Origin of the sequence: Fulvivirga maritima, assembly GCF_021389955.1 — a bacterium.
Lineage (GTDB): Bacteria > Bacteroidota > Bacteroidia > Cytophagales > Cyclobacteriaceae > Fulvivirga > Fulvivirga maritima.
The window spans coordinates 3,721,564-4,182,936 of sequence record NZ_CP089980.1; the positions used below are offsets into that span (position 1 = coordinate 3,721,564).

Sequence of the window (461,373 nt, forward strand, 5' to 3'; positions counted from 1 at the left end):
AACAGGGAGAGATAGAAGAACCAGCAACTATTATTTTAATGGAAACATAGATATTTCAGGAAACCTTATGCAGCTAGGGCAGTCGCTATTAAATTCATCTTCAGAAGAGCCTTATGAAGTATTAGGATATCCTTATTCTCAGTTTGCTCGTGCTGATATTGACTTTCGCTACTACCTGCGGCTCGACGAACAGAACAAAATAGCCACGCGGGTGATTGCCGGAATAGGCTATGCTTTCGGAAATTCCATTTCATTGCCTTACAGTAAATCGTTTGCTTCTGGAGGTAGTAGCAGTTTAAGAGCCTTCAGAGCCCGATCAGTGGGTCCGGGTACCTTTGAGCCTGACACCTCTCAGGTGTTTATTGATCAGATAGGGGATATAAAGCTGGAAGGAAATATTGAATACCGATTCGAAATAGTGGGAGCTTTTAAAGGAGCTGTGTTTTTAGATGCTGGTAACATCTGGACGATGAGAGAAGAGGAGGAGCGCCCCGGCGGTAAATTTAACTTCAGTGATTTTTACAAGCAATTGGCCATAGGTACTGGTTTTGGCTTTCGCTTCGATGCCGATTTCTTTGTGGTACGCCTAGATTTAGGGTATCCGCTGCGAGACCCAGCCATAGAAACGCCTGCTAATACACGTCAATCAGACAGAAATCCTTCTGAACTCAGCAAAATAGTATATAACATTGCCATAGGGTATCCTTTTTAATTAATTGTGGAATAAAGTCTACAATAAGAAAATCAATATCTTCGTTTTTGGTTAATTAACTTACATTAGTGAGAATGGTATTTTATTTGGTAAATAAAAGTAGAATTAAACAACTATGAATACTATGAAACCAGTTAGAAATAGAGCAATATCATTAGCCACAGCTATTGTTATTTTATCTACATTTATTTTATCATCCTATCTATTAACAGGTTGCCAGGCGAGTAATACTCATAAAGGTGGCGCAGTAGGAGCTGCAGCGGGAGGAGCCATAGGAGCTGCTATAGGTAGTGGATCTGATAATACAGCAGTAGGAGCCATCATAGGAGCAGCAGTAGGAGGTACAGCCGGAGCTTTGATAGGTCGTAGAATGGATAAGCAGGCTGAAGAGCTTAGAAGAGATTTAGAAGGAGCTAAGGTAGAACGTGTGGGTGAAGGTATTAAAATCACTTTTGATTCAGGTCTTTTGTTTGATACAGATTCTTATAGTTTGAAATCTACTATGAAGCAGAACCTTTCAGATTTAGCTACTACGCTTAATAAATATGAAGACACTAATATCTTAATAGAAGGACATACTGATAGCACTGGTTCTGACAGTTATAACCAGACCTTATCAGAGCAAAGAGCTAATTCAGTTTCTTCTTATTTAATGGCTCAGGGAGTTAGTACTTCCAGAGTTAAAACTCAGGGATATGGAGAAAGTCAACCCATAGCAGATAATAGCACTGCCAGTGGAAGACAACAGAACAGAAGAGTAGAAGTAGCCATTTATGCTAACAAGAAAATGAAAAAAATGGCCGAAAGAGGAGAATTATAATGAACATACTCAATTAAAATTTTCATATTAATCCCAATTGCGATATTTTCGGAATTGGGATTTTTATTCTTAATAAGAGATCGCTTTATATTTATTAATTGAAACCATTTATTTTCATTGGCCTATTTGTTATCACAGCTTTAAGCGGTTATGCACAAAAGCAAAAACCTGATAGCGGTATGGATAGCGTGGCCGTGAGAGGTAGGACGTTTCTTATTCTGGCAGATTCCTCTCTTTATATAGAAAGAGATACCATTCTGCTGCTGCCAGACTCCATAGCTATACAACTTCACAAAGATGAAACCCAGCGGTCAGATGCATTCTATCAAAAATTAAAAGATAAGTTTTATAAAAAAAGGTTTACTAAAGAGCTTTATGATCTGCTTTTTGTAGATGTTAACCGGCATAAAAAGAGCAAGCCTAAGGAGCCCACCATCTCTAATCAGGATTTTTACCAATTGTATGCAGGCCGAAGAATTAAAAGTGTAAATGTTAAAAAGCTGGAAGTATTTGGTACCAGCATTAATGACACAACCAAACATACCAATTCCTGGGCTATTGGAGTGGCTAATGATCTGCACGTTTATACTCGTAGTTATATCATAAAAAACAATATATTCTTTGAGATGGGAGACATGTTAGATCCTGACATGCTCAAAGATAGTGAGCGGGTACTCAGGGGGCTGCCCTTTATTAAAGATGCCCGAATATATGTAGTGCCAGATGAAGATACTGATTTTGTAAATATTCTTATTCTCGTCAAAGATGTATGGTCCATCACCGGTGAGCTCGATTTTGGTGGGGTAGAAAGCATGGATGTGGCAGTTATCGATCGTAACTTCTTAGGCTTGGGGCAGGAGTTTAGAAATGAGTTTTTATATGACTCTGATGAAAAGCCCATGATTGGCTATGACGGCACTTACACTGTTAATAATATTTATAAAACTTTCATCACCGGAGAGGTAAACTATGCTTACTCCGAACCTCGGGATAGAATAGGCGTCCGGTTATTCAAAAACTTCATAACCCCGGAAATTAAATATGCGGGTGGGGTAGAGCTGAGCCATAACGATGTTAGAGTAGACAGAGAATACCCCGATACTACCTATACGTTTTATACAAAATTTAATTATCAAGACTATTGGTTGGGTCGTTCATGGCTAATTTCATCAGATGAAGATAAAGGGCGTGTAAACATACAGGTGGCTGGAGGTTACAGCAAATACAAGTATATAGACAGGCCAGTAGTTACAGTAGATACCAACCAACTCTATTTTGATAGAAAATTATACTTATTTTTGCAGGTATATCCAGAAGAAATTATGAGAAAAGCTCACTGATTACAGGCTATGGTAGAACGGAGGATATACCCATGGGCTACTCCCTTGAATTAACTGCAGGTAGAGAGTTGAATGAATTTTATGATCGCAATTATATTGGCGGCAGGTTCACCGTTGGTCAGTATGTCAGAAGGGTGGGGTATCTTCGTCCATCATTACAGATTGGCGGCTTTTTACATAACGGCAGCATGGAGCAGGGGATAGTAAGAGCTCGGGTGCAGTACTTTAGCTTCTTGTATCGCTTTCATAGAATTAATTTCAGACAGTTTTTTAATATTGATTATACCCTGGGTATAGATCGCTTTGGTTATGAATACCTGAATATTAATGATAGAAATGGTATCCGTGGGCTTAGCAATACTTTTCTCAGAGGTAATAAAAAGATTACCTTAAGGGCAGAGACCATCGCCTTTACACCGTTTTATGTTATCGGTTTTCGTTTTGCGGTATTTGGCTTTGCTGATTTTGCTGTTATCAATAGAAACTCTCCAAAACTATTTAAGAATAAGCTTTACCAGGGTTATGGACTAGGGTTAAGGCTAAGAAATGAAAACCTGGCTATCAGTACCATTCAAATACGGCTGGCCTGGTATCCGCAGGTGCCAAGTGGAGAATCTAATTTCGGAGTGAGAGTTAGTGGCCAGACATCTAACCGCATACCCGATTTCAGAATAGAAAGACCCGCTGTAATAGAGTTTTAAGCCACATTCTGTGGAACTCAATCCACGCCCTTTCATACAAAAAAAGCATCTTATTCCCTCAGACCGCCTTATACTCGGTGGCATGAATTTTATACTTTATAGTGTAGATCATTTAACTATACAAGACATGAAAAAGCTATTAATAATATTATCGTTAGGCTTCATTATTGGAGCATGTGACAACCCTAAGCAAGCTACCGAAGATGACAAAGGAGCTGTAAAGGGAGATACGCTAAACCCTAGAGAAGGAAAAGGTGAAGGAGATGTAGGTGAAGGGGTATATGGGCAATAATATTTAATAGTTATGCCATGAGATAAACGAATTAAGTGAAAAAGAAAAAGTAAGCTAATTATGGAAACTGAAGAAAAGCAACTGCATTTAAACAATATTATCAAGGGTATGGAAGAGGTAATAGAACTAACCAGAGAGTTAGATTATCATCAATTTACCCAAGAAGAGCAAATCAAAGAGGAAGTGTACAGTAATCTGCAAATGATAGGTCAGGCTGCTTATCAGCTATCTATCAGCTCAGATGAGGCACAGGATCTCAACTTTGATACTGATATATTAAGCGGATTTAGAAATGCGAGATATAACGAAGAAGTAGAAATGGATCATCAAATGGTATGGGGAGTCATTCAAAATGACCTACCGTTACTGAGAGATGAGGCTATTGAAGCTTCAGCAGAATTAGGTACACCGGCGGAAAATGCTAACACCCTTCAATAAGAAATTCTGCTGAACAGAATTTTTAACCTAAAAGTAAAATAACCATGTTATACGATATTGAAAACTATAATAAAAGAAATGATTTAAACCCCGGATTTTGGGATCAGTTTACGAATAGAGATGTTTTTGAGGATTTTCCTTTTGAAAGAGGCCCGAAGAGATTACCAGCAGTAAATGTAATTGAAAATAATCAGGAATTCATCCTGGAATTAGCGTCTCCCGGCATGTGTAAGGATAACTATAAGCTGGAAGTTCAAAATAACATCTTGAATATTTCTGGAGACGTAAGGTCCAACGCAGAGAAGAGCAAGGAAAGCTATACCAGGAGAGAGTTTAATTATGCTTCTTTCACCCGATCGTTTATGCTGCCAGACTATGTGAAGCAAGAAGAAATAGCAGCAAGCTGTTCAGACGGAATTCTCACCGTTCACATTCCTAAAAGAGAGGAAGCAGAAGTAGAAACCAAAAGAGAGATTCTTATAGACTAAGAAATAAAGATACACCCCGAGAGAAAAGCTTCTTTCGGGGATTTTTTTGGTGTAAGGTTTTGGTTACACCTCCAAATTCATGCACTATGGGCAAAACCCATAGAATTTTTTTTAACAAGTTGATATTCAGAGCGATTAGCCTATTTTTTTACTGAAATGTACAATAAATTCCTTGTTTTTCAATCCTTTGCAAAATCGGCCTATTTTATTTATATGAATTCTAAATAAATCTGAAAAGGCCATTTTTGACGCAAAGGGGGCATTTTTTCACCTCTCTAACGGGAGCATGTCGATTTTTGTTGCATTAGGTGTCAAAAGCCACCATAAATATGTTTGAAATAAACTAAACCGATAGTAGATTTGTGCCGGGTTAAGACATGCAAGTTGTTGCATAGAGAGTTATAAATTAAGTTAACAATGGCGCAAAAAATATCGTTGAAAAGCGTTTTTCTAGCATTAGTATTATTAAGTTCGTTCTTATTTTCATATTCATCACAAGCACAGGAAGCTACGGAAGAAGCGGCTGCTGAAGCTCCTGCAGAGGGTGGTTCGGACGCTCCTTCAGAGGTGCCTACGGACGAGGCTAGAATTTCGGAGGGTAAGTCTTTGTTTGATTCAAACTGTAAGACTTGTCACAGAGTACATGAAAAACTAGTAGGACCCGCACTTAAAGACGTTTACAATAGAGCTCCTTCTATTGATTGGATTGTGAATTTTGTTCACAACTCATCTAAAGTAATCGCTAGCGGAGACGATTACGCTAATAAATTGTACAAAGAGTATAATCAAACTCAAATGACAGCCTTCCCTAGTTTTTCAAGGGATGAGATTTTGTCCATTATGGGTTACATAAAACAGCAGACCGATAAAGGTCCTGAAGTAGCGGTAGCGGCTCAGCCTGCTGCTGGTGCTGGCGAAGCAGCTCAATCAGGTAGTGCTATACCAGAAGGTTATCTGGATGCCATCATGATCGGGCTTATTGTTGTTTTAGTTCTAATTCTGGTAGTTCTGTTATTAATTACTACTGTACTTAGAAAATATTTAAATCAAAGAGCAGATCTTGATGAAAGCGATGCTGAATTAGTTAATGCTCAGTTTAGTCTTGGTAGCACGGTTAGAAGTAAACCATTTATTTTTATCGTTACCTTCTTGTTTACTGCAATTGCATTTAAAGTAGTAATAAGCAACTTATTTGCGGTTGGTATTCAACAAGGATATGCTCCTAAGCAACCTATTGCCTTCTCACATAAAATTCACGCTGGTCAGTACGAAATTGATTGTAACTACTGCCACACCGGTGTAAGAAAAAGTAGAAGTGCAAACATCCCTTCTCCAAACATTTGTATGAATTGTCATAGCGCCGTAAAAACAGAATCTCCTGAGATTCAGAAAATATACGCTGCTATTGAAAATGATAAACCAATTGAGTGGGTTAGAATTCATAACCTTCCAGATTTATCTTACTTCAACCACTCACAACACGTGAAAGTGGGAGGCATCGAATGTCAGACATGTCATGGTGAAATCCAGGAAATGGAAGTGGTTCACCAGGAAGCTCTCTTAACCATGGGCTGGTGTATAGACTGTCATAGAAAGACAGATGTTAACACCAAAGGCAATGAGTACTATGATAACTTAGTAGAGTTACATAACTCAGAGAGTAAAGACGCCTTAAAAGTTGAAGATATCGGTGGCCTTGAATGTGCTAAATGCCACTACTAAAAATTGATTTGATAAGATTCCATCTATAGATAGATTATGAGTGATAATAAAAAGACGTACTGGAAAGGTATTGAGCAATTATCTAATGATCCTGAGTTTATAAAAAACGCAGACAAAGAATTTCCTGAATTCCTTCCAACCGAACAAAATAGTGAAGAGGGTGGAGGCAGCAATCGACGCGACTTCCTTAAAATGATGGGCTTTGGTATTGCAGCTGTTTCTTTAGCAGCTTGTGAGGCCCCCATTAGAAAAGCTATTCCTTATGTGAATAAGCCTGTTGACGTTGATCCTGGTGTACCTAATTACTACGCTACTACCTATGTTAATGGAGGTGATGTTTGTAGCATAGTGGTGAAGACCAGAGAAGGTAGACCAATTAAGATAGAAGGAAATAAATCATCTAAAATCACTCAGGGAGCTACTAATGCACAGGTTCAGGCCAGTGTATTAACGCTTTATGATAATGAGAGATTAAGAGGTCCTAAAATAGCTCAAAAGAATGCTAAATGGGCTGATTTAGATAAAGAGGTTATTAATAAATTAAACAGTGTGGCTGCTAAGGGTGGCCAAATCAGAATTGTAAGCAATACAATTACCAGCCCTACCACATTGAAAGTAATAGAAGAGTTTAAGGCGAAGTACCCTACTACAGAGCTCGTTACTTATGACGCAGTTTCTAGTGATGGTATTCTAAAAGCAAACGAGGAATCATTCGGTCAAAGAGTGCTTCCTTCTTATGATTTTAGCAAAGCCGATGTTATTGTAAGCTTTGGTGCTGACTTCTTAGGTACATGGATTTCTCCTGTAGAGTACACTAAACAATACAGTAAAACAAGGAAATTAGGCCCTGACAAGAAAACTATGTCAAGGCATTATCAGTTTGAGAGTAATCTTTCTCTTACTGGTTCTAATGCTGATTACAGATACCCGGTAAAACCTTCTGAAGCAGGTAAACTGGTAGTAGAATTGTATAATGCATTAGGAAATAAAAAATCATCTAACGAAGGTATTAATAAAGCAGCCGCTGATCTTAAAAAGGCCAGAGGTAAAGCCTTAGTAGTTTCTGGTTCTAATGACCCTGCAGTACAGGTAATGGTTAACGCTATTAACAACTTGCTAGGTAATTATGGAAATACGCTAGATATCACTACTCCTTCTAACTATAGAAAAGGAGATGATTCTGCTATGAAGAGTTTCGTAGCTGATGCTAAAGGAGGTAGAGTAGGAGCCGTTATTTTCTATAACTGTAATCCTTTATATAACTATGCTGGTGCAGCTGAGTTAAAAGAAGCTTTATCTAAAGTTTCTCTTAAAGTAAGTACTGCAGACAGACCTGATGAAACAGCTATTGTTTCTGATTATGTTGCTCCTGATCATCACTTCTTAGAATCATGGAATGATGCTGAACCTAAAAAAGGAAGCTACACTTTAACTCAGCCTACTATAACTCCTATTTTCAAGACAAGACAAGCTCAGGAGAGTTTAATGACTTGGTCTGGAGTAGCAGAGCCTGATTATTACACTTATTTAGTTAATGCCTGGAAAGAGTTAGGTGTTAATGATATAGATGAAGTATTATACGAAGGTGTTTATGAAACTTCTAAATCAGTAACAGAGGTAGTAGAAGAAACGGTAAGTACTACTTCATTTAGTGGTAATGTATCTGCAGCTTCTCAAGCTATCTCTAAGAACTATAAAGGTTCAGGAGTAGAATTAGCACTTTATCAAAAAGTAAGTCTTGGAGATGGTTCTCAGGCGAACAACCCTTGGTTACAAGAGTTGCCAGATCCTATCAGTAAATCTACTTGGGATAACTACTTAACCGTTTCTAAAAAATGGGCTTCAGAAAATGACCTTTCTTCTTCTCAAGGAGAATGTAACAAGGCTAAGCTTACTGTAAATGGTAAGTCAGTAACAGTGCCTATCCTTATCCAACCAGGACAGGCAGAAGGAACTGTTGGTTTAGCTTTAGGTTATGGAAGAACAAGTGCTGGTAAAGTGGCTGATGGAAGAGGAGTTGATGCTTATCCTTTCGTAAATGTATTAAACGGAACTAGCTCATATGATGTATTCAGTGGAGTAACCATTGAAATACTACCAGAAAGATATCAGATTGCACAAACTCAGATGCACCAGACTTACATGGGTAGAGAAGGTGTTATTCAGGAATCTGTACTTTCAGAATATCAAAAAGATCCTTTTGCAGGAAGATATAGACCTCAAATAGCAGACTGGAGAGAAGAGAGTGGAAGTACTCCTGCCGGTGCATTAAGCTTATGGAAAGGTCACGAATATAATAACCACCACTGGGGAATGGCTATTGACCTTACATCATGTACAGGTTGTAGTGCTTGTGTGGTGTCTTGTCACTCTGAAAACAACGTGCCTGTAGTAGGTCGTGAAGAGGTGATTAATAAGAGAGACATGCACTGGATGCGTATCGATAGATACTACAGTAGTGATGCTGCTCCAGATGATCTTAAAGGACTAGAAGAAGCCGCAGCTAATCCTGAGGTGACCTTCCAACCTATGATGTGTCAGCATTGTAACAATGCTCCTTGTGAAACTGTTTGTCCGGTAGCTGCTACCAGCCACAGTTCAGAAGGTCTTAACCAAATGGTATATAACAGATGTATTGGTACTAGATATTGTGCTAACAACTGTCCTTATAAAGTAAGACGTTTCAACTGGTTCAAGTACCATGACAATGGTAACTTCGAGAACACTAATACAGCTATGAACTCTGACTTGGGTAAAATGGTATTGAACCCTGATGTTACTGTTCGTTCAAGAGGTGTTATGGAGAAATGTTCTCTATGTGTACAAAGAATTCAGTACGGAAAACTTGAAGCGAAGAAAGAAGGTAGAAGACCTAATGATGGAGACATCAACACTGCTTGTGCTAGTGCTTGTCCTTCAGATGCGATTGTTTTCGGTGATATGAAAGACGAAAACAGCAGAATCTATCAGTTGCTTAAAATTAAGGATACTGAAATTGATTATATTACTGAGACAGAAATCCACGAACCTAGAGCATACCATGTACTAGAGGAGATAGGTGTTAAACCTAATATTACTTATCTTACTAAGATTAGAAATAAGGATTTAAAAGATCATAAAGCTTAATTGTAAAAGTAAACTGGAGACAGGATACTAAATAGAAATTTTTAATAGAGAGAATATGCAAGTTACTTCATCCGTTCGAGAACCATTAGTAACCGGTGGTAAGACCGTTCACGATGTTACGGAAGATATATGCAGACAGGTAGAGGGTAAGCCTAGTAAATCATGGATGCTTGGAATAGCAGTATCACTGGTGGCTTTACTAATAGGTGCCTATGCTGTATTCATGTTAGTATGGGAAGGAATAGGTGTTTGGGGATTAAATAAAACCATCGGTTGGGCATGGGATATTACCAACTTCGTATGGTGGGTTGGTATAGGTCACGCAGGAACCTTGATCTCTGCCATTCTTCTACTGTTCAGACAGAAATGGAGAATGTCTATTAACAGAGCGGCGGAAGCGATGACGATTTTCGCAGTAATATGTGCAGCTTGTTTCCCAGGCTTGCACATGGGTAGACTTTGGTTAGGCTTTTATTGGGCGTTACCATTACCAAATACGTTCGGTTCACTTTGGGTTAACTTTAACTCACCACTTTTATGGGATGTGTTCGCGATTAGTACTTACTTCACAGTATCACTAGTATTCTGGTACATTGGTCTTATTCCTGATTTTGCTTCTATCAGAGACAGAGCTACCAATAAGATATCAAAAATGGTGTACGGAACTTTGAGTTTCGGATGGGATGGAGCCGCTAAAACTTGGGGTAGATATGAGTTCGTTGCTCTTATCCTTGCTGGTTTGGCTACACCACTTGTACTTTCAGTACACACTATCGTATCTTTTGACTTTGCTACATCAGTTATACCAGGATGGCACAGTACTATCTTCCCTCCATACTTCGTGGCTGGGGCGATCTTCTCTGGATTTGCCATGGTATTAACACTCTTGCTTATCGCTCGTAAGCTCTTAAAGCTTGAAGATTATATCACTCGTGAGCACGTTGAGTTGATGAACATCATTATCATCGTTACAGGTGGTGTGGTTGCCATTGCTTATGCTACAGAATTCTTCATAGGATGGTATACAGGAGTTGAATATGAAAATTATACTTATATGTCATATGGTGCTGCTACTGGTCCTTACGCATGGGCTTTCTGGGCACTGATTATATGTAACATCATTATACCTGGTACATTATGGTTTAAACAAATCAGAACTAACTTTATCACTTCATTCATCATCTCTATTGTTATTAACATAGGTATGTGGTTCGAAAGATTTGATATCATCGTTATGTGTTTGAGCCGTGATTATCTACCTTCTAGTTGGGCTATGTTCTATCCAACTATCTATGATGTGGGTGTATATGTGTTTACTCTGGGATTATTTTTTACACTATTCTTGTTGTTCTCTAAATTCTTCCCGGTAATAAACATGGCCGAAGTAAAAAGTATTATTAAGTCATCGTCTTCTAAAAAGAATTAAAATAAATGGAAAGTAATAAACACTTTGTTTTAGGCATCTATGATGATGAAGACGTTCTCTTAAGTGCTGTGAGAAAGGTAAAAGAGAGCGGCGTTAAAATTCATGAAGTCTACACTCCTTTTCCGGTTCACGGATTAGATGAGGAATTAGGATATAAAAGAACCAGATTACCAATAGTAGCTTTCTTGTTCGGATTATTAGGAACAACATTAGCACTTACTATGCAAATATGGATGCTGGGTTATGACTGGCCTATGATCATAGGTGGAAAGAACTTCGCTTCATTACCTCCATTTATTCCTGTTACTTTTGAGCTTACTGTGCTTTTATCTGCCTTAGGTATGGTGGGTACTTTTATGATTATCAGTAACCTTAAGCCCTATGGCAAGCCCAGATTAATGGATAAGAGATGTACTGATGACAAGCACGTAATGGCTATAGATCTAGCTAAGAATGACTTAAGTCAGGATGATATAAAATCTATAATAGGAGACTCTGGTGCTCAGGAAGTGAATTTAAAGGATTTTTAAATAGGAATAAGGAATATTTAGCACGATGAATATTTATAAAAATATAAAATTTGTTTTTGGAATAGCATTAGCTGCCTCACTGGCTTCATGTGCAGCAGGTGGTGAAGACCAAGGACTAGAATATGCTCCAAACATGTATCATTCAGTTCCTTATGAGCCTTTAACACAAATTACTGATAAATCAGCTGGTACAGCTACCGAATGGTTAGATGAAAATAGTGACGGACATGGTGAGTATTATAACTCTAATCCTCTCAATCCTCATGAAATGACCATGAGAACTCCACCAGCTAATACGGTAAAAAGAAATAAAAATGGCTTTTTGCCATATAGATTACCAAAAGATAGTTTGGAATTAGCTTCTAGAACTATGATAAATCCACTACCTAATATTGATGAGGTAATAGAGGATGGACATATGTTATATAATCGCTTTTGTGAGCATTGTCATGGTGGAGCTGGACAAGCAGATGGACTAGTATCAGAGAAATTTCCTGGTGTGGCTAACTTAACAGGTGCTGCATATAAGGATATCACTGAAGGACATATATTCCACGTGATTACATGGGGTAAAGGTCTTATGGGAGCTCACGGCTCACAGCTTAGTCCTGAAGAAAGATGGAAGATAGCTAAATTTGTTAAAACTCTACAAAAGTAATAATTTATAATGCCGCTGGCATAAAATAGATATTCAAATGACTGAAGAAAGATTTTCATTTACCGCAGGAGCAAAAAAGACCTTGGGTATAGTGGGTATAGTAGGTATTGTACTTTTTGTATTAGGTACAGTACTTAGTATGTCTGGTGGCCATGGGCATGAAGGGCACGGTGAGCATGAGGAAACAGCTTTGGAAGCTCATGAAAGTGCTTCATTACTAGCTAGTGCTGAAACACCCGAAGAAGGAAGTGCTCATGCTGAAGAACATGGTGAGGCTGAAGCTCATGAAGGTGGACACGGAGAGCACCACGAGTCTGCTTATTGGTTAAAAAGAATTTATAGTAATTTATGGGTAAACAACGTTTACTTCACAGGACTAGCCATTATCGGTTTGTTCTTTGTAGCAGTACAATATGTTGCTCAAGCAGGATGGTCAGTTGGCTTTTTGAGAGTTTCGCTGTCTTTAGCTAATTGGATACCCATAGCAGGTATTTTAATGTTTTTGTCTTGGTGGTTGATTCGTTATGATGTTTTCCACTGGACTCACGCTTCATTATATGGACCTGGAGGTGATGAAATTTTACAAGGAAAAGCTCCGCTTTGGTTTTGGCCAATGGAAAGTGGAAGTGCTCTTCCTTTATTTTATATTGCAAGAATGGTTCTTTTCTTTGTTTTATGGTATATGTTATTTGCTATGATCAAGAAAGAGATCTTTGCAGAAGACATTAATGGAGGTGTAGATCACTGGAAAAAAACTAGAAAATATTCTGTTATATTCTTAGTAATATTCGGATTCTCATCTTCCATAGGAGCTTGGGATTGGGTAATGTCTATTGACCCTCACTGGTTCAGTACATTATTCGGATGGTATGTATTCGCTAGCTGGTGGATTAACGGTCTTGCAGTAATTGCACTTATCACCGTGATATTAAAGCAAAACGGATACCTTAAAATTGTTAATGCAAACCACCTACATGATATAGGTAAATTCATATTCGGATTTAGTATTTTCTGGACTTACATTTGGTTTGCTCAGTTCTTATTACAGTATTATGCTAACATGCCGGAAGAGACTGTATATTTCTTACAGAGATTAGAAGTAGGAAACTATACTTGGGTATTCTTCCTTAATTTAATATTGAATTTCATATTACCTTTCTTATTATTAATGACAAGAGATGCAAAACGTCATATGTCTTTAATAAAATTAGTATGCCCTATAATAATTGCAGGACATTGGTTTGATTTCTATCTGATGATTACTCCAGGTGTTATGAAGCTTGAAGGTGGTTTCGGATTTATGGAAATCGGTATGTTTATGATATTCGGTGTAGCGTTCTTATTCGTAGCTCTTAGTAGCTTGGCTAAGTCTCCTTTATTTCCTAAGAACCATCCATTCTTAGAAGAGAGTTTGCATCATCATATTTAAATTATAGTTATAAATAAAGATTAATATATAGGGATATGTTCAAAGTTATTATTGCTATAGGTGTCGTTCTTCTCGTGATCATCCTGTTGACCTTGTTTAGGATTGGCACCTTGGTCAATGTGGTAAAGGGCACCAATAAGGAGAAGGTAGGCTCGAGTAATAAGATTAATGCGGGGTTGCTACTACTATTTATGTTTGTAGCATTTGGGTTATTCTTTTGGTATTCAATCGTCTATTTTGATGATTATACTTTGCCTCAGGCATCAGAGCACGCTTCATCGGTTGACTTTGCTTTTTGGCTAACCATGGGCTTGACAGGAGTGGTGTTTGTGGTAACAAATGTTTTACTGTTTATTTTCAGTTTTAAATATCAGCACAAAGAAGGTGGCAGAGGTAAATTTTACCCTGATAATACCAAGCTTGAGATTCTATGGACAGTAGTGCCTGCGATTACTCTTGCTGGTTTAGTGCTTACTGGTCTTAGTGCTTGGAATAATATTACCTCTAAAGCGTCTGATGATGCTGAAGTAGTTGAGGTAATGGGTTATCAGTTTGCATGGGGTGTAAGATACCCTGGTAACAAAGATGCAGAATTGGGTGCCTACGATTATCGCTTAATTGATGCTTCAAATCAATTTGGTATAGATCTTACAGATGAAAACTCTTATGATGACTTTATGCCTTTGGAATTACACTTACCAAAAGGTAAAGAGGTTTTAATGAAAATAAGAGCCAGAGACGTTATACACAGTGTATTCATGCCTCACTTTAGAGTGAAAATGGATGCTGTACCTGGTATGCCTACTCATTTTAAATTTACTCCTAATAAAACAACACAGGAGATGAGAGATGAACTTGGCGATCCTGAATTCGATTATTTTATTACTTGTACTGAGATTTGTGGAAGAGGTCACTTTTCAATGAAATTGAAAGTTGTAATAGAAGAACCTGAGGCTTATGAAGCTTGGAAAGCGGAGCAGCCTACTTGGTTAAAATTGAACGAGGACTACCTGGAAAAGGTACCTGCGGAAAAAAGAGAGTTAGCTAAAATTAAAGCTGGCATAGAAGATAATACTGAAACTGAAGCTTCATTATAAGGAAAAGATAATAAATTATGGCAACTGCTGATATACACATTACAGAAGGGGAACATGATCATGACCATGATCATCACGGTAACTTTTGGACGACATACGTCTTCAGTACTGACCATAAAATGATAGCCAAACAATACCTGATTACTGGTATTTTTTGGGCTCTTATTGGTGGTACTTTATCTGTTATTTTTAGATTACAGCTCGGTTTTCCTGATGCTGATATATCTTGGTTAAAACCTTTATTAGGTAAATGGATAACAGAACAAGGAAAATTAGACCCTGAGTTTTATTTGGCTCTGGTAACTATGCACGGTACTATAATGGTATTCTTTGTGCTTACCGCGGGGTTAAGTGGTACCTTTTCAAACTTTTTGATACCACTACAAATAGGAGCCAGAGATATGGCTTCTGGTTTTATGAACATGCTTTCTTACTGGGCATTCGCTTTGTCTAGTGTGGTTATGTTCGTTTCTTTATTTATTGAGACAGGACCTGCATCTGGTGGTTGGGTTATTTATCCGCCGTTAAGTGCTCTGCCGCAAGCAGTAAGTGGTTCTGGTTTGGGGATGACTTTATGGCTTGTAGCCATGGCATTATTCATTGTTTCTCAGTTATTAGGTGGGGTTAACTACATTGCCACTGTAATTAACATGAGAACTCATGGAATGTCTTTCTCAAAATTACCTTTAACTATCTGGGCATTTTTCTTAACTGCCGTTATCGGTTTATTATCATTCCCTGTTTTATTATCTGCTGCTTTACTTCTTATTTTTGACAGAAGCTTTGGTACCAGTTTTTATTTATCTGACATTTATATTGGGGGTGAGGCTCTTCCTAACCAAGGAGGTAGTCCTATTTTGTTCCAGCACTTGTTCTGGTTCTTAGGTCACCCTGAAGTATATATAGTTTTATTACCTGCATTAGGTATCACATCAGAGGTAGTAGCTACGAATTCCAGAAAGCCTATCTTCGGGTATAAGGCCATGATCGGATCTATGTTGTTCATTGCTATTTTATCATTTGTAGTTTGGGCGCACCATATGTTCGTATCTGGAATGAACCCTTTCTTAGGTTCAGTATTTATGCTGTTAACTTTAATTATTGCGGTTCCTTCTGCTGTTAAGGTATTTAACTACCTCACTACACTTTGGCGTGGTAATATAAGATTTACACCTGCCATGTTATTTGCTATTGGTTTGGTATCATTCTTTATCTCTGGCGGTTTAACAGGTATATTCTTAGGTAATTCAGCCATAGATATTCAATTACATGATACTTACTTTGTTGTTGCTCACTTCCACTTAGTAATGGGTAGTGCTTCTTTCTTCGGTATGTTATGTGGGGTTTACCACTGGTTCCCTAAAATGTTCGGTAGAATGATGGACAACAGGTTAGGATATATACACTTCTGGTTAACATTTGTGGGAGTATATATGGTATTCTTCCCTATGCATTATATTGGTATAGCAGGATACCCTAGAAGATACTATTCATTCACTAACTTCGATACACTTAACTCATTCAGTGATCTTAATATGTTTGTAAGTATTGCTGCCATATTTACTTTCACTGCACAGTTGGTGTTTCTTTTCAACTTCTTCCACAGTATTTGGAGAGGTAGAAAAGCAACTGCTAACCCTTGGGAATCTAACACTTTAGAATGGACTACGCCTGTAGTTCCCGGACATGGTAACTGGCCTGGTGAAATACCTAAAGTTTACAGATGGCCTTATGACTATAGTAAGCCTGGTTCTAAGGAAGATTTCATTCCACAGCACATACCTTTCTCTATGACTCCTGAGTCTAACTTACCTCATGAGAATGAGATGATAAAGTTAGAAAAGGAAGAAGACGTGAATGTGGTAGTTGTAGATGACAAAAAAGGACACTAATAAGAAAATGAGGCTGTTACATCGTTTCAGCCTCATTACACTTATCGCAATATATGTATTGATTCTGGTAGGTGGTATAGTACGAAGTACAGGCTCAGGAATGGGCTGTCCTGACTGGCCTAAATGTATGGGTCGATGGATTCCACCAACTGATGAATCTCAGCTCCCTGAAAATTATAAGGATTATTATTCAAGTAAGCGGGCTGAAAAAAATGTGAAATTTGCTAAGTATCTGAGAGCCTTTGGTTTTGAGGAATCAGCAAATAGGATTCTAAACGATGAATCCATTCTTTTTGAGAATGACTTTAATAAATATAAGACCTGGGTCGAGTATATAAATAGATTAACAGGAGTAGTAATTGGTTTTTGTATACTAATTACTTGTTTTTTCTCACTCAGGCTATTTAAAGAAAGTAAAACGATAGCTATTCTTGGAACACTTTCCTTAATTCTAACGGTGTTTCAGGCTTGGTTTGGTTCAATTGTAGTATCTACAAAGTTAGTTCCCTGGACTATTACGATACACATGTTTTTGGCCATATTAATAGTTGCCTTTCTGATTTATCTTTATTTTATATCAGGAAGAAACGTAGTGATTGGTTTACCAGGGAATAATAGAACGAAGATAAAAGCACTATTAATAGCTTGTATGGTAATAGGAGTGGTTCAAATATTTTTGGGCACTCAGGTTAGAGAAGCTATTGATGTGATTGCTGCCCAGATGGGAGCAGCTAATAGAGATAGTTGGATTGGAGCACTCGGAATGGAGTTCATTATACATAGAACTTTCAGCTGGCTGGTGTTAATATTACATGGGCTGCTATTGTTTAATATCATGAAGAATGATGTTAAATCAAAGTTAGGATATGGACTGATGAGTGTGGTATTGTTAAGTATTTTAACAGGTGTAGTAATGGCATATTTTGGCATACCAGCCTTTATACAACCGGTACATTTGCTGTTAGGTACTTTAATATTCGGGCTAGAGTTCTTATTGTTTTTACAGTTTTCTGTAAAAGATAAAGGAATAAGGGAGTATTAATATGTTTGTAAATAGTTCTACATATAAAATTAATTTGATAGCAGAGAAAGCTAAAAGCTTGTTTGAGCTTCTTAAGTTCAGACTATCGCTACTAGTGTCTTTCTCTTGTGGGTTTGGATATGTGTTGGGAGCACAGGGTACACTGAATTGGCAGCATTTGATAATTATATGCTTTGGCGGTTTTTTAGTTTCTGGAGCTTCAGTTACAATTAATCAAATTATAGAGAAAGATTTAGATAAGTTGATGTCTAGAACAATGACTAGACCTATCCCTACTGAAAGGGTATCTATATCTGAAGCTATAATGTTGAGTTTTTTCACGGCTGCTGCCGGACTTTGGATCTTAAGTATCTATACTAATGGTCTTACGGTTTGGTTATCTGTAGTTTCCATGATATTATATAGTTTCGTTTATACGCCTTTGAAAAGGGTTGGCCCTATAGCAGTGTTTGTAGGTGCAATTCCAGGTGCGTTGCCTCCTTTATTAGGATGGACAGCCGCTACTGGTCAATTATCATATGAAGCTATTATTATTTTTGGAATTCAATTTATCTGGCAGTTCCCACATTTTTGGGCTATTGCTTGGGTGGCTGATGAAGATTATAAGAAGGCAGGATTTAAGCTATTGCCTTCTGGTGGAAAAAAAGACTTAAATACAGCTATACAGATAATGATCTATACTTTGTTTTTAATACCACTGGGCTTATTGCCTGCTAAAATTGGTATTACAGGTATAGATTCAGCTATAGTGGTTACGGTATGTGGCGTGCTATTCTTAGCACAAACATTTTCACATATGCGTCATGGAAACAGAAAATCAGCATTAAGAATAATGTTTGGTTCGTTTTTATATTTACCAATAGTGCAAATAGCGTATTTGCTTGACAAAGTGTAATAGGAATGGAAATGACAAGCGATTTTAAAATAGTAGAAGAACCTAAGAAAACACTTTCAATGCATCCTCAAAAGTTTGCATTGTGGCTGTTTATGATTACGGTGGTGATGATTTTTGCCTCTCTTACCAGTGCTTACATTGTAAGACAGGCTGAGGGAAACTGGTTGGTATTTGATCTACCTCAAACATTTTGGTATTCTACGGCATTAATAGCAGTGAGTAGTGTTACTATGCACTGGGCATATTTGGCAGCTAAAAAAGATAACCTTGATATGGTTAAAGCTGCTATTATAATCACTACTATTTTGGGTGTATTATTCACCGCAGGGCAGTATTACGGTTGGAAGGTTCTGGCTGAAGAAGGATATCACTTTGTTGGTAACAATGTTTCTGTATCATTTCTACTAGTTTTAGTAGGACTGCACGTTGTTCACTTGGTAAGCGGTATGATTGTTTTGCTAGTTACGTTAGTATCAACTTTTAAGTACAAGGTACATTCTAAAAATCTTAACAGGCTACAAATGTGTGTAACCTATTGGCATTTTTTAGGTGGCCTATGGATTTATTTATTTATATTTTTATTATTGAATCATAATTAGAGATTTAAAGTATCATTATGTCAACTACCACACAGACAATTGATGGCCCAAAGAGGAGTATTTGGGATGGCGGGCAGTCACCGTTTAAGGCAAGTTATGGAAAACTCATGATGTGGTTTTTCTTGCTTTCAGACGCATTTACCTTTTCTGCTTTGCTTATAACCTACGGAATGGTAAGGTCAGCACACAAGGCATACCCTGGAGATATGGCGGACTTTACTTTTTCTAATGAATACTGGCCAGTACCTGAAAAAGTTTTTAATGCAGTTCCATTTTTACATGGTTATGATCTGCCTCTAGTATTTGTAGGTATTATGACCTTTATCCTGATTATGAGTAGTGTTACTATGGTATTAGGTGTAGAGGCTGGCCATAGAATGGATAGAAAAGCAGTAGAGAAATGGATGCTTTGGACCATAATAGGTGGTTTAGTATTCTTAGGCTGTCAGGCTTGGGAATGGACCCACTATATAGTAGGTACTGAGGGCGGAACTGCAATGAAATTCTTGGTTAATGGTTCTTGGGTAGAGAAAACTATTTTTGGAGCTAACCTAAGTGTTAATCAATATGGACCAACTGATTTTGCAGACTTTTTCTTCTTCATTACTGGTTTCCACGGTACTCACGTATTTAGTGGAGTGGTTCTTAACTTTTTGATATACTATAACACTATTAAAGGAGTATACGATAAAAGAGGAAGTTATGAAATGGTAGAGAAAGTAGGTCTTTACTGGCACTTTGTAGACCTTGTATGGGTTTTTGTATTTACTTTCTTTTATCTGGTTTAAGCTTTAAAAATATTTAAATATGCACGCTGAAGAGACATCACACGTACAGGTACAACCTGCGGATAAGGATAAAATCCAGAAGATCTGGATAACGGCTGGTATACTTGCCGGGATAACTGTATTAGAATTTATTATAGCCTTTACCATTCCTTTGGAAATGGCTACTTTGAGAATAGCTATATTCGTAGCTATGACCATTGTTAAGGCTTTCTATATTGTATCAGAATTTATGCACCTTAAATATGAGACCAAGTCATTAATTTGGTCTATCATAATTCCACTTATTTTTGTGGTATGGATGCTAATTGCTTTCTTGTACGAAGGAATGGCCATTTTCGATGGTAGGTACTTAAACTAGAAGCAAACGAAATATATTAAATAATAAGGCTAGTGGTATTTTACCCTAGCCTTATTTTATATTAGAGGGATATGAACAAATTTGTTAAAATTGCTTTTCTAATCATCACGCTGGCTATTCCGGTTGTGATATTTTTGTTTTTAAAAATGTTTGGTACTAATAAATTTGATATCCCTGTCTATTATCAGGATGAGGGAAGTATTAGTGCTTGTCAGACAGCTAAGGCACCTTTTTATTTACCGGATTCATTGTTTGTAGGTGATAAAGGCCAATTAGCCTTTTTGTTTGAAGAGGGCATGAGCGATGAAACTCAATTAACTAATCAAATAAACAGGTTGAAGGATAGTTTTAGCGGACAAATGCCGAACTTTGTGGTGTATGCTAATTCGCCGGTAAAGCTTGAAGGGGTTAAAACTCAGGTTATGACCAATAGTTATTCCGAGTTATTGCATTGTGGTTACTTAGCAGAAAAATCTAATCAATATGTTTTAGTAGATAACCAGAAAAGAATAAGAGGTTATTATGGAACTGATTTAGATGAGCAAGACAGACTTATAGTAGAATTAAAAATTTTAAATGAAAACGGAGACAATTAATAAAGAGGTAAAGTATAAAAAGTTAATTGTAGCTTTATCTATTGTTATACCTGTAGCAGTAGCTGTTTTATTTAAGGTAAGAATTGAAGGCTATGACTTTTCATTTTTACCTCCTATTTATGCTGGTATTAATGGCCTTACTGCCATTGGTCTTATAGCTGGTTTAGTAGCTATAAAGCAAAAAAACATGAAACTACATGAGACCTTGATGAAAGTTTGCATAGGACTCTCAGCAGCTTTTTTGGTCATGTATGTGGCTTATCATATGACTAGTGATTCTACTGCTTTTGGAGGAGAAGGAGCCATTAAGTACATATATTATTTTATATTGATTACTCATATATTGCTTTCTATAGCTGTTATACCTTTAGTGCTGTTCACTTTTGTGAGAGCTTTGTCTGAACGTTTTGATGCTCATAGAAAATTGGCTAAGATTACTTTTCCTATATGGCTATATGTAGCCATTACCGGAGTAGTGGTGTATGTAATGATTAGTCCTTATTACACATAAACTAATTTTAATCTGTATCTGTTATGATTTCAATGAACAAGCTTATTAAATATTTAGTCCTTCCATCTCTGATGATCTTGGTTAATATTATTCCTTCATCTGCTCAATGTGCAATGTGTAGGGCTACGGTAGAAAATAATGTGAGTAATGGTGAAATAGGTATTGGTGCTGGGTTAAACTTCGGCATATTGTATCTATTTGTTATGCCTTATATCCTGGTTTCTGTAGTGGGATATTTTTGGTATAAAAGAAGCAAAGCTAATGCGAAGGCTGAAGCAAGTAAAAGACATATCGCTTATTAAATAATATTACATTTGGAAAAGGAGAAGGTTTATTCAAAGCCTTCTCTTTTTGTTTTATGGGCAATTTATTAACTATGCCTTCATCTTAATACGCTAATTGATAGTAAATGCGTTATATTTAAGAGGTAATGGAGAATTCATAATCATTTGTTAGTAAGGTTAAAATACCCCCTTTTAGTTTCTGCTTTATGCTGTTTTTGTATAAGTGCAGTGCTATATTTCTTTTTTGGCAGGTCTGAGGCTGATCTTAACGATCACATAGATCGAATTGAAGAGAACTTACAATCTGAAGTATTAGATTTACAACGTGAGGTTGTACCTATTCTGGCCACCCTTGAGCAGGATAATGAGCTTCTGTTTACAGAAATGCCTGAGCCTAAACATGCTTTCTATGTGTTTCATGAAGGGCGCATGGTGTATTGGTCTAATTATCGGTATGTGCCTGAATACAGACAGTTAAGAGGAGATTATACTTATAAGCTCATTAAGACTTTACGTAAGGAATACCTTTCCAGAAAATGGCAAATTCAGAATACAGATTATGATATCTATGGCATTATTATGCTACATAGTTCTTATAAAATCGATAATAACTACGTGCATTCTGGCTTTAATACTGATATCTTTTCTAGTCAGCAATTGAGTATTGTAGACGAAGGAGAACAGAAGGGTGAAGCGGTATGCTTAGGTGATAATGAATGTTTGTTTAAAGTAGAGCTTAGCGAGGAATATTCAGCACCTCAAACTACATTAAATTATATTATTACCATAGCGTTTTCCCTGGGTTGTGTATTATTTATCTTGTTTGCTATATCCTATTGTTGGAGTATCAAACAGTACGGTAAGGTGTATAAATCACTGTTAATATTGGCAGTGATGCTCGTTTCACTAAGGAGCTTGATGCTGTTCATCAACTTTCCACAGGGTATGGTTAATCTGGAGCTTTTTGACTCAAGAAACTTTGCCTCTTCCAGCATGAATGCCTCTTTTGGCGATTTATTACTGAACCTTATTTTTCTATTTATTATATCTCTTTATTACTATTTCAGCTTTTATGAATTAGATATTATTGATAGGATAAGGTCGTTAAGCCACCGCATTAGGATAATGTCTATGGTGTTGCTTTCAGGATTAGTATTACTGGTTTTCCACTTTCAATATCTGGTTTTTCAGACTATATATCATAATTCTCAAATAAGTTTTGATATTAACCAAGGAGTTAATTTTGATACCCAGAGGATTACCGTTTTCTTCATTTTCGTAGTAGGAGCGTCCATTACTTTCTTATTATATCATATTGGGTATAAATATATTCTCGCCTTAAGTAAAAGCATAAAAGAAGTATTGATATGGTTTGCCGTAGGAGCCGTTTTATTCGCCTTCGTAAATATGCTTTTAGGGCAGTTTTTTGTCTATAGTTTATCCGTTGCTATTATTTTATTTATCGTTCTGTTGTTTACGGACTTACCTTCTTTTGCAGTAAAGCTGAGCTATAATACTTTTCTCTATTTTTTCACTTTTCTCATCGCTTCAGCTATAATCGGAGCCTTGGCTATTAATAATTTCGAAAATGAACAAGAAACAGAGCGGAAGCTGAAATTTGCTAATCAGTTTTTGATAGAGAATGATAACCTGGCTGAATACCTGCTTTCAGAAGTAAACTTTAGTGTAAAGGAAGACATGTTCATTCAAGGCCGTATGTCTAGTCCATTCCTTTCTAAAGAGGTGATAAAATCTAAGATTCGTCAGGTGTATCTGGGCAGTTATTTCGATAAGTATGATGTGCAGATCTATTTGTATAATGCCAATGGCAAGCCCTTTGAATCTTATGAAGCGCCGCTTGATCCTGAAGAGGTAGAAAGATTGAATGTAGAGGAGTATAAGACTGGCTATGAAGGAATATATTTTATTAACAGACTGGGTTTAAATGCTTCTAAAAGGTACGTTGATTTTATTGAAGTGAAGAAGAGAGGGGTGGTAGTGGGCTACGTTGTTATGAATCTTAACCTGAAAAGAATAATCCCGGATAACGTATATCCGGAATTATTGGTTGACAACAGGTTTCTTTCTCCTTATCAAAATTCTAATTATAGCTATGCTGTCTTTTCACAGAATGACATCACTTATCATTCTGGCGATTTTAATTACATAACAGATTTTAAAACGGAGTTTTTAAAGAACCGCGAGCTCTTCAATGGAGATTTTACCTATGCAGGGTACCGCCATTTGGCCATAAATGATAATCAAGGAAGAGTTATTGTAATCAGTTCCAATAATCATCCTTCATCCGATATTTTTAGTAATTTCTCATTTCTGTTTCTGCTACAGGTGTTTACGTTGATAATGGTGATGGCATGTATTGCTATTTATATCAGTTTTCAGAAAATTACGCTTAATTACTCTGCAAGAATACAGTTATACCTTAATGCAGCATTTTTCCTTCCTCTCATTGCTGTGAGTATAACTACCTTAAGCGTTATTAATTCATCTTTTAAGAAGGAAGTGAATGAAGAGTACTACAGAAAGGCGGAGAGTATAAGTAATAACCTTAGTGATGAACTCAATGCTTATATTCAAAGTATTACTTCTGATAAAGAGGACTTGAGGGGTAAGCTATCGGAAGTATCTAAATATGCAGGGGTAGATGTTAATCTTTTTAATACTCGAGGTAAGCTTCTGGGAAGTAGCCAGCCTTTAATCTATGAAAATGATTTGCTATCGCAGTATATTAATCCTAAAGCTATTGCGAAAATTAAGGAGCAGGGCGAAAATGCCTACGTCACTCGTGAGTCTGTAGGTAAGCTTAATTTTAACAGTACTTTTTATGCTGTTAAGTCTTTTGAAAGTGGCCAGCTGATAGGTATTTTAAGTATTCCGTTTTTTCAATCTGAGTATACCATTCAGCAAAATCAGGTAGAAGTGCTTACCAATATCATGAATATATTCTCGGTTATATTTATCATATTCTTATTAGTATCATACCTGGCAGCCAAATGGCTTACCTTTCCTCTGGTTCTTATTACTCAAAAGCTGAAGAAAACTACTCTGACAGGCTTCAATGAGCCCCTTACCTGGAAGTCTGATGATGAGATTGGCCTTATGGTTAGTGAATATAACCGTATGCTGGTGAATTTGGAAGAGAGTAAAAAGGCGTTGGCAAGAACAGAAAAAGAATCTGCATGGAGAGAGATAGCGCAGCAAGTAGCTCATGAGATTAAAAATCCGTTAACTCCTATGAAGCTTACCTTGCAGCACTTAAGTCGCAGGCTGGAAGGTACTGCTCAGCAAGATGCCTTTGAGAAACCTCTTAAAAGTTTATTGGTACAGGTAGACACCCTTAATGACATTGCCTCTTCGTTTAGCTCATTTGCAAAAATGCCTATACCAGAAAATGAGATTTATGAATTTGGAAGAGTAGTTAAAAACACGGTTAACCTATTAGAAAACACCGAAAATACCACACTTAGTTTAGAAATGCCGAGCCATGAAGTATTCACGAGGGGCGATGAGCAGCTCATGGGGCGGATTATTTCTAATATTATTATCAATGCTATTCAGGCTCGCGAAGATGACCACATAACCATACAAATTCATCTTACAATTTTGAATAGGCAAAAAGCTTTATTGGAAATTAAAGACGATGGGCCTGGAATAGACGAGGAGATACATAATAAAATTTTCATACCTAACTTCAGTACCAAAGAAACAGGATCAGGAATAGGACTAGCCATTGCCAAGCATGGTGTAGAGCATGCAGGAGGTAAGATTTGGTTTGAAACTGAACAAAATAAAGGAACTTCTTTTTTTATTGAATTGCCAATAGTTAATGCTTCTTAATGAAGCTATTATGACTTTTTAGGCTTACATAACCACAATTTTTAGTATTTATTATTATATACACTAGATTTGATTAGTATTCTTTTGTGTAAAAAATATTATATTCTATTAGAATAATTTTTTGGTTATGAATGTCGTAAAATGAAGGGGTTGAAGTTTGCATTTATTGTGATCAACCTATTTTCAGCAAGTTGGCTTTTTGCTCAGGATATAAATCAAAGGTGTAAGTGGGTGAAAAATTTTAATGAACCTTTCACCATAGATTCACTTACTTTAACACCTAATTCCATAATTCTTAGCGAGGTTGATACTAGTAAAGTGAAGGTGTACTACAATTATAGTACAGGAAAAGCTACGGTTTCTACAGAGCAGAGCTTAGATTCTGTACAGGTTTGTTATTCGGTATTGCCGTTCAACCTCAATAAAAGGTACTATCACCGTAGTTTGGATGTCTATGACTCTAATGCCATTTTCAAGGACCCTGTTAAGGAAGATGTACTCATGCAAAGGGAGCAGCTGTTTGCTTCAGAGGGTATTAATAAAAGCGGAAGTATAAGCCGTGGCGTATCTTTTGGAAGCAATCAGGATGTATTTGTTAATTCCACTTTAAATCTCAATCTGGAAGGCAAGCTAACGGAAGATTTAAACATCAGGGCAGCCATAACAGATCAGAATGTGCCTTTTCAGCCAGAAGGTAACACTCAGCAGTTACAGGATTTTGATAATGTATTTATACAGGTTTATAATGATCAATTTTCTGTAACAGGCGGCGATGTGGTATTGAAAAATCGGCCTTCTTATTTTTTGAAATATTATAAAAACGTGCAGGGAGGTTTGGCTGAGGTTAATTATAAGTTAGGGGAGACTCAGATATCTAATTCTTTAGGGATTTCTGTGGCAAAAGGGAAATTCAATTCGGTACAAATTACGCCATTGGAGGGAGTACAGGGTCCATATAGAGTGCCAGGCCCTTCAGGGCAGAGTTTTATTATAATTTTAGCTAATTCTGAAAAAGTTTTTCTTGATGGTAAGCAACTTACCCGTGGTTATAATAATGACTATGTGATCGATTATAATAGTGCAGAGATCACTTTCACTAACAGCGTGCTCATTACTCAGTTTTCTAGAATCCGTGTAGATTACGAGTATTCTGATCAGAATTATGGTAGAACTATAGTTACGGCGAGCCACTATCAGAAGAGTAATAAATTGGACTTCTTTGTTAACTATTACAGCGAAAAGGATAATAAGAATAGGCCATTATTGGTAGACCTGACCACCGAAGATCAACAGCTGCTCAGTGAGGTTGGGGATAGGGTAGATGAGGCGGTCATTTCTGGGGTGGATAGTATCGGTTTTAGTAATGACAGAGTGCTATATCAGCAAAAAGATACCGTAGATAGTGATGGCGTAAGGCAGCAGATTTACCAATATAGTACAAATGCGGATGAAGCCTACTATCAGGTGATTTTTAGTGATTTGGGGCTGGGAAATGGTAATTATGTCTATGAAAGAAGCACTGCGAATGGCAGGGTTTATATGTGGGTTTCGCCACAGAATGGAATCCCACAAGGTCAGTATGAGCCTGTGCAACAGATAGCACCGCCTAATAAGAAACAGATGGCCAATGTAGGAGCAGGCTATGCTATTTCTAAGCATGAATCAGTGTATGTGGAAATGGCTTTTTCTGATCAGGATTTAAATTTGTATTCGGAGGTTGATAACGATGATAACACAGGCTTTGCTATAAAAACAGGCGTTAAAAGTGAAAAAAGGAAGGTGAGTTTTCTGAAGGAATATCTCTTTAATAGCCAGGTAGAGTTTGAGTTTGATGATCAGAATTTTGTGCCTATCGATCGTTTCAGGTATATAGAATATGACAGAGACTGGGGTTATGACCCTAACGTGCAAACCACCGATTATGATGACTTAATAACTAATGCCTCCATCGGGTTGAGAAAGGATTCTGATAACGGTTTGGATTACACTATAACTCACCGAAGACGTGGCTTGCAAGTAGATGGTCTACAACAGAAAGCTACATTGGATAAGTCTGTCGGTAATTTTCAATTAAGGAGTAATTTATTCTTGCTTAATAGTGAGCAAGATTCCATAAACATCTCATGGAAGCGACTGGATGGAGATTTATCCTATAATACCAAGTGGATTATTCCTGGCTATAAATATAGTATCGATCAAAATTTGAATGGGCTTAATGAGAAAGATTCGCTTTTGAGTACGGCCATGTATTTTAATTCGCATTCTTTCTATTTAAAGAATATCCCCGATGCCAAATTGGAGTTCCTACTTCAGCATGATTATAGGGAGGATAAGAACATAATTGAAGGTGACCTCACTGATTACACTACCTCTAATACCAGCAGAATGTCTTTAGCCAGAGATTTTAAAAATCATAGGGTAGGCCTGTTATTTACTTATAGAAAACTAGAATATGACCAGACGGATGAGTTGGAAGAGACCGTAGCCGGTCGACTGGATCTACAGAATAATTTCTTTAAGCGGCATATTGTTTCTAACCTTACTTATGCCATAGCCAATAGTCAGGAACCTAGAAAGGAATATGTGTATGTAAAAGTGCCAACTGGAGAAGGAACATATGCCTGGCGTGACCTGAATGATGATGGTGTGCAGGATCTGGATGAGTTTTTTGAAGCCATAAATCCTGATGAGAGAAATTATGTGAGAATTTTTACGCTGACCAATGATTTTATTACGGCTTTTCACAATACACTTACTTATCGGGTGAGCTTGCAAATGCCTCGTAATTGGAAAAAGGAGCATGGCTGGAAAGAGTTTTTGAGCAGGTTTTCTAATAACACATCATGGGCCGCAGATGTGAAAACAACAGATCGTTCTATAGATAGCCGACTGCTGGGGTTTGTAAAATCTATAGATGAAAATGAAGTGATCACCGAGAAAAATGTATTGAGAACTACTTTTTTCTATAACCGCGCCAATGTTAAGTATGGTGGGGATTTTAGTTTTTATAGAGCTAATCAAAAGCAATTGCTCACAGGTGGTTTTGAGGCCAGAGATGTAGATGAATATACTGTAAATGGTAGAGTGAATTTTTCACGGCAGTATAACCTGAAGGTTAGCCTTAAGCAAGGAGAGAAAAATGTAAATTCAGACTTTCTTGATGGCAGAAACTACCTGATAGTGAGTCATGCCGTATCTCCGGAATTGGCATGGCAGCCTAAGGGTAATTTTAGACTGTCAGTAGAGCTGAATTATGTGGAGAAGAATAACACCTTGGCAACGGAAGCTATTGAAAATGCCTTTATTCATGAAGCGGGGCTCAACCTTAAACTCAATAAAGCAGCCAGCAGCTCGTTTAGTGCCCAGTTTAAAACGGTAAATATTGATTTTAATGGAGAAGAAAATAGCCCTGTTGGGTATGATATGCTCAATGCACTTAGGCCAGGGCAAAACTTTACCTGGACAGTAAACTGGCAGCAGAAAGTGGCTTCCGGCTTACAACTGAACCTGAGCTACAACGGACGTAAATCAGAAGATAGTGATGTGATACATATAGGAAGAGTACAGGTTAGTGCACTATTTTAGAATTAGGAATAGGGTTAACCATTGCGGCAGGTTAACCTTTTTTCAACTTCCGCATTACCTTATTAGCAAAAACAAAATCATCGAATTCTTTCACGTTAGATTCCATAATGTTGTTTTTGTTGCCTTCCCAGAGTTTTTCTCCTTTATATAGAAACATGATTTTTTCTCCTATACCCATTACAGAGTTCATGTCGTGCGTTACTACCACAGTGGTAATGTTAGACTCTTCTGTAAGCTCCAGTATTAGGTCATCTATTAGTATAGAAGTCTGAGGATCTAAGCCTGAGTTAGGTTCGTCACAAAAGAGATAGTTAGAGTCGTTAACTATTGCTCTGGCTATGCCTACTCGCTTTTGCATACCACCACTTATTTCTGAAGGCATTTTTTTGTTTTGTCCTTCCAGGCCTACTCTTTCCAGTGCATTATTTACTCTGTCTAGCTTTTCGCCCTTAGGCATTTTGGTGAGTACATCTAAAGGGAACATCACATTTTGCTCCACCGTTTTAGAGTCAAACAAAGCCCCGCCCTGAAATAGCATACCTATTTGGCGTCTGATTTCTGTTTTGGTATCGCGGTTAGCATTGGTTAATTCATGCTCATCATAATGGATATGACCTTCATCAGGTGCAATTAGCCCGACTATGCATTTTAATAAAACACTCTTTCCTGTTCCACTGGAGCCAATGATCAAATTAGGCTTTCCCCTTTCAAAAACTCCACTTATCCCTTTCAGTATTTCCTTATCCCGAAAGACTTTTTTATATTCTCTATCTTGATCATATTACAATAATAATTGGGCTAACAGATAATCAGCCAAAAGAATAGCTATAACACTTTGGGTTACAGCAGCTGTGCTGGCTTGCCCCACTTCTACAGCTCCACCTGTGGTAAAATAACCTTTAAATGAAGAGATAGAAGATACTAAAAAAGCAAAAGCAAATGATTTAATAAGTGCGAAGGTTACCGTGTATTCATTAAAATCATAACGAATTCCTTGAATATATTCGGTAGGAGTAATCACATTAGTAAGCACGCCTGCCAGATAACCTCCTACCATAGCTAATAAACCAGCTATGATTACCAGCATCGGGTACATCAATACAGCGGCCACTATCTTAGGTAGTACTAAATAAGATGATGAGTTAATTCCCATTACTTCAAGAGCGTCTATCTGCTCTGATATCCTCATAGTACCCAATCCACTGGCCATACTTGATCCCACCTTTCCGGCAAATATTACCCCTATAATAGTAGGAGCCAGTTCCAAAATGGTCATGTCTCGTACTACCAAGGCTATAACATAATTAGGGATAAGTGGGCTTACCAAATTATAGGCCGTTTGTATGGTAGTAACAGCCCCAATGAAGAAAGCAACCAAAGCAACTAAAAACACAGAATTGATACCTATAGAGATACACTCCTCCATGGTGAGTTTAAAGTACGTCTTGAATGATTCTCTATTAACCAAGAGTGAACCTAAAAAAATAAAATACCTACCTATTGTTTCCATTAAATCTGATAAATTCTCGCTGTCAAGGAGTTAAATTTTATACCTTTATCCCGCTAAAGCTGAAAAGATACTAATATTATCATTAATGACGTGGCTTTAAAAATGTTTTGACAAAAATAAGTAAAGATTTATAAGTGATATGAGCAGAACGGCAATAATAACCGGAGGAACTAAAGGAATAGGAAAATCTTTAGTTAGACTTTTTGCCTCAAAAGGCTTTAATATAGGCGTTTGTTCCAGAAATTTAGAGGAGCTGCATGTGCTGAAAGACGAAATAACTAAGGAGTTTGATGTGGAAATGTATGTAATGCGAGCGGATCTTTCTGACAGAGCTGAGGTAGAATATTTCGTTAAGTATATTAAGGAACATACCAAAGAAGTAGATGTGCTCATTAATAATGCTGGCTTATATATTCCGGGTCAGGTTCATAATGAAAAAGATGGAGCGCTGGAAAGTATGATAGAAACCAACCTGTATAGTGCTTATCATCTTACTCGTGGTTTTATTGGAGCTATGAAAAAACGGAAAGTAGGCCATATCTTTAATATGTGTTCTACTGCTTCTATCATGCCTTATGTTAATGGTGGCTCTTACGGTATTTCTAAATTCGCTTTGCTGGGCATGACCAAAGTGCTGAGAGAAGAAATGAAAGAATTTGGTGTGCGTGTAACAGCGGTAATGCCTGGTGCTACCCTTACTGCCAGCTGGGAAGGAACGGATCTGCCAGAATCCAGGTTTATGGACCCTGATGATGTGGCTGACACTATTTGGAACGCCTATGAAATGTCTGATAGAACGGTCATAGAAGAGATTTTAATGCGACCTCAGCTGGGAGATATTTAATCAGAATTAAGAAAGGTCTTTTTAATGATTCATTAATGGTAACTAATGGGCAAAATCCATAGTAACAGTTACCTTTGTGTGTAGAATTTTGAGCATTATGGTGGATTCAGAAATTATAAAAACTAAGAAATATTGTAACAGCCTGGTTTCTTACTCTCGCAGGCTTTCCAGAGAGGTGTTTATAGGTGATGTGCCGTTAGGAGCACATAACCCTATCCGTGTTCAGTCTATGACCACGGTAGATACTATGGACACCATGGGCAGTGTAGAGCAGGTGCTGAGAATGGTAGAAGCAGGGTGTGAATATGTGAGGATTACCGCTCCAAGTATAAAAGAAGCTCAAAATCTAGAGAATATTAAGAAAGAATTACGTGCCAGAGGCTGTAATGTGCCTTTAGTGGCTGATATTCATTTCACACCTAATGCCGCTGAACTAGCCGCTCGCATAGTAGAGAAGGTGAGGATAAACCCTGGTAACTATGCTGATAAGAAGAAATTTCAACAAATAGAATATACTGATGATTCCTATCATGCTGAGCTGGATAGGATAAGAGAGAAGTTTACTCCATTAGTAAATATCTGTAAAGAGTATGGTACCGCCATGCGAATAGGTACTAACCATGGCTCACTTTCTGATAGAATTATGAGCCGCTACGGAGATACTCCACTGGGTATGGTTGAGTCTGCATTGGAGTTTTTAAGAATCTGTGATGATCTTAATTTTCATAACATAGTTCTTTCTATGAAGGCGAGTAATACCCAGGTAATGGTAGAAGCATACCGCTTGCTGGTGAACAAGCTTAATGAAGAAGGTCTGCAACCTTACCCGCTTCACTTGGGAGTAACAGAAGCTGGTGAAGGCGAAGATGGTAGAATAAAAAGTGCAGTAGGCATAGGCCTGTTGTTAGAAGATGGCCTTGGTGATACTGTTAGGGTGTCGCTTACTGAAGAGCCTGAAGCAGAGGCACCGGTAGCTCAGGTGATGGTAGATCGGTATGAAGACCGTCAGCCACACAATGCAATAGCGGCGATTAATGAAAATCCTATTGATCCTTTTCAGTATGCCCGCAGAGAAACCGCTGAAGTAGTAAATATTGGTGGTCAGAATGTGCCACGTGTGATCGCTGACTTTAGCCAGGTGGAAGTGCAGGATTATAAAGATTTAAGAAGTATTGGGCATTTTTATCTTCCAGAACCGGATAAGTGGAGAATGAATGACTTGGGTGCTGATTATATTTATTCTGGCAGTAAGCCAATAGATTTTATGCTTCCTAATGGGCTGAAAGAAATTATTGATTTTGAAGCTTGGGAGCCACTTAAAGAAGATCAGAACAAGGTGCCTTTATTTAAGGTGAAGGAATATTTAGATACTGATCTAAAGCATCAGGAATTGAATTTCGTGCAGCTCTCGTTAGCTGATCTTAATGCTACTGTCATTCATGAGCTTCAGCATGATGCCACCGTGGTGCTGGTAATAGAAACGATTAATAAACATGGCTTAGCAGAGCAAAGAAGGGCTGTTTTTGAGCTCATCAATAAAGAGCTGGCAACGCCAGTCATTTTTAAACGCACTTATGGTGACTTATCAGAAGATCAGCTTCAGATCTATTCAGCCACAGACCTTGGCGGCTTGTTAGTAGACGGCCTTGGTGATGGGGTGATGTTGGGTCTGGATAAGCAAATTGAGACATTAAGCCAGGAGGAAGTGTTGCCGCAAATAGAGAAGTTGAATAATATCGCCTTTGGTATATTACAAGCAGCTCGTACCCGAATGACTAAGACGGAGTACATTTCTTGCCCTTCATGTGGTAGAACGCTGTTTGATCTACAAGAAACCACCGCTATGATTCGAAAGAGAACCGATCATTTGAAAGGGGTGAAAATCGGAATTATGGGATGTATTGTAAATGGTCCGGGCGAAATGGCTGATGCTGATTATGGTTATGTCGGTTCAGGAAAAGGGAAAATCACTTTATACAAAGGGCAGGAGGTAATGAAGCGAGGTGTACCTTCAGAAAATGCTGTAGATGAACTGATAGAAATTATCAGAGAAGACGGGAACTGGATTGAAAAGGAATAAGGTTAATAGCTAAAACGAAATCTATGTCAGAAGACAATAACAATAAGCGAAATACATTGAAAGAATACTTTCAGGTAGGTGAGGTTTTTGGTTATTTTTTTAGAGGTAAAGATAAATCCAGACCTGCTAATTTTAGTTTGAAGATGATGCATGGAGTGAATAAAATATCCATTATCATTTTCTTAATTGCTCTAATCATATTAATCACAAGGCATATTTTTTAATACTTTATATTAATGAATATCGAGTGGTTTCGAGAATATTGCCTTTCTAAGAAGGGAGTAACTGAGGAATTTCCTTTTGGAGAAGAAACGCTTGTATTTAAAGTAATGGGTAAAGTATTTGCACTTACAGATGTTGATCTGTTTACAGGCATTAACTTAAAGTGTGATCCTGAAAGGGCGGTTTTGCTTCGAGAGGAGTATGAATCCATTAAGCCAGGGTTCCACATGAGTAAGAAGCATTGGAACACTGTGGAAATGGATGGGACCGTGCCAGATAGCCTTACTAAAGAGTTAATTGACCATTCCTATGACCTTGTAGTCAACGGATTAACCAAAAAAGCCAAAGAAGATCTGGGCAAAATAGCTTAAATAGTTGTTATAACTTAGTATTTTTGCATTTTGCTTTAAGTTGTAACTTTTTAAAACTACCTTAGACATTGGGTAAGACATATGCGAAGTGAGCTAAAATAGCGCTAACTGACCGGGTCACTTTATTGTTTGCATGATAAAAATTTATCACCTTATAATAGGTATATTTCTCTTCTGTTGTATTCAGGCATGTACGCAGCGATCTATCTGTCCTGCTTACCAAAGCGCCTTTATACATGATGAAGAAGCACTTCGAAGGCACTTTAGTTACTTTGCTGAGGATTCTACGCCTAAAGTTTTAGAGGCGAATAAGGACAGGTTCTTAATAATTGAACCTATGTCTTACAAAAAGAAAATCCGTAGCATGCAGACAGTGGCTATGGAAGATGTATATCCGCAAGAAGAAGATTCACTGGAATTTGATGATGAATTTTACCTCGCAGAGAGAGAAGGATATGACTCTACTGCGGTCATTTCTGTAGATACCCTGGCTCTTTCCCCACTGGATAGCGCCTACAAAATTTCAATTAAGGAGGAAACTTTCAATACAGAGCAAGAGCTTTACTTATGGTATCTGAAAGATTATCTCGTATATCCTGATACCCGCTTACAGATGGAATCTGACGCTGAAGCGAATGGTGAGGGCAAAAAGAAGGAAGGCTTCTTTAAAAGACTTTTTGGTAAGAAGAAAAATAAATCTGACTCTACTCAGTTTGATGTAGAAACATCAGCCACTGAGCTTGATGGTAAGAAGAAGAAAAAAGGTTTCTTAGGAGGATTATTTAAGAAGAAGAAAAAGGGTGAGGCTACAGAAGAAGATCTTCTAAAAGAGGAGGAAGAAGAACCGGATCTGGAACCTGATCTTGATATTAACCAGGACGATTTTTAGACTTATTGATGAAGGGAAAATTTCAATTTCCTACGCCATATACTGTACTCATCATAGTGATAGTACTTTGTGCAGGAGCTACCTGGCTCTTGCCTTCCGGCAGTTACGATAAACTCACCTACAGTAGCGAAAGTGATGAGTTTGTTATTCATTCGCAAAACACTACCCAAGCTGTACCGGCTAATCAAAATGTACTTATTTCATTAGGTATACCTATTCAAATAGAGAAATTTAGAAATGGTAGTATTAAGAAGCCAGTATCCATTCCTAATAGCTATAAAGAAGTAGAAAGCACGCCGCAAGGATTTAAAGAGGTGTTGTTCGCTCCTATTAGAGGTATTTACGAAGTGGTGGATATCATGCTCTTCGTATTAGTGCTTGGAGGCTTTATTGGTGTTTTTAATCAATCCGGAGCTTTTGATAAGGGAATTGCCTTACTAGCACAGCGCCTGAAAGGGAGAGAAGGTATTCTTATTATTGTAGTCACTTCTTTGGTGGCAGTAGGAGGTACTACTTTTGGTATGGCAGAGGAAACATTCGCTTTTTATCCATTTTTGATTCCTGTGTTCATTGCTGCGGGCTATGATTTATTAGTGCCGGTGGCAGTTATCTTTATAGGCTCTTCCATAGGCAATATGGGCGCTGTTATCAATCCTTTTTCTACTATAATTGCTTCAGATGCAGCCGGCGTTAGCTGGACTGTCGGTTTCTTTAGTCGGCTGGCCATGCTTTTAATCGGGACGGCCATTTGCGTGGCCTATGTATGGAGGTATGCTAATAAAGTGAAGCGGAATCCTGCAGCTTCTTTAGTGGCTGTTCAAACTGCTCCGGTAGAGACTAACTCAGTTAGTGGTAATGAAGAAACCACTGTAGAGGGATTAAAGCCTTCTACTAAATTCCTCTTTGTATTGTTTGCCTTAAGCTTTGCAGTCATGATATACGGTGTTGCTCGCTTAGGCTGGTGGTTTGAGGAGATGACCGCTCTATTTTTGGTGGCCTCTATATTAATTGGGTTGATCCAAAGAATTAATGAAAGAGCCTTTGTAGACGTATTTATTACCGGAGCGAAAGAATTGTTAGGAGTATCTTTTATAGTGGGGATCGCTCGCGGCGTAACATTCATTTTAAACGATGGGCATATAAGTGATACCATCCTTTTCTATGCTACTAAGGTGGTGGATGGTATGCCGGCCATGGTGTTTATGCCTGCACTTATGGCTGTGTTTTTTGTGCTTACTTTGTTTATCAGCTCTACCTCAGGATTAGCTGTGGTAAGCATGCCAATATTAAGTGCTTTGGGGCCAGTTGTAGGTGTGCCTCAGGAAGAAATAGTTAATGCATACCTTTTTGGTTGTGGATTGATGACTTTTATTACTCCTACGGGTTTGGCGTTGCCGTCATTAGCTATGGTAAATGTTAACTACAATACTTGGCTTAAATTTATATGGCCTCTTTTAGTAATATTAGCGGTAGTAGGCATCATTATATTATGGCTGGGGGTTATATTCTAACCCTCCAACCAATCATTGTGTTGCTCTTCTACTCTTATGAAAGTTGTTCTTTTGGTGAGCTCTTTTAGTTGCTTGGCTCCTACATAAGTACAAGTAGAACGTATACCACCTAATATATCAGTTACCGTATCTTTTACCGCACCTTTATAAGGCATTTGCACTGTTTTTCCTTCAGAAGCACGGTATTCCGCCACACCACCTACGTGCTTGGTCATGGCAGTTTCAGAACTCATGCCGTAGAATAGTTTGTACTTTTCTCCATTTTGCTCTATCAGCTCGCCGCCGCTTTCTTCATGTCCTGCCAGCATGCCTCCGAGCATAACAAAGTCAGCACCTGCGCCAAAGGCTTTAGCTACATCGCCAGGAGCTTTGCAGCCTCCGTCAGAAATTACCTGACCACCTAAGCCGTGAGCAGCATCTGCGCACTCAATAATGGCCGAAAGCTGAGGGTAACCCACGCCAGTTTTTATTCTTGTGGTGCAAACAGAGCCTGGCCCAATACCTACTTTTACAATATCAGCACCTGAAAGCAATAGCTCTTCTACCATTTCTCCGGTTACCACATTGCCGGCCATAATAATCTTATCAGGAAATTGATCTCGTACTTGTTTTACGAAGTCTACAAAGTGCTCTGAGTAGCCATTGGCCACGTCTATGCATATAAACCTTAGCTCAGGAAAGGACGAAATGATGTTTTTTAGCTTTTGAGAATCTTCTGCTCCTGTGCCCGTACTTATGGCTATTCTATCGTATATTTTAGAATCATTTTGCTGAGATAAAAATGCCTTCCATTCCTCAGGGGTGTAGTGCTTGTGTATGGCTGTAACCAAGTCATGTTCAGCTAGTGCAGTGGCCATTTCAAACGTGCCTACCGTGTCCATGTTGGCAGCTATAATAGGAACCCCTTCCCATTCTCCAGCTCCATGTAAAAATTTATATTTTCTTAAAAGTGATACTTCAGATCTGGATTTCAAAGTGGATCTTTTAGGTCTGATCATTACATCTTTGAAACCTAATTTCACATCCCATTCTATTCGCATAACTTATTGTTTTGTTTCTGTATTGAAAACTATGCAAAATAGGGGATACCTTCAGCTTATTCTATTAAATAACTTTAAAATGAAAGCCATTTTATTTTCTTTCCATTACTTCAGATAGAGAAATATGACCATCCTTCACCACTGTTTCTTTATAATTACTTTTATCTACCAGTACAGGATCTAGTAATATGGCATTTACCGAAATGCTTTCGTAGGTGTAGGTTTCTACATTTTTGGCTTTATAGCTTTTGTCTTCAGCTAAATGCATGGCCAGCTCAGCGGCTTTCTCTGCTAATGCTTGAATAGGCTTATAAATAGTCATGCTTTGAGTCTCACTTATAATCGCCTTTATGCCTTCAAGCTCCGCATCCTGTCCTGTAATCACTAACTTGTCAGTCTTGGCATCAGGCATGGCTTGCATTACCCCGCGGGCTATGGCATCATTAGCAGCTATAATGGCATTGGGTTTTTCTGACATGGTGGCGAATAGCTCATCCATTTTTATGAGAGCTTCCAGCTCACTCCAGTTTTGTAAGATGATATCATCCATAATGCTAATCTCTCCTTTGTCTACATAAGGTTGTAAAACTGATAGCTGCCCTTTTCTAAATTGCACGGCATTGTTATCAGAAACAGGGCCATTAATCAATAAATAATTTTTGCCTTTGGTGTGTTTTAAGGCATACTGAGCCTGCATTTTGCCTACCTTAATGTTATTGTAGGAAATATAATAGTCTATGTTAGAGTTTAATATTAATCGATCATAAGAGATTACAGGAATTCCAGCATTTTTAGCATAGCCGACTATCTCAATAGCCTTTTTTGCATCAGTAGGTATTATTACCAGTACATCAACATCTTCATCAATGAGTTTTTTACCTAATTTCACTTGCTGATCAGGGTCTCCATATGGCACTTCTACCACGCACGTTCCGCCCAGTGCTTCAATCTTCTTTTCAAATAGCTGCTGGTCTATATACCATCGATCTATCACATAACTGTCCATCAGTAAGCCAATTTTTTGAGATACACCATCAACAGAAAACCCGGTGATCATAACTAATAATGCCAGAAGAAATTTGTATAGATGTGTCATTTTTCAAACGTTTTAGATTCTAGAGGATAATGTATTAATATACTTAATTGTGGCAAGAATGTGAAATTTCGGCAGTCCATTGTTTCTTCTTAAGAAGGGTTAATTATTTTATTCTTTAATGGAATCTTTTCAGGCTGATTAAAAGTTTTCTCTATATTTGCATGAGTTTAGGCCATGCAAAAGAAACTAATACTCGATACCCACCTTTTACACATTACTGTTGACAGGTTATGTCAACAGCTAATTGAAGCTCATGGAGATTTTAGCGAAACTGCAATTTTAGGGATGCAGCCCAGAGGAATACATCTGGCAGATATGATCCATCAAAAATTGGAGGAAGACCTGAAGACTAAAATTGATCTTGGATATTTGGATACTACCTTTTACAGAGATGATTTTAGAAGACGGGATACGCCAGTGAAAGCTAATGCTACTAAGGTTCCATTTATTATAGAGAACAGAAATGTAGTGCTTATAGATGATGTCCTGTTTACGGGCAGGTCTGTAAGGGCAGCACTGGATGCGATGATCGCCTTTGGTAGGCCTAAAAAGGTGGAGCTACTGGTTTTAGTAAACAGAAAATACTCCAGACACCTGCCTATAGAACCTGATTTTATAGGTAAAGATGTGACTACATTAGAGTCGCAGCGCGTATTGGTGGAGCTGGAAGGCGGAAAACATAACAAAATTTGGTTGATAAATAAGGAAGAAAAATAGATGTCACAATTAAGTCAAAAACACCTGCTTGGCATAAAAAATATTACAGAGAAAGACATTGAACTTATTTATGAAACTGCTAAGACCTTTAAGGATGTTATTAATCGTCCTATAAAAAAGGTTCCTTCCCTGAGAGACATCACTATTGCTAATGTGTTTTTTGAAAACTCTACCAGAACAAGGCTTTCCTTTGAGCTGGCAGAGAAAAGGCTCTCTGCCGATGTGGTGAACTTTTCATCGTCTAACAGTTCTGTGAAAAAGGGAGAGACTTTGCTGGATACGGTGAATAACATTCTGGCAATGAAAGTGGATATGGTGGTAATGAGGCATAGTAGCCCCGGAGCCCCCCATTTCTTGTCTAAGCATATAGATGCAAACATTGTTAACGCCGGTGATGGTACTCATGAGCACCCAACTCAGGCTTTGCTCGATACCTTCTCTATTCTTGAAAAACATGGTACATTGCAAGGGGTGAAAGTGGCTATCATTGGTGATATACTTCATTCCAGAGTGGCTATATCTAATATTTTTGCTCTGAAGAAAATGGGAGCCGAAGTAATGGTGTGTGGTCCTAATACGCTTTTACCAAAATACATCAGCTCCCTTGGCGTGAAAGTAGAACTGGATGTGATGAAAGCTCTGCAGTGGTGTGATGTGGCCAACGTGTTGCGTATTCAGCTGGAAAGACAACAAATTAAGTATTTCCCTTCTTTGAGAGAATATTCCTTGTATTATGGTATTAACAGAAGGATGCTCGATCAATTGGATAAGAAAATAACCATTATGCACCCAGGACCTATTAATAGGGGCGTAGAGCTTAATAGCGATGTAGCTGACTCTGAACATGCCATTATATTAGACCAGGTAGAAAATGGAGTAGCAGTGAGAATGGCCGTCTTATACCTTTTGGCAGGAGTACATAATTAATATTTCTCGAGCGGTTTGGCTACCCTGATGGCTAAACAATTCCTTTTCTGAGCTGTTCATTGTTCGAACATTACAATGAACTAAACAGAAAAGCTATGAGTAAATTGAAAACTGCTGTGGTTTATTACAGCTCTACAGGATGTAATTATAAATTGGCGAATATAGCTAAAGCGGGTGCTGAAAAAGCAGGTGCTGAAGCTAAGATTTTCAAAGTTCCAGAACTAGCCCCGGATAGCGTAATTAGTCAAAACCCCGCCTGGGAAAAGCATGTGGAGGAAACGAAAGATGTGCCTGAAGTTACTTTAGATAATTTAGAATGGGCAGATGTCATTGTGTTTAGTGCTCCTACTCGTTTTGGAAATGTCCCATCACAACTGAAGCAATTTTTAGATAGTACCGGCCCGCTTTGGCAAAAAGGTAAGCTTATAAATAAAGTGGTTACTGGTATGACTAGCGCTATGAATACGCATGGTGGGCAAGAGGCTACTCTATTATCTTTATATACTACCATGTATCATTGGGGGGCTATTGTAGCTGCTCCTGGATATACAGATGAAGTTTTATATGCAGCCGGTGGTAATCCTTACGGTACCAGTGTTTCAGTGGATATGGAAGGAAACATGACTGGAGATGAAGAAAGTATTAAAAAGGCTGTGGAGCATCAGGTGAAGAGAGCAGTCTCTATAGCTGATGCTTTAGCTAAATAATATAAAGAAGCTCTCAAGGCGTTTAACCCTGAGAGCTTTTGGTTTTTATCTCTTTAATATTTTATCAATCGCCCTAAATAAACATTATTTTTAGCATCATAGGCTTTAATGATGTACTGTCCTTCATGCCATCCGGCCAGATCGATAGAAGTGAAATCTTCATCATTAGGAATGTACTGTTTTACTAGATTTCCTTGCAAACTATACACATCTATCTGAGTGAGTCCTGTATAGTCATCATATTTATAGAATTCTATGTCCAGGGTAAAATGTGCCTCATCTGTGGCTGGGTTAGGGTATATCAGTAATTGATAAGTATCCCCTTTGCTTTCATATTTTATAGTATTAAAAACCGAATTGGTAGTGATTGGGTCCTCATAATCAAAGGCGATTGTAGCTTTCTCAATGATTTGCTCACCACCCGTTAAATCAGCTTTAGGCTTAATTTTGAATTTAAAGAATCCATGACTATCCATTTCATTAGTAGTGCTGTCAGGCAAGTGAATGTTAGGGAAGTCTATTCTTAAAACTCCTCTTTGATCTATACTGTATTGGTAATCATGGCTCACATTTACTATTTCAATAGAAGAGAAATCCAGATAACTAGATAGCGGGCAGCTTATGGATACGCGAGAGGCATAATAAGTACCTACATTTTGAAATCTTATCTTATATGTCAGTACTTCATCTTTACTTACAAAGTGATCGGATCCCTGGCCCCGAGGCGATACTGCTATATCATTCGGGTCAATAGCCCCGACGATAGTATTGAGCTCTGTGGCTATATTGTTTTCTAAATTGAGATCTGTTCCATCTGCCGCTATAGTAGTAGTTACAGTGAATTCTTGACCTACTGTAGCATCAAGTGTTACTGAATCGGTTACTATTATGCTTTTGGTCTCTCCCGGTTTCACTGTTCCTATAAAGAAGGTATATTCGTTATCAGTATCTTGTGTGTACGGAACACTGGCCTGATTAATTTTTACTTCAGCAGGATACTGAACCACTAAATAGGAATTGGAGGCATTTACAGTGCCTAGGTTACTATAGCTAATAACTGATTCTGAAGTGAAACCTCTTCTCCATGCTGTGGTGCTATAATCTACTGTAAGGTCATAACCTGAGGTGGAGGTGTGTAATGGAATATTAATGTTGTTGTTGCCAGTAGCTACAGTAAATTCAGAGGAACAAGCCATATTCCAATAGCTGTTTTCAGCCAAAGAGAAATTATAGGTTCCTTCCTGAATATGAAAATTAAGTGCTCCGTTTTTGTCAGAAGATACTTGCCGTTGTTGCTCGTTAATGATTAGAGCAATGTCACTTAGGGTAGGTTCTTCAGTATCTTTAATACAGTTGCCATTAAGGTCATGAAACACCAAGCCTTGCACCGAATTAGCACTTTCTTCAACTATTGTCATGAAGCGATTGGTGTTCTGACTAGTTAAGATTTGCTTAATACCTGAAGGCCAATTGACTTCAATACTATCAATTACGGAGGCATCATTTAATCCCAAATGAGCTCTAATGCTGTTTTGGCTGCCAAACCCGCTCATAGGGTTGATTTCTCGATATTGCCATTTGCCATTAGCTTTTACTTTTATCTGGGCTCCTATACCGTTTTGATTACTAACCACGCCTTCCAGCTTAATATTTATCCAATTGTTTCCATTGGTTTTGTTGCAATAAAGCCTGTCTTTCTGGTTGCTATGAAAAGATATCATTACATCTAAAAAGCCATCTTTATTGTAGTCAGCCCATGCTTGTCCGTAGTTTAAGCCTATATCTGTGGCTATTTCTTCATCTTCTGCTTTGATGAAGTTGCCAGCTCCATCGTTTAAGTAAAGAAAGTTAGGGCCATTGTCATTAGTGACGAAGAGGTCAAGATCAGCATCGTTATCGATGTCAATCCAGTTGGCACCATGACTATGGCCCTTATCATTGGAAACAATAGATGCATTAATTTGAGAGAAAGTACCGTTTCCATTATTCTTATATAATTCATTATTTTGATTCGAAGAATTGGCTATGAATAGATCTAAAAAGCCATCTCCATCATAGTCTCCCCAAGCGCCGCCTACAGCATTTTTACTGGCTGAAGTGATGGCCGTTGATGTAATTTTGGTAAATCTGAAGTTGCCCAGATTTTTGAAAAATGAATTAGCCTGATTGTTTCCATTAGGAATGAAAATGTCTACTAAACCATCGTTATCATAATCAGCCAAGAGAGGAGAAGTAGAGCGATTGCTTTCTGCAGTTACCGGTGTGTTAGTGATTTTTGTAAAGGTATTGTTGCCATTGTTCTTGTAAAGATGATGGAATCTTGTCTGGAAAAAATTAGTCAATATTAGATCTACATAACCATCATTATCAAAATCGGCCCAAGCGGCTCCGTGGAAATATTGAGGGTGAGCATCTACTCCGCTATTAGGCAGGCTGGTAAAGGTCTCATTACCATTGTTAAGGTAAATCATACTAGCGCTACCCGTGGCATTTACTACGCAGACATCCATATCTCCATCATTGTCAATATCTGCCCAGGCTGAGGACGCAGATTTATTGAAACTGCTTAATAGCTGTCCTCCAGTTATTTTTGAAAATGAGGAAGAATTGTTCTCGTATAAATAATTGCTGCTCGCATCATGTTTATTCGTAATGAACAAATCCTCCCAATTATCATTGTTGTAGTCCACCCAGGCATTGTTCCAGCTATCGGTGAAGGTTTGTACTAAGTTGCCATTTCCACATTTATCCATGTAGACATTGTTGGTGCTACAATCAACTGTTTTTAGCATGGCAAAGTCAGACAGTACAAAAGAACCAGTAGCCTCACCTACGAGACAGTCGTATTGACCGGCATCTTCAAGGGCTACTGGGCTTATAGCGTAGGTGAATTGTGTGGCGCCGTCTATTTCAGCTCCATTTTTACGCCATTGATAGTTTAATGCGCCTGCATTTGTGCTTTCTGCAATTACAGAAAGATTAACAGTTTCTCCGGTACATGAAGTCTGACTTAAAGGCTGAGTTAAAATTACAGGAGGTGAAACATTTGAGTCATCGCTGCCACTGTAGCCGCAATAGGAAAGAACGGAATCTGTTTGTGGATCTACAAACTCTAGTGTAAAACTAGCCGCAGGAGGTAAATTGGATACGTAAAAGCAATATTTCACAATAGTAGTATTGCCGGAAATCTCAGGAACCGAGGCTGGACCTGCAATAACTTCTGAGAGTACGTTGCCAATCCATATTCTTTTTATTGCAGGAGGAGAGGTAATGGGAGCATCATATACGAAGGTAATGTCCCCGGTTTTAGCCATGTTGGAAGGAGCAATAGCATAACTGGTTCCTACAAAATTGGAAGCTACAGGTGTGCCATCTATACCTGCGCAGCGGTTGGCTTGGCCGTTTCCATTATTCCGTTTATCTATGGTCGGACAAGATTGTGGGAATACGGTATATGAGGTGATTAAAAATAGAAATGTACAAATTGACTTCATAAGCACCGGAGTTTAATTTCCGTTCTAAAATCAATTTGTTGGCCATTTGATAAGTGTCTGTAAATCAAATGTATGAGAATGGAATAATTTCCTGTATACGGAAATTATTCCATTTCATAATTATATTGCTGGCTCTTGTTGGCTGAGGCAATGGAATGAACCTAGCCCCCAAATAATGTCCAGAGAGCTAATTCCAATCACCTTTCTTTCAGGAAAACACTGACTTATAATGTCCAATGCCTTGTCATCATTTTTATCCTGAAAAGTAGGTACTATCACATGATTATTGCTGATGTAAAAATTAGCATAAGAAGCAGGCAGTCTCATGTCTTCATAAATAATTTCTCTTGGCATGGGTAGCTCTACAATATTGATTTGCTTACCATTTAATAATCTTAGCGTTTTTAAATGCTCAAGGTTTTCTTGTAAAGGGCCGTAGTTATTGTCGCTTTTGTTATGCTCTACCACAGTTACTACTGTGTCTTCGTTTACAAACCTGGTGAGGTCATCAATGTGTCCGTCAGTATCATCACCTTCTATGCCGTCTCCTAACCAAAGTATCTGGTCTACACCATAATAATCAGTGAGGTATTGCTCTATTTTTTCCTGGTTGAGTTCAGGGTTACGGTTAGGGTTTAGTAAGCATGATTTTGTGGTTAGCAAAGTGCCTTTTCCATTAAATTCCACAGAACCACCTTCCATCACTATACCAGGGTGAAGCACTGGCAGATTAAAATGCTGAGCTATTTTAGTAGGAATAACATCATCCAGATCATAAGGAGGATATTTGTCGCCCCAGGCATTATATCCCCAATCAATTATGATTTTTTTCTGAGCGGCCTCAGGGTTTACTAGAAAAGCCGGCCCATGATCGCGGCACCAGGCATCATTAGTAGGGTGTATGAAAAACTCTACTTGCGATAGATCAGTGCCATTTTGTTCTAAATAACTAATGGTGCTGGCTTTCATATTTTCATCTGCCACATTTACCCTTACCTTCTCGCCAGAGGTGAGTACTTTTATAAACTCTGCGTAAGGTTCGTATATAGTCTTAATTTTTCCCGGCCATGATTCTTCCTTATGAGGCCAGCTTAGCCAGGTGGCCTCATGTTTTGCGAATTCTGCCGGAAAGTAATAACCTAGTTCTTTGGGAGTTTTGCCTTCAAAAAGCAAAGAAGAGCCGTTATTCTTCATCTATAAATCTCTTGGTTATAGGTTGGTATGAATCTATTCTTCTGTCTCTCATAAATGGCCAATGCGTACGGTATTGATCAGATTTACTAAGATCTAGCTCCTGTACATGTATTTCTTCCTGATCATGAGATGCTTTGTATAGTAATTTACCAAAGGCATTAGTGATAAATGAGCCACCCCAGAATGTCATGTCTGCTTCATGCCCCACACGGTTTACTGACACTACAGGCACTCCGTTAGCCACTGAGTGAGATCTCTGTATGGTCTGCCAAGCCTGGTATTGCTCATCATTAGTATCGATATCCTGATCTTTGTGCCAGCCAATGGCAGTAGGATAAAATAAGATTTCCGCACCTTTTAATGCTGTAATTCTGGCTCCTTCCGGGTACCACTGATCCCAGCAGATTAATACACCTATGGTGGCGAATTTGGTTTTGAATACTTTATATCCTAAATCTCCGGGAGTGAAGTAAAATTTCTCATAATAACCAGGATCATCAGGAATGTGCATTTTTCTGTATTTTCCCAGATATGCTCCGTCAGCATCTAGCACTGCAGTAGTGTTGTGGTAGATACCTTGTGCTCTTTTTTCAAATAAAGAAGCAATCACTACCACCCCAAGTTCCTTGGCTACCGCTGATATGGCATCAGTAGATGGCCCGGGTATACTTTCGGCAAGGTTAAAATTGTCATAATCTTCTACATCACAGAAGTATAATGATTTGAATAGCTCTTGTAAGCATACTATTTGTGCTCCCTGAGCTGCAGCCTCTTTTATTTTTTCGATGGCCTTACTTAAGTTCTCTTCAGGGTTTGAAGAGCAAGTCATTTGTACTGTTCCTATTTTTACTTTTCTGTCACTCACAGCTTAAAATTTAGTGTGTAAATATATAGATATTGCAATCATAAATCATACAATTTATACTAATAGATAGTTTTTAAAAGGCGAAATAATCTGTGATAAATTTTCACCTAATTTAGGTGCAGGAAGTGATGTTACACTTGCTTGAAATGGATAGCATATGACTAAGCTGATGTTACTTTTTCGTTTCTCTAAACGTAATTTTTAGACGTTAATTTTACCTTTAAATTAATTATGGTCATTTTGACTATAAATATTAAAAATTGTTCGGTATTCTGAATCTTATACTGTAATATTGGGAAGGTGATGGGGAGGAATTTTGCCTTTTGAGGCTAGAAAACGATCCCAAAATCATAAAAAACACAATAATTTCCCTCATGAGTAAATATTTAATCGGTTTTGATATTGGAAGTTCGTCTATCAAGGCGGCTTTAGTAAATGCAGAAACCCGCGAAACAGTAGGTATGGCTCAGTACCCAGAAACTGAAATGGAAATTCAGGCTGTAAAAACAGGCTGGGCAGAGCAAGATCCGGAGCAGTGGTGGGAGTATATAGGTAAGGTGTGTCAGAAGCTGCTAACTAAAACTAATGTTAATGGTCAGGATGTAGAGTCAATAGGCCTTTCTTATCAGATGCATGGTTTAGTGCTGGTAGATAAAGATCAAAAAGTGCTTAGGCCATCTATTATATGGTGTGATAGCCGTAGCGTAGATATTGGTAATGAAGCCTTTAAAAATATAGGTGAAGAGAAATGTCTTTCTCATTTACTTAATTCGCCTGGTAACTTCACGGCTTCTAAGCTTAAGTGGGTGCAGGATAACGAGCCTGAGATATATAATAAGGTGCATAAGTTCATGCTGCCGGGTGATTTTATAGGTATGAAAATGACTGGTAAAATCGTTACTACCAAGTCAGGCCTTTCAGAGGGCATTCTTTGGGATTTTCAGAATAACGATGTTGCCCAGTTTGTATTAGATCATTATAATATAGATAGAGCTTTAGTGCCGGAAATAGCTGATACTTTTTCTGTTCAAGGAGAAGTAACGGAAGCGGCCGCCGAGTTTTTGGGTATAAAAGCAGGTACTCCGGTAACCTATCGTGCCGGTGATCAGCCTAATAATGCTCTTTCTTTACAAGTGACCAAGCCGGGAGAAATAGCCGCTACAGGTGGTACTTCAGGTGTGGTTTATGCTGTGGTTGACCAGCCTTTATATGATAAGGCCTCTCGTGTTAATGGCTTTGCCCACGTAAATCACCAGGCAGAGGCACAAAGAATAGGAGTATTGCTTTGCATTAATGGTGCAGGCTCTCAATACCGATGGATAAAACAGCAGGTGGCGGGTGATAACATCACTTATGATCAAATGGAAGAGATGATTAACACCGTGCCCGTGGGAGCTGATGACCTGCGTGTAGTTCCTTTTGGAAATGGGGCTGAAAGAATGCTGGAAAATCAGTTTATAGGAGCTCAAATCAATAACATTCAGTTTAACATTCATGGTAAAGCTCACATGTACAGAGCAGCACTAGAAGGTGTCGCATTTGCGTTTGTATATGGTGTAGAAATATTGAAAGAGATGGGTATTGAGACTCATGTTATTAAAGTGGGTAATGATAACCTCTTCCGCTCTAAAGTATTTTCCACTACAGTGGCCACCTTAACGGGTTGTACCATAGAAGTGATTGAAACTACAGGAGCAGTAGGCGCTGCCCGTGGCTCAGGACTCGCTACCGGTAGGTATACCGCTTTAGATGATATTTATGGAAAAGCGGAGAAAGTAAACACTTACCAGATGAGTGATGATGTAGCTGCTTATCAGCAGGCCTATAATACCTGGAAAAAAGATTTAGAAATTTTATTAAAGAACAAATAAACCTGATGAATAATGAGTAATAAAGATGTTTTAATGGGAGACAAGGAATATTTCAAAGGAATAGGAAAGATTGCTTTCGAAGGTCCTGAATCGGACAACCCTTTGGCTTTTAGATACTATGATGAAAATAAAGTAGTAGGTGGTAAAACACTTAAAGAACACTTCAAGTTTGCAGTAGCTTACTGGCATACATTCTGTGCTACTGGTGGAGATCCTTTTGGTCCTGGTACTAAACAGTTCCCTTGGCAAGTAGCTACTGATCCTGATCAGCAAGCAAAAGATAAAATGGATGCGGCTTTTGAATTCATCACTAAGCTGGGAGCTCCATATTACTGTTTTCATGATTTCGATTTAACTTCAGAAGGTGCTGATTTCAAAACTTCTGAAAAAAGATTACAGCTTATTTCAGATTATGCACTCGAAAAACAAAAGGCTTCAGGTGTAAAATTATTATGGGGTACAGCTAACCTGTTTGGCAACCCAAGATATATGAATGGAGCAGCCACTAATCCAGATTTTAGTGTGTTGGCTTATGCCGGCGGTCAGGTTAAAAATGCACTTGATACTACTATTAAGTTAGGTGGTGAAAACTATGTATTCTGGGGTGGACGTGAAGGCTATATGTCTTTATTGAACACTAATATGAAAAAGGAACAAGAGCATTTGGCCAGATTCCTTCACATGGCTAAAGATTATGCCAGAAAACAAGGCTTTAAAGGTCAGTTTTTCATTGAGCCTAAGCCAGCTGAGCCTACTAAGCACCAGTATGATTTTGATGCAGCCACAGTAATCGGCTTTTTAAGAGCTTATGACTTGATGGATGATTTCAAACTTAACCTGGAAGTAAACCATGCTACCTTAGCGCAACATACTTTTACTCATGAGTTACAAACCGCTGTAGATGCTGGTCTTTTAGGAAGTATAGATGCTAACCGAGGTGATTACCAAAACGGATGGGATACAGATCAATTCCCTGTTGATCTTTATGAGATAACAGAAGCTATGCTTATCATCTTAGAAGGTGGTGGTTTCAAAGGTGGAGGTGTTAACTTCGATGCTAAAACCAGAAGAAACTCTACAGATCTTGATGATATCTTCCACGCACACATCGGAGGAATGGATGTTTTCGCCAGAGCGTTGATTACTGCAGATAAAATTTTGGAAAACAGCCAATATAAGAAATTGAGAGCAGACAGATATGCTACTTTCGCTTCAGGGAAAGGTCAGGAATTTGAACAAGGTAAGTTGCAATTAGAAGATCTTTATGACATAGCTGCCATCGCAGGAGAGCCTAAATTGATAAGTGGTAAGCAGGAAATGTTTGAAAACATTATTAATCGCTATATTTGAGCAGAACATTAAAAATCTAGTAAATACTTATGGCTAATATAAAACTTGATAAGTTATCAGCAGATAATATAAGGCTATTATCAGTAGCCATGGTTGAAAAAGCCAAGTCAGGTCACCCTGGTGGACCCATGGGTGGAGCGGACTTTATGCATATTCTTTACAGTGAATTTTTGAAATTCGACCCAGATGATATGCAATGGCGATGGAGAGACAGATTCTTCTTGGATCCTGGTCACCTTTCAGCTATGCTTTATTCGCAGCTTTACCTTTTAGGTAACTATTCTAAAGAAGATGTTTCTAACTTCCGTCAGTGGGGTTCTGTAACTCCTGGTCACCCGGAAGTAGACCATAAAAGAGGTGTAGAAAACACTTCAGGACCTCTTGGTCAGGGACATGCAATGGGTATAGGAGCTGCTTTAGCAGGTAAATTCTTAGAAGAAAGGTTTGGAGCCTGGACCGATCACACTGTATATGCTTACATATCTGATGGTGGTATTCAGGAAGAAATAAGTCAGGGTGCTGGCCGTATAGCTGGTTATCTTGGTCTTAGCAACCTTGTTATGTTCTTTGATAGTAACGATGTACAGCTAAGTACCTATACTGATGAAGTGACTTCTGAAGATACTGCTAAGAAATATGAAGCTTGGGGCTGGAAAGTAGTAACCATTGATGGCCATGATCATGATGCTATCAGAGGTGCTCTTAAAGAAGCTGAAGCTGAAAAAGAAAAGCCTTTCCTTATTATTGGTAAAACCATAATGGGTAAAGGAGCTGTAGATGCTGAAGGCAAGCCTTATGAAGGATATAGTGAATTACATGGTAAGCCAGTAGGCGGTACAGGTGCTTCTTATGAGAAGACTGTGGAAGCCTTAGGTGGAAGTGTAGAAGATCCTTTCGCTATTTTCTCTGACGTAGAGTCTTATTATAAAGAAATTCTCGATAAGAAAAGAGAAGAAGTAAAAGCAAAAAGAGCTGAAGAAGCAGAGTGGAAAAGCAAAAATGCTGAATTGGCAGAAAAGCTTGAGCTGTTCTTTAGTGGAGATATTCCTGAGATTGACTTCTCTCAAATACCACAAAAGGCTAATATAGCCTCTCGTGATGCATCATCAGCAGTACTTGCTTATTTGGCTGATAAAGTAGAAAACCTTGTGGTAGCTTCTGCTGACTTGGCTAATAGTGATAAAACTGATGGTTTCCTTAAGAAATCTAAGGCCTTTGGTCCTCATGAGTACAGCGGAAACTTTATGCATGCAGGTGTTTCTGAGTTTACTATGGCTGCTATGGCTAACGGTATGGCTCTACACGGAGGTATAATTCCTGTAGTGGGTACTTTCTTCATTTTCTCTGATTACCAAAAGCCTGCTTACAGACTTTCTGCTCTTATGGAGCTACCGGTAATCTACTTATGGACGCATGATGCCTTTAGAGTAGGAGAGGATGGACCAACTCACCAGCCAATAGAGCAAGAAGCTCAGTTGAGACTGTTGGAAAAACTACGTAACCATAAAGGGGAGAGAAGTTTATTAGCGCTTAGACCTGCTGATGCAGCAGAAACTACAGTAGCTTGGGAGATGGCTTTGAAAAACAAGAAAACTCCTACCGGCTTAATATTTTCAAGACAAGGTATAAAAGACCTTATTGCTAAAGACGGAGATCGTTATGCAGAAGCTGAGCAAGCTAGAAAAGGAGCTTACACAGTACAATCTGTTGAGGGAGCCGATGTTACTTTAGTAGCCAATGGTTCTGAAGTAGCCACTTTATTTGAAGCAGCAGAGCTGTTGAAAAAAGACGGTATAAAATCAAACATTGTATCTGTTCCTTCTGAAGGTTTATTCAGAGATCAGTCAGCTGAATATCAGGCTGAAGTGCTTAACGAACAAGCGCCTATCTTTGCTTTAACTGCGGGCTTACCAGTAACTATGGAAGGTCTTATCGGTAAAAAAGGTAAAGTATTTGGACTTGAACACTTCGGATACTCAGCTCCTGCTGGTACGCTAGATGAGAAATTTGGCTTTACAGGAGAGAATATCTACAATCAAGTGAAATCTTTCTTGAGCAGCTTGTAAGCTAATATATTATAAATTAAACAATCAATGGGAAGTGCGAATTTTGAAGAGAATGCATTATGGAGAATAGTAACTTTTCTGATAAAGTAATAGAAGCACTTTCCATTGATACTGTAATATTTGGTTTTGAGAAGTCTAAGCTGTTTGTTCTTCTGGTAAAACATGGAGAGGGCAAATATGCCGGACAGTGGGCATTGCCTGGCGGTTTCATTAAATACAATGAGAGCGTAGATGATGCTGCCTACCGAATATTAACAGACCAAACTGCGGTAAGAGATATTTTTCTGGAAGAACTGAAAACTTTCGGAGAAGTGAACCGCTACCCTGAGCGCCGCGTAATCACCGTGGCCTACTATGCGCTGGTAAACAAACAAAATTTCGAACTAAATGCAGGTGCTTCGGTATCTGATGTGCGCTGGTTCAACATCCATGAGGTGCCCAGCCTCTTGTTTGATCATAATGACATCCTGGATTATGGTTTCAATCACCTCAAGCACAAAATTCAACACGAACCCATTGGGTTTAATCTTTTACCCAGAAAATTCACTCTCCTACAGATAAAGGAGCTTTATGAAGCTATTTTAGAAACGGAGCTTGATAAATCTAACTTTAGAAGGAAGTTTATAAACATGAATTTGTTAGTAGCCTGTAATGAAAAACAAAAGGATGTAGCCCACCGTGCTGCCCGACTTTACAGGTTTGATGAATCAGTGTATAATAACCTTTTGAAAAAGGGATTTGTTTTTGAAGTGTAAAACGCTAAATTAGGTAAGTAACTACTATCTAGGTGCTTACTTTTTACCTGTTACGCGTATATATTACTGCTATTAATTGGCTTTATAGGAGATGGTTAACAGATATTTATTACAACAAGGATACCTTAGTTGTAATTTAGAAGAATTGGAGAGAGTGAAGAATAAGGTTAAAATAATGCCTGCAATTTGCCTGGTGCTTACCGCAACAGGTATTATACTTCAACAGCCACTAATTAACGTATTGGTTTTTTTGATAGGTTTTCTAGGGTTTGTAATGAAGAAATATCACCCTTTAGATTATCTGGTAAGTAAAATAGCCCATTTATTAGGTAAGCCATTTGAGCGACTATCAAACCCACTTCCTCGCCGACTAGCATGTGTTTCAGGAGCTTTTTTCAACTTATTAATAGCTATTAGCTTATTCAATAACCTTACTTATCTGGCTATTGCCTTTGGTGCTATACTTGGTGTGTTGCAGTTGATTGTGATTTTTACTCATTTTTGTGCAGCTAGTTGGTTGTATGAAGAGATGTATAAGTACCTGGATTTTGGAGAACACATAAGTGTACAAGAAGCTCGTAAACTGCATAGAGAAGGAGCACTATTAGTAGATGTAAGATCGCCTAAAGAATACCAAAGACAGGTCATATCAGGAGCTATTAACATACCATTCCAGATGTTAGAGCAGCACACTGCTTTTCATAATAAAAAAATCATTTTATACTGCGATAGTGGTCTAAGGTCTCAAGAAGCAGCTCAAATTATTAATACTAGGGGCTGGGCTACTGCCTATAACCTGGGAAATATTAAGAATGCCATTAGCTTATAGTCTTTTAGAACTTCAAAATAAACTCTTGCAGGTTAGTTGATCTTTCTAGTTCTAGCTTTTTCCTAAGTCGATAACGGCATATTTCTACACCTCTTACTGATATATTTAGAAGCTGAGCTACCTCTTTGGTAGAAAGGTTCAGTCTCAAATAAGCACTAAGCTTCATTTCTTGTGGACTCAGGTTAGGATATGACTGTTTTAATCGGTTAGTGAAGTCTCCATGAACCTGATCAAAGTGAAAAGAGAAATGCTCCCAGTCTGCATCCTGAGAAATATTCTTATCAATATTGGTGATGATTTTTCTTAGCTCTTTTTTTACCTCCTGGTTTTTGCTCCGCTTTGATATTCCGGAAAGATTACTTTTAATATTAGAAATGAAGCCATTTTTGTTGATGAGGTGCATAGTGGAGGTGGCTAATTCCTTATTTTTATTTTCTATTTCTTTTTGAAGGTTCTCATTTTTCAACCGCTGTATTTCATCGGCAGTTTCTTTGGTAATGGTTTCTATTTCAGAGTCTTTTCTGTGAAGTTCCTTCTCTTGGGTAAGTGACATAGCCATTTTCTCGCGCTTATGCTTTTTATCAAACAGGTAAAAGGAGCTGAATAATGACATGATGATGATAACACTATAACCTAAGTAGGCCCAGGTAGTTCTGTACCATGGCGGCAGTACCACAAAGGTATAATGGGCAATTTCACTTTCTTTTCCATAAATATTGGTAGCTTGTACATGAAAAGTATAAGTGCCCTCATGCAGGTTAGTATATTCTTTTTCCGTCTTAGTAGTCCATTCGCTCCAGTTTTTGTCAGCATTTTCCAGCCAGAATTTATATTTTGTTCCTTCAAGACCATCTATATAAGCTGCGCTGTAAGAAAGCTGAATAGAGTTATTATTAAAATCTAGTTTAGGAATCATGCTTTTAGGCTGGTGATTAGTAATGGTACCGTTTTGAGTAAAAAAACCACTAAAGAGAAGGGTCGTGGAGTCGCCGGTAAGCTTCACACTTCTTATTAACGTATGAAAACTGTGGTCAGGGATATTTTTTTTGTTGGCATCATATAAAATAAAACCTTCCTTAGCTGCATATAAGACCTGATTAGCACTGAGTATATTTACATTTTGCAGGTCATCATTCAGCATGTCCTGTAGCTTGTTGAAAATATTCTTTTTTAGAGCAAAGCCGCCAGTAGGCTTACTCTCTAGCATACCGATTTCATCAGGGGAGAGGAAGTAAATGTTTTGAAAGGTATCTTCAGCCAGCGCTGTAATGACTTCATTTTTGAAATAAGGTGAAAAGAAATTATCTAATACAAACCGGTCATTTTGTTCGTCATATCTATAGATCTGATTAGTGGTAGTGAAGATCAGTCGATTGTTAATGTTAAAGACATTGATCATTAAATTAGAAGGAAGCCCATTTTCCTCACCATAAAATTTCACTGTTTTTACTGAATCCAGCTTTTCATTAAGGGTTAACCTATAAATTCCCTTATAGCCATGTGTCATCCAGATATCGCCATTTTTGTCTTGTTGCATCACTCTTGATGACTCATTGAACCCTTTTATTTTATGCTGAAAGGTAAGTAGCCCATTTTCCTCCTTATAAAGATTGAGGCCTTTGTAATACCCTTCTAATACATAATCAGGATGATGTTTTAAAGGCAGGAAGGTCCAGGAGCCAGGTATCGAGGAAATGCTTTTGGCTTGGAGGTCATTTATAGTCAGGGCTCCTTTATGATGCCCTATCATGAGGTGTTGCTTTATTTTATCAATAGAATAGACTTGTCCTTCAGTATTAGGAATGAACTTATATTTTTCTTCTGTAGCCTGGGTCTGAATGTTTTTATAAAAAAGGCCATTGTTAGTGCCAAGGTAGAGGTTGTCGTCATCTAAAAAGCCGACATAGCCGGAGCCGGGGAGTCCCACTTGTTCATTGATATAAGAAAAGGGCATGCCCAGTTCTACATAGGTTATTCCATTATTATGACCTAGCCACAGGTTATTTTGTAAGTCTTCATAGAGGCAGAGTACTGTCCTATTATTGAGTCCCTGTCCCTTATTCAGGTGTAGTATTAATTCACCCTGAGGAGAAAGGATAAACAGGCCCTTGTTTTGTGTTCCTATAGCAAAATTTCCATTTCGTAATCGCTGAGCGCATTTTATAGAGGCCTCCTTAAATATAGGAAGGCTGCCTTCCCACGGAGTTATAGTGTTATTGTTAGTAGTAAAAATACCATCGTTTTCAGTGGCTATCCAGAGGTTATCACCCGTGAGGGAGAGTACACTGGTAATTTTTATGTCTTTGAGTTTATTGCCGAAGGGAAGTGGTGTGATCTGATGGTTATGTAGTGAAGAAAGCCCTATTTCTAATTGGTTGACATATAGCTGATGATTAACGAAGAAAATATTTTCGGGTGGATATTCAGGTTCAATAATGTCAATTTTTCCATCCTCAGTATAAATAAAGATATGCTTGAAAGTGCCAAAAATTACTCTTTCATTATCAATAAACACTTTCCAGGTCTCATCAAAGTCTCTATATTCTTTTGGTAGACTGTCTGCTAATGATGTATAGGAAAGTTGGCCTGTTTTTGCGGGACATAAATAGCCAAAATCGCCCTGGCTGGCTACATAAATTTTGCCTTCATCATTTATAGCTATGTGCCTGGCCTTAGTCCCCTGTTTGTTTCCATAAATGGTCCACTTGGTGCCGTCGTATTCAAGTATGCCGAAATTATTGGCGATATAGATCAATCCATATTTGTTTTGGGTAATAGACCAGTTTTGTATTCCGCCATGATATTCGTTAGTGGCATAATAACGAATGAAAGGAAGACCCAGGTTGTAGTTTTGAGAAATACATATTTTACTGGTTAAGACAACAAAAAGGAGAAAAAAGGCAATTTTTTTCATAATTACATATCGCAATAATCTATTTAAGGTAGTAATATACTTGATGTATTTTGTAGTATTAAATGAGAAGATGTATAAATTCCATAAAATGTGTTTAAAGAGGAATTAGGTGTATTTTTATTCTTTATGATGAATTTTTTTTCATTGGTTTTGGATGGTTGATGTATTTATGATGTAGTATTTTTTTTGTGATATCAGGTTAAATCTAGTTGTTTGCAGCATGAATCGCAAACGATTGCAAAAATCATTTCTCTAAATAACCTTATGAATATGAAAAAAATCCTACTATTTAGTTTTCTCATGCTTCTTGGCTGGGCCGGGTATAGCCAGACTCAGGTCTCAGGTACCGTCTCCGATGAAAATGGGGAGCCATTGCCAGGGGTAAGTATTTTGGTGAAGGGTACGACACAAGGTACTGTTACCGGAATGGATGGTGGCTATGTTATCAATATATCTAATGATAACGCAGTCTTAGTTTTTAGTTTCATTGGCTATGTTACCCGTGAGGTACCTCTCAATAGCCGAAATAAAATAGATGTAGAACTTTCAGAAGACATCACTTCATTGGAGGAGGTAGTGGTAATTGGTTATGGTACTCAGAAGAGGAGTTCTATTACCGGCTCCATTGCTTCAATCGATTCAGATGAAATTACGCAAGCGCCTGTTAGCCGTATAGAGCAATCTCTACAAGGTAAGGTAGCTGGTGTGCAGGTAACTAGTCAATCCGGTCAGCCAGGAGATAAGCCTACTATAAGAATTAGGGGAGCAGGTACTAACGGTAGTGCTGAGCCTATTTATATTGTGGATGGCTTTCAGGTGTCAGGAATTGATTATCTAAACCCTGGTGATATCGCTAAAATGGATATTTTAAAAGATGCCGCTTCTGCTGCTATCTATGGAGCCAGAGGTGCTAATGGTGTTGTGCTTATCACTACTAAATCAGGAAATGGTAAGCCTCTCATCCAATACAGTGGCTATTATGGTGTACAGAACGCCTGGAAAAAGCTAGATGTACTTAATGCACAAGAATATGCGGTAATGATGAACGAGGGAGCTGCCAATGCCGGACTTTCTCCTGTTTTTGCTAATACTGATCTTGGTGCTGGTACTGACTGGCAAGAAGAGGTGTATAATAAAAACGCCCCTATCACTAATCATCAGATTACTTTATCAGGATCTAATGATGTTTCTAAATATACCACAGCGCTTTCTTATTATTCTCAAGAAGGTATTGTAGGAGGGGAGAAATCTAAGTTTGATCGTTATTCTGCCAGAATTAATTCAGATCATAAAGTGGGAGATCACTTTACTTTCGGAGAAAATATATCTTACTCTTATATAACCAGAAATGCCATCTCTGCCAACCAGGAGTTTGGAGGAATAATGGGTAATGCCATTAACCTTGATCCTGTAACTCCGGTTTACGAAGATAACCCTGACGCTGAATACTTCAATAATGATGCTGTTATGAATGGCGACCGCTACTATGCCATTTCAAATTACATTGCTCAGGAAGTAGTAAACCCGCTGGCCAGGCTGGCAGTAACTCATGGAGATACCAGAGTAGATAAGTTTGTAGGTAATGTATATGGCGAATATGAAATCATTCCTAACCTGAAATTTAGAAGTAGTTTTGGTCTGGATCTCGGTTATGTGGTTACTGAAGGATATTCACCAGCATCTTACTTAAATTCAGCTACTATTGTTCAAAATGCCTCTGTGAATAAAGAAATGCAGAGAACTTTTAACTGGCAGAATGAAAATACGCTTCAATACCAGAAGGACATAGAAGATCATTCTTTCACCTTCTTAATTGGTAACACCGTGAGAGAAGAAAAATACGAGCAGTTTGGTGGAGGTAAGCAAGGTCTTGTAGTTACTGATCCTGATCGCGTAAACCTGGCTTTTGCTACTGATCCGGAATCGGCTACCATAGGAGGTTATGAAGTGGAGAATGCCTTGGTATCTTTCTTTGGAAGGGTGATTTATAACTATCAGGAAAAATATTTGGTAACGGCCATTGTACGTAGAGATGGAAGTACCCGTTTTGGACCGGATAACCGTTATGGTACCTTCCCTTCAGTATCATTAGGTTGGGTAGCCAGTAGAGAAGAATTCTTCCCAGATCAGGAGATACTTACCTTTGCTAAGCTTAGAGCTTCTTGGGGACAAAATGGTAGTGATGCCATAGGTGATTACCGATACGTTTCTTCTATTGCTACAGGAAGGGGATATACTTTTTATGATCCTTCAACCGGAGAAGCTTATGTAGACGGTGCGTCTCCAAGCTTTATAGCCAACCCGGGCTTAAAGTGGGAAGCCTCAGAGCAGACTGATATTGGTTTAGATTTAGGCTTTTTTAATGAGAAGCTTTCTTTAAACTTTGATTATTACCGTAAGGAAACCAAAGACTTACTATTAGTGCCACCTGTACCGGGGATTGCCGGTAATGCGGCCGGAGCTTCTAACGTAGGAGGTGTGCTTAATGAAGGTATAGAGTTAGCCTTAAGTTATAATGGAAGTGTAGGTGATTTTTCTTACTCTATAGGTGGTAATTTAGCCACATTAAATAATGAAGTACTTACAGTAGATGGAAGCAATGGAATACTTACCGGAGCATCTATTAGTACTTATGGAACAGTTTCCAGAATGGAAGCAGGCTATCCTATTGGCTATTTCTATGGATATAAAACCAATGGCCTTTTCCAAAATCAGGGAGAGGTAGATAGCTATACAAATACTGATGGAGAGCTGTTACAACCTAATGCGGTAGCAGGAGATGTTCGCTTTGTAGATTATAATAATGATGGCGTAATTGACGATCAGGACAGAACTATGATTGGTAGCCCGCATCCTGATATAACTTATGGTTTTAATGGTTCAGCAAACTATAAAAACTTTTCATTAAGCTTCCTTTTCAATGGAGTTCATGGCAACGAAATTTTCAATGGAATAAGACGTCATGACTTACCACAATCTAATATGCCGGCCTATTTTATGGATAGATGGACTGGCGAAGGTACTTCTAATGAGATTCCACGCTTTACCCTTAATGATACTAACGAAAACTACAGTAGAATAAGTGATTTGTACGTAGAGAGTGGTTCATTCCTCCGTTTGAGAAACGTCACTTTTGGCTACACACTGCCAGAAAATGTAAGAGGACCTTTTAAATCAGTAAGAATTTATGGTGCGGTAGATAACTTATTTACCATTACTAATTACAGAGGTCTGGATCCTGAAGTGGGCTCAAGATTAAATAACAATGGTTCTTCTAACGTGCTGGATACCGGTATAGACCGTGGTATTTACCCTCAGCCCAGGACATTCAGAGTAGGAGTAGACTTATCACTTTAAAAAATGACAGATTATATCATGAAAAAATATATAAATAAATATTGGTTGCTGGCATTTCTTCTGGTGACCTTAATCAGCTGCGAGGGCCTTTTAGATGATAAAGAGCCACTCGACAGCAGAAATGAAGAAGTATTTTATCAAACAGAAGGCGATGCTTTAGAAGCGCTGATTTCTGTTTACGATGTGCTTCAGTTAAATACAGTAATAGGTTATCACCCCTATCAAATGCTGCTGGATATTGCTTCTGATGATGCCTATGCCGGAGGAGCCAGCAGAAGTGATGCTCCTAATATTGTAGAGATAGATGAATTTGATATTTCTACCACTAACGGAGAAATATATGGTATGTACAAAAAGTATTATACTGGTATTTATAGAGCAAACAAGCTTTTAGCTGAAATTGATGGTATAGAGGATGGAGATCCTGCTAACCTGGCTAAGATGAAAGCTGAGGCTAAGTTTTTACGAGCATACTTTTACTTTGACTTGGTAAGGTTTTTTGAAAATGTGCCATTGGTATTACAACCTCTTAGCCCATCTGAGTACAACCAGCCACAGGCTGATCCTGCTGATATTTATAATCAGATAGCTACAGACTTAGTAGAAGCCATACCGGATCTACCATCAGAGATACAAACAGATGGAAGGATTAGTGCCTGGGCAGCAAAATCATTATTGCCTAGAGTGTATTTGTTTTATCACGGTTTTTACGGAGGTGATCTTAATGCTGCTGGCGAAACTTATAATGGTGCATCAGCCATGAATATGATTGATGACGTAATAGATAACAGTGGTCATGACTTAGTATCTAACTATGCGAGTTTATTTACGCTCGCTGGCGAATTAAGTATAGAATCTGTATTTGAGATTCAATATTCTAACCTGGTAATCAGCTGTGATTTCAGTTATATACAAGGATGTGAAGGTAATATAGGGGTACAAATGCAAGGCCCCAGGGTGCAAGATCCTGCAAGTGAAAACTATGTTGCCGGCTGGAGTTTCTGTACAGTTACTCAAGATTTATATGATGCATATGAAACCGGAGACCCAAGAAGAGATGCTACCATTCTTAGCATGAATGAGTTTAATGGAGATTTAACCATCGGTTATCAGCACACTGGTATGTTTACTCAGAAATATACTACTAAGAAGGAGTTTCAGGCTGATCAGGGAGACCCTGTGCTGAACTGGGGTAATAACTACCATGCTATCCGATTTGCAGATGTTCTGCTAATGGGAGCAGAGTTGCATGCTACTAATGGTGGTGGAAGGGCTCAAGAGTATTTAGACAGGGTGAGAGACAGAGTGGGTATGCCAAGTGTTACGGCTAATCTTCCTAATATTTATCATGAAAGAAGAGTAGAGCTGGCGCTGGAAGGTCATAGATATTGGGATGTGCTTAGACGCGGACCTGCTGTGGCAGCTAGTGAGCTAACCTTAACTAATCAGTCAGGTCCAGGCTTTCAAAATAGTGATCCTGAAGATTATGAGATACAGTTTAATGCCCAAACCCAAGGTTTCTTTCCTATTCCTCAGGAAGAAAGAGACTTGCTGGGAGGAAGCTTGAGTCAAAATGAAGGATATTAATAGATAAGAGATGAAAAATTATATATACATATTTTTAAGTTTTGCATGGCTTGCGGTGGTCTCTTGTGATCCGCAGGAAGATGATGATTTCGGTCTGGGTACAGCTCCTACTACTGCTGATGTCCAGTTTTCTGTGGCACCTTCGGCTGAAAATGAGAATATTTTAGTGTTTACTAACCAATCACCAGGCTTTAAGGCCATTTGGGATTTTGGCAATGGCACCGGATCAGAAGGAGATGTAGTGCGGGGTACCTATCCTGTAGAAGGAACATATACCGTTACGTTAACCATATATACCTCAGGAGGTAGTGCTTCAAATACGCAGACTGTAGAGATAGCGGCCACAGATCCATCATTGCTAGATATTCCTATTTATAACATGCTTACCGGCGGCCCGGATAACTTAGAAGGTAAAACCTGGGTGGTAGATGCTAATAATGCAGGTCATTTCGGTGTAGGACCAGTAGATGGAGATAGCCCAAGTTATTACGCCGCTCCAGCTAATGATAAGGCAGGCTCTGGACTTTATAATGATGAATTTACTTTTACGCTAGACGGTTTTGGTTATGTTCAAGATACCAAAGGCGATGTTTTTATAAATACCCAGCAGGCCGGTAATTTCCCTGGAGCTTACGAAAATGCTGGTGATTTTACGGCACCTTATGATGCTAATGAAGGGCTTACCTGGACTATTTCTGAAGGAGCAGATGGTATTCAAACAATGAGAATAAGTAATAATGGATTTATTGGGTACTATACCGGCGTGTCTACCTACCAGATCCTTAGCCTGGAAGAAGAAAGAATGGTGCTTAAGTTTGAAGATGCAGCTGATCCCTCACTTGCTTGGTTTGAAACACTTATTCCATTAGATGTGGCCAATGCTACTCCTCCGGCTCCGGCTTTTTCTTATACTATTAACGGTTTGCAAATCAGCTTTACCAATAATACGGAAGAAGCCGATAGTTATACCTGGGATTTTGGAGACAATAATACTTCCACTGAAGAGAGCCCTGTTCATACTTACGCTTCAGAAGGTATGTATACAATAACTTTATCTGCCACTAATGCTAATGGTACTTCTACTACAGAAAGAACTATAATTTTGGCTACCACTAATACAGTTACTTTAAATCAGCTAGCAGGAGATGATTCTAAAACCTGGAAGCTGCTTCCTGCAGCCGGTTCTTTTGGAGTAGGTCCATCAAAGGGAAGTACAGAGTGGTTTGGTAGTGCTGATATTTCTGGCGACAGACCTTGTTTATTTAATGATGAATTCATTTTCAGAACAGATAATAAGTATGTTTATAATGCTAGAGGCGATGTTTTCGCAGAAGAATACATGGGCGTAGGTGATGGGTGTATTGATGAATCAACTTTAGTAGGTACTAATGCTGAGCCTTGGATGTCTGGTACTCATGATTTTGTTTTAAATAATTCTGGAGGACCTTCAGTTATTACTTTGCAGGGCGTAGGGGCTTTTATTGCTCTACCAAAAGCCTATAATGGAGGTGAATACGCAGGCGCTCCGCCTACAGAAAGTTCAGTAAGTTATGAGGTGATGTTCTATGTAAATGATGGTGAAAATGAGTTGCTCGGGATTACAATTGATATATCAGGTGTAGGAGGCTCTTTCTGGAGTTTTATTTTAAAAGCTGAAAATTAATAATAGAGAATGAAGAAGAATTTTTTAATAACGTGCTTGTGCCTTCTGTTCGTAGGGGCATGTGGGGAGGATAATGATGACCCAGAAGCAATGGCTCCCTCCGGACTAGAGCTTAATTATACGCTTTCAGGAGATGATAATGTGACTTTTACGGCTACTGCTGAAAATGCTAATTACTTCACTTTTCAATTTGGTGATGCTGAAAATGAGCCTGTCACCAGAGCGAATAATGGCATTGTATCACACACGTATACTGCATCAGGTGAATATGTAGTTACGGCTAGAGCCCATGCTTCCAGTTCGGTATACTCAGAAACTAGTGTTACTGTAGAAATAACATTGCCTAGAGATGACGACGATGATGATGATAGCGATGATGACTTTCAAATACCTACTACAGGTTATACCACGCCAGAGAGTTATGATGGAATGGTTTTAGTTTGGAGCGATGAATTTGATGGTGATGAACTCAATACAGCAGACTGGACTTATGAAATTGGCAACGGAGTTGATGGTTGGGGTAACCAAGAGCTGGAGTATTATCAGGAAGATAACACAACGGTACAAGACGGAATGCTTATAATAGAAGCCAGAGAAGAAGCTCAAGGAGGTTATAATTATACTTCTTCAAGAATTATAACCAAAGATAAGCAGAGCTTTAGATATGGTAGAGTAGATATTCGTGCGGCACTTCCTCAAGGTCAAGGTATATGGCCCGCCTTATGGATGCTAGGGAGTAATATAGATGATGTAAGCTGGCCTAGATGTGGTGAAATAGATATCATGGAAATGGTGGGTGGATCTGTGGAAAATAGAGATGCCACCGTTCATAGTACCTTACACTGGTATGCGCAGAGTCAGGATATCAAGGCAGATTATGGTGGTTCTACAACACTCTCTTCCGGCATATTTGCTGATGAATTTCATGTGTTTTCTATGGTCTGGGATGCTCAGTCTATGGTTTTCTTTGTAGATGATCAGCAGTTTTTTGTTATAGATATCCAGCCTGAAGATCTCAATGAGTTTCATGAAAACTTCTTTTTCATCTTCAATGTGGCAGTAGGTGGTTTATGGCCGGGTAGTCCTGACGCTACAACCGTCTTTCCCCAGCGCATGGTAGTGGATTATGTAAGAGTATTTCAACCAGAAGATTAGTTTAGGTTAATAATTAGTAATAATGCCAGAGGCCGTACAGAGATGTATGGCCTCTTTTCATTAATATGATCATGGATTAATGGTATTATTTTTTTTAACTTGTCCCGAAAATATAAAACCAATGAAAAAACTAATTACATTATGCCTGTTGGCCACTATAATCTGGTCTTGTAATCCTAAATCTGAGCAAAATGCAGAGACAGAGGCTGATTCTACTGCCACGGCTTCAGTAGAAGAAGCTGAAGAAACTGAGGAAGAAGTTCAACTTACAGGTAATTTCGGAGAAGAAATTTCTGATGAGGGAGCTATACAAGCGGATGAATTATATGCTAAAATGGAATCAACGGATTCTGTGGCCGTGAAAGTAGAAGGTGAAATATTAGCTACTTGTAAAATGAAAGGTTGCTGGATGACTCTTGATATTCCTGAAAAGGAAGCATTGCGCGTAACCTTTAAAGACTATGGCTTCTTTGTGCCCAAAAGTGGTGTGGAAGGTAAAAAGGCCATAATAGATGGATATGCGAAAAAAGTAACTACTGATGTAGAAACTCAAAAGCACTATGCAAAAGATGCTGGTAAGTCTCAAGAAGAGATTGATGCCATTACAGAACCAAAAACAGAAATTGCTTTCGTAGCTACTGGCGTAATCATTAAAGATTCCAAATAATTACTGATAGTATATGTTGGAGCGCTTTTTTCTAAACAGGTTTCTGAAAAATGATCCTGATAAAGTGGAGAGCGCGCCCACTAGTCCGCCTATGGTGGCAGTAATAAATATTAGCTTATAGTTATTAGAGTAAAATAAAGGAGCCACCTTATCTGTAAGGTGAGAACTGGTTTCATAATCTATCCAAAAGGCTTGTATTCCCCATAGTAAAAAGATAGCTATGAAGCCAGAAAAGAAGGATACCCAGCCATTAAGATTAAACAAAAAGCCAATGACAAAAGCCAGTATGGCCAATGACCAAAACGGGTAAAAGAGCCCTGCAATATAACCAGCGACTATTAATGCTACAATTTGTAATAATTTCATAAATCAGGGGTTAAGTTGTTGGCTATAAATCATTTGATCTGACTTTCTTCCTCTAAATGAGGTAAATACTACGGGGAGATATTCCCGATCTCTCCAGTTATTAATCATATTATCATAAAGAACGCTGCCAGGATTTCCAGATTGTCCTCCGGGGTAAATAACGTAAGCCTGTGGGGGTGAGGTCATTTCTACAATAAAACGCTGAGACGGGCCATGATTTCTTTTCGTACTGTTAATAGCGTCGGCCACACCATCTACTTGAATATTATACCTGCTAAAGCCAGCCAGGCTGCCTCCTAAATCGGCCAGGTGTTTAATATAAGTGCCTTTGTAATTGCCCCAATTAGCATCAAGCCCTGTAGATTCTTGCCATTCACCCAAATCATCTTGTGATTTTTTAAAAGCATAATTAATTAGATCGGTCAATGATTCCTTTTTATCAGTTGAATCTACATCAATAAATTTATAATCAGGAAAATGCTTTATAATATAGGTAGTAGTAAATTCATCAGGAGTGGTTAGTGCAACCTCCTTGGTGCTAAACTCATCCCATAAACAATTCATAAACAGCTTCCACCATGCTTGGAAGTAGGTCGGGGCATGGCTCTCTGCTTTATAATTATAGTCCCATTCTTGCAGCTGCTGCAAAGCTTTAATTTCATTTTTACTTAATTCTTCTAGTCGAATAGAGTCAAGAAACATCGGTAGAGTTTCTTCTGGTAAAAGACTATAACTATTGAGCTGCAGCTTCTTCATGTCTTCAACAGTAACCTGACTCATTTTATTGAGTTCGCGATTGATCATGCGGTTCCTGTAGTGCTCTTGAGAAGAATTATACACCCAATAAGGATATAAAGAATCCACTGAGAGTTGGTTAGCAGAACTAACAAAATTCCTTTCAGGGTTATATTGATAAGGATTTTGAGTTTTAGGAATTTCATGCTGCCATTCGTGCAGCGGATTATTACCATCCATAAGAAATTTGCCCTGTCCAGGCCATTTGGCTACATATTGCCCTTGTACTCTCAGTGCTATATCTCCGGAAGTAGAAGCAAAAACGATATTTTGAGGAGGCGCATCCCAGTTCTCAATTGCCTTCAGGTAGTCATCGTAATTTTTTCCTTTATTAAGATCAAGCAATGCCTTCTGTACCAAAGAAGGATCATGGCCAATCCAGCGGAGGGCATAATTTTTCTTAGCATCATTATCTCCAAAGCTTTTGTCATACACTACTGGTCCCTGGCGAGTGTACACTACAGTATCATAGTAGGTTTCTGCCCCTCGTATTTTAATGGCTTCTATTCTTTTTTCAGTAGGTATCCACTGATCATCATACTTGTATTTGTTGGCGGAACTGTTTTGGAAGTTAATTTTATACCAATCCTTATTATCACGAGGAGCATTCGTAAATCCCCACGCAATAGAGTCATTAAAGCCTATGGTTACACCAGCAGCACCGGTAAATGTAAAGCCATAGACATTTACTTCAGGAGAGGATAATTGAATCATAAACCATAACGAAGGTAGATTAAGCCCTAAGTGAGTGTCATTACAAAGTATCGGTTTGCCGCTGGCTGTTTTATTGCCAGAAACAGCCCAATTATTACTGCCGTTATCAGGATCAGGCTTGGGTAAAATGTTCTTTATTAAGTCTGTTGGTAAGTCCGTAGCAGGAGGAGTGGCATTCACTTTTTGAAAGTCCCAAGGATTGTCATTCCCTGACGGGATTACGGGCACCATTCCTGGTAGTTTTTCAGGAAAGAGAAAATTGAAGGTCTCTAACCCAAATAAATTCAAAGCATTTGAGTTTTCAAAGTCGTCATCATGTCCTGTAAGCGCATCTATCATGTATTCCAAAATCAAGGCCGATTTCATAGGAGTCCATTCTTCAGGTTCATAACCCAATAGTTTGTATTCGATAGGCAGTTGCTGATAAGATAAGGATTGAATGTAAGCATTAACACCATTAGCGTAAGCTTCAAGACAACTATTGACTAATGGATCTTTTTTCATAGCTTCATAAGTAATCTCAGCGCCATAAGTCATGCCTTTTCTTCTTTGCATTCGGTCAAATTCCAGTCCTCCTTCACCAATGATTTCAGAAACCCTGCCTGCCGCTGCATGTGTCTGAAACTCCATCTGCCATAATCTATGTTGTGCTATAATAAATCCTTGAGCCATGTATAGGTCATGATTATTTTGAGCATAGATATGAGGAACACCATTTTTATCATAGGTTACAGATACAGAATCTGTTAGCCCTTCAATATTGATTGATTTGGTATATTCTAATGAGTCTTTTTCACTATTTCGCCAAAAACCTTGAGCAGGATCCAGGAATTTACCTAGTGGAGGGATAGGAGTATTTTGTATTACTAATCTTGTGTTTAATGAATAAACCAGCAAAATGGTAATAGAAAATATTAACAAAAACTTAAACAATTTCATATAATAGAAGCTTGACTGATATCAATTAAGGTCTCATAATGGAAAATACGATTTAATCTAATTATAAAAGCTCTAATTATTAAAGGTAACAAAAAATAATCCTGTTATATTTGGTCGATTTTATAAATGAATGGAAATTATTTTGAAAAAATATACTCAATCTCAGATTGAGAAGGCGAAAAATATAAAGGCTTTTATTTTTGATGTGGATGGTGTACTTACTGATGGAGGTATTGTATACAGTAATTCAGGTGATGAAACTAAGGTTTTCAATGTAAAAGACGGAGCAATTATAAAGCACCTCAGGAATTCTGGCCTTATTGTAGGGGCGATCACCGGAAGGGAATCGGCATTGGTCGAAAGAAGATGCAAAGAATTAAAGTTAGATTTTTTTTACCAGGGGATTAAAGATAAATTTGAGGTATATAAAAATATCCTGTCTGAATATAATCTGTCAGATGAGCAGGTAGCTTACATAGGGGATGATATCATAGATCTTAAGGTGATAATTAATGCAGGATTAGGCATTGCACCTGCAGACGGAGTTGAATATATAAAGGCTCAGGCTGACCTTATCACAGAGAAAGGTGGCGGCAGTGGAGTGGTTAGAGAAGCGGCAGATTTTATATTGTCAGCTCAAGGATTTTTAGAGAATATTATAAATCAATATAAAGCGTGAGTTTAGAGAAGTCGAAGGAAAAGATGCACATTACTGATAAGGTAATATTAGGAGGGGAGCGAATGGTTCTTTTTGCCGGTCCATGTGCAGCTGAGAGTTATGATATATGTATGGAAACCGGAGAAAAGGTTAAATCCGTATGTAAGGAGTTAGATATCGATTATGTTTTTAAGGCTTCATTTGATAAAGCTAATAGAACATCTGCAGGATCATATAGAGGTAAGGGTATTGAAGGAGGATTGCAGATTTTAGAACGAGTAAAGAAAGATCTTGGAGTACCGGTAGTGACCGATATTCATGAATCATATCAGGCTGAGGAAGTAGCATCTGTAGTTGATGTACTCCAAATACCTGCATTTCTTTGTCGCCAAACTGATCTTTTGCTTGCAGCGGCCAATACAGGCAAAGCTGTAAAAGTAAAGAGAGGACAATTTATGGCTCCTGAAGATATGAAATACGCCATTGATAAAGTGAGAGGAGCAGGGAACAATAATGTGTGTTTAACGGAGCGTGGAGCTAGCTTTGGTTACCATAATTTAGTGGTAGATATGCGAGGATTGCCAGTGATGAGGCAATATTCTCCTGTTGTATTCGATGTTACTCATAGCGTACAGCAACCAGGAGGAGCAGGAGGAACATCAGGCGGACAAAGAGAATTTGCGCCGTTTTTAGCTAGAGCAGCTGCCGCAGCAGGTGTAGATGGATTCTTTATTGAAACTCACCCTAATCCTTCAGAAGCATTAAGTGATGGGCCAAATATGATTCCTCTGCATGAAATTGATGATTTTTTGAAAATGCTAAAAGAAATTTGGGCCGTAGGTAATAAATATACTCAACTTTAATTTTTTGAATAGCAATAAGTAAGAATAACTTTTTATGAAAGTAATTGTAACCGGCGGGGCCGGATTTATTGGATCTAATTTAGTAGAAGCATTATTAAATGATTCTAGAGTAACCTCTGTTAGAGTGATTGATAACCTATCTAACGGTTATTATTCTAATATTGAAGAGTTTATTGATAACCCCAAGTTCTCATTTTTTCAGGAAGATATCCGTGATTATGAGAAGATGGTAGAACTAACTGAAGGTTTTGATGCAATATCTCATCAGGCTGCGTTAGGATCAGTACCTAGGTCTATCGAAAACCCGATGCTTTCAACAGAAGTGAATGTATTGGGAACCGTTAACGTATTGCATGCGGCCGTTCAAAATAAAGTAGATAGAGTAGTATTAGCTTGTTCTTCAAGTACTTACGGAGATAGTAAAGCATTACCTAAGGTAGAAGACAATATAGGAAATCCGCTTAGTCCTTATGCTATCACCAAGTATGCTGTGGAGCTTTATGCAGACGTATTTAAGAAAACATATGGCCTTAATTATGTAGGGTTTAGGTATTTCAATGTATTTGGACCAAAACAAAATCCTAAAAATCCATATGCTGCAGTAATACCATTATTTTGTCAGGCTTTTATTGAAGGCAATGAGCCCACAATTAATGGAGATGGACATACATCCAGAGATTTTACTTTTGTAGATAATGCTGTTCAGGCAAATGTTAAAGCTATCTTCACAGAAAATGATGATGCACTTAATCAGGTATATAATGTAGCTTGCGGTGAGCAAACCAGTCTGAATGAGATGATTGAGATGCTTAAAGATATTTCAGAGAAAGATATTAAAGCCAACTATGGCCCTGAAAGAAAAGGAGATGTAAAACACTCTAAAGCAGATATAACCAAAATAACCACCGCCTTAGAATATGCTCCAAAAGTTAAATTTAAAGAGGGCTTGGCCTCTGTTTATAGTTGGTACGAAGATTTTTTAAAGAACAATTAACTGACCCTAACCACTGAAGATGAAGAGACTTCTATTCTATCTCTCGATAGCCTTACTAATCACCTCATGTGTTCCTAATAAAAAACTGGTTTACCTTCAAGAAAAAGATGAGCTCAAGCATTTAGATGAGATCCCCAAAGATTCAGTATTAAGAACGCATCAAATGGATGTTCAAGAATACAGAATACAGCCTTTGGATGTATTATACATCAATTTTGAGAGTATAACCGATGAAGAATATGATTTTTTCTCAAAAGTCAATCCTAATAATAGCAACCTTGGTGGAGGTGGTGGGAATAATATGAGTTTGAGAGGTGTGATGGTTGATGTTAATGGTAATATTGAATACCCAGTCGTCGGAAAGGTAGAAGTAGCAGGGTTGACTGTTTTTGAAGCTCAAGATAAAATGCAGAAGATAGTCAATAAATACCTTTCAGATGCGGTTGTGAGAATAAGGCTTCTAAATTTCAGGTTTACTGTATTGGGTGAAATTAATGGGGAAAAGGTGGTTAATTCTCAAAATACCAGAGTGACCATGATGGAGGCTATAGGGCTTTCAGGAGGATTTACAGAGTTGGCAGATAGGAGTAATGTGAAAGTTATTAGACAAAGAGGAAATCGCTCCGAAATATTTTATGTGAATTTGCTTGAGGAAGAATACATCGAGTCAGAGTACTACTATGTACAGCAAAATGATGTGATTATAGTTCCTCCTTTGAAGCAACGTGCATTCAAAAGATATTTTTCACAAAATTTAGGCGTAATTACCTCTACTGTTTCCGCTGTAGTTTTAGTTATAACCCTTTTAACTAGGTAATTGAGCTATGAGTACTCCTGATTTCAATGAGTTCGATGATACAGTGAAGCCTGTAAGTAGTGGGGCTGGTATCCAAATCAATTATTTAAGGGTTCTTACAAGTGCAGCAAAGCATTGGTATGTTTTTGTTCTGACACTTTTGATATCGCTTTCTTGTGCTTATTTGTACAATAGGTATAGTACTGATATTTATCCTGTAAAAGCATCAATAATTATTAAGGAAAGTGATGAAAATGCGGGAGCCAAGTTTCTTTACAATAATGCTTTGGTAAATCCTTACCGAAATTTTTATAATGAATTATATATTTTAAAATCATATCCGTTACTACAGGGAGTTATTGAAGAGCTAGGTTTTACTGTTAGTTTCTATAGAGAAGGTAATATTAAAACGGTTGAACATTATGATTCTGATTTCCCTATTAAAATTGAACCTATAGCAGATAAGAATGAACCTTGGGGTAAATCTTTAGGTTTTACCATTTTGGCTAATAATAAAGTTAGATTAGAGAAGATTAATGAGGATAACAGTGCAAACATAATACTTAACGAAGGTGTTCATTATCGCGATACTGTAAATATTGATGGTTATAAATTAATTTTCCATAAGGTTGGTAACATGCATAAGTCTTTAATAGATAAGCTATTTATTATAAAATTTAATGATCCTTTAACCCAGGCAAAAAAATATGCAAATAAGCTAGATGCAAATTGGGCTCAACAAGGAGCATCTGTTGTTAACCTGTCTATAAATGGATCTGTCCCATCAAAGGAAATTGCTTTTATCAGTAAATTCATTGAAAAATATCAGCAATATGATGTGGATAAAAAGAATTCGGTAGCCACAAAGTCAATAGCCTTCTTAGATGCACAGATAAAAGATATTAAGGATTCCTTACAATATTTTGAAGATGCTATTTTAAGATTTAAACAAGATAATTTACCAGTGAGTGTTGACGAGGAAACCACTAGGTTGTATGAAAGATTAGAGACATTAGAATCAAACAAGGTAAATTGGTTGTTGCAAAATAGTTATTTTGATTACATTACTGATTATCTGAAGTCTGGACAGAATTATGATAAAATAGTGACACCTACTAGTGTAGGTATAACTGACGCGGTGCTTGTGGGCTTAATTAATGAATTAATTGAGGTGGAGGGGCAAATTACCGAGTTTAAGAATAGAGGTTTATATGATCAAAATCCCTTATTCAAGCAGAAATCTGAAAGAGTTTCACAACTAAGGAAAGCTATCCTTGAAGGGATAAAGAACTACAGGTCTACCCAAAGGATTAATCTTAATTTCGTTAATAATCAAATTGAATTATTAGAAAAGGAGATGAGGACTCTGCCTAGATTGGAGCAACAGCTCCTGACTATTCAGAGGAATTATTCTCTACAGGAAAATTTATATACTTTTTTATTGCAAAAGAGAGCAGAGGCAGGAATATCGAAAGCATCTACTACATCTGATATTATTGTTGTTAATCCTCCTATGATATCTGGGGGTAAATTAAGTCCAAAGCCATTACAAATATTTGGTATTGCTGTTGCGATAGGTCTGATAGTTCCACTTTTGGTGTTTTTTATTATTGAGTTATTGAATAATAAAGTTCAATCAAAGGATGACATAGAGAATATAACTACTATCCCTTTCATAGGCGGAATTGGGCACAACGGACTAAAGACTAACTTGGTAGTATATGAGAAACCGAAGTCTTCAGTAGCAGAAGCTTTTCGGGCCTTAAGGTCCAACTTAAACTATTTTACTCAGGGAATGGAGAAAAAAGTGTTTATGGTAAATAGTTCTATAAGTGGTGAAGGAAAAACTTTCACAACCATCAATCTAGGAACTGTGCTATCTATTTCAGGTAAACGTACCTTGATAATTGGAGCAGACTTAAGAAAGCCAAGGTTATATGATGATCTTAAACTGACCAATCATATAGGTTTAAGTAACTACCTTTCAGGTATGAATACTTTTGAAGAAGTAGTTCAAAGTACTATTATCGATAACCTAGATTTATTAAGTGGAGGACCTATACCTCCAAATCCTAGTGAATTAATAATGAGTGAAAAGATGGACGCCCTAATGGCTTTGGCTATGGATAAATATGACTTTGTTATTTTAGATACACCACCTATTGCTTTGGTTACGGATGCTTTTATTTTGTCCAAATATGTAGATCATACCATATTTTTAGTACGTCAAAATTATACACCTAAGCCTGTTGTTAAAACGGCTCAGGAATTATATGAGCAAGGAAAGATACAAAAAATAAGTATACTATTTAATGATATTAAAAAGAGTGGACCAGGTTATGGTTACGGCTATGGTTATGGCTATGGCTATGGTTATGGTTATGGCTATGGTCAAAAGGCAGATGGACAAGGTTATTATCATGATTAAATAGTTAATATGAAGTCTCAACTAAGAAAACATCTAAAATTTGGAATATGGAATTTCCTTAGATTCTTTTGGCAAAAAGGAAGGCTAGGTGGGTTGGGAAAACGTGTACATTTTGATAAAGATGTGAGGTTGATGAGATATCCTAGCAATATTTTTATTTCAGATAATGTGGTTTTAAAAGAAGGAGTCAGAATTTGCTCTTGCAATAATAGAGCGAGTATAAAAATAGGGAAAAGAACCACCATAGGTTATCACTGTTTCATTTTTTCATCTGAATCCATAACGATAGGAGATGATTGTCTCATAGCTCCATTTACATATTTTGTAGACTCCAATCATATGATAGATAAAAAGGAGCTTATAAATCGACAACCAAATGTTACATCTCCCATCACTGTAGGTAATGATGTTTGGATTGGTAGCAATGTGACAATATTGAAAGGAGTAAATATAGGTGATGGAGCGGTTATTGCCGCGAACTCGGTAGTTAATACTAATGTGCAGGAATACGAAATTTATGGAGGTACTCCCGCAAAGAAAATAGGAGATAGGAAATGAATAAAGTAGGAGCAGTTGTTCTTTCAAGGTTCAATTCAAGTCGCTTGCCGGGAAAGGCACTGATGTCGATCAAAGAAAAACCTATTCTTTTATATATTTATGAAAGGCTGAGGCAGGTACTGCCTCCAGAGCAGATTATAATTGCCACTTCCGCCGAAGCTTCTGATGATCCTATTGCAGAGTTTTGCTTGTCTAATAATATTCAATGCTATAGAGGGGCACTTCATAATGTGGCTGAAAGATTTTATGAAGCAGGGGAAAGATTAAAATGTGATTACTTCATCAGAATCAATGGAGATAATATATTCCTGGATATAAAGTTATTGGCTAAAATTTACAAGTTATCAGAGGAGGCTAAGCATGATTTCATTTCTAATGTGAAAGGTAGAACTTTTCCTAAGGGGATGAGTATAGAAGTGGTAAAGAGAGATTATTATCGTGGTATTCTCCCTGAAATCAATAAGGATGATACTTACAAAGAGCATGTTACTTTACTTCTTTATGAAAAAAAAGATGATGATCATTTTTTCATTTATAATGAGAGTAATACAGAAATGGCTGGTATTCAGCTTGCTTTAGATACAGTAGAAGATTTTAAGAGAACGGAAAAAATAATCTACCAATTTTCTAAAGATCATAGAGAGTATGGTATGGAAGAAATTAATGAAATACTGAAGGAGATAGAATAATGAACACATTTTTAGGTAAGCATGGCCCATTATTAATAGCTGAAATTGGAGGAAATCATGAAGGCGATTTTGAGTATGCTAAAAAGCTGACTCAATTAGCGATTGAATCAGATGCTGACTACATAAAATTTCAAATATATTCTGGAGATAGCCTTGTTTCAAGTAAAGAGAGCCCTGATAGAAACAAGCACTTTAAGAAATTTGAACTCACGCAATCACAACATCAGGAATTAGCCCAAATGGTTATTGATGCCGGAAAGCTGTATACTTCTTCTGTATGGGATGCAGATTCGCTGGATTGGATAGATAACTATATGTCTCTGTATAAGATCGGGAGTGGAGATTTAACTGCTTATCCGCTTCTAAAAAATATTGCTAAAAGAGGTAAGCCCATTATAATTTCTACGGGATTATCTACAGAAAAGGAGGTGCTTGAAACTGTGGATTATGTTCAAAGTGTTAACTCAATCTATAGTGATCCAAGCAAATTAGCTGTTTTACAATGTACAAGCATGTATCCCATAGAATCTTCAGATGCTCATTTGAATGTGATGCAGGTATTCAAAGAAAAAACGGATCTCACTGTGGGATACTCTGATCATACGGAGGGAATCACGGCATTAAAATATGCGGTTTGCTTGGGGGCAGAGATTCTTGAGTTCCATTTCACTGATGACAGAACTAATAAGAATTTTAGAGACCATAAGGTTTCTCTTACAAAAGAAGAGGTTCATGAGCTAATTGCAGAAATTAAATTAATTCAGTCATTGCAAGGAGATGCAACTAAGAGACCATTATCTATTGAAATGGATAATGGTCACGATGTTTCTTTTAGAAGAGCGGTGTATCCAAGTCGTGATATTTTGGCAGGAGAAGTACTATCAGAAGATAATCTCACGATATTGAGACCTAATCATGGAATCGATGCTAGAGAGTATTATAACCTTGTAGGAAAAAAAGCTAAAATGAAGATAGAAAAGCATCAAAAATTAACTTGGGACTTATTTGAATGATAGCATTGACTCAGTATTATATTACTCAATTTCGGCCTAAAATCCGCGCTTTATTAACTCGTATTCTTTATGCAGGACGAGTAAAAATAGGTTCTGGCTTTAGGGCTGATAACGTGCCTAGAATTTTAGTTGATGAAGGGTGTACTTTGAGCATAGGAAATAATGTTGAATTTAGAAGAAATGTGGAGATCCGAGTTCACGGTACTGCCTCGGTAATTATAGGGGATAATGTTAGAATTGATAGAGGCGTGAGAATTTTAGCAGCGAATAATTCACGAATTGAAATTTCCGATGGTGTTAGAATCGGTTTATATTCTGTCTTAAATGGAGGTGATAGCATATCGATTGGTCGTAAAAGTCTAGTATCTGGCTTTGTTTACCTTCAAACTAGTATGCATGGTTATGCCAAGCAAACTGAATCTATTCAAGAACAAGGATATGATCATGCCCCTGTAATCTTGGAAGAAGATACATGGCTAGGAACTCATGTGACCATCTTACCTGGAACTCATATCTTTAAAGGAGGGATAGTAGGAAGTAATGCTGTTGTGAATAAAAATGTTGAACCGTATCAAGTGGTTGGGGGTGTTCCGGCTAAACCATTAAAAAACAGAGAATAAATGACAATGCCACTTGTAACTATATATATTACAAACTATAACTACGCTAGTTATATAGAGGAATCTATTGAAAGTGTGTTGAATCAAAGTTGTCAGGATTTTGAGTTACTCATAATCGATGATGGTTCTACGGACAATAGCAAGGAAATAATTGAGCGATACAGGGATAACCCGAAGGTGTCCATTATTTATCAGAAGAATAAAGGGCTCAATATTACGAACAATGTTGCAATGAGAACTTCCAATGGAAAATACATCATGAGGCTTGATGCCGATGATTTTCTGGAACCTCATGCAATATTAGAAATGAGTAGTGTACTCGAGGGAAATGATGAATTAGGACTTGTTTTCCCTGATTATTATTATGTTAATGCTCAAGGGGTAAGGACCGGTGTGGAAAAACGCCATAACTTCGAGAAGGAGGTTTCATTATATGATCAGCCGGCACATGGCGCCTGTACAATGATTAGGCTCGAGTTTTTGAAGAACCTTGGTGGGTATAATGAAAGTTTTACGTGCCAAGATGGGTATGATTTATGGATCAAGTTTATCCTAAATCATAAGGTTACAAATATCACGAGCCCATTATTTTCATACAGAAGGCATGGTAACAATTTAACTACCAATGAAGAACGTATTCTTGATACAAGAAAAAAGATTAAAGAATATTACGTAGAAAGACATTTAGATAGCAAGTCTACACTGGCAGTAATACCAGTGAGAAATTCATTTATTGGAAAGGTTAACTTACCCTTGTTTCAAGTGGATGAAGAAAGTGTAATAGAGAAAAAAATTAAGGTTTGCATCGATGCCAAAAAAATCGATTATGTCATCGTATCTACTTCGGATAGTGAGATATTTAATTTTTTACAACAAAAATATGCCAACAGTGATCGGGTGAGTATTATTCGACGTCCCGCAGCATTTTCTGATCCAAATGAAACCTTATTTAGAACTATAGAGCATGCCTTGGATTATGTCAAAGAAAATGTAAATATGGAATTTGAGGCAATAATGACTGTTTCTCCTGAATACCCTTTCTTAAAATCTGACACGGTTGATGATGCCATTTATACTTTATCCTTATTTCAGTCAGATACTGTTTTAAGTGTTAGGCCAGACAATAGAACTTATTATCAGCACACGGGGCACACATTAAAGCCTATCTTGGACCAAGATAAATTTACTAAGTTAGAGAGAGAGGCTCTTTATAAAGGTGCTGGAGGAGTGGTTGTGTCAACCATTGAAAATTTTAAAAAGAACAAGAAATTGGTGTCAGGAAGTATTAGTCATGTTGTTGTAGATGAGCAAACCGCATTTGGTATTTTTAATAGTTTTCATTTCTCTGTCTATCGTACTCTAATGTCAGCAAAAGATCAATCTTCTGTTTTGCTTTCCTAAATCATTAGTGAAAATTTAAGCTCATTATTAGTTCTCTTATAACGACCCTTCCAATCAAATATGTCCAAAGCTAAGAGTGTTTATAACGGCGTTTTATGGAGTTTTTTGCAGCTATTTATAGATAGAGGCCTATCCTTTATCGTTAAAATCGTATTAGCCAAACTATTATTCCCAGAAGATTTTGGACTCATAGGTATGGCCGCTGTATTTATAGCATTTTTGCAGCCATTATCTGAAGTTGGTATGGCCTCTTATTTGATAAATAAAAAGGATCCGACCGAAACGGATTTATCAACTACCTTCTGGACAGGAATAGTTTGGGCAATAGTTTTATACACCTTTGTCAATACAGTTGTAGCCAATTTTGCGGCATCATTTTATAATGAGCCGATTATAAAAACAATATTTCCGGTTTTATCTATCGGCGTTTTAACGAACTCTTTGAATATGATCAAAAGAGTTAAGTTAGTCAAGAATTTGGACTTTAAAAGAATTGCGTTAGTTGAAAATATTTCAAATCTTATTTCGGCTGTTATAGCGCTTACCTTGGCTTTCTTAGACTTTGGGTTATGGGCCTTGGTAGCATACAATTCAGTAGCATTCTTAATAAGGTTAGTGATGTTTCATTCTTTAGTTCAATGGCGCCCCAAGTTTATCTGGTCCAATGAGTCTTTCAAGAATATGTTTTCTTTCGGTCTATTTACATTGGGTACTGCCATGCTATCCAAAGTGGTGTCGCAGTTTGATTTTATGATAGTTGGAAAATTGCTTAATGCGACTCTTTTAGGGTATTATTCTTTCGCATTTCTAATTACAAGTACTTTACGAACACAAATTTCTTTTGCACTTACAAAGGTCATGTACCCGGTGTTTAGTCAGAATAAGTCGGATACCGCTAAGATGCACCAAATTTATGGCAAGCTAGTATTCTATAATTATCTAATCCTTTTCCCAGTTCTGCTGGGATTATTTCTGTTTAGTGATGTATTGATAAATACTTTTTTTAGTAAGTGGGAGCCTACTATTGACATCATTAGAATATTATCAGTGGGTGTCATGTTAGCCCTGTTCAATTCAGGGTCAGGAGTGTTTATAAGAGGATTTGGAAAGCCGAAAATTGAGTTTAGACTTTCCATAGCCAACTCTATATTATTCGTTATTATTATTTTCCTGGGAGTATACTTCTATGGCTTAATAGGACTTAGTGTTTCGTTTGTCATCTTTAATTTAGTAAGTGTAATAATTATCCAATTGGTATTGAAAATTTTCTTTGGATTAAGCTTTGTAACTTTGTTTAAGGCGATACAAAGGGTATTACTAATTGGGCTAATAAATTTATCAGTATACTATGTTTTGCAATTCCTGGGAGGGGGGCGTTTAATCCTATTGGGAGTCTATTTGCTAATAAATATTAGTCTATATTTGCTTTGGTACAGGAAAGAATTCATGTTTTTAATAAAAAAAATAAGACCATAATTAATTGGTTAAAATAGTCTATGTCACTTAAAACAAGAGTTGTCAGAACTTTTAAATATATCTCCAACCCTAGCTTTTACAAATTCTTTTTCCCTAATCTAAAAACATATTTACGATTTGACGGAATGCCAATTGTAATGTGCGGATGTCCACGTTCGGGAACCACTCTCTTAATGTCAATATTAGATTCTCATCCTGAAATTCAGGTTATTCCTTTTGAAACGTCACTGTTGAGAAGTAGGCCAGCTGAAAAGAGAATAGTTAGGAACATTAGGCTCAATAGAAAAGTGGTTAAATTTCAAATATTGATGATGTTATTCTCTTCTAAAGTCAAACCATCGGCCAAAAGATGGGCGGAAAAGACTCCTTTAAATATTATGAATGTAGAGGAGATAGATAAGATGTACAAGGGTAAAGTCCGATTTATCAATATTATTCGAGATGGTAGAGCTACTGTAAGTTCATACCATAGAGAATTGGGGTACATGGTGAATCCCAGATTGTGGTATAAATGTACCACTGAGGGATTGAGGTTTAATGATAAAGAGAATTTTCTGACTTTGAAGTATGAAGATTTATTAAGAGATAAAGAGACCAGCTTTGAAATAATATCGAAATTTCTACACTTAAAGGAGCCTTTTCCTACTAATTGGTTTGATAAAACTAATATTAAAGGAAATGTTAAAAAAATGCTTTCAAAAAATATTGAGGGTTCTACTGTAGAAAGTGATATAGTAAAGGATAAAAAAAATACATGGCAAGAATCAGAAAGCCCGCATTTGAAAGATTTTATCGATGATCCGAAATGTATGGAATTGAATAGAGAAATGGGATATCATTAATGAGTAAACTAGATAAGAAAGTTATAACCATTGTTATTGGTTCTTTCAAAATTGGAGGGGCTGAAAGAATGGCTATCAATATAGGAGAAGAATTGCTTCAGAGAGGGTATGATGTTCATTTTGCGCTTTTAAGGCCAATATTCGAAATACCTAATCAAATCCCGGATGATAGAATTCATCTGTTGAGTAAAAGAAAGGGACGTTCTAGTAAGATGCAACATGTGTCCAATTTGTTTAACTTATTTAAGTTAAACCTGACCTTAAAGTCTGATTTTGTAGTAGGCTTTACCTATTTCAGTAGTTTCGTTGCTTGTTTTTCTTTATGCAATAAAGTAATAGCAACATTTGATGTCTTTCCTTATCAATTTGCTAAAAAGAGAGCTAGAGTAGCGAATTTTGTGATAAAATGGCCATATGTCAAAAAGATAGTGTGTCCTTCGCAGGGGCTTTTGGATCAAGTCGTAGATTATAAGCCTTCTTTTGCTAAAAAAGGCACATATATTTACAATACATTGGACTATGAAGGTATATGGTCCAAAAGCAATGCTGAACTGGACATTACACCTAATTTGCCTCAAAAGTATATTGTAGCAATGGGAAGGTTCTCTAAGCAGAAGAATTTCGGTTTGTTACTTGAAGCTTATGCGAAAAGTAAGATAAGAGAGCAGTTCAAATTAGTTTTGATTGGTGATGGTCCTTTAAAATCAGATATCCACGAAATTATAGATAAGTATAGTTTGAATAAGGATGTGTATTTAACTGGCTTTTTGCCTAATCCTTTTCAAGTTATTAAGAATGCTAAGTTATTCATCAATACTTCAGACTATGAAAGTTTTTGTATGGTAATATTAGAGTCTCTCAGTTTAAATGTGCCAGTTATTGCTGCAGATTGTAAGTCTGGCCCTTCAGAAATGGTACAAAGCGGTTTGAATGGGATGTTATTTCCTGTTGGAAAGGTTGACCACTTAATAAGCATTCTGAACCAAATAACAGATGCTCCGGAAATTGTTGATATGTGGAGAAATAACATTTCAGAGTCAATTAAGAAATTTCGTATAGAGGCTATTGTGGATAAGTGGGAAGCTGAAATCTTTAATTAAGATATTATACTCAATATATAGGTTATTATTTTTTAACATGGACAGCGAAAATAAATTGAATAAAAGAATTTTTATTTATGAATTTGTATGGTCAGAAGATTTAATAAGACATATAATTCAACTTTGTGATAAAAAGGGCATTGAAATATGTGGTTGGGCAATTAGGAGAAAGGATTTTGAAATTCTTTTGAAGGTATGGCCGGAAGCTCCCGTTTTTGAAGCTCCTCTTCCTAAAAAATTGGAAGTAATAGACTATAATACTGATCTGACTAATGGATTTAGCTTTGGAGAAGAAGAAAATATACGGTTCTTGCTTGATAGAGAAGGAAGTTATCAAAATAATATGCACTCGAGTCAGGTGCGGTATCAGATACAATCATGGGCCGAAGGGTTACTAAAACTAACTCAGCCGGATTGGCTGCTATTTCCAGACGTTCCTCATAATATATTTACATATCTACTTCATTTGTGTGGTGAGAGAAGAGGTGTTAATAGTTTGATGGTTCGCAGAGATCTTGCTCCTCATTTTTTTAATTTAAGCAAAACTGTAAAGAGAGAAGCTGTATCTATACCTAATGATTTAGATATTAAGAATTTGTCTCCTCAAACCTCTGAATATTTAGATTCTTTAAGGTCAGATGATGATACTTCTCCTACCTACATGCGTAAGCAGAAACAAAATTCTAAACTTTTTCAAATCATTAAAAGAGCCTTAGGGAAGGGCTTGAATTTGTTTACTAAGAAGTCTATCGGGGCGGTGGGCACATATAGGAATAGAGGAAAACTGAAAAAAACATACGAAAGCTACAGTGAAATTAAGGTGAATTCAAAACATACGAAGCCTTATATTGTCGTTTTTTTGATGCTTCAACCGGAAAGATCTAGTATACCAGAAGGTGGCATCTTTGCACAGCAGTGGTTAATGATACAGATGCTGTCTAAATTCTGTACCTCGTTAGGATGGAACCTTTACGTCAAAGAGCACCCTTCTACCTTTATGATCGGTCCTAAACTTTATCGGGGTAAATGGTTTTATGACGGTTTAAAGGCGATGCCGAATGTCTCCATAGTTTCAGTAGGAGTGAGTTCAGCCAAAATATTGAAGGATGCAAAAGCAATCGCCACAATTACCGGTACAGTGGGGATAGAAGCGGTAGCCAAGGGTGTGCCAGCTTTGCTTTTTGGAGAATCCCCTTATACTGGTTGTGCAGGCACATTTAAAATAAAAGATGAGTCAGATTTAGACGCTGCCATGTCATCAATTAAAGATGGTGTACACATCAATTTTGATGATGTTAAAAGATTTTTTGGTGCCTGTGAAAAGGATAAATATTGCCTTAATACGGGTCTTTCTAGAAAAGAAGATCATGTGGCCCCATGGATGAAAGGTATTCCTCAATCTAAAATGTTTACTAAGATTGTTGAATTTATTGAAGATGATCAACTATCCTAATATCTAATTAAGAATAAATTTTCTAAAAATGGATTTTGCCGATTTCCTTTACAGACTAATATATTGTCAAATCCATAGCCAATTATAAAATGATAACATTACGCTAAATGAACAATATTAATTTATATAAGAGCATTATTGAAAATCAACAAAATCTGCTTTATAACTGTCTAAGTAAATTATTAAGTAAAGATATGAAAGTGGCGCTGTTAGACTTTCCAAATCATAATAACGTAGGCGATAATGCTATTTGGTTAGGAGAGAAGGCTGCTTTAAAGAAAATAGGGGTTGAAGTGGTTTACCAGTGCGATATATATGGTTTTTCAGAGCGAGCTATGAGGAAGCATCTGGCAGATAAGGGAATAGTATTACTTCATGGCGGCGGAAATTTGGGAAGTGTGTGGCCTGAACATCAGAGATTTAGAGAACGTATTATTCAGTCATTGCCTGATATGACGATAATACAGTTGCCACAAAGTGTATTTTTTGATAATGATGTTGAGTTAAAATCGTTTGGAAATATAGCTAGAGAACATCAAAAACTTCACATTCTGGTACGGGATAAGGTAAGCTTTAGAATGCTGCATGAGTTAAAGTTAAACGTGGAGCTTTGCCCTGATATGGCTTTTGCTATAGGAGCAATTCCTCAGGTAGGTAGCCCGAAGGTTGATGTAGTTTGGTTATCAAGATCAGACCATGAGTCCGCAGGTTATAATATTGATGATACTAACTTTAAAATAGAAAAACTAGATTGGCTTCAAGGTGAGCCCGGTAGATACTATTCTAAATTCAGTCCGAAAATAACAGTTAGAATTAGAAGAATGGTACAGCGCATTTTTCGTAAGTCCTCGTTTGTTCGTAATCGTTGTTGGAAATTAAATACTACCTTTTTTGATGCTTTGGCACAAAGAAGGTTGAATCGAGGTGTACGTATTCTTAGTAGAGGGAAGATTGTAGTTACAGATAGGCTGCACGGTCATATAATTTCTACTTTGTTAGGCAAGCCTCAAATTTTATTTGATAATCACTATAAAAAAATTGGTAATTATAGAGATTGTTTTGAGCCTGAACATGAAGCAATATTCTATGATTTAGATGACAAATCAAACGTTGAGACAAATATATCCAAGGCTATAAGCTTTTCTTGAATTTATGATAAAAACTAAAATATCAATTCCTCTTTTTGTTCCTAGTTTTAGTCGTTTAAAGGCTGATGCTGTTTGGGTAACAATAGCCAATTGGGCAGAAGGGCTTGAAGATAGATATGGGGATGCTGAAGTAATAGCGGGTGAGTCTTCTTATTCTTCTGAAGAAATTAGAAATAGGTGTTTTGTTTTAAGTAACAGTAATAAGAAAACGATTAGCCCCCTACGTAAGACTTATATAGCCAAACTACTTGAAATTCTAGTAAAAGATATTAGGTGGTTTAGGGAGGATAGGAAGGTCTTAAGTGTGACTGTTGATAAATTTAAAAACGTCCCATTTGTATGGCAACATCATGATTTATTTCAAACACAAGGTTTACGAATTGCTAAAAAACTAGGAGTTCCTTCAGTTTTATTTGTGGATGCTCCTTATGTATGGGAATCAAAGAAGTGGGGAGTCCATCGCTTTGGATGGGAATGGTTCTCAAAACGCTGGGGAGATGCTAATCCATGTAAACAGGCAGATCTGGTTCTGGCAGTTAGTGAAGAGGTAAAGCAGGCTGTTTTAGCTTTAGGTGTGGATGAAAAAAAAGTTATAGTAACGCCATGTACAGTTTCCGCTAAAAGATTTGATAATGTCGATGGAAATGAAGTTCGTCATTCTTTAGGTCTAAAAGATGACTTTGTGATAGGGTGGGTAGGCAGTTTTCGAAAATTTCATTCTCTTGATCTCTTAATTGAGTCATTCAAAGGTGTTGCAACTCAGTTGCCACAAGCAAAACTCCTGTTGGTTGGTGATGGTCCCGAGCGAGCTGCAATTCAAGAAATGGTGAAACAAATGGGGTTGCATGATAAGGTGATTTTTACTGGTAATATTCCTCATAAGGATGTCAATTCTTATATAAAAGCTTTTGATATATCAATTTTACCCTCTAAGTCTACTGAAGGTTTTCATTATTCTCCATTAAAATTGAGAGAATTCTTTGCGGCAGGTGTACCTGTTATTGCATCTGCTGTAGGAGATGTGAAGAAAGTGATTATGGAAAGTGAAGGTGGATGGCTTGTTTCACCGGGCTCTAAAGATTCTATTTCAGAAATGATCTTAAAAATGGAATCAAATAGAGAGGCGGTTAAGGTTGCAAGTTCAAACGCTAGAAATTATTCCATTAATGAGATGGGTATTTTAAAGCAAATTGATATGATCGAGTCTTATTTTGCTAAATATTGATCATATTAAAACTGATTCTATACTTGAGATATATGTTTTAACTAAGCGACTTAGCCATTGAAAATCCTTCAAATCATACAGAAACCTCAACTCAGAGGAGCAGAAATATTTGCTTCCCAATTATCAGTAGAACTTGAAAAGTTAGGTCATAAAGTAGATGTCTTATATCTTTTTGATATGCCAGAAATTGCTCTAAAATATCCACTGAATTACTTTGGACTGAATGGCAATATCAAAAAACGATTCACTGATTTTAAAGCGTACAAAAAATTAGCGTTAATTATTAAAGATGGCGGGTATGATATTGTGCAAGCTAATGCTGGCGATACACTTAAGTATGCGGCCTTATCAAGGCTGATTTTTGGTTGGAAGAACACATTGGTATTTAGGAATGCCAATAAAATGGGGGCGTTTATAAAATCTTCTATTCATAAGAAGTTAAATCAATTTTTTTTGAGACAAGTGGATCATTTTATATCTGTTTCAGAAAACTGTCGGCAGGATCTTATTCAGTTATATAAGCATGCTGAGAAATGTTCAACAACTATTACCATAGGGACCTATTTATTTGATGAAATAAAGCCCATTCCAAAGTATGCAGAAAAAGTATGGATTAATGTTGGAAGTTTTGTGCCTGAAAAGAATCATTCTTTTCTGATTGAGGTCTTTGCCAAGTATGTTGAGGAAAATGAAAATGCACAACTGTGGTTGGTTGGAGATGGTAAATTAAGAAAAAAACTAGAGACAAAGGTAAGTGAGTTAGATTTGACTCATTCAATAAAGTTTTTAGGCTTTCGTAATGATGTTATATCACTTATAAAAGCAGCAGACATAATGGTTATGCCCTCAAAGATAGAGGGACTTCCTGGGGTTATTCTTGAAGCCATGTCATGTAAAGTTCCTGTTGTTGCGTCAAATGTCGGAGGTATTCCAGAAGTAATTATTGATGGTAAAACTGGCTACGTATTAAGAGAATTTAAAGCAATTAATTATTTAAATATAATCAATATACTAGATCAGTCAGATGTGTATCAGAAAGTACAATCAAACCAACGAAGAATGATTCAGAAAACATTTTTGATGGATAAGATTTCTAATGAATTTGAATCTCTTTATTTTAAAATATTTAGATAAAACCTATTTCTCGAATAACTTCTGATGTTTGCAGAAAATCGAGCCCTAAAAATAGCCTTATGCTCTTTAACTCACTGGATTTTGCCATATTTCTTCCTATAGTATTTGTGTTATATTGGTTTGTTGTCAATCATAACCTGAAATTACAAAACATGCTAATCCTAATAGCTAGTTACGTTTTCTATGGATGGTGGGACTGGCACTTTTTGTCATTGATTTTTTTTAGCACAATTGTGGATTATTATGTTGGAATCTTCTTAAATGATCAAAGTAGTATCATTAAAAGGAGGATGTTACTTTTGATTAGTGTTGTTGTAAATTTAGGATTTCTTGGATATTTTAAGTATTGTAATTTTTTCTTAGATAGTTTTACGTCAGCTTTTACATTTTTTGGAGGATCTTTACACGTAGATACTTTAAAGATAATTCTTCCAGTTGGCATAAGTTTTTATACTTTTCAAACATTGAGTTATTCTATTGATGTTTATAGAGGAGAATTACGACCAACCAAAGATTTTATCGCATTTGGTGCATTTGTTAGCTTCTTTCCCCAATTGGTCGCTGGACCCATTGAAAGAGCTTCACACTTACTTCCTCAGTTTTATAGAAAGAGAAGGTTTGATTATGAAAAGGCAATTGACGGTTTACGTCAAATTTTGTGGGGGTTAGTTAAGAAAATAGTGATTGCTGATAATTGTGCTGAATTTGCTAATCAAATATTTGACAAATATGATCGTCTAAGTGGAAGTACCCTAGTCTTGGGGGCTGTATTTTTTACATTTCAAATCACTAGTGTCCGAGAAAAAAGATAGGGGCCTCTGAATAATTTCAAGAGTGCCCCATAATGTGTATTTTCGGTTTACCACAACAAAAAATCACACATGAGTAAAAATACATATTTCTACGGACAGCCAATCTTTTCTCAACTATTATCGCTGATAGATAAATCGGTGTTAAATCAAATAATATCAAAATACCAATCTGACAGATATTACAAGAAATTGAATACTTGGCATCACCTAGTAAGCATGTTATACTGCTGTTTCAGTGGGGCAAGTGCTCTCAGAGAGCTTACTACGGGGCTTTTGGCCTGCCAAAACAAGCTGATCCATTTAGGTATTCAATTTATACCCAGACGTTCCACTTTATCAGATAGCAACAAAAAACGCAGTAGTATAGTCTTTGCAGACATTTACATGAAATTGTTTAAAAAGTATCGGCACCTTTTGCCGGACAGCCGCTTGAGAATGGAAGTTCTCAATAAACTTTATATTGTTGATTCAACGATTATTAGTCTGTTTAAAGATATTCTCAAGGTAGCAGGACGCCCTAGAAAAGATGGCAAAAGCAAGGGAGGCATTAAAGCTCATGTAATGATTCATGCGGCAGAATTAATGCCATGTTTAGTACGGTTGACCAAGGGAAGTCAGCATGATCATACATTTTTAAAGCAATTACAACTCCCAGAAGGATCCTATGTGGTGATGGATAAAGGGTATATCGATTATAGACAATACGCACAATGGAGTCATCAAGGGATATTTTACATTACTAGAATGAAGGAAAATGCCAGATATCAATCAATAGATGAGCTAGAACTGCCTGAAGATAAAGACTTTTGTGTACTTAAGGATGAAAAAGTTGTTATCAGTTTCAAGACTGATGGACAAGTGCAAGAGCTTCAAAATAGAAGAATAGCCTATTATGATGACCTCAATAATAAATTATTAGTGTTTATGACCAATAATATGGAGTTGGAAGCAGCCACAATAGCGGCCATTTATAAATACCGATGGCAGATAGAGCTTTTATTTAAAAAGCTGAAGCAGAACTTTCCTCTCAAATATTTTCTGGGGGACAACCAAAATGCTATTGAGATCCAAATTTGGAGTGCCCTGATCTGTCTATTATTGATGGAAGTAGTCCGAAAACAGATCAAAAAAAGATGGGCCTTCTCTAATATGGTCTCATTGGTAAGGTTTCACTTGATGGCCTATGTTCACCTTACCCGCTTTCTAAACAATCCAGACCTAGAACTTCAAAAAACAATATATAAAACCAATCAATACCCTTTATTTAGTCCATAGAGGGCTCACTTTTCCAGATTAGAAGAAAACCACTTTATTTTTGCTTAGAATCGCTAAAATTTCTTAGACCAGAGTTTAGTCGGACACTAGTGATTTCAAATTTATGGTGATTTTTCAGGATATTCAGATATGGCGATAGGCATATCTAGGTTGTTTGGATTCAACCTAATGCAAAACTTTAATTATCCTTATTTTTCAAGGGACGTGGCTGAGTTTTGGAGAAGGTGGCATATTTCATTATCTACCTGGTTTAGAGATTATCTGTATATACCGTTAGGGGGAAGTAGGGGAGGTAGATGGATGCAAATTCGAAATACATTTATAATCTTTTTAGTTAGTGGCCTTTGGCATGGTGCTAATTGGACTTTTATTATATGGGGTTTTTTAAATGCTTGCTATTTTTTACCTCTTTTATTAACCAAAAAAAACAGATTGAATCTTGGGGTAATTTCGGAAGGACGAATTTTGCCTTCTTATAAAGATATTGTTTCTATAACATTTACCTTTTCTATGACTGTATTTGCTTGGATTTTTTTTAGATCTGAAGACTTATATCAAGCACTAAATTATATTTCAAGAATGTTTTCTTCTACTCTATTTTCTTTTCCAAAATTTACAGATATGGGGCATGCTTTTGAGACATTAGTATTAATAATTGTTTTTTTGATGATTGAATGGAATGGTAGAAATGAGAGATATGCTATTGCTAAATTAGGCTTCAAGTGGCGGAGAACTACGCGTTTGGCGATTTATTATGCTTTGGTCATAGCAATATTTTGGTATTGGGGAAATGGGCAAGAGTTTATTTATTTTCAGTTTTAAATATGAAAAAATTTATTAGAAAGTTTAGTTTTTTTTGTTTCTCATTAGCAATTTATTTTTCAACTAACTGTATTGTTAATATTATTCTGATCAAAAGAAGTGTTCCTAAATTGACATATACTAATATTTTAATAGTAGGTGATTCGCATACACAAAAGAGCCTGAATCCCAAATTATTAGGTAGTGCTCAAAATATCTCTCAACCTGCAGAACCATACGTGTTAACATTTTGGAAACTAAAACAAATTTTTAAATCATATAAGCCAGATACTTTAATTTTAGGATTTGCACACCATAACATTTCATTGTTTTATGATTTGAAATTTTCAGATAGGAATTGGGCGCCGGAAATGTTTAGAAGAAGTTATACAATGCAACGTTACAATGATATTGATTGCTGCGTGAAAATTGATTATAATTTATACTACCAAACGTTGTTTCATCAAATAGGTTTTTACCCTAAAACCGATCATGTTCAATATATAGGTAAATATTCTAATTCAAATAAGAATAAAGTGAATGATTGGAAAATTGCTGCAAATCGGCATTTTTATTATGAAAATGGGAGCAGTTATGAAACTTCTACAATAATGTTAAACTACCTCGATTCAATAGTTAATTTTACTTTGGAGAATAATGTGAAATTGATCATGGTAAGTAATCCCTTAGATACTAACTATAGGAATCAAATACCACATGATATTGATAAGGTTTATGAGCAGTTGAAGTTTTATTATGGAAAAAAAGCAATAATTTACGATAAAAGTAACGATTCATATCCAGACACATATTTTTTGAATGCCGATCATTTAAATTCAAGAGGAGCTGAAATGTTTACCAAAGGTCTAATTGAGTATTTAAAAAAATAGTGAGAACAATATTTGAGGCTTAGCCATTAGCTTTTATTATCTTCGAACCATGAAAATCAAGGTGCTGCATGTTATTAAGTCTTTAGGTAGAGGCGGAGCTGAAATGCTTTTACCAGAGACTTTGGCTTTACATAATAAAAATCAATTCGAATTTCATTATATATATTTTCTTCCTTGGAAAGATCAAATGGTGGAGAGCATTGAGCGAGAAGGTGGAGCGATTACATGCTTTAATGCCAGCAATAATATTAAGCTTATAGCAAAAAGGAGCGAATTGGTTCAATATGTAAAACAGAATGGAATTCAGCTTATCCATGCTCATTTGCCTTGGGCTGGTTTTCTTTCTAGGCTAGTAAATAAGCTTAATGGAATACCTGTTATTTATACTGAGCATAATAAGCAGGAGAGATATCACAAAATTACTTTTGCATTAAATAAAATCACCTTTCCTTGGCAAAATAAAGTTTTGGCGGTTTCTGGTGATGTGCATGAATCTATACTTAAAAATATAGGAGAGAGAACTAAAATAGAGACTCTACTTAATGGAGTAAATACTGATAAATTCAAGCGCTTACCAATAGAAGTACAAAAGTCTTTTAGGCAAGAGCACGGGATCCCGGAATCAGCATTAGTAGTAGGAACAGTGGCTGTTTTTAGATTTCAAAAACGTTTGAAAGAATGGATGGAAGTTTTTAGTGAGGCGGCAAAGTCCAATCCTAATTTATACGGAGTTATAGTGGGAGATGGCCCTTTAAAAGATGAGCTTCTAGAGGAAAGAAAGAGATTGGGGTTGGAAGATAGAATCCTAATGCCAGGGCTTCAGATTAATACTCGTGATTGGTTTTCGATTATGGATATTTTTATGATGACATCTGTTTTTGAGGGGTTACCAATTGCATTGTTAGAAGCAATGAGTATGGAATGTGCAGTATTGACTACTGATGCAGGTGGCATAAAAGAAGTAATTGAAGCCGATGAATCAGGTGTGATGGTAAGCGTTGATAATTGGAGCCAATTATCAAATTCATTAAAAGACATTAATACGTCGCAAATTGAAAAGTTAGGTAAAAATGCCAGGCAAAGAGTTATTGATCATTTCAGCCTGAATAATATGGTAAGTCGGTTGGAGCAAATTTATAAAGAAGAGTCTAATGGAAATTAGGAAGGCTATTAAAGAAGATATTGAAGAGGTTGTCAGTTTATTGAAATTAAGCCTAGGAGAGTCTTTAATGCCGAAGTCAGTGGAGTATTGGACATGGAAGCATATAAATAATCCGTTTGGTAAGTCCCCAGTATTGCTTGCAATAGAAGATGGAAAAATTATTGGTGTAAGAGCATTTATGAATTGGCAGTGGAAAAATGGCGAAAAGATTTATAAAGCAATTAGAGCGGTAGATACAGCCACTCATCCAGAACATCAAGGAAAAGGAATATTTAAAAAGTTAACTTTAGGCTTGCTAGATGATTGTAAGCAACAGGGAGTAGATTTTGTTTTCAATACTCCGAATAGCAAGAGCAAGCCGGGGTACTTGAAAATGGGCTGGAAAGAGGTGGGTAAATTGCCCGTGAGACTAGGCTTTAAAAGGCCCATTAACATAGTCAAAAATAAATTGTTTGGAGGAGCAGTGACCGATTTTATCCCCGTTAAAGATAAAAAGTTTGATATAGCAAAGTCGATTGATCAATATGAGTTATCAGTTTCTAAATCTTCTAAAGGCTGGAAAAGTAATTATTCGAAAGCATATTTACATTGGAGATATGTGGATATCCCATTAATTAAATATGGAGGCTTAGGCAGTGAAGAAGCATTAGTGATATTTCGGCTTAAACAAGGAGGTTTTGGAATTGAATTACGTATTTGTGAAGCTTTTGGCTCTTCTAAAGAGGTTGAAAGTATAATTCAGACGATATATAAAAATTGTAATTTTGATTACATATCAATAGATGCATTTAGTTCTTATAAATTGCCTTCTCTAATTAATAAGGTGTTAGGTAATGGTCCAGATGTTACCGTTAGACCTTTAAATGGAGAAGTGACTGATTTTGAACAATATAAGCTATGGAGCCCGGTGTTAGGTGACTTAGAAGTATTTTAGGGAAATAGGTAGAAGATTGCTTTACGGTATACTAATTATATTCATTTCATATTTTTTATCTCAACTGATAATCAATAAGGTGTATCCTCCCGTTAGAGGAAATGAAAGAGATCGATTGATTTTAAATCGTTTATTCTTCTATCACCTTTTTTTGTCTTTTGTTTACTATTTATATGCAGTTCTCAATCCCTCAGATTCCAACTATTATTATCAGAAGGTAATAACTTATTTTAGAGGCCCAAATTGGTCAGATTTCTATGGTACAAGTACTACTTTTATAGAATGGACAGGTTATCCATTCATAAACTATTTGGGCTTTAGCTATGAAGCTATTATGGCTTTATTTGCTTTCTTTGGCTGGATAGGCTTTATTTATTTTTATAAATTTTTCAGAGAGCAGATTTCATTTCGAAATGAAATTTTCGGGTATGATTTGCTTGTATTAGTGTTTTTGTTGCCTAATCTTCATTTTTGGTCAGGATCATTTGGGAAAGGTTCATTTATTTTTTTAGGTATAGGACTTATGTTTTATGGCTTAGGAAATATAAAAAGTAGAATGCTATATATTGTATTAGGAGGAGCACTTACTTACCATATTAGACCCCATATTATGTTGGTGGTTCTTATCTCAGCCATTATAGGCTTTACTTTTAGTAATAAAGGGGTTGGTTTAGGTTTGAAAATATTAATGATTGCCATAGCAGTGGCAGCTTTTGCTTTTATTTATCAGGATGTTCTAAGTATGGTAGGGATAGAGCAAGGAGAAGAGTTAACGCAAGGTCTTGATCTGACACATAGAGCTACTGAGCTTCAAAAAGCTACTTCAGGAGTTGATATAACCAATTACAGTCTACCGCTACAGGTGTTTACTTTTCTTTTCAGACCATTGTTTTTTGATGCTCCTGGTATGTTGGGGTTAATTGTTTCGTTTGAGAATGTCTTTTTGCTATATATTGCTGTAATATTTCTTACTCAAGGAGGCTTGACCTTTTTAATAAAAGGAGATTTTCTTGTGAAAACAGCTTTTCTCAGTTTTATAACTGTATCCATAGCGCTGGCCCAAATCTCAGGTAATCTGGGCATAGCAATCAGGCAGAAAAGCCAGGTAATGATGCTTTTTCTTTTTGTGATCATTAAGCTGATGGATGAAAAGAAAATGAAGGATTATAAAAGAAGATATGCTAATTGGAAAAGAAAACAACTGATAACTCAACAACAGGAGGCGCTGCAACAATGAAGGGTGGAACTTTAGTAATTTCTTTGGATTTTGAATTGCACTGGGGAGGTTCTGAAAAATGGACCTTAAATGATTCTAAAAAACAATATTTTGAGAATACAAGGAAATGCATTCCAACTCTACTCACCCTTTTTGAAAGTTCAGGAATAAGTGTAACCTGGGCCACAGTAGGTTTTCTCTTTTTTAAGGAGAAAAAGGAATTGTTAGCGAATCTGCCTGAAGTGGAACCAACTTATAATGATAGTTCTATCTCAGCGTATAATTACCTGAAAAATAATTGGGTAGGTGATACAGAAGAAGAAGATCCATTTCATTTTGCTCACTCTCTTTTAGACTTGGTTAAAGCCTCTAGAGGTCAAGAGATAAGTACCCATTCATTTTCTCATTATTATTGTAATGAAGATGGACAAACAGCCGAGCAGTTTTATTCAGATCTAAAAGCAGCAGATGGGGCGGCTCAAAAATTTGATGTTATACCTAAGTCTTTAGTGTTTCCTCGAAACCAATATAATGCAGAGTATCTAAAAGCTTGCAAAAGAGCTGGAATTGAGATAGTTAGAGTAAACCCTTTGGATTGGTGGTGGCAAATTGATAGTACTCAATCGGAATCCAAGTGGAAAAGGTTAAATAGAGGAGCAGATGCTTATTTTTCAATAGGAGGTAAAACTTCATTTTCACTGAGTCAAATTAAAAAAGAGGAGGGGGTATGGTTATTACCCGCAAGTCGTTTATTGAGACCTTATAACCCTAAGGAGCTCTTTTTGAATGATTTAAAAATAAAGAAAATCAAAAAGGAGATGACCTTGGCAGCTAAAAATAATGAGGTCTATCATTTATGGTGGCACCCCCATAATTTTGGAAACTATACTCAAGAAAATATCAATGGACTAGTTGAAATTGTTAATCACTATCAGTTTTTGCATAAGGAGTATGGTATGAATAGCAAAAGTATGGGAGAAATGGCTACAATTTTGAATAATCAACATGGCTAACAAGTTACTTAGAATTACTACCGTTCCTATTTCTCTTAACATTCTTCTTAAAGGTCAACTCAAGTTTATGAGAGAAAATGGCTTTGAAGTAATAACTACTAGTGCGGATGGAGTGGAGGTAGCAGAAGTGAAGGAAAGGGAGGGTGTAAGTCATATCATAATTCCGTTTACACGTGCAATTACGCCATTTCAAGACTTGAAATGTCTTCGTATGCTGGTTAAGGTTATTAAAGAAGAGGCTCCGGATATTGTACATAGTCATACTCCTAAGGCAGGGTTGTTAGGCATGATGGCAGCAAAAATCGCAGGAATCAAGCACCGATTACATACTGTTGCAGGTTTGCCGTTAATGGAAGCAACTGGGGGTAAAAGAAGTATTTTGAAATTCACTGAAGCAATTACTTATGCATGTGCTTCGAAGGTTTATCCTAATTCATATAAGCTTCAGGAATATATTTTGAATAACTTGTCTATAAATAAGGATAAGTTGAAAGTAATAGGGAAGGGAAGTACCAATGGAATTGATTTAAACGTCTTTAATAAGTCTTTAGAAATTATCGATAAAGGAGAACGGTGGAAGAGTGAACTAAATATTCCAAATGAAGCCTTTGTTTATTTATTTATAGGAAGAATTGTTGGAGATAAAGGGATAAATGAATTGGTTAAGGCATTTATACAATTAAATGATGAATCATCTTATCTTGTGTTGGTGGGGCCTTTAGAAGAGCTGGATCCGCTATCGAAAGAAACCATGGATGCTATTGCCAACAATAAAAATATTATTGCTCCCGGTTTTCAATCAGACGTAAGACCATTTTTAGCATTTACAGATGTTTTTGTTTTTCCTAGTTATAGGGAAGGATTCCCTAATGTGGTTTTGCAAGCCTCTGCTATGGGAGTGCCAACAATCGCTTCTGATATTAATGGGTGTAATGAGATAATAAATCATGAAGAATCAGGATTACTCATACCTACAAAGCAAGTGCCGCCATTATACAAGGCAATGCAATTACTTAGAGATGATGAAAGGAAAAGAACTGAAATGGCGGGAGTTGCCTTAAAAAATGTTCATGAAAATTATGATCAGCAATTTGTTTGGAGCTGTTTAATTAAAGAGTATAAAGAACTACTTCATGTATAAGCAATTCCTAAAACCATTAGCTGATCGGCTCGTAGCTTTAATAGCATTTATTTGTTTGTTTCCTGTCTTCGCGATAGTGACGCTGCTTTTAATTGTGGCAAATAAAGGAGACGCTTTTTTTACGCAAGCAAGACCAGGTTATAAAAATCGGATTTTTAAAGTCATTAAGTTCAAAACTATGACTGATGAGCGAGATACAGATGGTAACTTGCTGCCAGATAAAGATCGTCTTACGGCTGTGGGCAGTTTTGTAAGGAAAACCTCATTAGATGAAATTCCTCAGCTTATCAATGTAATTAAAGGCGATATGTCATTTGTCGGTCCTCGTCCATTATTGGTGGAGTATCTTGAGTTATATGATGAGGCTCAAATCAGACGACATGATGTAAAACCGGGTATTACTGGTTGGGCACAGGTCAACGGGCGCAATGCCATAAGTTGGCAACAGAAATTTGCTTATGATGTATGGTATGTAGAGCATCAATCGTTTTGGTTAGATATAAAAGTCTTATTTTTGACTGTCTTCAAGGTCTTTAAAGCAGAGGGTATTTCTGCTGAAGGGCAAGTGACAATCGAAAAATTTAAAGGTAATAATTGATGTTTTTATTTGGTGCCAGTGGCCATGCTAAGGTAATTACTGAAATGATTCAGCTTAATGGGGGTAATGTGTCTGGTTTTTATGATGATGACCCGCAAAAAACTTCCCTTATGGATATTCCTGTTTTAGGGAATACTGAGGCGTATAAATCTGGCAATGAAAAGTCTTTGATAAGTATTGGTAATAACCGAATAAGGAAGAAGGTTACTGAACAAATAGAAGCTACATATGGACAAGTAATTCACCCCAAAGCTGTTGTTTCTGAAACCGTTGAAATAGGAGAAGGAACCGTGGTTATGGCCGGGGCAGTAATTAATCCATATACCAAAATTGGGAAACATGTTATTATTAATACTGCAGCATCTGTAGATCATGATTGCCATGTGAGTGATTTCGTTCACATAGCTCCTAAATCCACTTTATGTGGAGGTATATCTATTGGCGAAGGTACCTTGGTAGGTAGTGGTTCCGTAATTATACCAAATACCAAGGTAGGAAAATGGGTGACCATTGGAGCTGGAAGTGTTGTTATTGAAGATGTGCCAGACTACGCTGTAGTGGTGGGAAACCCCGCTAGAATTATAAAGTATAACTCTGAGCGATGAAAAAAATAGCTATATATGGAGCTGGTGGGTTAGGAAGAGAAGTGCTTACCATCATAAATGCCATTAATTCTGAAAAAGCAACTTGGGATTTTATTGGTTTTTTTGATGATAGCGCACCCAATGTTTTAGGAGGAATTAATGAACTTAATAGTTGGAGGGAGCCTCTTTCTCTTATTATTGCTATAGGTAATCCTTCTGTTAAGAAAGGTTTGGAAACTCATATTGAGAATGATTTCATTGATTATGCCACCCTCATACACCCCAGAGCTATTTTAGCGGATGATAACATTGAAGTGGGCAAAGGTTCTGTAGTTGGTGCTGGGGCTATACTTACTACCAATATTGAAATAGGAGATCATGTTTTGTTGAATTTAAATGTAACTATTGGGCATGATTGCCAAATAGGTTCTTTCTGTTCTATCATGCCAGGAGCTAATATCTCCGGTCAGGTTACATTAGATGAGGCTGTTTTGGTAGGATCCGGAGCTAATATACTCAATGGTATAATGGTTGGGCGAAAAGCTAAAGTAGGATCAGGTGCAACAGTAACTAAAAACGTACCTTCGAAAATTACAGTGGTAGGGGTTCCTGCTAAACCCATTCAAAAATGAATATCTCTGAGTTTAAGCCAGCTATACTATTTATAGTAAAGTTTCTAGTGTTATATCTGGGGCTAAACTTATTATACGGTTTTTATATTGATACCTACTCACCCTCACCAGACCCAATTACAGTAATTGTTACCAATCAGGTGTCTGGCGTAATGTCTGTTTTTGACAATGGTGTGGAAGCATCAGATAATCAGGAGAAGCCTTCTGTGTTTTTGAGTTTAAATGGCTATAACATACTTTCAGTTTATGAAGGGTGCAATGGACTCAATGTAATGATAGTATTTCTTGTATTTCTATTATCATATGGTAAACCAATAAGAAAGCTTTTATGGTTTATACCATTAGGTTTGGTTAGTATTCACTTATTTAACCTTATACGTATAATATTACTTTTTTGGGTAGCACAAGACTTCCCCGAAATGATGTATTTTGCTCATAAATATTTATTTACGGCATTTCTTTACATTATAGTGTTCTTAATGTGGTTCTGGTGGGTTGTGAAATTATATAAAATACCAAGTGAAGAATCTTAACTTCAGACCATCTCAATACATAGTCTTAGTATTGGCTTCTACGGGATTACTTTTAGTTTATCTATTTCAAAAGAATCTTGATCAAATTATAGGCGCTTACATAGAGGATCATTATTGGTCATTTGTATTGACTAAATCTATTAGGTTTATATTAAATGACTTATTAATGATAGCCATAATATACGCTCTTTTTTTAAAGAGGAAATATGTGGTTTTTGCATTTTATGTACAGTTAGTAGGAGTTATTTTTATACTATCGCCATATCTTATTATAAAGTCTCAAACTTCTTATAATGGTCCCCTAGTTTCGTACCTTCACAGGCTGGTAGTTAACCCGCTATTAATGCTATTATTAATACCTGCAATTTTTTATCAGGAGAATATTACAAAACAGAAATCTTAATCTATTTATACTTCGTAAATCATGGAAAGAGTTTATTTATCATCGCCGCATATGGGTGGAACAGAATTAAAATATATTCAAGAAGCGTTTGATGCCAACTGGATATCTCCGGTCGGGCCTAATATTGCGGCCTTTGAAAATGATTTAGCTTCTTACACCGGTAGAGAGCATGCCGCTGCCCTTAGTTCTGGTACAGCTGCTATACATGTGGCATTAATATTACTTGGAGTTAAAGCTGGTGATGAAGTGATGTGTAGTTCATTTACCTTTGCAGGTACTTGTAACCCAATAGTTTATCAAGGGGCACATCCTGTATTTGTAGATTCTGAAGAAGATACATGGAATATGGATCCTGAGTTGCTAAAAGAAGGTATTGAAGATAGGATAAAGTCAGGAAAAAAGCCGAAGGCAATTATTGTAGTCCATTTATATGGTATGCCAGCTAAAATGGATTTGATTATGAAGGTGGCGAGGGAGTTTGATATTCCTGTCATAGAGGATGCTGCCGAAGGGCTAGGAGCCTCTTATGATGGGAAAAAGTTGGGCTCCTTTGGAGACTTGAGTATTTTGTCTTTTAATGGAAACAAAATCATTACCACTTCAGGGGGAGGAGCACTGCTTTCTAATAATAAGGAATATATTGATAAAGCTAAGTTTTTAGCTACTCAGGCTCGAGATAATGCTCCTCATTATGAACATAGCTCTATAGGATATAATTACAGACTTAGTAATATCAGTGCAGGTATAGGACGAGGGCAAATGGAGGTATTAGAGCAGCGTGTTAACAGGAAACGAGAAATATTTGAATATTACAAAAATGAGTTATCTGATATTGATAATATTCAATTTTTAGAAGAGTTTGATAAATGCTTTTCAAATAGATGGTTGACCACTATTTTGGTTGATGGCACTAATGGTGCAAAGGTGAAAGATGATGTAAGAATATTGCTTGAAAAAAATAATATTGAGTCAAGACCACTGTGGAAACCAATGCACATGCAGCCTGTTTTTGAAGGATCACGTGCCTATTTGAACGGCGTTTCGGAGAAATTATTTGAAATTGGTCTTTGTTTGCCATCAGGAACTAACACTACAGATGCTGATTTATCACGTACTATTGAGTTAATAAAAGAATGTTTTTAGGTTACTTCAGTTAGCCTATAGGTATCTATATCAATGTTATTATAATTATATTTGTTGCGAGATATTGGTTGTAAGGTTTTAACAAATTACTCATGAGGTTATTTTTACTATTAGTTTTATATATAAGCGTCAATTTTGGGCTAAGTGCTCAGACTATTCAATCTGCACAAAGTGGGAATTGGAATGACCCAAGTACTTGGGTTGGAGGAGTTGTGCCTACTGCAGCAAATTCATCTGGTATAATTATTAATAATGGCCATTCTGTAGCTGCCAATTCTAACGTGTCAGCAGATCAGATGATTATTAATGATGGAGGTGAATTAATAATAAATTCTGGCATTACTTTTACTGTTGGAGCGGGTACGGGTGATGATCTGACGGTTAATAGTGGTGGAATTCTTGAAATCAGTTCAGGTGCAATTTTAAATATTCAACGTATTGTTAGTCCACCTCCTCCAAGAGTTGCTTTTATACGAGTATATGGGATAGTAAATAATTCAGGTACGATTAATAATGCTTCATCAACTAGTATGATCTTTGAAGCAGGTTCGATATATAATCATGAATTTACAACAACTAGTGGTGTTATCCCTTCAGCTAGCTGGAATGTTCAATCGACTTGTGTCATTTCAGGGTATACTACTAATACAGCAGCTCCTACGGGCTTAAGTCAGGCTTTTGGTAACTTTACGTGGGATACGCCAAATTTAACTGAATACATTGACCTTCAAGGAGCTTTGACGGATGTAAATGGAGACTTATTATTTCAAAATCTTACGGGAAATTATGTTTACCTGACCTCGCTCAACGATTATACATTAAATGTTGGAGGTGATTTTATTATTGATAATTCTAATTTTGGTATTAACTCTTCAGCCATTGTATCTTTAAATGTAACAGGCGACGTAAGCTTTATAAATAATGTTGACTTAACTTTTGTTTATGATGGAACATCAAGTTTAAATATTGGAGGAAATTTAACTGTTTCTGGTGGATCTGTCAATTTGACCTATGAAGGACCTGGATCTATAAGCATTGATTTAGACGGAGATTTTTCACTAATATCATCTCCATTTATTAGTAATGGAGGATCGGGACTATATGAGTTTGCTTTCAGTGGTGTAGAGCAAATTTTTACAGGTGAACAAGGTTTTCCAGGTTTCAATTATACCATTTCTAGTAGCAGTTTAGAAATCCCTGTTAATAGTTATCTTAGAGGTAATGATTTTTTATTGGAAACAGGAAGTGAGCTGAGGGTTGGTTCTACCGCTGCTAACGGAGCTATTCAAACAGGAACATCAGCAGGAAATATAAGGGTTAGCGGAGTAAGAGCATTTCAATCTGGCTCTACCATTGCTTATAATGGAACGTCTGCTCAATTTATAGGAGCTGGTCATCCTACTTCTTCAGGGGTTAACCTTACAATAAACAATAGTAGTGGGGTTACTATGGTTTCAAACCTTACTGTAGGTAATGCTTTAAATCTTCAATCAGGTAATTTATCTGTGGGGAATAATACATTGACATTAGATGATGGTATATCAGGAGCAGGGCGTATAGCCGTTTCGTTAAACTCCAACATAGTGTTGAATGGTAATAATGCAGATGATACCTTCCCTTTTGAAGGTGCCGCCAATTTCAACAATTTCACGCTAAATAGATCTGGAGGATCTGTTACATTTGATAGAGAAGTAACGATTAATGGTGCATTAACTTTATCAAATGGTGATCTGATATTTGATAATCAGATTTTACATTTAAATGGAACGTTAAGCAATGTAAGTGGTTTGCTTTATTCAAACAGTGCTAGCGAATTAGATATAACTGGTTCGGATGCGTTTGGATCACTTGCTTTCAATACTAGTGGTAATAATTTACGTAAGTTAACGATTAATAGGGTAGAGGGAGAGGTGGATCTGGTAGGCACTCTTAATGTTGTTGATTCTTTACTTTTAAATCAGGGTACTTTTAATAATACAAATGGGACACTTGCTTTTAGTAATGGTACTGATTTAATTAAGAATGCAACAGGTGCGTTAATTGGAAATTCTCCTGAGGTTGTTTCACCAAGTACCTACAATGTTGTTTACGAAGGAGCTTCGCAAACTACAGGTGCAGAATTGCCAAGCTCTCTTAATGTAGATGATTTAGGTGATTTAACGATCTTAGCCGCTGAGACTGTTACCCTTTCTCAAAGCCTTCAGGTTAACGGAACTACCACACTTGGCTCAGGAGTTTTCAATATCGGAGCCAATACTTTAAATATTCAGGGAAATTGGGTGCGAAATAATGGTTCATTAGCTAATTATTCTGGTACAGTTTTGTTTGGTGGTAATACTACCATTACGGCTAATTCAACTCCTACTTTTAGAAATATTACTGTTTCTGAAAATGGAATATTATCTATGCCTAATACTAATGTCAATTTTGCGGCTAATATATTGGTAGAGCCAGGGGGTACACTTAATGCTAACTCTGGCACAATAGTTATGACCGGAACAAATGGTCAAACGGCTTCATTTGCTAATTCCACTTTGAATAACTTAACTATTGATAAAAGTTCTGGCACGGTGAGTTTAACTAGTGCACTAAATGTAAGAGGAAGAGTAAATTTCACCAATACCAGTGTAGCTACACTGGCATCTGGTGGTAACTTAACTTTATTGTCTACAGCCGACAATGGATCAGGAGATGCGTGGGTAAGTGAGATACCTTCAGGTTCATTAGTTTCTGGGAATGTTACCGTTCAAAGGTTTATTAGCTCAAATGCAAGTGGAGATATATATAGGTATATTGGATCTTCTGTAGCTGGAGCTACAGTTGCTGATTTAAGTGCTGATATTAGAGTAGTTAATGGTTCATTGTTCTACTATGATGAGACGGTGAGTGGTGAATCTGCTAACGGGTGGGTAAGAAAAACTTCTGGGACATTAGATGTAGGAAGAGGATATTCGGCTTATATTTTTAGTAGTAATACATCAAAAACAATAAGCTTAACCGGTGTTTTGAATCAAGGAGCTATAAATTTACCTGTTTCCTATACTGTAAGTTCTCCTGAAAATGATGCAGATGGATGGAACTTAGTGGCTAATCCATACCCTTCACCTATCTTTTGGGGGAGCACTGAAGGTTGGACTAAAACAAATATTGATGGGAGCATTTATCTGACAGATAATGAAGATGAGATTTACAGATATTGGAATGGTACAGAAGGGAATATAATCTCAGGTCGAATTGCTAAAGGACAATCTTTTTGGGTACAAGCCTCAGGTGCATCTCCTCAGTTATCCATTAATGAAAAGGCAAAATCGAATAGTACAGCGGCATTTTACCGTGAAGCCGAAAAAGATGCTATTGAATCATTAGAAATTGTTCTAATAGATGTAGAAGGCAAGCAAGACTATGCTTACTTCGGTTTTAAAGAAGGAGCTACTAATGTATTCGATAATGCGTATGATGCCATAAAAATGAATAATCAGATATTTGATTTGTCAACCGTAGATGGAGATGGTAGACAGATGGCAATTAATATATTTTCTGCGTTAAGCTGTTCTGATTCATTGAAAATAAACATTAAGGATGCTCCTCAGGGAACTTATAATATTAGGTTTAATGATTTGGGAGTATTCTTTGATAATTATAGTTTTCAGCTCTATGATAGCTATTTAAATCATATGGAAGAAGTTGCAGATCAAAGTGTGTATTCATTTAGTATTGATGAAAATAGTAAATCTACAGGTAATAGGTTTTTCCTTTTGCCAAAAGCGGAGCCTCCGGTAATTTCTTTATCAGAAGGAAATTTGGAGTCTAGTCAGGAAGGTGGTAATAAATGGTATTTTAATGGTCAATTGATATCCGAAGACGATTTCATTTATCCGGAGCAAGCAGGTATATATACATTAGACGTTTGTAATGGAAGTACTACCTATGAATATATCATTACAGGAATTGATGATTATGTAAATCAAGGTATTAGAATTTATCCTAATCCATTAATTGATAGTGAAGAGTTAAATGTACATATAGATGAGGGAATAATCGACTATTCTAACGCTAAACTCCAATTAATTGATTCCAAAGGGCGTGTTGTTGATGCGAAGGAAATTACTAACAATTTCGTTAAATTGAATGTTAATTCATTACCTAGTGGTGTATATTTGTTAAATATATCCGATAATAGTACAAGTACAATACAAAGGATAATTAAACTTTAAACTTAAGTACTGTGAATCAATTTTTTAAAATAGGCGTATTGTTTCTGCTGATTGCCATATATCCTTGTGTGGTATTTGCACAGGGAGGTGGAGTGCCACCACCCAATCCACCTGCACCTGTTCCCATAGGAGGAATAGAGTTATTATTAATGGCTGGTGGAGCGTTAGGGCTTAAGAAGATTATCTCTTCTCGAAAAAAGAAATAATGTGATAACTAGATTTTTTATACAATTAAGAATCCTTCCAAGATGGATAATCATTCTCTTGGATGTGGTTATAGTTGGATTTTCTACATTTCTTGGCTATTTACTAAGGTTTAATTTTGAGTTTAGTGAACTGAGTGAATTTAATTTCGCTTTGGGTATACTCATTAATATGCTGGCTTGTCTTATTGCGTTGCTAACAACTAAAAGTTATGCTGGTATTGTAAGATATACTGGTATGCATGATGGGTTTAGAGTGCTTGTAACACTTGTTGCTACTCATGTTATCAGTTCCTTGGTGAACGTTGGTTATTTCATGTCTATTGGGAGTAACCTATTTCCATATTCGGTTATTCTTATTTCATTTTTGGCATCCTTTGTATTCTTATTACAATACAGACTGCTCATAAAAAATATATTCTCATACTATAGAAGTCCTCGTAAAGCTGATAAAATGCGTGTAGCAATCTTCGGAGCGGGTCAGCTAGGTATGATTACTAAGCAGGTGTTAGATAACAGTGTTGAGCCAAATTATCGTGTGGTAGCTTTTATTGAGGATGATTTAACCAAAGTGGGAAAGGTTATCAATGGAACTCAGATATATGACGGAGCAACTGATCTCTCATCTATTATTAAATCCCTAGATATAAAAGAATTAATCATTGCAGCTACTAATTTATCTCTTGATAGGAAAAATGAGGTGGTAGATGTCTGTTTAGCCTTGAATGTGAGGGTCAGAACTATTCCGGAGGTAGATGATTGGGTGAAGGGTGAGCTTAGCTTAAATCAGATAAAACAAGTTAATATAGAGGATCTCTTGGGCAGAGAGTCTATTGAACTGAATAATAGACAAGTATTGGATCAATTGAAAGGGAAGAGAGTTTGCATTACAGGTGCTGCAGGTTCTATTGGTAGTGAGCTTGTAAGGCAAGTCGCACATTTTGATCCTGAATTACTAGTGCTAATTGATCAGGCGGAGTCTGCGTTATATGAAGTAGAACGAGAGATGACCAGCTCTGAGCGGGATGCCAGGTTTAAGTTTTATGTAGCAGACGTTACCAATCATAAGCGGATAAGTGAAATTTTTGAAGAAAACAAACCTGAAATAATATTTCATGCCGCAGCTTATAAGCATGTGCCTATGATGGAGCGCAATCCGTCTGAAGCAGTCCTTTGTAATATTATAGGAACCAGAAACATAGCCAATTTAGCAGTTGAGTTTGGAGTTGAGAAATTTGTGATGGTTTCTACTGACAAAGCAGTAAATCCAACTAATGTGATGGGATGCTCAAAGAGGATTGCTGAAATCTATGTGCGAGCTTTAAATAAGAAGCTGAGGCAGACAGGGTCTAATAAAACTTCTTTTGTAACTACCAGATTTGGTAATGTGCTTGGGTCTAACGGCTCTGTGATTCCATTTTTTCAAAAGCAAATTAGTGATGGGGGACCTGTAACGGTAACACACCCTGAGATTACAAGGTACTTTATGACCATAACAGAGGCCTGTCAGCTAGTGCTGGAAGCCGGTGCAATGGGTAATGGTGGTGAGATCTTTATTTTTGATATGGGACAGTCTGTAAAGATTGTAGACCTTGCTAAGAAGATGATCCGCTTATCTGGCCTGGAGTTAGATAAGGATATCGAAATTGTATTTACTGGTCTAAGGCAAGGAGAGAAACTGTATGAAGAGCTATTAGCTAGTAAGGAGAATACTGTGCCTACTCATCATGAAAAGATCATGATTGCAAAGGTGTTAGAATATGATTTTGATAGAATAAATAATAGTCTTGACCAACTTAAGCAATTATCGGTTGCCTCTGCGGATAGATACAAGATTGTAGGCCTAATGAAGGAAATTGTTCCTGAATATAAGAGTATGAGCTCTGAATATCAAATATTGGATAAACAGCTAGCTCAGAAAGTGGGATAAGGGATAACTCTTGAAATTAAAAAATATATCATTAAAAGCCTTTTCGAAATTAACGAAAGGGCTTTTTTATGAGCGGATGTAATGGATTGTACTGCTTGTATTGAATGTGTTATGTAATCTTAGGAAAATAGTATTGGCCTTCCCGTAAGGGCTAGTTCTTTGAGATTAGAATTGCGGCTATTTTCTTTTGAAGAAAGGCTACATACGGTTAAATGACAGATTTAGACTTAAGAGGAAGTGTAACTATATTAGGCCTCCCTTGATAATTACATAAATCAAAACAAGATATAAAAGCTGGACTGATTAAGTCCAGCTTTTTTTGTTATAAATCTGAACACCTTCCGCTTTAGCGTCTTCGAAAAGTGCAAAATCGTGAGTGGTTTTATTAATAAATCTGAAGGAATATCGATTTAGAATAGTATAGACACACCGATCCCTAAGGCTTTTCTGATTTAGGTTTAGGCGGCCTGAAGTAGTGGTATGTTTTCTGATTTCTTTTTGCTCATCTTAACAGCATTGGCCATCATAACGGCAAAGAATACATGTATCATTTCTCGTTTTTCTCCCTTAACCTTGATTTTATTCAGGCCGTAAGCCGTTTTATGGGTACCAAAACTTCCCTCCATCACGGTTGCTCTCTGGTTAGAGATGAGGCTTCTGAGTTTGCTTTCCTCAGGTTTGTTTATCTTGGGGCCTTTCTTTGGAAAGCAAGTGAACACTTTCCTTACTGTTAAATACTTTCTGTTGGCATTAGTGGCATAAATGCGATCTGCCCCCAGCTGATGAAGGGAGCCAAATATCGATCTATGTTTTAAACTACTTATTTTTAGTCTGGTACTTTCATTGAATGCCCTGAACTCCATGGCATCAATAAAGCAGATGTCGTCAACCTGAAGCATGTGGGCTTTCATTCCAAACTCAACCCTTTTAGTTTCTTTGCCTCTTACGATAGGCCTGACATAAGGTCTGGGAAGCGATACTATCCTGTTTTTCAATTCTTTAGCTGGATGATGCTGCAAGAATTGCTGTTGCCCAAGTACCTTCTGTATTGTTTTTAGGTATGCTCGCTCTTGAAAGTGAAGCTGTATTTGTGGGTTTTCATTGAGTAAGTACTGCAGCTGTCCAAGCCCTTTGGACAGTAGATATATCAATGCCTTTTTACGCTTGCGTCCAGCTTTGTATGTCTTTTTTCGACTACGATCGTAAGACATCTGCTTGCGTTTTTGATCTATATATTTGGAGCGAGGCCGTTTTACACCTAATATTTTACTCCATCTGTAAAGCTGTTTTTCAAACACCCATTGACAGCTTTCCCAAAGTAGTTTTACATCGGTAGGAAAACGAATATAACTTTCATAGCAAGTGGCATCCATTAAGAGAACATGCGTATTATTCATATCTCTTTTCCAATGATGAATGAGTACTTCCTGAAGTTGTTGCCAATCAGTATTATCAGCCATATACGTCCTGATTCTACTTAAAATGGCCTTATCCTTAATTCTTTGGTTATCATCCAACAATTTATTGCAAAAAAGCTGAAGGCTCCAGTCAGTATTAAATCGTTCTATTAACTTCTCGTCACTCAGGTTTAAATAAGATTTTAGAAACATTAGACCAAACATGCCTTGGGCCGAAAACCAGCGGGGTGCGCCTGGGCCTCTATTTTCCTTTGGCAAACATTCTGAAAGTTGACTCCAAGGAATAGTATTATAAACTTTCCTCAAGGTGCTATTCTTGAATAAGTACCATTTTGGAGTTAAGTAATCTTGCGGTTGGAAAAGCTCTTGATCTCTCATATATTGCAGTGTTAATTGTGATTAGGCACTACAATTTAACAAATCAAAAACCCCGAAAAAAGCTTTATATAGCTAATTTCGGGGTTTTATTTTATGCTTTAATACTGATAAGTAACTGTATTTCAGTGTTTTTTATTTAAAAGGGAGGCCCTATATTACAGGCAAGAGTTATTAAGTTATGTAACTTAGAGTAAGCCTGCATAGAAATATACTTTTTTAATTAATAGTAGACATTTAGAGACGATTTAACCCTGGAAGCATATCAATAAAAAGCCAACCTGAGTGAATCTAAGATTGGCCTTATACTAATGTTTTTCTGATACTGTTTATCTCCGTTTGGCTCTTTTATATCGGCCTTTACCTCTTTTATTTTTATGTGAACTCAAGAAGGTAGGAGGAAGGTAATATTCTAGTTTTATACTCAGCATGAAATAACCATCATTGTCATCAGGGTTTCCTCTTATGTGATTCTCTTCTAGGCCTAGAGGGGATTGAGGAGGATCTAGTTCATGCCTTCTATCTGCCATTGCTTGAGCAAGATAATCGTCACCAAATGAATTATGATCTCTATATACTGTGCTTACATCATCTAGGTAGTCTGTGAAGGTAAGTCTATAACCTCCTTCAATACCTAAGTTGAGAAATGGATTGAGTTTATATTTGAAACCAGCTCCAAATGGAACTACTATAGCTATTCTGCTGTAATTTTCACCTTCTGTGTTCAGAGGTTGTAAGGCTACATATTTCCCTGCATCAGGTAAAGGATTGCCATTCCAATCTGTAACAGGAACCTGTCCTTTAGGATTAAAATATAATGCTCCTATACCTACAAAAGCGTAAGGATTAATGGTGGGCCTTTGGTAGAATTTAATTCCTTGAGGGAAAGCATGTATTACTGCTGCTACATTAAATTCTATATTGTCCGATCTGAAAGATAGGTTTCTTCGATTTTTTCCTTCAAAGTCAGAATCTTGGTCATCACCACTGATTCTGAAGTAGCTTAGCTCTGCACGGCCAGATATATTTGGGTGAAAGAAATATTGAAGGCCTAAGTTAATGTTCAATTTAGGGTCAATATAGTCACCATTATCCTTTAAATCTCCAAAGTAAGTGGTGGTTCCAGTACCAAAAGAGGCAATGATATCTCTCTGATTTCTAAATCTATAGAAGCTTTGTGCTACCAAGCTTTCTGAGAATGCCAAAAATAGAAGTAGTAAAACTATTCGCATAAGTTGTATTGTAGTGGTACTTTTAGAACCTGAATTTAGTAATAATGTTTATTTTTAAAAAATTGTTGGACTAAAAACAGTAATTAAAAAAATAGCTTCACTCTATAAAGTGAAGCTAGTGCGCCCGGAAGGATTCGAACCCTCAACCCCCAGAGCCGAAATCTGGTATTCTATCCAGTTGAACTACGGACGCCAGTTTTATTTAAGATAAAACCTCTTTAACTTTTGATGCAGCATCTTTAAGTAATATTGCAGACGCTACTTTTAAGCCTGATTCTTCAATTATTTTAGCTCCCTCTTCAGCATTAGTACCTTGAAGTCTTACAATAATTGGAATGTCGATATTGCCAATTTTCTTATAAGCCTCTACAACACCATTAGCTACACGGTCACATCTTACAATACCACCAAAGATATTGATCAGAATAGCCTTTACATTAGGGTCTTTTAAGATAATTCTAAAACCTGCTTCTACAGTTTCAGCGTTAGCACCACCACCTACATCTAGGAAGTTAGCAGGCTCACCACCTGAAAGCTTAATGATATCCATAGTGGCCATGGCTAAACCAGCACCGTTTACCATACAGCCAACGTTACCGTCTAGTTTTACATAGCTTAAACCAGATTTACCAGCTTCTACTTCAGCAGGATCTTCTTCGCTAAGGTCTCTAAGCTCTAACAGATCTTTGTGTCTGTAAAGGGCGTTGTCATCTAGATTTACTTTAGCATCAACAGCTAAAATTTTGTCATCAGATGTTTTTAACACAGGATTAATCTCAAACATTGAAGAGTCAGAACCTTCATATGCTTTATATAGAGAAAAGATGAACTTAACCATTTCTTTGAAGGCATTACCTTCAAGGCCAAGAGCGAAGGCAATTTTTCTGGCTTGGAATCCTTGAAGTCCAACAGCAGGGTCAATCCATTCTTTTACAATCTTTTCAGGAGTGTTTGCTGCCACGTCTTCGATGTCCATACCACCTTCTGTAGAGGCCATAATTACGTTACAGCTCTTTGATCTGTCTAAAAGGATACTTAGATAGTATTCCTTAGGTTCAGATGCTCCAGGATAGTATACATCTTCAGCAATAAGTACTTTGCTTACTTTTTTACCTTCTTCTCCAGTTTGGTGAGTAACTAAAGTTCCTCCTAATATATTTTTAGCTTTCTCAGGTACTTCGTCCAATGATTTTGCCAAAACCACACCATTTGAACCCGTCTCTTGTATCTTTCCTTTACCTCTTCCGCCTGCGTGTATCTGAGCTTTAACTACAAACCATTCCGTTCCGGTTTCGGCATTAAGTTGTTTTGCCGCCTCTTGTGCTTTTGAAGGATCGTCCACTACAACTCCGGTTTGTACCCTTACGCTGTAGCTTTTCAATATTTCTTTCGCTTGATATTCGTGGATATTCATGCTCTAAAATTTTTGCACGAAAGTAGGAGATTTGGCTTTATATTTCAAGTAATCGATATTTTAATATCTGTAATCGTTAACATCTATTTAAATTTATTATGTTTGAGCCAAAAATAAATCTATATAACATGCTAAAAGCGACAGGCATAAGGAAAACTTACGGTGAGTTATTTGTATTGAAAGGGATTGATTTGCATGTTAGAAAAAAGGAAGTCATTTCTATAGTAGGTGCTTCTGGTGCGGGAAAAAGTACCTTACTTCATATCTTGGGAACGCTGGATAAACCTGATGCTGGTAGCCTTGAGATAGGGGATAAGCCAGTGAATAGATTGAACAGTAAAGAAAAGGCTGCTTTTAGAAATAAAAACATTGGATTTATCTTTCAATTTCATAATCTGTTACCTGAATTTACCGCGTTGGAAAATGTATGCCTCCCAGCGTATATTGGTAAAAGAAAACAATCAGATATTTCGGCGAAAGCCAAGTATTTGTTTGATATTTTAGGTATTGCCAGCCGTAAAGATCATAAACCTTCTGAGCTATCAGGAGGGGAGCAGCAACGTGTGGCCGTAGCTCGAGCCCTGATAAATGATCCTGCTATTATTTTTGCCGATGAACCTAGTGGTAATTTAGATTCAAAAAATGCTATGGAGTTACACAATCTGTTCTTTAAACTCAGAGATGAATTGGAACAGACTTTCGTTATCGTAACTCATAACGAACAGCTGGCTGAAATGGCAGACAGAAAGCTGGAAATAAAAGATGGTATAATTTACTGAGTTAGTGAGCGAGAACTTCCTGATCTATCTCTTCCACCTCAGCGTAGCCATCAGCATTAATTGAGGTGATTTTAACCCTTTTCAATTCATTTACTAATACAGGATCATACTTTACAGCTACTCTCACATAGTTATTAGTAAAACCGTGCATTTTGCCATCCTCAATATCTTCTTCAAAAAGTACAGTGTCTATACGGCCAATGTTTTGCTCGTAGAAATGCCTTTTTTTCTTCTCAGATAGTGAGCGTAGCATTTTAGATCTTTTGTTTCTTACTTTCATTGGTACCACTTCATTCATTTCGGTGGCCAAAGTATTGGCTCTCTCAGAATAGGTAAAAACATGAAGGTAAGAAATGTCTAACTCATTAAGGAACTGATAGGTTTCCAGAAAGTCTTCATCTGTTTCTCCAGGGAAACCAACTATCACATCCACACCTATACAGCAATGAGGCATAAGCTCTTTTATTTTGGCTACTCTGTCCTTATAAAGCTGGCTGAGGTATCTTCTTCTCATTAGTTTGAGAATTTTATCTGAGCCAGATTGTAAGGGAATATGAAAATGAGGAACGAACTTATCAGATTGAGCGACAAACTCAATGATTTCGTTATGGAGTAGGTTGGGTTCTATAGATGATATTCTTACTCTTTCCAAGTCTTCAACCTGATCAAGAGCTATAACAAGATCTAGAAAGCGATCTTCTCTTTTACCATTTCTAATACCGAAGTCACCAGTGTTAACTCCGGTGAGCACTATTTCTTTTACTCCTGAAGCTACTATTTCATTGGCAGAAGCCATGATATTTTCAATAGTGTTACTTCTGCTTTTTCCGCGCGCCATAGGTATGGTGCAGAAGGTGCATCCATAATCACAGCCATCCTGTACTTTTAGGAAAGTACGGGTTCTGTCATTAATTGAGAAGGCATTATTGAAAGAAGTAGCGGTTTCTATTTCAGAAGCAAGCACCTTAGGCTGTTCCGGTCTTACAAAATCATCTAGTAAATCTATAAGACGGAATTTTTCTGCAGCGCCTAATACAGCATCTACTCCCGGTATCTCTGAAATTTCTTTGGGTTTTAACTGAGCATAGCAACCGATGATGGTTACATAAGCATTAGGAGAGATTTTACGTGCTTCCCTCACTATTTTCTTACACTTTTTATCTGCATTTTCAGTTACAGAACAAGTGTTGATTATAAAAATATCAGGAGTATCTGTGAACTCCACTTTTTTATATCCTTTTTCTTCAAACATCCTTGATATAGAGGACGTTTCAGAAAAATTTAATTTGCAGCCCAGTGTGTAAAACGCAACTTTTCTCATTGGGCTGCAAATATAGGTAGTTTAGTCCATCTAAACTACCATATAGTTATAATACTGTTTCTGAGAGCTTATAAGCTCATTAAATCAGATTCTATACTTTCTATCTGACTGTTAAGCTCAGCTTCTGTTTTTTCGAAATCAGCTTTGCTAGCCAAAGGCTTGTTTACGCTGATATAAAACTTGATCTTAGGTTCTGTTCCTGATGGTCTGGCACTGATTTTAGACCCATCTTCAGTGAAGAATTGTAGCACATTGGATTTTTCATAATCAATGCTGGTTTTCTTAAGCGCTACTAAGTCAGTATCTGTGCTGTTTTGGTAATCTACCACTCTCACTACTTTAGAGCCACCAAAAGATTCAGGTGGTGTTTCTCTGAAGTTGAGCATCATTTGTTGAATTTCTTCAGCACCTTGTTTTCCTTTTTTAGTAATTGAGATAAGCTTTTCTTTATAAAAACCACACTCTTCATAAATTTCTATAAGAAGTTCATATACCGTTTTGCCTTCAGAAGCTGCATAAGCACACATTTCAGCAATCATAGCACAGCTGGCTACAGCGTCTTTATCTCTTACAAATTCTCCTACCAGGTAGCCGTAGCTCTCTTCTCCACCAGCTATGAAAGTTCTCTTGCCTTCGTTTTCTCTGATAATAGAAGCGATGTATTTGAAACCAGTAAGTGTATCGTAAGAATCTACATTGAATCGCTCAGCTATTTTCTTGATGAGCTCAGTAGTAACAATGGTTTTTACAATATACTCACCTCCTTTGTAGCGGCTTAGCTCAGTCCATCTTTTTAGGATGTAATAGATAAGTAAACTACCAGTTTGGTTTCCGTTTAATAATTGGAATTCACCTTTAAGGTTTTTAACAGCTATACCTACTCTATCTGCGTCAGGGTCAGTAGCCATTACCAAATCGGCATCTACCTCGCGAGCTTTGCTTAAAGCTATTTTCAGGGCTTCTGCTTCTTCAGGGTTAGGGTAAACTACAGTAGGAAAGTTACCATTAGGTTCAGATTGCTCTTCTACCACGTACACATTTTCAAAACCATATTGTTTTAAACACTGTGGTACTACCGTAACTCCGGTCCCGTGGATAGGAGAGTATACTATTTTTAAGTTTTTCTGACTTTGAACAATTTCAGGAGACAAAGAAAGGTCTTTGATTTCACCTAGGTATAATTGATCTATTTCCGCGCCAATGCTATGGATAAGCTCTTCTTTAGCCTCAAACTTCACTTCATCAGCAGAGTGAATTTTGTTTACTTCAGCTATCACATTTTTATCATGAGGAGCTACCATTTGAGCACCATCATTCCAGTATGCCTTGTAACCGTTATATTCTTTAGGGTTGTGAGAAGCCGTAAGAACCACACCAGTGTGACAGTTAAGGTGTCTGATAGCAAAAGATAGTTCAGGAGTAGGTCTAAGTTCTTCAAACAAGAAAACTTCTATACCATTAGCAGAAAATACTGCGGCAGTAGTTTCAGCGAAGAAACGACTGTTATTTCTACTGTCATGAGCAATAGCGGCTTTGATTTGTTCATTTGGGTAAGTTTGGATCAAATAGTTGGCTAATCCCTGCGTGGCCATACCCACTGTGTATTTATTCATACGGTTAGATCCCATTCCCATAATACCTCTTAAACCGCCGGTTCCAAATTCCAGGTCTTTGTAGAAGGCTTCAGTAAGGGCCTCTTCATCGTTTAATAAATCCTGAATTTGTTTTTTAGATTCTTCATCTATTTTGCTGTCAAGCCATCTTTGGGCTTTTTCTTTTACTTCGCTCATGGATGTAAGTATGTTAGTTAATGTGTTTATGTTCGATAATTCAACGCTTGCCGAATTAAATAAATCTTATTCGATTAAATATTAATCAGCGGCTAATTATATGTCTTATTAAAACCGCAGGTCAAAATAAATGTTTTATAAGTTTCCGCGCAACTCTTGTTCTCTTTCAATGGCTTCGAAAAGTGCTTTAAAGTTACCTTTGCCAAATGATTTTGCTCCTTTTCGCTGTATTATTTCATAAAACACTGTAGGCCGATCTTGTACTGGCTTAGTAAATATCTGTAAAAGATAGCCTTCCTCGTCTCTATCTACTAAAATGTTTAAATCTTTTAGTTGTTTAATGTCTTCATCAATTTCGCCTACTCTTTCGGTGAGTTCATTGTAATAATTATCCGGGACTATCAGGAATTCCACTCCTCTGGAGCGTAGTTCGGAAACGGTGTGAATGATGTCATCTGTAGCTATGGCGATGTGTTGTACACCGGCTCCATGATAAAAATCTATGTACTCTTCTATTTGAGATTTCTTCTTGCCCTTAGCAGGTTCATTAATAGGGAATTTAATATAACCATTGCCATTAGAAACCACTTTAGACATTAAAGCACTGTATTCAGTAGATATATCTTTGTCATCAAAAGTGATGAGTAGCTTAAAGCCCATTACTTCTTCATAAAATTGCACCCACTTATTCATTTCGCCCCAGCCTACATTACCTACGCAGTGGTCTACATACTTTAAGCCTATGGGCTTAATTTTGATTAAGCTGCTTTTTTCAATAAAGCCTGGGAGAAAAGGACCTGTATAATTCTTTCTTTCTATAAAGGTATGTATTGTTTCTCCATAAGTTTGGATCGATGAATAAATCATGGTGCCGAATTCATCAGAGATAGAAGTGGGAGGGTGCACAGGCGAGGCTCCGCGTTTAGTAGTTTCTTCGAAAGAAGCAGTGGCATCATCTACCCAAAGAGCCAGCACTTTAACGCCATCACCATGTTTATTTACGTGTTCTGAAATAGGCGTGTCCGGCTTTAAGGAGGAAGTGAGTACTAGTTTTATTTTACCTTGTTGCAGTACATAACTGGTTCTGTCCTTAAGGCCGGTTTCTAGTCCTGCATAGGCAATGAGCTGATAGCCAAAGGCCGTTTGATAATACATGGCGGATTGTTTGGCGTTGCCTACATAAAATTCAATGTAATCGGTGCCCAGAATGGGTAAGAAATCTTGTTCCATAGTAGTAGCATTTTTATTTGGTCTCTTAGTAAATTTACAGGATACGATAGTCTTTAAAAATTATTTTAGGCTTCGCTGTTAGATTTCAAATGATATTTTTGGAACTTATAATCAGTCTCTGGAGCTTTGTGCTCCTTTAAAAAAATCAATGCAAATGGACATTAGCAAATTAGATAAAGACCTTGTAGCACTAATAGAAAAGAAAATAGAACTTAGTAAGCTGGATTATAGTAGTGAGCACTACGATGATCTGGAAGAGGAGCTACATGACCTGGAAGATGACTTTCTGGAAAACTATGGTGATTATTTAGAAGATGCGCTGCATGAAGTGCATGATGAGTTTTGTCCGGATAGCGATGTTTTATTGCCAATTGCTTATTTACCGAAAGAAATCAAAAAGACCGCTGATGGGTACGATATTGATTTTAAGCAGGGTGTATATGTGGAAGTGGATGATTATGCTGGCAAGGAAACCAAGCTTGTATTACTACCGAAGCCTACAAGAATAATATTGCAAATAGATGCTAATAGCAGAGACATAGTCTGGACTGCTAAGTAAAAAAGTGATAAAAAAAGGCGTTGATTCTGAATCAACGCCTTTTTTTATGTTTAAAAACCTAGTTTTTCTCTCACTCTAGCCAATACTTTGATGGCTATTTCCCTGGCCTTCTCTTCGCCTTTTTTTAGCTTGGCGTCTAGCTCTTCCGGGTTTTCCATGTAGTAGTTAAATATTTTTCTTGGTTCTTCATATTTAGCTACCAGTAGCTCATATAGCTCTTGTTTGGCATGGCCATAGCCAAAATTACCACCCAAATATTTTTGGCGTAGTGCCTCTGTTTGTTCAGGAGTAGCCACTAGCTTGTAGATAGCAAAAACATTACAGGTATCCGGATCTTTAGGCTCTTCGAGTGGAGTACTATCAGTTACGATAGCCATTACTCGTTTTCTTAATGGCTTGTCAGCCAAAAAGATATCAATAGTATTGCCGTAAGACTTGCTCATCTTTTGCCCGTCAGTACCGGGTATGGTCATTACGTTTTCATCTATTCTAGGCTCAGGCAGTACAAAAGTTTCGCCATACTGATTATTAAATGAGCTGGCTATATCTCTTGACATTTCTAAGTGCTGCTTCTGGTCTTTACCTACTGGCACCTGCTCTGCGTCATAAAGTAAAATATCAGCAGCCATAAGCACCGGGTAAGTAAATAAACCTGAATTTACATCAGAAAGCTTGTCAGATTTTTCTTTAAATGAATGAGCATTAGCCAGCATAGGGTAAGGAGTGTGGCAGTTAAGGTACCACGTTAACTCGCATACTTCAGGTATTTTAGACTGGCGATAGAATATATTTTTATCAGTATCGAAACCAAAAGCAAGCCATGCTGCCGCAATAGCGTTTACATTTTCAATTCTCAACTTAGCATCTTTAATGGTAGTGAGGGAATGAAAATCAGCAATGAAAAACAATGATTCGTTACTTTCTATTTTTGATAGTTCAATGGCCGGCTTTATGGCTCCCAATATATTTCCCAAGTGGGGCCTTCCGCTACTCTGGATGCCGGTTAAAATTCTTGCCATAATATGTTTATGAATATTTTTTGGCAAATAAACGCAATCCTTTTTAAAAATGCCGAATTTGTAATGGCTTAGATTCAGATAACCCGTTTAGCAATAGGTTACATGCACTCTTAAATTGTTATCAACATGTTAAAGAATGACGTTTATTTATAACTCATTTGCATTTTTATTACCTTTACAGAAAATAAATCTTCGTTTATGATGAAATCCAGAATACTTTTATTGGTTCTATTGAGTTGGGTATCCGTACATGTTTTTGCTCAGCAGGAAGAAGAAATAGTTTTTAGTGAGAAAACCTTTGATTTCGGAACCATAAAGGAAGAGGATGGCGCGGCTATTCATCAGTTTAGTTTTATTAACAAAGGGCTTCAACCGATCAAAATCAGTTCGGTAAAAGCCTCTTGCGGCTGCACCACCCCAGACTGGACTAAAGAAGAGGTGAAGCCAGGAGAAACCGGATTTATTCAGGCGAAATATAATACTCATAATAGACCAGGGTCATTTAATAAGAGTCTTACGGTTATGCTAGATGGTCAAGCTTCTCCGGTGAGATTATACATAAGAGGAAATGTTACTCCTACGCCTCAGTCTATGGATGAAGACCTTCCTACTGCTATGGGTAAATTGAGAGTGAAGTACCGATCTTTTAACATGGGCAAGGTGCTTACTTCAGAAGAGCCCACTACTAAGAAATTTGATGTTTACAATTCAGGAAGTGAGCCTATTGTTTTTGAAAAGGAATTTGTTGCACCTGAGTTTATAAAGTTGAAATTTAGCCCTCAAATATTATTGCCTAAAGAAAGTGGTGAGATAGAAGTAATTTATGATGGTAAGGCCAACAATAATTTAGGTTTTAACTCTGATAACGTTACTTTCTATACTGATGAGGAAGGTGATGATGCTACTAAATCAATATCGGTTTACGCTACTGTAATGGAGTATTTCCCTCCTTTATCTCAAGAGGATTTGGCTAAAGCGCCAAGACTGAAAATCTCTTCTCCTGTGCATGACTTCGGCAAAATAAAGCAAGGCGAAAAAGTGACTACCAGCTTTCAGTTATATAACGCAGGTAAAACTGAATTAAAAATAAGAGAAGCGAAATCTAACTGCTCTTGTGCTGATGCTTCAGTGAAAAAGGGAACTTTAAAACCTGGTGAAAGTACAGAAGTAAAAATTACTTTCAATTCCAATGGAAGACGCGGAAATCAGCAAAAGTCAGTAACAATATTTAGTAATGACCCTACTGCTTCTGCTCAGAGAGTAACCGTAAAGGCTTATGTAGAAGCCGAAGGAGAGTTTAAATAATCGGCAGTAGCTACTAAATCCTAATCATTTTTTAAGTTTTAAATTGATTCATGTACACACGTGAACAAGTGGCCAGGTTGAAGGAGGAGTTCTGGACTACATTTGGTCAATATATAGCCCCTCATTTATCAGCTGAAGGTCTTAAAGTTAACTGGGTAAATTATAAGACCGGACTGAAAGATGTGTATTTCCGAATGGAAGCCGATAAGAAAAAGGCTTACATAGGTATAGAAATTACACATGCCGATGAGGGAATCCGGCAGTTGTTTTATGAGCAATTACAGGAGCTACACCTTATGCTGGCTGCTGCCATGAATGAAAACTGGGAGTGGGAAGAGGAGTATCACAATGAATACGGGCAGCAAATTAGCAGGGTATACATTGAGAAAAGTGGGGTGAATGTTTTTAATAAAGACACTTGGCCTGATATCATTTCCTTTCTTAAACCCAGAATAATAGCACTAGATGAATTTTGGAGTGATGGAAAATATGCTTTTGAAGCCCTAAGGTAGCTCCAAAAGCATATGAGTTTTTTACTTGGCGAAATAGGCTTTTATTTCACTTTTAATATTATCCCACTGGCTGTCATCACCTTCTAATGCTAAAATGGCTTCTTTAGCTTTTGATTTGGTAAATCCATACGCCTGCTCCAGTGTAATCTTAGGAGGCAGGGTAAGTGCACCAGAAGAAACTATGGCATCAATTACGAAAGGTTTAGGAGACTCAATCGCCTTTTTGATAGCAATAGGAATGTCTTCTGCTTTTTCTACTTTCATACCATCAGCTCCGCAGGCTTTAGCATAAGCCACAAAATCAGGGTTTTCTAATTTTAATGATTCATTGGCCATAGGGAAGCCCGCTTCTTCCATTTCCATTTTCACAAAGCTCAACTCACTGTTATTGAAAACTATCATTTTAACAGGATAGTTGTACCTAACAGCGGTGATCAGGTCATGCATAGACATGCCGAAGGCGCCATCTCCAACCAGTCCCCAAACTTGTCTGCCAGGGAATGCTGCTTGTGCACCCAGGCAAGCGGGTAAGCCAACAGCCATAGAACCGTGATTGAAACTACCTATTATTCTACGATCGTTATTAAATGTGATGTAGCGTACGCCCCAAACTACAGATTCACCTGTGTCCATAGCGAAAACTGCATCTGTGGCTGCTTGCCTGTTGATCTCAGCGGCAAATAGGCTGGGCAATAGTGGCGTTTTATCATTTTCAAGATCGCTTTCCTTTTGCATTTTCTCTAACCATTTTCGGTGAGATTTCTTGTGGCTATCCATGAATGAGGCATTTTCATTCGGAGAGATTTTGGCAGTAATCCTGCTAACCGTATCTGCAGCATCTCCTACTATTCCATGGGTGATGTGTGTTCTGTTACCCAAATTCTCTGGCCTGATGTCAATTTGAATAACTTCCTTATCATGAGGTAAAAAGTTGCTATAAGGGAAGTCTGTGCCAATCATCAATAATACATCACAATTAAGCACTGCGCTATAACCAGGGTGGTTTCCTATGAGTCCGGTGAGTCCTACTACATTTTCCAAAGATGAATCAAATACATCTGACGCCTTTAGTGTGTGTACAATAGGTGCTTTTAGTTTGTTGGAAAGGGCAATTACTTCATCTTTCGCTTTTCTGGCTCCACAGCCAGCTAAAATGGCTACTTTGCTCTTGCTGTTTAATATTTCAGTTGCTTTATCAATATCCTCATCGCTACAGATTAGTTTAGATTTAGAGCGAATGATCGGATGGTCAAAATAATCAGCATCCAGCTTTTGGGTAGTCAGGTCATGTGGTATTTCTATGCGTACTACAGTTTGCTCCCACAGTGCTATTTGAATGGCCTTATTTAATAGACGAGGCGTTTGATCTGCCGTTCTTATAATTCCCTGGAAGGCACATATATCATCAAAGATTTTGGTGAGGTCCGTTTCCTGAAAGTAGTCGGTGCCAATGTTAGCGGTGGGTACTTGTCCTGTTATGGCAAGCACGGGCACACGAGCTTTTTTAGCATTATAAAGCCCGTTAATAAGGTGCAATGCTCCGGGGCCTACTGTACCTGCACATACAGCCAGGTCTTCCGTAAGCTGTGCTGATCCGTAGCAGGCAAAAGCTGCATTTTCTTCATGACGAACGGAGATCCACTCCAGCTCATCGTCTTTTTGCACCGCATCAGCGAATGAGTTAAGGGCATCTCCAGTTACGGCCCAGATGCGTTTAACTCCTATTTCTTTTAACTTCTTGAGTATATATTCGGTTACTGTCTCTTTCATGTGCTTCATGGTTTGATTTACAAAAAAGAAACAAGCAGCAAAACGATATGTTAACGGTTTGCTGCCCTATTTTATGTTAAAACATGTGAAAATCAGCTAAATGCAGGTATGCCTGTAATATCAGCACCTAGTATAAGCAGGTGTATGTCATGAGTACCTTCATAAGTGATTACTGATTCCAGATTCATCATGTGGCGCATAATGGGGTATTCTCCGGTGATACCCATACCGCCATGTATTTGGCGTGCTTCTCTGGCAATGGTCAGTGCGGTGTGTACAGAGTTTCTTTTGGCCATGGAGATTTGGGCTGTAGAAGCCTTGCCTTCATCCATCATTTTACCAAGCTTCCAGTTGAGCAGCTGAGCCTTGGTTATTTCTGTGAGCATCTCAGATAATTTCTTTTGCGTAAGCTGAAAAGAAGCGATGGGTTTATTAAACTGAATCCTTTCTGCTGCATATCGGCGGGCAGAGTCATAGCAATCCATAGCGGCTCCTATAGCTCCCCAGGCAATACCATAACGAGCAGAGTCAAGGCACATAAGGGGAGCGCCGAGTCCACTTTTCCGGGTAGGAGGTTCTCTTTAGGAACTTTCACATTGTCAAACACTAGTTCTCCGGTGCAGCTGGCACGCAGGCTCCATTTGCCATGAGTTTCAGGCGTGCTAAAGCCTTCCATACCCCGCTCTACTATCAATCCATGTATTCGGCCTTCTTCATTTTTAGCCCACACCACGGCTACATCAGCCTTAGGGGAGTTAGAAATCCACATTTTAGCGCCGTTAAGCAGGTAATGATCACCCATATCTTTGAAGTTAGTAAGCATGCCGCTGGGGTTAGAGCCATGGTCAGGCTCTGTAAGGCCAAAGCAACCTAACCATTCGCCTGACGCCAGCTTGGGTAGATATTTTTTCTTTTGCTCTTCAGAACCGAACTTGTAAATAGGGTACATGACCAATGAACCTTGTACTGAGGCAGTAGAACGCATGCCGGAGTCTCCTCTCTCTATTTCCTGCATAATGAGGCCATAAGAAATGTAATCCAATCCGCCTCCTCCATATTGCTCGGGGATAGTGGGGCCAAAAGCACCGATATCTCCAAATTTCTTCACAATATCATAAGGGAAATAAGCTTCCTGACACCATTGCTCTATAAATGGAGTAATTTCCTTCTTTACAAAATCACGAATAGAAGCTCTTATTAACAAGTGCTCTTCGGTGAGTAAATCATCTACTAAATAGAAGTCCGGAGATTCAAAGAAATCGTTTGCAGCCTTTTTTCCGGCAAAATGATTATGAGATTTGTCAGACATATAAAGGGAGATTTGGGTTATTCAGTTTTAAGTATCAAATTTACACAACAATAGCCACAAATCTCAATATCAAAAATGCAGAAGTCGGAAATAGATCCGAAAATCCTGGAGCAAGTCAGGAAGTTGGAAGAGAAGTACGAAGCCATGGGCCAGGACCTCGCATCTTATCTGGACGGGCTTTTGTATTCTGACTACACTACCTATTGGGATTATATTCATCTAGACACACTGCTTAGCCTGCAAACCCCAAAGACAGGTCTTGAAGATGAAATGGTTTTTATTATCTATCATCAGCATTCTGAGCTGTTCTTTAAGCTTATACTATGGGAGCTAGAGCAAATTGGTAGAAATGAAGACCTTACTGAGGCATTTTTTATTCAGAAAATAGAGCGTGTAAACAGGATTTTTAAACAGCTGGCAGATTCTTTTTCTATTATGATTGAAGGGCTGGATAAAGAGCAATTTCTTAAATTTCGCACCGCACTTCTTCCTGCTAGCGGCTTTCAATCGGCTCAATATCGCCTTATTGAAATGACTTCTACCTCGCTCAATAATCTGATAGATGCAGAAGAAAGACCTTCTTTTAAAGATGAAGAAGACCTAGAAGAGCTTCTTAAGCATATTTACTGGAAACGTGCAGCTTTAGAGCTTTCTTCAGGTAAAAAGACGCTTACACTGCAGCAGTTTGAAGAAAAATATACTGAATTTTTTATATCAAGAGCTAAAGCCTACAAGCATAAAAATATAGAGGCGATTTTTAACGATAAATTCTCCAAAGAAAACCATCAACTTGTAGATTTGTTGAAAGAGTTCGATTACCTGGCAAATGTCTACTGGCCTTTAACTCATTATAAGTCAGCGGTAAAGCATTTGCATAAAGATGAATCTGACATAGCAGCTACAGGCGGTACTAATTGGCAAAAATACCTTCCGCCAAGGTTTCAAAAAGTCATATTTTTCCCGGAGTTATGGTCTGAGGCTGAGAAAAAAGAATGGGGAAAGTCATGGGTGCTTAAGGAGGCATTAGGTAAAAAGGATTAGGGGTGCACTTAAAAGATGTGGTTTTGAGAGAAAACGGAATTTTCATACTGTTTATTTTATTTTCTTTGCTGATGCATAATGCCGTGCAGGCTCAGTATGTGCAGTATACTTATCATGATGATGATAAAGAGCAGATAAAGGAGATCTTTCATGTAAAAGATACGATCTCTAACACGCTGGAAGGTAAATATCAGTCTTATTATATCAACGGTAATTTAGAATCTCTGGGCAGCTTTGCCAATAATGAGACAGTTGGCGTTTGGGAGTTTTTTTATGAAGATGGAAAGCTCAAAATGCGAGGAGATCTGGAGCCAGGCTCTAGTGATGGCTATTGGGAATACTTTTTTGAAAGCGGAATCAAGAATATGGAAGGCCGCATTAAAGACCGAAAGCGCGTAGGTGAATGGAGTATTTACTACGAAAGTGGCGAGTTAAAAGAAAAGGGAATTTTCAGAGAAGGCAGAAGAGAAGGCCTCTGGGAGTTTTATTATGAAGATGGTCGTAAAAAAGGAAGCATAGATTATGCTGGCGGAAAAGGGTTGTTTACGGAGTTTTATCCTACAGGAGAATCAAAAGCAGAAGGCCCGCGGGTAGGTAGTGTTAATAATGGTCTATGGAAATATTACTATAAAGATGGTTCACTACAGGCAGAAGGAAACTACAATGGCGACGAAAAATCAGGAATTTGGAAATATTATCATAGGAATGGCCAGGTTTCTGCAACGGGCGAGTTTGATAACAATAAGCCTTCTGGTGAATGGCAATATTATTTTGAAAATGGAAAGTTAAGCTCTACAGGTAATTTTAGTAAGGGTAAGAAGGATGGCCTTTGGAGTTTATATTATCCTGATGGTACCCTGAAAGGGGAGAGCGTATTTGATAAAGGAAGTGGTACATATAAGGAATTTTATGAAACCGGTGAGCTTAAAATAGAAGGCAAGATTGAAGATGGTCTTTACACCGGTTTATGGAAATATTACTATGAAGATGGTGTGCTTGAAGGTGAGTGTGAGTTTGAAGATGGCATAGGAGAATATACCGGTTATTTTCATGACGGCACTACCGTACAAACCATAGGCACTATAGAAAATGGTAAAAAAATAGGCAAGTGGAAGCTATTTGGAGAAGATGGTGAACTTTCTGGTTACTACCACCCTGTGTATGGCAAAGGCACTATTAAACGTGATGAGCTTAGAGAAAAGGAAAGGGCTAATTACGGAATAGCTGATTATAAATTTAAAGGTAAAAAGCGCTCTTATTTTGAGCCTAAAAGGAATGAATACAGGGGGTTTATAGTAAGCCTGAGCCCATTATCTATGTTTGTGAATAGACTGCCCTGTGGCATGGAATTGTACATGGAAGAGAGAATGGGTTTTGAGTTTGAGTTTGAAGGGGTGAGGGATCCGTTTTTTGAAGATGATAACGATGTGCCGCTTTATGATAACTATAAGCGGGGCTATCGCTTAGCCTTAAAACAAAAGTTTTATAACCCCTTTAATGAATATGGGATGTGGTACTTTGGTCATGTTGTTCGGTTTTCTAACCTAAATCATTATGCCAACGTAATCTCACAACCAGAAAATGTAATCAGGGTACACGCCAAAGAGCATAGGGTAGAATATTCCTTAATGTTAGGATATAGGCTCATCCAGTCTACTTCAGAAGGTGGCTTTACGGCTGATGCCTTTATAAGTGGAGGAGGTGGCTATAGAAGCTATTCGGAAGATGATTATGCCGGCAGAGCATTCGATAGTCTGGACAAAGGCAGTGTTTCTTTTGCTTATAATTTTGGACTTAATATCGGTTATTCATTTTCTGTAGGCCATAGGCGTAGAAGATAATATTTAAGGATAAAAACCTTACAAATTGAAGAAAATAGAATTAAAACTCCGTCCTGAGGAGGCTTTTGATGAAGAGGTTTTTCATCAGTTAGCGCAGAAGAAAGTAGGTAAGGGAGCTGCTTACCGAATTGTGAAAAGATCAGTTGATGCCCGCCAGAATCAAGTGTGGGTACGTGTACATTTAGAGCGCTTCCCCAATGAAGCAGCTAAACCACCGCTGATTAGTTATAGAAAAGATTACCCTAATGTGGCCTCTCAAAAGGAGGTGATTATTGTAGGGGCCGGGCCTGCGGGGCTTTTTGCCGCCCTCAGGCTGATAGAGCATAATATAAAGCCCATAGTAATAGAAAGAGGCAAGGACGTAAAAGCCAGAAGGCGAGATCTTGCAGCTATAAATAAAGATCATGTAGTAAACCCTGATTCTAATTATTGCTTTGGCGAAGGCGGCGCTGGCACTTATTCGGACGGTAAGCTTTATACCCGTTCCAAGAAAAGAGGAGATGTGCAGCGCATACTGGAAATATTTGTGGCTCACGGTGCCCGTGAAGAAATATTATACGATGCCCACCCTCATATTGGCACTAACAAACTGCCTAAGATAGTCACAGAGCTACGAGAAAGTATATTGGCAGCAGGAGGTGAAGTTCATTTTGATAGCAAGGTTACTGATTTTGTGGTCGAAAATGGAGAGTTGAAAGGCGTGGAAGTCAATAATGAATCCACCATTAAAGGTGATGCGGTGATCCTGGCAACAGGCCATTCTGCCCGTGATATTTTTGCACTTCTCGATAGCAAAGGAATAACTATTGAAGAAAAGCCTTTTGCTCTGGGCGTTCGTATAGAGCACCCTCAAAATCTGATCGATAGAATTCAATACCATTGTGAAACGGATCGAGGCCCTTATTTACCTGCGTCTTCTTATGCTTTGGTTAATCAGGTAGAAGCTGAAAATGGAAAGAACAGAGGTGTTTTCTCTTTCTGTATGTGTCCCGGAGGCTTTATAGTACCGGCAGCTACGGCTCCTGGTGAGTTGGTGGTAAATGGCATGAGCCCTTCCAGAAGAGATTCTAAATTTGCTAATTCAGGTATGGTTGTATCAGTAGAATTAGATGACTTGAAGGCCTACAATAAATATGGCAGGCTGGCAGCTATGCAGTTTCAAAAAGAGGTGGAACAAAAGGCTTGTAATATTACTGGTGGTGGGCAAACAGCACCAGCTCAGCGTATGGTAGATTTTGTGGAAGGTAAAGTTTCTTCTTCTTTAAATGATACCTCTTATCAGCCTGGCCTTTCGTCTCTGGATATGACAGAGGTGCTACCCGATTTTATTGCTAAGAGCTTGAGAAAGAGCTTCAAAGCTTTTGGTAAAAAAATGAAAGGGTATTACACTAATGAAGCTCAAATCATAGGAGTGGAGAGTCGTACTTCTTCGCCAGTAAGAATACCCAGAAACAAAGAAACGCTGGAGCATGTTTCTTTAAGTAGATTGTATCCGTGTGGTGAAGGTGCTGGCTATGCAGGTGGCATAGTTTCGGCAGCCATGGACGGAGAGCGCTGTGCGGAAGCAGTGCTTATGAAATACTTGAATAAACAGATATTATGAAGAAAACAGCAATAATTGGAGCTACAACTAATACTTCTCGCTATGCCTATGCAGCAGCGGAGAGGCTTACTTCTCACGGTCATGAAATAGTGCCTATTGGTATAAAAAAAGGTGCAGTACTTGGTGAAGAGATTTTGAATTTGCGTGAAAAGCCAGAAGTAGAAGGTGTAGATACTGTAACCATGTATATAGGCCCTCAAAACCAGCCTGAATGGTATGATTATATTTTAAGTTTGTCGCCGAAGCGTATCATTTTTAACCCGGGAACGGAAAACCTGGAATTTGAAAAGCTAGCTCATGAAAAAGGAGTGCAAACAGAGCGAGCTTGTACTTTAGTAATGTTAAGTGTAGGCAATTATTAGTTGCCCACACTTTTAGCTTTTAGTTAGCCGCTACTCTCCAGATAGTGCCGCTGTCATCATCAGCTACCAATAAGGCTCCGTCTGGAGTTACAGTTACACAAACTGGTCTGCCATATACCTTGTAGTCATTTTGATCTGCGATAAAGCCGGTAAGGAAATCTTCTGGTTCACCGGCAGGCTTGGCATTTTCAAAAGGAATGAATAACACCCGATAGCCGTTAAGCGTAGAGCGGTTCCATGAACCATGTTGGCCTACAAAGGCTCCTCCCTGATACTTCTCAGGAAACTTATTTTTATTATAAAAGGCCAGGCCTAACGATGAGGTGTGAGCTCCCACAGCCATGTCTGGTTTTATAGATTTTTCTACCATTTCTGGTGCTTTATCGGCCATGCGTGGGTCTTTGTTATGCCCAAAATAAGCATAAGGCCATCCATAAAAACCACCTTCTTTTACACTGGTAACATAATCAGGCACCAGGTTATCACCTAGTTCATCTCTTTCATTTACTGCAGCCCATAATGTATTGGTGCCTGGGTAAAAGGCTATACCAACTGGGTTTCTTAACCCTGAAGCATATACTTGCTCATTACTTCCGTCCGGATTCATAACTAATACATTGGCTCTTCTTTTCTCTTTTTCCATACCGTGCTCACCTACGTTGCTCGATGATCCTACAGAGACAAATATTTTGCTGCTATCTGGGCTCAGTATAATGTTGCGCGTCCAGTGGTGGTTATAGCCACCAGCAGGTAAGTCTGCAACCTTTTCCGCTTCAGCATCTATGGCATCTTGACCTAGCTCATAGGGAAATCGTACTATTCCGTCTACATTAGCTACATAGAAATAATTATTGAGAATGAGCATGCCGAAAGGCTGATTCAAGCCTTCCAAAAAGGTTTTTTTGGTCTCAGGAATGCCATCCTGATCACTGTCTCTGAATAATATAATCCGATTAGCACTCTTCTTAGCATCATCAGATTCTACCACAAAAATATCGTTATTAGGGCCTATATAAATCCAACGCGGATGTTCTAATTCACCTGCAAACTTAGTCACCGTAAAGCCATCAGGTGCTTTTGGTTTAACGGCTTCAGGCCAGCCTATGGCTTTGCCTTCGTTATCTACTTTGCTTGATTGTGGCTCAGGGAGTTTAGTAGTGTCAATATTTACGCCATAACCTGCCAGAGAATCCTGAAGACTGCTGGAGGCATCAGCCTGTTCCGTACTCTGCTCCTTAGTGCTGGAGCAGGAGCTTATGATTAATATTAGAAATAAATAGATGATCAGTTTTTTCATAGTTCACTTTTTTGTTACACAACAGTGAAAAAACATAAATGTTAAATTGTGCAATATTCCTGTTTTGATGATTTAGTTGTCTTTGGTGATATTATTTTGATGGAGAATGAGACTATATTGACTGGTTTCGATTTCGGTTTGAATTAATTGTTAAATTTTAATTAATTACTAATTAATCCAGCCTGAGAATACGAAGAAATGACTTAACTAATACAATAACAATTCATGCTTAAACCAAACCTATTTTTAAATTCTTTACTACAAAAAATACAAAAGGAAAGCTGTCAGCAATCCTTTAGAAAGCTGTTTGATCTTTATCACGCACAGCTACTGCAGTATGCGGGTTTCCTTACGGGAAATAAGCAAATAGCAGAAGAAGTGGTGTCTGAGGTCTTTGTCTATTTGTGGAAGAATAGGTTGTCTATAGATGGAATACGGAAAATTAACAGTTTTCTATATCTAAAAACCAAGCACCTTTCTATTGATCACATTCGCAAAGTGAAAGATCTTTCGTGTGTTTCTATAGATCATGCTTCTGCCTTACAGCTTAAAGATGCCTCTAATCCTGAAGGCACACTTATTCACAAGGAGTGGCTTTTAGAATTAGAAAGAACTATCAATGCGCTGCCAGAAAGATGCCAGCTGATTTATCGGCTTATAAAAGAAGAAGGAATGAAATATGATGAGGCGGCTTCATTTCTTGATGTTTCCAAAAAAACAGTTGAGAATCAAATGGCCATTGCCACAAAACGCTTAAGGGAAGTGATGAAATCCTACATGGCTTATGAGGACAAAAAGCAACTGCGGAAGTTCTCTTATTTCTTCTTTTAGAAAAAAAGTTTTAAAAATATTCAATATCGTTTGGGGGTATTTTCTGTCACTTCCGTCCTATAGGTAGTTCAGCAGAAAGTTCATGCACCAGAATCACGACGATATTGATATTTTAATAAGCAAGTATTTTGCAGGGGAAGCGAGTATTCATGAAATCAGGCAGTTGATTGCCTGGATAAATGAGTCTGAAGAAAATAAGAAGCTTTATCATCAACTAAAATACCTTTGGGAAGAAACCGAAATCACTTCTACCTCGGAGGCAGGCGATAAGCTTTTTAGCAAAATAACGGAAAAGATAGGGGAGAGTGAACCTGCTAAGGTTATTCCTATTTCCAGGCCGGTAAAAAGGACTAATACCAGAAAATGGTATGTAGCCGCTGCTGCTGTAGTACTGATTGGGATTTCTCTATTTTGGGTGCTAAAAGTAGAAAAAGTCAGCCTCAAAGAGGATTGTTATGAGAAATATACCACTAAAAGAGGACAGAAAAGCAAAATTCAACTTCCTGATGGGTCAGTAGTATGGCTTAACTCTGATTCTGAACTTGAATATGTAAAGGATTTCCAAAAAAACAGAGAGGTCATACTTTCCGGAGAGGCATTCTTTGAAGTCACTAAAGATAAGAAGCACCCTTTCAGAGTTAAAACCAGCGCCCTTACCACTGAGGTGTTAGGCACTTCTTTTAACATCAAATCATTTCCGAAAGATGCAGCCGTAGAGGTAGCTCTGGTTACAGGCAAAGTGAAAATCATTGAAGCTACGGAGCAAAAGGATTATGTACTTACCCCGGGTTTTCAACTCACCTTAAATAAAACAGATAAGGCCATTTTAAAAACCAGTTTTGATAAGGCTCAGATTATGAGTTGGAAAAATGGTGTCATTTATTTTAAAGACGATGATTTGGCTGCTGTGATCAGGATCCTTGAAAGGTGGTACGGCGTCAGCATACGAGTGAGTGGCCCTATACCTGATGATTTTAAGGTTTCCGGCCATTATGATGGTAATGACTACCTCAGCAATATTCTCAATTCAATTAAATACGGAAAAGACTTTGAATATACAATTGATGAAAAAAATGTAGATATAACCTTTAACCCCTGAACTATGAAATACCCTAGGAATAAACCATAAAAACCTGCGACTCCATAGTCACAGGTTTAAATGCAGGTTAAAATAAAGCACCGCCAAGTAACCTATTTTAACTCGCCAGTTTTTAACGCTTGTAATCATTAAAAACCAACTCAAATATATGAAAATTAGACATTTAGTAAATGTTAATGGTTTTACTAAATACTTTTTCATAGGATGTCTGCTCTCATGCTTCACCACTGTTTTCTGCTTTGCTTATGGTAAAAATATTCAGCAGGTAAAGAGTGTAAAAGAAGTGTCAGTAGAGCTGTCATTTGATGATAACACTTTAGTGGAAGTATTTAATAAACTAGAACGAGCTACTACTTTCAAATTCTCTTACTTTTCTGATATAGATGTAGAATCTCGCTTCACTATGAAGAAGAAGAGGGTGACAGTAGCTGATATCCTTTTGAAAATCGCACTACGTAACCATGTCTCTTTCAGGCAGGTAAACAATAATATTACAGTTTATAAAAGTGAGCCCTCCAAAGGTAATGTGGAGGTTATTATAGCTGACAGAACTATTAAGGGCATCATTACCGATGATAATGGAGATCCTCTTCCCGGTGTTTCCATTCAAATAAAAGGTACCACCAGAGGTACTATCAGTGATGTAGATGGGAGTTACACCATTACGGTGCCTGATAATCAGACCGTACTGGTATTTAGCTTCATAGGTATGCACACGCAGGAGATGGCCGTGGGCAATAGAAATGTAATAGACATCTCTTTGAAATCAGCCACACAGTCTTTAGATGAGCTGGTGATAGTAGGTTATGGTAGCCAAAAGAAGGAAACGCTAACCGGTTCTGTGGCCAGCATACAAACCCGTGAACTGGTGCAGTCTCCGGTTTCTAATATTAGTAACTCACTTGTAGGTAGAATGCCAGGGCTTATCGCCATGCAGTCGAGCGGTGAGCCGGGCTATGATCAGTCTACTTTAAAAATACGCGGTATTAGCACCTTAAATGGTGGTTCAGAATCAGATCCTTTGATTTTGGTTGATGGGGTTCCCAGAAATTTCAATCAGATAGATCCTAATGAAATAGAGACGGTGACCATACTTAAAGATGCTTCGGCTACAGCCGTATTCGGGGTGAGAGGAGCCAATGGTGTGGTAATGATCACTACTAAAACCGGGGTAGCCGGTAAGCCGCAGATTAGCTATACCTCCAACTTTGGTTTTCAAACGCCTACTCAGCTACCAGAAATGCTCAACAGTTATGAATATGCTAAGCTGCATAACGAAGCCAGCGAAAATATGGGGCAGACTCCTTATTTCTCTCAACAGGACCTGGACCTTTATCAGAGTGGAGAAGATCCTTATTTCCACCCTAGTATTGATTGGTTCGACTTTGTTCTTAAGGATTTTTCTTTCCAGCAAAGCCATAATTTCAATGTGAGAGGCGGTACTGATAAAACCAAGTACTTTATCAGTCTGGGCTATTTTGATCAAAACGGAGCCTATGATGTAGAGGATATTCAAGATTCATTTTCTGCTAACCCTCGCTATAAACGCTATAATCTAAGATCTAATTTCGATATTGATTTTAATGATAATTTCAGCGGATCAGTAAAGTTAGGCGGGCAGTTTACAGATTCTAATTACCCAGGTTATGGAGCGGGAGAGATATTTTTTAGAATACTGAATTCTAACCCTATTATGAATCCTGGTATTATAGATGGTAAGCTTATTTCAGGTGTGGAAGGCTTGCCTTCTAGTTCAGGTAATCCTGTGAGTGCCATAGTAAATAATGGTTATCAAAATAATTTCACCAGCACCCTTACTGCTAACGTAAGCTTAGAGCATAAGCTTAATTTTATTACTCAAGGCTTAAAGGTGAGAGGAATGGTGGCCTATGATAATTATTACACCCATAATGTTAGGCGAAACAAGGCCATGGATACTTACCGAATCATTAAAGATCCGGACGAGCCTACTACACCTATATTTATATTTGAAGGTAATGAAGCCCCATTCTCTTTCAGCGAAAGCTATGGCAGAAATCGTAGGGTGTATTCAGAATATGCTATTGAGTATAATCGTGTATTTGGAGATCATACGGTTAGTGGCCTGGCGCTTTATATGCAAGAAAAGTATACTGCTCCTGGTCAGGAATATAATGTGCCCAGAGGTTATCAGGGACTCGTAGGTCGTGTTACTTATAACTATAAGTCAAAGTACCTCACTGAGGTGAATATGGGCTATAATGGTTCTGAAAACTTTCCTGAAGGTTCTCGCTTTGGCTTTTTCCCTTCTTTTTCTGTGGGCTGGGTGCTTACTGAGGAGGGTTTTATGCCTGATTCTGATTTATTGTCATTCCTCAAAATCAGAGCTTCTTACGGAGAGGTGGGTAATGATAAAATCGGTGGTGCACGTTTCTTATACCTGCCATCAGTGTATTATACTAATTCAGGAGGCTATCATTTTGGAGATCAGGAAGGAGGATCTTATCAGTATTACAATGGAGCACAAGAAGGCAGGCTGGGTAATTCTAATGTTACCTGGGAGCGGGCTAAGAAAACTGATATAGGTCTGGAATCTAGCTTTTTTGGTGATAAGCTGGTGATTAATGCCGATTACTTTATGGAGCGCAGAGATAACATTCTGGCTTATCTGGGTACTGTTCCGCTTATTGTTCAGGCAGATTTACCTCCTTATAACATTGGTAAAGTAGAAAATAAAGGCTTTGAAGTAGAAGTCAATTATAATAATCACATCGGCCTTTTTAAATATTGGGTCAAGAGTAACTACTCCTTCGCTAAGAATGAAATCAAGTATATGGATGAGCCTGATAGAGCCTATGAATGGCTTCGCAGAACAGGTAAGTCTGTAGGTCAGTACTGGGGTTTAGAGAGCGATGGCATTTATAATACTGAAGAGGAGCTGGAAAATGCACCTACTTCTTCTTACACCTCAGAGCTTCAGCCCGGAGACATCAGGTATGTAGATCAAAATGGAGATGGAGTAATAGATGATTATGATGCCGTGCCGATAGGATACTCCAGATTACCGCAGATTGTATACGGTTTCTCATGTGGTTTTGAATTTAAAGGTTGGGATTTCTCAATTCTATTTCAGGGAGCAGAAAGAACATCTACTTATATAGATCAGATGGCCGCCTGGGCTTTTGATACTGACTGGAGAAATGCTACTACCAAACACCTGGAGCGCTGGACTCCCGAGCGTTATGCTGCTGGTGAAAAAATCACTTATCCAAGAGTGCAGCTTTCACCTACTCCGGGAGATCATAATTACAGAGCTTCTGACTATTGGCTTAAAGATGCCAGCTACCTGAGACTTAAAAATGCTGAGATAGCCTATAGTTTTAAACCGGCTTCTTTTGCTAAGCTGGGTATTGAGAGGGTGAGGGTTTTCGCTAACGGTAATAACCTGATCACCTGGTCTGAAATGGATACTTATGATCCTGAAGCACCTGAAGGTAGAGGAGAGTTCTATCCGCAGATGAAGGTTTATAATGTAGGGGTAAACGTACAATTCTAATCGCTCAATAGTCTTATTATGAATAAATTATATACACATAGAATAGTATGGTTATTTAGTGTGCTCATGCTCTTATTGCATGGGGCGTGTAATGATGACTTTTTGGAAAAACCAGAAAGTAATGATGTTACCAGAGATGAGATATTTTCTGAAAGGATCAAGGCGCTACCATTTTTATGGGAGACTTACAGAACCTGTGTGCCCTTAGGCTTTCCATATCAGTGGGATAGGCATAACGGCATGTATGCTTCTATGATGGTGGGAGCTTGTGATGAAGGTGATGTAACCGCCTCATGGACAGGATCTAATAATCATAATGTAGGTAATGTTACTCCTGGTTATAATGGAGAAGATGAATTTAATCAACATTTTAAAGGCATTAGAAACGCTAATATTTTCATAGAAAATGTAGATCAGGTTCCTGATATCCCTGACGGGGAAAAACAAGAGCTGAAAGCAGAAGCGCGTGTATTGAGAGCGTTGCAAGTGTTTGATCTTATGATCCGCTATGGTGGAGTGCCTATAGTTACCACTGTGCTTAGTGGAGATGGAGACATGTATTTGCCCAGAGACTCTTATGCGGACTGTGTTCAATTTATAGTTGATGAATGTGATGCTGCCAGTGCCATCCTGCCCAATGACTACCCTTCTAACTATACAGGTAGAGTAACTAAAGGAGTGGCGCTTGCTTTAAAGGCACGAACACTTTTATATGCTGCAAGTCCGCTGTATAATACAGCTACCCCTTATTTATCTGAGAACAGAGCGCTTACTGGCTATGAGTCTTATGATGAAGGTAGATGGAAACTGGCGGCTGATGCCAATGAAGCCGTGCTCAACTGGGCTGATCAGCAGGGCTATCACCTGATAGAGGAGTATGATGATCCGGCTGAGAATTATAAAGAAGCCATTGAAACTCCTCAAAATGCAGAGATCATTTTTGCTAATCAAATGAATGGCTGGTGGTCTACCGGTTATCTGTTTTTTCAGGCTGTAATGCCTACAGGCATTTATACCGGCTGGTATGGACATGGCATTACGTTAGAGCATGCTTCTAAATATTATACTACCGATGGCGAGGATCAATCCTGGCCTGATAGTGGACCGCAATCAGAGTTTCTAGAGAAAATGCATGCTATGGAGCCGCGCTTTCAGTACTCGGTGATGTATTCTGGCAGTGCTTTTAATGATAACATCGGAGTAGTAAACTTTTACCGTCGTAATGACGGCTCATGGTCTACCAATGCTCCTGTGAACGGAGTGGGTTATATGAAGAAATTCATTACTAAAGCCAGCTCCTCCGGTGGTCAGTTTAACTGGACAGTTTTTCGCTTGGCTGAGTTTTATCTCAACTATGCTGAGGCTTTGAATGAGTCATCGCCAATGGATTCTCGTGTGTTTGATGCCGTAAATGCTATAAGAAGAAGAGCAGGTATACCGGAAATATCATCGGCAGATCCTCGCTATAATAGCCAGGATAAATTAAGGGAAGCCATCAGAAGGGAAAGAGCCATAGAGCTGGCTTTTGAAGAACATCGGTTTTTTGATGTAAGAAGGTGGATGATTGCCGATCAGGAAGGAGTGATGCGGGGCGATTTTCATGGTCTTAACCTGTATGAGCAGGAAGACGGCAGCTTTATCTATAGAAAAGAGGCCTTTGAAGAGCGGGTTTGGCAAAATAAGTTGTACCTCTATCCCTTCCCTCAAACAGAAATAGATAAAGGTTACATAGTACAAAATCCAGGCTGGTAATAGCTTCACTAAAACTTGAAATCTAATGAAAATCACTATAAAAAATATATTAAAATTCATGGGTTGTGTGGCTTTGTGTTCTATGGGCATGGTTGCCTATGCTCAGGATGCTCCACCAGATACTGTGGATATAGTTAAAGAAGAAAAGATAGGCTCGCAGCTGGTGCCCGTGGCTTATGGGGTGAAAGAAAGGAGAGCGATCAACGGCGCTGTATCATATCTTGATGGTACTGAAATGACTAAAACGCTCACGCCAACCCTTAGTAATACCCTTTATGGTCGTGTTCCTGGCCTTACGGTAATGCAGGGCAGCGGTGAGCCAGGTTATGATTCGCCCTCTATGCTTATAAGGGGCTTGGGAACCTATAATGACAATGGCTTTTTGGTCTTGGTAGATGGCTTTGAAGCCTCTTTTGACCAGCTTTCCGTAGAGGAAATAGAAAGTGTAGTAGTGCTTAAGGATGCTGCTTCTTTGGCATTATATGGCATAAGAGGAGCTAATGGAGCCTTATTGGTTACAACGAAAAGAGGTCAGCAGCAAAAGGCTAAAATCACCTTTAATGCACGCTATGGATGGCAGCAGCCAACTCGCCTGCCAGAGTTTTTAGGATCATATGACTATGCCAGGCTTTATAATGAAGCCGCTATCAATGATGGTCTTGAAGCTCCTTATTCTGAAGAGGACTTGGCCGCTTATCAAAATGGTACAGACCCTTACTTGCATCCTGATGTTAACTGGTATGATGAAGTACTGAAAGATTCGGCTCCCATAAGTGAATACAATGTGTCTTTTAATGGAGGTAATGATAATATGAAATATTTCGTACTTCTAGGACACATGCGAAATGAAGGCTTATATGCCAATACCGATGAAGATAGGAAGATTAATTCTAATGCTGATTTCCGAAGGTACAACTTCAGAACTAATATAGATGTAAAGCTTTCTGATGCTGTAAGAGGCTCACTTGATTTAGGTGGAAGGATAGAAGATCGATCATTTCCTAATTTCAATGGCCCTTCTTTATGGCAGAATATGGCGCGCTATCCGGCCAATGCTTATCCTGTAATTAATCCGGATGGTACTTGGGGAGGTAACTCTGTATATCCTGATAATCCGGTGGCTTCCATAATTGATAGAGGATACACTTCTAGTCATGATAGAAATCTCATGGCTACACTAAGAATGTCAGAGAAGCTGGACTTTATTACCGAAGGTCTCACTTTTCATCAGGCGTTGTCTGATAATAACTGGCATAGAGGTAACTACAATAAAACTAAGACCTATACTTATTCGGAGCTTACTATTGGGCAAACCAATGATGGTAGAGACTCTCTGATATATGTAACTCACGGTACAGAAACTGATTTTTCTGTGGGTGATGGTAGTTCAGATTCTTACAACTATAACGATCAGTATAACCGCATGAATGTTCAGCTGGCGCTGGATTATAACCACCGTTGGGATAACAGCGGTATTTATGCTTTGCTTATGTACCATCAGGATGTATACACCATTAGTGGTAATAATGTGCCTGCGGCGCAGCAAAGTATTATGGGGCGTATCAGCTATGATTACAAGGAAAAATACTACGCCGAACTGGCCTATTCATATAGCGGATCAGAGAATTTTCCGAAAGGAGATAGGTTCGGCATTTTTCCTGCCCTGTCACTGGGATGGATAGTGTCAGAAGAAGATTTTCTGAAAGATAAAACAGCCTTGAGTTACCTTAAGCTAAGAGCATCAGCCGGTTTAGTAGGTAATGATAGGCTTATTGGTAACCGATTTGCATACTCGCATGACTTCTATTACTCAGGTAGTTATTATTACTTTGGGCCAAACGTAACAGGCAATAACTCAGTAACAGAAGGCACTATAGGTAATCCTGACATTACCTGGGAGAAGTCCATGCAGTTTAACTTCGGTATAGATGGTCAGTTTTTTGATAATACGCTGGGCATCAATTTAGATGCTTTTTACGAAAAAAGGCATGATGTGCTGGCCAGTGCTAACGCCACCGTGCCCGACTATCTGGGGGTTGATGCTCCTTACGAAAATGTAGGTAAGGTCAATAACCGAGGCATAGAGTTAGATATTAACTATCAAAATTCCATTGGAGATTTTAATTACTATGTAGGCCTTACAGGCTTTTATACCAAAAACAAAATCATAGAGATGAATGAGGTAGTAAGACCTGAGGATTATCTCTATCGTACTGGCCACCCAATCAATGCTTACTTCGGTCTGGAGTCTGATGGTTTTTATCAGCAAGCTGATTTCGATGCACAAGGGGAGCTTGTAGATGGCTTGCCGGTTTCTACTTTTGCTCCAGTGCAGCCCGGAGACATTAAGTACAAAGACCTTAATGATGATGGCCTCATAGATCAAAACGATGAGACTTTTATAGGTGATCCTAATGCGCCGGCTTTAACCTACAGCTTGCAGTTAGGTGCTGAATATAAAGGCTTTTATGCTCAGGTATTTTTTCATGGTATAGGTGAGCGATCAGTATACCTTAATGGGCCATATTTCTGGGCTTTGGTAGATGAAAATAACATCGGAACCAATGCGCTTGGCCGTTGGACACCAGAGAATGCAAATAATGCTACTTACCCACGATTAACTACGCAGCCTAATGAAAATAACTATCGCCTTTCTGACTTTTGGCTTAAGTCAGGTAAAGTGCTAAGGCTCCGTAATGTGGAGGTAGGTTATACGCTTCCGGCTCATTGGCTGGATGGCGTTAAAATTAACAGTGCTCGCATTTATGCCAGCGGTGTCAACTTGTTTACCTGGGATGATGTGGATCGTCTTGACCCGGAAAATCTGGGAGGGTATCCTGTCTTAAAATCATTTAGTCTGGGTGCCAGACTGGAATTTTAATCATTAAAAATACCATCTGATGAGAATATTCATATCCATTTTAACACTATTGGTCACTATGCTGGCCATAATGTCTTGTGAAGATAATTTTCTGGATCGTAAAATAGATACCAATTATACTGAAGAGCAGGTTTTTGCTAACTACAGCACTATGCGTGATTTTGGTATTGGCGTTTATACCTACCTGCCGGGGGGCTTTAACAGAATCAATGGAGCCATGCTGGCGGCAGCTACTGATGATGCCGTCCATTCAGGCACAGGTACAGATATTCAAAGCCTTACTAATGGCAGTTGGGGGCCTTTTAATAATCCTGATGACCATTGGGCGCATTTCTATGCAGGTATCAGAAAGGCCAATATGTTTCTGGAAAATACAGTGGAATATCAAACTACGTTGTATAGAGATACTATTACCGATGAAGGTAGGAATGATTACCGAAACCAAACCAATGATATCGGTTGGTTAAGAGCCGAAACGCGTTTGCTTAGGGCTTACTTTTATTTTGAGCTTACGAAAAGATATGGTGGTGTGCCTTTAATCGCCGAAACCTTGGAAGTAGACGGTGACTATAATATGTCGCGCAGCTCGGTTGAGGACTGTATGTCTTACATCATCACTGAGATTGATGCTTTGGAGGAGGATTTACGCCTTACTTGGGTAGGTTTTGAAGATGATAATAGTATTGGCAGGGCTAATTGGGGCGTTGCACTGGCTTTGAAGGCTCGGGCATTGCTGTATTATGCCAGCCCGTTGCATAACGAAAGTAATGATGTGGCCCGGTGGGAAGCCGCCGCTGCCGCTGCCCATGACCTAATAGCGCTCAATCAATATAATTTGGCCGCTGATTATGAAGGGCTATTCAGAGCCATCACTAATAATGAAATCATCTTTGCTCGCCGGTATCCTGGGAGTAACGGCCTGGAAAGAGCTAACTACCCTGTAGGATTTGAAGGAGCAGTAGGAGGTACCAATCCCACTCAGGATTTGGTAAATGCCTATCAGACTATAAATGGCTTACCAATAGAGGAGGATCCTGCTTATGATCCGCAAAATCCCTATGAAGACCGGGACCCGAGGCTCAACATGACCATAATTGTGAACGGTTCTGATTATAAAAACAGGGCTGTAGAAGCCTTCGAAGGAGGTAAGGATGGTCCTGATAAGCCCAGAGGAACACGCACAGGCTATTACCTGAAAAAGTATTCCGCTGAAGGATTAGATCTGTTACAGAATACTACTTCTGCACATACCTGGATCTACTTTCGTTATGCCGAAGTGCTTTTGAATTATGCTGAGGCTATGAATGAAGCCTATGGCCCTGATGACAATGCAGGCTTTTCTATGACTGCTCGTGAAGCGCTCAACATGGTGAGGCATCGGGCTGATGTGAACATGCCGGATGTGCTGGTTGCCGGTCAGGCTGCTTTTAGAGAGGCAGTGAGAAACGAACGTCGTGTAGAACTGGCCTTTGAAGAGCATAGGTTCTGGGATGTAAGAAGATGGGAAATAGCCGAAGAGACTATAGGCAGGCCAGTGCATGGTGTGGATATCGAGTCGCTGGGCAATGGAGAATTCTTATATCAATACCCTGAAGCTCCGGTAGAAGATCGGGTGTTTGAACCGCAAATGTACTTGTATCCTTTGCCTCAAAATGAAATTATAAAAACCTCAGGATCATTGGATCAGACTGATGGTTGGTGATTTGTTACATCAGAAATCAAGATTATAATGAAAAATATTATTAATGGAATTTGTATCATGTTACTGTCACTAATGGCAGTAGCTTGTGACGATGAGGAGGTCTCGCTGCCTGAAGTAGAAACCACTGCAGTAGATGTAGGTATTCGTTTTGGCGGTACTCAGCTAAATATTCCCGAGCAAAGAAATTTCTCTGTAAATGCTGCACAGACCATGTTTACCATTCCTTTGGGAATCACGCTTTCTACCGTATCCATGGAGCCTTTTGAGGCTGAAGTTTCCGTGAATGATGACATGGTAAACCAGCTCATTGCCAGTGGAGAGCTGGGAGATGCTGTTTTACTGCCTGCCTCCAGGTATACCATTCCTGATCATGTGTCTGTTCAGGCTAACACCATTTCGGCTCCGCTACCTTTGGTGCTTGATTTTGATTTACTTACCGAATATGAAGATCAGAATCTGGCTGTGGCCGTACAGGTAGATCAGATTAGTAAGCATACTTTGGTAAGCGAAAAAAGCACTGTGATCATATTGATTGATGCTGATCAGGCTTTTTCGCAAAGTCAGTTGGGAGATGTTACAGAGCAGTTTTTAACCAATACAGGCTATCCGTTTATTTCTACTGACAGGGTGTATGACGGTGCCCGCTGGGGTAACCTGGATGGGTGGTTGGCTAATGATGCAGCTCTGAGTCATGATGGGTATGGTGGTTTTAACTCAGACGCCGGAGGCACCTTTGGGCTGGAAGCTGGTTGGGGCTCGCCCACTATTCCTAACGGTAAAGTGTATCAGGTTACAACACTGCCTGAGGGTAATTATGTGCTGGAAGTAACAGAGTGGGAGTGGGATGGTATTAAAGATGATCCTGCCTATTTTGTAGTGAATATTGGGAATAATCTGCCTGATATCGATAACCTGGAGGGAGAAGCACTGAACTACGAACCTCTATCAAATGGAAGTATAGAATTTACGCTTTATGAGGAAACGGAAGTGGCTTTAGGCGTAGTGGTTAATTTTGTGCAGGATGTAGGGCAAGGTTTTAAAATCAAAAGGCTCACCCTTACCAGATCGTTATAAATATGACTTTATTTTTAAGAGGCAGGGTGCTGTCTTTGTTGTTAGTGGTGTTGGCTTGTATTGCTTTAGCTTGCAAAAATAATAAACCGGATAAACCGAAATCTCAAAATGGATATAGACTGGTTTGGAGTGATGAGTTTAATGAAAATGGCAGTCCTGACTCTGCTAATTGGTCATATGAATATGGTTTTGTGAGAAATGAAGAGCTGCAATGGTATCAGCCACAAAATGCTTTTTGTGATAAAGGTGATCTGATTATCACCGCAAGGAAGGAAACTGTAGCCAATGAAAATTATGATTCAACCTCTAACAACTGGAAATTGAACAGGAAGCAGGCGGAGTACACCTCTGCTTGCCTCCATTCCAGAGAGAAAGTGACCTTTAAATACGGTATACTGGAGGTCAAGGCCAAAATAGATACCACGCAGGGGCTCTGGCCAGCTATCTGGACACTGGGAGAAGAAAAGCCATGGCCTTCTAATGGAGAAGTAGATCTGATGGAGTTTTATCGTTCTGAGCAACAACCGGTAATTATGGCTAATGCAGCCTGGGGAGATCATTGGCGTAATGTAATATGGGATAGTGAAAAGCTTAACCTGAATCACTTTACCGGTAAAAAAGACAACTGGGCTGATGATTACCATATCTGGAAAATGGAATGGACAAATGAGTCTATCAAGCTCTTTCTTGATGATGAACTGTTGAACGAAATAGACATAAGTAAAACCTTAAATTCTGATGGTTTTAATCCCTTTCATCAGCCACATTATATTTTGTTAAATATGGCGGTGGGTTCTAACGGTGGCAAGCCTCAGGAGTGGAGTGAGCCTAAAACTTATCTGGTAGACTATGTTCGCGTCTATGCTAAAATCTAATCATCGCGACCTTTTATTAAACTATATATATTGAAAACATGCTGAAGAAATTTTTTAATCATAAAGCCTATACTTATGTGATCTTAATGATGACATTCGTTTTATCTTATGAAGGCTTTAGCCAAACCAAGTACAAGGCTTTTCATCCAGGCGAACTTTGGTTAGATGACCAGGGAGATCATATAAATGCTCATGGTGGAGGTATTTTATATCATAAAGGTACCTATTATTGGTTTGGAGAAAATAAGGGGAAAGATAGTAACAATGCTTTTGTAGGCATTATGTGCTACTCATCTAAAGACTTGTATAACTGGAAGAGGGAAGCCGTGGCACTTCCTGTAAGTACAGATCCTGATTCAGAAATTACCGCAGGCAGTATTATGGAGCGCCCGAAAGTGATTTATAATAAGAAGACTAAAAAATTCGTGATGTGGTTTCACCTGGAGCTGAAAGGACAAGGATATGCTGCTGCCCGTACTGGCGTGGCTGTGAGTGATAAGCCCGGTGGTCCCTATGAGTACAAAAAATCATACAGGCCTAATGCCGGTCAATGGCCTGAGAATTTTCAAGAAGAGTGGAAGGATAGACCTGCCACTACTGAGGCAGACTGGTGGACAGAGCCCTGGAGAAAAGAAGTGAAAGAAGGCTTATTTGTTCGTCGGGATTTTGAAAAGGGTCAGATGTCTCGTGACATGACGCTTTTTGTAGATGATGACGGCAAGGCTTACCATATCCATTCGGCTGAAGAAAATCTGACGCTGCATATCTCAGAGTTATCTGATGATTATTTGTCATTTACAGGCAGGTATATTACCCTGGCGCCGGGCGGACACAATGAGGCTCCAGCCATTTTTAAACAAGACGGTGTGTATTATCTGATCACTTCAGGCTGTACGGGGTGGGATCCTAATGCTGCCCGTTCTTTCAAATCAAATTCAATGTGGGGGCCATGGGAATACCTGGGTAACCCTGCACAAGGCGAACATGCTAACCTTACGTTCTATTCTCAGAGTACCTATATTTTGCCCGTTCACGGTAAGAAGAATGCTTACATTTATATGGGAGATAGATGGAGGCCTAAAGACCCGATTGACGGCAGGTATATCTGGTTGCCAGTATTTTTAGAACATGACAAGCCAGTAATCAAATGGTTTGATGAATGGGATCTTAGCATATTCGATCAGCAGATGCATTAAGAAAAACAATAAGGGAAAGTTAACAGCTTAATTTCTCTAAGTCCCTCTTCTGATTTTTCAGGGGAGGGACTTCTCTTTTTTCGCCCGCAGGAAAAAAGGATAAATGTAGTAATTAATTTAAATCGGCAGGAAAGTGTGCAGGTAGATAGGCTTTTATGTACTCCAGTTTATAGCTCAATTGAAAACAGGTAAATAGGATGTGTAATATGTGTCTGATTATCAGTGAATAATGTTCTTGTTTTTGCGGCCTTATTTGCCTAAATTCCAACTTTTATTTCAATGAATAGTGATTTATTGGCGCCCAAAATGGCTCATGAATTTTCATTTTTTAAGCTTTAGATCAGGCTGTTAATTAAACCTATAAAAGCCTAAAAAAAATGATATAAAATTGTAGTTTTGAGGGAGATTCGGGGAAGTCTTTTGTGTGATTTACACGGAAGGTATTCTTTTGGAAAAAAATTGAAGGTTTTCATTATATTGGAGCTGATTTTTTTAAGGAATTTATTTTACAAATGAGCGATAACAAAGAACAAAAGAAAGAGTATTCAGCTGGTAATATTCAGGTGCTTGAGGGGCTTGAGGCTGTAAGGAAAAGACCCGCCATGTATATCGGAGATGTGGGTGTGAAAGGTTTGCACCACCTGATCTGGGAGGTAGTAGATAACTCTATTGATGAGGCACTTGCTGGCTATTGCGATGAAATATTTGTTACCATAAATGAAGATAATAGTATTACCGTAGAGGATAACGGTAGGGGTATTCCTACTGATTTCCATGAGAAAGAGCAGAAATCTGCACTTGAGGTAGTAATGACCGTTCTACACGCTGGTGGTAAGTTTGATAAGGATACTTATAAAGTGTCTGGTGGTCTTCATGGTGTGGGTGTTTCTTGTGTGAATGCCCTTTCTACTGATCTAAAAGCTACTGTGCATAGAAACGGTACCATTTATGAGCAGTCATATAAAATTGGTGTACCTCAGGAGCCTGTAAAGGAAATAGGTAAAACTGATAAGAATGGTACTATCATTCAGTTTAAGCCTGATGATAGCATCTTCACCGCTACAGTATATAATTTTGATACAGTATCATCAAGACTTAGAGAGCTTGCATACCTTAATGCAGGTATAAAAATTAATCTTGAAGACCGTAGAGAGCAAGAAGAAGATGGCTCCAACAAGAAAAGTGTATTCCACTCTGAAGGCGGACTACAGGAGTTTGTTGCCTTTTTAGATAGTAGCCGTGAGGCGCTTATTCCTGAGCCTATCTTTATGGATAGCGAAAAAGGAGAGACTCCGGTACAGGTAGCTATGAGCTATAACACTTCATTTAGTGAAAATGTGGTTTCTTACGTAAATAACATTAACACCATAGAAGGAGGTACTCACGTAGCTGGTTTCCGTAGAGCGCTTACCAGAACCTTAAAATCATATGCTGATAAATCGGGCTTGCTAGATAAAGTAAAGGTAGATATCAGTGGTGATGACTTTAGAGAAGGGCTTACTGCAGTAATATCAGTAAAAGTAGCGGAGCCTCAGTTTGAAGGGCAGACCAAAACCAAGCTGGGTAACTCAGATGTGAGTGGAGCGGTAGATACCGTAGTGGGCGAGATGCTTAATAACTTCCTTGAGGAGAACCCTAAAGAGGCTAAGCAAATCGTTCAGAAAGTAGTGCTTGCGGCACAAGCCAGACATGCGGCTCGTAAGGCCCGTGAAATGGTTCAGCGTAAAAACGTGCTTAGTGGCACAGGGCTACCAGGTAAGCTGGCTGACTGCTCTGATAAAGATCCTAATGTTTGTGAATTATACTTAGTGGAGGGTGACTCTGCGGGAGGTTCTGCCAAGCAGGGTCGTGACAGAAACTTTCAGGCTATCTTGCCATTGAGAGGTAAAATTCTTAACGTAGAGAAGGCTCAAGAGCATAGAATTTACGAAAACGAAGAGATAAAAAATATATTAACAGCCTTAGGTGTTTCTATCGGTACGGAGGAAGATGATAAGGCGTTGAATATGGAGAAATTGAGGTATCATAAGATCATAATCATGACCGATGCCGATATTGACGGAAGTCACATCAGAACCTTGATTTTGACTTTATTTTTCCGTTATATGCATGAACTTATTGAAAGCGGATATGTGTATATTGCGTTACCTCCTTTATATTTATTGAAGAAAGGTAAAGATGAGCGTTACTGCTGGACAGAGGAAGAGAGAATGCAATTAGTGTCAGCTATGGCAAAGGATGGTAAAGAAGAATCAGTGGGAGTACAACGTTACAAAGGTTTGGGAGAGATGAACCCTGAGCAGTTGTGGACTACCACTATGGATCCTGAGCATAGAAGTTTGAAGAAAGTAACTATAGAATCAGCTGCAGAGGCTGACCATCTGTTTTCTATGCTAATGGGGGATGAAGTAGCTCCTAGAAGAGAATTTATTGAGCGAAATGCAAAATACGCTAACGTAGACGTATAAATTCGAAAACAATATCAAATCAAAAGGGGTTCAAGATATTGGAGCCCTTTTGTGTTTTATAGACTATGGTAATATCAGAGAAAATAAAAAAGCAGATAGATCAAAGTGATTATATCAGCCGTGATTTGAGCTGGATAAACTTTAATTACAGGGTGCTTGATCAGGCCAAAAGTACTGATAAGAGCATCATTGAACGTCTGAAATTTTTAGCTATCACCGCTTCTAACCTGGATGAGTTTTTCACCATCAGGGTGGGGAGTTTGTATAACTACCTGGATTACCATAAGCATAGAATAGATTATTCAGGTTTAAGAGAGCTGCCTTTCCGCAAGGTATTGCTTACCAGAGCTAAACAGCTGGCTGAGCAGCAGCAAGATCTTTATCTCAACCAACTCATGCCTGAGTTTGAGAAGCATGGCTTTTCTATACTCATGTATAAGCACCTTAACGCACAGGAGAAAGCGCGTGTGATGGACTTTTTTGAAAGTACCATTTATCCTATGCTTACCCCTATGGTGTATGATAGCTACCATACTTTCCCCATTTTAGGAGCCCTTCGTTTTGTGTTAGGGGTTGTAACCAAAAGTGTAGAGGATGGAGTGGATAATAAGAAGCTCAGCTTCATTCAGGTGCCTGTTAACCTGCCTCGTTTTTATGAAATAGAGAAGGAAGACAAGATCTATTTTGTGCCTATTGAAGATATTATCAGAAACAATGCTGACTACCTTTTCAGGAATGTGAAAATTCAATCTATCAACCTCTTCAGGATAACCAGAAATGGTGATTTTACGCTGGAAGAGAGTGATGATATAGAAGCTAACTTTCTGGAAGAGCTCAAGCAAAAGCTTAAAACACGCCGTACAGGCCGGGTAGTGCGTCTCGAGGTATTTGGGCGACCAGATTCATGGATGCTGAAGGTGCTTAAAGAGCGTTGGGATATTGATGATGATAATATTTTCAGAACTAAGAAAAAAGGTCTTATAGATTTTACAGGCTTATGGCAGATAGTAGGCCATAGGCACTTTAAAGATATGCTTACCGAAATGCCTAATATGGTTCCTCCTGTAAGCTATCCTGAGATCAGCAATGATAATATTTTTGAAGTGCTGAAACATCGTGATGTGCTCCTCCATCATCCTTATAATGGCATGGAGCCCGTGCTTAACTTGTTGGAGCATGCAGCGGAAGATCCCGGTGTATTGGCTATTAAAATTACTATTTACAGGCTGGCTAAAGATAGCCGTGTTACAGCGGCACTGTTAAAAGCAGCAGAGAACAGTAAGCACGTTTCTGTTCTTTTTGAGGTAAAGGCAAGGTTTGATGAAGAGAACAACCTCAGAGAAGCACAGCGTTTGCAAAAAGCAGGCTGTTTTGTGATTTATGGTTTCAGTAGCTATAAAACACATACAAAGTTACTTTTAATAGTGCGTAAGGAAGGCGAGAGAGTAACGCGCTATGTGCACCTTTCTAGTGGGAACTATAATGAATCTACTTCTAAGTTGTATACTGATTTAGGCTTGCTTACTACCAATGATGTGCTGGCTCATGATGTGTCCGAATTCTTTAACGTAATCACCGGACATAGTATGCCTGATAAATATCAAAACTTAATTACTGCACCTCGCGAGATGAAGCCGCAGTTGATAAAAATGATACGAGCTGAGGCTGAAAATGCCAGAAATGGATTGCCGTCAGGTATAGTTATAAAAATCAACTCCCTGCAAGATAATGATGCTATAGAAGAGCTTTATCTGGCTTCGCAAGCAGGTGTGCCTATTAAGCTCATTGTACGCGGTATGTGCTGCTTAAGGCCAGGAAGACCCGGACTCAGTGAAAATATTCAGGTGTTATCTATTGTAGGTCAATACCTTGAGCATAGTCGCATTTATTACTTTCATAATAAAGGTGAATCTCAAGTGTATGTAGGCAGTGCTGATATGATGGTTCGCAGCTTTGAGAGAAGGCTGGAATCTCTGTTTATGATTACCGATAACCTTTTGAAAAGGCAGGTGATTAATATTCTTCAATATAATCTGAGAGATAATGTTAATAGCTACCTCATGCGTGAAGATGGTTCTTATGTGAGAAAAATAGCAGGTAATGAGCCACCATTTAACATACATAAGGAGCTTTACAACGTGCATAAAGAAAACCTTCAGGATCTTGATTTAACTTTTGAAACCGAACCTGAAGTAGAGCATGAACCTGTAGTAACGGAAAATGGTCAGATGCATGATCAGGAGGAGGTGAAGAGTGACCTTAACTAAACTTGATCTTCTCTTTTACGGTATTGCGCTCGTATAAATACTGCATAATCCCGTCTTTAAGACCAACAGCAGGAACTATGATATTGTGGGCTCCGGCCCACTCCATTACTGCTATGTAAATGTCAGAAGCAGGTATGATCACATCTGCCCGGTCCGGGTTAAGTTGTAGATCATTGATCCTTTCTTCCATAGTCATATCACGGATGTATTTCTGAACTTCTTTCACCTTAGCCAGAGACATTTTATCTCCCTCTGCTTTTTCCGCCAGGTCAAATATTTTATTGATGTTTCCACCAGTACCTACAGCTGTAACTGGAGTTTTGCTCTCGGCAACTTTCTCTTTCACCCACTTGCTCATATTTTTCCATATAACCGGTGAGTCATTATGTTCTAATCGCCTTACAGAGCCAATTTTAAATGAACGAGAAGCGATTTTTTTGCCTCCCTTGAGTAAGTTAAGTTCCGTGCTTCCACCTCCCACGTCTATATGTATGTAGCTTTTCTTTTTATCCAGAAAAGAGCTGATGGCATTATTAATTAAAAGGGCTTCTTTTACACCATCTATAATCTTAATCTTTAAATCCAGCTCTTCCTGCACTTCTTTGATAATGTCTGCTCCATTTTTTGCTTCACGCATGGCACTGGTAGCGCAAGCCATATAATCATTCACCTCATATAAATCCAACAGGATTTTAAAGGCTCGCATGAGCTTTTTGAACTTAGATTTTTTTGCTGCACTAATGGTTCCGCTATTAAACACATCCTGTCCTAAACGGAGAGGGAAACGTACATATTCCAGCTTTTTAAAATGAAGCTGGCCCTTACTTGTAATGGTGGTAGTTACCTGTAATCTAATGGCATTGGAGCCAATGTCTATAGCGGCTAGTTTCAATATGTTTTAAAGTTTAAATTAAAGATTATAGAATTTAAAATTATAACTTTGAATAATCAATACGGTCTTAAAGTTATTAAAAGTAAAGTTTGCACCATGGATATAACAAAATTATTAGCTAAAAAGATACTGATTCTGGATGGAGCTATGGGTACCATGATACAAAAACATACCCTTACAGAAGAAGATTTTCGTGGTGATTATCTGAAGGATCATGAGTTTGATCTTAAGGGTAATAATGACCTTTTGTCTATAACCAGGCCAGATATTATCAAAGATATCCATAAGCAATATTTTGCTGCCGGAGCTGATATAGCAGAAACCAATACCTTTAGTGGTACTACCATCGCTCAGGCCGACTATCATTTGGGTGAGGAGGTAGTATATCAGATTAACTACCAATCTGCCTTACTGGCTCGTGAAGCGGCAGATGAGTTTACTGAGGCCGAGCCCAATAAGCCCCGTTTTGTAGCAGGCTCTATTGGCCCGACTAACAGAACGGCATCCATATCCCCTGATGTGAATAATCCGGGATACAGGGCCATAACCTTCGAGGAGCTGGCCTCAGCCTATAAATTTCAGGCTAAAGCCCTTTTAGATGGAGGGGTAGATATGTTTTTAGTGGAAACCGTTTTTGATACTTTAAATGCAAAAGCTGCTTTATTTGGTATAGCTGAGCTGTTTAATGAAATAGGTAGAGAATTACCAGTGATGGTATCAGGCACTATTACTGATGCCAGTGGTAGAACGCTTTCCGGACAGACCACCCATGCTTTCCTGATTTCTATAGAGCATATGCCATTATTGAGCGTAGGGCTCAACTGTGCGCTTGGAGCTAAAGATCTGAGGCCGTACTTACAGGTACTGAATAAAGAAGCTCCTTTCTTTGTAAGTGCCCACCCTAATGCTGGTTTGCCTAATGAATTCGGACAGTATGATCAGTCGCCAGAAGATATGGCCGATCAGATAGAGGAGTTTTTACAAGAAGGCCTTATCAATATTATTGGCGGATGCTGCGGTACCACTCCAGAGCATATAAACGCTATCGCCAACGTGGCTGCTAAGTATGCACCCAGAAAGCTTAAGCAAGAACTGGAAGCTGCGGAGTGAGTTGATTTAAAAGAGATGTTTTCTTTAAAAAATGATGTCATCCCGGCCGCAACAAAGTGGAGAGCCGGGATCTCACCGTTCAGGCAGCAGTATCAGATCAGCGAGATTCCTGATATCCTTCCGCTACGCTTCATGATTCAGGAATGACGGTTTTTATGTTGCTTTTTTGATAGATTGCAAAAAAGTATGGGGCTTAAGGAGTAAAATGTAGACTGTAGATTCTCTTGTCAAGAGGCTTTTGCAAAACTTCAATTAAATGAATACATAGATGTCTCCTTTCGTCGACATGACCCTAGATTTTTTGAGTTGGTTTATGTTATGATAAATGAAAAAAGGTATTTATTGTTCAATAAGAGATTAGTCATAACTCCATAACGTCATCCCGGCCGCAACGAAGTGGAGAGCCGGGATCTCACCGTTCAGTTAGCAGTATCAGATCTGCGAGATTCCTGATATCCTTCCGTTGCGCTCCATGATTCAGGAATGACGGTTTTTTGTTAAATTTAGTAATGGTAGCTAAAGGAGGATACATATACATTGTCAGTAACAAAATCCGATCGGTATTATATGTTGGTGTTACAGCTAATCTTTCTGCTCGTTCTTGGGAACATAAAAACGGAGAAGGCTCCTTCTTTACCAAAAAGTATAAATGCACAGATATTATATATTATGAATTTTTCCCAGATATTGAATCTGCTATTACTAGGGAAAAACAGCTTAAAAAATGGAAACGGGATTGGAAACTAGAGTTGATTCGAAAATTTAATCCTACACTTAAAGATCTATATGAAGAGGTTGAAGACATGAAATAGTCAATCAAAACTAGGCGTCATCCCGGCCGCAACGAAGTGGAGAGCCGGGATCTTACCGCTCAGTTAGCACTATCAGATCAGCGAGATTCCTGATATCCTTCCGCTGCGCTTCATGATTCAGGAATGACGGTTTTTATGTTCCTTTTTTGATCGATTGCAAAAAAGTATGGGGCTTAATCAATTAAATGTAGACTCTAGATGAGTTTGGTCAGAGGCTTTTTGCAAAGCTTCAATTAAATGAATACATAGATGTCTCTTTTCGTCGACATGACCCCGGATTTTTTGAATTGGTTTATGATAAAAGAAAAAAGGTGTTTATTGCTCAATAAGGGATTATTTATAACTCCATAACGTCATCCCGGCCGCAACGAAGTGGAGAGCCGGGATCTCACCGCTCAGGTAGCAGTGTCAGATCAGCGAGATTCCTGATATCCTTCCGCTACGCTCCATGATTCAGGAATTATGGTTTTTTTGTTACTTTTTTGATCGATTGCAAAAAAAATAAAGGTACTAAAGCAATAAAATGTAGATTCTCTTATCAAGAGGCTTTTGCAAAACTTCAATTAAATGAATACATAGATGTCTCCTTTCGTCGACATGACCCCGGATTTTTAATTCATATCAATAGAAAGTTTCTGAGAAGATACCATTGACGAAGTAGTAATTCATAACCCATTTTGGTAGTTTGGCGTTCTTATTAATTCATAATAAATATTACGCATTCGGAAGAAATGAAGCAGTTGATAGATTATATTTTGCAGTATGGGCACCTAAATGAAGAGCAAATTGATTTTGTTTTACAAAGATCAAAGGTGATAAGTCTGCGAAAAGATGAATGCTTTTCTCAACCAGGTAAAATACCCAGACAAGTTGGTTTTGTGCTCGAAGGCGTTTTTCGAGGGCATTATTATACAAATGATGGCGAGGATGTAACCCGTTGTTTTATAGGTGAAAATAGTCTTATGGTAGATTATGTCAACTTTGAAGCCCAGACCGTAGCCACTGAATATTTACAAGCCTGTACAGACGCCCAGCTTATAGTTTTTTCTAAGCAAAGCTGGGAGGAGCTTTCTGAGAAAATTGAAAGCTGGGATAATATTAAAAACAAAATGGTACAACTATGCATGTATCAAAAATCAAGAACAGGGCCGGTAGTATCACAAGATGCCACTACCCGATATTTGGAGTTTATTAACAACTACCCTACACTGATCAATCGTGTTCCTTTAACATACATAGCCTCATACCTTGGGGTTACACAGCAATCTCTAAGCAGAATAAGAAAAAATATTCGTTAGTGCTTTTTACCATATGGTAAAACAGCTGTTCTATAATTGGCTAATCTTTGCTTCATAAATATAAAAATAGAAGCAATTATGAAAAAAGTATTTGTAACAGGAGCTAACAAAGGAATAGGTTTTGGCACGGCAAAACTCTTATTACAAAACGGGTTTTATGTTTATATTGGTAGCCGAAATCTAAAAAATGGTGAAGCAGCGGCAGATCAGTTAAAAGCGGAAGGATTAAAATATGTTGAAGCGGTGCAGATAGATGTAACTGATGACGTATCTGTAAAAGCAGTTTTTGAAGAAATCAAGAAAAAGACAGGGGTTTTAGATGTCCTAATTAATAATGCAGGTATAAACGGAGGTAAAGATCCTTACACTGCACGTGCTGCAGAGCCGGAAGAATTTAAAGCTGCATTTGATACTAATGTAGTCGGTACGGCCAGGGTAACTAACTTATTTATTGAATTACTGCGAAAGTCTAGTTCGCCAAGAATTGTAAATCTGAGCACGAGCGTAGGGTCGCTAACCTTGCAGAGTGATCCTGAGTGGCCCGCGTACAGCTATGCTAAATATGCAGTATATGCTTCGTCTAAAGCCGCATTAAATATGTACACAGTTCACTTAGCTTATGAACTTCGTGATACCAATTTTAAGGTGAATGCCGTTTGTCCTGGCCTGACAGCTACTGATTTTACCGGTGGTAATGGGGGTGATGTGGAAACAGCAGCGGGCAGAATTGTTAAATATGCCATGATTGGCGAAGATGGTCCTACAGGTAAGTTTTTTAGTGAAGAGACTAACCCGGAAACAGGTGAAGTGCCTTGGTAATATTATCTAACAAACTTGAATATAGGCCATTCCAAATAAAAATTGGGATGGCCTTATTTTTTTATGGCAATGTATGAAGGAAAACAAGTGATGCAAGTGCTTAATAATAAATATTAAAATAACTATATTGAATATTCTTTTTATTGATCTTGGGTTGGAGTATCAAGGAAGAGATTATTGATTATCACTTAAAACATAATGAATATCTTCAGGATTTTTAGAAATAGAAAAATGAACCCTAAAGAGCTTTGTTTGCAGTTAGGGAAAAGACTTTATCATACTCATTCAGTAGAATTTCAAGATTATTATGAGGAGTATCTTGAAGACTTAGGGGAGTTTAAGGATATGTATTTTGACGTATATGAAGAATTTGACTTTAAAAGATTAGGCCCTTTTGAGGTGTTGTATGCATATGGAGCACACTATGAGCATGCGTATTATATAGATTGGAGGGGAGAGGAAAACGAAAAGGAAGTAGAATCTTATGTAGAGCAGACCTTTCCAAAGGTGAAATTTAGTTGGTCGGCTACTGAGACATTGCGAAGTGAATATTCAGCATCAAATCTTAGAGATGGTAATTTTATAATTAAGCTTTTTAAGGCGGTAGATGAGGACATAAGAAGGCAGGGCTATGCGCTTCTGTTTTTCACTATAGATGCTGATGGTTATTGTTTCATTCCTACTGATATAGATACTTATGAGCTAGCCATTGGAGGCCTGAAAAGAAAATTTAATGGGGCTGCTGACATTAAAGGTTAAGCACTAGCATTTTATTATTCACTAAATGAGAAGCATCAATTAACAATGGAAAATTGGGTTGTACTGGGCCAATATTTAGATAAGGACGTCTTAATGATGACGGAGGCGATCTTAAATGGTCATAAGATTTCATTTAGAGTGAAATCACCGGAAAGTCATTTGAATTCTGCCCTTGGACAGGCTACCTCGCAGGGCTTTGTGGTAGAGGTGGCGGCTGATCAGTATGACCTGGCAAAGCAACTAACAGAGTCAGAAGGTGATGTAGCGTCTGATGCTGAGGTGCCTATGGAAGAATACACTACTGAAGAGCTAAAAGAGATTATTCTTAACCCTGAAGACTGGCATGAACAATTGCTCTTTAATGCTAAAAATGAACTTAACCGCAGAGGGGCGGTGGTGCAGGAAGAAGAAATAGAAAGTTCGAGAGAAGAAAAAATCAGGCAGTTGCAAAAGGGGGCAGAGCCATCAGGAATTATTTATTATTTTATGTGGGCCTTTGCGTTACTGGGAGGATACATTGGTATTATAGCGGGCTATTTTTATTGGAGAGGGAAAATCAAGGGTTTTGATGGTAAAAGATATTATATGTATTCGAGAAGGTATCGTAATCAAGGTTATTATATGTTCATGCTAGGGGTGGTTTCCGCCATATTGCAGACTTACATATATATTATCAATAGGTGATGTTTTACCCATTTTGAAAAGCAAATATCGATTTAGCGCGCGTAGCGAAGCAAATTACCGCAGCAATTTTATTTTTTGAAAATGAAGTAAACCGCCAAAATGAGAAAAATGAAGCCTATTAAATGGTTGATTTTGAAGGTTTCATTCTTGAAGAAAACAATGGTAAACAAGGTGAAGATAGTGAGCGTAATCACTTCCTGAATTACCTTTAGTTGCCATAAATTAAAAGGACCGCCGTTTTCATTAAAGCCGATTTTGTTAGCAGGTACCTGAAAGATATATTCAAAGAGCGCTATCCCCCAGCTGATAAGAATAACCGATACCAGCCCCAAATGGGCAAACCAGCTCATCTCTTTAAATTTTAAATGACCATACCAGGCGAAGGTCATAAAAGTGTTGGAAACCACCAATAGCACTATAGTAAGGAGTCCTTTGTTCATTAATGTATTAGAATAGTGACGAGTATAAAATCTGCAGTAAATGTACTACTCTTATCATTTTGAATAATTAGTTAGGGGAGAAGAAATTCTTTAGGATCTTCAGTTTAAGATGTGCCAATCATGATGTTGTGAGTAGACGAAGTATGTCACTACTAGAGATTATTGCCTTTTGTCATTTTATCTCACCTTATGTCCATTAGTACATCCGGTTTTTAGCCGAGAGCGATTAAAAGCTTTTGATAATAATTTCTGTTTTAGACTTAAATTTTTATTGGAATTATTAAATTAAAGTATAGAAAGTTAATCGATTATAAAGGCTTATAAGTATTTAAAATGGATATACTTCTGATAATTAATGATTTAATTAAATTTTACGAAGTATTGTGTGGTCAGTGTATTGCACATATTCGGATATTACCAGCAAGGCAAAAAAAAATTGTGCATATAATTAAAATACGAACAAAATAATATGTCAAACCCATTCATTGAAAACTCAGAAAGATGGTTAGCTATTGCCAACACAGATTATTTGACTCTTTTTGTAAAGGCATGGATTCCATTTAATGCTTGGTATAGGAATAGTTATCCCTCGATTAAAACGGATAGAGAAACTATTAATATCATAAAGTCTTCACCTAATCTATTCCGTGATAAAATGCTTTCTTTATTAAAGGGTAGAGATTTTAAAAGTACAACATTTAAAGATAAAATTGGATTATTGTATCATATTTTAGAAGAAAATTATATCCCGAATGCGGATAGTAGAATTTCATTTGAAGAAATAACTGTTGAAAGAAATCCTGACACTTTAAAAATAAACCAAAAGCAAGGATGGAATTATAAAGTTGAATTGGTTTATACCAATCCTCCTCATAATAATTTAAACATAAACATTCTAGTAACAGGAAGAAACCGAGCTACAAAGTACACTCATTCTCAAAACAAATACGATGTGAATGATTTGAAAGACAATATTGAAAACTCTTCCTCATTAAGTGAAAATCAAATTTTAACATTGATTGAAACTTATGAATTTATCAACCCAAAGAAAGCAATAAATTTGATTACTGAAAAAAAGAATGGAATTGAGGCTGCAGATATAAGATTAGTGAATGATGTGGATAAAGTTGCCAAAGGAATTATTGAAATATTATATAGGCTTAGGTGTATTCTTTTCCATGGAGAATTGAATCCCAGTAAAGAAAATCAAAAAGCATATGAACCAGCTTTTTATATTTTAAAAACATTAATAACAAGTTTAAAATAAAGCTATGTCAAATTCAGCAGCAAATAAGATAGATGCAGACGATAGAAGTCTTAGAGATATACTACAATCAAAAAAATATTCAATCGATTTTTTTCAAAGAGAATATAAATGGCAAAGAAGACATATAGAGCAACTCATTATAGATATTGAAGAAGCTTTTACGGATAGTTATAAACTTGGAGATAAAATACAGGATGTTTCTAGTTATAATTCATATTATATGGGGCCTGTTATATTTTATGATAAGTCAGGTACACTTTCAATTATTGATGGTCAACAAAGATTAACCTCAATTACATTAATTTTAATCTACATTCATAATCTTCAAAAGGATAATGAAAATGCAGAACCAATCACTGATTTGATTTATTCTAGAAAACATGGGAGAACTTCTTTTAATCTTGAAGTACCTGAGCGATATGATATATTAAACGCCTTGTATAATGGAAATGAAGATGATTATGATATTGCTAATGAAAAAAATCTTTCAATAATAAATACATTTGAAAGATACCAAGATATTAAAGAGTTGTTTCCAGAACATTTAATTGGGGATAAATTGCCCCTTTTTATTGATTGGTTAAAAGAAAAACTAACATTTGTAGAAATCATTGCTTATTCAGACAAAAATGCTTACACAATTTTTGAAACAATGAATGACAGGGGATATAATTTAACCCCAAGTGAAATGTTAAAAGGATTTCTACTTTCAAAAATTGAAAATGAGGATTATCTTATTGAATTAAATGAGATTTGGAGAGAAAAAATATCTGAATTTCATTATTATTCCGTAGATGAAGATTTAGAGTTTTTTAGGGCGTGGCTAAGAGGTCAATATGCTGAAACCATGAAAAAATCCACTGCCGCAGGCACTGCGAGAGAAGATTTTGAGAAAATCGGTACTAGTTTTCATCGTTGGGTAAAAGAAAATTCTAGTAAATTAAAACTTAAATCGGAAGAGAGTTATTTTTATTTTGTTAAAGGTGATTTTGTTTTTTTCGCTGACTTATATTTGAGAATTAAAGAACTTGAGAGGTATCCTATCGAGGAAATAGAATTAGTTAATTATATCTCAAATTACTCAATAGCAACTTCATTGTCATATCCCCTTTATATTTCCCCAATTAAAAAATTAGATTCAGAAGAGATAATTGAATCTAAACTAAAAATCATTGCAAGTTACATTGAAAGGTTCGTAGTGTATCGTTCAATAAAAAGTTTACCTATTTCTCAAACTTCTATTAGATATTCTTTTTTTAATAATGTAATAAAAGGTTCAAGAGATTTAGATAATACTGAATTAATTAATTTTCTCAATTCAACAATAGAATATGAAGAAGCATTTGAACAAATTAATTATGTTCAGACATTTAATTTAAATCGTAAATTTTTTAGATACTTTATTGCAAGAATTACTTATCATATTAATTCTGTTTGTGATTTAAATATTGACTTTTATGATCTAATGTCTGCAAGACGCAAGACTGGCAGTCTCTTAGAACCTGTCTTTGATTATGATCTTATAAGCAATGAGGGCGAGATTGAGGAAGAAAAAGATATTGATAAGTTTTATTTTAGTCTCTGTAATTATGTACTTAAAAGAAAGGATATTGAAGATGATGTAGACAGTGAATATCATAATTTATATTACCGCCTTATGGTATCTGGTGAATTGTCAGACGCTGAAAAATCTGAATTATCAATAAGATATACTTTGCCAACGACATATAGTTTTTCTTCTGAGTGGCTTGAAGAAAGAAAAAAAATAATGATAGAAATTTGTAATGATATATGGAAACCAATTGAATAAGCCCAGCTGGTAACACTTTATATACAAAATGGGCGAGATTGTAGTAAATCAAGTACTGTAGCCCGCTTCAAAATTGTCTCGGTTTGATAGGTTTGGAGCCCGCAATCCTCGTTCCCGCTATGCTCAGCATGGTGGTTTGCTATCTGATCAGGTAAATGCTATTTTTATTCAGTGATTAGTAACTATGAATTCCATAATCCTCAAGGAAGCATGGAAAATATTACTTTCATCACTTTTATAGCAGCACCTGAATCCTATGACACCGTTTACTGATTAATCTGAAAAATGACTCGTGAACTAACAGAAATAGAATTTAAAAAAACATTTGGGAATAGCATGGCTGACATTACCCCCACTGGTCGTAGGTTAAGCGCAGTGGTCCTATGACCTATTATGAGCAAGAGCATATGCTCTGAATAAGATAAGCGGATATCTGAAGCTACAATGCTTAGGTCAGTATTTCATGAATATGAATTTGTACATTAAGAAAGGAATTTGAGCGGACGCTCAAGCAATATATGGATCGTAGCGGACGCTACGACCAGATGAGAGCATTTGAAAAAGCCGTAGGTTCATTAAAAAGAATTACAACTAACAAATTATGGAAAGATGGAAACCATCCTGTAGAATGTATAGTGCAGAACTTGCAGCGCAACGTGTTGACTAGATCCATAATATTCCTGTAGAGTCAGAGATAGTAGATGAGGCTGAAAATTATTGTTATAGCTCCGCACGAGATTATGTTGGAGGAAAAGGGTTATTATAAGTAGAATTATTGTGATGGTAACGCGTGTTGCTTAGCTACGCGCGCAAAAATGGAATATTTTGTATCTCATTAAATATTACTATTTCTATATATATTAGTCTTAATATATTAAATTGAGCTTTGAGCAAAATTAAGCTTTCACGAAAAATAGACACTAAGATTATGAAAAAGAACTTCTATTACGAATATAGAAGCTGGACTTTCTTTTGGGGGCTCTTCCTTGACCAAAAAAAAGAAATAAGAAAAGCTATTGACAAATATAACGCAGAAGGTTGGACAGTTGCACAATTTCAAATGCATTCAACTAAAGTGACTGTATTTATGTGGATTATAATTTTTCTTATTTCTGCTTTAACACTTGGTTTTATTAGTTATTGGGTAGGTTTTTCAATTATTTTTGAAAGAGATGAATCAGAAATTTATAAGAAGCCGAAAAGTACTTTGACTAATGAAGAAAAGGCTAGACTATTCGATGAATCTATGAATAAATAGCTCATAACATCAACTAAAAGGTTATAGCTATGTTTTTGGCATCCCTTCGTTCTCGCATGCTTAGCATGGTGGTTTGCTATCTGATCAGGTAAATGCCATTTTTATTCAATGGTTAGTAACTATGAATTCCATAATCCTGTAGGAAGCGTGGAAAATATTACTTTCATCACTTTTATAGCAGTGCCTGAATCCTATGACACCGTTTACTGATTAATCTGAAAAATGAATCGTGAACTAACAGAAATAGAATTTAAAAAACATTTGGGAATAGCATGGCTGACATTACTCAAATGGAAATTGAAGATCCCATTGAAATTTGGGATTATGTAGAGGTCTTGACAAAGGCTAAGGTTGTTGACCAAATTGTCTTTGACAAAGAACTGGTAGAAATGGTTTACAGAAATGACACAAACACTTTTGACCATATTTTACTTCCTACTAAAGACGAAAATGTATTTACCGTTATTGTGGTTGACTTAAAGAACAAAGCAATCCTTGGGCATCGAGTTTTGGATTTGAATTAATAATATGGGTTGAAATAAAAAACATCGCTGTTCATAATCTATTCCAAAGAATCACCTAATAATCACTGATGTATCAGATGTGGAAGATCGAATCTTCATCTTTTTGGTGATCAATGAACTGACCCAAAAAGGCAATTGATAGGGCACAGAATTGGCGCACTTCGAAAAAAGGCAAGCCAACGTTTAGGTGCAGGCACTATTCGGCTAAGTCGTACCTGAGCAGTGAGATCCCGGCTCTTCACTTCGTTTCGGCCGGGATGACGCTAATGATAATTATACTGGTTATTCCGAACATAACGAAGTGTAGAGAAGCCATCTCTAGCTTGCTTCTGCAGCTCGGTGCTGCTTGCATTCCATAGTTTAGAGATTACTTCGTCATGCCTTCCTCCTAATTACTAGGTAGGGGGAAGGGCATCATTTATTTTAAATCAGTGAGGCAAACTGGAGGAGGGCCGCCTTTGGCATACATAACCATGTAAAGGCCTAATCAAACGCTCTTTTTCGCTATGAGTTTTGCAGTGAAATGGTTAGATTGACCATGTAAAACGATTAATGAGATATTTGCTTTATTATGTTTTGTTGACTGTAACTCTTCTGTTTGAAAATGAATAAAATAAGACAAACATCATCTGATAAGGTTAACGGTAAATTGGTTAGATACCGAGAAGGTGATTGCATTTCCATTAATGTCAACAACAGGTACTTAGGAGCAATCATGACAGGTAAGTTTAACAAGTATTACAACCTAACCCTCATGGAATTCGAACTACCAGATAGACCTAAACTATCCGACTTTTTAAACAGCCGATTCTTTGGAACAAGGTTTGGATCGTGGGAGGATCTTACTTATGCTGTAGATCAACAAATGGTAACTTGTAAATATGTTGATAACGATGATAATTTTGAGAAGATAGGTTCTATTCAGTTAATACAGAACGTAATGCCTGCTGGCTATTCCTATCTAACTGACAGAACTGACATATTTGATTACTTTAGCACTCAACTTCCTATTCGAATAGAGAAAAGTAATAACGCAGCTAAATTTCCAGCAATTGCTTTTGTTGGCAAACACCTAATTGAAACTGAGAAAATAATAATATAGAATATTACGTATATCTGCAATGAATGGAAGTGAGGATATTTTCATGAGGATTGGAAAGTCAGGTACATGTGATGAATTTAAAATCGTTTCTATTTTGTAGAAGTTGGGTTAGTGTTTTCTAACCCTGTTCATCATAGTAAGTCGTTGCTTACGAATAGAAATACCTAAATGGCTAAAAGAGAGATCAGAATTTCGTCAGAGTTTAAGGCTCAAACTACCAAAGCAATACTTTCCATTGTATTATTCATTTTTGCGTATGTGTTAATGTTGGCTTTGGCTGTGGGCCTAACTGCTTTATGTGTTTATGGAGGCATAATGCTGATTATAGCCCGACCCATGTTTTTTACAATAGCATTTGGAAGTGGGTTGGCGAGCTTAGGTGTGCTGGTGCTTATATTTTTGCTCAAATTCATATTTAAGTCACACAAAGTGGACCGCTCTCATCTTTTTGAAATTAGTAAGGCGGACGAACCTGAACTTTTCAATCTAATTAGCGACATAGTAAAACAGGTAGGGACCTCCTTTCCGAAAAAGGTTTACTTATCAAGTGATGTGAATGCTTCTGTTTTCTATAACTCCAATTTTTGGAGTATGTTTTTGCCTACTAAAAAGAACCTTCAAATAGGATTGGGGCTTGTAAATACGGTTTCTAAAGCAGAGTTTACAGCAATTTTGAGTCATGAATTTGGCCACTTTTCTCAAAAAACAATGAAAGTAGGAAGCTATTTTTATAACGTTAATCAAGTAATTTATAATCTGCTATATGATAATGAATCCTATGATAACCTTATCCAGAGGTGGGGTAGTATCAGTGGCTATTTTACAATTTTTGTAGTGCTTGCTGTTAAGATTAATGAAGGGGTACAGTGGGTTTTAAGAGCAGTTTATGGAGTGGTTAACAAGAGTAATATGGGACTCTCAAGAGAAATGGAATTTCATGCAGATGAAATTGCCGCCAGCGTAACGGGGTTTGAACCCTTGAAAACTTCATTACTTAGAATGTCTATTGCAGACTATTCTTTTAACTATGTTCTGTCCTTTTACGATGCAAGAATAGCTTCAAATCAAAAAAGCGAGAATATTTACAAAGAGCATTTATATGTGATGAATTTTCTTGCTGAAAACAATAACATGAAAATTGAAAATGGTCTGCCTCAAATTACTGTTGAGGAATTGGGCAAATTCAATAAATCAAAATTGGTTATTAAAGATCAATGGGCCTCACACCCTAGCACAGAAGATAGAATAGAGATGTTGGAAAAAACAGGTGTACTGACACAACAGACCGAATCTATGCCCGCAAATAGCATTTTCACGGACATTATCGAAACTCAGAAGGCCCTTACTGATAAGATATTTAAAGGGGTTCATTATGAAGGGAAAGCTGCACCTATTCCATTTGAGGAGTTCCAAAAAGAATACAGAAAGGAATATAGAGATAACACATTTTCTAAGATTTACAATGGTTATTATGACGATAAAAACCCTAGTTGCTTTGATGTATCCGCTTCAGAATCAAGTGATAAGGAAGCTGCAATAGATGAATTATTCTCTAGCGAAATGGTGGATACAGTCTATACCGCTATAGCTTTACGAAATGATATTGAAACGTTGAGGCAAATTGCCGAAAAGGCTGTACCAATAAAAACATTTGATTATGATGGTAAAAAGTACAAAAAGAAAGATTGTAAGGAGCTAATAGATAAGCTGGGGAAAGAATTAAGTCTAACAGATGATCAAATCACACAAAATGACATCAGAATATATCATTTTTTTCGTCAGTGTGAAGTGAAAAGCGACGCTATACCGATATTGGAATATGATTATAAGAAATTTTTCAATTATGATAAAGAATTTGACTCTAAATTCGAACCCTATACTAAGCTTACTAACGCATTGCAATTTGTAAACCAGACTACTCCTTTTGATGGGATTCAAGCTAATTTCCGTAGAATTGAACCTATTGAAGCAGAGTTGAAAAATGGCATTAAAGAATTGTTGGCAGACAGTATATATGAAACTGAATTGACAAAAGAAATCAAAGACAATTTTGAGCTGTATAATTCAAAAAAATGGCAGTATTTCGGTAATGAAAAATACTTTGATGACAACCTGAACGTCCTATTTACCGCTTTGAATAATTACGCATTTCTGCTATCAAAGGGGTATTTTTTATTAAAAAAGGAATTGCTCGATTATCAGGTAAAGCTATTAAAAGCCACAGACAAGGTGTATAGCCAATAGTCTGCTGAGGGTATGGTTTGATGGTTTATAGTTTTGATCTCATAGTAAGCAGTAACGATGAAAGGTGAGGATGGCCTTGTAATCCACTCACCCTGGCTGTGAGTCTTCGAAATGCTCTTTTATAATCCGCTCCTTTAAATCTAAAGTCATTTCGAGATCTAGGATTTGTTTCAACCGCACCAAGAAGAATGACATATCATTGGATTGAAAGGATGCATAAATCTATACTTTTAAGTTAGACATTTCAAATACCAGCCTACTTGTATTATCTAGTATTTATGTTCCATAGCTTAGGTTCCTTACTTTTTTGCAGTCGATCAAAAAAGTAACAAAAAACTCTTTCTTGCTGTGAGGTCTTCCGCTCACTGAAACATTTCATAGTAATGAACTGCCACTAAGGACTTGAGAAAGGCCTATTTTTCAAACCTCTTTCACCTCACGACGGTACAGCAAGATGAAACCACAGCCGAGTCACACTGAGCCACGTCGAAGTGTAGACGATCGGTACTGATCATGATTTAATTAGATCTCCATTGTTTTGATCTTTTCATATTACGTACTATTTGCTTATACTGCCATTGGTGCGAAAGGAGACATCTATTTATTAGTTTAAGATTGACTTTTCAAACACCTGTGTCTTTTTAAGAACCAAGGGCACTATTGCATAGGGTAATCATGTAGCGTAATGAATCTTACTATTCGGCTAAGTCGTACCTGAGCAGTGAGATCCCGGCTCTTCACTTCGTTTCGGCCGGGATGACGGTACTTATAATTATACTGGTTATTGTGCGAACGTAACGAAGTGTAGTGAAGCCATCTCGAGCTTGCTTCTGCAGCCCAGCGCAGCCTGCTTTCCATAGTTTAGAGATTACTTCGTCCTGTCTTCCTCGTAATTATCATGGAGGGGAAGGACATCATTTCTATCAAGTATGTGCGTGAAAGGGAAGGAGGTCGGAACTGATTTGTATTTTATATAGATGTTAAGCTTTCTCGAGCGTTTAAAATACCTACTGTCAGATTATATTTTCATCCAACGACCATTGGTAATTAGTCTGTTCCGGAATAAGATAATGAAGCCGCCAGCAGAGGTGTGGTGTCAGGCAGATTGATCTATTTTGCTATATTTATGGAATATTGGGAATATCCGGTTTTTTGGTAAAGTACAAGCTAACTGTCTATTGCTTAAAAAATTACAAGTGGAGTAGATAGAAGAGCGTTAGAGGTATTCCTGGTTTGGGGAAATCAAAAAGATACTGCATGAACAAGACTATTAGAATTTTTAAAAAGGCCATTTTATATACTTTTTTCACCCTCTTACTCCTTTCTGTAACCGGGTATATTTATTTCTATGTGCTCCCTAAAGGGCCTGAACTCACCCCGACTAATGACATAGGTACCGGAATAGATTCTTTTGTTATCTACGCTTATAAAGATAGTGAGAGGAAATCGATTAAGGTATGGACTTACAAGCCAGAAAGTTGGAAAGACAAAGACAAAATGATTTTTGTAATGCACGGCGGCGGACGAAATGCAGATGACTATTTAAAAGCATGGGTTGAATTAGCTAATGAGAATAACCTGCTAATAATAGCGCCTGAATTTGAGAATAAGTTTTCAAAATATACTACAAACGATTATCAGGAAGGAAATTTATTCACCTTTTTCGGTACTGAAAACCCGAAAAGTGAATGGGCTTATACGGTAGTTGAAAACATATTTGACCACATTAAATCGGCAAATAATATCACCAACGAGCAGTATGACATTTTTGGTCATTCTGCGGGTGGGCAATTTGTGCATAGAATGGTCATGCTGATGCCTGAAGCGAGAATAGGCACAGCTATAGCCGCAAACGCTGGGTTTTACAGTTTGCCAAATGAGGACTTGGAATTTCCTTACGGAATAAAAAATACAAACACAGATTTGCAAAAGGCTTACAAAAAGAAATTGGTTATTCTCTTGGGAGAATTAGATAATGACCCAAGTTTAGGGACTTTTAGAACAACAGATTTGGCAATGCAACAAGGGACGCATAGGCTGGAGCGTGGAAGCACCTTTTTTAAGATGAATAAGGAATTGACTAACAAAAATAATTGGTCATTTAACTGGGAAATAGATACCGTTAAAAATGTAGGTCACAACTATAAAAAGATGTCTGAAAGTGCAGTAGAGTTAATCAAAGACTGATTCTGGTCATGTGTTGAATGGGTACTGTTGATTGATGTTCATTGATTTATGGCATACCTTCGAATTTATTAAGTGGCAATAGTGTCGACCTTAGAGAAAGGCTTTATTTAATAACAAGTGGAGTTTGTATAGCCCTTTGGTAAGGCTTAATAGCGGGCTGACAAACCAATCTTTTCTGCTAATTTCTATAGCTTTACCATAGCACTTAATTGGTAACACTATTCTGAAATGCGGTGGTGCCTGGGCAGCTCTAACAATCAAAATTTAACATAATAAAGACTATATGAAGGGTCCTGATAAAGACTTAAAATTTCCTATTGAAAATTATGACAAGCTTTGTTTTTTGAAGAATATCATTAAAAATCCCAATATTATTGTTGGTGATTATACGTATTACGATGATTTTGAGAACGTAGAAAATTTTGAGAAGAACGTAAAATACCATTTTGACTTTATAGGCGACAAACTCATTATAGGTAAGTTTTGCATGATTGCATCTGATGTGAAGTTTATAATGAATGGTGCCAATCATTTAACAAATTCTCTAACCTCTTATCCTTTTGCGATTTTTGGCAATGGTTGGGAAAATGCGATGGATGGTAAATCCTATCCCACTAAAGGTGATATAAATATTGGTAATGATGTTTGGATAGGCTACAATGCCACTATAATGGGGGGAGTAAATATTGGTGACGGAGCAATAATCGCTACTAATTCTACCGTTACGAAAGATGTGGAGCCCTACACCATAGTTGGCGGAAATCCTGCTATAGAAATCAAAAAGAGATTTCCTGAAGATGTAATTACTAAGCTTTTGGAATTACAATGGTGGAACTGGGATATCGAAAAAATTACGAAGAACATACAGAACCTAACAGATAGTAATGTTGAAAAGTTGATTGGATAAAACTCTCATAAAACCGTCTTTTAATCACTATGAGTTTTATGAGCTATACAACTCCGAATCTTTGAATCAACTCCGAATAGCATACATCAAGGAACACCCTACTGAATTCACACAGAAATAGAGTAAAGCTGATAATAAAAGGTTTACAATACCTTCAGTGCAATAATGACCAAGAAACTAAAGCATAGCATTGAAAACCTTTACAAGGATTTTGAGAAATATAAGGCGACCGATATGACGGGGAACCCTTTATATGAAGATTTGTCGGAATGGAATCAAGACTTGCTATCAAAACCATTACGAGAACTTAATGAAGATAATTTGTCTCGATTCACCGGAAAGGTTTTGACGAGTTGGGGAAGTGTAAACGACTATAAACATTTTCTACCCCGAATATTCGAATTAACAGCTTATTTAAGAACGCCTTATGAGGTATGGATTGTCTTACAGAAACTTATTTTGGCCGAGTTTCAAAATTGGGCGGATGAGGAAAAAAATGGAATTTACGGATTTATGGTTGCTCTATGGGAATGTATTGTAAATCACTAGTGTCCGAGAAAAAAGATAGGGGCCTCTGAATAATTTCAAGAGTGCCCCATAATGTGTATTTTCGGTTTACCACAACAAAAAATCACACATGAGTAAAAATACATATTTCTACGGACAGCCAATCTTTTCTCAACTATTATCGCTGATAGATAAATCGGTGTTAAATCAAATAATATCAAAATACCAATCTGACAGATATTACAAGAAATTGAATACTTGGCATCACCTAGTAAGCATGTTATACTGCTGTTTCAGTGGGGCAAGTGCTCTCAGAGAGCTTACTACGGGGCTTTTGGCCTGCCAAAACAAGCTGATCCATTTAGGTATTCAATTTATACCCAGACGTTCCACTTTATCAGATAGCAACAAAAAACGCAGTAGTATAGTCTTTGCAGACATTTACATGAAATTGTTTAAAAAGTATCGGCACCTTTTGCCGGACAGCCGCTTGAGAATGGAAGTTCTCAATAAACTTTATATTGTTGATTCAACGATTATTAGTCTGTTTAAAGATATTCTCAAGGTAGCAGGACGCCCTAGAAAAGATGGCAAAAGCAAGGGAGGCATTAAAGCTCATGTAATGATTCATGCGGCAGAATTAATGCCATGTTTAGTACGGTTGACCAAGGGAAGTCAGCATGATCATACATTTTTAAAGCAATTACAACTCCCAGAAGGATCCTATGTGGTGATGGATAAAGGGTATATCGATTATAGACAATACGCACAATGGAGTCATCAAGGGATATTTTACATTACTAGAATGAAGGAAAATGCCAGATATCAATCAATAGATGAGCTAGAACTGCCTGAAGATAAAGACTTTTGTGTACTTAAGGATGAAAAAGTTGTTATCAGTTTCAAGACTGATGGACAAGTGCAAGAGCTTCAAAATAGAAGAATAGCCTATTATGATGACCTCAATAATAAATTATTAGTGTTTATGACCAATAATATGGAGTTGGAAGCAGCCACAATAGCGGCCATTTATAAATACCGATGGCAGATAGAGCTTTTATTTAAAAAGCTGAAGCAGAACTTTCCTCTCAAATATTTTCTGGGGGACAACCAAAATGCTATTGAGATCCAAATTTGGAGTGCCCTGATCTGTCTATTATTGATGGAAGTAGTCCGAAAACAGATCAAAAAAAGATGGGCCTTCTCTAATATGGTCTCATTGGTAAGGTTTCACTTGATGGCCTATGTTCACCTTACCCGCTTTCTAAACAATCCAGACCTAGAACTTCAAAAAACAATATATAAAACCAATCAATACCCTTTATTTAGTCCATAGAGGGCTCACTTTTCCAGATTAGAAGAAAACCACTTTATTTTTGCTTAGAATCGCTAAAATTTCTTAGACCAGAGTTTAGTCGGACACTAGTGATTGTAAATGATAATAGCCCAAAAGCTGAATTTGAATTCAAAGATTACTTTTCTGCTATTTCTCATTTCTATCCAAATTTCACTGAATTATTGGATATTTGGAGTAAGTCAGAGTCAAAAGCTGGGATAAAGCATATAGCGGGCCTTATAATTGACGAACAAACCAATCTTTTTGAAGGTAAAAAAATCAGTGGATTTCGTGACCAAAAAGACAATGCAAAAGAATTTATAGAGTGGATTCTTTCCGATAAGATGTTAGACAAACACCAACAGAAATATTTTGAATTTGAAACGGAAAGCTTTGCCGAGAAAATTTCTTGGGCTGAACAACTTATAAATACACAACGAAAAAGTAAAGCATATGATAATGTGTAGCTACTCATGACCGCCTTCAACAGTGAACTGACCATTGTGTTTAAGTTATAAAAGGAGTAGAATGCCAATTACCAGAAGATAAAACGATCTAGCGCGCGTAGCGAAGCAATACGCGTGCTCATTACAGTCTGTGATTAATAGCGGCTTTCAATTGTACTGGAGGTTGAGGCAATGTTGGCTGTAAGCCTAATGATATAAAGCAGTGCCACCATGCATAGCATGGCAGTAACGGGGGTACTATCAGACGTGTCTGCTACTCTTCCTCTAATAGTATAAGATTGAGCGTAGACAGCTCTGCTAGCTGTTATACAGATAATCAATAACAGAAATGTTACCTTACGCATCATAACAAGTGTATTAATTATGTCTAATTAGAGGCTGAAGCGAGTTCCTTCTTCTTCTTTTTAAGCCATTTCTTATCGATGATAAAAGGTCTTACTATTTCTTTAGAGGAAACTTCTACCCCTTCTGTGGGTATTTTTATGGTTGGCACATCAGCCTTAATATCTATCTCTTTTACTTCATAAAAAATACTTCTACCGGTAAATGATAACTCTAATATCAAACCTGGCAGCCCAAAGTATCTTTCTGGGCCAGCCTGAAACGGGATTTCGGTAGTAAACCAGGCAACAGCTTCTTTATAATCCAAATCAGAGCCTTTTTCGGCCATCTCATATGCAGGTGCTGCCGCCTTTTGAACAGTATACCCCATTATTTTTTTACTTTCTCCGGTCATTTTCCAATTCAAATTATTATTCCATTGGGCTATAAGCATCATTTCCTTGTCTTTCATTAAGCGTTGCTCTGTTACGTTTTTAGATAACAAGTCATAATACGTTTCGTAATGTCTGAAATAGTGAAAGAACTCTGCAGTATTTACTCCCTGTATGGTGGTGTCTTCCTTATGAAAAATAAATTGAGAAATACCATCTTTAATCAGCAAGGTCATATCACGTTTATATCCTCCATATGAATGGTAAGTGTAAGTTACTTTTGCCTGCGTCTGGCCTGCGGATTCGAAAACAATAACTGTTAATAATAATTGTATAGACAGTAATACTATTAGCTTTTTCATTATAGTTAGGTTAGGTATTAGTTACCGTAACAGCAAAAACTGTAACGGTAATAAAATTATTAAATAGCGTGCTCCTTCCGCCAACTTTTTACAGTTACAAATAACACGGCTTGCGATAAGATCTCATTATAACATTAGTTACTGGCTCGATAATGCACGAGTTGATATCACAATATAATTGTATTAATTTATTTAAATATAATAATAAGGTGCTTATTTTATTAAAAAATATAATTTATTTATAAATGATTAATTATTTTGAGTGTGATGGTTGATTATCTAAATGGCGAAATAGCTGCTACAGGCCTTATTCAGGTATTTATTTCCTCCTTCCCGCCATGCTTTGCATGGTGGGTTGCTACCTGATTAGATAAATGCTATTTTTATCCAATGGGCCGGAACTATAAATTTTTATAATCCTGAAGGATGGTATTTTGTTTGATCTAGAAAACTTGGGTTATTTGCCTGAACTAGCGTGTGTAAAGAAGTCATGCTAGTGCATACTACAGTCTGATTAATAACTACTACTTTCAACTATGCAGGAAGTAAGGGGACGTTGACTGTAAGCCTAATGATATAAAGAATAGCCACCATGCAGAGCATGGCGGGGACGGTGAAAATAATTGATTTAATTCTGAGTGAGCTTGAATATTTAGTGCTTTTTAATCTATAAAGATAAAATGATCTCGAATATATTGAATATAGGGCTTGACCGAAAGTTAAAATCTGTTGAGGTGATAGAGGTACTAGGTAGATTATTTCCAGACATCACATTTTTAGATATTGAAGATTTAATTAAAAGTGAGACTAATCGAGAAAAGGAGGTAGGGTCTTTTCAGTTATTTACTGATTTAGAATACGAAAAATTTAATTTTAAAATAGATATTTTCTTACCGAAAAAAACTGCCGTAGATAACGGCATAGAAGTTAAAATTGCTAAAGAGATATCTGAAAAATACAGATGCCGAGCCGTTGTGGCAGGTGACTTCTATGATAGGGTTCATTTTCCTTACACTTGGATAATAATTGATAATGGAAAGTACTTTGAAGCCTCAGAAACTGTATCAGAAATAGAGGGATTAGAACGTTTTGAGATTATTAGAGAAATTAAAATAAATACCAATGGTAATAATTAAATCATGTTTCTCATTATTAAACAATGGATTAATCAAAGGAGGTGATACCTATCCAAAGCACATTACTTGAAAAAGCTCACCAAACCTAACAACATTTTCCTTCTTTACGTAAGTTATTTTCATTTCCTTAGGTAATAAAGTCATATATAATTGTTCTTCCATAATTAAAGCGCTAGCTTTGCAACTGGAACGTAATTAACGGTCATTCTACATACTTAGCCTTTTCATATCATATCCAGGGCATTTCAAGTATTTGATTTTATTCATTCCAGGTTGTCGGAGACTCCGATAATCAATTTTTCAATTAAAATCATACCTATGGGCAGATCGCAAAATAGTTTTATCAAGAAGCAAAAAGAGAAGAAAAAGAGATGAAGAAAAAGGCAAAAATGGAAAAAAAGAAAGAACGTCAGGAAAACAACCTGAAAGGAGCGGAGCTTTCTGAAATGATTGCCTATGTAGACGAGGAAGGTAATATCGTAGACACACCACCTGAAGATTAGTAGAGAAAACATTAGGGGAAGATCTGTTGTAACGTGTTCACCTTGGCTGGCATTGTAATCGCCAAGGTGTGCGGATCTTTCCTAAAAATTTACTTCCTTCAATATCTCACTTCTATTCACCTTACCGGTTTTTGTTTCTGCAAATGAAGCTATGTAATAGATCTGTTTAGGAATTTCATATTTATTCACTGCAAGTTTTAGTTTATCTATAATCGCTGTTTCGGGTAATGAAGCATTAGACTCTACTACCATAATCACTTTTTGGCCTAAAGTGCTATCAGGCACGCCTGCAATGAAAAAACGATGGGTTATCCTTAACCCGCTGAATATTTTTTCAATGGCCCTTTCTACTTTTTCACTTTGAACTTTTACACCACCACTGTTGATCACATTATCTATTCTCCCCAGCCATTCAAAGGTATGAGGAGTCTTTAGGTCTACGCGGTCATTGGTAATAATAGTCTCACCATCGGTTACTGCTGATTGTATAGTAAGGCAACCTCTTTCATCTAGCGCCAGCTGTACTTCATCAAAGGCGATATAAGTATCATCTTTTTCAGAACCATTAAGTCGTTTTAGTGCAATATGTGAAACGGTTTCTGTCATGCCATAAGTGGCATAGGCAGGTACTTGTAATTTTTCTATTTGCTGAGCTAAATGATTGCTAACCGGAGCTCCGCCTATGATTACTGCCTGCATGCGGTTAAGCATGTTTTTGCTCTCTTCATCGGCCAGAATGGTTTCTACTTGTAGAGGTACCAGTGCAGCGAAGTCAGGCTGTGTATTCAGGCCTTTCAGTGGGTTAGAACCGGGCGTTACGGCTATGATGTTCATTTGGTGGAGGAGTGCACGAACCAGCATCATTTTACCAGCTATATAAGCGGTGTCCAGACAAACCAGGGCATTACCCTGAGTTATTCCTAGTGCTTGCATGGTTTGCCGTGCACTGGCTTCCATTTGGCTTCTTTTAATTTTTATCTTCTTAGGAGTGCCGGTAGATCCTGAAGTCTGTAGCTCGAAGCTGCTTTGGCCACTGAGCCAATCTTTAATAAAAGAAACAGTTGTGTTTTCAAAAGGGTTAGAAATAGCAAAGGACCCAATGTTAGTCAGGTCCATGCTTTTATTATTAATGATTATGTCGGGAATGTTATTGTCTTTCAAAACTTCTTTAAATCGCTCTCGAATCGGTCCAGTATAAATTCATCTATCTCTGTGTTACCACAGGCTTGGGCTACTTTTCGAAGTACGGTTACGGCTGTAGTTTTGAGCTCCGGTGTAAGTTGCTCTTTGTATAACTTCAGTCCGTGTAGTGCTTCGTTATAGGCATGATCTATAGTAGGATGAATTTTCTCATCCAGAATTTCAAACCTGCTCTCTGCAGCCCACGCCTCAAATTTAAGCTCTTCTTTTATAATTTGCATAAAAGCAGCCTTTTCTTCTGGCTGTAAGCCGTTGGTAGCTTTAGCTATTACATAGGCTAATTCGCCAATAGCACGATAAATTTCCCTTTTTTCGAACATATATCACCCTTTAGGATTGAGAATTAAGTCTATTCTGGCCAGAAGGTCCTGCACATGATATGAGGACATTCTATCGCTTATATTACTTTTTTGAAGTTTTCTCTTTAAATCTACTAATTTTCCTCTTGCTAATGAACGAATATCTGATTGATCTACTTCCACTTCAGTGCCAGCGGAGTAGTATCTCCCTCTCGATGATTGCTCTTTAGTCATTAAATACCCTAATCTTTCTACATATGCTTTTTGTAAGTCTCTGCGGTAAGCATCTACTTTTTGATTTCGTGTTATCTCCAAGAATATGCCATTTTGCAGGTCGTCCATCATGTTCAGCGCGGTATAGGTTTTTGATCCCATAAAGGCTTCTGCTTCTGATAATCTTTGTAATACCTCAAAGCTAAGAATAGTATTGAGGTGCCTGGCTTGTAAAGATCTTACTCTTTCCAGGGCACCTGAATGTTCTATGCGTCTAAGGATATCTTCATTAATTAACCAGTCAGGTGTGCTAAAGGCTTCATTGATCATAAAGTTCATGGCACTTTTTTGCTGTTCCTTACTTACTGGCTGGTACACTAAACCTGCTTGATCGGCTGTTTTTAATGTTTCTGTAACTCCACCGATGTTTTTGGCTACATGGCCTATATATCGGCTCCAAACGCCGGTGAGCTCACCATACAGTTCTTGCAGGTCTTCATAATTTTCACCTTCCTCAGTAGTCCAGTCAATTAGATTTTTGCTTACAATTTTAAGGTTGCTCAGCCCGTAGCTGCTGGCTTTTACAGCATCATCTCCTATACATTCTGTCTGTGAGGTGGGGTCGAAGCCGCCGTATCCGTTTCCGAAAAGGTATTTAGGGTCACCTTCTTTTTCTTTTATCCAGCTGTCTAAAGTGGATTCCTCTGCTGTGGGGCTGTCGGCCTCGGGTATAACTCTGTACCCCCAGTTGATGGCGTAGTGATCATAAGGCCCTATTTGTCTAATAAACCTGATGTTTTCATCTCCTGGCTGTGCTACGTAGTTATAGCGAGCATAATCCATAATGGTGGTGGCTATGCCGTATTTTTGAGTGAAAGCGCCTGATCTGAGAGAATCAGTAGGGTAGGCGCTGCTGGCTTTCATATTATGCGGTAAGCCCAGTGCATGTCCTACTTCATGAGCTATGACCATGCGCATCATTTCGCCGATTTGCTCTTCGGGGGTGTCTAGCGAGCGAGCTTCAGGGTTAGCAGCTCCAGTTTCCAGCATAAATCGGTTTCTGTAAGATCTTAAATGGTTATGATACCAGATGATATCACTTTCTATGATCTCGCCTGAACGAGGATCAGAGGTGCTTGGGCCAATGGCATTACGCGTAGTGCTAGCCACATAGCGCACAATAGAGTAACGCACATCTTCAGGGCTAAAGTCTGGATCTTCCTCTTCTGTAGGTGGATCTTTAGCAATAATGGCATTTTTAAAACCTGCACTTTCAAAGCATTCTTGCCAGCTTTCAATACCTTGTTTGAAATACTTTCGCCATTTCATAGGTGTGGCAGGGTCCAGATAATAAACAATGGGCTTAACGGGCTCTACCAATTCACCTCTGGCATAAGCTTCCGGGTCTTTAGGCTCCAGTCTCCATCGTCTGATGTAGGTCTTACGATCCGCCTTAAGTGCCTCAGAGCTATAATCTACCTGGCTTACAGTAAACCAGCCTACTCTTTCGTCATGCAGACGAGGTTGCATAGGCTCTTTGGGTAGTAAAACCATAGATTGGCTCATAACCATGCTGATGGTTCCGGAGCTTTGATTTGATGGCGGCTCATCGGCCACATAAGTCATTTCATGTTTCACTTCTATATTCTCCGGGTAGCTCTTGGCTGATTGGATAAAGCTGCGGTCAGAGTCCAGCCTTTTTACTTTGTACTCTTTCCTCATTTCATTAGAAAGTCCGCTGATAGAGGGTACATCTTTAGTGAAGAAATCTGTTACTTCTACTACTAATGCTGAAGAATCCGGGGAATAGGCTTCTATTTTAAAGCTGTAAAGCGAAGGAGCGTAGTTGTTTGACTCTACTGATTTATAAATGGGCAGTGAGTCGCTGGCTACTGCATTGTAAGAAATGGATCTTAATAATATTTTATTCTGGTGCTTTTGCCACTGTACTACCTGCTCTTCTCTTTTGGTGCCGGCGTTGATGTATCCACCGCCAAAGCGAGGGGAGATTTTGGATATTCGGCTAATCAACAGCATGTCAGTGTTAAGCAAGCTGTCAGGTATTTCGTAATAAACTTTCTCTCCGTTAATATGAATTTTGAAAAGCCCTTCATCAGTCTGAGTGTTTTTAGACACTATTTTTTCATAAGGCTTTTTCTCTTTTTTTCTGAGTCTGATTTAGATGAAGTATTGGTTGCTTTTTTAGTGGTTTGGCAGCCGAATACAGCAATCAGTATTAAAAATATCGATGCGGTTTGTTTCATACTTTGAATATAGGGATTCAAAGGGCGGCATAATAATCAATTTGATTTGAAAGGTTGAATATTCTTTTCAGGGGTGAGGAAGGAGATAAGCTGCCTCTGCCAATGTTAGGTTAAATTGCTGCTGAAGTGATTGTTGTGAGAGGGCAGAGGCAGCTTAAACTGTGGTTAGTATTGCTTGGTAGATCGCTCGTAGGTGAAGCCTCCACCAGGATTTTGGTCTCCGCTACCCCACTTTGTGAAGGTAAGGGTGAAGAAGATGTTTTCTTCAACTAGCCATACGCCCAGTTTTTTTCCTTCCAGATCAGGTAGGCTGGTGCCTGTTAATTGTTGATCCGTATCGGTTGTAATGGTAAAGTTGTCTAACACTTCGGTGATTTTGCTTCCATTTTCAAGATACCTCACAAATGAGCCTATGTTATGAAAACTGTAAAAATGAGTGGTGTCTCCAAGTGTTCCATATAAAGGAAAATCCGGATCCCAGTTTTCACTTCCTCCAGTATTATCAAGTAAAGCCCACTTTACGCCTTTAGTGCCACCGGTAGGAGTGAAATCAAAATTTGCAGGAGTGTCGTTCCAAAATTCAGCGTTTAAAGCCTGATCATCTGCATCTTGAGAGAAGGTATCCTGCCACCATTGGTAGTTGTATAGCTGTCTTCTGTGCTGACGAGTGAAAGTGACCTTTTCAGTTATTTTATCCTGATACTGAGGGTCAGTCCAGTCAGCGCTGTCTGGTTTGTTAAAGGTAAGGTTGGGGCCGGTCCATATAATGATGCTTTCTACGGTGCCATCGCAGTTACTGTCAATGCCATCAAAATCATCTTCTTCTGCTCCTGGGTTGATGTCAGCATTACTGTCGTCACAGTCGGTATTATCCATCACATAGCCTTCTGGTTGAACGCAATCCTCTAGCATATCAGAGGCATCTCCAAAGCCATCACCGTCAGCGTCTCTGTACCATGTTGTAGGGGTACAAGCGTCATCATCATCACCACAAGAAATTAAGAATGAACCAGCTAAGAGTACTGGTAAAAACAATAAAAGTCTCTTCATAATCATTAAATGTTTTAAAAATTCCCACAATGAAAATATTTAAATTCATATAAAAAAGGTACATGAAGATATTTTGATGAAATTCCCTTGAGCTCTATTTATGTTGTTAAAATAGTTATATAATCATATGAAAAAAATGAATGATTATATTAAAAGTTAATTTTACGTTTATTAATGGTTTTGGAACTTACATTTAGGGAGATGAAATGGAGCCAATAAAGCTATTGAAGGTTTACTTTTGTTAATGAGCAAAAGCACTCACAGATAATTGGAAAGTCTATCCTTCGAGAGCCTACCAATGACGTAATACACTAAATAGGTATTTGTTCAAGCTCATAACCTAATTCTTTAGCTGTTTTTACTAGCCATCTTTCCCTATGGAGCTGCATTTTTTCTTCATATGCTTTGATGCCCCGTTCTGTGTAATCAAGCCCTTTTACCATAAGCCGCCAGTAGAGTACGGCCAGTTTTCGGGCGGTAGCTTTAGTGGCTATGCCTGGACCTCTTTTGCTTTTCAATCTACGCCCAAAAGCTCCCAGTGCTATCTTTTTGCTTTCTATTAAACTTTGGGCTATTTGTCTGAATATTTGTCCTGCCTTTGGCCTGTACTTTCTGTTTCTGGTTTTATTTTTCTTGCCAGACTGGTGTTGACCTGGAGATAATCCTAGCCATGAAGTGAAATGTTTCTCACTGGGCCACTTACAAAGTTCCATGCCTATTTCAGAATACAATTGTAGCCAGGTATAATCGGTAATACCCGGCAAACACGTAGCATCTTTGCCTGAAAAGATTTTCAGCAGGTGTCCTCCTAAGTGGTCTATATCAGGTTTATTATGTCTAACAGGTTTTCGATCTTTAACAGAATCTATTTCATTTTTGCTTTCCATATCTGAATCGTAGTTATTGAACCGCTTCATGACTTCATCCAGTTTTTGGTCACATGCCAGTATTTGTTGTTTATAAAATTTGTAACCACCGTATGCCTGTCCCAAAGCAAATAACCCTGACTCGGTATAATAGCCTGAAAGTGCCTTGATGACTTGAGAGGCTTTCTTTTCTCTAATACTGCTATGGCACAGGGATAAGAGCTTTTGGGCATCACGTTCCCCTGCCAGGATGGCTTCTATGATCGCCAGACCACTGGCGCCATGTATCTGACTGAGCACTTCTTTGAGCCGGATGTTCATCTCTATTAGCGCCTTTTGCATGTGGTTTACATGCATAGAGGCTGTTCTGAGATGATCTTCTCGCAACCGCTGGTAAGCACGAACTTCCTTCACTTGAGCATCGGGAACAAAACAGCGATTCAATAAGCCATGACTATGAAGTTGCTGAATCCATTGACAGTCCTTTACATCAGTCTTTCGACCTGGTACTTGTCTTGTCTGGCGCCCATCTACTAACCAGACATCTAAACCTGCTGATTCTAGGATCTCATAAAGGATGATCCAGTAAACGCCGGTGGCTTCCATGGCCACTGTCTCGATCCCCTCTGATAATAAATAACACGATGCCTCTTTAAAACTTTCAGTGAAAGTCTCAAAAACACGAACATCCTTGTTTTCCACGGATACGAAAATGTGCTTGGCTCCTATATCTATGCCTGCAGCATTTGCTCTCATCTTTTTCATGACTAATTTTCTAAAAGTTAAACAAAGACCTGTAGGATGAAATATTGTACACGACAGACTACCAATCGGACATTCCTATAAAAACAAGGAAGTACCATACTTTGTGACTCCTTTCTATCCAACCATGCTCAGGGACAGGCAAATTGCACTATGCCAGGTTCGGCTATATTGTACAGGCCACTTCTATTCTTAACGTCATTTCTTTTTGTGCGGTTGAAACAAATGTTAGGTCTCAGGATGACTTTGGTTCTGTTGGTGGTACACATCTTAAGGTCAAGCTGAGGCACTCGAAGCTTAGACCGGTATTATGGAATACCATCTTTTTTGTTTTCAACTTTACTTTTGTTAATCAGTAATGGAAATTTGGGATTGTAGAAAGTCTATCCTTCGAGAGCCTCAGGCTGACTTTGGTTCTGTTATAGTACACACCTTGAGGTCAAGCTGAGGCATTTGAAGCTTCGGCCGGTATTATGGAATACCATCTTTTTTGTTTTCAACTTTACTTTTGTTAATCAGTAATGGAAATTTGGGATTGTAGAAAGTCTATCCTTCGAGAGCCTCAGGCTGACTTTGTTTCTGTTATAGTACACGTCCAGAGGTCAAGCTGAGGCACTCGAAGCTTCGGCCGGTATTATGGAATATAATCATTTATGTTTTCAAATTAACTTTTGTTAATCCGCAATGGAAATAATGGGTTGGAAGAAAGTCTATCCTTCGAGAGCCTTAGGCTGACTTTGGTTGTGTTGGTAGTACACATCCTGAGGTCAAGCTGAGGCACTCGAAGCTTAGGTCGGTTTAATGGAATACCATCTTTTATGTTTTCAAGTATACTTTTTTAATCCGCAATTGAAATTATGGGATTGTAGAAAGTCCATCCTTCGAGAGTCTCAGGATTACTTTGGCTCTGTTATAGTACATATCCTGAGGTCAAGCTGAGGCTCTCGAAGCTTCGGCCGGTTTAATGGAATCCTATCTTTTATGTTTTCAACTTTACTTTTGTTAATCAGTAATGGAAATTATGAGATTGTAGAAAGTCTATCCTTCGAGTGCCTCAGACTGACTTTGGTTTTGTTGATAGTACACACCCTGAGGTCAAGCTGAGGCACTCGAAGCTTAGGCCGGTATTATGGAATCCCATCTTTAATGTTTTTAAATTTACTTTTGTTAATCAGCAAAAGCACTCACAGGTAATTAGAAAGTCTATCCTTCGAGAGCCTACCAATGACGTAATAACTAAATAGGTATTTGTTCAAGCTCATAGCCTAATTCTTTAGCTGTTTTTACTAGCCATCTTTCTCTATGGAGCTGCATTTTTTCTTCATATGCTTTGATGCCCCGTTCTGTGTAATCAAGTCCTTTTACCATAAGCCGCCAGTAGAGTACGGCCAGTTTTCGGGCGGTAGCTTTAGTGGCTATGCCTGGACCTCTTTTGCTTTTCAATCTACGCCCAAAAGCTCCCAGTGCTATCTTTTTGCTTTCTATTAAACTTTGGGCTATTTGTCTGAATATTTGTCCTGCCTTTGGCCTGTACTTTCTGTTTCTGGTTTTATTTTTCTTGCCAGACTGGTGTTGACCTGGAGATAATCCTAGCCATGAAGTGAAGTGTTTCTCGCTGGGCCACTTACAAAGTTCCATGCCTATTTCAGAATACAATTGTAGCCAGGTATAATCGGTAATACCCGGTAAATACGTAGCATCTTTGCCTGAAAAGATTTTGAGCAGGTGTCCTCCTAAGTGGTCTATATCAGGTTTATTATGTCTAACAGGTTTTCGATCTTTAACAGAATCTATTTCATTTTTGCTTTCCATATCTGAATCGTAGTTATTGAACCGCTTCATGACTTCTTCCAGTTTTTGGTCACATGCCAGTATTTGTTGTTTATAAAATTTGTAACCACTGTATGCCTGTCCCAAAGCAAATAACCCTGACTCGGTATAATAGCCTGAAAGTGCCTTGATGACTTGAGAGGCTTTCTTTTCTCTAATACTGCTATGGCACAGGGATAAGAGCTTTTGGGCATCACGTTCCCCTGCCAGGATGGCTTCTATGATCGCCAGACCACTGGCGCCATGTATCTGACTGAGCACTTCTTTGAGTCGAATGTTCATCTCTATTAGTGACTTTTGCATATGATTTACATGCATAGAGGCTGTTCTCAGATGATCTTCTCTCAAGCGCTGGTAAGCACGAACTTCCTTCACTTGTGCATCGGGAACAAAACAGCGATTCAATAAACCATGACTATGGAGTTGCTGAATCCATTGACAGTCCTTTACATCAGTCTTTCGACCTGGTACTTGTCTTGTCTGGCGCCCATCTACTAACCAGACATCCAAACCTGCTGATTCAAGAATCTCATAAAGAATAATCCAGTAAACACCCGTAGCTTCCATAGCCACTGTCTGGATCCCCTCTGATAATAAATAGCACGATGCCTCTCGAAAACTTTCAGTGAAAGTCTCAAAAACACGAACATCCTTGTTTTCTACGGATACGAAAATGTGCTTGGCTCCTATATCTATGCCTGCAGCATTTGCTCTCATCTTTTTCATGACTAATTTTCTAAAAGTTAAACAAAGACCTGTAGGATGAAATATTGTACACGACAGACTACCAATCGGACATTCCTATAAAACAAGGAAGTACCATACTTTGTGACTCCTTTCTATCCAACCATGCTCAGGGACAGGCAAATTGCACTATGCCAGGTTCGGCTATATTGTACAGGCCACTTCTATTCTTAACGTCATTTCTTTTTGTGCGGTTGAAACAAATGTTAGGTCTCAGGCTGACTTTGGTTCTGTTGGTGGTACACACCCTGAGGTCAAGCTGAGGCACTCGAAGCTTCGAGTGCTAAAAGTTAATTAAATTGAATAATCAAACTTAATACCCATAATCGCGCAGGTCTTGTATGTACTCTTTGGCTTGTTTTTGCCAGTCATCTTCTACGGTTTCCCAGGTGCTGTAAGATTGGTTGCCTTTAAAGTCTAATGGATTCTCTTCAGTGTAAAAGCCCGAAAGTGCCAGGTAGCTGTTTTCGTAATCCTCATATTTACAAGAGAATACATATACCGTGCTATTGTCAATGTTTATGGTGCCAAGTATCTTTATTTCGTCAGGGATTTCACCTTCGTAGCTTAGGTATTCATATAGGCAAGTTCTGGCGAATGTATCAGCTTTTTTGTATTTCTTCGGAATTTTGGATTCCTGACCACTCTTTTTAAAGCTTTGCATTACGGCATATCGGGTATTCATAGATTCCATGAGGTTATCTACTTCCTTTTTGTCATAAGGCAGATGATTATAAATTCTGGCGGTGATGGAATTGGTGCGCATCCAGCCCTCTTTCTGGTGTTTTAGAAGCTTTGTAGTAATATCATCAGTGAGCTGTGGTGCACTTACCTTATTTAGTAAAAGCAAATACTGATTTACGGTACCATCATAGGCATAAAAGTTCTCAGAAGTATCCGCTTCCATGCGGCTTATATAGTCATTTAAATCATCAAAGGCATATTTAAGAAGTGCTGGTGTTTGGCTGGTGATAAAATCTTTGTACACGCTATCATTCACCATAGTAAGGGCTGTAGATAATAGCTCGTAACGATAATCTTCGTAATCAAGAAGGGGCAAAATTTCAGCAAAATAATGCTTTGTAAGTGCCAGCGAGTCAGTAAGAGGGTTTAGTATCTTCCATGAATCGTTATCAAGTGTATGGGGTGGATTTTCGGTTAATAAGGTTAGATATTCTTCTGTGCTGTAATTATCAAAATTTTGTAATTGAGATAAAATATTGGTTTTTATGACATCAGTAGCACTTTCGTTTTTATAATAAGTGAGTAAAAATTCTATGGAAGAAGAATCTGCCAGTATGCCTATTTCCTGAATAAGACTTGATTTAATTTCATCTGAAATAGAGTCTGGTGCATATGTTTTTTCTATTGCCTGATAAATGGCAGGTAAATCTTCAGTAGTAAATTCATAATAATTTAAAGCTCCCAACGCTTTTTTATAGGTGACACTATCTGTGGAAGCAAGGCTTTCAAGTATAGCATGGGTTTTAGAGCTATACATATCAAAGTCATGATTTCGGTTAGGGTTTGAGTAGGATTCAAAAAACTGATTGTTAGTAGGGCTGAACATCTGATCATCAGAGGTGAAGGAGACCGCAAAAAAGAGATGATTTTCATCTAACCATATCCTTTCTCTTTTTTTAATGCCTGTGTTTTTATCTAAAACCACAATTTCTGTGCCTGGGAGGCCATCAATAGTGATGCTTTTCTGTTGTACCAGTGAATCATTCCAGCTAAGCAGGTTATCAGCTAATCGAGTGTAAAAAGTATCCACATGGTTGATTTTGAAATACTCAGAAAGCTCATTGTATTCCATATAATATGCGCCACCTGTGTTGGGTGATTTAAGGAAGTAGGTGTCTGTAGTTTTGGAGTAAGTGTTATAGTCTATGGTAGAATCTTTATCAGCTTTCCATTCAGGAAAGAATTGGAATGAGAATGATTCGCCCTCCGGACTAAAATGGATAAGTGAATCTTCTTTTAAAGGAGTGAAGCTGAAGCTTGATAAAAAATCATTCTCAGTTAAGTTGTTTTCCCCCGCATTTAAGTTTTGTTGTATAACTTTATAAACGCGATTACCACGTATGTATATCCGGGCTATTATGTAGTACTTGTTATCATAAGAAACTCTGTACTGCATACCTTTATAGTTTTGTAGAGAGATGCTGTCTGGTTTACTCAGCAAGGTGCCCATTTGTTTATATTCCTCTTCAAAGTTTTTGAACAATTCATGCGGGTCTTCCAGGAAATAACCTAATGGATAATCGTTATAAGCGATGAGGTAGTTAGACATATTGCGGGTGTCTGAAGCTAAATACATTTTCACTACTCCATTGTTGTCTTCATATACTTTTTCTGATTCTCTGGGTTCGAAAGGCATCTTGGTTTCAAAGCCCGCAGTTTCATTGCTAAAGGTGATCCAATCGGCGTTAGCTCTTTCTTTTGGAGGAAAAAATCTAAACGATTTAAAGAATCTTTCTGATAATTCTTTAGGGATGTTGTGAAGACCATCTGTGGAAATGAACTGACAGAAAACAATGTTGTTTTGTACGATGATACGCATGAGCATATTGCCACTCTTAGCAGATCCTTCAAGTTCATAAGCGGTTACACCGTTAATATTGAGGCGTTTTTTACTCTTAACATCGAAGCTGTTTTTGGTTTTGAATCCTTCAATAAACGAATCAGTAATGTCACCTGCTTCTATTGTTTTGCTGGTTCCGCTCATATCGATAGTCATTAGGAAGAATACATTGCCTGAAATCAGGTCAGGATACATCATCATGTTGAGTCCTGGGAATATGTCTGCGGGAATAGGGCTTCCGGGCATCTGCATGGAGTAGCCCAGGTAATCATCGCTGTAAGTTTGCCATTGTATTCGTGTGGGATCTATTTTGAAATTATCAGCTACTCCTGTAAATGAGGCACGTACTGGGGATACTTTATATCCTTTATCCCGAAGCATTTGGATGAGGCCGGCTTGCCCGGGCAAGTGAGCGCAGCCTACAGCCGCAAAAGTCGGAGTCTTAGACATGAGCTTAACCATGCTGTTGGTCATTACTATATTTCTGCTGATGAAGATAGAATCAATATGTGATTCCACCATTTTTTCTATAGATCTTAAGTCTCCCGTACTGTATATGTTGATCATAGACTCCAGATTTTTAGCATAGCTCTCTGTGTCATAGTTAAGAATATCTACTATCTCTTTTTTCTGCTCTTCTGGGGGAGCGTCATAAAAGATTTTGGTTTGGTCTTCTACTTGTTCCAGACCATGAATGTTTTTATTGAGTGTTTTGGCTATGCCATATAAATAAGCATCTACAAAGGTGCTTTTATCATCTTGCTTATCCTCTTTAGGGGTAAGTAGTGATTTGAGGATAATCGGGTTTTTAACATTCAATTGATCTAACCCGTAGCCTTTTTCTTCCTGCAATTTCTTGTCGATGGCTTCATATTCATCGTTATCAAACAACTTTTGGAAGTTCTTGTCATCTTCAAAATATTTATTGAAAATGCCATTCATCATGCTGTCTGGGTGCAGCTCAAGGGCAAACGACTGGCTGCGTTGAATAGCGAGCATTACGGAATCGCTAAAGTTAAAAGCTCGGGCATCTTTAACATGCATGGTGCCAAATAAATAGGAAGGCTCTGTGAGTTCATTTCCTTCTATTCGCCACAGTAAGCTATAATTGTCATTAGACTGGGCTAGTAGGGTAGAAGGTAGGGCAATAAGAATTGCAAAAAGTAGGGAAAACCAACAACGACTCATAAATCTTAATTTTAGTCGAAAAAAATATTATTTGAGCTAAAATTATTGTGAAATTATTTATAAAACAATATTTAATTTCACGAATTTATGAATGGTTGTTGGCTTAATGATTTTACACTAAATCAAGGGAATTTAGGGAATTGCTTAAAGTCAGGATCTCTCTTTTCTAAGAAAGCCTTTTTGCCTTCCTGAGCTTCTTCCATCAGGTAGAACATCATAGTGGCATCACCAGCAAACTCCATTAAACCTCTTTGTCCGTCTAACTCAGCATTAAGGCCTCTTTTTAGCATTCTGATAGCCATAGGGCTACGTTGCATAATGGTTTGTCCCCATTCTACGCCTTCATCTTCCAGGCTTTCTAAAGGAACTACTTTGTTTACCATGCCCATTTGCTCTGCCTCAGCAGCAGTGTATTGCTTACATAAGAACCATATCTCTCTGGCTTTCTTTTGGCCTACGTGGCGAGCCAGGTAAGAAGAGCCGAATCCGGCATCGAAACTACCTACTTTAGGGCCTGTTTGTCCGAAACGAGCATTTTCTGAAGCGATAGTAAGGTCACACACTACGTGCAATACGTGGCCTCCGCCAATGGCATAACCGTTTACTAAGGCAATAACCGGCTTAGGCAACTCTCTTATGCGTTTATGCAGATCTAGAACGTTTAATCGAGGTACGCCATCTTCACCTACATAGCCACCTACGCCTTTTACATTTTGGTCTCCTCCAGAACAGAAAGCTTTGTCTCCTTCTCCGGTAAGTAGTACTACGCCTATATCTTGTCTTTCTCGTACAATATCCATCGCTTCAATCATTTGCATGTTGGTTTCCGGACGGAAGGCATTGTAAACCTGAGGTCTGTTGATAGTTATTTTGGCTATACCATCGAATAACTCAAATCTGATATCCGAATATTCTTTGATGGTTTCCCATTTTCTTTGTTCTCCCATATCTAAATTATTTTAAGTCTTTATAAGTCTGTTTAAAGGTTTTTAGAATTTCAGTATTTGTAGCGCTATTGGTTTCTATCTCCATGATTTTGGGTATACCATCATCTTCAAGAAATGATTTCAGATAGTTCTTGAATTTAGTCTTTTTATCACAATTAAGATATTCAAAACCGTACTCTTGTGCTAATAATTTGGCATTGAGTTGCTGTTTGGTTTCAAAAAATTCTTCTAGCTCAGGGAGTTTAGAAGGGCCGTTAATAATGCGAAAAATACCCCCAGCATGGTTGTTAAGTAAAAGAATACGTAAGTTAGGCATTTTGTAGTTATGCCAGAAAGCATTACGATCATAGAAAAAGGCCAAGTCACCGGTAATGAGAATATTCAGGTGATCAGAGCTTAAGCAATGACCTACGGTGGTGCTATTGCTGCCATCTATGCCGCTGGTCCCTCGGTTAGCAAATACCTCAACATCAGGCTTTTCTAAGCCTGCATAGTTAGCATATCTTACCGCCATACTATTGGCCAAATGCAGGTGAGAACCAGCGGGTAGCTGCTGTATAGTTTCTTTTATACATTCAAACTCACCCCAGCTTTCGTAAGGGAAGAAAGTATTAGTTTGTCTTTGAGCTTTTCTCTCTTCTATTTGCCATATATAAAAGAAGTTTTCCTGCTTCTGATTGCCAAAGCTCTCCTGATGCTCTCGCTCAGCTATTTTTTTGAAAAAGGTAACTGGGTTTACCGGAATCACTTTGCTTAAGGATTGGTAAGTATCAGCCACATAACCAGAAGGCTGTATGTGCCAATGCTCCAGTGGTTTGTATTTTCTTAATAGAAGCTTTAGGTTCTTAGAAATAGTTGATTTGCCAAAAGTAACTAGTAGCTCAGGTTGCATGCTTTCATGCAGGCCGGGCTTGTCTTGGCCAAGAAAAAGGTCAGAACGTTTTATTACATCCTCAATACCATGCAAGTTGGATATAATATCACCTACTACGGGTATTTTTTGGTCTTTTATAATCTTAGAAAGTGGAGCTTTGAGTGCCTCGTTAGCATAATCTTGTCCACCTACTATGAGTATTCGCTTAAATTTTTTCCACTCTTCTGATATTCTAACCCACTCAATGTGCGGTAAATCAGTAATGCTTTTTACATGATTCGTCACTTTGATGTTAGTATCATACTCCGCTTCTTCTCCCGGCGCAGGGTAGAAGGGCTCTCTGAATGGAATGTTCAGGTGTACAGGGCCAAAGGGAAGCTGATTGGCTAGGTTTACAGCTTCTGATACTGTTCGGTAAGCATGCCATTCTGAATTTTCATTTTCCAGATCTACCGGCAGTTGATAGCTTTTTTTAATGTGCTGTCCATAGATATTCTGCTGTCTGATGGTCTGCCCGTCGAGCTGATCGATCCATTCTGGCGGGCGATCGGCGGTAATGACTATCAATGGTATCTGTTGAAAATAGGCTTCAGCAATAGCCGGAGCGTAGTTGTAGGCTGCAGACCCTGAGGTGCAGACTAACACGGTAGGCCTTTTTGTTTTTTGGGCTATACCCATGCCTATAAAAGCGGCTGAGCGCTCATCGGTAATGGTACGGCACCTAATGTCTTTATGGCGTGCAAAAGCCACTGTGAGTGGAGCACAACGAGAGCCGGGTGATAAGATAGCTTCGGTAACTCCTAATTGAGCGCATATTTCAGCGATATTATAAACAGGCTTGAGGTCCACTTATCCTATAATATTTAGAATTGTATTCATTTTGATTTCTGTTTCCTCCCATTCATCTTCCGGGATGGAGTCTTCCGTTACTCCTGCTCCTGCGTATAAAGTGGCTTTGTCAGCATCTATAGACATGCACCTTAAGTTTACAAAAAGAGAAGAGCCATTTTCTGAGTTCACAGGGCCAATGTAGCCACTGTAATAACTTCTGTCATAATATTCATTCTCTTTGATAAACTCTTGAGCAGGTGCCAGCGGCATGCCACAAATAGCAGAGGTAGGGTGTAGTAGCTTGAGCATAGTGTCTCCCAGACCGGGGAAGCCAGTGGCCTCCATGTCTACAATAAACTCGGTTTTTAAATGGAGTAAGTTGCCTGCTATTACGGTTTTTGGCCCTATGTCAGTATAATCTCTAAGGCGAATTTTTTTAAAACAGTTGATGATATATCTAGCTACTAACGCCTGTTCTTCTATCTCTTTTTGTCTCCACGCTACATGTGCTAGCGGAAGTTCAGGGTCGTACTTTTGAGTGCCGGCAAGTGCTACAGTTCTGAAGGTGTTATCTTTTTCGTTAATAAGTAGCTCAGGGGTGGCGCCCATCCAAATGCCTGTTTTGGGAGTAAAAATTAAAGAGGCGAATGCAGTAGGGTAGGCCTTAGATAGCTTTATAAAGTTAAGTCCTAAATCAAAGCCTTCAGGTAATAGAATTTCCTTTTTACGGGAGGGAACTACCTTTAAGAACTGACCATTTTTGATGGCTGCTATGGCCGCATTAGATAGGTTGATGAATTTGCTCCTTTCTTCATCAGAGGCTATCACCTTTATTTTTTCACTGTTGTTGCTGGTAGCTTTTTGAGGTTTAGAAATATGCTGTAGCAGCTCATCAGCCTTATTGCTTATTTCCAACCCTGGTTGTTTTCTTATGCTGAAATCTTCCCATTTAATATGGAGATTAGCCTTGATCAGGTATGCTGGAGCCTTTTTGTCGAATGGGCTCAGCAGAAATCCCTCTACATTTTGTTCTAGCGGATTGTCAACAGGCTGAATGTCACTTGAAAAATCTACCATCAGCTCTATGCTACTCTCCTCCGGGTGTTTCCAAATAGCTATGGAATATCCCTCTCTTCTACAATAATCAAGTGCAGAACTGATTACTTGCTCTGCAGACTGTTGTTTAATATTATCCGAAACTATCAAATCATTAATTTTTCTTTTCCAGAATGGCCATGGTTATTCTACTAATGCATACGAGCTCATTCTGTTCATTTGTAATTTTAATTTCCCATACCTGGGTAGACCTGCCTATGTGCATCGGGGTGGTGATACCATAAACATAGCCGCTTTTTACACCTCTGATGTGATTGGCATTAATATCTAATCCTACACAAGCATATTTGGAGCTATCTACCGAACACTGAGCAGCTACACTGCCTAAGGTCTCCGCCAGTACTACGCTGGCACCCCCGTGTAATAACCCAAAAGGCTGATGATGCCTGTGGTCTACCGGCATTTTGGCTTTAATAAAATCCTTTCCTATCTCGGTGAACTCTATTTCGAGATGCTCCATCATAGTGTTTTTACTCATTTTGTTGAGTGATTCTACGGTTATCTCTGTATTCATCATGGTTATTGATAAAAAAGGTTATTTTTGCCGCCAAAAATACGGACAAATTGAAAAGCAAAAAAATATATTTAGTAAGACACGGTCAAACAGATTATAACCTGAGAGGAGTAGTGCAGGGTAGTGGGATTGATGCACCTCTCAATGAAACTGGTAGAACGCAGGCTGAAGGCTTTTTTCAGACTTATAAAGATGTTCCGTTTGATAAAGTTTATACTTCTACCTTACAAAGAACCGTACAGTCAGTTCAAAAATTTTTAGATCTGGGCTTGCCTCACGAACAACTTTCTGGGTTAAATGAGATTAACTGGGGAACCAGAGAGGGAATGAAGATTACTCCTGAAGAAGATGCATACTATCATAGTGTGATCAGAGAGTGGCAAAATGGTAATACTACTTTAAGAATAGAAGGTGGTGAAAGCCCGCAAGATGTGTTTGATAGGCAAAAGGTGGCTTTAGAACATATCCTTTCTAAGGAAGATGAAGAGCTGATTCTTATTTGTATGCATGGTAGAGCTATGCGCGTGTTCTTGTGCCAAATGCTAAATTACCCTTTGCATTGCATGGATCTGTTTGAGCATTCTAACTTGTGTCTGTACAAGTTATCTTATACCGGCTCCATGTTTTCAATTGAGAACTTTAATGATATCTGCCACCTTCAGGCATAAAGGTTAGTCTTCTAATTCGTTAAGACTGGCCTTCGCTTTATTGGTAATACTGGTTTTGTATTCGTAGTTATTATACTCTAATACCTTTTCGAAGTATTTTTTAGCTTCAGCTTCATTGTTTTTGATGATATAAATATACCCTAACTGCAGACAAGAGTTAGGAGCATAATACCAGGGTTGGCTGCCTGCCATGGTTATCGTTTCTTTATAGAGATCAATGGCCTTTTTTAAATCTCCTGTTTTGTGGTATAATCTCGCTTTTCGGTAGGTATATTCGGTTTTTTCTTCATCAGTACTAAGCTCTGCTTTTTGGTTGAGTAACTGTTTGGCTCTTTCATAAAATCCTCCATCCGTGCTAAGCCGTATTTTCATGATGGTCTGGTTAGGATAGTTGTCTTTTTTTAGACTTTTGTCAGCGTGCTTATCTGCTTCAGCTACAGTAGAGCCTGTGTTTTTGGCTTTGTCAAATGCCTCTTTGGCCGAGGAACTGTCTCCGCTGAGCCAGTAAGAAAGAAATAATTTGTACCAAGAATCCTTAAGTAAGTTTTTGCCGGTGTTATGCTCAATAAAGGTTTTGAGCTCTTGCTGCGCCTTTTTATAATTTCCTTTTTGCAGGTATACCTCGCCCGCGCTGTAGTGAAGAATGTTTAAAGTATAGTAACCATCGGATAGGTTTGTAAGCTTGTGATAAAGGTTCAATGCTTGTTGCCCATGAGAGGCTTTCATAAGCAATGACATATATAGATACCCAAATAGTAGATTATCTGATGAGGAGGCGTATACTTTCTTAAATTCTTCAATGGCCTCTTTTTGTTCATTGAGAAGGTATGACTTTAATAAACATCTGATGGCTTCAGCTTCCTTTTGAAAGGTATTGCCAGACTGGGCTAGTTTGTTAATTTCTTCTATGCCTTCTTCTACAGTGCCGTTCATGCCCAGAAGGTGTAGAATCCATTGATATTTGGAAGGTACTGAGCCTAGCATGATGTGTAACATGCCCAGTGATTTGTAATTGGGGAGGAAGTCAGGGTGTTCGTCCTGATTTTCTTCTATGAGTTTATACGCTTTTCTGAAATCCCAGGCCGCATCCCACTCGGCACCCATTTTCAGGTGGACAAAAGCACTGTGAAGCCTCAGTTCGGCCAGGTAAAACTTTTTATAAGCAGAGGAGGTGGAGAGGTCATCAATATATTCATACCTATCTTCAAAATCATCTTTAAAGTCATTAAAGAGATCGGAATCTTCTGAGAAAATGATTTTAAGGCTTTCTTTTAAATTTTCAAGATAGACTACCCCGGCAGTTTTTTTGGTGAGATAGGGAGTGGCCGCATCAAAACGGAGAGAAAGAATATGATGATATGCTTTAGCCTCTTGCGAGGAAAAGGAGAGGTCTGAACCCCAAGAATTAAAACTGATGAACAATAAAAAAAGGTAAGTCAACCAACTTACCTTTTTCTTCAAAAGAATTCTGTTTCTTAAAGCCAAAATTATGCTTTTTTCTTTCTTCTAGTTGTTCTCTTAGGTTTCTCCTCTTCTAATGATTCCATATCTACATCAGCAAGGATACGACCTGAGTGCTCATCTATTACGATTTTTTTCTTTTCTCTGATCTCAGCAATTTTTTGCGGAGGAATAACGATGTTACATCCTTCAGCAGCTCCTCTTTTCACAGTAACTACAGCTAAACCGTTAGATAAGTTGGCTCTTAGCTTTTCATAATATTTGAATAGCTTAGGCTCAATTTTCTTTCCGGCTTTCTCTCTGTCAGTCAGTAACTTTTCTTCTTCGTCTTTGCTGTCTTCGAGAATCTCTTTAAGCTCTTGCTGCTTGTTTTCCAAATCAGCACTTCGCTCAGAAATCACTTCGTTAATGTTTTCGATTTCGCCTTTCTTCCTTTCAATGGCCTCGTGAGCTTCTTTAGTTTTCTTTTCCAGAATCTGGATTTCTAACTGCTGTAGCTCTACCTCTTTGGTAATGGCATCGTACTCTCGGTTATTACGAACATTGTTCTGCTGCTCGCTATATTTAGCAATCAGTTTCTCTGCGTCCTTAATTCCGTTTTTGTTGTCTTTTATGGATTGCTCTAACTCTTCCAGTTCTGTGTTGAACCTTCCAAGTCTGGTTTTATAACCTTCTATTTCGTCTTCAAGATCCTGAACTTCATCAGGTAAATCGCCCCTTAATTTCTTTATTTCATCAAGCTTTGAATCAATGGATTGTAATTTTACGAGAGCCTCGAGTTTTTGTGCAACACTTGTGTTTTCCATGTAATCTATAAGTAGCTAATTGGATTTGTTACAGTTTCCGATAAATTGAGTGCAAATTTAGTAAATTTTTTACTTAATATCTCACATATCAAATTTTTTGTGTATACTTCACTTTCATAATGACCAATATCAGCTATCGTAATTCGGTCTTCAGCATCAAAAAATTCATGATATTTAAAGTCCGCAGTGATGTATAAATCAGCTCCGGATCGGATGGCGTGAGGTAGTAAAAAGCTCCCTGAGCCACCGCAAACTGCAATTTTGAATATTTTATCTTTTACAGGTTTAGTATGTCTTATGCATGTAAGTCCCATCCTATCCTTTAAATATTTTAAACACTCAAAAGGTTCCATTTTTTCTGAAAGTTCTCCGATCATTCCTGATCCTACCTCTTGGTTTTTGTTTTTTACACTGCTCAGATAGTAGGCCACTTCTTCATACGGGTGTGCTTGCTGTAAGGCACTTATGATCTTGCCTTCTAAGTAAGAGGGTAAAATAATCTCTACACGGTCTTCAGCTACGTACTCTTTGGTATGGCTGCTGCCTATGTGAGGCTGAGCGGCTTCATTAGGAGTGAAGGTGCCAGTGCCTTCTACTTTAAAACTGCAGTTATCATAATTGCCAATATTACCACCGCCGGCAGCATGTATGGCATCAAGCACGGCGTCTGTGTTTTCTTTAGGAATAAAAGTAACGAGCTTACTCAGTGTGTCATGTTTAGGAACTAACACCTGTGTATTTAGTAAGCCTAATTTCTCGCATATTTTCTTATTTACGCCTTGAGATACATTATCAAGGTTAGTGTGAATGGCATAAATAGCTATGTCATTTTTCAGGGCTTTGATCACTGTGCGTTCCACATAATTACTGCCGGTAAGTGATTTTAAGCCTTTAAATATAATGGGGTGATGAGAAACAATCAGGTTGCAATTTTTATCAATAGCCTCCGCTACTACTTCTTCTGTGGTGTCTAACGTAATGAGCACATTACTCACCTCATCTTCTGCATTTCCGGTGATAAGTCTCGAATTATCATAGCTTTCCTGATAGGCTGAAGGAGCTACTGTTTCTAAATATTGAATGATGTCTTTTATTTTCGTCATAAATGGCCAAATTTGCGGTAATTTCGGACGGTTATATTAATCGTTCAAAGTTATGGAATTTCATAATCACATCACTGGCGCATGAGTTTTTTAACGGTACTGCTGTATCCTTTTGCTGTTTTGTATGATGCTATTACCCGTGTGCGTAACTATATGTACAACACAGGTTATAAAGTGTCATTCTTATTTGAGGCTAATGTTATCTCTGTGGGCAACCTATCAGTAGGAGGCACCGGAAAGACTCCTATGGTGGAGTACCTGATCAGATTACTGAGCCAGAAAAATCTGGTTACCTTAAGTAGGGGCTATGGCCGAAAAACCAAAGGCTTTTTAGTGGCAGGAAAAGATGATTCTGCAGCTACGGTTGGAGATGAGCCTTTTCAAATCTATAGTAAGTTTAAAGATATGCACGTAACAGTAGGTGAGGAAAGAGCGCTGGCCATACCTTTTATATTGGCCGAATTTCCAGACACTGAGGTGATTCTTCTGGATGATGCTTTTCAGCACAGGCCGGTAAAGCCTTCTTTGAGCATTCTGCTTACAGATTATAATAGGCCTTTTTATAATGATTATCTGTTGCCTGCCGGTAGGTTAAGAGAAAGCAGAAAAGGAGCAGATAGAGCAGATATTATAGTAGTAACTAAATGTCCTGAGGAAATTGCTTATCAGGAGTACGAAGATAATATCAGAAAATATAATAGTCAGGCCCTCATTGCTTTTAGTACAGTGACATATGCCCAGCCGCTCAGGTGGAATGGGGCAGATGAAAAGGCCGAAGGAGAGGTGCTGTTACTTAGTGGCATAGCTAATCCTACTGGGTTAAGAAAATATGTATCAGAAAAATATCGTTTGGCTGATGAAATCATTTACCAAGACCATTATAAATACAGAGCATCAGATCTTGATAAGGTTATAGATACTTTTAATCAGCTAAATGCTGAAAAGAAGTTTATTCTTACTACAGAAAAGGACTTTGTAAAGCTGAAACCCTTATTGGATACTAAAGGAATTGATATTCCGCTATTTTATTTACCAATAGAGACTACCTTTGTAAAAGGTGGCAAGGCATTTGATGAAACCGTGTTGAATTCAATAATCTCTTATTCTAATTAGTACTTATTAGTTAATTTTAAGCGTGCAGTTAAGATCAATATTTATTATACTTCTTCTATTTACCCTTTCTATCAAAGGATTTAGTCAGATAGAAATACCAGAAGAAGAAAGACAGGAAAGGATAGGCTCTGAAATTTTAGATGATTCCACCAAGCAAATCTATGGGCCTACCACTACCCGGTATACTTTTGAAGAAAATATTAAGTTCAATATGCCTCATTATTGGACTATAGATACCTCTGTGTATGACATGCACAAGTTTCAGTATACCGTAAAGGAAAATAATTTGTATCAGGATTTAGGAAATATAGGAACGGCAGTCCAGCCTATTTATCCTTTACTTCCTACTCAGATAGGAGCCACTTCAGGTTTTAATGTGTATGACCTTTATTATCGAGGGCCTGATCAGATTCGTTATTATGATACTAAGTCACCTTACTCTAACCTTGGAGTAACCTGGGGTGGACAGGGAAGAGCGATTACAGAAGTGACCTATGCCCGTAATATTGATGAGCGTGCTGGCATTGGTTTCGACTTCAGAGGACTTTATATAGATAAGCAGATTCTCCGGGTACGTAGGGGAGATAGAAATGTGGAAGGAACTTATTATACAGGTTATGGCCACTATAAAACGAAAGATGGAAAATACCGCTTGCTAGCCAATTTTGTGAGAAACAGGCATAATGTAGATGAATATGGAGGTATATTCAGAGATGATGTAACAGAAAATGGAGTGCTCAACCAAGGGCCAGAGGGGTATATCTATTTTGATGAAGACAGAAGGCAAACGGTATTAGCCGGTGCAGAAACTGATGAGCTGAGGACTAATTACCATTTATATCATCAGTATCAGCTCAGTGATTATTTACAGATCTACCATCAGTATGATAGGTATAAGCAGCAAAATGACTTTATTGATGATGAGTCTCAGGAAGATAGAGACCTGCGTCCGTTTGATAATTATATTGATGTAGGCGATACAGTAAATGTAAAAGACAGATCTAAATTAGTGTACAGGCAGCATGAGCTGGGGGTTAAAGGAGATATTGGCAAAGGCTTTTATACCTTATACTATAAGGCCAGAGATGTAGACTTTGAGTATAAATACATTAATGAAGGCGAGCTTAATTTTGATACTGATTACCTGGAGAATTATGCCGGATTTAATCTACGCTTCGGTAATGATTCTGTGAGTTATGTAAAGGCTTTTGGTGAGTATAAGCTGGGAGGTGAATATAAAGTAGGTGGAGAAATAAGAAATAGCTGGTTCTTTGCTGAAGGGTACAGTACTAAATACTTACCAGGCTATGTGCAAAGAGCTTATTTGGGCCGTCATGATGAATGGATAGAGAGCTTCGATTCACCAATATCATCTCGTGTATCTTCAGGGTTAAATTTGAAAGTAGGCCCTTTACGAGTGAAGCCTTCAGCAGAGTATAATTTGCTAACTAATTACATTTATTTCAATCAGAATACTGATGTAGAGGAGGGCGAACAAACCGTGCTGCCGGAACAGGCTTCTGGTGATATTAGCGTAGTGAAGGCTAAGCTGGAGTTTGACTATAACTTTGGAAAAGGATTTAATATTAATGGATTAGGTATTTATAGTAATGTAAGTGGAGGCTCTGCCGGCGCTATTAATGTGCCTGAGTTATTTGGTAATGCGCAAATCTCTTATCATGACATTTCTTTTGAAGGTAATTTAGAGTGGCAAGTCGGATTTGATGTTCACTGGCACTCCAGCTATTATGCTAATGGCTATGATCCTGCTATTATGCAATATTATACGCAGTCTAGTTTTAAAGTACCTGATTTCCCTGTGATTGATTTCTTTATCAATGCTAAGATTAATCGTGGCCGCTTCTTCCTAAAATATAATAACCTATTAGAGCTTGTAAGAGACCGGGGTTATTTTGCCACTCCTTATTATATAGGGCAAACCAGTATTTTTGACTTTGGATTTAAATGGGCTTTTTATGATTGATGAAGCAGCAAAACAAGTACTAGGACTTGAGCTACCCACAGACCCTCGTTGGGTTAATATTGCAGAGAAAAATATTGAAGAAATATTAATAGATCATGCTTTTTGTGAGCAGAAAGCGGCTAGTTCATGTATTTCTTTAATAGTGATGTATCCTGAAAAAGAGGAGTTAGTAGATATGCTCACTCCTGTGGTGGCAGAGGAATGGAGCCATTTTGAGCGTGTACTCGACGAGATGAAGAAGCGCGGTTACAAACTGGGACCACAAAGGAAGGATGAATACGTAGCTAAGTTGGCGAAAATTGAAAAAAAAGGCGGTAGTAGAGAGCAGCAGTTGGTAGAAAAACTACTGATCAATGCGCTGATAGAAGCCCGCAGCTGTGAACGCTTCAGGCTTTTGTGGAAATATATTCCTGATGAAGAGCTGCAGAAATTCTACTATGAGCTCATGGTGTCAGAAGCAGGACATTATAAGAACTTTTTAAATTTAGCTAAGACCTATTTGCCCGAAGAAGTGGTGATTAAAAGATGGAAGGAGATTCTGGAAGGCGAAGCTGAAATAATTAAAAACCTTGAAGTAAGAGGTGACAGGATGCATTAATCATGAACTGAATAATGCATCTCATCAACTGTTTTTATATCAGGTCTTTTGTTTCTTCTTTTTAGCGGCAGGGAATAATATATTGTTTAGTATCAGTCTGTAACCTGGTGAGTTAGGGTGCAGGTTCAGGTCAGTAGGCTCCTCATTAACCAGGTGCTGATAGTCTTCAGGATCATGACCTCCGTAAAAAGTCCAGAAGCCTTTTCCGTATACGCCGTGCATATATTTTACTTCGCTAATACTTTTGTTCTCTCCCATAATTACCACATCACTCTTTACTAGTTTCTTTTTATAAGCAGTAGTCTGTCCGTAAAATCCTTTGATTACTCGGGTATGATTTTGCGTAAGCATAGTAGGGATAGGGTCCCACTTGGCAGAAAATTCGAAGAGATTAAAGTAGTCATTTTCTTCTCTCAGGCCTCTTTCTGTAGGCTGATTGTCTATAGTTGAAAACTCATACTCATATGGATTGTTAGAGATTTTGAAGTTTTCAAAGGCAAAAGTTTTAGAAAAGTCCAGCTTGCTCTGGGCGGAAGGATCAGCGGCGTCACCGTCAAACATGCGGTCTACAATATCTAAACCATCAGCCGCCAAGGCTATGTCATAAGTATCAGTGGCAGAGCACATGGCAAACAGGAAGCCTCCGCCACTCACAAAATCTTTTATTTTTTTGGCTACAGCCAGCTTAAGATGAGTCACTTTACTAAAGCCATGCTTACGGGCAGACTCTTCAAACTCACGCTGTTGCTCTATATACCAGGGCATATTTTTAAAAGAGCGGTAAAATTTACCGTATTGTCCTGTAAAATCTTCATGGTGCAAGTGTAGCCAGTCATAAGTGGGGAGCTTGTCGGCCAGCACTTCATCATCAAAAACCACATCATACGGTATCTCGGCATAGGTGAGAACCAGAGTTACGGCATCATCCCAAGGCTGCTTGCTCTTGGGGCTATATACGGCTATCTTAGGGAATTTCTCCAGCTTCATCACATCAGTGTTAGAAGATGGGCTGGCTATCTCTTCAATAATTTGATTAGATTGCGCATCACTGATCACCTCGTAACTTACCCCTCGTATGATCAGCTCGTTCTCAAACTTTTGGTAGTACTTGCACATGAAACTGCCGCCTTTATAATTAAGCAACCAGTCTACTTCTATCTTATTTTCCAGTATCCAGTAGGCTATTCCATAGGCTTTTAGGTGGTTCGTCTGCTTAGAGTCCATAGGTATGAACAGGTAGCTGGCATATGCCTGCGAACAAATAAGTATGATAATAACCGTGGTAAGTATCTTCTTCATATTGCTGTTTTCTGAATCAGAGATTTTGCTAAAGTGAGTGTTTAATTGCTCAACATCAATATTTCAGCGGTTTATTTAACCGATAAAAAGCTTTTTAGACTAATCAGGTAATTTATAAATGTATCAACGAAAGATTTATTTACTTTAGTTTCACAAAAATAGATTTTAATGGACCTACTGGAAAATATAAAAGAAGGCTTAAGATCCGTAAATGCAAATTTGCTCCGTACTATCCTTACAGCGCTTATAGTGGCTATTGGTATTACCAGTTTGGTAGGGATATTAACGGCGGTAGACGGTATCCAGGCTTCAGTAAAGGATAGCCTGTCAGAGCTGGGCGTAAATACTTTTGATATTTATTCTAAAAGAAACCGAGAGGGCAGAAGTGCGGGTAAACTGGAGAAATCGGCTCCACCGCTTAAGCTTAAGGAGGTGATCAGGTTTATTGATAATTATAAATATCCGGCCAGTGTAAGTGTATCAACCTATGTTACCAGCGTGGCGGAGTTAAAATATGGTTCTAAAAAGAGTAATCCGAACGTAGGTGTTTTAGGAGCTAATGATGAATATATTGCTCTTGAAGGTTTAAATATTGAAAAGGGGAGAAATTTTTCATCTATAGAAATTCAGTATGGAACCAATGTAGCCATTATTGGTCAGGATGTGGTTTCAGCGGTTTTTGAAGATAATCAAGACCCTGTTAATAGCGAGATATCCTTTTTAGGAAGTAAATACAGAGTAATAGGTGTGCTGGAAGAAAAAGGACAGATCGGTGGAGGTAATGGACCTGATAACTCAGTAATTGTACCCTTAATCAATGCCAGTAGGTTAGGTTCAGACCGAGATTTACGATATACTCTTACCGTAGGCATCAATAATCCTAATGAGATGGAGCTGGCCATGGGTGAAGCCACAGGGCTAATGAGAAAAATACGTCAAGATCAACTGGGTAGCCCTAATTCCTTTGAAATAGATAAGAGTGAATCTTTAGCCGAAACCATGGGAGAAATTACTGGCATACTTAGGTTGGCTGGTTTTGTGATTGGTTTTATTACGCTGTTAGGAGCATGTATTGCTCTAATGAATATTATGATGGTGTCTGTGACCGAACGAACACGTGAGGTAGGAGTGAGAAAAGCATTAGGCGCAACTCCCTTACGGATCAGGCAGCAGTTTATTATTGAGGCCATTGTAGTTTGCCTTTTAGGTGGTGTTGGTGGTGTAATATTAGGAGTGGGAATAGGCAATCTGTTTGCTCAGATCTTAGGAATAGATGGTTTTGTAATGCCTTGGCTTTGGACTGGCGTGGGTTTAGGAGTTTGTATAGTGGTAGGCCTTATTTCTGGTTACTATCCGGCAAACAAAGCTTCTCGCTTAGATCCTATTGAATCTTTGAGGTTCGAATAATATTAGGCTTCGGTTAATGAATCAATAATGCTTTTTATGGAATTAGCACCTCTGGGTGTGTATCCATCAAAAATATTGACATCATATTTATCAAACCTGGCAAGTTCCTCAGCACTTTTTTTGCTAACAAGCAATTTATGTTTTGCGATTTTTTTGCGTCCAACCCCAGGGGCTTTCATTAGGTCTAGTAGCTTCATTTTCACCCATTGGTCATTTACATGATGTTGAAATATGATTACGCTATCAAAATGAATCAGGTGATGGATGTGCAGATTTTGCTGGGTTTGAATATCACCTTCGCAAGTAGGAGTGAGCAACTCATATCCTTCGGCAAAAAGTTTAGCTTTTAAAGGAGCCACTTCATCAGCATCTAGTTTATCATGAATGAGATAAATGCTATTTTTTGTATTGCTAATGTTTTTGGCGTTGGTATTCTTTTTTTCTACAGAAGCAGACTTTGTGAATTCCTCTCTAATGATACCTTTAAAATCTTCTAGCGGAATCTCTAAGATTTCAGCATCAGCTGCAGTAAGGTCTCTTTTAATATTTTGAACAAAGGCCTTATGCTTATCCTCTGCCTCGCTCTGGTTGGGAGATATCCAAATTAGTCTTGAAAAGAGGTTTTTATCTTTTAATTTAATACTTTTCTCGGCTGCAATCTGGTTTTGTAAATCTATAATAGACCGATCACTTCCTTGTGGGATCTCTCCATAGCTTTCTCCTACCAGATGTATTGATACAGAGCAACCCACCATCTGATCATGTACGGTGTTTTTTAAGGTGTCAACTTCTTTAGGTAACGCAAATTCAGGATATACCTTATAGCCACTTTTGAGGAGCTCTCTTTTAATAATGTTCCTTTGAATAGTAAGTTCTTTATTGGTTTCAGCTAAATAAATGGCTTTACCTGATGAATGTGCAGAGATAGAGGTAGACGTATCACTTTCTGATATGCTAAGACTTTCAGAAATTTCATACGCAAGATCGGTTAGCTTAAGCCAAGTGGCATCTTGCTGTTCTATAAATTGAAATCCCTGCCAGTTTGTGTCGCCAGTGGTGGTTGTTTCATCATATAAAGGAAAAGAAGGGTAAGGTTTAAGAAAATCAGGTATTGAATCTAAATTGACCGGCGATTTAATGACCTTGAAAAGTTTCATATAACTTTTGCTTTGCTCTAGGTCATGAAATCTTTGAAGTGTCTCTATGTTTTTATCATTTTGAAGAAAAGGGTCTGATAAGATAGAGATCAAAACTTCGGCAGATGCCAAATCATCCAAAGTGATATGACTTACTTCTATTTTCTGAATTGTAAGGCTTTTTCCTAATAATTTAACAATAACCTTTTCCAGCACAGACTGAAAGTCTTCTACCCAACCTTTGCCACTTTTCATACTGACGTTGTCAGCTTCACTATATAGCAGAAGAATATCAATTTTATTCAACATTCCGAAAAATTAATCCCTTTGATTTAAATATCCTATAGCGCCAACTGAGATACGATTGAAAAAACAGGAAAATTAGGCATAATTTAATATTAATTGGAATTAATCAGTAAAAAACACTTGTTGAAATTCCAGATTAAGTATTTATTAAACTATTACGCTTACCAACATAGCCTCAGCAGTAATTAAGGGTACAAATTGATAGAAATAGTTATTTTTGTCCTGAAAGAATTGTAATTTATATAGACATTTCAAATTTGAAGTTTGCAAGTATGAGTAAAGTATTAGTGCAGTTTAAGCTTTTCATGTTCTTTTTAGTATGTGCTTCCGTTTCAGTAATGGCTCAAAGTACAGATAAGAAGGTAGCTGATGCTGATCGGTATTTTAAAATTAGGAACTATGAAGCGGCCTTGCCATTATATATTGAGGCCATAGAAAGTGGAGTAAATGACCCCATTGTTTATTATAGAACAGCGGTTAGTTATGAAAACGCTAACAATATAAATGAGCAGATAAAAAGTATTCCTTATTTTGAGAAGGCTCTGGCTGCGGGAAGCGATCAGCTGCCTACAGAAGTTTATTTTGACCTTGCAGATGCCTATATGAAGGATGAAAAGGTAGAAAAAGCCATAGAAACGTATGGTAAATATAAGGAGAAGGTTAGAGGTAATTCTTCAGATTTAAAAAAGGCGGAAAGGGCGCTAGAGATTGCCGATAATGCCCTGGCCATGATGTCTAGTCCTAAAGATATTCAGATATACAATTTTGGTTCTGTGGTAAACTCAGAATACACAGAATATAATCCGGTAGTATCTGCCGATGAGAGCGTAATGGCTTTTACAGCCCTACGTCCTAATACTGGTAAAACCCGTTCTAGCGATAAGTTTATAGAGCAGATTTATATTTCTTATAACACATCTGGCGTTTGGTCTCAGCCGAAGCCCGTGAGTGTTTCTAGTGACTATAACGTAGGTACAGCAGGTCTCTCTGCTGATGGGCAGCGCATGCTGATTTTTATTGGTGGCTCTGCTGATCCTGGAAATATTTACTCAATTGATAAATCAGGAGATAGTTGGTCTAACCCGGTTACAATGGGTAGAAATATCAATAGCCGTTCATTGGAAACTACGGCAAGTATTACACCAGATGGAAAAACAATTTATTTCGCTAGTGACAGGCCTGGTGGCTATGGTGGGCTTGATATCTATAAGGCCACTCTAGGAGATGATGGCGAATGGGGAACCCCTGTAAACCTTGGACCTAAGGTGAATAGTAAATACAATGAAGATGCTCCATTTATCCACCCTGATCAATGGACTTTGTTTTTTACTTCTGATGGGCACAATACCATGGGTGGACGAGATATTTTTGTTACACGTCTATTTAACGAGGAGTGGACGGCACCTGAAAACATGGGCTATCCTATCAACACTACCGCTAACGATAACTATTTTACGCTGACCGCTGATGGTAGAAAGGGTTATTTTTCTTCTGACAGAAAAGGAGGTGCTGGCGGTCAGGATATTTATTCTATTGATATGCCAGAAGAGGAGGCCAATATTCCTTTAACTATGGTGAAAGGTAAAATTGTGAATGGGGAAACTGGCGAGGCCATGCCTACCAAAATTTATATTATTGATGTTGAGTCTGGTAAAAAGCTGGATTTTGTGTACCAACCAGATCCTAAAACAGGTAATTATCTGATCATATTGCCTCCGGCCAAAAACTATGATATGATTATCGAGTCAGAAGGGTTTTTGCCATATACACTCAATATAAATGTGCCTGGTCAGACTTATTTCTATGAGTTGTATCAGAAAATATTATTGAATACCATTAAGCAGTTCGATGTAGTGGTAGGACAGCAAGTGGAAGTGAAAAATGCCTTTTATGATACTCATGAGGCAGCAGTAACTGATGTTAGAAAAACACACGAAGCGGCGTTGGTTAAAAATGATAGTATTGATATTTATGATTTAATGAATGATCTGATTGCTGCCGATGATCAGGCTGGAATAGATTATTTGGTGAGTCTTATTAACATGAAAAATCCTGTGGATGATGTGAGTTTTGATGAAGGTAGTATTACTGAAGCAGCATCAAGGGTGTATTATTACGATGAAAGTGATGAAAGTAAGTTCGAACAGAAGAAAGTAGATGGAAAAACAATCTTCTCACTACCTACTTTTTATGTTACAGAAGAGGCCAAAAAGCAGAAGAATATGAATAAGGACAGGGCCACGACTTATGATCAGGCGCTGTTAAATAAGAAGATTAAAATTTACTTTGACGTAGCTAAAAGTGAGTTGAAGAATTCTTACTATGAAGAATTAAATGGTGTCCTTAAGACTTTGGAAAAACATCCTGAGTTGGGAATTCAGATATCAGGATATGCTTCTGCAGAAGGAGATAAGGAGTTTAATAGACAACTGTCTAATGAGCGTGCTATTGCAGTCTTAGATTATATCAATAGAAAAGGTATAGTGAGAAGAAGAATTATAGCTCGAGGGCAAGGAGTTACAAAGGATGAAAATGGCTCTAAAGAAGAAAGCAGAAGGGTGGAAGTGCAATTTGTAGACCTTAATGAGCACGGAAGAGTAGTGTCTCAATAAGGAAGGTATAAAATTATATAGAAAAGGAGCTACTGTGAAGTAAGCTCCTTTTTTTATGCTTTAAAATGACTTGGGAATGAGCAGGGAGGAGTCTCCGTAACTTAAGAATCTATAATCATTATCCAGTGCCTGCTGGTATACGTCACGCCAATTTGGGCCAATAAAGGCAGCTACTAACAGCACTAAGGTAGATCCTGGCAGGTGATAATTGGTGATCAGGCCTTTAACTACTTTAAAAGTGTAGCCTGGGAAAATAAATATTTCTGTATGGCCCGTAATTTCTTCTACTCCATCTTCTTCCATTTTTTGTTTTATAGCCTTGAGAGACTCTTCAGTAGTGGGAAGTTCTTCTTGGTTGTACTTATAAGGGAATAGTTTAGCAATAGTGAAATCGCTCTCTTTTTCCTTAATAAGTTTTACGCCATACCAGTAGAGGCTTTCCAGTGTACGCATAGAAGTAGTGCCCACAGCTATCACTTTAGGATTGGCAAGTAGAGATTCAATATTTTCCATATGCACAATGACTTGCTCAGAATGCATCGGGTGATTCAATACATTTTCTTCCTTTATAGGCTGAAAAGTACCAGCACTAACGTGCAGCGTGAGGTAGTTTAAATTAATGCCTTTGGCTGTTAGCTTATCTATTACGGTATCACTAAAATGCAGACCTGCAGTGGGTGCGGCTACGGCTCCTTCGGCGTGAGAGTATATGGTTTGGTAGCGCTCTTTATCTTCCTGACTCACATCTCTGTCAATATATGGAGGCAATGGAATCTTGCCTGCCGCTTCTACTATTTCTACAAAATGATTTGCCGTAGACCATTTGAGCCTGATAATCTGTTTTTCTCTATTCGCTATTTCTGCAGTAAGCGTAACTGGTTTGTCATTAATGAGCAGCTGTAATTGCAAGGATTGGTGGTCTTTCCATTTTTTGAAATTTCCTACCATACAGCACCACTCACATTCATTTTCTACTAACATGGCTTTAGCTATGTCATTAGTAGGAGCGTGTGGTTCCAGTAAGAACACTTCTATGCTGGCTCCCGTTTCCTTTTTGAAATGAAGACGAGCAGGAATTACTCGAGTGTCATTAAAAAAGAGATTGGCATCATCAGGTAAATAGTCATTTAAATGAAAAAATTGCGTATGGTTGATAGCTCCCTGGTTGTATACCAATAGTTTAGAATTCATGCGCTCTGCTAATGGATGCTTGGCAATCTTTTCCTTTGGGAGTTCATAATTATAATCACTTAATCGAACCTGTTGCTCTACCTTGTTGCTCATTCGGCAAATATACTGGGCATCTGTTGATTAAATAGGATAAAACTTCCAAATTGTGCCCGAAATAAGAGATTTAGATATGAGCGTGAAGACTTCTTACCAGAAATATACCCTTGATTTTAAATTTGATGCAGGAACTTCAAGAGGAGTTTTAAAGACAAAGGATACTTTTTTTATAAAAATATGGGACAGCAGTTCTCCTGAAAAATTTGGTTTAGGAGAGTGTGGGCCGTTAAAAGGACTAAGTGTAGATGATCGTAGTGATTTAGATGAACACATAGAGAAGGTGCTCAATGCGGTTAGTGAACAAAAATCTCTGCCACAAAACAAAGAAGAAGCTTACCTTTTAGCCAATGAGTTAGTGGGGGCTGATTTCCCTTCCATAAGATTCGGGTTAGAAACGGCTCTTTTAGATTTATTAAATGGAGGAGAAAGGAAGCTTTTTAATAATGATTTTGTTTTGAAGCAACAACCGCTTCCTATTAATGGCTTGATATGGATGGGCGAAATGGATTTTATGAAATCTCAGGTAGACCGAAAAATTGAAGAGGGCTACACCTGTATAAAGATGAAAATAGGTGCCATTGATTTTGAAAAGGAATTTGAGCTATTATCTTATATCAGAAGTAAAGATACTGAGTGTGTTTTGAGGGTAGATGCTAATGGAGGCTTTTCAACTCAGGAAGCTCAGCAGAAGTTAGAAAGGTTGGCAGAATTAAATCTACATTCTATAGAGCAGCCTATAAAACAGCACCAGTGGACTGAAATGAGTAGGTTGTGTGAGACATCACCAGTACCCATTGCATTAGATGAGGAATTGATAGGTGTTTATGCTAAAGCGGATAAAATAAAGCTGCTAGAGGAACTGAAACCTCAGTACATTATTTTGAAGCCTACTTTACTGGGAGGATTTCAATCATGCCTGGAGTGGCTTTCTCTGGCTGAAGCGAGAGGTATTGGCTGGTGGCTTACTTCTGCCTTGGAGTCTAACATAGGCTTAAATGCCATATGTCAGTTTGCCGCAGAGCTACAAGCACCAGGCCATCAAGGGTTGGGTACAGGTAAGTTGTACCATAATAATATTGCCTCTCCATTAGAAGTGGTCGGTGATTTTATTCGTTATAATTCAACTCACGACTGGGATTTAAGTCAGCTTAAATTATGAGCGGAAAAGTACTCGAAAAGAAACTTCATGACTCTGGCAGGTTCTGGGTCTTTAACAAAGAATATATCTCTGAGTTTGTTTATGGAGGTATAGATGGTGCCATTACTACGTTTGCGGTGGTGGCCGGAGCCGCAGGTGCTGGAGCTGAAATCTACTGGGTACTTATTTTTGGTTTTGCTAATCTTATAGCTGATGGTTTTTCTATGTCTGTAGGTAATTTTTTATCGGTACAGGCCGAGCGTGATAATTATGAAAAACATAAGGCCATTGAATATTGGGAGATAGACAACCTAAGAGAAAAAGAGGTGCAGGAGATAAGAGAAATATATGAAGCTAAGGGCTTTAAGGGTGATTTATTAGAGCAGGTAGTAGAGGTAATTACCGCTGATAAAGATGTGTGGGTAGATACTATGATGAAGGAGGAGCTGGAGATGGCTAAAGACGACAAAACGGCATTCAGTACTGCAGTGGCTACTTTTATTTCATTTAACGTGGTAGGGATAATTCCCTTGCTATCTTATGTGTTGGCAGGGGCTTTTGATATTAATGAAAGTTACTTGTTTTCAATATCTTGTGGGGCTACGGCTGTAGCGCTGATGGTGGTAGGATACCTTAAAAGTATAGTTACTCAAAAGAAGTGGCTTCGGGGTGTAATAGAAACATTACTTTTGGGTGGATTTGCTGCATTTCTGGCCTATTTTGTAGGGGAATGGTTGGCTAAATACTTTTTATAAAATTCCGTTTTATTGGCCTATTAAGATAAATGAAGCCCAAAAGTAGGGCTGCGAGTATTCTTCAGTATTGATTAATTCTAGTTTGGCCTGTTTTAAGGCTCTTCCGTAGTTCTGAGATGGAATGTTTTTATAGGCTTCTGACATTAGAAGTGAGGTGGAATTATCGGCCACATTCCATAGAGAAACCATAATATTCTTGGCGCCAGCGTAGGTTAAGGCTCGTGATAAACCTATAATGCCTTCTCCTTTTGATAACTTTCCTAAGCCGGTTTCGCAAGCTGAAAGCGTTACCAGGCTGGCATTCATTTTAAGGTTATAGATTTCTCCTGAATAGAGGTTGCCATCATTGTGAGCATCTGTTTGTAATAGAATTTGAGAGAGGGCAGGCTTGTCGGCATTAGTAAGACCATGCGTAGCAAGGTGGATAATGTCAAAGCTGGCAAGAGAGTCATTTTTAAGGTATTGTTCAGAGGCTTTTCCTTTTACTAACAATGTGGTATTCCAATCTTTCGCAGACAACAGACTATCTATTTTTTCTACCTCCCGTTGTGTGCCTGGTAAAGAAGGAAATTTCTCAAAATTAACAGGAGCACACAGCAGTATTTTGTGATTTAGGGGAGGTGCAGCGGCTTTCTGCTGTAGAAAAAGGATGGAAGACGCCTGATAACTTATGTTATAATCCTTAAGTAAATACGGTGCAGTTCGGTAATCTATAGGTAGTGATTTGATCTTTTCTGTAGAGAGTGCTTCAAAAGGTATAGTAGCCAGTTTGCCGGTGGGTATAATGATCAGGTTGGAGATCTCTTTTTCTATTTTAAAAGGGAATAGGGTTTTATGAAGCGAATATGCGGTGGCTTGATAGGTGGCATCATCCTTATAATAAATGCTATTTCTAAATGCGGCTAGTTGTTTATCAAAGGAATCACCAATGGCATTGTCAGATATTTCAAACTTATTTTTACTGATGTAAAAGGTGTATATTCTATTGAACCTTTGGCCAATAAAATAGGCAATTATAGCAGACTCTTCACTTAAATCCGTTTGTAGTTTCTCGATTGACGGAATGGGCACATTATATTTGAGATTGTAATAATTAGGATATTGCTGCTCTAGCTGTTCAATGAATTTCTGATAAGCACTTTTCAACTCAAATAGCTTATTTTGGTCTTCTGAGCTAGATGCTCTTGCTGATGCCACAATTTGTTCATAATAAGCGATATCCGTTTTGAAGTTTTTTTCTACCTCCAAAAGTGATGCAGGAATGTGAGCATAGCTTTTAGCGGCAGCATCTGATATGGCTTGTAGTAAGACGGCAGCTTTGTTCTTTTCAGAAAAGTAAAATGCCATTTCCTGAAGCTCCTTTTTTTTAAGTGACATTTCAGCCATGTTATAGCAAAGCCGTACACCACTTTCGTAGACTTGAACTGATAATTCGCTGAGCTCCAGTTTGTCTTGCTCGTTCATTTGTAGGTGCCGCATGTTATCAATCAAGGAGCCACATACTTGCAGAGCAGAAAGACTAAGATGTAGATCTCGAGGCTTTCGGCTAAAAGCATAATGATAGTCTTCTAAGGCCTGGGATTTAAAAAACAGGGAGCTTAATAAGGTGCCGGGGTTGAGGTAGTCAGAGGCAGCGGGGTTATCTTCAGACTCGCTACTATTGAAATGAATGGTATTGGCTATTAATGCTTTTTGATAACTTTCAAGTGCCATTTGAAATTCGCCCTGAGCATAATATAAGTTGCCAATTAAATTGTAGCTGTAGGCTATGTCAGGATGTTTGTGGCTGTAATGTTGCTCATATTCAGCAAGTGCCATGTTATAATACCTAAGCGCCTCATCGTTCTTATTCATCAGTCGATAAGTCTGGCCAAGGTTTAACATTACAAAGGCCAGGTTAGGGTGTCCGTTAGGGTAAAGGTTTTTCCATAGTTCAAGGGTGGCTTTGAAATGATCTTCAGCGTCTCCGAGGAAATTTTTATCTCTATAAATAATGCCAATGTTGGTAAGAATCTGAGCTACTTTTTCTTCTTGAAGTGGTAGCTCATCGTATAGCTCTAAGGCTTTTTTGTAATAGGAGAGAGCCTCATCTGGGTTATCAGAAACCAGGCCCAGATCATTATAAGAAGCGGCAATGCTTTCTTTGCTTTTTGGTGATAAATGGAGTCTGATGTTAAGCGCCTGGCTGATGTAATCAGCGGCCATGAAATGATCACCATTATTCCAGTAGGTCAGTCCCAGGCCATTAAGGGCTTTAGCCTTTTCTTTAGAGTCATGCTGAGACTCATCGGTAAGCAATAGTTTGAAATATTTTTCGGCCAGGTCATTGCGCCCTTTTCTTAGGTAAAACTCAGCCAATGGATATAGACAGTTGTTTTTTTGAACATCAGTAAGGCTCTTTATGATGTTTTCGGCTTCTTGTAATTTTGAATCAGCTACCAGTTTGCCTATTTCTATACAATCGACCTGTGCTAATATGGTCTGGGTAGAAATTAGAATGAGCAGAAATGGAAATAAGATTTTAAAACTTAATCTCATATGCCAATGATATTACATTATGTCTGGTAAGTCCATCGGGGTTTACATCTCTGTCTGTAATTTTATGGCCATACATTCCGTTGATACTATTAAAAGCATTAAAATGGTAGGCTACGTTAAACAAGCCACTTAATGCCAGGCCAGTGGTGTGGTCTACTTTGAAGTATTCACCAGTGTCAGTGCTTTTAAGTTGGTCTTTGCTCACCCGGTAGATGGGAAGAAGCCCAAGCCGGATATCAAGGTTAGAAAAATGGATGGCGCGTTCTATTCTGATCATTACATCAGTACCTCTTTTTAAGTCAGTGGCCAGTGGATATTTGTGTATGTAAGGCTGCTTGGGGAAGTTGCTCCAGTCCTCATAATTATAGCTGTTATGGTTACTGTTGGCAATAGGAGCTTGCACGCCAAAAGCAAACATACATTTTTTATTTATTAAGGAAGCCCCAGCTACCAGATCCCATGTGCCCAGGCTGGTCTGGTAATACATAGGCAGAACCTCTTCTTGGGTGTTTGTGGTAAACTCGGCCTTGCTGCCATCTTTAAGATCAGCATTGTTAGTTGGGATTTTGCCTCCTAGAGTAGCATTGATATTGAATTTGTCAGAAGAATAGACATTATGTGTGAAACTGTATGAAATATCTCCAAAGTCTGAAGTGGAGCCCAATTTTCCGTTAACCCATTGGTAGGGTAGCTTTATTTGGAATGATGTTTTTTCATTAATGCCAAAATTAAAATCAAGTATACTGGCATTTACTACAGGGCTGAGGGTGGTTTTTCCTCTATATTGGCTTATTTCTAATGATTTGAGCTTGAAGTTTACCTTTCTGGTATATACCTGGGAGGGGCGCATGGCACCCATGGTGCAGAAGCCGGCATCACTACAACCTTGACCAGAAACATTAAAAAACACCATCAGCAGAGTGATGGAAGTTATTAAATTTTTCATAAAAAAGTATTATTAATAACTTTCAAATATAATTTGAATTTATAAAAAAGCTAATTAATAATACTTTAATTTATGTTTCTTGCTTAAAGACAGTCTATTCTTTTAATCGTTTAAAATAGTCATTGGAGGCCTTTTTTACTCTTGGAGATAATAACAATGCTCCGATCATAGTAGGTATGGCCATAAGTGCAAAAGCGGAATCTATTATATTAATGATAGTAGCTAAAGATGAAATAGAGCCGAAGATAATGGTCGACACATAGAAATAATTATAATAATGTTGCCTTTCCGCTCCAATAAGGTAGCCTAAGCATTTAGACCCATAGTATGAATAAGAGAAAAGAGAGGTGATTGAAAATATGAGGATGCAAATCATCAAGATATAGTGTCCTACTCCCGGTATTGCGGCTTCAAAAGCTTTAGCGGTGAGCGATACACCGTTGTTATCAGTGGTTTGCCATACACCAGTTATTAGTATAGCCAGTGCTGTTAACGTGCAAACTACTATAGTATCAATAAATGGCCCTAACATAGCTACTAACCCTTCTCTTACAGGTTCTTTGGTTTTGGCTGCGCCATGAGCCATGGGGGCCGTACCAATTCCGGCTTCATTAGAAAAGGCAGCTCTACGTGCCGCCAGTATGATTAATCCGCCCAGCATACCTCCGAAAATAGGATCTCCATTAAAGTTGTCGGCAGTGAAATTGTAGTTTTCTGCTGTGAAGGCATTAGAAAATATCATGCCCAGGTATTGAGGTATTTCAGTGACATTGATCAGTAAAATTCCAATTACCGAGATAAAATATACTACCACCATAAGGGGTACCATTTTTCCGGCTACTTTTCCTATTCGCTTTATTCCTCCAAAGATTACCAGAGAAACAAAAACCAAAATGGCAATACCAATATATAGGTCGGTAGTATTAAAGTGAAGAATCCCGTATTGTACCTGGGTGCCCTTTATGCCGTTAGGAATGAACAAAATATCCTGTAAAGCCTGGGTTAACTGATTGGCCTGGAAAATAGGTAAACAACCAATAAGGCCGAAAATTGAAAACATAATGGCCAGCGGTTTCCAGCCCTTGCCTAATCCTTCGGTTATGAAATACATTGGTCCACCTTGTATTTCTCCTGCAGAGTCTTTGCCTCTGTAAAGAATAGCCAGTGTACAAGTAAAAAACTTGGTAGCCATACCTACAAAAGCACTAACCCACATCCAGAAAATAGCTCCAGGGCCACCAATGGTTATGGCCACAGCTACTCCACTGATATTTCCCATACCTACTGTGGCTGCCAGTGCTGTGGAAAGGGCTTCATAGTGATTTATTTGGCCGGGATCATTAGGATCGTCATACTTGCCTCTTAATACATTTACAGCGTGTAAAAAGTATTTGAAGGGCAAAAATCTTGAATAAATTAGAAAATACAGGCCACCTCCCATAAGAAGGATGAGTAAGGGAGTTCCCCAGATCCAATTAGCAAATTGAACAGAATAAGTTTCTATGTATTTCAAAGATATAGTATTTCGTAAATCACTAATATAGACAATTTTCAGCCTTTTCTAAGTTAATCTATCAAATGTAGCCTTCCCATAGATGCTCCCATTAAGCTCCCAAGCTGGTAAAGCAGCCTGGCACCTACGTTGGCATCCCATTCATCTTCGCCGGGAGATACTTCGTTCAGATCGAAGCCTATGATGGCTCTGCCTGACCTCACTATTTCCTTGATGAGATAAATGACCTGATTGTATTCCAGCCCGCCGGGCACTGGTGTGCCGGTGTTAGGGCAGAGCTTAGGATCCAGCCCATCAATATCAAAGCTTATATATACTAGTTCAGGTAGCTGGCTAATAATCTCCTTGCATATGGTGCTCCAGGTTACTCCTTCAAAAACGGCCCTTTTTATATCTTCATCAAAGTAGGTGAGTACTCTGCCGTTAGAATTATTAATAAAGGCCGATTCTTCTTCACATAAATCTCTTATTCCCACCTGTACCAGCCTGCTGATATTCGGGTTTTTAAGCACATTATACATGATTGAGGCATGCGAATAGTTGAAGTCTTCATAGGAAGCTCTCAAATCTGCATGAGCATCAAATTGAAGTATGGCGAATGATCCAAACTTCTCAGTAAGTGCATTGATATAACCTAAAGGGGTACTATGATCACCTCCTAAAAGGGCTACCATTTTTCCCGAGTTCAGGTAAGCAGAGGCTTGTGACTTAATGAAAATATTAAGTTTTTCACAGATTTCATTAATGGCATTAGGGATAACTTTTAGATTATCGGTAATCCACTCTTCCTCATTGCTTTCCAGCCACTGTATATATTTTATGGCCAAGTCCCTGAATTTCCTGTTTTCCTCTTCAAAGCCTTCTGCTACAGGCAGTAAGTGCATGCCCATCTTCCAGGCGTCTGGTATGTCTCTCAAAAAGAGATCCACTTGAGTAGATGCCTCTAAAATAGCTTTAGGAGCATCTGCGGTACCCGCTTTATATGATACTGTAACCTCCCAGGGTACAGGTATAATTATTAACTCAGAGTGTTCCATACCAAAAGGCAGTCCGAATAGATTGCCGGGAACGCTAGGACCATTAGGGTCGAACTTGGCTATTATTTCTTCTTTGCTAACCATAAGGGTGCAAAAAAAAATAATATTAATGACTTTGCCCCGCCTCTGGCAGATTAAAAGTTCAGAAGATCAGGGTATTGGTAAGAAATTAGCTCTCCTGTATCTTCTGAAACCAAAGACCAATCATCGAAGTCAAATTCAATTCTTACCACCCCGCAGGTAGTCATATTGCCTATCTCATCTTTGGTGATATACTCCGCCAGGTAGCTGATAGACGGATTGTGGCCTACTAGTATAACATTAGACCATTCATTTTTAAATTGATTAATCACCTGAAGTAAAGTACGGGTAGAAGCCTCGTAAATTTCAGGATTATGATGTATCTTACTTGTATCATATTTTATTTGCTCTGCAATGAGAGATGCCGTGGTATGCGCTCGCAGTGCCGGGCTGGATATGATAATATCAGGACGTACATTTTGATGTTCCATGTTCATGCCCATGCGGGTAGCGTTTTGTAAACCAACAGAATCGAGCTCGCGCTCACTGTCTGATTGGTTATTTTGCCTGTCCATAGCTTTGGCATGACGGATAAGAAATAAAGTCTTACTCATAACTTTTGTAAAAATAGAGTTGTTAATTTGCCACTCATAATCGAATCTAGCAAATGTCAGCTCGATTATTTAATTACCACAAAAATTTTATCTTTATAAAAAATATAGATATTTGAATTAGGCAACGAGTATTAGCGAAGTTATATGGCGAAGAATTTAGTAATAGTAGAGTCACCAGCAAAAGCGAAAACAATAGAAGGCTATTTAGGTAAAGATTATAAGGTCACCTCCAGTTACGGACACGTGCGAGATCTGCCTAAAGGCGATAAGGCTATTGATAAGGAAAACGGTTTTAAACCTACTTATGAGATTACGGCCGATAAGAAGTCCGTTATTAAGGATTTAAAGAAATTAGCTAAGGATTCAGAGACAATCTTCCTGGCGAGTGATGATGACCGCGAAGGAGAAGCCATTTCTTGGCATTTAAAAGAGGCTCTTAATCTTGATGATGCCAGAACCAGAAGGATTGTTTTTAGAGAGATTACTAAAAATGCCATAGAAAACGCTATTAAGACGCCTAGAGGTATTGATATAGATTTGGTAAATGCTCAGCAGGCTCGTAGGGTGCTGGATAGACTGGTGGGGTTTGAGCTTTCGCCGATATTATGGAAAAAGATTAAAACAGGGCTTTCTGCCGGTAGAGTACAGTCAGTAGCTGTAAGGCTGGTAGTAGAAAGGGAGCGTGAAATAGACAAGTTTGAGCCTAAATCAAGCTTTAGAATTACTGCCATTTTTGATCTGGGAAATAAGAAAGAGCTACATGCTGATCTTGCCCATAGATTTGATACAGAAGAAGAAGCTACTGCATTTTTAGAAGCCTGCAAAGATGCTGAGTTCTCTATTACTGATCTGCAGAAAAAGCCTTCTAAGAAATCTCCTGCGCCGCCATTTACGACTTCTACATTACAGCAGGAAGCCAGTAGAAAGCTGGGCTTTTCTGTTTCTCAAACCATGACCATAGCTCAGAAACTATATGAGTCTGGTATGATATCTTATATGAGAACGGACTCAGTAAACTTATCAGACGAGGCCGTAAACGGGGCTGTGGCTGAAATAAAAGCTGACTTTGGAGAGAAATACGTTAAAGTAAGAAAATATAAAACCAAATCATCATCTGCACAAGAGGCTCACGAAGCTATAAGACCTACTAACTTTGCAGTTTTAAAACCATCTGTAGATAGAAATGGCCTTCGTTTATATGAGTTGATTTGGAAAAGAGCCATCGCCTCTCAAATGGCCGATGCTGAAATAGAAAAAACAACCGCCACTATCGGTATTTCTACCGTTCCGCAGCATCTTACTGCTACTGGCGAGGTGGTGAAATTTGATGGATTTCTTTCTGTATACCTAGAATCTACTGATGATGAGGACGATGCAGAAGACCAAAAAGGAATGTTGCCTCCGTTAGAGATAGGTCAGCAGCTGACATTGGATGAAATGAAAGCCAGACAAGGCTTTAGCAGACCTCCTGCCAGATATACTGAAGCCAGCCTGGTGAAAAAATTAGAAGAAATGGGCATTGGTAGACCATCTACTTATGCACCTACCATTTCTACTGTTCAGAAGAGAAACTATGTAGTTAAAGAATTTAGAGAAGGAAAAGAGAGAGAGTATTCGGTAGTGAGGCTTAAAAATAAAGAGATTAAGTCTACTAAGCTTACAGAGATAACTGGTACAGAAAAGAATAAGCTTTTCCCTACTAATATGGCTATGGTAGTTACTGATTTTCTGGTAGATCATTTTCCTAATGTTACTAACTATAGCTTTACGGCAGAAGTAGAAAAGCTTTTTGATGAGATAGCTCAAGGCAAGAAGGAATGGGATAAAATGATCGAAGATTTTTATTCTGAGTTCCATTCTAAGGTGGAAAATACTGAGAATATAGAGCGTTCATCAGTGCCGACATCCAGAGAACTGGGGGTAGATCCTAAAACAGGTAAAAAAGTAATTGCTCGATTAGGAAGGTTTGGTCCTTTGGCTCAATTAGGGGATGATGAAGAAGAAAAACCACAATATGCCAGCCTCCGAAGTGGGCAGTTTATAGAAAGCATCACTCTTGAAGAAGCTTTAGAACTGTTCAAACTACCAAGAGATTTAGGTGAGTTTGAGGAGAAACCCGTACAGGCTAACATTGGTAGATTTGGCCCGTATGTAAGGCATGATAATAAATTTGTCTCTATACCTAAAGACGAAGATCCTTACACGATAGAACTAGACAGAGCTATAGAGCTCATTAAAGCCAAAAGAGAGGCAGATGCTAACAAATTCATTAAATCATTTGAAGAGAATGAAGATGTACAGGTGCTAAACGGAAGGTTTGGTCCTTATATTAAAATCGGCCGTAAAAATGTTAAAATCCCTAAAGACAAAGATCCTAAGGAGCTTACGCTGGAAGAATGCCTGGAGTTAGCAGAGAAGGCACCAGCCAAAAAAGGGAGGGCTAAGAAAAAGTCAAAATAAAATATGTCTTCCAAGCCAAAGGTAGTAGTACTGACCGGTGCCGGCATTAGTGCTGAGAGTGGCATTCCTACTTTTAGGGATGCCGATGGATTATGGGAGGGGCATGATGTTATGGAAGTGGCCTCTCCTCAGGGATGGAAAAAGAACCGAGAGCTGGTATTGGATTTTTACAACCAAAGGCGAAAGGCAGCACTTCATGTTCAGCCCAATGAGGGGCATGCTGCTCTGGTGCGCATGGAAGAACATTTTGATGTAACCGTTATTACCCAAAATATTGATAACCTTCACGAAAAAGCTGGCTCTTCTAAAGTCATTCATTTGCATGGTCAGCTTTTTCAATCACGCAGTACATTAGATGAAAACCTTGTTTATGATATGGATCACTGGGAGCTTAAAATCGGTGATAAATGTGAAAGAGGTTCCCAGCTAAGGCCTAACGTAGTTTGGTTTGGCGAAATGGTGCCTATGATGGAGGTTGCAGCCAAAGAAACTTATGAGGCAGATTTTTTTATTGTAGTAGGCACTTCCCTATATGTTTACCCCGCTGCGGGCCTATTAGATCTGGTTGATGATGATATCCCCAAGTTTATAGTTGATCGTAAGATTCCAACAGTACAACAAAAACCTAATTTATTTCTATTTGAAGAATTGGCCAGCTCTGGAGTGGAGCGAGTGCGCAAACAGCTTATTTCTCAATACCTTTAGTTTATTTTATAGTAAGTTTTTTTTTATTAATATTGGAGTTTTTCTTGATTAATAGGAAAAAATCTAGTAATATCATTAAACCAACTAACCAACCTACTCAACCTAAACTAACATTAATAAGCTGTTAAATTTACTTTCAAGTTTTTATGAGAAAGTTTCCCAAGTTTATAGAAACTACGGACAGAGAAATATTGGATATAGACCAATATCGTAAGGGCAGATTTAAGATTCTTACAAATAATGGATTAATCATTTATGATATCCATGATGGGCAATTTTACAAACGCGTAACTTCCGAAGAAGAAAAGAAGGATGTGGAGGTGGCTTTAGAGATCAAACCCCGGTTTCCTGATTTATACAGAGACTGGCTTGCGAGCTACCGGCATAGATATCCGCATGAAGATAACTAATTGGCAAGTTTGTTAAGAAAACGTCTGTACTTCTTAGTGTCATAATTTCTCATTCCTACTTCTTTAGCCACCAATTCACCTTCTGGTGAAATGATTAATGTGGTAGGGATGGAACTAGGCCTATATATTTCAGGTATATGTCCGCCCATAGGGGTGTATGCAGGAAAGGTGTATCCAAAATGTTTTAGGTAGCTTTTTACTCTGTTTTCAGAGTCTAAGGCTAGCATTACAAAGGCTACATCAGTGCTGTCAGTAAAATCTTTATATAAGCTTTCTATTCCTGGCATCTCTGCTTTGCATGGCGGGCACCACGTAGCCCACATATTGATGAAAATGACTTTTCCTTTTAGCTCAGAAAGGTGCAGGGTATCGCCTTGCGTAGATTTTAAGGTAAGGTTATAATCAATTTTTTCTTTGGTCACATATTCGGTGTCAGCATCAAAAGCGCCGGTAAGCAAGAGGCCTTTTTGGAGAAATACAGCTACATCTTTATACCATCCGGTGAAATATAGTACACCGATAATAATTATCATCAAAAGCCATTCGCTGAGCTGTTTTTTCATATTATATAAACGTAAATTTGAACCAAAGTTACAGTGGTAAAGGCTAATCTATAACCTTAACATCTTTTTAACTAAAAGAATTTATATATAAAACATCTTGCTGACAAACGTAAATGCATGATGTGTATAACTTTTGACTGACAGGTCCTTCAGGTACACCAATATTTTATAAATTTGTCGGCTTCAAAATCGAATAACCTATAAACATTAACAATGGATAAGAATATCTCAATCATCGCTCAAGAGCTAGGAGTGAGTGAAAAGCAGGTGGTTTCAGTAGTTGATCTTCTTGATGAAGGGGCTACCGTACCTTTTATTTCCAGGTATAGAAAAGAAATGACCGGCAGCTTAGATGAAGTAGCTATTACTTCCATCAGAGACCGCGCAGAGCAGCTCAGAGATCTTGATAAAAGAAGAGAGGCTATCTTAAAATCTATAGAGAAACAAGAGAAGCTTACACCTGAGCTAGAGAAAGCCATTAATATGGCAGAAACTATGGCTGAGTTGGAAGATATCTATTTGCCATACAAGCCTAAAAGAAAAACCAGAGCTACTAAGGCTAAGGAAAAAGGATTGGAGCCGCTGGCAGAGCGTATTTTTAAACAGGAAGATTTTGATCTGGAGGCATTTGCTGCAGAATATGTGAGTGAAGAAAAAGAAGTGGCCAGCCCGGAAGAAGCCCTTCAAGGAGCCAGAGATATTATCGCAGAGTGGATCAACGAAGATCAGGAAGTGCGTAAGAGCATGCGTCAGTTATTTGAAAATGATGCTGTTATAGTTTCCAGAGTAATTAAAGGCAAAGAGCAAGAAGGACAGAAATATAAAGATTATTTCGAGTGGGATGAGCCTATTTCTAAAACGCCTAGTCATAGACTTTTGGCTATGAGAAGAGGAGAGAAGGAAATGATTCTTACCCTTGATATAGCTCCTGAGGATGATTCTGCACATCAGATCCTGAAAAAGAACTTTGTAGAAGGAAATAACGAGGCAAGTAAGCAGGTAGAGATGGCTGCTGAAGACTGTTATAAGAGGTTGCTGAAGCCTTCTATGGAAACAGAGATTCGCATTAACTCAAAAAATAAGGCTGATGAAGAGGCTATAAGAGTATTTTCAGATAACCTTCGTCAATTATTATTAGCGGCTCCTTTAGGTCAGAAGAATGTATTGGCTTTAGACCCTGGTTTTAGAACAGGGTGTAAAGTAGTGGTGATGAATAAGCAAGGTAAATTGCTTCATAACGACGCTATATTCCCTAACGAGCCTCAAAAAAGAGTGGCCGAGTCTGGTGCTTTAGTTAAATACTTGTGTGAGAAATATGATGTAGAAGCTATAGCCATTGGTAACGGTACTGCTAGTAGAGAAACTGAGAGCTTTGTGAAAGGCTTAGGTTTGCCAAAAAGCATTATGGTGATTATGGTAAATGAGAGTGGAGCTTCTGTGTATTCTGCTTCAGAAGTAGCAAGAGATGAGTTTCCTGATCATGATGTTACTGTAAGAGGAGCTGTATCTATTGGTAGAAGGTTAATGGATCCTCTGGCAGAGCTAGTAAAGATAGATCCAAAATCTATAGGAGTAGGACAGTATCAGCACGATGTAGATCAAAATGCGTTGAAGCATGGTCTTGATGATGTGGTAATGAGCTGTGTGAACTCAGTAGGAGTAGAGTTAAATACTGCAAGTAAAGAGCTTTTGAGCTATGTTTCTGGTTTAGGACCACAATTGGCAAAGTCTATTGTAGAGTTTAGGAATCAAAACGGTCCTTTCAAGAATAGAAAATCTTTGATTGATGTACCTCGTTTGGGAGCTAAGGCTTTTGAGCAGGCTGCTGGTTTCTTGAGAATTAGAGAAGCAGAAAATCCTCTTGATAGCTCTGCTGTTCACCCGGAGAGTTATCATATTGTAGAGAAGATGGCCAAAGATCTTGGTTGTGATGTTAAGGATTTGGTAAGTGATGTTACCCTGAGAAATAAAATAAACCTTAAGAGTTATGTTACCGAGCAGGTAGGACTTCCTACTTTAAATGATATCATGGGCGAGCTTACCAAACCTGGTAGAGATCCGCGTGATACTTTTGAGGTGTTTAACTTCCAGGAAGGCGTTAATAGTGTAGGAGACCTTAGAATAGGTATGGAGCTGCCGGGAATAGTAACTAACATTACCAATTTCGGGGCTTTTGTTGATATCGGTGTTCATCAGGATGGGTTGGTGCACGTGAGTCACTTATCAGACTCTTTTGTGAAAAACCCTGCTGAAGTGGTAACGGTGCAGCAGCAAGTAAAGGTTACGGTTATAGAGCTGGATCTTAATAGAAAAAGAATCGCATTATCTATGAAGAGTGATCCTTTTGGTAAGCAGCCTGCTAAGCCTAAGAGAAAAAGGCAGGAGAATATTCCTGATGGAGATTTTCAGGATAAGCTCAGTCAGCTGAAAGGCCTCTTTAAATAGGCGGATAGAAATATTAATACTATATTGGGATAAGTTTAATTGGTCAAAATATGAAAAAATCAATTTACTTATCCCTTTTTCTTTTATGCACCTTTTTTGAAACCCAAGCTCAAAAGGTGAAATATGATGATCTGTATGCTTTACTTAGCACTAAAAGGTATGAGGAGGCAGAGCCATTTCTGCGTACTTTTTTAGCTGACGATAAGAATTCAGATCATGCCAATGCTCATTTTCAAATGGCCATGTTATATGAGTATATTTCAGCCCAAAAAGATGTGCTCACAGAAACCGAAGGCCGACTAAATCTGCTTGATTCTGCCCTTTTATTTTACCAAAAAACTTTAAGCTTCCTTGATGATAAAGAGGTTCGCAAGCATGATGATTATTATCAGGCCTATGAGCGAAGAGATGTTCGTACGGGTAAAATTGGTATTAAGCTGGCGGATGTTCAATATGATATAGAAAAGAAAATAGAAGCAGTAAAAGAGCGGAAAGAGCATATTAATACTCTCTTGCAGTATTATAAGACTATGGAACGCCATTATCTTAATGCTCAAAAGGTCTATTCACGCCTAAGAAATGAGTATCCGGAAACTAAGTCACTGCTGTTACAGCAGCATGATAGCGTTTTGGTAAGTCTGAAGGAAATCAAGAAAAGCTTTGATGAGAGTGTTAAATATTTTGATTTATATAAAATTACATTGGGCAAGATAGGAGGTGTGCAATATGATCAATCATTAGTGCGGGTTCCTATTGATGATTATAAGAAGGATGGCACATCGGCAGCAGATTTTAAGGAAGAGAATATAAAAGTATGGGATTATACACAATGGACGGCTGATGTTAGTAAGGTCATTAAAGATGAAGTTATTCCATTAAAAGCTGAAATAATGAGTTTCAGTGAGCGCTTGGCTGCCTTAAATAAGAAGGTGACTGTAGACTCTGTTTCAGTGTCTGATCTGGTTATAACAATCAGTACGGAGTCACTTCAGAACAGACTGAATTCTATAGATAAGAAGGCGCTGCCAGTTGCTGTTTTTAATTATCAATTGACTGAGTTGCGATATTACTCGCAGTTACTAGATACGCGGGCTTATAGGGATTCTTTGAATGTCGCTTATCAATTGAAGGTAGTGGAACAAAGGAAAGATTTAACGGATAGCCTTGCTGTGTTAATTTCCTCTATAAATGATTTAAATATTGAAGAAGAAGCTGTTAATTATTATGATTGGGCAGTTAAAACTTATGAAAGTGTAAGTGTCCTAATTGATTATGTGGCTGCTCGTGCGGTATTTGCTAAATTGGAATATGAGAAGCAAAGCCGTCTATATGATAGCTTACTCTCTCGCTCAAAATGGCTTATTAGTGCTAATGATTCCATTCCATTATTCCTGTGGGAGGATTCACTGCAGCACGCTTATCACCCTAGAGTGGTAGCAGAAAATGTTACCGCAGGCCTTCATTTAAAAAAGGATAGGCTCGCGGGCTATTATGCTTTTATAGGTCAGGAAATGCAGGCTGATAATAAAGTGGTCATTGATCTGTCTGAAGCCTTTAAAACGGATTCTTTAAAGACTATAAAAGTGCTTAATGTAGCCGATGAAAGTGGTCAGGTCAACTTCGTTTTGTTTTACCAGCCGGAAGGTGATGCCTATATAGGTCAGGTAAGTAAAATGTATAAGGTAGATGGTCTTTCCTGGACCAAGAGTATTCGTCTGGAGGTAGAACCTCATCAACTGCTTTATAGTAATTCGGGTAATTTAGAAATTCTGAGTCAGAGTGAAGACGGTTCAGAGTTAATTACAACTCTGGATAAGAAGGGTAGTGAGGTAGAGTGATAAAATGAAGGCACCATTGGTGCCTTATTGTTTTAGTGTTTCAGGAGTTTATCCTATAAGTTTTTTCCAATCTTGGAATCTTACGTCTATTCTGTTTTTGATAGCTTCGTAATTGTCCCATGAATCGTTTACGTGATAAATAGAAGGTAATTTTTTTACAAGTACTTCATCGTAATCATTTTTAAAAAGGCCACCACCATAGTAATAGTAGGTAAACATATTTCCTGATTTGTTGAATAACTCATAACCTAAGTACCCATCCCATATTTCACTTAAGATAGTACAAGATATCTCTCTTCTCTTGAATCGGAAAATTTGCATTTCAGCTTCTTCTTCGAAGTATTCTGAATACAATTCATTTTCTATAACCCAACCCAGGTACATTCCAATATGTACATAAGCTTGTTCTATAGGCAGTGAGTCTGGGAAATTACCCAAAAAATGACTCTTAGCATTGTCATAAATGTTCTTTTGAATGTTCGCCTTCTTGTCGTTCGTCATATGAAATACTTATTTAAGTTTGTTCTTGTTTGAAATATAGCTAAATGGAATCGCCATGAAAAAATAGATATCCAAAAAGAATAGCTGAAATGATTCCGGCAAAGTCGGCAATTAAGCCTGCTGTAACGGCATACCTGGTTTTTTTTATGTTCACTGATCCAAAATAAACTGCTATAATGAAAAAAGTAGTTTCGGTTGCACCTCTTAATACGCTTGCGAGCTTTCCGGTAAACGAGTCTACCCCATAAGTTTCAATAGTTTCTAACATCATACCCCTGGCAGCACTGCCGCTTAAGGGCTTCATAAGTGCTGTGGGTAAAGCTTTTACAAAGTCTGTGTTCATGCCTGTAAGGCCAAATAAATATTCTAAACCAGCTAATAAATAATTCATAGCTCCACTGGCTCTGAATACTCCTATGGCTACCAAGATGGCTACCAGATATGGAATTATTTTAATTGATATCTGAAAACCCTCTTTTGCTCCATCTATAAAGGTCTCATAGATGTTGATCTTTTTCCTTATTCCGAGTACTATAAAGCCAATAATAATTGTAAATATAATAAAATTACTAGCTACTATGGAGATAGTGCTAACTTGTTCTTGAGGAATACTGGTAAAATAATAAATTAATGCTACTATAAATGCTGTGAAGCCTAATAAATAGGCCATAATTACTTTGTCCCAAAGATTAATTTTCTGATAAATAGCTACGGTGATTAGTCCTACCAGCGTACTGCAGAAGGTGGCTAATAAAATAGGAAGAAAAACATCAGTAGGGTTGGCAGCGCCCTGCACTGATCTATCGGCCAAAATGGTAAGAGGGATAATGGATAGCCCGCTTGTATTGAGTACCAGAAACATGATTTGGGCATTAGAGGCTACTTCTTTGTTAGGGTTTAACTCCTGAATTTCTTGCATTGCCTTTAGGCCAATAGGCATGGCGGCATTATCTAGCCCAAGCATGTTGGCAGAGAAGTTCATGATTATGGCACCTGTAGCAGGATGGTCTTTTGGTATGTCAGGGAAAAGTCTGCTGAAAAAAGGGCCTATTAGCTTAGATAGGATTTTAACCATTCCGCCTTTTTCTCCAATTTTCATGAGACCCAGCCATAAAGACATCACTCCTGTGAGGAAGATGGAGATTTCAAATCCCGTTTTAGCCATCTCAAAAGTAGAGTTTACAATTGATGGAAAGATCTCTGTGTCCTGAAAAAAGATAAGTCTAAAAAGTGCAATAACAAATGCAATAAGAAAAAAGGCAATCCAGAGGTAATTAAGAACCATAAAATATTATTTGAGCTAACGAAATTATCAACTTGGCTGAATAATACAACTTAATTTTTAATATCCCTTGAATAGTAAAGGGTAATAATTCCTTTTTCTGTCTATAAGTGCATGCAAAATGGTTACATAAATGTGTAATAATGAATTAATTAATGTTTAAAAATGATTTATATATTACATGATGTGCTTTCAGGTTTAAAGTCTTCTTTAATGTTATTTTAGTTGGTAATAGTACTGTTTCTGTAATGAGTTTTAGTCATGAAGAGGTTGGTTTTTTTGCTTCTAGTAGTGTTGCTAGGGGGTGAAGTGTGTGCTCAGGGCGTTCCATGAGGGGTTGAGGGTTCATATTTGCAAATGTGGTATGATGCTTCGGTTTTATCATACTCAAATAATTCGATCGTTGATTCTTGGGATGATAGGTCTGTAAATGCAAATAATATTACACAGGTAATATATGATTCAAGACCTTTATTTAAATCAAACTTAGATCCTAATTATTCATTTAATTCAGTTCGGTTTGATGGCGTAGATGACTATCTCAATATTGATGGTAGCGCCATTGAAAATACTAATTACACTGTAATAGCTGTAGCTGCCAGGCGGGCTAGTGGCAGAAATGTAATTATGGCCGGAAGCACCTCCGGATCTAATCAAAATTTCCATCCTTATTTTAATGGGAGCAGCTTGCATTTTCATCAATTGGGAAATGACTTTAATGCTGCTTATACCGGAGGAGCAGGTTCTGCTATAGATGCCACCTCTCCAGATTTCGGTGTTTTTGCGTTTCGTTTGTCATCATCTCAAAGAGATATACATCAAAATGGAGCGCAGATTGGAGCTAATGTTTCTGTTTCTAAGCTCACTTCATTTGCAGGTGCTGCCTTGGGGCGTTTTGAGGCTGAGAATGAATTTAGCCAGCTAGACTTAGCGGAACTCATAATTTATTCTGATGACCTTTCAGATTTGGAATTGATAATAGTTGAAAACTATTTGAGTTCGAAGTACGGGATCAATATGGATCAGAATGATTATTATATTGGTGGTTTAGCAGCCAATGGAAGCCACAGGATAGACGTGGCGGGTGTCGGAGTAAGGGCATCTGATGTGGTTGCTTCTAGTTCTTCTGCAGATATTACAGTTTCTATAGAGGGTAGTACTTCTAATTTTGAATTGTTATTTGGACATAATGATTTGACTAATCTTGTTTCTACCACTGATCTAGGAACTGGAGTAGATGAAAGGTGGAGCAGGACCTGGTTTCTTGATAAAACCGGAACAGGGGATATTACTATCAGTTTTGATTTTGAAGATGGCTTTTCTAATTATCCCAGTGGTAATTATGATAATTATGAGCTACTAAAATGGTCAGGAACCAGCTATGAAGTGGTTAATTTATCTGCCTCCTCAAAAAGGATTGTAGGTAGTGAAATGATATTTGAGCTGTCTGATTCAGATTTAACAGATGGCATTTATACTCTCGGAACGACCAATAGTGTGGAAAGTCCGGTGAGTGGTGCTTCTAACAGAACCTGGTATAGTTATGCTTCAGGTAATTGGAATGATCCTACTACATGGACCTTGGATGGGGCTGTAGTGCCGGACCAGGTGCCTGCTGCCGGAGGAGTGCCTTCTGCTTCAGATAACGTGGTCATTACATCGGGCAGAATGGTTACTATGGATGCAGACGCTGCAGCGGCCGGTAGTTTAGAGGTGACCGGAGAGCTTGATATTGACAATACCAGTGGGCATGAGTTTAAAACTATTGCAGGTCAAGGCACAGTTCATATTAGAGGGTATAATGAAGGTGGTAATATCGTTGATAATTTTCCTAACGGAGATGTAACGCTGTTTGCTGATAGTCTTTCAGGAGGTACTGTTAGGATTTATGGAGCAGGTGTAGAGCTGAATAATGACCGTGTGTTCAATGATGTAATAATTGACCTTAATTCAAGTTCTGATCATGCTGTATTAACTTCAGACTATAAAATCAATGGTGATTTATTAATTCAAAACGGTGATTTTCAGGTTAATAATGATTCTTCGCCTATTGCGCGTAGGGTGGAAGTATACCATAATCTTGAAGTCAGAAATTCAGGAGGCATTTCTGTGGGGCAAGGAAATACTATAGGATCATTTTCCATACCCGGAGACATGCCCGCTTTGGGAGAATATCATAATATATTTCACCAATTAGTCTTATATGGCGATTTTACAAATGAAGGATCAGCCCGATTTACCAACCTATCTGCTCCTTTGTATAATCAGTTTGCAACTAACGGTGCGGTTACGGTCACCTTTAAAGGGAGTCATGATAATGATACGTACCTCGCCGGAGTTACTGATTTCTATAACTTAATTGTAGATAAAGGGACGGATAAAACTTATGAATTAGAAATTAATGCTACTCAAGCATCTAATTTTCAACTGTATGGTCCTAATAATGTTGGAGGCCGTGTAGGAGGTGAGTTTACTCATGATAATCCTGAAATTAGAAAAGCTCTATTCATTAAAAATGGTACTTTAAAACTAGCTGGTAAGGTAAATATACCTACGCTTACAGAAGGGGCTGAAGCAGGAGGCAGTGGTGATTATTTTATAGGAAGTAAAGGTGCTTTATGGATTGCGGGAGAAGATGTTTCTGTCTATTCTACGGCTAGTAATGTTTCGCAAGTACCATCTGGAGCCGTTGGGCTTTCCACAGGATCAGGTAATCAAGCCATGTCTGTTTATGGACAATTAAGAATTTCATATGGCTTTTTAGGAACCAGAAATAGTGCAGGTATTGTGTTTTGGAATGCACAAAGTGGAGAAGTGCAAATAGATGGAGGCACGGTAAATGTTTCTCAGATAAGATCTACTGACGGTGGCTCAGGCAATAGCTCATATATCCAAAACGGAGGAGAAGTGTATGTGAGAGGTAATTCTACTGAGCCTGGTGAAGTAAGCGCAGATTATGGATTATTCAGTATTCATTTACCAGAAAGTGTGTTTAAAATGACTGGTGGGCATTTGTATGTATCAGGAGCAAGAGCGCTGGCAGATCATACAGGTGATGCTTCAGGCCAGTATCATGGTGGTGGCTTATTTATTAATTCAGCAGAAGGGCGTTATGAAGTGTCTGGTGGTACCGTGCACCTCGTTAATAACACTAATAATAATTTTGTGATATCCTGTAGTATACCGCTTTGGAATGTAGAGATGAGCAAGCAAGGAGGATCTGCAACACAGGTAGACTTGCAGGAGGCTACTTCTGGTAGTGCGGTGGCTGGTCAATATACAACTATCAATAATCCCGTGTTACGAGTGCTCAATGATCTGACTATCAGAAGTGGAGTAGAGTTTGATCATAATGGTTATAATGTAGAGGTGGGCAGTGATTTAATGATTGAAAATGGAGCTTCCTATATATATAATGAGAGCAAAAGGAATACCTTAACTATTAATGGAACGGATAATTCTCTTATTTTTTTGTTAAATATTGATGGTGGAGGAGCAGCTTCAGATCAGCAGCTTTTTTATAACCTGATTATAGATAAGCCTCATGGTAAGGTGGTGAGCTTAGCTTCGGGTAAAACGGGCAGTGAATATAACGGCTATAATAATAATCTTTTCAGAGTTAATGGTGAAGCCTTTAAAGTGCTAAGTGGCACTTTAGATCAAGGTAGACATAGTATTCTGGTGAATTGTGATACGCTGGTTAATTATGATGTGCTTACCGTTTATAATAGAGAAAATGCTACGCCTGATTCTCAATTTAATGGTAATAATGATCAGTTAAAAATGGCTGCTAATCAGGGTACTCCTACTGATATAGTGGTGCTTACTGCTGACACTGCCATGATAGGGAATTTGAAATTTTACATGGTGGATAATATAGTTACGCTTAATAGTGACTTGTATATTCAATATTTAGAATATTCTAATGGTCGCCTAAATATTGAGGATAATAACCTTAAGATTGATTATCTGGATGAGTCAAAGTCTTTTACCCGAGGTGGATCTTCAGTAAGAGATATGATAGTTGCCAATGGAGCGGATTCTGATGGCGGAATATCAATGTATATCCATAGAAATGGCACTTTTAAATATCATTTTGGTCAGGGCTTAACCAATAGTGAACCCGGTTCTCGTTACGTGCCTGCAGAGGTAAGTATTAGTAATTTCAATGATGATGGGTACATCACCATTCGTCCGGTAGATAAAATTTTAAGTACTACACAAAATCAGGGAGACGTCTTGTCTTATTATTGGAAGGTAGATTATTTTGGGTTTAGTACACTGCCTACAGTAAGTTATACTTTTAAATATTATGATCAGGATCTTGATGGCTCTGCTAACGAGGCTTTTTTTGTAGCAGGAAAAGTATTAGATGACACTCCTTTTACCAGAAATTATGAAGATGACAATATTCCTGAAAATGAAGGGGTTAATACTTCAAATAATCGTATAGTGTTTAACGGGCCTTTAGATAATGGTTTTACACTTGAGAATGCCAGTTATACTGCAGGTGAAAATACCCGCTTTGTTGGAGCACCGGAAGTGTTTTATAATACTAATGTGGGGGTAAGAAACTGGAATGATGGCACTAAGTGGACTACTAATGCCAATGGCTCAGATGATGGAGTGAATGATTATCCTCAGGCAGGAGATATTGCTATTATTCAAAATTACGGTCAGAGTAATGATCGAGGCTGGGTGAATGCTAACATTGATATTCAGGTAGCTAAGTTGATATTTGATCGATCAAACGGCGGTTTTGGCCCTCGATTGCGCATGACTAATAGAACGGCTACCCATGATTTAGGTATCGTTTCAGGAGGAGGTACACTTTATTTTGCAGTTCGTGCTTCGCAAGTGCCTACTATCACATCCAATACTGATTTAGGGTTGTTTAATCAAAATGAGTATGCATATTTCCTTTTTGATATTGATGCTGATAACCAGGTAGTTGATATGCTGGCCGATATAGAGGAATATCCTAATGTGCGAATTGAAAGTGGAAATGGAAATAATGATGATGACAATCGAATTTTAATAACTTCTCAGCCTATTGTAATTAATGGCTTTTTACGAATGGACAGGTCTTGCCGCTTCAGAGCTAATCATGATGTTACAATAAAGAAAGACCTACGTATAACCTGGCAAGAAAACCGCTGTACTTTTGAAATAGGAGATGTGAGAGAGGTTACTGTTACCATAGAGGGAGATTTAAGACTGGAAGATGGTAATGGGAATGATAACTCTCGACTGCTTGTGAAAAATGACAGCCAGCAGGGCTTTGAGCATATCATTCGAGTAGGTGGAAATGTGGAAATAGAATCAGTCAATTCAAGTTCATCAGCGTTTGATTTATACAATGGTGATGCTCCTAATAACAATGCCATCTTAGAGTTTTTTAATGAGGGAAGTGTTTCCTTTTCAAATGCCTCTTCAATTACTCCAGAGTTGTATCGGGTAAAGGTGAATAAAGCCAGTGTGCAGGATTCTGTTACTATGGAGGCTAACTTTGTTTTGAATGGACCTACTAGTGGTGCAGGTGTAAAAAACGCATTGGAGCTTACACAAGGTACTTTTGTGGTTGATCATCCTGATATTGAACTGGATTTAAACACTGGTGATGACAATTTTGAGATCCCTGCAGTAGCTACTTTACAAATCAATAATGGGCTAGCGCAAGTGAGCGGAGATGATACCGGCATATTGCTAGATGGTGGCCTTGTAATAAATGGAGGTGCCTTGAATATGGATACGGGGCTAGGTAATGGCAATAATTATATTGAATATTCCGCATCAGGTAATGCTATTATCAAAGTTGTGAGTGGTAGCATGATAGTGGGTGGTCAGGTTCGTAGATCATTAATAGCTACTACAGGAGTTTTGAAATATGAGCAAAGTGGTGGTGATGTATTACTGGGTACTCGTAACCCTGTTAATGGAACAAGAGGGGTGCTGGAAGTGCTGAATACAGGAAGTAGATTTGAGTATACCGGAGGTTCTCTCACGCTAGTCAGACAAAATTCATCATCGCCAGCTGTGGCTGCTTTAAATTTACAGCCTACTAATTTTTCAGTGAGTCAAACCCTTTTTGTTGGAAATGCAAATACACCGGCAAATCAAAATGACTTTGGTATTAACCCTGATTATGCATTAGAAAACTAAAAGTTTAGAAAATCCTTCGATAATTGTGTAAAAAGATCGATTTTGATGAGGTATAAAAATCACCAGAATGGTTACTCAAAATATAGGGTCTTTACCCATTGAATATTCCTCCAAGCCAGTGACACCCTTTGGAGGGATGAGTTTAATGAAACGATTTATCGATCAGGTAGGGATACGAGAAAAATTAGCCGAACTGGCACTTCCATCTCCTGGTTCTAACCGAGGGTATGACCCCAAGCAAATCGTAGAGAGTTTTTGGCTGAGTATCTGGACAGGGGCTAGTAGATACATCCATTGTGACTGGTTGAGATATGATACTGTTTTACAGTCAATTTTTGGATGGGATGGTATGCCTAGCCAAAGTACCTACAGTCGTTTTTTTGGAAAATTCTCTCAATCCCTAAACAACGAAGTATTTCCAGAGCTTCAACAATGGTTCTTTGACCAGCTCCGTTTAGGAGCACTCACCATTGATTTTGATAGTACTGTGATCACTCGATATGGAGATCAACAAGGGAGTAGTAAAGGTTATAACCCCAACAAAAGAGGGAGAAATTCACATCACCCCTTGATGGCCTTTGTGAGTCAAACCAGAATGGTGGCCAATGCATGGCTCAGGCCAGGCAACACAGCGGCCAGTAGTAGTTGCAGGGAGTTCATGGAAGAAACCTTTAAGCACGCCTTGGCAGGACAAAAAGTAGGTCTGGTAAGGGCCGATAGTGGTTTTTACAACGAAGAAATCATGTCATATCTAGATGAAGAACTCCTCAATTACATTATGGCTGTACGCATGTACCCCAATGTAAAAAGCGAAGTTTGGGGGCTTAAAGATTGGGTCAAACTGGCAAAGGGAATAGAGCTGAACGAGATGGTTTTCAGTCATGAAAACGGTAAGCCAAGACGATACATTATTGTAAAAAAGCAAGTTGACATCAGGCCACATGCAGGAGGCAAGGAACTTTTTGAAGATCAGCCTGGCTATCGATATAGTTGCTATGTGACCAATATGGATTTACCTCTGGATCAGATTTGGAACATGTACAACACCCGCGCCGATTGTGAGAACAGAATTAAGGAATTGAAACAAGATTTTGGGCTTGAAAATTTTTGTTTACAAGATTTTTGGGCAACAGAAGCCTCCTTTCGCTTTATCATGGTGGCTTACAATTTGATGAGTTTATTCAGGCATTTTGCGTTGAACCATCATCGAAAAGCAACCCTATCAACCCTCAGATCCTATTGCTTTGCATTAGGAGCCTGGACAGCAAACCATGCTAATAAAAAGGTTCTAAAAATCTCATTACCCTCCAAAAGAAGACCCTGGATGGAGGGAATATTCTTGAACATATCGTCTACTAGTCCTCCTTTTGATTATTCTAATGAATAATCCGGGATTAATGCTAATATTCCATTGGCAGGATTGCGTATTAGTGGCAATAATGCCCCTGTAGCTTATATCAGAGTCAATCCTTTAGTGTTATCAGGAGACTTGTTTATTGAAAATGGAGCTTCACTTAATGCTAATGGTATAGATTTAACCTTGCAAGCTGATTTTGTTAATAACGGAACTTATATACCGGCCGCTAATACTACCATTTTCAGATCATCACAAGCGCAAAGTTTAAGTGGTACTGGCTTATTTAACTTTTTTGATTTTACTAAGCAAGGAACGGGTGCTCTTACCATTGAAGAAGATATTGCCATCAATAATCTGTTTAGGTTAGAAGAAGGAATATTACAAGATTCAGGTAACAATATCTCTCTCTATGGAGATGCTATCATAGATGCTACTCACCAAAGTGGTGATGGTAATGGACTTGTATTTCTTGGCGGCGATCAACAAAGGTTACAGCGGACTATGGCTGGCACCAGTGATTTAGGAGTGGTTACGATAAACAATGCGCAAGGGGTAATTATTCCTGAGGGTAATGGTTATAATTTTAATGTTAATAACCAGTTGAGAATGCAGTCAGGTGTATTCAATATCGGTAGTTCATTAATTACTGTAGGTCAAAATGCTGATATTGCTCCTGTTACTCCATTTTCAGTGACTAATATGATAAGAACCAATAGTTCTTTTGCTGATAATGGAGTTAGGAAAGTTTTTCCGGCAGGTTATAATTCTACCTTTATTTATCCGATAGGTGAATCTAAATATACGCCGGTTACTCTTGATTTTTCAGGATCAGGCTATAATAGTGGCAACTCACTAGGTAGTATAACGGCGAAACCAGCCAATGAATATCACCCGGCAATAGACGAGGGTATTGATTATTTCGCTTCAGGAGATATCAATAATGTACTTCAATATTATTGGACGCTAAGAGCTGACAATCTTAATAATTTTAAGGGAGTAGCTTTATTTCAATATGATGAAGCGGATGTTGCCGTAGCTGAAGCAGGTTACTCTGAAGAAGACTATTTGGCAGCTCAAATATTATATGATAACAATCCGAATAATAATATTAATAAGTTCACTACCTCAGAGGTGAACCATGTTTCTAACATAATCACTTTTGCTCTTGATGGCGGAGGTGCAGGAATTACTAATTCAGGTATTTCTGGTGATTACTTTGCAGGAATTGATAATGCTATTCCTGATAATATTGCCACTTATATTTCGCAGACAGATGGCGATGTAAATCAGGAAATTTATGACCAATTAGTACCAGGAGGAGGTGCGCCTCAAGGAGCTATTCTAATAGTAGATATTAATGATAAGGTAGTCTTTAATCTGGATAATATCAATTTATATAAAACCGAAATTAGAGAAGGCGCTACTCTTACAATAGATGAAACGCTGGGGCATAGACTGGGCATAATAACGGGCACAGGTACGTTGAAATTAGTCAGTAATGGTAATAGTGTTTCGTTGCCAGCAGGTGATTATAGTGAGTTTTTCTCTTGTAGTGGAGGGGAGTTAGAGTATGCCGGAAGTGGTAATTATTATATCTTGGGAGGTATAAACAACGTCAGAAAATTGTCATTAACCGGCGGTGGACAAAGGAGATTTCCTAATAATGATATCACTGTTTGCGAAGATTTTTTGGTGGATGGCCCACAAGTAAACTACGTAAATGGAAGAACGTTTACTGTGAATAATGAAATGCTGATTACAGCCGGTACTGTACGTGCTCCAAGCGGGAACTCAGGTAGGTTTACGGTATTGGGTAATACCATAATCTCTGGCGGAGGCTTCCGTGGTGCTAGCAGTGGCCGATCTAGTTTTGTGGGTAATCTCACTATTGATGGTGGTGATTTTAACGTGGGCTCCACTAATTATAGAGTGCTTTTATACAGAAACTTATCGTACTCTTCAGGTAGTTTTAATGCAGGTATTGGTAGTGCACAGTTAGTACTGAGTTCTAGCTCAGTATATAACTACACTAATCATATTTATGGAGACTTTACAGGCTTAAGAAGCTTCTATAACCTTAGTGTAGATAAAGACAATAGAGGCGGCGGCGTAGCGCTTCATAATGATATTCAAATAAGTAATACGCTCACTTTGACTGATGGAGTGGTAGAGACGAATGGTCATTCGGTTTCATTTAATGCAGAAACCACCGTGACGCCAGCAGCAGGAAATGAGAATTCTTATATAGATGGGAAGGTGATCAAGCCGATCTCTTCTGCAGGGCAGGGGTTTACTTTTCCATTAGGTAATAGTGGTGAATGGAGACCTGCCAGGGTGCTCAACGTTTCTGAGGGCGGAAGAAGCTGGGGAGCTGAATATTTCTCAAGAAATCCTCTGTGGGATTCCCGAATTACAAATTTAGAACCTACAAATTCTGAAATTAAAATAGTGAGTAATGCAGAATATTGGGTCATATCAGATGGAACGGTTGCTTCTACAGGGGTGACTGCAAGTGTAGGACTCAGTTGGGGACTTCTAAGCGATGTTTCTTTTTCATCTTCAGAAAGGGAGGAGTTAGAAGTGTTAATGTGGAATGAGAATATAGAATCATGGGATAACTATGGAGGAGGTTCTTTCAGTAGTGGCCATACTCAGTCTTTTGGAACTTTTGTATCTACATCTCCAATGTCTTTCTCTGAGCATGTATTTACTTTGGGCTCAGGAGATGAGGCCAATCCATTACCTATTTCTTTAGAGTCGTTCACAGGAGAAAATGATGATTTAGTGAATCATTTATATTGGACTACGCTATCAGAAACTAATAATGATTATTTTGAAATACAAAGATCTGTTGATGGTGTCAACTTTGAAACGATCACTATTATTTCAGGAGCCGGTACCTCTGCAGAATCTATTTCTTATAATTATACAGATGCCACGCCTGGTTTTGGTGTAAATTATTACAGGCTAAAACAGGTTGATTTTGATGGTACCAGCACTATTGCTCCGCAGATAGTAAGATTGGAGCTGCATAATAGAGCAAGTGAAATTAATGTAGTGGTTTACCCTAACCCTGCTAAGTCAGAAAACCTTAATTTACGGATTATTACAGGTTTTGAAGCGCCTGCTTATGTTAAAATGTATGACCTTTTTGGAAGAGTGTGTTATGAGCGGGTTTTTCAGTATTACGAACTGAATGAAGATATTAGACTTGGTATAACCGAGTCAATCAGCTCCGGAATTTATGTGATTACTATAGAGCAAGGAGGGGTAAGAATAGACAAAAAAGTGATGATCTCAGATAAGTAGAGATCATCACCAATTGATTAAATTCAGGGTATGGCAAGCTGTAAGTCCTGCGGTTTCTGTTCTTAAAGTACTAGGCCCTAAGCTGACCATTTTAAAATTGTTTTCAAGGGCAGTTTGTAGCTCTTCTTTGCTGAAGTCGCCTTCAGGGCCTATAAGTGCACAATAGCTAGTGTTTTTAGAGGCTGATGCGTGTAATATAGATTCATTGCTCTTATCCACATAGGCTATGAATTTCTCTTCCTGCAGTGGTTGAGAGATGAATTCCTCAAAAGGAATAAGCTCATTGATTTTTGGTAAGTATAATTGGCCAGACTGCTTAATAGCACTTACAGCCTTTTTTAATAACCTGTCAACCTTCAGCACCCTTCGTTCAGAGTTTTGGCTAAGGATAAAGCTCACCTCTTGAACGCCTATTTCTACTACTTTTTCAATAAACCACTCCATGCGATCCATATTTTTAGTAGGGGAGATGGCTATATGAATATAATGAGCAGGAGGCGCTTCATTTAAAGTTTCCTTAATGCTAAACTCACATTTTTTATGATTAGCATTAGTGATAACTGCCGTGTACTTATTGCCGGCACCATCAATAATTTCAATTTGATCACCATTGGAGTGTCTTAACACCTTTATGCAGTGCCTGGATTCTTCTTCATCAAGGAAGTGATCTCCTTTGGCTATGTCAGGTTGATAAAATAGGGGCATTTAAGCGTATTTAGTTTGTAATTCTTTTACCAGCTCTATATAAGATTTTTCAGCTTCTTCAGAAGACATGCCTTTTAGCTCTGCCCATGCATCATGCTTGGCTATGGCTTTGAAATCAAAGCCTCCTGGGCGCTCGCCGGTATTATCTCCTTCTGAGGCCTGTTTGTAAAGAGCGTACAGTTTAAGTAGTTCTTCGTTAGAAGGTCTTTTGGTTAGTTCTTTAGATGCTTTTACGGCATTTTGAAAGTCGGTATTCATGAGGTATAGATTTTGGTTTAAACGAAAAAAGAGGCTTTGTTACAAGCCCCTTTTTAAATATTATTTGTCTTACGTTGGCTTATCTTTTATCTGCTTCAACGTAAGGTCTGAGGTTTTCACCTACATATATCTGTCTTGGTCGACCGATAGGCTCTCCGTTTTCTCTCATTTCTTTCCACTGAGCGATCCATCCTGGTAAACGTCCAAGAGCAAACATTACTGTAAACATATTTTCAGGTATGCCTAATGCTCTGTATATAATACCAGAATAGAAGTCTACGTTAGGGTAAAGCTTTCTCTCTACGAAGTAATCATCATTAAGAGCTACCTCTTCAAGACCTTTAGCAATTTCTAATACAGGATCGTTAACTCCCAGTTTACTCAATACATCATCAGCGGCCTTTTTGATTATCTTAGCTCTAGGATCAAAGTTTTTATATACCCTGTGGCCGAATCCGAATAGTCTGAATGGATCATCTTTATCCTTCGCTTTAGCCATCCATTTTTTGGTATCTCCGCCATCTTCTTTAATGTTCTCTAACATTTTGATAACAGCTGCATTAGCTCCACCATGAAGAGGTCCCCAAAGCGCATTAATACCAGCAGCGATAGATGAATACAGGCTGGCATGTGAGCTACCTACAATTCTTACAGTACTTGTAGAGCAGTTTTGCTCATGATCAGCATGCAGAATAAGTAACTTGTCTAAAGCATTTGCTATTACAGGATCTTCTTCATATCTCTCATGAGGTAGTCTAAACATCATTTGTAAGAAGTTAGAGCAATACCCGAATTTATTGTCAGGATAATTTACAGGGTGGCTCATTTGGTGTTTATAAGCCCATGCTGCGAAGGTTGGCAATTTAGCCAATAGCCTGATAATATTTAAGTCAATGGCTTCTTCTGATCTGTTAGGATTTAACGACTCAGGGTAGAAAGCTGTAAGAGAGGTTACTAAAGAAGATAAAACGCCCATTGGATGCGCGCTTGCCGGGAAGCCTTCAAGTATTTTGTTAGTGCTTTCAGGTACCAGCGTGTGATGTTTAATTTCGTTTTGGAATGTTGCAAGTTCTTCCTGAGATGGAAGCTCACCATATATTAGAAGATAAGCTACTTCAATAAAACTCGATTTTTCCGCCAAATCTTCAATAGAGTAACCTCTATATCTTAAAATTCCTTTTTCGCCATCGAGAAAGGTAATAGCGCTTTTTGTAGAACCTGTGTTTTTGAAACCTCTATCTAAGGTTATGATTCCACTTTCGCTTCTTAACTTTCCAATGTCAATTCCCTGTTCACCTTCTGTACCTTCGGTAAGAGGCAACTGAAAGGAATCGTTTCCAATTTTTAATTCAGCCGTCTTTGACATATTTATCTTCTGTTTATAGTCTTTTTTTTGAAAAATAGACCGTGAAATTAATTAAAAAAAGATTTAAATAAAAACTCCAAAATTTATCTATTTGTTGCTTTAAATCGACTTTAAATCAGCTTATAGCCTAATTTTATGTTGTAATTAGGTTTTTATGAGCTATGCAATCGATAGTTCAAATCATATGTACTTGATTTTCAGTCTCTCAAGTATTAAACTCTTGTGGCTGCCTTTTGTTACACAAAAAAGGAGTTTTATCAGTATATGAACTGTTTTTTAACATAGCTTAACAAAATTTATTTGTCTTAAAAAGACAAAATGCTAGTTGTCATATAAATCACAGTTCGTTATCTCATCATCTGGCAGCATTTTGTAGCCTAATTCACTTGCTTTCTTCCAACTTTCACAAGCCTTTTCTTTATAGCCAAGGTGCTTCAGACATTCTCCCTTCTTAGCATAGTAGTTGCCTGCTTTAGCATTTATTTCTATAGCATGCTCATAGTCAGTTATAGCCATGTCATACTTTGCCAGCTGTTGATATGTTTTGCCTCGTTTGAAATATATGCTATCATCTTCAGCCTTTTTCATAGCGGCAATGTTGTACATAAATATGGCTTCATCATACCTCTTCAAAGCAAAAAGCTCATCACCTTTATATATGTAATACATAAAAAAGGAGGGACGTAATTTGATAAGTTCGTTAATGGCCGCTAATGCTTGTTCCTGGTGATCTGTGGCGTCCAGTTTTAAATATCTATAGTATTGGAACTTTTCATGTAGTGATTGTAGTTCTATACTCATGTCTGGAAGAGACTGTAGTTTGAAATGGCCGGTTTCATGAGGAGCCGTTCCAGTGAGCACATAGAAATACGCAGCAGTATCCTGAGGATGCTGTGAGATATAACGATAAAAAAAAGTTTTAGCACTGTCCAGTTTTCCGGTTCCCTGGAAGGCAAAAGCAGTATATATATAGGAGTTGTTTATAGAGGCTGATCTATTCGCATGTTGTAAGTCATGGAGAGCATTTTCATATTCTCCTTGCTTCAGGTATGCTATGCCTCTCTGGTAAAAAGCTTCAGAAAAATTTGAGTCGAGTTGGATACTGCGTGAAAAAGCTTCGATAGCCATTTCAGAATTATTTGAAAGAAATTGATGGCCTTTTGATAAAAAATGCTGTGCATTTATATCATTTTGCGCATTTAGTGTGTTATATAAGGTGAGGAGAAATGTGAGGGCAATAATATGCCATTTACAAGCTGAATACTTAAGCATTGTAAAGATCTGTTTAGGTGTGAGAGCTGTTATAAAATGTTAAAATAGCATTTAATTAAAATATTTCTAAGCTGTTTAACAAAAAATTCGTATTATGCGAAGTTTCCCGTAAGAAGGGGGTTTTTGAATGCAAAAATATAAAATTATTTTGGTATTCTGCTACCCTAAATTTAAATAATAATTAGAATATGGGAACGAAATGACAATTTATTTGTTATTAATGGTTGTATATAAAAAAGGACGTAAATATATTAGGATTAAGGAGAATGAGACAACTTAAGATTACACAGTCTATTACCAACAGGGATAGCAGAACCCTGGAAAAGTACTTTAATGAAATATCTAAGGATGAGTTACTCACACCTGAAGAAGAGGTAGATTTAGCGCAGAGGATTAGAGAAGGTGATGAGGCTGCTTTAGAAAAGCTGGTGAAGGCCAACTTAAGGTTTGTGGTTTCAGTTGCAAAGCAATATCATTACTCTAATAAAATACCTTTGAATGATCTTATTAACGAAGGTAACTTAGGTTTGGTAAAGGCTGCTAAGAGATTTGATGAAAAGAGGGGATTTAAGTTTATTTCTTATGCTGTATGGTGGATCAGACAATCAATTATTCAGGCATTGGCTGAGCACTCAAGAATTGTAAGAATACCTTCTAATAAAATAGGTGCTCTTTCTAAAATAGATCAGGCTTCTTCTTTATTGGAGCAACAATTTGAGCGTGAACCAACCGATGAAGAATTAGCAGAATTGCTAGATATGTCTATCGATGAGGTGAGAACAACTGTTCGCTCTCAAACAAAACAAGTTTCTATTGATAAGCCGTTTTCAGAAGATGAAGGTAGTTCTTTATTAGATGTAATGGAAGATGAAGATAGTAACGAAGTTGATAACATCGTTTATAGTGATTCTTTAAGAAGAGAGGTTACAAGACTGTTATCTACACTTACTGAAAGAGAGAGAATAGTGATTAGCCAATATTTTGGGCTAAGCGAAAACACAAGCCTTTCTCTTGAAGATATTGGTGAGAACTTAGGACTTACTCGTGAAAGAGTTAGACAAATAAAAGAAAAGGCACTTAGAAAATTATCTAAGAATCCTAAAAACGAATTATTAAAGCCTTACCTGGCTAACTAATTTGTCTTTTTAAAAAATTATAGAAAGCTGATTCGGATTCCGGATCAGCTTTTTTTTTATCCTATCAGTGCGAAGTACTTGTGTCTGTTTTCAATAATTACCCAAGCTTCTATAATTACTAACACTAATGTAATGGGTAAAGCCGAAGTATCAGTAACGGTATTGAATAGCAGAATGCCGCTTAATACAGGCAAAATAACTAGTGCTCCAAGAGCTCTTAATTTAGGAATAATAAAAAGTATTCCGCCGATTATTTCTGCAATGGCAATTAATGGCATTAACCAACTGATTTGCATCATCGCGGTCATGGTGCTTACCACTGCTTCAGGCATATCTTCGGGCATGGGCATGTAATTGAAAAACTTATTAAGGCCGGCGTTAATAAACATAAGGCCAAATAGTAGAGATACTACAAAGAGTATTTTTGCTTTCATTACTTATAAGGTTTAGTCTTAATTAAGATAATGAAAGTGCAATTATATAGCTATAGGGAGCTGTTGATTTATTTTTGGAATTAATTATAAGTACCCTGAAACTAACTGCATATAGCAGAGGTTCCAGGGTGTTTCGGATAATTTAGAGAACGACACCGAAACTAAAAGCATTGAGTTGAGGCCCCTTGTTATCTGCAAACAGTTCATTAAGGTCATAATTAAAGAATAAATCTATACCTCGGAATCCTGCTTGCACACGCACACCATATCTGAAATTGTTCAAGTAAAAGGAGTCATGATCTTTATCCTTATCCTTGTCACCATCTTCTTTGGTTACTACTTTTGTATAGCTGCCAATTTTGTACCCCGCATACATACCGGCACCTATTCTGAATCCTTGGTTTTCGTCCCAAATTTTCCAGTGGCAGTTTTGAGATGGTTTGCTATCGCCAAAGGCTAGCATAGGCACCACGCTGGCGTTTACATAAGCAGCGGTTAGTTTACTTTTTTTGCTATTCACATCACTTTCCTCCATAAAAAATATACCATCATCACCTTTGAGCATTCTAGCATCTTCATTATCAAATTTAAAGTTATACCAGCTGATGTCTCCGCCCCAAAGTAAATAGAAGGAACCATTGATATGAGTGTGGTTGATACTTTTTAAGGCTATGTACCAACTACCAAAAGGTTTTACAGTATAGAGGGCGTTGTCGTCAGAAGGGGCACTGCCATTTTCCTGGTAGTTATTGATGCCTAAATCAATACCGAAGTCATTTATGGTAGCTTTTCTTTCTTTTTTCTCTTCATTATTATCTTGAGCCCAAGCTGTGCCTGATATGATGGCGAATAATAATATAGCCGTGATTTTTAAAATTTGAGTTTTCATCGTTGTTGTTATTTTGAGTTTGATATAGTTTTCCTGTTTCGCTTAGTAAGCGATTAATTTTAATGAGTTTATATGTATTTATTGGTTAAAAAATAATGCCGAAGCTTATCGCATTGAGTTCTGGTCCTCTGTTTTCAGAAAACAGATTGTTTAGATCATAATTAATGAATAAGTCGGTGTCTCTATAGCCGAGCTGAAATCTCAAGCCATAGCGGAAATTGTTCAGGTGAAAGTCTTCATGATTTCTTTTTTTGTCTTTATCACCATCTTCTTCAAATACTATTTTGCTGTAGCTATCAATGCGGTATCCTACATAACCTCCGGCACCTATCCTGAAGTTCTCTTTGTTCTTGCTATCATGTAAGGTTAGCCATCTGTTTTTATGGTTTGCATCGCTATGACCAAAATGGAGAGTAGGGACCATAGAAAAGTTAATATAAGCTACTGTTAACTTACTTTTTTTAAAACTGGCATCTGGGTATTCGCTATCTTCAATGAATGTCACGCTTTCATCCTGATCATAGATGCGCATAGCATCATTTTGGAATTTGAAGTTGTACCAGCTTACGCCCGGGCCCCACTCCAGATACAAGGGCCCAGTGATGTATGTGCTATTCACCGAGTTAATGGCTACATACCAAGATCCCCAAGGGCGAACGGTATAGGGTTCGTCTGTAGCATCAGGAAATTTGCCCTTTTTTAAATAATTATTGGTTCCTAATTCAATATTAAAATAGTGAATTGATCTCTTTGTCTTTTCGCTCTCTTCGTGCTTATCTTCCTCTTCCCATTCGTTATTCTCGTCGCTTTCAATTTGCTCAGTAGTGGTTTTTATAACAACAATAGTGGTATCTGTAATCACAGTTTTAGCTCCATTTTCTTCTTTTACCAATGTTTGTTGTTGAGAAGAGTCCGTTTCTAGCTTCATGCTGAGCTCATTCAATATGGCGTTTAAGTCATAGTTTTGAATGGTATTAAGGTCTTGTTTGTCTTTGATCAGAAATATGATTTTACTTTCACCTACATTTATGATCAATGAATCTGTTCTTTCTTGTGCCAGGCCCGAGAATACCAAAAGCATTCCCAGGCTTAGCATGACCGCTTTGAGTGTTGTTGTTATTTTATTTTGAGTAGTCATTTTTTTTAGAATTGATCAACAAAAGTTCATTTTTTGCCTTTCTTAGCTCGCCTAGTCCGTCACTTTCTTTTAGGTCTTTGGCAAACTGAAGCACCTTTTTAAAAGCAGACTTATCTTCATCACGGTTATTTTCTTCTGACGCCGTGGCTATGCTTTCTTCTTTCTTCTTCTGGAAATCTTCTATGTTGAAAGTATAGGTCTGTCCTTTTTCTTCTATTTGTTTAGTAGATGCTATTTCTGATTCGGTGGTTGCATCAGGAATAGAAATTTTTTTCTTCTTTGATAGTAATAGGTTTATTGGCTTCAGAAAGAGCAATAGTTTCTTTTAATGCAGGCTGAGGTTTAGCTATAGCTTCTTTTTGTGTTTTTTCGGCACTTGGTTTAACCTCTTTTGTTGATTCTGTTTTTTTTGAGTTAACTGCTTCAGTATGATTTTGCTTGCTGAAGTCATCTTCTTCTATGGTATTAATGGAGACCTCACTGGCAGTGTCTTTAGGTTTAGCAGTTGGCTCATCAGGGGCTTGCATGGCGCTATCTTTAGGCTGGTGATTGTTATTGGCTAATCTGCCAGAAGTAGGGAATAAGCGTTCATCTTTCAATATCAAAATAGATACTGATATTAAAAGTAAGATGGAGGCAGCTATTCTTATATAAAACCAGGCTCCTCTGCTCTTTTTTTGCTGAATTTTAGAATTAAGCTTATTCCAAGCGTCAGAAGAGGGTTCTTTTTTAATGTCCTCTAGTTTGCTTTTGAATAATTTATCTAGCTGTTGATCACTCATAGCTTAATTAAATTTATTTTTCATGTTCTGCTCAGTGGCTAATAATTGCTTTTGCAATAAAGCCCGGGCTCGGCTCAATTGTGATTTAGAAGTGTTTTCACTTATGCCCAGTTGCTCTGCTATCTCCCGATGCGAAAACCCTTCTACAGCGTACAGGTTAAATACCGTTCGGTAACCTGTTGGCAGTTGTTGAATCATAGTGAGCAAATCTTCTGCTTCTAATTGATTATCCAGCGAAGAATAATCAGGCTCCAGATCTGCCTTTTCTATGTCTACCTCCAGGTACATGCTCTTATTTTGCCTGAGGTAGGTTAGCGAATCATTAACCATAATGCGTCTGATCCAACCTTCGAAACTGCCATCTCCTTTAAACTGATCGATCTTTTCAAATACTTTAACAAAGCCATTGATCATTACATCTTCGGCTTGACCGGGCTCTTTAATATAACGAACACAGATACCCAGCATAGTAGAGGCATATTTTTCATACACTTCTTTCTGTGCCTGGTTATCCTGCTTTTTACATTGCCGGATTAAAGTATCTTCTTCTGACCGATGTATTTTCAGTTTCATTTTGCGTTCTCAGCAGGAAGATGCGAATATTTCGCCAAAGGTTGCATGGAACGAAAATAAAATTCAGTTTTTTATCGCAGAGTTGTTTAATTGCTTCTTTTTGAAAGGAATTTTGATTGTTTTGTTAGCGATCATTAAGCCTATGAGAATAATTAATGCACCAATTATGCTCTCTGATGAGATGCTTTCTTTAAGAAAAATAACGCCAAGTGCTATTCCATAAATAGGAATTAGGTAGGTGACATAAGAGAGGTAAGATGCACTTGCACTTTCTATTATTTTAAAAAAGATTACATAGGCCACGGCGGTTCCAAGCAAGGCAAGTGCGAGTATTGAGGAAATAGAGGAGCCTGAAAGCTCGCTGAAATGAGGTAAGCCAACCGTAGAAATACACAAGGGTAGCATGTAAGCTGAAGCGACTAATAGCTGAGCCGCCGGTGCGTGTAACGGAGGTACGTTTCTAAGCTTCATTCTGGAATAAACCATACCTATACCATAGCTAACGGCTGCCAATACTACGGCTATTATCCCCAGGAAAGAACTGCTCATATGGCTAGAAAAATGAGGTGAAATAAGGGTGAAAAGCCCAACAAAGCCTAAGAGTGTTCCTATTAGTTTATGTTTGGTCATTTTATCATCTGCTATTAAGAAATTAGCCATGATAATGGTAAATAATGGGGTAAGACCATTGAGAATAGAAGCTAAGGCGCTGTCAATATGTGTTTCGGCCCATGATATGAGCATAAAAGGTAAAGACAAAGAGAATATGCCTGAAATGGTAATATCTCGCCAAAACTTTAGGCTCTTTTTAAAAGGTGTACCCGCTATTTGCAGAAATAAGTTCAACGCTATGGCAGCAATAAAAATTCTGAAAGTAGCTACATGAACAGGGCTCATTTCCTTAACGGCTATTTTAATAAAAAGGAAAGAAGGGCCCCAAAGTGAGGCCAATATAAACAGTAAGATTAAGTTTTTTGATGATGCTTTCATTTGTTGAATAGGGCTAGTGCAATATTGTAACTTTTTATGTTTTTCAGATAATCATATAGATCAAATGAATTAGGAGATTTCTTCTTTTTGTTATTTGAAATCACGTTTACTTTAGGAGTGGGTGCTGATATGGTTTGCATAATTTTGAGTTTTGATATGGGCAATTTAACGAGGTAGGTAAGAGGACGTTCTATGAATACGATGAATAAAATTCTATCTTTATATGAAAATCATTAATACATATGGAGGTTCGTCATTTACGCCTGATCAAAGAGGTAGCAGAAAAGGGAAGTCTCACCAAGGCTAAAGAAGGCTTGTTTCTTTCTCAGTCAGCACTGAGCCATCAGCTGAAAGAGGTGGAGACTAAGCTTGGAGCACCATTGTTTCATAGAGTAAATAAGAAATTGGTGCTTACTGGCGCCGGGAAAATATTGTTGGAATCGGCTGAGCGTATCCTTAATGAGTTGGAGCAGGCCGAATTGGCGGTTAAAAAATATGTAGGTGGCGATAAAGGCACGTTGAGAGTAGGTACAGAATGTTATACCACCTATCATTGGCTGCCAGGCTTAATGGTAGATTTTCAGAAGGAATTTCCTAATGTAGATATAGAAATATCGCCAGACCCGAACGGTGAGCGTACGGAGCAGTTGCTTAACGGAAAGCTTGATTTGGCCATAGTGAGTGGAGAAGTGAATAATCCTAATTTAAAATTAACAGAGCTTTTTATGGATGAGCTATTAGCTTTAATGCCTAAAACTCATCCTTTTGCTAAGAAAAAGTATGTAGAGCCTCATGATTTTGAAAATGAAAAGCTGATTATACATTCTTTACCTTTAGAATCAGTAACACTGTTTAGCAGAGTGCTTATACCAGAAGATGTTCAGCCCAAAGGAGTAATTCCTATTCAGGTTACGGAGGCTGCTATAGAAATGGTTAAGGCGGGTATGGGAATAAAAGTAGCTGCCAAATGGATTTTAGATCCTTATCTGCGAGATGAAAAACTTGTGGCTGTGCCCGTAACTAAAAAGGGCCTATTTAGAACCTGGTATGCTGCTACTTTAAAGCAAACAGAGCAGCCTCAGTATATAGAGAATTTTATTGGGCACTTGAGGTGCCACTTAGTAGGTCTGTGTAACTAGGCTTTTAGCTTTTTATTTTATTAGTAATCTCCTCTATAATCTTTTCAGTAGAGTTGGTGCCATCTACAGTATAACCATTTTCTGGTGGCTCCAATATGGCAAATTGAGAGGCCACTAAGCTTTTATTCATAAAATGATTTTTTCTGGCTTCTATTCTTTCTTGTATAATTTCTTGTGGCACTTTTAGGTAAATCCATTGGATAGGAAGCTCAGATTTAGACTGTAGCTTTTGTCGATAGGTTTTTTTAAGAGCACTGCAAGCCAGTATTGCTCCTTCATTTTGCTGCCATTTTGCAATTTCTACTGATAAACTCTCTAACCATTCTTTTCGGTCTTCATCAGTTAAAGGTATGCCATCTGACATTTTAAGGATATTAGCTTCAGAGTGGTACTGGTCCGCATCATAGTAGGGTATGTTTGTTTTTTCACTTAGGGCTTTTGCTATAGTTGTCTTGCCGCTTGCCGTTACACCCATAATTATGATTACCATACTCGAATTTTTATTTAACAATTAGTGCCCTTAAAGATAGGTAGTTAAATGTTTTTTGAAGCCATTCTTTTGGGTTGATGTGCTGCTTTGTTTAAATCTCCCTTTCTTTTATTCTATTTTAAAGATTTAAAAATAAATATGATAAGTCATACAACGATTTTCGTGAGATGCTCCACTTTATATTAAACAGCTTATAATTTAAATGTCTGACAAAAAGAAAACAGAAGAAGAGATCATCAGGATGTGCCGGAAAAACAACCGGTCTGGCCAAAAGCTACTGTTTGATAAATATGCTAAGGCCATGTTTAATGTGGCTTATAGAATTTCTAATGACTACGAGCTGGCTAATGATATACTTCAGGAAGGATTTATGGAAGTGTTTAAAAACATCAAAAGTTTTCGGGCGGAGTCAGCGCTGGGAGCCTGGATAAAAACCATAATAGTGCGCACTACATTACGGAAGGTAAAAAAGGAAGGCTTTTTTGAAAGCTTCGAATTAGAAAAACATGATCAGGTTATAGAGTGGAGTGATCATTTTACTGTACAGGACTTAGAAAAGGCCATACAGTCGTTGCCAGACGGATATAGAGCTGTCTTTCTTTTGTCAGAAAAGGAGGGTTATAAGCACCGGGAAATAGCGGAAATGCTGGAGATATCGGAAGGAACGTCGAAATCTCAGCTATGGAACGCTAAGAAAATTTTACAGAAAAAATTAAAGGAGTATCAGTATGACCGAATATAATAATAACAAGCTATTGAGGTCTTTAGAGAATTTGCCGGAGAAAGATCCTCCTGCTAATTCATGGGAAAAACTAAGGGGAACTCTGGATTTTGAAGATGCGGTGGGTGAAAGCTTATTAGAGTGGGAAGATCATCATGAATTTAAAGAGGATGTTTGGAAGTCATTAGAAATGCACTTGCAGGCAGATAATCCTAATAAAGGAGAGGGTAAGCGCAGGATATTAATGTATGCTATTGCTGTAGCGGCTACACTGCTTTTCAGCCTTTTTGTTTACTGGGGTTATTTCGCGGAAGTGAAATATGAAGTCACCTATGCTGAAGTGGTAGTTGAAGAACAGGAAATGGATAATATGGCTTCAGATGTTGAAGCGGAAAAATTCATAAAGCAGGTCTGTGCATTGCAAACAGAGGTCTGTAATAATCCTGAATATAAGGCCTTGAAGTCTCAATTATCAGACCTCGATCAGGAAATGGAGCAATTAGATCATATGCTCGAGGCAAATGAAAAAAATCCATATCTGCTTAAGGCAAAAGGAAGAGTTCAGCTTTTAAAGGCTGATGTAACCAGAAAAATTATTTCAATAATCACATCATGATGTCAAGAATACTAGGAATACTAATGCTAATTCTGCTTTCATGTACAATGCTCTTCTCACAGCAGAAGCTGGTGCATGTAGTAACTAAAACTATAGAGCGGGAGCTCAAGCAGGATGAAGTAAAGAAAATGAAGATTAATTCTGAAAAGGCAGATATTAATGTGGTGGGTTGGTCTGGGAATAGTGTGAAATTGACCATTAAGCTAGTGGCTAAAAATAAGTCAAAAGAAGATGCCGAATCAGATCTGCAGTTTATAAAGTATCAAATAACTAAAAAGGAAGATGCTTATATAGTTAGCAATGTTTTTTATTCAAAGGATAACCGCACGGCTATATCCAGTGATCTTTCTGTAGTGTATGAATTAAAGGTGCCTAAAACCATGGGCATTTATATTACCAATATGTATGGAGGAGTCAGTGTTGCTCACTTATCCGGCTATTTAGATGTGCAGCTAAAATTTGGACAAATAGAGTTGGGGGATCTTTCTGGTGAACTGAAAATAAACACTTATTACGGAGACTTGATGGCTAGAAATCTGAAAGTGAAAATGAGATGTGTTTCCGAAAAATCTAATGTAGAGTTATCAGGAATAGAAGGAGCTTATTATCTGGAAGCTAATTTCGGAACATTGAGTTTTCAGGGGAAGGAAGGGTTAACCTTTTTGCAGGTGGAGGCAAAGAATAGCGAAGTGAGCCTCAATTTAGATTCTTTTGAAGAATATAGATACGATCTCTCCACCCTTTATGGGAATATTAAAATACCTGAAAGATATCAAGAAGAGGTAAAAAAATCCATCTCTCAGAAAAGGAGCTTTAATCAGACCTTTCGTTCAGACAGAGATATTTTGATCCATACTACCTTCAATGACATTAAAATTAGTTCAATCAAGACCATTTCAAGCTCAAAATAGATGAAGAAAGTTATATTATTAGTAGCCAGTGTTTTTGTGGGTTTCACGTATTTGCATGCTCAGTCTGATAGCACTGCTGTTGACTACAGTATGGAACTAGTAAGTGCCAAAAGCCTTAAAGAAGGAAAGAAGTATAAATATATAGACAGGCAGTTTATACCTGAAAAGCATATGTTTAGGGTAGGCTTTATGAATGGAGATTATTGGGTGACAACAGGCATGTTTGCAGAGTATGAAAGGAAAATAGGAATCAAAAGTGCTGTTTATGGAGGTTTTACCTCATGGCGAACTGAATACTATGCTTTACATGGTGGTTATAAATTCTTTTATAATCAAAAGCGAAAGGTGAAAAATAATGAACAGGCTAATAATTTAGTAGGTTCTTTTGTGTCAGCTCAGGTTTCTCATCAGCTCACCAGTACGCCACGTACATATCCTGATAATGATAATACTAAACTGACCACTTACAGTCTGTACTGGGGGCTTCAGAAAAGGTTGGGGAGATATGGGTATTTAGAGTTAAGGGTAGGGCCTTCCTATACTCCAGGTTCCAGAGCAATGAGTTTTGGAGCATCTCAATCGATAACACCTAGTAGGTGGGATTTTGATGCGCAAGTAAAGTTAGGGCTTGCTATTGGTAATAAAGTACGTGAGGAGGAACTGATTGAGCGTTATAGTAAAGACTTCGCTAATCAGAAATTTATTGAGCAAAAGGAAGAAAAGACGATGTTTAAAGTAGGCTTAAATTATATTTCTTTAAATGATATTGAATATAGCATGTCCAATAATGTTGCCGTTGAGCAGAAAATACTTCCTCCACTTTCTGTGCTGGCGGCAGCTAATATAACGCATAGAGTTAATTTGAATGGGAATGATTATTGGCGTGGGAGAAAAGTATCTATATCTTATGATTTGGGCATTCGCTATTATTACAATCTAATGAAGAAAATGAAGCAGGGTCGTAATGGGAATAATTTTTCAGGCGCTTATGTTGGATTGGCGGCTAGAGAACTATTTGATACTGGAGGAAGCTATTTTGGTGATCCGGAACCTTATTTAGGGGTTCATTGGGGAATGCAAAGAACACTAGGAAAGATGGGTTATATAGATTTTAATTTTGAGATAAGTGTGCAAGATGGGAATATTGATATAGATGATAATTTAACCATCGGATTAAAGCTATAATATATTAGCGGCTCACGTAGTGCTATAATAAAAGCCGCTACATGAGCCGTATGAAATTATTCGGGTTGTGCAAGTATGGCTCTGTTTGTTCCCGGCCTTCTGTCAATAGAAGAAACGGGCAGTTTTTCATAGGAAAATGTTTTTGCTCTATGAGCCACTCTGCCATTTGGGTTGGAGCCCGTGATTAATTCAATAGCTCTTCTCAGTAATATTTCATGAATGTCTCCCAGTTCTGTAAGAGGGCTATCAAATTCATTAATATAATTATCTCCAAGAGGAGTGAAGCCATTTTCAAAATCAGAGTAACCCTGGCTGTTTTGTAACCTAGCAATGATAGGTAGTAAGCCATAATTGTTGTCTGGGTTTTCATCATCTTGAATAGATGTGGAGGCTACATTTTTACCAACAGTGGTTTCTCCAATAATAGTTATATCCATGTAAGGATCTAATCCGTTGATGATCAGTTCACTAGCGGAAGCTGTATGGCCACTTACTAAAATGTATAAATGATTAATTTGGTTCCCAATGTTATTAGCCTTATCAAGGAACCTTGTGTTTAGTTCTTCATCAGGGTTGGGCTGACTTTCAAAGTAATTTTGGTAAAGATCATTATAGATGCTGCTAAAGAATATTTTTGATGAATTAACATCACTTCCTATTAAGCTACCCATGTTGATGGCTGAGTTAACACTGCCGCCACCGTTATATCTAAGGTCAAGTACCAGTTCGTTGATGCCTTCTGTTTGGAAAGAAGCAATGATGTCATCCATTTGATTATCATAAGCGCCATTGCTTCCTTGGGCAAAGAAGTTATAAACGTAATAGCCTATTTTGCTGTTATTTATGGTGTAAACAGTGTCCATATAATTAGGATTTTCTTCTATCACTTCTACAGCTAAATTCACAGAACCTTTGCTTTCATATAGCTCAGATGATGTATTATAACTGGAATATGTGGCCGAGAAATCTTCATAAATAAGAGGTACAACGGATTCATAATTTTCAGTAGTAATGCCATTACCATTAATTTCGGTAATTATATCACCTCTTTTAAGGCCTGCATCGTCAGCAGGTGAACCTGGTTTTACATATAAAAGTACCATCACTACTTCATTGCTACCCTGAGCTAAAAGTAAAAGCTGAAATTCGAAACCTGCTTCATAAGTTACACCATTAAGCTGATTGAGAAGCTCTTCATAATCAGGGTAAATAACTGAAAATCGATCACCACTATAAAGTAGGCTTTCGAAAAAATCAGAGGGGTCAGCATTGGTGTTAACATTGTCTTGCGAAGGCATGGAAGTGGTCCAGAGGTATACCTGGTCCATTACATTGTAAATCCAGCTATTGATTTCTTCATTTTTATTGTTCGAATCGTCATCATCATCATTGCATGATGTGAGGGTGAAAGCCAATAAAGATAGGATTACAAAGAATTTAGTAAGTGGTAAATTATGTTTCATGCCTTTTGTGTTTAGGGATTTCTGGTTGTCTCATTATATGAAGCGCTATACAATATCGGGATTTTGTTATAATAAAAACAAGGCGATTTTTAATAAACAGCCATGTAGTTGATATTAATAGTCACCTCAGTTACTTGCCCTGGTTTTACTTCTACGGGTTGGATGTGGCCTTCGCCATCCATACTATTGGCAAATAAACCTTTATCTTCTTTAGTGAAAATGGAGTACTTACCTGCCGGTAGAGATATAACGAAATTACCCTCAGCATCGGATTTTACTTTAGCCGCTAGCTCAGTGCTTATGTTTTTATAAAAGGTGCCTTCATGTTCGGCTTGGTTCCTTTTAGTGGCTTCGTAAATGTAAATTTCTCTCTCTACAGGGCGGCTGGTGCCACTCTTTTTGTCTGGACCAGGCATTAAATTACCTTCTGACCAGGTAACGGTTCCTTGTATTCCTTGTTCCACATTTTGACTTTTAGTGCCTTCGCAACTGCAAATAATGAAGGGGAGGCAAAGTAATAATAACTTAATGTTTTTCATAGCTCAAATATAAAACAAGAAATCCGGACTGAAGTTCAGCCCGGATTCCGGAGATAATTTATGAGAATTAGTTTGTTGGTTTACTCATTTATAACTTCAGGATTGCCTTTATATTTTATATCACTGGCAAAATTTTCTTCTTTTCTTAATTCTTTTGTTACATATACTCTGGCAGAGGAGGCTCCATGTGCTTCAATATCAGCTATTTCTGTTTCGAAATTCATGGCGTCAAGTTGTGATGCTCCCTGCATTTCTACTGATAAATTTTGTCCTTTACCATCTATATCTAATTCAGAAGCACCAGATAAGTCTACGGTTAATTTTCCAATATTTACATCAGAAAGTTTGGCAAATGAAGCACCAGATAAATCAATATCCATATTTTGCTCTCTAAAATCAGATAAATATATTCTGCCTGCTGTTTCTGATTTGATAGATTGTAATGAAGGAGTGTAAACAGTTATGCTTATATCATCTCTAAGGAAATCATTAATTTTAAGCTTTGAACCTTTATTGTAATCTATATACAATTTTTCTCCTTTCACATATATATCAACATTATCCCTGTATTTTCTATTGGCATTTATACCTACCTGAAAGCTGTCGGCTTTTACTATATGTACCACAAATGAATTAGAAACTTCCAGCGCGTTAAAAGATTGAAAAGTATATAGCTGGTCGAATTTACCATTGGCGTTTTCATGGCGGCTTGCAGAGATTTCTTCATCATCATTTTCTTCGCCATTAACCTCTTCTTCTTTTTCTACTATAGGGCACTGAGCGCATTCCAGGGTGCCATCTTCCTTAAATTCAAGCTCAAACTTGTCATTATTATACAGACTGTAACCTTCTACATAAGGAGTACTTCTTAGTATGTGGCGCATATCATCATCTAAGATGAATTTATGGTTATAAGGCACAAATAAGGTCATTGATAGCTCCTGAGCGTGAAATATACTATTTTTATTGAATTGAATATTAGAGTCGAAGTATAACACAGAGTCTTCCTGTTTTACATTATAGGTCACATCTTTAGAGTTTTCTATGGCTTCTTGTCTGGATCGGCCACGGGCACTAAAATATTGATTGAGTTTATACGTGTCTCCATCATAACCCTTTATAGTTAGCTGAGTGATGTCATAATCATCAAGACCTACTTCATTTAGTTTGAGCACAGCAGTTTTACCTTGTATGTCAAAATGTTTTACTACCTCTCTATCTCCATCTTCTTTAAATTCAAAAGCTATTTCAGTGATATTGATCGAAACCAAAATACTGCTGACTATGAATAGCGCTAATAATGACCATCCTGTAGGAGCCGAGAAAATGATCTTTTTCGCAATAATAGATGCTCCTAATAATATCAGTAATATGGATGGAATAGCTAAAGCGAAAAATCCAAGTAGCGAGGTGAATGGAGGAACTAACTTTAAGAAAGCCTCCAAAGGAAAGTCTATCCAAACCCCCCAGGTGTAAAAGCCAAGACTAACTCCTAATAAAATTATGAAGCTAATAGCAAACGAGGCTCCTGTGAGTATAAGTATTGCTCCTAGTATTATTCTGATAAAATCGACCAGGAACATCAGTATAGGACCTAATATTCTACCTAGTCCGTTGAGTACTGCTGCTATTAATCTAAAAGGGAAAAGTAATACCTTAATAAATATATTTTCCTCATTTTCATCTACGTTAAGGCTTTTTTTTATGCTGGATTCTATATTGCTTAAGGTTACAGGGTCACCTTCCATCTGTACTTTATCAGTGATGGTTTTAGCCTCTGGAAGTACAATCCAGAGGATAAGATAAACTAAAACTCCTGAGCCAAACACAAAGGTGAAGATGATGAAGAGTAGTCTTATAACCGCTACGTCTACACCAAAGTAAGTAGCTACACCGGATGATACTCCACTAATGACTTTGCCATTAGGATTACGGAACATCTTCTTTATCTTTTGATCTTCATCTAAGTCCTTGTTTTCAGGAAGCACTATCCATAATATGATATATGCTATAAGGAAGGTGCCATAACTTCCTATAGATAGTATGATGAGGAGTAACCTTACCCAAAGTGGGTCTAAATGAAAGTAATGCCCCAGGCCAGCGCACACCCCGGCAATTATTCTTCTCTTGCCATCTCTGTATAGCTTTTTTGAGCCAATTTCAGACCAGCTGCTATGGCTTTCTTCTGATCGCGTTTGTTGGTAATTATTGCTTTCGTTATCAGTTTCAGCATCTTCTACAGCCTGAAAATCTTTAATACTACCCATGGTAGCTATTAGAGAAGATACATCTTCTGCGGTTATGATTTGCTTTTCTTCATTGAGCTTTGCCAAGAAGATTTCTGCTATTCTGCTTTCTATATCGGCGATGATTTCCTGGCTGCCATCAAAAGAAGAGAAATACCTGTTAATGGAATCAAGATAATCACGCAATTGCTCATAAGCGTCTTCCTCTATGTGAAATATAATACCGCTTATATTTATGCTAATGTTCTTTTTCATGGGTTTGAGTTTTAATCTTGAGAAGTGCTGTTGTTGTTATTGTCGTCTTTATCTTTTCTTGAAGTGATTAATTTCGTTGATTTCATCAATTCATGCCAAGTAGTATCTAAACTTTCAAGAAAAGATTGACCTTGTTCAGTGAGTGTGTAATATTTACGAGGAGGACCAGAGTTTGATTCTACCCACTTATATTCTACCAGTCCTGCTTTCCTCAGGCGAGTAAGCAGGGGGTACAGCGTACCTTCTACAACCATGATCTTCGCAGTGGTGAGTTCATCTAGCATGTCTGATGCGTAGACCTCACCTCTGGAGATAATGTGCAGGATGCAGTATTCCAAAATACCTTTCCGCATCTGCACTTGTGTGTTTTCCAGATTCATAAATTTATTATTTTGAGTTTTGACCTATACAATTATACGGCAAAGTACTATGCATGGCCAAGTACTAAGTAAAAAATATTAGCTTGTTATGTCAATTAATTAAAATATTTATCTGCTTTATTGGTTATGTTATATAAAATCGCTTTTTTGAGGCCAGAAATTACCAGATAAATGAGGGCAAACGCTAGTAGATTTAGGGTAGTATTTATAATTTTAGGTCTTGTTCTATAGATAAATGAATAGGTTAGGGATTTGATCATGAGGCTTTTTATCTCCTTTATTTTTATTTTTTTATGTGGCGAAATACATGAATTGTTCGCTCAAAGTACTCCTAAGTATAGTAATGAGTTTTTGTCTATTGGTGTGGGTGCCAGAGGGTTGGCTATGTCTAATGCTCAAACGGCAGTAGTTAATGATGTTACTTCAGGCTACTGGAACCCCGCAGGGCTGTTAGATATTAAAGACCAGTATGAAGTTTCGCTGATGCATGCGGAATATTTTGCAGGCATAGCGAAGTATGATTATGCGGCTTTTGCAACGCCAATAGATTCAGTTAGTCATTTGGGTATTTCCATTATTAGGTTTGCCGTAGATGATATTCCGGATACCCGCTTTTTATATGATGCTAATGGAGCCATTAACTATGATAATATTCAATTTTTCTCAGCGGCAGATTATGCGTTTCTTTTCTCTTACGCTAGAAAACTCTCTATAATCAAAGGATTAAAAACAGGGGCTAACTTTAAGGTGATCCATCGTATTGCTGGTGAATTTGCTACAGCCTGGGGATTTGGTTTAGATGCCGGGGCACAGTTGGAACGCAAAAATTGGAAGTTCGGATTAATGCTGAGAGATATTACTGGCACCTTTAATTCATGGTCGCATAATACTGAGCTGGTGGTAGATGTGTATACTCAGACAGGGAATGTTATACCAGAAAATTCTACAGAGGTAACAGTACCAAGAGCTATACTAGGCGTTGGGAGGTATTTTCCTGTTTTTCAGGATTTTGGCGTGCTAGCCACGTTTGATCTTATTAGCACTTTTGATGGTGAAAGAAACACAGTTATAAGCTCAGATCTCGTTTCTGTAGATCCGGCTTTGGCTATGGAGATAGATTATAAAAAAGTAGCTTATCTTAGGTTAGGTATGGGGAACATTCAGGAGTTAACTGATTTTGATGGCTCTAACTATACCACCATGCAGGCTAACTTTGGTATAGGCGTTAAAATTAAAGAAATATCCATTGATTATGCGCTTACAGATATCGGAGATCAATCTGAATCATTGTATTCGCACGTATTTTCACTAAAGGCCAGTTTAAATAAGAAATGAGAAGTAGAGTTGTAATTATAGCACTAGTGGGGATGATGGCTGTATTCAATAGCCAGGCTCAGGACTATGGTAATGAGTGGATAGATTATAACAAGCAGTACTATAAAATCCCAGTAGGGCGGGAGGGGATGTATAGAATTACCTATGCTGATTTGCAGAGTGCAGGCTTTCCTGTCAATGCGGTTGACCCTAGGCGGTTACAGATTTTTCATAGGGGGAGTGGAGCAGGCTATTTACGTTCCAGGTCAGGGTGATGGAAATTTCCAGCCGGGTGAGTACTTAGAGTTTTATGGCCAAAGAAATGATGGCACGCAGGATAGAAAATTATACCAGCCAGAATCGGCACAGCCCCATAGATATTATAATATTTACTCAGATACCACCGCTTATTTTCTTACTTATAACCTTACGACGGTGGCAGGTAAGAGAATGGACTATTTCTTTGAAAACAATATTAATGGACTAGCTCCGCAGGCGGCACATAATGAAACTGTTCTATCATTAAAAACCAACCAATACTCAGCGGGCCGTAGTTTTAACACCGGTGACTATACTGCCTACTCTTATTTTGATTATGGTGAAGGCTGGACCGGCAATATGATTCAGGAAGGCCAGCAGCTAGATTACATCATTAGCGGCATTAGTAATACAGTAACTTCAGCGGGTAATCCTCAGCTGGAAGTTCTTTTGATGGGCCGCGATAATGTGAATCATTTGGTGGAAATATTGGTAGGTCAAAGCACAGCTAGTCTGCGATCATTAGGTACCGTAACCTGGTCAGATTATACTGCAGAGACTTTTCAATCAGCCATTAATTGGTCTGATATCAGTAGCTCAGGCAGCCTAACAGTACGAATTAGAGATCTTGGAGTAAGTGGAGGTAATGACCGTATTAGTACTTCATATCTCAGACTGGTCTATTCCCAAAACTTTAATTTAGGAGGTGCCAATTCTAAAAAACTGAATTTAAAAACGGTTTCCGGAAACAGGTCATATATAGAGATGACGAATGTGCCGGCTACGCCTCAGATTTATGATATTACCGACTCAGATAATGTAAGGCGAATTGGTTTTAATGCCTCTGGTAGTTCGCTGAATACTATGGTGAATAACACGGCTTTAGATCGCCAATTATGGGTGAATGGCAATGACTATATTACTCCGGTACTAAGCAAGGTAGACTTTACGAATATTAATGCTTCGGTATTTGACTATATCATTATTTCTAACAGGCATTTGAGGCAGCCTGTAGATGGAACCCTTGATCCGGTACAAGCTTACGCTAATTATCGGGCTTCTATGGAAGGAGGGAGTTTCAACCCTTTGGTGGTAAATATGGAGCAGCTCTATAACCAGTTTAATTACGGAGAAAAAAGCTCACTTAGTATATATCAATTCATGCGTTTTATGGTGCAGAATGGTTCTCCCCGATACCTTTTTCTAATAGGTAAAGGCTTAGATCCTTCTGTTAATTTCTTTAGAAATACTAATGGATTTATAAATGTAACAAGGCTTGGAGTTACTTATCAAGTGAGAGATTTAGTACCTTCTGCAGGAAACCCCGGCTCTGATATTTTATTTACAGCCGGTCTCAATGGTACTACTTATGAGCCGGCAGTTCCCGTAGGTAGGCTGCCTGCAGTTAATGCACAACAGGTTTTGAACTATCTTAACAAAGTGCAGGAAACAGAAGATTTACCATTTGACGCTTTGTGGCGCAAGCGACTTTTACACCTCAGTGGTGGGGCAAGTGCCTCGCAATTAACCATTTTTAGGAGATATACTGATGGTTTTGCCGCTGTAGCGGAAGAAGATTATTTAGGCGGAGATGTTCAAACCATTTCTAAAGAAAGAAGCAGTACCGTAGAGCTGATTAATGTGGCTGAGGAGGTGAATGAAGGATTGAATTTAATCACTTTTTTCGGGCATTCGGCACCCTCTGTTACTGATATAGATATCGGTTTTGCTACAGATCCCGTTTTAGGATATGATAATCCGGGCAAGTACCCTATGTTTCTAATTAATGGCTGTAATGCCGGTCAGTTTTTTAATGCCAATGTTCTTTTTGGTGAGGACTGGATTTTAGCTGCAGATAGAGGAGCCATTGGTTTTACGGCTAGCAGCTCATACGGCTTTTCTGATAGGCTCAGAAGGTATTCAGACACTTTTTATCAGACAGCTTATGGTGATTCATTGTTTATTCATAAGCCTATAGGTGATGTTATGAAGGAAGTAGTAGTCAGGTATATGAATGGAGCTGCGGTTAATCCTACTAATATCACACAGGTGCAACAAATGGTGTATCTCGGTGATCCGTACCTGACATTATTCGGGGCTGATAATCCTGACTTTGAAACCAATGATGATAATGTTTATGTAGAATCATTTACTGATGAGCCGGTGTCAGCCCAAATTGATTCTTTTGCGCTCAATACAATTGTAAGGAATTTCGGTGTAACCGTTAATGATTCTATACGGGTTCACATCACTCGTACTTTTAGCGATAATAGCATAGCCGAATATGATTCAATATTTGCCAGTGTCCATTTTCAGGATACTTTGGTGATGGTTATTGATAATGAAGTAAGCAATGCGGCTGGTAATAATCAATTTCAAATAGATATCGATTATTTTAATGAAATTGATGAGTTGGACGAAACCAATAATTCGGCCATTCTGAACTTATTCATTCCTTTATTCGGCACCAAGAATTTATATCCTATCAATTATGCTATTGTCAATTCCCAGCCTGTAGAGTTGCTGGTGCAGGCCAGTGACCTCTTGTCAGGGGAGCGTGATTATATTATTGAAATAGATACGGCCAGCACTTTTGATAGCCCTTTTAGAAAGCAGCAAACCGTACAGGCTAAGCTTTTGGCCAGTTGGCAGACCGAATTATTGCCTAACACACCAGCTAATGACAGTGTGGTCTATTATTGGAGATCGAGGTTTGCTATGCAAGAAGAAGGTGAAAGTACAGAATGGGTTAATAGCAGTTTTACGTACATCAATAACGGACCTAATGGCTGGTCACAAAGAGAATATCCACAGTACGAGAATAACCTCTTAAGCGGGTTAGAGCTTAATGAAGGAGGACGAAGAATCGATTTTGAAACCAATACATTAGATGTTTTTGTAAGGACATTTGGAGCTAGTAATGGTAGCGGTATTGCAGATGTTTCCGTGATACTAAATGGAATCGAATATATTATTAATAATGGCTACTACTGTAGGAATAATACGGTCAGTTTAGTGGCTTTTGATAGGAATACAACGCTTCCATATCTCGGCGTTACCACAAACAGAGGTTGCGGCAGGCAGCCACAGGTGATCAATAACTTCACTTTTAATGAACTGGATATTGGTAATGATGATTTGATGGAGTACATAGATAATGTAAGTGAAGGCGACTCCGTAGTGATGTTTTCTATTGGTAATCCAAGATTTGAGTCCTGGCCGGCCAATGTTAGAGCCAAGCTGGAGGATATTGGTGCCTCGGCGGCAAGTTTGGCTACATTGCAAAATGGGGAGCCACTTATTTTATTAGGTAGAAAGGGGAGTCCCGCAGGTAGTGCTACTATGCTCAGGGCTTCTACCACTCCCAGAAATGAGGCACAGCTATTTACAAACCTTACCGTTACGGGCATTTTCTCTTCTGGTAATATGACCAGTACCACCATTGGCCCTGCCACTGATTGGCAAACACTGGTGGCCTATGTGCAGTCAGATGAAACACCTGTTACAGATAATAACTATTTGGAAGTATGGGGAGTGACCTCAAGTGGAGATGAAGTGATGCTTAAAAATAACCTTTCCATGGGGAATACAGACCTTTCTGATATTAATGCGGGTCAGTATCCGCAACTGAAGGTGAAGTTGTATACTGAAGATAATGATAACCTTACAGCGGCTCAGCTGGTGAAATGGGAAGTGTATTTCACAGGAGTGCCAGAAGGTATTCTTTTACTACCCGATGAAGCAGCTAACAACAAAGATTTGTCAGAGGGAGAAGTGTTTGAGGCTGATTATGGCTTTAAAAATATATCTCCATATACTTTCCCTGATTCTATTTCTGTAGCCTATACCTTGTTTAATAATACTACCAGAACGTCTGTGAGATATAATAAAAACATACTTGCTCCTGAGCCGGGAGATACCTCGCGCTTTTCCATTTCTATGCCTACATTGGGTAGAGCGGGAGAGAATGATTATAACCTTTTCGTGAATCCTTATGAAGTGCCGGAGCAGTATTATGATAATAACATTTTTGATAAGTCTAACTACTTGCAAATCAATGCTGATAATATCAATCCGCTGATTGATGTGGCTTTTGATGGACAGTATATTCTGGATGGCGATATTGTAGCCCCAAGCCCGTTGATTTCAATACGGCTAAAAGATGAAAATGAATTCATTTTTAAAACGGATACTACCAATGTCAATGTATTTTTACGTAGCCCTTGTGAAACTTGTGTGTTTAACAGAATTCCTTTCTCTTCAGAGGAAGTTCAGTGGTTTCCGGCAGATGAGTCTAATGAATTTAGAATAGAATACAGGCCAGAAAGCCTGGAAGACGGCGTGTATACCTTGCGGGTAGATGCCGAAGACGCCAGTGGTAATAGTTCGGGTACAGAACCTTATCAGGTCAATTTTGAGGTAGTTAATGAGTCTGCCATTACTAATTTTTATCCATACCCTAATCCTTTTTCTTCAAGCACGCGCTTTGTGTTTACCCTTACGGGAAGCGAAATTCCTGATCAGATTAAAATACAGATTATGACTGTTTCCGGTAAAGTGGTAAGAGAGATCTTTCAGGATGAACTAGGACCTATTCATATAGGGAATAACATTTCTGATTTTGCCTGGGATGGTCGTGATGAGTTTGGGGATCAGCTGGCCAATGGTGTTTATCTCTACAGGGTTATCGTTAGGCAAAATGGACAGGGAATGGATCACCGTGAAACCTCAGCCGACAAGGCTTTTAAACATGGCTTTGGTAAACTCTATATTTTGAGGTAAAAGTAATTTGCAATTCCTTATTGATCTAAAATCTGCCTGAGAAAATGGATGGTTGCATCAGGCAGATTCCCGTAGTCTGACAATGGAATTTTTTGACTGATTTTAAGGAATTCCACTTCAGTTGAAAGAATCTCCTGCAAATTAACCTGTTCCACAGCGTTAGCTGATTCAAGGCTGTGATCCCATTCATCTCCCAGAGTTTGAATAAAAAGCGGATAAGCTGATTGAATAGTGGTATCTGGCAGGCTCTTTAATGCTGAACCTTTTACATGCAACGTGTTGCTAAAGAAATTTCCCCACCAAAACATAGTCCTATAAGCAAAAATAGAGGTAGAGGAGAACATTCTGGGGTAATCTAAAATGAGATAAGGGAGGCCTTTAAAATTCTCTCCTTTAGATATTTTGCCTGCTTTTAAAAAGGCGTTGTCGGGGAAGTCAAAGTCTGAAGAGTGTATCTCTTTTTTGAGCTCACTCTCCAGATTTGATAAATATTGAATAATCTTTTCAGTGATCTGCCTTTTCGTCAGCAGAAAGTCCTGATCAGATATGTAATTAAATTCTTTGTCAGAAAACAAAAATTAAAATTTGTCAGGTGTTTGAATCACTTTTACCACTATCTCGTGCGGATCACCGTCAGTATCATTGATTTTGAATTTCAAAATAGGGTTATCAGCTTCAAGGCTGTTTTCTACTTCAATAATTCTGCTACCAGGAAGGTTGCTTTCAAGAACTGAGGCTACATTTTCGAGCGCTTTAGCAAATTGAACTTCAAGTTCGCTGGGGTTGTATACTTTTGTTTTCATTGTTGTCTTTATAATCGGTTTAAATACACCGATACGTATTTCATTCTAAATAGTTACCATTGAATTAATGCTGAGGCCCAGGTGAAGCCACTTCCGAAGGCTGCCATGCATAAAATATCGTTTTCTTTTATCTTGCCTTCTGCCCATGCTTCACTCATGGCTATGGGTATAGAACCTGCAGTAGTGTTACCATACCTCATAATGTTATTATAAACCTTTTCGTCTGGCAATCCAAGTTTTTCTTGTATGTAGTTGCTTATTCGCAAGTTAGCTTGGTGAGGGATGAGTAGATCAATATCATCTTTTTGTAATTGGTTGGCCTCAAGGGCTTCCATAATTACTTCGTGAAATTTAACTACGGCATGTTTAAAAACCATATTCCCATTCATATGCACTTTAAATGAAGAAGTATCCATGATTTGGTCTGGTTGGCGTTCTTCATGCGGCCGACTGCTGCCTGGGTCTTTAATGTAAAGCTCCTCGGCATAGTTACCGTCAGAGTGCAGGTGCGTAGAAAGTACTCCTGGTTTTTTCTGACCTTTGCACCACGGCTGCTCCGGCGCCGTCACCAAAGATAACGGCAGTGCCTCGGCCTCTGGTGGTAAGGTCCAGAGCGGTAGATTGTATTTCAGCTCCTACTACCAGCACGTTTTTGTACATGCCGGTTTTTATAAACTGATCAGCTGTAGATAAGGCATAGATAAAGCCCGAACAGGCATTTCTAATATCTAAAGCCGGAATAGAGCCCAGGCCAAGTTCGCGCTGTAAAAGTACACCTGATCCAGGGAAAAAATAGTCTGGAGTTATGGTGGCAAACACAATAAAATCAATCTCTTCAGCTTTGAGGTGAGCTCTTTCTAAAGCCATTTTACTGGCCTTGGCCGCCATATTGGCTACAGTATCCGTTTTAGGATCTATGAATCTCCTCTCCTTGATGCCTGTTCTCTCTATGATCCATTCATTATTGGTGTCCATGAGTTTAGACAGATCATCATTTGTAACTACTCTTTCAGGAACATAATGCCCTAGTCCTGTAATTTTCGAATAATGCATTTGTACTTTTTTGGTAAAGGAAGCAAATATAAGAAAATTAACTAATGTTAGTTAGCTAAATCTTAGAAGAGCAAAATCTGCAATTATATGCTCTTACTGGCAGCTTTAAGAATTAACTGCCTACTTTTTATTTCAGCTCTACATTTTGAGTTAATATTGCTTATTAATTTGTTATCCAATGCATACCATCAGAAAAGCTGTAAAAGAAGATTTAGAGGCTATTTTGCAAATTCTCAATTATGAGATACTACATGCCACTGCTATTTATGATTATGAAGAGAAAAGCCTGGCCGATTTACAGCAATGGTATGCAGATAAAGTGAAGAAGGAAATTCCCTTAATAGTGGCGGAGGAGGCCGGAGAAATTTTAGGGTATGCTACTTATGACCGGTTTAGACCTAAGGAGGCATACCGTAAGTCTGTAGAACATTCTGTATATTTATCACAAAAGGCCAGAGGTAGAGGGCTTGGGTCAATACTGTTGAAAGAGATAATACAAAGAGCCAGGGAGCAGGGCCATCATAGTATGATTGCCGGGATAGATGCCGATAACCACGTTAGTATACATTTGCACTCCAAAACAGGTTTTAAAGAAGTAGGAAGAATGAAGGAGGTAGGTTATAAATTTGACCGTTGGCTAGACTTAGTGTTCATGCAATTGATCCTTTAATACTGTTTTAAAAAAGAATATAGCTCAAGTTTTTTTAACCTTTTTCTATGATGAGTGTTTTTTTGTCTATATTATGAGAATAGCGGCTTTTTTCAGCATTCATTAAATCAAATTTCAGGAGCGTTCCTGCTATTCATTTTTAATTGATCATTTATACATGGAATTTAAAAAAACAGAAGTATTAAGTAATAAGGTGTTTGATGTGCTAATGCAGTCACCCTCCTTTACGGCTGTTTTATCAGGCCCTAACCATGTTGTAGAAATGGCCAATGATTTATATATGTTACTGGTAGGGCCAGAAAGAAAAATTATTGGTAAACCAGCGAAAGATGCCTTCCCTGAGATAGAAAGTCAGGGGTTTATAGAGTTGCTAGATGAGGTTTATAAAACAGGAAAGCCTTTTATAGGTAATGAAATAGGGGTAGATCTGGCCCGGGGAAAAAGAGGAAGTACTGATAAAGTTTTTATTAACTTCATTTATTACCCTCAGCGAGATGATCAGGACGCTATCATAGGTATAGTGGTTCATGGCGTAGATATTACAGATCACGTAATAGCTCGTAAAAAATTGGAGGATAACAGACAGACTCTACAAAACCTCATTACCAATATACCCGGTGGTGTTTATCGATATAATTATTCAGATCCCTGGAATTTTATTTTCTCCAGCCATGGTATGAAAAGCATCTGTGAGTACGAAGCAATAGAGCTGGAAGGACATGATGTGATATGGAGAGAGCTTATTCATGAAGATGATAGGCTAAATGTGCTTTCGGCACTGGAAGAGTCTCTAGGCTCGTCTAATGGCTATAATGTTACTTATCGTGTAAAAAGTAAAAGTGGTCAATATAGGTGGGTTACAGATCGTGGTCAGATTATTTATGATCAATATTCACATTTGGTAGCAGAGGGTATTATTACTGATGTTACAGATAGAAAACTGGCTGAAGAACTAGAGCGAAAAAATCAGCTGTTATTTAAAACTTATGCTGAAGCCATGCCTCAAATGGCCTTTGTGGCTAACGCAGATGGAGATATTATTTATTTCAATAAGCGCTGGTATGATTATGTAGAAGGTGTAGATGGTACCGAAGGATGGGGTTGGAAAGATAAGTCGATACATCATCCGGATGATTTGGGCAGAACTATTGAAAGATGGAGAGCCTCGTTGGAGAGTGGAGATCCTTATGAAATAGAATACCGACTTAGGCGCTATGATGGAGAGTATCGCTGGCATTTAGGCAGGGCTGAGCCTGTGAGAAATGAAGCGGGTGAGATAGAGCTTTGGTTAGGAAGCAATACTGATATTCATAATCAAAAGAAAGTAGAAGAAGAGTTAAGACTAACCCAGGAAAGGTTTGATCTGATGACTCATGCTACTAATGATATTGTTTATGATTATGATGTTAAAACAAGACATTTCTGGTGGAACGATTCCCTGGTGTCTTTTTTTGGTTATACTTCTGATGAAATAGGAAGAGGTGTAGACTGGTGGATGAGCAGAGTACATCCTGATGACATGCCTGGTATCCGATCATTAATTGAACAATTAATAAGAGGTAATAAGGCTTCATGGAATTCTGAATATAGATTTTTACGAGCCGACAATACCTATGCAGATGTGCTCAATAGAGGCTACTTGTGGAAAGAAGATGGGGAGCCAGTGAGAATCATAGGTACTATGATAGATATCACCTCGCGGAAAAATATAGAGAAAGCGCTACAAGAAAGTGAAGGTAGGTTTCGGACACTGGCAGATAATATCTCTCAGCTCGCCTGGATGGCTGATGCCAATGGTGATATAAATTGGTATAATAAACGTTGGTATGATTATACCGGCACCAATCTGGAAGAGATGAAAGGGTGGGGCTGGAAAAAGGTGCATCATCCTGATTACGTCAATGCTGTGGTAGACAAGATAAGCAGATGCTACAGAAACGGGGAGGTCTGGGAAGATACCTTTCCTCTGCGCAGTAGAAATGGAAATTACAGGTGGTTTTTATCGAGGGCGGTGCCTATTAGAGATGATCAAGGGGCTATTACCCAGTGGTTTGGCACCAATACGGATATTACCGAACAGCAAGATACAGAAGAGGCGCTAAGACAGAGCGAAGAATTTAACAGGCTGATATTAGAAAGTACTCCTGATGGAATTAAGACACTTGACTTAGAAGGCCGACTTATTTCTATAAATAAGCAAGGGCTTAAAATGCTGGAAGTAGATAGCTTTAATCAGTTAAAGGGCTGCGAGTGGTTTGATCTGTGGTCTGGTGAGGATAAAGAAGAAGCAATCAAATGCTTCAATAAGGCTAAAAATGGTGAGGTGGGACATTTTGAAGGTCGAAAAGCTACCTTAAGAGGAAATGAAAAGTGGTGGGATGTATTAGTAGCCCCTATCTTTGATGGTCAGGGTAACGTAGAGCGAATAATGGCGGCCTCCAGAGAAATTACTGAACTAAAAGAGGTTGAAAGGCAGAAGGATGAATTCTTAAGTATAGCATCACATGAGCTCAAAACACCTGTAACCAGTATTAAAGGGTCTATTCAAATAATGGAACGCTTAATTGAGGATCAAAACTATGAGCTTATAGGTAAGTTTATGAACAAAGCTGAGCTTCATGTAGATAAATTGCTTAGCCTTATTCATGACCTTTTAGATGTTTCTAAAATACAATCCGGTAAGCTTGAATTTAACATATCTGAGTTTATAGTAAATGATATTATAGAAGATTGTGTTGAGCATATGTCTCATCATAGTCAAAAGCACATTATAACTGTGAAAGGGGTGTTATCTCAGAAAGTAAGAGGAGATAGGGTGCGCCTGGAACAGGTGGTTTGTAACCTACTCACTAATGCAATAAAATATTCACCTGATAACGATAAGATAGAAGTGGAGGTAACAGACCTAGGTGATGAGCTTAAAATAGCGGTGATAGATAAAGGAATTGGTATACCTGAAGAGAAGCTTGCGCAAATTTTCGATAAATTTTTCAGGGTAGAAGATGCCTTTCATCAATTTCAAGGGGTAGGTTTAGGTCTTTATATTAGTTCTGAAATCATCTCAAGGCATGGAGGCGAGCTGCAAGTGATTAGTAAAGAAGGACAAGGATCATCTTTCTTTTTTACCCTTCCTAAGGCATAACAGTATAAATGTTTATAGAATCCGAATAACCTTTCTCACTATGTTTTGTTAGCCATAGGAATAACATTACTTTTATACTTATGGCCGCGAAGATTTTGGTTTATGATGACGACGAGGATATACTCGAAATATGTAAGTATATTCTGGAGAGTAGAGGATATGAAGTATTTACCAGGCAAACTTGCGGTCAGGTCTTAAGTGACCTCAAAGAAGTAAGGCCAGATGCTGTAATTATGGATAACTGGATTCCTACCATTGGCGGGGTAAGAGCTACTCAGCTTATAAAGCAAGACGAAGAGTTTTTTAAAACGCCGGTACTGTTGTTCACAGCTAGTAAAAATGCTCAATCACTGGCCATTGAAGGTGGTGCAGATGATTATATAGAAAAGCCCTTTAGCCTTAAGGATATGGAAGAAGCCGTGAAGAAGTTATTAAGTGCAGCTAACTAAAAAGAAGCTTGAAATAAAACATCGGGCTTAACAAATGCTTTTTCACACTTACATTAGCCAGAGACTCCACTAAAAACTGATGTATCTCCTTATTACGGTTGGCTTTTTTGATAACCAAGTTAAACAACGTAGGGTAGTTACATAAACGCAATAAAGCATAGCTAATTCTCAGTTCGTTCCAAATTTTGCTATATAAATACTGGTCATACTCTTTATTAAATTCAGCAGAATAATCAGCCTTATCTATACATTTTAAACTTTGCTCTGCCGCTATACGGCCACTTCTTATAGCATTGGCTATTCCCTCACCACTAAAAGGATCTATTAAGCCTGCTGCATCTCCGGTTAGTAAAAAGTGATCACCAGAAATACGCCTTTTTTTAGAGCCTAATGGTAAGCCGAATCCTTTTACAGTTTCTAGTGGCCTTGCATTTTCAAACCTATTTTTTAATGCTGGGTGCTGTTTAATGAGTTGGTCAAGCTCTTGCCTAAGATTAATCTTTTTTGCCGAAATAACGGACGAGAGCAGACCTATACCTACATTAGCTTTGCCGTTCGGGAGAGGGAATATCCATAAATAGCCAGGTAAGATATTTTTAAAGAAATGGAGCTCTATCTTATTGTCTTCAGTGAAGCCTTTTACATTTTCGTAATAGACCCTTAACCCTGCGCTATGATGCTTTTTGTCTGGCTGTTGTAGAGCTGCCTTTCTGGCCACGATAGATTGAGCACCATCAGCGCCTATCACTAATGGTGTTTTTATAATGCCTGCTGCAGTTTCAATGTGATAATATCCATTCTTTAAATCTAAGGCATTTACTTTTTCATTTTCGAAAATGGTAACTCCGGGATATTTGCTAACATGCTGAAACAAGAGGTTATCAAATTCATACCTGGGGCAGATGTATCCGCATTTAGGTTGGCCAGCATGAATGAACGGAATTTCTACAGACTTCAAATTGGGAGCAAATATTTTCACTCCATAGGAGGCTGTTTTAGTTTTAAACTGAGTGAAGTCAGAAGCTAATGCAGGGGATAATTTATGAAGTTGGTTAACTACATCTACGCTAAGGGCATCTCCGCATGTTTTATCTCTGGGGAAATGCGCTTTATCAATAAGCGCTATTTGTTTACCTGCTTTGCCAAGTTCTATTGCCGCCGCACACCCTGCTGGCCCGGCTCCTATAATAACTACATCATAGGTGTGTATATTGGCCTCGGTCACAGTGTTAGAAACATTTTTTAAATGCCTTTTTATCAATATCCTGCTCTTTCATACCTAGGGACATGGCTTGGCTCAGGTCTTCGCATGCCTCTTTCTTCTTGCCTAAGCGCTGATAAGTAAGTGCTCTGAAGTAGTAACCCAGATAATAGTTTTTCAAACCATTGAGACCATAATTAAGATCTTCTAATGCTTTTTCAGGATTATCAATTAAGTAATAACTATAACCTCTGTTAATGTATGTATAGGCTTCTTCAGGGTTATGTTTTAAAGCCTGATCAAAGCTTAAAATAGCCGAATCATAATTGTTGAGCTGGAAATAGCTGAGTCCCTGATTTCGCCATGCATCAGCATTATCAGGATCTAAGGCTAATACAACGTGCCAGTCATTAATGGCTTGTCTCCAATTTCTAAGTTCACTATGTATTACTGCTCTTCTAAATAGAACTTCTTCATTGGTGCTGTCTATGGCTAAAAATCGATCATAGTTATATAAGGCGCTATCATATTTTTCTTTTCTGGTAAATAAAATGCCGCTGTAGAGGTACGGCCATTTTAATTCAGGATCATATTTAATGGCTTTTCTGTAATTAGCCAAAGCACTATCTGGCTCTTGGAGTTTATTATAAACATTTCCCAGGTTAAAATAGCCTCTGGCTTGGTGCGGCTCTGCAGCTATTACATTTCTCAATAGCTTAATGGCATCTCTTTGAAAGCCTATTTCCAGATAAGCCAGCGCCAGGTCAATAGTTACTTCGGTGGAAGGTTTGAGTTCTAATGCTTTGCGATATTCCTCTATCGCATCATTTCTTTGATATTGTCTTACCCTGATATTGCCTTTCAGGTGGTGCATCTCAGCACGGTCAGAGATATAATGCGCAATCTTTTCATTCTCAATAGTTGTGGTATCCGGTGCTTTTGCCATTCTTTCCTCTGCTTCTGCCTGATAGTTATCGGTAATGTCCATGGCTATATTGCAGTATTGTACGGCCTTATGGTAGTCGCCGAGTACGAAATAGGTCTCAGCTAACCTTTTGGCAGCGGTGAAGCTTTGCGGATATTTAGTGAGTATGAATTGAAACTGTTTTAGGCCGGCAGTGGTGTCTCCTTTACTTATGGTAGATTCAGCTACTTTTAATAATTCAGCTTTGTCTTGAGTAAAAGAGATTAAAGGACAACATACAAGTATAAAAAGGATGAGTTTTTTCATTAAATAAAAGGCGAATTTTTAATCGAACAGAGAGTAGTTGCCAAACTGATCAGCAGGGGCCATGGGCTCTATTAGAGCAGGTTCATTTACAGATGTATCTGATATTTTAGGAGAGACAGAATAGGTTTTCATTTTATCAGCAGGGTAGGGCTTCAGTGTTTCCAGTAGCTCTTCTTCTGTTGATTCATTGTTGAGCCAGACATTCTCTTCTTTTTCAGTCATGATTACCGGCATTCTGGTGCTCATGGGGAGTATACTACTATTGGCAGGAGAAGTGATGAGCTTAAAAGTATGCACGATGTTTTCATTATCATCTTCAAACTCTTCCCACAGCCCGGCAAAAGAAACAATATTCTTATTTTCAAAGATCACTCTATAAGGAATTTTTCCTTTTTTACTCACCTGTTTCCAACCATAAAAGCCATCAGCAGGTACTATGCAACGTCTGCTGAGCAGTGCCTTTTGCGTAATGGCTTTTTCAGACAGGGTTTCCATATCAGCAAAGAGTAGCTTGTTACTTATGGCCTTGTTTTTTGACCAGCCGGGAATCTGCCCCCAGTAGAAAAAGGAAAGGCCTTTACTACCTTGAGTTATGAGTGGCAATATCTGTGTGGGAGCCGCATTGTAGTTAGGGGCATAGGCTTCAGGTATATCAACATTAAACCTGCTGGCCAGTGCTTCACTACTGCTTGTTATTGTATATCGATCTCCCATATTGCTAATTTAATAAAAAAACCGCTGTACGGTAGTATTCAATTAATTCTTATTAATAAAACTCAAAGCACGTTTTTCTGACCAGTATCTTTTTTGAGAATTGAATTCTGTAAAGCCCACATGACCACCTCTTTCCGGCATTTCGAAAGTAACTTGTGGGTGGTTGGCTAGCTCTTCTACGGGATAGCACTTCTCTGAAAGGAAAGGATCATTTTTAGCATTCACAATTAGTGTAGGAATGGCTATGGACTTTAAGAAATGCAGTGAGCTACACTGGTTGTAATAATCAGCGGCATTAGTAAAGCCATGCAGTGGCGCGGTAAACATATCATCGAAATCACGGATGGTTTTTACCGTATCTAGCTGCGATACCGAGATTTGATTAGGCATCAGCTCAGCCTTTCTCCTGATTTTTTCTTTAAGGTTTTTTAAAAAACGACTAGAATAGATGAAGTTAGATGATTGCGCAATAGTATCGCAACTGGAACCCAGATCTAACGGAACAGAAAAAGCAATTGCCTTTTTCACTGCCGGGTTAATGTTTTTACCCTGTTCGCCTACATATTTGAGCGTAAGGTTGCCTCCAAGACTAAAACCTATGAGGTAAAGACTGGTGTACCCCTGCTGTAAGGCGTGGTGCACTACGTGATCTAAATCTTCAGTGGCACCGCTATGGTAAAATCTCAATTGCTTGTTTATTTCTTCACTGCAGCCTCTGAAATTCCAGGCTAATACATCAAAGCCCTCTTCAGAAAAAACCTTAGCCATTCCTTTTATATAAGGACGGGTGGAGCTACCTTCCAGGCCATGAGAAATTATTACAAGCGATTTATTTCCTTTTTTTACCCAGTCCAGATCCAGAAAATCATCATCAGGAGTGGATATGCGCTCCCTTTCATAGGGTACATCTTTCACCTTTCTGAGTATGGATGGAAATATGGTTTCTAAGTGAGGTGAGAAGTAAAACCTGGGTGCTTTATAGTTTATTTTATCTTTCAAATTATTATTAATATTATTTAATAATTATAATTTTTGTGCCTCTATTTTACAATGGGTCTTTTTAATATTTTTTCAACTAACATGGAAACCTTCAGTTTGCCCTGTCGTCTCTAGCTAAAGGTATCCAATCAAAAACCAAAACTATCAACACTATTTACAATGACAAGAATTCTAATCTTTATTCTTTCAATACTTTTCTCATTTACGGTCAGGGGCCAGAGTAAGCATACGATCAATGGTTACATTACTGACGCGCAAAATGGAGAAGAATTGATAGGTGTAACTGTATATGTTAATTCGCTAAAAACAGGTACAATTACTAATGTTTATGGCTTTTATTCGTTAAGTATTCCTGAAGGGTCTTACGAGATCACTTTTAGCTCGGTAGGTTATCAACCCCAAGTAAGACAGGTAAACCTTACTAAAGACACAGAACTTAACGTGGAGCTCACAGAAGAGGTAACTACTATAGATGAAGTAGTAATTACTGATAAGGCCTTAGATGCCAATGTTTCTGATGTGAACATGAGCCGCAATGAAGTCGATATTAAGCAAGTGAAAAAGCTACCAGCACTTTTTGGTGAGCCGGATATTATCAAGGCTATACAAATGATGCCTGGTGTGGTAAGCGCCGGCGAGGGAACTTCCAGCTTTTTTGTGCGCGGAGGTAGTGCAGATCAGAACCTGATTCTTATAGATGAAGCGCCTGTTTATGATCCATCACACTTATTTGGCCTTTTTTCAGTGTTTAATGCTGATGTTATTAAGGACTCGGAGCTCTATAAAGGCGGTATTCCTGCTCGTTTTGGCGGCCGACTATCTTCTATTTTAGAGGTGAGAACCAAAGATGGTAACAGCAAAGAATTTGCAGGATCAGCAGGTATAGGTACCCTGGCTAGTAAAGTAATGCTGGAAGGGCCTATTAAAAAAGATAAGGGTTCATTTATTGTTTCTGGAAGAAGGTCTTATGTCGATGTTTTTTTAAAAGCTGCCGATGAAGATAACCTGGTTCATTTTTATGATGTAAATGCCAAGCTCAACTGGAAGCAGAATAATAAGAACCGTTATTTCGCAGCCTTTTATCTAGGTAGAGATGCCTTTTCATTTGGTGATGATTTCGGCTTTAGCTGGGGAAATGCTACCGGTACTTTCCGTTGGAATCACCTGTTTAACGACCGATTATTCTCTAATACTTCTTTAATAGCAAGTAGCTTTGACTATGGTTTAGAAATTACAGATCCTACTTCTGGTCTCGATTGGGATTCTAATTTGCAGGAATTTAGCTTAAAGGAGGATTTGAATTACTTTATTAATCCTAGAAATCAGCTGGATTTTGGCTATCAGGTCACTTATAGACGCTTTTCACCAGGTAAGATCAAGCCTAATTCTGATAAATCTATCTTTAGTAGTTTAAGTTTAGATGAAGAGTACGCACTAGATCATGCCCTATATTTAGAAAATCAGCAAAAATTAACGGATAGGTTCACTATGGTTTATGGTGTGCGTCTTTCTATATTTCAAAGTATAGGAGATGATACTGTATATGAGTATGAAGATCCTCAGGACAATATTAATCCTACCCGCATAGATTCTACCAGTTACGATCATTTTGAAACCATAGAGTCTTATGTATATCTGGAGCCTCGTTTTTCTGCGCGATACATGCTTAACCCCTCTAGCTCTTTGAAAATATCTTATAATAGAATGGTACAAAATACGCATTTGGTGGCTGCAGGTACCGTGCCTATACCGTTCAATACCTGGAGCCCGAGTAATAGATACTTAAAACCTCAAATAGCAGATCAGTTTGCCGCAGGTTATTTTAAAAATTTCTCTAATAACAAGTATGAAGTTTCGGTAGAATCTTATTACAAAGACATTCAAAATGTGACTGACTTTGCTGATAATGCACAACTTTTCTTTAATGAAGATTTATCTACAGAATTCAGACAAGGGAAGTCATGGTCTTACGGGGCAGAGTTTATGTTACGTAAAAATGAAGGTCAACTCACTGGCTTTTTGAGCTATACATGGTCAAAAACCGAGAGGAAAGTGCCTGGTGTGAATCAGGATAAATCTTTTCTGGCTAATTATGATAGAAGACATGTGTTTAACATGGCTGCTACTTATGACTTGAATGAAAAATGGTCTTTTGGAGCTAATTTCACCTATAGTACCGGTAGACCTATTACGCTGCCAGCAGGTAGGTATGAGTATCAGGATTATCAGGTAGACTTGATAACTGAGCGTAATGGATATAAGCTTCCTAATTTTCATAGAATGGATTTATCGGCTACGCTCACTCCTCGAAAAAACAAAGACCGAAAGTGGAAGAGCAACTGGGTGTTTTCAATCTACAATGTGTATAGCAGAAAGAATCCTTTCACGGTATACACCAGAGTGGAAAGTGATGATGATGGCAACGTGATAGATCCTAATAAAAAGGAAGCCAGGTTGATCTCTCTGTTCCCAATATTACCTTCAGTAACTTATAATATTAATTTTTAAAGGATCATGACAAGGCAATTATATACATATATTTTATTGATAATAGGAGGTATGAGCCTGTTAGGCTGTAATGAGCCCTATCATATCGATGAGCAAACTACAGAGCCACAAGTAGTAATAGAAGGACTGATTACTGATGAAAGTATGAATCATTATGTGAGAGTTACTAAAACAGTTGATTTTTATTCTGAAGAGGGCTCAGTACCCGTTGATGATGCTTCCGTAATAGTTACCGATAACCAGGGTAATACCTATAATTATAGCTATCAGCCCGAAGCGGAAAGAGGAGGCTATTATTATTCTGACATCGCTTTTGCGGGTGAGAGAGGGGTAGCCTATACACTAACCGTAACTATGGAAGGAGAGGAGTACAGTGCTCTGGATTCATTGAGGAGAGTTACTACTATAGATAGTTTAGGAGTGGAGTTAAATGAAGATGAATTTGAAGACCCGGAAGATGAAGGGCGTTATTATGAAGTGCTTCTTTATACCCGTGAGCCACAAGATACGGAAGATTACTATTTGTTTAAGTACTATCGTAATGGATTGCCATTTAAAGATGATGATTCTGATGTGTATGTTTCTGATGATTCATATTTGGGCGAAAATATAGATGGACTGGCCACTCCTGGGTGGTTTGCTCTGGGTGACAGTATTACCGTGGAAATGTATAGCCTTACAGTAGATGGTTTTAAATACTATTCTGATCTCAGTAACCTGCTCAATAACGATGGTGGTTTTTTTGGATCTCCCCCAGTAAATCCTCAAAGCAATATTTCTAATGGAGCTATGGGATATTTTCAGGTCAGCGCTGTGGTAAGAAAATCGGTGATAATAGAAGATTAATGCGTTTTTCTTGTAGGTGATTAAACTTTTAAGATTCTTTGATGTCTTTAAAAGAACTGTTACCTACATTATATGCACTATCGGATTTTTTTTCTCGCTCTGTTTATGAGCCTGCAGGGCTTTGCTTTGTTAGCACAGAGCAAAGTGACCATCAGTGGTTATGTTAAAGATATTGAAAACGGAGAGGCTCTGATAGGAGCTACCGTGTATGTAAAAGAAGTAGGAGCCGGCACAGCTACTAACGTGTACGGCTTCTACTCTCTCACTGTGCCCACAGGGAGTTACCAGGTAGATTTTGGCTACGTAGGCTATGACACCAAATCCCAGACTATTAATCTCGATGCTGATAAACGGGTAGATGTGGAGCTTAGCGCTACTACCACTGAATTGCAAGAAGTGGTGATCACCGGAGAATCAACTGATGCTAATGTCTCTAGTGTAGAAATGAGCACAGAGAAAGTAGATATCAAAACCATAAAAAAGATACCTGCTTTTATGGGAGAAACTGATGTTTTGAGAAGCATTCAGTTATTGCCTGGCGTAAGTTCGGTAGGTGAAGGTTCATCTGGCTTTAATGTAAGAGGCGGTAATGTAGGGCAAAACCTGGTTCTTCTAGATGACGCACCCGTCTATAATTCTTCTCACCTTTTTGGTTTTTTCTCAGTATTCAATCCGGATGCCGTAAAAGATGTTACGCTCATAAAAGGAGCTATGCCAGCTAACTATGGAGGTAGATTAGCCTCTATTTTGGATGTGAGAATGAACGAAGGGGAACTCTAAAAAATATGAAGTAGAAGGAGGAGTTGGTACGGTATTTAGCCGCTTAGCGGTGCAAGGGCCTATAAAAAAAAACAAGGCTTCATTTCTGGTAGCTGGCCGCAGATCATATGTAGATATTTTTGCCAAGCCTTTTATAGATGATGCTACTCTTTATTTTTATGATCTTACAGCTAAGGTCAATTATAACTTAAATGACCATAATAAGCTGTTTCTATCAGGCTATTTTGGTAGAGATGTCTTTAAGTTTGATGAAGAACAAGGCTTTGACTGGGGAAGTATAACCGGTACCCTTCGTTGGAATCATATTTTCAATAACAGACTGTTTTCTAACTTTTCATTTTTTGTGAGTACTTATGACTATGGCCTTGCTTTTGGAGAAAATGACAGGGATAAGTTTGAGTGGGATAGCAGGGTATTAACCTATACATTCAAACCTGCTTTTAACTATTTCCTAAATGCTAATAACGAGGTGCTGTTTGGAGGTGAAGCCACTTACTATAATTTTAACCCAGCAGAAGCTACGGTGGTTTCTGATGGAGATATCACAGATATTAGCCTTACTGACAGACGTGCTTTGGAAAGTGCTCTGTACATAGATAATACGCAGACTGTAAATGACAAGCTGAGTATAAAATACGGACTGCGCTTCTCTTCTTACCAGTATTTAGGTCCGGGGGAAGTATATGAATATGAGGAAACTGTGCCTGGTGAAAGAAAAACACTGGTCAGTAGCAGGACTGCAGATGATGGAGAAGTTATAGAAAGTTATTATAACTGGGAGCCAAGAGCTTCTGTCAAATATCAAATAGGAAAGGGCTCAGTAAAAGGGAGCTTCACCAGAACATCTCAATACATCCATTTGGTGTCAAATACAGCGGCTTCTACCCCAATTGATATCTGGACACCAAGTACCAACAATATAAAACCTCAAATAGGCCTTCAGTATGCTTTAGGTTATTTTAGGAATTTTGGAAGAGGAAATGATTATGAAGCCTCAGTAGAAGCTTACTATAGAGATACTGATAATCAGGTGGAATATGTAAAAGGTGCCGATTTGTTTATTAATGAGTATCAGGAAGGAGATTTAATAAGTGGTATTGGCCGTGCTTATGGCGTAGAGTTTAATTTTAAGAAAAATGTGGGTAAACTTAATGGTTGGATAAGTTATACCCTTGGCCGCACCGAGCTCAAAGTAAACGGAATCAATAGAAATGATTGGTACCCTACTCGTTTTGATCAAACCCATAACCTGAAAGTATTCGGAAACTATGATATCAGTAAACGAGTTTCCGCTTCCGCCAATTTCACCTTTATTTCAGGTACGCCATTTAGTGCACCTACCAGCAGGTTCGTTATTCAGAACATGGTTATTCCTTATGATTATTATGAGTCTCGGAATGGTCTTAGAGTGCCGGCTTCGCACAGACTAGATTTGTCTGTTACCTTGCAGATGAAGAGAGAGAAAAAAGGCAAGAAAAGGAAGAATAAAGACGAACTGGTGTTCTCTGTTTATAATGTTTATGGAAGGAGAAACCCGTTCTCTATTTTCTTTGCCCAGCAAGATGGCTACATCACGCCAGGCGACAACGTCAGTACTATGGCCTATCGTTTTTCTATAGTAGGAGCGCCCGTACCTGCCATATCATACAATTTTAAGTTTTAGGATCATGAGAAAATCACATTACATATATTTAGCTATTCTGTCCGTATTTTTTGCTTGTGAAGATGAAGTGGATATAGCCCTGAATGATGCTCCGGCGGTACTGGTGGTAGACGCCTGGGTTAATGATATGCCTCAGCTACAAGAAATCAATTTAATGATGTCACAGCCTTATTTTGACTCCAGTCAGCCGCCAGAGGTAAGTGGAGCTGAAGTGGTAATAACAGATGATCAGGGGCAAACTTTTGAATTTACAGAGGCAGAGGCGGGGAGCTATCAATGGGATCCTGCTGCTCATTCAGCCTCTTTTGAAATAGGCCGATCATATCATTTATCTGTGACCTATAATGGAAATACATTTGAGGCCGATTCCGAATTAAAAAGAGTGCCGGCCCTGGATTCTATCGTTTATACTTATTATGAAGAGCGCAACGCTTTTCAACCAGAAGGTTATTATGCTCAGTTTTATGCCAGAGACCCTGAGGGAACGGGTGATTCTTATTGGATTAAAACCTATAAAAACGGGTTATACCTCAGTAGACCTTCTGATCTTAATATAGCTTATGATGCGGCCTTTAGCTCTACTGCGCCGGTAGATGGTGTTATATTCATAGAGCCTATTCAAAATGGAGCTACTCCGCTCAATGATGATGAAGATGCCTATGAACCCTATGTTTTTGGTGATTCGGTGTATATCGAGATTTATTCTATTACTAATGAGGCTTTTAGGTTTTTAGATGCTGTATCTACTCAGATAGAGAGAGATGGTGGTTTTGCGGAAATTTTTGCTGAACCACTAGAAAATGTTCCCTGTAATATTTCATGCACCAGCTCTGAAGAAGAACAGGTCGTAGGCTTTTTTAATGCATCTGCAGTGGCTTATAGAGGTGAAAGGTTAGAAGAATAGGATTCCCTCAAAGGATTTTATTAATTTCACAGTCAGATCAGTTAATTGATCTGATAAACCTATATTTTAAAAATTAAAACACTGAAAATATGAGCCTAAGAATATCAAAACTGCTACTAGTAGCTTTGGTCGGTTTATTATTTACCCAATGTGGTGGATCAGGAGATAAATCTGCTGAGCAAGAGCAGGCTTCAGTTGAGCCTCAAATGGATTCTACTTACCAAACCTTGTTAGATAAGTACACCAATGTGAAGCTCACTACAGATGTGAGCAGTCTTTCTGATAATCAGAAGAAAATGCTGCCTTTACTCATTCAGGTAGGGCAAATTATGGATAGCTTGTTCTGGTATGAAGCTTATGGTCATCGAGATTCACTTTTTGCAGCCCTTGATAATGGCAAAGCAAAAAAATATGCCACTATTAATTATGGCCCCTGGGATAGACTAAATAATAATGAGCCATTTATTGATGGTGTAGGAGCCAAGCCTGCCGGTGCTAATTTCTATCCTGCTGATATGACAAAAGAGGAGTTTGAAAGTGCTCAGTTAGCGAATGGCAAGTCTCAGTATACTTTTATTAGAAGAGATGAAAACGGGGAGCTATTAGCCATCCCTTACCATGAAATGTTTGAAGAGCAGATTACGCGTGCAGCTAAGTTGCTGAAGGAGGCTGCTGAGCTAGCTGAGAATGAGCAGCTTAAAAACTATCTAAACCTGAGAGCGGGAGCTTTACTTACAGATGAATATTACGAAAGTGATATCGCTTGGATGGATATGACTACCAATCAGATAGACATCATTACAGGGCCAATTGAGAACTATGAAGATCAGCTATTTGGGTACAAAACCTCACATGAAACATATGTTTTAGTGAAGGATATGGAGTGGAGCGAGAGATTATCCAAATATGCAGAGATACTGCCCGAGCTACAAAAAAGCTTGCCGGTGGCACAGGCTTACAAAACTGAAAAACCCGGTACAGACTCGCAGTTAGCGGCTTTTGATGTAGTCTTTTATGCAGGAGACTGTAATGCAGGAAGTAAAACCATAGCGGTGAACCTTCCTAACGACGAAAAAGTACAGCTTGAAAAGGGAACTCGTAGATCGCAACTAAAAAATGCAATGAAAGCTAAATTCGATAAGATTTTAGTGCCTATTGCTGATGAACTTATAGATGAAAGCCAACGCAACCATGTAAAGTTTGATGCCTTTTTTGCTAATACCATGTTTCATGAAGTGGCACATGGTTTAGGAATTAAAAATACCATTAATGGTAAGGGAACGGTGAGAGAAGCTCTGAAAGAAAATGCGTCTGCTCTGGAAGAAGGAAAAGCTGATATATTAGGATTATATATGATTACCTGGCTTTATGAGAGAGATCAGATAGATGGCGAGTTAATGGATTATTATACTACTTTCTTAGCCAGTATTTTCAGATCAGTAAGGTTTGGAGCTTCCAGTGCTCATGGAAAAGCCAACATGATTCGTTTTAATTATTTTAAAAAGCAAGGCGCTTTTTCCAGAAATCCTGAGACAGGTAAGTATAAAGTTGATTTTACCAAAATGCAGGCAGCCATGAATTCCCTTTCAGATAAAATACTGACCTTACAGGGTAATGGTGACTATGAAGGTGTGAACCAGCTGGTAACAGAAATGGCATTGGTTCCTCAGCAGTTGCAAGATGATTTGGATCTCTTAACAGAGAAAAGCATACCTGTAGATATTGTGTTTGAACAAGGGGTAGAGGTGCTCGGACTATAGCATTTGTCCACCTTAAAGGTTCAGGCCTTTCTAATTCACTAAACGCTTTTACTGAATTAGAAAGGCCTTTTTTGTAGTGTGGAATTTTTCTACGTAGGCAGCTTTCTCATGTGGGGTATAACTTCCACTGTTGTAACATTGGAAAACGTCAAAAAAACGTTTGCAAAATAGGTTTTGAGTTTTGGCACGCTTTAAGCACAAGGTAAGAGTGAACAACCGAACCGTGATATAATGCCATACGTAGATAACGCAATATTAGATTTATCGGCTTTAAATCAAAACTCACCTGCTTCTCGTGAAAACGTTTTGCAGGTAACAAAACCGGTAAATGAAAAAACAAGTGAAAATACTCTTGAGTTTAACCACTTGGTACATGACCTTAAGAGCCCTGTTAATTCCTTAAAAGGAATAGTAGAGCTAGCCAATATAAATTTAAAAGGTGATGATGCACAGGAATATCTTAGTATGATTAAAAACTGTGTTAATTCTCTTGAAAATAGAATCACCTCTACATTAGATATGTATGAAAGAGGAACTTTGAGTAGTGATGGTGAGCTTATAGATTTCAATCAACTCATTAATAATATTATGTCTTCTATGGAGCATATAGAAGGTTTTGATGATGTTGATTTTGAGGTGAATATAGATTTGCATAGACCATTTTATGCCAGCCGTGCTACGTTGGAATCCGTATTACAAAACCTTTTCGAAAATGCTATTAAGTACCGTTGTGGAGATACAAGGCATTGTAAAGTAAAGGTGCAAGTAATTAATAATGAAGAGGGAGTAGAAATACGCTTTTCAGATAATGGAATTGGTATTTCTGACGATAAATTACCGCATATATTTGATGCGCATTTTAAATCAGATCAGCATAAAAGTAGTAATGGTTTAGGACTGTTCATTGTAAAAAAAGCAGTGGAAAAGCTTCGTGGAGACCTGAAAGTGCATAGTAAAGAAGGAAGAGGGACTACTTTTTTAATTAATCTACCTGATTTGAATAACTAGAATAAGAACCTATTATATTGAACCAATAGATCGTGAAAAAATGGCCAGCTTATAAAGCTGGCCATTACTGTTTATAAAAGCTCCTGTATTATTTTTGAAGTAATACAGTCGCAACCTCAATTGTTTTTACACCAGCATTTTCTGCTGTATCAGTAGTGATTTCTAACTTTTCTACCTCTGATAAGCTGAAAGCTTTTTCGCCTTTAGCCTGGAACCATAGCGGATGAAAACCCGGGTATGGCCTTGGAAGGAGCAAATGTTCCTTAGCTTTTAGCTGGTTAAGATCTATTTTAATTTCTTGCATCTGATCAGTCAGTGTAGCTGTGGTGCTATATGAAAAGGCATCTTTGGTTATGAAAGTAATATTCACTTTCAATGATTTTTGCCCAGCCGTATTACCTTTTATTACTACAGATTTAAACGCATCCAGTTCAGCATTTCTTTCTTTTACTTTATCGCCTACAAATAATTGAAATCCCATGGTTTTAGATTCCTGGGTATCACCGGTAAGCTGTAAGCTGAGTTCTCCTGCTGTAGCTGTGGTTTTAATAGACTTTTCTTCAGGTTTCCATAGGTTAGGGTAAATCATAAGCTCATGATCAACCGCTGCATTGAATAATACCAAAGGAGTGTTTGCAGTAGCTACCTGGGTCGTCCAGCTGTCATCATGATAATAATCCCATGCCCAAGGATCTCCTTCATAACCCCCAGGGTAGGTGTAAATTTGATCTTTGTTACTTACTTTAATACGATACTCAATTACACCAGGTACATTCACTTCAGCAGGCACCTCAACTTCGTATTGGTAAGGAGATACTTTCTGCATATCTAATGTTTTATAAACTCCAGACCAGGTACGTAGTAAAACAGATAAGTAAGCTGATGAATCTAAACCTACAGTCGTGGCTGAAATAATGAATGGTTCATTTGGGCTAACCACGTTTTTAGGTTGGTGCTTCACATAAGGTGAATCAAAATTGGCCTTTGGCGCCACAAACTCTGCTAATTGTAAGTTGCCAGTCTGCTTTTTACTGTCCCATTTTTCTACCTTTTTACTCTTCTTAGGTGAGAATAACAAATAGGTGCCCGGCTCTATCATAAAGCGGCCGTTTTTAGTATTTTGGCTTTTGTTATTACCTACATTTAAAGCCTTAATATTTAAGTCAGAACCTAATTCAGCAAGGTGAATCCTCATTTCATTTGGCTGCCATTGAATGCGGGTTACTTCTTTTTTTAATGAAGCTTTGGCAAAAGGATCTTTAATATGAATAGCATCAGGCATTATCTCTAGTCTCCAAATACCGTTGTCAAGCTTATCAAGAAAATAAGCGCCGGTACCAGCATATTTAACTATTGGAGACGATCCAACACCTGCTATATGCTTTAGCTTTTTCTCAGATAATGGAGTAGAATTGGTGTTGTTTGAATAATAAAACTCCTCATTAGAGTTCATTTCGCTTAAGTCCTGCTTATAGCTTACTCTGAAGCTTTCAAAAGTACTGTCTAATGGATATTGGCCGCATGTTTTCATTAAAGGCACTTCATGAAATGCCTTTCCGGCTATCAACAAGCTGATCGCTTTTTTTGGCGTGTAAGCCAGGTTTATATAGTGAGTTTGATATTCTGTATTAGCATATGCAGTGCCCATAGGGTCATAAGCAAACTGAGTGGCCCACTGGAAACCAGCTCCTCTAAAACTTCTTGCCATTGCAGGATACATGTATGAGCTTAAAACATCGCCAGCATCAAATTCATAAATCATTTTGGCTTTGTTTTTATATTCAGGAATGGTATCGAAAGGGATATCATAAACATCTACATTAGGTAGATAGTTACCTTTTAAAGTATGGTTGGCCACTAATCCGGTAGGGTACCACTGAAAGCTAAAGCCTTCCAAATCAGCTTTGGCTATGGCATCAGCATAGTAATAGGACTCGCTGATGTTGTAAAAAACGGGCTTATTCCAGCCTGTACTTCTTATAGCAGCGGCCATTCTGTTAATATATTCTGTAGCTCTGGCTTTAGGCCCTGAATGTCTGGGCTCGTTGTTAATTTCTGCAGCTATGATGTCCTCATCTTCCTGAAAGGAGAGACCGGTATATTTATTCTTATGCTGAAAAAATTGTTTTAAAAAATTCTCCTGTGCTATAAAGGCTTTTTCCTTTGTTACTGCTTGCCCCTTGTCATATATGTCTGAGAAGCCATAGGTTCTTTCATCTTTTTCAGGATATCCATTTCCCCAAAAAGCTATTGGAGTGACTACTACTTTTATGTTTCTTTCTTTAAGCTTAGCAATAAGGTAATCATATAGTTCCAAATGTTCATTTTGCTTCAAATTACCTAAAGAATCGGTGATCTCAGTGTCCCACACATGTACTCTGAAAGCATCAAAGCCCAGACGAGCGATATGATATACGTCTGCATCAATTGAGCTCTTTATATCTAAACCCAGCTGCTGGTGCGATCTGTATCCGTAAGCAAAAGGCAGCGTGTAGTTCACTCCGAAAAATGAGGCCTCTTTTTTACTGTCAGACCAGCGCATAATGCCTTGATCATCTACATATACAGGGTTTTTTCCTTGCTGTGCATTAACAGAGAGGGCAGAGGTGAGTAATAAAAAAAGTGTAGGTATAGAGTATATTAATAGTTTAAATGGACTATTAGTGTGCATGTTGCTTGGAGTAAGTATTAAAAAAAAGGCTGCTATGATTCATCTAAGAAATATGATTCATAGCAGCCTGTCAATTATTTGTAACTAAATATTTTAGTTATAGTCAGCTTCCATATAAGTAATGCCTTGATTTACATTACCATCAAAACCGAAGAAAGTAGCATTTTCCCATGAAGAACCTGTTCCCCATAAGTCTTTCATATCAGAACTGATCCATGCTGGTTCCCAGTAAATAATACCTATTCCTCCACCGTCTTTCATCTCCTGAGTTAGTTTAACCATTAAGTCATACTGTCCTTGTTCTGTGAATGGATAACCTGCTAATGGAGTTCCTCCTAATTGGTTATCATAATTATCATTATACTTATCAGTCCAAGGATAGGCGGTTTCTAACATGATAAGCTCTTTGTTAAACTTTGACTTAGCCGCACTTACTACTTCGCTAATGCCGTTAGGGGCAATTTCTGAATGCCATAACGGATAGTAAGAAAAACCTATAATCTCGAAGTCAGTGACTTTCGATTTATTAATTATATTTTCTGCGAAATAATCAATGTTTATCGGGTTAGCTACATGAAGAGCTATACTAGGCGTATTAGTAGGTAAAGCCTCTCTGACTCCTTTAATGGCCGAATTTAGTATGATTCCCAGATTAATCCATTCATCATCACAACTGCGAGCCGTAGGGAATTCATCAGATTCTACACCATAGAGCATTCCACAGTTAATTTCATTGCCTACCTGTACCATTTCTGGAGCTAAACCTCTTTCTGATAAGTAGTTAAGTGCGTTTAATGTATAATTGTAAACTGAATCTGCTAAAACATTAATATCAGTGATATCTGCCCATGCTGCAGGAACTTCTTGTGCGCCTGGATCAGCCCAAGTGTCTGAATAATGGAAATCTAAAAGCACTTGCATATTATTTTGCTTAGCTTCTTCAATAGAACGAGCTACATCGGCTATATCGTTATACATTTGCTCACCATCAGGGCCATAAGCTTCTTGAGTCCAACTTGGTGTATGCCACAACCTTAGTCTAACAATATCAGTACCATGGTTAGCAAAAATGGCGAAGGGACTCTGAACTGCACCTTCATCCATATAAACGCCATTATGATCCTGAATTTGATTAGCATATGACAAATCAGCCCCAAAGTAGAAATCGTTTATAAATGAAGAACTATCATTAGGGATACTATCATTAGGGATACTATCATTAGGAGTGTCAAAATCAGGAGGTGTAAGGCCATCATCATCACAGCTTACTACTGCTATGAAACATAGCAGTAGTAATAATTGTATAAATTTATTTTTTCTGTTCTGCATCACTATCTATCAGTTTATAAAAATATATTGACCAGTTAAGTCGTTGAAAACTACTAGGTAAGACCCTCCATTTAACCATATATTTGGTTTATCTTTTCCTACGGTACCATATAGAGCACTTGGATCACTCACGGTTCCCCACCACTCAGAATCAGTTCTAAATTGAATATCTGAATATTCATCATAGTCATAATTGAGTGTCCAAATGTGGGGATTGAATGATGAATTAGTCATAGGTACAATGTCATTCCAATCACTAAAAAGTGATCCAGATAAACCAGCACTGGAGTATACAGGAGAAGAGCTCACATCATAGCTTTCTATAGTATAGGTCATGGTTTGGATATTAACTGAAATGGTTTGATATCCAGCTGACATTGTAATACCTGGAGGTTCTGAATCATTACTGGTTTCCTGTAAAGCTAGTTGTCCCGATCCTCCGGATCCCATGGATGATCCCCATTGTGGCTGCCAGTTTCCTCTCTCTCCTAATAGCTTAAGTTCACCTTCATTAAAATTGCCAGTGAAAGTATAAATAAAGCTATTTTCAGGATCTCTGAACATAGGAATAGCATCACTGGCTGATCCCCAACCAATTTCAGTAGCAGGTCCTATCATATACAGGTCAGCGTAAGCTGACACCTCAGATGATTGATAAGGAGTTACTGAAAGTTCAATAATGTTTGAATACACAAATACATCTTCAGAAACTGAAGCCTTTAACCTGACATATAAAGTGTTTACTTCATTAGGAGTCAGTCCTAATTGTACACTTCTACTGTTAAAAGTAGCTACAGAGTATGAAATTTCCATAGAAGTGTCAAATTCTATCGGTGTCATATTAGAAGAAAAATTAGATACCGTATCGAATTGAATTTCATAGCTTTCAGCACCATCAAAGCCAAAGTCTGTTGAAGTGCGTGTGAAAATAATAGCTTCTTCTTCAGCTTGTTCTTCAAGAAGTACGATGGTACTGTCTGATATCATAAGCTCAGGAGGAACAGGAGAATGAGCTACCACTAAATCATCATCCTTATCGCAGGCTATTAGTCCTATAAAAAATAGAGCGATTATATATAAATATTTTGTTTTCATCTTATATAAATTTATTTGATAAATGATCTACTAATACCCATCATGTTGCTTAAGATTAGGGTTTGCTAAAATTGCTGCTGTCGGTATTGGGAATAAATCAAAACGTGAATCTACTGGCCTACCTTCTTGAACTCCTCCCTTCCAAGGCCATACGTAATCACTATTAGAGAATTTACCAAATCTAATGAGGTCAGTTCTTCTATGCATTTCATAACAAAGTTCACGCGCTCTTTCATCAAGGATGAAATCTAATGTAAGATCTTCTGCTGAAATGTTGCCAGATTCGTCTCCATAAGCTCTTTCTCTTAGTGCATTAATATACTCAAGGGCAGTAGCAGTACTACCTCCAGTACCACCTCTCAGAACTGCTTCGGCGTACATGAGGTAAACATCGGCTAGTCTGAACATTGGAAAGTCTGTATCTGGGAAGCTGTTTGCCATATTTGACCCAGGCTCTCCTGTAGAAGTTATGTTTTTAAATTTTGTGACAGGATAACCTTGAGTAGGTTGAGTAAAATCATTTATTTCAAGGGTCTGTCCATCAGCATGAAACATAGCTCTTGAATCTGTAGCTCCAGTGATATCATCAAATAGATTTACAATATTTTTGGTTGTTCTCAACCCTGGCCATCTCTCTGACATACCATAGTCTGCCTGGTTCATGCTACCTATAATAGAACCTAAAATAAGGTATTTCGTTCCTCCATTGGTTTGAGTATTTGTACCATCATAATTAATAGAGAAAATAATGCCTTCAGCACTGTTATTATCAGCTAAAAACAAGTGATCATAGTTGGGATCAAGGGTATAGCCTGCATCAATCACATGAGAGGCATAAGTGATGGCTTCAGAGTTTCTTTCTACTCCGGTATACACCTGTGCATTAAGGTATAATTTGGTGAGTAAAGTCCATGCTGCAGCTTTATCAGCTCTACCATATTCATTTTGTCTAGCATCTATTAATTCATTCTGGATAGCTAGCAACTCTGATTCAATATATTCAAATAGAGTAATACGTTCTACTCGTTCTGGGAAGTAGCTACCTACACCGTCTTCTTCTTTAACAAGAGCAATATCACCAAACATATCTAGTGCATGCCAGTAACTCAAAGCTCTTATAAAACGAGCCTCTGCTCTGAAAATACGAGCTTCAGTTTTTTGAGCTTCTGTTAATCCTCTACTGTCTAAATTTTCATCAGACATTTCTCTAATAAATTCATTAGCTAATGCTACTTGAAAATAGATACGACTAAACATCGCGCCAATAAATTCGTTGTTAGCAATCCATTCAACAGTTACTATATCCGGTAAAGAGCCATCATTCCAACTTATTACAGCTTCATCTGTTGATAACTCTTGTAAATTGTAATATAGTCTTAAGTAGTCAGAGAAGCCTTCATCAAGCCCTATGATGTCAGGATCTCCTCCTTGATTACCTTGCTGCCCTGTTAAGGCATAACCTCCATACAATTTGGCTAAAACATTTTTATAGTTACCAAAATCGTCATATACTACATCGGAGGTGATTTGATTTTCTGGTTTAAGATCTAGATCACCGCAGGATAGTGCTAGTAATGACAAAATGCCAACCAGAAATAATCTATTAATATTTAATTTTTTCATCTTTTTAATTTTTAGTTTGAGAAATCAGGAATGCTCCATCAAATTCAAATCATTAAAAGTCCACATTTACACTGAGAGAGTAAATTCTTGGTCTTGGATAAATATTGTTATCTATACCACCTGATATTTCAGGATCAAGACCGCTATAATCAGTGATGAGGAATAAATTTTGAGCATTAGCACCCAGCCTCAAACCAATTTTTTCATTCCACAATCTGCCCACATCATAAGACAGGCTCATGTTTGACATTCTTAAGAAAGAAGCATTTTCTACGTAATAATCAGATAGCCTCCTATTGGTTTCATTTATGCTTCTGAAGTTAGTTTCTTTAATGTTATCTGTGAGATTGGTTATATAATTTGCATAATTGAGGTTTCTATATGTAGCGTTACCGGAATTTATGTTATTATAAACATAGTTTCCAACGCTTCCACTGAGAAGAAAACTCAATGTCCATTTATCATATGATAGTGTACTGTTAAATCCAAAGTAGAACTTGGGAGCAGGTGACTTATATCGATACAGGTCATCACTATTTATGACGTTATCATTATTCCTATCTACATAAACATCTTCCATTGGTTTCCCATTTTCATCATATACCTGTTGGTATACATAGAATGCGAAAGGTTGGCTGCCTACAGTATGTATTTGTACCGTATTACCATTACTGAAGTTTCCTACAGGTATTCCTTCAGAGTTTTCGTCACTTGTTTTACTCAGATTAACGATTTCTGTTGTGTTGTAAGTAGCATTAATGCCTAAATCCCATTCAAATTTATTGGTTGTAATAGCATTGTAGTTCAATGCTAATTCAACTCCTTTATTTTCGATGCTTCCAACATTGGTAAATAGCCTGTTAGTAAGGTTAGAGCCCGCAGCCACCGTAATTATCGCTAATAGGTCATCTGTTTTCTTGTAATAGAAATCTAAACTACCGGATAATTTGTCATTCCAGAATCCATAATCAATACCTGCATTGTAGGTAGTAGTTTCTTCCCATTTGATATTATTATCATAAGCTTCTGGCCTAAGAGTAGTGTAGAATTGACCTCCAAATTCGTACTGCGCACTTTCGTTACTATAAGTATATCTTGGTAAGTAAGGGAAATAGTCTCCAAAATCTTGCTGACCTGTGATACCATAACCTACACGCAATTTCATATCAGAAATCACTTTAGAATCTTTAAGGAAAGATTCGCTCTTCAATTTCCAGGCAAAGGCTAATGAAGGGAATATACCCCATCTGTTGTCCTCACTAAAGCGGGAAGAACCATCCGCTCTTACAGTAGCGGTAAGCAGGTACTTATCCATGAAACCATAGTTCAATCTTCCAAAGTATGATTTAAGTCTATATTTGGGATTCATAGGAATGCCTGCTGGTGAAACTACATCTCCTTCAGCGTTTATCTCATCATAAGTATAGTTATCTATTTTAAAATCCTGATATGAATAACCTGCAGTGAAATCGATGTTACTATTGATAGACTCTAATTCCCTTTTATAATTCAGGTAGAAATCGGCCAAATAGTTTGATTTATCTTGACCATACCTTGAATAACTGCCACCTTGGTTGTAAACAAATGCGGCTTCTGCCGGGATAGTATTAGAGCCTTCACTAGTAGATATATCATAACCTAAATTCAGATTAGCACTTAAGCCATCTAGAAAAGGAAGTGAATAATCAAATTGAATATTACCTATACTTCTTTTGGCTTCACCTACATTATCACTTTGAGCCAATAAACTTATAGGATTATATGACGTTTGCGTAATAGGTGAGCCATTGTCGTTTGCCCATTGAAAATAATTGCCAAACTCATTAGGAGCGAAAACTGGCTGAGTAGGGTCATAAGATATCGCACTGCTAATAGCTCCTTGATCTGCAAATCTGTTTTTAGAATAAATTCCCTTTACATTAAAAGTGATTTTTAACGCATCATCTAACAAGTAAGGAGTAAGGGTAATAGCAGCTGTAGTTCTTTCCAGATTAGACGTTTTTACTACACCGTCCTGATTTAAGTAACCTACAGAAACACGGTAAGGAAGATCTTTTAAAGATCCTGATACACTTAAGTTATTATCTGAACTGATTGCATCTTTAAAGATTTCATCTTGCCAGTCAGTATTAGCATTTCCTAAAAGGCCTAATTGATCTGGAGCATATTCAGCTACTACTTCTCTAAATTCATCAGCAGAAAGTACATCTACTTTTCTAGGAACGGTAGATACTGAGGTAAGTGTACTGAAGTTTACTCTGAAGTCCTGGCCAGATTTACCTTTTTTAGTATTGATAATCAAAACACCATTAGAAGCTCTTGAACCATAAATAGCAGTTGCAGAAGCATCTTTAAGTACGTTTACTGATTCAATATCATTTGGGTTAATAAAGCTTAAAGGATTTGATGACCCTGCTACATCATTATTATCCAAAGGCACACCGTCTATTACAATAAGAGGATCATTACTAGCATTTAGTGAAGAACCTCCTCTAATTCTGATAGTACTACCTGCACCAGGAGCTCCACCGTTAGAAGTGATCTGTACCCCAGCTACTTTTCCTGAGATCAATTGATCTGGTGTGGTAACTTGTCCTGGGTTGAAATCCTTTTCGGAAATACTGGCAACAGAACCTGTTACATCGCTTTTCTCTTGAGTTCCATAACCAATTACTACCACTTCAGTAAGTGACGTAACATCAGGCATAAGCATTATATTAAGGTTAGTCTGATTTTGAACAGTTACTTCTTCCTTTATATAGCCAATGAAAGAGAAGATTAGAACACTGTTCTCATCAGGAACCTGTATAGAGAAGTTACCTTCAAAATCAGTAATTGTACCTTGTGTAGTACCTTTAATAAGGATGTTTACACCGGGTAGTGGGCTACCTTCTTCGTCTGTAACTCTACCTGTAACGGTTTGTGCTGCCATTACTTCTTCTACAAGAGGAATATTAGGCACCATAGATTTAGCTACATCTATTTGGTTGTTAACACGACGAAAATTTAAAGAGGCTGATTGGCCTACTTTTTTCAGGATTGCAGCAATCGTTTGTTGATCGCCATCAAAATTAAACTTGATATCAGTGGGTAAATCGCTCGACTCGTAGGCGAATTTGAATCCCGATTGATTCTCAATTTGGCTAAAAACTTCTTTAATAAGAGCGTCTTTTAGCTTAATTGATACCTTGATTTCATCAATGCTTAACTGTTGTGAATTACTTTCAGCAGAAGCGAATGAAAAAAACAATGTATGCATTACAAAAATGTATAAACACCACCTTGATAGCATAATAATTTTCTTAAGTACTTTATATTTCATACTTTAATGAGGTTTATTGATATATTTTATAAAACAGTAATAAGTCTGTGGATAGGAAACTGGACCTTTCCTATTCCAGGCTTATTGCAACTAAGAGGAATTTGCTTTCATTTTTCTGATATCTATTCAAATTTTAGTTCCACATGATTTTTATTGATTTTGAAAGTGAAGCGTTCAGTAAATGCCATTCTTTCAAGTACTTTTTCCAGGCTTTGATTATTAAACTCACCTGTATATGATATTTTTCTATTCAGGTTTTTAACCTGGATATTTACCCCATACCACCTTTCCAATGTATTTTTAATGGTCTCAAAGTTGTCTTGAGAGAAAGAAATGATTCCTTCTTTCCATAATAGGGAAGTAGCAAGGTCAAATTTTGATTTCTTTATGCTGCGTTTTGATTTGTTGTAGGTGATTTGTTCACCAGGGGTAATGTAGAGCGCAGAGTCTGTTGCGCTGGAAGTAGAGTGGTTTTTAACCTCTACTTTACCTGTTACCAGTTTTACCTCTACATTAGCATTCTCTTTAAATGCATTGATATTAAAACTGGTGCCCACAGCTGTGGTGATGATTCCTCCAGAATTAACTCTAAATGGTTTCTTCGTGTCTTTTCTCACTTCAAAAAAGGCTTCTCCTTCAAGATCTACCAATCTTTCTCTCCCAAATTCTGATGGATACTCAATTTTACTGTCACTATTGAGCCATACTTTAGTCCCATCAGGAAGAGTTATTTTTGACTTCTGTCCTGCAGGGTTACTCTTTATTACTTGGGATATTACATTTGTAACCTTTTTTTCTTTTACTTTCTTTTTTGGGAAGAGGAAGATTACAGCTGAAATGGCTAAGATGATAGAAGCCGCGATACCAAAAGGCCAGTAATTTTTTCTTTTAACAGGGGAGTTTTGGTGTCTAAGAATAGCTGACAGAACCTCATCTTTTTCTTCTTCAGAAATGGTTTCTGCTTCTTTATGCTGAGAGGAAAGTAGAATCTGACGCGCTTTGTGAATGTTAGATAGCTCTTCAGGGTGAGTTTCTATCCATTTTTTCCAAAATATCTGATTGTTAGGGTCTGGATTAAGTACCCATTTTTTAAACTCTCGATTAAGTAAATAGTTCTCTATACTTTTTTTCTCCCCTTGCATATTTTCGGCTTTCTACCCGTAAGAGTAGCAAGAGGTGAAAACACCATCACTTATTTCAAAAAAAAATCAGAAAAATTTTCTAAGCGTGGTAATGGCTCTGTAAAGCAGGTTTCTGGTAGCTTCTATACTTTTGAAACCCATTATATCCTTAATTTCTAAGTATGTAAGGTTGTTATAATAATAGTAATAAATGGCCTCTTTTTGTCTTAATGAAAGTTGATTGATCGATTCTTCCATTTTTCGGATCTGACTTTCCTGAATTTGTTTTTCTATCAGAATATGTTCTGCTGACGCCTGAAGGTCAAAATCAAGCGGGGCGTCTTCATGAGAGGTGTTTTTCTTATTCTTCTTTAACTCTCTGAGAAGATTATACCTAAAAGACTTAAGTAAATAAGCCTGAACCGATAGAACCGCAGGAAGCTTGCGCCTGGAGGTGCGTATAGTGATAAAAGTGTTTTGGATACAATCTTTTATTAGCTCTTTATCTCCACTAAGTTGTCTTCCATAATTATAAAGAATTTGAAAAAACTTATTGTAAATAGCTATAAAAGCAGATTCACTTCCTTTCCTGAACTCATCCCATACGAGCTCATCGGGAAATGTGTTCTCTTGATGTCTGGGAGTTTCTTCAGTATTGAAACTGCGAAGCCGTTCCTTTTTTTGTATGTATCCAACCATTGTAAGGCGAAATTTAGTAAAATTTAATTAAAGAAGTGTTAAAATGACATTTATTATCTTTCATTTTTAATTAATTCTTTATTGATGTCATTAAGGGGAATTTTCCCCTTTTTAATTGTATTTGAATGGTATTGTCACGATTCTATATATAATTGAATATGGCTTAAATGTTAATTCAATCATGAAGAGATTAATATCGCTTTTCTACCCAATGTCTTTTTTGGGAATAGTGCTGATCATGGGGCTGGCAGTCATTATAGATAATGATAGGTCTGAACGAAGAATTTCTGATTCTCAGTGTGAAAAAGTGAGGCTGCTGTGCAAGGAAGTAGATGAAATGGTATGTAGATAGCGTTAGTGATAAATCATAAATTCATAAAGCCTTAGTATTAATTAAATTCTAAAATAGATGGAGTAGCGAGGTGCAACACTTGGAGCAAAATATTATTCTGGAGGTCATTATTATAGTATTGGTCATAACAATAATAGTGAGCGTGTTTTATTTTATTTTTCTAAAACAAAATCATAAGTATCTGATGGAGAAGCGAGAAGCTGAGAGGCTGTTTGAGGAAGAGGTGGTGAAAACACATGTGGAGATTAAGGAGCAGGCACTTAAGAATTTCGGTTGGGAGCTGCATGACAATGTAGGTCAGATATTGTCAACTGCTAGAATGCAGTTGAATTTATTAAGTTTAAAGGTGCCAGCAGATTTGCAAGGATCTTTAGATGAAGTCGGAGAGCTGATAGGAGCTAGTTTAAGTCAAATTAGACTATTATCTAAAACACTAAACCCTGAAACCATTAAAAGGCTGGGGCTGGTGGAAGCTATAAGGTTAGAGATGGATCGATTTAACCGGTTACAATTTTTGGAGGCTACGTTTACCATTCAGGGAGAGGAAGAAGAGTTAGGCGAGCGGGAGACGGTAATTTTGTTTAGAATTATGCAAGAATATTTCTCTAATGTGATTAGACATGCTAAAGCCACCCAATTAAATGTATCTTTAAAATATTCGAAAGGTACCCTTACCATTAGTGCTTCAGATAATGGAATTGGATTTGGTGCTGATAGCTTAAATAATGGCACAGGTTTATTAAATATGAGAAGCAGGGCTAAGCTGATAGGGGCTGAGTATTCTATGAAATCGCAAAAAAAAGAAGGAGCTCAGATGATGTTGAAGTATAAAATATGATCTACATATTTAAAGAGAGGTGTTTTATGCTTATATTTAATTAAGAGTATGATCAATGAAATATAAGGTAGTAGTTGTAGATGACCATATCCTGTTTGCTCAAGCACTTGAGAATTTGGTGAATAATTTTGAGGAATTTCACGTGCTTTATCATGCTAAAAATGGTCAGGAGTTTCTTCAAAACCTGGAGCAGTCAGAGCATCCGCATATTGCACTAATGGATATTAATATGCCTGTGCTTAACGGTATAGAAACCATGAAAGTGCTTAATAAAGATTATCCGGATATTAAGGTTTTGGCTTTATCTATGGATAATGATGAACATACCATTATAAAAATGCTCAAAGCAGGAGCTAAAGGCTACTTGCTTAAAGATATTCATCCTACTGCTTTTCACAGTGCATTAAAAACAGTTATAAAGAAAGGGTTCTACTACTCTGATGAAGTGGCCAATACCGTGATGACTTCTATGCACAAACCAGAAAATGATGAAATTCAATTAAAGGAAAGAGAGATTGAATTTCTTAAACTGGTATGCACCGAGAAGACATATAAGGAAATTGCTTCAGAAATGTGTCTTAGCCCTAAGACCATTGATGGCTACAGAGAGGCTTTATTTGAAAAATTACATGTAAAAAGTAGAATAGGGCTTGTACTTTATGCTATAAAACACCATCTTTATAAGATATAGTATTGTCTATGGGTGTTTTTCCCCTGTAGATTGGTGCTTTTCCCTCTAGATATTCAGCTACTCAGGCTATACTTTGTGAAGTATTAAGTTTGTCTATATATGGCACGACCTAAAACTTATATGGCATGAGTACGAAATTTACATTAAAACAGATACTGAAGTATCTTACCAGTTTAGACACTGTTCTTAAACTGCTCCTCATTGTGTGCATTTTAATCACTGTTTTTTCCTTGTTTAACTCATCGGCTTACATTACTACTAATAATGAAAGGATGGGGAAATCTGCCCGGTTGCGTGTGAATCTGGATTCAGTGTCAACTATAATCTATCCAGAAATACTTTTCACTTCTTTGCCTTATCATACGGGAGAGCAGATGTCATTAGACTCAGTTTTGAGAGCTAATCTTTGAATTGATCGTGTATGTTTTAGGAGGTATTTGGTCTTTTTTCTTTCCCTTTTATAGTAAAAATTCTCTTTTTGGGAGTTCATATTACTCGTTTCTTACATCTAAGCTTTGTAAGTGTTTGATTTACAGTCTAATTGCGATATTGGCATTGTTCATGTTATAATGTATTCAAATATTAAAAGTTTACAATTATGAATGGTAAGAGTGGAAAAAGGACAGTGCCGGTATCAGGTTTAAATTCATTATCGGAAAATGATAAACTAGATTTTTTAGTTTGTATTGATAATACGCTAGAAAGAATCAGATATAGAGAGATTTCTATCAACGAAGGATTTATTGAATTGCACCAGAAGCTAAATAGCTTGAACTAAAGTTGATCTTTATTATTTTATAAACATTACTTTAATCAGGCAGTTTTATATACAAAAAATGTATATAAATGCCTGATCAAGAAAATGCATCTGTAAAAAAGAGTAAACTACCTCTTATAATATCCATTGGCCTCGTAGTGGCAATGGTATTAAGTTATTTTCTCATACCGGATGTGAAACAATTCTGTCAGGAGGCCTGGGATGTCCTCCTGAGCGAGGATGAAGAAAGAACCAGCGAGTGGGTTAGCCAGTTTGGAGCCTTTGGGCCAGTGGTTATTATACTTGCCATGATCATTCAGATGTTCTTAATAGTAATCCCTTCAGCATTGCTCATGGTGGTGTCTGTATTGGCTTATGGCCCTTGGTGGGGTAGCCTTATTATTTTGGCTGCTGTTTTTTGTGCTTCTAGCGTGGGTTACGCTATTGGTGCTTATCTAGGGCCACCAGTGGTGCAGAAAATTTTAGGAAAAAAGTCTGAGAAGAAAGTAGAGTCTTTTCTTGATCAATATGGTTTTTGGGCCGTAATAGTCACTCGGCTTAGCCCATTTTTGTCAAACGATGCCATCAGTTTCGTAGGTGGTATGCTCAGAGTTGGTTATTGGAAATTTATAGGAGCTACGCTCATCGGCATAACTCCTCTCACTATATTTATTGCCTATCTTGGTAAAAATACTGATCGTTTAAAAAGCGGAATGATCTGGGCTTCTGTGGTAAGCCTAGTGCTATTTGTACTCTATGTATGGTGGGATAAAAAAAGGAAGAAAAAGTAGAAAGGCCTTCTTATAGTTAGAAGACCTTTTGTGTTCTTAGACTGAATTTTCTATTATAATCCTACTTTAGGGCCTCCCTTTTAAATAAAAAACACTGAAATACAGTTACTTATCAGTATTAAAGCATAAAATAAAACCCCGAAATTAGCTATATAAAGCTTTTTTCGGGGTTTTTGATTTGTTAAATTGTAGTGCCTAATCACAATTAACACTGCAATATATGAGAGATCAAGAGCTTTTCCAACCGCAAGATTACTTAACTCCAAAATGGTACTTATTCAAGAATAGCAAATTAGGTAAGGTTTATAATACTATTCCTTGGAGTCAACTTTCAGAATGTTTGCCAAAGGAAAATAGAGGCCCAGGCGCACCCCGCTGGTTTTCGGCCCAAGGCATGTTTGGTCTAATGTTTCTAAAATCTTATTTAAACCTGAGTGACGAGAAGTTAATAGAACGATTTAATACTGACTGGAGCCTTCAGCTTTTTTGCAATAAATTGTTGGATGATAACCAAAGAATTAAGGATAAGGCCATTTTAAGTAGAATAAGGACGTATATGGCTGATAATACTGATTGGCAACAACTTCAGGAAGTACTCATTCATCATTGGAAAAGAGATATGAATAATACGCATGTTCTCTTAATGGATGCCACTTGCTATGAAAGTTATATTCGTTTTCCTACCGACGTTAAGCTAATCTGGGAAAGTTGTCAATGGGTGTTTGAAAAACAGCTTTACAGATGGTGTAAAATATTAGGTGTAAAGAGGCCTCGCTCCAAATATATAGATCAAAAACGCAAGCAGATGTCTTACGATCGTAGTCGAAAAAAGACATACAAAGCTGGACGCAAGCGTAAAAAGGCATTGATATATCTACTGTCCAAAGGGCTTGGACAGCTGCAGTACTTACTCAATGAAAACCCACAAATACAGCTTCACTTTCAAGAGCGATCATACCTAAAAACAATAAAGAAGGTACTTGAGCAACAGCAATTCTTGCAGCATCATCCAGCTAAAGAATTGAAAAACAGGATAGTATCGCTTCCCAGACCTTATGTCAGGCCTATCGTACGAGGCAAAGAAACTAAAAGGGTTGAGTTTGGAATGAAAGCCCACATGCTTCAGGTTGACGGCATCTGCTTTATTGATGCCATGGAGTTCAGGGCATTCAATGAAAGTACCAGACTAAAAATAAGTAGTTTAAAACATAGATCGATATTTGGCTCCCTTCATCAGCTGGGGGCGGATCGTATTTATGCCACTAACGCCAACAGAAAGTATTTAACAGTAAGGAAAGTGTTCACTTGCTTTCCAAAGAAAGGCCCCAAGGTAAACAAACCTCAGGAAAGCAAACTCAGAAGCCTCATCTCTAACCAGAGAGCAACCGTGATGGAAGGAAGCTTTGGTACCCATAAAACGGCTTACGGCCTGAATAAAATCAAGGTTAAGGGAGAAAAACGAGAAATGATACATGTATTCTTTGCCGTTATGATGGCCAATGCTGTTAAGATGAGCAAAAAGAAATCAGAAGACATACCACTACTTCAGGCCGCCTAAACCTAAATCAGAAAAGCCCCAGGGATCGGTGTGTCTATACTATTCTAAATCGATATTCCTTCAGATTTATTAATAAAACCACTCACGATTTTGCACTTTTCGAAGACGCTAAAGCGGAAGGTGTTCAGATTTATAACAAAAAAAGCTGGACTTAATCAGTCCAGCTTTTATATCTTGTTTTGATTTATGCAATTATCAAGGGAGGCCTACTTTAACGCCTAAGGCTAAGGTAAATATGTCTGTAACCGAAAGGTAGTCCATATTTTGTAAATAGCTAATAGCTTCCAGGTCATAAGTGCCTAACTCATAGTATAAGGCTATCCTCTTAACATCTCCAGGTAAATCTTTGCTTACTCTACCTCCTATGTAAGCACCAAACCTAAGTGAAGTAGCCCACCAGTAGTAGCCTTTAGGGTATTCATTAGGTAGAAGAGTGTCGAACTGACTTCCGAATGAATAACTTAAATAGGGACCTATTGAAAAGGGTACTATAGAATAATCAGAATTTGTTTTGATCCTCCAGGGAGAATAAGTGGTTTTTAAGGTGATGGAAATGATATGATCTCCTCCAATGCTTTTTGGTAAATAACCAGCTAGTATATCTGTCTCCAATTTCTCATGTCCGTGAAGGTAGCCTGCTCCAGCAGAGAAAAATCCAATGTTACCTGCAAACTGTAACTTATAGTGGTCAGGAACATACCATGGCCTTTCTGAGGTTTGCCCAAATGCGAAAGCAGGGGCTACTAAAAAGATTATGTAAAGAATGTATTTCATAATATTAAAATTCCATTTGTTGGATGTCCAATCCATTGGTCCAAAGTTTAATTAGAGAGAAACCTCTGTGAAGCATAGCTGTGGTTACAAAATACCTTACTCCATCGTTATAGTATTCCCTATCCAAAAAGGAGTGCGTATGCGCATGTAGTGATAGTACTACTTTGGGGTGGCTCGCTAATAGGTCAGCGTAATCATGTTCTAATTCAGGATCGAAATCACCATCAAAAGGAGGGACATGTGAAATGACTATGACATTCAAGTCATTAGGGTTGTCTTCAATTTCAGTTTGTAACCAGTTAAGGTCAGGAATTTGGCCGTTAAAATCGTACTCTCTGGAATTAGTATTAATCATTATGAACTTATAGTCTCCGTATTCGAAGCTATAATTACTTGCTCCATACATTTCTCGGTAAACCTTGCGTCCGTTGGCTAACAGGTCATGATTACCAACTACGGTAAGGTACGGAACATAAAGTTCAGACATAATATCATTTACCCACTTGAATTCTTGTGATAATCCAAAGTCAGAAATATCACCACCATGAATTACAAATGAGAGGCCTTCTACAGAATTGGCTTTGTTAACAAAGTCTTCTGATTGGTCATAAAAGCGCTGTGTGTCGCCCATAAAGATGAATCGTATGGTATCATCTGGAGCTTCTTGTGATTGAATCTTCTGAAGATTCTTAACTGTCAGATCTTTTTCATCACTATCAAGGATGATTTGATTGGGGTTGTACTCAAAACAGGCCGATACTAAAAGTACCAGGCCTGCCATCAAAAAAACTTTTCTTTTCACTTAATTACGTTCACTTTAAAATTTATATCTAATACCCACGTTAAGGCCTATTCCACTGGCATTAACAAATTGGGTAGGTAAGGTTCTGGCTTCGTCTATATTAATGTCTTCTGGGTCTGCAGGTATAGTGAATTCATCAGAAAAGTTGAATTTTTTCTGATAAGTAGGCAAGTCTTCAAGTTGCTGACCAGGAACAGGGCTACCATTTATAGTAGTACGATAAGATTTTATTTCTGCTTCATCACTTTTTAAAGATACACTTTTGAATTCTATCTCAGTGAATATGTCAAAACCAGAATTCACAGGAAATAATACACCTATGGCACCATGATAACCTACACTAAACTGAGGTTGTACTTCGGATTCTGCTCTAGTCATTGCGGTTTCTCCGTTTGGTCCGGCATTCATTCTGTCTACACTTGTTTCTATAGTTAGATCACCGGCAACAGGAATTAATAAGCCAACACGAGCATAAGGGTTGATACCTTCAAAACCTGGGGTTACTACAAAAGCTGGCGCCACATCTACTCCTCTTATATAAGCATTAGCAATAGAATGAGATTGAGGGGTAGTGGTTTCTCCTATGGTTTGCTCAGAACCATGGAAATAATAAACACCTAATTCAGCTCCAACGTATTCGTTAAACATATAACCTGCTACCGCTCCCAACTTATATCCTTCTCCTAATGTACCTTTTAGGGATTCTACTGTAGTACCATCTTGAGTAACGTTAATTCTTGTAGAAGGTTCTATTCCGGTGATTTCATTCGGGTCAGAATTGTTATACTGTGAGCTAGATGCTTTTATGGAATAGCCACCACCTGCTCTAAGATAGAAGCCCTGTCCGAAAGAGGTTGTAGAGATGAATAATGCCAGTGTTAAGACTCCTAAAAATGCAGTAAATTTCATGGGGTTTAATTTTTGGTTGTTCATGAGTATTAATTTAGTTAGCGTTATGATCATTAAGATCAGTTAGTTTTAAAGGTCAAACTTACCTCCAAAATATTAGTCAACAGTATTTTTATCAGTTAATTATGTTTAGACACTAAATGTATGGTGATCTATCTTTCCGAAATTTATTCCGTGGTATGTGTTAATTTCTACATTGTGTAGTAGTAAATGCCCATTCTACAACACACTCTATTGTTAAATCTTTGTTTTTTAGATTAAATGACTGCTCATTTTTCGGTATAATTTTTTTATGGGTTAGGTTATGAAAAACGCTACTGATCAACTAACCCTGATCCCGCAAATCCCTCGTTTGCAGCTTAATGAGTACAGCCAGGAAGTAATGCTCGCCAAGCGTGGTGAAGAGAACTGGGTATGCTACTCAACCCAAGAGGTAGTTGATATAATAAATATGCTCAGTGCAGGGATTTTGGCCTTGGAGATTGAGAAGGAAGACAAAATAGCTATTATCTCGGCTAACCGTCCTGAATGGAATTTTATTGATTATGCCGCGCAGCAGATTGGAGCTGTTACGGTGCCAGTCTATACTAAAATGAGTCCTGAGGAGATAGAATATATTTTAAATGATGCCGAAGTAAAACTTGTGTTTACTGATAGTGAAGAGGTGCTAAAGAAAATCTCTAAAGTAAAGGCAAGGCTAGTCAAAGTGAAAGGTGTTTATATTTTCGATGAAAGTCATAAGCAATCCTACTCCACTTTGCAGAAAAAATATACTAAGGATGTGGAAGAGCAGGTAGCTGGGAGGTTAGAAAGCATGCATGAAGATGATACTGCAACACTTGTATATACTTCGGGTACCACAGGCAAGCCAAAAGGAGTGATGCTTACTCATAAAAATATCCTTTCTAATGTAAAAGCCTGCCTGGCACTTATGCCAGTAACTCATGAGCAGAGAACCCTAAGCTTTTTGCCTTTAAACCACGTATTTGAGCGTATGCTCAATTATCTCTATATGGCGGCTGGTCTATCTATTTACTATGCAGAAAATGTAGATACAATTGCTCGTGATATTAAAGATGTAAAGCCTCATATTTTCACCACGGTACCAAGATTACTGGAGAAGGTCTATGAAAAAATAGTAGAAAAGGGTAAGGAGTTAAAAGGTGTAAAAAAGGCTATTTTCTTTTGGGCATTGCAGTTGGCACAGCATTATGATTTTAGAGGCAAGAGCTGGTGGTATACTCAACAGTTGAACCTGGCTAATAAGCTGGTTTTTAGACAGTGGAGAGAGGCTTTGGGCGGTGAAATTATAGCTATTATTTCTGGTGGAGCCGCTTTAAATGAGAAAGTTAACCGTGTGTTTAATGCTGCCGGTATACCCGTAATGGAAGGCTATGGTCTTACGGAAACCTCTCCGGTAATAGCAGTAAATAGGTTTGAGATAGAGCAAAGAAAAATTGGGACTGTAGGGCCTCCATTACCCAATGTGGAGGTGAAGTTAGCTGATGATGGGGAGATCCTCTGTAAGGGGCCAAGTGTTATGAAAGGCTATTACAAGCAACAAGAAAAGACGAATGAGGTGATTAAGGAGGGCTGGTTTCATACTGAAGATATCGGCGAACTCAAAGATGGTTTTCTCAAGATTACTGACCGGAAGAAATCTATGTTTAAGACTTCTGGTGGTAAGTATGTAGCCCCACAAACCATTGAAAAAGTGATGAAGGAATCACATTTGATAGGGCAAATGATGGTGGTAGGTGAGGGTAAAAAGATGGTTACTGCCTTAATAGTGCCTGATTTTGATAATCTTAAGAAGTGGTGCACCACTAATAATATCAATTTTGACTCAAAAGAAAAGGTTATTAAAAATGATAAAGTGATAGCCCGGTTTTCAGAGTTGATAGAGAAAAAGAACCCAAAACTTAATCACACAGAGCAAATAAAAGACTTTCGATTAGTGACTGATGAATGGTCAGAAAGTAGTGGTGAGCTCACGCCTACTTTAAAAGTAAAAAGGCCTGTAGTAGAGAAGAAGTATCAGGAGCTGATAGAGTCGATGTATGATGGCGATAGTAAAAAACAAAAGTCAGAAACTAGAAAAAACGAAGTAGAGGAGGCTGTGTAGAAGGAAATAGCAAATATGAAACTAACCTAAAATAAAATATCCATGATTCAAATAATCACAGACAAATATGAAGATACCGTGGCTATAAAGATGTCCGGTAAGCTCAGTCAGGAAGATTACCAAGTGGTAGTGCCCCTGTTAGAAAATAAGATAGAGCTATATGGCAAGATCAATATTTATTGTGAAGTAATAGAAGTGTCCAGTATGAAGCCCGGCGCCATTTGGGAGGATTTGAAATTTGATGCCAAGCATTTCAAAAACTTCAATCGTGTAGCCATAGTAGGAGAGAGGGGCTGGCTTGATTGGCTTTCCACCTTCGCTAAGCCTTTCACCACCGCTGAAATAAAGTATTATAGTAATAATGAAAAAGCAAAAGCAATGGATTGGGTAGTAAGAGGAAAGGAGGAGTATGAAGCGCAACATTAAAAATGTCGCTGTTTTAGGTTCAGGTACTATGGGGTCTCAGATAGCCTGTCATTTTGCGAATATTGGAGTAAGGGTGCTGTTGCTAGATATTGCTCCGAAAGAGCTGAATGATGAGGAGAAGAAAAAAGGCCTTAAGCTTGAAGACAAGGAGGTCAAAAACAGGATTGTGAATGGAAGCTTGCAAAAAGTGGCTAAGATGAAGCCTGCCCCTCTTTATAAAAAGGAGTATATCAATCGTATAAAGACCGGTAACTTTGATGATAATTTAGAAGAAATAGCCGATGCCGACTGGGTAATAGAGGCTGTAGTGGAGAAGAAAGATATTAAGGCTTCTTTATATGAAAAGGTAGAAAAGCACAGAAAGGATAATACCATTGTTTCTACCAATACTTCGGGTATTCCTATTCATGATTTAGTAGAAGGAAGAAGCGAGAGTTTCAAAAAGCATTTTCTGGGTACACACTTTTTTAATCCACCCAGGTACTTGGAGCTGTTAGAGCTTATACCATCACCGGAAACTGATCGTGAACTGGTAAGCTTCATTAGTGAATATGGAGACAAATATTTAGGAAAAACAACTGTAGTTTGTCATGATACTCCGGCATTTATAGGCAACCGAATAGGTACTTATTGTACCATGCTTACCCTTGAGCTGATGCAAAAATTGGAGCTCTATGTAGAAGAGGTGGATGTTCTTACAGGTAAGTTTGTAGGTAGACCCAAAAGCGCCACTTTTAGAACAGCCGATTTAGTAGGACTTGATATTCTTGCTGATGTTGCAGAAGGCATTTATAATAATTGCCCTCAGGATGAAGAAAGAGAAATATTCAAACTTCCTGATTTCATCAAGACTATGCTCGAGAATGGTTGGTTGGGAGAGAAAAAAGGACAGGGGTTCTATAAAAAAGAGAAGGATAAAGAGGGAAATACCACTATTCTGGCTCTTGATCTTAAAGATTTGTCTTATCATGAAAAGGATAAGCCACGTTTCGCCATAATAGATGAGGTAAAGAAAAAGGACAGTACTGAAGACAAGCTGGAAGCTTTCGAGGCTGGCAGCACGTCTACCGTAGGCACTTTTAAGAAGATGTATCTCAATATATTCGGTAGTGATAATGACAAAGCAATTGCCTTTTTCAGAGAGTTCTACTACAGGTTATTTGCCTACTGCTCTCATAGAATCCCCGAGATAACCGGAGATCTGTATAAAGTAGACGAAGCCATTAAGGCTGGCTATAATTGGGAATATGGTCCTTTTGAAATTTGGGATATTCTGGGCTTTGAAGAAACCTATAAGCACATGGAAAAAGCCGATTGCCTACCAGCTGATTGGGTGCATTCCATGCAAATGAAGGGTTATAAATCATTTTATAAGGTGGAAGATGGTTATAGGAAATACTATGATCAGCAAGCCGGAACTTATAAAATAGTACCGGGTACTGATGAGGTTATCTATCTGGATAATTATCGCGATAAGCATACTATTTTCCAAAATGAAGAAAGTAATGTGCTGGATATTGGCGATGACATTTTGCTGGTGGAGTTTACTTCTAAGAGTAATTCTATTGGCTTAGGAGTAATGGAAGGTATTAATAAGGCCATTGACTTAGCAGAAGATGAATCTATGGATTATAAGGGAGTGCTGATAGGTAATGAAGGGGAGAATTTCTCTGTGGGTGCTAATCTGGGAATGATAGCCATCAATGCTTTCAAAGGTAAAACAGATGTGGTAGAAAAGGCGGTAGACTCATTTCAGGAGATGTCTATGAGAATCAGGTATTCTTCTGTTCCGGTGGTGAGTGCTGTACATGGCAGGGTGCTGGGAGGCGGAGCTGAAATAGCTATGCATTCTGATGCAGTACAAGCCGCAGCGGAGAGTTATATTGGTTTGGTAGAAGTAGGTGCCGGCCTTATTCCAGGAGGTGGAGGTACTAAGGAATTTACGAAAAGGGCCGCTGACTCTTTTGCAGAAGCAGACCCCAATACAGAACATGTGCAGCACAGGCTCATGACTATAGCGCAGGCTAACACGGGTATGTCAGCTCATCAGTCCTTTGATTTGGGCTATTTAGAGGCCTCGCGTGATAGTATTACCATGAATAAAAGGAGGGTAATTACTGATGCTAAGATGCGGCTATTACAAATTTTAGATAAAGGCTATGCGCCGCCAGATAGAACTAAAGTGAAGGTTTTAGGTAGAAGCGCTTTGTCGTTTTTCTATACTGCCATTGTAGGGATGAAATATGGCCATTACATCACTGAATATGAAGAGGAAATAGCTCGTAAGCTGGCTTATGTGATGACGGGTGGTGATGTAACAGGGGAAATAGAAGTTTCAGAGAAATACCTGCTCAATCTGGAGAAGCAAGCTTTCATGGAGCTGGTTCAGAATAAAAAGACCCTGAAGCGGATAGAAAGTTTATTAAAGAAAGGCAAACCATTGAGAAATTAGAAATCAGCAATTTTTAGGGAAGGGTAGCAGTACTATTCCTAATTACATTTCTCAACACTTAACTAAGAAAATAATGGACGCATATATTGTAAAAGCATATAGAACAGCAGTAGGAAAGGCTGATAAGGGAGGCTTCAGGCATACACGTGCTGATGACCTTGCTGTATCAGTAATCAAACATATTATGGCGCAGGTGCCAGATCTTGACCCCGAACAAGTAGATGATGTGATCGTGGGTAACGCGGTGCCGGAGGCAGAGCAAGGCCTACAGATGGGGCGCTGGATTGCTCTGATGGCTTTAGGCAAAGAAGTGCCGGGAGTAATCGTAAATAGATACTGCGCTTCCGGGTTGGAAACTATGGCTATGGCTACGGCCAAAATACAATCGGGCATGGCCAGTTGCATTATAGCTGGCGGTGCCGAATCAATGTCGCAGGTGCCGACCAGAGGCTGGAAAACGTCGCCTAATTATAAAACCTCTACAGATCATGCAGATTACTTTATTGGCATGGGGCTTACTGGAGAAGAAGTGGCTTCTAAGTATAAAATCACACGTGAAGATCAGGATCAGTTTGCCTATAAAAGTCATATCAATGCTATAAATGCCATAGAAAACGGCCTTTTTAAAAATGAGATAGTGCCGGTAGAAGTAGAGGAGGTTTGGGAAGAAAATGATGAGAGGGTTTCTAAGAAATTTATTGTGGATACAGATGAAGGCCCCAGAAAGGATACTTCTCTTGAAGTGCTAGGTAAGCTAAAACCTGTTTTCCGCCAGGGAGGTACTGTAACCGCAGGTAACTCATCACAACGGTCTGATGGTGCGGCCTTTACTTTAATAATGTCTGAGAAGATGGTTAAGGAACTAGGTGTGGAACCAATTGCACGCATTAAGGCCTGTGCTTCCGCAGGTGTGGATCCGCGAATAATGGGAATAGGGCCCGTAGAGGCCGTTCCTAAGGTGTTGAAGCAGGCTGGCATGAAACTTTCAGAAATACAGATGGTAGAGCTTAATGAGGCTTTTGCTGCTCAGTCAGTAGCAGTAATAAGAGAACTGGATCTTGACCCTGACATAGTTAATGTGAATGGCGGGGCCATAGCACTAGGGCACCCGTTAGGCTGTACGGGCTGTAAACTGTCAGTACAAATGATACACGAGCTAAAAAGAAGAAAGCAGAAGTATGGAGTAGTGACTGCTTGTGTAGGCGGAGGACAGGGGATAGCCGGTATTATTGAAGTGCTTTAACATTAAAAAATTATGGAAGAGTTAGTATTAACAGAACCCAAAGAAGAAACAATAGTAGAAGAGCAAGCACCCAAAAAAGTCAATGTGGACTTGGGCATACCAAGGACAGAGCGCAAGCGGCTGGTGATAATAGGCGGTGGGTTTGCAGGGCTTCATTTGGTGAAGAAGTTAGATAAATCTGACTACCAAATAGTTTTAATAGATAAACATAATCATCATAATTTTCAGCCGCTACTTTATCAGGTAGCTACTTCAGGATTAGAAGCTGATTCTATTGCTTACCCTCTTAGAAAGGTGCTGGCAGATCATGATGATTATCATTTTAGAATGGGTGAGGCTCAGGAAATAAGGCCTTATGAAAATGTGCTAGTTACTGATAAAGGTAATATTGCCTATGACTATCTGGTAATAGCTACCGGAGCAAAAACTAATTATTTTGGAATGGAGAACGTAGCTAAACATGCGTACCCTATGAAGAGTGTAGCTCAGGCTATGAAGTTGAGAAACACCATTCTTGAAAATTATGAAAAGGCCTTATTAACCAATAATCTGGATGAAAGGGAAGAACTAATGAACATAGTCATAGCCGGCGGCGGACCTACAGGAGTGGAGATGGCTGGTGCTTTGGCTGAGTTTAAAAGGTATATCATGCCTCATGACTATCCTGATTTAAATATTGAGAGATCAAAAATATATTTAGTAGAGTTAATGCCAGAGTTGCTTCCTCCCATGTCTAATGTAGCTTCAGAAAAGTCTAAAGAATATCTGCAAAAGATGGGGGTGATTGTTAAAACAGAAACGAAGATAGAAGACTATAATGGCCAAGTGGTAAAAACTGATAAGGGAGATATTCCTTCTCGTATGCTTATCTGGACGGGAGGTGTATCTGCAGCCAGCATACCAGGTCTTCCAGATGAGGTGATGGCTAAAGGTGGTAGAATAAAATGTAATGCTTTTGGTCAGGTAGAAGGGTTTGAGAGTATTTATGCCCTGGGAGATGTGGCTAAGTTTGATTCCGAAGATTTTCCGAAAGGTCACCCTCAGCTGGCAGCTGTGGCGGTAGATCAAGGTAAGTTCTTAGGCGAACATTTTAGCAGATTGTACAAAGGAGATGATTTGAAGCCTTATAAATACAATGACAAAGGTAGCATGGCAACAGTAGGCCGTACCAAAGCAGTGGTAGATTTGCCTAAATGGAAATTTCAAGGTGCTTTTGCCTGGTTTGTATGGTTGGGAGTGCATTTGTTTTCTCTCATAGGCTTTAGAAATAAGATAGTGACCTTTACTAATTGGGTGTCTAACTATTTTAGTAGAGATAGACATAGTAGGGTAATTATAAAAGATTGATTATTTTATAAATAAGACAGTATAAGTTGAAAGATTGATGCGGCCTTTTTCGGGTAAAACCGGAAAAGGCTTCATTGTTTTTGGTTAATTTATAAGTTTGAGCTCATCTAATTTTTTCTGTATAGAAAGCTTTTCAGCAGGGATTTGTGCTACACTTAGTGCTTCCAAATAGTAGTCAACTACTTTTTGTGTTTGCTGAAAATGCCTGTAAAGCATGGCCTTGGTGCATAAATAGGCCAAGTTAGACTCTAAACCTTTTATCGTATCTATTTGCTGTAAAGCTTTTTCTGAATCTCCTTGGTAATGTAAGGCTATGCAATAATTAAGGCGCACAAACGGAGAAGGAGATAAAGCTTTGAGTTGCTCATAAAGCCTGAGAATCGCTGTCCAGTTGGTGTTTTCAAAGTTTTTAGCCAGACAATGAATGGACGCGATACCTGCTTCCAGATGATATCTCGATCGTACTTCGGTGAGCTGATTAGCCTGATTTAAATGACTGATGCCCTTCATAATGAGCTCATAATCCCAAAGGCTTCTATCCTGGTCTTTTAACTCCATCAATTCTCCATCCGGAGATATTCTGCTGCTAAAGCGAGCTACATTAAATATCATTAAAGAAAAAAGTGCATGAGTATCGGGCGTGTTAAGCTGAGGACTATCTAATAAAAGCCTGGTGAGGCGCATGGCTTGCAGGCAGAGGTCTTTTCTTATTAACTGATTGCCTGCAGAGGCTTTATAGCCTTCGTTAAAAATCAGATATAATACCTGATGTACTATATTAAGGCGGGCTTTAGACTGCAGTCTAAAAGGTACTTTCAGCAGAAGGTTTTTAGTTCTAATTTCAGATCGGGTACGGCTTAGTACTTTTTTTACGGCTTCCCTTGTCATTCCTAAGCCTAATGCTATTTCATGCTCTTTAAAGGAGGCTACCGTTTTAAGAGTAAGTATGATTTGTGCTTTAGTAGAAAAATCAGGATGGCAAGTAGCGAAAAGGAGCCTCAGTTGATTGTCTCTCAGCTCATCAGGAAGCCAGATTTCAGGGAATGCCTGGGGCTGATCTGAGAGACCATCGAGTGAGAGCAATTTTTTATTTAATTCATTGATGCATTTGTTTTTACATACCTTAAATAGCCATGCTTTTGGGTTGTCAGGCAGGCCATTAACCTCCCAATTTTTTATTGCAGAAATAAAGGTTTCCTGCACTATATCTTCTGCTGCCTGTAGTTGGTTTAATTTAAAATAAACCACCAGAGAAGAGATTAATACTCCAGCGTACTCCCGGTACAGGTTATCTACTTCTCTGGTAATATTCATCTTAGTATTTCATTACAGGTCTAACCTCCAGGGCTCCGCCATTGCTTTTAAAGATAGGGCAGGTTTTACTCAGTTCTACAGCTTCATCCAGGTTAGCTGCTTTAATTAGAATGAAGCCGGTAACTACTTCCTTAGATTCTATAAATGGTCCGTCACTAGATACCTGCTCTTTGGTCATGTATTTTCCTCTGGCCTCAAGCGGCTCTCCGGAAATAAAATGATCAGAAGCGGCAAGGCCTTCTACCCATTGAGTATAAGCTTCTACTTCCAATTGCATTTCTGCGTCAGACATTTTGCTTACCTCGGCTATGTCTTCTCTGATTAGGATTAGAAAATTGTCCATCGTTTTGTATTCAATTTAGTAATTAATTTAATCTATAGACAGGTGAGATTGGGAGATGGGGACAAAAAATATTAAATTATTATAGATGATTTTGTAAGGTTAAAATTATACAACCACCCAAATAATGGAGAAGAGTGATATTGTTCTTGTTAAAAACAGTTACCAGAACTGGGCAGACAACCCTAACCTGATTCTTACTTTTTATGATCAATTACTTAGTGCTGCTCCTGAGCTGGCTCCCATGTTTACTCATACTGATATGGAAAAGCATAATGAGCTCTTGAGGCGGGTAGTAAGCACTCTTATAGCTCATGTTGAAGGTAATGATGAAGCTACAAACTGGTTAAATAGTTTAAAAAACATGCATGCTAAGGATTTAAAGATTGATCCAGCGTACTTTAAAGACTGGAAAAATTCAATGCTTTTCGCTATTGCTGCTCATGATGAGGAGTGGAACCGTGATGTAAACCTTGCATGGGAGCAGCTATTTATATTGGCCGAAAAGTTCATGACTCAATAATCTGATGTTATAAGATGATAAATATCATGATTTAAATATTAGAGAAAGGGCGTCAAATTATAGGTAATCTGGTTAAATTGGCAAACTCGGAATAAACTATATATGGATATTATATTAGATAAGGATATTGTAAAGAAAGTTAAAGATAGCTATGGTAGGTGTCTTAAAGATGGTAATCTGGTAGAAACATTTTATAATTTGTTTTTACAAAGTAGTGATGAGGTGAAAGCCAAATTTGCTAATACAGATTTTGATCAGCAGTTTAAGCTTTTAAGGCATGGATTAAACCTAATGATCCTTTATGCTAGCGGAAATGTGGTGGGTAAATCCGGGCTCTCCAGAATTCAGGAAACCCACAACCGATATCAGATGAACATAGAACCCAGATTTTATGCTTTATGGAAAGATAATCTTCTAAAAGCTGTTGAAAAACATGATAAGGAATTTGATCAGGAGGTGAAAGCAGCCTGGGATAAATTGCTAAGCTCTGGTATAGACTACATCATAGCGGGTTACTGATACCTGCAACTCTTCATTAATTATAAATTCGTTTTTTTAAGAATTTTTCTAATCACATCATCCATGTCATGAGCAGACTGGATCATATGATCTAATAATTGAGCTAAGTTTTCAGGATTGTTTTTTTCCATTTTAATGAGATTGACCAGCCCCATTATTCTTGCTAATGGGGCTCTGGTGCGGTGAGATTGTATCCAGGCAATGGATTTAAGAGCATTGTTCTGTTTTTTGATCTCACTGAGGTATTTTCGGCTTTCAGTAACATCTAATATAGCGCCTACCGATCTTATAGGGTTGCCCTGCTCGTCTCTTATAATGAAGCCTCTGTCTACAACATAGGTCACTTCCTTTTTAAGGGTAAGTATGCGATATTCCTGCTGCCAGTATGTTTGGTTTTCGTCTTGCATGGCCTGGTTTATGGAGTTCCATACTTCATCTTTGTCTTCTCTGTGTATAATGGCATACCAGGAGTTTTCCATAGATTGCATAGCCTCTTCAAGCTGATAGCCAAGAATTTTTGCGTAAGTTGGGCTCCTTTGTATGTGGCCGGTCTTATGATCCCAATCCCATATAATTTCGTTTGTGGCTCGCATAGCCAGTTCAAAGCGCTCTTTACTTATTCTAAGATCTTCCTCATACTCTTTTTGCTTGGTTATGTCTTGCACTGTACCTTCAACAAGGTATGGCTTGCCGTCTTTGTCCTTTTTTACATTGATATGCTGGTGCACCCACTTCACTTTATTATCACGAGTAATAATGCGGTTTTGAAAATCATAATCAGCATCAGGTACTTTTTCTAGTAAATGGCGGTCAGCAGGATGAAAAGTGGCGGTGATATTTTCTCTGGAGGGAACAAATTCACCTGGGTGAAAACCATAAATTTGATAGGTCTCTTTGGTCCATTCTGCAATGTTTTCGTCTAATTTTCTACTCCAGTAACCCAGCTGAGCTATTTCTTGAGCCTTTTTAATCTTTTCATTGGCTTGGCGTAAATTAATTTCTACCTCTTTTTGAGCTGTAATGTCTTTTCCTACATTAAAAATTACACGTTCTTCTTTTTTTACCTGTGAGGTGCTGTGAAACCAGAGTACTTTTTTGTCTTTGCTCAGTACTCTTATTTCACGTTGATAATCAGTGTTTTTTTCTATGGAGGCTTCTAACATCTCTTGGAAGGTATGCAGATCTTCAGGGTGAATGATGTCTTTTACTCGTGTATTAATTAACTCATCTTCTTTATAGCCTAATAGTTTATAGAAAGTGCTGTTTACTTTTTTAAACCGACCATCATAACCAATTATACTGAGTAAATCTGATGAAATATGAAAGAAGTTATTGAATATATCTTCAGTGATTTTATGCTTGAGCACGGCTCCGATTTGTGAACCCACATTAGACAAAAGATTTTCTAGCTGCTGTATTTCATTATTGCTTTTAGATAGCAGAAGGAAGGCACCTAAAAACTGATCATTATAAATAATGGGTACACCCAGGGCGGTAGTTAAGCCAGTCATGGCTGCCGATGTTTTTCTAATAAATTTGGCGTTTTCATGAATGTTTCGCCATAGCTTAGTTTTCTTGATTTCCCATACATGGCCGGGAAGTCCTTCTCCGTATTTAAAAGAGGAGATATTATTAGAATTCTGATAAAATCGTATGTTTTTTTCTTCCTTAATGGCATAGCTCACCATATTAATCTGGCTATTATCAATGGAGGTGATCCAGGCTTCACAGGCTTCAATTTCTGGTAACTGGAGCAATATTTCCAGAGCGGCATAAAGCCTGATTTCCAAAGAGCCAGGGTGACCTATGCAGCTGGAAAGAGAAAGTATGAGCTGCTCTTCTTCTTTTTCTCTTATTTCTTCACTAATGTCTCTTACAGCACCAATGAGTCTGACAGCTATTCCTTTTTCATTTCGTACTATATAGCCAGAGTCCATTACATAGGCATAGGTGCCGTCTCCACGTTTTAGGCGGTATTGCTGAAAACATTTTTTGGACTTTTTGTCGTTCAGCTTATTTTGCAAATCTTCATAACAGTGCTCTACTTCATCAGGGTGCAGGTGCGCTTTCCAAAAGTCGCTGTCTATTTTTGCATCTTTAGGATAGCCAAATATTTTAGAAAGAGACTCTCCAGTTCGCATTACTTCTCCTGTTTTTAAGTTCCAGTCATAGATATGATCTTGGGTGGCCAGAGAAGCCAGGCGGTATCTTTCATTGGCCATTTTAAGTTCTTCAGCATGCATTATGTCTTTGGTAACATCATGTGAAGTGGTAAGAATGCCGCCCACAGCAGGGTCATTAAGCAGGTTCGTGAGCTTGGTCTCCAGCCATCTCCAGTTACCTTTAGCATCTTTAAAGCGGTAGGGAGAAACCGTTACTGTCTTTTTATGAATACACTCTGACAGTGAATTCTTGATCATTTTTAAATCTTCAGGGTGTATATAGTCAAACACATTCTGACTATAAAACTGTTCTGGCTCGTAGCCTAATCCTGAAATGGAAGTGGGCGTTACATAGAGGTAATTACCATCTGTATCTATCACTGCAATAAGGTCCAGGCCTTCCTGCACTAATGACTTGAATTTATTCTCTTGATGTTGAAGTTCTTTGAAAGTGTTTTTTATTTCTATAATGCGGCTTATAGACTCTACAAATGTATCTAGAAAATTAAGGTCGCTATCTTTCCATGATCTTTCTATACCGCAGTCATCAATACACACTATTCCATAAAATTTGCTTTTTAAAAATACAGGCAGTATTAGTATAGATTTTATACCCTCTGATTCCAGAAATTTTTTAATGTCAGAATCAATCAGTTCAGAAACAGTTGTCACTATTTTTTTTCCTTTATGAAGGGTATTGGCAAAGCGAGGCACCTGGTAATACTGTATTTTTTCCAGAGAGATAGAAGGGATTAATTTGTATCTCCATTCTACGGTTTTAGAAGCACTCCAATTGCTTATTTGGTCAAAAGGCTGGTTTTCAAGAAAATAGACACGGTCAACCTGTAAGGTATGACCTATAATGTCAAAGCTTTGCTCTAGAGCTGATTCCAGATCTGTGTTATTAATGAGTACCGAATTAATGTCAGAAATGGCAGTTAGTATCTTTTCATGTGTTCTTATTTCTGCCTTTTGTTTTATCTCCTCGCTTATATCTCTTATTAATAGTGCAACCAGTTCTATATCTTCTTCATAAAATACTTCGCCTACTAATTTAGCATAGAAGTACTGGCCATTCTTTCTGGTATGATTCCAAATAGCCTCTTTGGAAGGGGAGTTGTCATTAAGCCAGTGTATGTATTTAAACTTATCAAGAGGAGTAAAGAGGTCCGTTATTTTTAGCGAAGTAAACTCTTCTGTAGTGTATCCATATTTTTGAGCTGCGATAGGGTTGGCTCTGATAATGTTATGAGATTCTGTTTCGAACACTAACATAGGGAATGGTGATAAATTGAATATAGCTCTACTTTCAGAGTTATATCCATTCCTTTCCGTTACGCTGGTCTTACTCATATCAGGAATTTAGGTATAATGGTGAGTATGTTAATTTAATGAAAATTATATACATATTATAGTTGATGGCTTGATTAAAAGGAATATAAAGGGAAGGAAAACTGAAAGTGGAAAAGGAATAAGGTGCAGGATGATAGCATGAAAAAAGCCCTTTAACAAATAATCCAGGTTTGTTAAAGGGCTAGTGTAGAGTTAGTTATAGGAGTGTTGCTTTACTTGGCGCTCCAGGTGTTATTGTCTCTGTTTACATCTGGCAGCTGCTTTTCAGCATCTAATTCTACTTTTATGATGTTTTTGCCATACTCCTCTTTGAATACGTAGGTATCTCCCTGCATCCATACCTCTACAGGTAAGTGGTAGTTCTTTACTTCACCACCAGCCAATGTTACCTTTAATAAAACAGGCATAGGCATTTTTTCATTGTTTTTGATGGTAATCTCCTTTTGCTCTTTAGAGTTATCTACTTTTATCAGCTCTTGATCTAACTTCCAGTTTTCTATGAACCAGCCTTTCCAGAGCCAGTTGAGTTCTTCGCCAGTATAGCTGTTCATTATTCTAAAGAAGTCCTCAGGAGAGGGGTGCTTGTAAGCCCATTCATGAGTATACTTTTGGAAGGCGTAATCGAACTGATCATGCGTAAGGATCACCTCTCTCAGGAGTACCAGCCCATAAGCAGATTTGAAGTATTCTAAAGGGTGTACATCGGCTCTAGTGAGTGCATCTGCCTTGCTCATTACAGGTTGAGCTCCTTCTTTAGTGATGATTGGTATAATTTCATCAGTAGGGTTGCCGCCGCCGGGTGCATATTCTCCATCTCTTTTAGGAGAGAATTCACCATTGTTATAGTCTTCATGCGCATAGATATCTATAAAAGTGTTAAACCCTTCATCCATCCAGGCATCTCTTCTTTCGTTAGTGCCCACTATCATAGGGAACCAGTTGTGGCCTATTTCATGAGATACAAGTAAGAAGAGAGTGTATTCGGTGGCTTTATAGCTATCAAAGGTTATTCCGGGGTATTCCATTCCACCTACAGGGCCACCCACATTAATGGCGGCAGGGTAGGGGTACACAAACCATTTTTCAGAGAAGATTTCTAATGATCTTTTCAGAAATTCTGATGCTCTGCCCCAGGCTTTATCACCAGCGCTCTCTACTGGGTAGTAGCTCATGGCTAAAGAAGTTTGTCCATCAGGCAGGTTGGCTCGAACGGCATCCCACATAAAAGCTTTAGAAGCAGCCCAGGCCACATCGCGTGTATTTTTCATGGTGTAATGCCAGGTTACCCAGCCGTCTTTACCTTTTTGAGTAGCCGATTTTTTCAGGTCTTTCTCAGATCTGATCATTACAGTCTCGTCAGAGGTTTTGGCTTTTTCATATTGCTTAAGTTCAGACTTGGTAAGCGTTTCTTCTGGGTTCATAAGCTCGCCTGAGCCAGCCATTAAGTAACCTTCTGGCAATGCCACGGTATAGTCAATATCTCCATAGTCCAGGTAAAACTCGCCACTACCAAGGAACGGTAAGGTGTTCCAACCTCTGAGGTCATCATACACACACATTCTAGGATACCAGTAGGCTACTTCGAATATCTGACCATTTTCTGAATCCATATAACCGGATCTGCCTCTTTCGGCCAGTAAAAAATCATAATCAATTCTTATTTTAATATTACCACCCTGAGCTTTGGTTGCATCTTTTAGCCTGATGTGCATGCGTGTTCCTATTACTCGGAAGTCTGCTTCTTCCCAGCTGGTGCCTTGTTGAATCTCTACTTTTTTGATAGTGAAGCCATTGCTGCCGTCATCCTCTGCAAAAGAACCTCGCATGGCGGCACCCCGGCTATCCTTTTTATTGCCATTATGTACCAGCTGCAGCCAAAGCTGATCTAGTGAATTAGGACTTTCATTAGTATAGTCTATAGTTACTATTCCACTTAGCCTTTGCGTGGCAGGATCAAATTTGGCATCTATATTATAATCAGCACTGTTTTGCCAGTATTCAGCTCCGGGTCGGCCATCGGCACTCCTGAAGAGGTTACCTCCTGTAGTATAAAAGGAAGGTGAGAAGGCTTCGTGGTAATCATACGTTGACTTTTCTTGTGCAAAAGCTAGCATATTGAAGCAAAAAAGAGCTATCAATAAGTAAATTTTCTTCATAATTAGAGTTTTCGTTAATTAGAAAATGAATAGTAATAAAGTAGTGCGTAGTTACAGGGGTAAACAAAAATGCTTATAATAAAGCTGCGGAACAAAAGTCAGATTATAAGTTATATAAGCGGTGTGGTTGAGGTATGAATATAATTTTGGTTCTGAATAAGGAGTTTAAATAAAAAAGGCCGCTTAAAAGAGTGGGTTAAAACTCCTTTAAGCGGCCTGCTAGAAAATGCTTTCTTTAATTTTTATTTCAGTAAAATAGCCTCTACCTGCTTATCTTTAGCTTTAATGGCTTTTGGCATTATTACATTACCTTCTTCATCCAGAATAACGTATCTGGGAATCCAGTCTAAATTAATGTAATTAGTCAGTTCGTTTTTCCAACCTTGGTTTAACCAATAATGATCACCCACTAACTCGTATTTATCAAGAGCGGCTAGCCATTTATCTTCTTCTCGGTCAAGAGAAAGGAATACATATTCTACATTATCATCTGTTTTGCCCATCAGCTCTTTAAGGTCAGGCATGCCAGCTAAACAATCTTTACACCAGCTGGCCCAGAAGTCTAAAAATACTTTCTTGCCTTCGTGCTTCTTTATTATCTCTTCAAAAGTGATTTTAGCTCCTGCAGTGGTTGTGAGCTGCATTTGACGCACGCTGTCAGGAAATTGCTGCTGAGTAACATAATCAGGCACTGGCTGATTTTGGGCATTACAAAACCCTGCTATAAAAAATAACAGGGTGAGGGTAAATAAGCTTTTTTTCATCTAGAGTTAGTTACTTCTAATATCGTCTAATTTATTTCGCTCTGTCTGAAGGTCTCTGCGCAGTTTCATTTGTTTTTCCAGCGCATTTCGTTTGTATTCTTCAAACTCTTCGTGGAGTCTGTCATAGTCTCCAGTTTTCTTTTTGGCCACCTTATTATTGTCTTTATACTTGTAAATAATAATGCCAAGAGCTACTAATAACGCAATTATAATTGTGTAGGTTATGATTTTAAAGCTTTCTTTTTCTATGTCTATGCCTAGCGCTTCTATATGTGTGGCTAAATAATCTTTAGCACCAATGGCTTCATCCTTTTCCGTAATGGTGGTTTTTAGTTTCGAGATTTCGCTCTGCTGGTTAGTGATTTGAGTATTCGCTTCTGATAATTTTTGCTTAGATTGACTCACAGAATCCTGGACTACTTTCCAAAAATCGGCTAATTCCGTTTGTTCTATTACTTTATAACTTTTGTATGTTCCAGAGTTTTCTTTTAGGTTCGCAAACTGATCATCAAGGGTTTGAGCTGATACACTGTAACCAACCATGCAAAAAATTATGAATACTAGTTTTATTTTCATTCCTCTATATTTATACTGTAGTTTAAATTGCAAATTGTGTCGCTAAACTAACCAACAAATCTTATAAAAAATAAACTCACTTGAGGCAATAAAAATATTTATCGTTTAAACACTTTTTTTTCCGATAAGTGAGCTAAAGATTATTATTGTAATAATTTAACCCATTTAGACTAAACAATCAAAAATACATTACGTTAGAATCTTAAATTTTAAAAAATGGCAAATATGTCCGATAGTATTAAACCTTACATGTCTCATCCATGGCATGGTATCTCTGCTGGTACGCAGGCCCCAGAAGTCTTAAACGCTTTTATAGAAATGACTCCTGCTGATTCTGTTAAATATGAAATAGATAAAGCATCTGGCTTTTTAAAAGTAGACAGACCTCAAAAATTCTCAAACATTGTTCCTGCGTTATACGGTTTTGTGCCTCAAACGTATTGTGCAGAGCAGGTAGCTTCTTTATGTATGGGAGCCACTAATAAAGAAAATATTATCGGTGATGGTGACCCATTAGATATTTGTGTGCTTACAGAAAGAAATATAATTCAAGGAAATATTCTTGTGCCTGCTATACCTATCGGTGGTTTCCGTATGATAGACGGAGGAGAGGCTGATGATAAAATCATTGCTATCCTTAAAGGAGATGAGGTATTCCAAGATTGGCATTCTTTAGAAGATTGTCCTGATTCTTTGATCAATAGACTGAAACATTACTTCCTTACTTATAAGCAAATGCCAGGTGAAGAAGATCACCAAACTGAAATTGCTGAAATTTATGGCAAAGAAAAAGCCTATGAAGTAATAAAAGCTAGCCAGATGGACTATGATTTGCACTATAAAGGTGAGAAATTAGTCACTAAATAAAATCTGTTATGAATAATCTTAATGTTCAACACGATATTATCAATCACTTATTCTACATAAAAGTAAAGGGCGGTACTGCTGTGCTTAACTATGATCAGATAGATGAAAAACATCTTGATTATATATCTACGCACGTTCCTGAGGCATCTCAGGGGTTAGGTGTGGGCAAGCATTTGGTAGAGGCGGCCTTGGATTATGCTAAGGAAAGAGATATGATAGTAAAGCCTACATGTCCTTTTGTAAAGCACGTGATTGAACATTCTGATGCCTACGAACAAATAGTAGATTAACGTAGAAGTTTCTCTACTATATGTGAAATTACATACCAGATAATTTAAATTGTTTAACCAACCAAACTAGCTATGAAAATTACAAAATATGCATTTGCAATTCTTTTAGGATCTGCTGTTTTTGTATCATGCGGGCCTTCCAAAAGTGGAGAAGAGGCTAACGATGATGACTCTACTGATGTAGCAGAAGAAAGCACATCAACCTCGGCACCAGAAAAGGTAATGATGCAAGCTAAAGCAGTAATAAACCCTGCCAGCGATAGTAAATTGAATGGTGAAGCCACCTTTACTGATCTGGGTGAAGGCCTTGTAACTTTCAAACTTACGGTTAACCATGCAGTACCCGGAGAGCATGCAGTACATTTACACGAGAAGGGAGACTGTAGTGCGGCAGATGCTAAATCAGCTGGTGGCCACTGGAACCCTACTGATGTAAAGCATGGAAATAGACCAGTAGATATGCAGTTTCATGCTGGTGATATAGATAATATGGAAGTAGGAGAGGATAGTACAGGAGTACTTACTATGACTATTACCGGCTGGACTATTGGCGGTGCTGACAGTACCAACATAGTAGGCAAAGCACTTATCATACATGGTGGAGCTGATGATTTCGAATCTCAGCCTTCAGGAGCTGCTGGTAAAAGGGTAGCATGCGGAGTTATCGAAAAAGTGATGTAGCAAAAAAATATATAAAACCTTATATTAATGGAGCAGGCTGAAAACAATTTTTCAGCCTGTTTGCTTTTATAGTAGTAATGAATCTAAACTACTATAAATTATGGACCAACCTCTTAGCGCAGCGCAGAAGCTGATAAAATCCCACCTTTTGAGCGGTGAAATGACTCCCGGTCAGGAAATAGGCTTAAGAATAGATCACGTACTTCAGCAGGATGCAACTGGCACCCTGGTTATGCTGGAGCTGGAGGCCATAGGCTTAGGAGATACTCAGGCCGAAGTGGCCGTGCAGTATGTAGATCATAACCTGTTACAAACTGACTTTAAAAATGCCGATGACCACCTCTTTCTTCAATCGGCAGCTAAAAAATTTGGCTATTGGTACAGCAGGCCTGGCAATGGAATAAGCCATGCAGTGCATATGGAGCGCTTTGGCGTGCCTGGCAAGAGCCTTCTGGGTTCTGATAGCCATACTTGCGCCGGTGGAGGCCTGGGAATGCTGGCCATAGGTACTGGTGGGTTAGACGTAGCCCTGGCAGCAGCAGGCAAACCCTATTATGTGAAGATGCCAAAGATCATGGGCATAAAGCTTACGGGTAGCTTACCTGAATGGGTAAGTGCTAAAGATGTGGTGCTGGAAATGCTCAGGCGTTATGATGTAAAAGGAGGACGAAATTTTATACTTGAATATTATGGACCAGGCGTGAAAGAACTCAGTGCCTGGGATAGGCATGTGATAGCCAACATGGGTACTGAGCTGGGAGCCACTGCCACGGTATTTCCTTCAGACGAAAGAACTAAATTCTTTATGGAATCAGAGGGTAGAGGCGATGAATGGCAAGAACTCAAGGCGGATGAAGGTGCTACTTATGATGCTGATGAAGAAATTAACCTTTCAGAATTAGTGCCTTTAATAGCTTGCCCAAGTAGCCCTGGTAAAGTAGTGCCAGTGAGTGAAGTGGCTGGTAAGCCAGTATCTCAGGTAGTAATAGGTAGCTCAGCTAATCCTGGCCTGCGTGATTTTTGGGTAGTGAGTGAAATTATTAAAGATAAAGAAGTTAACCCTGAGCTTTCTTTAGATATCAATCCATCTACCAGACAAGTGATTCAAAACCTGACAGCCAAAGGCTCATTGGCTAACCTGGTGCAGTCAGGAGCAAGATTTCACCAGACCGGTTGTATGGGCTGTATAGGTATGGGGCAGGCGCCTGCATCGGGTAAAATCAGCTTGCGGACTATGCCTAGAAATTTCCCCCGGCCGTTCCGGTACTGATGATGATCAGGTGTACCTTTGTAGTCCTGAAACAGCCGCCGCCGCCGCACTTACTGGCAAGATAACTGACCCGCGTGATTTGGCGCAGGAGTATTCTATGAAGTACCCTAAATACCAGGAGCCGAAAGAGGTTATAGTGAATACCCAAATGCTTATATCTCCTGCTAAAGAAGGAGAAGAAGTGGAACTGACTAAAGGCCCTAATATAAAATCAATTCCAGAGTTTCCTGGCTTGGAAGGAGAAGTACGTGTGCCTGTAATTCTTAAAATGGGTGATAATATTTCTACTGATGAGATATTAAAAGCAGGTATTGAAGTATTACCTCTCAGAAGTAATATTCCAGAGATTAGTAAATATGCCTATCATGTAGTGGATAAGCAGTTTCATGAAAAGTCTATTAAGGCTAAAGAAGAATTTGAAGGACATATTGTGATAGGTGGAGAAAATTATGCTCAGGGCTCTAGCAGAGAACATGCGGCTCTTGCTCCCAGGTTTTTAGGGCAGAAGGCGGTTATAGCTAAAAGCTATGCTAGAATAGGCTGGCAAAACCTGATTAACTTTGGTATAGTGCCTTTCGAATTTAAAAATCCTGATGATTATGAGGGTATAGAGGAGAATGATGTGATAGTAATAGAAGGGTTGAGAGAGGCTATTAAAAACAACAAGCCGGTTGTAGCCAAAAATGAGACTAAAAACAAAGAAATAGAACTGACTTATAATATCAGTTCCAGACAGCAAGAGGTGTTGTTAATGGGGGGAGTAATTAATTTCCTAAAGAGTAATTTATAATTAATAGCACTTCTTTTACTCATTGAAATTAAAAGTCCAAATAAGAGATTATAATCTCTTACTTGGACTGTTTTAATGCTACTTTTCTGGCAGCTATTTCCATTTTCATATAACTTAAAACCTTATCTACTCTTTCTTCAATCTCTTTTGTAGAGAAATACTTAGAGGTTTGAGGTATTTTTTTGAAGTGATTTCTAATGTCGATTATCATAGTCTTAGCATTTTAAAGTTATCTCTATTTAATTCTACTATTATATAAACGAAAATCATACCATTAGAGTGCGGTGATTTTCATGAAATTCATATTAATGAATTAAAACCGCTTGTTTGAGCAGACTATCCTTTTTCTTCCGCTTTTGATGCAGGTTCCAGGCATTTTCAAGAAATTCTATAAAATGATTGCTATGAAAACTGTAGAATTTTTTACCCTTCAATATGGCGTATTCCTGCAACTGTTGTCTTTGGTGTTCTATAAGTGCTATTAAAATACTTTTTTCTGTATTGCTCTTAAATTGAACATCTGAGTTATTAATTTTTTCTGTAAGCACGTATAGATCATGGTCAGTTCCCAAATAGTCTGAAATGGTGTGCAGCTCCTTTGCCAGTGCTTTCATGGGCTTGGGCCATATCCTCCTGAGAATTTCCATTTCATACCTGAGGTATTTAGATCTTTTTCTCCATTCATGAAAATCCTGTGGCGATTTACTTTCTATTGACTTGGCCAATCCTTCTTTACCTCGTTTATAAACGCGTCTTAGGTTAGGAGCCAGATCAGCAAAAGATTCAATTTCAGGAATCCAATCTTCGGAAGCTTTAAGCTGATCATGTAGCGTACTTTTAATGGTGCCGAGGCGGTCTTCTATATCGAGCTGCTTTTTTGTGGCTTGCCTTCTATAGTATTGAAGAGAATCCAGCGGTTGCTCAAAGGCATTGGGCTCCAGTTCCTTGGCATGTTTTGTCCTCAATTCTTGAAGTACTTCAATAATAGAAGTAGAATCACGCAAGTCAGAGACCTGGCGTCCAAGGTCACGATAGAGTGTATTTTGCTTTTTGTACTCTTGCTTCCCTGTTTTTTCCCTTATTAGTCGGAGTATGGCTCTGATTTTTTTGAAAGATTTTCGTGAGCTGTGTATCACGTCATGCCTGGTGTCAGGCGTCATTTTCTCAATAGCCTCGTAAGACGTAGTCAGCTCTTGATTGATGAGGTGTTTTATCCCCACTGTGAAATCTTCAGTATCCGAAATCTTCAAGCTCATATATGTTTTTTTCAGTGATGTTAATTACTATCATGTTCAAATAGTAAACCAGTTGTTAATTGATGTTGGGAGGCTTTATTCAGAATTTTATGGGTAAGCATATACACGTAAAGTGTACTATTATTCACACCTTAAATATGTGATGAGCGACCAATATTGCCTCTGAGTGACATGCGTGAGATGGCATAAAATTTATTCATAATGCTTATTAAATGAATAACTAAACTGAAGAGGAGATGAACCGGATAGCTATATTGATATTAACATTATTGGCTTTTAATATAAATCTACAAGCACAAAAGTCAGAAGTGCCAGAAACTATAAACTATTACAAAGCACAGACTGATGCTACCATACCTACAGATAAAGAAGCTGTAGTACATGGGCAAAAGCTTTTTAGCGATCAGTGTGCCGAATGCCATGAATTTAGTAGGCAGAAAACAGGTCCGTCATTAAGTAGTGTTACCGATAGAAGGCCACTACCTTGGCTTTTTGATTTTATAGAAAGTTCACAAACTGTGATAGGCCAGGGAGATGAATACGCGCAGTTCTTGTATAAAAGTTATAATAATACGGTAATGCCTGACTTCAGGTACTTATCAGAAGAAGATATTCTGGACATTTTGGCTTATATAAAAAATGAGTCCTCGGCACCTAATCGTGTATCTGGAGTGAATAGCGGAGCCGCTGGAGGAGCAGAAATTGAAAAACATGAGGCCAATTTAAATCAGGAGCCAACTGAGCAAGAGATAGAGGAAAGTAAAAGCTATACGTCAAAATTAAGCGGATTTAAAATAGGTATTATGGTGGTGGTGCTACTCACAGTGGCAGCCGGCTTATACTTGATGTTCTCTATCTGGAAAAAGACCTCTAACTAAAAATAACTAAGGATATAATATGAAAGAACATGTGGGTACTACCCCTGTGGATTATGTGAAATCTACGGCTAAAAATTTTGCTGATAGAGAAACCGTAGGAGGGCTTTTGCTAATACTCGCTACGCTAGTGGCCGTGGCGATTATGAATAGTTCATGGGCGGAAGCTTACGAACATTTTTGGGAAGAAAAATATGTAATAGCCAGTCAGGAATTTGGCATCAATAGATCACTGCATCATTGGATTAATGACGGACTTATGGTGATCTTTTTCTTTGTAGTAGGGCTTGAGTTGAAACGGGAGTTTTTAGTAGGGGAGCTGGCAGATTTAAAGAATGCTACCGTGCCGGTAATGGCAGCCTTAGGTGGAATGGCTGTACCTGCTTTAATTTATGTGTTTTTTAATGCTGGCGGTGAGCATAGTAACGGCTGGGGTGTGCCTATGGCTACTGACATAGCCTATACATTAGGAATTATTGCTCTACTAGGTAAGCGGGTGCCTCCGGCGCTGAAGATTTTCCTTACCGCTTTGGCTATTGTAGATGATATTGGGGCTATACTGGTAATCGCTCTTTTTTATAGTTCTGATATATCATGGATAAGCCTGGGTATAGGTGGTGGAGTAATGGTGGTGCTTTTTGCGCTTAACTATTTAGGAGTTAGAAATATAGCTATCTACCTTATTTTAGGAGTGGTGCTTTGGGTAGCATTTCTCATGAGTGGTGTGCATGCTACCATAGCAGGGGTGCTGCTGGCGTTGGCCATACCAGTAAAAGTGAAGATGGGCACTAAGACTTTTAAAAAGAAAACTGAGGAGAAGCTTGATGAGCTTACGAATACTGACCTGGATCATAAAAGTGCCCTTAAAGATAAAAAACAACTAGATATAGTTCATGAGATCAGAGATTACACCATTGCTACCCGCTCGCCGTTGCTGCGTTTAGAGAATAGTCTGAGTGGTTTTAATGCCTTTTTTATTATACCATTGTTTGCCTTGTCTAATGCCGGGGTGGCTTTTGAGCCGGGCTGGACAGATGTATTTACCAGTGATACCGGTCATGGTATTATGATTGGTTTGGTGCTAGGTAAATTAGTTGGAGTATTCTTTTTCTCCTGGCTGGCGATAAAGCTAGGCTTAGGTCAATTGCCTAAAGGATCTAACTGGGGCGCCTTGGCTGGTACAGCTATGCTGGCTGGTATTGGGTTTACTATGTCTTTATTTATTACCAACCTGGCGTTTGAAGATGGTGAGGTTATAGATGTGGCTAAGATATCAATTCTCATTGCTTCATTTCTGGCGGCCATATTAGGACTTATCATATTATCACTATCTCTTAAAAAGAATAAGAACGAGGAAAACGTATAATGAAAAAACTTTTATTAATGGCTCTGCTGGCATGTTCACTCATTGCCAGAGGGCAAGAGCCTATTATTTCTGATACTACCGAGCAGGAGGAAGAAACCGTATTTTTACCACTAATCTATGCCGATAGAAAGCTTACCTATCTTACCTTTTTTCAAGGGTTAGGTAACTTAGATCCATTAATTACAGAAGCCAGGTTTTCTGGTAGCTATTTTTTAAAGAAAAGTGCTAGAAACTGGGCATTGGAGCTTAACCTCAATCTTACCTTAAGAATTCATGATGATTATTCGTTTCCCATTTATACGCCTTCTTATAACCCTGTGTTTACCTATTATAGAGAAATGCCTAAGTGGGATAACTCGTTCCTGAGTAAGGTGCTTTTTGATCATGCTTATTGGGAGGTCTCCGCAGGGCACCATTCTAATGGGCAAAACGATCCTTTTTATAAAGAAGATAGCCTTGGTAATGCTACTGATCAGATAGACTTGAAGGCGGGTAATTTTTCAGTAGAATATTTGGAAGCAGGTATTTCTACGTTTAAAAATCGTAAAAGAGATGATATTGATTTTATAAGCAACTTAAAATTAGCTTTTAGGTTTTATCCTACTAAGTGGTATTTGCCAGAAATCAATGAGCTATATGGTGTTTATCGCCTTTTTGGTACGTATAACATTTACAGAATACCTTTTGGTAAGCGTAAAGATAATTTCTTCTCCCGATCCCGTTTCAGGATGCATGCCGGCTGGATTTTCGGTAATATGGGTGGCAACTCACCGGCAGATATCTCCAAAAGGTTGATTACAGAGGTAACTTATTTCTACTATCCTGAGTGGTTGGCTGAAGTGTCATTTTTTGCCAAATACTACCACGGGCAAGATTATTATAATGTGAATTTTAGACACACGCTGGATGTTTTTCAGATCGGTATAGCTTCTAACCCACTTAACTTTAAGGATTTTAGCAGATACCTGAAAAAGTAAAATATATAGGAGAAAGGCTTATCCTTTGTTCATTACCTCAGAGAGCTTTTCTCCTCCTTTTATACCAAAATCTAATGTCCTGATAGGGAACGGTATGGTAATATCATTTTGATCAAAGGCCTTTTTAAGATTTTTGATGCCTTCACTCTGAGCTTTTAAATAGTCCGGTTGCCTACGGAAGTCTACCCAATACCTGATCACAAAATTGATGGAGCTGTCACCAAATTCTTTATAGAAAAACTCCACATCTCTACCTACTTGTAAGAATGTTATTTTTTTAATGGCTTCTATACTTATGCGCTCCACTTTGTCCAGGTCATCACCGTAAGATATACCACAACTTAAATCAACCCTTCGCTGTCCGTTGATAGTGTAGTGCCTGTATAGGTTTTGAAATATAAGGCGATTGGGAATTACCACATCCTGCCCTTGAGGATCATATATGGTGGTGGCTCGCAGGCCAATGCTTTTAACTGTGCCAAAGATATCATTAGACTCAATAATATCACCTACGTTAATAGGGCTCTGTACTGCCATAATCACTCCTGATATCAGATTAGCGGCGGCATCCTGAAATGCGAAACCCAAAGCTAAGCCTATCACTCCTATACCCGCTAGCATGGAAGTGACCGTTTTATCCAGCTTAAGCACACCTAAGGCAACGGTAAAACCAATCATTACTATTAAAAAGGAAGTAATAGATAAAATGAGCTTTACCACTGACTCATTTTGCATCAATCTATGCAGGATTTTCCTAAGCAGGCGATCAATTAGTTTTGATAATAAATAAAATGAGACTACTACCAAAATGGCTATAACCAAGTTCGGTAGCATAATGATTAGCTGGTCTAACCAACCTTCCAGTTTACTTACTACTATTTTAGATGCGTCAGAAATCTGAGTGAACATATAGGCGTTTATATAGGTTATTAAGTTGAATGAAGTATAATAAAATAATTTAACAGCAAATTTTCAACAGAGTTTGATTAAATGTGATTCTCGAAGAGCAATTTTTCACGAATCATAAAGTCAGATTAGGTTGTTACCTTTAAAAAGATGAGGGATCACAGGCATTATTTTGCACGCATAAGGACTCAAATGGCCAATGAGAGAACGCTGATGTCATACTATCGGGCAGCTCTGGCTTTGTTAGGGATAAGTGCCTTTATTTTTAAATTTTATGTGTCAGTACTATTTACAGTGCTTTCCCTATTGTTTTTACTAGCCGGTGTAGGGCTTGCTATTTATGGTACTTTGCGTTATTTCAAATTTCAGAAAAAGTTACTACGTAAATAGTGGGTATAGAAATTATTATGCTATTTGTTATCCTGGGGATAGCATTAGTATTGTTTGTCACAGGTTGGGTGGCGGTAGACGTTACCTCTATGCTGGTGATGGTGGTACTTATGGTTACGGGTATACTCACGCTAGAGGAGGGCACCGCTGGCTTTAGTAATAGTGCTACGCTTACTGTACTGGCACTTCTAATTCTCAGCGAAGGGCTTAAAAATACTGGAGCGGTAGATGCTCTGGGCTATAGAATAATAAAGATTACCGGTAATAAAGAGTGGTGGGCGCTGGTGGTATTAATGGTTACTGCAGCGGTGGCTTCGGCCTTTATTAATACTACTGCCGTGGTAGCCGTGTTCATACCTGTGGCCTATAAAATTGCTAAAAGCTCTAATCTCAATATCGGTCTGCTGCTAATGCCGTTGTCTTTTGCGGCCATGGTAGGTGGAGCTTCTACCATGATAGGTACTTCTACTAACCTTCTGATTAATTCTATAAGTCAGGGCTATGGCATTGAGAGGTTTCGCCTTTTTGACCTGACCTTATTAGGAGCTATTTTATTTGTAGTACTGTTAGTGTATATGCTCTTTGTAGGCAGGTTTATGCTTAAGAGAAAAAGGGAGAAAATGGAGCTGATGGATGGTGAGGTAGAAGTGAAAAATTATCTCACTGAAGTAGAAATTGTTTCCGGTTCAGCCCTCATAGGTAAGCCGTTAATGAATACACTAAAATTATCAGATGCAGAAAATTTTAATATACTCAGAATCATCAGGGAAAATGCCACTTTACCCACTCTGCAAGTAGATAAAATAAAAGAAGGAGATATTTTAGTTATAAAAACTAACATTCATGAGATTTTGAGGTTAGATAAAGACAAGGATCTTGTAATCAGGAGTCATGAACGCTTAGAAGGAGAGAAGAAGGGCAAGCGTACGTTGTTATTTGAAGCGCTGATAACTCCAAATTCTAATTTGCTGGATCAGAAGATTAAGGATATAAGTTTCTTAAGATATTATAACGCTGTACCGCTGGCGGTGCGTAAAAGCGGTTTTATTGGTCATCAGAAAATGATGGATCATAAGCTCAGTGCAGGAGATATATTGCTGATGGAGGGAGCTATAGATTATGAAGATAGCTTGTATTCTCGACAAGATTGGGTGACTATACAGCGCATGGCGCGCAAAAGTCTTGAAAAGCATCTGTATCGGAGGGATAAGTTGGTGATGTCAGTTTTCATACTGTTCGGTGTAATATTGTTAGCGGTCAGCAATATTCTGCCTATCTTAATCAGTGCCTGGTTAGGGGTTATTGTTATGGTTTTTACCAGATGCATCTCTTTTAAAAAGGCCTATGAAAATGTAGAATGGAAAGTATTCTTTCTGTTAGCCGGTCTTATTCCTCTTGGTACAGCCATGTCTAAAACAGGTGCTGATCAGCTGGTCGCAGATTTTATTACTCATTTGGCGTGGGGTACTCACCCTCGCTTTGTTATTTCGGTGCTTTTCTTATTCACAGTGCTTTTTACTGGTATAGTGTCTAATCAGGCCACTGCCGTGCTGTTGGTGCCAATAGCCATTAAGGTAGCAGCGAGTGTATCCATGGCGCCAGAGCCACTGATAATAGCTATTCTTTTTGGTGCTAATACCAGTTTTCTCACTCCCGTAGGCTATCAGACTAATGCCATGATATATGGGCCGGGTAACTATCGGTTTTCTGACTTTGTGAAAGTAGGAGGTATTTTATGCCTGCTTTTTTGGGGAGTAGTGACCTTTCTGGTGCCTATATTTTATGGAACTTAAACGCCGCGTTTATTGCCATAAATATGTATGTGCAGTCTGTCAGTATAGTTAGTGCCCAGGGTTTTACATTCTTCTATGAGCCATTGTTGCTTGGCATTGAGCTTTTCTCTGGTGGTGCCTTCAGGCATTAAATATACTTTTTGCGAATTGATACTGTAATCAGAAATCAATCTTTTTACCTCATCTAAATCTTCATCTGTAGCTATTACAAATTTGAAAACGGCCTTTTCGTTCTTACTGAAGAAACGGTATGCTTCTTCTTTTTCTCTTATTTTCTGAGGGTTATTTGAATTTGAAAGCTTGGGAGAAACATTATATTGATTGATAAACGCATCAAATTTAGCATTTGGTATTATGGTGCCATTGGTTTCAGTTTCAAACCAGTAACCAGAATCTAGTTTTCGTAAGGCAGCCATGAGTTCACTCAGCTCGGTTTGCTGTAGTAGGGGTTCTCCGCCAGTAAGTACCAGATTTTTGCAGGGTATGTCTTTTAGGATAGAAATTATATCTGTCAGCTCAAGTTCCTCTATGTATTCTGATTTTTTATACTTTTTATAGCCCGGTAAACTATCATAGTCATGGGTGAAGGGTGTGCCTTCCCAGTTCCAGGTGTAATCAGTATCGCACCAGCGGCAATGTAGGTTACAAAGCGAAGTCCTCACGAAAATACTCGGCTTCCCTATATTCTTTCCTTCTCCCTGTATGCTGTGGAATATCTCTGCTTTTCCGTTGAGTTTGGCCAGTTTCATAGCTGCAAAGCTAACTGTTATTCTAATAAAAACCTTCGTTAAATTATGTAGTAAATACTAAAATAGTTAGTAATTTTGATTCTGATGAAACTCTCTACTAACGAAAAACTACAAATATTGGCTGATGCGGCTAAGTATGACGTCAGTTGTGCTTCCAGCGGTAGTAATAGAAAAAACACAGCCAATGGCCTGGGCAATACCTCTAAGATGGGTATTTGTCATAGCTATACTGAAGATGGTCGGTGTATTTCCTTATTAAAGCTCTTGCTTACCAATTATTGTATTTATGACTGCGCGTATTGTGTAAGCCGTAAAAGTAATGATGTGCCCAGAGCCGCTTTTACAGTGAAGGAGGTGGTAGATCTGACTATTAACTTTTATAAGCGAAATTATATAGAAGGACTGTTTCTTAGTTCAGGCATTTTCAAAAATGCTGACTACACTAATGAAAGGCTAATTAGAATAGCAAAATCATTAAGAACGGAGCATCATTTCAATGGCTATATTCATCTTAAAATTATCCCTGGTTGTAGTGAAGAGGTGATGGAGGAGGCCGGACTGTATGCTGACCGACTGAGTGTTAATCTGGAGATACCTACCGAAAGGTCATTAAAGAAGATTGCTCCGGAGAAGAATCATACTTCGGTGTACACTCCTATGAATTACCTTACGGGAAGAATAAGCCTTTATAATGACGAAAAAAGGAGGTTTAAGAACGCTCCTAAGTTTGCTCCCGGAGGCCAGAGCACACAGCTTGTGGTGGGGGCGAGTCCAGAAAGTGATTTTGATATTTTACACTTAGCAAATAATCTTTATTCAGATCAGAAACTGAGAAGGGTGTACTATTCAGGCTATATTCCTATAAGTGATGATAATCGCCTGCCTGCCCTAAAAGCTCCGCCCTTGATAAGGGAAAACAGGCTCTACCAGGCAGACTGGCTGCTAAGGTACTATGGCTTTACAGTTGATGAAATTGTGAATGAACAGCATCAGCAGCTCGACTTAACTATGGATCCTAAAATGATGTTTGCTCTGAGGAATATGCACCTTTTTCCGGTAAATGTAAATACGGCAGAACGTGAAATGCTGCTCAGGATACCAGGCGTGGGAGTGAAGTCTGTTAATATGATTATAAAGGCCAGAAAGTTCAGGCGGTTGGGCTATGAGCATTTAAAAAAGATAGGCGTGGCCATGAACAGGGCTCAATATTTCATTGAAGTCTCAGGTAGGCCTTTGGGTATGGTTTCAAGTGATCCTGATAAGATTAAAATGGCTCTGGCTGCTCGTGAAAAGAGAAATCAATTAACCCTTTTTTGAGCATGATCTATATCCATGACAATACTTTTGACGGGTTTTTGACCTCCATTTTTGAGATCTATGACCTTAAAATACTACCTGACGATATTTGTGGTGAGAAAAATCTTCAACCAAGTTTGTTTGCTGATAAAAGGAAAGTGACTACCGATGCTGACAAGTCTAGAAGGGTGCTTGCAGGCTTAAAAAAGAAGCTATCAGCACATGGTGTTAATAGCATTTATAAATGTTGGCTTTCGGAGCAGAAGGGTATAGAAATGGTTCTTTTTAGATATATATCCTACGCCTTAAAATCTCAAAGAAATATTGAAAGTGACTTTTCAAATAATGATGTTTTGGAAGTCTCTCAGGTTGTGAAAAAGATAAACCGAGAAATACACCGAATGCATGCTTTTGTAAGGTTTCAAAAGACTAGTGATGAGGTGTATGCCGCTACAATAGTTCCTGATTTTGATGTGGTAACGCTGCTAGCACCGCATTTTAAGGAGCGATACCGAAATCAGCATTGGCTCATTTATGATACTAAAAGACAATATGGTATTTATTATGATCAACAGGAGGTGATAGAGGTAAAGCTGGAAGATGCTCAGTGGGAGGGACGTAACAAAGTACGCAGGTCAGTGCTTGCTGAAGAGGAAAAGGAATTTGAATTATTATGGAAGAGCTACTTTAAGGCCACCTCAATAGTAGAAAGAACCAACCTAAAGCTTCATTTAAAGCACGTACCCAGACGTTATTGGCGCTATCTGCCAGAGAAAGCATAGCTCTTCCATAAATTATGATTAATGGTTAAAATGAGAATAGTTGTGGCTATTCACACTTTCGCCTTTGGTTAACTGTTGTATTACTTCTTCTAATTTTTCTTCTGTGAATATCAGCTCATTGTTCTTTTTGGCTATGATTTCACAAATGCTCAATACACAATTTTTCTCTTCCTGGCTCACATCATCTACATCTTCAGTATAAAGAACCAATGAGGTCAACTTAGACCTAAGGTCAAGTGATTGGTTTTTGAGCTTCCTCGCATAGTCCATAATTTGCTGAAAGGCTTCTTCTTTCTGTTTATTCATAGCGTTTTTATTTGGTTAAAACATTTTTAAAAATGAGTAGTATTTCTAAAAAGGCTTTTTTTGATCAGCTTACCCTGCATAAACAGAGGGCTATATCAATATACTAAATCCAAACATGCAAATGGGGGTGAAAGTTGAGAAAAAGGGGCAACTATTTTCAAAAAAAATACAGTAATGATCAATATTTTGCGTAGATCCGATTATAAGGGGTCACTAAAAAGTGATTCCCCTTTATAATCGAAACTGTAAAAGTCATAAATGTGGTTATTAGGCTATATGACCTCTAATGAAAGGTATAGGTTAATAGATGAATTCGGTTCAGGCGGTCATTAATGGAGTAGAAGAAAGTGGTGAAAGGAAATAGTGGTCTGGGTGTAGCTCTTCTTCAAGGAAAAGCTGGCAGGCCTTAACACTTTTTAAACAAACATTTTTAGTATCGTTGACTTCCTTCCCGTTGTATTTATCACATTTTTTAGCTAGGTCAGTACATATTTGACTGAACTGTTTTATTAACGTTCTTGGTGTTTTGTTTTCAGACAGCTTCATGTTTAACATCATGCCGGCATCTGCACAATCTATAGCCATACCCAGGCAGTCCATGTATTCACATTGGTTAGAACTAAGGGTAGCTAGGGTTTCACTTGCACTTACGGTTTCATTTATCGTGAATAGTAATTCAGATTTTTCCATAGTCGTGGTTGTTAGGTTTCAACACTCCTCTGAAATTATTGTGCCAAATGTAAGATTTGTCGGTAAAATGACTTAAACTGATGCTTAAGCGTTGAGAGATACTTTAAAAGTGGGGAAAAATTACACGAATAGTGGAATTATAAAATCCTTTTAGCAGCCACTTTTAAAGTCTATTTGGGTGGTTTTTAAAGATTCTAAGTTTTAATTGTAAGTGGTAGACCGTTTTCTTTAGCCGGTTCTACATGTATCATTGTTTCTAAAACTTGAGGTAAATCATGTTGAACGGTATCTTTTACATCATGGGCAATTCTGTGCCCATCTTCCACACTTATAGTAGAGTTTACCCAGATGTGGAGGTCTACATGATACATTAAACCCATCTTTCTAAGGTTACATTTTTCAACTTTAATTACCCCTTGAACACCTTCTGTAATATTTATAATCTTTTCATTAAGCTCCGGATCCATAGATTCATCTAATAATTCTCCTATGGCCGGCCTAATGATGTGGTATACATTAATGAGTATAAATACCGCTGCAAATAGTGCTGCCAGGTCATCTGCTTTTTCATATCCTTTACCGCCAATAATGGCAATAGAAATACCTATAAATGCTGCGGCAGAAGTAATAGCATCACTCCGGTGGTGAAAAGCATCCGCCTTTACAGCGCCGCTTTCTATTTCATCACCCGTTTTTAGTACGAACCGATATAGCAATTCCTTAGTAATAATGACCACTATTAAAATCACTAAGGTATAAGGAGCAGGTGTTTTATGCGGCTCAATAATGTGATGTATACTGTCTTTTACAATCAGATAGGCAGCAAATGTAAGTGCTATGCCTATGCCTACAGAAATCAGTGCTTCAGCCTTGCCGTGTCCGTAAGGGTGGTTTTCGTCTGGTGGTTTAGCAGACCACTTTAAGCCAACCCACATCATGGCGGACGTAAATACATCGGTGGCCGATTCTATGGCATCTGCTATTAATGCATAAGAATTACCCAGAATGCCACCAAGTGCTTTAATAATGGCTAAAAAAGCACTGATGATAATACCAATAAGTGTGGTTTTCAGGGCTTTTTTATTTTTAAGCTCTCCCTGATGATCCCTCTTTGCCATTGTTGTCTCTATTAGTTATTCTGTAGCAGAATAAACTCTCATGCGCTTAAAGCGAATATTTATCGATTAATTGTAATTCTTCTTCTGTAAAATTGGGTTGCTCTAAAGCTAGCACATTTTCTTTGAGCTGCTCCGGAGAGCTAGCGCCAATAAGTACTGAAGCTACTTGCTTACGAGTAAGCAACCAGGCTATGGCCATCTGAGAAAGTTTTTGACCCCTCTGCTGAGCTAATTCTGCAAGAGGTTTCACTTTTTCCATATTTTGCTTTACCACGTCAGTATCAAGGTAAGTAAAGTTTTTGGCAGCTCTGGAATCTTTAGGAATATCTTTTAGGTATTTGTCTGTAAGCATGCCTTGAGCCAGTGGTGAAAAGGCAATGCAGCCCAGGTCGTTCGCCTCCAGGGTATCTAAAAGGTGATCTTCTACCCAACGGTTTAAAATAGAATATTTAGCCTGATGTATAATAAAAGGCACTTTTAACTCTTTTAATATTTTTGCTGCTTCAGCGGTTTTGGTATGTTCATAATTAGAAATACCTACATAAAGTGCCTTCCCTTGTCTTACAATATCAGCAAGAGCCAGCATGGTTTCTTCTAAAGGGGTTTCAGGATCAGGTCTGTGGTGATAATACAGATCTACATAATCCAGGTTCATTCTTTTTAAGCTCTGATCTAAGCTGGAGATCAGGTATTTCCTGCTGCCATAGTTGCCATATGGTCCGGGCCACATGTCATAACCTGCTTTGGTAGAAATAAACATTTCATCTCTAAGAGAGGAAAAGTCCTTTTTTAAAATAGTACCAAAATTGGTTTCGGCAGATCCGTAAGGAGGGCCATAATTATTAGCCAGATCAAAATTAGTAATGCCCAGATCAAATGCCGTTTTTAACATATTACGAGCATTCTCAATATTATCTACAAACCCAAAGTTATGCCATAACCCTAATGAAATAGCAGGTAGTAATACGCCACTTTTCCCACATCGGTTGTAGGTCATATGGTCATATCTTTCTGCTGATGGCTGGTAAGGTTTGTTGTTAGTTTTGTCGTTAATATGCATTTATATGTAAGTTAGTCGTTTTTGTCCTCAGGATCATCCCCATCTACGCCAGGTGGATTAAACAATCCCCATTGGTCTCTAATGTAATTCCACTGATCAAATGTCTTCACCCAATCAATAAATAATATGCGATACTCTTCAATGGCCTCTCTAATTAAATTGAGATAAGCCATTTGAGCAAAGCCCATATTTTCAAGAGCACTGCAGTGAGCTACCAGATCACGAGCAGCTTTTCTTATGAGCACAGCATTTTCCATGCGCAAATCATATAAATCGGCAGCTTCTGCTCCAGCCACTTTTACGGTGAGTTGTGAAGCGTCTTCAAGCATATATTCCCGATAGCTGTAGAGCATAGTTTCACTGTCAGGTATCAGGTCAGTGATCTTTTCCGTGAGGTTATAAATCTCTTGGCCTTTATGGTAGATCGCTAGCTCTTCAGGGTTAACACTATCCTCATCATCATGATCAAACATGGTACATTTACTTATTGGGATTTCAAAATTAACATTTCACCCCAAAAGAGCATAGTTAACTTTAGTATTTATAATTGATGAGATCTATATTTAAGGTATGACATATTCAAAACAGCACTGGATAGATAGTTTAGGCCTGTTGCCACATCCTGAAGGCGGATATTTTAAAGAGACCTATCGCTCAGATTTTCGAGTTGAGTTTACAGGCTTCAATGGCATCAGAAATGTGAGTACAGGCATTTACTTTATGCTAGGAGAAAATGATTTTTCAGCTTTTCATCGTATAAAATCAGATGAGATGTGGCACTTTTATGAGGGGTCAGCGCTGGAAATACACATGATATACCCAGATGGCAACTATAAAATGGTGAAGCTGGGGAGAAATATTGAAAAGGGTGAGGTGTTTCAATTTGTGGTACCGGCCGGTTGTTGGTTTGGCTCTCGTTTAGGTAAGGAGGGCGACTATGCTTTGGTAGGATGTACGGTAGCACCGGGCTTTGATTTTCAGGATTTTGAAATGCCTTCAAAGGCCTTTTTATTAGAGAATTTTCCTGATCATGAAAAAATTATTGGAGAACTTACCCGTGAGTAGTAAAGGTTGCCTCATTGAAACTGTGAGAATAGAAATAATGAGACAACCCATATTTCATGCGTTTTGCATTTCTTCTATATGTACAAAGTTGATGATAGATTTATTGATGTTATCCATCATATTATAGTAAGATCCGTGAGCAGCGTTATCATATACGATATATTCGGCACTTGGCAGTAGTTTAGTAGCTTGGTCTGCAGTAGCTTTTATAGGCACTGTGCTGTCTTTTTTTCCATGTATAACCAGTGCAGGCACCTGTATGTCTTGAATCTCTTTCCTAAGATCCGTTTTTCCCCAGGTATTAATACTTTCAATAGTAGCATTTAAATTAGCTTCCATAGCCATTTCATAGGTCCAGTCTAGTACAGGTTGGCTAACGTCCAGGCCTTGATCGGCACCATAGAAGTTTTTGAAAAACTCCTTGAAAAATGAGGCTCTGTCTTTTTTAATATTGGCGGCTAATTCATTGAGAGCGCTTTCTGGAACACCTTCAGGATTGTCTACTGTTTTTAATAAGAAGGGCGCTATAGAGCTGAGTAGTACTATTTTTGAAATTCTTTCGCTACCGTGGTTAGTCAGGTATCTTACTACTTCTCCACCGCCCATGGAAAAGCCTACTAGTATTACATTGGTGAGATTGAGCTGAGTGATAAGGGCATTGAGATCAGCGGCTAAAGTATCGTAGTCATAGCCAGTCTTGGGTTTGTCTGACTGTCCGAAGCCCCTTCGGTCATAGGCTATGCAGCGGAAATTGTGCTGTGAAAGCTCTTCCATCTGGAATTTCCACATGTCATGGTGAAGAGGCCAACCATGTATAAAAACTACAGGTTGACCATTACCTTGTTCTTTGTAGAACAGGTTAATTTCACCTTCATCGGTTTGTGATTTAATGTAATCCATGTTTTTAGCTGTTAAGTTTAACGTAGGTAATGAACCACGAAAATCTTTATATTGTTCTTTAAATTGAATAAAATTTAGAATCGTGTAAGGAAATGAGCTAAATAGTTAAAATAATATTCTTGAAATTGAAGTATTTAAAGTTATTGACATGATTCAGATATGGGTTCCGTTAATATTGGGGGGGGGCATACTTTTCATAATAGGCCTATACTTTTACCTAAAATGGCAAGAGTTAATGTCTAAGGGCAAGCGCACTATGGCTACGGTAAATGATTTTGCCCTAGAGAAAAACATGTACTATCCTGTAATACATTATACTACTGATAATGATGAGGTCTTTATAGAAAAACTGAGTATAGGCTCAAACCCTCCGAAATATAAGAAGGGAGATAAAATTCCTATCATTTATAGTGCACAGAACCCACAGGACTTTATGATAGATGACCCAGTGTATACTGAGGTGGTTTATAAAGTATTAATGGCTGTAGGTTTAACAGCTGTAGTCATTTGCGGAATGCAGTGGCTGGGATATATTAATATTTTTCCTAATTAAAGTTTAATTTATTATATTAATAGATGAGGTTGGGTTAGAAGTAAATACTTTATTAGTGTACATAATCTTGTGGTTTTTGAAATGTACTCCTATATCGAACAATGGGTATTTCAAGAATCTAAGGTTCGCTGAAAAGTGACTTTTAATGCTTCCTCAACCAGTTTATCCGATCAACCTTATACTTTAATGTTAAAAACCTAAGCCTATGGAAATGATTCAGGAAATTATTCCCCCTCAGTTTGAAATCAGAGAACTGATTCATCAAAACACTTATCTTGTAAATGGAGAGTTGAAAAAGTGGAGTGGTAAAACCACAGAAGTGTACTCATCTATTATCACTGAAAATGAAAGTGGTGCCTCTGGACCTACCTTGCTTGGTACCATTCCGTACATGACGGAAGAAGGGGCTATGGAAGCGCTGCACTCTGCTTGCGATGCCTATGGTAAGGGGCAGGGCATATGGCCGACCATGAGAGTGGCCGACCGGGTAAGTTGCATGGAGCGCTTTGTAGAGCAGATGAAATCAAAGCGCGACGAGGTGGTGAAATTGCTCATGTGGGAGATAGGCAAAAGCCTGCCTGACTCCGAGAAGGAATTTGATAGAACGGTAGAGTATATTTATGATACCATAGAAGATTATAAGCAGCTAGACCGAGACAGTGCTAAGTTTCATAAGCATCAGGGTGTGCATGCACATATTCGGCGTGGTCCTTTAGGAGTGGTATTGTGTTTGGGGCCTTATAATTATCCGCTAAATGAAACTTTTGCTTTGCTCATACCTGCCCTGATTATGGGTAATACCGCCATTTTTAAACCTGCAAAATATGGAGTTTTGCTAATTACACCTTTATTGGAGGCTTTTAAGAGCAGTTTTCCGCGTGGTGTAGTTAATATAATCTATGGAAGAGGTCGCGAGGTGGCGGCGCCTATTATGAAAACAGGCCGCATAGATGCCCTTGCTTTAATAGGTAATAGTAAATCTGCCATAGCACTGCAAGATCAGCACCCTCATAAAAACAGGCTAAGGCTGGTTTTAGGGTTGGAAGCTAAGAATCCGGCTATTATTTTACCTGATGCTGATCTGGATTTGGCTATAGATGAATGCATAGCTGGTACGCTCTCATTTAATGGGCAACGTTGTACAGCATTGAAAATTATTTACGTGCATGAAGAAGTAAGAGAAGAATTTAATAAGAGGTTTTCTGCCCGGGTAGATGCTCTTAAGTTTGGTAATCCGTGGGATCCGGGGGTAAAGCTCACGCCACTACCAGAACCTGATAAACCAGCCTACATTCAAGAGCTTATTGATGATGCTGAAGCTAAAGGGGCTGCTATTATTAATGAAAGGGGAGGAGAAACTACCGAGAACTACATTTTTCCATCAGTATTATATCCGGTAACTAAAGATATGCGGGTGTATGAAGAGGAGCAGTTTGGGCCGGTTATACCAGTAATTTCTTTTAAAAGTATTGACGAGCCGCTGGATGATATGGCTGATTCCAGCTACGGGCAGCAAGTGAGTTTATTTGGTAAGGATGTAAATACCATAGCTCCGCTTATTGATACTTTGGTGAATCTGGTGTGCCGGGTGAACTTAAATAGCTCCTGTCAAAGGGGGCCAGATGTTTACCCTTTTACAGGTAGGAAGGATAGTGCAGCCAGCACACTTAGTGTTCATGATGCATTGCGCTCTTTCTCCATTCGTACTTTTGTGGCCTCTAAAGACAATGAATATAATAATCAGATTTTAAAGGATTTGCTTGATAGTAAGGCCTCTAACTTTGTGTATACTGATTATATTTTGTAGAGAATAATGTCAATATTTATACTTGAGTAATCAAAGTAGTTTTGATACTAAAAAAGCCGCACTCGAAGATGAGTACGGCTTTTTAATCTGACGCCTTAGGTGTAATTATGATTTGCGAACGGTCTTTACTCTTGTTAGTAATAAGGTTTTATTAGTAGTCTTATGATATCTTGAAGGCTTTTCCTCAAGACCTATTATTTTAAAGGTGTCTACTACCTTTTCATTCCTTACTATTTTAATGAAGATATCATTATTGTTTTCAATAACATTAATTATGGTAGGGGAAAGGTAATATGACTTGTCATAATTTTGATTGCAGGTAGAAAGGTCAGTCCAGATAAATTTTGAATCTGAAATCATGCCCCATTCTATAAACCTGCAGCATTCTATGTTAGGATAATAATTTTTATGTAGCTGATGAATTTTAATGGTGTCTTGCTCATAATACATACTGTCATCGTTACAGCTTACATAAAGTGCTCTTTCTGATTTGTTTTCAAAGTTAGCTTCTATGAAGTGTTTGATTTCTCGCATTTTCATAAATGCGGCAGAGTTGTATTCTTCTTCTTCCTCATGAGGCACACGAGCCATTCCTTCAGGATTGGTTTCCGCCATGGCCAGATCAGAGGGCTGGGCATAAGCCATTCCGGAGAGTAAAGTAAATAAGGTTAGTATTATTGTTTTCATGGTTTTGGTCATTGTTGGCATACTACTTTTAAAGCCAATGTATTGCCAAAGCCAAATTCTGCTCATTTTGGGCCGTAAAGGCGGGTGAGAGCTTACTTCTCGAGGAAATATTTCTACATGAGTGTATAATTTGTGGAGAGAAAAAAATAAAGGCCTTCCTGTATAGGAAAGCCTTTAAGTATTGAACTGAAGATATTTTATTAATCCGATTTAATAAAATTAGCTGATTCTGTGTTCTCAAATGAGATAAGCCTTAGTGTGTAGCTGCCAGGCTTTAATTCTTGTATGTTAATAGGTAATGCGCTGGTGGCTTCTGTTATTTCATAGGAGTATGATTTCACTTCTTTTCCTAGTATATTATATATTTCAACTTCAATTTGCTGGGGTTGAAGATCTTGAACGTTAAGGTTAATGGCTTGTCCACTTGCTGGATTGGGGTAGAGCATAATAGTATGGTCTATCACTTCATTAGGAGCCGTGTTAAAGAAGTTTTCGTCAAAGATTTTATCTGATGCAGCTGTCCTTGCATTGGTAAGCCTTTGCTGAGCGTTAAATACTTCTTGCGGGCAGGTAATGATTCCATCCAGATCAAAACCGTCTGCAGCGCCATTAAATTGTGTAGGGTCTGATGAGTCGGTTATTCTTATGTATTCAGCGTAAGGCATGCCATTGTCTATTGCAGGCTGAATATCTAAAAACGAGGTGCGACAATAAGAGTTAGGTAAGCTATACCAGGTTTCTCCATCAGCAGAGAGCTTCACGTAGGCCTCTTCAGGATAGTTAAGCTCGCCATCTTCAATACATTGTTGATCGGCACGGCCAAAGCTGGTTTCAACTAAAATCATGTCAGGGTCGGAAGTGCCATCTCCATACACTCTTTCTGCCAGCTTTAATGTAATAGAACCACCAAATCCGAGGGCTACAAAATTGTACTCATTGTTCTCTTGGGGTTGGTTTAATGCCAGCTCTGGATTGCTACGGTTAGGGCGTACTGGTGTTGAGTTGTTCTTGTATCCTTGATTGAACTCTACCACCTCACTGGCAAAGCAGGTATTGGGAGTATTCGAATTGATGTTATAATTCCATAAAATAGTTCGATCTTCCACCTTAGTGTAGAAGAGGAAATAATCATTTATAAAAGTGAAAGCGGTATGATTAGTACTTGCTTTTGGGGTATTTAATATCACCATAGGATTAGTGCCGGCTACAGTGCCATCAGTATAATATAAGGTGGTAGATTCATTTTCATAAGCAAGGAAATAAATTCTGTTATTGTATTCCAAAATACCTCTGGCAGAACAGTCTTCTTTGATAGGGTAAGTGCCTGCTTCGGTGCCATCACTAACCCAAATGCTGCTTTCAAAACCTTCTCCGGAAGTGAAATATACCTGGTCATTTAGTAAGGTAAGTCCTTCTTTTGGTGCAAAGTCATTCATATTTACGTTTACATTTTCAGCTAGTATTACTGAAGTATTTGTACTAGGGTCATATCCAATTAATTGATGGCTAGGCTGTGATATATAAGTCAAGGTGCCATTAGGAAGAAATTTGTAAAATCCTTCTAAAGGAGGATTGTTGTTGATCAGGGTTGTGCCTGCACTGGTTCCGTCAGTTTTCCAGAATTGGGTGTCAGAAGAGATGTAGTTTTTTGAACCATCATAACTTACTGTAGGAAGGAAAAAATAAGCCGTTTCAAAGCCAGGTGAGTTGAAAAACGAGCGTGAATTTTCGAAGCCATTTTGATCAGTGCAGCTAAAGCTTTTGATTAAGGTTTTATTATCCTCAGTGTTGTCTGAAACCCACAGCTGTGTTTCGCATTCGGAGTCAGACTCGGCTGATGTTAAAGTTAGAATTTGGTTACTGCCAAGTTTGGTGATGCTCCTAATGGGATGATCAAAATCGGCCACTTTTGTAAATGAAGACAAATCAGAGCTATAAAGAGATTTTAAGTCGGGAGAAGGATAGAATATGCTGTACTGATCATAATAAGGTATGTTAGGGCTTCCTCCAGTGGCAGAGGATATAGCGAAGGGGTGTCGGCCTTGAATAGCATAAAAGCGTAGGACCGCATCGTTATGTAGCCCACGATAGGCTATCCACTCAGTCGGTGGAGTGAACGGCAGATCTGAGTCTCTCCGTACAGTGAACGTCAGGTCTCTCACTTCGAAACTACCCAAATTATAGAGTTCGCTACTGTAAGGATAGAGGTCCCAATAATCATAAAGCCCTGTATTATCATCGAAAGCAAAAAATAGCACATCTGGCAACTCAAATTCTGTATAATATACATTGGAAATAGAGTTAGCGCCATTATTTTCTACTATTGTCCAAGTGAATGAGCCATTAGATTGTACTACTGATGTGGTATTACTTGTTGACTTAATAAAGTGTTGCAAACCATAGGCATCGTAGTAAGCGAAAGACTGATGATTATACTCAGTAGGGTACTCATCGTTCATGATTTCATTAATTTGCGATTTTCCAATGGTTGGAAGTAGCAAAAAGAGAAGCAATACGCCTATGTTAAAGTTGGAACATAGGAAGGTTTTAGGTAATGATTTTTTCATAAATATGGATTTGTTAATTGTATACAAATAACATGATTCTGATTTGTGATGTTTTAGATTTACTATTATAAATTGTATAATATTAATATAATAATGGAAAAATAATATTAATAGTTTGAAAATTTATTATTGATTAAATCGTAATTGAAGCGATCTAACGAAAGTGGGTAGATTTTGGCACCCTTTTAAGCTTCCCTTTGTTGAGGATATATGAACCCTAACTACCTGATCTTTCATTTATTTTTGATTTCAATTCATGCTTTTGCTCAGAAAGAGAATAAAGATTATCATGATGTTTTTGAGCAAGGAGTGAATTACTGGCAAGCGAGACATTATGATAAGGCTGCTGATGCTATGAGTGAAGTGATATCACTGAAGCCAAGTTATTACGAGGCGTATCTTTATAGAGCAGCTTCCAAAGTGCAATTGCAAAATTTGTCAGCTGCTTTTTTAGATTATTCCATTTATACAACTGCCTTTCCTGAAGATGCAGAGGCTTTGTTTTCTTATAGTGTGGTTGCCTATGAGCTAGAACGTTTTCAAGAGGCTAAAAAGGGCTTCATGAAATTATTATTAATGCCTAAAGGAGCTACCACCACTGTGTTTTTTAGAAAGCCAGCTGGTGGTGGAGGAGTTGATAAGGTGTTTACCGCCCAAAGTTCTAATCAGGCCTATCTATTGAATTATATGGGGCTTGCAGAGCATGGGTTAGAGCATTATCAACTGGCTATTGATTATTATGATTCTGCCCTTTCTTCAACTGACGACGCTGATATTTTGATGAATAGAGCGCTTAGCTATCAGGCTTTAGGTAATATTGATAAGGCCATTGAAGATATGGAGTTGGTGCTGGTTCTGGAGCCCAATCATGCTTTAGCTAAGTATAATCTGGCTTTATTATATGAGCAATCGGGTGATAATGATAAAACAGAAGCCTATTTTTCTGAATCGATTCAAGATAACCCTGCTTCTCCTTATGGTTATAGGCAAAGAGGGTTTAAGCGGTTGGAGTCAGGGCAGTATAAAACGGCTATTGATGATTTTTCTGATGCCATCCGTTTGGCACCAAAAGATGCTGACACCTGGCTCAATCGTGGTGTTGCTTATGAAAAGGATGGCCAATTGAATAATGCTTTTAATGATTATACTAAAGTGGTAGAACTGTCTCCAGACTATGCTAAAGCATACTTGAATAGGGGCAATGTTTCTATTCGTTTAGAAGAATATAAGAACGCTCTTGATGATTATAATGTCGCCATTATTTATGATCGTGAATATGGTCTGGCTTATTACCAAAGAGGTATTGCTCACTATCGGTTAGGTGATAATATGGCTGCTTGTAATGACTTGAGTAAGGCTGTGGAATTAGGGGTAGATCCTGCAGCAAAAGTGAGGAAGAAAGTCTGTTCTTCTTCTGTCTCTCATTAAGAAGGGTGCTTAGAGTTGGTCGCTGGTACAATCTGTTAACTTGCTACACTTATTTAATCTATTAGTTTTATTTATAAAGTTGATTGTGATGTTGTATTTATTTAAAAAATAAATAGCTTTGAAGTCAATTAAGTGTTACGAATAAAGAGGGCTGGCTTTATATGGAATGCCTCTGCCTTTAAATCCTAATAAATGACTTTACAACAATTACAATATATAGTTGCTCTTGATACACACAGGCATTTTGTAAAAGCCGCAGATAGCTGCTTTGTTGCCCAGCCTACACTTACTCTCCAGGTGAAGAAGCTAGAGGAAGAGATAGGAATGAGTATTTTTGATCGGTCCACTCAACCCATTACGCCGACCTTAATGGGAGAACGATTCATTATTAAAGCCAGGCAAATTTTAAGAGAAGTTGCAGGACTTAAAGAGATGGTGAATCAGGAGCTTAACGACGTAAAAGGAAGCTTTAAAATTGGAATAATTCCTACTGTAGCCCCTTATTTGTTGCCTCTTTTTCTAAAAAACTTCAGCGATGATCACCCGGATATTTATCTGGAAATAAAGGAGATACAGAGCGAAGAGATAATCGCGGGTATCCAAAATAATACTTTAGATATTGGTATAATGGCTACACCATTGGCCGAAAGCCATGTGCGTGAGATACCTTTGTTTTATGAACCTTTTTTGGTTTATGCGCACCGAGATCATGCTTTATTGAAAAAGGAGGCCGCTGATCCTACCAATATAGAAAGAAAGGGCCTTTGGCTGTTAGATAAAGGTCATTGTTTTAGAAATCAGGTACTTAACATATGCGATGAAGAACGACATAATCAATCTGATGCGAGAATTTCTTTCGAGAGTGGTTCTATTGAAACCTTGAAGAATATGATTCAAAGCCATAGCGGCTATACGCTTATTCCTGAATTAGCCGTGCATTCCACACATGATGCTGATTTTGTAAAACGATTCAAAGAACCTCAACCAGCCAGAGAAGTGAGTTTGGTGGTGCATAACAGCTTTACTAAAGAATTGCTTTTGTCAAAACTTAGAAAGTACATTTTAAAAGGAGTGCCAGATAGCTTTAAGAAGAATGAACGCTTTATCACGGTTAAGTGGAGATAGCAATGCAATCAATTCTTTATTTCTATCATTAATTAATTCATAAAAATTAAAATTTTCATGTAACCTAATTAATTATTGTGCGTTATTAAATTGTGTACAATATAATTGCTTACAATGAATAAGTTCCTTTTAGAAAATCAGCTTTGCTTTAAGATGCATGCTATTTCCAGAATGCTTACGTCGCATTACCGGCCCTTGCTAGAGAAGTTGGAGTTAACCTACCCGCAATACTTGGTGATGTTGGTGCTTTGGGAAGAAGAGGCCTTATCAGTAAAAGAGCTGGGAGAACAGCTGTTTTTAGATAGTGGTACACTTACGCCACTTCTGAAGAGGATGGAGAAGAAGGGTATTTTGATAAGAAAGCGGAGTGAGGAAGATGAAAGGAGCTTGATAGTTAGGTTGACAGAGGCCGGTAAGCAAATGAAAGTGGATGCAGAATGCATTCCTGATGAGATAGTAAAGGCTTTGGATATGAATATGGAAGAATATGGTTTCCTTAAAACAAAGCTTAATGAGATGTTAAATAAATTGAATCAAAAATAAATATTTTAAATTATGGAAGCGATATACACAGCGCAAGCTACCGTTACAGGCGGAAGAAATGGACACGTTAAATCATCAAACGGGGTTTTAGATGCCGATATAAAAATGCCTAAAGAACTGGGCGGACCTGCAGAAGAGAATTTAAATCCTGAAATTTTATTTGCAGCAGGATATGCGGCTTGTTTTGATAGCGCCTTGAACTTAGTAATAAAAAATGCTAAGGTTAAAACAGGAGAAACAAGTGTAACTGCAGATGTGAGCTTAGGTAAAATTGGTGAAGGCTTTGGTTTGGGAGTGAAGTTGGAAATAAATATTCCAGAGGTAGATCAGGCTACAGCTGAAGAACTAGCCCAGAAAGCACATGAGGTTTGCCCTTATTCTAATGCTACCAGAAATAATATTGAGGTAGAGTTAGAAGTTACTACAAAATAATTATTATCTTTGTTCTATGTTTAAACATTGAATATTAAAAACACAGTGCAATGAGCCTAATAGATGATTTACAGTGGAGATATGCCACTAAGAAAATGGACGGAAGTGCCGTAGCTGAAGATAAAGTAGATTTTAGAGGCAATACGTATGGCACCAACTTCTATGGGAGTGCAGCCATTTCAGGTTTTGGTTATAACTGACCCAGAACTGAAGAAGCAGATACTTCCTGTAGCTTACAATCAACAACAAATGGTAGATTGCTCGCACCTTTTAGTGTTTGCCGCATGGGACAATGTAACTGAAGCCAGAGTAAAGGCTTTTATAGATCTTAACATTGAAGTGAGAAATGTTACAGCAGAGAAATTAGCTCCTTTGAGTGCTAATATGGAAAAATACATTAATGATACTGCTGAGAATAACTTTCAGTGGGCGGCTCGTCAGACGTATCTGGCTTTCGGAGTAGGTTTAGTAGCTGCGGCACAAGCCCGTGTAGATGCTACTCCTATGGAAGGATTTAATCCGGAGGCGCTTGATGAACTATTGGGACTTAAAGAATTAGGGCTACGAAGTGTTACTTTAATGCCATTAGGAAAGAGAGAAGAGGAGAAAGATTGGTTGGTAGCATTACCTAAGGTACGTAAGTCTAAAGAAGATCTATTTATAAGAAAGTAAAAGTTGGCTTAGTTTAAAACTAAAGGCTGTATTCAAACTTTGGATACAGCTTTTTTTCATTATAGGTATCTTTCATCTATAATCATACGTACTCATATTTAGAGTTTAAACGACGAATTTAAATGGAGAGAAGAGAAGATATTAAATACTCAGTTCTGGAGCTGGCACCTGTTCTTGCAGGAGGCACTCCCAGAGATTCTTTTGATAATAGTGTGACTTTAGCGAGGCATGTAGAAAAATTGGGCTATAACCGATTTTGGCTGGCTGAGCATCATAATATGATAAGCATAGCCAGTGCGGCTACAGTGGTACTTATTGGTCATATTGCAGGGGCTACTGAGTCTATTCGTGTGGGGTCTGGTGGTATTATGTTACCTAACCATTCACCACTGATTGTTTCGGAGCAGTTTGGTACCCTGGCTCAGTTATACCCGGGCCGTATTGACCTGGGACTTGGCAGGGCACCTGGTACAGATCAGGCTACTGCACATGCCATTAGGCCAGATAGAATACAGGCCGTACACCAGTTTCCTAGAGAAATAGAGCAGATTCAGGACTATTTTTCCCCTGAAAATGCTCAGGCTGGCGTTAGAGCTACCATGGCAGAAGGTGTAGATGTGCCTATATATGTTTTAGGTTCTAGTACTGACAGTGCTTATCTGGCGGCCGAAAAAGGATTGCCATATGTGTTTGCCAGTCATTTTGCACCTACTCACTTGTTTGAAGCTTTGAATATATATTACAATAATTTTAAGCCTTCAGAATATTTGAGTGAGCCTTATACTGTAGCAGGGGTAAATATTGTGGCTGCTGCTACTGATGAAGAAGCTGATAGACTTTCAACTTCTATGATAAGGATGATGCTTGGCGTTTTGACCAATAAAATGGATTATCTACAACCGCCAATCGATATGACTCCTGAAATTAGGGAGCTGGTAGAAAATCCTGCATTCCAAAGGATGATGAAATATGCTTTTGTAGGATCTAAGGATACTGTAAAGGAGAAAACAGCTCAATTTTTGAAAGAGACAGGCGTAAATGAACTCATTGTCACTTCTAATATTTATGATATTAAAGATAGGCTAAAGTCATTTACCATATTCTCGCAAGTGATGCAAGAATTGAATATGGCAGAGCAAAATGCCTGATAAAGTCTAAAGAATAATAGAAATTAAAGCCGTGTCAATAATTAAATTGATACGGCTTTTTTGTTTGAATTCTTACCGAATATTTCAATAAATAGTAAGGATTATTGCCAGAATTGGAGATGCAAAACCTTTATAACTGTATTTTTTACGCTTATGTAATTCTAACTGATTTATGGGTGGATATATCTTAGTTTTAGTGGCTAAACAGGTGGTGTTAAGGCTTGTTTACACATTAAAACTAAAAGCATGGACAGAAGAAATTTTATAACCAGATCATTATTAGCGGATTCAGGCGTTTTGGCGGCCAGAAATATGGCGCAGGCTTAGAAGGTGGAGGCTTCACCGGCTTTACTAGATAAAATAAAGAATTATACACCCAAGGGAGAAATAGGAATGGGAGGAGTGGCTGCCGGAGGCGCTTTTCAGCAGCATTCTGAAATAGAGGTGATGCAGGCCTATGAAGCTTCGTGGGCTGCTGGAGTGAGGTATTATGATACATCTCCTTGGTACGGTATTACTAAAAGTGAGCGTAGATTAGGCGTTTTTCTTGATGGTAAGGATCGAGATTCATATACACTTTCAAGCAAAATAGGTAGGATAGTTATTCCTGATCCTAAATCTACTATTGAAGGTAAGCAGCGGGTTTGGCCAGGTACTCATCATTATAAATTTCATTATGACTATAGTGCAGAAGGAGTAAGGAGAAGTATAGAAGATAGCCTGAAGCGCATGGGGCAATCTCATTTTGACATAGTATACATTCATGATCTATCTCCTGATAATGGTGACTTAGGTGCTGACTGGGAAAAGTATTTTAAAACAGCAGCTAAAGGAGCTATGCCTGAACTCACCAAAATGAGGGAAGAAGGTATAATCAAAGCCTGGGGACTTGGGGTCAATACTATTGAACCTTTGATGAAAACGCTGGAAGTGGCTGATCCTGATGTTTTTCTAAGTGCATGCCAATATTCATTAATCAAGCATGAGGAATCTCTTAACAGGTTGTTCCCGGCAGTGGCCAAGCGGAATATTCCGGTAGTGGTAGGCGGGCCGCTAAATGTTGGCTTCCTGGCAGGAAAAGATAGGTATGATTATGGTCCTGATATTCCAGAAGAAGCCCTTAAGAAAAGAGAAAAGTTATATGAAGTGTGTCACAAATTTGATGTAGATCTCCGAACTGCTGCTCTGCAATTTTCATCTGCACCTAAAGAGGTTTCTACCATATTGGTGGGTTCACACACAGCAAAACAGGCGTTTGAAAATGTAGCTTCTTTGTATGAAGATATTCCTGTTGAGTTTTGGGAAGAGCTGAGAGTGAAAGGCCTTATTGCCGAAGCGGCACCGCTACCAGCATAAAGCTTCAAAGAATTTACTTTATTATTGAATGTGAAATTGAAGTACTCGAAATGTCGTCATCTTCAAAATAATGAAGACTTCGGGTACTTCTTTGACCTCAAACCGAGTGTTGATAACAGAGCCAAATTCATCCTGATACCTAACATTTGCTTCAAGCGCACCAAGAAGAATGACATAATCTACTCCCTAAAATCCAGAGTCCTCTCCACGGCAGGAGAGATCTATATATTTGGTTAAGGAAAGCTTTTCAAATACCAGCCAACTTGGACTATCAGGTCTTTATGTTGTTTAGCTTAGAATACTTACTTTTTACAATCAATCAAAAAAGTAGTAAAAAGCTCATTCTTTCTGTGAGGTCTTCCGCTCACTGAAACATTTCATATAAATGAATTGCCACTAAGGACTTGAGAATAGGCGGATTTTCAATATTATTCACCTCACGAGGAACAACAAGATGAAACCACGGCCGAGTCACATTGAGCCGTGTCGAAATGTAGACGATCGGTTCAGATTCATGATTTAATAAGATCTCAACTATTTTGACTGCTTTCATATTACGTGCTATTTGCATAAGCTTTCAAACAAGCGTCAAAGGTAGGCTCTCGAAGGATAGACTTTCTAAAGGCTAATAGGTCTCTGATGCATATGAGGAGATTTCTATATATTTACCCATTCAAAATAAAAGCATGAAATACTATTTTAAACGGCATTGGGATGAAACCAGAGGCGATGATTATGACTCCTGGGGTACTTCTGATTGGTGGTTTGAGACTGATGAGACTGGCGAAGTAATTAGGCAGATGGAGTTTTATGAAGCGGGGCCAGTGCTTAAGTATAATGAACTTTATCCCGAAGATAAATATGGAGGATTAAGTGAAGTGCCATTGGATTTGAAGGAGTTCAAAGATTTTGCGATTACCGAGCAGGATTTTGAAAACCAATGGAATACAAGTTTGAATTTTACATAGCAATCACTGACAAATGTCATGTTCTCATATTTGAGAATAGATTAAATTTGCGGCCGGTTTTAAAAGAATAGGTAAGATGCAAAGTGGTAAGATAGAAATTATGGCTCCTGTTGGTTCGTTCGAATCATTATCGGCAGCATTAAATGCAGGCTGTAATTCAGTGTATTTCGGTGTAGAACAGCTTAATATGAGAGCGCGCTCCTCTGTGAACTTTACTACCGATGACCTTAAAGAAATAGTAAGAAGATGTAATGAAAAGGGGGTGAGAAGCTACCTTACTATTAATACGGTGCTTTATGATCATGATATCAGGCTCATGAAAACTTTGGTAGATCAGGCCAAAGAGAGTGGCGTGTCGGCAGTGATCGCTTCAGATCATGCGGTGATGTCTTATAGCCGAAAAATTGGCCTTCCTGTTCATATTTCAACTCAGGCCAATGTTACCAATATAGAAACCATTGAGTTTTATAGTGCTTTTGCTGATGTAATGGTGCTATCACGTGAGCTCAGCTTAAGGCAGGTGGCTCATATTACCAGAGAGATCGAAAGACAGCAGATTACCGGTCCTTCAGGCGAGCTGATCAGAATAGAGGTTTTTGCTCACGGAGCCCTTTGTATGGCCGTGTCGGGTAAATGTTACCTGAGTTTGCACTCTCATAATGCTTCAGCCAATAGAGGTGCTTGTATCCAAAATTGCAGAAAAACCTATGTGGTAACTGATGATGAAGGCACAGAGCTGGCCATAGATAATGAATATATAATGAGTGCCAAGGACTTATGTACCATTGGGTTTATAGATAAAGTGGTAGAAGCAGGTGTTCAGATCCTGAAAATAGAAGGAAGAGGCAGATCAGCGGACTACGTTGATACTACTATAAGTTGCTATAGGGAGGCAGTAGATGCAATTGAGGCCGGTACTTACACCGCAGATAAAATAGAAGACTGGACTAACCGTCTGGCTAAAGTATATAATCGTGGTTTTTGGGATGGCTACTACCTGGGCCGTAAAATGGGTGAATGGAATAATACTTATGGCTCTAAAGCCACTGAGAAGAAGATTTACATTGGCCGTGGAGTAAAATATTTTGGCAAAATAGGGGTGGGTGAGTTTCAGCTGGAGGCCCATCAACTCAACAAAGGAGATAAGATATTGATTACCGGGCCTACTACCGGAGTAGTTTATGCCAATGTGGAAGAGCTCAGAAAAGAAGATTTATCAGTGGAATATGTAAGTAAAGGAGATACTTTTTCTATGCCTATAGAAAATGCAGTGCGTGGATCTGATAAGCTTTATAAAATAGTAGATGCCTGATGCCTCGTATACTTTTTCAACGGAATAAATGTATAGGATGCAACGCATGCGTAGAAGCAGCCCCCAACCGTTGGCGTGTTTCCATGCGCGATGGTCGCTGTAACCTGGTAGGGGGCATAGAGAAAAAAGGCATTTTTCAAACAGATATACACATGGTAGAACTGGATGAAAACCTACAAGCCGCAGCCAACTGCCCCATGCGTATTATTCAGGTAGATGAGGGCAGGTGAGGCTTTTTTCAATCTCATAGATTAATATTTAATTCCAATCTAATTTTTTGCTCACATCCTTTTACACCTTATTTGCGTATGGATAAAAGGTATGAGATCCTACAAAATACAAAAGTTCATTTTTTTCTTCGTGATTGTTGGTTCCTTAAGCTTCTGGGTAAGTGATTGGGTGCCTATTGAGGTCACAAATAGAGTCATTCGTGATCTATTTACAGTAGTGGTGTTATGCGGCACTTTTTTATTATTGATTTTATCAGCCGGCAATATTTATAGGAGTAGTAAAACCAAGAGAATAGTACTAACTATTGCTTTCATTTTACTGATCCTGCATAATTTAATATTCGCTTTTGTAGCTTCATGGCGCCCTGTCTATGAAGATAAAAACGTATTGTGGACTGATCCTGAAAACCAGAGTAGAAAAAAAGTGGAACAACATGCTATGTTAGGTGTGAGTGTTGATCTTTATCGTACTGCAGAAATCATAGAGATAATGCCTGGTTTTCGGTATATTGTGGCTTCGGAGGATTTGTATTAGGAGCATAGTGGCAAGATTTAATAATTAACCATATTGTGGTATAATAAATTGATCCTAAGCTACTATAGTATGATCTTTTTTTATTAATTTACTTTAATAATTATCACTAGTGTCCGAGAAAAAAGATAGGGGCCTCTGAATAATTTCAGGAGTGCCCCATAATGTGTATTTTCGGTTTACCACAACAAAAAATCACACATGAGTAAAAATACATATTTCTACGGACAGCCAATCTTTTCTCAACTATTATCGCTGATAGATAAATCGGTGTTAAATCAAATAATATCAAAATACCAATCTGACAGATATTACAAGAAATTGAATACTTGGCATCACCTAGTAAGCATGTTATACTGCTGTTTCAGTGGGGCAAGTGCTCTCAGAGAGCTTACTACGGGGCTTTTGGCCTGCCAAAACAAGCTGATCCACTTAGGTATTCAATTTATACCCAGACGTTCCACTTTATCAGATAGCAACAAAAAACGCAGTAGTATAGTCTTTGCAGACATTTACATGAAATTGTTTAAAAAGTATCGGCACCTTTTGCCGGACAGCCGCTTGAGAATGGAAGTTCTCAATAAACTTTATATTGTTGATTCAACGATTATTAGTCTGTTTAAAGATATTCTCAAGGTAGCAGGACGCCCTAGAAAAGATGGCAAAAGCAAGGGAGGCATTAAAGCTCATGTAATGATTCATGCGGCAGAATTAATGCCATGTTTAGTACGGTTGACCAAGGGAAGTCAGCATGATCATACATTTTTAAAGCAATTACAACTCCCAGAAGGATCCTATGTGGTGATGGATAAAGGGTATATCGATTATAGACAATACGCACAGTGGAGTCATCAAGGGATATTTTACATTACCAGAATGAAGGAAAATGCCAGATATCAATCAATAGATGAGCTAGAATTGCCTGAAGATAAAGACTTTTGTGTACTTAAGGATGAAAAAGTTGTTATCAGTTTCAAGACTGATGGACAAGTGCAAGAGCTTCAAAATAGAAGAATAGCCTATTATGATGACCTCAATAATAAATTATTAGTGTTTATGACCAATAATATGGAGTTGGAAGCAGCCACAATAGCGGCCATTTATAAATACCGATGGCAGATAGAGCTTTTATTTAAAAAGCTGAAGCAGAACTTTCCTCTCAAATATTTTCTGGGGGACAACCAAAATGCTATTGAGATCCAAATTTGGAGTGCCCTGATCTGTCTATTATTGATGGAAGTAGTCCGAAAACAGATCAAAAAAAGATGGGCCTTCTCTAATATGGTCTCATTGGTAAGGTTTCACTTGATGGCCTATGTTCACCTTACCCGCTTTCTAAACAATCCAGACCTAGAACTTCAAAAAACAATATATAAAACCAATCAATACCCTTTATTTAGTCCATAGAGGGCTCACTTTTCCAGATTAGAAGAAAACCACTTTATTTTTGCTTAGAATCGCTAAAATTTCTTAGACCAGAGTTTAGTCGGACACTAGTGAATAATTATATACTAATAATTTAAGCTTATGGCTGCTTACACGAAAGAGAAAGTTAACGAAGAAATGTATAAGATTACTAAGTCTGGTACTTTCACAAAAGAAGATAAAGATATTATTCTTTCTAAGAGTTTCCGTAAAATTGTTACTAGTCTCAAGCCTGTAGAGTTACTCAATAGATAATGTCATGGAGTATATTGTTACTCCCTCTACTAGGTGGATACACTTTACTAACTAAATGTATAAAATACAAATATTTTTACAAAAGAACGGAACGTCAAAGACTCGTTTTTGATTCAATAATTGCTGGGTTAATATTTTTCACTTTCAGTTATCTTATTTGGATAATTGTTTTATTGAAATGGAATGACGAAATCAATTTCATTCTAGATAAGATAGACCTCAATATAAAGTATTTACCCCCGTCGGTCATTTCAATTTTAATTGCTACATTTTTCACATTTGCTTTTAACTACTTCAGGAAGACAATAAAAACTGGTATTTAGCAGAAGTAATAGAGAAAACAGGGAATTCATTGCAAAAGGATTTTCTTGAAAGTTTTTTTTATGACAGGATTGTGATGATAACCCTAAAAAACGGGAAGGTGTATGTCGGACTCATATCCGAATTACACGAAGCACATCCGCAATCTTCATACGTAAGATTAGTTTTGTTTTACAGCGGATATCGAGATCATAAAATGGATATACACTTATTAAAGGATTATAATTTAAATGTTTATGAGCAAGATGAGGCAAATACTCTTATTTCTGTAGTGGTAGCTGAAACAGAAATTTTGAGTTTAACATTTTATGAACAAGATGTTTATAATAGGCTAAACTCAAAATCAGAATCCCATTTGTCAAAACTATTGAAACTAGTAGGTCATATATTTTAATAAAACCTATTTCCTCATCAATAATATCAGCCATAGCTTGTCAATTTCAAACAACTCAATATCACCTGCTAAAATCACTCATACTTCAAAGACTTTACAGGATTGCGCATAGCTACTTTAATAGTGATGTAGCTAACGGTGATCAGCGCTATAGTAATAGCAGAAACACCTGCTATGGCAAATGGAGCTATACCCAGGTCTATGTGGTAAGCAAAGTCAGCAAGCCATTGGGTGCTGTAGTACCAAGCTATAGGTATGGCAATGATAAAAGCTATGCCCACCAGTTTTAAGAAGTCGCTGGAAAATAATTTTATTAGGCTCAATTCACTTGCACCTAGCACTTTTCTAATACCTGTTTCCTTGGTACGCTGCTCTGTAAGGTAAGAAGAGAGTCCGAATAAACCGATGCAGGCAATCAATATGGCGGCTGTGGCAAAAATATAATTCAGTTTGCCGGTTGTATTTACTTCGCTATAGGCGGCCTGATAATCGTCTTCTACAAATGAATAATCAAAAGCATATTGACTTTCATATTTGGAGTAAACCGCTTCTATTTGTTTTAAGGTTTCTGCTTTGTGCTCACCAGATACGCTAATAAAAGCTTGCCATATTTCTTTTGGGTTATATAGTAAAATCAAAGGTTCAATAGCTTTAGTGATGGATTGATGATTGAAGTCAGACACCACGCCAACTACTTTGCCTTTCTTTCCCCAAACCACCATCTCGGTACCGATTAAGTCAGACTTATTAATAGCTCGTGCCGCTGATTGATTCACAATAAAATATTGTTCACCTTCCTTCTGATACTTCTCAGGAAAATTCTGCCCTTCTATAAGTTTTAGCTCAAAAGTTTCCAAAAGGTTTCTATCTACCTGCATCACATTAAAGTAGACAATAGCATTTTCCGGTTTTCCCTCCCAGTTAACAAAGCGATTGCCATTAGAAATGCTCAGCGGATTATGCTCTGTAAATGAAACTGATTTCACATCAGGGATTTGTAAGAGGTCATTTCTATATGCGTCTGGCTGGTCTGAAATGCTGTGGAGGCTATGATGTACAATGTTGTCTTTTTTTATGCCCAGATCCTTTTGTTGTATGAATGAGATCTGATTATAAACTACAATGGTATACACAATAAACACTATTGAAAGGGTGAATTGAAAAATAACCAGGCCTTTACGTAAAAGGCTGAGACCAGCAGAGGGGGAGAGGGCATTTTTTAATGTTTTAGAAGGAGCAAAAGCTGACAGATAAAAGGCAGGATAAGTGCCAGCCAGCATTCCTACGAAAATACTTACGCCTAAGCAGGTAAAAACAAATGGCGCAGAGGTAAAGGGCATTTCAATATGCTTTTGAGTGAGTATATTGAACAAAGGGAGGATCAGGTGGGCAAGTGTAAGCGCTAATGCTGTGGAGATTAGCGTGATAAATATGCTCTCCAGAATAAATTGAATTACTAATTGATACCTAAGTGCACCTACGGTTTTGCTTAATCCTACTTCTTTGGCTCTTCTGCCTGCCGTTGCCGTAGATAGATTAATGAAATTGATACTAGCTATTACAAGGACCACAACTGCTATGATGCTCATTAACTGAACATACTTAATGCGGCCACTGGCTTGCCTGCCTTCAGAAAAATCACCATACAGATAAGTGCGATTGAATGGATATGCGAATAATCCATCTTTAACGTCCTGACCGGTAAATTGACTGATGAATTTTCCTAATTTCTGATTAACGTCTTTAATATCAGCTCTCTCAAAGAGAGAAACATAGGTGCTGACATTAAAATTGGTATATGCGCCACGAGAGTTGCCAGGTTGCCACCAGGGGCGGAATGCATCTTCAAACTCACCGTATGACATTAGGAAGTCAAACTGTATGGAAGACTGCTTAGGCACATCTTGCAGAACACCGGTTACTACATAGTCTGCAGTGCTATTTTTACCTTGAGTGATGGAGATGGTTTTGCCAATGGCGCTTTCCTTTGGATAATATTTTTTGGCCAAACTTTGAGTTATCAGTACCGTATTGGGTTGATTGAGTTGGTTTTTGCCTTCAAGCATTGGAAAGGTGAAAATGCTGGTGAAAGCGGCATCGGTGTAAAGCCCTTGCTCTTTGAATTTATAATGCCCGTTGTTAAAAACTACATTGGCCGCGAAAGATCTGCTGATGTATTGAATTTCCGGAAGACGATCTTGCAAGGGGCTCGCCAGAGCTGAAGGAGAAAAGGGGACTATGTTAGCTTCTTCGTCACTTTTAAGTTCAGCGAAAAGTTGGTAGATATGATTGTTGTTTGCATGGAACTGGTCATGTCTGAGCTCATCCCAAACCCAAAGGGAAATGAGTAATACACAGGTTAGGCCAAAGGCCAGCCCCAGAATATTAATCAAAGAATAAAATCTGTTTTTAAAAATTTGTCGATATGAGATCTTTAGTAAGTTAAATAGCATTCTTGATGTAAATAAGTTATGTTACTCATTTGCCAATAGCTGTGCCAATATGTAAATATGTTGATTGTCAGTTAATTATATTGTTTATTAACCGTGGTTGTCTCATAATGATACATTTATTTGTGTCAAAATGGTACGTGAAATAATTAAAAGGATAATGTAGCTCCTAAGCTAAATAGTCTTTTGTTTTCATTCGATTTATTAACAGCACTATATTTGCGAAGAATTGATTTAGTAGTGTAATTTAAAGCTATAGGTGTTAATCGGGTTAAATTAAGTATCTGATGTCAGAAGATAATTCATATGATAGTGAGGTTTTTGCTTCCACTCTTGAAAAATGCAGGTTATTTAAACTAAAATATCCGAAAGGTGGGCAATATAATGATGGTTTTGAGTTAAATGGAACTCTTCATAGAAATAGTGCTCATGAACTTTTAGGGTTATTAGATGACTTGGGCGTAGATTATATGCTTCATGATACAGAACCGGAGTTAGAAAAAGACCAATATGGATTTGCTATAAATTGGTGCAGACCTATAGTGGTGGATAATAAAAAAAAGTGGTTGGAACTGAATAACAGGAGCGAATGCTTCGGTTTTAAAACATACCTTCAGGTAAATCCTGATCAATATACGATTACTTTTAATTTTAACTCTACCAGCTGGTATGATGTGGTATTGGAAGATGTAGAAAGGGCTTTGTCCTTTGAGAATGAATTGGATAGAAGAGGGCTGGTGTAGCTATCAAGAGAAAGTAAAAGTTGAATAAAATCTAGGCTTTTCTTTTTAGTATGCTTGCTAAGATTACAAAATTAGAGATCTAACCATTATTACAATCCCAAAGGTAGTAATGTCATTATCTAGAATCTGTATTCTACCTTGAGCATTAAATACCCAGGAATTATTCTGTAAGATATTTGCGAAAGAGCCACATCGGAAAGGTCTGATAGAGTATAGCTCTTATTATTCAACAAATTCTTGCCTTCTAAGAAGAATGTCATTTTGTTTTTCTTTACTTCATACTTGCAAGATAAATCTAAAAACAGTGTGTGCGTGTCATTTGAGGATAATCCTCCAAAGTTGTAATAATCGCCACTTACTTGCCAGCTTAGTTTATTTGTCAATAAAAATGACAGGTCTATAAAACTATTCTTGTTGGTAAAACTTGATTTCACTACGTTTTCTGAAGATTCAGAATTTACATGTAGCTGATTATTAATAATCATTAAGCCTATGTTATAATTAAAAAATCCGGAAAATGCCGATCTTAACTCTAACCCTACAAAGTAATTGTTAGCATTTACTTCTCTTAAATTGTGATTAACATAATTATTAAAAGAGGTGGCAGAAAGGCCAAAATTAATCTTAGCATTAGTCCTTAATTTATTGATATAACAATCTAGATTAGAACTAAGGTTTATCTTGTTTTGATTATGCATAATAACCTTCTCCAATGTCACATAATTAGGGGTAACCGTGGAAGATGTTGAAAAAAAGTCATCGTTATGAGTGTAAAGGAAATATGTGTTAAACAAAAACAGATCACTCCAATTGCCTAATCTATAATTTACTAAAATAGAACTTCCAGGTAATTGATTAAAGTTACCAACTCCCATCTCAAACTGTCGAAAACCAGTTATTGCAAATTGATCATATACTTGCCAGACGGAAGAATTGGTGAATTTATATGCATATGATATGTATATATGATTAATATTATTTATATCCCAACCTAGTATTACGCTAGGGTTTAATTGTAAGAATTTTTCATGAGTTGAAGATGAGTCAATTCTTTGTATTGTGTTCTGTATATAATGAGTGTCAACACTACCTGAAACTTCTATGTTAGACAGTTTTAATTGGTATTTGGCTCTAATATGAGAGTCATGAAGCAAGTAATTAATGTTATTTTGGAAACCACTGGGGTAAGTGGCTTTTAGGTCATTATATAATGTTAACCTAGATTTAAGAGGGGTGCTTTTATATAAATGACCAGCTTGAACCTGTACTATATCTCCTTTTTTCTGAAATTTATGGAAGTAGTTGCTATTTATAAAGGCATACTTATTTGTGAGATTACTGTTTTGATTTAAGCTATTTCCACTCCCTATTTCGAACAACTCCTGATAGAGATATTTATTAACTGAATATTTTTGATCATTAGATCCATCTTTATAGCCTGCATTAATATTAAGAATACTATTATCTTGTATTTTTTGGCTGAGCTTAAGTTGTTGCTCTATTGAGGAAAAGTTAGTATTTAAAGTTTCATTGATTTCATCTTCATTGAAAATTAATTGATTGAATCCTTTTTCTATACCCAGAGAAAATCTGGTATTTGATTCAATAATAGTATTTTTAGTATTATCAAAGAGTAAATTTATTTGAGTAATACTAGTGTGGTCAACTTCATTTAAGTTGTAATCATTCGTATTAATAAATGAGGTGTCTGCTATGAAAAATTCATTCTGGCTCAACTGATAGTAGTTATTATCTTTTCGGTCATATAGTTCTAAAATTTTCAGTTTTAATGTACTGGAAAGATTATATATTGCATTTACTGTGGCTAATTGATCATTATTGAGATTAGCCCTGTCCTCACCAAAATTTGATTGGGTTTTAGCCAATTCTACTAAAACTTTTTCGTTTAAAGTTTGACTTCCAAACTCATTGTCGGGTTTGTCATTGATCAAATGATCAATTTCTCCAGTTGCATTTTTACCTGTATTATTTAAATCTCCTATAATGTAATATTTGCTCTTTTTTGCAAACTTGAAGATATTGGTTTGAAATAGATGTCTATGTTTTTCAGATAAGCCATAACCTGCTTTAATATTAGCAAACCATTTGCTTTTCACATCATCATTAAGTTTCAGGTTGAGGGCTACTTTATCGCTGTTATCGATCCCTCTGAGGAGCCTATTCTCATTGTAGTTTTGAAGAAGTTCAACTTCAGATATGGGTTGTGCAGGCATGTTTTTTGTAAGTACTTTATATCCATAACTAAAGAAGTCGTCTCCTTCAACCATTACTTTTTCAACTTCTTTTCCTTGTACTTTTATGGTGCCGTCTTCACTAACGCTAATGCCTGGAATTTTCTTTAAGAGGTCTTCCACTACTTCTTCATTTCCATCAGTAAAGGCTTTTGTATCAAATACTAGAGTGTCTTTCTTTATTTTTATGGGTTGATTTCCTGAAATAATGACTTGATCAAGTTGCAATATGTCTTCGGATAAAATAACATTTATAGTAATGATATTATCCTTTTGCAAGGTTAATGCTTGAACATGGCGCTCATAGCCTAGCGAAGATACTGATAAGAGAAAATCTCCTTTTTTTGAGTATTTAATTGAAAATTCACCATTATTATCCGAAAAGCTATAATTTAAAATAAGACTATCTTTTGTTAATAATTGTATAGATGCTCCAGGAATAGCTTTTGAGGATTCGTCTTTAATTTGACCTTTAATTAGTACTTGACTAATTGAATTAGAAATAGAGCAAAAAAGCAGAAAGGTTATAAAGAGGAGTTTATTACTGTGTGTTCTCCAAGTCATAACGCTCTATATTTTCATTTTTACAACTCTCACAATTTCGATCAATTTTCATAGGAGTAGCACCTTTTGGCGTATACCTTGCAGCTAGTTTGGCGAAATTTTCTTCGGTTAGTCGATCTCTTTCATTGAGGTAGTTTTCTATAATTAATGCCTGATCTAAGTCATTAGGAACAGTTAATTTGCAATTGTTCGTTGTAGAATTGAGGTTTACATGTTGTGCTACGATGTATAGTAATTTATCGGCATCATAGATTTCCATAATTAGGCCAGGGAGACCGTAAGCTTTCCATGGACCATAGGGTACTGGTATTTTAGTTGTAAACCAAGCGGTATAATCTCTACCTCTAAAGTGTGCTGTGGCTTTTTGACATAAGAAGTTTCCTATATTCTTTGATTCTGGCAGTAATTCCCAATTCCATAGGCTGTCTCGATCGATTACAACTAAGACGTGATTATACCATATTTCTCTAAAATAGAGATGATCTTTCGAATTATAGTAAAATTTAGGAGTCAGATTCTTACGTCCGGAAACTATAGTCATAGTACCGCTGGTATATTCTCCTGAGTTATCATATGCTTTGTGTTTTTGATCAGATGATTTGTTGATTTCAATTTCTTCCGTATATGAACCTTTTGTGCCGAAAGTCATCTCATATGTTGTGTTAAATGTGCCATATGAGAATGATTGAGTTTCATTATATATCACTTTACCACAATTAGTGTTTTGTGCGATTAAAGGAGCAGTGACTAGCACTAATAAGAAAAATGAGAATAAAATTTTATAACTATTCATTGTAAATTCTATATAACTAGTTTCATAAGATGATAAAAAATTTGAAATGAAAAAAGTGAAGGCCGAATAATGAGGTATACGGCCTTATTTTTTAATGTTATCGTATTTCAACTTCATCTAGGCAATAGGCATAAACCCATTCACCGCAGGTACGGGTTCCATTAGAAGTGGTGCATATGCGGTATCTACAATAACCTTCATTAACCATTTCATACTCATATTTAACCGTATTTGTGGTCGGTGAGTCTGATTTTTCTAAGTCATTGCTCAAGGCAAAGCCCACTGAAGCAATTGTCAAAACTGAAAGAAGAATAAGTTTTTTCATATTTACTGTATTTTTATTTATGAATAATTAATATATGTAATAAAAAATATATAAACAATTAAAATAATCATATAATATAATAAAATGAAAATATAAACTTTAATGAGTTATATAATTTGTCTTAGAATAGTGGAGGGAAATTGCCTAAATACATCATTTTATGAACTCTTGGATAATGATAAAGTAACTGCTAACTCAGATAGGATGTGAATTTCAATTATGTGATTCTATCTAAATTTATGTATTTAGCTAGCTGACATTTCAAAGATCAGCTTGCTTTTAGAATTTGTACAATACACATCGACGAGATACCGTTTTCTACCACTATCTCATTTCTAATCTTCATACTTTAAGCTCTCTATCAATTTTATTCTTAGGGCTTTGATGCCATAGAGGGCGGTGATAGATATGGTGATGACCAACACGGCGACTCCTCCTAGGATAATGTTAATAAGGCTGTTATCTATTTTGTAGGCAAAATTATTGAGCCAATACTTAGATAGTAAATAGGCCAGGGGCGAGGCGATTAAGAAGGCCACAAATACTAAGACTACAAACTGCCTGGAGAGTAATACGGTCACTTGTGCTGTGGAAGCTCCGAATAACTTTCTAATACCTATTTCACGAGTTTTTTTATGAACCATAAGAGCGGTTAGACCTATAAGGCCGATGCCTGCTATAAAAAGGGTGATAATGCTAAAGGAGAGAAACAGTTGGCTGATTTTTTCTTCATATCTATATAAATGATCATATTCAGAATCTAGAAAGCTATAATTAAATGCGGAGGCACCTTCTATTTTTGACCACGTATCTTTAATGAAATTAATAGTGGAATTCATATTTTCAGGTGATACTCTAATCAGTAAGTAAGCGTATCGGTCGGGCACAAATTCAAATACCAGATTACCAATAGACTGATGTAATGACTGGAAATGGAAATCATCAGTTACGCCTATGACGGGCTTGTATTGCATATCTCCATGTCTTACTCGTAGATCTTTGCCTAAAATATTGTCTTCCGTATCTCCAATGGTTTTTAGTAAAGTTTTGTTTACTACTATACCGTTCAGTTGCTGGGCCTGCGTTTGTAGGTTGGGAGACTTAGCTATCATAGGCAGGTTCATCACTTCAAAAAAGTTAGGATCTATAGAAATAGTGTAGCATTCCAGTCTTTTATCATCAGTAAAAATGTTTACTCCTTCTGGCGTTTGAATGTTAATAGGCAGCTGCGAGGTAGCAGTAATACCCAAAACCTGCGGGTTGGAAAGCACAGATGCTTTAAAGGGCTCATACTTTTGTATAGGCTCTGGAAGACTAATCGACAGAATCTGATCTTTATCAATGCCGAGCTTGGTGTGCTGCATGTAATACAGCTGTTTGTAAATCACAACTGTAGAGGCGATCAATACTATGGAAGCTGTGAATTGGAAAACAATGAGCAATTTTCTAAGTGAGAGGCCTTTATAATTATTGGTGATTTTAGATTTAAGAATATCAATAGGCTGGAATTTGGATAAAACCAGAGCCGGAAAAAGTCCTGAAAGTAGCCCAATAACAGCTGCGGCGCCAATAAATATGCTTAGGTGTGGTAAAGTATATAGGTCTATATAAAGGTTTTCATTAGTGATCTGAGTAAATGGTGCTTTGAAAATTTCTATACATAGCAGTGCTAGAATGGAAGCAAACAGCGAGATTAAAATTGATTCTGCCAGAAACTGGCCAATCAGCTCTTTTCTGAAAGCACCCATGGTTTTTCTGATTCCTATTTCTTTTGACCTGCTAAACGACCGTGATGTAGCCAGGTTTACATAGTTAATGCCGGCAATTAACAAAAGCAGACCCAAAATAATGCTGAAGAGGTATACATAACGGATGTCGCCGTTGGCCTCCAGCTCAAACATAAGATGAGAGTTGAAATGTATGTCAGTAAGAGGTTGCAGGTATAGCTGCAAGTCTTCTTCTGCCTTTAGCTCTTTGGTAACTTGGGTGATTTTGCTTTTTACTTCCTCAGGTGTGGAATTAGGGTTGATTTTTAAATAAGTAGCGAATACTACTCCACTACCAAAACCGGTGATATTTCCGGCCCAGGGGTGATTGATCATTGGTGCCAGCACATCAAATTTAAAATGTGAGTTATCAGGAATGTCTTTAATAACTGCGCTTACTATAAAATCTTGCTCGTCGTCTAAAGTGAGAGATTGATTGATGGGGTCTGCTTCATTAAAATATTTGGAGGCTGTACTTTCTGTAATTACAATATGGTTAGGAGCTGATAGCGCTTTGTTCGCATTGCCTTTTATTATCTCAAAACTAAAAATATTGAAAAAGGTACTGTCGGCATAGAATAGGCGATCATTAGAGAATGATTTGGTACCTGTGCTTAATTTATGAGTGCCTCCGAATTGCCCGGCATTGAAGAGCCTGGTGCTACTTTCAATTTCAGCAATTTTATCAAGGATCAGAGGTTTTACCGTAGGGTAGGTGGTGGCGATGCCTTGTTCATCTTCACCGGAAGAGGTTACGGCTCTATAGATGTTTTCTGCATCAGCGTTAAATTGATCATAGCTCATTTCTTTCTGGATCCAGCTGTAAATAAAAAAGCTAGAGGCAAATGCTATGGCCAGGCCTATGATGTTGATTCCGCTATAGAACTTATTTCTGCTGAAATTTCTAAATGCAACTTTTATGTAATTCTTTATCATAGCACAAGATTTTTGAAACGAATTACAAAGCAAATGCCATTATTAAAGTATTTGATAATCAGTTAATTGTGTTAATTTTTATTGCTTTAAATGTTCGTTCAAGAACAAGATTGGTCGGGAGCGAACGGTTGCTTGATGTTTAATTAAAATTAAAGGAAATATTAAGTCTTATGCTAATTTTTGATGCTGAAATTAGTCCTGCTGTCATCTGGCGAAATAATGCAATAATTAAATTTTAATTTTCATTTAACAGCGGATGTAAATAGTAATGAAGAATAGAGGTTGATATTACTTTTATACTCATTTGAAAATCATCGGAGTTTAGCCTAAAGCAATTTTTATTCTTTTCTTCAGGTAAATTAATTCACTTCATTTTTATGTTAATCTAAGATTCGTATCCCTATTGAGTTTCTGTTAAGGAGTGTAAATAATGTTAAAAAACACATAATCACTATTTTAAACAACCAGTTAACCCAGTCGATAGATTTGTGGTAAGATCATGCACTCTGTAAGTGTCTATTTATGAGTGTTTTATTAACAATCAATCCGACTAACTATGAAAAGAACTTTACTGGTTATTTTAATTATGATGTTTTTTTATTCGGGAGGGGCTTTTGCACAAAGCCTTATCCGGGGTAAGGTAACGGATGTTTCTGGCGCAGGATTGCCAGGTGTCAACATTATTGTGAAAGGCACTAATGTAGGTACGGTTTCCTCAGCCTCTGGAGATTATCAGCTTCAGGCGTCAGCTGATGCTACTTTGATTTTTAGTTTTATTGGCTATCAAAAGCAAGAGGTGCAAGTGTCTGCTCGTAGTACGGTGGATGTATCACTGCAAGAGGAGCAAACCAGCCTTGAAGAGGTGGTGGTTACGGCCATAGGTATAAAGCAGCAAAAGAAAAAGCTCGGTTATGCCACCCAGGAGGTGAATACAGAAGTTATAGAAGAGGCCAGAACCATGAATTTGGGTAATGCTCTTTCAGGCAGAGTGGCGGGGCTCACGGTAAATAATCCAACAGGTATTTTTCAGTCACCATCTTTTAGTTTAAGAGGCAAAAAGCCCCTTATTGTTCTAGATGGTGTGCCGGTAGAAACTGATCTTTATGATATTTCACCAGAAGATATTGAAAGTATAAATGTTTTAAAAGGAGGAGCGGCCTCAGCACTTTATGGTTCCAGAGGTCAGAATGGAGCTATTCTTATCACTCGAAAAAATGCTTCAAAGCAAGGTCTAACCGTTACCGCTTCTACCAGTAATATGGTTACGGCTGGCTTTACGGTATATCCTGAAACGCAGACTGAATATGGAAATGGATCTAACGGTCAATACGAATTTTGGGATGGTGCCGATGGAGGTATTTCTGATGGTGATATGATCTGGGGACCTAAATTTGAGCCTGGCGTTAAAGTTCCTCAGTGGAATAGCCCTATAAGAGATAAAGAAACAGGTGAAGTGATAGAGTGGTATGGTAATGTGGCCGGCACCGTGTATGATGATAAATCAAGGTACGAAAGAGTACCTACAGATTGGGTGCAACATGATAACTTAAAAGACTTTTTAGGAACAGGAGTAGTTACAAAAAATGACTTTTCTGTCGCTTATCAGGGAGATAAATCACGGTTTTACTTTTCGGGTAACTATGCTTATCAGAAAGGGCGTGTGCCTAATACCTCTATGCATACGGGTGGACTTACATTTAACTCGTCTTTTGATCTGGCAGATAACCTGATTTTAGATGCTGCTGTGAGTTATAATAAAGTTTATTCCCCCAACTTTCCACGCTATGGCTATGGCCCTAAAAATCATATGTATACCATACTTATTTGGATGGGTGATGATGTAAATGGACAAGATCTTAATAATCATAGATATGTGCCTGGGTTAGAGGGGTATCGTCAGGCAAATTATAATTACGCATGGTATAATAATGTGTACTTTGCAGCTAATGAACTTAATCAGGAATTCAATAAAAATACTGTCGATGGTAAATTGAAGCTTAGGTATGAGATTACTAAAGACTTTTACCTTCAAGGAAGGGTTTCTGCTCGTCAGCAAAGTACTTTTGAAGACAGGGAGACGCCAAAGTCCTATATGAATTATGATGACTCTAGAAATGGTGATTATAAGACTTGGAATACTGATCAGCTCAATTTTGATACGGACATTTTAGCCTCTTACTCTAAAGATCTTAATAGTCAATTAGGTTTTACTGTTAATGCAGGAGCTTCTCATTTTTATAGAAAATATCAGCAAGAACATTCTTCTACTGACGGCCTTATAGTTCCAGAAATTTATAATCTGAGCAATACGCAAGGTAATGTGAAGGCTACTAATGACCTGAAAGAAAAGGCTATTAAAAGTGTGTACGGTACTGTAGAGTTCGACTTTATGAATTCTATCTTTCTGAATTTCTCTGCTAGAAATGACTGGTCTTCTACATTACCGGTTGCCAATAATTCTTATTTCTACCCTTCGGCCTCTCTAAGCGGAGTCTTATCAGAATTTATCAATTTTCCTTCCGTTATAGATTATTTTAAAGTGTACGGTTCATGGTCCAGAGTTTCCAGTGACTTAAATCCTTATGAGATCTATGCTACGTATCAACAAGGCATAACTTATGGATCAACTCCATCAGTTAAATATCCTTCAGGTCTTATTAATTCAGAGATAATGCCGGCAAGATCTACTACTACAGAAATAGGATTTAACACCTCTTTAGTGGAGAGAAAACTATCATTAGAGGCTACTTATTACAGAATTCTAGATGAAAATCAGATTATTGACTTGAATATATCTGATGCTTCAGGCTTCTCTACACGTAAGGTGAACGGTAACGAGTATACCACTAACGGAGTGGAAGTAATGTTAAATTACAATGCTATTAGAAAGAGCGATTTCAACTGGAACATAGGGCTTAATTGGTCTCGGTCAGTGAAGAAAATAACAGATATATATGGAGCCAGCGGCCGCTTTAAAGATCTTAGAGAGGGAGATAGAGAAGACAGCTACTATGCCACCGTATGGCAAAAAAGTGCTGATGGTCAGGTAATTATTGATGAAAATACAGGCTTGCCTACTAAAGATTCTTATAAGCAGAATTTAGGACACCTTGATCCTTCATGGAGATTGGGACTTCAGAATGTGTTTAAGGTCAAAGATTTTACTGTTAACATAGATGTTGATGGTGCCTGGGGCGGCCTTATTAACTCTGTTACTATAGAGAAAATGTGGTGGGGGGGCAAGCACCCTAATTCTACTAAATATCGAGATGAGGAATATGCAGCAGGTAGACCTATTTATGTGCCTGAAGGAGTTAATGTTACAGATGGCGAGCTTACCAGAGATGTGAATGGAAATGTTATATCTGATACCCGATCTTATTCGCAAAACACCACCGCTGTAAGCTGGCAAACCTGGAGCCAGGTTTATCCTTATCAGGCCAAGGTAACAGAAGATGAAAATGAGTTTTTTGCTAATACTTTTGATAGGTCATATTTCAAACTAAGAAGGGTGTCAGTAAGTTATGATCTGTTAAATATTATAGAATCGGATAAATTGAATCATCTCAACTTGTCAGTATACGGCTATAACCTGGCCATTTGGAAGAAAATGCCATACTTGGATCCTGATTATGGCAATGACAAAGACCTTCAGGATCCTTCTTCAAGGTATGTTGGAGTTACACTGCAAGCCATATTTTAAGAATCACCCTTCAAAGCACAGAAAGATGAAAAAGCTATTAATAATATTTACAATTGCCTTAGGAATTACTTCTTGCCAGGATATGGAAGAGATGAATATAAATCCTAACTCACCTACAGAATCGCACCCGCAGCTCTTACTTACCAATGTAGAATGGAGTGCACCACAAGCATTTATCGATACAGATCCACTTTATGCTATTAAAATGCTGGTTCAAACAGATGGAGAAAATGCCTATCAGTATTACAAATGGAATCGTGGTGATTTTGATGATTATTTTATCCTGCGTAATGTCAATAAAATGATGGAAGAAGCAGAACGTATAGAAGATGACACCTATATAGCACTAGGTAAATTTTTCAGAGCCTATTATTTCTATAACCTCACCTTACAATTTGGAGATATACCTTATGCTGATGCACTAGCCGGAGAGGTAGAAGAAAATTATCAACCGGCTTATACTACGCAACAGGAGGTCTTTGATGGTGTGTTGGCCGAGTTAGCTGAGGCTAATGATATTTTGAAGGAGAGTAATACTATTATAGCCGGAGATATAATTTATGATGGAAGCGTAACCTTATGGAGAAAGTTGATTAACGCTTTTCGCTTAAAAGTCATGCTTACCCTATCTAATAAGAATGGGACTAATATGGCTACTGAGTTTGCTTCAGTTTATGCTAATGAGCCATTAATGGGAAGCATGGATGAAAGTGGCATGTTAAAATTTCTTAATCAGCAAGATAATAGGTATCCGCACTTTAATAGCAGTGGCTTTAGTTCAGGTATGTATATGGATTCTACCTTTATTAAAAGGCTGCAAGACCGTGAAGATCCACGATTATTTATTTACGCAACCCAAACAAAGGAAGCCAGAGAAGCAGGCAAGGAGATAAATGACTTTACCGCTTATGAAGGTGGAGACCCCGCAGCGCAGTATAATGATGTGAATTTAAAGGCGGCAGCTGGTAGGGTTTCAAGGGTAAATACAAGGTATTATCAAGATCCTGAAAATGAGCCGTATATGATTTTGGGCTTTGCAGAACAGCAATTAATATTAGCTGAGGCTGCTGTAAGAGGGTGGATTTCTATTGATGCAGCTTCATTATACAATGATGGCGTGCGGGCTTCATTTAAATTTTATGAAACTTATGCAGAAGCTTATGCTCAATATGTAAGTGAAAGTGCTGCTGAGGCTTACTTGTCTCATGAGTTGAACAGTTTTAGTAATGCTATAGGCGCAGAAGGCCAAATAAAGTTGATTATAACTCAAAAATACCTGCAGTCCTTTATGCAAATAGGTTGGTCTGCATATTATGAGCATTTAAGAACGGGTTTGCCTGAGTTTAGAAGGTCTTCAGGTGTATCTATACCTTATCGATGGATGTATCCTCAGTCTGAATATAATTATAATGCAGATCATGTTTCTGCTGCTATAGCGGAGCAGTTTGGTCAGAGTAATGATGATATTCACGAGATACCCTGGTGGTTACAGTAAATAATTTAACATAAAGGAAACAATCCTTAGTAAGCGTAATATTTCCTGATGCTTACTTTTAGGTGGTCTTAGGTTTTGTGAATTCATAAGAGCCTGAGACCGCCTTTTTCTTTTCATCTATACCTAATATTTGTATTTAATTTAATGAGCGATTCAAGAAGAGATTTTCTCAAAAAAGTAGCTTTACTTACCGGTGGAGCAGGAGCCTGGCACGTTCTACCAGGTTCAATACATAAGGCCATGGCCATAGCACCAGATCCTGGAACCACCTTTTATGATGCAGAGCATGTAGTAATGCTCATGCAGGAAAACCGATCTTTTGATCATTGTTTCGGTACTTTAAAAGGAGTGAGAGGCTTTAATGATCCTCGCGCTATTAATCTGCCTGGTAAGTTCCCTGTTTGGCTGCAGCCAGATAATAATGGAAATCGTTTTGCTCCCTTTCGTCTGGATATAAAGAATACTAAAATTACTTGGATGGGAGGTGTTCCTCACTCCTGGGAAGATCAGGTGGACGCGCGCAATGAAGGTAAATATGATGGTTGGATAGAAGCGAAACGCCCCGGCAATAAGCAGTTTAAAGATTTTCCTATGACTATGGGGTATTATAGCCGAGAAGATATTCCTTTTTACTATGCCCTGGCCGATGCTTTTACTGTTTGTGATCAGCATTTTTGTGCTTCTCTTACGGGTACCACTACCAATAGAAACTATTTCTGGACAGGCAAAACCCACAACGGCCCGCACGATAAGGCGAAGGTGAGAAATGGAGAAATGGGTTATGATAATGAAGTGAATTGGAAGACTTTTCCTGAGCGATTAGAAGAGGCGGACATCTCATGGCGTGTATATCAAAATGAAGTAAGCCTACCTACTAATGTGGAGGATAGCTCGCTATTGGCCAATTTTACTGATAATAACCTGGAGTGGTTTGAGCAGTATGGCGTAAGGTTTAGTGTAGGCCACTATGAGTGGTTGCAGCGAAAAGAAAAGGAGTTAAAGGAGGCGTTAGAGTCATTAAAAGCCGCAGGAAAGAATGAAGAGGCTTCAAAGAAACAGGTTGAACTTACAGAAATCAAAGATTATATCAATAATTGGAATCCTGAGAAATTCAATCAATTATCCTCTGAGAGAAAGAATCTACATAGCAAAGCTTTCACTACCAATATAGCAGACCCGGATTATCATAGGGTAGAGGCCATGAATTATAATGATGGAGGTGAGCAAAGAGAAACGCATATTCCGAAAGGTGATATTCTACATCAGTTTAGAAGTGATGTGAATAATGGCAAATTGCCTACAGTGTCTTGGGTAGTGGCGCCTCAGAAGTTTTCTGATCATCCGAGCGCTCCCTGGTATGGTGCCTGGTATGTTTCTGAGGTATTAGATATTCTCACGAAGAACCCTGAAGTATGGAAAAAGACCATTTTCATATTAAATTATGATGAGAATGACGGTTATTTTGATCATGTGCCGCCATTTGTAGCTCCTAATCCTGCTAATGCCAAAAGTGGAAAAGTGTCACAAGGGTTAGATGTAGAAGGGGAGTTTGTAACTAAAGAACAGGAGAAAAAAGAAGGCTTTTCTGATAAAGAAGCACGTACTAGTCCGGTTGGTTTAGGCTTTAGAGTGCCGTTAGTAGTAGCTTCACCTTGGAGCCGTGGCGGATGGGTAAATTCTGAAGTTTGTGATATAACATCTACCATTCAGTTTTTAGAGAAGTTTCTTTCTAAGAAAACAGGAAAAAATATATCAGAACCCAATATAAGTAGCTGGAGAAGAGCAGTGAGTGGTGATCTTACCTCTGTCTTCAGGCCCTACAATGGAGAGAAAATCACGCTTCCGGAGTGGGTTAATCAGAAGGAGTTTACCAAAGAAATATACAATGCCAAATTTAAAGCTGATCCCGGTATAGTCACTCCGCTATCAGAGTCTGATGCCAGAATAGTGTCTAAAGAAGGTCAGAAATCAGGTAAGTTGCCAGTTCAGGAATCTGGAACTAAGCCTTCTAATGCACTGAAATATGATCTTCATACAGTAGCGAGTATCTCTGAAGATGGTAAGCATTTAAACATCTCTTTCGAAGCCGCTAAAGGTATTTTTGGTGATGATTCATTAGGAGCTCCTTTTAATGTTTATGCACCTGGCAATTATAAAAATGAAGATACTCATCAGTTTGAGCCTGTGAAAACCTGGGCGTTTGCCGTAAAGTCCGGCGATAAAATAGAATATCAATGGCCTTTGAGTGATTTTGAAGGCGATTCATATCATTTGCAGGTATATGGGCCTAATGGTTATTTCAGAGATTTGAAAGGGAAAAAGGGAGCTGCTTTACCTATAATTACTAGTGAGCCTGTAAAAGAAGGAAGGACTTATAAAGATCAAATTAAAGTGGTGATCGAGGGTGTTGAAAGTGGTAAAGTAGAAATAATTGAAGAGGTGTATGAGAAAAATGCTCATTCACTTTCGTTAAAAGCCGATGCGAGGGATGAAGTAATTATTGATATTTCTAAAACACAGGGCTGGTATGATTTTAAGATAAAGCATTCGGCTGGCGAGATGCATTTTGCTGGCAGATTGGAATTGGGTAAAAATAGTATTTCCGACCCGGCTATGGCTTGATAAAAAATAAGGTTAAGACATTTTGAACAGTCTTAACCTTATTTCTCTCTTTTATAAAAGGCAGTTTATTTCAAATGTTTTGTTATTTCTTCGTCAAGCGGATTTACTTTGGAGCCGAAATGAGCAATGAGTTTGCCATTTTCGTCAACTAAAAACTTGTTGAAATTCCAGGATACTTTAAAATCATCTAATCCATTTTTTTCTTTTTGCGTAAGCCACTGGTAGATAGGATGCTGATTTTTTCCCTTTACATCTATCACTGTGGTCATAGGGAAAGTTACCTGATAATTATTAGTGCAAAACTCCTTGATAAGTGATTCTTCATTAAGCTCTTGTCCTGCAAACTGATCACAAGGCAGTCCTAAAATCACCAAATTATCTTTATGCATGTCATAAAGAGCTTGCAGGTCTTTGTACTGCGGTGTAAAACCACATTTAGAAGCCACATTCACAAATAATATTTTTTTGCCTTTAAAATCAGAGATGTGAATGGTTTCATCACTGTCAAGAGCATCTATGCTAAAATCATAAATTGATGCACTATTGAAAGAGAAAATGGTTAAAAATAAGGTTATTATTATTGATTTCATATGAGTTGGTTTTATAGGTTCTACTGTATGAGCCTGCTATACGCTAACGAAGCAGATTACGTTTGAGTTTATAAATTTAATGAGAATATCCATTTAAATATTGAATGGCTTTGGCTGAGTATTAACCTCTTTTGTCTTTAAACCAGTGTCTGATTTTATTGCTATAAATCCATAGACTGATAGATACTAGTAAAGAGATGCAGGCGGTAGTTCCCAGTGCTCCGCCATAGCCATTGAAATAATGGCTGGCGTTAAGGTATAGTACTGAAAATATAATACCTGAAACGGTTAAAAAGGTGTAACTATGAATTACTTCTGATGACACCATTCCTATGAAAGATCCACCGATAAACACATAAGGTATTGATTCTGAAAGTGGAATATGTTGAAATAAAGGAATGTATTCAAAAGTGAGCGCAACTAGTAAAGAAAGTCCAGCTGAAGCTCGAATAGGGCCTTGTTTCAAGTCATGACTAACAAAAAAAGTCAGTAGCACGCCAGCTACACCGGTGATAGTTATAATGATATAGTTCATTTAAGGAAATATTCTATAAGCATAGCTACCAGCACCACACCACCAAAGGCTACAGTTCCTAGTTTGCCGCCATAACCGTGAAACACGTTTTTTGATAAAATAAGCAATATTCCGGCGGTAACGGCAGCCAACAATATAAATTTATAACCATGAGCAATACCCGGGCTGGTCATGCCCACAAAGGCTCCGCAGTAGATAGCCGCAGGTATCTGCTGGGTAAGGTGATTGTCTTTTGTGAATTTTGGAATGAATGAGGCCGCTACACCAGTAATGCCCACTGAGGTTACTGAGCTAATATGCAGGCCTGAGCTTAAAAAGAAAGTGAAAACTGCACCAATTGCCACAAAGGCAATAAGCCAGGAGTCTTCCCATAAATGATCATGACTGTGGTGTGGTATCTTTCTCCAGGCTACTACGGTAAGCACGGAGATGACCACCAAAAGGCTCAGCACCAACGGCACATTTGTTTTCTCAAATATGATAGCGGCCAAAAATGCCGACTGTAAGAGGAAAACTATAGCTAACGCAAGCTGAGCAGTAGTTCTTTTCATTGTAAATATCCAAATTAAAGCCTGCAAAGGTAGGCCTACAGATGTGCTAGTCCCAGAAAAATGAAATGATTATGGTCATTTAATATTGAATAATTGTAAATACTACGCTTTTATTTCTACATATACTTTTTGTATAAGATCTAATCCTGTAATTTTCTGTTAGATTAAAGCTATTACTCATGATGTTACAGAATATTAAATTGAAGCTAAGTCTCTTCATTTGTTTTCTTTTACTAATAAATAATGTTAAAGTATCTGCTCAGGAAAATAAGGGATATTTAACTAATGACGGTACCTGGTGTTGGTTTTCAGATCCCAGAGCCATTAAAGTGGGAGATTACATATTTACGGGTTGGGTTAAATCTAATGGCACTATTGAAGCCACTAAGTTTAACTATAAAACACTGGAAAATGATCCTAGTGAGCTCTATTATCTTCTTGAGAGCGATGATCATGATAACCCTGCTTTTGTGCCCACGGGCGAAGGTGACATACTTGCTATGTATACCAGACATAGTAGAAAGGATTTGTTTATCAATGTTTTAGAAGATTATAAAAATCAATCGAATTATAGTAAACCACAGTTTATACACCCTATAAGCAAAGCGGAGTTAGAGAAATTTCCCAGAGAGACTATGACCTACGCTAACCCTTTTCGCCTGACAGCTGAGAACGACAGAATATACTGCTTTGGTCGCTGGACAGGCTTTAAGCCTAATATGATGTGGTCTGATGATCATGGTGAAACCTGGTCTCAGAGCAAGGTATTTATTACCAATTACCCTTTTGATATTAATAATAGACCCTATGTTAAATATGGCTCCAATGGTATTTCTAAGATTCATGTGGTGTTTACAGATGGTCATCCTCGAGATGAGCCTACTAACTCTGTTTACTATGCCTATTATGAAAGTGGTGCTTTCTTTAAAGCTAATGGAGAGAAAATAAGAGACACAACAAAACTACCTTTTGAGCCACATGATGCTGATTTAGTATTTAGATCCAATGAAAAAGAAGGTAGGGCCTGGATAGCTGATATAGCTTCAGATAAAAATGATCAGCCGGTGATTTTATATACCAAGAGCCCTTCAGAAAATAATCATGAATATTGGTATGCTACCTATCGTAAAGGGACGTGGCAGAGCTATAAAATATGTGATTCAGGTAAGTGGTTTCCTCAAACACCTGAAGGCAAGAAGGAATATGAGCCTCATTATTTTGGAGGTATGAGCTTGCATCCGGATAATGCACAGGTGGTATATCTTTCAAGAGAGATCAATGGCATTTTTGAAATAGAAAGATGGGAGACAGATGATTTCGGTAAATCCTGGTCAACAGAAAGTATCACTAAAAACTCAACAAAGGATAATGTGAGACCATACGTGCCTAGAGGACTATCAGCCAATGAATCTGAAATGGTTTTTTGGATGGAAAATGAAAAATATATTCATTATACCGATTTTAAAACTTCGATTAAGTATTTTATTAGGAAATAAAATGATGCAATACTTTTTTAATAAAGGATCTATGTCTGTAATTTAATGGCTTAGAAATTTTTTAAATAAAAAATTTAATGGTCAGACTATCCCTTTGTATGGATAAATGTATCTGTACAATAGTGTTTCTAATAATGTTATTTTCAGGCTCTTTACTAGCAAAGCCCTCATTAGATCTTCCCGATGATACCACTGAGTTAAAGTGCCTTCTGCAAACCAGTTTGGATGATGAAACCAAACTTCAGGTGTATTATAAGTTGGCTAGAAAATATTATGATGAAAATACAGATTTGGCTCATTATTATCTAGATCAAGTGGAAGTGCTCTCAAAGAATGTAGATGATAAGTTATCTTTTGGGAAGGCTATTTATTTCAGGGGCTACATCTATTTGAAACTTCATGATTCTGTAAATGCGATGTCTTTTTTTCTTGAAGTCGGTTTCTATATTTAGAGACCTGAAAGATGAGTTAAGAGAAGCGGATGCTTTAAATAATATTGCAGTTATATATATGGAATTGCAATCTTATGAAAAAGCTTTCGATTATTTTAAGCAGGCAGCTCTAATCTATAAGATGAATGGAGATAATGAGTATCTTGTTGAATCATATAGGAATTTATCAATATGTCTCAGTAAATTGATACGCTATGAAGATGCAAATAAATTTATAAGAAAGAGTATTGAACTTCAATTAAAGGTAAATCCTGATGATAGAGAGAAAGTTTCAATTTTATATCTAACAGCCGGAAATGTTGGTTATTTTGAAAATGACTACGATAAAGCGGTTTATTATTATAAGAATGGGTTGAATTTGAAAGGTATTTCTAGCCAAACAAAAGTTATGTTTTATTTTAACATCGCAAATTCATTACAAAATTTGGGAAGTTTTCTTGAAGCAAGAAAATGGCTTAATAAGGGGAAGTATTTACAAGATTCTTTGACATTGCCCGAAGAGATTATTCTTAAACATTACAATATCGAAGGTGAATTCTACCAGTTACAGGGGAAACATGATAAGGCTATTAAAATTTTCAATGAGGCCATTCATTATGCAACTAAGGTCTGTGCTAATAAAGACGTAAGTAATAGCATGGAACTACTATCAAAGTCGCAATTAGCGATTGTTCCCGATAGTCTAAGGCTCAGCGTAGAAGCTTATCAAAGGGTGGAGGAGGAGTGCCGCCAACAGCTTAATCTTTTGCTGGAAAAGGAAATTGAGGATTTTGCTAAAGAAGAGAAGAGGGAGAAAAAGGCAGAAGAACAACAGGCATTTGTAAACCAACTTGGTACTTGGGTAGGTGTCTTGATATTATTGCTGATAGGACTTTCTATTGCCTTAAATAGAAAACACATGATGTATAAAAGAGATCATCATAAGCTCAATAAAATAAGAAGAGTATTAAACGATAATCATTAAAGGAGGTCAGCTCGTTGTCACTTGAAAATCTACAGAGCTGAATCTTGTCAATTCCTTTCCATTTTAATAGTTCATTTTTTCATATACTCTATTTTCTGAGTTACCATAGAAGCCCACTCGCCAGGCGGGTATAATATTCCATCAATTAATAGCTGATTCTCTTCGAATTGGGCTAATCGCCTGCCTCCAAAGCTAAGTGTCGGGTCTATTTTGTAATTGTAGAATAATGATTCATACTTTTTGCTCATTGATAAGCAGAACTCATGAAATTGCCAAAAAGTGTTAGGCAGATAATGCGGATTGTTCAGTCTGGTTTGCTCTTTTTTGGGAAGTTTGGTGAAAACCATTTCATAAGACTGATTAATCAATTCCTCAGCCAGCTCCCAGTCAGTTGCTTCTGAGAAGAGCATCATAGACCAGTATTTAGGAGACATTTCTGAGGGTTTGATGTTGCTGTCTTGCTCATAAATTTCCTTTATGGTTTCCGGGTTATGTTTAAAGTATGTGCCGCAACCATCCACATCAGCCGCACGGAAGAAATTAACGAATCGCTTGGCTTCTTTAAACTGACTCTGCTGTATACCGATTTCCAAAAACTCATCATCCGGGTCTTTGAAGTTACCTATCTCATTAGATAAAAAAACACTTCCTGGTTTTTCGAAAGTCATTTTAAGTAGCTTATCGTAATTCTCCCTATCTATCATTTTATAATATCCTTCATTTTGTAGTTGCGTTTATGGGCGGCTAACATTTCATTAGTGCTATTTTCAATTTTAGCCCACCTTTGGTCTTCTTTAAACTTCTCATGGAGCAGCTGTACATAAGTTTTTAACCTTTCATCATTTGACGAAAGTAGCAGGTACAGACAAAGTTCCTTGCGCTTATATAGACCGTTGTTCTCTATCATGAGATCTGCCAAATCAGTGGTTGACTTTATGGATTCTGATTTGGTTAGAGCGGTTTTTAGTGTAGAAATAAGTTCTTCAAAGAGTAAATTGATTGAAGTAGCTGAAGTAATGAGGAAAGAATCTGTAGCCATAGGATGAATGCGATTATGATAATAGCATTCATGTTCTTTCGGTTTATGGTTAGTGGGGAGCCCTAAAACTTCATCAATAGAGGAGGAGTGTATGCCAAAGTTGACGTAGAACTTCAATTCTTCAAAGCTATTACCATGACTTTTTTGCAAGTTGATTACCATCACCAAATCGTTAAGGTGTAGGTAATAATTGAGGCCTGCTTTTTTAAAACCAGCAGATTTTAGAAAAGGGGAAATACTTTCTTTTACCAGTAAGTTGAATTTTTCTTTTAGGTCACTCATCTTTTGTAGTTCAATTCATTGAGTTTTCAACTGCTAATAAGGTATTTTATAAACCTCTTCAATAGCTTTTTTTCTATTATGGTAAGTGTTAACAATGCTTTCAGGATCCCAATCTTCCTTTTCTGATTTTCCTGTTCCTCTAGTATAGAAATTCATCATTACTCCGTCATCGAAATAGTATTTTCCAGTCCAGCTATTGTCATCATTTTCACTTATGGCCTCTTGCTTTATTTTTTCTTTGGCAAAAAGTAATCGATGATCTTTTTCTAAGTAATATTCTTTCATTGCCTCATTGCCTTTCAACCAACTGATGGTAATGAGCGTAAAAGTTGAGTCCTGATGAATATCTGCCGTAGCTTTGACATTATTAATATGGAAGTGGATGTTTTCTGATGGTTCAGTTACAGATAGCTTTTCCATTCTATTGAATATAGAGTCTAACAGGCCAAAATACTCTAGCTCCGAGGTGTTAGCGAATTCTGAAGTATTACCGCAGGAACATAGATATGAGATTGCCACTCCAGTTAAAATGAAATTATACCACCCTCGCTTCATTAACATAAATCTTCTCTTTTAAGTCAATGACAAAAGTACAAAGCCGGTATTCGGCGGATGTACTTATAAAAGGTGAATTATGAAAATCACTAAAAACCATGAGGGATGAGTTTAATAGACTAAAAACTTTGTGGTGAGGTAACTTATGTGAGTTTTTAGTGGGGAGAGATACGGTTGAAATGAATTCAATCTAATTACCGAGGAAATATTTGAAGTGAGTCTAATACCTATCATAAACATAGAAAGGTGAAATCGGAAATTTTAATGCATTTGTGTATATTATTGAATCTTAAAGATCAAATGAAGATTTAACATATTATGAAAATTAATAAAACTATTGTTTTGGCTGTTTTATCGTTCTTTTTATTGGCTGTTAGCTCATGTGCTGACCCGTATGAAGAAATAAAACGTAATGATAATGAGTCTGCGGAAACTGTTGGAGGAGGCAGAGAAGCTGATCGAGATTGATTAATATCTCGAGATAGATGATAATTAAACCTTAATTATTCTATAAAAGTATCTCATGTAAGATTTATGAAAGTTTAATTGTCATTTATTCCTAGTATTGTTGAATTTAGTTAATCAATTAAAAGACCTAAACCTAATGCCCAATTTCATTATACCCTTAAAAGCAATTGCTTGTTGCTTAATAATATTCATTTGTTTTAGTGCTTGTTCTACAAATGAGGAAGTGCTTCCTGATAGTATGCCTGAAGATATTAGTTCTTTAGAACGATTGCTGAATAATGATCTTAATAGTGATGGAAAACTTGAGGTATACTATAATTTGTATAAAAAAAGTAGATATATAGATTCTGAAAAATCTAAAGGCTATGTTCAAAGTATGATGAATTTGGCAATTGAATCCAAAAATACTTTATATGAGGCTAAAGCATTACATAGTTTGGGGCTAATTGAAAGAGATGAAAAGGATTATGTTCAATCGGTTAGGTATTTCTTGAAAGCCATTGAGTTATTCAAGGAAAATGGAGATGAGGTTAGGGCTGCAGATGATATTAATAATATTGGGCTAATATTTTTAGATATTGAGGGGTATAAAAAGGCTATTTCCTATTTCGAAAGGGCTGCTGAAATTTATGATAATCATAAAGATTTAAAATTTTTATCCATAGCTTACTCTAATATCTCTTTTTGCTACTCTAATCTTTCAGCTTTTTCTGAAGCATATAAGTATTTAAATGAGTCAATTGAATTGCAAAAAGCAGCAGATTCTAAAGACTTTGAAAGTCTGGCTTATTTATATAATACTTTGGGATATATTAGTTTTGGTGATCAGAATTTTAAAAATGCGATTGACCATTATAATATGGCTCTTTCTTTTAATCCTGATGATGCGAGCAAAGCTGATATTTATTACAACTTGGTAGAGGCTTATATGTATTTAGATCAGATGAAAGAAGCTGAAAAATGGTTGAATCAAGCAAAAAGTTTGTCTAAAGAAGAAGTAGAAGATTTTAACACTTTAATATTGAGATATAATATTGAAGGGGAATTCTATCAAAGATTGAAGAAACATGATAGAGCTATTAAGGTTTTAAATGAGGTCATTGCTAAGGTTGATAAAAATAAACTCTATGAGCCCCTAACGGAAACTTTAGATTTAATAGAGAATTCTCAAAAAGCAATAGTCAAAGATCACATGACTGTTCCTGCGAGTGATATTTTTAAGATACATGATTTAAGAAGAACTCAATCTGAATTAAAAAAACAAGTATTAGATGATTTAGATTATGAGTCATTAATAGGGTTATTGGACAAAGAAGTTTATATCTATCAGAGTAAAGTGAAGCAGGCCAGAATTGATAGTAGTCGGATAAATACTATTAAAACAATTAGTGCTTTTGTTGGGCTTGCTTTTGCTATGTTAATTGTATCGATGATTATAATCAATAGGAAAAGGCAGCTCTATAAAGGGGAACATTTTAAAATGAATAAATTAAGAGAGTTGTTTGATAATAATAATGTTTAGTCAAACGCTGGATGTTTTGATGAGATCAATTATTTCCCCTTCTCCTCAAACCTAAATGAGCCAATAATACCAAAAGGCCGAAGCCTCCTCCAGCAATACTCACACCCATCCATTGAAAATGAGTCCAGGCGAGGCCGCCTATGAGTGTGCCTGTGGCGCCACCTACAAAGTACATCACCATATACACGGTGTTGATACGGTTTCTTTCAGGAGGATTGCCTTCAAATATGATCGTTTGATTCACTATATGTACTGATTGAATGCCTAAATCAAGAAAAAGGGCTCCTATTATCAGGCCTATAATGCTGGCATGAGAAAGCCCAAGCACTACCCAGGAAATGATGATAATGAGTACAGAGACTATAATAATGTGGTTTTTGTTAAAATGATCAGTCAAACGCCCCACATAGGAAGCAGCTACCGCACCAGCTATGCCTACAAAACCAAAAGAGCCGGCAGCTGGACCTGCTACATTTGATTGGACAGTAAGTTAAGCGCTTTTGAGTTAAATTTACTAAATATGAAAAGAGCAAGAAGAGAGTTTGACAAGGAGTTTAAACAGATGGCAGTGAACCTGTGCCTGTCAGGAAAAAGTACAAGAGAAGTAGCTGATGAGCTTGGTTTAAGGACTGAGCTGGTTACCCGATGGAAACGTGAATACAATGAGTACAAAGAAGGTAGTTTTTCAGGTCATGGTAATCAGAATTTAACCTCAGAACAAAAGGAGATAGCCCGTTTAAAACGAGAACTGCGTGAAGCCCAACTAGAAAGGGATATTTTAAAAAAGGCAGTAAGCATCTTCTCCAAGGGAGACAACAAATATTCCGGTTCATAAAGGAATACAACCACAGATTTGGTGTTGAGAGGATGTGTAAAGTACTTAAAGTCAGTAGAAGTGGTTTCTATAATTGGAGCAACAGAAGGCCATCAATGAGAAAGTTGGAGAATGAAAAGGTATCCGCATGTATCAGGACTATACACAGCAATAGCAGAGGAAGGTATGGTAGCCCGAAGATCACCGAGGAGTTACGAGACCTGGGTTGGCGTATCTCTCGCCCCAGAGTGGCCAGGATCATGCGTAACCAGGGCATTAGAAGTATTATTTGCAGAAAGTTCAGAGGAACTACCACCCAATCAAGACACAACTATCCAGTAGCTAAAAACCTATTAAACAGAGATTTTCAGGCAAACCTTCCGGGGCATAAATGGGTCTCTGATATTACATACATCCCCACTGGTCAAGGTTGGATGTATTTAACCATCATTATGGATTTGTACGATCGAAAGATTATAGGATGGTCATTGAGTAGGTCTATGGCGTGCCATGATACAATATGGCCAGCCTGGAGAATGGCTTTAATTAATAGGCCAATAACAAACCAATTAATATTTCATTCCGACCGGGGAGTGCAGTATGCCACCTATTCTTTTTCAGATCACCTCAAAAGTAAGGGTATACAACAAAGCATGAGTAGAAAAGGTAATTGCTGGGATAATGCTGTGGCAGAAAACTTCTTTAAGATACTGAAGTCAGAACTGGTCAAACATACCAATTTCTATAGTATTCTTCAGGCCAAGAATGACCTGTTCGAATTTATAGAAATATGGTATAATAGAAAAAGAAAACATTCGCACTTAGGATATAAGACGCCTGAACAATTTAATAACCATAACTATTCAAAATGTGCTTAACTTATTGTCCAGTTTTTTGTTGCAAATCCAAGCCTCACTTCCCATATTAAAGGGCTCACTTTCTAGTAAGAATACTAATGTAGTCCAGAAAATGCTGAAGCTAGCGAAGTCTAATGCTCCTCTTAATGCTGCTAGTCTTAAGCGCGGTCTGGTTTTAAATTGATCTATGATAGACTTCAGCAATTGACCGTAGTTGCCTTTAAAATCAGGCGTAAGTTTGGGTAGCTTAATTTTGAGGAGCATCCATAATAATACCATAATACCTGCTGCTATAAAATACATCGACCTCCAGCCCAGGTGTGCTCCAATGAAGCCACTTACTGTGCGAGAGCCTAAAATTCCTATGAACATACCCGTCATTACAGAGCCGATGGCAGCACCGCGCTTCTCATCTGATGCCAGCTGTGCAGCCATTGGCACAAATAGTTGAGGGAGTACCGAGCTTAGCCCTATAAAGAAGCTGGCTATCATCAATACATGTACGGTAGGAGCTAAAGCTGCAGCCAATAATGCTACTATAATGAAAATAAAATCAGATAATATCAGGTTTTTCCTTTCAAACTTATCACCCAAAGGTACTATCAGAAACAAACCCACAGCATAACCTATTTGGGTGAGCATAGGAATAAGACTCACCTCAGATTCTGCAATATGAAAAGAGCGGGCCATCTCACCCAATAGGGGTTGGTTGTAATAGTTATTGGCTACTACAAGACCTGTACCTGCGGCCATGAGTATGAGAAGCTGTTTTGATAAGGGTTGATTGGTCAACTTTAGAATGGGTTAAGGGTAATGGATTTATTATTTGCCGGCGTTTGAACTGGAAATACTGCTCTTTTTAGCACTGCTGAGCCAAAAGGTGAAAGCTATCAGGCCTATTACGGCAAACCCCAGATAGCCATGCCCGAGGGGTTGCTCATGAAATGGCTGAAACACAGCTATAGAGCCATAGCTTAAAAAGGAGGTTAAAAAATAAGTTCCTCCGCCAGTAATACCGTTAGATATTCCGGCATATTCTGGGAAACGGGAGAGACAGTAAGTGAAGAATATATTAAACATAAAACCAGCAGCTACATGTATCATAAAAGCAGTAATAGATAATGATAAAAGGCTTTGGCCAGACCAACCTGCTATGATCATTACTATGGCTATAAGTAGTTGTGAACTGAGGGCTGAATATGATTTATTTCGAGTTTTATAGTTGAGCATGGCTTTAGATAAGAAGCCTCCGCACATCCAGGCTATTCCTAAAAGTAGTGAGATATAACCTGTAATTACTGGTGGGTACCCCATTTCATGCTCAATGATAAATGGACCGGACATGCTGTACATCATTACCATGCCATAGCTGATGCCTGTCATGCCTACTCCTAAGGCAAAATCTGATGTTTTGAACATCTTGAAATAGACTGATAAAGTAGACTTTAGTCTTAATGGGTGGGTTTTGTTAATAGTTTCACCAGAGAAAATAGCTTCTAAAATAAATAGTAAAAAGCCATAGACCGTGAGTACATAAAAGTTACTTCTCCAGGTAAAATAGGTTTCAAGATAACCGCCTACAAACGGTGCTAATATAGGAGCGGCAGCCCAAATAATGGTCATGGAAGAAAGCAGGCTTCTCTGTTTTTGGCCTTCGTATACATCTACAAAGAACACCCTTTTGCCAACCACCGCAAAGCCCGCACATACTCCTTGTAATGCACGCATAGCCAGGATAACGTTAATATTATTTGAAAGGGCAATAGCTAAGCTGGAAAAGGAAAATAGAAGTAGCGCCAAAAGTGTTATTCGGTACCTTCCAAGGGCATCCAGAATGCTGCCGGCAAGAATTTGGGTGATGCCATAGCTTATTAGAAAGAAGGAGAGGGTCAGCTGAATAGTGCTTTCAGGTAGTCCCAGGTCTACTGCCATATGTGGCATAGATGGTAAATAAATATCTGTAACCAACCCAGAGAGTGGTACTACTGAAAATGCCAATATAGTGGCAATCTTCTTATTGTGCTCTGTTATTCTTCTTACTGCCATTAGTGTTTATTGTCCTACGGACTCCTCCATCATTATTCTCCATACATTCATATGAAGCCATTCATCGTAATTTTTTAAATTTTCATATTGAGGCATTTTTACCGTATTGGGTATTTCAAAAAAAGGAGTATCACTTTTCAGTGCCTTCCTTACCTCGGTGTAAAGATCGTCAAAGTAATTTTGGATGAGCGTTATATCGGTTCTATCACCTATTGCTCTTACGTGTGCCATGTATACATCATCAAATTCTAACTTCTGAATTTCTTTGAGATGAGCCACCCAATTTTTAGGTGATGCGTCTGGCAAGTAGGCATATAGTACTCTATCTGGTACTACCATGTCAATGATGAAAATACTGTTGTGTTCAGGGAAACGAAAAACAGTCATGCCATTACCGTGGTTTCTTTCATAATAATGCAGTTCAAGCTCCTTATTGCCGAAAGTGAAAGAGGCTTCATTTCCACTCCAGGTGCTGTCAGGCATGATTACATCTTCTTTATGGGGTATGTTTTTGTATGCTTCAATGTGGCTAACAAAAGTAGCTCCCTGGTCTTTGAATACCTGCCCGCCACTAATATGATCCCAATGGTTATGGCTATAGAAAACATACTTTACTGGTAAGTCAGTAACTTTTTCTATGGCTTTCATGGTTGCCTCAGAATGCTTCTTATCGATAGGGTCTATTACAATAACCCCATCATTTGTAACATAGAAGAGCGAATAGGTACGATCACCCACCAGATATACATTGTCTTTTGCTTTAATAGTTGTTATCTGTTGAGAAAAAACACTTGCCGGCATAGAGCCAGCAAGTGTTAGAACCAAATATGTCAACCTTAAAAAGTTCTTCATATTAAGCTAGTTGAGAGTAGTTAGATGCTTCGTCTAACTGCTTCATATCATCATCACTAAGGCTGAGCTGACCTGCTTCTATGAAGGCTTGCAAATGCTTGCTTTTGGTAGCACTGGCTATAGGAGCAGTTACTGTAGGTTTATTAAGTAACCATGCTAATGATACTCCTGCCTGTGAAGCATTGTGCTTAGCGGCAACATCATCAAGAGCTTCTAAAATGCTGCTACCTCTTTCGTTAAGGTATTTCTCTGCAAACATGGCTCTGGCTTTGCCTTCAAAGTCAGCCTTTGTTCTGTATTTACCACTCAAGAAGCCGCTGGCCAAAGAGAAATAAGTGATTACACCCAATCCTTCTTCTTTACAGATATTAGCCACTCCGGTCTCAAATCCTTCACGGTCGTAAAGGTTGTATTCCGGTTGAAATACTTCATATCTGGGAAGTCCATTGTTTTTGCTTGCTTCTAAAGAGGCGGTTAACCTTTCTGGTGATAGGTTAGAGGCTCCAATATACCTTACTTTTCCTGCTTTTATTAGTTTTTCATAAGCACCGAGAGTTTCTTCTACCGGAGTTTTATCATCATCCCAGTGGGTAAGGTAAAGGTCTATATGGTCTACCTGCAATCTTTTTAAAGAGGCATCAGCTGCTTTTAAGATGTAAGCTTCTGTTAAGTCTTTGTGACCTTGTCCCATATCAGCACCTACCTTGGTAATGATATTAACCTGGTCTCTGTTACCTCTGGCTTTAAGCCAATTACCTATAATGGTTTCTGATTCTCCGCCATTATTGCCATCAGCCCAGCGAGAGTATACATCAGCAGTGTCTATGGTGTTAAAACCGGAGTTGATGATCTCATCCATCATTTCGAACGATTCTTTTTCATTCAGCGTCCAGCCAAACACGTTTCCTCCAAACACTACAGGTGCTGTATATAAATCAGTATTTCCTAATCTTCTTTTCTCCATAATTTTAATTATTTATAGTTACTACGTTCATTTTTCTTTTGTTTTTCCTCACGTTAGCCAACACAGAAGCTATGCCTATCCCTATAAAAGCCATGGTGGCACCTACCAGTTGTGCAGAGGTAATGCCATAGCCCATAGCAATTGGTAGCCCTGCGAAGTAGGCTCCCGAAGCATTACCCATATTAAAGGCACTTTGGTTTAATGATGATCCTAACATTTCTGATCCTTCAGAGGCTTTGATCATTACCATTTGGATAGGTGTAGACAGCGTAAAAGCTATAACTCCTATAATAAAAGTGGTTACCATCACCATGATTTCATTCTGGGCTAAGTAGGTGTTGCTAATTAAACAGATTACCATGGCCACTAGTGCAATGAAAACAGCCCGCAACGGGGAGAATGTTTCAGCTAATTTGGCCCCTATAAAATTGCCTACTACCATACCTAGTCCGGCTAAAATCATCCCGTAGCTCACCATGCTTTCGGGGTGACCCGCCACATCGGTAATGAGGGGAGCTATGTAGCTATACCATGCGAAAAAACCTCCTGTACCAATGGTGGTAAGGAAAAAGCCTAGCCATAACTCCTTGTTTTTTAGCACAGCAAAGTCGGCGGTAGCGCTTTTAGATGATGATTTTGGTAAAAAGGGCATCCAAAAATAAATGGAAACCAATGTGAGTATGCCAATTACACCTACTATGTAGAAGGTGATGTGCCATCCATAATTATGACCCAGATAAGTGCCTAAGGGTACACCTACCACATTAGCGATAGTAAGCCCGGTGAACATGGTAGCAATGGCTCTGGCCGCCTTGCCAGGTTTTGCCAGCCTTGAGGCTACCACAGCTCCCATACCAAAGAAGGCACCGTGAGGTAGTCCTGATAAAAACCTGAATGCTAATAAAGCTTCATAACTGGTAGATAGTGCAGATAATGTATTGAAAACAGTAAACCATGCCATTAATAATAAAAGCATAGTCTTGCCTGACCATCTGCCACCCAAAATAGTTAGGGTAGGGGCACCCACCACCACGCCTAAAGCATATGCTGATATAAAATGTCCTGCCGTCGGGATACTTATTTCCAGTGCTTCAGCTACATCAGGAAGTATACCCATAATCACAAACTCGGTCATGCCGATGCCAAACCCTCCAATGGCAAGTGCTAATAAAGCTTTGTTCATTCAGAATTGTCTATTTAGTTATTATTTATTTACACGATTGAATTGACCACGCCACCATCTACACGCAGAGCAGCTCCATTGGTAGCTGATGAAAGCGGACTGGCCACATAAGCCACCATGTTGGCTACTTCATCTACATCAGCAAAGCGCTGTGTTAGAGAGGTAGGCCTTCTTTCCTGGAAGAAGTCATGCAATACTTCATCTACAGATTTTCCTTCATCCTCAGCTTGTTGTTCCATACCTTTTTTATTGGCTCGGCTCCAAGTAGGGCCAGGAAGCACTGAGTTAACCGTCACATTGCTTCCTTTAGTAAGGCGTGCCAGCCCACGAGAAATGGCTAGCTGAGCAGTTTTACTCATGCCATAATGAACCATCTCCGTAGGTATGTTCATAGCGGATTCACTGCTGATGAAAATAATGCGACCTTCGTTTTTATCCATCATTTTAGGAAAGTAATGACGAGCCAGTCGCACACCGCTCATTACATTAATTTCGAAGGTTTCATACCATTCTTCATCAGTGATATCAGCAAAATCTACCTGATTGAATATGCCTACATTGTTAATAAGTATATCTACATCAGGCACTGCTTTTAATAGTTTGTCTACATCTTTTTTCTTGGCAAAGTCAGCGGCTATGCCATTAATATTTTCACTGCCTGTTTCTTTTCTCAGCTTTTCCATAGCCTCTACCAAATCTTCCTGTTTGCGGCCATTTATGATTACTGATGCACCTTCTTTAGCCAATACTTTAGCTATGCCGTAACCTATCCCAGCGGTTGAACCTGTTATTAAAGCGGTTTTATTATCGAGTTGTAAATCCATATTATTTGTTATTTTTCATACCAATAGCATACCCATTACTATCTGCGAACAGATGTAAAATAGCTAGGTATAACCCATAAAATATCTGTATAGCTACAGCCGACCAGTTTTCTTGCAGGCTGGAACCAAAGATGAGTTTACACACCAAAAACACTCCTACAGTAGAAGTGATCTTCATCTTAAGACCAGCGAGCAGCGCCATTCCCAACAGTAGTTCTATGATGGGAAGTACTGTAGCAAAAGAGAATACAAAGTCATGACCCAGCATAGTTTCTTCAAATGACTGGGCCATTCCGTCTGCAAAGCTATTTAACTTTGGAATTCTAACCATACCATGCCCGAAAAAACTAAAGCCAATCGGGAGGCGGGCCAGAGCGTATGCTGATTTTTGGGTTTGCATTGATATTTGTTTTATTAATTCTTTTAATGTTATAACGCTAAAGCTTGAATTCCGTTAAGGTATATATACATGTTATTTAGGTAAATATGCAGGGTTCTTTTGAGGGAGAGGTCAATTAGAAAATAATCAGTAGTATGAAGCGATATACACAGTTTGAAGAGTTGGTAATGTCAGATTTTGAAGTGGATGAATGGCCTCATCCCAGGCACAATCATAACCATTTTGAGATAGTATATATTGCCAAAGGCTGTGGCAAGCATCATCTCAATGACATTGATTTTTGTTATAAGAAAGGGGATTTGTTTTTACTAGGACCTGATGACGAGCATGAATTTGAAATAAAGCAAAGTACCCGATTTATATACTTTAAATTTACGAAGCTTTATTTCAATAATTATTACGAATTGCCCTTACCTGGAGAATGGAATAAGGATGTTGATCACCTACTCTATTACCCGGAAAGGAAAAAAGGTAGTTTACTAAAATTAAAAGAAGATAAGCTATTAGTGCATCAGTTAATGGAGATTATGGTTTCTGAGTATAACAGTACTCGCTTGCTTAATCATAAAATTATACTTCAGATTTTCAGTGTTATAATTCTGGTGCTTAAGCGAAATAGTAATGCCTGTAGTCATATCGCCGCTGATAAATCGGAGAAAACAGGTATGGCTCAAGAGCTGATTGAGTACATAGAATTACATATTTATAACCCCGGAAAGCTCACTTTGAAAGCCATGGCGGCGCACTTTAATTACTCAACCAATTATATCGGTATGCTCTTTAAAGAAAAGGTGGGTAGCAGCCTGAGAGATTATGTTAATAACTTTAGGTTGCAACTCATTAGTCAAAGGCTGGAGCATGGAACGGTTGGTATGAAGCAGATCGCCGCTGAGTTTGGATTTGTAGATGAAAGCCACTTGTATAAGTTCATTAAAAAGAATAATTTGAGATAAACTCAATGGTTATATGGCCCAATTTTCAGCCCGGAGCAAAATATTTTCTTCAATAGGTATTACCTTAATAATCTTAGTGTCTACCTATTATTGGGCTTTAAGCAGTGTAGGATGGGAAACCGTCCACTATTACTGTGTTTTTTTACATTGGCCGTTTTTCTATACCGGGTTTTATGAAGGTAAGAGAGAAATGATACTCACCTTACTTTTATGGTATGCCTTTTTGATGGCTGTTTTCACCAACCTTTTTCTGTTACTTTTTAAAATGGCAGATAGTAAAAGCTAGTATTATGGTGTGGGCGAAAATTACTCTTTAGCCACACCCAAAGGACATTAGAATAAATCTAATGTCCAGGGCATGACCTTTAATTCAGACCTATTCCGAAATTAAATGAGATCATATTTATCTTTTTGTTTGTTGTATTAGAGTTGGCAAACCTGACATCGTTATAGTAATATTTGTTAGTCTGCTCAATTGCAAATTGTTTCCAGCCCACAGAAGCCATAAGCAAAAAGGACTCTACTCTCCACTGCAGCCCGAAGCCAGCGCTTATTGTCGTTTTACCCTCTATCTCATCAGACGTATTTCCAGGTTTTTTCCAGGCTTTACTTTCTCCTAAAGAGGCATAAATAAATGGACTGTTAATATAGTTTCTTACCGCAGCTTTATAATAAAGACTCAATGTTGCGGCTTCAAAATCATCATAAGATTCATAACCGGCGCTGAGTCCTAACTGTACATAAGGCCTAAAGGCATATAGACCGATGGCATTTACTGCAAAAGCTGAGCTGTGATTATCTTCTCCTGTGTCTACTATGCCTGAGACTTGCAATTGAGGTAGAAACCCGGGCTTCTGCTGATAAAATTTTAAAGAATCCTTATACTCATGAAAAGCTCGCTTAGTAGCCACACTCATGTTAACATGCTCTATGGCACTCTTAGGTATTACAAGTTTGCTGTTTTCAATATCCAAATAAATATTGTCATCAATGGAGGTGATTCTGCCTTTCACTACCCCATTGTTTTTTAGAAATATCTTGTCTTTCTGTGCGTACAGTTGTAAGCAAAGTAGCAGAGAAAGAGAAAGTAAAGTGAGTTTCTTCATTAATGAGACGATTTTATTTGAATATGGCTGAGAAGGGTGATGTTATCCATGTCAGAATAATCATATTGGAAGAGTCCGTCTTCACCTATCATCATGGCTATATTTTGGAAGGGAATAATGTCATAGGCTTGTATATCTTTGTAATGCTCCAGCATGTTATTATTAATGTCAGAAATGTCTTCGGCATTAAAGACTTTGAGGCCATCGCTACCATCGCATATAAAGAGGAGGTTGCCGTCTTTACCTAAGCCATGAGGGTTAGTCATTTCGTAAGTATGCAGCAGCTTAGGGTTAGTAAGGTCGCTAATATCAATCACCTCTAGTTGGTTAGTAAAACCCTCGCACTCTGTACCTGATCTAAGGGTTACATAGGCATAATTATCATCTACTATTACGGGATCGCAGCTGGTTACATGGGCATATGTAGATAACAGCGTAGGAGACAGCGGATCTGTAGTCAGATCCATAATATGCATGCCACTGCGGGTTCCTATAAATAAATGGCCGTTTTTGGGGAATATGGTTTCTATATCCCAGCTGAGCTGAGTATGATTGTCATCAGAGGGGCTTTCTGGAGAGGCCAGGTTAAAGGTTATCAGCTCGCTACTGTTTAAAGTGTATAGGTAATTTCCTGCCAAGGCAAAGCGAGCCATAGATCCGCCCATGCCAGGGTTAGTAGGAGATACTGAATTTCTATTGTCTATAGATTCAAAGGTGCCAATGCCATCAGACAAGGTATAGCCCCAATCATACAAAACAGGGTCTGAGTCCGATCCATTGCAGTCATGGGTAACTACAGTTCTTTCTTCGCTGATTTCCCAGCTAGTGACCAATGCGTCATCGGTGGCGTAGTAGCCATACGTATTATAGGTGTTAAATACATTTTCTTTTCTTCCCGCCTCATGAATATTATTAATGTCACTGATGTCAATAATTACAAGATCTATATAACTATCAGTATATAGCATATTGCCTTTTACTGCCAGGTCATAAGAGCCGGGTACAGTTATAAAACCTTTGTTTACCGGGTTAGCAGGGTCATGATTATCTATAATATGAATACCTTTATTAGGCTCATTAATGAATAAATAAGAGTCTTTGAAGAATATTTTTCCTGTAATTTCTATTTCTTGAGGCTCCGAATATGCTACTTGAGACCTAAGTTCTGTCAGGCTGGTATACACAGGGCGGTAGTTGTATAAAGTTTGTTCATTTTCACATTTATCTTCACATGAAACGAAGGATATGAAAACAAGTAGGATCAGACCGATGTTCAGTTTTGAGGAGGTAGTAGAGGACTTTTTCATGGTGTGATTGGTTTTATTTTATAGACACCGAATCTTTTTATAAGGTTGGAGGGTTGAGTATACTTCTTTCAAAAAATCTATTTTGAATAGCGTTTTAATAGTTAGTTTTGTGCCTCTATAATTAAAAAAATTGAATTATAAAATGTCGCTGATAAAGGCTTCTTTCTTTAAAATACAGTTCGTAGTGGTGCTTTTGGTATTTGTATCAATTAGCGCTTCGGCTCAAATTCTGGGGCAAACACAAGTTGAAGAGCCCGCTGAAGAAGAGGAGGTTCCTACTGACTCACTAGGCAGAAGGTCGCCGCAAGGAACCGTTAATGGTTTTATGGATGCTATATCTGCCAGCAGGTATAAAAGAGCCATTGGTTATTTTGATTTAAATGGAGCTTATGATGCCAGTAATGAAGAGGCTGCTGAGTTGGTGAAAAGCCTGGTGTTTATGCTGGATCAGGGAGGCACCATATTCCCTAATGCCTGGATTAGTGATAAGGAGGAAGGAAACCTGGAAGATGGCTTTAAAAAGGATGTTGATAGGGTAGGGTTTGTTTCTGTTAATAATAAGAACATCGACCTTTTGCTTCAGAAGAAAAAAGATACTGAAGGAAATTATATCTGGCTTTTTAGCTCAGAAACGTTGCTCAATATAGCTTCAGAAAAGGAGAATTTTAAGGAGCCAATTATAAATAAATTATTACCTAATTTTCTGTTAAAAAATAGAAGGTTCGGCTTCTCACTTGGTCAGTGGATAGCTATTCTGGGCATAGTGGTTTTAGTGTATTTCTGTGCCGTATACCTTTCAAAAGGCTTGGTGTTTTTTGTTAAAAAAGTATGGAAAAAGGCTAGAGAGGAGTCTGTTGAAGGGATTATTGATGCTTTTAGTTTTCCATTGAGATTATATCTTGCCATAGTCTTATATCTTAAAGTGTCTCAATATCTGGGTATATCAGTGGTGGTAAGGCAGCAATTCAGTTTTGTTACGGTAATAGTGTTTTGGGCCGCGCTGCTATTGCTTTTATGGAGAATCGCTGATTTCGTAGCTGGCTTTATGGAGCGTAAAATGAGCCTTAAAGGCAATTTGGCCGCCGTTAGTGCTATCATATTTTTTAGAAGAGCATTTTACGTTTCTATTATTATCATAGGCGTTATTATGGCTATCGGGGCCCTGGGCTTTGATATTACTAACTGGATAGCAGCCCTGGGTATTGGTGGTATTGCTATTGCCTTGGGTGCGCAGAAAACGGTGGAAAATTTTGTGGGTAGTGTTACGCTGGTACTAGACAGACCTATTAGAGTAGGAGACTTCTGTAAAGTAGCGGATACCACCGGCACCGTAGAGCAGATAGGCATGCGTTCTACCAAAATAAGAACATTAGACAGAACCATAGTAACCATACCTAATGGTGAGTTTTCTTCTTTAAAAATTGAAAATTATACTCAAAGAGATATGTTTTGGTTTCACCCGGTGCTCTCTATGCGCTATGAAACCACCCCTGACCAGATGCGCTATCTGCTGGTAGAAATAAGGAAGCTCTTATATGCTCACCCTAAGGTAGATCCAGATCCTGCCAGAATACGTTTTACAGGTTTTGGTCCTGATTACCTGCCGCTGGAGATATTCGCTTATGTGAGAGCCATAGATTATAATGGGTTTTTAGAGGTGAAAGAAGACTTGCTGCTCCGTATTATGGATATAGTTGAAGAGAGTGGTACAGGTTTCGCCTTCCCATCACAAACTATTTATATGGCTAAAGATGAAGGCGTTTCTACTGAAAAAGCAGAAGCCATTCACGCTAAGGTAAAGGAATGGAGAGAGAAAGAGCAGATGGAAATACCCAATTTTACCCCAGAAGCTATAGAAGCCCTTAAAAATACCATACCGTATCCACCAGAAGGATCTAGCCAGAATAATAAAGGGTAAATGAAAGGAGTAGTACTTTATTCTACTCCTAACTGAACCTTTTCAAAAAAGAAATACTTACTTTTACGATCAGTAAAGTTCTTTACTTAATTTCATCAAACGGAGTAGGTTACACTTAACGTGCATTAATAGGGAATCTGGTGCAAATCCAGAGCTGTCGCGCAACTGTAATTAACACTAAAGGCTTTTGCCCTTGTGGTCCACTGTTCTGCCTGATCAGAATGGGAAGGACGGCAAAAGCTGTTAAAAGTCAGGAGACCTGCCTTTTCCGCTATGACTTTGCTTTCGCGATATGAAGCTCATTGTCAGGTCTGATGCTTGCTTGTAAAATCACAGGATAGGTGTATGCTGTTGGTATTGGGAGTGGTGCATCTTCACCTTATTTTTCTTCTTATTATCGTCGGGCAAAGCCGAAATTTTGCAATGGACTTTTAGAATACTATTTAAACACTAAAAGTTAAAAAAATGCAAACACACATTCTGGGCTATCCGCGCATAGGTAGCCGACGTGAACTAAAAAGGGCTTGTGAAAGCTACTGGAACGACAAAATTACGCTGAAGGAGCTGGTGCAGGCTGCTAAAGAAATCAGGGAGCATAACTGGAATCTTCAGAAAGAAGCAGGAATAGACCTTATTCCTTCTAACGACTTTTCTTACTATGATCAGGTGCTGGATATGGCGCTCACCGTTAATGCTATTCCCGAAAGGTACCATGATGTAATTCTTAAAGAAGGTAAAACGGAGCTGGACTTGTACTTTGCTATGGCTCGTGGTTATCAGCAAAATGGCTTGGACATAACCGCTATGGAAATGACCAAGTGGTTTGATACTAACTACCATTACATAGTGCCTGAGTTTACTAAAGACCAGCAGTTTAAACTCTTTTCTACTAAAATTATTGATGAATTTGACGAAGCTAAGCGTATTGGTATTGCCTCCAAGCCGGTGATCCTGGGACCTGTTTCTTTCTTGCTTTTGGGTAAGGAAAAAGAAGAGGGCTTCAACCGATTAGAGCTAATAGATAACCTGTTACCAGTTTATTTTGAGCTTTTTGCTCAGCTTAGTGAGCGAGATGTACAGTGGATACAAATAGATGAGCCTTTCCTGGCTATGGACATTGACGCGCCTACTCAGGAGGTGTATAAAAAAGTTTATGCAGAGATCGATAAGAAATTTCCTCACCTGAAAATACTATTAGCTACTTATTTTGAAGGCCTTAAAGGAAATACAGAGTTGGCGGTGTCACTACCCGTTACAGCCCTGCATGTAGACTTGGTAAGAGCGCCGGAACAGCTTTCTGAGGTGCTGGCTAAAACGCCGGATAACCTTTCACTATCTCTCGGTTTGGTAGATGGAAGAAATATTTGGAAGAATAACTTTATTGCCAGTCTAGAACAAATTAAAAAGGCGATTGGAGCATTAGGAAAGGAGAGAATAATGATTGGTACGAGTTGCTCTCTGCTTCATTCTCCTTGTGACTTGTCTTTAGAGACTAAAGAAGATACGCTTACGCCAATAATAAAGAGCTGGCTGGCTTTTGCTAAGCAAAAAGTGGAAGAAGTAGTGACCCTAAGCAAACTGGCAGGTGAAGATAAGGCTGATGTAATAGCTGCCTTACAGGCCAACACCCAGGCGCAGGAAAGCAGGATTACTTCGGCTTTAATTCATAATACGGCTGTTAAATCACGTGTAAATGGTATTGAAGAATCTGATACACATAGAGATCATGAGTTTGCCTCGCGGAAGGCTACGCAGCAATCTGTGCTCAACTTACCTCTTTATCCTACCACTACCATTGGCTCTTTTCCTCAAACTAAAGAAGTGAGAAGCTGGAGGGCTAAATTCAAAAAAGGAGAGCTCTCCCAAAAAGAGTATAATGATCTCCTGGCTGAAGAAACCGCTAAGGCTATAGAGTGGCAAGAAAAAATAGGGCTTGATGTACTCGTGCATGGTGAATTTGAAAGAAATGACATGGTAGAGTATTTCGGAGAAAAGCTCAATGGCTTTGTGTTTACTCAAAACGGATGGGTACAAAGTTATGGTAGCCGCTGCGTGAAGCCGCCTATTATCTATGGTGATGTTTCCCGACCAGAAGCTATGACGGTGAAATGGAGCACCTACGCTCAAGGACTTACAGATAAGTTGGTCAAAGGAATGCTTACCGGCCCAGTAACCATATTACAATGGAGTTTTGTAAGAAACGACCAGCCAAGATCAGCCACCTGTAACCAGATAGCTCTGGCCATAAGAGATGAGGTGGTAGACCTTGAAGAAGCCGGCATTAAGGTGATACAAATTGATGAACCAGCCATAAGAGAAGGGTTGCCGTTAAGGAAGTCTGACTGGCAAACCTATCTGGAGTGGGCCGTGAGGGCCTTCCGTATAGCTTCATCAGGAGTGAGTGATGCTACGCAAATACATACTCACATGTGTTATTCTGAGTTTAATGACATCATTGAAAACATAGCAGCGATGGATGCTGATGTGATTACCATAGAATGTTCTCGTTCGCAAATGGAGTTATTAGACGCTTTCGTTCAGTTTAATTATCCAAATGATATTGGTCCTGGTGTTTATGACATCCATTCGCCACGTGTGCCTAGCAGATTGGAAATGGAAGAGCTGCTGGAGAAAGCTAAAGCAGTACTGCCAGAAGATCAGCTATGGGTAAACCCTGACTGTGGTTTAAAAACCAGAGGTTGGGAAGAAACCAGAAAGGCACTGATAGAAATGGTGAGTGCCGCCAAAAGCATGCGTGAGAGTGTAGAAACAGGAGTGTAATCACTAAAGTAATCTATGCCCAAGCATGAAGATAAATATTGCCCACGTTGTAATACCCTCTTTGAGTGTAAAGTGGGCAATATTGCCCTTTGCCAGTGTAGTAAAGTGGAGCTAACCCATGAGCAAAGAAACTACCTATCCTCACAGTTTAGCGACTGCCTCTGCGCCAGCTGCATGGCCGAATTAAAAACAGAATTTAACATCAAACAGCATGAAGCCTCTATCAATAAAATCATAGGCGGGTATAGGGGGGAGTGAGAACTTTCAGGTTAAGGTCAGGTCTATTGATGTACATACATATTCTTATCAATTATTACTATAAGTGTATGAAATGTCTTATTTTAAGAAAGCTTTAAGATCAGTTTGGTTATAAATTATTAGGAAGACTGAGGATGAAATTTTATACTACTAGTTCAACGGGTGATTCTGGGCTTCTTTATTTAGGTCACTGGATTAATCAGAATTTTCATTTCCCTTTTAGAATAATGTCTGCCGACATTGGTATTGATGCTGAAATTGAGATCCTTGATAAAGATTTACATTCTAACGGATTGATAATAAAAGCTCAAGTAAAGTCTACTCAAAGCCCTATTAACGCTAATTTCTCTGAATATGTGGAAAAAGACCACATTGATTATTGGAGTAAACTTACTGTTCCCGTAATTTATTTTAAGGTTGATTTAGAAAATAATAAAATTTATCATAAAATAATATCATCATTGGATGGTGTAGAATTGACTAGTTCAGGTAATGACAATAAAAGGAAAATAGAGTTTGATTTATCAAAGGATTTACTTGATTTAAGTAGTAAGCAAAAATGGCTTGATTTTTTTAAAGTGGTGGAATATCATAACATGTATTCTTACATTGAAAAACTTCATGATGAAATAGATTCTGTAGTTGTAGACAATGTATCTTTCTTCCATAATGAGGTTATTGAAGAGCTTATAGAAAAACTAGATATAACAGAAGTTTATTTCAAAAAGTTGGAGGCTTTAAAAAATCTGTATCCATGGAAATTTGGAAAAGAAATAAATGATAAAATTGAATGTCTGAATGAAGAGAGGTGGAGGAAAATGTGCTATTTACATCGAGAACAACAGATGTTAAACTATGATTAATGTTTGGTGAATTTAATAGCTAATCAAAGTCACCGAAGCAGCCGTTCTAATACCTTGCTCAAAGTATAGAGACTATATCCATTTAACTTAACCATATTTAGAGGTGTTTTCTTCCCAAGCAAAGCACTTTTTGAACCCCTATTTTGTTAGATTGCAAACCGTCATACTAGCTTCTTTAGTTATAACTGTCTAACTTTATATCTATGAACGTAAAGGAAAAAATAATGCACCGGCTTAAGGATATTAATGATCCTCAGTTGTTGCATGAACTTCTTAAAGCTGTTGAACTTGAATATGAGATAGAGCATGTTGAAGAGCTAATAATACCTGAAAAAAAAGCAATAGATGAGGGGTTTTTGGATGTTGAAGCTGGAAAACTACATTCAAACGAAGAGGCAAGCCGATTAGTTAAGGAATAGTAATTAAATAAACCCCTACTCTCTCGGTAAAGGCAACTCATGTATTCTTAGAAACGAGAGTTTGTCCCAGTAGCCACGTTGGAATTTGATTTTCCCGTTGATTACCTTGAAAAATCCGCAACCTCGTAGGCCTAAAGGGTCTTTCCATTCTAAAATGGCCCACTCGCCATCTTCAAATATATTTTCTGGTATACACACCATTTCAGCCATTTTAAACTCTCTGTCAAACATTTCTTCAATGGCTTTTTTTCCTTCCACAGGGTCTTGATTTACCTGATGATTGATGGCATCGGAATGGTATAATTCGCTTATTTCTACAGCGTTTCCTTGGTTGAATAACTCTACCCACTTGTTAATGACTTCTTTAGGTTTCATTACTGCTTCTTTAATTTTGACATGGAATATTTCCTTAGCACAGTTTCACCTGATTTGCTCTGCACTTCTTCTTCCATTTGTCGGGTTTCAACTACTTTTAACTTAGCCAAACTCGCCAGCTCTTCAAGATCGGCGTGATCGTAAAGCCTGAATTTTTCACCTACAAAGGGCAGGTTTTTCATGAAATCTTTATCCGCATAGGTTAAAACACAAATTCCATCTGGCTTTAAAGTTCTATCAATTTCTTTGATCAGTTTTTCCTTGTCAGACCAAAAATACACCGTGTTTACACTAAATATTCTATCGAATGAATCATCAGGAAAGGGAATGGTTACACCGTCATATAAATTAAATTCAGCTGGTTTATTTTTATTAATAGTTTTGGCTTCCTTCATCATGGTTTCTGATATTTCTAAGCCAAAATATTTAATTTCTTCAGCTATGGATAGTATTTTGTCTAAATGCCCACAGTTGCCGTGCCCAATTTCCAATACTTGATGCCCTTTATTAAGTTCAAGAAATTCAATGGTGTTGGTTGTCATCCCAATGTTGCTTTCATTCATGTTTTTACCTACTTCGGCACCCATTTCACCACTGGGGCAACTCAGTTGGTTTTCTAATTCTGCTATCTGCTCTTTTGTTAATTTCTTATCCATTTATGTAAGGTTGAAGTCAATAAGTTATTCCTTAATGCCTTTACGAAAAATTGATTTATTAGATTTTAAATTCACTAATTATAAAACAAAGTCTACAGCACAGACTTAACAATCACTGTTTCCCGTGATTTAAATCATGAGTGAATAGCATAGCTTTGAAGCATCAAAATGGGATAAGCAGATCCCTTTTAACTTAAAAACCTATGAAAGAGCTAGATAAGCATATACATGATCATGTTACCGCCTTATGTCAGCAAGGAGACGAGCTGGCTGAGCAAGGAGAGTTAGCTGGTGCGTTAGAGAAATACTGGGAGGCTTTTGATCATTTGCCAGAGCCACAAACCATATGGGAGGCTACCACCTGGGTGCTCACAGCCATAGGTGATGCTAATTTTTTAGGTGGCGATTATAAAGCAGGGGTAGATAATTTGAGCTATGCTATGCACTGTCCGGGAGCTATTGGCAATCCGTTTATACACCTTAGGTTAGGACAATGTCAGTTAGAGCAAGGCAATGAAAAAAGAGCGGCCGATGAGCTTACCAGAGCTTATGCTATAGCTGGTCCTGAGATTTTTGAAGAAGACGATCCTAAATATTTTGAATTTTTAAAGTCTAAAATTGACATGTAATATCCGTTTTAGTGCGGTTTTGCCTTTAGGAACGCAGTTAGGTTATGGAGGATGTTTTTATTTTTAAAATCCTTTCCTTACCTTGCAGACATCACTTTGGGGGTGCCAATACGCTGGCTGAGAAATACCCTTAGAACCTGATCCCGGTAATGCGGGCGCAGGGAAAAGTAGCGAACACACATATCTATATTGAATTGCTATCTGGTAATTCATCCTCGTTATTCATCTCTGAAGTGCATGTATCTAAAATTAAGATTTTATGGACTTCACTATCAACGACCAACCATTTACTGTAGATCAAGACACCCTCACCATAGAACAGGTGTTAGCGCTAAAAGGGCTTGAAAATTTGCAAGGAGTTGCCGTGGCTGTTAATCAGCAGGTGGTACCGCGGACCGCCTGGAAGGAGCAGTCTGTAAAATCTCATGATCAATTATTAATCATCACCGCTACACAGGGCGGATAAAACCATTGAATTATGAGAGGAATTGACAAAACTCCGGAGATGGAGTGCATTACCCGCGATCCGTTTCCCAAGTCAAAGAAAATTTATGTGCCAGGCAAAATCCATAATATTCAGGTGGCCATGCGCGAAATATCTTTGAATGATACCAATTTGAAGTTTAATCCAGAGGCAGCAGCGGAGAAGAATCCCCCCGTAACGGTGTATGACACTAGCGGCCCTTACACAGATCCTAACATGGATATTGATGTGAAAAAGGGTTTGCCTAAGCTTCGGGAATCATGGATCAATGAGAGAAATGATACCGAAGTGCTGTCAGGAATCTCTTCCGCTTATGGCAACCAGCGTTTAAATGATGTCTCCCTGAATGATCTTCGATTTGCTTATCTGGAAAACCCAAGAAAGGCCAGGCAGGGGCATAATGTAACCCAAATGCACTATGCCAGAAAAGGGATTATTACCCCTGAGATGGAGTATATTGCTATTAGAGAAAATCAAAAAATTGAAGAGTGGAATCACCTCAATGTTCAGCATGAGGGACAAAACTTTGGGGCTAATACCCCTAAAGGTCTCATTACTCCTGAGTTTGTACGAGATGAGGTGGCTCAGGGTAGGGCCATTATTCCTGCTAATATCAATCATCCGGAAGCGGAACCAATGATTATAGGTAGAAATTTCCTAGTGAAGATCAATGCCAATATTGGTAATTCTGTGGTCACCTCCAGCATAGAGGAGGAGGTAGAAAAAGCCGTATGGGCTTGTCACTGGGGTGCTGATACTATCATGGACCTTTCTACAGGTAAAAATATTCATGAAACCAGAGAATGGATCCTTCGCAATTCGCCGGTGCCTATTGGTACAGTGCCTATTTATCAGGCTTTGGAAAAGGTTAATGGCAAGGCTGAGGACCTTACTTGGGAGATATTTAAAGATACGCTGATTGAGCAGGCGGAACAGGGAGTGGACTATTTCACTATTCATGCAGGGGTAAGGCTTAAATATGTACCGCTTACCGCGAAAAGAGTAACCGGAATAGTTTCTCGTGGCGGATCTATTATGGCGAAATGGTGTTTGGCCCATCATAAAGAAAGCTTTCTATATACTCATTTTGAAGAGATTTGCGAGATCATGAAGGCCTATGATGTGTCCTTCTCCCTGGGAGATGGCTTGCGTCCTGGCTCGTTGGCCGATGCTAATGACAGAGCGCAGTTTGCTGAACTGGAAACGTTGGGTGAGCTCACCAAAATAGCCTGGAAGCATGATGTACAGGTAATGATTGAAGGTCCGGGACATGTGCCTATGCATATGATCAAGGAAAATATGGATAAGCAATTGGAAGCGTGTGATGAAGCTCCTTTTTATACCTTAGGGCCGCTTACTACGGATATTGCGCCGGGTTATGATCATATTACTTCTGGTATTGGGGCGGCTATGATTGGCTGGTATGGTTGTGCCATGCTGTGCTATGTCACTCCAAAAGAGCATTTAGGGCTACCCAATAAAAAGGATGTGAAAGATGGGGTGATTACTTATAAAATAGCCGCCCATGCAGCTGATTTGGCTAAAGGACACCCGGGAGCACAGTATAGAGATAATGCCTTGAGTAAGGCGCGCTTTGAGTTTAGGTGGGAGGATCAGTTCAATTTATCATTAGATCCTGATACCGCTAGCCAATTTCATGATGAAACGTTGCCAGCCGAAGGGGCCAAAGTAGCTCACTTCTGCAGTATGTGCGGGCCTAACTTCTGCTCTATGAAAATTACGCAAGATGTACGTGATTTTGCTAAAGAGAATAACCTTACTGATGAAAGTGCCATTGAAAAAGGCATGGAAGAAAAGGCCTCTGAGTTTAAAAAACATGGGGGCAATATTTACCTGGAGCAATAGTTTATGCAGGTCGTGATCATCACCCATGAGCGTAACTGTGAAGGTGAAATAGATACGGTAAAGGAAATACTGGATCAAGGACTTCACCTGCATATCAGAAAACCTCATTACTCAGATTCGGAGTTGAGTAACTACTTAGAACAATTGCCAAAAGAGTGCAGAAGTCAGATGGTATTGCACGGTAACGTTCAATTAGCGGAAGCTTTCCAATTGGGAGGCTTCCACTTAAAAAGTACACAAGAGCATAAACTGGCAAGTAACTGGAGTGGTAGCCTGTCTAGGTCCTTTCATACTTGGAAAGCATTGAAAAGCTATCAATGGCCGCTGAGTTATGCGTTTTTGAGTCCTGTTTTTAATAGTATTTCTAAGCAGAACTATAAAGCTCAGTTTGATCATGAGCAGCTCAAAAAGGAATTGACTAAAGATAGTAATATTCCTGTGCTGGCTTTGGGAGGTGTTACGGTAGATCTTTTAAGGACTGTAGTAGAGATGGGATTTGCAGGCGCCGCACTGCTAGGAGAGGTGTGGACGAAGCCCACGGTGAAAGAAAGACTGCAGATCATCCATCAAATTAAAGAATATGCTTGAGGGCGGCTTAGCTGCAACCCAAAGCTGGATGTATGAAATGCAGCAAGTAGCTAAAAAGGCCTTTGAGCAAAATTATTAATTGAAATGATAGACCGATTACATTATATATCGCAAGAAGGAGCGCATGGTGAGAACCATGTACAGATGATAGAACGAGCCTGTAAAGCAGGAGTAAGCTGGGTGCAGCTTCGCATCAAAGAAGCTTCTGAGGCTTATATACTAGAGCAGGCCGAGCAGGCTGCTGAAATATGTAAAAAATATGGAGCCAAACTCATTATCAATGATCATCCGCCTATAGCGATACAAGTAAAAGCCGCTGGTGTGCACCTCGGGCAGCAAGACGCGGATCCGCTGGAGGCAAGGAGGCTTTTAGGAGATGACTTTATCATAGGAGGTACGGCAAACACTTGGGAGCATGTAGAAGGCTTAATTAAAAAAGGGGTGAATTACATTGGTTTGGGGCCTTTTCGCTTTACCGCCACCAAAGAAAAGCTGAGTCCTATACTTGGGTTAGAGGGGTATGAGCAAATAATTAAACGCATGCGTCTATTGTCCGTGCAGGTTCCTGTAATCGCTATAGGAGGTTTGTCTTTGGAAGATGTGCCATCGCTAAGGTCACTTGGGGTACATGGTGTGGCAGTGGCCTCGCTGATTAATAAGTCTGAAGAGCCTACCAATATCATCAAAAAATTAAAAATTGCATTAAATGAAGAATTTGAAAATAGCTAATAAAGTATTTAACTCGCGTCTTATTCTGGGATCAGGAAAGTTTAGTAACCCCGGTTTAATGAGCGCAGCTATTACAGCTTCCGCTACTGAGTTGGTAACGGTGGCATTGAAAAGAGTGAATTTAGGGTCAGAGCAAGATGATATGCTTGAGGCTGTAGGATCAGTAGATCTTTTGCCCAATACCTCTGGCGTACGTACAGCCAGGGAGGCCGTATTTGCCGCAGAAATGGCAAGAGAAGCCTTGGGAACTAACTGGCTTAAGCTGGAAATCCATCCTGATCCGAAGTATTTACTACCTGATCCGGTGGAAACCCTCATGGCCACAATTGAGCTTGCGAAGAAAGGTTTTGTAGTAATGCCGTATGTTCATGCAGATCCGGTTTTGTGTAAACGGCTGGAAGAAGCCGGAGCGGCATGTGTAATGCCTCTCGGAGCACCGATTGGCAGTAATAAAGGGTTGAAAACGCTTGATTTTTTACAAATTATTATAGAACAAAGTCAGGTGCCAGTGGTAGTAGATGCGGGCATTGGGGCTCCTTCTCATGCGGCCCAGGCCATGGAAATGGGAGCTGATGCGGTATTGGTAAACACAGCCATTGCCGTATCTGGAGATCCTGAGAAAATGGCTCAGGCCTTTAAAATGGCAGTGGAAGCAGGCAGAATGGCTTATGAATCTAAGCTGGGAGCCATTGCCGATCAGGCACAAGCCAGTAGCCCTTTAACTTCTTTTATCGATGCCTAGTTTTAAAGATGTATTTGAAAAATACGATTGGGAGGCTATAAAAACGGATATCTATAATAAAAAGGCCGCTGATGTAGAGCGTGCTTTGGCCAGAACCAACCGTGATCTGGAAGATTTTAAGGCGCTAATATCTCCTGCTGCTGATATTTATCTGGAAGAAATGGCCAGACAAAGTAAACAGGATACCTTGCAGCGTTTTGGCAATACCATACAGATGTATGCTCCGTTATATCTCTCTAATGAATGCCAAAATATATGTACTTATTGTGGCTTTAGTTTGGGTAATAAGCTGCCTCGAAAAACACTTAATCCTATTGAAATTGATAAGGAAGTAGCAGCCATTAAAAAAATGGGATTTGAGCATGTGCTGTTAGTAACGGGCGAAGCCAATAAAATGGTGGGAGTGCCTTATTTTAAAAAGGTACTTGAGCAAATTCGTACTCAGTTTGCTAACGTAAGTATGGAGGTGCAGCCTTTAGATGAAGCGGATTATCATGAGTTAATTCCCTACGGATTACACGCTGTATTAGTCTATCAGGAAACGTATCATCAGGCTGATTATGCCAAGCATCACCCGAAAGGGAAGAAATCAAATTTTTTATATCGATTGGAAACGCCTGACCGACTAGGCAGGGCAGGGGTGCATAAAATGGGGCTGGGCGTACTCATAGGTTTGGAAGACTGGCGTGTGGATAGCTTTTTTGTGGCCTTGCATCTCAGGTATTTGGAGCAGACCTATTGGCGTACCAAATACAGCATCTCCTTTCCAAGACTCAGGCCTTTTTCAGGAGGCCTGGAGCCTAAAGTAGAGATGACTGACCGGCAGCTGGTGCAGCAGATTACCGCTTACCGATTGTTGAATAAAGATGTAGAGCTTTCATTATCAACTCGAGAGGCCATGAAATTTAGAGATCATGTTTTTCAGCTGGGCATTACTTCTATGAGTGCCGGCTCCAAAACTAATCCGGGAGGCTATGCTGTGGCTCCGGAGTCGTTAGAGCAGTTTGAGATTTCAGACGAACGTTCTCCACAAGAAATAGCTCAATTAATTAAATCAAAAGGCTATGAGCCTGTTTGGAAGGACTGGGATACCGCATTAGAATATGTCACTAAGTAAAGCAGAAGAAAATCAATATAGCAGGCAGCTGATCCTTAATGGTTTTGGCAAAGAAAAGCAGGAAGCCCTAAAAGCTGCCAGTGTACTGGTGGTTGGTGCAGGTGGTTTGGGCTGTCCTGCGCTGCTGTATCTGGCTGCTGCAGGCGTGGGCACTCTGGGCATAATAGATGGAGATGTGGTGGAGGCCTCCAACCTGCATAGGCAAATACTGTACACACATGATGATATTGGTAAAAATAAGGCCGAATGTGCTGCCAAGAGGTTGCAAGCTAATAATCCTTTTATAGACGTAACCGTTTATAAAGAAGCTTTGGATAAGAGTAATGCTCTGGAAATTATTACTCATTATGATTTGGTAATAGATGGTACTGATAATTTCCCTACGCGCTATTTAATTAATGATGCTTGTGTAATTCTCAATAGGCCTTTTGTATATGGTGCTATTGCTCAATTTGAAGGACAAGTAGGTGTTTTTAATTATAAAAATGGTCCTACTTACCGGTGCTTGTTTCCTGAACCACCATTGCCAGGAACGGTAGCTTCCTGCGCTGAAGCTGGAGTAATTGGCGTTTTGCCAGGTTTAATTGGCACTTATCAGGCCATGGAGGCTATTAAAATGGTTACAGGTATCGGACAAGTACGCGCTGGCAGTTTATTAGTGATCAATACTTTAGAAAACACGCAGTACACGCTTAAAATATCGCTGAATGCTGAGAATAAAAAGATAAAGCAATTGTCTGATTATCATTGGTTTTGTGGAGAGGGAGAGGTGTCTGAAATTACTGTTGAACAATTAAAAAAGAAGCAGTTAAAAGATCATTTTACAATAGTGGATGTGAGAGAGCCACACGAGGTAGAAGCCTTTAATATAGGCGGCCTTTTTATTCCACTATCAGAGCTACCAGATCATTATGAACGAATTCCTGATCAGGAAATAGTGGTGGTTTGTCAGTCTGGGGTGAGGAGTGCCAGAGCTGTAACGCTGTTAAAAGAAAGTGGTTTTACAACCGTTTATAGCCTTGCTGGTGGGCTCAATGTATGGAAAAATAGCTAATCGCACTTTTTGTACTTTTGCTCCCAGGCCTCTAACTGTTTGAAAATAGGCAATAGTTCCAGTCCTTTCGCGGATAGGCTGTACTCTACTCGTGGCGGAACTTCTTTGTGCTCTTCTCGTAAAAGTATACCATCAGCTACTAATTCTTTCAGCTGGTCAGTAAGCACCTTACGAGAGATAATATGGATGAGGGCCGCTATGCTACCAAAGCGCAATTTCTTTTGGCCAATAGCACAAATAATAATAGGCTTCCATTTGGTGCCTAGTGAGTTCATAGCATCAGCCAGTGAACAATTACATTCTGCCAGTTTATTTCGGGTCATAGCTATTAGTTACTAAAAGGTTACCACTTTCTTTATTTTAATGGTTACGAAATATAACCAATAATAGTTTCTTTTCGTAACTAAAGTCATTGACATAATAACAAAATTGAAGATATGAATTTAGAATCTTTATTCGAACCGTTCTCATATGGTGGATTATCATTGAAAAACAGGTTTGTAATGGCCCCTATGACTCGCTCCAAATCGCCAAAAGGTATACCTACTGGCGAAGTAGCAGATTATTATGCTCGTCGTGCGGCTTCAGACGTAGGCCTGATTCTTACGGAGGGTACGGTAATAGACAGACCATCATCTAAAAATCATCCTGACATCCCTAACTTTTATGGTGAGGCACTCAATGGTTGGGAAAAAGTAGTGCAAGATGTACATGCTAATGGTGGTGAAATAGCACCTCAGATTTGGCACGTGGGTAACACCACTATTCCGGGTATTACTATGCCTGATCCTATGGAAGGACCGGAGACGATGAGTGTAGAAGATATTGAAGATTCAATTAAGAAGTTTGCTGAATCTGCCGCAGCAGCCAAGAGGTTGGGTTTCGACTGCCTGGAACTGCATGGTGCACATGGCTACCTGATCGACCAGTTTTTCTGGACGGGAACGAACAAACGTACTGATGAGTATGGTGGCGATACCATAGTCAAGCGAAATAAATTTGCTCTGGAAGTGATAAAGGCGGTGAGAGCAGCTGTGGGTAAAGATATGGTGATCATCATGAGACTTTCTCAGTGGAAGCAGCAAGATTATACAGTAAAGCTGGCGCAAAACCCTGCTGAGATGGAGCAGTGGTTGCAACCCATGGTAGAAGCAGGAGTAGACATTTTCCATTGTTCTCAAAGGCGTTTTTGGGAACCTGAGTTTGAAGGTTCTGATCTTAACTTTGCAGGTTGGGCCAAAAAAATTACGGGACAGCCCACCATCACCGTAGGTAGTGTAGGTCTTAGTGGTGATTTCCTCGGCAGCTTTGCAGGCCAGGGAGCAGAGAAAAATAACAATCTGGATGAGCTTACCAGAAGGTATGAAAGAGGTGATTTTGACCTGATAGCAGTAGGAAGAGCTATTTTACAGGATTTTGAATGGGTGAAAAAAATGAAAGAGGGTAAAGTAGAAGAGCTGAGAGAGTTTACAGCAGAAAGCCTTGCTCAATATTATTAAAATATAGACATGTTTTGTGTATAAGTGAAGGGCTGCCTGAGAGGGCAGCTTTTTTTGTGCCTTCATGTAAGGACATTGAAATAGATTAAAACTTCTGTTTATATTTTGTATCTACTACCATACAGGGTTAATTCATATGATCTTGCCTTTGAAGCAGGATATATTTGTTGAGGCATTTCTTAATTTGCTTAAGGAATGCTTTTCATACAGCTGTTTGCTTGGTTAATCCACTGTCTACATTCCATAGCTTGTGTCCTTTACTTTTTTGCAATCGATCAAAAAAGTAACAAAAAACTCTTTCTTGCTGTGAGGTCTTTCGCTCGCAGAGGCATTTCATGGTCATGAACTGCCACTAAGGACTTGAGAATAGCTTGTTTTTTTAATATTATTTCACCTCACGACGGTACAGCAAGATGAAACCACAGCCGAGTCAGCCTGAGACCTAACATTTGTTTCAACCGCACAAAAAGAAATGACGTTAAGAATAGAAGTGGCCTGTACAATATAGCCGAACCTGGCATAGTGCAATTTGCCTGTCCCTGAGCATGGTTGGATAGAAAGGAGTCACAAAGTATGGTACTTCCTTGTTTTTATAGGAATGTCCGATTGGTAGTCTGTCGTGTACAATATTTCATCCTACAGGTCTTTGTTTAACTTTTAGAATATTAGTCATGAAAAAGATGAGAGCAAATGCTGCAGGCATAGATATAGGAGCCAAGCACATTTTCGTATCCGTGGAAAACAAGGATGTTCGTGTTTTTGAGACTTTCACTGAAAGTTTTAAAGAGGCATCGTGTTATTTATTATCAGAGGGGATCGAGACAGTGGCCATGGAAGCCACCGGCGTTTACTGGATCATCCTTTATGAGATCCTAGAATCAGCAGGTTTAGATGTCTGGTTAGTAGATGGGCGCCAGACAAGACAAGTACCAGGTCGAAAGACTGATGTAAAGGACTGTCAATGGATTCAGCAACTTCATAGTCATGGCTTATTGAATCGCTGTTTTGTTCCCGATGCACAAGTGAAGGAAGTTCGTGCTTACCAGCGGTTGCGAGAAGATCATCTCAGAACAGCCTCTATGCATGTAAACCACATGCAAAAGGCGCTAATAGAGATGAACATCCGGCTCAAAGAAGTGCTCAGTCAGATATATGGCGCCAGTGGTCTGGCGATCATAGAAGCCATCCTGGCAGGGGAACGTGATGCCCAAAAGCTCTTATCCCTGTGCCATAGCAGTATTAGAGAAAAGAAAGCCTCTCAAGTCATCAAGGCACTTTCAGGCTATTATACCGAGTCAGGGTTATTTGCTTTGGGACAGGCATACGGTGGTTACAAATTTTATAAACAACAAATACTGGCATGTGACCAAAAACTGGAAGAAGTCATGAAGCGGTTCAATAACTACGATTCAGATATGGAAAGCAAAAATGAAATAGATTCTGTCAAAGATCGAAAACCTGTTAGACATAATAAACCTGATATAGACCACTTAGGAGGACACCTGCTCAAAATCTTTTCAGGCAAAGATGCTACGTGTTTACCGGGTATTACCGATTATACCTGGCTACAATTGTATTCTGAAATAGGCATGGAACTTTGTAAGTGGCCCAGCGAGAAACACTTCACTTCATGGCTAGGATTATCTCCAGGTCAACACCAGTCTGGCAAGAAAAATAAAACCAGAAACAGAAAGTACAGGCCAAAGGCAGGACAAATATTCAGACAAATAGCCCAAAGTTTAATAGAAAGCAAAAAGATAGCACTGGGAGCTTTTGGGCGTAGATTGAAAAGCAAAAGAGGTCCAGGCATAGCCACTAAAGCTACCGCCCGAAAACTGGCCGTACTCTACTGGCGGCTTATGGTAAAAGGGCTTGATTACACAGAACGGGGCATCAAAGCATATGAAGAAAAAATGCAGCTCCATAGGGAAAGATGGCTAGTAAAAACAGCTAAAGAATTAGGTTATGAGCTTGAACAAATACCTATTTAGTGTATTACGTCATTGGTAGCCCCGTCGAAGTGTAGACGATCGGTACTGATTCATGATCTACTTCCTAAAAATCAGGGTCATTGGTAGACCTAACATTTGTTTCAACCGCACAAAAAGAAATGACGTTAAGAATAGAAGTGGCCTGTACAATATAGCCGAACCTGGTATAGTGCAATTTGCCTGTTGTCGAGCATGGTTGGATAGAAAGGAGTCACAGAGTATGGTACTTCCTTGTTTTTATAGGAATGTCCGATTGGTAGTCTGTCGTGTACAATATTTCATCCTACAGGTCTTTGTTTAACTTTTAGAAAATTAGTCATGAAAAAGATGAGAGCAAATGCTGCAGGCATAGATATAGGAGCCAAGCACATTTTCGTATCCGTGGAAAACAAGGATGTTCGTGTTTTTGAGACTTTCACTGAAAGTTTTAAAGAGGCATCGTGTTATTTATTATCAGAGGGGATCGAGACAGTGGCCATGGAAGCCACCGGCGTTTACTGGATCATCCTTTATGAGATCCTAGAATCAGCAGGTTTAGATGTCTGGTTAGTAGATGGGCGCCAGACAAGACAAGTACCAGGTCGAAAGACTGATGTAAAGGACTGTCAATGGATTCAGCAACTTCATAGTCATGGCTTATTGAATCGCTGTTTTGTTCCCGATGCTCAAGTGAAGGAAGTTCGTGCTTACCAGCGGTTGCGAGAAGATCATCTCAGAACAGCCTCTATGCATGTAAACCACATGCAAAAGGCGCTAATAGAGATGAACATCCGGCTCAAAGAAGTGCTCAGTCAGATACATGGCGCCAGTGGTCTGGCGATCATAGAAGCCATCCTGGCAGGGGAACGTGATGCCCAAAAGCTCTTATCCCTGTGCCATAGCAGTATTAGAGAAAAGAAAGCCTCTCAAGTCATCAAGGCACTTTCAGGCTATTATACCGAGTCAGGGTTATTTGCTTTGGGACAGGCATACGGTGGTTACAAATTTTATAAACAACAAATACTGGCATGTGACCAAAAACTGGAAGAAGTCATGAAGCGGTTCAATAACTACGATTCAGATATGGAAAGCAAAAATGAAATAGATTCTGTTAAAGATCGAAAACCTGTTAGACATAATAAACCTGATATAGACCACTTAGGAGGACACCTGCTGAAAATCTTTTCAGGCAAAGATGCTACGTGTTTGCCGGGTATTACCGATTATACCTGGCTACAATTGTATTCTGAAATAGGCATGGAACTTTGTAAGTGGCCCAGTGAGAAACATTTCACTTCATGGCTAGGATTATCTCCAGATCAACACCAGTCTGGCAAGAAAAATAAAACCAGAAACAGAAAGTACAGGCCAAAGGCAGGACAAATATTCAGACAAATAGCCCAAAGTTTAATAGAAAGCAAAAAGATAGCACTGGGAGCTTTTGGGCGTAGATTGAAAAGCAAAAGAGGTCCAGGCATAGCTACTAAAGCTACCGCCCGAAAACTGGCCGTACTCTACTGGCGGCTTATGGTAAAAGGGCTTGATTACACAGAACGGGGCATCAAAGCATATGAAGAAAAAATGCAGCTCCATAGAGAAAGGTGGCTAGTAAAAACAGCTAAAGAATTAGGTTATGAGCTTGAACAAATACCTATTTAGTGTATTACGTCATTGGTACAAAAGGAGACATCTATGTATTCATCAAGCATAGGCTTTTCAAGCATCTACTGGCTTTATGAAGCCACTGTCTACATTCCATAGCTTGTGTTCTTTACTTTTTTGCAAACGATCAAAAAAGTAACAAAAATCTCTTTCTTGCTGCGAGGTCTTCCGCTCGCAGAGGCATTTCATAGCCATGAACTGCCACTAAGGACTAGAGAATAGCCTGTTTTTCAATCCTATTTCACCTCACGACGGTACAGCAAGATAACGTACTGACCAAAATAAACTGGTCATTGCGAATGTAGCGAAGCGTAATGAAGCAATCTCGAAATTGCCTATGCAGACCAGAGCAGTCCGCCTTCCATAGCTTCAAGATTACTTCGTCATATCTTCCTCTTAATTACCAGATAGGGAAGGTGACGATGCCACTCATAGAGTCGGCTTGGATTTAAATGCACCAATAGATGTGACATAATCTACTCTACTTCCTAAAAATCAGGGTTATGTCGACGAAAGGAGACATCTATGTATTCATCTAGCATAGGCTTTTCAAATATCTGCAGGCTTTAAGAAGCTACTGTCTACATTCTATAACATGTGTTCTTTACTTTTTTGCAATCGATCAAAAAAGTAACAAAAATCTCTTTCTTGCTGTGAGGTCTTCCGCTCACTGAAGCATTTCATGGTTATGAAATACCTCAAAGAACCCAAATACCCTATTAACGAACTGCAAAATCACTTCCCGGAGCTAACCAAGCTCGATCGCAATTATATTGCGATTGATATCTTTACGGGCATTTGTAATGCCCTTATCAAACTCAAAACTTTAAAAAGTTCAAAAAGTAGAAAAGAGCCTCATCTTTATTCTTTATAGCTCAGCATATTACCTATGCTGGTGGTAAGGGAATGTTGGCCGTATTGAGAGTGACCGGTTGTTGATAAAAGTAGCATCAGGAAAAGGTAAAAAAGACAGGTATACAATACTAGGAGAAACGGTATTAAATGACTTAAGGAATTATTACAGGGCATTTAAGCCAGAAAAATATATTTATAAGGGTGCTCCGGGGATGAAGTATAGTGCTTCAAGCGTTAGGAGTATTGTGCACAGAGCAGCGGTATGGGTTAAGCTTAACAATAAAGTCACACCTCATATGCTCAGACATAGTATTGCCCTCACCTGCTAGAGAAAGGAGTTGATTTACGATATATTCAAATGTTATTAGGTCATTCTTCTTCTCGAACCACCGAGATTTATACTCACGTAGCCTTGAAAAGCATAAAAAATATTAAAAATTTTCTAGATTAGTAAAAAAGATATTTTGCGAATATATGCAATTACATATATTACTACGTGGGCGGTAATAAGGATATCCCTTAAAAATTTAAAGTAAGATTATGCAGACTCTGGAAGATTTGAAGTTATTCAATGAAGATGTACCTCATCAAGTTATCGAGAGAAACTCTTTAATTAAGCCAGACTTAAATCCTTACTTAATTTATAAGTCTCTAAAGGAAGTGTTTGGGCAACCAAATAACGACTGTATTGATGATGACAAAAATCAATGGTCATATAACTTTAAAGTAGATGATTATTACGTTGAAATTTACGATTGGAAAGTATTAGACAGTTCAATTGCTGTTTACAGTGAAAATGGAAATACACAAGAAGCTGAAAAAATCGGTAAAAAAATCAAACAATTACTAGAAAAGTACGCTTCGCGTTTTCAAAAAGAATTCAAAGCCAAAATTAGGGAACCTGATGCTAGAATTATTCAAAATCCCTTCAAATTGTATTATTCAACTGCGGAAAATCTAAGGGGACTCGCAAATGATGTTGTAAATAGTTCAACAACCCAAAATGACATACAGGATTCGTTTCAAGTTTATTTAAAACAATTTGATGTTTCTAGATCTGCATTTTTAATGTATCTGTCCTCGTTTGAAGCGTTTCTTAATTTAGTTTATGAACTACATTTAAAAAACGAACATCGTGATGAACGAATTTATGGCACTATCAATAGACATCAAATAGATGTAAAATTGAGAATGATACCAACCTATTGTAACGGATTCATAGTTGACCAGATCGATAATGAGGACGAAAGGTTTAAGAATTATCACCGAATCGTTAATCTTAGAAATGACTTTGTACATGCTAACTTTATTAAATCAGAAGAAAACCAATTGATTAAAGAAGATGGTTTCGAATTTTTATATGCTAAATATCAAGATGAGACAGTTCCAAAAGATTTTGGTCAGATAAGCATTGAGCATGTGGATACTGCCAAGAAATATATTGATGATGTAATAGAACTTGTAATTGAATCTATGGATTCTAATTATAGTGAGGGTTTTAAGGAGCTTCTTGATTATGAAGCAATACAAATAGATGCTGAAAAAGAATAAAATACCGCCAACCCTGTATATCGCAAATAGGGCATTCGGTGGTTTATGAAAGTTCAGTGCTTTTTACTGTCCTACTTGTCATATACAAATCGTTGGAGAGCAAAATGAGAATTCTATCAGTCAAATTTATACTTGTTGCAACAGCCATTTCAACCTTCGCCCAAGAACGGCAACTGACGGTAGAAAGTGATACTTCGTTTTGGTTTAACTGGCGAACTGAGCTTAACAACGAACTGGGACTAGCAACCATTGACAAATCCACTCAAGCATTTGAATTCAGATTTTGGGACGGATATAAAGTTATCAGACTTTGGAAATCTGAGGATGAATTGAGTTCAGAGGTAATCTACTTCTTGCGCGAATACAAAGAGAAGAAAGATAGCTATGATTATGAAGGTCGCTTGTATCACAGCAGCCAACAACTTAACGAAAAAACTACCCAAGCAATTAACAATCTAATCAAAGACTTCAATATTCTTAACCTACCAACTGACAATCAAATCGAGGGATGGAAGCAAGGTTTTGACGGAGTAACTTATATCATTGAAACTACAGAGCCAAACTCATTTAGTTTTAAGAGCTATTGGACTCCAACTTCATTTCCAGAACTGAAAGAGGCTCGGTTCTTACAGTACTTTGTCGAACAAATTAACTCCCTTGAACAAATTGATAAAGGCTTTGAAAAGTTCATGGCCAAACAACCTTTCAAAACGTATTATGCTGGAATTGGGAGTGCTGTCATTGCAACTGTAATCAAATGAAAAGCTCTCTAACATATGCTATGAATGAATGGGGTTTCATCGGTCAGGATATTTTCGTGGGGATTGGAAAGTCCGCCACAAGTTTTAAATTTAAATCAAGGCGTGGCTATGTGCGAGACGAGAGGTTAGTGCTTTCTAATCCCCACTCATAATAGCTAGGCTTAATAAGGACTCTAATGAAGAATATTGAACTAATAAAGAAAATTTGCTCAGAATGCATCGTTGAAGGTGAATCGCTCCTTATTACCAAATGGGAAGATAGGTATATGGGGGGCTTTGTTATTGCAAACCCCATTAGTTATGTTGACCTTGAAGGGTTTAAGAAATGGAAATCCAATTGTAACGTTCTAATAAATCTATTGGGTGAGCTTGCCGACCCATGGAAGGAGATCTTTCATGGAGAAAAGGGTAATACACTGACTAATACCACCTCAATGATTGGAGGGCTAAAATCAATTAATGATACAATTGATAAAGGATACTTGGTCCGGATTGAGGATATCATTTATGCTGAAGCCTTTTCCAATCTAATAGATCAAGCTGAATATTTATTTGATCAAGGATATTTCCTTGCATCCGGTGTAATTTCTCGGGCTGTACTGGAAGAAAAACTTAGAGCAATTTGTGACCATCAAGGAGTTGTGTTTAGTAAGCATAGACCTACATTATCCGACTTTAATGGAGAATTGTACAAGAATAAATTCTATGACAAAATCGAATTTAAAAACTTTGATTATTTGGCATCAGTAGGGAACCACGCAGCACACAATCAGCCAATAACTAAAGAGGATATTTCAAAGCTCATAAGGGGTGTAACAGAAGCTCTTTCCAAATATTAGCAAATAATGAGAGCTGAAAAAGAACTCTTTAATAGAATAGAAGAAAAGCTTCAGGCAAAGCTTGAGTTAGATAACTTTAAAAAAACTGAAAGTAAGGATGAAGTATTGAGCTTTGGTTCAAGGTTTACTGTTTGGAAAAATATGACTGAACAGTTGGCAATTAGGCTCACATGGGACGGCAAAGAGTCATGGTTCATCGTTGAAGAGTCCCCATTTAATGAGGGTGCCGAGCCAATTTCTTGGGCTGATCTTGTAATCGTTCCATATGATAAGCAACTAGAAAGCAAAGATTATAACGAGAGAACGTTGAAAGACATAGTTGATGAAATTAAATAACTACACAGAATAACTAAGTCTTCGTGTGGCTCATCGAGCCAAGCATGAAGACAGTGTTGAACGAACCGTGGCACAGTCTATGGCGATTAGTCATTATTGAGATATGATATTGAAGCCCTACTTATTGAGATTAAGGGCTGTGGCTTTGGATCAGAGTCTGGCTTTAAGCATGTAAAGGGTCTTGAGGAGACTGTCAATTCATCTCTGTCTAAACTTTGGATATAAAGAAATAATGTTTAGACTAAAGAGCAATGAACAAACAAGAGAAAGAAGAATTAAAGGAAAAAGCACTTAAACAATTTTTAAAAGGAGAATCTCTATTTGGTAAGGATGGGGCTTTCAGCCCCATGTTGAAGGAGTTCTTAGAAGAAGCTCTGGAAGCAGAAATGGAGGATCACCTATCCAGTGAAGAAAAAGGACGCTCTCATGGCAATAAGCGCAATGGCAAAGGCCAGAAAACAGTTAAGAGTAGTTTAGGAGACGTTGAGATAAATACTCCTCAAGATCGTCATAGCAGCTTTGAGCCAAGAATAGTAGAGAAACGCCAGCGTATACTGGCAGACAATCTTGAGAAGCAAATAATAGCCATGTATGGGCTAGGTAATAGTTTGAGAGATATTCAAGAACACATCAAGGAGATGTATGACACAAATATATCAACAGAGGTGTTAAGTGATATCACAGACCGAGTGATCCCTAAAGTAAAGGAGTGGCAAAATAGGCCATTAGAATCGGTCTATTGTATTGTTTGGCTAGATGCCATGCATTTTAAGGTGCGAGATGAAGGTAAGGTGAAGCATAAAGCCCTTTATAATATTTTAGGGATCAATAAGCAGGGCAACAAGGAGATATTGGGCATGTACCTATCAGAAAGCGAAGGAGCTAATTTTTGGCTTCAGATACTTACTGAGCTACAAAATAGAGGCTTGAAAGATATTTTGATAGCCTGCACTGATAACTTGAAAGGTTTTAGTGAAGCGATACACTCCTGGATACAACGGTTTGAATTATGCCACCCATTTCGGTTAGGTATATGCCAGTGATTTCGGTTCAAACCGTGCCAGTGTATCTATTTGATTACGGTTCGATTTGTGCCACCATATTATAATAATTGATACCTATTACGGTTCGATTTATGCCACTTTAAGAGTTCATTGATTGTTAATATCGCCCCAAAAAAAGGATGGCGAATAAACTTGACATAATGGACTTAAAACAAATTATCAATCTTCATTTGAGAGGGCTGAGCAATCGGCAAATTGCTTTGACCCTGGGTGTGAATAGAAACACTGTTAACCATTATTTGCGATCACTTCAGTCAAGCGATCAGCCCATGGAAGCATTGCTACAGTTGGATACTGATGCTTTAGAAGAGCTATTTTCGTCTAAGACAACCATAAACAATGATCGTTATGCGGTTTTAATGCGTTTTTTTGAGACCATGCACCCACAGCGTCATCACCCTGGCTTTACCCTTCAGTACCACTACCAGTTGTATGCTGAGCAAACTCAGGATAGTTACAGTTACACTCAGTTTACCACCCATTATCAGCGTAAGTACAAACAGGCCAAAGGTTCTATGAAGTTAGAGCACAAGGCAGGAAAAGAGCTTTATGTTGATTTTGCAGGTAAGAAATTAGAAGTAGTAGATCCATCTACAGGAGAAGTAAGCCAGGTAGAAGTTTTTGTGGCCACACTTCCTTTTAGTCAGTATACTTATGTGGAAGCATGTAAAAGTCAAAAAAGGGAGGACTTTATTCAATGCCTCAATAATGCACTCCGCTTCTTTGGAGGAGTACCTGTAGCCATCGTGTCAGACAACCTTAAATCGGCAGTTACCCGATCCAGTAAGTATGAGGCGGTTATTAATAAAACTTTCAAAGACTTCGCTCATCACTATGGGTGTGCCATAAACCCTACACGTAGTTATGCCCCACAAGATAAAGCACTGGTAGAAAATGCTGTTCAGCTGGCCTATCAGCGCATTTATTACCCTATGCGTAAAATGACTTTCTTCTCTATTGAAGCGCTTAATGAAGAGATCCAGCATCATCTTAAGGGCTATAATAATGTGCTTTTTCAAAGAAAAGAAGCTTCCAGAAAAGAGCTGTTCCAATCCGTAGAATCATCCCTTCTAAAAAGCTTACCCCAAAGTACTTATCAGGTTAAAGAATACGCCAGAGCCAAGGTACAGAAGATGGGATATGTATACTTCTCGGCTGACAAGACTTATTATAGCGTTCCCTATCGCTACATTGGCTCTCAAACTCAGATACAGTACACCTCCAAACATGTTGAAGTATACTACAAAAGCCAACGCATTGCGCTGCATAATAGAGTAATGAGTAAGGGTGCTTATATTACTAATAAGAATCACCTCTCCAGTACACACCGTGCTTATAGCCAATGGAGTCCCCAGTATTTTTCTGATCAGGGAGGTAAAATAGGTGTAAATGTAAAGCTGTTTATGACAGGTTTATTCCTGCAGGGTGACTATCCTGAGATTAACTACAAAAGAGCCATGGGCATTTTAATGCTGGCCAAAAACTATGGCCATGAGCGTGTAGATAAAGCCTGCCTAAGGGCTGTTCATCATGACACATACAGCTATCAAAGGCTCAAAAATATACTCAGTAATAATATGGACGAGCATGAAATAGAACAAGAAAATCATCAATCACATATCCCTTCTCACAAAAACATCAGAGGGGCTAACCATTACCAGTAAACAATAATTTTATGAACAATAATCAAACAATAGAAAAACTAAAATCCATGAGGCTATCTGCGATGGCTGAACTGCACAGACAACAACTCAGCAGCAATGCTTATCAAAAATGCACCCCAGATGAATATCTGGCCTTACTCACTGAAAGTGAATGGGAAGACAGGCAGAATAAGAAGATTACACGGCTGATGAAAAAGGCCACCTTCAAGCAGCAGGCAGACATGGATGAAATAATCTTCTCTGAAAATAGGAATCTGGATAAAAACATGTTCAACAGGTTGTCCTCCTTACAGTTCATCAAGCAAAGTGAAAACATCATTATTACAGGTGCTTCAGGAGTAGGCAAAAGCTTTATGAGTCAGGCCATAGGCAGACAAGCTTGTCTGATGGGCTATAGCACCATCTATCAGGTAACAGCTCGCCTGTTCAACAAAATGAAACTCGCCAAAGTAGATGGCACCTATATCAAAGAACTTAAAAGAATTACCTCTGCCCAACTCTTAATACTAGATGATTTTGGTTTACAAAGCATGGACAATATTGCAAGAGAAGTACTTATGGATATTATCGATGATCGTCATGGAAAAACTTCAACTATAATCTCCTCTCAAATACCAGTATCAGCCTGGTATGATATTATTGGTGAAGGCACTATTGCTGATGCCATATTAGACAGGCTCGTTAACTCTTCTCATAGAATAGATCTCAAAGGAGAATCTTTGAGAAAAGGTATGTTGAAACATTAATATTTACTAAAATTACGAAACTCTTAAAGTGGCATAGATACACCGAAATCACTGGCATAGTTTGACCGAAACAACTGGCATAGTCCGACCGAAATAGCCAACTCCATCTACCCACAAACAGATGTTCAACTTTGTGTAGTTCATCAGATTCGAAATAGCTTGAAATATGTAGCCAGTAAAGAACAGAAAGTGTTTATACAAGATCTTAAATTAGTTTATCAAGCAGACACAAAAGATCAGGCAGAGACTGCTTTATTAGAACTGGAAGAAAAATGGGGAAAGAAATATCCTGTGGTGATACGATCTTGGAATGATAACTGGGAACTACTTAGCACTTATTTCGATTACAGTAAACCCATAAGAAAGTTAATATACACTACAAATCCAGTGGAGGGCTTTCATAGACAAGTAAGAAAAGTTACCAAGAGTAAGGGAGCATTTACCAGTGATATGGCCTTGATGAAATTAGTTTACTTAGTTTGCAGACGTATTGAGAAAAAAATGGACTTCACCTTTGCGGAATTGGGGTTTGACGGTGCAGCAATTAGCCATTAGATTTGAGGGAAGATTGGAACTGGAACTAAAAACCAGTCAAACCAAAAAATAAAAAATTCCCTGCCAGGGGCTAGCCCCTGGCAGGGAAGCAGACAGAGATGAGCTAACACTCCCTCGTAGAAATTTTAAACAGGCTATATCAACTAAACGGCATTGGCTCTTAAGTAGTCTTCCTATTTCGGCCTAATAGTTTAGCTAGGTTTTGCTATCTTTGGCACGGACGGACGATCACGCCTTGCAGGCGGACCGCCACGTCCGTTTAGTAAGAGCGTTGTGTGGAATTACCCCCAACGCAGAGAGAATTTCTTTCTTGTCATTTCAGTAAAAAAAAGTTTCTTTTTTGAACTTAAAATGCTGACCTAATTTTTGGGGTATTATCACATCACTTTGGCTCATGGCAAACCTAACTCTTCATTAACCCAATCAGTCACTCGGCTCATTGCCGTGTGACTACTATTACTGAGGCCTCTGGCCGGTTAGGTAAAGATAAATGGAAAATAGAGGGTATTATTATTAACTCATTCCATATAAACGAATATGCCAAACAAGAAAAGTAGGAACGAAGGAAGAAAGGGAAGATGAAGAAACGAATTATCAACCAAAACCTCGAACTGGAATAAACGCATTCCAACAAGCTATATGGCCGACTGAGTCATCTGATACTTCAGAGCAACTCGATGGTGAAGCTGCCCATGTTACTTGTTATGTTCTCTAGCAACTTTTTTCTTTCTAGATTTAGTTGCAGAACGCGCTGCATGGACACTGTTGTAAAGGTGGGGCAGTTTGGCTATTAGAAATAAGAATATGAGGCTATTTTGAAGAAGAGATTATTGAAAAAATGTATGTTTGAGTACGTTGAATAATTTATATATCATATCAGGTTGTAACGGCGCTGGAAAAACTACAGCTTCATACACTCTTCTACCAGAAATATTGGACTGCAATGAATTTGTGAATGCGGATGAAATTGCGAAAGGGTTATCACCATTTAACCCCGAATCAGAAGCCATGGCAGCAGGAAGATTAATGCTGTCTAAAATTGACAGGTTGATTAGTAGGAAAAATGATTTTGGTTTCGAAACAACCCTCTCAACAAGAAGTTATAAGAATTTAATAACAAAAGCCCGGGAAAACGGATATCGCTTAACTCTTCTATTCTTTTGGTTAAGAAATCCTGATTTGGCTGTTAAACGAGTCGAAACCAGAGTTAAAGAAGGTGGGCACAACATTCCAGAAGATGTTATTAGAAGACGGTATGAGAATGGACTGAAGAATTTCTTTTCGATATTTGAACCACTTGTTGATGAATGGATGTTTATAGATAATTCAGGGGAACCTTATCAAATTGTTGCGTATAAAAACACAAAAGGAAGCATTATCAATAATCAAGGTTTGTGGGACGATTTAAAAAATAAATACCAAAATAACTAGCATGGACAATACTGATAAAATTATAGTTGGACTTGAAAAAGCGTATCAAAAACTGATTGAGTTTAAGAAGTATAAGAAAACCCCAATAATTGTTTCCAAAGATGGAAAGGTCGTTGAAATGAATCCTGAGGAGATATCTCCCAGCAATACGGTATATAGCAAATAGGTAGGGAGTTCCGAGGTTTTCAAAAGTTCAGTGGCTATTTAAAACATGGCTAAAGTACAAACCTAACTCATCATTAACCCTCAATTTCGTAAGTCATAATCTCCTCGCCGTTTTCGGTGTAGCACCCTACTTTTGTCAGGTTTCCTTCTGCCGAATAGGTGAACCTATCCAAGCTTTTACTCTCAGAGCAGTGCTTATTCTCCAGGTCTATATACAGCACTGAGTTCTGAGTCTCTGCAACGGTATCATTGAGTAGAGTAAAAGTTGAGCGTCGTACAAAATGTTCTGAATAGCTAATAAAGTGCTCGGGCTTGCCTTCCTTCAGCAATAGCACGTTTTTCTTCTCTAAATTCTCTTCTTTATGATGTTTTTTATACTCTGTGACTCGATTCGGCTCATAGGTATAGACAATCTCATAAGTCACCTGCCCCTGATAAAAGTACTCAATCAGGCAAACCCTTCCTTCCTTATCCAGATAATGCTTAATAGGCCTATCAGGTTGGGGATCAGCAGAAGCTCCGGTGAGGCGGATAAAATCGGAATAAGGGGCCGGTTGGTTAAATCGGCGTTCGTAATCTAATGGTTTAATGAAATATTGCTTCTTGGGCAGGTAGCCAAAAGAGGTGCTGGCTTGGCGCGCCGTGACCACCAACTGTGCCCATTGAGAAGGATCGATCTGTAGTGCTTCTGTATTTTCCTCAATGATGGCTAAGTATTCTTCAGGTATGGTCTTGCTTCTTCGTAAGCCTGCTTTTTTGCTGACAATTTTTGCCAAATATTTTCGTCCAGAGTTAGTGGCAGCATTACCTCCAGATCAAAAGCATCATAATCATACGCAGTAATGTGAAAGTCTTCAGCCAGGTCCAGGTATTCCTCAAATATTGCCTGAAGCTCTGTAGACTTACAGATGTCTATGTAGATTGAACGAGCAAGTGCCATCCCTTCATCTGGCTCTAATTCTTCATAGATATGCTTATTCAGTACGCTATACTTACTGGTTCCCTTATGGTAAAAATCAAATTCATATTCATTTCGCTCTGAAAAGTACTGTAAATCGGGGGCATTGTATGAACTAAATGGATCTTCTTCTGCGGCAGCCTCTTCTTCGCTAGCCAAAGCCAGAGTGGGAGGGAAGACCCCTTGTATGTTGTATTCAAACAAAGCAAAGGCAATCTTTCCTTTAAATAAAGAATGTTTTTTCTCCAGAGTCATCCTTACCGATTGTATGATCAGGCCTTTTACCTCATTGATCAATTCTTCGATGTTCTTCTCAAAATTGTCATTGCTGTATATTTCATGACCTTCCGAATCTACAATGGTATGCGGAATATCATCTTTATAATTAACCTGATAGTTACGTGTTTCAATCAACTCATGCTCCAGGGAATAGTACTTTATTTCAACATGGCAAGGATGTGCTTCGCTATTTTCCCATTCATAAGTGATGGTCTGATATCCGTACTGAGAATATTTCTCATAATGTTTTGCCGCACCTCTTTCATTACGATAGAGATGCTCAATGAAGATAGGTTTTACCTCATCACCATTGACATAAACCTCGTAACGCCATGATTCTTCATCTGTATGGAGAAAAACCGAGACGTAGTAGATGTCTTCATCATATTTTAGCTTGTCAAATGCCATTTTATAAAGATAGTTTTAGGATAGAACATCAATAGTGTGCTGTTCCATTTGTTGTAAGAAATCTTTTAGCTGACGTTGAGCTTTTTTCTTGAGTGGCAAACTGCCGTTTTCCAGGATGGCCTTGAACTCCATAATAGCATTTTCAATGGAATAAGCATAATGAGAAGGAACTTCCTGATACAGGCGAGAGGCCCAAGCCAGAAGGTGTTCGTTGGTGCTTTCAAAAGGATTTTCTTTTTTGATCTCTTGTAACTTACTAATCGAACGGGTTACATCCAGATCCTTCATCATCGACTCGTTTTGGATAAGAACACTTTGTACAGAATGCCCGGTTTCATCAGACTGGATATCTACCAGTAATACGCCATTAATATCATATGTGAAGCGCACTGTAGCGGATTGAGTCTCTTGCTTAGGCGTTAGCGGTATAGTGAGCGACCCGATTTTAAGGTTTTGTTTTACCTCAAGGCTTTCACCCTGGTAAATATCGAACTGTATAGATGGCTGATAGGGTTCAATGGTACTGTATGATTTTTCAAAAGAGCAAGGCACAAAGCTATTACGATCAATGATGGAAGAAAACACGCCACTGGCCCAGCCATGACTCGTTCTTTTCGATATCTCTATTCCCAGAGAGTGGGGAGCAACATCGGTTAAGATAACTTCTCCAAAAGCTGGATTCTCATTTTTGAGCTCCACGGCTACAGTAACTCCCACACAAATTGACTCATCGATATTGATTTTCAGTTCGGGCTCTTTTTTAAGTAGTGATTTTATGAAATCCTTATAAATAGCTATACGCGAAGAACCTCCAACCAGTATCACTTTTTCAATTTCATCAAGTTTCACTTCGGCATCTCTGATGGTACGGATGATCGTTTTCTTAATTCTGTTGAGGAGTTCCTCACTGATTCGCATGAAGGTGAATCGCGAAAGCATGATTTTCTGCTCACCCGCTTCTAATTGAATACGTGTTTCTACTTCTTCATGATCAGATAATGAATGTTTGAGGTATTCTGCTGCATTACGGATTTTGATACGGTCTTTAGCCGACAAGCTAGATTCTTCAACCTGTATATTCTGCACGATATAGTCTACTATTGCCAGAGTAAAATCCTCTCCACCAAGTTTTTTATCGCCACTCGAAGAGTTTACACTGAGCACTGTTTCAAAGTAATCCAGCAGCGTGACATCAAAAGTGCCACCACCCAGATCGAGCACGAGGTACTGACAGTCCGTTTCTTCCTGAATGCCGTAAGCTAGAGCGGCAGCCGTTGGTTCATTGATGAGGCGAACCACTTCCAGACCGGCAATTTTAGCTGCGGCCTGGGTAGCCTGTCGTTGCACATTGGTAAAATACGCCGGCACGCTAATCATGCATTGCGTGACTTCCTCTCCTAAATAAGTTTCTGCATCCTGCTTGAGTGACTTAAGGATATAAGCAGAAAGTTCTTCGGGACGGTATACTTCCTCTCCAAGTAAAAAACTGACATCTTCACCCATATGCCGTTTAATCAAAGCCACTGTTTGATCTGGGTGAGTGAGCAAACGCTCACGTGCTGATTTACCGACAATCACCTGTCCGGTATCATCTAATCCTACTACTGAGGGAGTTAATGTATCTCCGTAGCGATTGGGTATCATCACTATTCCATTATCTGGCATCCAGACTGACACGAGGCTATTGGTGGTTCCTAAATCTATTCCGATGATCATTTTTCGTTCCATATGTTTAATTGCCAGGGAGAGTTTTTTTGCAACTTTAGCGCAGTGAGTGCTGAGTGGGTCTGACTGAGCGGTAGCTGCAAATCATAATTATTATGAGCCAGCCAAAGCCCCTGACCTATATAATATCCGGTGCCGTATTCATTCCAGCTTTGATAGTGATTGCTCAAATCTCTTTTTATTTCACTCCACATGTTAAAAGCCTCTTCTAATGATAAGTAATCAATGACCACAGCGCACTGTATTCGGAAAGCCAAAGCATCGGCTTCAAAAGCTTTTGGGCTGGTGGTTTTGAACAAGTTGAGGTTCTCAATAATGAACTTCGATTTCAGGTATTCGGGAGAGTGAAGTGTTAGGCTTTGAAGTAATAGCTGCTGCTGAGAAAGCGAGAGAAACAATAGTTTATTAATCTGCTCGTCATGCGCAAATTCTCCACTCCATGTGCGTAAAGCGTATCTGAGATCTTCCTGTAATTGTTTAGCATCCTTTTCTAAAAAAATAGTGAGCTTATCTTTGGCCGTTGCCAAGACAGTTTCATCTGCATTTTGAGAATTGAACAATATTCCCGAAGGAATATTTTGTTTCATACACGAGAGGGCATACAAGCCCGTAAAATTATCTGTTGGCATATAACTTATGATAAAGAATAGGAAATTCTTGCTTTAATTCCATGGTTAAAAATGGGGCAGACTGATCAGGATGGTTTTGCAGAAATGGAAATAGAAATGCCGCATTTTGTTCATCTTCCAAAAAGCTGGCTTGCGCTACCATGTTTTTGAGTTCTCGGGGTTCAAACGTAGCATTTTCTAGTTTAGAATATCCTTCCAGGAACATAAAACCGATTCGGCCTGCATTAGTTACATCGTTCCAGATGCCACCCATTTCATACAGCATGCCACTGTAGGCTAATAGTTGCATGCCTACGAATTTACCTTCAGGAGCACTGGTGTTATAGTTGCTTGCTAGGTAAATTTTAAAATAAAAGCGGGCTGCTTTTTGATGATCTTTGGCTAGCAGTCGGTAGTAAAGTCCTAGAAATGCCAGTGGTTTTTGCTCGGTCACCTCTTCCTCTACCGGTATAAGAGTTTCAAAACATTTTTGATGCTCGCCCTGACTGTTGTAGATATCAGCAAGCATTTCTCTTACATCTAACTGGTTCTTTTTAAGATAATCCTTTTCTAAAGCCTTTTCCAGATACTCTATGGCTACTTCAAAGTTCTTCCCAGAGCAAGCGCAGGCACCAATATCTCTATAGATCCAGTATTTGTCTTCAAATTTATCAACGTGTTTAAGATAAAGTTCCAGAGCTTCGTCATACTGTCCATTGTTGTGCCTGGCATAGGCCATATTGATGTCTCTTCGTAGCTCATTAGACATCCCTTTATAATAAATGGCCGCTTTATCAGGATCGTTAAGGTTATTCTCATAAATCTGAGCGATGAACCCGATGATGTCGTCATCATTGGTACGTAGTGGTGAGTCTAGTAAATTATTATAAACAGTTATGGCTTCTTTAAAAAGCTCTTGCTTTACCAAACATTTGGCTTCTGAAGTGTAAAGAGCAATATGGTAGGGAAACAGTGTATGCATTTTGTCAAACAAAACTGACAACTGTGGCCATGAACGAATCAGGTAATTCTTTTCGGCAGTACGCCCCAGGTTCTTGAGGAAATAGAGTAAGATTTCCGGTGATAGGGGATAGCTGAGAAATAGAGAGGTGTAGGCATATATGTCTTCGTGTTTACCTCTGCGTTCCAGGTATTCAAAGAATCGTAAAAAGACGCTATTTAATTCTCCAAGAGTAACAGAAGACCTAAAAGCCAGATCCATGGCCTTCATAGCCTCCTCTTCATTTTCTTGGTGTATGGCTTGCAATACCTTCCATTGATGCTGAAACGCTTCCTTTTCTTCTAATTCAGGAGCATCTTTTAGCACCTGTTCTGTCTCCTCTAATAAGTTGTTTTTCAGTAGAATTTCTATGAGCTGCTTCAGGTCATCAGAATCCATCACTTCTAAGTAGCTCTGACGATTTTTACTTTGCAGGTAATCAATAATGATTTGCTCTTCGCAAATTCTTATCAGGTGAGTAATGCCCAGGTGTGCAGGATTTTGCTCCGAGAAAGTTTTTGCCAGATCCAGGTTGTAATACAGGTGGCTACCCAAGTGAACAGAACAATGTATGATACTCATATAGAGGTCAGAATCGGTCATATGCGTTTCATACAGACGCTGATAGATGTCAAGCGCCGCTTCATACTGTCCGGTGCGCGCCAGCAAATCGGCTTTATATTTTTCTAATTCCCATGACTGTTTTAGTAATTCTGATGAGATTGAGTTAGCAAAAGCCAGTGCTTTTTCTGGCTGTTGGAGTTTATCCAGCAGCGTTAGTTTTACCCTGTAATAGATAGAAACCTCAGGATGCTTTTTTGGCAGTTCATCAGCATAAGCAAGCGCAGCTGCCCAGTTTTTTTCCAGAATATGAAAATAGATCTGCCGCTGATGAGTGATGATTCTACGGTTTTGAAGAACAGATAAGCCAGTCTGGATGATCCTGAACAGGGGATCTGTAGTGAAATTATAGGCCGCTCTTAGGTTTTTAATTAATTCTTCATACTTACTTTTAAAAGTGGAGATATCCCAGGAATTGACATCCACCGCCGGGTAGTTCTCAAAATACATATCCCAAAACTCCTTTGGTAAATCCGCCCGAGTCATGAGCATACTGGTCAACTTGCTTAGCTGCCGATCGTCTAGAATACTCATTTCGAAAGGAATTGACCCAAATACTTCTTTCCAACCGGCGTCCGATTGCTTGCTAAGTGTATAGTCAACATGAATTAAAAAGGCATTGAGTGCGGCATCATCACCCTTTTGTTCTCTGGTATATTGGAGGAGTTGGCCCAGCTCCTGATCCGAGAAAGTATCAGCCTTGCTTTCATGGTCATCCCACACATCTCTAAAGTAAGCTTTATACATATCCTCCAGTGGATGTGTTTCTTTGGGTGCCTCTTCATGAAATTCAACCTGAACCTCTTGCGGTTGCTCAAAGGTATTTACCAGACTCATGTCTATGGATTGCTCAGAGACTTCGCTAAGAGATTTAGCTATTTTTAAGGCTTCGTTAAAAGCCATTCTCAGCTGCTGATAACCTTCACGGTCTTTTTCAGGATGGTGTAGCGGTAGCAGGCGAGCATACGTCTTTTTTATAGCTTTCTGGTCGCTGGTTTTTTGGATATTGAGCGTCTGCCAACAATTCATGGTGTCATTTTATTACTTGAATAAACCGTATTTTACTTCAATGCTGCAAGCGGATTTGATCCGAAAAATCCCCATTTAGATAGATGGATTTATGGTTAGTAATGAGTAAAAAGGCCTATTTATGATCTTTATTGTAGAATAAGGGAACAAAGCTAGGGAAGCGGCTTCTTCAAAAAATCACTAGAAATAAGTAAAAGTGTAAATCATTAGAATTTTAAAGGGAGACATTTAATGCTTCGATATACGTATCTAATGATTATATACCGAAAAGAGTAAAGCATCTAAAATTTAATGGATATGACGCTAATGGTACGATTTTAATATATTTATCAGCAAATTTGAAGGGATAGGTTCTACTACATTGAATTAATATGGATAAAATAATTATTAAACATTTGCCTCAATTTATAAGCTTGGTGCTATTAGTGTCAATTTTTGGATGTGGACAAAAGCATGGTGGCGCCAATTTGGAAATGGCTGAAGATGAAATGGTGGCGCCAACTTCTGAACAAAAATCAGTTGAAAAGATTGAAAGAAAATTGATAAAGGAAGGTCGTATTGAATTTGAAACTGAAAACATAAAGGCTACCAGAAAAACAATATTTGAGGCAGTAAATAAATTTAAAGGTTATGTCTCATCTGATCAGGAGTATAAGTTGCCAGGCCGTAAGAGTAATACAGTTGTAATCCGTGTGCCAGCAGCCAGTTTTGATGATTTACTGAGTGAGGCTACCCAAGGTGTAGAGAAATTTGAAAGTAAGGAAATAAATGTAAAAGATGTAACAGAGGAGTTTCTTGATATCCAAGCCAGATTAAAAACTAAAAAAGAACTTGAGCAGCGCTATGTTGATTTACTCAAGAAGGCAAAGAATGTTACTGAGATTTTGGAGATTGAGAAGCAAATAGGGCAGCTAAGGTCTGAAATCGAATCAATAGAAGGCAGGTTAAAATACCTACAAGACAGGGTTTCATTTTCTACTTTATCAATGACCTTTTATGAATCGATTCCTGATGAGACTGAATTTTCAAGCAAATTTAGTGATGGTTTTAAGAATGGATGGGATAACTTGGTTTGGTTTTTCGTTCTGTTAACTAATATTTGGCCGTTTATCTTAATTGTGCTTGGTTTAATAATTGGATTTAGAATTTATAGGAGAAGAAAACAGAAGCCTTAGTTTTATAGATGAGCATTTGTTCTTATAATTTGGCGTTAAAGCGGTCATGGAAATTACTTATTCTATTCCAAGTATAATGGGGTATGTAGTTGATAGATAATAAAGAATCTTTTTTTAAAAGAGATGGCTATATGTGAATCAATTGTATTAATATATTTCTATGAAATCAAAGTGTATTTTTTTGTTAATTTTTATATTCTCTTTTCAGGGAGCATTTTCTCAGAACGTTGACTCAACTCTGATTAAACAATTATATTTTATAAAGAAAATCTCTTATGGGGCTGGTTCAAGTTTATTTAATGACAGTAAGTTGTATTATAAAACAAAGGAGGCAGATGAATTACCATGGAAAAGAGAAAGAAGGTTTTCAGAGAAGGAATTAGTTACTATCACGGATACATTAATTCATAACTCAGAGCTTAGTTTAAATACAGGCAAATATTCTGGAACTAGTATTAGGCTATTTACCACCTTTCCCAGAGACATACTCAATATAGATGAAGTTTTTCGGATTCAAGTTGAACAGAGCAACTTATTGGATTCTATGAATAATATTGTAACTATTGATCCCCAGCCTTCTGTTTTTTATGGCTCAGAATTTTCCAGTAGGTATATAAATGGTGAAAATTATTCACACAACTGGCAAAATTTAACAGCTTCTTTCTCAACAAACCTTAACATTCAAACCAAGGCTGTAAAAGGAGAAATAACATTTCAGGTAGATTTTATTTTAGGCTATGATTATGTGGAAATTACTCCTGATGATATAGGGAAAGTATTCTCTTTAAATAATCATGATTTTAAGGTTGTAGATATTATTGATAATAAAGTGGTATTGTCGATTCATAATGAGATAGAGGAGCCAGAAATTGATTTTAAGTTTGTAAACTTAAATGATAAAGGTTTAGAAGTTAGCCCACTTTCTTTGGAAGACTTTAACGAATTAAAGATGCAAGACAGTACATTGTCATTTTTTTCTATGGGTACAGGTACGGGTAAATTATCACAGGCAGTCTATGATATTTTTAAATCCAAACCTAACATTCAATTTGAAGAATTTGATGAAAAGATTCATAGTAAGTTATTGCAACTAATAGAAGCTGAAGATAAGGAAGGAGCTGAATTGAAATATTTAGGTCCAAAATATACTGTAATAAAGACTGCAGGTCCAATAAGTAACCTTTATTTATATTGTCCCATTTACGGTGAGGTAAGAGAATTTGATTTGCAACTATAGTAATCAAATAATAACTGTATTGATTGACTTATACCCCTAATTCCAAGTGGTTGTTACCAGAACCTGGTATTTGAGTAATTGAAAATATCAAAATAAACTTGGATTAAATAAGCATATGACATTCAAATAATAGCTCATACCCATCTAACCAATGAATTTTGAAGAATTAGAGCGTAAAATAGAAGCTGCCACTAAAAAGGCATTTATAGAAATATATGATCAGCACCAAGACGAAGGCATATATGGTTTTGCCTTGTACAGTGATGGTGGGGCTATGACTGTTTGTCCTTCTGCAAATACCCAGGATTTTTTGGAAGATTTGGATGACGAGGAAAAGGAAGATCTCGCGTTTTATAAGTTTGAGCCAGCTGAATGGAAATATGAAATGGTGGGAGCAGATGAAGCGTTTAATGATATTTCTAAAGAATTAAGAACGGAGTTGGGTGAAAACTGGTTTGAAGATGAGGCAACTTTTGTGTTTTAGAAAGAGCCTTTTTAGCACTTGTATTAATGTTTTGAAAAAGCTTAAGGGAGAGAATTTCTTTAAAAACATAACAGGTGAGGAGGTGTTTTTAACTTTCACCGTTTCTGATTATGAGTTTGAAAATAAGGAAGTTGAGGATATTATTATTCAATTAAACGATAATGATTATCAAACGGAATATCTGGAATGGATGAAAAGTTGGGCAGATTAATATTTAAGTGGCGGAATGGATCAAAATGAATTTGCAGTAATACACAAAAAGACCTCTGAGCTTTTGGTAGCGGCCTTAGAGCGGTATAACCAAAATGCATGTCAATGTGCGTACCCAAGATTTCAGCAGCTCATTGGGATTGACTGTACTGAAACAGGTGATGCCTTTCACTGCTATGATACAGAATTGCTCATTAATCTTTCAAAAAAGTACTTTAATATAGGTGTGAGTAATCTTAATAATGAAAATGCCAATGAGAAATGGACTTGTAAAAAATGCCAATCGGTTTATGAATATGGGTGGCAAGATTTCAGCATAGCTGTAGAAAGGCAAAAATTAGAGTTGGTAGAGTTAAAGGCGAAGCCAATAGGGAAGGAGGCCAGTAAGCCCATTCCACTTTATTTAGGCCTGGCAGGACATACCTATCCTCCAAGAACAGAAATAGATCAGGTGAGCTTTGAAGAGTTTGAGAGCTATTTAATGGAGAAGGATAGAAGCGCTTTATGGAAATGTTTAGGTAATATAAATTGGCTTAGAGGTATAATTAAAAAATGATTAATTATAAGAGGTTATGCTTAATTGATGTAGATTTTAGTTTCGTAAACTACCTTTTAATACTTATATAAGGACGTACCTTCACTAATTGATCAACCCTGAGTTAATGAAAAAATTAATTTTCTTATTAATAATTGCCGCCTTAGCAGCTAGCTTTAAAAATCAAGACCTGGCAATTAATGATCCTATTCCAAAGCATGATAGCTTAACTATCACCTCAAAATATGTGAATGAAGACAGGGTAGTTAACATTTGGATCCCGCCCAATTATGATGAGTCAAAAGACAGTTATCCGGTGCTGTACATGCCAGACGTTGGCATAAAAGAGGATTTTCCTCATATTGCTAATACTCTTGGTCAGCTATTGGCTCAGAAAAAAATACCACCAGTTATTTTGGTAGGTATTGAAAATACAGAGCGTGGAAGAGATTTAACCGGTTATTCAGAGGCTGAAGATGACGCACAGTATTGCCCGCTCACTGATGGAGCTAAAGATTTTAGAGGTTTTATTGTGGAGGAGCTAATGCCTATGATCAACAAAACCTATAGAACATCTGATAAGAAAGGAATTATAGGAGAATCACTGGCCGGACTCTTTGTTATGGAAACCTTTTTTTACCCAACCCAAAACCTTTGATTTTTATATTGCCATGGATCCTTCACTTTGGTGGAATAACCATTTCTTAGCCAAAAATGCGGATGCCTTATTATCAGATTTTCCTGAAAAGGATATAAAATTATGGTTTACAGGTTCTAATACAGAAAGCATATTTGAGTACACCAGAAGTGTAGAAAAATCCTTAGAAAACAGTGCCCCAGCACAACTAACCTGGAAATACTCAGATGAACCAGGTGAGAAGCATCATACCATTTTTAGAGCTACTAAAGAGAAGGCCTTGTTATGGATTTTGTCTGACCAGAATGCTAACTAATAGAGGAATAGGCTGTCAAATCTTTGACGGAAATCACTTTTCCATAATCTTTTGTTTATGCGCTTTGCCCCAGGCAGTGAGGTGATTGATAATGGTTTGTAATGTTTTACCATGATCAGTTAGGGTGTAAACCACGGTGATAGGTTGCGTATCCATTATGGTGCGGTTGATCAATTTATTGAGCTCCAATTCCTTTAGCTCTTTGCTCAGCATACGATTAGAAATACCATCAATATCATTTAAAATATCAGAAAATCGCCTTTTGGTATAATAGCAGATAGAGGTGAGAATGGGGATTTTCCACTTTCCATTTAGCACATACATGGAGTCTTGTATGGCACGCATTTCTTCCTTATGCTCTTGTTTGAAATCAGCTGCTTCGCACTTCATGGTATTATATTTTTATTTTGTTATTAGGAGGTATAAAGTTACTTAAAATAACTGGAATTGTCAGGCGTTGATTATTAGTTGCGCGATTTATCATGAGCTTAAAAAATTTATAATCCTTTATGGAATTTGGTGTTTTCATGCATCTCACTAAAAAAAAAGATCATGAAATACGTTATACTATTAGTGCTATTGCTGTCTAATCAAGCTTTTTCACAGTCATTTACCGAACGTGAACTTAAAACCCGGATTGATGAAGTAACCATTTATGTTCAGGGTGGGCTGGTAACCCGAACAGGAAAGCTTGAGATTCCATCAGGCAAATCTACTCTAGTTGTTAAGTCTCTTTCTCCGCATATTGATAATAAAAGTGTGCAGGTAAAGGCTACAGGTGATTTTACCATACTATCAGTAAATCATAAGCTTAACCATCTGAACAGACTGAAAAAGGACAAGCAAATTGATAGTCTGAAAGGGCAAGTGGAATCTTTAGAGTTTGAAATATCAATGGCCGAATCTAGGCTTCAGATACTGGCAGAACAGCAAAGCTTGCTTAATGAAAATAAAAAGCTGGGAGGTGAAAATTCAGGTGCATCTTTAACTCAAATTAAACAGGCCATTGATTTTTATGATCGTGAGCTGACCGCAATCAAATCAGAAGAGATTAAGACCAGGCTTAAAATGAGGGAGTTGAATAAAGAAAAAGGCCAAATAGAGCAAGAAATATATAGGGTAGAAGGAAAAGATGAGCTGCCAACCAGCGAAATAGAAATAAGAGTAGATTCTAAAGGCAAGAGTGTAGGAGATTTTAAAATCACTTATTTGGTTTCGAACACCGGTTGGTATCCTAAATATGACGTGAGGGTAACAAGCGTGGCGGAACCAATAGAGCTAAAGTATAAAGCAGATATTTATCAAAATACAGGGGTAAACTGGGAGAATGTAAAACTTAAGCTATCAAATGGAGATCCTAACCAAAGTGGTGTGGCTCCCCAGTTAGAAACATGGTACCTCAATTATGCCCGAAACACTGTTAGAAATAGATCAGCCAATGGAGGAATCAATAGCGCAGTGCGAAATGTTTCCGGTAAGATTTTAAGTGAAAGTGGGGATCCGATTCCTGGAGCCAATATCTTAGTAAAAGGAATGAATATAGGTACTATCTCAGATATAGACGGCAACTACTCATTAACCCTGCCTAATGGGGCTACGCATTTGTCAATATCCTTTGTGGGCTATGCGCCAACAGTGTTACCAATTACATCTGAAAGGATGAATGTAAAGTTGAAAGCCGATGTATCTTCTTTAGAAGAGGTAGTGGTAACTGGTTATGGCATCGAAAGAGCATTGCCAGGACGTGTGGCAGGTATATCTATCCGTGGGAATAACAGTCTGGAGAAAAAGGCGAAGAGTGTAACTACTACCACCATAGAAAACCAAACCACAGTGGAGTTTGAGGTAGATGAGCCTTACTCTGTTAAGTCTAATGGCGAAAAGCTATCGGTAGATTTGAATAGCTTCAATATTGAAACTATATATGAATATTTTGCCGTGCCTAAGCTTGATAAAGATGCTTTTCTGATAGCGCGCATAATTAATTGGGATCAATATAATCTACTTGAAGGTGAAGCCAATCTGTATTTTGAAGATGCTTATGTAGGCCGATCCATTCTTGATGCCCGCTCTTTAGAAGATACCCTAAACATTTCTTTAGGTAGAGACAAAAGCATAGTTATAGGAAGAGAAAAGGTGGATGAGTATTCTAAACGAAGAACCATTGGCAGTAATAAGATTGAAAGCCGCGGGTACCAGATTTTTGCCAGGAATAAAAAATCGAAGAACATTAAATTGACCCTCTTTGATCAAATACCTGTAGCTGTCATTAGCGATATTTCTGTGACGGAAAATAACCTTTCAGGCGGAAAGCTAGACGAAAAAACAGGCGAAGTGACCTGGGAGCTTAACCTGGAGCCACAAGAGCAAAAAGAATTAAAATTAAGCTATGACGTGAAATACCCTAAGTATGAGAAGGTGATTTTGGAGTAAGCAACGCTGAACTGTAACTAAAAACATAAATTTGAACTTAAAGGGGCAAAGGTTAATGGTCTTATAATTGATCCTTGTCTTATTAATGTGGTTTTGTAACTCACCTCATTCATTACTTTTTAAAGGGAGAAGAGGTAGCCGAAACTGATCCTAACTAATAAAACATGGCATTTCAAAACGAAATACTAAAAATACCTATTGAGAAACGTTGCGTTCAAACGCGAGGAGGAAGTTGGAACTTGCCTTTAGAGGATTGTTATTTTGGAGTGCCAGAGAGTGAATTGTTTGGGTGGACGCCACTGCATGAAATTCCTGCTCATACCAAAGGTTTCCATTTTTATTTAGGCAGTGATGGTCATAGTCTTATCCATGAATTTGTGAAATCAGAGTACCCGGAGCAAATAGAAAGATTGTCCATAGGTAATTCTTCTTTTGCCCTTGGCTCTGGGCTGAATTATGAGCATATAGCTAAGGTTCTATCTTCTGCTAAATTCCCTGATTTAAAGGTGTTTCAATTAGGCGTATGGGAGCTTTACCATAATGCTCACGGCTCGTATGGAAACCTGGGCGATGTTACAGAAATATTAAAAAGCATGCCGAATTTAGAGGTGTTATTGCTCGGTGGAGCTTTTACATTGCAGTCGCCCGTTACTTTGGCCAATCTTAAAGATATATCTGTTTTAATAGATGACCCGATAACAGGAACCAACGGAGGTAGTATTGATGACGATACCTTTAATCACCTACAGGAGTCATTCTTCCCTGAATTAACTGAGGCATTCCTTGATCTTGAATGCGATGATAGTAATGAAGATTATAAAATCTCTAAGGCATTAATTTCAGGTGCTAGCTGGCCAAAACTTCAAAAAATTGAGTTTACAGGCCTTTATAACCATGATGAGCAACAAAAAATGAAGAATAGCCAGTTTGTGATTAATAATAACATAAAGGTTTATTTTTCAGATCTTGAGTAGGGGGTATAAAACCCGTTGCCGTTCTTAGCCTTAGGCTACGTACTATCCAATGATCACCAGTGTTTGTGAAAATAATATTGAAGAAATTAGCAATCATTTTAATATTTATAGGGCTTGTAAGCCTATATGTTTATGATCCTGCAATAGAAAGGAAGGTGGCCTTTGATCACTATTCAGTTAAATAGGAATGGAGGCTGTTTAATAATTCATTTTGCAATTCAAGAACCGCGGGGCATTGTTATACCAATGAAACGAACAGGATAAATGCTGAGATGGAATTGTACTTAAAGCTTTTAGAAAATGTAGGAGGCAATGAGCCTGTTAAAATTAAACTGAAATCTGTTATACAAAAGGTATATCGGTTTGATATGGCATATTCTGAATTAACCAAAGCAAAAGAATTTAAAATAGACTCTCTTCAAAAATACAAGCACCAAATCTTCAGAAAGATAATGTTGAAATAAAAATAGCCTTCTTAATTTACCTTTCCCTATCTCGTTGCTATTCTCCTCACCCAACAGACATCACCCAAACCCCTCGGTAAGCATTTCCATTCCGGTAATTCTAGCATTTCATTAAATGCTATTGAAAAAATATTTCTCTTCAATTTGCTCATATTCAGCGATATAAGTTCTTTTTGAAAGTACTTATAGCACGTGCCGCACTGTGCCTTATGTGCCAAAATAACCTACTTACATTTGATTCATCAAGTTCCTGATGGTATTATGACGCCGGACGGATGCATCCTGATTTAGACCTACCCGCGGATAATTAAAAGGTCTATGTAAGCACAGATATAATGAAGAGCTTATCACTTAATCCAGGTATTAGGTAGTGGGCTTATAGAAAAACATTATGTCTACATGTCATGCCTGATATAGAAGCAAATAAGTACGGCCTGGAGGCGCTGTGTTGATTTGCGACTGTATCCTTTTCCTCCTGCCATGGGGAACATGTGAAAAACATGTTTAACCCGGCTTGCCAGGCTCATGAGAGCTTGGCAGAGCCAAAAAAAGTGTAGGAAATGCCTAGATTATTTAATAATGCAGCAGTAATAGTTTTAATATTTGTATGTGCAGTAGCTTGTGAAAGTGAAGATGTAAAACCCATACAAAAAAATGACACTCAGCTATCTGAGTTCAATGGTTCACAATTCTTTGCCGATGATACTGGTGGAGGTGGTGAAGATGAAGAAGATCCTATAATACAGGATTAGTCTAATAGAACGAAAAGGGCTATCTAAAAGCAACTTGTATGTCCGATTGAGGTCTCTCGAAATCTTTATTATTCTCAATAGGAAGAGATTTTAAGTCACAATCATTAACTAAGTTACTACTCTTGAGATAGCCCTTTTTTTATGAATTTTATTTTAAAGTCAGAGGAGCCATTTTCGCCATAACTGTAATCAGCACGAAGTTGCTTTCCAAGCAGTTTTATGATCTCACTACCTTCTCCTTTGCGTTCAGTGTCATTGCTAAAACCATTGCCTTGGTCTTTTATCTCCAATGTTATTTCATTATTGATTTCAGATAGCATAAATTCTAGTGTCAGGTGTCCTTGGTCATTCTTTCCATATTTAATAGCATTAGTAATTACCTCATTTACTATGAGTGCTAACGGATTACATTGTTTTTCATGAATGTTAACTTGCTGCATATTATTGATTATGGTATAGTCGTCCACTTTTAGTCCTACAGCCAGGCATAAGCTTTCGCAGATATGTAATATATAATTATCAAAAGCGATCCATTTACTGTTAGATTGAGTAGGATTTGCGAGTAATCTATATACAGAATTAAGTATATCTACCTGACTTTTGATCTTTTTGAAAGCATTTAGCTCAGCAGTAGTGGTTAATTTCATTTCTTGTAAAATGATGAGGCTACTGAAAATGGAAAGTAAATTATTGGTTCTATGGTTAAGCTCTTTAAACTGAATTTTGGCTTTTTTAGCTTCTCTGGAACGAAACCAGGCATAGAGTAGCATGCAGAATAAAGTAATGAGTATGAAGGTGGCAATCCATCGGTAAGTGGTTTTATCTTGTTTCCGTTGCAGTGCTTCTAATTCAAAAGCCTTTTTCCATTCGTTTACACTAAAAGCAACTTCATATCTGCTTATAAGCTGCTGCTTTTGTTCGGAAATCAGTGAATCTTTTAGTGCTATAAGTAATTCTGCCAGTTCTAATGCTTTCTGTGATTGACCCTGAGCAGAAAAAGCCTTGTATTTTACATCATTAAAATCATAAACTAAGTTAAGAGGTACAGATACGCTACTTAGTATGGAGTCTGCTTGAGAGATATAGAAATCAGTGCTATCGTTATCTCCCGATAATGTATTGAGCCTGATTAGTTCAATGTAATATTTGAAAATTGATACGCTTGAACCATTTGTGTTTCGTAAACTATAAGATAAGTTTAGATAGTGTCTTGCGGAGTCATACTTTTGTAAGGCCATATAACTTAACCCAAGATTGAGCAATGTGGTAGCCTGTCTGGAGCCTTTAGGTTTTAATGCCAGACTCTTTTTGTAATAGAAAATGGCACTATCAGATGCTTCCTCGTCGTGATAATAATTGCCAATGTTGTTATATACTTTGGCTACATGTTGCTTGTCATCGAGTTCATGAGCTATGGTCAGTGATTTTTGAAAATAGGCCAAAGGCGAATTGCTGCCTGAATTTCTAAGTGTAGTGGCTAAAATGTTATAGCCATTCATAAGATCAGGTTTTGATTTGAGCCGCTCTAATATTTTAATGCCTTTGTGAAGGTTTACCATGGCGGAGTCATACAAATCAATTTTTTTATAGGCCAATGCTATATTAATTAACGTCTGAGCATATAGTGTATCCTGGTTATGTTTTTGGTAAATATCAATAGCCTGTAAATAAAGGGGCAGTGCTTCACCATATCGCTGCTGATTAAGAAGAGAACTAGCCAGATTACTAATGCATTTCCCCTGATTTATGGGGTCGTGTTCTCTCTTAGAGGCATTTATACAGGAAAGAAAAGCGGAATCAGCAAGAGTATATTTCTTTTCAAGTAATAAAGCAATTCCTAGTTTTTTTAAGCTGTCGTTAGATAAAGTGTTATCAAGGGTAGGTTTTTCTGTTGGAATTAAATCATTTCCCTGCGTCTCACTAATACAAAAAATAAAGAGGAGCAAGACCATTAAAATGCCTCTTGTTTGGTTTTTAAATGTACAAAATTGGCGTTGCCTATACATGAGAAGTGTTGCTTGATATGCAATATTAATTTAATAATTATATCTTTATATATAGCTTTTGCGCCTTAGAAGGTGATTTTTTGCATTAAGAATACTTTAAAATAGTTGGCTAGGTGATGATGAAAATAATGATAGTTGAAGATAATCCATTGATAGCTTTTAACTTATCTAAAAGCATAAAGCAGTTTGGCGATTACGATATACTCACTTATGATTCCGGAGAAGAGGCTATTAGGAATTTTGATAATGACTCTCCAAATGTGGTTTTTATGGACATCAAATTAGCCGGTGACTTAGACGGAATCAGCACGGCCAATATTCTACAGCAAAAAACCAGAGTGCCTATTGTATTTCTTACTGATTATGCTGATCCTGAAGTGATGAGGCGGGTTTCTTATCTGGAAGTAGTCAACTTTTTGATGAAACCCTTTGATGATGCTCTTATTATAAAAAGCCTTGATAAAGCGCTTTCCATAGTAGAAAATAGCACTGTTTCTACTAAAAAAGTGATGGAAAACACTAATGATCTTTTTATTCATGAGAAGGAGGGGAGGTTCAAAAAATTATCACTTAATGATATTATTTATCTGGAAGCTGATGGTTCTTATTGTACCATACATTGTCTGGAAGAGACAATTTCATCGATACCCAAAAACATGAAGACCATTTATGAGAATGTCATAAAGGCTGCTTCCTCACCCGAGAAATTTGTCAAGGTACATAAATCTTATGTCATTAATACTGACTGCGTAAACTACATTCAGGGAAATCAATTAGTGCTAAAAAATGGCCATAAGGTAGATATAGGAAAGACTTATCGACCTCTGATAAAAGAGATATTTAACATAGTATCTTAAAAACGCGCTTTCACAAAGTAATTCCTGCCTTTCACAAAACAGAATTTTTCCCGCCTTACCGAATACTCATATTGCCTTCATAATTAATGAAATGAAGATAATATGGCTGATCAAAGTTATCCTGTCCAAGTCTGTCTTAAGTTATTGGAAGAGCTGGCTATTAAGCATGGATATAAATTTACTGGAGGAGGTCTCCATAAATTAGTAATAGACGGAAAGATTGAAAATGTAAAGGAGAAATATTTAAAAAATACTTTCTATGAATGTAGGAATGCTGAAAAACTAGATCCTCAAGCTACTAAATCTTTCCGAATTGAAAACATAGATGCCATAGCCAAATCAGCTGGTTATGATGACATGAAGGATTTTCTGAGCAAGCATAACCTTTATGCTTCTTCAGATCCATTTGAGGTTAAACTGAGTAATAAATTACTAACTGACTTTAATCCTAAAGAATCAAATGAATGGCTAGATAAATACATGTTGGGAGCACGGTTTTTACCTGCTTTATTAGGTCTTATTCCTTTGATGATATGGATTTATTTCTCCGCTCTGAAAGATAATGACGGAACTCCAACGCTGTATGTCATAGGCTTGTTCATTTGTGTGGCGCTTGCCTGGGGGCTCAGTGCCTGGCTAGCCACATTAGGTAAAAAGTGGGAAAAGAAAATCTTTTTTGCTGAGGGGCAAAAAGGCTTTCCTACTGCTTATATGATGCTCTATGGTACCACTTCTAAATATTCTGAAGATCAGAAGATAAAGTATAGAGACAAGCTTATCCGGTATTTTGATATTGAAATACCTACCAAATTAGAAGAGCAGGAGAATGAGGCCCTGGCAGTTCAAAAATTAAATCAGGCATCTTATCAGCTTAAAAATGTGGTGAAATCAGTGGTCATTCGTTCGGCTCTAATCCGATATGGTTTTTTAAGAAATCTCATTCCATCTGCCTGGCTGGCCATAATTCTAAGTCTGCCGGCATTAGCGTATGCCTGGTGGCATGCAGATATACTATTGCTTTCAATCTTATCCATCTATGCATTTGCCGCAGCTTGTTACTGCATGTTTTATGAAGACTCTGTGCGGAAATCATCTGAGGCCTATGGCCGATACCTGATTGATGAGTTTATGAGCAGGTAATTTATTCTATACATGATGCTTTACTAAAAGGTTAAAAAATGAAATATCAATTAATAGAAAACTATTTTGAAACCGAGCTTTTTCAAAATGTAGTGCGCGAATATTTTGATACCGTACTGGCTAAGTTAATCGGTCGACACACTACCACTTCAGCCAAAGGGTTGTTTATAGTAAAAGGTAAACAGTGGGCAGATTATTATGATATGCCTTACCATGTACACATTCTTACCGGTCTTATTCCTGCGCTTTTTCTTTATGAAAAGTATATGCAGGAGCGCGGTTATGACACAGATACTGAGGCTGACCTTTATCTGAGGGTGTTCATTTTAGGCTTTACTTTTCATGACTCTAATAAGCTCTTACATGCACAGCAGACTTCTGATCGGTCAGACCTTGAAGTAGGGGTTTCTCAGCTAGATGAGCATGTGGCTGAATTAGCAGTGTATGAATTTTTGCCTTCTTTTGATCAGCATAAAAATAATGTATACTATCTGGCTCTTGCAGCTGAAGATGGTAGCTGGGTGGCATCAGAAGATTATCCTATAACGCTTAATAGAGATGAAATAGCTGGTGTGCAAAGGAAGCTCGCACATTTGGCTGATGGCATTGCTTCTATACAAAATGAAAATCTTGAGAGTATAGAAAGGCTACATGATAGTATTAGTCGCAAGCTTCGAGGCATTCAGGCTATAGTGCCTATGTCTGTTTCCTTTATTAAGGTGAGACATAACCCTTATACTCTATTAAGTCAGAACCTTTTGCAGGTTGCCAGAAAGGTGCTGCTCAAAAATGGTAAAAAGGTGATTTTGGCACTTCGAGAGGGTTTCGTGTTTTGGGGCGAACCCGTAACAGAAGCGGAGTATGCGGCCATAGAAAAGGAATATGAGCAGGGTAGCGTGGAGGATATCAAGTTTGTAGAGCTCACTAATGTTGATGCGCAAAGATGCACTTTCGGCTTCATCGGCTCCGCACCGTTTACTTATGAAGTATTGGATGAAGTGACTGATGTGATGAAGAACCGTTTTCTGGCTTTATCTCCTAATACACCTGCTAAAATTGAAGATTTTGATGCATTTGTAACCTTTAGCAAGCAGCTGGTGGCGGCTTATGGATTGCCGCTAGAATGTAAGGATGACAATGGCCGTTTGTTAATTAATTACTTTGAGACTTTTGATGATGGTGAGGATGAGCTTTTTATGAAAGTTTATAACCTTCATAAAATACAGTGGCTAAATACAAAAGAAAATTCAGAGTGGAATAAAGATTTTAAAAAGTGGACAGAGGAGCAAAGAAAATTGCCCAAAATCATAGTGCTAAAAGACACCGGAGAGGAGGTAAGCACCATACCAGCCTTACTTCAATTCATATCTGATAAGGTAAACAGTACCAATGCTCTGTATAAAACCTATCTCAATTTTATAAAAACATGGTTAGCCATTCGGGAGCAGGATGATGTTGATGAGTATTTGGAAGAGCTTCAGAATAGCATAATTAATCATTTTGAATCTCAGGAAAAGAAAGACTCCGTAAAGCAGCAGATTTTTCTAAAATACTTTGAATGTCCCGGGCATGTAAACCTTCAGTTTTTAAATGATTATTCTCCGGAAGTGCCTATTAAAAAGGAAATGTGCGCATTTACCGGATCGGAGGGTACGGTTCCTTATAAAGCAGTGGTTGCTTTTGGTATGAAAGCCAGAGGGTTTAGTAATCGTACCGTTACTTCACTGAGCAATAAAGCAAGTCACATTTCATCGCTTTTTGCTGAGGAAAATAAGCTCAGAGCCTCCATGTTCTCCACAGGAGATGCTAACCTTATGATTTATCATGATTTTTTCGAAGCTCGCTTAGATATTGATCGTGATATAGTGACTAGCTGTGTGAAGGCTAAAGATGAATTAAGTGTTTTGGAAGATGGCGTTATTCAGTTTGATAAGAATGCTAAATTCCATTATAACCTATATAATCTTGACTTTATAAAATTAGCCCCCAAGGTAGAACCTACCTTTTTTCTTGTAAGAAAGTGTCTGCGGCTAGTGCAGCATATGGGGTTGCGTACCTACATATCAGGTATTATGACTCCTTACACTCCCCATAGGGCCGTTTTTCATTTTGATAATGCTCCTCGTTTTCTAAAACTTTTACAGTGGGATAGCATACGCCTTATTCATGTAGAAGAAGTGCTAGATGAAATGTATTTGGTGTTGCGCTTTGGTAAAGACAGGATAGAAAGCAACCTGTTGAAAATAGCTCAGAGCAGGAGTGCTTACTTTAAACTCTACTACCTCTTAGGGGATGAGGATCAGAATAAAATATTTGACTCACTTCAAAAATTCTATAAAAAATATCCACAAAAATTTAAAGGAATGACAGTAACAGAACAGCTAGTGAAACTGGCAATAAAGATTGATGTTGGTTTCAGAAGTGGTGCAGAAGAAACCTGGATGATTCGCACCGCCATGGAGTATTTGCGGAAATATCACAAACAAGGCAGTACCAGAGAGGATATCATACAAAAAATATGCGGCGAGATTTATCGCAAATTAAGACTGCAAAAGCATGATAATATGGAAGTCATCAAAGACTTCGCTACTGCAGTTTATGATGATCTTTTTATTAATGATTGGAAAGGAAGTATTCCTCCTGTCAATGTAGAAAAAGACTGGATCTACCAGTTCGCCTTTTTATTCAAAGAGCATTCATTAAGTTTCATGAGAGAAAATACAGCTCGAAAAGTATATCAACAACTGGTAGATAAGGATCAGGAGGTAAATGAAGAAAACGTGAAATCTCTTTTGTCTAAAAACAGTCAAAAATATGTACATGAGTACATGGATCTAATTTCAAACCTTAAAAACTAATACTATGAAGACCATATATGATTTAATACCTGAAAAATTTTTTACTACCAGCCTTAAGGATAATGCACTGGGCTCTATCAAGATCGCTGTATTAAGAGAGGTGATTGGTAATGCCATCATCCGTAGCAACTATCCTGATGAGACTATCACCTTTAAACTTTCTGAAATGCGGGATGTAGTGGAAGTGCCAGCGCGAAAGCTGAAAAGCAGAGAAAAACTGTTGGGCTTAAAGTTATGTCGTGAATTTGGGGTAGTAGACAAAGAGCTAAGGTATAATGTAATTAAGAAAAGTCAACAATTGGCTAACCCAAATTCTGTGCTTTTTGGAGATAGCGTTACAGAAAGTGGAGACTCCGTAGCATTAACCAGCCGGGTGATATATGATTGGGCCTATTCACTGAGAGATATTAATCAGATTACCGCTACGCTGCAGCATAATGCCCTAAGTGAAGGCGGCACTATGTGGAATGAGGAGGAAGGCAAGTTAAGGCAATCTCTCTTTCAGGTACAATATGTGAAGCCAGGCACCTACCTGCCTCATTTTATTACCCTGGAAAATATAACGCCAGAGCTTTTTGTGCACCTTTTGTTATGCGTGATGAACGAGACCCGCTACTTTGCTCAAAGCACTACTACCAGTACCGCTAATGTTAAAAATCATATCCTAGGTATTGGCTTTGCGGATTTTGAACAACCCGTTAACAGCTATAGCATCTCTAAAAATTGGAATAATGATGATGTTAACTATGAAACCACTTCAGCCAGCATAGATGCGGCCATGACTAAAGCTTATGGGGAGCAAGGTTATGTGAAAGGAGAGAAGCTCGTCTCTTTGGTTAATGAGCTGTGGCAAGATAAAGAAGGTATGAATGCGCTCTACGCCAAAGCACATGCTGACTGTGAACAATACCTTAAAGATATTCACATAGTGAAGGCCAAAGGAGGTAAGTAATGGAAGCTCAGGTAATAAGGTTATCTCTGATGAGTCATCTCTTCTATTTTACTGAAGTATCAGGAGGAAGTACCTCAGCAGCCGTAACCGGTGATTTTCTGGGAGATTTAGCGCTTAACTATGCTATAAGAAATGCTTTGGGGCAAAGAGATTATACGCATAGGAAAAAGCCAGAGTATGCAGAAATAGCTGATTTTGGCTTCTATTGTACCGTGGCGAGACCTGTTTCTCATCATGATAAAACAGAAGCCTATATTCAAAATACACTTTTTAATGTAGATGGCTACATTGATGTAAAGGCTATTGAAAATTCAGGAAAGTCGCCATTTAAGAACTTCAGACAAGTGCAGGGCATTCGGTTGGGGTCAGAGTTTGAGGCTCTGGTACTTTCTGAAAAGCCCATAGCGTTGCCTCCGGTTATACGTATGGGCAGAGCTTTAGAAACTATGGTAGTAATAGAGAAAGCGGAGGAAAGTAGAACGCAGGATTTTTGGTTAAATGCATTTTCGCTTAAAACCGTTTTTAACAATCTCAATATTGCTACAGCGCTCATGCTGGAGAAGGATAAGGTGAACTTCTCCTTCTTGCTAGAGAATTACAACCTGATCAAGCAAATGAATAAGGAAGACGTTCTGGAAATTTTTAAGCCAGTATTTAATAATGGATAGCTTTAAAATAAATATTAAACCTCAGTATGTAAAGCAAACAGATGAGGTAGAAATGATTAACGGTAATCAATGTGCTTTGCATGAAGTGCAGAAGCGCATAAAACTTGATTTCGGTAAACTTCCTGAATTTACAATCATAACCGCACCTACTGGCACAGGCAAGAGTTATGCCTTTCCGTTCCCTGTTCTTAATGCTAAAAAGGCTAAGCAGGGTATAGGAGGTAGTGCCAGAGTAAGAGGGTTGATTGTTTTGCCCACCAATGCGCTAATCAGGGAGCTTACCGCTAGTTTCACGAAGACCTATCCGCAAATAAAAACCCGGCAGCTTACAGGTTCGGAATTGTCTAAAGAAGGTGTGAAAGGCCATGAAAGATGGAAGAAAGCACTTGAAATAGTGGAAGATAGTGATCTGATCATTACCAATCCGGATATTATCAATTTTGCCATGCATGGAGGCTATCATCAGTTATCTAGAACTAGCCAGACAGGATCTACTCGCTTTTCTCAGTTTATGAGTTTATTGAGTTACATAGTTTTTGATGAATACCATCTGTATGACGAAGCACAGATAGCCAATATTCTCACTATGGTGAAAATTAGAGAAATGTTTTTACCTCATTTCGATCCTGCCAAGTCTACAGGAAGTAGCATTCGTTTTCTTTTTGTTTCAGCCACGCCAGAAGAAGGTTTAAAGCAATTGCTCCAAGAAAATGGCTATGCATTTGAAGAAATTATAGAAGAGATAGTGTCAGACCCAAATGAATCCAGGCCTATACACGGAGAGCTAGAGGTGGAGTTTGTTGATTCTGATGATATGACTCGGTTAATAGAGGAGAAGCTGCCCGAACTAAAAGAAGTGCTGAAAGGGCAGCGGGTATTATTGATTTTAGATCAGCTTCGGCATGTTCAGGAATTGGCGGATTATCTGAAAGGTGAGTTACCAGAGTATGAAATATATCAAAGCACGGGTTATGTGGCTGAGGGTGAGCCGGAGCAGGAATATATCAAAGGGGCTAATCTCATATTGGCTACCAACAAGGCCGAGGTAGGGGTAAATTATGATGTGACCTACTGTATAATGCAGCCAGGGAAGTATTTCCAGAATTTTGTTCAGCGTTTTGGCAGGGTTTCGAGAGGTGATGTAGAGGGTAAGGTGGTCATGTGTACAGATAGAAAGTATTACCGCTTGCAAGAAAAACTAAGTGAATCTAAGGAATGGTCTTACTATGATTTTCTTGCAGTAATGAAAGATGAACTCCAGGGCAGAAAGTTTTATACTGAAAGGGTTCCGCTTTATCTGGGCGAATATTTATGGTGTATTAAAAACAGCATTATCAGATATCAGGATTATGATATTTATAAATACATGACCAGAAAGAAAAATGAGTTGGATAACTATGATGATATATCTAAAGCAAGGTATAACCTGTTTGAATCAATCGATCGAAAGATAAACAGTTTGGTGAAGGAGTCGCTTAAGCTCTCGTCGGTTCCTAGTAATGAAAAAGGATGGAAGTCTCAGAAGTTATATGAGAAATTAGAACAGAGGGCTCCCCGAGCGTGGCAATGGGTCAGCTGGTGGAGAAATTATATTAGCACTTACCTCACCTTTAGAGAAGGTGGCATGGTGGTTAAAATCCATGATCGGGTGCAGCAAAAGGAATTGGAATATTCCTTAGACTGGATACTTCAGCATAAAATAATTGATGACATAGAAGTACTTCAGGAAGAGCCTTATAAAATAATCCGTTATACGGTAAGTAACCTTAAAGAGAGGGATAAAGATTTGCAGTATGAGGTGAGCACTGTTCCTAATCAAGGAATGCATGAGAATAATTTTCTTAGTTATAAAGAGGTTTTTGATCTCAAAAGATCCTTTGAAAGAGCCGCTAAAGGAGTTTATGATAAGCTTAGGCGCGGAGGCACAGAATGCACTCAAATAGAACTGGCTAAGCTAGTGAAATTACTTGCTGTAACTTTTGATAGAAAGCGACTTCACATTGTAGATATTAAATCTGAAGACAGGTTTATATAAAGGCTACATCAACACATTTATTACCATTAAATATTATCGATAATGAGACTTCAAATAACGTTTAGTTTGGGTGAAGGCGAGCCTTTTTTTGCCTGTTAATTACCAATATTATATAAGTAGCTGGATTTATAAATCAATAGCTGCAGGCAACTCAAAATACGCTGAATTTCTTCATGATAAGGGGTATGGAGAACGGAACAAATTCTATAAATTTTTCAATTTCAGTGCTCTAGATATTCGTCCTTATTACTTACATAAAGAGAAAGGCCTATTTGAGCTTTTGGGTAATCATGCTTCTATAGAAATAGGCTTCCTGTTACCAGAGGCAGCTGAGCACTTTATAAATGGCATTAATAAGGCAAATGACACTTTGAATATCTCAAGTTCGGGTTATCAGCTAGCATTAAAAGTAAGTGAAATTAGAGTTGTGCCACCACCTTTAATGATGGGCACAATGACTTATAAGCTCATTTCTCCATGTTGTGTTACTCGTCCTGCCCATGACGGTGAAAGATACACCCAATTCTTAGCACCTCAAGATAAAGCCTTTAAAGAGAAGTTAATGAATAACCTCAAACTGAGGCATAAGAAGGCAGCCGAAGTTTTGAGTTTGGTAGGTGACTCCAGTTCGCAGGAGCCAGACATTAACATCGAAATAATAAAGGGGAATCATAGATCTAAACTCATATCTGTTAAACAAATCGATGGTAAAAATATAAAAATAAGAGGCTGGCTTTTTAGTTGTAATGTTAGCGCCAGTACAGAGGTGCAAGAGCTGATATGGAGCACTGGCTTGGGAGAGAAAGGGAGTATGGGTTTTGGTATGGTGACCGTGTAAACTATATCTAAATGATAATTACGGCTACGCATATCAACTACTATCATATTTGCCATCGTAAATTATGGCTTTTTAGTAGAGGAATACAGATGGAGCATACTTCTGAAGTGGTGGAAGAGGCAAAGCTTATTCATGAGAGTAGCTATCCGCAAAGATCTTCAAAATATACAGAACTGGATTTGGGTGTAGCTAAAATTGACTTTTATGATGAGAAGAATAAGGTGGTTCATGAAATAAAAAAGAGCCGAAAAATGGAGACTGCTCATCAGTGGCAGGTGAAATATTACCTGTTATTATTACGTAGAGCAGGAGTGCCAGAGGCTACAGCTATTCTGGAATACCCTACCTTAAAGAAGACTATGGAAGTGTTTCTTTCTGATGATGATGCCCATTATTTAGAAGAAGTAGAGCAGGAAATAGAACAAATTACCCGTCAGGAGAAGGTTCCTGAGAAGATAAATAAGTCCTTTTGTAAAAAGTGTAGTTATTATGATCTGTGCTGGGTAGAGTAATGAGTATTAATTTTAAAATAGATGAAAAAGACATACTATCTTTTTAATCCCGGCAGACTCAGTAGAAAAGATAATACGCTGAAGTTTACTCCGGTAGATGATGACGGGAAAGAGTTAATGCCTAAATATATTCCTGTAGAAAATGTTTCGGATCTATACCTATATGGCAGTTTAGATGCTAATTCCGCATTGTATAACTTTTTAGGGAAGAGCAGAATAAACGTCCATTTTTTCGATTACTATGAGCATTATACAGGTAGCTTTTATGCCAAAGAATATTTGCAGGCAGGCAAGTTACAGGTTGAGCAAACCCGGCATTACTTATCTGATAAAAACCGTCTCGAAATAGCCAGGCCGCTAATCAAAGGAGCTGCGCATAATATGCTTCGTAATTTGAAGTATTATAAGAATAGAGGTAAAAATACTACTCCGGCTATTGATACTATAGAGCAGTGGATCTCAGATATTGATCAAAGTCAGGCGATAGATCAGTTAATGGGTATTGAAGGGAATATCAGACAGTGCTACTATATTGGTATTGATGAGATTTTGAAAGATTTGAAAATGGAGGGCAGGAGTAAGCAACCTCCAAAAAATGAAGTCAATAGTCTGATCAGTTTTGGCAATATGATTTGCTACACCATTTGTCTTGATCAGATTTATCATACGCAGTTAAACCCTACCATCAGCTTTTTACATGAACCAGGGGCTCGTAGGTTTAGTTTAGCCTTAGATATTGCAGAAATATTTAAGCCATTGTTAGTCGATAGGGTCATTTTCTCACTTTTGAATAAACAGCAGCTCAAGGCTGATGATTTTCATGATGGTACGGGTAGAATTACCCTGAAGGAAAAAGGCAAGAAGGTTTTCTTAAAAGCCTGGGAAGACCGGCTTAACCAGACCATAAAACACCGCAGTTTGGGGAGGCATGTAAGTTATAAGCATCTTATTAAACTAGAATGCTACAAGCTTTGTAATCATTTAATTGGAGCGAAGGAGTATCAACCTTTTAAGGCCTGGTGGTAAAATTATGTATGTTATTTTAGTATATGATATGAACCAAAAGCGAGTAGCGAAGATGTTGAAACTGTGCCGACGCTATTTGCATTGGATCCAAAATTCTGTATTTGAAGGCGAGCTTACAGGAGTTCAGCTGAAATCATTAAAAATAGAGGCCAAAGAAATTATGAGGGGTGATGATAGCCTGATAATTTTTAAAAGTAAAGATGAAAGATGGCTGGAAAAAGAGGTGGTGGGAGATGAAAAAAATAAGATTGATAACTTCTTATAGTCGTCGGTCTCATGATGATGGAGTGGAGTGATTGAATGTTTTAGTGTTTTGTTTTGTAATTGTTTGATTTTTAGTTATTTACAGTGTCGTCGATCTCCAGGGTAAATTATACTATCGGGGGTCGACGACATTTTTGTAAAAAAAGTTATTTGAAATGTTGTTTTAAACGCCATTTAGCCTGTTTTTTATATTAAAACTGGCGGGGCCCTAATCGCACCTAAGAGGAATTGAAATTCTCTTAACCCTCCTGCCTTCCAGCAAGGTAAATAAGCCCTAATCGCACCTAAGAGGAATTGAAATTATAAAAATATGTATTGTCTTCAGCTTCAGAATAGAGCCCTAATCGCACCTAAGAGGAATTGAAATTGGCTCAAAGTGGTACTACTTCCCTGTAAAGGGTAAGCCCTAATCGCACCTAAGAGGAATTGAAATATTTGGAAGGTCGCCACCCCTTTATACGGGATAATGCCCTAATCGCACCTAAGAGGAATTGAAATAGCATATTATTTTTATTGTTCATTTTTTAAAATCCAAGCCCTAATCGCACCTAAGAGGAATTGAAATATTATATCACCAATTTTCGTAGCGTTAAGGAGTTGCCCTAATCGCACCTAAGAGGAATTGAAATTAACAGAGCTGACATTTATAAACACATCTAAATAAAGCCCTAATCGCACCTAAGAGGAATTGAAATTTGTTCCTCCGGTGCAGTGTTGAATATTTCTAAAGGCCCTAATCGCACCTAAGAGGAATTGAAATGAAGATTGGGAAGAAGTGATAGAGGACTGGGAAGAAGCCCTAATCGCACCTAAGAGGAATTGAAATTTCTCTTTTCCGGCCTCATATCTTTCTTTTTTCTCATGCCCTAATCGCACCTAAGAGGAATTGAAATTGTATGGCAGCAGCGTAGTTATTACTTACGGAGGAGCCCTAATCGCACCTAAGAGGAATTGAAATTGGCGTATTCTGTTGCGCATTGAACAGAACAAACAGACGCCCTAATCGCACCTAAGAGGAATTGAAATCAGTGGAATGCATACCAGGTACACGGCAGAAAGTTGGAGCCCTAATCGCACCTAAGAGGAATTGAAATCTTGGAATACACTATTAACAGCATTAGGGGTATGAGCCCTAATCGCACCTAAGAGGAATTGAAATGCTAATTATAGCTACTATTAAGAAAGATAAGGCTAAGCCCTAATCGCACCTAAGAGGAATTGAAATTGTGATCGTTTGGGGATGGTGTAGCAGAACATGCCAGCGCCCTAATCGCACCTAAGAGGAATTGAAATTTACTTTTTAATATCCTACTACTTCAGTAATTATCTGCCCTAATCGCACCTAAGAGGAATTGAAATGTCTATGAAATTTGTCATTTCTAAAGTGTCTAAATGCCCTAATCGCACCTAAGAGGAATTGAAATTGATATAGCCTTATTTCCTTTTACGTGTCTCCTGGGCCCTAATCGCACCTAAGAGGAATTGAAATAACCAATTACAACAATCGCTCAGTGCCACATTTGCCCTAATCGCACCTAAGAGGAATTGAAATATTTTGACCTTCTTTTTTTTTGCTTTGGTTTTTCTTGCCCTAATCGCACCTAAGAGGAATTGAAATGAGTGCCATCCACCGTGCCGCCTGGTGTATCCATGTGCCCTAATCGCACCTAAGAGGAATTGAAATTACTAGAGAGAATAACAAAAACACAAGGTGAAGCAGCCCTAATCGCACCTAAGAGGAATTGAAATTCATCAGGGTCAGCTACATATATTGAGTTTTGGTTTGCCCTAATCGCACCTAAGAGGAATTGAAATCAACATACCACTTCATTGTTTCTAACAGGTACAGGCCCTAATCGCACCTAAGAGGAATTGAAATTGAATATCTATTAAGGCTAAAGAGAGAAAAGGAGTGCCCTAATCGCACCTAAGAGGAATTGAAATGAATTTCGAAATATGCAACGGAGGTTTTTCCGGTAGCCCTAATCGCACCTAAGAGGAATTGAAATATACATGTTGTTGTAGAAACAGCAGACACTTGATGAGCCCTAATCGCACCTAAGAGGAATTGAAATTCTTCATTATCTCTTAGTAATAATTCAATAGATGGCCCTAATCGCACCTAAGAGGAATTGAAATTCTTCATTATCTCTTAGTAATAATTCAATAGATGGCCCTAATCGCACCTAAGAGGAATTGAAATGCAGGTGTACCAGTTTTGCATAACATTTATATTTAAGCCCTAATCGCACCTAAGAGGAATTGAAATGAGTTAGATGAGGGCTTCACAACTATTAATAACCTTAGCCCTAATCGCACCTAAGAGGAATTGAAATAACATTTCATCAAACGCTAGATAGTTAGGCGTCCCAGCCCTAATCGCACCTAAGAGGAATTGAAATTTTTAGGGGGTTTAAATGATGGAGGGGGACCGCTCGCCCTAATCGCACCTAAGAGGAATTGAAATTTCTTGACTGATAATAGTATAGATTCAAAAGTAAAAGGCCCTAATCGCACCTAAGAGGAATTGAAATACTGCTATCAATATCGGCGTTACTATGCAAATTAAAAGCCCTAATCGCACCTAAGAGGAATTGAAATGAATCACATAAAAAGTACGCTCACTAGTTATGAGACCCCTAATCGCACCTAAGAGGAATTGAAATGTGGCTATTGATGATCTAACCAGCTCGATGTATGACGCCCTAATCGCACCTAAGAGGAATTGAAATATGATGGCATTCATGAATGCTGTCTTAGCCAGCCTGTGCCCTAATCGCACCTAAGAGGAATGAAAAACCCATACCCTTCTCATACAAACCTCTCGCAGCATCCAGGTACTGCGAGGGGGGATTCGTTGGCATATTATCAAATCACCACTTTACTCTTGCCATTGCTTTCCTTTACTACGTGGATTTCTACGGGGATGCGCTCTTTCATTTCTTCTACGTGAGAAATTACTCCTACTTTTCGACCCTGATTGTGCAGCCTCTCCAGGGCATCCATAGCTATGTTAAGTGTAGTAGGGTCCAGCGTGCCAAATCCTTCATCAATAAAAAGGGATTCTACCTTCATTTTGCTGGATGAAATGGAAGCCAGCCCAAGTGCCAGCGCCAGAGAAACGAGGAATGACTCACCTCCCGAAAGGCTATAAACGGTGCGGTATTCATCTCCCATGTCATGATCCAGCACCTGTAGGCCGAGGGTGTCTGGTATTCGTTCAATGCGGTAACGTGGTGTCAGGTTTTTCAGGTGAACATTAGCGTGTTGCAGCAATACGTCAAGTGTATATTCCTGCGCTATCTGTCTGAATTTTTTGCCGTCAGCAGAGCCGATCAATGAGTTAAGTTTATCCCACTCGTCAAAAACCAATCGCTTTTTTTCTATTTGCTCTAACAGTCCGCCAATTCGCTGCTTGTTTTCCTGATCCTTTTGTAACTCAAAGCCAATTTCACTGATCCTGTTTTTAGACTTTTCCAGCTCACCTTTCACCATTTCAAGCTTGCTTCGTACTTCTTCAAAATCAATAGAAGTATCGCGAGTAGCTTCATGGTCAGTCAGTTGCCGCTTACGTTCATCTCTGGTGGCTTTGGCTTTATTTACTTCATCAGCCAATTGCTGCAGTGCTGCTCGTTCATTACGAATCCAGTCCGTAGAAATAGTTAACAATTCATGAAGTGATTCGGAAGTTAGCGATACTTCGTGCTGTTCATTGTACGTCTGGCGCCATTGCTCCACTTGGTCAGACAGGCTGGAGATTTCTTGCGTCAGCTGAGTTATGGTTTCCTGTCCCTGCTCAGCCTTCGTGTTATTGGCAACTAATCGAGATTGAATAGCCTCGTTTCTTTCGGTCAGTGCTTTTATCTTATCCTCGGCTTGAATGCGGTCATCTTGCAAAGACTTTCTAATTTCAACTACCGGTTTTCCCTCAAAAAGCGCTTGTCGCTCTTGCGCTAATTCATTTAGCTTTTGTTTGGCTTCTGTAAGTATTTGATTAGCCTTTTTTTGTTCCGCGCTGGCATGCTCCTCTTGTGTTTTAGCCTTTTCATAAGCGGCCTGAAGGTTTTTAAGGTTCTCTCCGGCTTCAGTCAGTTCTTCTTCTTTATTTTTCCATTCCAGAGCAAATCCTTTCAATTTATCAATGAAAGTTTCAGGATTAGCTTTCCAGTTATCCATCCATTCGCTATGCTCAAAAAACGGGTTCAGAGATTTCTCCACATCGGCCAAATCACTTTCTAGTCGCTCCTGATCCTGTAGATCCCGTTCGGAGTTAGACCTCAATGTTTTTAGATCAAATGCCGCCTCCTGCAAGTTCTTTTCTGCCTTATTCAGTTGCTCTTTTAATTGCTCAAGAGCCGTTTTTTGTGCTTCTGATTCATGTAGTATCTTTCGTTGAGACTCCAGTTGCTGCTGAATTTCCAGCAAATTACTATTTACCGTGTCCCATTCTTGTTGTAACCAGGCAGTACGTTCTTCTAAAGTGATCTTTTCTGCTTCTGTGAATATTTTTTGAGACTCCCAATCTTTCTGAGCGTCCTGCTTTTTGGAGGAGGCAGTTTTTAGTTGCTCTTCGGTGTCTTGCTGGCTGACTTTCAGAGTTTCCAGTTCTTTTACCAAACTGGATTTTTGTTGGAGAACATTCAGGTACTGTTGCTCATTTTCCTGATGGCTTTTTTCTAAAGATTTCAGCATATTCTCTACAGGAGAGTGTCCCGCAGCGTAGGGGTGATGGGTGCTGCCACAAACCGGACAAGGCTCATCCTCTTCCAGGTTTTGTCGTAGCGTTTCTACATCTTTAGCGGACTCCAGTTTGGCCCGATCGAGCATTTTTAAACTGGCCTTTTTAGCAATATCAGCGGCCTCAAGTTCTTGCTCTATGAGTTTTAATTGCTTTCGCGAAGCATCATTTCTTTCTATTAACTCATTTATTTGCTTTTGCAGATGAGCTTCTGATTCCCATAATTCCTGAACTTTCTTCCAACTATTTAACCCCTCACTTAAAGCTTCCTTTCTGGTTTGAATCTGACCAGCTTTAGACTCTAAATCCATCAAAGGATTTTTATTGACTTGTGCATGGAGCTTTTCCCAGTTTGCTTGCCTGCTTGAAATGTCTTCCTGAAGAGTTTTACATTGGCCTTCTAGTTGCTGAACGGCTCGCTCTTTTTGCTTTATTTCTGCTGTTACGGATTCTAGTTTTTCTTTGGTTCCCTGCAGTTCATTCCAGTCCTTTTCGGCATCGGTAAGTTTGGAAATGATCAAGGTCTGATTCTCAGCAATGGGCTGCCGGGCTGAATTGGTCTGTTGCCATTGTTCAATTTTTTCTATCTGCAGCTTTACCTGCTCTTGAGCTTTGTCTGATTGCTGCAAAATGTCATTTACCTGCTGAAATGCTTCACGTGCTTCTTTTGCGTTGGCCTCAGATTTTGCCTGATGCTTATGAGCTTCCTCTAATTGTGTATCTAATTTAGAAGCCTGATCCAGTAAAGGTTCTGCTTTTTTAATGTTGTCATTGGCCGTAGTGAGGGCTTGAGCAGCGGTTTCGCGCAATGAGTTAAGTTCATCGCTTTCCTCTTTTAGCTTTGCTATTTCCTCTTTTAGCGTTGCCACCATAGCTTGCTTTTCGCTGTATTCTTTTTGCTTTTGCAGCAATGAGGAGGCTTCTGTTCTTATGGATTGTATGCTGTCTAATAAAGCTAGTTTTACCTTTCTTTCTTCTGTGTTAGCCTCAGTTTGGCTGGCTTCGTCAAGTGCTTTTTCTGCTTGTTGGTACTGCTGTTTTAATTTCTCTAGCTGAGTCTGCCAATCTAAAGCCTTTTGATATTGGCCTACCTGATTATCCAGTGTTTTTGCCGTTTGGGTAAGCTGCTTTCTTTCTTCTTCTAATACTTCAATATCCACATCAGTCAGGCGCTCTACACCATCAGCTTTGATTTGCAGGGTGTCTAGCTCTGACTTTACGGCTTTATGTTGCTCGTAAATACCGATACTAATTTCGGAATAGATCTGTGTACCCGTAAGCTTTTCCAGTAGTGAGGATTTATCATCTTTGTTGGCTTTGAGGAAGGCCGAAAAATCACCTTGTGCCAGTAAAACAGATCGAGTAAACTGATCAAAATTTAAACCAATGGCCTGTTCTATTTTTTTCTGTGCTTCAGTTTTTTTTGAGGCAATTACTTTACCGGTCTCCAGACTCTCTAACTGAAGACTGTCAGGCTGAATTGGTCCATCTGCCCGCTGGCGAGCGCGACGCACTCTCCAGGTGGCGCGGTATTTTCTTCCGTCTACGCCTTCAAAGGCCACCTTGGCAAACCCCTCAGCGGTGCCATCACGCAGAATGCCACGCACGTCTCCCTGATTGATTTTGGAGCCACGCACATCTTCTACTTCTATACCTATTTCTTTTCCTTGCAGGTATCTGGGCGTTTTGCCATACAGTGCCAGGCAGAGTGCGTCCAGCAGGGTAGACTTACCGGCTCCTGTAGGTCCGGTAATAGCAAAAATGCCCGCTGAGGCCAAAGGCTCTGCGGTAAAATCTATTTTGGTATAGCCTTCTAATGAGGCCAGGTTGTTTATTTCTATTGAGAGGATTCTCATACTTCCTTTTGATCAATAAGATTGGCTACTGTTCTAAAATGCTTTTCTAATGTTTCAGGCAACTCTATTTGGTAGCGCTTTTCATAATGTCGGGTAAAAATCTCTAACGGACTTAAAGAATGCAATACATCAGGAGAAACAAGCTCTTCCCCTGAATCTGATTTTTGTTTTGGATATCGAACATCTATTCGTGCTAAACGAGCATATTTTCCTTCAAGCACCTGCTCTATTTTATGACGAAGAGAGGGTTGGGGCCCATCCAGAAAAACACGCACTTGTAAATATGGAGCCAAACTCATGTCTCTACCCTCTGCATTTTCAAGCTTCATTAAAGCTTTTATCACTTCATCTAAAGGTTCATGTTTAGTAGGGACACTCATTAGAGGAATAGTTACGGGCACCTCAATACGGGCTACCTCACTGCTTAAACCTTTTTCATCTAATTCAAAAACCAACACCTGATGCTGGTAGCCTCGTTCACCAAAAGACATTGGAATAGGGCTGCCAGAGTAACGGATCTCCGTATGTCCACCAATCTTTTGTGATTTATGAATATGGCCCAATGCCACATAACTGATCTTTTCAGGAAATGCCGTGCCCGGTATGTATTCCACGCCGCCCATAATCAGGCGCTCGCTCTTATCCAGGTCCGTAATCTCTGCATTGAGCGCATGCAAGTGCCCAAGTGCTATAACAGGCTGATTTTCTACCCTCAAATCATCTACATACGCAAATGCCTCTTCATATAAAGCACAAACGCCATCTACATAATTGTTTTTGCTGCCCTTCACTTCAGGGTAATCGCCCATTCGTAAAAAAGGAATGGCCAGGCACCAGCCGAAAGTGCCCGCTTTTGATTTTATAGGAATAGTGAGCGTTTCATAATCAATAGAGCCATCATCTTTACGGGGCATAACACCAATAATATGGATGTTGGATGAGCTAAGTAATGGTCTTGGCGCTTCTAGCCGCGAAGCAGAATCATGATTACCTGCCGTCACTATCACTTGCAGATCAGGGCAGGTGGCTGTAGCCTCATTAAGAAAGGTGTAAAACAATCGAATGGCTGCAGCAGAAGGGTTGGCCTGATCGAATATATCTCCGCTGATCAGCAGCACATCGATCTGCTCTGACTTCAGGGTTTGTACCAGCCAGTTAAGAAACTGCTGATGTTCAAAATGCCGGTCAAACTCATGAAAAAGTTGACCTATATGCCAATCTGCGGTATGAAGAAATTTCATTAGAAAAACGTGCTTAACCTAACAAAGAAAGACTGCCATGCAGTCCTGTTAATGAAAAGTAAAATTAAGAGAAATGAACGGATTTATTTGCCTTGTGAAGTTTTAAAGGCGGCGGGGTGGGTTTTGAATCAGCAGAAAATATTTAATTGAAGCTATCATGTGGTAATTATGATAAAATAGTGAGTTTATAAGGAAGGGATATTTGTTGAAAAATTATTTTCAACGGAATCAACTCTCTGTGTTAGTTATGTTTATAACTTATATTAATATTGTTTTAATTTTTTAACGTATTAATGAAGTAGCATGAAAAAGGTAATCCTAATTGTGATTTTTATGGTAATGATGCAGTCAATGATGGCTCAAAAATTAAGTTTAAAATTAAATCATTCTTCAGATGCAATCAAGGTTGGAGAAACCTTGTGGTATTCGGTAGAATTAAAAAATGATAAGGAAGAAAGCTTAGTTTTATTTCGTTCTATAATGGCTGATTATAAAGTTGGGGGATATGAGTATACGATAAGCTATAATGATAGTATTATTATGCATAAGGTTACAGATTGGTTAGATATGAACGAAAGATATTCAGAAAATAATATTATAGAATTATCTCCTGGAGCGACTGAGGCCCCTATGGGTTTTCGGTTTCCTGTAACAGGGGAGGGGAAATACGTCATTGATTTCACCTATTATCAAGATCCATCTGATGTCAATAAAAAATGGGCAAAAAATAAAAGAGCATTTTCTCTAGCTAAAACTATAACTGCGTTTAAGGTTAATGCCCATGAAGAAATAATTGTTAAATAAGGAGATATAAAATATTCCTTGAAAGGGAAAGTACTTTCGGGGAATAGCTTTTGAAAGAACACTAATTTTCTTGGCATCTTAATCTTTCTTATTTTCTCAGATAAAAGATAGCCTCCTAAAACCTGGGCATAAAAAAAGCCTTCAGAAATTTCTGAAGGCTTTGTGGGCCCACCTGGGCTCGAACCAGGGACCCCTTGATTATGAGTCAAGTGCTCTAACCAGCTGAGCTATAGGCCCGTCAAACTTTTGCTCGGCTTTTTTGCCGTTATTGTGTTTGATTTGGGAGTGCAATCTTACATATTTGCTGAGAATTACACAAACAATTTTAAAAAAATTGAGAGAACAAGAAATAAAAAATATCATTTTCGATTTAGGAGGCGTAATAATTAATCTCAAACCGGCGAAAACAATTGCTGCATTTGCCAGATTGTCAGGGCTTAACGAGGAAGAGGTGGCTCAGAAGTACTTACATGACGAGCCATTTAAAAAATATGAGAAAGGTCTGATCAGTGATGAAGAATTTAGAAGTTATCTGAAAAATATAACTGGTTGTGATAATGATCAGGAGCTGGATGATGCCTGGAATGCTATGTTGCTTGATGTGCCGCAGGAAAGATTGGAGCTGCTCAAAGATTTAAGAAAGCATCATAAATTATTTTTACTGAGCAATACTAATGACATCCATCTTAAATGCTTTACTGAAATTTTAGAAAGGGAAAATAATTGTTCTATTGATCAGTTTTTTGATCATGTATACTATTCTCATCAAATGCATAAGCGCAAGCCCGATGCTGATATTTACGAGCAGGTGCTTAATGAGCAGCAATTGGTGCCCGAAGAGACATTATTTATTGATGATAATGCTGATAATATTGATGGAGCGGCTAACTTAGGCATTCAAACAATACATATCACGGGTGAGACTACCATAATGGAGGTTTTTGATGAAGGAGAATAATAGAACGTATTTACTACATGCTTTACTTTTTATAACTACATTTTTCACTACCACACTGGCAGGAGAGTGGTGGGTACATGGAATCATGTGGCCGTGGGATGATTACAGCTGGACAGATTTCAGTCATGGCTTACCTTATTCGATTCCTTTTTTGTTAATTCTTAGTGTGCATGAGTTCGGTCATTATTTTATTGCCAGATACCATAAAATAAAAACCACTTTACCGTATTACATTCCTTTGCCTCCCATACCACTATTTATTGGTACTATGGGAGCTTTAATTAGAATAAAGCAACCTGTTTTATCTAAGAAAATTCATTTTGATATAGGTATAGCTGGTCCTTTGGCTGGTTTTGTAATCGCCTTGGGCGTTCTGGTCTATGGCTTTACGCACCTTCCTGAGCCTGATTATATTTATAGTATTCATCCGGAATATGAGCAGTTTGGAGAAGACTATGCTGATCATGTTTATACCTATGAGTTTCAGCGTGCGCAAGATTCATTGCGCTATGCAGAAGCTCGCACGGCTGATTCGCTTAGTTTTATAGAAGAAGGAAAAGGAGGGGAGTGGAGCTTTCCTGAGTTTACTGCACCAGCAGAATACCCAAATATTTATATTACCAAGCCATTGCTTTTTGTAGGTATGGAAAAACTTTTTGTTAGTGAGCCTGAAAAGATTCCTAATAGCAGAGAGCTGATGCATTATCCTATACTGTTGGCTGGCTTTTTAGCGCTTTTGTTCACCTCATTGAATCTGATGCCCATTGGTCAGTTAGATGGTGGACATGTTTTATATGGCCTTTTAGGTTATAAAGGGCATAAGCGAGTGGCATCGGTTATATTTATAGCCTTTCTGTTTTATGCTGGTCTGGGCTATATTTCTCCGGCAGATGGTATGATGTATGAAGAAGGTCTTTTTGGCTTACCAGAATTTTTCATCAGTATACCTTTATACATCGGCTTTTTATATTTAGCACTCAGAGGGCTAAGAAGAAGTAAAAAAGATACCTGGATGTACGCAGTAGTACTATTCGCGGTGCAGTTTTTCATCTCTTATCTATATCCTGATGTAGAAGGCTATTCAGGATGGTTATTATTCGGTTTTATAGTAGGCCGGGTTATAGGGGTGCATCATCCTAAATCATTAGTAGAAGAGCCACTGGATATGAAAAGGAAAATATTAGGCTGGATTTCGCTGATCATTTTTATCATTTCATTCAGCCCGGCACCTATTATGTTAATGTAGCATGTCTATAAAACAGCTATCCGCTGGCCTTACAACCAACGGATAGCCTCATACATGCTTACTTAACCAAACCTTTTAATTATTCAAGCTCGTTTAGAGCGTCTTATTGCTTTATTAGTTCTGCATTAATAATAATATCTACTTTTTCGCCCACTATTAGTCCGCCATTGTCTAGCACATCATTCCACTGCAGTCCATAGTTAAACCGATTGATGGTTCCTGTGGCTTTAAAGCCCGCTTTTTGTCTATTATTAATGGAGATGATACCTCCAAATTCGGCCATTAATGTTATTTCTTTAGTAACTCCTTTTATGGTTAGGTTACCAGTAATTTTATAGTGATTACCCGATGTTTTAGTAAAACTGGTACTCTCAAACTTAATTTCCGGATATTTGGCCGCGTTAAAGAAATCTTCATCTTTAAGATTTTTATCCCGCTCCATATTATTAGTAGTAATGCTGTTTACTTCTATGGTGGTAATAATCTTAGCGCCTTCAAAATCTTGCTTGCCTTTAGAGGTAAAGGTACCCGCATAACTAGTAAAACTGCCCGTAACGGATGATACCGTCATATGAGGAACTTCAAACTGAATGGACGAATGTGCAGGGTCTATTATCCAGGTAGTTTGCCCATAACCTATACCGCACATCATCACCGAAAAAACCAGGGAAAATAGAATATTTTTCATGATGGTAAAGAGATTTAATGAATTTACTGCAACTAGGAAGAAGATAACGATATTAATTGAATTTAGCAATCGTTTGCAGTAATTTAATTGATGTAATAATTAGGTGGTGTATAAAAGAAAAAGGCTGCCAAACTAATGACAGCCTTTTCTACTCCTCAACCTTCCGTTCTTCCTTCTCTAAACCAACTTCACTTCTCTTCCCTTTACCAACCGCACTTCTCTCGCTTCATTCAACTTCACTAACTAAACTACATTACAAATGTCCTCATTATATGGTATTTTTATTTAAGAGAAATTGCGTAATTTGAAAATTAAGTATTTCACTTAATTGATGATTTTTAGTTTTAATTCTACCAAAAACCTATGGTAAGGAGGTTATATTATGTTATCCTGATGTTTTTTTTATGCCAAAGTGCACTGGCTCAGAGGGTAATCATGGGAGTATATGAAAATTACCCACTAGTTTATACTGATGGAGTAGACCAGCCACAAGGTATTTTTGTAGATATAGCCAGGTATGCTGCTAAGCGTGAATACTTAGATTTGGAATTTAGAGTTGGCACTTTAGACCAATGCTATCAGTGGTTGGAAGCAGGAGAAATTGATGTTATAGCTGAACATCCTGATTATAAAAACAGAGATTCCAAGTATGAAGAGCTATCTTCAGGAGTGATTTCTTCTTGGGCTCGGGTTTATGCTAAAGAGGGTACAGACTATACCTCTCTTATTGATTTAAATAATAAGAACGTAGCAGTATTAAGTAAAAGCCAATATATTAATAGTCCTTATAAGGGATTATACCATTCTTTAGATGAGCGGGATGTAAACTGTAATATTTACCTGGCACACAGTTATCAGGATATTTTTCGGTTGCTCAATGAGAAAAAAGTAGATGCAGGAGTTATTGACAGGGTGTATGGAGATATCAATGAAGGGTCTTATGATGTGATTCAAACGCCGATTTCTTTTGCCCCTTCTCGGCTCACTTTTCTATTTCACAAAGCAGATTCGCCCAACCCTTTGGTGCCCATCATAGAGGAGCATCTGAGAGTGCTGAAAGCCGATAAAAATTCGCTGTACTATACTAACATTCGCAAATATTTTGAAAAGGACCGTACCGTAAATATTCCCTTTTGGGCATATATAGTTATGGGAGTGCTGGTGTTAGGCGTTATTCAGCTAATTATTTATGTAAAAGTGCTAAGAAGCACTGTAGCGAATAGAACCTTGGATCTGAGAAATGCTTACGCAGATATA

General features: G+C 38.2%; 385 protein-coding genes, 2 tRNA genes, 8 pseudogenes, 1 CRISPR repeat array and 2 riboswitches (2 of these 398 cut by a window edge). Of the genes and pseudogenes, 259 read left to right on the top strand and 136 right to left on the bottom strand.

Annotation, left to right across the window (positions count from 1 at the left end):
- The 25 genes from tamL to LVD15_RS15945 all read left to right on the top strand — a co-directional run.
- On the top strand, window positions 1-712 hold the end of the coding sequence (gene tamL, locus LVD15_RS15825; RefSeq protein WP_233776188.1) for a translocation and assembly module lipoprotein TamL. 1,589 nt of this gene lie to the left of the window's left edge; only the last 712 of its 2,301 coding nucleotides appear in the window; its start codon lies beyond the left edge, outside the window; it ends in the stop codon at window positions 710-712.
- 124 nt (window positions 713-836) lie between these two features.
- The gene (locus LVD15_RS15830) at window positions 837-1,532 is read left to right on the top strand and encodes a YiaD family glycine zipper/OmpA-like lipoprotein (RefSeq protein ID WP_233776189.1); all 696 of its coding nucleotides are present in this window, start codon (window positions 837-839) and stop codon (window positions 1,530-1,532) included.
- 98 nt (window positions 1,533-1,630) lie between these two features.
- Entirely contained in the window at window positions 1,631-2,872 is a 1,242-nt protein-coding gene (locus tag LVD15_RS15835) for a BamA/TamA family outer membrane protein (RefSeq protein WP_233776190.1), read from the top strand.
- A 32-nt stretch (window positions 2,873-2,904) separates the two neighbouring features.
- A complete protein-coding gene (locus tag LVD15_RS15840) occupies window positions 2,905-3,573 on the top strand; it encodes a hypothetical protein (protein ID WP_233776191.1) in 669 nt (222 codons plus the stop codon).
- 82 nt (window positions 3,574-3,655) lie between these two features.
- Window positions 3,656-3,865 carry a hypothetical protein gene (locus LVD15_RS15845; protein ID WP_233776192.1) on the top strand — a complete coding sequence of 70 codons (210 nt, stop codon included), beginning with the start codon at window positions 3,656-3,658 and terminating at the stop codon, window positions 3,863-3,865.
- Between the two features lie 60 nt (window positions 3,866-3,925).
- Window positions 3,926-4,303 (top strand): HepT-like ribonuclease domain-containing protein, encoded by a 378-nt coding sequence (locus LVD15_RS15850; protein ID WP_233776193.1) that lies wholly within the window; start codon window positions 3,926-3,928, stop codon window positions 4,301-4,303.
- Window positions 4,304-4,347: 44 nt separating this feature from the next.
- On the top strand, window positions 4,348-4,791 hold the full coding sequence (locus tag LVD15_RS15855; RefSeq protein WP_233776194.1) for an Hsp20/alpha crystallin family protein: 444 nt from the start codon (window positions 4,348-4,350) through the stop codon (window positions 4,789-4,791).
- 417 nt (window positions 4,792-5,208) lie between these two features.
- Entirely contained in the window at window positions 5,209-6,513 is a 1,305-nt protein-coding gene (locus LVD15_RS15860; protein ID WP_233776195.1) for a c-type cytochrome, read from the top strand.
- A gap of 36 nt (window positions 6,514-6,549) precedes the next feature.
- Window positions 6,550-9,639 carry a TAT-variant-translocated molybdopterin oxidoreductase gene (locus LVD15_RS15865; RefSeq protein ID WP_233776196.1) on the top strand — a complete coding sequence of 1,030 codons (3,090 nt, stop codon included), beginning with the start codon at window positions 6,550-6,552 and terminating at the stop codon, window positions 9,637-9,639.
- A 55-nt stretch (window positions 9,640-9,694) separates the two neighbouring features.
- Window positions 9,695-11,065, top strand: coding sequence for an NrfD/PsrC family molybdoenzyme membrane anchor subunit (nrfD, locus tag LVD15_RS15870; RefSeq protein ID WP_233776197.1), 1,371 nt, complete (start codon window positions 9,695-9,697; stop codon window positions 11,063-11,065).
- A gap of 5 nt (window positions 11,066-11,070) precedes the next feature.
- Entirely contained in the window at window positions 11,071-11,595 is a 525-nt protein-coding gene (locus LVD15_RS15875; protein ID WP_233776198.1) for a DUF3341 domain-containing protein, read from the top strand.
- Between the two features lie 25 nt (window positions 11,596-11,620).
- A complete protein-coding gene (locus tag LVD15_RS15880; RefSeq protein ID WP_233776199.1) occupies window positions 11,621-12,253 on the top strand; it encodes a c-type cytochrome in 633 nt (210 codons plus the stop codon).
- A 37-nt stretch (window positions 12,254-12,290) separates the two neighbouring features.
- A complete protein-coding gene (locus LVD15_RS15885) occupies window positions 12,291-13,682 on the top strand; it encodes a quinol:cytochrome C oxidoreductase (protein WP_233776200.1) in 1,392 nt (463 codons plus the stop codon).
- Window positions 13,683-13,717: 35 nt separating this feature from the next.
- Entirely contained in the window at window positions 13,718-14,779 is a 1,062-nt protein-coding gene (locus LVD15_RS15890; RefSeq protein WP_233776201.1) for a cytochrome c oxidase subunit II, read from the top strand.
- A gap of 17 nt (window positions 14,780-14,796) precedes the next feature.
- Window positions 14,797-16,671: a cytochrome c oxidase subunit I gene (locus LVD15_RS15895; RefSeq protein WP_233776202.1), complete on the top strand. Its 1,875-nt coding sequence runs from the start codon at window positions 14,797-14,799 to the stop codon at window positions 16,669-16,671.
- A 7-nt stretch (window positions 16,672-16,678) separates the two neighbouring features.
- Window positions 16,679-17,713 carry a COX15/CtaA family protein gene (locus LVD15_RS15900; RefSeq protein WP_233776203.1) on the top strand — a complete coding sequence of 345 codons (1,035 nt, stop codon included), beginning with the start codon at window positions 16,679-16,681 and terminating at the stop codon, window positions 17,711-17,713.
- 1 nt (window position 17,714) lies between these two features.
- The gene (gene cyoE, locus LVD15_RS15905) at window positions 17,715-18,608 is read left to right on the top strand and encodes a heme o synthase (protein WP_233776204.1); all 894 of its coding nucleotides are present in this window, start codon (window positions 17,715-17,717) and stop codon (window positions 18,606-18,608) included.
- Window positions 18,609-18,619: 11 nt separating this feature from the next.
- Entirely contained in the window at window positions 18,620-19,207 is a 588-nt protein-coding gene (locus LVD15_RS15910) for a cytochrome c oxidase subunit 3 (RefSeq protein WP_233780973.1), read from the top strand.
- Window positions 19,208-19,224: 17 nt separating this feature from the next.
- Window positions 19,225-19,995, top strand: coding sequence for a cytochrome c oxidase subunit 3 (locus tag LVD15_RS15915; protein WP_233776205.1), 771 nt, complete (start codon window positions 19,225-19,227; stop codon window positions 19,993-19,995).
- Window positions 19,996-20,014: 19 nt separating this feature from the next.
- A complete protein-coding gene (locus LVD15_RS15920; RefSeq protein WP_233776206.1) occupies window positions 20,015-20,353 on the top strand; it encodes a cytochrome C oxidase subunit IV family protein in 339 nt (112 codons plus the stop codon).
- 71 nt (window positions 20,354-20,424) lie between these two features.
- On the top strand, window positions 20,425-20,949 hold the full coding sequence (locus LVD15_RS15925; protein ID WP_233776207.1) for a hypothetical protein: 525 nt from the start codon (window positions 20,425-20,427) through the stop codon (window positions 20,947-20,949).
- Window positions 20,930-21,460, top strand: coding sequence for a DUF420 domain-containing protein (locus LVD15_RS15930; RefSeq protein ID WP_233776208.1), 531 nt, complete (start codon window positions 20,930-20,932; stop codon window positions 21,458-21,460). The genes LVD15_RS15925 and LVD15_RS15930 overlap by 20 nt, the downstream gene beginning before the upstream one ends.
- 32 nt (window positions 21,461-21,492) lie before the next feature.
- Entirely contained in the window at window positions 21,493-21,762 is a 270-nt protein-coding gene (locus LVD15_RS15935) for a CAMCR motif-containing small membrane protein (protein WP_233780974.1), read from the top strand.
- A 210-nt stretch (window positions 21,763-21,972) separates the two neighbouring features.
- Window positions 21,973-25,599: an ATP-binding protein gene (locus LVD15_RS15940; RefSeq protein WP_233776209.1), complete on the top strand. Its 3,627-nt coding sequence runs from the start codon at window positions 21,973-21,975 to the stop codon at window positions 25,597-25,599.
- A 231-nt stretch (window positions 25,600-25,830) separates the two neighbouring features.
- Complete coding sequence (locus LVD15_RS15945; protein ID WP_233776210.1) at window positions 25,831-29,184, top strand: DUF8818 domain-containing protein; 3,354 nt, start codon at window positions 25,831-25,833, stop codon at window positions 29,182-29,184.
- A gap of 31 nt (window positions 29,185-29,215) precedes the next feature.
- Here LVD15_RS15945 and LVD15_RS15950 read toward each other — a convergent pair.
- Window positions 29,216-29,964: pseudogene (locus LVD15_RS15950) on the bottom strand (ABC transporter ATP-binding protein).
- Window position 29,965: 1 nt separating this feature from the next.
- A complete protein-coding gene (locus LVD15_RS15955; RefSeq protein ID WP_233776211.1) occupies window positions 29,966-30,694 on the bottom strand; it encodes an MlaE family ABC transporter permease in 729 nt (242 codons plus the stop codon).
- 139 nt (window positions 30,695-30,833) lie between these two features.
- Here LVD15_RS15955 and LVD15_RS15960 point away from each other — a divergent pair, with 139 nt between their 5' ends.
- The 6 genes from LVD15_RS15960 (at window position 30,834) to LVD15_RS15985 (ending at window position 36,611) form a co-directional block, all read left to right on the top strand.
- Window positions 30,834-31,538, top strand: coding sequence for an SDR family oxidoreductase (locus LVD15_RS15960; protein ID WP_233776212.1), 705 nt, complete (start codon window positions 30,834-30,836; stop codon window positions 31,536-31,538).
- 97 nt (window positions 31,539-31,635) lie between these two features.
- On the top strand, window positions 31,636-33,618 hold the full coding sequence (gene ispG / locus LVD15_RS15965) for a (E)-4-hydroxy-3-methylbut-2-enyl-diphosphate synthase (protein ID WP_233776213.1): 1,983 nt from the start codon (window positions 31,636-31,638) through the stop codon (window positions 33,616-33,618).
- A 23-nt stretch (window positions 33,619-33,641) separates the two neighbouring features.
- A complete protein-coding gene (locus tag LVD15_RS15970) occupies window positions 33,642-33,842 on the top strand; it encodes a DUF6728 family protein (protein ID WP_233776214.1) in 201 nt (66 codons plus the stop codon).
- A 12-nt stretch (window positions 33,843-33,854) separates the two neighbouring features.
- The gene (locus tag LVD15_RS15975; protein WP_233776215.1) at window positions 33,855-34,211 is read left to right on the top strand and encodes an MmcQ/YjbR family DNA-binding protein; all 357 of its coding nucleotides are present in this window, start codon (window positions 33,855-33,857) and stop codon (window positions 34,209-34,211) included.
- A gap of 133 nt (window positions 34,212-34,344) precedes the next feature.
- Complete coding sequence (locus tag LVD15_RS15980) at window positions 34,345-35,100, top strand: hypothetical protein (RefSeq protein WP_233776216.1); 756 nt, start codon at window positions 34,345-34,347, stop codon at window positions 35,098-35,100.
- Between the two features lie 8 nt (window positions 35,101-35,108).
- The gene (locus LVD15_RS15985; RefSeq protein ID WP_233776217.1) at window positions 35,109-36,611 is read left to right on the top strand and encodes a YfcC family protein; all 1,503 of its coding nucleotides are present in this window, start codon (window positions 35,109-35,111) and stop codon (window positions 36,609-36,611) included.
- Here LVD15_RS15985 and LVD15_RS15990 read toward each other — a convergent pair.
- Complete coding sequence (locus tag LVD15_RS15990; protein WP_233776218.1) at window positions 36,608-37,651, bottom strand: GMP reductase; 1,044 nt, start codon at window positions 37,649-37,651, stop codon at window positions 36,608-36,610. The genes LVD15_RS15985 and LVD15_RS15990 overlap by 4 nt on opposite strands.
- A gap of 91 nt (window positions 37,652-37,742) precedes the next feature.
- On the bottom strand, window positions 37,743-38,747 hold the full coding sequence (locus LVD15_RS15995; RefSeq protein ID WP_233776219.1) for a substrate-binding domain-containing protein: 1,005 nt from the start codon (window positions 38,745-38,747) through the stop codon (window positions 37,743-37,745).
- A 174-nt stretch (window positions 38,748-38,921) separates the two neighbouring features.
- Here LVD15_RS15995 and pyrR point away from each other — a divergent pair, with 174 nt between their 5' ends.
- From pyrR to wrbA, 3 genes are all read left to right on the top strand, one after another.
- The gene (gene pyrR, locus LVD15_RS16000; RefSeq protein ID WP_202243087.1) at window positions 38,922-39,464 is read left to right on the top strand and encodes a bifunctional pyr operon transcriptional regulator/uracil phosphoribosyltransferase PyrR; all 543 of its coding nucleotides are present in this window, start codon (window positions 38,922-38,924) and stop codon (window positions 39,462-39,464) included.
- Window positions 39,465-40,391, top strand: a complete 927-nt coding sequence (locus LVD15_RS16005; RefSeq protein WP_233776220.1) for an aspartate carbamoyltransferase catalytic subunit — start codon at window positions 39,465-39,467, stop codon at window positions 40,389-40,391. It begins immediately after the preceding gene.
- 95 nt (window positions 40,392-40,486) lie between these two features.
- Window positions 40,487-41,098, top strand: coding sequence for an NAD(P)H:quinone oxidoreductase (wrbA, locus tag LVD15_RS16010; protein WP_233776221.1), 612 nt, complete (start codon window positions 40,487-40,489; stop codon window positions 41,096-41,098).
- 53 nt (window positions 41,099-41,151) lie between these two features.
- Here wrbA and LVD15_RS16015 read toward each other — a convergent pair whose 3' ends face one another.
- The 3 genes from LVD15_RS16015 to LVD15_RS16025 all read right to left on the bottom strand — a co-directional run bounded on the left by LVD15_RS16015 (window position 41,152) and on the right by LVD15_RS16025 (window position 46,651).
- Window positions 41,152-44,592 (bottom strand): FG-GAP-like repeat-containing protein, encoded by a 3,441-nt coding sequence (locus LVD15_RS16015; RefSeq protein WP_233776222.1) that lies wholly within the window; start codon window positions 44,590-44,592, stop codon window positions 41,152-41,154.
- Window positions 44,593-44,712: 120 nt separating this feature from the next.
- Entirely contained in the window at window positions 44,713-45,786 is a 1,074-nt protein-coding gene (locus tag LVD15_RS16020) for an agmatine deiminase family protein (RefSeq protein ID WP_233776223.1), read from the bottom strand.
- Window positions 45,776-46,651: a carbon-nitrogen hydrolase gene (locus tag LVD15_RS16025; RefSeq protein WP_370687368.1), complete on the bottom strand. Its 876-nt coding sequence runs from the start codon at window positions 46,649-46,651 to the stop codon at window positions 45,776-45,778. The genes LVD15_RS16020 and LVD15_RS16025 overlap by 11 nt, the downstream gene beginning before the upstream one ends.
- Window positions 46,652-47,025: 374 nt before the next feature.
- Between LVD15_RS16025 and LVD15_RS16030 the strand changes: the two genes are divergently transcribed.
- From LVD15_RS16030 to LVD15_RS16050, 5 genes are all read left to right on the top strand, one after another.
- Window positions 47,026-48,522, top strand: coding sequence for a xylulokinase (locus LVD15_RS16030; protein WP_233776224.1), 1,497 nt, complete (start codon window positions 47,026-47,028; stop codon window positions 48,520-48,522).
- Window positions 48,523-48,534: 12 nt separating this feature from the next.
- Window positions 48,535-49,872: a xylose isomerase gene (gene xylA / locus LVD15_RS16035; RefSeq protein ID WP_233776225.1), complete on the top strand. Its 1,338-nt coding sequence runs from the start codon at window positions 48,535-48,537 to the stop codon at window positions 49,870-49,872.
- 29 nt (window positions 49,873-49,901) lie between these two features.
- Entirely contained in the window at window positions 49,902-51,938 is a 2,037-nt protein-coding gene (locus LVD15_RS16040) for a transketolase family protein (RefSeq protein WP_233776226.1), read from the top strand.
- 59 nt (window positions 51,939-51,997) lie between these two features.
- Entirely contained in the window at window positions 51,998-52,693 is a 696-nt protein-coding gene (locus LVD15_RS16045; protein WP_233776227.1) for an NUDIX hydrolase, read from the top strand.
- A 91-nt stretch (window positions 52,694-52,784) separates the two neighbouring features.
- On the top strand, window positions 52,785-53,522 hold the full coding sequence (locus tag LVD15_RS16050; protein ID WP_370687369.1) for a DUF4395 family protein: 738 nt from the start codon (window positions 52,785-52,787) through the stop codon (window positions 53,520-53,522).
- Between the two features lie 4 nt (window positions 53,523-53,526).
- On the opposite strand, the gene LVD15_RS16055 is transcribed toward LVD15_RS16050, so the two are convergent.
- Window positions 53,527-56,436, bottom strand: a complete 2,910-nt coding sequence (locus tag LVD15_RS16055; protein WP_233776229.1) for a triple tyrosine motif-containing protein — start codon at window positions 56,434-56,436, stop codon at window positions 53,527-53,529.
- Window positions 56,437-56,706: 270 nt separating this feature from the next.
- On the opposite strand from LVD15_RS16055, the gene LVD15_RS16060 reads away from it, so the two are divergent.
- From LVD15_RS16060 to LVD15_RS16085, 5 genes are all read left to right on the top strand, one after another.
- Window positions 56,707-59,793: a SusC/RagA family TonB-linked outer membrane protein gene (locus LVD15_RS16060; RefSeq protein ID WP_233776230.1), complete on the top strand. Its 3,087-nt coding sequence runs from the start codon at window positions 56,707-56,709 to the stop codon at window positions 59,791-59,793.
- A gap of 18 nt (window positions 59,794-59,811) precedes the next feature.
- Window positions 59,812-61,380, top strand: coding sequence for a RagB/SusD family nutrient uptake outer membrane protein (locus LVD15_RS16065; RefSeq protein ID WP_233776231.1), 1,569 nt, complete (start codon window positions 59,812-59,814; stop codon window positions 61,378-61,380).
- A 10-nt stretch (window positions 61,381-61,390) separates the two neighbouring features.
- Window positions 61,391-63,043 carry a PKD domain-containing protein gene (locus LVD15_RS27000; RefSeq protein WP_305038964.1) on the top strand — a complete coding sequence of 551 codons (1,653 nt, stop codon included), beginning with the start codon at window positions 61,391-61,393 and terminating at the stop codon, window positions 63,041-63,043.
- Between the two features lie 9 nt (window positions 63,044-63,052).
- A complete protein-coding gene (locus tag LVD15_RS16080) occupies window positions 63,053-64,198 on the top strand; it encodes a family 16 glycosylhydrolase (RefSeq protein ID WP_233776232.1) in 1,146 nt (381 codons plus the stop codon).
- A 121-nt stretch (window positions 64,199-64,319) separates the two neighbouring features.
- Complete coding sequence (locus LVD15_RS16085; protein ID WP_233776233.1) at window positions 64,320-64,865, top strand: DUF4920 domain-containing protein; 546 nt, start codon at window positions 64,320-64,322, stop codon at window positions 64,863-64,865.
- On the opposite strand, the gene LVD15_RS16090 is transcribed toward LVD15_RS16085, so the two are convergent.
- Window positions 64,866-65,231 (bottom strand): hypothetical protein, encoded by a 366-nt coding sequence (locus LVD15_RS16090; RefSeq protein ID WP_233776234.1) that lies wholly within the window; start codon window positions 65,229-65,231, stop codon window positions 64,866-64,868. It abuts the gene before it with no gap.
- A 3-nt stretch (window positions 65,232-65,234) separates the two neighbouring features.
- Window positions 65,235-67,679, bottom strand: a complete 2,445-nt coding sequence (locus LVD15_RS16095; protein WP_233776235.1) for a penicillin acylase family protein — start codon at window positions 67,677-67,679, stop codon at window positions 65,235-65,237.
- 130 nt (window positions 67,680-67,809) lie between these two features.
- Between LVD15_RS16095 and LVD15_RS16100 the strand changes: the two genes are divergently transcribed.
- The 36 genes and pseudogenes from LVD15_RS16100 to LVD15_RS16270 all read left to right on the top strand — a co-directional run bounded on the left by LVD15_RS16100 (window position 67,810) and on the right by LVD15_RS16270 (window position 105,561).
- Window positions 67,810-68,358, top strand: coding sequence for a KdsC family phosphatase (locus LVD15_RS16100; protein WP_233776236.1), 549 nt, complete (start codon window positions 67,810-67,812; stop codon window positions 68,356-68,358).
- 23 nt (window positions 68,359-68,381) lie between these two features.
- On the top strand, window positions 68,382-69,200 hold the full coding sequence (kdsA, locus tag LVD15_RS16105) for a 3-deoxy-8-phosphooctulonate synthase (RefSeq protein ID WP_233780976.1): 819 nt from the start codon (window positions 68,382-68,384) through the stop codon (window positions 69,198-69,200).
- A 34-nt stretch (window positions 69,201-69,234) separates the two neighbouring features.
- Window positions 69,235-70,194, top strand: coding sequence for an SDR family oxidoreductase (locus LVD15_RS16110; RefSeq protein ID WP_233776237.1), 960 nt, complete (start codon window positions 69,235-69,237; stop codon window positions 70,192-70,194).
- A gap of 19 nt (window positions 70,195-70,213) precedes the next feature.
- On the top strand, window positions 70,214-71,011 hold the full coding sequence (locus LVD15_RS16115) for a polysaccharide biosynthesis/export family protein (RefSeq protein WP_233776238.1): 798 nt from the start codon (window positions 70,214-70,216) through the stop codon (window positions 71,009-71,011).
- A 43-nt stretch (window positions 71,012-71,054) separates the two neighbouring features.
- Window positions 71,055-73,418, top strand: coding sequence for a GumC family protein (locus LVD15_RS16120; protein ID WP_233776239.1), 2,364 nt, complete (start codon window positions 71,055-71,057; stop codon window positions 73,416-73,418).
- A gap of 132 nt (window positions 73,419-73,550) precedes the next feature.
- A pseudogene (locus LVD15_RS27400) lies at window positions 73,551-73,715 on the top strand (hypothetical protein); the annotation flags it as partial.
- A 96-nt stretch (window positions 73,716-73,811) separates the two neighbouring features.
- Window positions 73,812-73,970: pseudogene (locus LVD15_RS27405) on the top strand (DapH/DapD/GlmU-related protein); the annotation flags it as partial.
- A 2-nt stretch (window positions 73,971-73,972) separates the two neighbouring features.
- A complete protein-coding gene (locus LVD15_RS16135; RefSeq protein WP_233776240.1) occupies window positions 73,973-74,665 on the top strand; it encodes a cytidylyltransferase domain-containing protein in 693 nt (230 codons plus the stop codon).
- The gene (locus tag LVD15_RS16140; RefSeq protein WP_233776241.1) at window positions 74,665-75,678 is read left to right on the top strand and encodes an N-acetylneuraminate synthase family protein; all 1,014 of its coding nucleotides are present in this window, start codon (window positions 74,665-74,667) and stop codon (window positions 75,676-75,678) included. Before LVD15_RS16135 ends, LVD15_RS16140 begins: the two co-directional genes overlap by 1 nt.
- On the top strand, window positions 75,675-76,298 hold the full coding sequence (locus LVD15_RS16145; protein WP_233776242.1) for an acyltransferase: 624 nt from the start codon (window positions 75,675-75,677) through the stop codon (window positions 76,296-76,298). The genes LVD15_RS16140 and LVD15_RS16145 overlap by 4 nt, the downstream gene beginning before the upstream one ends.
- Window positions 76,299-77,699: a glycosyltransferase gene (locus LVD15_RS16150; RefSeq protein WP_233776243.1), complete on the top strand. Its 1,401-nt coding sequence runs from the start codon at window positions 76,299-76,301 to the stop codon at window positions 77,697-77,699.
- A 60-nt stretch (window positions 77,700-77,759) separates the two neighbouring features.
- On the top strand, window positions 77,760-79,175 hold the full coding sequence (locus tag LVD15_RS16155) for a lipopolysaccharide biosynthesis protein (protein WP_233776244.1): 1,416 nt from the start codon (window positions 77,760-77,762) through the stop codon (window positions 79,173-79,175).
- A 137-nt stretch (window positions 79,176-79,312) separates the two neighbouring features.
- A complete protein-coding gene (locus tag LVD15_RS16160; RefSeq protein WP_370687422.1) occupies window positions 79,313-80,017 on the top strand; it encodes a sulfotransferase family protein in 705 nt (234 codons plus the stop codon).
- Window positions 80,017-81,117 carry a glycosyltransferase gene (locus LVD15_RS16165; RefSeq protein ID WP_233776246.1) on the top strand — a complete coding sequence of 367 codons (1,101 nt, stop codon included), beginning with the start codon at window positions 80,017-80,019 and terminating at the stop codon, window positions 81,115-81,117. Before LVD15_RS16160 ends, LVD15_RS16165 begins: the two co-directional genes overlap by 1 nt.
- 37 nt (window positions 81,118-81,154) lie before the next feature.
- The gene (locus tag LVD15_RS16170) at window positions 81,155-82,570 is read left to right on the top strand and encodes a capsular polysaccharide export protein, LipB/KpsS family (protein ID WP_233776247.1); all 1,416 of its coding nucleotides are present in this window, start codon (window positions 81,155-81,157) and stop codon (window positions 82,568-82,570) included.
- A gap of 107 nt (window positions 82,571-82,677) precedes the next feature.
- Entirely contained in the window at window positions 82,678-83,718 is a 1,041-nt protein-coding gene (locus LVD15_RS16175; protein ID WP_233776248.1) for a polysaccharide pyruvyl transferase family protein, read from the top strand.
- A 4-nt stretch (window positions 83,719-83,722) separates the two neighbouring features.
- Window positions 83,723-84,943, top strand: a complete 1,221-nt coding sequence (locus tag LVD15_RS16180) for a glycosyltransferase family 4 protein (RefSeq protein WP_233776249.1) — start codon at window positions 83,723-83,725, stop codon at window positions 84,941-84,943.
- Between the two features lie 57 nt (window positions 84,944-85,000).
- The gene (locus LVD15_RS16185; protein WP_233776250.1) at window positions 85,001-86,077 is read left to right on the top strand and encodes a glycosyltransferase family 4 protein; all 1,077 of its coding nucleotides are present in this window, start codon (window positions 85,001-85,003) and stop codon (window positions 86,075-86,077) included.
- Between the two features lie 59 nt (window positions 86,078-86,136).
- The gene (locus LVD15_RS16190) at window positions 86,137-86,889 is read left to right on the top strand and encodes an MBOAT family O-acyltransferase (RefSeq protein ID WP_306416721.1); all 753 of its coding nucleotides are present in this window, start codon (window positions 86,137-86,139) and stop codon (window positions 86,887-86,889) included.
- A 69-nt stretch (window positions 86,890-86,958) separates the two neighbouring features.
- A complete protein-coding gene (locus LVD15_RS16195; RefSeq protein WP_233776251.1) occupies window positions 86,959-88,164 on the top strand; it encodes an IS4 family transposase in 1,206 nt (401 codons plus the stop codon).
- A 99-nt stretch (window positions 88,165-88,263) separates the two neighbouring features.
- Window positions 88,264-88,986 carry an MBOAT family O-acyltransferase gene (locus LVD15_RS16200; RefSeq protein WP_370687423.1) on the top strand — a complete coding sequence of 241 codons (723 nt, stop codon included), beginning with the start codon at window positions 88,264-88,266 and terminating at the stop codon, window positions 88,984-88,986.
- Between the two features lie 2 nt (window positions 88,987-88,988).
- Complete coding sequence (locus LVD15_RS16205) at window positions 88,989-89,855, top strand: hypothetical protein (protein ID WP_233776252.1); 867 nt, start codon at window positions 88,989-88,991, stop codon at window positions 89,853-89,855.
- 49 nt (window positions 89,856-89,904) lie between these two features.
- A complete protein-coding gene (locus tag LVD15_RS16210; protein WP_233776253.1) occupies window positions 89,905-91,017 on the top strand; it encodes a glycosyltransferase in 1,113 nt (370 codons plus the stop codon).
- A complete protein-coding gene (locus tag LVD15_RS16215) occupies window positions 91,007-91,951 on the top strand; it encodes a GNAT family N-acetyltransferase (RefSeq protein ID WP_233776254.1) in 945 nt (314 codons plus the stop codon). The genes LVD15_RS16210 and LVD15_RS16215 overlap by 11 nt, the downstream gene beginning before the upstream one ends.
- Window positions 91,952-92,102: 151 nt before the next feature.
- Complete coding sequence (locus tag LVD15_RS16220) at window positions 92,103-93,188, top strand: hypothetical protein (RefSeq protein WP_233776255.1); 1,086 nt, start codon at window positions 92,103-92,105, stop codon at window positions 93,186-93,188.
- On the top strand, window positions 93,137-94,180 hold the full coding sequence (locus tag LVD15_RS16225) for a polysaccharide deacetylase family protein (RefSeq protein ID WP_233776256.1): 1,044 nt from the start codon (window positions 93,137-93,139) through the stop codon (window positions 94,178-94,180). Before LVD15_RS16220 ends, LVD15_RS16225 begins: the two co-directional genes overlap by 52 nt.
- Complete coding sequence (locus LVD15_RS16230; RefSeq protein ID WP_370687370.1) at window positions 94,173-95,321, top strand: glycosyltransferase family 4 protein; 1,149 nt, start codon at window positions 94,173-94,175, stop codon at window positions 95,319-95,321. The genes LVD15_RS16225 and LVD15_RS16230 overlap by 8 nt, the downstream gene beginning before the upstream one ends.
- Window positions 95,314-95,919 carry a sugar transferase gene (locus tag LVD15_RS16235; RefSeq protein ID WP_233776258.1) on the top strand — a complete coding sequence of 202 codons (606 nt, stop codon included), beginning with the start codon at window positions 95,314-95,316 and terminating at the stop codon, window positions 95,917-95,919. The genes LVD15_RS16230 and LVD15_RS16235 overlap by 8 nt, the downstream gene beginning before the upstream one ends.
- The gene (locus LVD15_RS16240) at window positions 95,919-96,524 is read left to right on the top strand and encodes an acetyltransferase (protein WP_233776259.1); all 606 of its coding nucleotides are present in this window, start codon (window positions 95,919-95,921) and stop codon (window positions 96,522-96,524) included. Before LVD15_RS16235 ends, LVD15_RS16240 begins: the two co-directional genes overlap by 1 nt.
- Entirely contained in the window at window positions 96,521-97,135 is a 615-nt protein-coding gene (locus LVD15_RS16245; protein WP_233776260.1) for an acetyltransferase, read from the top strand. Before LVD15_RS16240 ends, LVD15_RS16245 begins: the two co-directional genes overlap by 4 nt.
- Window positions 97,132-97,668 (top strand): exosortase family protein XrtF, encoded by a 537-nt coding sequence (gene xrtF, locus LVD15_RS16250; protein ID WP_233776261.1) that lies wholly within the window; start codon window positions 97,132-97,134, stop codon window positions 97,666-97,668. Before LVD15_RS16245 ends, xrtF begins: the two co-directional genes overlap by 4 nt.
- Window positions 97,655-98,071, top strand: coding sequence for an exosortase F system-associated membrane protein (locus LVD15_RS27300; RefSeq protein WP_370687371.1), 417 nt, complete (start codon window positions 97,655-97,657; stop codon window positions 98,069-98,071). Before xrtF ends, LVD15_RS27300 begins: the two co-directional genes overlap by 14 nt.
- Before the next feature lie 21 nt (window positions 98,072-98,092).
- The gene (locus LVD15_RS16255) at window positions 98,093-99,214 is read left to right on the top strand and encodes an aminotransferase class I/II-fold pyridoxal phosphate-dependent enzyme (protein ID WP_305038967.1); all 1,122 of its coding nucleotides are present in this window, start codon (window positions 98,093-98,095) and stop codon (window positions 99,212-99,214) included.
- A 92-nt stretch (window positions 99,215-99,306) separates the two neighbouring features.
- On the top strand, window positions 99,307-103,428 hold the full coding sequence (locus LVD15_RS16260; protein ID WP_233776262.1) for a DUF8693 domain-containing protein: 4,122 nt from the start codon (window positions 99,307-99,309) through the stop codon (window positions 103,426-103,428).
- A gap of 11 nt (window positions 103,429-103,439) precedes the next feature.
- The gene (locus LVD15_RS16265) at window positions 103,440-103,634 is read left to right on the top strand and encodes a hypothetical protein (protein WP_233776263.1); all 195 of its coding nucleotides are present in this window, start codon (window positions 103,440-103,442) and stop codon (window positions 103,632-103,634) included.
- Between the two features lies 1 nt (window position 103,635).
- Window positions 103,636-105,561, top strand: coding sequence for a polysaccharide biosynthesis protein (locus LVD15_RS16270; protein WP_233776264.1), 1,926 nt, complete (start codon window positions 103,636-103,638; stop codon window positions 105,559-105,561).
- Window positions 105,562-106,019: 458 nt separating this feature from the next.
- Here the strand turns inward: LVD15_RS16270 and LVD15_RS16275 are convergent, their stop codons facing one another.
- From LVD15_RS16275 to sucC, 4 genes are all read right to left on the bottom strand, one after another.
- Complete coding sequence (locus LVD15_RS16275) at window positions 106,020-107,357, bottom strand: transposase (RefSeq protein WP_233776265.1); 1,338 nt, start codon at window positions 107,355-107,357, stop codon at window positions 106,020-106,022.
- Between the two features lie 326 nt (window positions 107,358-107,683).
- The gene (locus LVD15_RS16280) at window positions 107,684-108,586 is read right to left on the bottom strand and encodes a DUF6089 family protein (RefSeq protein ID WP_233776266.1); all 903 of its coding nucleotides are present in this window, start codon (window positions 108,584-108,586) and stop codon (window positions 107,684-107,686) included.
- A 119-nt stretch (window positions 108,587-108,705) separates the two neighbouring features.
- Window positions 108,706-108,779: transfer RNA gene (locus tag LVD15_RS16285), tRNA-Arg, on the bottom strand.
- 9 nt (window positions 108,780-108,788) lie between these two features.
- Window positions 108,789-110,000, bottom strand: coding sequence for an ADP-forming succinate--CoA ligase subunit beta (gene sucC / locus LVD15_RS16290; protein WP_233776267.1), 1,212 nt, complete (start codon window positions 109,998-110,000; stop codon window positions 108,789-108,791).
- A gap of 128 nt (window positions 110,001-110,128) precedes the next feature.
- On the opposite strand from sucC, the gene LVD15_RS16295 reads away from it, so the two are divergent.
- Complete coding sequence (locus LVD15_RS16295; protein WP_233776268.1) at window positions 110,129-110,779, top strand: ABC transporter ATP-binding protein; 651 nt, start codon at window positions 110,129-110,131, stop codon at window positions 110,777-110,779.
- 1 nt (window position 110,780) lies between these two features.
- On the opposite strand, the gene mtaB is transcribed toward LVD15_RS16295, so the two are convergent.
- The 3 genes from mtaB to hppD all read right to left on the bottom strand — a co-directional run bounded on the left by mtaB (window position 110,781) and on the right by hppD (window position 115,120).
- Window positions 110,781-112,100 carry a tRNA (N(6)-L-threonylcarbamoyladenosine(37)-C(2))-methylthiotransferase MtaB gene (gene mtaB / locus LVD15_RS16300; RefSeq protein ID WP_233776269.1) on the bottom strand — a complete coding sequence of 440 codons (1,320 nt, stop codon included), beginning with the start codon at window positions 112,098-112,100 and terminating at the stop codon, window positions 110,781-110,783.
- A gap of 68 nt (window positions 112,101-112,168) precedes the next feature.
- The gene (locus LVD15_RS16305) at window positions 112,169-113,890 is read right to left on the bottom strand and encodes a phospho-sugar mutase (protein WP_233776270.1); all 1,722 of its coding nucleotides are present in this window, start codon (window positions 113,888-113,890) and stop codon (window positions 112,169-112,171) included.
- Between the two features lie 135 nt (window positions 113,891-114,025).
- Window positions 114,026-115,120 (bottom strand): 4-hydroxyphenylpyruvate dioxygenase, encoded by a 1,095-nt coding sequence (gene hppD / locus LVD15_RS16310; RefSeq protein ID WP_233776271.1) that lies wholly within the window; start codon window positions 115,118-115,120, stop codon window positions 114,026-114,028.
- A gap of 154 nt (window positions 115,121-115,274) precedes the next feature.
- On the opposite strand from hppD, the gene LVD15_RS16315 reads away from it, so the two are divergent.
- Entirely contained in the window at window positions 115,275-115,679 is a 405-nt protein-coding gene (locus tag LVD15_RS16315) for a hypothetical protein (protein WP_233776272.1), read from the top strand.
- A 50-nt stretch (window positions 115,680-115,729) separates the two neighbouring features.
- Here LVD15_RS16315 and trpS read toward each other — a convergent pair whose 3' ends face one another.
- Window positions 115,730-116,698 carry a tryptophan--tRNA ligase gene (gene trpS, locus LVD15_RS16320; protein WP_233776273.1) on the bottom strand — a complete coding sequence of 323 codons (969 nt, stop codon included), beginning with the start codon at window positions 116,696-116,698 and terminating at the stop codon, window positions 115,730-115,732.
- 198 nt (window positions 116,699-116,896) lie between these two features.
- On the opposite strand from trpS, the gene LVD15_RS16325 reads away from it, so the two are divergent.
- Window positions 116,897-118,003 (top strand): DUF1573 domain-containing protein, encoded by a 1,107-nt coding sequence (locus LVD15_RS16325; protein WP_233776274.1) that lies wholly within the window; start codon window positions 116,897-116,899, stop codon window positions 118,001-118,003.
- A 50-nt stretch (window positions 118,004-118,053) separates the two neighbouring features.
- Window positions 118,054-118,515, top strand: a complete 462-nt coding sequence (locus tag LVD15_RS16330) for a DUF4268 domain-containing protein (RefSeq protein WP_233776275.1) — start codon at window positions 118,054-118,056, stop codon at window positions 118,513-118,515.
- Between the two features lie 21 nt (window positions 118,516-118,536).
- On the opposite strand, the gene LVD15_RS16335 is transcribed toward LVD15_RS16330, so the two are convergent.
- Both LVD15_RS16335 and LVD15_RS16340 read right to left on the bottom strand, forming a co-directional pair.
- Window positions 118,537-120,285, bottom strand: a complete 1,749-nt coding sequence (locus tag LVD15_RS16335) for a thiamine pyrophosphate-dependent enzyme (protein ID WP_233776276.1) — start codon at window positions 120,283-120,285, stop codon at window positions 118,537-118,539.
- A 92-nt stretch (window positions 120,286-120,377) separates the two neighbouring features.
- Window positions 120,378-121,594, bottom strand: a pseudogene (locus tag LVD15_RS16340) (acyl-CoA dehydrogenase family protein).
- Window positions 121,595-121,669: 75 nt separating this feature from the next.
- Here LVD15_RS16340 and LVD15_RS16345 point away from each other — a divergent pair.
- The 4 genes from LVD15_RS16345 to LVD15_RS16360 are packed head-to-tail and all read left to right on the top strand — an operon-like array spanning window position 121,670 to window position 126,441.
- Window positions 121,670-122,635: a tryptophan 2,3-dioxygenase family protein gene (locus tag LVD15_RS16345; RefSeq protein WP_233776277.1), complete on the top strand. Its 966-nt coding sequence runs from the start codon at window positions 121,670-121,672 to the stop codon at window positions 122,633-122,635.
- A gap of 2 nt (window positions 122,636-122,637) precedes the next feature.
- Window positions 122,638-124,476 carry a toxin-antitoxin system YwqK family antitoxin gene (locus LVD15_RS16350; protein WP_233776278.1) on the top strand — a complete coding sequence of 613 codons (1,839 nt, stop codon included), beginning with the start codon at window positions 122,638-122,640 and terminating at the stop codon, window positions 124,474-124,476.
- A gap of 25 nt (window positions 124,477-124,501) precedes the next feature.
- Entirely contained in the window at window positions 124,502-126,079 is a 1,578-nt protein-coding gene (locus LVD15_RS16355) for an NAD(P)/FAD-dependent oxidoreductase (protein ID WP_233776279.1), read from the top strand.
- On the top strand, window positions 126,076-126,441 hold the full coding sequence (locus LVD15_RS16360; RefSeq protein ID WP_233776280.1) for a CoA-binding protein: 366 nt from the start codon (window positions 126,076-126,078) through the stop codon (window positions 126,439-126,441). Before LVD15_RS16355 ends, LVD15_RS16360 begins: the two co-directional genes overlap by 4 nt.
- Window positions 126,442-126,460: 19 nt before the next feature.
- Here the strand turns inward: LVD15_RS16360 and LVD15_RS16365 are convergent, their stop codons facing one another.
- Window positions 126,461-127,738, bottom strand: coding sequence for a PQQ-dependent sugar dehydrogenase (locus LVD15_RS16365; protein WP_233776281.1), 1,278 nt, complete (start codon window positions 127,736-127,738; stop codon window positions 126,461-126,463).
- A 225-nt stretch (window positions 127,739-127,963) separates the two neighbouring features.
- Here LVD15_RS16365 and LVD15_RS16370 point away from each other — a divergent pair, with 225 nt between their 5' ends.
- From LVD15_RS16370 to ppk1, 11 genes are all read left to right on the top strand, one after another.
- Complete coding sequence (locus tag LVD15_RS16370; RefSeq protein ID WP_233776282.1) at window positions 127,964-128,569, top strand: RNA polymerase sigma-70 factor; 606 nt, start codon at window positions 127,964-127,966, stop codon at window positions 128,567-128,569.
- Between the two features lie 82 nt (window positions 128,570-128,651).
- The gene (locus LVD15_RS16375; protein WP_233776283.1) at window positions 128,652-129,668 is read left to right on the top strand and encodes a FecR family protein; all 1,017 of its coding nucleotides are present in this window, start codon (window positions 128,652-128,654) and stop codon (window positions 129,666-129,668) included.
- A gap of 148 nt (window positions 129,669-129,816) precedes the next feature.
- The gene (locus LVD15_RS16380; protein WP_233776284.1) at window positions 129,817-133,203 is read left to right on the top strand and encodes a SusC/RagA family TonB-linked outer membrane protein; all 3,387 of its coding nucleotides are present in this window, start codon (window positions 129,817-129,819) and stop codon (window positions 133,201-133,203) included.
- A gap of 18 nt (window positions 133,204-133,221) precedes the next feature.
- Complete coding sequence (locus tag LVD15_RS16385) at window positions 133,222-134,955, top strand: RagB/SusD family nutrient uptake outer membrane protein (protein WP_233776285.1); 1,734 nt, start codon at window positions 133,222-133,224, stop codon at window positions 134,953-134,955.
- A gap of 25 nt (window positions 134,956-134,980) precedes the next feature.
- Window positions 134,981-137,836, top strand: a complete 2,856-nt coding sequence (locus tag LVD15_RS16390; RefSeq protein WP_233776286.1) for a SusC/RagA family TonB-linked outer membrane protein — start codon at window positions 134,981-134,983, stop codon at window positions 137,834-137,836.
- Window positions 137,837-137,855: 19 nt separating this feature from the next.
- The gene (locus LVD15_RS16395; protein ID WP_233776287.1) at window positions 137,856-139,538 is read left to right on the top strand and encodes a RagB/SusD family nutrient uptake outer membrane protein; all 1,683 of its coding nucleotides are present in this window, start codon (window positions 137,856-137,858) and stop codon (window positions 139,536-139,538) included.
- Between the two features lie 57 nt (window positions 139,539-139,595).
- A complete protein-coding gene (locus LVD15_RS16400) occupies window positions 139,596-140,612 on the top strand; it encodes a DUF5013 domain-containing protein (RefSeq protein WP_233776288.1) in 1,017 nt (338 codons plus the stop codon).
- A gap of 2 nt (window positions 140,613-140,614) precedes the next feature.
- On the top strand, window positions 140,615-141,487 hold the full coding sequence (locus LVD15_RS16405; RefSeq protein WP_233776289.1) for a glycoside hydrolase family 16 protein: 873 nt from the start codon (window positions 140,615-140,617) through the stop codon (window positions 141,485-141,487).
- A 38-nt stretch (window positions 141,488-141,525) separates the two neighbouring features.
- The gene (locus tag LVD15_RS16410) at window positions 141,526-142,683 is read left to right on the top strand and encodes a glycoside hydrolase family 43 protein (RefSeq protein ID WP_233776290.1); all 1,158 of its coding nucleotides are present in this window, start codon (window positions 141,526-141,528) and stop codon (window positions 142,681-142,683) included.
- 512 nt (window positions 142,684-143,195) lie between these two features.
- Window positions 143,196-145,151, top strand: coding sequence for a DNA topoisomerase (ATP-hydrolyzing) subunit B (gyrB, locus tag LVD15_RS16415; RefSeq protein WP_233776291.1), 1,956 nt, complete (start codon window positions 143,196-143,198; stop codon window positions 145,149-145,151).
- Between the two features lie 65 nt (window positions 145,152-145,216).
- Window positions 145,217-147,418, top strand: coding sequence for a polyphosphate kinase 1 (gene ppk1, locus LVD15_RS16420; RefSeq protein ID WP_233776292.1), 2,202 nt, complete (start codon window positions 145,217-145,219; stop codon window positions 147,416-147,418).
- Here ppk1 and LVD15_RS16425 read toward each other — a convergent pair.
- Window positions 147,411-148,310, bottom strand: coding sequence for a Ppx/GppA phosphatase family protein (locus LVD15_RS16425; RefSeq protein WP_233776293.1), 900 nt, complete (start codon window positions 148,308-148,310; stop codon window positions 147,411-147,413). The genes ppk1 and LVD15_RS16425 overlap by 8 nt on opposite strands.
- Window positions 148,311-148,406: 96 nt before the next feature.
- Between LVD15_RS16425 and LVD15_RS16430 the strand changes: the two genes are divergently transcribed.
- From LVD15_RS16430 to LVD15_RS16455, 6 genes are all read left to right on the top strand, one after another.
- Window positions 148,407-149,420, top strand: a complete 1,014-nt coding sequence (locus tag LVD15_RS16430) for a homocysteine S-methyltransferase family protein (RefSeq protein WP_233776294.1) — start codon at window positions 148,407-148,409, stop codon at window positions 149,418-149,420.
- Window positions 149,421-149,929: 509 nt separating this feature from the next.
- The gene (locus LVD15_RS16435; RefSeq protein WP_233776295.1) at window positions 149,930-150,232 is read left to right on the top strand and encodes a GIY-YIG nuclease family protein; all 303 of its coding nucleotides are present in this window, start codon (window positions 149,930-149,932) and stop codon (window positions 150,230-150,232) included.
- 731 nt (window positions 150,233-150,963) lie between these two features.
- A complete protein-coding gene (locus tag LVD15_RS16440; RefSeq protein ID WP_233776296.1) occupies window positions 150,964-151,530 on the top strand; it encodes a Crp/Fnr family transcriptional regulator in 567 nt (188 codons plus the stop codon).
- A 78-nt stretch (window positions 151,531-151,608) separates the two neighbouring features.
- Window positions 151,609-152,349: an SDR family oxidoreductase gene (locus LVD15_RS16445; RefSeq protein ID WP_233776297.1), complete on the top strand. Its 741-nt coding sequence runs from the start codon at window positions 151,609-151,611 to the stop codon at window positions 152,347-152,349.
- Window positions 152,350-152,547: 198 nt separating this feature from the next.
- Window positions 152,548-153,108, top strand: coding sequence for a DUF6630 family protein (locus LVD15_RS16450; RefSeq protein ID WP_233776298.1), 561 nt, complete (start codon window positions 152,548-152,550; stop codon window positions 153,106-153,108).
- 45 nt (window positions 153,109-153,153) lie between these two features.
- Window positions 153,154-153,792: a hypothetical protein gene (locus LVD15_RS16455; protein WP_233776299.1), complete on the top strand. Its 639-nt coding sequence runs from the start codon at window positions 153,154-153,156 to the stop codon at window positions 153,790-153,792.
- A gap of 68 nt (window positions 153,793-153,860) precedes the next feature.
- Here LVD15_RS16455 and LVD15_RS16460 read toward each other — a convergent pair whose 3' ends face one another.
- Window positions 153,861-154,232 (bottom strand): DMT family protein, encoded by a 372-nt coding sequence (locus tag LVD15_RS16460; RefSeq protein ID WP_233776300.1) that lies wholly within the window; start codon window positions 154,230-154,232, stop codon window positions 153,861-153,863.
- Window positions 154,233-154,701: 469 nt separating this feature from the next.
- Between LVD15_RS16460 and LVD15_RS16465 the strand changes: the two genes are divergently transcribed.
- The 11 genes from LVD15_RS16465 to LVD15_RS16515 all read left to right on the top strand — a co-directional run bounded on the left by LVD15_RS16465 (window position 154,702) and on the right by LVD15_RS16515 (window position 167,841).
- Entirely contained in the window at window positions 154,702-155,499 is a 798-nt protein-coding gene (locus tag LVD15_RS16465) for a hypothetical protein (protein WP_233776301.1), read from the top strand.
- Window positions 155,500-155,503: 4 nt separating this feature from the next.
- On the top strand, window positions 155,504-157,309 hold the full coding sequence (locus tag LVD15_RS16470; RefSeq protein WP_233776302.1) for a DUF262 domain-containing protein: 1,806 nt from the start codon (window positions 155,504-155,506) through the stop codon (window positions 157,307-157,309).
- A 928-nt stretch (window positions 157,310-158,237) separates the two neighbouring features.
- Window positions 158,238-158,567, top strand: a complete 330-nt coding sequence (locus tag LVD15_RS16475) for a hypothetical protein (RefSeq protein WP_233776303.1) — start codon at window positions 158,238-158,240, stop codon at window positions 158,565-158,567.
- Between the two features lie 272 nt (window positions 158,568-158,839).
- Window positions 158,840-159,091, top strand: a complete 252-nt coding sequence (locus tag LVD15_RS16480) for a hypothetical protein (RefSeq protein ID WP_233776304.1) — start codon at window positions 158,840-158,842, stop codon at window positions 159,089-159,091.
- Window positions 159,092-159,695: 604 nt separating this feature from the next.
- Complete coding sequence (locus LVD15_RS16485; RefSeq protein WP_233776305.1) at window positions 159,696-160,193, top strand: hypothetical protein; 498 nt, start codon at window positions 159,696-159,698, stop codon at window positions 160,191-160,193.
- 168 nt (window positions 160,194-160,361) lie between these two features.
- The gene (locus LVD15_RS16490; protein WP_233776306.1) at window positions 160,362-162,437 is read left to right on the top strand and encodes a M48 family metalloprotease; all 2,076 of its coding nucleotides are present in this window, start codon (window positions 160,362-160,364) and stop codon (window positions 162,435-162,437) included.
- A gap of 1,257 nt (window positions 162,438-163,694) precedes the next feature.
- Window positions 163,695-164,624 carry an alpha/beta hydrolase family protein gene (locus LVD15_RS16495; RefSeq protein WP_233776307.1) on the top strand — a complete coding sequence of 310 codons (930 nt, stop codon included), beginning with the start codon at window positions 163,695-163,697 and terminating at the stop codon, window positions 164,622-164,624.
- Between the two features lie 283 nt (window positions 164,625-164,907).
- Complete coding sequence (locus LVD15_RS16500; protein WP_233776308.1) at window positions 164,908-165,531, top strand: CatB-related O-acetyltransferase; 624 nt, start codon at window positions 164,908-164,910, stop codon at window positions 165,529-165,531.
- Between the two features lie 165 nt (window positions 165,532-165,696).
- Window positions 165,697-166,080 (top strand): hypothetical protein, encoded by a 384-nt coding sequence (locus tag LVD15_RS16505; protein WP_233776309.1) that lies wholly within the window; start codon window positions 165,697-165,699, stop codon window positions 166,078-166,080.
- Between the two features lie 88 nt (window positions 166,081-166,168).
- The gene (locus LVD15_RS16510; protein ID WP_233776251.1) at window positions 166,169-167,374 is read left to right on the top strand and encodes an IS4 family transposase; all 1,206 of its coding nucleotides are present in this window, start codon (window positions 166,169-166,171) and stop codon (window positions 167,372-167,374) included.
- Window positions 167,375-167,463: 89 nt separating this feature from the next.
- Window positions 167,464-167,841, top strand: coding sequence for a hypothetical protein (locus tag LVD15_RS16515; protein WP_233776310.1), 378 nt, complete (start codon window positions 167,464-167,466; stop codon window positions 167,839-167,841).
- 134 nt (window positions 167,842-167,975) lie between these two features.
- Here the strand turns inward: LVD15_RS16515 and LVD15_RS16520 are convergent, their stop codons facing one another.
- Together LVD15_RS16520 and LVD15_RS16525 are read right to left on the bottom strand one after the other, a co-directional pair.
- Window positions 167,976-168,188: a hypothetical protein gene (locus tag LVD15_RS16520; RefSeq protein WP_233776312.1), complete on the bottom strand. Its 213-nt coding sequence runs from the start codon at window positions 168,186-168,188 to the stop codon at window positions 167,976-167,978.
- Between the two features lie 20 nt (window positions 168,189-168,208).
- A complete protein-coding gene (locus LVD15_RS16525; protein WP_233776313.1) occupies window positions 168,209-168,916 on the bottom strand; it encodes a GLPGLI family protein in 708 nt (235 codons plus the stop codon).
- 695 nt (window positions 168,917-169,611) lie between these two features.
- Here LVD15_RS16525 and LVD15_RS16530 point away from each other — a divergent pair.
- Window positions 169,612-170,052 (top strand): hypothetical protein, encoded by a 441-nt coding sequence (locus LVD15_RS16530; RefSeq protein WP_233776314.1) that lies wholly within the window; start codon window positions 169,612-169,614, stop codon window positions 170,050-170,052.
- Window positions 170,053-170,423: 371 nt separating this feature from the next.
- Window positions 170,424-170,555: a hypothetical protein gene (locus tag LVD15_RS26895; RefSeq protein ID WP_255763290.1), complete on the top strand. Its 132-nt coding sequence runs from the start codon at window positions 170,424-170,426 to the stop codon at window positions 170,553-170,555.
- 81 nt (window positions 170,556-170,636) lie between these two features.
- On the opposite strand, the gene LVD15_RS16535 is transcribed toward LVD15_RS26895, so the two are convergent.
- The 11 genes from LVD15_RS16535 to LVD15_RS16585 form a co-directional block, all read right to left on the bottom strand.
- The gene (locus LVD15_RS16535) at window positions 170,637-171,671 is read right to left on the bottom strand and encodes an AMP-binding protein (protein WP_233776315.1); all 1,035 of its coding nucleotides are present in this window, start codon (window positions 171,669-171,671) and stop codon (window positions 170,637-170,639) included.
- Window positions 171,672-171,712: 41 nt separating this feature from the next.
- Window positions 171,713-172,075 carry a hypothetical protein gene (locus LVD15_RS16540; RefSeq protein WP_233776316.1) on the bottom strand — a complete coding sequence of 121 codons (363 nt, stop codon included), beginning with the start codon at window positions 172,073-172,075 and terminating at the stop codon, window positions 171,713-171,715.
- Between the two features lie 3 nt (window positions 172,076-172,078).
- Window positions 172,079-174,403, bottom strand: coding sequence for a zinc-dependent metalloprotease (locus LVD15_RS16545; RefSeq protein ID WP_233776317.1), 2,325 nt, complete (start codon window positions 174,401-174,403; stop codon window positions 172,079-172,081).
- 293 nt (window positions 174,404-174,696) lie between these two features.
- A complete protein-coding gene (locus tag LVD15_RS16550; RefSeq protein WP_233776318.1) occupies window positions 174,697-175,581 on the bottom strand; it encodes a putative metal-binding motif-containing protein in 885 nt (294 codons plus the stop codon).
- Window positions 175,582-175,892: 311 nt separating this feature from the next.
- Window positions 175,893-177,212, bottom strand: coding sequence for an IS110 family RNA-guided transposase (locus LVD15_RS16555; RefSeq protein ID WP_233776319.1), 1,320 nt, complete (start codon window positions 177,210-177,212; stop codon window positions 175,893-175,895).
- A gap of 1,233 nt (window positions 177,213-178,445) precedes the next feature.
- Complete coding sequence (locus tag LVD15_RS16560) at window positions 178,446-179,765, bottom strand: IS110 family RNA-guided transposase (RefSeq protein WP_233776320.1); 1,320 nt, start codon at window positions 179,763-179,765, stop codon at window positions 178,446-178,448.
- A gap of 331 nt (window positions 179,766-180,096) precedes the next feature.
- Complete coding sequence (locus LVD15_RS16565; protein ID WP_233776322.1) at window positions 180,097-183,555, bottom strand: TraB/GumN family protein; 3,459 nt, start codon at window positions 183,553-183,555, stop codon at window positions 180,097-180,099.
- 122 nt (window positions 183,556-183,677) lie between these two features.
- Window positions 183,678-184,502: a 1,4-dihydroxy-2-naphthoyl-CoA synthase gene (menB, locus tag LVD15_RS16570; RefSeq protein WP_233776324.1), complete on the bottom strand. Its 825-nt coding sequence runs from the start codon at window positions 184,500-184,502 to the stop codon at window positions 183,678-183,680.
- A 7-nt stretch (window positions 184,503-184,509) separates the two neighbouring features.
- The gene (menD, locus tag LVD15_RS16575; protein WP_233776326.1) at window positions 184,510-186,225 is read right to left on the bottom strand and encodes a 2-succinyl-5-enolpyruvyl-6-hydroxy-3-cyclohexene-1-carboxylic-acid synthase; all 1,716 of its coding nucleotides are present in this window, start codon (window positions 186,223-186,225) and stop codon (window positions 184,510-184,512) included.
- Complete coding sequence (locus LVD15_RS16580; protein WP_233776328.1) at window positions 186,226-187,413, bottom strand: chorismate-binding protein; 1,188 nt, start codon at window positions 187,411-187,413, stop codon at window positions 186,226-186,228. It abuts the gene before it with no gap.
- Window positions 187,414-187,417: 4 nt separating this feature from the next.
- Window positions 187,418-187,840, bottom strand: coding sequence for a hotdog fold thioesterase (locus LVD15_RS16585; protein WP_233776330.1), 423 nt, complete (start codon window positions 187,838-187,840; stop codon window positions 187,418-187,420).
- Window positions 187,841-187,887: 47 nt separating this feature from the next.
- On the opposite strand from LVD15_RS16585, the gene LVD15_RS16590 reads away from it, so the two are divergent.
- Window positions 187,888-188,505, top strand: a complete 618-nt coding sequence (locus LVD15_RS16590) for a histidine phosphatase family protein (protein WP_233776331.1) — start codon at window positions 187,888-187,890, stop codon at window positions 188,503-188,505.
- Between the two features lie 3 nt (window positions 188,506-188,508).
- Here LVD15_RS16590 and LVD15_RS16595 read toward each other — a convergent pair whose 3' ends face one another.
- From LVD15_RS16595 to LVD15_RS16605, 3 genes are read right to left on the bottom strand one after another with little or no spacing between them, the layout of a single operon-like run.
- Window positions 188,509-189,966: a tetratricopeptide repeat protein gene (locus LVD15_RS16595; RefSeq protein ID WP_233776332.1), complete on the bottom strand. Its 1,458-nt coding sequence runs from the start codon at window positions 189,964-189,966 to the stop codon at window positions 188,509-188,511.
- Window positions 189,967-189,992: 26 nt separating this feature from the next.
- Window positions 189,993-190,772 (bottom strand): zinc ribbon domain-containing protein, encoded by a 780-nt coding sequence (locus LVD15_RS16600; protein ID WP_233776334.1) that lies wholly within the window; start codon window positions 190,770-190,772, stop codon window positions 189,993-189,995.
- Between the two features lie 5 nt (window positions 190,773-190,777).
- Entirely contained in the window at window positions 190,778-191,875 is a 1,098-nt protein-coding gene (locus tag LVD15_RS16605; protein ID WP_233776335.1) for a Nif3-like dinuclear metal center hexameric protein, read from the bottom strand.
- 81 nt (window positions 191,876-191,956) lie between these two features.
- Between LVD15_RS16605 and lpxK the strand changes: the two genes are divergently transcribed.
- From lpxK to LVD15_RS16620, 3 genes are read left to right on the top strand one after another with little or no spacing between them, the layout of a single operon-like run.
- Window positions 191,957-192,988: a tetraacyldisaccharide 4'-kinase gene (lpxK, locus tag LVD15_RS16610; protein ID WP_233776337.1), complete on the top strand. Its 1,032-nt coding sequence runs from the start codon at window positions 191,957-191,959 to the stop codon at window positions 192,986-192,988.
- A 22-nt stretch (window positions 192,989-193,010) separates the two neighbouring features.
- A complete protein-coding gene (locus LVD15_RS16615) occupies window positions 193,011-194,972 on the top strand; it encodes a putative porin (RefSeq protein ID WP_233776340.1) in 1,962 nt (653 codons plus the stop codon).
- Window positions 194,965-195,570 (top strand): MiaE family protein, encoded by a 606-nt coding sequence (locus LVD15_RS16620; RefSeq protein WP_233776341.1) that lies wholly within the window; start codon window positions 194,965-194,967, stop codon window positions 195,568-195,570. The genes LVD15_RS16615 and LVD15_RS16620 overlap by 8 nt, the downstream gene beginning before the upstream one ends.
- A 39-nt stretch (window positions 195,571-195,609) precedes the next feature.
- Here the strand turns inward: LVD15_RS16620 and LVD15_RS16625 are convergent, their stop codons facing one another.
- The gene (locus LVD15_RS16625) at window positions 195,610-196,869 is read right to left on the bottom strand and encodes an asparagine synthetase B (RefSeq protein WP_233776343.1); all 1,260 of its coding nucleotides are present in this window, start codon (window positions 196,867-196,869) and stop codon (window positions 195,610-195,612) included.
- Between the two features lie 168 nt (window positions 196,870-197,037).
- Between LVD15_RS16625 and LVD15_RS16630 the strand changes: the two genes are divergently transcribed.
- Window positions 197,038-198,276, top strand: a complete 1,239-nt coding sequence (locus LVD15_RS16630) for an ABC transporter permease (RefSeq protein WP_233776345.1) — start codon at window positions 197,038-197,040, stop codon at window positions 198,274-198,276.
- Between the two features lie 2 nt (window positions 198,277-198,278).
- On the opposite strand, the gene LVD15_RS16635 is transcribed toward LVD15_RS16630, so the two are convergent.
- Window positions 198,279-199,721 carry a hypothetical protein gene (locus LVD15_RS16635; RefSeq protein WP_233776346.1) on the bottom strand — a complete coding sequence of 481 codons (1,443 nt, stop codon included), beginning with the start codon at window positions 199,719-199,721 and terminating at the stop codon, window positions 198,279-198,281.
- Between the two features lie 269 nt (window positions 199,722-199,990).
- Between LVD15_RS16635 and LVD15_RS16640 the strand changes: the two genes are divergently transcribed.
- Window positions 199,991-202,330, top strand: a complete 2,340-nt coding sequence (locus LVD15_RS16640; RefSeq protein WP_233776348.1) for an OmpA family protein — start codon at window positions 199,991-199,993, stop codon at window positions 202,328-202,330.
- A 60-nt stretch (window positions 202,331-202,390) separates the two neighbouring features.
- Here LVD15_RS16640 and LVD15_RS16645 read toward each other — a convergent pair whose 3' ends face one another.
- The gene (locus LVD15_RS16645; protein WP_233776349.1) at window positions 202,391-203,614 is read right to left on the bottom strand and encodes an S-adenosylmethionine:tRNA ribosyltransferase-isomerase; all 1,224 of its coding nucleotides are present in this window, start codon (window positions 203,612-203,614) and stop codon (window positions 202,391-202,393) included.
- A 52-nt stretch (window positions 203,615-203,666) separates the two neighbouring features.
- On the opposite strand from LVD15_RS16645, the gene LVD15_RS16650 reads away from it, so the two are divergent.
- The gene (locus LVD15_RS16650) at window positions 203,667-204,776 is read left to right on the top strand and encodes an o-succinylbenzoate synthase (protein ID WP_233776350.1); all 1,110 of its coding nucleotides are present in this window, start codon (window positions 203,667-203,669) and stop codon (window positions 204,774-204,776) included.
- Entirely contained in the window at window positions 204,773-205,510 is a 738-nt protein-coding gene (locus tag LVD15_RS16655) for a VIT1/CCC1 transporter family protein (protein WP_233776351.1), read from the top strand. The genes LVD15_RS16650 and LVD15_RS16655 overlap by 4 nt, the downstream gene beginning before the upstream one ends.
- Window positions 205,511-205,519: 9 nt before the next feature.
- On the opposite strand, the gene LVD15_RS16660 is transcribed toward LVD15_RS16655, so the two are convergent.
- The 5 genes from LVD15_RS16660 to LVD15_RS16680 all read right to left on the bottom strand — a co-directional run bounded on the left by LVD15_RS16660 (window position 205,520) and on the right by LVD15_RS16680 (window position 212,179).
- Entirely contained in the window at window positions 205,520-208,048 is a 2,529-nt protein-coding gene (locus LVD15_RS16660; protein ID WP_233776352.1) for a CHAT domain-containing protein, read from the bottom strand.
- Window positions 208,032-208,994 (bottom strand): hypothetical protein, encoded by a 963-nt coding sequence (locus tag LVD15_RS16665; protein ID WP_233776353.1) that lies wholly within the window; start codon window positions 208,992-208,994, stop codon window positions 208,032-208,034. Before LVD15_RS16665 ends, LVD15_RS16660 begins: the two co-directional genes overlap by 17 nt.
- A gap of 94 nt (window positions 208,995-209,088) precedes the next feature.
- Window positions 209,089-210,498 carry an alanine/glycine:cation symporter family protein gene (locus LVD15_RS16670; RefSeq protein ID WP_370687424.1) on the bottom strand — a complete coding sequence of 470 codons (1,410 nt, stop codon included), beginning with the start codon at window positions 210,496-210,498 and terminating at the stop codon, window positions 209,089-209,091.
- A 62-nt stretch (window positions 210,499-210,560) separates the two neighbouring features.
- Window positions 210,561-211,628 carry an agmatinase family protein gene (locus LVD15_RS16675; RefSeq protein ID WP_233776355.1) on the bottom strand — a complete coding sequence of 356 codons (1,068 nt, stop codon included), beginning with the start codon at window positions 211,626-211,628 and terminating at the stop codon, window positions 210,561-210,563.
- Window positions 211,629-211,678: 50 nt separating this feature from the next.
- The gene (locus LVD15_RS16680) at window positions 211,679-212,179 is read right to left on the bottom strand and encodes a SixA phosphatase family protein (RefSeq protein ID WP_233776356.1); all 501 of its coding nucleotides are present in this window, start codon (window positions 212,177-212,179) and stop codon (window positions 211,679-211,681) included.
- 144 nt (window positions 212,180-212,323) lie between these two features.
- Here LVD15_RS16680 and topA point away from each other — a divergent pair, with 144 nt between their 5' ends.
- The 3 genes from topA to LVD15_RS16695 all read left to right on the top strand — a co-directional run bounded on the left by topA (window position 212,324) and on the right by LVD15_RS16695 (window position 215,754).
- Complete coding sequence (gene topA / locus LVD15_RS16685; RefSeq protein ID WP_233776357.1) at window positions 212,324-214,639, top strand: type I DNA topoisomerase; 2,316 nt, start codon at window positions 212,324-212,326, stop codon at window positions 214,637-214,639.
- A 3-nt stretch (window positions 214,640-214,642) separates the two neighbouring features.
- Window positions 214,643-215,344, top strand: coding sequence for an SIR2 family NAD-dependent protein deacylase (locus LVD15_RS16690; RefSeq protein WP_233776358.1), 702 nt, complete (start codon window positions 214,643-214,645; stop codon window positions 215,342-215,344).
- A gap of 146 nt (window positions 215,345-215,490) precedes the next feature.
- Window positions 215,491-215,754, top strand: a complete 264-nt coding sequence (locus LVD15_RS16695) for a hypothetical protein (RefSeq protein ID WP_233776359.1) — start codon at window positions 215,491-215,493, stop codon at window positions 215,752-215,754.
- On the opposite strand, the gene LVD15_RS16700 is transcribed toward LVD15_RS16695, so the two are convergent.
- Window positions 215,751-216,317 carry a TlpA family protein disulfide reductase gene (locus LVD15_RS16700; RefSeq protein ID WP_233776360.1) on the bottom strand — a complete coding sequence of 189 codons (567 nt, stop codon included), beginning with the start codon at window positions 216,315-216,317 and terminating at the stop codon, window positions 215,751-215,753. The genes LVD15_RS16695 and LVD15_RS16700 overlap by 4 nt on opposite strands.
- A 213-nt stretch (window positions 216,318-216,530) precedes the next feature.
- Between LVD15_RS16700 and LVD15_RS16705 the strand changes: the two genes are divergently transcribed.
- Both LVD15_RS16705 and LVD15_RS16710 read left to right on the top strand, forming a co-directional pair.
- Window positions 216,531-218,762, top strand: a complete 2,232-nt coding sequence (locus LVD15_RS16705; RefSeq protein WP_233776361.1) for a Tex family protein — start codon at window positions 216,531-216,533, stop codon at window positions 218,760-218,762.
- A gap of 50 nt (window positions 218,763-218,812) precedes the next feature.
- Complete coding sequence (locus LVD15_RS16710; RefSeq protein ID WP_233776363.1) at window positions 218,813-220,600, top strand: hypothetical protein; 1,788 nt, start codon at window positions 218,813-218,815, stop codon at window positions 220,598-220,600.
- 48 nt (window positions 220,601-220,648) lie between these two features.
- Here the strand turns inward: LVD15_RS16710 and LVD15_RS16715 are convergent, their stop codons facing one another.
- A complete protein-coding gene (locus LVD15_RS16715; protein WP_233776365.1) occupies window positions 220,649-221,101 on the bottom strand; it encodes a DUF7832 domain-containing protein in 453 nt (150 codons plus the stop codon).
- A gap of 40 nt (window positions 221,102-221,141) precedes the next feature.
- Complete coding sequence (locus tag LVD15_RS16720; RefSeq protein WP_233776366.1) at window positions 221,142-222,386, bottom strand: spore maturation protein; 1,245 nt, start codon at window positions 222,384-222,386, stop codon at window positions 221,142-221,144.
- Window positions 222,387-222,740: 354 nt separating this feature from the next.
- Between LVD15_RS16720 and LVD15_RS16725 the strand changes: the two genes are divergently transcribed.
- The 3 genes from LVD15_RS16725 to LVD15_RS16735 all read left to right on the top strand — a co-directional run bounded on the left by LVD15_RS16725 (window position 222,741) and on the right by LVD15_RS16735 (window position 233,211).
- A complete protein-coding gene (locus LVD15_RS16725; RefSeq protein ID WP_233776367.1) occupies window positions 222,741-228,545 on the top strand; it encodes a G8 domain-containing protein in 5,805 nt (1,934 codons plus the stop codon).
- 67 nt (window positions 228,546-228,612) lie between these two features.
- Window positions 228,613-229,932: an IS1380 family transposase gene (locus LVD15_RS16730; protein ID WP_233776077.1), complete on the top strand. Its 1,320-nt coding sequence runs from the start codon at window positions 228,613-228,615 to the stop codon at window positions 229,930-229,932.
- Between the two features lie 24 nt (window positions 229,933-229,956).
- Window positions 229,957-233,211 (top strand): T9SS type A sorting domain-containing protein, encoded by a 3,255-nt coding sequence (locus LVD15_RS16735; RefSeq protein ID WP_233776368.1) that lies wholly within the window; start codon window positions 229,957-229,959, stop codon window positions 233,209-233,211.
- 6 nt (window positions 233,212-233,217) lie between these two features.
- Here LVD15_RS16735 and LVD15_RS16740 read toward each other — a convergent pair whose 3' ends face one another.
- From LVD15_RS16740 to LVD15_RS16755, 4 genes are all read right to left on the bottom strand, one after another.
- Window positions 233,218-233,916 carry a 16S rRNA (uracil(1498)-N(3))-methyltransferase gene (locus LVD15_RS16740; RefSeq protein ID WP_233776369.1) on the bottom strand — a complete coding sequence of 233 codons (699 nt, stop codon included), beginning with the start codon at window positions 233,914-233,916 and terminating at the stop codon, window positions 233,218-233,220.
- Complete coding sequence (locus LVD15_RS16745) at window positions 233,917-234,174, bottom strand: acyl-CoA-binding protein (RefSeq protein WP_233776370.1); 258 nt, start codon at window positions 234,172-234,174, stop codon at window positions 233,917-233,919.
- A 79-nt stretch (window positions 234,175-234,253) separates the two neighbouring features.
- The gene (locus LVD15_RS16750; RefSeq protein ID WP_233776371.1) at window positions 234,254-235,540 is read right to left on the bottom strand and encodes a citrate synthase; all 1,287 of its coding nucleotides are present in this window, start codon (window positions 235,538-235,540) and stop codon (window positions 234,254-234,256) included.
- Between the two features lie 321 nt (window positions 235,541-235,861).
- Complete coding sequence (locus tag LVD15_RS16755; protein WP_233776372.1) at window positions 235,862-236,812, bottom strand: tetratricopeptide repeat protein; 951 nt, start codon at window positions 236,810-236,812, stop codon at window positions 235,862-235,864.
- 266 nt (window positions 236,813-237,078) lie between these two features.
- Here LVD15_RS16755 and LVD15_RS16760 point away from each other — a divergent pair, with 266 nt between their 5' ends.
- Window positions 237,079-237,948 (top strand): sigma-70 family RNA polymerase sigma factor, encoded by an 870-nt coding sequence (locus LVD15_RS16760; protein WP_202242854.1) that lies wholly within the window; start codon window positions 237,079-237,081, stop codon window positions 237,946-237,948.
- Between the two features lie 56 nt (window positions 237,949-238,004).
- On the opposite strand, the gene LVD15_RS16765 is transcribed toward LVD15_RS16760, so the two are convergent.
- From LVD15_RS16765 to LVD15_RS16795, 7 genes are all read right to left on the bottom strand, one after another.
- Entirely contained in the window at window positions 238,005-238,382 is a 378-nt protein-coding gene (locus LVD15_RS16765) for a DoxX family membrane protein (protein ID WP_233776373.1), read from the bottom strand.
- 142 nt (window positions 238,383-238,524) lie between these two features.
- Window positions 238,525-239,271: a hypothetical protein gene (locus LVD15_RS16770; RefSeq protein WP_233776374.1), complete on the bottom strand. Its 747-nt coding sequence runs from the start codon at window positions 239,269-239,271 to the stop codon at window positions 238,525-238,527.
- A gap of 85 nt (window positions 239,272-239,356) precedes the next feature.
- On the bottom strand, window positions 239,357-240,409 hold the full coding sequence (locus LVD15_RS16775; RefSeq protein ID WP_233776375.1) for a hypothetical protein: 1,053 nt from the start codon (window positions 240,407-240,409) through the stop codon (window positions 239,357-239,359).
- Entirely contained in the window at window positions 240,393-240,725 is a 333-nt protein-coding gene (locus tag LVD15_RS16780) for a hypothetical protein (RefSeq protein WP_233776376.1), read from the bottom strand. The genes LVD15_RS16775 and LVD15_RS16780 overlap by 17 nt, the downstream gene beginning before the upstream one ends.
- Window positions 240,664-241,191 (bottom strand): hypothetical protein, encoded by a 528-nt coding sequence (locus LVD15_RS16785; protein WP_233776377.1) that lies wholly within the window; start codon window positions 241,189-241,191, stop codon window positions 240,664-240,666. Before LVD15_RS16785 ends, LVD15_RS16780 begins: the two co-directional genes overlap by 62 nt.
- Window positions 241,192-241,194: 3 nt before the next feature.
- Complete coding sequence (locus tag LVD15_RS16790) at window positions 241,195-241,764, bottom strand: RNA polymerase sigma factor (RefSeq protein ID WP_233776378.1); 570 nt, start codon at window positions 241,762-241,764, stop codon at window positions 241,195-241,197.
- Window positions 241,765-241,827: 63 nt separating this feature from the next.
- Window positions 241,828-242,754, bottom strand: a complete 927-nt coding sequence (locus tag LVD15_RS16795) for a DMT family transporter (protein ID WP_233776379.1) — start codon at window positions 242,752-242,754, stop codon at window positions 241,828-241,830.
- 242 nt (window positions 242,755-242,996) lie between these two features.
- Between LVD15_RS16795 and LVD15_RS16800 the strand changes: the two genes are divergently transcribed.
- Window positions 242,997-243,893, top strand: a complete 897-nt coding sequence (locus LVD15_RS16800; protein ID WP_233776380.1) for a LysR family transcriptional regulator — start codon at window positions 242,997-242,999, stop codon at window positions 243,891-243,893.
- Window positions 243,894-243,897: 4 nt separating this feature from the next.
- Here the strand turns inward: LVD15_RS16800 and LVD15_RS16805 are convergent, their stop codons facing one another.
- Window positions 243,898-244,383, bottom strand: coding sequence for a gluconokinase (locus tag LVD15_RS16805; RefSeq protein ID WP_233776381.1), 486 nt, complete (start codon window positions 244,381-244,383; stop codon window positions 243,898-243,900).
- Window positions 244,384-244,585: 202 nt separating this feature from the next.
- On the opposite strand from LVD15_RS16805, the gene LVD15_RS16810 reads away from it, so the two are divergent.
- Genes LVD15_RS16810 through LVD15_RS16825 form a run of 4 tightly spaced genes read left to right on the top strand, consistent with a single transcriptional unit; the run spans window position 244,586 to window position 247,816 of the window.
- Window positions 244,586-245,125, top strand: a complete 540-nt coding sequence (locus tag LVD15_RS16810; protein ID WP_233776382.1) for an RNA polymerase sigma factor — start codon at window positions 244,586-244,588, stop codon at window positions 245,123-245,125.
- Entirely contained in the window at window positions 245,112-245,720 is a 609-nt protein-coding gene (locus LVD15_RS16815; RefSeq protein WP_233776383.1) for a hypothetical protein, read from the top strand. The genes LVD15_RS16810 and LVD15_RS16815 overlap by 14 nt, the downstream gene beginning before the upstream one ends.
- Entirely contained in the window at window positions 245,717-246,631 is a 915-nt protein-coding gene (locus LVD15_RS16820) for a DUF4097 family beta strand repeat-containing protein (RefSeq protein ID WP_233776384.1), read from the top strand. The genes LVD15_RS16815 and LVD15_RS16820 overlap by 4 nt, the downstream gene beginning before the upstream one ends.
- A complete protein-coding gene (locus tag LVD15_RS16825; RefSeq protein ID WP_233776385.1) occupies window positions 246,632-247,816 on the top strand; it encodes a hypothetical protein in 1,185 nt (394 codons plus the stop codon).
- A 56-nt stretch (window positions 247,817-247,872) separates the two neighbouring features.
- On the opposite strand, the gene LVD15_RS16830 is transcribed toward LVD15_RS16825, so the two are convergent.
- The 4 genes from LVD15_RS16830 to LVD15_RS16845 form a co-directional block, all read right to left on the bottom strand.
- Entirely contained in the window at window positions 247,873-249,279 is a 1,407-nt protein-coding gene (locus tag LVD15_RS16830; protein ID WP_233776386.1) for a S41 family peptidase, read from the bottom strand.
- Window positions 249,280-249,368: 89 nt separating this feature from the next.
- Entirely contained in the window at window positions 249,369-249,743 is a 375-nt protein-coding gene (locus tag LVD15_RS16835; RefSeq protein WP_233776387.1) for a carboxypeptidase-like regulatory domain-containing protein, read from the bottom strand.
- Between the two features lie 155 nt (window positions 249,744-249,898).
- Window positions 249,899-252,319 (bottom strand): PspC domain-containing protein, encoded by a 2,421-nt coding sequence (locus LVD15_RS16840; protein WP_233776388.1) that lies wholly within the window; start codon window positions 252,317-252,319, stop codon window positions 249,899-249,901.
- An 11-nt stretch (window positions 252,320-252,330) separates the two neighbouring features.
- Window positions 252,331-252,699, bottom strand: coding sequence for a PadR family transcriptional regulator (locus LVD15_RS16845; protein WP_233776389.1), 369 nt, complete (start codon window positions 252,697-252,699; stop codon window positions 252,331-252,333).
- A gap of 258 nt (window positions 252,700-252,957) precedes the next feature.
- On the opposite strand from LVD15_RS16845, the gene LVD15_RS16850 reads away from it, so the two are divergent.
- From LVD15_RS16850 to porU2, 3 genes are read left to right on the top strand one after another with little or no spacing between them, the layout of a single operon-like run.
- Window positions 252,958-254,034 carry a putative type IX sorting system protein PorV2 gene (locus LVD15_RS16850; protein WP_233776390.1) on the top strand — a complete coding sequence of 359 codons (1,077 nt, stop codon included), beginning with the start codon at window positions 252,958-252,960 and terminating at the stop codon, window positions 254,032-254,034.
- Window positions 254,031-254,288: a hypothetical protein gene (locus LVD15_RS16855; RefSeq protein ID WP_233776391.1), complete on the top strand. Its 258-nt coding sequence runs from the start codon at window positions 254,031-254,033 to the stop codon at window positions 254,286-254,288. Before LVD15_RS16850 ends, LVD15_RS16855 begins: the two co-directional genes overlap by 4 nt.
- Window positions 254,212-259,053: a putative type IX secretion system sortase PorU2 gene (porU2, locus tag LVD15_RS16860; RefSeq protein WP_233776392.1), complete on the top strand. Its 4,842-nt coding sequence runs from the start codon at window positions 254,212-254,214 to the stop codon at window positions 259,051-259,053. The genes LVD15_RS16855 and porU2 overlap by 77 nt, the downstream gene beginning before the upstream one ends.
- Before the next feature lie 17 nt (window positions 259,054-259,070).
- Here porU2 and LVD15_RS16865 read toward each other — a convergent pair whose 3' ends face one another.
- The 3 genes and pseudogenes from LVD15_RS16865 to LVD15_RS16875 all read right to left on the bottom strand — a co-directional run bounded on the left by LVD15_RS16865 (window position 259,071) and on the right by LVD15_RS16875 (window position 260,909).
- On the bottom strand, window positions 259,071-259,628 hold the full coding sequence (locus tag LVD15_RS16865) for a hypothetical protein (protein ID WP_233776393.1): 558 nt from the start codon (window positions 259,626-259,628) through the stop codon (window positions 259,071-259,073).
- Window positions 259,629-259,631: 3 nt separating this feature from the next.
- Window positions 259,632-259,856 (bottom strand): hypothetical protein, encoded by a 225-nt coding sequence (locus tag LVD15_RS16870; protein WP_233776394.1) that lies wholly within the window; start codon window positions 259,854-259,856, stop codon window positions 259,632-259,634.
- 53 nt (window positions 259,857-259,909) lie between these two features.
- Window positions 259,910-260,909 (bottom strand): annotated as a pseudogene (locus LVD15_RS16875) (beta-ketoacyl-ACP synthase III).
- Between the two features lie 178 nt (window positions 260,910-261,087).
- Between LVD15_RS16875 and LVD15_RS16880 the strand changes: the two are divergent.
- The 3 genes from LVD15_RS16880 to LVD15_RS16890 all read left to right on the top strand — a co-directional run bounded on the left by LVD15_RS16880 (window position 261,088) and on the right by LVD15_RS16890 (window position 265,170).
- Window positions 261,088-261,579 (top strand): GNAT family N-acetyltransferase, encoded by a 492-nt coding sequence (locus tag LVD15_RS16880; RefSeq protein WP_233776395.1) that lies wholly within the window; start codon window positions 261,088-261,090, stop codon window positions 261,577-261,579.
- Window positions 261,580-261,736: 157 nt separating this feature from the next.
- Window positions 261,737-264,721: a PAS domain-containing sensor histidine kinase gene (locus LVD15_RS16885; RefSeq protein WP_233776396.1), complete on the top strand. Its 2,985-nt coding sequence runs from the start codon at window positions 261,737-261,739 to the stop codon at window positions 264,719-264,721.
- A gap of 80 nt (window positions 264,722-264,801) precedes the next feature.
- Entirely contained in the window at window positions 264,802-265,170 is a 369-nt protein-coding gene (locus LVD15_RS16890) for a response regulator (protein WP_233776397.1), read from the top strand.
- Here the strand turns inward: LVD15_RS16890 and LVD15_RS16895 are convergent.
- From LVD15_RS16895 to LVD15_RS16910, 4 genes are read right to left on the bottom strand one after another with little or no spacing between them, the layout of a single operon-like run.
- Window positions 265,163-266,395: an NAD(P)/FAD-dependent oxidoreductase gene (locus LVD15_RS16895; RefSeq protein WP_233776398.1), complete on the bottom strand. Its 1,233-nt coding sequence runs from the start codon at window positions 266,393-266,395 to the stop codon at window positions 265,163-265,165. The genes LVD15_RS16890 and LVD15_RS16895 overlap by 8 nt on opposite strands.
- 4 nt (window positions 266,396-266,399) lie before the next feature.
- Window positions 266,400-267,602, bottom strand: coding sequence for a tetratricopeptide repeat protein (locus LVD15_RS16900; protein WP_233776399.1), 1,203 nt, complete (start codon window positions 267,600-267,602; stop codon window positions 266,400-266,402).
- A gap of 18 nt (window positions 267,603-267,620) precedes the next feature.
- Window positions 267,621-268,316 (bottom strand): SOS response-associated peptidase, encoded by a 696-nt coding sequence (locus LVD15_RS16905; protein WP_233776400.1) that lies wholly within the window; start codon window positions 268,314-268,316, stop codon window positions 267,621-267,623.
- Window positions 268,317-268,358: 42 nt separating this feature from the next.
- Window positions 268,359-269,315: a YheT family hydrolase gene (locus LVD15_RS16910; protein ID WP_233776401.1), complete on the bottom strand. Its 957-nt coding sequence runs from the start codon at window positions 269,313-269,315 to the stop codon at window positions 268,359-268,361.
- A gap of 159 nt (window positions 269,316-269,474) precedes the next feature.
- Between LVD15_RS16910 and LVD15_RS16915 the strand changes: the two genes are divergently transcribed.
- From LVD15_RS16915 to LVD15_RS16945, 7 genes are all read left to right on the top strand, one after another.
- Window positions 269,475-271,823 carry a TonB-dependent receptor gene (locus LVD15_RS16915; RefSeq protein ID WP_233776402.1) on the top strand — a complete coding sequence of 783 codons (2,349 nt, stop codon included), beginning with the start codon at window positions 269,475-269,477 and terminating at the stop codon, window positions 271,821-271,823.
- Window positions 271,824-271,829: 6 nt separating this feature from the next.
- Complete coding sequence (locus tag LVD15_RS16920) at window positions 271,830-272,669, top strand: DUF4249 domain-containing protein (RefSeq protein ID WP_233776403.1); 840 nt, start codon at window positions 271,830-271,832, stop codon at window positions 272,667-272,669.
- Between the two features lie 105 nt (window positions 272,670-272,774).
- Window positions 272,775-273,449, top strand: coding sequence for a TonB-dependent receptor (locus LVD15_RS16925; protein ID WP_233776404.1), 675 nt, complete (start codon window positions 272,775-272,777; stop codon window positions 273,447-273,449).
- A gap of 49 nt (window positions 273,450-273,498) precedes the next feature.
- Window positions 273,499-275,112: a TonB-dependent receptor plug domain-containing protein gene (locus LVD15_RS16930; protein WP_233776405.1), complete on the top strand. Its 1,614-nt coding sequence runs from the start codon at window positions 273,499-273,501 to the stop codon at window positions 275,110-275,112.
- A 4-nt stretch (window positions 275,113-275,116) separates the two neighbouring features.
- Window positions 275,117-276,016, top strand: coding sequence for a DUF4249 domain-containing protein (locus LVD15_RS16935; protein WP_233776406.1), 900 nt, complete (start codon window positions 275,117-275,119; stop codon window positions 276,014-276,016).
- An 89-nt stretch (window positions 276,017-276,105) separates the two neighbouring features.
- Window positions 276,106-277,776, top strand: a complete 1,671-nt coding sequence (locus tag LVD15_RS16940; protein WP_370687372.1) for a DUF8614 domain-containing protein — start codon at window positions 276,106-276,108, stop codon at window positions 277,774-277,776.
- Between the two features lie 231 nt (window positions 277,777-278,007).
- A complete protein-coding gene (locus tag LVD15_RS16945; RefSeq protein ID WP_233776407.1) occupies window positions 278,008-278,784 on the top strand; it encodes a sensor histidine kinase in 777 nt (258 codons plus the stop codon).
- An 88-nt stretch (window positions 278,785-278,872) separates the two neighbouring features.
- Here the strand turns inward: LVD15_RS16945 and LVD15_RS16950 are convergent, their stop codons facing one another.
- The 7 genes from LVD15_RS16950 to LVD15_RS16980 all read right to left on the bottom strand — a co-directional run bounded on the left by LVD15_RS16950 (window position 278,873) and on the right by LVD15_RS16980 (window position 290,644).
- The gene (locus LVD15_RS16950) at window positions 278,873-281,455 is read right to left on the bottom strand and encodes a cellulase family glycosylhydrolase (RefSeq protein ID WP_233776408.1); all 2,583 of its coding nucleotides are present in this window, start codon (window positions 281,453-281,455) and stop codon (window positions 278,873-278,875) included.
- A 93-nt stretch (window positions 281,456-281,548) separates the two neighbouring features.
- A complete protein-coding gene (locus LVD15_RS16955) occupies window positions 281,549-282,784 on the bottom strand; it encodes a glycoside hydrolase family 53 protein (RefSeq protein ID WP_233776409.1) in 1,236 nt (411 codons plus the stop codon).
- A gap of 9 nt (window positions 282,785-282,793) precedes the next feature.
- Complete coding sequence (locus LVD15_RS16960) at window positions 282,794-283,879, bottom strand: SusE domain-containing protein (protein ID WP_233776410.1); 1,086 nt, start codon at window positions 283,877-283,879, stop codon at window positions 282,794-282,796.
- 30 nt (window positions 283,880-283,909) lie between these two features.
- On the bottom strand, window positions 283,910-285,502 hold the full coding sequence (locus tag LVD15_RS16965; protein ID WP_233776411.1) for a RagB/SusD family nutrient uptake outer membrane protein: 1,593 nt from the start codon (window positions 285,500-285,502) through the stop codon (window positions 283,910-283,912).
- Between the two features lie 52 nt (window positions 285,503-285,554).
- The gene (locus LVD15_RS16970) at window positions 285,555-288,824 is read right to left on the bottom strand and encodes a SusC/RagA family TonB-linked outer membrane protein (protein WP_233776412.1); all 3,270 of its coding nucleotides are present in this window, start codon (window positions 288,822-288,824) and stop codon (window positions 285,555-285,557) included.
- A gap of 122 nt (window positions 288,825-288,946) precedes the next feature.
- Window positions 288,947-289,966, bottom strand: a complete 1,020-nt coding sequence (locus tag LVD15_RS16975) for a FecR family protein (protein ID WP_233776413.1) — start codon at window positions 289,964-289,966, stop codon at window positions 288,947-288,949.
- Window positions 289,967-290,032: 66 nt separating this feature from the next.
- Entirely contained in the window at window positions 290,033-290,644 is a 612-nt protein-coding gene (locus tag LVD15_RS16980; protein WP_233776414.1) for an RNA polymerase sigma factor, read from the bottom strand.
- A 181-nt stretch (window positions 290,645-290,825) separates the two neighbouring features.
- On the opposite strand from LVD15_RS16980, the gene LVD15_RS16985 reads away from it, so the two are divergent.
- The 7 genes from LVD15_RS16985 to LVD15_RS17015 all read left to right on the top strand — a co-directional run bounded on the left by LVD15_RS16985 (window position 290,826) and on the right by LVD15_RS17015 (window position 295,631).
- Entirely contained in the window at window positions 290,826-290,996 is a 171-nt protein-coding gene (locus LVD15_RS16985; protein ID WP_233776415.1) for a hypothetical protein, read from the top strand.
- A 184-nt stretch (window positions 290,997-291,180) separates the two neighbouring features.
- Entirely contained in the window at window positions 291,181-291,834 is a 654-nt protein-coding gene (locus tag LVD15_RS16990) for a sensor histidine kinase (RefSeq protein WP_233776416.1), read from the top strand.
- 55 nt (window positions 291,835-291,889) lie between these two features.
- Complete coding sequence (locus LVD15_RS16995; protein ID WP_233776417.1) at window positions 291,890-292,525, top strand: response regulator transcription factor; 636 nt, start codon at window positions 291,890-291,892, stop codon at window positions 292,523-292,525.
- Between the two features lie 125 nt (window positions 292,526-292,650).
- On the top strand, window positions 292,651-292,935 hold the full coding sequence (locus LVD15_RS17000; RefSeq protein WP_233776418.1) for a hypothetical protein: 285 nt from the start codon (window positions 292,651-292,653) through the stop codon (window positions 292,933-292,935).
- A 188-nt stretch (window positions 292,936-293,123) separates the two neighbouring features.
- Complete coding sequence (locus LVD15_RS17005) at window positions 293,124-293,303, top strand: hypothetical protein (protein WP_233776419.1); 180 nt, start codon at window positions 293,124-293,126, stop codon at window positions 293,301-293,303.
- A 68-nt stretch (window positions 293,304-293,371) separates the two neighbouring features.
- A complete protein-coding gene (locus LVD15_RS17010) occupies window positions 293,372-294,073 on the top strand; it encodes a TVP38/TMEM64 family protein (protein WP_233776420.1) in 702 nt (233 codons plus the stop codon).
- A 220-nt stretch (window positions 294,074-294,293) separates the two neighbouring features.
- Window positions 294,294-295,631 (top strand): transposase, encoded by a 1,338-nt coding sequence (locus tag LVD15_RS17015; protein ID WP_233776421.1) that lies wholly within the window; start codon window positions 294,294-294,296, stop codon window positions 295,629-295,631.
- 195 nt (window positions 295,632-295,826) lie between these two features.
- Here LVD15_RS17015 and LVD15_RS17020 read toward each other — a convergent pair whose 3' ends face one another.
- The 3 genes from LVD15_RS17020 to LVD15_RS17030 are packed head-to-tail and all read right to left on the bottom strand — an operon-like array spanning window position 295,827 to window position 298,140.
- Window positions 295,827-296,441: a hypothetical protein gene (locus tag LVD15_RS17020; protein ID WP_233776422.1), complete on the bottom strand. Its 615-nt coding sequence runs from the start codon at window positions 296,439-296,441 to the stop codon at window positions 295,827-295,829.
- Complete coding sequence (locus tag LVD15_RS17025) at window positions 296,410-297,207, bottom strand: metallophosphoesterase family protein (RefSeq protein ID WP_233776423.1); 798 nt, start codon at window positions 297,205-297,207, stop codon at window positions 296,410-296,412. Before LVD15_RS17025 ends, LVD15_RS17020 begins: the two co-directional genes overlap by 32 nt.
- A 15-nt stretch (window positions 297,208-297,222) precedes the next feature.
- A complete protein-coding gene (locus LVD15_RS17030; protein ID WP_233776424.1) occupies window positions 297,223-298,140 on the bottom strand; it encodes an outer membrane beta-barrel protein in 918 nt (305 codons plus the stop codon).
- Between the two features lie 280 nt (window positions 298,141-298,420).
- Here LVD15_RS17030 and LVD15_RS17035 point away from each other — a divergent pair, with 280 nt between their 5' ends.
- From LVD15_RS17035 to LVD15_RS17055, 5 genes are all read left to right on the top strand, one after another.
- Window positions 298,421-300,241, top strand: coding sequence for an AMP-dependent synthetase/ligase (locus LVD15_RS17035; protein ID WP_233776425.1), 1,821 nt, complete (start codon window positions 298,421-298,423; stop codon window positions 300,239-300,241).
- 42 nt (window positions 300,242-300,283) lie between these two features.
- Window positions 300,284-300,667, top strand: coding sequence for a SpoIIAA family protein (locus LVD15_RS17040; protein WP_233776426.1), 384 nt, complete (start codon window positions 300,284-300,286; stop codon window positions 300,665-300,667).
- On the top strand, window positions 300,651-303,119 hold the full coding sequence (locus LVD15_RS17045; protein ID WP_233776427.1) for a 3-hydroxyacyl-CoA dehydrogenase/enoyl-CoA hydratase family protein: 2,469 nt from the start codon (window positions 300,651-300,653) through the stop codon (window positions 303,117-303,119). Before LVD15_RS17040 ends, LVD15_RS17045 begins: the two co-directional genes overlap by 17 nt.
- Window positions 303,120-303,192: 73 nt before the next feature.
- Window positions 303,193-304,362, top strand: coding sequence for a thiolase family protein (locus LVD15_RS17050; protein ID WP_233776428.1), 1,170 nt, complete (start codon window positions 303,193-303,195; stop codon window positions 304,360-304,362).
- Window positions 304,363-304,374: 12 nt separating this feature from the next.
- Window positions 304,375-305,709, top strand: coding sequence for an NAD(P)/FAD-dependent oxidoreductase (locus LVD15_RS17055; protein ID WP_233776429.1), 1,335 nt, complete (start codon window positions 304,375-304,377; stop codon window positions 305,707-305,709).
- Window positions 305,710-305,793: 84 nt separating this feature from the next.
- Here LVD15_RS17055 and LVD15_RS17060 read toward each other — a convergent pair whose 3' ends face one another.
- Together LVD15_RS17060 and LVD15_RS17065 are read right to left on the bottom strand one after the other, a co-directional pair.
- Window positions 305,794-307,023: an RNA polymerase sigma factor gene (locus tag LVD15_RS17060; RefSeq protein ID WP_233776430.1), complete on the bottom strand. Its 1,230-nt coding sequence runs from the start codon at window positions 307,021-307,023 to the stop codon at window positions 305,794-305,796.
- Between the two features lies 1 nt (window position 307,024).
- Entirely contained in the window at window positions 307,025-307,366 is a 342-nt protein-coding gene (locus tag LVD15_RS17065) for a YciI family protein (RefSeq protein ID WP_233776431.1), read from the bottom strand.
- Between the two features lie 124 nt (window positions 307,367-307,490).
- Between LVD15_RS17065 and LVD15_RS17070 the strand changes: the two genes are divergently transcribed.
- Complete coding sequence (locus tag LVD15_RS17070; RefSeq protein WP_233776432.1) at window positions 307,491-307,886, top strand: globin; 396 nt, start codon at window positions 307,491-307,493, stop codon at window positions 307,884-307,886.
- Window positions 307,887-307,988: 102 nt separating this feature from the next.
- Complete coding sequence (locus LVD15_RS17075) at window positions 307,989-308,405, top strand: globin (RefSeq protein ID WP_233776433.1); 417 nt, start codon at window positions 307,989-307,991, stop codon at window positions 308,403-308,405.
- Between the two features lie 20 nt (window positions 308,406-308,425).
- Here LVD15_RS17075 and LVD15_RS17080 read toward each other — a convergent pair whose 3' ends face one another.
- The 4 genes from LVD15_RS17080 to LVD15_RS17095 form a co-directional block, all read right to left on the bottom strand.
- Window positions 308,426-311,920: a PAS domain-containing protein gene (locus LVD15_RS17080; protein WP_233776434.1), complete on the bottom strand. Its 3,495-nt coding sequence runs from the start codon at window positions 311,918-311,920 to the stop codon at window positions 308,426-308,428.
- Window positions 311,921-312,132: 212 nt separating this feature from the next.
- A complete protein-coding gene (locus LVD15_RS17085) occupies window positions 312,133-314,076 on the bottom strand; it encodes a M1 family metallopeptidase (protein WP_233776435.1) in 1,944 nt (647 codons plus the stop codon).
- Window positions 314,077-314,318: 242 nt separating this feature from the next.
- Window positions 314,319-314,840, bottom strand: a complete 522-nt coding sequence (locus LVD15_RS17090) for a TlpA family protein disulfide reductase (protein WP_233776436.1) — start codon at window positions 314,838-314,840, stop codon at window positions 314,319-314,321.
- 6 nt (window positions 314,841-314,846) lie between these two features.
- Complete coding sequence (locus tag LVD15_RS17095) at window positions 314,847-315,416, bottom strand: hypothetical protein (RefSeq protein WP_233776437.1); 570 nt, start codon at window positions 315,414-315,416, stop codon at window positions 314,847-314,849.
- Between the two features lie 225 nt (window positions 315,417-315,641).
- Here LVD15_RS17095 and LVD15_RS17100 point away from each other — a divergent pair, with 225 nt between their 5' ends.
- The 5 genes from LVD15_RS17100 (at window position 315,642) to LVD15_RS17120 (ending at window position 319,314) form a co-directional block, all read left to right on the top strand.
- The gene (locus LVD15_RS17100) at window positions 315,642-316,283 is read left to right on the top strand and encodes an inorganic pyrophosphatase (protein WP_233776438.1); all 642 of its coding nucleotides are present in this window, start codon (window positions 315,642-315,644) and stop codon (window positions 316,281-316,283) included.
- Window positions 316,284-316,291: 8 nt separating this feature from the next.
- Window positions 316,292-316,573: a GNAT family N-acetyltransferase gene (locus tag LVD15_RS17105; protein ID WP_233776439.1), complete on the top strand. Its 282-nt coding sequence runs from the start codon at window positions 316,292-316,294 to the stop codon at window positions 316,571-316,573.
- A gap of 72 nt (window positions 316,574-316,645) precedes the next feature.
- Window positions 316,646-317,254, top strand: coding sequence for a superoxide dismutase family protein (locus LVD15_RS17110; RefSeq protein ID WP_233776440.1), 609 nt, complete (start codon window positions 316,646-316,648; stop codon window positions 317,252-317,254).
- A 100-nt stretch (window positions 317,255-317,354) separates the two neighbouring features.
- Window positions 317,355-318,524: an aconitase family protein gene (locus LVD15_RS17115; RefSeq protein WP_233776441.1), complete on the top strand. Its 1,170-nt coding sequence runs from the start codon at window positions 317,355-317,357 to the stop codon at window positions 318,522-318,524.
- Between the two features lie 10 nt (window positions 318,525-318,534).
- Window positions 318,535-319,314, top strand: coding sequence for a hypothetical protein (locus tag LVD15_RS17120; protein WP_233776442.1), 780 nt, complete (start codon window positions 318,535-318,537; stop codon window positions 319,312-319,314).
- A 58-nt stretch (window positions 319,315-319,372) separates the two neighbouring features.
- On the opposite strand, the gene LVD15_RS17125 is transcribed toward LVD15_RS17120, so the two are convergent.
- Window positions 319,373-319,525: a hypothetical protein gene (locus LVD15_RS17125; RefSeq protein ID WP_233776443.1), complete on the bottom strand. Its 153-nt coding sequence runs from the start codon at window positions 319,523-319,525 to the stop codon at window positions 319,373-319,375.
- 94 nt (window positions 319,526-319,619) lie between these two features.
- On the bottom strand, window positions 319,620-320,564 hold the full coding sequence (locus tag LVD15_RS17130; RefSeq protein WP_233776444.1) for a CHAD domain-containing protein: 945 nt from the start codon (window positions 320,562-320,564) through the stop codon (window positions 319,620-319,622).
- Window positions 320,565-320,806: 242 nt separating this feature from the next.
- Here LVD15_RS17130 and LVD15_RS17135 point away from each other — a divergent pair, with 242 nt between their 5' ends.
- The 3 genes from LVD15_RS17135 to LVD15_RS17145 are packed head-to-tail and all read left to right on the top strand — an operon-like array spanning window position 320,807 to window position 323,788.
- Complete coding sequence (locus LVD15_RS17135) at window positions 320,807-321,448, top strand: c-type cytochrome (RefSeq protein WP_233776445.1); 642 nt, start codon at window positions 320,807-320,809, stop codon at window positions 321,446-321,448.
- Window positions 321,449-321,467: 19 nt separating this feature from the next.
- Window positions 321,468-322,811, top strand: a complete 1,344-nt coding sequence (gene nhaA / locus LVD15_RS17140; RefSeq protein ID WP_233776446.1) for a Na+/H+ antiporter NhaA — start codon at window positions 321,468-321,470, stop codon at window positions 322,809-322,811.
- Window positions 322,811-323,788: a hypothetical protein gene (locus LVD15_RS17145; RefSeq protein ID WP_233776447.1), complete on the top strand. Its 978-nt coding sequence runs from the start codon at window positions 322,811-322,813 to the stop codon at window positions 323,786-323,788. The genes nhaA and LVD15_RS17145 overlap by 1 nt, the downstream gene beginning before the upstream one ends.
- 18 nt (window positions 323,789-323,806) lie before the next feature.
- Here the strand turns inward: LVD15_RS17145 and LVD15_RS17150 are convergent, their stop codons facing one another.
- Window positions 323,807-324,697: a mechanosensitive ion channel family protein gene (locus LVD15_RS17150; protein WP_233776448.1), complete on the bottom strand. Its 891-nt coding sequence runs from the start codon at window positions 324,695-324,697 to the stop codon at window positions 323,807-323,809.
- A 189-nt stretch (window positions 324,698-324,886) separates the two neighbouring features.
- Here LVD15_RS17150 and LVD15_RS27305 point away from each other — a divergent pair, with 189 nt between their 5' ends.
- Entirely contained in the window at window positions 324,887-325,084 is a 198-nt protein-coding gene (locus LVD15_RS27305; RefSeq protein ID WP_370687425.1) for a DUF202 domain-containing protein, read from the top strand.
- Window positions 325,085-325,101: 17 nt separating this feature from the next.
- Window positions 325,102-326,877 (top strand): SLC13 family permease, encoded by a 1,776-nt coding sequence (locus LVD15_RS17155; RefSeq protein WP_233776449.1) that lies wholly within the window; start codon window positions 325,102-325,104, stop codon window positions 326,875-326,877.
- On the opposite strand, the gene LVD15_RS17160 is transcribed toward LVD15_RS17155, so the two are convergent.
- Window positions 326,874-327,626: a 7-carboxy-7-deazaguanine synthase QueE gene (locus LVD15_RS17160; protein ID WP_233776450.1), complete on the bottom strand. Its 753-nt coding sequence runs from the start codon at window positions 327,624-327,626 to the stop codon at window positions 326,874-326,876. The two genes, LVD15_RS17155 and LVD15_RS17160, sit on opposite strands and share 4 nt — an antisense overlap.
- An 84-nt stretch (window positions 327,627-327,710) precedes the next feature.
- On the opposite strand from LVD15_RS17160, the gene LVD15_RS17165 reads away from it, so the two are divergent.
- Window positions 327,711-328,943: a putative DNA modification/repair radical SAM protein gene (locus LVD15_RS17165; protein ID WP_233776451.1), complete on the top strand. Its 1,233-nt coding sequence runs from the start codon at window positions 327,711-327,713 to the stop codon at window positions 328,941-328,943.
- 2 nt (window positions 328,944-328,945) lie between these two features.
- Window positions 328,946-329,704, top strand: a complete 759-nt coding sequence (locus LVD15_RS17170; RefSeq protein ID WP_233776452.1) for a TIGR03915 family putative DNA repair protein — start codon at window positions 328,946-328,948, stop codon at window positions 329,702-329,704.
- A gap of 18 nt (window positions 329,705-329,722) precedes the next feature.
- On the opposite strand, the gene LVD15_RS17175 is transcribed toward LVD15_RS17170, so the two are convergent.
- From LVD15_RS17175 to LVD15_RS17195, 5 genes are all read right to left on the bottom strand, one after another.
- On the bottom strand, window positions 329,723-330,010 hold the full coding sequence (locus tag LVD15_RS17175) for a hypothetical protein (RefSeq protein WP_233776453.1): 288 nt from the start codon (window positions 330,008-330,010) through the stop codon (window positions 329,723-329,725).
- 318 nt (window positions 330,011-330,328) lie between these two features.
- Window positions 330,329-330,700, bottom strand: coding sequence for a four-helix bundle copper-binding protein (locus LVD15_RS17180; RefSeq protein ID WP_233776454.1), 372 nt, complete (start codon window positions 330,698-330,700; stop codon window positions 330,329-330,331).
- Window positions 330,701-330,894: 194 nt separating this feature from the next.
- Window positions 330,895-331,818, bottom strand: a complete 924-nt coding sequence (locus LVD15_RS17185; RefSeq protein WP_233776455.1) for a cation diffusion facilitator family transporter — start codon at window positions 331,816-331,818, stop codon at window positions 330,895-330,897.
- A gap of 46 nt (window positions 331,819-331,864) precedes the next feature.
- Window positions 331,865-332,878: an L-glyceraldehyde 3-phosphate reductase gene (mgrA, locus tag LVD15_RS17190; protein WP_233776456.1), complete on the bottom strand. Its 1,014-nt coding sequence runs from the start codon at window positions 332,876-332,878 to the stop codon at window positions 331,865-331,867.
- An 11-nt stretch (window positions 332,879-332,889) separates the two neighbouring features.
- Entirely contained in the window at window positions 332,890-333,351 is a 462-nt protein-coding gene (locus tag LVD15_RS17195) for a hypothetical protein (RefSeq protein WP_233776457.1), read from the bottom strand.
- Between the two features lie 97 nt (window positions 333,352-333,448).
- Here LVD15_RS17195 and LVD15_RS17200 point away from each other — a divergent pair, with 97 nt between their 5' ends.
- Window positions 333,449-333,943: a cupin domain-containing protein gene (locus LVD15_RS17200; protein ID WP_233776458.1), complete on the top strand. Its 495-nt coding sequence runs from the start codon at window positions 333,449-333,451 to the stop codon at window positions 333,941-333,943.
- A 54-nt stretch (window positions 333,944-333,997) separates the two neighbouring features.
- On the opposite strand, the gene LVD15_RS17205 is transcribed toward LVD15_RS17200, so the two are convergent.
- Window positions 333,998-334,843, bottom strand: coding sequence for an alpha/beta fold hydrolase (locus tag LVD15_RS17205; protein WP_233776459.1), 846 nt, complete (start codon window positions 334,841-334,843; stop codon window positions 333,998-334,000).
- A 235-nt stretch (window positions 334,844-335,078) separates the two neighbouring features.
- Here LVD15_RS17205 and LVD15_RS17210 point away from each other — a divergent pair, with 235 nt between their 5' ends.
- On the top strand, window positions 335,079-335,396 hold the full coding sequence (locus LVD15_RS17210) for a DUF3592 domain-containing protein (protein WP_441708295.1): 318 nt from the start codon (window positions 335,079-335,081) through the stop codon (window positions 335,394-335,396).
- 205 nt (window positions 335,397-335,601) lie between these two features.
- Window positions 335,602-337,203, top strand: a complete 1,602-nt coding sequence (locus tag LVD15_RS17215; RefSeq protein WP_233776461.1) for an NADP-dependent glyceraldehyde-3-phosphate dehydrogenase — start codon at window positions 335,602-335,604, stop codon at window positions 337,201-337,203.
- A gap of 105 nt (window positions 337,204-337,308) precedes the next feature.
- Here the strand turns inward: LVD15_RS17215 and LVD15_RS17220 are convergent, their stop codons facing one another.
- Together LVD15_RS17220 and LVD15_RS17225 are read right to left on the bottom strand one after the other, a co-directional pair.
- Complete coding sequence (locus LVD15_RS17220; protein WP_233776462.1) at window positions 337,309-337,890, bottom strand: hypothetical protein; 582 nt, start codon at window positions 337,888-337,890, stop codon at window positions 337,309-337,311.
- A gap of 200 nt (window positions 337,891-338,090) precedes the next feature.
- Window positions 338,091-340,457 (bottom strand): T9SS type A sorting domain-containing protein, encoded by a 2,367-nt coding sequence (locus tag LVD15_RS17225; protein ID WP_233776463.1) that lies wholly within the window; start codon window positions 340,455-340,457, stop codon window positions 338,091-338,093.
- Between the two features lie 210 nt (window positions 340,458-340,667).
- Here LVD15_RS17225 and LVD15_RS17230 point away from each other — a divergent pair, with 210 nt between their 5' ends.
- From LVD15_RS17230 to LVD15_RS17290, 14 genes are all read left to right on the top strand, one after another.
- The gene (locus LVD15_RS17230; protein ID WP_233776464.1) at window positions 340,668-341,885 is read left to right on the top strand and encodes a tetratricopeptide repeat protein; all 1,218 of its coding nucleotides are present in this window, start codon (window positions 340,668-340,670) and stop codon (window positions 341,883-341,885) included.
- Window positions 341,886-342,077: 192 nt separating this feature from the next.
- Window positions 342,078-343,010 carry a hydrogen peroxide-inducible genes activator gene (locus LVD15_RS17235; protein WP_233776465.1) on the top strand — a complete coding sequence of 311 codons (933 nt, stop codon included), beginning with the start codon at window positions 342,078-342,080 and terminating at the stop codon, window positions 343,008-343,010.
- 114 nt (window positions 343,011-343,124) lie between these two features.
- The gene (locus tag LVD15_RS17240) at window positions 343,125-343,553 is read left to right on the top strand and encodes a MarR family winged helix-turn-helix transcriptional regulator (protein ID WP_233776466.1); all 429 of its coding nucleotides are present in this window, start codon (window positions 343,125-343,127) and stop codon (window positions 343,551-343,553) included.
- A 12-nt stretch (window positions 343,554-343,565) separates the two neighbouring features.
- Window positions 343,566-343,985: an organic hydroperoxide resistance protein gene (locus tag LVD15_RS17245; protein ID WP_233776467.1), complete on the top strand. Its 420-nt coding sequence runs from the start codon at window positions 343,566-343,568 to the stop codon at window positions 343,983-343,985.
- A 50-nt stretch (window positions 343,986-344,035) separates the two neighbouring features.
- The gene (locus tag LVD15_RS27140; RefSeq protein ID WP_306416722.1) at window positions 344,036-344,185 is read left to right on the top strand and encodes a hypothetical protein; all 150 of its coding nucleotides are present in this window, start codon (window positions 344,036-344,038) and stop codon (window positions 344,183-344,185) included.
- Complete coding sequence (locus LVD15_RS17250; RefSeq protein ID WP_306416723.1) at window positions 344,133-344,657, top strand: nitroreductase family protein; 525 nt, start codon at window positions 344,133-344,135, stop codon at window positions 344,655-344,657. The genes LVD15_RS27140 and LVD15_RS17250 overlap by 53 nt, the downstream gene beginning before the upstream one ends.
- Window positions 344,658-344,779: 122 nt before the next feature.
- Entirely contained in the window at window positions 344,780-345,805 is a 1,026-nt protein-coding gene (locus LVD15_RS17255; protein ID WP_233776468.1) for an LLM class flavin-dependent oxidoreductase, read from the top strand.
- A 330-nt stretch (window positions 345,806-346,135) separates the two neighbouring features.
- Window positions 346,136-347,161: an aldo/keto reductase gene (locus LVD15_RS17260; RefSeq protein WP_233776469.1), complete on the top strand. Its 1,026-nt coding sequence runs from the start codon at window positions 346,136-346,138 to the stop codon at window positions 347,159-347,161.
- Between the two features lie 686 nt (window positions 347,162-347,847).
- Window positions 347,848-348,129, top strand: a complete 282-nt coding sequence (locus LVD15_RS17265; RefSeq protein WP_233776470.1) for a hypothetical protein — start codon at window positions 347,848-347,850, stop codon at window positions 348,127-348,129.
- A 76-nt stretch (window positions 348,130-348,205) separates the two neighbouring features.
- Window positions 348,206-349,441, top strand: coding sequence for a peptidase U32 family protein (locus LVD15_RS17270; protein WP_233776471.1), 1,236 nt, complete (start codon window positions 348,206-348,208; stop codon window positions 349,439-349,441).
- A complete protein-coding gene (locus LVD15_RS17275) occupies window positions 349,441-349,671 on the top strand; it encodes a ferredoxin (RefSeq protein ID WP_202242577.1) in 231 nt (76 codons plus the stop codon). The genes LVD15_RS17270 and LVD15_RS17275 overlap by 1 nt, the downstream gene beginning before the upstream one ends.
- Before the next feature lie 91 nt (window positions 349,672-349,762).
- The gene (locus tag LVD15_RS17280; RefSeq protein ID WP_233776472.1) at window positions 349,763-350,206 is read left to right on the top strand and encodes a hypothetical protein; all 444 of its coding nucleotides are present in this window, start codon (window positions 349,763-349,765) and stop codon (window positions 350,204-350,206) included.
- A 198-nt stretch (window positions 350,207-350,404) separates the two neighbouring features.
- Complete coding sequence (locus LVD15_RS17285) at window positions 350,405-351,610, top strand: IS4 family transposase (RefSeq protein ID WP_233776251.1); 1,206 nt, start codon at window positions 350,405-350,407, stop codon at window positions 351,608-351,610.
- Between the two features lie 120 nt (window positions 351,611-351,730).
- Window positions 351,731-351,883, top strand: a complete 153-nt coding sequence (locus tag LVD15_RS17290; RefSeq protein ID WP_233776473.1) for a hypothetical protein — start codon at window positions 351,731-351,733, stop codon at window positions 351,881-351,883.
- 789 nt (window positions 351,884-352,672) lie between these two features.
- Here the strand turns inward: LVD15_RS17290 and LVD15_RS17295 are convergent.
- Entirely contained in the window at window positions 352,673-354,991 is a 2,319-nt protein-coding gene (locus LVD15_RS17295) for an ABC transporter permease (protein ID WP_233776474.1), read from the bottom strand.
- Between the two features lie 344 nt (window positions 354,992-355,335).
- Here LVD15_RS17295 and LVD15_RS17300 point away from each other — a divergent pair, with 344 nt between their 5' ends.
- Window positions 355,336-355,791 carry a hypothetical protein gene (locus tag LVD15_RS17300; RefSeq protein WP_233776475.1) on the top strand — a complete coding sequence of 152 codons (456 nt, stop codon included), beginning with the start codon at window positions 355,336-355,338 and terminating at the stop codon, window positions 355,789-355,791.
- A 119-nt stretch (window positions 355,792-355,910) separates the two neighbouring features.
- Here the strand turns inward: LVD15_RS17300 and LVD15_RS17305 are convergent, their stop codons facing one another.
- From LVD15_RS17305 to LVD15_RS17320, 4 genes are all read right to left on the bottom strand, one after another.
- Window positions 355,911-358,607, bottom strand: a complete 2,697-nt coding sequence (locus LVD15_RS17305) for a TonB-dependent receptor (RefSeq protein ID WP_233776476.1) — start codon at window positions 358,605-358,607, stop codon at window positions 355,911-355,913.
- Complete coding sequence (locus LVD15_RS17310; protein ID WP_233776477.1) at window positions 358,585-359,400, bottom strand: GLPGLI family protein; 816 nt, start codon at window positions 359,398-359,400, stop codon at window positions 358,585-358,587. The genes LVD15_RS17305 and LVD15_RS17310 overlap by 23 nt, the downstream gene beginning before the upstream one ends.
- A 97-nt stretch (window positions 359,401-359,497) precedes the next feature.
- Window positions 359,498-359,725 (bottom strand): hypothetical protein, encoded by a 228-nt coding sequence (locus tag LVD15_RS17315; RefSeq protein ID WP_233776478.1) that lies wholly within the window; start codon window positions 359,723-359,725, stop codon window positions 359,498-359,500.
- A gap of 335 nt (window positions 359,726-360,060) precedes the next feature.
- Window positions 360,061-362,427 carry an ABC transporter permease gene (locus tag LVD15_RS17320; RefSeq protein WP_233776479.1) on the bottom strand — a complete coding sequence of 789 codons (2,367 nt, stop codon included), beginning with the start codon at window positions 362,425-362,427 and terminating at the stop codon, window positions 360,061-360,063.
- Window positions 362,428-362,983: 556 nt separating this feature from the next.
- Here LVD15_RS17320 and LVD15_RS17325 point away from each other — a divergent pair.
- The 3 genes from LVD15_RS17325 to LVD15_RS17335 all read left to right on the top strand — a co-directional run bounded on the left by LVD15_RS17325 (window position 362,984) and on the right by LVD15_RS17335 (window position 370,247).
- Window positions 362,984-366,130, top strand: coding sequence for a SusC/RagA family TonB-linked outer membrane protein (locus LVD15_RS17325; RefSeq protein WP_233776480.1), 3,147 nt, complete (start codon window positions 362,984-362,986; stop codon window positions 366,128-366,130).
- A 25-nt stretch (window positions 366,131-366,155) separates the two neighbouring features.
- Entirely contained in the window at window positions 366,156-367,625 is a 1,470-nt protein-coding gene (locus tag LVD15_RS17330) for a SusD/RagB family nutrient-binding outer membrane lipoprotein (RefSeq protein WP_233776481.1), read from the top strand.
- 144 nt (window positions 367,626-367,769) lie between these two features.
- Window positions 367,770-370,247: a phosphocholine-specific phospholipase C gene (locus LVD15_RS17335; protein WP_233776482.1), complete on the top strand. Its 2,478-nt coding sequence runs from the start codon at window positions 367,770-367,772 to the stop codon at window positions 370,245-370,247.
- 65 nt (window positions 370,248-370,312) lie between these two features.
- Here LVD15_RS17335 and LVD15_RS17340 read toward each other — a convergent pair whose 3' ends face one another.
- From LVD15_RS17340 to LVD15_RS17350, 3 genes are all read right to left on the bottom strand, one after another.
- The gene (locus tag LVD15_RS17340; protein ID WP_233776483.1) at window positions 370,313-370,837 is read right to left on the bottom strand and encodes a glutathione peroxidase; all 525 of its coding nucleotides are present in this window, start codon (window positions 370,835-370,837) and stop codon (window positions 370,313-370,315) included.
- Between the two features lie 121 nt (window positions 370,838-370,958).
- Window positions 370,959-371,372 (bottom strand): hypothetical protein, encoded by a 414-nt coding sequence (locus LVD15_RS17345; RefSeq protein WP_233776484.1) that lies wholly within the window; start codon window positions 371,370-371,372, stop codon window positions 370,959-370,961.
- Window positions 371,369-371,923, bottom strand: a complete 555-nt coding sequence (locus LVD15_RS17350; protein ID WP_233776485.1) for a hypothetical protein — start codon at window positions 371,921-371,923, stop codon at window positions 371,369-371,371. The genes LVD15_RS17345 and LVD15_RS17350 overlap by 4 nt, the downstream gene beginning before the upstream one ends.
- A gap of 179 nt (window positions 371,924-372,102) precedes the next feature.
- Between LVD15_RS17350 and LVD15_RS17355 the strand changes: the two genes are divergently transcribed.
- The 3 genes from LVD15_RS17355 (at window position 372,103) to LVD15_RS17365 (ending at window position 374,835) form a co-directional block, all read left to right on the top strand.
- The gene (locus tag LVD15_RS17355) at window positions 372,103-373,419 is read left to right on the top strand and encodes a BNR-4 repeat-containing protein (RefSeq protein WP_233776486.1); all 1,317 of its coding nucleotides are present in this window, start codon (window positions 372,103-372,105) and stop codon (window positions 373,417-373,419) included.
- Window positions 373,420-373,553: 134 nt separating this feature from the next.
- Complete coding sequence (locus LVD15_RS17360; RefSeq protein ID WP_233776487.1) at window positions 373,554-373,871, top strand: hypothetical protein; 318 nt, start codon at window positions 373,554-373,556, stop codon at window positions 373,869-373,871.
- The gene (locus LVD15_RS17365) at window positions 373,849-374,835 is read left to right on the top strand and encodes a tetratricopeptide repeat protein (protein WP_233776488.1); all 987 of its coding nucleotides are present in this window, start codon (window positions 373,849-373,851) and stop codon (window positions 374,833-374,835) included. The genes LVD15_RS17360 and LVD15_RS17365 overlap by 23 nt, the downstream gene beginning before the upstream one ends.
- A 71-nt stretch (window positions 374,836-374,906) precedes the next feature.
- Here the strand turns inward: LVD15_RS17365 and LVD15_RS17370 are convergent, their stop codons facing one another.
- From LVD15_RS17370 to LVD15_RS17380, 3 genes are read right to left on the bottom strand one after another with little or no spacing between them, the layout of a single operon-like run.
- Complete coding sequence (locus LVD15_RS17370; protein WP_233776489.1) at window positions 374,907-375,539, bottom strand: MmcQ/YjbR family DNA-binding protein; 633 nt, start codon at window positions 375,537-375,539, stop codon at window positions 374,907-374,909.
- Window positions 375,536-376,156, bottom strand: a complete 621-nt coding sequence (locus LVD15_RS17375) for a DUF4304 domain-containing protein (protein WP_233776490.1) — start codon at window positions 376,154-376,156, stop codon at window positions 375,536-375,538. Before LVD15_RS17375 ends, LVD15_RS17370 begins: the two co-directional genes overlap by 4 nt.
- Window positions 376,157-376,189: 33 nt before the next feature.
- Window positions 376,190-376,717 (bottom strand): hypothetical protein, encoded by a 528-nt coding sequence (locus LVD15_RS17380; RefSeq protein WP_233776491.1) that lies wholly within the window; start codon window positions 376,715-376,717, stop codon window positions 376,190-376,192.
- Between the two features lie 312 nt (window positions 376,718-377,029).
- Between LVD15_RS17380 and LVD15_RS17385 the strand changes: the two genes are divergently transcribed.
- Together LVD15_RS17385 and LVD15_RS17390 are read left to right on the top strand one after the other, a co-directional pair.
- Window positions 377,030-377,179 (top strand): hypothetical protein, encoded by a 150-nt coding sequence (locus tag LVD15_RS17385; protein WP_233776492.1) that lies wholly within the window; start codon window positions 377,030-377,032, stop codon window positions 377,177-377,179.
- 136 nt (window positions 377,180-377,315) lie between these two features.
- Window positions 377,316-378,701 (top strand): tetratricopeptide repeat protein, encoded by a 1,386-nt coding sequence (locus tag LVD15_RS17390; protein ID WP_233776493.1) that lies wholly within the window; start codon window positions 377,316-377,318, stop codon window positions 378,699-378,701.
- A gap of 25 nt (window positions 378,702-378,726) precedes the next feature.
- On the opposite strand, the gene LVD15_RS17395 is transcribed toward LVD15_RS17390, so the two are convergent.
- On the bottom strand, window positions 378,727-379,134 hold the full coding sequence (locus tag LVD15_RS17395; RefSeq protein ID WP_370687426.1) for an MFS transporter: 408 nt from the start codon (window positions 379,132-379,134) through the stop codon (window positions 378,727-378,729).
- An 87-nt stretch (window positions 379,135-379,221) separates the two neighbouring features.
- On the opposite strand from LVD15_RS17395, the gene LVD15_RS17400 reads away from it, so the two are divergent.
- Window positions 379,222-379,536: a transposase gene (locus LVD15_RS17400; RefSeq protein ID WP_233776495.1), complete on the top strand. Its 315-nt coding sequence runs from the start codon at window positions 379,222-379,224 to the stop codon at window positions 379,534-379,536.
- Window positions 379,533-380,393: an IS3 family transposase gene (locus LVD15_RS17405; protein ID WP_233780927.1), complete on the top strand. Its 861-nt coding sequence runs from the start codon at window positions 379,533-379,535 to the stop codon at window positions 380,391-380,393. The genes LVD15_RS17400 and LVD15_RS17405 overlap by 4 nt, the downstream gene beginning before the upstream one ends.
- Here the strand turns inward: LVD15_RS17405 and LVD15_RS17410 are convergent.
- From LVD15_RS17410 to LVD15_RS17440, 7 genes are all read right to left on the bottom strand, one after another.
- Complete coding sequence (locus LVD15_RS17410; RefSeq protein ID WP_233776496.1) at window positions 380,379-381,125, bottom strand: MFS transporter; 747 nt, start codon at window positions 381,123-381,125, stop codon at window positions 380,379-380,381. The genes LVD15_RS17405 and LVD15_RS17410 overlap by 15 nt on opposite strands.
- 69 nt (window positions 381,126-381,194) lie before the next feature.
- A complete protein-coding gene (locus LVD15_RS17415) occupies window positions 381,195-382,418 on the bottom strand; it encodes an MFS transporter (protein ID WP_233776497.1) in 1,224 nt (407 codons plus the stop codon).
- Window positions 382,419-382,424: 6 nt separating this feature from the next.
- Window positions 382,425-383,270 carry an MBL fold metallo-hydrolase gene (locus LVD15_RS17420; protein WP_233776498.1) on the bottom strand — a complete coding sequence of 282 codons (846 nt, stop codon included), beginning with the start codon at window positions 383,268-383,270 and terminating at the stop codon, window positions 382,425-382,427.
- 1 nt (window position 383,271) lies between these two features.
- A complete protein-coding gene (locus LVD15_RS17425) occupies window positions 383,272-384,234 on the bottom strand; it encodes an aldo/keto reductase (protein ID WP_233776499.1) in 963 nt (320 codons plus the stop codon).
- Between the two features lie 4 nt (window positions 384,235-384,238).
- Window positions 384,239-385,417 carry an MFS transporter gene (locus LVD15_RS17430; RefSeq protein ID WP_233776500.1) on the bottom strand — a complete coding sequence of 393 codons (1,179 nt, stop codon included), beginning with the start codon at window positions 385,415-385,417 and terminating at the stop codon, window positions 384,239-384,241.
- Window positions 385,418-385,446: 29 nt separating this feature from the next.
- On the bottom strand, window positions 385,447-386,241 hold the full coding sequence (locus LVD15_RS17435) for an SDR family NAD(P)-dependent oxidoreductase (RefSeq protein ID WP_233776501.1): 795 nt from the start codon (window positions 386,239-386,241) through the stop codon (window positions 385,447-385,449).
- Between the two features lies 1 nt (window position 386,242).
- The gene (locus tag LVD15_RS17440) at window positions 386,243-386,641 is read right to left on the bottom strand and encodes a DoxX family membrane protein (protein WP_233776502.1); all 399 of its coding nucleotides are present in this window, start codon (window positions 386,639-386,641) and stop codon (window positions 386,243-386,245) included.
- A gap of 134 nt (window positions 386,642-386,775) precedes the next feature.
- On the opposite strand from LVD15_RS17440, the gene LVD15_RS17445 reads away from it, so the two are divergent.
- Window positions 386,776-387,594, top strand: coding sequence for an AraC family transcriptional regulator (locus LVD15_RS17445; protein WP_233776503.1), 819 nt, complete (start codon window positions 386,776-386,778; stop codon window positions 387,592-387,594).
- Between the two features lie 365 nt (window positions 387,595-387,959).
- Here LVD15_RS17445 and LVD15_RS17450 read toward each other — a convergent pair whose 3' ends face one another.
- Both LVD15_RS17450 and LVD15_RS17455 read right to left on the bottom strand, forming a co-directional pair.
- On the bottom strand, window positions 387,960-388,700 hold the full coding sequence (locus LVD15_RS17450; RefSeq protein ID WP_233776504.1) for a hypothetical protein: 741 nt from the start codon (window positions 388,698-388,700) through the stop codon (window positions 387,960-387,962).
- Window positions 388,700-390,007, bottom strand: coding sequence for an LVIVD repeat-containing protein (locus tag LVD15_RS17455; protein ID WP_233776505.1), 1,308 nt, complete (start codon window positions 390,005-390,007; stop codon window positions 388,700-388,702). The genes LVD15_RS17450 and LVD15_RS17455 overlap by 1 nt, the downstream gene beginning before the upstream one ends.
- A 142-nt stretch (window positions 390,008-390,149) precedes the next feature.
- Here LVD15_RS17455 and LVD15_RS17460 point away from each other — a divergent pair, with 142 nt between their 5' ends.
- The 5 genes from LVD15_RS17460 to LVD15_RS17480 all read left to right on the top strand — a co-directional run bounded on the left by LVD15_RS17460 (window position 390,150) and on the right by LVD15_RS17480 (window position 396,246).
- On the top strand, window positions 390,150-391,925 hold the full coding sequence (locus LVD15_RS17460) for a mechanosensitive ion channel family protein (RefSeq protein ID WP_233776506.1): 1,776 nt from the start codon (window positions 390,150-390,152) through the stop codon (window positions 391,923-391,925).
- Window positions 391,926-392,014: 89 nt separating this feature from the next.
- Window positions 392,015-392,206, top strand: a riboswitch (cobalamin riboswitch).
- Between the two features lie 184 nt (window positions 392,207-392,390).
- Window positions 392,391-394,706, top strand: a complete 2,316-nt coding sequence (gene metE, locus LVD15_RS17465) for a 5-methyltetrahydropteroyltriglutamate--homocysteine S-methyltransferase (RefSeq protein ID WP_233776507.1) — start codon at window positions 392,391-392,393, stop codon at window positions 394,704-394,706.
- A gap of 15 nt (window positions 394,707-394,721) precedes the next feature.
- On the top strand, window positions 394,722-394,964 hold the full coding sequence (locus tag LVD15_RS17470; protein WP_233776508.1) for a cysteine-rich CWC family protein: 243 nt from the start codon (window positions 394,722-394,724) through the stop codon (window positions 394,962-394,964).
- 134 nt (window positions 394,965-395,098) lie between these two features.
- Window positions 395,099-395,827 (top strand): DUF4365 domain-containing protein, encoded by a 729-nt coding sequence (locus tag LVD15_RS17475; protein ID WP_233776509.1) that lies wholly within the window; start codon window positions 395,099-395,101, stop codon window positions 395,825-395,827.
- Between the two features lie 203 nt (window positions 395,828-396,030).
- On the top strand, window positions 396,031-396,246 hold the full coding sequence (locus tag LVD15_RS17480) for a leucine-rich repeat domain-containing protein (protein WP_233776510.1): 216 nt from the start codon (window positions 396,031-396,033) through the stop codon (window positions 396,244-396,246).
- Window positions 396,247-396,261: 15 nt separating this feature from the next.
- Here the strand turns inward: LVD15_RS17480 and LVD15_RS17485 are convergent, their stop codons facing one another.
- The gene (locus LVD15_RS17485) at window positions 396,262-396,621 is read right to left on the bottom strand and encodes a nuclear transport factor 2 family protein (protein ID WP_233776511.1); all 360 of its coding nucleotides are present in this window, start codon (window positions 396,619-396,621) and stop codon (window positions 396,262-396,264) included.
- Window positions 396,621-397,277 carry a class I SAM-dependent methyltransferase gene (locus LVD15_RS17490; RefSeq protein WP_233776512.1) on the bottom strand — a complete coding sequence of 219 codons (657 nt, stop codon included), beginning with the start codon at window positions 397,275-397,277 and terminating at the stop codon, window positions 396,621-396,623. Before LVD15_RS17490 ends, LVD15_RS17485 begins: the two co-directional genes overlap by 1 nt.
- A 203-nt stretch (window positions 397,278-397,480) precedes the next feature.
- Here LVD15_RS17490 and LVD15_RS17495 point away from each other — a divergent pair, with 203 nt between their 5' ends.
- From LVD15_RS17495 to moeB, 8 genes are all read left to right on the top strand, one after another.
- Window positions 397,481-397,906: a tetratricopeptide repeat protein gene (locus LVD15_RS17495; protein WP_233776513.1), complete on the top strand. Its 426-nt coding sequence runs from the start codon at window positions 397,481-397,483 to the stop codon at window positions 397,904-397,906.
- Window positions 397,907-397,994: 88 nt separating this feature from the next.
- A riboswitch (TPP riboswitch) is annotated at window positions 397,995-398,087 on the top strand.
- Between the two features lie 78 nt (window positions 398,088-398,165).
- Window positions 398,166-398,372: a sulfur carrier protein ThiS gene (gene thiS, locus LVD15_RS17500; protein ID WP_233776514.1), complete on the top strand. Its 207-nt coding sequence runs from the start codon at window positions 398,166-398,168 to the stop codon at window positions 398,370-398,372.
- Window positions 398,373-398,384: 12 nt separating this feature from the next.
- Window positions 398,385-400,256, top strand: coding sequence for a phosphomethylpyrimidine synthase ThiC (gene thiC, locus LVD15_RS17505; RefSeq protein ID WP_305038968.1), 1,872 nt, complete (start codon window positions 398,385-398,387; stop codon window positions 400,254-400,256).
- A gap of 3 nt (window positions 400,257-400,259) precedes the next feature.
- Window positions 400,260-400,844 (top strand): thiamine phosphate synthase, encoded by a 585-nt coding sequence (locus LVD15_RS17510; protein WP_233776515.1) that lies wholly within the window; start codon window positions 400,260-400,262, stop codon window positions 400,842-400,844.
- 84 nt (window positions 400,845-400,928) lie between these two features.
- Entirely contained in the window at window positions 400,929-401,573 is a 645-nt protein-coding gene (locus LVD15_RS17515) for a thiamine phosphate synthase (protein ID WP_233776516.1), read from the top strand.
- Window positions 401,551-402,315: a thiazole synthase gene (locus tag LVD15_RS17520; protein ID WP_233776517.1), complete on the top strand. Its 765-nt coding sequence runs from the start codon at window positions 401,551-401,553 to the stop codon at window positions 402,313-402,315. Before LVD15_RS17515 ends, LVD15_RS17520 begins: the two co-directional genes overlap by 23 nt.
- The gene (gene thiH, locus LVD15_RS17525) at window positions 402,308-403,432 is read left to right on the top strand and encodes a 2-iminoacetate synthase ThiH (protein ID WP_233776518.1); all 1,125 of its coding nucleotides are present in this window, start codon (window positions 402,308-402,310) and stop codon (window positions 403,430-403,432) included. The genes LVD15_RS17520 and thiH overlap by 8 nt, the downstream gene beginning before the upstream one ends.
- Window positions 403,419-404,486: a molybdopterin-synthase adenylyltransferase MoeB gene (gene moeB, locus LVD15_RS17530; RefSeq protein WP_233776519.1), complete on the top strand. Its 1,068-nt coding sequence runs from the start codon at window positions 403,419-403,421 to the stop codon at window positions 404,484-404,486. Before thiH ends, moeB begins: the two co-directional genes overlap by 14 nt.
- Here the strand turns inward: moeB and LVD15_RS17535 are convergent.
- On the bottom strand, window positions 404,483-404,809 hold the full coding sequence (locus LVD15_RS17535; protein WP_233776520.1) for a winged helix-turn-helix transcriptional regulator: 327 nt from the start codon (window positions 404,807-404,809) through the stop codon (window positions 404,483-404,485). The two genes, moeB and LVD15_RS17535, sit on opposite strands and share 4 nt — an antisense overlap.
- A gap of 114 nt (window positions 404,810-404,923) precedes the next feature.
- Between LVD15_RS17535 and LVD15_RS17540 the strand changes: the two genes are divergently transcribed.
- From LVD15_RS17540 to LVD15_RS17605, 14 genes and pseudogenes are all read left to right on the top strand, one after another.
- Window positions 404,924-405,985 (top strand): NADH:flavin oxidoreductase, encoded by a 1,062-nt coding sequence (locus LVD15_RS17540; protein ID WP_233776521.1) that lies wholly within the window; start codon window positions 404,924-404,926, stop codon window positions 405,983-405,985.
- A gap of 671 nt (window positions 405,986-406,656) precedes the next feature.
- A complete protein-coding gene (locus LVD15_RS17545) occupies window positions 406,657-407,976 on the top strand; it encodes an IS110 family RNA-guided transposase (protein ID WP_233775820.1) in 1,320 nt (439 codons plus the stop codon).
- Window positions 407,977-408,294: 318 nt separating this feature from the next.
- Complete coding sequence (locus LVD15_RS17550; RefSeq protein ID WP_233776522.1) at window positions 408,295-409,614, top strand: IS110 family RNA-guided transposase; 1,320 nt, start codon at window positions 408,295-408,297, stop codon at window positions 409,612-409,614.
- Between the two features lie 920 nt (window positions 409,615-410,534).
- Window positions 410,535-410,923: pseudogene (locus tag LVD15_RS17555) on the top strand (tyrosine-type recombinase/integrase).
- Between the two features lie 89 nt (window positions 410,924-411,012).
- On the top strand, window positions 411,013-412,023 hold the full coding sequence (locus LVD15_RS17560; protein ID WP_233776523.1) for a hypothetical protein: 1,011 nt from the start codon (window positions 411,013-411,015) through the stop codon (window positions 412,021-412,023).
- A 104-nt stretch (window positions 412,024-412,127) separates the two neighbouring features.
- The gene (locus LVD15_RS17565) at window positions 412,128-412,784 is read left to right on the top strand and encodes a hypothetical protein (RefSeq protein WP_233776524.1); all 657 of its coding nucleotides are present in this window, start codon (window positions 412,128-412,130) and stop codon (window positions 412,782-412,784) included.
- Between the two features lie 176 nt (window positions 412,785-412,960).
- Window positions 412,961-413,623, top strand: coding sequence for a DUF4145 domain-containing protein (locus tag LVD15_RS17570; RefSeq protein WP_233776525.1), 663 nt, complete (start codon window positions 412,961-412,963; stop codon window positions 413,621-413,623).
- A gap of 6 nt (window positions 413,624-413,629) precedes the next feature.
- Complete coding sequence (locus LVD15_RS17575) at window positions 413,630-413,959, top strand: hypothetical protein (protein ID WP_233776526.1); 330 nt, start codon at window positions 413,630-413,632, stop codon at window positions 413,957-413,959.
- Window positions 413,960-414,210: 251 nt separating this feature from the next.
- Window positions 414,211-414,969: pseudogene (locus LVD15_RS17580) on the top strand (IS256 family transposase); the annotation flags it as partial.
- 194 nt (window positions 414,970-415,163) lie between these two features.
- Complete coding sequence (gene istA, locus LVD15_RS17585) at window positions 415,164-416,687, top strand: IS21 family transposase (RefSeq protein WP_233776528.1); 1,524 nt, start codon at window positions 415,164-415,166, stop codon at window positions 416,685-416,687.
- Between the two features lie 11 nt (window positions 416,688-416,698).
- The gene (gene istB, locus LVD15_RS17590) at window positions 416,699-417,433 is read left to right on the top strand and encodes an IS21-like element helper ATPase IstB (protein ID WP_233776529.1); all 735 of its coding nucleotides are present in this window, start codon (window positions 416,699-416,701) and stop codon (window positions 417,431-417,433) included.
- A 99-nt stretch (window positions 417,434-417,532) separates the two neighbouring features.
- A pseudogene (locus LVD15_RS17595) lies at window positions 417,533-418,040 on the top strand (IS256 family transposase); the annotation flags it as partial.
- A 794-nt stretch (window positions 418,041-418,834) separates the two neighbouring features.
- Window positions 418,835-419,419 (top strand): ATPase, encoded by a 585-nt coding sequence (locus LVD15_RS17600; RefSeq protein WP_255763292.1) that lies wholly within the window; start codon window positions 418,835-418,837, stop codon window positions 419,417-419,419.
- 1 nt (window position 419,420) lies between these two features.
- Window positions 419,421-419,585, top strand: coding sequence for a hypothetical protein (locus LVD15_RS17605; protein WP_233776530.1), 165 nt, complete (start codon window positions 419,421-419,423; stop codon window positions 419,583-419,585).
- Between the two features lie 73 nt (window positions 419,586-419,658).
- Here the strand turns inward: LVD15_RS17605 and LVD15_RS17610 are convergent, their stop codons facing one another.
- Genes LVD15_RS17610 through LVD15_RS17630 form a run of 5 tightly spaced genes read right to left on the bottom strand, consistent with a single transcriptional unit; the run spans window position 419,659 to window position 426,212 of the window.
- The gene (locus LVD15_RS17610) at window positions 419,659-420,360 is read right to left on the bottom strand and encodes a hypothetical protein (RefSeq protein WP_233776531.1); all 702 of its coding nucleotides are present in this window, start codon (window positions 420,358-420,360) and stop codon (window positions 419,659-419,661) included.
- On the bottom strand, window positions 420,294-421,229 hold the full coding sequence (locus tag LVD15_RS17615) for a hypothetical protein (RefSeq protein WP_233776532.1): 936 nt from the start codon (window positions 421,227-421,229) through the stop codon (window positions 420,294-420,296). Before LVD15_RS17615 ends, LVD15_RS17610 begins: the two co-directional genes overlap by 67 nt.
- Before the next feature lie 15 nt (window positions 421,230-421,244).
- Window positions 421,245-422,957: an Hsp70 family protein gene (locus LVD15_RS17620; RefSeq protein ID WP_370687373.1), complete on the bottom strand. Its 1,713-nt coding sequence runs from the start codon at window positions 422,955-422,957 to the stop codon at window positions 421,245-421,247.
- Window positions 422,942-423,541 carry a DUF1266 domain-containing protein gene (locus LVD15_RS17625; protein ID WP_233776534.1) on the bottom strand — a complete coding sequence of 200 codons (600 nt, stop codon included), beginning with the start codon at window positions 423,539-423,541 and terminating at the stop codon, window positions 422,942-422,944. The genes LVD15_RS17620 and LVD15_RS17625 overlap by 16 nt, the downstream gene beginning before the upstream one ends.
- Before the next feature lie 28 nt (window positions 423,542-423,569).
- Complete coding sequence (locus LVD15_RS17630; RefSeq protein WP_233776535.1) at window positions 423,570-426,212, bottom strand: hypothetical protein; 2,643 nt, start codon at window positions 426,210-426,212, stop codon at window positions 423,570-423,572.
- A 371-nt stretch (window positions 426,213-426,583) separates the two neighbouring features.
- Between LVD15_RS17630 and LVD15_RS17635 the strand changes: the two genes are divergently transcribed.
- The 7 genes from LVD15_RS17635 to LVD15_RS17660 all read left to right on the top strand — a co-directional run bounded on the left by LVD15_RS17635 (window position 426,584) and on the right by LVD15_RS17660 (window position 430,806).
- Window positions 426,584-427,387 (top strand): DUF4349 domain-containing protein, encoded by an 804-nt coding sequence (locus LVD15_RS17635; RefSeq protein WP_233776536.1) that lies wholly within the window; start codon window positions 426,584-426,586, stop codon window positions 427,385-427,387.
- 160 nt (window positions 427,388-427,547) lie between these two features.
- Complete coding sequence (locus LVD15_RS17640; protein ID WP_233776537.1) at window positions 427,548-428,624, top strand: hypothetical protein; 1,077 nt, start codon at window positions 427,548-427,550, stop codon at window positions 428,622-428,624.
- A 151-nt stretch (window positions 428,625-428,775) separates the two neighbouring features.
- The gene (locus LVD15_RS26900) at window positions 428,776-429,108 is read left to right on the top strand and encodes a DUF4303 domain-containing protein (protein WP_255763293.1); all 333 of its coding nucleotides are present in this window, start codon (window positions 428,776-428,778) and stop codon (window positions 429,106-429,108) included.
- Window positions 429,109-429,139: 31 nt separating this feature from the next.
- Complete coding sequence (locus tag LVD15_RS26905; RefSeq protein ID WP_255763294.1) at window positions 429,140-429,319, top strand: hypothetical protein; 180 nt, start codon at window positions 429,140-429,142, stop codon at window positions 429,317-429,319.
- 15 nt (window positions 429,320-429,334) lie between these two features.
- Window positions 429,335-429,874 (top strand): hypothetical protein, encoded by a 540-nt coding sequence (locus LVD15_RS17650; RefSeq protein WP_233776538.1) that lies wholly within the window; start codon window positions 429,335-429,337, stop codon window positions 429,872-429,874.
- 106 nt (window positions 429,875-429,980) lie between these two features.
- Window positions 429,981-430,511, top strand: a complete 531-nt coding sequence (locus LVD15_RS17655) for an alpha/beta hydrolase (protein WP_233776539.1) — start codon at window positions 429,981-429,983, stop codon at window positions 430,509-430,511.
- A gap of 13 nt (window positions 430,512-430,524) precedes the next feature.
- Entirely contained in the window at window positions 430,525-430,806 is a 282-nt protein-coding gene (locus LVD15_RS17660; RefSeq protein WP_233776540.1) for an alpha/beta hydrolase, read from the top strand.
- 33 nt (window positions 430,807-430,839) lie between these two features.
- Here the strand turns inward: LVD15_RS17660 and LVD15_RS17665 are convergent, their stop codons facing one another.
- Window positions 430,840-431,196 (bottom strand): winged helix-turn-helix transcriptional regulator, encoded by a 357-nt coding sequence (locus LVD15_RS17665; protein WP_233776541.1) that lies wholly within the window; start codon window positions 431,194-431,196, stop codon window positions 430,840-430,842.
- A 162-nt stretch (window positions 431,197-431,358) separates the two neighbouring features.
- On the opposite strand from LVD15_RS17665, the gene LVD15_RS17670 reads away from it, so the two are divergent.
- The 3 genes from LVD15_RS17670 to LVD15_RS17680 all read left to right on the top strand — a co-directional run bounded on the left by LVD15_RS17670 (window position 431,359) and on the right by LVD15_RS17680 (window position 435,429).
- Window positions 431,359-433,239: a mucoidy inhibitor MuiA family protein gene (locus tag LVD15_RS17670; RefSeq protein ID WP_233776542.1), complete on the top strand. Its 1,881-nt coding sequence runs from the start codon at window positions 431,359-431,361 to the stop codon at window positions 433,237-433,239.
- Between the two features lie 164 nt (window positions 433,240-433,403).
- A complete protein-coding gene (locus LVD15_RS17675) occupies window positions 433,404-434,213 on the top strand; it encodes a hypothetical protein (RefSeq protein WP_233776543.1) in 810 nt (269 codons plus the stop codon).
- A 1,024-nt stretch (window positions 434,214-435,237) separates the two neighbouring features.
- Window positions 435,238-435,429, top strand: a complete 192-nt coding sequence (locus LVD15_RS17680) for a hypothetical protein (RefSeq protein WP_233776544.1) — start codon at window positions 435,238-435,240, stop codon at window positions 435,427-435,429.
- A 116-nt stretch (window positions 435,430-435,545) separates the two neighbouring features.
- On the opposite strand, the gene LVD15_RS17685 is transcribed toward LVD15_RS17680, so the two are convergent.
- Entirely contained in the window at window positions 435,546-437,381 is a 1,836-nt protein-coding gene (locus tag LVD15_RS17685; protein ID WP_233776545.1) for a tetratricopeptide repeat protein, read from the bottom strand.
- Window positions 437,382-437,551: 170 nt separating this feature from the next.
- On the opposite strand from LVD15_RS17685, the gene LVD15_RS17690 reads away from it, so the two are divergent.
- The 10 genes from LVD15_RS17690 (at window position 437,552) to cas2 (ending at window position 448,586) form a co-directional block, all read left to right on the top strand.
- Entirely contained in the window at window positions 437,552-438,292 is a 741-nt protein-coding gene (locus tag LVD15_RS17690; RefSeq protein WP_233776546.1) for a LytR/AlgR family response regulator transcription factor, read from the top strand.
- A gap of 102 nt (window positions 438,293-438,394) precedes the next feature.
- Entirely contained in the window at window positions 438,395-439,432 is a 1,038-nt protein-coding gene (locus LVD15_RS17695) for a hypothetical protein (protein WP_233776547.1), read from the top strand.
- 38 nt (window positions 439,433-439,470) lie between these two features.
- Window positions 439,471-442,290 (top strand): hypothetical protein, encoded by a 2,820-nt coding sequence (locus tag LVD15_RS17700; protein WP_233776548.1) that lies wholly within the window; start codon window positions 439,471-439,473, stop codon window positions 442,288-442,290.
- 4 nt (window positions 442,291-442,294) lie between these two features.
- A complete protein-coding gene (cas7d, locus tag LVD15_RS17705) occupies window positions 442,295-443,242 on the top strand; it encodes a type I-D CRISPR-associated protein Cas7/Csc2 (RefSeq protein WP_233776549.1) in 948 nt (315 codons plus the stop codon).
- The gene (gene cas5d, locus LVD15_RS17710) at window positions 443,242-443,910 is read left to right on the top strand and encodes a type I-D CRISPR-associated protein Cas5/Csc1 (protein ID WP_233776550.1); all 669 of its coding nucleotides are present in this window, start codon (window positions 443,242-443,244) and stop codon (window positions 443,908-443,910) included. The genes cas7d and cas5d overlap by 1 nt, the downstream gene beginning before the upstream one ends.
- Window positions 443,903-445,945, top strand: coding sequence for a type I-D CRISPR-associated helicase Cas3' (gene cas3, locus LVD15_RS17715; RefSeq protein WP_233776551.1), 2,043 nt, complete (start codon window positions 443,903-443,905; stop codon window positions 445,943-445,945). Before cas5d ends, cas3 begins: the two co-directional genes overlap by 8 nt.
- A gap of 70 nt (window positions 445,946-446,015) precedes the next feature.
- Entirely contained in the window at window positions 446,016-446,783 is a 768-nt protein-coding gene (gene cas6 / locus LVD15_RS17720; protein ID WP_233776552.1) for a CRISPR-associated endoribonuclease Cas6, read from the top strand.
- Between the two features lie 11 nt (window positions 446,784-446,794).
- Complete coding sequence (gene cas4 / locus LVD15_RS17725; RefSeq protein WP_233776553.1) at window positions 446,795-447,295, top strand: CRISPR-associated protein Cas4; 501 nt, start codon at window positions 446,795-446,797, stop codon at window positions 447,293-447,295.
- A 21-nt stretch (window positions 447,296-447,316) separates the two neighbouring features.
- A complete protein-coding gene (gene cas1b / locus LVD15_RS17730) occupies window positions 447,317-448,321 on the top strand; it encodes a type I-B CRISPR-associated endonuclease Cas1b (RefSeq protein WP_233776554.1) in 1,005 nt (334 codons plus the stop codon).
- A gap of 4 nt (window positions 448,322-448,325) precedes the next feature.
- A complete protein-coding gene (gene cas2, locus LVD15_RS17735; RefSeq protein WP_233776555.1) occupies window positions 448,326-448,586 on the top strand; it encodes a CRISPR-associated endonuclease Cas2 in 261 nt (86 codons plus the stop codon).
- Window positions 448,587-448,790: 204 nt separating this feature from the next.
- Window positions 448,791-451,384: a CRISPR direct-repeat array (repeat unit 30 nt; unit sequence GCCCTAATCGCACCTAAGAGGAATTGAAAT).
- A gap of 69 nt (window positions 451,385-451,453) precedes the next feature.
- Here cas2 and LVD15_RS17740 read toward each other — a convergent pair.
- Together LVD15_RS17740 and LVD15_RS17745 are read right to left on the bottom strand one after the other, a co-directional pair.
- The gene (locus LVD15_RS17740; RefSeq protein WP_233776556.1) at window positions 451,454-455,179 is read right to left on the bottom strand and encodes an AAA family ATPase; all 3,726 of its coding nucleotides are present in this window, start codon (window positions 455,177-455,179) and stop codon (window positions 451,454-451,456) included.
- Window positions 455,176-456,420 carry an exonuclease SbcCD subunit D gene (locus LVD15_RS17745; protein WP_233776557.1) on the bottom strand — a complete coding sequence of 415 codons (1,245 nt, stop codon included), beginning with the start codon at window positions 456,418-456,420 and terminating at the stop codon, window positions 455,176-455,178. The genes LVD15_RS17740 and LVD15_RS17745 overlap by 4 nt, the downstream gene beginning before the upstream one ends.
- Before the next feature lie 303 nt (window positions 456,421-456,723).
- Between LVD15_RS17745 and LVD15_RS17750 the strand changes: the two genes are divergently transcribed.
- On the top strand, window positions 456,724-457,224 hold the full coding sequence (locus LVD15_RS17750) for a hypothetical protein (RefSeq protein ID WP_233776558.1): 501 nt from the start codon (window positions 456,724-456,726) through the stop codon (window positions 457,222-457,224).
- Window positions 457,225-457,387: 163 nt separating this feature from the next.
- Here LVD15_RS17750 and LVD15_RS17755 read toward each other — a convergent pair.
- Window positions 457,388-457,461: transfer RNA gene (locus tag LVD15_RS17755), tRNA-Ile, on the bottom strand.
- 97 nt (window positions 457,462-457,558) lie between these two features.
- Here LVD15_RS17755 and LVD15_RS17760 point away from each other — a divergent pair.
- Entirely contained in the window at window positions 457,559-458,182 is a 624-nt protein-coding gene (locus LVD15_RS17760; RefSeq protein WP_233776559.1) for an HAD family hydrolase, read from the top strand.
- Window positions 458,169-459,428: a site-2 protease family protein gene (locus tag LVD15_RS17765; RefSeq protein WP_233776560.1), complete on the top strand. Its 1,260-nt coding sequence runs from the start codon at window positions 458,169-458,171 to the stop codon at window positions 459,426-459,428. Before LVD15_RS17760 ends, LVD15_RS17765 begins: the two co-directional genes overlap by 14 nt.
- A gap of 103 nt (window positions 459,429-459,531) precedes the next feature.
- Here the strand turns inward: LVD15_RS17765 and LVD15_RS17770 are convergent, their stop codons facing one another.
- Window positions 459,532-460,116 carry a YceI family protein gene (locus LVD15_RS17770; protein WP_233776561.1) on the bottom strand — a complete coding sequence of 195 codons (585 nt, stop codon included), beginning with the start codon at window positions 460,114-460,116 and terminating at the stop codon, window positions 459,532-459,534.
- A gap of 393 nt (window positions 460,117-460,509) precedes the next feature.
- Between LVD15_RS17770 and LVD15_RS17775 the strand changes: the two genes are divergently transcribed.
- A protein-coding gene (locus LVD15_RS17775) for a PAS domain-containing protein (RefSeq protein ID WP_233776562.1) crosses the window boundary here: on the top strand, window positions 460,510-461,373 show its start. It continues 1,842 nt past the right edge of the window; 864 of the gene's 2,706 nt are visible here — the first part of the coding sequence; the start codon lies at window positions 460,510-460,512; its stop codon lies beyond the right edge, outside the window.

What these genes read in the sequence shown, in the direction of transcription:
- LVD15_RS15830 (WP_233776189.1), top strand. Translation starts at nt 837, where the DNA reads ATGAAACCAGTTAGAAATAGAGCAATATCATTAGCCACAGCTATTGTT.
- LVD15_RS15840 (WP_233776191.1), top strand. Translation starts at nt 2,905, where the DNA reads ATGGGCTACTCCCTTGAATTAACTGCAGGTAGAGAGTTGAATGAATTT.
- LVD15_RS15845 (WP_233776192.1), top strand. Translation starts at nt 3,656, where the DNA reads ATGAATTTTATACTTTATAGTGTAGATCATTTAACTATACAAGACATG.
- LVD15_RS15850 (WP_233776193.1), top strand. Translation starts at nt 3,926, where the DNA reads ATGGAAACTGAAGAAAAGCAACTGCATTTAAACAATATTATCAAGGGT.
- LVD15_RS15855 (WP_233776194.1), top strand. Translation starts at nt 4,348, where the DNA reads ATGTTATACGATATTGAAAACTATAATAAAAGAAATGATTTAAACCCC.
- LVD15_RS15860 (WP_233776195.1), top strand. Translation starts at nt 5,209, where the DNA reads ATGGCGCAAAAAATATCGTTGAAAAGCGTTTTTCTAGCATTAGTATTA.
- LVD15_RS15865 (WP_233776196.1), top strand. Translation starts at nt 6,550, where the DNA reads ATGAGTGATAATAAAAAGACGTACTGGAAAGGTATTGAGCAATTATCT.
- nrfD (WP_233776197.1), top strand. Translation starts at nt 9,695, where the DNA reads ATGCAAGTTACTTCATCCGTTCGAGAACCATTAGTAACCGGTGGTAAG.
- LVD15_RS15875 (WP_233776198.1), top strand. Translation starts at nt 11,071, where the DNA reads ATGGAAAGTAATAAACACTTTGTTTTAGGCATCTATGATGATGAAGAC.
- LVD15_RS15880 (WP_233776199.1), top strand. Translation starts at nt 11,621, where the DNA reads ATGAATATTTATAAAAATATAAAATTTGTTTTTGGAATAGCATTAGCT.
- LVD15_RS15885 (WP_233776200.1), top strand. Translation starts at nt 12,291, where the DNA reads ATGACTGAAGAAAGATTTTCATTTACCGCAGGAGCAAAAAAGACCTTG.
- LVD15_RS15890 (WP_233776201.1), top strand. Translation starts at nt 13,718, where the DNA reads ATGTTCAAAGTTATTATTGCTATAGGTGTCGTTCTTCTCGTGATCATC.
- LVD15_RS15895 (WP_233776202.1), top strand. Translation starts at nt 14,797, where the DNA reads ATGGCAACTGCTGATATACACATTACAGAAGGGGAACATGATCATGAC.
- LVD15_RS15900 (WP_233776203.1), top strand. Translation starts at nt 16,679, where the DNA reads ATGAGGCTGTTACATCGTTTCAGCCTCATTACACTTATCGCAATATAT.
- cyoE (WP_233776204.1), top strand. Translation starts at nt 17,715, where the DNA reads ATGTTTGTAAATAGTTCTACATATAAAATTAATTTGATAGCAGAGAAA.
- LVD15_RS15910 (WP_233780973.1), top strand. Translation starts at nt 18,620, where the DNA reads ATGACAAGCGATTTTAAAATAGTAGAAGAACCTAAGAAAACACTTTCA.
- LVD15_RS15915 (WP_233776205.1), top strand. Translation starts at nt 19,225, where the DNA reads ATGTCAACTACCACACAGACAATTGATGGCCCAAAGAGGAGTATTTGG.
- LVD15_RS15920 (WP_233776206.1), top strand. Translation starts at nt 20,015, where the DNA reads ATGCACGCTGAAGAGACATCACACGTACAGGTACAACCTGCGGATAAG.
- LVD15_RS15925 (WP_233776207.1), top strand. Translation starts at nt 20,425, where the DNA reads ATGAACAAATTTGTTAAAATTGCTTTTCTAATCATCACGCTGGCTATT.
- LVD15_RS15930 (WP_233776208.1), top strand. Translation starts at nt 20,930, where the DNA reads ATGAAAACGGAGACAATTAATAAAGAGGTAAAGTATAAAAAGTTAATT.
- LVD15_RS15935 (WP_233780974.1), top strand. Translation starts at nt 21,493, where the DNA reads ATGAACAAGCTTATTAAATATTTAGTCCTTCCATCTCTGATGATCTTG.
- LVD15_RS15955 (WP_233776211.1), bottom strand. Translation starts at nt 30,694, where the DNA reads ATGGAAACAATAGGTAGGTATTTTATTTTTTTAGGTTCACTCTTGGTT.
- LVD15_RS15960 (WP_233776212.1), top strand. Translation starts at nt 30,834, where the DNA reads ATGAGCAGAACGGCAATAATAACCGGAGGAACTAAAGGAATAGGAAAA.
- ispG (WP_233776213.1), top strand. Translation starts at nt 31,636, where the DNA reads ATGGTGGATTCAGAAATTATAAAAACTAAGAAATATTGTAACAGCCTG.
- LVD15_RS15970 (WP_233776214.1), top strand. Translation starts at nt 33,642, where the DNA reads ATGTCAGAAGACAATAACAATAAGCGAAATACATTGAAAGAATACTTT.
- LVD15_RS15975 (WP_233776215.1), top strand. Translation starts at nt 33,855, where the DNA reads ATGAATATCGAGTGGTTTCGAGAATATTGCCTTTCTAAGAAGGGAGTA.
- LVD15_RS15980 (WP_233776216.1), top strand. Translation starts at nt 34,345, where the DNA reads ATGATAAAAATTTATCACCTTATAATAGGTATATTTCTCTTCTGTTGT.
- LVD15_RS15985 (WP_233776217.1), top strand. Translation starts at nt 35,109, where the DNA reads ATGAAGGGAAAATTTCAATTTCCTACGCCATATACTGTACTCATCATA.
- LVD15_RS15990 (WP_233776218.1), bottom strand. Translation starts at nt 37,651, where the DNA reads ATGCGAATAGAATGGGATGTGAAATTAGGTTTCAAAGATGTAATGATC.
- LVD15_RS15995 (WP_233776219.1), bottom strand. Translation starts at nt 38,747, where the DNA reads ATGACACATCTATACAAATTTCTTCTGGCATTATTAGTTATGATCACC.
- pyrR (WP_202243087.1), top strand. Translation starts at nt 38,922, where the DNA reads ATGCAAAAGAAACTAATACTCGATACCCACCTTTTACACATTACTGTT.
- LVD15_RS16005 (WP_233776220.1), top strand. Translation starts at nt 39,465, where the DNA reads ATGTCACAATTAAGTCAAAAACACCTGCTTGGCATAAAAAATATTACA.
- wrbA (WP_233776221.1), top strand. Translation starts at nt 40,487, where the DNA reads ATGAGTAAATTGAAAACTGCTGTGGTTTATTACAGCTCTACAGGATGT.
- LVD15_RS16015 (WP_233776222.1), bottom strand. Translation starts at nt 44,592, where the DNA reads ATGAAGTCAATTTGTACATTTCTATTTTTAATCACCTCATATACCGTA.
- LVD15_RS16020 (WP_233776223.1), bottom strand. Translation starts at nt 45,786, where the DNA reads ATGAAGAATAACGGCTCTTCTTTGCTTTTTGAAGGCAAAACTCCCAAA.
- LVD15_RS16030 (WP_233776224.1), top strand. Translation starts at nt 47,026, where the DNA reads ATGAGTAAATATTTAATCGGTTTTGATATTGGAAGTTCGTCTATCAAG.
- xylA (WP_233776225.1), top strand. Translation starts at nt 48,535, where the DNA reads ATGAGTAATAAAGATGTTTTAATGGGAGACAAGGAATATTTCAAAGGA.
- LVD15_RS16040 (WP_233776226.1), top strand. Translation starts at nt 49,902, where the DNA reads ATGGCTAATATAAAACTTGATAAGTTATCAGCAGATAATATAAGGCTA.
- LVD15_RS16045 (WP_233776227.1), top strand. Translation starts at nt 51,998, where the DNA reads ATGGAGAATAGTAACTTTTCTGATAAAGTAATAGAAGCACTTTCCATT.
- LVD15_RS16050 (WP_370687369.1), top strand. Translation starts at nt 52,785, where the DNA reads ATGGTTAACAGATATTTATTACAACAAGGATACCTTAGTTGTAATTTA.
- LVD15_RS16055 (WP_233776229.1), bottom strand. Translation starts at nt 56,436, where the DNA reads ATGAAAAAAATTGCCTTTTTTCTCCTTTTTGTTGTCTTAACCAGTAAA.
- LVD15_RS16060 (WP_233776230.1), top strand. Translation starts at nt 56,707, where the DNA reads ATGAAAAAAATCCTACTATTTAGTTTTCTCATGCTTCTTGGCTGGGCC.
- LVD15_RS16065 (WP_233776231.1), top strand. Translation starts at nt 59,812, where the DNA reads ATGAAAAAATATATAAATAAATATTGGTTGCTGGCATTTCTTCTGGTG.
- LVD15_RS27000 (WP_305038964.1), top strand. Translation starts at nt 61,391, where the DNA reads ATGAAAAATTATATATACATATTTTTAAGTTTTGCATGGCTTGCGGTG.
- LVD15_RS16080 (WP_233776232.1), top strand. Translation starts at nt 63,053, where the DNA reads ATGAAGAAGAATTTTTTAATAACGTGCTTGTGCCTTCTGTTCGTAGGG.
- LVD15_RS16085 (WP_233776233.1), top strand. Translation starts at nt 64,320, where the DNA reads ATGAAAAAACTAATTACATTATGCCTGTTGGCCACTATAATCTGGTCT.
- LVD15_RS16090 (WP_233776234.1), bottom strand. Translation starts at nt 65,231, where the DNA reads ATGAAATTATTACAAATTGTAGCATTAATAGTCGCTGGTTATATTGCA.
- LVD15_RS16095 (WP_233776235.1), bottom strand. Translation starts at nt 67,679, where the DNA reads ATGAAATTGTTTAAGTTTTTGTTAATATTTTCTATTACCATTTTGCTG.
- LVD15_RS16100 (WP_233776236.1), top strand. Translation starts at nt 67,810, where the DNA reads ATGGAAATTATTTTGAAAAAATATACTCAATCTCAGATTGAGAAGGCG.
- kdsA (WP_233780976.1), top strand. Translation starts at nt 68,382, where the DNA reads ATGCACATTACTGATAAGGTAATATTAGGAGGGGAGCGAATGGTTCTT.
- LVD15_RS16110 (WP_233776237.1), top strand. Translation starts at nt 69,235, where the DNA reads ATGAAAGTAATTGTAACCGGCGGGGCCGGATTTATTGGATCTAATTTA.
- LVD15_RS16115 (WP_233776238.1), top strand. Translation starts at nt 70,214, where the DNA reads ATGAAGAGACTTCTATTCTATCTCTCGATAGCCTTACTAATCACCTCA.
- LVD15_RS16135 (WP_233776240.1), top strand. Translation starts at nt 73,973, where the DNA reads ATGAATAAAGTAGGAGCAGTTGTTCTTTCAAGGTTCAATTCAAGTCGC.
- LVD15_RS16140 (WP_233776241.1), top strand. Translation starts at nt 74,665, where the DNA reads ATGAACACATTTTTAGGTAAGCATGGCCCATTATTAATAGCTGAAATT.
- LVD15_RS16145 (WP_233776242.1), top strand. Translation starts at nt 75,675, where the DNA reads ATGATAGCATTGACTCAGTATTATATTACTCAATTTCGGCCTAAAATC.
- LVD15_RS16150 (WP_233776243.1), top strand. Translation starts at nt 76,299, where the DNA reads ATGACAATGCCACTTGTAACTATATATATTACAAACTATAACTACGCT.
- LVD15_RS16155 (WP_233776244.1), top strand. Translation starts at nt 77,760, where the DNA reads ATGTCCAAAGCTAAGAGTGTTTATAACGGCGTTTTATGGAGTTTTTTG.
- LVD15_RS16160 (WP_370687422.1), top strand. Translation starts at nt 79,313, where the DNA reads ATGTGCGGATGTCCACGTTCGGGAACCACTCTCTTAATGTCAATATTA.
- LVD15_RS16165 (WP_233776246.1), top strand. Translation starts at nt 80,017, where the DNA reads ATGAGTAAACTAGATAAGAAAGTTATAACCATTGTTATTGGTTCTTTC.
- LVD15_RS16170 (WP_233776247.1), top strand. Translation starts at nt 81,155, where the DNA reads ATGGACAGCGAAAATAAATTGAATAAAAGAATTTTTATTTATGAATTT.
- LVD15_RS16175 (WP_233776248.1), top strand. Translation starts at nt 82,678, where the DNA reads ATGAACAATATTAATTTATATAAGAGCATTATTGAAAATCAACAAAAT.
- LVD15_RS16180 (WP_233776249.1), top strand. Translation starts at nt 83,723, where the DNA reads ATGATAAAAACTAAAATATCAATTCCTCTTTTTGTTCCTAGTTTTAGT.
- LVD15_RS16190 (WP_306416721.1), top strand. Translation starts at nt 86,137, where the DNA reads ATGCTCTTTAACTCACTGGATTTTGCCATATTTCTTCCTATAGTATTT.
- LVD15_RS16195 (WP_233776251.1), top strand. Translation starts at nt 86,959, where the DNA reads ATGAGTAAAAATACATATTTCTACGGACAGCCAATCTTTTCTCAACTA.
- LVD15_RS16205 (WP_233776252.1), top strand. Translation starts at nt 88,989, where the DNA reads ATGAAAAAATTTATTAGAAAGTTTAGTTTTTTTTGTTTCTCATTAGCA.
- LVD15_RS16210 (WP_233776253.1), top strand. Translation starts at nt 89,905, where the DNA reads ATGAAAATCAAGGTGCTGCATGTTATTAAGTCTTTAGGTAGAGGCGGA.
- LVD15_RS16215 (WP_233776254.1), top strand. Translation starts at nt 91,007, where the DNA reads ATGGAAATTAGGAAGGCTATTAAAGAAGATATTGAAGAGGTTGTCAGT.
- LVD15_RS16230 (WP_370687370.1), top strand. Translation starts at nt 94,173, where the DNA reads ATGGCTAACAAGTTACTTAGAATTACTACCGTTCCTATTTCTCTTAAC.
- LVD15_RS16235 (WP_233776258.1), top strand. Translation starts at nt 95,314, where the DNA reads ATGTATAAGCAATTCCTAAAACCATTAGCTGATCGGCTCGTAGCTTTA.
- LVD15_RS16240 (WP_233776259.1), top strand. Translation starts at nt 95,919, where the DNA reads ATGTTTTTATTTGGTGCCAGTGGCCATGCTAAGGTAATTACTGAAATG.
- LVD15_RS16245 (WP_233776260.1), top strand. Translation starts at nt 96,521, where the DNA reads ATGAAAAAAATAGCTATATATGGAGCTGGTGGGTTAGGAAGAGAAGTG.
- xrtF (WP_233776261.1), top strand. Translation starts at nt 97,132, where the DNA reads ATGAATATCTCTGAGTTTAAGCCAGCTATACTATTTATAGTAAAGTTT.
- LVD15_RS16255 (WP_305038967.1), top strand. Translation starts at nt 98,093, where the DNA reads ATGGAAAGAGTTTATTTATCATCGCCGCATATGGGTGGAACAGAATTA.
- LVD15_RS16260 (WP_233776262.1), top strand. Translation starts at nt 99,307, where the DNA reads ATGAGGTTATTTTTACTATTAGTTTTATATATAAGCGTCAATTTTGGG.
- LVD15_RS16275 (WP_233776265.1), bottom strand. Translation starts at nt 107,357, where the DNA reads ATGAGAGATCAAGAGCTTTTCCAACCGCAAGATTACTTAACTCCAAAA.
- LVD15_RS16280 (WP_233776266.1), bottom strand. Translation starts at nt 108,586, where the DNA reads ATGCGAATAGTTTTACTACTTCTATTTTTGGCATTCTCAGAAAGCTTG.
- sucC (WP_233776267.1), bottom strand. Translation starts at nt 110,000, where the DNA reads ATGAATATCCACGAATATCAAGCGAAAGAAATATTGAAAAGCTACAGC.
- LVD15_RS16295 (WP_233776268.1), top strand. Translation starts at nt 110,129, where the DNA reads ATGCTAAAAGCGACAGGCATAAGGAAAACTTACGGTGAGTTATTTGTA.
- mtaB (WP_233776269.1), bottom strand. Translation starts at nt 112,100, where the DNA reads ATGAGAAAAGTTGCGTTTTACACACTGGGCTGCAAATTAAATTTTTCT.
- LVD15_RS16305 (WP_233776270.1), bottom strand. Translation starts at nt 113,890, where the DNA reads ATGAGCGAAGTAAAAGAAAAAGCCCAAAGATGGCTTGACAGCAAAATA.
- hppD (WP_233776271.1), bottom strand. Translation starts at nt 115,120, where the DNA reads ATGGAACAAGATTTCTTACCCATTCTGGGCACCGATTACATTGAATTT.
- LVD15_RS16315 (WP_233776272.1), top strand. Translation starts at nt 115,275, where the DNA reads ATGGACATTAGCAAATTAGATAAAGACCTTGTAGCACTAATAGAAAAG.
- trpS (WP_233776273.1), bottom strand. Translation starts at nt 116,698, where the DNA reads ATGGCAAGAATTTTAACCGGCATCCAGAGTAGCGGAAGGCCCCACTTG.
- LVD15_RS16325 (WP_233776274.1), top strand. Translation starts at nt 116,897, where the DNA reads ATGATGAAATCCAGAATACTTTTATTGGTTCTATTGAGTTGGGTATCC.
- LVD15_RS16330 (WP_233776275.1), top strand. Translation starts at nt 118,054, where the DNA reads ATGTACACACGTGAACAAGTGGCCAGGTTGAAGGAGGAGTTCTGGACT.
- LVD15_RS16335 (WP_233776276.1), bottom strand. Translation starts at nt 120,285, where the DNA reads ATGAAAGAGACAGTAACCGAATATATACTCAAGAAGTTAAAAGAAATA.
- LVD15_RS16345 (WP_233776277.1), top strand. Translation starts at nt 121,670, where the DNA reads ATGCAGAAGTCGGAAATAGATCCGAAAATCCTGGAGCAAGTCAGGAAG.
- LVD15_RS16360 (WP_233776280.1), top strand. Translation starts at nt 126,076, where the DNA reads ATGAAGAAAACAGCAATAATTGGAGCTACAACTAATACTTCTCGCTAT.
- LVD15_RS16365 (WP_233776281.1), bottom strand. Translation starts at nt 127,738, where the DNA reads ATGAAAAAACTGATCATCTATTTATTTCTAATATTAATCATAAGCTCC.
- LVD15_RS16370 (WP_233776282.1), top strand. Translation starts at nt 127,964, where the DNA reads ATGCTTAAACCAAACCTATTTTTAAATTCTTTACTACAAAAAATACAA.
- LVD15_RS16375 (WP_233776283.1), top strand. Translation starts at nt 128,652, where the DNA reads ATGCACCAGAATCACGACGATATTGATATTTTAATAAGCAAGTATTTT.
- LVD15_RS16380 (WP_233776284.1), top strand. Translation starts at nt 129,817, where the DNA reads ATGAAAATTAGACATTTAGTAAATGTTAATGGTTTTACTAAATACTTT.
- LVD15_RS16385 (WP_233776285.1), top strand. Translation starts at nt 133,222, where the DNA reads ATGAATAAATTATATACACATAGAATAGTATGGTTATTTAGTGTGCTC.
- LVD15_RS16390 (WP_233776286.1), top strand. Translation starts at nt 134,981, where the DNA reads ATGAAAATCACTATAAAAAATATATTAAAATTCATGGGTTGTGTGGCT.
- LVD15_RS16395 (WP_233776287.1), top strand. Translation starts at nt 137,856, where the DNA reads ATGAGAATATTCATATCCATTTTAACACTATTGGTCACTATGCTGGCC.
- LVD15_RS16400 (WP_233776288.1), top strand. Translation starts at nt 139,596, where the DNA reads ATGTTACTGTCACTAATGGCAGTAGCTTGTGACGATGAGGAGGTCTCG.
- LVD15_RS16405 (WP_233776289.1), top strand. Translation starts at nt 140,615, where the DNA reads ATGACTTTATTTTTAAGAGGCAGGGTGCTGTCTTTGTTGTTAGTGGTG.
- LVD15_RS16410 (WP_233776290.1), top strand. Translation starts at nt 141,526, where the DNA reads ATGCTGAAGAAATTTTTTAATCATAAAGCCTATACTTATGTGATCTTA.
- gyrB (WP_233776291.1), top strand. Translation starts at nt 143,196, where the DNA reads ATGAGCGATAACAAAGAACAAAAGAAAGAGTATTCAGCTGGTAATATT.
- ppk1 (WP_233776292.1), top strand. Translation starts at nt 145,217, where the DNA reads ATGGTAATATCAGAGAAAATAAAAAAGCAGATAGATCAAAGTGATTAT.
- LVD15_RS16430 (WP_233776294.1), top strand. Translation starts at nt 148,407, where the DNA reads ATGGATATAACAAAATTATTAGCTAAAAAGATACTGATTCTGGATGGA.
- LVD15_RS16435 (WP_233776295.1), top strand. Translation starts at nt 149,930, where the DNA reads ATGGTAGCTAAAGGAGGATACATATACATTGTCAGTAACAAAATCCGA.
- LVD15_RS16440 (WP_233776296.1), top strand. Translation starts at nt 150,964, where the DNA reads ATGAAGCAGTTGATAGATTATATTTTGCAGTATGGGCACCTAAATGAA.
- LVD15_RS16445 (WP_233776297.1), top strand. Translation starts at nt 151,609, where the DNA reads ATGAAAAAAGTATTTGTAACAGGAGCTAACAAAGGAATAGGTTTTGGC.
- LVD15_RS16450 (WP_233776298.1), top strand. Translation starts at nt 152,548, where the DNA reads ATGAATATCTTCAGGATTTTTAGAAATAGAAAAATGAACCCTAAAGAG.
- LVD15_RS16455 (WP_233776299.1), top strand. Translation starts at nt 153,154, where the DNA reads ATGGAAAATTGGGTTGTACTGGGCCAATATTTAGATAAGGACGTCTTA.
- LVD15_RS16460 (WP_233776300.1), bottom strand. Translation starts at nt 154,232, where the DNA reads ATGAACAAAGGACTCCTTACTATAGTGCTATTGGTGGTTTCCAACACT.
- LVD15_RS16465 (WP_233776301.1), top strand. Translation starts at nt 154,702, where the DNA reads ATGTCAAACCCATTCATTGAAAACTCAGAAAGATGGTTAGCTATTGCC.
- LVD15_RS16470 (WP_233776302.1), top strand. Translation starts at nt 155,504, where the DNA reads ATGTCAAATTCAGCAGCAAATAAGATAGATGCAGACGATAGAAGTCTT.
- LVD15_RS16475 (WP_233776303.1), top strand. Translation starts at nt 158,238, where the DNA reads ATGAAAAAGAACTTCTATTACGAATATAGAAGCTGGACTTTCTTTTGG.
- LVD15_RS16480 (WP_233776304.1), top strand. Translation starts at nt 158,840, where the DNA reads ATGGCTGACATTACTCAAATGGAAATTGAAGATCCCATTGAAATTTGG.
- LVD15_RS16485 (WP_233776305.1), top strand. Translation starts at nt 159,696, where the DNA reads ATGAATAAAATAAGACAAACATCATCTGATAAGGTTAACGGTAAATTG.
- LVD15_RS16490 (WP_233776306.1), top strand. Translation starts at nt 160,362, where the DNA reads ATGGCTAAAAGAGAGATCAGAATTTCGTCAGAGTTTAAGGCTCAAACT.
- LVD15_RS16495 (WP_233776307.1), top strand. Translation starts at nt 163,695, where the DNA reads ATGAACAAGACTATTAGAATTTTTAAAAAGGCCATTTTATATACTTTT.
- LVD15_RS16500 (WP_233776308.1), top strand. Translation starts at nt 164,908, where the DNA reads ATGAAGGGTCCTGATAAAGACTTAAAATTTCCTATTGAAAATTATGAC.
- LVD15_RS16505 (WP_233776309.1), top strand. Translation starts at nt 165,697, where the DNA reads ATGACCAAGAAACTAAAGCATAGCATTGAAAACCTTTACAAGGATTTT.
- LVD15_RS16510 (WP_233776251.1), top strand. Translation starts at nt 166,169, where the DNA reads ATGAGTAAAAATACATATTTCTACGGACAGCCAATCTTTTCTCAACTA.
- LVD15_RS16520 (WP_233776312.1), bottom strand. Translation starts at nt 168,188, where the DNA reads ATGATGCGTAAGGTAACATTTCTGTTATTGATTATCTGTATAACAGCT.
- LVD15_RS16525 (WP_233776313.1), bottom strand. Translation starts at nt 168,916, where the DNA reads ATGAAAAAGCTAATAGTATTACTGTCTATACAATTATTATTAACAGTT.
- LVD15_RS26895 (WP_255763290.1), top strand. Translation starts at nt 170,424, where the DNA reads ATGAAGAAAAAGGCAAAAATGGAAAAAAAGAAAGAACGTCAGGAAAAC.
- LVD15_RS16535 (WP_233776315.1), bottom strand. Translation starts at nt 171,671, where the DNA reads ATGGACCTGACTAACATTGGGTCCTTTGCTATTTCTAACCCTTTTGAA.
- LVD15_RS16540 (WP_233776316.1), bottom strand. Translation starts at nt 172,075, where the DNA reads ATGTTCGAAAAAAGGGAAATTTATCGTGCTATTGGCGAATTAGCCTAT.
- LVD15_RS16550 (WP_233776318.1), bottom strand. Translation starts at nt 175,581, where the DNA reads ATGAAGAGACTTTTATTGTTTTTACCAGTACTCTTAGCTGGTTCATTC.
- LVD15_RS16555 (WP_233776319.1), bottom strand. Translation starts at nt 177,212, where the DNA reads ATGAAAAAGATGAGAGCAAATGCTGCAGGCATAGATATAGGAGCCAAG.
- LVD15_RS16560 (WP_233776320.1), bottom strand. Translation starts at nt 179,765, where the DNA reads ATGAAAAAGATGAGAGCAAATGCTGCAGGCATAGATATAGGAGCCAAG.
- LVD15_RS16565 (WP_233776322.1), bottom strand. Translation starts at nt 183,555, where the DNA reads ATGAGTCGTTGTTGGTTTTCCCTACTTTTTGCAATTCTTATTGCCCTA.
- menB (WP_233776324.1), bottom strand. Translation starts at nt 184,502, where the DNA reads ATGGGAGAACAAAGAAAATGGGAAACCATCAAAGAATATTCGGATATC.
- LVD15_RS16585 (WP_233776330.1), bottom strand. Translation starts at nt 187,840, where the DNA reads ATGATGAATACAGAGATAACCGTAGAATCACTCAACAAAATGAGTAAA.
- LVD15_RS16600 (WP_233776334.1), bottom strand. Translation starts at nt 190,772, where the DNA reads ATGGAAAACACAAGTGTTGCACAAAAACTCGAGGCTCTCGTAAAATTA.
- LVD15_RS16605 (WP_233776335.1), bottom strand. Translation starts at nt 191,875, where the DNA reads ATGACGAAAATAAAAGACATCATTCAATATTTAGAAACAGTAGCTCCT.
- lpxK (WP_233776337.1), top strand. Translation starts at nt 191,957, where the DNA reads ATGAGTTTTTTAACGGTACTGCTGTATCCTTTTGCTGTTTTGTATGAT.
- LVD15_RS16620 (WP_233776341.1), top strand. Translation starts at nt 194,965, where the DNA reads ATGATTGATGAAGCAGCAAAACAAGTACTAGGACTTGAGCTACCCACA.
- LVD15_RS16625 (WP_233776343.1), bottom strand. Translation starts at nt 196,869, where the DNA reads ATGAAGAAGATACTTACCACGGTTATTATCATACTTATTTGTTCGCAG.
- LVD15_RS16630 (WP_233776345.1), top strand. Translation starts at nt 197,038, where the DNA reads ATGGACCTACTGGAAAATATAAAAGAAGGCTTAAGATCCGTAAATGCA.
- LVD15_RS16635 (WP_233776346.1), bottom strand. Translation starts at nt 199,721, where the DNA reads ATGTTGAATAAAATTGATATTCTTCTGCTATATAGTGAAGCTGACAAC.
- LVD15_RS16640 (WP_233776348.1), top strand. Translation starts at nt 199,991, where the DNA reads ATGAGTAAAGTATTAGTGCAGTTTAAGCTTTTCATGTTCTTTTTAGTA.
- LVD15_RS16645 (WP_233776349.1), bottom strand. Translation starts at nt 203,614, where the DNA reads ATGAGCAACAAGGTAGAGCAACAGGTTCGATTAAGTGATTATAATTAT.
- LVD15_RS16655 (WP_233776351.1), top strand. Translation starts at nt 204,773, where the DNA reads ATGAGCGGAAAAGTACTCGAAAAGAAACTTCATGACTCTGGCAGGTTC.
- LVD15_RS16660 (WP_233776352.1), bottom strand. Translation starts at nt 208,048, where the DNA reads ATGAGATTAAGTTTTAAAATCTTATTTCCATTTCTGCTCATTCTAATT.
- LVD15_RS16665 (WP_233776353.1), bottom strand. Translation starts at nt 208,994, where the DNA reads ATGAAAAATTTAATAACTTCCATCACTCTGCTGATGGTGTTTTTTAAT.
- LVD15_RS16675 (WP_233776355.1), bottom strand. Translation starts at nt 211,628, where the DNA reads ATGGTTAGCAAAGAAGAAATAATAGCCAAGTTCGACCCTAATGGTCCT.
- LVD15_RS16680 (WP_233776356.1), bottom strand. Translation starts at nt 212,179, where the DNA reads ATGAGTAAGACTTTATTTCTTATCCGTCATGCCAAAGCTATGGACAGG.
- topA (WP_233776357.1), top strand. Translation starts at nt 212,324, where the DNA reads ATGGCGAAGAATTTAGTAATAGTAGAGTCACCAGCAAAAGCGAAAACA.
- LVD15_RS16690 (WP_233776358.1), top strand. Translation starts at nt 214,643, where the DNA reads ATGTCTTCCAAGCCAAAGGTAGTAGTACTGACCGGTGCCGGCATTAGT.
- LVD15_RS16695 (WP_233776359.1), top strand. Translation starts at nt 215,491, where the DNA reads ATGAGAAAGTTTCCCAAGTTTATAGAAACTACGGACAGAGAAATATTG.
- LVD15_RS16700 (WP_233776360.1), bottom strand. Translation starts at nt 216,317, where the DNA reads ATGAAAAAACAGCTCAGCGAATGGCTTTTGATGATAATTATTATCGGT.
- LVD15_RS16705 (WP_233776361.1), top strand. Translation starts at nt 216,531, where the DNA reads ATGGATAAGAATATCTCAATCATCGCTCAAGAGCTAGGAGTGAGTGAA.
- LVD15_RS16710 (WP_233776363.1), top strand. Translation starts at nt 218,813, where the DNA reads ATGAAAAAATCAATTTACTTATCCCTTTTTCTTTTATGCACCTTTTTT.
- LVD15_RS16715 (WP_233776365.1), bottom strand. Translation starts at nt 221,101, where the DNA reads ATGACGAACGACAAGAAGGCGAACATTCAAAAGAACATTTATGACAAT.
- LVD15_RS16720 (WP_233776366.1), bottom strand. Translation starts at nt 222,386, where the DNA reads ATGGTTCTTAATTACCTCTGGATTGCCTTTTTTCTTATTGCATTTGTT.
- LVD15_RS16725 (WP_233776367.1), top strand. Translation starts at nt 222,741, where the DNA reads ATGTGGTATGATGCTTCGGTTTTATCATACTCAAATAATTCGATCGTT.
- LVD15_RS16730 (WP_233776077.1), top strand. Translation starts at nt 228,613, where the DNA reads ATGGTTACTCAAAATATAGGGTCTTTACCCATTGAATATTCCTCCAAG.
- LVD15_RS16740 (WP_233776369.1), bottom strand. Translation starts at nt 233,916, where the DNA reads ATGCCCCTATTTTATCAACCTGACATAGCCAAAGGAGATCACTTCCTT.
- LVD15_RS16745 (WP_233776370.1), bottom strand. Translation starts at nt 234,174, where the DNA reads ATGAATACCGACTTTCAAAATGCCGTAAAAGCATCTAAAGAACTAACC.
- LVD15_RS16750 (WP_233776371.1), bottom strand. Translation starts at nt 235,540, where the DNA reads ATGTCAAAGACGGCTGAATTAAAAATTGGAAACGATTCCTTTCAGTTG.
- LVD15_RS16755 (WP_233776372.1), bottom strand. Translation starts at nt 236,812, where the DNA reads ATGCTTAAGTATTCAGCTTGTAAATGGCATATTATTGCCCTCACATTT.
- LVD15_RS16760 (WP_202242854.1), top strand. Translation starts at nt 237,079, where the DNA reads ATGAGACAACTTAAGATTACACAGTCTATTACCAACAGGGATAGCAGA.
- LVD15_RS16765 (WP_233776373.1), bottom strand. Translation starts at nt 238,382, where the DNA reads ATGAAAGCAAAAATACTCTTTGTAGTATCTCTACTATTTGGCCTTATG.
- LVD15_RS16770 (WP_233776374.1), bottom strand. Translation starts at nt 239,271, where the DNA reads ATGAAAACTCAAATTTTAAAAATCACGGCTATATTATTATTCGCCATC.
- LVD15_RS16775 (WP_233776375.1), bottom strand. Translation starts at nt 240,409, where the DNA reads ATGACTACTCAAAATAAAATAACAACAACACTCAAAGCGGTCATGCTA.
- LVD15_RS16785 (WP_233776377.1), bottom strand. Translation starts at nt 241,191, where the DNA reads ATGAGTGATCAACAGCTAGATAAATTATTCAAAAGCAAACTAGAGGAC.
- LVD15_RS16790 (WP_233776378.1), bottom strand. Translation starts at nt 241,764, where the DNA reads ATGAAACTGAAAATACATCGGTCAGAAGAAGATACTTTAATCCGGCAA.
- LVD15_RS16795 (WP_233776379.1), bottom strand. Translation starts at nt 242,754, where the DNA reads ATGAAAGCATCATCAAAAAACTTAATCTTACTGTTTATATTGGCCTCA.
- LVD15_RS16800 (WP_233776380.1), top strand. Translation starts at nt 242,997, where the DNA reads ATGGAGGTTCGTCATTTACGCCTGATCAAAGAGGTAGCAGAAAAGGGA.
- LVD15_RS16805 (WP_233776381.1), bottom strand. Translation starts at nt 244,383, where the DNA reads ATGGTAATCATAATTATGGGTGTAACGGCAAGCGGCAAGACAACTATA.
- LVD15_RS16810 (WP_233776382.1), top strand. Translation starts at nt 244,586, where the DNA reads ATGTCTGACAAAAAGAAAACAGAAGAAGAGATCATCAGGATGTGCCGG.
- LVD15_RS16815 (WP_233776383.1), top strand. Translation starts at nt 245,112, where the DNA reads ATGACCGAATATAATAATAACAAGCTATTGAGGTCTTTAGAGAATTTG.
- LVD15_RS16820 (WP_233776384.1), top strand. Translation starts at nt 245,717, where the DNA reads ATGATGTCAAGAATACTAGGAATACTAATGCTAATTCTGCTTTCATGT.
- LVD15_RS16825 (WP_233776385.1), top strand. Translation starts at nt 246,632, where the DNA reads ATGAAGAAAGTTATATTATTAGTAGCCAGTGTTTTTGTGGGTTTCACG.
- LVD15_RS16830 (WP_233776386.1), bottom strand. Translation starts at nt 249,279, where the DNA reads ATGAAACATAATTTACCACTTACTAAATTCTTTGTAATCCTATCTTTA.
- LVD15_RS16840 (WP_233776388.1), bottom strand. Translation starts at nt 252,319, where the DNA reads ATGAAAAAGAACATTAGCATAAATATAAGCGGTATTATATTTCACATA.
- LVD15_RS16845 (WP_233776389.1), bottom strand. Translation starts at nt 252,699, where the DNA reads ATGAATCTGGAAAACACACAAGTGCAGATGCGGAAAGGTATTTTGGAA.
- LVD15_RS16850 (WP_233776390.1), top strand. Translation starts at nt 252,958, where the DNA reads ATGAGGCTTTTTATCTCCTTTATTTTTATTTTTTTATGTGGCGAAATA.
- LVD15_RS16855 (WP_233776391.1), top strand. Translation starts at nt 254,031, where the DNA reads ATGAGAAGTAGAGTTGTAATTATAGCACTAGTGGGGATGATGGCTGTA.
- porU2 (WP_233776392.1), top strand. Translation starts at nt 254,212, where the DNA reads ATGCGGTTGACCCTAGGCGGTTACAGATTTTTCATAGGGGGAGTGGAG.
- LVD15_RS16870 (WP_233776394.1), bottom strand. Translation starts at nt 259,856, where the DNA reads ATGAAAACAAAAGTATACAACCCCAGCGAACTTGAAGTTCAATTTGCT.
- LVD15_RS16880 (WP_233776395.1), top strand. Translation starts at nt 261,088, where the DNA reads ATGCATACCATCAGAAAAGCTGTAAAAGAAGATTTAGAGGCTATTTTG.
- LVD15_RS16885 (WP_233776396.1), top strand. Translation starts at nt 261,737, where the DNA reads ATGGAATTTAAAAAAACAGAAGTATTAAGTAATAAGGTGTTTGATGTG.
- LVD15_RS16890 (WP_233776397.1), top strand. Translation starts at nt 264,802, where the DNA reads ATGGCCGCGAAGATTTTGGTTTATGATGACGACGAGGATATACTCGAA.
- LVD15_RS16900 (WP_233776399.1), bottom strand. Translation starts at nt 267,602, where the DNA reads ATGAAAAAACTCATCCTTTTTATACTTGTATGTTGTCCTTTAATCTCT.
- LVD15_RS16905 (WP_233776400.1), bottom strand. Translation starts at nt 268,316, where the DNA reads ATGGGAGATCGATATACAATAACAAGCAGTAGTGAAGCACTGGCCAGC.
- LVD15_RS16915 (WP_233776402.1), top strand. Translation starts at nt 269,475, where the DNA reads ATGACAAGAATTCTAATCTTTATTCTTTCAATACTTTTCTCATTTACG.
- LVD15_RS16920 (WP_233776403.1), top strand. Translation starts at nt 271,830, where the DNA reads ATGACAAGGCAATTATATACATATATTTTATTGATAATAGGAGGTATG.
- LVD15_RS16925 (WP_233776404.1), top strand. Translation starts at nt 272,775, where the DNA reads ATGAGCCTGCAGGGCTTTGCTTTGTTAGCACAGAGCAAAGTGACCATC.
- LVD15_RS16935 (WP_233776406.1), top strand. Translation starts at nt 275,117, where the DNA reads ATGAGAAAATCACATTACATATATTTAGCTATTCTGTCCGTATTTTTT.
- LVD15_RS16940 (WP_370687372.1), top strand. Translation starts at nt 276,106, where the DNA reads ATGAGCCTAAGAATATCAAAACTGCTACTAGTAGCTTTGGTCGGTTTA.
- LVD15_RS16945 (WP_233776407.1), top strand. Translation starts at nt 278,008, where the DNA reads ATGCCATACGTAGATAACGCAATATTAGATTTATCGGCTTTAAATCAA.
- LVD15_RS16950 (WP_233776408.1), bottom strand. Translation starts at nt 281,455, where the DNA reads ATGCACACTAATAGTCCATTTAAACTATTAATATACTCTATACCTACA.
- LVD15_RS16955 (WP_233776409.1), bottom strand. Translation starts at nt 282,784, where the DNA reads ATGCAGAACAGAAAAAATAAATTTATACAATTATTACTACTGCTATGT.
- LVD15_RS16960 (WP_233776410.1), bottom strand. Translation starts at nt 283,879, where the DNA reads ATGAAAACAAAATATTTATATATAATCGCTCTATTTTTTATAGGACTA.
- LVD15_RS16965 (WP_233776411.1), bottom strand. Translation starts at nt 285,502, where the DNA reads ATGAAAAAATTAAATATTAATAGATTATTTCTGGTTGGCATTTTGTCA.
- LVD15_RS16970 (WP_233776412.1), bottom strand. Translation starts at nt 288,824, where the DNA reads ATGAAATATAAAGTACTTAAGAAAATTATTATGCTATCAAGGTGGTGT.
- LVD15_RS16975 (WP_233776413.1), bottom strand. Translation starts at nt 289,966, where the DNA reads ATGCAAGGGGAGAAAAAAAGTATAGAGAACTATTTACTTAATCGAGAG.
- LVD15_RS16980 (WP_233776414.1), bottom strand. Translation starts at nt 290,644, where the DNA reads ATGGTTGGATACATACAAAAAAAGGAACGGCTTCGCAGTTTCAATACT.
- LVD15_RS16985 (WP_233776415.1), top strand. Translation starts at nt 290,826, where the DNA reads ATGAAGAGATTAATATCGCTTTTCTACCCAATGTCTTTTTTGGGAATA.
- LVD15_RS16990 (WP_233776416.1), top strand. Translation starts at nt 291,181, where the DNA reads ATGGAGAAGCGAGAAGCTGAGAGGCTGTTTGAGGAAGAGGTGGTGAAA.
- LVD15_RS16995 (WP_233776417.1), top strand. Translation starts at nt 291,890, where the DNA reads ATGAAATATAAGGTAGTAGTTGTAGATGACCATATCCTGTTTGCTCAA.
- LVD15_RS17000 (WP_233776418.1), top strand. Translation starts at nt 292,651, where the DNA reads ATGAGTACGAAATTTACATTAAAACAGATACTGAAGTATCTTACCAGT.
- LVD15_RS17005 (WP_233776419.1), top strand. Translation starts at nt 293,124, where the DNA reads ATGAATGGTAAGAGTGGAAAAAGGACAGTGCCGGTATCAGGTTTAAAT.
- LVD15_RS17010 (WP_233776420.1), top strand. Translation starts at nt 293,372, where the DNA reads ATGCCTGATCAAGAAAATGCATCTGTAAAAAAGAGTAAACTACCTCTT.
- LVD15_RS17015 (WP_233776421.1), top strand. Translation starts at nt 294,294, where the DNA reads ATGAGAGATCAAGAGCTTTTCCAACCGCAAGATTACTTAACTCCAAAA.
- LVD15_RS17020 (WP_233776422.1), bottom strand. Translation starts at nt 296,441, where the DNA reads ATGGATTGGACATCCAACAAATGGAATTTTAATATTATGAAATACATT.
- LVD15_RS17030 (WP_233776424.1), bottom strand. Translation starts at nt 298,140, where the DNA reads ATGAACAACCAAAAATTAAACCCCATGAAATTTACTGCATTTTTAGGA.
- LVD15_RS17035 (WP_233776425.1), top strand. Translation starts at nt 298,421, where the DNA reads ATGAAAAACGCTACTGATCAACTAACCCTGATCCCGCAAATCCCTCGT.
- LVD15_RS17040 (WP_233776426.1), top strand. Translation starts at nt 300,284, where the DNA reads ATGATTCAAATAATCACAGACAAATATGAAGATACCGTGGCTATAAAG.
- LVD15_RS17045 (WP_233776427.1), top strand. Translation starts at nt 300,651, where the DNA reads ATGAAGCGCAACATTAAAAATGTCGCTGTTTTAGGTTCAGGTACTATG.
- LVD15_RS17050 (WP_233776428.1), top strand. Translation starts at nt 303,193, where the DNA reads ATGGACGCATATATTGTAAAAGCATATAGAACAGCAGTAGGAAAGGCT.
- LVD15_RS17055 (WP_233776429.1), top strand. Translation starts at nt 304,375, where the DNA reads ATGGAAGAGTTAGTATTAACAGAACCCAAAGAAGAAACAATAGTAGAA.
- LVD15_RS17060 (WP_233776430.1), bottom strand. Translation starts at nt 307,023, where the DNA reads ATGAATATTACCAGAGAAGTAGATAACCTGTACCGGGAGTACGCTGGA.
- LVD15_RS17065 (WP_233776431.1), bottom strand. Translation starts at nt 307,366, where the DNA reads ATGGACAATTTTCTAATCCTAATCAGAGAAGACATAGCCGAGGTAAGC.
- LVD15_RS17070 (WP_233776432.1), top strand. Translation starts at nt 307,491, where the DNA reads ATGGAGAAGAGTGATATTGTTCTTGTTAAAAACAGTTACCAGAACTGG.
- LVD15_RS17075 (WP_233776433.1), top strand. Translation starts at nt 307,989, where the DNA reads ATGGATATTATATTAGATAAGGATATTGTAAAGAAAGTTAAAGATAGC.
- LVD15_RS17080 (WP_233776434.1), bottom strand. Translation starts at nt 311,920, where the DNA reads ATGAGTAAGACCAGCGTAACGGAAAGGAATGGATATAACTCTGAAAGT.
- LVD15_RS17085 (WP_233776435.1), bottom strand. Translation starts at nt 314,076, where the DNA reads ATGAAGAAAATTTACTTATTGATAGCTCTTTTTTGCTTCAATATGCTA.
- LVD15_RS17090 (WP_233776436.1), bottom strand. Translation starts at nt 314,840, where the DNA reads ATGAAAAAAAGCTTATTTACCCTCACCCTGTTATTTTTTATAGCAGGG.
- LVD15_RS17095 (WP_233776437.1), bottom strand. Translation starts at nt 315,416, where the DNA reads ATGAAAATAAAACTAGTATTCATAATTTTTTGCATGGTTGGTTACAGT.
- LVD15_RS17100 (WP_233776438.1), top strand. Translation starts at nt 315,642, where the DNA reads ATGTCCGATAGTATTAAACCTTACATGTCTCATCCATGGCATGGTATC.
- LVD15_RS17105 (WP_233776439.1), top strand. Translation starts at nt 316,292, where the DNA reads ATGAATAATCTTAATGTTCAACACGATATTATCAATCACTTATTCTAC.
- LVD15_RS17110 (WP_233776440.1), top strand. Translation starts at nt 316,646, where the DNA reads ATGAAAATTACAAAATATGCATTTGCAATTCTTTTAGGATCTGCTGTT.
- LVD15_RS17115 (WP_233776441.1), top strand. Translation starts at nt 317,355, where the DNA reads ATGGACCAACCTCTTAGCGCAGCGCAGAAGCTGATAAAATCCCACCTT.
- LVD15_RS17125 (WP_233776443.1), bottom strand. Translation starts at nt 319,525, where the DNA reads ATGATAATCGACATTAGAAATCACTTCAAAAAAATACCTCAAACCTCT.
- LVD15_RS17135 (WP_233776445.1), top strand. Translation starts at nt 320,807, where the DNA reads ATGAACCGGATAGCTATATTGATATTAACATTATTGGCTTTTAATATA.
- nhaA (WP_233776446.1), top strand. Translation starts at nt 321,468, where the DNA reads ATGAAAGAACATGTGGGTACTACCCCTGTGGATTATGTGAAATCTACG.
- LVD15_RS17145 (WP_233776447.1), top strand. Translation starts at nt 322,811, where the DNA reads ATGAAAAAACTTTTATTAATGGCTCTGCTGGCATGTTCACTCATTGCC.
- LVD15_RS17150 (WP_233776448.1), bottom strand. Translation starts at nt 324,697, where the DNA reads ATGTTCACTCAGATTTCTGACGCATCTAAAATAGTAGTAAGTAAACTG.
- LVD15_RS27305 (WP_370687425.1), top strand. Translation starts at nt 324,887, where the DNA reads ATGGCCAATGAGAGAACGCTGATGTCATACTATCGGGCAGCTCTGGCT.
- LVD15_RS17155 (WP_233776449.1), top strand. Translation starts at nt 325,102, where the DNA reads ATGCTATTTGTTATCCTGGGGATAGCATTAGTATTGTTTGTCACAGGT.
- LVD15_RS17160 (WP_233776450.1), bottom strand. Translation starts at nt 327,626, where the DNA reads ATGAAACTGGCCAAACTCAACGGAAAAGCAGAGATATTCCACAGCATA.
- LVD15_RS17165 (WP_233776451.1), top strand. Translation starts at nt 327,711, where the DNA reads ATGAAACTCTCTACTAACGAAAAACTACAAATATTGGCTGATGCGGCT.
- LVD15_RS17170 (WP_233776452.1), top strand. Translation starts at nt 328,946, where the DNA reads ATGATCTATATCCATGACAATACTTTTGACGGGTTTTTGACCTCCATT.
- LVD15_RS17175 (WP_233776453.1), bottom strand. Translation starts at nt 330,010, where the DNA reads ATGAATAAACAGAAAGAAGAAGCCTTTCAGCAAATTATGGACTATGCG.
- LVD15_RS17180 (WP_233776454.1), bottom strand. Translation starts at nt 330,700, where the DNA reads ATGGAAAAATCTGAATTACTATTCACGATAAATGAAACCGTAAGTGCA.
- LVD15_RS17185 (WP_233776455.1), bottom strand. Translation starts at nt 331,818, where the DNA reads ATGGCAAAGAGGGATCATCAGGGAGAGCTTAAAAATAAAAAAGCCCTG.
- mgrA (WP_233776456.1), bottom strand. Translation starts at nt 332,878, where the DNA reads ATGCATATTAACGACAAAACTAACAACAAACCTTACCAGCCATCAGCA.
- LVD15_RS17195 (WP_233776457.1), bottom strand. Translation starts at nt 333,351, where the DNA reads ATGTTTGATCATGATGATGAGGATAGTGTTAACCCTGAAGAGCTAGCG.
- LVD15_RS17200 (WP_233776458.1), top strand. Translation starts at nt 333,449, where the DNA reads ATGACATATTCAAAACAGCACTGGATAGATAGTTTAGGCCTGTTGCCA.
- LVD15_RS17205 (WP_233776459.1), bottom strand. Translation starts at nt 334,843, where the DNA reads ATGGATTACATTAAATCACAAACCGATGAAGGTGAAATTAACCTGTTC.
- LVD15_RS17210 (WP_441708295.1), top strand. Translation starts at nt 335,079, where the DNA reads ATGTCTAAGGGCAAGCGCACTATGGCTACGGTAAATGATTTTGCCCTA.
- LVD15_RS17215 (WP_233776461.1), top strand. Translation starts at nt 335,602, where the DNA reads ATGGAAATGATTCAGGAAATTATTCCCCCTCAGTTTGAAATCAGAGAA.
- LVD15_RS17220 (WP_233776462.1), bottom strand. Translation starts at nt 337,890, where the DNA reads ATGAAAACAATAATACTAACCTTATTTACTTTACTCTCCGGAATGGCT.
- LVD15_RS17225 (WP_233776463.1), bottom strand. Translation starts at nt 340,457, where the DNA reads ATGAAAAAATCATTACCTAAAACCTTCCTATGTTCCAACTTTAACATA.
- LVD15_RS17230 (WP_233776464.1), top strand. Translation starts at nt 340,668, where the DNA reads ATGAACCCTAACTACCTGATCTTTCATTTATTTTTGATTTCAATTCAT.
- LVD15_RS17235 (WP_233776465.1), top strand. Translation starts at nt 342,078, where the DNA reads ATGACTTTACAACAATTACAATATATAGTTGCTCTTGATACACACAGG.
- LVD15_RS17240 (WP_233776466.1), top strand. Translation starts at nt 343,125, where the DNA reads ATGAATAAGTTCCTTTTAGAAAATCAGCTTTGCTTTAAGATGCATGCT.
- LVD15_RS17245 (WP_233776467.1), top strand. Translation starts at nt 343,566, where the DNA reads ATGGAAGCGATATACACAGCGCAAGCTACCGTTACAGGCGGAAGAAAT.
- LVD15_RS27140 (WP_306416722.1), top strand. Translation starts at nt 344,036, where the DNA reads ATGAGCCTAATAGATGATTTACAGTGGAGATATGCCACTAAGAAAATG.
- LVD15_RS17250 (WP_306416723.1), top strand. Translation starts at nt 344,133, where the DNA reads ATGGCACCAACTTCTATGGGAGTGCAGCCATTTCAGGTTTTGGTTATA.
- LVD15_RS17255 (WP_233776468.1), top strand. Translation starts at nt 344,780, where the DNA reads ATGGAGAGAAGAGAAGATATTAAATACTCAGTTCTGGAGCTGGCACCT.
- LVD15_RS17265 (WP_233776470.1), top strand. Translation starts at nt 347,848, where the DNA reads ATGAAATACTATTTTAAACGGCATTGGGATGAAACCAGAGGCGATGAT.
- LVD15_RS17270 (WP_233776471.1), top strand. Translation starts at nt 348,206, where the DNA reads ATGCAAAGTGGTAAGATAGAAATTATGGCTCCTGTTGGTTCGTTCGAA.
- LVD15_RS17275 (WP_202242577.1), top strand. Translation starts at nt 349,441, where the DNA reads ATGCCTCGTATACTTTTTCAACGGAATAAATGTATAGGATGCAACGCA.
- LVD15_RS17280 (WP_233776472.1), top strand. Translation starts at nt 349,763, where the DNA reads ATGAGATCCTACAAAATACAAAAGTTCATTTTTTTCTTCGTGATTGTT.
- LVD15_RS17285 (WP_233776251.1), top strand. Translation starts at nt 350,405, where the DNA reads ATGAGTAAAAATACATATTTCTACGGACAGCCAATCTTTTCTCAACTA.
- LVD15_RS17290 (WP_233776473.1), top strand. Translation starts at nt 351,731, where the DNA reads ATGGCTGCTTACACGAAAGAGAAAGTTAACGAAGAAATGTATAAGATT.
- LVD15_RS17300 (WP_233776475.1), top strand. Translation starts at nt 355,336, where the DNA reads ATGTCAGAAGATAATTCATATGATAGTGAGGTTTTTGCTTCCACTCTT.
- LVD15_RS17305 (WP_233776476.1), bottom strand. Translation starts at nt 358,607, where the DNA reads ATGACTTGGAGAACACACAGTAATAAACTCCTCTTTATAACCTTTCTG.
- LVD15_RS17310 (WP_233776477.1), bottom strand. Translation starts at nt 359,400, where the DNA reads ATGAATAGTTATAAAATTTTATTCTCATTTTTCTTATTAGTGCTAGTC.
- LVD15_RS17315 (WP_233776478.1), bottom strand. Translation starts at nt 359,725, where the DNA reads ATGAAAAAACTTATTCTTCTTTCAGTTTTGACAATTGCTTCAGTGGGC.
- LVD15_RS17320 (WP_233776479.1), bottom strand. Translation starts at nt 362,427, where the DNA reads ATGATAAAGAATTACATAAAAGTTGCATTTAGAAATTTCAGCAGAAAT.
- LVD15_RS17325 (WP_233776480.1), top strand. Translation starts at nt 362,984, where the DNA reads ATGAAAAGAACTTTACTGGTTATTTTAATTATGATGTTTTTTTATTCG.
- LVD15_RS17330 (WP_233776481.1), top strand. Translation starts at nt 366,156, where the DNA reads ATGAAAAAGCTATTAATAATATTTACAATTGCCTTAGGAATTACTTCT.
- LVD15_RS17335 (WP_233776482.1), top strand. Translation starts at nt 367,770, where the DNA reads ATGAGCGATTCAAGAAGAGATTTTCTCAAAAAAGTAGCTTTACTTACC.
- LVD15_RS17340 (WP_233776483.1), bottom strand. Translation starts at nt 370,837, where the DNA reads ATGAAATCAATAATAATAACCTTATTTTTAACCATTTTCTCTTTCAAT.
- LVD15_RS17345 (WP_233776484.1), bottom strand. Translation starts at nt 371,372, where the DNA reads ATGAACTATATCATTATAACTATCACCGGTGTAGCTGGCGTGCTACTG.
- LVD15_RS17350 (WP_233776485.1), bottom strand. Translation starts at nt 371,923, where the DNA reads ATGAAAAGAACTACTGCTCAGCTTGCGTTAGCTATAGTTTTCCTCTTA.
- LVD15_RS17355 (WP_233776486.1), top strand. Translation starts at nt 372,103, where the DNA reads ATGATGTTACAGAATATTAAATTGAAGCTAAGTCTCTTCATTTGTTTT.
- LVD15_RS17360 (WP_233776487.1), top strand. Translation starts at nt 373,554, where the DNA reads ATGTTATTTTCAGGCTCTTTACTAGCAAAGCCCTCATTAGATCTTCCC.
- LVD15_RS17370 (WP_233776489.1), bottom strand. Translation starts at nt 375,539, where the DNA reads ATGATAGATAGGGAGAATTACGATAAGCTACTTAAAATGACTTTCGAA.
- LVD15_RS17375 (WP_233776490.1), bottom strand. Translation starts at nt 376,156, where the DNA reads ATGAGTGACCTAAAAGAAAAATTCAACTTACTGGTAAAAGAAAGTATT.
- LVD15_RS17380 (WP_233776491.1), bottom strand. Translation starts at nt 376,717, where the DNA reads ATGTTAATGAAGCGAGGGTGGTATAATTTCATTTTAACTGGAGTGGCA.
- LVD15_RS17385 (WP_233776492.1), top strand. Translation starts at nt 377,030, where the DNA reads ATGAAAATTAATAAAACTATTGTTTTGGCTGTTTTATCGTTCTTTTTA.
- LVD15_RS17390 (WP_233776493.1), top strand. Translation starts at nt 377,316, where the DNA reads ATGCCCAATTTCATTATACCCTTAAAAGCAATTGCTTGTTGCTTAATA.
- LVD15_RS17400 (WP_233776495.1), top strand. Translation starts at nt 379,222, where the DNA reads ATGAAAAGAGCAAGAAGAGAGTTTGACAAGGAGTTTAAACAGATGGCA.
- LVD15_RS17410 (WP_233776496.1), bottom strand. Translation starts at nt 381,125, where the DNA reads ATGGCCGCAGGTACAGGTCTTGTAGTAGCCAATAACTATTACAACCAA.
- LVD15_RS17415 (WP_233776497.1), bottom strand. Translation starts at nt 382,418, where the DNA reads ATGGCAGTAAGAAGAATAACAGAGCACAATAAGAAGATTGCCACTATA.
- LVD15_RS17420 (WP_233776498.1), bottom strand. Translation starts at nt 383,270, where the DNA reads ATGAAGAACTTTTTAAGGTTGACATATTTGGTTCTAACACTTGCTGGC.
- LVD15_RS17425 (WP_233776499.1), bottom strand. Translation starts at nt 384,234, where the DNA reads ATGGAGAAAAGAAGATTAGGAAATACTGATTTATATACAGCACCTGTA.
- LVD15_RS17430 (WP_233776500.1), bottom strand. Translation starts at nt 385,417, where the DNA reads ATGAACAAAGCTTTATTAGCACTTGCCATTGGAGGGTTTGGCATCGGC.
- LVD15_RS17435 (WP_233776501.1), bottom strand. Translation starts at nt 386,241, where the DNA reads ATGGATTTACAACTCGATAATAAAACCGCTTTAATAACAGGTTCAACC.
- LVD15_RS17440 (WP_233776502.1), bottom strand. Translation starts at nt 386,641, where the DNA reads ATGCAAACCCAAAAATCAGCATACGCTCTGGCCCGCCTCCCGATTGGC.
- LVD15_RS17445 (WP_233776503.1), top strand. Translation starts at nt 386,776, where the DNA reads ATGAAGCGATATACACAGTTTGAAGAGTTGGTAATGTCAGATTTTGAA.
- LVD15_RS17450 (WP_233776504.1), bottom strand. Translation starts at nt 388,700, where the DNA reads ATGAAGAAACTCACTTTACTTTCTCTTTCTCTGCTACTTTGCTTACAA.
- LVD15_RS17455 (WP_233776505.1), bottom strand. Translation starts at nt 390,007, where the DNA reads ATGAAAAAGTCCTCTACTACCTCCTCAAAACTGAACATCGGTCTGATC.
- LVD15_RS17460 (WP_233776506.1), top strand. Translation starts at nt 390,150, where the DNA reads ATGTCGCTGATAAAGGCTTCTTTCTTTAAAATACAGTTCGTAGTGGTG.
- metE (WP_233776507.1), top strand. Translation starts at nt 392,391, where the DNA reads ATGCAAACACACATTCTGGGCTATCCGCGCATAGGTAGCCGACGTGAA.
- LVD15_RS17470 (WP_233776508.1), top strand. Translation starts at nt 394,722, where the DNA reads ATGCCCAAGCATGAAGATAAATATTGCCCACGTTGTAATACCCTCTTT.
- LVD15_RS17475 (WP_233776509.1), top strand. Translation starts at nt 395,099, where the DNA reads ATGAAATTTTATACTACTAGTTCAACGGGTGATTCTGGGCTTCTTTAT.
- LVD15_RS17480 (WP_233776510.1), top strand. Translation starts at nt 396,031, where the DNA reads ATGAACGTAAAGGAAAAAATAATGCACCGGCTTAAGGATATTAATGAT.
- LVD15_RS17485 (WP_233776511.1), bottom strand. Translation starts at nt 396,621, where the DNA reads ATGAAACCTAAAGAAGTCATTAACAAGTGGGTAGAGTTATTCAACCAA.
- LVD15_RS17490 (WP_233776512.1), bottom strand. Translation starts at nt 397,277, where the DNA reads ATGGATAAGAAATTAACAAAAGAGCAGATAGCAGAATTAGAAAACCAA.
- LVD15_RS17495 (WP_233776513.1), top strand. Translation starts at nt 397,481, where the DNA reads ATGAAAGAGCTAGATAAGCATATACATGATCATGTTACCGCCTTATGT.
- thiS (WP_233776514.1), top strand. Translation starts at nt 398,166, where the DNA reads ATGGACTTCACTATCAACGACCAACCATTTACTGTAGATCAAGACACC.
- thiC (WP_305038968.1), top strand. Translation starts at nt 398,385, where the DNA reads ATGAGAGGAATTGACAAAACTCCGGAGATGGAGTGCATTACCCGCGAT.
- LVD15_RS17510 (WP_233776515.1), top strand. Translation starts at nt 400,260, where the DNA reads ATGCAGGTCGTGATCATCACCCATGAGCGTAACTGTGAAGGTGAAATA.
- LVD15_RS17515 (WP_233776516.1), top strand. Translation starts at nt 400,929, where the DNA reads ATGATAGACCGATTACATTATATATCGCAAGAAGGAGCGCATGGTGAG.
- LVD15_RS17520 (WP_233776517.1), top strand. Translation starts at nt 401,551, where the DNA reads ATGAAGAATTTGAAAATAGCTAATAAAGTATTTAACTCGCGTCTTATT.
- thiH (WP_233776518.1), top strand. Translation starts at nt 402,308, where the DNA reads ATGCCTAGTTTTAAAGATGTATTTGAAAAATACGATTGGGAGGCTATA.
- moeB (WP_233776519.1), top strand. Translation starts at nt 403,419, where the DNA reads ATGTCACTAAGTAAAGCAGAAGAAAATCAATATAGCAGGCAGCTGATC.
- LVD15_RS17535 (WP_233776520.1), bottom strand. Translation starts at nt 404,809, where the DNA reads ATGACCCGAAATAAACTGGCAGAATGTAATTGTTCACTGGCTGATGCT.
- LVD15_RS17540 (WP_233776521.1), top strand. Translation starts at nt 404,924, where the DNA reads ATGAATTTAGAATCTTTATTCGAACCGTTCTCATATGGTGGATTATCA.
- LVD15_RS17545 (WP_233775820.1), top strand. Translation starts at nt 406,657, where the DNA reads ATGAAAAAGATGAGAGCAAATGCTGCAGGCATAGATATAGGAGCCAAG.
- LVD15_RS17550 (WP_233776522.1), top strand. Translation starts at nt 408,295, where the DNA reads ATGAAAAAGATGAGAGCAAATGCTGCAGGCATAGATATAGGAGCCAAG.
- LVD15_RS17560 (WP_233776523.1), top strand. Translation starts at nt 411,013, where the DNA reads ATGCAGACTCTGGAAGATTTGAAGTTATTCAATGAAGATGTACCTCAT.
- LVD15_RS17565 (WP_233776524.1), top strand. Translation starts at nt 412,128, where the DNA reads ATGAGAATTCTATCAGTCAAATTTATACTTGTTGCAACAGCCATTTCA.
- LVD15_RS17570 (WP_233776525.1), top strand. Translation starts at nt 412,961, where the DNA reads ATGAAGAATATTGAACTAATAAAGAAAATTTGCTCAGAATGCATCGTT.
- LVD15_RS17575 (WP_233776526.1), top strand. Translation starts at nt 413,630, where the DNA reads ATGAGAGCTGAAAAAGAACTCTTTAATAGAATAGAAGAAAAGCTTCAG.
- istA (WP_233776528.1), top strand. Translation starts at nt 415,164, where the DNA reads ATGGACTTAAAACAAATTATCAATCTTCATTTGAGAGGGCTGAGCAAT.
- istB (WP_233776529.1), top strand. Translation starts at nt 416,699, where the DNA reads ATGAACAATAATCAAACAATAGAAAAACTAAAATCCATGAGGCTATCT.
- LVD15_RS17605 (WP_233776530.1), top strand. Translation starts at nt 419,421, where the DNA reads ATGGACAATACTGATAAAATTATAGTTGGACTTGAAAAAGCGTATCAA.
- LVD15_RS17615 (WP_233776532.1), bottom strand. Translation starts at nt 421,229, where the DNA reads ATGGCATTTGACAAGCTAAAATATGATGAAGACATCTACTACGTCTCG.
- LVD15_RS17620 (WP_370687373.1), bottom strand. Translation starts at nt 422,957, where the DNA reads ATGGAACGAAAAATGATCATCGGAATAGATTTAGGAACCACCAATAGC.
- LVD15_RS17625 (WP_233776534.1), bottom strand. Translation starts at nt 423,541, where the DNA reads ATGAAACAAAATATTCCTTCGGGAATATTGTTCAATTCTCAAAATGCA.
- LVD15_RS17630 (WP_233776535.1), bottom strand. Translation starts at nt 426,212, where the DNA reads ATGAATTGTTGGCAGACGCTCAATATCCAAAAAACCAGCGACCAGAAA.
- LVD15_RS17635 (WP_233776536.1), top strand. Translation starts at nt 426,584, where the DNA reads ATGGATAAAATAATTATTAAACATTTGCCTCAATTTATAAGCTTGGTG.
- LVD15_RS17640 (WP_233776537.1), top strand. Translation starts at nt 427,548, where the DNA reads ATGAAATCAAAGTGTATTTTTTTGTTAATTTTTATATTCTCTTTTCAG.
- LVD15_RS26900 (WP_255763293.1), top strand. Translation starts at nt 428,776, where the DNA reads ATGAATTTTGAAGAATTAGAGCGTAAAATAGAAGCTGCCACTAAAAAG.
- LVD15_RS17650 (WP_233776538.1), top strand. Translation starts at nt 429,335, where the DNA reads ATGGATCAAAATGAATTTGCAGTAATACACAAAAAGACCTCTGAGCTT.
- LVD15_RS17655 (WP_233776539.1), top strand. Translation starts at nt 429,981, where the DNA reads ATGAAAAAATTAATTTTCTTATTAATAATTGCCGCCTTAGCAGCTAGC.
- LVD15_RS17660 (WP_233776540.1), top strand. Translation starts at nt 430,525, where the DNA reads ATGGATCCTTCACTTTGGTGGAATAACCATTTCTTAGCCAAAAATGCG.
- LVD15_RS17665 (WP_233776541.1), bottom strand. Translation starts at nt 431,196, where the DNA reads ATGAAGTGCGAAGCAGCTGATTTCAAACAAGAGCATAAGGAAGAAATG.
- LVD15_RS17670 (WP_233776542.1), top strand. Translation starts at nt 431,359, where the DNA reads ATGAAATACGTTATACTATTAGTGCTATTGCTGTCTAATCAAGCTTTT.
- LVD15_RS17675 (WP_233776543.1), top strand. Translation starts at nt 433,404, where the DNA reads ATGGCATTTCAAAACGAAATACTAAAAATACCTATTGAGAAACGTTGC.
- LVD15_RS17680 (WP_233776544.1), top strand. Translation starts at nt 435,238, where the DNA reads ATGCCTAGATTATTTAATAATGCAGCAGTAATAGTTTTAATATTTGTA.
- LVD15_RS17685 (WP_233776545.1), bottom strand. Translation starts at nt 437,381, where the DNA reads ATGGTCTTGCTCCTCTTTATTTTTTGTATTAGTGAGACGCAGGGAAAT.
- LVD15_RS17690 (WP_233776546.1), top strand. Translation starts at nt 437,552, where the DNA reads ATGATGAAAATAATGATAGTTGAAGATAATCCATTGATAGCTTTTAAC.
- LVD15_RS17695 (WP_233776547.1), top strand. Translation starts at nt 438,395, where the DNA reads ATGGCTGATCAAAGTTATCCTGTCCAAGTCTGTCTTAAGTTATTGGAA.
- LVD15_RS17700 (WP_233776548.1), top strand. Translation starts at nt 439,471, where the DNA reads ATGAAATATCAATTAATAGAAAACTATTTTGAAACCGAGCTTTTTCAA.
- cas7d (WP_233776549.1), top strand. Translation starts at nt 442,295, where the DNA reads ATGAAGACCATATATGATTTAATACCTGAAAAATTTTTTACTACCAGC.
- cas5d (WP_233776550.1), top strand. Translation starts at nt 443,242, where the DNA reads ATGGAAGCTCAGGTAATAAGGTTATCTCTGATGAGTCATCTCTTCTAT.
- cas3 (WP_233776551.1), top strand. Translation starts at nt 443,903, where the DNA reads ATGGATAGCTTTAAAATAAATATTAAACCTCAGTATGTAAAGCAAACA.
- cas4 (WP_233776553.1), top strand. Translation starts at nt 446,795, where the DNA reads ATGATAATTACGGCTACGCATATCAACTACTATCATATTTGCCATCGT.
- cas1b (WP_233776554.1), top strand. Translation starts at nt 447,317, where the DNA reads ATGAAAAAGACATACTATCTTTTTAATCCCGGCAGACTCAGTAGAAAA.
- cas2 (WP_233776555.1), top strand. Translation starts at nt 448,326, where the DNA reads ATGTATGTTATTTTAGTATATGATATGAACCAAAAGCGAGTAGCGAAG.
- LVD15_RS17740 (WP_233776556.1), bottom strand. Translation starts at nt 455,179, where the DNA reads ATGAGAATCCTCTCAATAGAAATAAACAACCTGGCCTCATTAGAAGGC.
- LVD15_RS17745 (WP_233776557.1), bottom strand. Translation starts at nt 456,420, where the DNA reads ATGAAATTTCTTCATACCGCAGATTGGCATATAGGTCAACTTTTTCAT.
- LVD15_RS17750 (WP_233776558.1), top strand. Translation starts at nt 456,724, where the DNA reads ATGAAAAAGGTAATCCTAATTGTGATTTTTATGGTAATGATGCAGTCA.
- LVD15_RS17765 (WP_233776560.1), top strand. Translation starts at nt 458,169, where the DNA reads ATGAAGGAGAATAATAGAACGTATTTACTACATGCTTTACTTTTTATA.
- LVD15_RS17770 (WP_233776561.1), bottom strand. Translation starts at nt 460,116, where the DNA reads ATGAAAAATATTCTATTTTCCCTGGTTTTTTCGGTGATGATGTGCGGT.